Annotated in this window: 423 protein-coding genes, 5 tRNA genes, 1 other RNA gene and 1 riboswitch (2 of these 430 running past the window's edge); of the genes, 213 read left to right on the plus strand and 216 right to left on the minus strand. The window is 57.7% G+C overall.

Features of this window, described 5'->3' with window-relative positions:
- The 3 genes from acnA to LKO31_RS04415 all read right to left on the minus strand — a co-directional run.
- On the minus strand, positions 1-2,113 hold the 5' portion of the coding sequence (gene acnA, locus LKO31_RS04405; protein WP_227688845.1) for an aconitate hydratase AcnA. Its footprint begins 560 nt before the window's first position; 2,113 of the gene's 2,673 nt are visible here — the first part of the coding sequence; the start codon lies at positions 2,111-2,113; the stop codon falls past the left edge of the window.
- A 316-nt stretch (positions 2,114-2,429) separates the two neighbouring features.
- Positions 2,430-3,446 carry a LacI family DNA-binding transcriptional regulator gene (locus tag LKO31_RS04410; protein ID WP_227688846.1) on the minus strand — a complete coding sequence of 339 codons (1,017 nt, stop codon included), beginning with the start codon at positions 3,444-3,446 and terminating at the stop codon, positions 2,430-2,432.
- 74 nt (positions 3,447-3,520) lie between these two features.
- Positions 3,521-5,116, minus strand: a complete 1,596-nt coding sequence (locus LKO31_RS04415; protein WP_227688847.1) for a CHASE domain-containing protein — start codon at positions 5,114-5,116, stop codon at positions 3,521-3,523.
- Between the two features lie 332 nt (positions 5,117-5,448).
- On the opposite strand from LKO31_RS04415, the gene LKO31_RS04420 reads away from it, so the two are divergent.
- From LKO31_RS04420 to gp17, 10 genes are all read left to right on the plus strand, one after another.
- Positions 5,449-5,907, plus strand: coding sequence for a DUF983 domain-containing protein (locus LKO31_RS04420; RefSeq protein WP_227688848.1), 459 nt, complete (start codon positions 5,449-5,451; stop codon positions 5,905-5,907).
- Positions 5,908-5,990: 83 nt separating this feature from the next.
- Entirely contained in the window at positions 5,991-7,106 is a 1,116-nt protein-coding gene (locus tag LKO31_RS04425) for an endonuclease/exonuclease/phosphatase family protein (RefSeq protein ID WP_227688849.1), read from the plus strand.
- Between the two features lie 127 nt (positions 7,107-7,233).
- Positions 7,234-8,109 (plus strand): hypothetical protein, encoded by an 876-nt coding sequence (locus tag LKO31_RS04430; protein WP_227688850.1) that lies wholly within the window; start codon positions 7,234-7,236, stop codon positions 8,107-8,109.
- Entirely contained in the window at positions 8,109-9,410 is a 1,302-nt protein-coding gene (locus tag LKO31_RS04435) for a DNA-packaging protein (protein WP_407699254.1), read from the plus strand. Before LKO31_RS04430 ends, LKO31_RS04435 begins: the two co-directional genes overlap by 1 nt.
- Before the next feature lie 38 nt (positions 9,411-9,448).
- Positions 9,449-10,567, plus strand: coding sequence for a phage portal protein (locus LKO31_RS04440; protein WP_227688852.1), 1,119 nt, complete (start codon positions 9,449-9,451; stop codon positions 10,565-10,567).
- Positions 10,568-10,632: 65 nt separating this feature from the next.
- On the plus strand, positions 10,633-10,944 hold the full coding sequence (locus LKO31_RS04445; protein WP_227689575.1) for a DUF6127 family protein: 312 nt from the start codon (positions 10,633-10,635) through the stop codon (positions 10,942-10,944).
- Positions 10,848-11,375: an HK97 family phage prohead protease gene (locus LKO31_RS04450; protein ID WP_265104534.1), complete on the plus strand. Its 528-nt coding sequence runs from the start codon at positions 10,848-10,850 to the stop codon at positions 11,373-11,375. The genes LKO31_RS04445 and LKO31_RS04450 overlap by 97 nt, the downstream gene beginning before the upstream one ends.
- Positions 11,376-11,382: 7 nt before the next feature.
- Positions 11,383-12,534 carry a phage major capsid protein gene (locus tag LKO31_RS04455; protein ID WP_227688853.1) on the plus strand — a complete coding sequence of 384 codons (1,152 nt, stop codon included), beginning with the start codon at positions 11,383-11,385 and terminating at the stop codon, positions 12,532-12,534.
- A gap of 100 nt (positions 12,535-12,634) precedes the next feature.
- Positions 12,635-13,231, plus strand: a complete 597-nt coding sequence (locus tag LKO31_RS04460) for a head-tail connector protein (protein ID WP_227688854.1) — start codon at positions 12,635-12,637, stop codon at positions 13,229-13,231.
- Positions 13,228-13,623 carry a tail completion protein gp17 gene (gp17, locus tag LKO31_RS04465; RefSeq protein WP_227688855.1) on the plus strand — a complete coding sequence of 132 codons (396 nt, stop codon included), beginning with the start codon at positions 13,228-13,230 and terminating at the stop codon, positions 13,621-13,623. Before LKO31_RS04460 ends, gp17 begins: the two co-directional genes overlap by 4 nt.
- A 15-nt stretch (positions 13,624-13,638) precedes the next feature.
- Here gp17 and LKO31_RS04470 read toward each other — a convergent pair whose 3' ends face one another.
- A complete protein-coding gene (locus LKO31_RS04470; protein ID WP_227688856.1) occupies positions 13,639-13,974 on the minus strand; it encodes a hypothetical protein in 336 nt (111 codons plus the stop codon).
- Positions 13,975-14,020: 46 nt separating this feature from the next.
- Here LKO31_RS04470 and LKO31_RS04475 point away from each other — a divergent pair, with 46 nt between their 5' ends.
- From LKO31_RS04475 to LKO31_RS04520, 10 genes are all read left to right on the plus strand, one after another.
- Positions 14,021-14,428, plus strand: coding sequence for a phage tail tube protein (locus LKO31_RS04475; protein WP_227688857.1), 408 nt, complete (start codon positions 14,021-14,023; stop codon positions 14,426-14,428).
- Between the two features lie 44 nt (positions 14,429-14,472).
- On the plus strand, positions 14,473-14,766 hold the full coding sequence (locus tag LKO31_RS04480; RefSeq protein ID WP_227689577.1) for a gene transfer agent family protein: 294 nt from the start codon (positions 14,473-14,475) through the stop codon (positions 14,764-14,766).
- Positions 14,767-14,770: 4 nt separating this feature from the next.
- Positions 14,771-15,010: a phage tail assembly chaperone gene (locus LKO31_RS04485; RefSeq protein ID WP_227688858.1), complete on the plus strand. Its 240-nt coding sequence runs from the start codon at positions 14,771-14,773 to the stop codon at positions 15,008-15,010.
- On the plus strand, positions 15,003-15,533 hold the full coding sequence (locus tag LKO31_RS04490) for a tail tape measure protein (RefSeq protein ID WP_227688859.1): 531 nt from the start codon (positions 15,003-15,005) through the stop codon (positions 15,531-15,533). Before LKO31_RS04485 ends, LKO31_RS04490 begins: the two co-directional genes overlap by 8 nt.
- Complete coding sequence (locus tag LKO31_RS04495; protein WP_227688860.1) at positions 15,533-17,857, plus strand: DUF2460 domain-containing protein; 2,325 nt, start codon at positions 15,533-15,535, stop codon at positions 17,855-17,857. The genes LKO31_RS04490 and LKO31_RS04495 overlap by 1 nt, the downstream gene beginning before the upstream one ends.
- Complete coding sequence (locus LKO31_RS04500; RefSeq protein WP_227688861.1) at positions 17,848-18,678, plus strand: DUF2163 domain-containing protein; 831 nt, start codon at positions 17,848-17,850, stop codon at positions 18,676-18,678. Before LKO31_RS04495 ends, LKO31_RS04500 begins: the two co-directional genes overlap by 10 nt.
- A gap of 22 nt (positions 18,679-18,700) precedes the next feature.
- Complete coding sequence (locus LKO31_RS04505) at positions 18,701-19,126, plus strand: NlpC/P60 family protein (protein WP_227688862.1); 426 nt, start codon at positions 18,701-18,703, stop codon at positions 19,124-19,126.
- 96 nt (positions 19,127-19,222) lie between these two features.
- Complete coding sequence (locus LKO31_RS04510; RefSeq protein WP_227688863.1) at positions 19,223-21,415, plus strand: phage tail protein; 2,193 nt, start codon at positions 19,223-19,225, stop codon at positions 21,413-21,415.
- 48 nt (positions 21,416-21,463) lie between these two features.
- Positions 21,464-21,907, plus strand: a complete 444-nt coding sequence (locus LKO31_RS04515) for a DUF2793 domain-containing protein (RefSeq protein WP_227688864.1) — start codon at positions 21,464-21,466, stop codon at positions 21,905-21,907.
- A 129-nt stretch (positions 21,908-22,036) separates the two neighbouring features.
- Entirely contained in the window at positions 22,037-23,128 is a 1,092-nt protein-coding gene (locus tag LKO31_RS04520; RefSeq protein ID WP_227688865.1) for an OmpA family protein, read from the plus strand.
- 413 nt (positions 23,129-23,541) lie between these two features.
- On the opposite strand, the gene LKO31_RS04525 is transcribed toward LKO31_RS04520, so the two are convergent.
- Positions 23,542-25,323, minus strand: coding sequence for an ABC transporter transmembrane domain-containing protein (locus LKO31_RS04525; RefSeq protein ID WP_227688866.1), 1,782 nt, complete (start codon positions 25,321-25,323; stop codon positions 23,542-23,544).
- Positions 25,324-25,486: 163 nt separating this feature from the next.
- Between LKO31_RS04525 and LKO31_RS04530 the strand changes: the two genes are divergently transcribed.
- Positions 25,487-26,707, plus strand: a complete 1,221-nt coding sequence (locus tag LKO31_RS04530) for a polyhydroxyalkanoate depolymerase (protein ID WP_227688867.1) — start codon at positions 25,487-25,489, stop codon at positions 26,705-26,707.
- A 78-nt stretch (positions 26,708-26,785) separates the two neighbouring features.
- Here LKO31_RS04530 and LKO31_RS04535 read toward each other — a convergent pair whose 3' ends face one another.
- The 5 genes from LKO31_RS04535 to LKO31_RS04555 all read right to left on the minus strand — a co-directional run bounded on the left by LKO31_RS04535 (position 26,786) and on the right by LKO31_RS04555 (position 31,103).
- Positions 26,786-27,181, minus strand: a complete 396-nt coding sequence (locus LKO31_RS04535; protein ID WP_227688868.1) for a YkvA family protein — start codon at positions 27,179-27,181, stop codon at positions 26,786-26,788.
- A gap of 215 nt (positions 27,182-27,396) precedes the next feature.
- On the minus strand, positions 27,397-27,861 hold the full coding sequence (locus tag LKO31_RS04540; RefSeq protein ID WP_227688869.1) for a pyridoxamine 5'-phosphate oxidase family protein: 465 nt from the start codon (positions 27,859-27,861) through the stop codon (positions 27,397-27,399).
- A gap of 213 nt (positions 27,862-28,074) precedes the next feature.
- Complete coding sequence (locus tag LKO31_RS04545; RefSeq protein WP_227688874.1) at positions 28,075-29,256, minus strand: acetyl-CoA C-acyltransferase; 1,182 nt, start codon at positions 29,254-29,256, stop codon at positions 28,075-28,077.
- Between the two features lie 84 nt (positions 29,257-29,340).
- A complete protein-coding gene (locus LKO31_RS04550) occupies positions 29,341-29,799 on the minus strand; it encodes a MaoC family dehydratase (protein ID WP_227688876.1) in 459 nt (152 codons plus the stop codon).
- Positions 29,800-29,915: 116 nt separating this feature from the next.
- On the minus strand, positions 29,916-31,103 hold the full coding sequence (locus LKO31_RS04555) for a mechanosensitive ion channel family protein (protein WP_227688877.1): 1,188 nt from the start codon (positions 31,101-31,103) through the stop codon (positions 29,916-29,918).
- 379 nt (positions 31,104-31,482) lie between these two features.
- Here LKO31_RS04555 and LKO31_RS04560 point away from each other — a divergent pair, with 379 nt between their 5' ends.
- A complete protein-coding gene (locus LKO31_RS04560; RefSeq protein ID WP_227688878.1) occupies positions 31,483-32,541 on the plus strand; it encodes a hypothetical protein in 1,059 nt (352 codons plus the stop codon).
- Here LKO31_RS04560 and LKO31_RS04565 read toward each other — a convergent pair whose 3' ends face one another.
- Together LKO31_RS04565 and LKO31_RS04570 are read right to left on the minus strand one after the other, a co-directional pair.
- Positions 32,542-32,910 carry a hypothetical protein gene (locus tag LKO31_RS04565; RefSeq protein ID WP_227688880.1) on the minus strand — a complete coding sequence of 123 codons (369 nt, stop codon included), beginning with the start codon at positions 32,908-32,910 and terminating at the stop codon, positions 32,542-32,544. It abuts the gene before it with no gap.
- Positions 32,907-33,218, minus strand: coding sequence for a hypothetical protein (locus tag LKO31_RS04570; RefSeq protein ID WP_227688881.1), 312 nt, complete (start codon positions 33,216-33,218; stop codon positions 32,907-32,909). Before LKO31_RS04570 ends, LKO31_RS04565 begins: the two co-directional genes overlap by 4 nt.
- 154 nt (positions 33,219-33,372) lie before the next feature.
- Between LKO31_RS04570 and LKO31_RS04575 the strand changes: the two genes are divergently transcribed.
- Positions 33,373-34,023: a S24 family peptidase gene (locus tag LKO31_RS04575; protein ID WP_227689578.1), complete on the plus strand. Its 651-nt coding sequence runs from the start codon at positions 33,373-33,375 to the stop codon at positions 34,021-34,023.
- Between the two features lie 54 nt (positions 34,024-34,077).
- Here LKO31_RS04575 and LKO31_RS04580 read toward each other — a convergent pair whose 3' ends face one another.
- Positions 34,078-34,392 carry a hypothetical protein gene (locus tag LKO31_RS04580; protein ID WP_227688884.1) on the minus strand — a complete coding sequence of 105 codons (315 nt, stop codon included), beginning with the start codon at positions 34,390-34,392 and terminating at the stop codon, positions 34,078-34,080.
- Positions 34,393-34,589: 197 nt separating this feature from the next.
- On the opposite strand from LKO31_RS04580, the gene aqpZ reads away from it, so the two are divergent.
- Positions 34,590-35,300 carry an aquaporin Z gene (aqpZ, locus tag LKO31_RS04585; protein ID WP_227688885.1) on the plus strand — a complete coding sequence of 237 codons (711 nt, stop codon included), beginning with the start codon at positions 34,590-34,592 and terminating at the stop codon, positions 35,298-35,300.
- Positions 35,301-35,357: 57 nt separating this feature from the next.
- On the opposite strand, the gene galU is transcribed toward aqpZ, so the two are convergent.
- The 5 genes from galU to msrA all read right to left on the minus strand — a co-directional run bounded on the left by galU (position 35,358) and on the right by msrA (position 39,359).
- Positions 35,358-36,221, minus strand: a complete 864-nt coding sequence (gene galU / locus LKO31_RS04590) for a UTP--glucose-1-phosphate uridylyltransferase GalU (protein WP_227689579.1) — start codon at positions 36,219-36,221, stop codon at positions 35,358-35,360.
- Positions 36,222-36,343: 122 nt separating this feature from the next.
- The gene (locus LKO31_RS04595; RefSeq protein ID WP_227688887.1) at positions 36,344-36,844 is read right to left on the minus strand and encodes an OmpA family protein; all 501 of its coding nucleotides are present in this window, start codon (positions 36,842-36,844) and stop codon (positions 36,344-36,346) included.
- A 14-nt stretch (positions 36,845-36,858) separates the two neighbouring features.
- A complete protein-coding gene (locus LKO31_RS04600) occupies positions 36,859-38,079 on the minus strand; it encodes a diguanylate cyclase domain-containing protein (protein WP_227688892.1) in 1,221 nt (406 codons plus the stop codon).
- The gene (locus tag LKO31_RS04605; protein ID WP_227688893.1) at positions 38,076-38,639 is read right to left on the minus strand and encodes a YfiR family protein; all 564 of its coding nucleotides are present in this window, start codon (positions 38,637-38,639) and stop codon (positions 38,076-38,078) included. The genes LKO31_RS04600 and LKO31_RS04605 overlap by 4 nt, the downstream gene beginning before the upstream one ends.
- A gap of 183 nt (positions 38,640-38,822) precedes the next feature.
- The gene (msrA, locus tag LKO31_RS04610) at positions 38,823-39,359 is read right to left on the minus strand and encodes a peptide-methionine (S)-S-oxide reductase MsrA (RefSeq protein ID WP_227688895.1); all 537 of its coding nucleotides are present in this window, start codon (positions 39,357-39,359) and stop codon (positions 38,823-38,825) included.
- Positions 39,360-39,589: 230 nt separating this feature from the next.
- On the opposite strand from msrA, the gene LKO31_RS04615 reads away from it, so the two are divergent.
- The 4 genes from LKO31_RS04615 to LKO31_RS04630 all read left to right on the plus strand — a co-directional run bounded on the left by LKO31_RS04615 (position 39,590) and on the right by LKO31_RS04630 (position 42,822).
- On the plus strand, positions 39,590-40,636 hold the full coding sequence (locus tag LKO31_RS04615) for a COX15/CtaA family protein (protein ID WP_227688897.1): 1,047 nt from the start codon (positions 39,590-39,592) through the stop codon (positions 40,634-40,636).
- 227 nt (positions 40,637-40,863) lie between these two features.
- Entirely contained in the window at positions 40,864-41,343 is a 480-nt protein-coding gene (gene rplM / locus LKO31_RS04620; RefSeq protein WP_227688903.1) for a 50S ribosomal protein L13, read from the plus strand.
- On the plus strand, positions 41,343-41,828 hold the full coding sequence (gene rpsI / locus LKO31_RS04625) for a 30S ribosomal protein S9 (protein ID WP_227688904.1): 486 nt from the start codon (positions 41,343-41,345) through the stop codon (positions 41,826-41,828). Before rplM ends, rpsI begins: the two co-directional genes overlap by 1 nt.
- Positions 41,829-42,258: 430 nt before the next feature.
- A complete protein-coding gene (locus LKO31_RS04630; protein WP_227688906.1) occupies positions 42,259-42,822 on the plus strand; it encodes a type 1 glutamine amidotransferase domain-containing protein in 564 nt (187 codons plus the stop codon).
- 168 nt (positions 42,823-42,990) lie between these two features.
- On the opposite strand, the gene LKO31_RS04635 is transcribed toward LKO31_RS04630, so the two are convergent.
- The 4 genes from LKO31_RS04635 to LKO31_RS04650 are packed head-to-tail and all read right to left on the minus strand — an operon-like array spanning position 42,991 to position 46,944.
- Positions 42,991-44,049: a phosphotransferase family protein gene (locus LKO31_RS04635; protein ID WP_227688908.1), complete on the minus strand. Its 1,059-nt coding sequence runs from the start codon at positions 44,047-44,049 to the stop codon at positions 42,991-42,993.
- Between the two features lie 10 nt (positions 44,050-44,059).
- Positions 44,060-45,160 (minus strand): hypothetical protein, encoded by a 1,101-nt coding sequence (locus LKO31_RS04640; RefSeq protein WP_227688910.1) that lies wholly within the window; start codon positions 45,158-45,160, stop codon positions 44,060-44,062.
- Between the two features lie 57 nt (positions 45,161-45,217).
- On the minus strand, positions 45,218-46,066 hold the full coding sequence (locus LKO31_RS04645) for a metallophosphoesterase family protein (RefSeq protein ID WP_227688912.1): 849 nt from the start codon (positions 46,064-46,066) through the stop codon (positions 45,218-45,220).
- On the minus strand, positions 46,063-46,944 hold the full coding sequence (locus LKO31_RS04650) for a diacylglycerol kinase family protein (protein WP_227688913.1): 882 nt from the start codon (positions 46,942-46,944) through the stop codon (positions 46,063-46,065). The genes LKO31_RS04645 and LKO31_RS04650 overlap by 4 nt, the downstream gene beginning before the upstream one ends.
- 134 nt (positions 46,945-47,078) lie before the next feature.
- Between LKO31_RS04650 and LKO31_RS04655 the strand changes: the two genes are divergently transcribed.
- Both LKO31_RS04655 and LKO31_RS04660 read left to right on the plus strand, forming a co-directional pair.
- The gene (locus tag LKO31_RS04655) at positions 47,079-48,002 is read left to right on the plus strand and encodes an alpha/beta hydrolase (protein WP_227688914.1); all 924 of its coding nucleotides are present in this window, start codon (positions 47,079-47,081) and stop codon (positions 48,000-48,002) included.
- 1 nt (position 48,003) lies between these two features.
- Complete coding sequence (locus tag LKO31_RS04660; protein WP_227688915.1) at positions 48,004-48,795, plus strand: nucleotidyltransferase family protein; 792 nt, start codon at positions 48,004-48,006, stop codon at positions 48,793-48,795.
- 38 nt (positions 48,796-48,833) lie between these two features.
- Here the strand turns inward: LKO31_RS04660 and LKO31_RS04665 are convergent, their stop codons facing one another.
- Positions 48,834-49,520 (minus strand): HAD-IB family phosphatase, encoded by a 687-nt coding sequence (locus LKO31_RS04665; RefSeq protein ID WP_227688916.1) that lies wholly within the window; start codon positions 49,518-49,520, stop codon positions 48,834-48,836.
- Positions 49,517-51,049 (minus strand): lipopolysaccharide biosynthesis protein, encoded by a 1,533-nt coding sequence (locus LKO31_RS04670; RefSeq protein WP_227688923.1) that lies wholly within the window; start codon positions 51,047-51,049, stop codon positions 49,517-49,519. The genes LKO31_RS04665 and LKO31_RS04670 overlap by 4 nt, the downstream gene beginning before the upstream one ends.
- 187 nt (positions 51,050-51,236) lie before the next feature.
- Here LKO31_RS04670 and LKO31_RS04675 point away from each other — a divergent pair, with 187 nt between their 5' ends.
- From LKO31_RS04675 to zapE, 3 genes are all read left to right on the plus strand, one after another.
- Positions 51,237-52,019 carry a succinate dehydrogenase iron-sulfur subunit gene (locus LKO31_RS04675; protein ID WP_227688924.1) on the plus strand — a complete coding sequence of 261 codons (783 nt, stop codon included), beginning with the start codon at positions 51,237-51,239 and terminating at the stop codon, positions 52,017-52,019.
- A gap of 133 nt (positions 52,020-52,152) precedes the next feature.
- Positions 52,153-52,659, plus strand: coding sequence for a PaaI family thioesterase (locus LKO31_RS04680; RefSeq protein WP_227688925.1), 507 nt, complete (start codon positions 52,153-52,155; stop codon positions 52,657-52,659).
- A complete protein-coding gene (zapE, locus tag LKO31_RS04685; protein ID WP_265104535.1) occupies positions 52,659-53,777 on the plus strand; it encodes a cell division protein ZapE in 1,119 nt (372 codons plus the stop codon). Before LKO31_RS04680 ends, zapE begins: the two co-directional genes overlap by 1 nt.
- A gap of 222 nt (positions 53,778-53,999) precedes the next feature.
- On the opposite strand, the gene LKO31_RS04690 is transcribed toward zapE, so the two are convergent.
- The gene (locus tag LKO31_RS04690; RefSeq protein WP_227688926.1) at positions 54,000-54,827 is read right to left on the minus strand and encodes a helix-turn-helix domain-containing protein; all 828 of its coding nucleotides are present in this window, start codon (positions 54,825-54,827) and stop codon (positions 54,000-54,002) included.
- A gap of 145 nt (positions 54,828-54,972) precedes the next feature.
- On the opposite strand from LKO31_RS04690, the gene LKO31_RS04695 reads away from it, so the two are divergent.
- The 9 genes from LKO31_RS04695 to LKO31_RS04735 all read left to right on the plus strand — a co-directional run bounded on the left by LKO31_RS04695 (position 54,973) and on the right by LKO31_RS04735 (position 67,136).
- Positions 54,973-55,179, plus strand: a complete 207-nt coding sequence (locus LKO31_RS04695; protein WP_227688927.1) for a ferredoxin — start codon at positions 54,973-54,975, stop codon at positions 55,177-55,179.
- On the plus strand, positions 55,176-56,393 hold the full coding sequence (locus tag LKO31_RS04700) for a cytochrome P450 (protein ID WP_227688929.1): 1,218 nt from the start codon (positions 55,176-55,178) through the stop codon (positions 56,391-56,393). The genes LKO31_RS04695 and LKO31_RS04700 overlap by 4 nt, the downstream gene beginning before the upstream one ends.
- Before the next feature lie 755 nt (positions 56,394-57,148).
- Positions 57,149-58,111 (plus strand): malate dehydrogenase, encoded by a 963-nt coding sequence (gene mdh, locus LKO31_RS04705; protein WP_227688933.1) that lies wholly within the window; start codon positions 57,149-57,151, stop codon positions 58,109-58,111.
- 98 nt (positions 58,112-58,209) lie between these two features.
- A complete protein-coding gene (gene sucD / locus LKO31_RS04710; protein ID WP_227688935.1) occupies positions 58,210-59,097 on the plus strand; it encodes a succinate--CoA ligase subunit alpha in 888 nt (295 codons plus the stop codon).
- 320 nt (positions 59,098-59,417) lie between these two features.
- Positions 59,418-62,240 (plus strand): 2-oxoglutarate dehydrogenase E1 component, encoded by a 2,823-nt coding sequence (locus LKO31_RS04715; protein ID WP_227688937.1) that lies wholly within the window; start codon positions 59,418-59,420, stop codon positions 62,238-62,240.
- A gap of 19 nt (positions 62,241-62,259) precedes the next feature.
- Positions 62,260-63,486: a 2-oxoglutarate dehydrogenase complex dihydrolipoyllysine-residue succinyltransferase gene (odhB, locus tag LKO31_RS04720; RefSeq protein WP_227688938.1), complete on the plus strand. Its 1,227-nt coding sequence runs from the start codon at positions 62,260-62,262 to the stop codon at positions 63,484-63,486.
- A 62-nt stretch (positions 63,487-63,548) separates the two neighbouring features.
- Positions 63,549-64,946, plus strand: a complete 1,398-nt coding sequence (gene lpdA / locus LKO31_RS04725) for a dihydrolipoyl dehydrogenase (RefSeq protein ID WP_227688940.1) — start codon at positions 63,549-63,551, stop codon at positions 64,944-64,946.
- Positions 64,947-64,966: 20 nt separating this feature from the next.
- Positions 64,967-66,439: an amidohydrolase gene (locus LKO31_RS04730; protein ID WP_227688942.1), complete on the plus strand. Its 1,473-nt coding sequence runs from the start codon at positions 64,967-64,969 to the stop codon at positions 66,437-66,439.
- Between the two features lie 55 nt (positions 66,440-66,494).
- On the plus strand, positions 66,495-67,136 hold the full coding sequence (locus LKO31_RS04735; protein ID WP_227688944.1) for a trimeric intracellular cation channel family protein: 642 nt from the start codon (positions 66,495-66,497) through the stop codon (positions 67,134-67,136).
- Between the two features lie 96 nt (positions 67,137-67,232).
- Here LKO31_RS04735 and sppA read toward each other — a convergent pair whose 3' ends face one another.
- The 6 genes from sppA to LKO31_RS04765 form a co-directional block, all read right to left on the minus strand.
- Positions 67,233-69,230, minus strand: coding sequence for a signal peptide peptidase SppA (gene sppA, locus LKO31_RS04740; protein WP_407699243.1), 1,998 nt, complete (start codon positions 69,228-69,230; stop codon positions 67,233-67,235).
- Between the two features lie 93 nt (positions 69,231-69,323).
- Positions 69,324-70,250 carry an NAD-dependent epimerase/dehydratase family protein gene (locus tag LKO31_RS04745; RefSeq protein WP_227688947.1) on the minus strand — a complete coding sequence of 309 codons (927 nt, stop codon included), beginning with the start codon at positions 70,248-70,250 and terminating at the stop codon, positions 69,324-69,326.
- Positions 70,251-70,258: 8 nt separating this feature from the next.
- On the minus strand, positions 70,259-71,368 hold the full coding sequence (proB, locus tag LKO31_RS04750; protein ID WP_227688952.1) for a glutamate 5-kinase: 1,110 nt from the start codon (positions 71,366-71,368) through the stop codon (positions 70,259-70,261).
- Between the two features lie 48 nt (positions 71,369-71,416).
- Positions 71,417-72,370, minus strand: coding sequence for a MipA/OmpV family protein (locus LKO31_RS04755; RefSeq protein WP_227688954.1), 954 nt, complete (start codon positions 72,368-72,370; stop codon positions 71,417-71,419).
- A gap of 92 nt (positions 72,371-72,462) precedes the next feature.
- Positions 72,463-73,527, minus strand: a complete 1,065-nt coding sequence (gene obgE / locus LKO31_RS04760) for a GTPase ObgE (RefSeq protein ID WP_227688956.1) — start codon at positions 73,525-73,527, stop codon at positions 72,463-72,465.
- Positions 73,528-73,640: 113 nt separating this feature from the next.
- The gene (locus LKO31_RS04765; protein WP_227688957.1) at positions 73,641-74,249 is read right to left on the minus strand and encodes a TetR/AcrR family transcriptional regulator; all 609 of its coding nucleotides are present in this window, start codon (positions 74,247-74,249) and stop codon (positions 73,641-73,643) included.
- Positions 74,250-74,328: 79 nt separating this feature from the next.
- Here LKO31_RS04765 and LKO31_RS04770 point away from each other — a divergent pair, with 79 nt between their 5' ends.
- Together LKO31_RS04770 and LKO31_RS04775 are read left to right on the plus strand one after the other, a co-directional pair.
- Entirely contained in the window at positions 74,329-75,207 is an 879-nt protein-coding gene (locus tag LKO31_RS04770; protein WP_227688959.1) for a metal-dependent hydrolase, read from the plus strand.
- Between the two features lie 39 nt (positions 75,208-75,246).
- Positions 75,247-75,780: a GNAT family N-acetyltransferase gene (locus tag LKO31_RS04775; protein ID WP_227688960.1), complete on the plus strand. Its 534-nt coding sequence runs from the start codon at positions 75,247-75,249 to the stop codon at positions 75,778-75,780.
- Between the two features lie 12 nt (positions 75,781-75,792).
- On the opposite strand, the gene LKO31_RS04780 is transcribed toward LKO31_RS04775, so the two are convergent.
- A complete protein-coding gene (locus LKO31_RS04780; protein ID WP_227688962.1) occupies positions 75,793-76,242 on the minus strand; it encodes an NfeD family protein in 450 nt (149 codons plus the stop codon).
- Entirely contained in the window at positions 76,239-77,177 is a 939-nt protein-coding gene (locus LKO31_RS04785; RefSeq protein ID WP_227688963.1) for an SPFH domain-containing protein, read from the minus strand. The genes LKO31_RS04780 and LKO31_RS04785 overlap by 4 nt, the downstream gene beginning before the upstream one ends.
- A gap of 71 nt (positions 77,178-77,248) precedes the next feature.
- On the opposite strand from LKO31_RS04785, the gene LKO31_RS04790 reads away from it, so the two are divergent.
- Positions 77,249-78,064, plus strand: coding sequence for an HpcH/HpaI aldolase/citrate lyase family protein (locus tag LKO31_RS04790; RefSeq protein WP_320443477.1), 816 nt, complete (start codon positions 77,249-77,251; stop codon positions 78,062-78,064).
- A 70-nt stretch (positions 78,065-78,134) separates the two neighbouring features.
- Entirely contained in the window at positions 78,135-79,661 is a 1,527-nt protein-coding gene (locus tag LKO31_RS04795) for a M28 family peptidase (protein ID WP_227688964.1), read from the plus strand.
- A 71-nt stretch (positions 79,662-79,732) separates the two neighbouring features.
- Here LKO31_RS04795 and LKO31_RS04800 read toward each other — a convergent pair whose 3' ends face one another.
- On the minus strand, positions 79,733-81,106 hold the full coding sequence (locus LKO31_RS04800) for a class II 3-deoxy-7-phosphoheptulonate synthase (protein ID WP_227689582.1): 1,374 nt from the start codon (positions 81,104-81,106) through the stop codon (positions 79,733-79,735).
- 305 nt (positions 81,107-81,411) lie between these two features.
- Between LKO31_RS04800 and LKO31_RS04805 the strand changes: the two genes are divergently transcribed.
- The 7 genes from LKO31_RS04805 (at position 81,412) to LKO31_RS04835 (ending at position 87,768) form a co-directional block, all read left to right on the plus strand.
- Positions 81,412-81,762, plus strand: coding sequence for an ArsC family reductase (locus LKO31_RS04805; protein ID WP_227688966.1), 351 nt, complete (start codon positions 81,412-81,414; stop codon positions 81,760-81,762).
- A gap of 83 nt (positions 81,763-81,845) precedes the next feature.
- On the plus strand, positions 81,846-82,901 hold the full coding sequence (locus LKO31_RS04810; RefSeq protein WP_407699255.1) for a glycerophosphodiester phosphodiesterase family protein: 1,056 nt from the start codon (positions 81,846-81,848) through the stop codon (positions 82,899-82,901).
- Between the two features lie 90 nt (positions 82,902-82,991).
- Positions 82,992-83,855 (plus strand): 3-methyl-2-oxobutanoate hydroxymethyltransferase, encoded by an 864-nt coding sequence (gene panB, locus LKO31_RS04815; RefSeq protein WP_227688967.1) that lies wholly within the window; start codon positions 82,992-82,994, stop codon positions 83,853-83,855.
- A 144-nt stretch (positions 83,856-83,999) separates the two neighbouring features.
- Entirely contained in the window at positions 84,000-84,755 is a 756-nt protein-coding gene (locus tag LKO31_RS04820; protein WP_227688969.1) for a tetratricopeptide repeat protein, read from the plus strand.
- A gap of 1 nt (position 84,756) precedes the next feature.
- A complete protein-coding gene (locus LKO31_RS04825; RefSeq protein ID WP_227688970.1) occupies positions 84,757-86,091 on the plus strand; it encodes an outer membrane protein assembly factor BamB family protein in 1,335 nt (444 codons plus the stop codon).
- Between the two features lie 61 nt (positions 86,092-86,152).
- Positions 86,153-87,553: a ribosome biogenesis GTPase Der gene (der, locus tag LKO31_RS04830; protein ID WP_227688972.1), complete on the plus strand. Its 1,401-nt coding sequence runs from the start codon at positions 86,153-86,155 to the stop codon at positions 87,551-87,553.
- A gap of 11 nt (positions 87,554-87,564) precedes the next feature.
- Positions 87,565-87,768 carry a sulfurtransferase TusA family protein gene (locus LKO31_RS04835; protein WP_227688974.1) on the plus strand — a complete coding sequence of 68 codons (204 nt, stop codon included), beginning with the start codon at positions 87,565-87,567 and terminating at the stop codon, positions 87,766-87,768.
- A gap of 36 nt (positions 87,769-87,804) precedes the next feature.
- On the opposite strand, the gene LKO31_RS04840 is transcribed toward LKO31_RS04835, so the two are convergent.
- Entirely contained in the window at positions 87,805-89,055 is a 1,251-nt protein-coding gene (locus LKO31_RS04840; RefSeq protein WP_227688976.1) for a DUF418 domain-containing protein, read from the minus strand.
- A 144-nt stretch (positions 89,056-89,199) separates the two neighbouring features.
- Between LKO31_RS04840 and LKO31_RS04845 the strand changes: the two genes are divergently transcribed.
- Entirely contained in the window at positions 89,200-90,036 is an 837-nt protein-coding gene (locus LKO31_RS04845; protein ID WP_227688977.1) for a ubiquinone biosynthesis protein COQ4, read from the plus strand.
- A 67-nt stretch (positions 90,037-90,103) separates the two neighbouring features.
- Here the strand turns inward: LKO31_RS04845 and LKO31_RS04850 are convergent, their stop codons facing one another.
- The 4 genes from LKO31_RS04850 to LKO31_RS04865 form a co-directional block, all read right to left on the minus strand.
- A complete protein-coding gene (locus LKO31_RS04850; RefSeq protein ID WP_227688979.1) occupies positions 90,104-90,718 on the minus strand; it encodes a nucleoside 2-deoxyribosyltransferase domain-containing protein in 615 nt (204 codons plus the stop codon).
- Between the two features lie 34 nt (positions 90,719-90,752).
- Positions 90,753-92,987, minus strand: coding sequence for a phosphoribosylformylglycinamidine synthase subunit PurL (purL, locus tag LKO31_RS04855; RefSeq protein WP_227688981.1), 2,235 nt, complete (start codon positions 92,985-92,987; stop codon positions 90,753-90,755).
- Between the two features lie 113 nt (positions 92,988-93,100).
- Positions 93,101-93,409 (minus strand): hypothetical protein, encoded by a 309-nt coding sequence (locus tag LKO31_RS04860; protein WP_227688982.1) that lies wholly within the window; start codon positions 93,407-93,409, stop codon positions 93,101-93,103.
- 233 nt (positions 93,410-93,642) lie between these two features.
- Positions 93,643-94,299: a hypothetical protein gene (locus tag LKO31_RS04865; RefSeq protein WP_227688984.1), complete on the minus strand. Its 657-nt coding sequence runs from the start codon at positions 94,297-94,299 to the stop codon at positions 93,643-93,645.
- A gap of 74 nt (positions 94,300-94,373) precedes the next feature.
- Between LKO31_RS04865 and LKO31_RS04870 the strand changes: the two genes are divergently transcribed.
- The 6 genes from LKO31_RS04870 to tgt all read left to right on the plus strand — a co-directional run bounded on the left by LKO31_RS04870 (position 94,374) and on the right by tgt (position 99,306).
- A complete protein-coding gene (locus LKO31_RS04870; protein WP_227688985.1) occupies positions 94,374-94,667 on the plus strand; it encodes an exodeoxyribonuclease VII small subunit in 294 nt (97 codons plus the stop codon).
- Position 94,668: 1 nt separating this feature from the next.
- Positions 94,669-95,595 (plus strand): polyprenyl synthetase family protein, encoded by a 927-nt coding sequence (locus LKO31_RS04875; protein WP_227688987.1) that lies wholly within the window; start codon positions 94,669-94,671, stop codon positions 95,593-95,595.
- Positions 95,595-96,107 (plus strand): pantetheine-phosphate adenylyltransferase, encoded by a 513-nt coding sequence (gene coaD / locus LKO31_RS04880; RefSeq protein ID WP_227688988.1) that lies wholly within the window; start codon positions 95,595-95,597, stop codon positions 96,105-96,107. Before LKO31_RS04875 ends, coaD begins: the two co-directional genes overlap by 1 nt.
- Before the next feature lie 111 nt (positions 96,108-96,218).
- Positions 96,219-96,929, plus strand: coding sequence for a peptidylprolyl isomerase (locus LKO31_RS04885; RefSeq protein WP_227688990.1), 711 nt, complete (start codon positions 96,219-96,221; stop codon positions 96,927-96,929).
- 105 nt (positions 96,930-97,034) lie between these two features.
- A complete protein-coding gene (queA, locus tag LKO31_RS04890) occupies positions 97,035-98,108 on the plus strand; it encodes a tRNA preQ1(34) S-adenosylmethionine ribosyltransferase-isomerase QueA (RefSeq protein ID WP_227688992.1) in 1,074 nt (357 codons plus the stop codon).
- 67 nt (positions 98,109-98,175) lie between these two features.
- Positions 98,176-99,306: a tRNA guanosine(34) transglycosylase Tgt gene (gene tgt / locus LKO31_RS04895; RefSeq protein ID WP_227688994.1), complete on the plus strand. Its 1,131-nt coding sequence runs from the start codon at positions 98,176-98,178 to the stop codon at positions 99,304-99,306.
- 164 nt (positions 99,307-99,470) lie between these two features.
- Here the strand turns inward: tgt and LKO31_RS14950 are convergent, their stop codons facing one another.
- Positions 99,471-99,560, minus strand: a complete 90-nt coding sequence (locus tag LKO31_RS14950) for a NepR family anti-sigma factor (protein ID WP_265104536.1) — start codon at positions 99,558-99,560, stop codon at positions 99,471-99,473.
- 289 nt (positions 99,561-99,849) lie between these two features.
- Here LKO31_RS14950 and LKO31_RS04900 point away from each other — a divergent pair, with 289 nt between their 5' ends.
- From LKO31_RS04900 to xth, 7 genes are all read left to right on the plus strand, one after another.
- Positions 99,850-100,653: a response regulator gene (locus LKO31_RS04900; protein WP_227688995.1), complete on the plus strand. Its 804-nt coding sequence runs from the start codon at positions 99,850-99,852 to the stop codon at positions 100,651-100,653.
- A 131-nt stretch (positions 100,654-100,784) separates the two neighbouring features.
- Positions 100,785-103,556 carry a bifunctional [glutamate--ammonia ligase]-adenylyl-L-tyrosine phosphorylase/[glutamate--ammonia-ligase] adenylyltransferase gene (gene glnE, locus LKO31_RS04905; protein WP_227688996.1) on the plus strand — a complete coding sequence of 924 codons (2,772 nt, stop codon included), beginning with the start codon at positions 100,785-100,787 and terminating at the stop codon, positions 103,554-103,556.
- A gap of 73 nt (positions 103,557-103,629) precedes the next feature.
- A complete protein-coding gene (locus LKO31_RS04910; protein WP_227688998.1) occupies positions 103,630-104,097 on the plus strand; it encodes a peroxiredoxin in 468 nt (155 codons plus the stop codon).
- A 29-nt stretch (positions 104,098-104,126) separates the two neighbouring features.
- On the plus strand, positions 104,127-104,951 hold the full coding sequence (locus LKO31_RS04915; RefSeq protein ID WP_407699244.1) for a ferritin-like domain-containing protein: 825 nt from the start codon (positions 104,127-104,129) through the stop codon (positions 104,949-104,951).
- 247 nt (positions 104,952-105,198) lie between these two features.
- Positions 105,199-105,819 (plus strand): M23 family metallopeptidase, encoded by a 621-nt coding sequence (locus LKO31_RS04920; protein ID WP_227688999.1) that lies wholly within the window; start codon positions 105,199-105,201, stop codon positions 105,817-105,819.
- A gap of 136 nt (positions 105,820-105,955) precedes the next feature.
- Positions 105,956-106,309: an iron-sulfur cluster insertion protein ErpA gene (gene erpA, locus LKO31_RS04925; protein ID WP_227689001.1), complete on the plus strand. Its 354-nt coding sequence runs from the start codon at positions 105,956-105,958 to the stop codon at positions 106,307-106,309.
- A gap of 154 nt (positions 106,310-106,463) precedes the next feature.
- The gene (gene xth, locus LKO31_RS04930) at positions 106,464-107,237 is read left to right on the plus strand and encodes an exodeoxyribonuclease III (RefSeq protein WP_227689585.1); all 774 of its coding nucleotides are present in this window, start codon (positions 106,464-106,466) and stop codon (positions 107,235-107,237) included.
- Between the two features lie 133 nt (positions 107,238-107,370).
- Here the strand turns inward: xth and LKO31_RS04935 are convergent, their stop codons facing one another.
- Complete coding sequence (locus LKO31_RS04935) at positions 107,371-108,540, minus strand: N-acetyltransferase (RefSeq protein WP_227689002.1); 1,170 nt, start codon at positions 108,538-108,540, stop codon at positions 107,371-107,373.
- 117 nt (positions 108,541-108,657) lie between these two features.
- Between LKO31_RS04935 and LKO31_RS04940 the strand changes: the two genes are divergently transcribed.
- Positions 108,658-109,767 (plus strand): fatty acid desaturase family protein, encoded by a 1,110-nt coding sequence (locus tag LKO31_RS04940; protein WP_227689003.1) that lies wholly within the window; start codon positions 108,658-108,660, stop codon positions 109,765-109,767.
- A gap of 78 nt (positions 109,768-109,845) precedes the next feature.
- On the opposite strand, the gene lptG is transcribed toward LKO31_RS04940, so the two are convergent.
- Positions 109,846-110,943 (minus strand): LPS export ABC transporter permease LptG, encoded by a 1,098-nt coding sequence (gene lptG, locus LKO31_RS04945; protein WP_227689008.1) that lies wholly within the window; start codon positions 110,941-110,943, stop codon positions 109,846-109,848.
- A complete protein-coding gene (gene lptF / locus LKO31_RS04950) occupies positions 110,943-112,148 on the minus strand; it encodes an LPS export ABC transporter permease LptF (protein ID WP_227689010.1) in 1,206 nt (401 codons plus the stop codon). The genes lptG and lptF overlap by 1 nt, the downstream gene beginning before the upstream one ends.
- Before the next feature lie 121 nt (positions 112,149-112,269).
- On the opposite strand from lptF, the gene LKO31_RS04955 reads away from it, so the two are divergent.
- The 3 genes from LKO31_RS04955 to LKO31_RS04965 are packed head-to-tail and all read left to right on the plus strand — an operon-like array spanning position 112,270 to position 114,654.
- A complete protein-coding gene (locus tag LKO31_RS04955) occupies positions 112,270-112,779 on the plus strand; it encodes a DUF2141 domain-containing protein (protein ID WP_227689012.1) in 510 nt (169 codons plus the stop codon).
- A gap of 3 nt (positions 112,780-112,782) precedes the next feature.
- Positions 112,783-113,754: a diacylglycerol/lipid kinase family protein gene (locus tag LKO31_RS04960; protein ID WP_227689014.1), complete on the plus strand. Its 972-nt coding sequence runs from the start codon at positions 112,783-112,785 to the stop codon at positions 113,752-113,754.
- 3 nt (positions 113,755-113,757) lie between these two features.
- Complete coding sequence (locus LKO31_RS04965; RefSeq protein ID WP_227689016.1) at positions 113,758-114,654, plus strand: hypothetical protein; 897 nt, start codon at positions 113,758-113,760, stop codon at positions 114,652-114,654.
- Between the two features lie 54 nt (positions 114,655-114,708).
- Here the strand turns inward: LKO31_RS04965 and LKO31_RS04970 are convergent, their stop codons facing one another.
- The 3 genes from LKO31_RS04970 to LKO31_RS04980 form a co-directional block, all read right to left on the minus strand.
- A complete protein-coding gene (locus LKO31_RS04970; RefSeq protein WP_227689018.1) occupies positions 114,709-116,661 on the minus strand; it encodes an ATP-binding protein in 1,953 nt (650 codons plus the stop codon).
- 146 nt (positions 116,662-116,807) lie between these two features.
- The gene (spt, locus tag LKO31_RS04975; protein ID WP_227689020.1) at positions 116,808-118,010 is read right to left on the minus strand and encodes a serine palmitoyltransferase; all 1,203 of its coding nucleotides are present in this window, start codon (positions 118,008-118,010) and stop codon (positions 116,808-116,810) included.
- A 162-nt stretch (positions 118,011-118,172) separates the two neighbouring features.
- On the minus strand, positions 118,173-118,409 hold the full coding sequence (locus tag LKO31_RS04980) for an acyl carrier protein (protein ID WP_227689021.1): 237 nt from the start codon (positions 118,407-118,409) through the stop codon (positions 118,173-118,175).
- 245 nt (positions 118,410-118,654) lie between these two features.
- On the opposite strand from LKO31_RS04980, the gene LKO31_RS04985 reads away from it, so the two are divergent.
- The 5 genes from LKO31_RS04985 to LKO31_RS05005 all read left to right on the plus strand — a co-directional run bounded on the left by LKO31_RS04985 (position 118,655) and on the right by LKO31_RS05005 (position 124,101).
- Positions 118,655-119,248: a Pycsar system effector family protein gene (locus tag LKO31_RS04985; RefSeq protein WP_227689023.1), complete on the plus strand. Its 594-nt coding sequence runs from the start codon at positions 118,655-118,657 to the stop codon at positions 119,246-119,248.
- Between the two features lie 289 nt (positions 119,249-119,537).
- On the plus strand, positions 119,538-120,872 hold the full coding sequence (locus tag LKO31_RS04990; protein ID WP_227689586.1) for an MATE family efflux transporter: 1,335 nt from the start codon (positions 119,538-119,540) through the stop codon (positions 120,870-120,872).
- 160 nt (positions 120,873-121,032) lie between these two features.
- Positions 121,033-121,320, plus strand: a complete 288-nt coding sequence (groES, locus tag LKO31_RS04995) for a co-chaperone GroES (RefSeq protein WP_227689024.1) — start codon at positions 121,033-121,035, stop codon at positions 121,318-121,320.
- 46 nt (positions 121,321-121,366) lie between these two features.
- Positions 121,367-123,010, plus strand: a complete 1,644-nt coding sequence (gene groL, locus LKO31_RS05000) for a chaperonin GroEL (protein ID WP_227689026.1) — start codon at positions 121,367-121,369, stop codon at positions 123,008-123,010.
- Positions 123,011-123,219: 209 nt separating this feature from the next.
- On the plus strand, positions 123,220-124,101 hold the full coding sequence (locus tag LKO31_RS05005; protein ID WP_227689028.1) for a glutaminyl-peptide cyclotransferase: 882 nt from the start codon (positions 123,220-123,222) through the stop codon (positions 124,099-124,101).
- Positions 124,102-124,209: 108 nt separating this feature from the next.
- On the opposite strand, the gene LKO31_RS05010 is transcribed toward LKO31_RS05005, so the two are convergent.
- Positions 124,210-124,533, minus strand: a complete 324-nt coding sequence (locus LKO31_RS05010; RefSeq protein ID WP_227689030.1) for an entericidin EcnAB — start codon at positions 124,531-124,533, stop codon at positions 124,210-124,212.
- Positions 124,534-124,769: 236 nt separating this feature from the next.
- On the minus strand, positions 124,770-125,084 hold the full coding sequence (locus LKO31_RS05015; RefSeq protein ID WP_227689031.1) for a hypothetical protein: 315 nt from the start codon (positions 125,082-125,084) through the stop codon (positions 124,770-124,772).
- A gap of 274 nt (positions 125,085-125,358) precedes the next feature.
- On the opposite strand from LKO31_RS05015, the gene LKO31_RS05020 reads away from it, so the two are divergent.
- Genes LKO31_RS05020 through LKO31_RS05045 form a run of 6 tightly spaced genes read left to right on the plus strand, consistent with a single transcriptional unit; the run spans position 125,359 to position 132,643 of the window.
- The gene (locus tag LKO31_RS05020; protein WP_227689587.1) at positions 125,359-126,300 is read left to right on the plus strand and encodes an ArsR/SmtB family transcription factor; all 942 of its coding nucleotides are present in this window, start codon (positions 125,359-125,361) and stop codon (positions 126,298-126,300) included.
- Positions 126,301-126,305: 5 nt separating this feature from the next.
- Positions 126,306-127,247, plus strand: a complete 942-nt coding sequence (gene metF / locus LKO31_RS05025) for a methylenetetrahydrofolate reductase (RefSeq protein ID WP_227689033.1) — start codon at positions 126,306-126,308, stop codon at positions 127,245-127,247.
- Complete coding sequence (locus tag LKO31_RS05030) at positions 127,244-128,308, plus strand: homocysteine S-methyltransferase family protein (protein ID WP_227689034.1); 1,065 nt, start codon at positions 127,244-127,246, stop codon at positions 128,306-128,308. The genes metF and LKO31_RS05030 overlap by 4 nt, the downstream gene beginning before the upstream one ends.
- A gap of 3 nt (positions 128,309-128,311) precedes the next feature.
- Positions 128,312-128,836 carry a GNAT family N-acetyltransferase gene (locus LKO31_RS05035; protein WP_227689036.1) on the plus strand — a complete coding sequence of 175 codons (525 nt, stop codon included), beginning with the start codon at positions 128,312-128,314 and terminating at the stop codon, positions 128,834-128,836.
- Positions 128,837-128,858: 22 nt separating this feature from the next.
- Positions 128,859-131,477 carry a methionine synthase gene (metH, locus tag LKO31_RS05040; protein ID WP_227689038.1) on the plus strand — a complete coding sequence of 873 codons (2,619 nt, stop codon included), beginning with the start codon at positions 128,859-128,861 and terminating at the stop codon, positions 131,475-131,477.
- 50 nt (positions 131,478-131,527) lie between these two features.
- Complete coding sequence (locus LKO31_RS05045) at positions 131,528-132,643, plus strand: hypothetical protein (protein WP_227689040.1); 1,116 nt, start codon at positions 131,528-131,530, stop codon at positions 132,641-132,643.
- Between the two features lie 24 nt (positions 132,644-132,667).
- Here the strand turns inward: LKO31_RS05045 and LKO31_RS05050 are convergent, their stop codons facing one another.
- The 5 genes from LKO31_RS05050 to LKO31_RS05070 all read right to left on the minus strand — a co-directional run bounded on the left by LKO31_RS05050 (position 132,668) and on the right by LKO31_RS05070 (position 137,142).
- Positions 132,668-133,171, minus strand: a complete 504-nt coding sequence (locus LKO31_RS05050; RefSeq protein ID WP_227689042.1) for a type III secretion system chaperone family protein — start codon at positions 133,169-133,171, stop codon at positions 132,668-132,670.
- A gap of 161 nt (positions 133,172-133,332) precedes the next feature.
- The gene (locus LKO31_RS05055; protein WP_227689044.1) at positions 133,333-133,614 is read right to left on the minus strand and encodes an accessory factor UbiK family protein; all 282 of its coding nucleotides are present in this window, start codon (positions 133,612-133,614) and stop codon (positions 133,333-133,335) included.
- Between the two features lie 35 nt (positions 133,615-133,649).
- Complete coding sequence (locus LKO31_RS05060) at positions 133,650-134,210, minus strand: TspO/MBR family protein (RefSeq protein ID WP_227689045.1); 561 nt, start codon at positions 134,208-134,210, stop codon at positions 133,650-133,652.
- Between the two features lie 71 nt (positions 134,211-134,281).
- Positions 134,282-135,022, minus strand: coding sequence for a TlyA family RNA methyltransferase (locus tag LKO31_RS05065; protein WP_227689047.1), 741 nt, complete (start codon positions 135,020-135,022; stop codon positions 134,282-134,284).
- A complete protein-coding gene (locus tag LKO31_RS05070; RefSeq protein WP_227689049.1) occupies positions 135,022-137,142 on the minus strand; it encodes a protein-disulfide reductase DsbD family protein in 2,121 nt (706 codons plus the stop codon). The genes LKO31_RS05065 and LKO31_RS05070 overlap by 1 nt, the downstream gene beginning before the upstream one ends.
- 257 nt (positions 137,143-137,399) lie before the next feature.
- Here LKO31_RS05070 and LKO31_RS05075 point away from each other — a divergent pair, with 257 nt between their 5' ends.
- Positions 137,400-138,986, plus strand: coding sequence for an alkaline phosphatase family protein (locus LKO31_RS05075; protein ID WP_407699256.1), 1,587 nt, complete (start codon positions 137,400-137,402; stop codon positions 138,984-138,986).
- Positions 138,987-139,009: 23 nt separating this feature from the next.
- Positions 139,010-139,831, plus strand: coding sequence for a pyrroline-5-carboxylate reductase (proC, locus tag LKO31_RS05080; RefSeq protein ID WP_227689052.1), 822 nt, complete (start codon positions 139,010-139,012; stop codon positions 139,829-139,831).
- A 176-nt stretch (positions 139,832-140,007) separates the two neighbouring features.
- On the opposite strand, the gene LKO31_RS05085 is transcribed toward proC, so the two are convergent.
- Positions 140,008-140,517, minus strand: coding sequence for a MarR family winged helix-turn-helix transcriptional regulator (locus tag LKO31_RS05085; protein WP_227689588.1), 510 nt, complete (start codon positions 140,515-140,517; stop codon positions 140,008-140,010).
- Between the two features lie 79 nt (positions 140,518-140,596).
- On the opposite strand from LKO31_RS05085, the gene LKO31_RS05090 reads away from it, so the two are divergent.
- The 3 genes from LKO31_RS05090 (at position 140,597) to LKO31_RS05100 (ending at position 147,010) form a co-directional block, all read left to right on the plus strand.
- Positions 140,597-141,682, plus strand: coding sequence for a branched-chain amino acid aminotransferase (locus LKO31_RS05090; protein WP_227689054.1), 1,086 nt, complete (start codon positions 140,597-140,599; stop codon positions 141,680-141,682).
- A gap of 82 nt (positions 141,683-141,764) precedes the next feature.
- Positions 141,765-141,839, plus strand: a tRNA-Gln gene (locus tag LKO31_RS05095).
- A 641-nt stretch (positions 141,840-142,480) separates the two neighbouring features.
- Complete coding sequence (locus LKO31_RS05100) at positions 142,481-147,010, plus strand: BapA/Bap/LapF family large adhesin (RefSeq protein WP_227689056.1); 4,530 nt, start codon at positions 142,481-142,483, stop codon at positions 147,008-147,010.
- A 153-nt stretch (positions 147,011-147,163) separates the two neighbouring features.
- On the opposite strand, the gene LKO31_RS05105 is transcribed toward LKO31_RS05100, so the two are convergent.
- Both LKO31_RS05105 and LKO31_RS05110 read right to left on the minus strand, forming a co-directional pair.
- On the minus strand, positions 147,164-147,817 hold the full coding sequence (locus tag LKO31_RS05105; RefSeq protein WP_227689058.1) for an HAD-IA family hydrolase: 654 nt from the start codon (positions 147,815-147,817) through the stop codon (positions 147,164-147,166).
- Positions 147,818-147,922: 105 nt separating this feature from the next.
- A complete protein-coding gene (locus LKO31_RS05110) occupies positions 147,923-148,849 on the minus strand; it encodes an SMP-30/gluconolactonase/LRE family protein (RefSeq protein WP_227689060.1) in 927 nt (308 codons plus the stop codon).
- A 46-nt stretch (positions 148,850-148,895) separates the two neighbouring features.
- On the opposite strand from LKO31_RS05110, the gene LKO31_RS05115 reads away from it, so the two are divergent.
- A complete protein-coding gene (locus LKO31_RS05115; protein WP_227689061.1) occupies positions 148,896-149,495 on the plus strand; it encodes a TIGR02466 family protein in 600 nt (199 codons plus the stop codon).
- A 43-nt stretch (positions 149,496-149,538) separates the two neighbouring features.
- Positions 149,539-150,972: an NAD-dependent succinate-semialdehyde dehydrogenase gene (locus tag LKO31_RS05120; protein ID WP_227689063.1), complete on the plus strand. Its 1,434-nt coding sequence runs from the start codon at positions 149,539-149,541 to the stop codon at positions 150,970-150,972.
- A gap of 45 nt (positions 150,973-151,017) precedes the next feature.
- Here LKO31_RS05120 and LKO31_RS05125 read toward each other — a convergent pair whose 3' ends face one another.
- Both LKO31_RS05125 and LKO31_RS05130 read right to left on the minus strand, forming a co-directional pair.
- Entirely contained in the window at positions 151,018-151,785 is a 768-nt protein-coding gene (locus tag LKO31_RS05125; protein ID WP_227689064.1) for an SDR family oxidoreductase, read from the minus strand.
- Positions 151,782-152,153 (minus strand): dihydroneopterin aldolase, encoded by a 372-nt coding sequence (locus tag LKO31_RS05130; RefSeq protein ID WP_227689066.1) that lies wholly within the window; start codon positions 152,151-152,153, stop codon positions 151,782-151,784. The genes LKO31_RS05125 and LKO31_RS05130 overlap by 4 nt, the downstream gene beginning before the upstream one ends.
- Positions 152,154-152,243: 90 nt before the next feature.
- Here LKO31_RS05130 and LKO31_RS05135 point away from each other — a divergent pair, with 90 nt between their 5' ends.
- The 4 genes from LKO31_RS05135 (at position 152,244) to LKO31_RS05150 (ending at position 155,304) form a co-directional block, all read left to right on the plus strand.
- Positions 152,244-152,762, plus strand: a complete 519-nt coding sequence (locus tag LKO31_RS05135) for a GNAT family N-acetyltransferase (RefSeq protein WP_227689068.1) — start codon at positions 152,244-152,246, stop codon at positions 152,760-152,762.
- 88 nt (positions 152,763-152,850) lie between these two features.
- A complete protein-coding gene (locus LKO31_RS05140) occupies positions 152,851-153,483 on the plus strand; it encodes a DUF1285 domain-containing protein (RefSeq protein ID WP_227689070.1) in 633 nt (210 codons plus the stop codon).
- Positions 153,483-154,070 (plus strand): CoA pyrophosphatase, encoded by a 588-nt coding sequence (locus tag LKO31_RS05145; protein WP_227689071.1) that lies wholly within the window; start codon positions 153,483-153,485, stop codon positions 154,068-154,070. Before LKO31_RS05140 ends, LKO31_RS05145 begins: the two co-directional genes overlap by 1 nt.
- A 1-nt stretch (position 154,071) precedes the next feature.
- Complete coding sequence (locus LKO31_RS05150) at positions 154,072-155,304, plus strand: CCA tRNA nucleotidyltransferase (protein ID WP_227689072.1); 1,233 nt, start codon at positions 154,072-154,074, stop codon at positions 155,302-155,304.
- An 18-nt stretch (positions 155,305-155,322) separates the two neighbouring features.
- Here the strand turns inward: LKO31_RS05150 and LKO31_RS05155 are convergent, their stop codons facing one another.
- Positions 155,323-157,047, minus strand: coding sequence for a putative bifunctional diguanylate cyclase/phosphodiesterase (locus tag LKO31_RS05155; RefSeq protein ID WP_227689073.1), 1,725 nt, complete (start codon positions 157,045-157,047; stop codon positions 155,323-155,325).
- A gap of 61 nt (positions 157,048-157,108) precedes the next feature.
- Complete coding sequence (parC, locus tag LKO31_RS05160; protein WP_227689589.1) at positions 157,109-159,409, minus strand: DNA topoisomerase IV subunit A; 2,301 nt, start codon at positions 159,407-159,409, stop codon at positions 157,109-157,111.
- A 467-nt stretch (positions 159,410-159,876) separates the two neighbouring features.
- Here parC and LKO31_RS05165 point away from each other — a divergent pair, with 467 nt between their 5' ends.
- Together LKO31_RS05165 and LKO31_RS05170 are read left to right on the plus strand one after the other, a co-directional pair.
- Positions 159,877-160,695 (plus strand): ferredoxin--NADP reductase, encoded by an 819-nt coding sequence (locus LKO31_RS05165; RefSeq protein ID WP_227689590.1) that lies wholly within the window; start codon positions 159,877-159,879, stop codon positions 160,693-160,695.
- Between the two features lie 102 nt (positions 160,696-160,797).
- Entirely contained in the window at positions 160,798-161,187 is a 390-nt protein-coding gene (locus LKO31_RS05170) for a ribose-phosphate pyrophosphokinase (protein WP_227689074.1), read from the plus strand.
- A gap of 86 nt (positions 161,188-161,273) precedes the next feature.
- Here the strand turns inward: LKO31_RS05170 and LKO31_RS05175 are convergent, their stop codons facing one another.
- Positions 161,274-162,203: an isopenicillin N synthase family dioxygenase gene (locus LKO31_RS05175; RefSeq protein WP_227689075.1), complete on the minus strand. Its 930-nt coding sequence runs from the start codon at positions 162,201-162,203 to the stop codon at positions 161,274-161,276.
- A gap of 174 nt (positions 162,204-162,377) precedes the next feature.
- Here LKO31_RS05175 and LKO31_RS05180 point away from each other — a divergent pair, with 174 nt between their 5' ends.
- On the plus strand, positions 162,378-162,794 hold the full coding sequence (locus LKO31_RS05180; RefSeq protein ID WP_227689076.1) for an EVE domain-containing protein: 417 nt from the start codon (positions 162,378-162,380) through the stop codon (positions 162,792-162,794).
- 54 nt (positions 162,795-162,848) lie between these two features.
- Here the strand turns inward: LKO31_RS05180 and LKO31_RS05185 are convergent, their stop codons facing one another.
- From LKO31_RS05185 to LKO31_RS05215, 7 genes are all read right to left on the minus strand, one after another.
- Positions 162,849-163,214, minus strand: coding sequence for a PilZ domain-containing protein (locus LKO31_RS05185; protein WP_227689077.1), 366 nt, complete (start codon positions 163,212-163,214; stop codon positions 162,849-162,851).
- A gap of 174 nt (positions 163,215-163,388) precedes the next feature.
- A complete protein-coding gene (locus tag LKO31_RS05190; RefSeq protein ID WP_227689078.1) occupies positions 163,389-163,961 on the minus strand; it encodes an SOS response-associated peptidase family protein in 573 nt (190 codons plus the stop codon).
- A gap of 15 nt (positions 163,962-163,976) precedes the next feature.
- On the minus strand, positions 163,977-164,375 hold the full coding sequence (gene arfB / locus LKO31_RS05195; protein ID WP_227689079.1) for an alternative ribosome rescue aminoacyl-tRNA hydrolase ArfB: 399 nt from the start codon (positions 164,373-164,375) through the stop codon (positions 163,977-163,979).
- Complete coding sequence (locus LKO31_RS05200; RefSeq protein ID WP_227689080.1) at positions 164,368-165,063, minus strand: RluA family pseudouridine synthase; 696 nt, start codon at positions 165,061-165,063, stop codon at positions 164,368-164,370. The genes arfB and LKO31_RS05200 overlap by 8 nt, the downstream gene beginning before the upstream one ends.
- A gap of 111 nt (positions 165,064-165,174) precedes the next feature.
- Positions 165,175-165,987 carry a DODA-type extradiol aromatic ring-opening family dioxygenase gene (locus tag LKO31_RS05205; RefSeq protein ID WP_227689081.1) on the minus strand — a complete coding sequence of 271 codons (813 nt, stop codon included), beginning with the start codon at positions 165,985-165,987 and terminating at the stop codon, positions 165,175-165,177.
- Between the two features lie 64 nt (positions 165,988-166,051).
- Positions 166,052-166,654, minus strand: coding sequence for an NAD(P)H:quinone oxidoreductase (gene wrbA / locus LKO31_RS05210; RefSeq protein ID WP_227689082.1), 603 nt, complete (start codon positions 166,652-166,654; stop codon positions 166,052-166,054).
- 91 nt (positions 166,655-166,745) lie between these two features.
- Complete coding sequence (locus LKO31_RS05215; protein WP_227689083.1) at positions 166,746-167,441, minus strand: pirin family protein; 696 nt, start codon at positions 167,439-167,441, stop codon at positions 166,746-166,748.
- Between the two features lie 169 nt (positions 167,442-167,610).
- Here LKO31_RS05215 and LKO31_RS05220 point away from each other — a divergent pair, with 169 nt between their 5' ends.
- Together LKO31_RS05220 and ctrA are read left to right on the plus strand one after the other, a co-directional pair.
- A complete protein-coding gene (locus LKO31_RS05220) occupies positions 167,611-168,543 on the plus strand; it encodes a LysR family transcriptional regulator (protein ID WP_227689084.1) in 933 nt (310 codons plus the stop codon).
- A gap of 125 nt (positions 168,544-168,668) precedes the next feature.
- Positions 168,669-169,379 (plus strand): response regulator transcription factor CtrA, encoded by a 711-nt coding sequence (gene ctrA / locus LKO31_RS05225; RefSeq protein ID WP_227689085.1) that lies wholly within the window; start codon positions 168,669-168,671, stop codon positions 169,377-169,379.
- A 98-nt stretch (positions 169,380-169,477) separates the two neighbouring features.
- Here the strand turns inward: ctrA and LKO31_RS05230 are convergent, their stop codons facing one another.
- From LKO31_RS05230 to LKO31_RS05330, 21 genes are all read right to left on the minus strand, one after another.
- Positions 169,478-170,044 (minus strand): hypothetical protein, encoded by a 567-nt coding sequence (locus tag LKO31_RS05230; RefSeq protein ID WP_227689086.1) that lies wholly within the window; start codon positions 170,042-170,044, stop codon positions 169,478-169,480.
- A gap of 167 nt (positions 170,045-170,211) precedes the next feature.
- Positions 170,212-170,646, minus strand: coding sequence for a GAF domain-containing protein (locus LKO31_RS05235; RefSeq protein ID WP_227689591.1), 435 nt, complete (start codon positions 170,644-170,646; stop codon positions 170,212-170,214).
- A 58-nt stretch (positions 170,647-170,704) separates the two neighbouring features.
- On the minus strand, positions 170,705-172,885 hold the full coding sequence (locus tag LKO31_RS05240) for a prolyl oligopeptidase family serine peptidase (protein WP_227689087.1): 2,181 nt from the start codon (positions 172,883-172,885) through the stop codon (positions 170,705-170,707).
- A gap of 160 nt (positions 172,886-173,045) precedes the next feature.
- The gene (locus LKO31_RS05245) at positions 173,046-173,693 is read right to left on the minus strand and encodes a hypothetical protein (RefSeq protein ID WP_227689088.1); all 648 of its coding nucleotides are present in this window, start codon (positions 173,691-173,693) and stop codon (positions 173,046-173,048) included.
- Between the two features lie 199 nt (positions 173,694-173,892).
- Entirely contained in the window at positions 173,893-174,309 is a 417-nt protein-coding gene (rplQ, locus tag LKO31_RS05250) for a 50S ribosomal protein L17 (protein ID WP_227689089.1), read from the minus strand.
- A gap of 219 nt (positions 174,310-174,528) precedes the next feature.
- Entirely contained in the window at positions 174,529-175,587 is a 1,059-nt protein-coding gene (locus LKO31_RS05255; RefSeq protein ID WP_227689090.1) for a DNA-directed RNA polymerase subunit alpha, read from the minus strand.
- A gap of 109 nt (positions 175,588-175,696) precedes the next feature.
- Positions 175,697-176,086, minus strand: a complete 390-nt coding sequence (gene rpsK / locus LKO31_RS05260) for a 30S ribosomal protein S11 (protein WP_227689091.1) — start codon at positions 176,084-176,086, stop codon at positions 175,697-175,699.
- 100 nt (positions 176,087-176,186) lie between these two features.
- Entirely contained in the window at positions 176,187-176,555 is a 369-nt protein-coding gene (rpsM, locus tag LKO31_RS05265; RefSeq protein WP_227689092.1) for a 30S ribosomal protein S13, read from the minus strand.
- Positions 176,556-176,806: 251 nt separating this feature from the next.
- The gene (locus LKO31_RS05270) at positions 176,807-177,610 is read right to left on the minus strand and encodes an inositol monophosphatase family protein (RefSeq protein ID WP_227689093.1); all 804 of its coding nucleotides are present in this window, start codon (positions 177,608-177,610) and stop codon (positions 176,807-176,809) included.
- 9 nt (positions 177,611-177,619) lie between these two features.
- Positions 177,620-178,963, minus strand: a complete 1,344-nt coding sequence (locus LKO31_RS05275) for a TldD/PmbA family protein (RefSeq protein WP_227689094.1) — start codon at positions 178,961-178,963, stop codon at positions 177,620-177,622.
- Between the two features lie 157 nt (positions 178,964-179,120).
- On the minus strand, positions 179,121-179,519 hold the full coding sequence (locus tag LKO31_RS05280) for a hypothetical protein (RefSeq protein ID WP_227689095.1): 399 nt from the start codon (positions 179,517-179,519) through the stop codon (positions 179,121-179,123).
- Positions 179,520-179,829: 310 nt separating this feature from the next.
- Positions 179,830-180,444: a hypothetical protein gene (locus tag LKO31_RS05285; protein ID WP_227689096.1), complete on the minus strand. Its 615-nt coding sequence runs from the start codon at positions 180,442-180,444 to the stop codon at positions 179,830-179,832.
- Between the two features lie 143 nt (positions 180,445-180,587).
- A complete protein-coding gene (locus tag LKO31_RS05290) occupies positions 180,588-181,079 on the minus strand; it encodes a demethoxyubiquinone hydroxylase family protein (RefSeq protein WP_227689592.1) in 492 nt (163 codons plus the stop codon).
- Between the two features lie 80 nt (positions 181,080-181,159).
- Positions 181,160-181,654: a disulfide bond formation protein B gene (locus LKO31_RS05295; protein ID WP_227689097.1), complete on the minus strand. Its 495-nt coding sequence runs from the start codon at positions 181,652-181,654 to the stop codon at positions 181,160-181,162.
- Between the two features lie 15 nt (positions 181,655-181,669).
- On the minus strand, positions 181,670-183,049 hold the full coding sequence (locus tag LKO31_RS05300) for a S41 family peptidase (RefSeq protein WP_227689098.1): 1,380 nt from the start codon (positions 183,047-183,049) through the stop codon (positions 181,670-181,672).
- Between the two features lie 117 nt (positions 183,050-183,166).
- Positions 183,167-184,429 carry a murein hydrolase activator EnvC family protein gene (locus LKO31_RS05305; protein WP_227689099.1) on the minus strand — a complete coding sequence of 421 codons (1,263 nt, stop codon included), beginning with the start codon at positions 184,427-184,429 and terminating at the stop codon, positions 183,167-183,169.
- Positions 184,426-184,854, minus strand: a complete 429-nt coding sequence (locus LKO31_RS05310; protein ID WP_227689100.1) for a 23S rRNA (pseudouridine(1915)-N(3))-methyltransferase RlmH — start codon at positions 184,852-184,854, stop codon at positions 184,426-184,428. The genes LKO31_RS05305 and LKO31_RS05310 overlap by 4 nt, the downstream gene beginning before the upstream one ends.
- A 191-nt stretch (positions 184,855-185,045) precedes the next feature.
- Positions 185,046-185,465: a ribosome silencing factor gene (gene rsfS, locus LKO31_RS05315; protein ID WP_227689101.1), complete on the minus strand. Its 420-nt coding sequence runs from the start codon at positions 185,463-185,465 to the stop codon at positions 185,046-185,048.
- Positions 185,462-186,115: a nicotinate-nucleotide adenylyltransferase gene (locus LKO31_RS05320; RefSeq protein ID WP_227689102.1), complete on the minus strand. Its 654-nt coding sequence runs from the start codon at positions 186,113-186,115 to the stop codon at positions 185,462-185,464. Before LKO31_RS05320 ends, rsfS begins: the two co-directional genes overlap by 4 nt.
- A 19-nt stretch (positions 186,116-186,134) precedes the next feature.
- Positions 186,135-187,418: a glutamate-5-semialdehyde dehydrogenase gene (locus tag LKO31_RS05325; protein ID WP_227689103.1), complete on the minus strand. Its 1,284-nt coding sequence runs from the start codon at positions 187,416-187,418 to the stop codon at positions 186,135-186,137.
- Between the two features lie 238 nt (positions 187,419-187,656).
- Complete coding sequence (locus LKO31_RS05330) at positions 187,657-188,577, minus strand: crotonase/enoyl-CoA hydratase family protein (RefSeq protein WP_227689104.1); 921 nt, start codon at positions 188,575-188,577, stop codon at positions 187,657-187,659.
- 326 nt (positions 188,578-188,903) lie between these two features.
- Between LKO31_RS05330 and purC the strand changes: the two genes are divergently transcribed.
- Entirely contained in the window at positions 188,904-189,680 is a 777-nt protein-coding gene (gene purC, locus LKO31_RS05335) for a phosphoribosylaminoimidazolesuccinocarboxamide synthase (RefSeq protein WP_227689105.1), read from the plus strand.
- Between the two features lie 155 nt (positions 189,681-189,835).
- A complete protein-coding gene (locus tag LKO31_RS05340) occupies positions 189,836-192,742 on the plus strand; it encodes a M16 family metallopeptidase (protein ID WP_227689106.1) in 2,907 nt (968 codons plus the stop codon).
- Positions 192,743-192,835: 93 nt separating this feature from the next.
- On the opposite strand, the gene LKO31_RS05345 is transcribed toward LKO31_RS05340, so the two are convergent.
- Positions 192,836-193,369 carry an addiction module antidote protein gene (locus LKO31_RS05345; RefSeq protein ID WP_227689107.1) on the minus strand — a complete coding sequence of 178 codons (534 nt, stop codon included), beginning with the start codon at positions 193,367-193,369 and terminating at the stop codon, positions 192,836-192,838.
- A 218-nt stretch (positions 193,370-193,587) separates the two neighbouring features.
- On the opposite strand from LKO31_RS05345, the gene LKO31_RS05350 reads away from it, so the two are divergent.
- The 3 genes from LKO31_RS05350 to LKO31_RS05360 all read left to right on the plus strand — a co-directional run bounded on the left by LKO31_RS05350 (position 193,588) and on the right by LKO31_RS05360 (position 195,084).
- Positions 193,588-194,031, plus strand: a complete 444-nt coding sequence (locus LKO31_RS05350) for an acetyltransferase (protein ID WP_227689108.1) — start codon at positions 193,588-193,590, stop codon at positions 194,029-194,031.
- 255 nt (positions 194,032-194,286) lie between these two features.
- A complete protein-coding gene (locus tag LKO31_RS05355) occupies positions 194,287-194,628 on the plus strand; it encodes a DMT family transporter (RefSeq protein ID WP_227689593.1) in 342 nt (113 codons plus the stop codon).
- Between the two features lie 255 nt (positions 194,629-194,883).
- Complete coding sequence (locus LKO31_RS05360; RefSeq protein ID WP_227689109.1) at positions 194,884-195,084, plus strand: hypothetical protein; 201 nt, start codon at positions 194,884-194,886, stop codon at positions 195,082-195,084.
- A 137-nt stretch (positions 195,085-195,221) separates the two neighbouring features.
- On the opposite strand, the gene bfr is transcribed toward LKO31_RS05360, so the two are convergent.
- Together bfr and LKO31_RS05370 are read right to left on the minus strand one after the other, a co-directional pair.
- Complete coding sequence (bfr, locus tag LKO31_RS05365) at positions 195,222-195,701, minus strand: bacterioferritin (protein ID WP_227689110.1); 480 nt, start codon at positions 195,699-195,701, stop codon at positions 195,222-195,224.
- Positions 195,702-195,799: 98 nt separating this feature from the next.
- Positions 195,800-195,973 carry a (2Fe-2S)-binding protein gene (locus LKO31_RS05370; RefSeq protein WP_227689111.1) on the minus strand — a complete coding sequence of 58 codons (174 nt, stop codon included), beginning with the start codon at positions 195,971-195,973 and terminating at the stop codon, positions 195,800-195,802.
- A gap of 203 nt (positions 195,974-196,176) precedes the next feature.
- Between LKO31_RS05370 and purS the strand changes: the two genes are divergently transcribed.
- Positions 196,177-196,407, plus strand: a complete 231-nt coding sequence (gene purS, locus LKO31_RS05375; protein WP_227689112.1) for a phosphoribosylformylglycinamidine synthase subunit PurS — start codon at positions 196,177-196,179, stop codon at positions 196,405-196,407.
- 14 nt (positions 196,408-196,421) lie between these two features.
- Entirely contained in the window at positions 196,422-197,087 is a 666-nt protein-coding gene (purQ, locus tag LKO31_RS05380; protein WP_227689113.1) for a phosphoribosylformylglycinamidine synthase subunit PurQ, read from the plus strand.
- A gap of 108 nt (positions 197,088-197,195) precedes the next feature.
- Here the strand turns inward: purQ and LKO31_RS05385 are convergent, their stop codons facing one another.
- Both LKO31_RS05385 and LKO31_RS05390 read right to left on the minus strand, forming a co-directional pair.
- Positions 197,196-197,585, minus strand: coding sequence for a hypothetical protein (locus LKO31_RS05385; protein WP_227689114.1), 390 nt, complete (start codon positions 197,583-197,585; stop codon positions 197,196-197,198).
- Positions 197,586-197,625: 40 nt separating this feature from the next.
- Positions 197,626-198,402, minus strand: a complete 777-nt coding sequence (locus LKO31_RS05390) for a queuosine precursor transporter (protein ID WP_227689115.1) — start codon at positions 198,400-198,402, stop codon at positions 197,626-197,628.
- Positions 198,403-198,513: 111 nt separating this feature from the next.
- Between LKO31_RS05390 and LKO31_RS05395 the strand changes: the two genes are divergently transcribed.
- Positions 198,514-198,590: transfer RNA gene (locus LKO31_RS05395), tRNA-Arg, on the plus strand.
- Between the two features lie 68 nt (positions 198,591-198,658).
- On the opposite strand, the gene LKO31_RS05400 is transcribed toward LKO31_RS05395, so the two are convergent.
- Positions 198,659-199,360, minus strand: a complete 702-nt coding sequence (locus LKO31_RS05400; RefSeq protein ID WP_227689116.1) for a VIT1/CCC1 transporter family protein — start codon at positions 199,358-199,360, stop codon at positions 198,659-198,661.
- Positions 199,361-200,023: 663 nt separating this feature from the next.
- On the opposite strand from LKO31_RS05400, the gene LKO31_RS05405 reads away from it, so the two are divergent.
- From LKO31_RS05405 to LKO31_RS05415, 3 genes are all read left to right on the plus strand, one after another.
- Positions 200,024-200,911: an OmpA family protein gene (locus tag LKO31_RS05405; RefSeq protein ID WP_227689117.1), complete on the plus strand. Its 888-nt coding sequence runs from the start codon at positions 200,024-200,026 to the stop codon at positions 200,909-200,911.
- Positions 200,912-201,111: 200 nt separating this feature from the next.
- Positions 201,112-201,879 carry a transglutaminase-like cysteine peptidase gene (locus LKO31_RS15075; protein WP_227689118.1) on the plus strand — a complete coding sequence of 256 codons (768 nt, stop codon included), beginning with the start codon at positions 201,112-201,114 and terminating at the stop codon, positions 201,877-201,879.
- Between the two features lie 13 nt (positions 201,880-201,892).
- Complete coding sequence (locus LKO31_RS05415) at positions 201,893-202,408, plus strand: hypothetical protein (RefSeq protein ID WP_227689119.1); 516 nt, start codon at positions 201,893-201,895, stop codon at positions 202,406-202,408.
- A 97-nt stretch (positions 202,409-202,505) separates the two neighbouring features.
- Here LKO31_RS05415 and LKO31_RS05420 read toward each other — a convergent pair whose 3' ends face one another.
- Positions 202,506-203,150, minus strand: coding sequence for a helix-turn-helix domain-containing protein (locus LKO31_RS05420; RefSeq protein ID WP_320443478.1), 645 nt, complete (start codon positions 203,148-203,150; stop codon positions 202,506-202,508).
- Positions 203,151-203,335: 185 nt separating this feature from the next.
- Here LKO31_RS05420 and LKO31_RS05425 point away from each other — a divergent pair, with 185 nt between their 5' ends.
- Positions 203,336-205,123 carry a DUF885 domain-containing protein gene (locus LKO31_RS05425; protein WP_227689121.1) on the plus strand — a complete coding sequence of 596 codons (1,788 nt, stop codon included), beginning with the start codon at positions 203,336-203,338 and terminating at the stop codon, positions 205,121-205,123.
- A gap of 82 nt (positions 205,124-205,205) precedes the next feature.
- Here LKO31_RS05425 and LKO31_RS05430 read toward each other — a convergent pair whose 3' ends face one another.
- The 3 genes from LKO31_RS05430 to LKO31_RS05440 are packed head-to-tail and all read right to left on the minus strand — an operon-like array spanning position 205,206 to position 211,026.
- Positions 205,206-206,615: an efflux transporter outer membrane subunit gene (locus LKO31_RS05430; protein WP_227689122.1), complete on the minus strand. Its 1,410-nt coding sequence runs from the start codon at positions 206,613-206,615 to the stop codon at positions 205,206-205,208.
- A complete protein-coding gene (locus tag LKO31_RS05435) occupies positions 206,615-209,809 on the minus strand; it encodes an efflux RND transporter permease subunit (RefSeq protein WP_227689123.1) in 3,195 nt (1,064 codons plus the stop codon). The genes LKO31_RS05430 and LKO31_RS05435 overlap by 1 nt, the downstream gene beginning before the upstream one ends.
- Complete coding sequence (locus tag LKO31_RS05440; RefSeq protein WP_227689124.1) at positions 209,806-211,026, minus strand: efflux RND transporter periplasmic adaptor subunit; 1,221 nt, start codon at positions 211,024-211,026, stop codon at positions 209,806-209,808. The genes LKO31_RS05435 and LKO31_RS05440 overlap by 4 nt, the downstream gene beginning before the upstream one ends.
- Positions 211,027-211,164: 138 nt before the next feature.
- On the opposite strand from LKO31_RS05440, the gene LKO31_RS05445 reads away from it, so the two are divergent.
- From LKO31_RS05445 to ahpF, 3 genes are all read left to right on the plus strand, one after another.
- Positions 211,165-211,758, plus strand: coding sequence for a TetR/AcrR family transcriptional regulator (locus LKO31_RS05445; RefSeq protein WP_227689125.1), 594 nt, complete (start codon positions 211,165-211,167; stop codon positions 211,756-211,758).
- Between the two features lie 326 nt (positions 211,759-212,084).
- A complete protein-coding gene (gene ahpC, locus LKO31_RS05450; RefSeq protein WP_227689126.1) occupies positions 212,085-212,648 on the plus strand; it encodes an alkyl hydroperoxide reductase subunit C in 564 nt (187 codons plus the stop codon).
- Positions 212,649-212,862: 214 nt separating this feature from the next.
- A complete protein-coding gene (gene ahpF, locus LKO31_RS05455) occupies positions 212,863-214,458 on the plus strand; it encodes an alkyl hydroperoxide reductase subunit F (RefSeq protein WP_227689127.1) in 1,596 nt (531 codons plus the stop codon).
- 59 nt (positions 214,459-214,517) lie between these two features.
- Here ahpF and LKO31_RS05460 read toward each other — a convergent pair whose 3' ends face one another.
- The 3 genes from LKO31_RS05460 to glpD form a co-directional block, all read right to left on the minus strand.
- Positions 214,518-215,894, minus strand: coding sequence for an SIR2 family NAD-dependent protein deacylase (locus LKO31_RS05460; protein WP_227689128.1), 1,377 nt, complete (start codon positions 215,892-215,894; stop codon positions 214,518-214,520).
- A 227-nt stretch (positions 215,895-216,121) separates the two neighbouring features.
- Positions 216,122-216,700, minus strand: a complete 579-nt coding sequence (locus LKO31_RS05465; protein ID WP_227689129.1) for a peroxiredoxin — start codon at positions 216,698-216,700, stop codon at positions 216,122-216,124.
- A 23-nt stretch (positions 216,701-216,723) separates the two neighbouring features.
- Positions 216,724-218,235 (minus strand): glycerol-3-phosphate dehydrogenase, encoded by a 1,512-nt coding sequence (gene glpD, locus LKO31_RS05470; protein WP_227689130.1) that lies wholly within the window; start codon positions 218,233-218,235, stop codon positions 216,724-216,726.
- 187 nt (positions 218,236-218,422) lie between these two features.
- Between glpD and zwf the strand changes: the two genes are divergently transcribed.
- The 5 genes from zwf to LKO31_RS05495 all read left to right on the plus strand — a co-directional run bounded on the left by zwf (position 218,423) and on the right by LKO31_RS05495 (position 224,298).
- On the plus strand, positions 218,423-219,832 hold the full coding sequence (gene zwf / locus LKO31_RS05475; protein WP_407699257.1) for a glucose-6-phosphate dehydrogenase: 1,410 nt from the start codon (positions 218,423-218,425) through the stop codon (positions 219,830-219,832).
- 1 nt (position 219,833) lies between these two features.
- Positions 219,834-221,675, plus strand: coding sequence for a phosphogluconate dehydratase (gene edd, locus LKO31_RS05480; protein WP_227689594.1), 1,842 nt, complete (start codon positions 219,834-219,836; stop codon positions 221,673-221,675).
- Positions 221,676-221,704: 29 nt separating this feature from the next.
- Positions 221,705-222,325 (plus strand): bifunctional 4-hydroxy-2-oxoglutarate aldolase/2-dehydro-3-deoxy-phosphogluconate aldolase, encoded by a 621-nt coding sequence (gene eda, locus LKO31_RS05485; protein ID WP_227689132.1) that lies wholly within the window; start codon positions 221,705-221,707, stop codon positions 222,323-222,325.
- A 121-nt stretch (positions 222,326-222,446) separates the two neighbouring features.
- Positions 222,447-223,337, plus strand: coding sequence for an alpha/beta hydrolase (locus tag LKO31_RS05490; protein ID WP_227689133.1), 891 nt, complete (start codon positions 222,447-222,449; stop codon positions 223,335-223,337).
- Positions 223,338-223,362: 25 nt separating this feature from the next.
- Positions 223,363-224,298, plus strand: a complete 936-nt coding sequence (locus LKO31_RS05495) for an alpha/beta fold hydrolase (protein WP_227689134.1) — start codon at positions 223,363-223,365, stop codon at positions 224,296-224,298.
- A 74-nt stretch (positions 224,299-224,372) separates the two neighbouring features.
- On the opposite strand, the gene LKO31_RS05500 is transcribed toward LKO31_RS05495, so the two are convergent.
- From LKO31_RS05500 to LKO31_RS05515, 4 genes are read right to left on the minus strand one after another with little or no spacing between them, the layout of a single operon-like run.
- A complete protein-coding gene (locus LKO31_RS05500; RefSeq protein ID WP_227689135.1) occupies positions 224,373-225,527 on the minus strand; it encodes an acyl-CoA dehydrogenase family protein in 1,155 nt (384 codons plus the stop codon).
- A complete protein-coding gene (locus LKO31_RS05505) occupies positions 225,524-226,735 on the minus strand; it encodes an acetyl-CoA C-acetyltransferase (protein WP_227689136.1) in 1,212 nt (403 codons plus the stop codon). Before LKO31_RS05505 ends, LKO31_RS05500 begins: the two co-directional genes overlap by 4 nt.
- Positions 226,732-227,946 (minus strand): CoA transferase, encoded by a 1,215-nt coding sequence (locus LKO31_RS05510; protein WP_227689137.1) that lies wholly within the window; start codon positions 227,944-227,946, stop codon positions 226,732-226,734. Before LKO31_RS05510 ends, LKO31_RS05505 begins: the two co-directional genes overlap by 4 nt.
- A 12-nt stretch (positions 227,947-227,958) precedes the next feature.
- The gene (locus tag LKO31_RS05515; RefSeq protein ID WP_227689138.1) at positions 227,959-228,876 is read right to left on the minus strand and encodes an SDR family NAD(P)-dependent oxidoreductase; all 918 of its coding nucleotides are present in this window, start codon (positions 228,874-228,876) and stop codon (positions 227,959-227,961) included.
- A 103-nt stretch (positions 228,877-228,979) separates the two neighbouring features.
- On the opposite strand from LKO31_RS05515, the gene LKO31_RS05520 reads away from it, so the two are divergent.
- Positions 228,980-229,729, plus strand: a complete 750-nt coding sequence (locus tag LKO31_RS05520; RefSeq protein ID WP_227689139.1) for an IclR family transcriptional regulator — start codon at positions 228,980-228,982, stop codon at positions 229,727-229,729.
- Between the two features lie 149 nt (positions 229,730-229,878).
- A complete protein-coding gene (locus LKO31_RS05525) occupies positions 229,879-230,895 on the plus strand; it encodes a hypothetical protein (RefSeq protein WP_227689140.1) in 1,017 nt (338 codons plus the stop codon).
- Between the two features lie 47 nt (positions 230,896-230,942).
- On the opposite strand, the gene LKO31_RS05530 is transcribed toward LKO31_RS05525, so the two are convergent.
- The gene (locus tag LKO31_RS05530; RefSeq protein ID WP_227689141.1) at positions 230,943-231,563 is read right to left on the minus strand and encodes a TlpA family protein disulfide reductase; all 621 of its coding nucleotides are present in this window, start codon (positions 231,561-231,563) and stop codon (positions 230,943-230,945) included.
- Between LKO31_RS05530 and argH the strand changes: the two genes are divergently transcribed.
- The 6 genes from argH to LKO31_RS05560 all read left to right on the plus strand — a co-directional run bounded on the left by argH (position 231,562) and on the right by LKO31_RS05560 (position 238,252).
- The gene (gene argH / locus LKO31_RS05535; protein ID WP_227689595.1) at positions 231,562-232,932 is read left to right on the plus strand and encodes an argininosuccinate lyase; all 1,371 of its coding nucleotides are present in this window, start codon (positions 231,562-231,564) and stop codon (positions 232,930-232,932) included. The two genes, LKO31_RS05530 and argH, sit on opposite strands and share 2 nt — an antisense overlap.
- Before the next feature lie 4 nt (positions 232,933-232,936).
- Entirely contained in the window at positions 232,937-233,197 is a 261-nt protein-coding gene (lptM, locus tag LKO31_RS05540) for an LPS translocon maturation chaperone LptM (protein ID WP_227689142.1), read from the plus strand.
- 79 nt (positions 233,198-233,276) lie between these two features.
- Positions 233,277-234,536 carry a diaminopimelate decarboxylase gene (lysA, locus tag LKO31_RS05545; protein ID WP_227689143.1) on the plus strand — a complete coding sequence of 420 codons (1,260 nt, stop codon included), beginning with the start codon at positions 233,277-233,279 and terminating at the stop codon, positions 234,534-234,536.
- Positions 234,537-234,634: 98 nt separating this feature from the next.
- Complete coding sequence (locus LKO31_RS05550) at positions 234,635-235,444, plus strand: precorrin-2 dehydrogenase/sirohydrochlorin ferrochelatase family protein (protein WP_227689144.1); 810 nt, start codon at positions 234,635-234,637, stop codon at positions 235,442-235,444.
- Positions 235,445-235,704: 260 nt separating this feature from the next.
- Positions 235,705-237,528, plus strand: coding sequence for a translation elongation factor 4 (lepA, locus tag LKO31_RS05555; protein ID WP_227689145.1), 1,824 nt, complete (start codon positions 235,705-235,707; stop codon positions 237,526-237,528).
- A 112-nt stretch (positions 237,529-237,640) separates the two neighbouring features.
- The gene (locus LKO31_RS05560) at positions 237,641-238,252 is read left to right on the plus strand and encodes a GNAT family N-acetyltransferase (protein ID WP_227689146.1); all 612 of its coding nucleotides are present in this window, start codon (positions 237,641-237,643) and stop codon (positions 238,250-238,252) included.
- Positions 238,253-238,382: 130 nt separating this feature from the next.
- Here LKO31_RS05560 and LKO31_RS05565 read toward each other — a convergent pair whose 3' ends face one another.
- On the minus strand, positions 238,383-238,637 hold the full coding sequence (locus LKO31_RS05565; RefSeq protein WP_227689147.1) for a hypothetical protein: 255 nt from the start codon (positions 238,635-238,637) through the stop codon (positions 238,383-238,385).
- A 179-nt stretch (positions 238,638-238,816) separates the two neighbouring features.
- A complete protein-coding gene (sciP, locus tag LKO31_RS05570; RefSeq protein ID WP_227689148.1) occupies positions 238,817-239,116 on the minus strand; it encodes a CtrA inhibitor SciP in 300 nt (99 codons plus the stop codon).
- Positions 239,117-239,531: 415 nt separating this feature from the next.
- On the opposite strand from sciP, the gene mnmA reads away from it, so the two are divergent.
- The 6 genes from mnmA to LKO31_RS05600 all read left to right on the plus strand — a co-directional run bounded on the left by mnmA (position 239,532) and on the right by LKO31_RS05600 (position 245,385).
- Positions 239,532-240,677: a tRNA 2-thiouridine(34) synthase MnmA gene (mnmA, locus tag LKO31_RS05575; RefSeq protein WP_227689149.1), complete on the plus strand. Its 1,146-nt coding sequence runs from the start codon at positions 239,532-239,534 to the stop codon at positions 240,675-240,677.
- A 53-nt stretch (positions 240,678-240,730) separates the two neighbouring features.
- Entirely contained in the window at positions 240,731-241,207 is a 477-nt protein-coding gene (locus tag LKO31_RS05580) for a hypothetical protein (RefSeq protein WP_227689150.1), read from the plus strand.
- Positions 241,208-241,235: 28 nt separating this feature from the next.
- Entirely contained in the window at positions 241,236-241,931 is a 696-nt protein-coding gene (locus LKO31_RS05585) for a DsbA family oxidoreductase (protein ID WP_227689151.1), read from the plus strand.
- A gap of 553 nt (positions 241,932-242,484) precedes the next feature.
- Positions 242,485-242,724 (plus strand): DUF2171 domain-containing protein, encoded by a 240-nt coding sequence (locus LKO31_RS05590; RefSeq protein ID WP_227689152.1) that lies wholly within the window; start codon positions 242,485-242,487, stop codon positions 242,722-242,724.
- Between the two features lie 610 nt (positions 242,725-243,334).
- On the plus strand, positions 243,335-244,204 hold the full coding sequence (locus LKO31_RS05595; protein ID WP_227689153.1) for a LysR family transcriptional regulator: 870 nt from the start codon (positions 243,335-243,337) through the stop codon (positions 244,202-244,204).
- Positions 244,201-245,385 (plus strand): TDT family transporter, encoded by a 1,185-nt coding sequence (locus LKO31_RS05600; protein ID WP_227689154.1) that lies wholly within the window; start codon positions 244,201-244,203, stop codon positions 245,383-245,385. The genes LKO31_RS05595 and LKO31_RS05600 overlap by 4 nt, the downstream gene beginning before the upstream one ends.
- Positions 245,386-245,475: 90 nt before the next feature.
- Here the strand turns inward: LKO31_RS05600 and LKO31_RS05605 are convergent, their stop codons facing one another.
- The 5 genes from LKO31_RS05605 to LKO31_RS05625 form a co-directional block, all read right to left on the minus strand.
- On the minus strand, positions 245,476-245,706 hold the full coding sequence (locus LKO31_RS05605; RefSeq protein ID WP_227689155.1) for a hypothetical protein: 231 nt from the start codon (positions 245,704-245,706) through the stop codon (positions 245,476-245,478).
- A gap of 110 nt (positions 245,707-245,816) precedes the next feature.
- Positions 245,817-246,878 (minus strand): ribonucleotide-diphosphate reductase subunit beta, encoded by a 1,062-nt coding sequence (locus LKO31_RS05610; protein ID WP_227689156.1) that lies wholly within the window; start codon positions 246,876-246,878, stop codon positions 245,817-245,819.
- Positions 246,879-246,999: 121 nt separating this feature from the next.
- Positions 247,000-248,946 (minus strand): ribonucleoside-diphosphate reductase subunit alpha, encoded by a 1,947-nt coding sequence (locus tag LKO31_RS05615; RefSeq protein ID WP_227689157.1) that lies wholly within the window; start codon positions 248,944-248,946, stop codon positions 247,000-247,002.
- Between the two features lie 862 nt (positions 248,947-249,808).
- Positions 249,809-252,106, minus strand: a complete 2,298-nt coding sequence (locus tag LKO31_RS05620) for an EAL domain-containing protein (protein ID WP_227689158.1) — start codon at positions 252,104-252,106, stop codon at positions 249,809-249,811.
- Between the two features lie 224 nt (positions 252,107-252,330).
- A complete protein-coding gene (locus LKO31_RS05625) occupies positions 252,331-254,073 on the minus strand; it encodes an acyl-CoA dehydrogenase (RefSeq protein WP_227689159.1) in 1,743 nt (580 codons plus the stop codon).
- 81 nt (positions 254,074-254,154) lie between these two features.
- Between LKO31_RS05625 and LKO31_RS05630 the strand changes: the two genes are divergently transcribed.
- A complete protein-coding gene (locus LKO31_RS05630; RefSeq protein ID WP_227689160.1) occupies positions 254,155-255,087 on the plus strand; it encodes an L-threonylcarbamoyladenylate synthase in 933 nt (310 codons plus the stop codon).
- A gap of 69 nt (positions 255,088-255,156) precedes the next feature.
- Here the strand turns inward: LKO31_RS05630 and LKO31_RS05635 are convergent, their stop codons facing one another.
- The gene (locus tag LKO31_RS05635; RefSeq protein ID WP_227689161.1) at positions 255,157-256,053 is read right to left on the minus strand and encodes a DMT family transporter; all 897 of its coding nucleotides are present in this window, start codon (positions 256,051-256,053) and stop codon (positions 255,157-255,159) included.
- Positions 256,054-256,341: 288 nt separating this feature from the next.
- Here LKO31_RS05635 and LKO31_RS05640 point away from each other — a divergent pair, with 288 nt between their 5' ends.
- A complete protein-coding gene (locus LKO31_RS05640) occupies positions 256,342-256,614 on the plus strand; it encodes a hypothetical protein (protein ID WP_227689162.1) in 273 nt (90 codons plus the stop codon).
- A gap of 93 nt (positions 256,615-256,707) precedes the next feature.
- Here the strand turns inward: LKO31_RS05640 and LKO31_RS05645 are convergent, their stop codons facing one another.
- Positions 256,708-257,487: an SDR family NAD(P)-dependent oxidoreductase gene (locus tag LKO31_RS05645; protein ID WP_227689163.1), complete on the minus strand. Its 780-nt coding sequence runs from the start codon at positions 257,485-257,487 to the stop codon at positions 256,708-256,710.
- Positions 257,488-257,581: 94 nt separating this feature from the next.
- On the opposite strand from LKO31_RS05645, the gene LKO31_RS05650 reads away from it, so the two are divergent.
- Positions 257,582-259,099 (plus strand): acyl-CoA carboxylase subunit beta, encoded by a 1,518-nt coding sequence (locus tag LKO31_RS05650; protein WP_227689164.1) that lies wholly within the window; start codon positions 257,582-257,584, stop codon positions 259,097-259,099.
- A 79-nt stretch (positions 259,100-259,178) separates the two neighbouring features.
- On the opposite strand, the gene LKO31_RS05655 is transcribed toward LKO31_RS05650, so the two are convergent.
- Positions 259,179-259,667, minus strand: a complete 489-nt coding sequence (locus tag LKO31_RS05655) for a VOC family protein (protein ID WP_227689165.1) — start codon at positions 259,665-259,667, stop codon at positions 259,179-259,181.
- A 256-nt stretch (positions 259,668-259,923) separates the two neighbouring features.
- Here LKO31_RS05655 and LKO31_RS05660 point away from each other — a divergent pair, with 256 nt between their 5' ends.
- Together LKO31_RS05660 and LKO31_RS05665 are read left to right on the plus strand one after the other, a co-directional pair.
- Positions 259,924-261,222, plus strand: coding sequence for an Hsp70 family protein (locus tag LKO31_RS05660; RefSeq protein ID WP_227689596.1), 1,299 nt, complete (start codon positions 259,924-259,926; stop codon positions 261,220-261,222).
- A gap of 143 nt (positions 261,223-261,365) precedes the next feature.
- The gene (locus LKO31_RS05665) at positions 261,366-261,575 is read left to right on the plus strand and encodes a hypothetical protein (RefSeq protein ID WP_227689166.1); all 210 of its coding nucleotides are present in this window, start codon (positions 261,366-261,368) and stop codon (positions 261,573-261,575) included.
- Positions 261,576-261,659: 84 nt separating this feature from the next.
- Here LKO31_RS05665 and LKO31_RS05670 read toward each other — a convergent pair whose 3' ends face one another.
- The 7 genes from LKO31_RS05670 to LKO31_RS05700 form a co-directional block, all read right to left on the minus strand.
- The gene (locus tag LKO31_RS05670; RefSeq protein WP_227689167.1) at positions 261,660-262,673 is read right to left on the minus strand and encodes a hypothetical protein; all 1,014 of its coding nucleotides are present in this window, start codon (positions 262,671-262,673) and stop codon (positions 261,660-261,662) included.
- A gap of 91 nt (positions 262,674-262,764) precedes the next feature.
- Positions 262,765-263,706 (minus strand): cation diffusion facilitator family transporter, encoded by a 942-nt coding sequence (locus LKO31_RS05675; RefSeq protein ID WP_227689168.1) that lies wholly within the window; start codon positions 263,704-263,706, stop codon positions 262,765-262,767.
- A 99-nt stretch (positions 263,707-263,805) separates the two neighbouring features.
- A complete protein-coding gene (locus tag LKO31_RS05680) occupies positions 263,806-264,831 on the minus strand; it encodes a Csu type fimbrial protein (protein WP_227689169.1) in 1,026 nt (341 codons plus the stop codon).
- Complete coding sequence (locus LKO31_RS05685) at positions 264,813-267,320, minus strand: fimbria/pilus outer membrane usher protein (protein WP_227689170.1); 2,508 nt, start codon at positions 267,318-267,320, stop codon at positions 264,813-264,815. The genes LKO31_RS05680 and LKO31_RS05685 overlap by 19 nt, the downstream gene beginning before the upstream one ends.
- A 13-nt stretch (positions 267,321-267,333) precedes the next feature.
- Positions 267,334-268,155, minus strand: a complete 822-nt coding sequence (locus tag LKO31_RS05690; RefSeq protein WP_227689171.1) for a fimbrial biogenesis chaperone — start codon at positions 268,153-268,155, stop codon at positions 267,334-267,336.
- A gap of 56 nt (positions 268,156-268,211) precedes the next feature.
- Positions 268,212-268,781 carry a Csu type fimbrial protein gene (locus LKO31_RS05695; RefSeq protein WP_227689172.1) on the minus strand — a complete coding sequence of 190 codons (570 nt, stop codon included), beginning with the start codon at positions 268,779-268,781 and terminating at the stop codon, positions 268,212-268,214.
- A 31-nt stretch (positions 268,782-268,812) separates the two neighbouring features.
- Positions 268,813-269,337, minus strand: coding sequence for a Csu type fimbrial protein (locus LKO31_RS05700; protein ID WP_227689173.1), 525 nt, complete (start codon positions 269,335-269,337; stop codon positions 268,813-268,815).
- Between the two features lie 288 nt (positions 269,338-269,625).
- On the opposite strand from LKO31_RS05700, the gene LKO31_RS05705 reads away from it, so the two are divergent.
- Positions 269,626-270,411, plus strand: coding sequence for a 2-keto-4-pentenoate hydratase (locus tag LKO31_RS05705; RefSeq protein ID WP_227689174.1), 786 nt, complete (start codon positions 269,626-269,628; stop codon positions 270,409-270,411).
- 31 nt (positions 270,412-270,442) lie between these two features.
- Here the strand turns inward: LKO31_RS05705 and LKO31_RS05710 are convergent, their stop codons facing one another.
- Positions 270,443-271,396: a DMT family transporter gene (locus LKO31_RS05710; protein WP_320443479.1), complete on the minus strand. Its 954-nt coding sequence runs from the start codon at positions 271,394-271,396 to the stop codon at positions 270,443-270,445.
- A 99-nt stretch (positions 271,397-271,495) separates the two neighbouring features.
- On the opposite strand from LKO31_RS05710, the gene LKO31_RS05715 reads away from it, so the two are divergent.
- The 3 genes from LKO31_RS05715 (at position 271,496) to LKO31_RS05725 (ending at position 274,336) form a co-directional block, all read left to right on the plus strand.
- Complete coding sequence (locus LKO31_RS05715; protein WP_227689175.1) at positions 271,496-271,990, plus strand: Lrp/AsnC family transcriptional regulator; 495 nt, start codon at positions 271,496-271,498, stop codon at positions 271,988-271,990.
- Between the two features lie 56 nt (positions 271,991-272,046).
- Positions 272,047-272,385 (plus strand): DUF423 domain-containing protein, encoded by a 339-nt coding sequence (locus LKO31_RS05720; RefSeq protein WP_227689598.1) that lies wholly within the window; start codon positions 272,047-272,049, stop codon positions 272,383-272,385.
- 247 nt (positions 272,386-272,632) lie between these two features.
- Positions 272,633-274,336: a sensor domain-containing diguanylate cyclase gene (locus LKO31_RS05725; RefSeq protein ID WP_227689176.1), complete on the plus strand. Its 1,704-nt coding sequence runs from the start codon at positions 272,633-272,635 to the stop codon at positions 274,334-274,336.
- Between the two features lie 17 nt (positions 274,337-274,353).
- Here LKO31_RS05725 and LKO31_RS05730 read toward each other — a convergent pair whose 3' ends face one another.
- From LKO31_RS05730 to LKO31_RS05780, 11 genes are all read right to left on the minus strand, one after another.
- A complete protein-coding gene (locus LKO31_RS05730; RefSeq protein WP_407699245.1) occupies positions 274,354-275,136 on the minus strand; it encodes an ABC transporter ATP-binding protein in 783 nt (260 codons plus the stop codon).
- 7 nt (positions 275,137-275,143) lie between these two features.
- On the minus strand, positions 275,144-276,166 hold the full coding sequence (locus LKO31_RS05735) for a FecCD family ABC transporter permease (protein WP_227689178.1): 1,023 nt from the start codon (positions 276,164-276,166) through the stop codon (positions 275,144-275,146).
- Entirely contained in the window at positions 276,166-278,088 is a 1,923-nt protein-coding gene (locus LKO31_RS05740) for a TonB-dependent receptor plug domain-containing protein (RefSeq protein ID WP_227689179.1), read from the minus strand. The genes LKO31_RS05735 and LKO31_RS05740 overlap by 1 nt, the downstream gene beginning before the upstream one ends.
- Positions 278,089-278,295: 207 nt before the next feature.
- Positions 278,296-278,532, minus strand: a riboswitch (cobalamin riboswitch).
- A 93-nt stretch (positions 278,533-278,625) separates the two neighbouring features.
- Complete coding sequence (locus LKO31_RS05745; protein ID WP_227689180.1) at positions 278,626-279,963, minus strand: TolC family protein; 1,338 nt, start codon at positions 279,961-279,963, stop codon at positions 278,626-278,628.
- The gene (locus tag LKO31_RS05750) at positions 279,960-280,259 is read right to left on the minus strand and encodes a DUF3240 family protein (RefSeq protein ID WP_227689181.1); all 300 of its coding nucleotides are present in this window, start codon (positions 280,257-280,259) and stop codon (positions 279,960-279,962) included. The genes LKO31_RS05745 and LKO31_RS05750 overlap by 4 nt, the downstream gene beginning before the upstream one ends.
- Entirely contained in the window at positions 280,252-283,368 is a 3,117-nt protein-coding gene (locus tag LKO31_RS05755; RefSeq protein WP_227689182.1) for an efflux RND transporter permease subunit, read from the minus strand. Before LKO31_RS05755 ends, LKO31_RS05750 begins: the two co-directional genes overlap by 8 nt.
- A 12-nt stretch (positions 283,369-283,380) precedes the next feature.
- On the minus strand, positions 283,381-284,523 hold the full coding sequence (locus tag LKO31_RS05760; protein ID WP_227689183.1) for an efflux RND transporter periplasmic adaptor subunit: 1,143 nt from the start codon (positions 284,521-284,523) through the stop codon (positions 283,381-283,383).
- Between the two features lie 43 nt (positions 284,524-284,566).
- On the minus strand, positions 284,567-285,580 hold the full coding sequence (locus tag LKO31_RS05765; protein WP_227689184.1) for a sensor histidine kinase: 1,014 nt from the start codon (positions 285,578-285,580) through the stop codon (positions 284,567-284,569).
- Positions 285,577-286,251, minus strand: coding sequence for a winged helix-turn-helix domain-containing protein (locus tag LKO31_RS05770; protein ID WP_227689185.1), 675 nt, complete (start codon positions 286,249-286,251; stop codon positions 285,577-285,579). The genes LKO31_RS05765 and LKO31_RS05770 overlap by 4 nt, the downstream gene beginning before the upstream one ends.
- Positions 286,252-286,580: 329 nt before the next feature.
- Entirely contained in the window at positions 286,581-288,815 is a 2,235-nt protein-coding gene (locus tag LKO31_RS05775) for a CaiB/BaiF CoA-transferase family protein (protein WP_227689186.1), read from the minus strand.
- Positions 288,812-289,222: a GFA family protein gene (locus tag LKO31_RS05780; protein ID WP_227689187.1), complete on the minus strand. Its 411-nt coding sequence runs from the start codon at positions 289,220-289,222 to the stop codon at positions 288,812-288,814. The genes LKO31_RS05775 and LKO31_RS05780 overlap by 4 nt, the downstream gene beginning before the upstream one ends.
- Positions 289,223-289,335: 113 nt before the next feature.
- Between LKO31_RS05780 and LKO31_RS05785 the strand changes: the two genes are divergently transcribed.
- Entirely contained in the window at positions 289,336-290,748 is a 1,413-nt protein-coding gene (locus LKO31_RS05785; protein ID WP_320443480.1) for an aldehyde dehydrogenase family protein, read from the plus strand.
- 4 nt (positions 290,749-290,752) lie between these two features.
- A complete protein-coding gene (locus LKO31_RS05790) occupies positions 290,753-291,958 on the plus strand; it encodes an acyl-CoA dehydrogenase family protein (protein WP_227689188.1) in 1,206 nt (401 codons plus the stop codon).
- A 150-nt stretch (positions 291,959-292,108) separates the two neighbouring features.
- On the opposite strand, the gene LKO31_RS05795 is transcribed toward LKO31_RS05790, so the two are convergent.
- The gene (locus LKO31_RS05795; protein ID WP_227689189.1) at positions 292,109-293,113 is read right to left on the minus strand and encodes an acyl-CoA dehydrogenase family protein; all 1,005 of its coding nucleotides are present in this window, start codon (positions 293,111-293,113) and stop codon (positions 292,109-292,111) included.
- Position 293,114: 1 nt separating this feature from the next.
- Positions 293,115-294,731: a GMC family oxidoreductase gene (locus tag LKO31_RS05800; RefSeq protein WP_227689190.1), complete on the minus strand. Its 1,617-nt coding sequence runs from the start codon at positions 294,729-294,731 to the stop codon at positions 293,115-293,117.
- A 120-nt stretch (positions 294,732-294,851) separates the two neighbouring features.
- Here LKO31_RS05800 and LKO31_RS05805 point away from each other — a divergent pair, with 120 nt between their 5' ends.
- Genes LKO31_RS05805 through LKO31_RS05825 form a run of 5 tightly spaced genes read left to right on the plus strand, consistent with a single transcriptional unit; the run spans position 294,852 to position 300,360 of the window.
- Entirely contained in the window at positions 294,852-296,030 is a 1,179-nt protein-coding gene (locus tag LKO31_RS05805; protein WP_227689191.1) for an aromatic ring-hydroxylating oxygenase subunit alpha, read from the plus strand.
- A 37-nt stretch (positions 296,031-296,067) separates the two neighbouring features.
- Complete coding sequence (locus tag LKO31_RS05810) at positions 296,068-297,567, plus strand: class I adenylate-forming enzyme family protein (protein ID WP_227689192.1); 1,500 nt, start codon at positions 296,068-296,070, stop codon at positions 297,565-297,567.
- Positions 297,564-298,796 (plus strand): cytochrome P450, encoded by a 1,233-nt coding sequence (locus LKO31_RS05815; protein WP_227689194.1) that lies wholly within the window; start codon positions 297,564-297,566, stop codon positions 298,794-298,796. Before LKO31_RS05810 ends, LKO31_RS05815 begins: the two co-directional genes overlap by 4 nt.
- Before the next feature lie 2 nt (positions 298,797-298,798).
- Entirely contained in the window at positions 298,799-299,194 is a 396-nt protein-coding gene (locus LKO31_RS05820) for a Zn-ribbon domain-containing OB-fold protein (protein ID WP_227689195.1), read from the plus strand.
- Positions 299,194-300,360 (plus strand): thiolase C-terminal domain-containing protein, encoded by a 1,167-nt coding sequence (locus tag LKO31_RS05825; RefSeq protein WP_227689196.1) that lies wholly within the window; start codon positions 299,194-299,196, stop codon positions 300,358-300,360. The genes LKO31_RS05820 and LKO31_RS05825 overlap by 1 nt, the downstream gene beginning before the upstream one ends.
- Before the next feature lie 22 nt (positions 300,361-300,382).
- On the opposite strand, the gene LKO31_RS05830 is transcribed toward LKO31_RS05825, so the two are convergent.
- Both LKO31_RS05830 and LKO31_RS05835 read right to left on the minus strand, forming a co-directional pair.
- On the minus strand, positions 300,383-301,015 hold the full coding sequence (locus tag LKO31_RS05830; RefSeq protein ID WP_227689197.1) for a TetR/AcrR family transcriptional regulator: 633 nt from the start codon (positions 301,013-301,015) through the stop codon (positions 300,383-300,385).
- A 78-nt stretch (positions 301,016-301,093) separates the two neighbouring features.
- Complete coding sequence (locus LKO31_RS05835; protein ID WP_227689198.1) at positions 301,094-301,813, minus strand: SDR family NAD(P)-dependent oxidoreductase; 720 nt, start codon at positions 301,811-301,813, stop codon at positions 301,094-301,096.
- Positions 301,814-302,440: 627 nt separating this feature from the next.
- Here LKO31_RS05835 and LKO31_RS05840 point away from each other — a divergent pair.
- From LKO31_RS05840 to LKO31_RS05860, 5 genes are all read left to right on the plus strand, one after another.
- Positions 302,441-304,870: a TonB-dependent receptor gene (locus LKO31_RS05840; protein WP_227689199.1), complete on the plus strand. Its 2,430-nt coding sequence runs from the start codon at positions 302,441-302,443 to the stop codon at positions 304,868-304,870.
- Between the two features lie 20 nt (positions 304,871-304,890).
- Complete coding sequence (locus LKO31_RS05845) at positions 304,891-306,129, plus strand: lipase family protein (protein ID WP_227689200.1); 1,239 nt, start codon at positions 304,891-304,893, stop codon at positions 306,127-306,129.
- Complete coding sequence (locus LKO31_RS05850; protein WP_227689201.1) at positions 306,126-308,429, plus strand: arylsulfatase; 2,304 nt, start codon at positions 306,126-306,128, stop codon at positions 308,427-308,429. Before LKO31_RS05845 ends, LKO31_RS05850 begins: the two co-directional genes overlap by 4 nt.
- Positions 308,430-308,777: 348 nt before the next feature.
- The gene (locus tag LKO31_RS05855; protein ID WP_227689202.1) at positions 308,778-310,538 is read left to right on the plus strand and encodes a class I adenylate-forming enzyme family protein; all 1,761 of its coding nucleotides are present in this window, start codon (positions 308,778-308,780) and stop codon (positions 310,536-310,538) included.
- A 693-nt stretch (positions 310,539-311,231) separates the two neighbouring features.
- On the plus strand, positions 311,232-314,204 hold the full coding sequence (locus LKO31_RS05860) for a TonB-dependent receptor plug domain-containing protein (protein WP_227689203.1): 2,973 nt from the start codon (positions 311,232-311,234) through the stop codon (positions 314,202-314,204).
- Positions 314,205-314,416: 212 nt separating this feature from the next.
- On the opposite strand, the gene LKO31_RS05865 is transcribed toward LKO31_RS05860, so the two are convergent.
- Positions 314,417-314,503 (minus strand) — tRNA-Leu (locus LKO31_RS05865).
- Positions 314,504-314,905: 402 nt separating this feature from the next.
- On the opposite strand from LKO31_RS05865, the gene LKO31_RS05870 reads away from it, so the two are divergent.
- The 15 genes from LKO31_RS05870 (at position 314,906) to LKO31_RS05940 (ending at position 331,678) form a co-directional block, all read left to right on the plus strand.
- Positions 314,906-316,480, plus strand: a complete 1,575-nt coding sequence (locus LKO31_RS05870; protein WP_227689204.1) for a hypothetical protein — start codon at positions 314,906-314,908, stop codon at positions 316,478-316,480.
- Positions 316,481-316,573: 93 nt separating this feature from the next.
- Positions 316,574-319,276, plus strand: a complete 2,703-nt coding sequence (locus LKO31_RS05875) for a TonB-dependent receptor domain-containing protein (protein WP_227689205.1) — start codon at positions 316,574-316,576, stop codon at positions 319,274-319,276.
- A 205-nt stretch (positions 319,277-319,481) separates the two neighbouring features.
- A complete protein-coding gene (locus LKO31_RS05880) occupies positions 319,482-320,351 on the plus strand; it encodes a type II secretion system protein N (protein ID WP_227689207.1) in 870 nt (289 codons plus the stop codon).
- A gap of 5 nt (positions 320,352-320,356) precedes the next feature.
- A complete protein-coding gene (gspD, locus tag LKO31_RS05885; protein ID WP_227689214.1) occupies positions 320,357-322,519 on the plus strand; it encodes a type II secretion system secretin GspD in 2,163 nt (720 codons plus the stop codon).
- 2 nt (positions 322,520-322,521) lie between these two features.
- The gene (gene gspE / locus LKO31_RS05890; protein WP_407699258.1) at positions 322,522-324,081 is read left to right on the plus strand and encodes a type II secretion system ATPase GspE; all 1,560 of its coding nucleotides are present in this window, start codon (positions 322,522-322,524) and stop codon (positions 324,079-324,081) included.
- Positions 324,081-325,361 carry a type II secretion system inner membrane protein GspF gene (gspF, locus tag LKO31_RS05895; protein WP_227689218.1) on the plus strand — a complete coding sequence of 427 codons (1,281 nt, stop codon included), beginning with the start codon at positions 324,081-324,083 and terminating at the stop codon, positions 325,359-325,361. The genes gspE and gspF overlap by 1 nt, the downstream gene beginning before the upstream one ends.
- 23 nt (positions 325,362-325,384) lie before the next feature.
- Positions 325,385-325,861, plus strand: a complete 477-nt coding sequence (gene gspG, locus LKO31_RS05900) for a type II secretion system major pseudopilin GspG (RefSeq protein ID WP_407699259.1) — start codon at positions 325,385-325,387, stop codon at positions 325,859-325,861.
- Between the two features lie 3 nt (positions 325,862-325,864).
- The gene (gspH, locus tag LKO31_RS05905) at positions 325,865-326,434 is read left to right on the plus strand and encodes a type II secretion system minor pseudopilin GspH (protein ID WP_227689219.1); all 570 of its coding nucleotides are present in this window, start codon (positions 325,865-325,867) and stop codon (positions 326,432-326,434) included.
- Positions 326,424-326,831 carry a type II secretion system minor pseudopilin GspI gene (gene gspI, locus LKO31_RS05910; RefSeq protein WP_227689221.1) on the plus strand — a complete coding sequence of 136 codons (408 nt, stop codon included), beginning with the start codon at positions 326,424-326,426 and terminating at the stop codon, positions 326,829-326,831. Before gspH ends, gspI begins: the two co-directional genes overlap by 11 nt.
- A complete protein-coding gene (gspJ, locus tag LKO31_RS05915; protein WP_227689225.1) occupies positions 326,828-327,454 on the plus strand; it encodes a type II secretion system minor pseudopilin GspJ in 627 nt (208 codons plus the stop codon). Before gspI ends, gspJ begins: the two co-directional genes overlap by 4 nt.
- The gene (gspK, locus tag LKO31_RS05920; protein WP_227689227.1) at positions 327,451-328,470 is read left to right on the plus strand and encodes a type II secretion system minor pseudopilin GspK; all 1,020 of its coding nucleotides are present in this window, start codon (positions 327,451-327,453) and stop codon (positions 328,468-328,470) included. The genes gspJ and gspK overlap by 4 nt, the downstream gene beginning before the upstream one ends.
- Position 328,471: 1 nt before the next feature.
- Positions 328,472-329,650, plus strand: coding sequence for a type II secretion system protein GspL (gene gspL, locus LKO31_RS05925; RefSeq protein ID WP_227689229.1), 1,179 nt, complete (start codon positions 328,472-328,474; stop codon positions 329,648-329,650).
- A complete protein-coding gene (gene gspM, locus LKO31_RS05930) occupies positions 329,647-330,135 on the plus strand; it encodes a type II secretion system protein GspM (RefSeq protein WP_227689230.1) in 489 nt (162 codons plus the stop codon). Before gspL ends, gspM begins: the two co-directional genes overlap by 4 nt.
- Positions 330,132-330,869: a type II secretion system protein N gene (gene gspN / locus LKO31_RS05935; protein WP_227689232.1), complete on the plus strand. Its 738-nt coding sequence runs from the start codon at positions 330,132-330,134 to the stop codon at positions 330,867-330,869. Before gspM ends, gspN begins: the two co-directional genes overlap by 4 nt.
- The gene (locus tag LKO31_RS05940; RefSeq protein ID WP_227689234.1) at positions 330,866-331,678 is read left to right on the plus strand and encodes a prepilin peptidase; all 813 of its coding nucleotides are present in this window, start codon (positions 330,866-330,868) and stop codon (positions 331,676-331,678) included. The genes gspN and LKO31_RS05940 overlap by 4 nt, the downstream gene beginning before the upstream one ends.
- A gap of 10 nt (positions 331,679-331,688) precedes the next feature.
- Here the strand turns inward: LKO31_RS05940 and pal are convergent, their stop codons facing one another.
- The 13 genes from pal to LKO31_RS06005 form a co-directional block, all read right to left on the minus strand.
- A complete protein-coding gene (gene pal, locus LKO31_RS05945; protein ID WP_227689601.1) occupies positions 331,689-332,201 on the minus strand; it encodes a peptidoglycan-associated lipoprotein Pal in 513 nt (170 codons plus the stop codon).
- Positions 332,202-332,339: 138 nt separating this feature from the next.
- Positions 332,340-333,722 carry a Tol-Pal system beta propeller repeat protein TolB gene (gene tolB, locus LKO31_RS05950; protein ID WP_227689235.1) on the minus strand — a complete coding sequence of 461 codons (1,383 nt, stop codon included), beginning with the start codon at positions 333,720-333,722 and terminating at the stop codon, positions 332,340-332,342.
- On the minus strand, positions 333,722-334,729 hold the full coding sequence (locus LKO31_RS05955; protein WP_227689237.1) for a hypothetical protein: 1,008 nt from the start codon (positions 334,727-334,729) through the stop codon (positions 333,722-333,724). Before LKO31_RS05955 ends, tolB begins: the two co-directional genes overlap by 1 nt.
- A gap of 9 nt (positions 334,730-334,738) precedes the next feature.
- Positions 334,739-335,287, minus strand: a complete 549-nt coding sequence (tolR, locus tag LKO31_RS05960; RefSeq protein WP_227689238.1) for a protein TolR — start codon at positions 335,285-335,287, stop codon at positions 334,739-334,741.
- Positions 335,287-335,985: a protein TolQ gene (gene tolQ, locus LKO31_RS05965; protein WP_227689240.1), complete on the minus strand. Its 699-nt coding sequence runs from the start codon at positions 335,983-335,985 to the stop codon at positions 335,287-335,289. Before tolQ ends, tolR begins: the two co-directional genes overlap by 1 nt.
- Entirely contained in the window at positions 335,979-336,443 is a 465-nt protein-coding gene (locus tag LKO31_RS05970) for a YbgC/FadM family acyl-CoA thioesterase (RefSeq protein WP_227689242.1), read from the minus strand. Before LKO31_RS05970 ends, tolQ begins: the two co-directional genes overlap by 7 nt.
- Before the next feature lie 235 nt (positions 336,444-336,678).
- The gene (gene ruvB / locus LKO31_RS05975; RefSeq protein WP_227689243.1) at positions 336,679-337,695 is read right to left on the minus strand and encodes a Holliday junction branch migration DNA helicase RuvB; all 1,017 of its coding nucleotides are present in this window, start codon (positions 337,693-337,695) and stop codon (positions 336,679-336,681) included.
- Entirely contained in the window at positions 337,692-338,471 is a 780-nt protein-coding gene (locus tag LKO31_RS05980) for a hypothetical protein (RefSeq protein WP_227689244.1), read from the minus strand. Before LKO31_RS05980 ends, ruvB begins: the two co-directional genes overlap by 4 nt.
- Positions 338,468-339,082, minus strand: coding sequence for a Holliday junction branch migration protein RuvA (gene ruvA, locus LKO31_RS05985; protein ID WP_227689245.1), 615 nt, complete (start codon positions 339,080-339,082; stop codon positions 338,468-338,470). Before ruvA ends, LKO31_RS05980 begins: the two co-directional genes overlap by 4 nt.
- A gap of 196 nt (positions 339,083-339,278) precedes the next feature.
- Positions 339,279-339,758 (minus strand): crossover junction endodeoxyribonuclease RuvC, encoded by a 480-nt coding sequence (gene ruvC, locus LKO31_RS05990; protein WP_227689602.1) that lies wholly within the window; start codon positions 339,756-339,758, stop codon positions 339,279-339,281.
- Between the two features lie 67 nt (positions 339,759-339,825).
- Complete coding sequence (locus LKO31_RS05995) at positions 339,826-340,572, minus strand: YebC/PmpR family DNA-binding transcriptional regulator (protein ID WP_227689247.1); 747 nt, start codon at positions 340,570-340,572, stop codon at positions 339,826-339,828.
- A gap of 72 nt (positions 340,573-340,644) precedes the next feature.
- A complete protein-coding gene (locus LKO31_RS06000; protein WP_227689248.1) occupies positions 340,645-340,962 on the minus strand; it encodes a YbjQ family protein in 318 nt (105 codons plus the stop codon).
- Between the two features lie 82 nt (positions 340,963-341,044).
- Positions 341,045-341,287 (minus strand): DUF2312 domain-containing protein, encoded by a 243-nt coding sequence (locus LKO31_RS06005; protein ID WP_227689249.1) that lies wholly within the window; start codon positions 341,285-341,287, stop codon positions 341,045-341,047.
- A gap of 232 nt (positions 341,288-341,519) precedes the next feature.
- On the opposite strand from LKO31_RS06005, the gene pyk reads away from it, so the two are divergent.
- From pyk to LKO31_RS06035, 6 genes are all read left to right on the plus strand, one after another.
- The gene (pyk, locus tag LKO31_RS06010) at positions 341,520-342,986 is read left to right on the plus strand and encodes a pyruvate kinase (protein WP_227689252.1); all 1,467 of its coding nucleotides are present in this window, start codon (positions 341,520-341,522) and stop codon (positions 342,984-342,986) included.
- A gap of 184 nt (positions 342,987-343,170) precedes the next feature.
- Positions 343,171-343,938: an arginyltransferase gene (locus LKO31_RS06015; protein ID WP_227689253.1), complete on the plus strand. Its 768-nt coding sequence runs from the start codon at positions 343,171-343,173 to the stop codon at positions 343,936-343,938.
- A gap of 341 nt (positions 343,939-344,279) precedes the next feature.
- On the plus strand, positions 344,280-346,715 hold the full coding sequence (locus LKO31_RS06020; RefSeq protein ID WP_227689254.1) for a cyclic nucleotide-binding domain-containing protein: 2,436 nt from the start codon (positions 344,280-344,282) through the stop codon (positions 346,713-346,715).
- Positions 346,715-347,593, plus strand: coding sequence for a hypothetical protein (locus LKO31_RS06025; RefSeq protein WP_227689256.1), 879 nt, complete (start codon positions 346,715-346,717; stop codon positions 347,591-347,593). The genes LKO31_RS06020 and LKO31_RS06025 overlap by 1 nt, the downstream gene beginning before the upstream one ends.
- 13 nt (positions 347,594-347,606) lie before the next feature.
- On the plus strand, positions 347,607-349,577 hold the full coding sequence (locus LKO31_RS06030) for a cytochrome c3 family protein (RefSeq protein ID WP_227689261.1): 1,971 nt from the start codon (positions 347,607-347,609) through the stop codon (positions 349,575-349,577).
- A 50-nt stretch (positions 349,578-349,627) separates the two neighbouring features.
- A complete protein-coding gene (locus LKO31_RS06035) occupies positions 349,628-350,488 on the plus strand; it encodes a phosphodiesterase (RefSeq protein WP_227689263.1) in 861 nt (286 codons plus the stop codon).
- A gap of 139 nt (positions 350,489-350,627) precedes the next feature.
- On the opposite strand, the gene LKO31_RS06040 is transcribed toward LKO31_RS06035, so the two are convergent.
- The 3 genes from LKO31_RS06040 to LKO31_RS06050 form a co-directional block, all read right to left on the minus strand.
- Complete coding sequence (locus LKO31_RS06040) at positions 350,628-352,655, minus strand: transglycosylase domain-containing protein (protein ID WP_227689603.1); 2,028 nt, start codon at positions 352,653-352,655, stop codon at positions 350,628-350,630.
- Between the two features lie 294 nt (positions 352,656-352,949).
- A complete protein-coding gene (msrB, locus tag LKO31_RS06045; RefSeq protein ID WP_227689264.1) occupies positions 352,950-353,339 on the minus strand; it encodes a peptide-methionine (R)-S-oxide reductase MsrB in 390 nt (129 codons plus the stop codon).
- Between the two features lie 173 nt (positions 353,340-353,512).
- Positions 353,513-354,172, minus strand: a complete 660-nt coding sequence (locus LKO31_RS06050) for a YggS family pyridoxal phosphate-dependent enzyme (protein WP_227689265.1) — start codon at positions 354,170-354,172, stop codon at positions 353,513-353,515.
- Positions 354,173-354,254: 82 nt separating this feature from the next.
- On the opposite strand from LKO31_RS06050, the gene LKO31_RS06055 reads away from it, so the two are divergent.
- On the plus strand, positions 354,255-354,923 hold the full coding sequence (locus LKO31_RS06055; RefSeq protein WP_227689267.1) for a thiamine phosphate synthase: 669 nt from the start codon (positions 354,255-354,257) through the stop codon (positions 354,921-354,923).
- A gap of 70 nt (positions 354,924-354,993) precedes the next feature.
- Here the strand turns inward: LKO31_RS06055 and LKO31_RS06060 are convergent, their stop codons facing one another.
- On the minus strand, positions 354,994-355,701 hold the full coding sequence (locus LKO31_RS06060) for a hypothetical protein (RefSeq protein ID WP_227689269.1): 708 nt from the start codon (positions 355,699-355,701) through the stop codon (positions 354,994-354,996).
- Positions 355,702-356,213: 512 nt separating this feature from the next.
- Here LKO31_RS06060 and LKO31_RS06065 point away from each other — a divergent pair.
- The 7 genes from LKO31_RS06065 to LKO31_RS06095 all read left to right on the plus strand — a co-directional run bounded on the left by LKO31_RS06065 (position 356,214) and on the right by LKO31_RS06095 (position 362,750).
- Positions 356,214-356,621, plus strand: coding sequence for a DUF3576 domain-containing protein (locus LKO31_RS06065; protein WP_227689604.1), 408 nt, complete (start codon positions 356,214-356,216; stop codon positions 356,619-356,621).
- A 93-nt stretch (positions 356,622-356,714) separates the two neighbouring features.
- Complete coding sequence (gene leuS / locus LKO31_RS06070) at positions 356,715-359,276, plus strand: leucine--tRNA ligase (protein ID WP_227689271.1); 2,562 nt, start codon at positions 356,715-356,717, stop codon at positions 359,274-359,276.
- Entirely contained in the window at positions 359,276-359,800 is a 525-nt protein-coding gene (gene lptE / locus LKO31_RS06075; protein ID WP_227689273.1) for an LPS assembly lipoprotein LptE, read from the plus strand. Before leuS ends, lptE begins: the two co-directional genes overlap by 1 nt.
- 15 nt (positions 359,801-359,815) lie before the next feature.
- Entirely contained in the window at positions 359,816-360,847 is a 1,032-nt protein-coding gene (holA, locus tag LKO31_RS06080; RefSeq protein ID WP_227689274.1) for a DNA polymerase III subunit delta, read from the plus strand.
- A gap of 12 nt (positions 360,848-360,859) precedes the next feature.
- On the plus strand, positions 360,860-361,000 hold the full coding sequence (locus tag LKO31_RS06085; protein WP_227689276.1) for a hypothetical protein: 141 nt from the start codon (positions 360,860-360,862) through the stop codon (positions 360,998-361,000).
- A gap of 96 nt (positions 361,001-361,096) precedes the next feature.
- A complete protein-coding gene (locus LKO31_RS06090) occupies positions 361,097-361,312 on the plus strand; it encodes a hypothetical protein (protein WP_227689278.1) in 216 nt (71 codons plus the stop codon).
- 484 nt (positions 361,313-361,796) lie between these two features.
- Positions 361,797-362,750, plus strand: coding sequence for an AEC family transporter (locus LKO31_RS06095; protein WP_227689280.1), 954 nt, complete (start codon positions 361,797-361,799; stop codon positions 362,748-362,750).
- A 118-nt stretch (positions 362,751-362,868) separates the two neighbouring features.
- Here the strand turns inward: LKO31_RS06095 and LKO31_RS06100 are convergent.
- The 3 genes from LKO31_RS06100 to LKO31_RS06110 all read right to left on the minus strand — a co-directional run bounded on the left by LKO31_RS06100 (position 362,869) and on the right by LKO31_RS06110 (position 364,085).
- Positions 362,869-362,943, minus strand: a tRNA-Asn gene (locus tag LKO31_RS06100).
- Between the two features lie 235 nt (positions 362,944-363,178).
- Positions 363,179-363,253: transfer RNA gene (locus LKO31_RS06105), tRNA-Asn, on the minus strand.
- Between the two features lie 58 nt (positions 363,254-363,311).
- The gene (locus tag LKO31_RS06110) at positions 363,312-364,085 is read right to left on the minus strand and encodes an NAD kinase (RefSeq protein ID WP_227689605.1); all 774 of its coding nucleotides are present in this window, start codon (positions 364,083-364,085) and stop codon (positions 363,312-363,314) included.
- Positions 364,086-364,377: 292 nt separating this feature from the next.
- On the opposite strand from LKO31_RS06110, the gene LKO31_RS06115 reads away from it, so the two are divergent.
- On the plus strand, positions 364,378-365,556 hold the full coding sequence (locus LKO31_RS06115) for a GGDEF domain-containing phosphodiesterase (protein WP_227689281.1): 1,179 nt from the start codon (positions 364,378-364,380) through the stop codon (positions 365,554-365,556).
- 26 nt (positions 365,557-365,582) lie between these two features.
- Here the strand turns inward: LKO31_RS06115 and mfd are convergent, their stop codons facing one another.
- Both mfd and LKO31_RS06125 read right to left on the minus strand, forming a co-directional pair.
- Complete coding sequence (gene mfd / locus LKO31_RS06120; protein WP_227689282.1) at positions 365,583-369,077, minus strand: transcription-repair coupling factor; 3,495 nt, start codon at positions 369,075-369,077, stop codon at positions 365,583-365,585.
- On the minus strand, positions 369,074-369,334 hold the full coding sequence (locus LKO31_RS06125) for a succinate dehydrogenase assembly factor 2 (RefSeq protein ID WP_227689283.1): 261 nt from the start codon (positions 369,332-369,334) through the stop codon (positions 369,074-369,076). Before LKO31_RS06125 ends, mfd begins: the two co-directional genes overlap by 4 nt.
- Before the next feature lie 100 nt (positions 369,335-369,434).
- Here LKO31_RS06125 and recG point away from each other — a divergent pair, with 100 nt between their 5' ends.
- Positions 369,435-371,504: an ATP-dependent DNA helicase RecG gene (gene recG / locus LKO31_RS06130; protein WP_227689284.1), complete on the plus strand. Its 2,070-nt coding sequence runs from the start codon at positions 369,435-369,437 to the stop codon at positions 371,502-371,504.
- A gap of 42 nt (positions 371,505-371,546) precedes the next feature.
- On the opposite strand, the gene LKO31_RS06135 is transcribed toward recG, so the two are convergent.
- Both LKO31_RS06135 and tyrS read right to left on the minus strand, forming a co-directional pair.
- Complete coding sequence (locus LKO31_RS06135; RefSeq protein WP_227689285.1) at positions 371,547-371,909, minus strand: PilZ domain-containing protein; 363 nt, start codon at positions 371,907-371,909, stop codon at positions 371,547-371,549.
- Between the two features lie 82 nt (positions 371,910-371,991).
- Positions 371,992-373,218, minus strand: a complete 1,227-nt coding sequence (gene tyrS, locus LKO31_RS06140; RefSeq protein WP_227689286.1) for a tyrosine--tRNA ligase — start codon at positions 373,216-373,218, stop codon at positions 371,992-371,994.
- A gap of 32 nt (positions 373,219-373,250) precedes the next feature.
- Here tyrS and LKO31_RS06145 point away from each other — a divergent pair, with 32 nt between their 5' ends.
- Together LKO31_RS06145 and LKO31_RS06150 are read left to right on the plus strand one after the other, a co-directional pair.
- On the plus strand, positions 373,251-373,787 hold the full coding sequence (locus tag LKO31_RS06145; protein ID WP_227689287.1) for a DOMON-like domain-containing protein: 537 nt from the start codon (positions 373,251-373,253) through the stop codon (positions 373,785-373,787).
- A 1-nt stretch (position 373,788) separates the two neighbouring features.
- On the plus strand, positions 373,789-374,994 hold the full coding sequence (locus LKO31_RS06150) for an exo-beta-N-acetylmuramidase NamZ family protein (protein WP_227689288.1): 1,206 nt from the start codon (positions 373,789-373,791) through the stop codon (positions 374,992-374,994).
- A 32-nt stretch (positions 374,995-375,026) separates the two neighbouring features.
- On the opposite strand, the gene LKO31_RS06155 is transcribed toward LKO31_RS06150, so the two are convergent.
- The 6 genes from LKO31_RS06155 to LKO31_RS06180 all read right to left on the minus strand — a co-directional run bounded on the left by LKO31_RS06155 (position 375,027) and on the right by LKO31_RS06180 (position 379,958).
- Positions 375,027-375,833, minus strand: coding sequence for a lipid II flippase Amj family protein (locus LKO31_RS06155; protein WP_227689289.1), 807 nt, complete (start codon positions 375,831-375,833; stop codon positions 375,027-375,029).
- Between the two features lie 59 nt (positions 375,834-375,892).
- Positions 375,893-377,071 carry a vWA domain-containing protein gene (locus LKO31_RS06160; RefSeq protein WP_227689606.1) on the minus strand — a complete coding sequence of 393 codons (1,179 nt, stop codon included), beginning with the start codon at positions 377,069-377,071 and terminating at the stop codon, positions 375,893-375,895.
- 48 nt (positions 377,072-377,119) lie between these two features.
- Positions 377,120-377,572, minus strand: a complete 453-nt coding sequence (locus tag LKO31_RS06165; RefSeq protein ID WP_227689290.1) for a hypothetical protein — start codon at positions 377,570-377,572, stop codon at positions 377,120-377,122.
- A gap of 92 nt (positions 377,573-377,664) precedes the next feature.
- Positions 377,665-378,510 carry an AAA family ATPase gene (locus LKO31_RS06170; RefSeq protein WP_227689291.1) on the minus strand — a complete coding sequence of 282 codons (846 nt, stop codon included), beginning with the start codon at positions 378,508-378,510 and terminating at the stop codon, positions 377,665-377,667.
- A 161-nt stretch (positions 378,511-378,671) separates the two neighbouring features.
- A complete protein-coding gene (locus LKO31_RS06175; RefSeq protein WP_227689292.1) occupies positions 378,672-379,349 on the minus strand; it encodes a DUF6975 family protein in 678 nt (225 codons plus the stop codon).
- A gap of 327 nt (positions 379,350-379,676) precedes the next feature.
- Positions 379,677-379,958 carry a PspC domain-containing protein gene (locus LKO31_RS06180; protein ID WP_227689293.1) on the minus strand — a complete coding sequence of 94 codons (282 nt, stop codon included), beginning with the start codon at positions 379,956-379,958 and terminating at the stop codon, positions 379,677-379,679.
- A 1-nt stretch (position 379,959) separates the two neighbouring features.
- Between LKO31_RS06180 and LKO31_RS06185 the strand changes: the two genes are divergently transcribed.
- Positions 379,960-380,250 carry a hypothetical protein gene (locus LKO31_RS06185; protein ID WP_227689294.1) on the plus strand — a complete coding sequence of 97 codons (291 nt, stop codon included), beginning with the start codon at positions 379,960-379,962 and terminating at the stop codon, positions 380,248-380,250.
- Positions 380,251-380,354: 104 nt separating this feature from the next.
- Here the strand turns inward: LKO31_RS06185 and rpoD are convergent, their stop codons facing one another.
- The 3 genes from rpoD to LKO31_RS06200 all read right to left on the minus strand — a co-directional run bounded on the left by rpoD (position 380,355) and on the right by LKO31_RS06200 (position 384,898).
- Complete coding sequence (gene rpoD, locus LKO31_RS06190) at positions 380,355-382,361, minus strand: RNA polymerase sigma factor RpoD (protein ID WP_227689295.1); 2,007 nt, start codon at positions 382,359-382,361, stop codon at positions 380,355-380,357.
- Between the two features lie 37 nt (positions 382,362-382,398).
- A complete protein-coding gene (gene dnaG / locus LKO31_RS06195; protein WP_227689296.1) occupies positions 382,399-384,288 on the minus strand; it encodes a DNA primase in 1,890 nt (629 codons plus the stop codon).
- A 157-nt stretch (positions 384,289-384,445) separates the two neighbouring features.
- The gene (locus tag LKO31_RS06200; RefSeq protein ID WP_227689297.1) at positions 384,446-384,898 is read right to left on the minus strand and encodes a GatB/YqeY domain-containing protein; all 453 of its coding nucleotides are present in this window, start codon (positions 384,896-384,898) and stop codon (positions 384,446-384,448) included.
- 132 nt (positions 384,899-385,030) lie between these two features.
- Here LKO31_RS06200 and carA point away from each other — a divergent pair, with 132 nt between their 5' ends.
- From carA to LKO31_RS06225, 5 genes are all read left to right on the plus strand, one after another.
- Positions 385,031-386,206: a glutamine-hydrolyzing carbamoyl-phosphate synthase small subunit gene (carA, locus tag LKO31_RS06205; RefSeq protein ID WP_227689298.1), complete on the plus strand. Its 1,176-nt coding sequence runs from the start codon at positions 385,031-385,033 to the stop codon at positions 386,204-386,206.
- A 124-nt stretch (positions 386,207-386,330) separates the two neighbouring features.
- Positions 386,331-389,651 (plus strand): carbamoyl-phosphate synthase large subunit, encoded by a 3,321-nt coding sequence (gene carB, locus LKO31_RS06210; protein WP_227689299.1) that lies wholly within the window; start codon positions 386,331-386,333, stop codon positions 389,649-389,651.
- 94 nt (positions 389,652-389,745) lie between these two features.
- Entirely contained in the window at positions 389,746-390,222 is a 477-nt protein-coding gene (gene greA, locus LKO31_RS06215; protein ID WP_227689300.1) for a transcription elongation factor GreA, read from the plus strand.
- 19 nt (positions 390,223-390,241) lie between these two features.
- A complete protein-coding gene (locus LKO31_RS06220; RefSeq protein ID WP_227689301.1) occupies positions 390,242-390,877 on the plus strand; it encodes a rhomboid family intramembrane serine protease in 636 nt (211 codons plus the stop codon).
- A 320-nt stretch (positions 390,878-391,197) separates the two neighbouring features.
- Positions 391,198-392,439 carry an MFS transporter gene (locus LKO31_RS06225; RefSeq protein ID WP_227689302.1) on the plus strand — a complete coding sequence of 414 codons (1,242 nt, stop codon included), beginning with the start codon at positions 391,198-391,200 and terminating at the stop codon, positions 392,437-392,439.
- 71 nt (positions 392,440-392,510) lie between these two features.
- Here LKO31_RS06225 and LKO31_RS06230 read toward each other — a convergent pair whose 3' ends face one another.
- Genes LKO31_RS06230 through LKO31_RS06245 form a run of 4 tightly spaced genes read right to left on the minus strand, consistent with a single transcriptional unit; the run spans position 392,511 to position 395,250 of the window.
- Positions 392,511-393,053, minus strand: coding sequence for an NUDIX hydrolase (locus LKO31_RS06230; protein WP_227689303.1), 543 nt, complete (start codon positions 393,051-393,053; stop codon positions 392,511-392,513).
- 37 nt (positions 393,054-393,090) lie between these two features.
- The gene (locus tag LKO31_RS06235; protein ID WP_227689607.1) at positions 393,091-393,780 is read right to left on the minus strand and encodes a TPM domain-containing protein; all 690 of its coding nucleotides are present in this window, start codon (positions 393,778-393,780) and stop codon (positions 393,091-393,093) included.
- 13 nt (positions 393,781-393,793) lie between these two features.
- Entirely contained in the window at positions 393,794-394,651 is an 858-nt protein-coding gene (locus LKO31_RS06240; RefSeq protein WP_227689304.1) for a TPM domain-containing protein, read from the minus strand.
- 2 nt (positions 394,652-394,653) lie between these two features.
- The gene (locus LKO31_RS06245; protein WP_227689305.1) at positions 394,654-395,250 is read right to left on the minus strand and encodes a LemA family protein; all 597 of its coding nucleotides are present in this window, start codon (positions 395,248-395,250) and stop codon (positions 394,654-394,656) included.
- A gap of 199 nt (positions 395,251-395,449) precedes the next feature.
- Between LKO31_RS06245 and mscL the strand changes: the two genes are divergently transcribed.
- Both mscL and ssrA read left to right on the plus strand, forming a co-directional pair.
- Positions 395,450-395,869 (plus strand): large conductance mechanosensitive channel protein MscL, encoded by a 420-nt coding sequence (gene mscL, locus LKO31_RS06250; protein ID WP_227689306.1) that lies wholly within the window; start codon positions 395,450-395,452, stop codon positions 395,867-395,869.
- Between the two features lie 94 nt (positions 395,870-395,963).
- Positions 395,964-396,316: a transfer-messenger RNA gene (gene ssrA, locus LKO31_RS06255) on the plus strand.
- A gap of 88 nt (positions 396,317-396,404) precedes the next feature.
- Here ssrA and LKO31_RS06260 read toward each other — a convergent pair.
- A complete protein-coding gene (locus tag LKO31_RS06260; RefSeq protein ID WP_227689307.1) occupies positions 396,405-396,833 on the minus strand; it encodes a MerR family transcriptional regulator in 429 nt (142 codons plus the stop codon).
- Between the two features lie 108 nt (positions 396,834-396,941).
- On the opposite strand from LKO31_RS06260, the gene LKO31_RS06265 reads away from it, so the two are divergent.
- Positions 396,942-397,589: a cation transporter gene (locus tag LKO31_RS06265; RefSeq protein ID WP_227689308.1), complete on the plus strand. Its 648-nt coding sequence runs from the start codon at positions 396,942-396,944 to the stop codon at positions 397,587-397,589.
- Between the two features lie 21 nt (positions 397,590-397,610).
- Here the strand turns inward: LKO31_RS06265 and LKO31_RS06270 are convergent, their stop codons facing one another.
- From LKO31_RS06270 to cobT, 7 genes are all read right to left on the minus strand, one after another.
- Positions 397,611-399,230: an acyl-CoA dehydrogenase family protein gene (locus tag LKO31_RS06270; RefSeq protein WP_407699246.1), complete on the minus strand. Its 1,620-nt coding sequence runs from the start codon at positions 399,228-399,230 to the stop codon at positions 397,611-397,613.
- 5 nt (positions 399,231-399,235) lie between these two features.
- Positions 399,236-400,420: an acyl-CoA dehydrogenase family protein gene (locus LKO31_RS06275; protein WP_227689309.1), complete on the minus strand. Its 1,185-nt coding sequence runs from the start codon at positions 400,418-400,420 to the stop codon at positions 399,236-399,238.
- Positions 400,421-400,592: 172 nt separating this feature from the next.
- Positions 400,593-402,029 carry an aldehyde dehydrogenase family protein gene (locus LKO31_RS06280; protein WP_227689310.1) on the minus strand — a complete coding sequence of 479 codons (1,437 nt, stop codon included), beginning with the start codon at positions 402,027-402,029 and terminating at the stop codon, positions 400,593-400,595.
- 37 nt (positions 402,030-402,066) lie between these two features.
- Positions 402,067-403,731: an acetolactate synthase large subunit gene (locus LKO31_RS06285; RefSeq protein WP_227689311.1), complete on the minus strand. Its 1,665-nt coding sequence runs from the start codon at positions 403,729-403,731 to the stop codon at positions 402,067-402,069.
- A 130-nt stretch (positions 403,732-403,861) separates the two neighbouring features.
- Positions 403,862-404,404 (minus strand): hypothetical protein, encoded by a 543-nt coding sequence (locus LKO31_RS06290; protein ID WP_227689312.1) that lies wholly within the window; start codon positions 404,402-404,404, stop codon positions 403,862-403,864.
- 12 nt (positions 404,405-404,416) lie between these two features.
- The gene (locus LKO31_RS06295; protein ID WP_227689313.1) at positions 404,417-405,010 is read right to left on the minus strand and encodes a hypothetical protein; all 594 of its coding nucleotides are present in this window, start codon (positions 405,008-405,010) and stop codon (positions 404,417-404,419) included.
- Positions 405,011-405,241: 231 nt separating this feature from the next.
- Positions 405,242-407,068, minus strand: a complete 1,827-nt coding sequence (cobT, locus tag LKO31_RS06300; RefSeq protein ID WP_227689314.1) for a cobaltochelatase subunit CobT — start codon at positions 407,066-407,068, stop codon at positions 405,242-405,244.
- Positions 407,069-407,179: 111 nt separating this feature from the next.
- Here cobT and LKO31_RS06305 point away from each other — a divergent pair, with 111 nt between their 5' ends.
- A complete protein-coding gene (locus LKO31_RS06305) occupies positions 407,180-408,385 on the plus strand; it encodes an MFS transporter (protein ID WP_227689315.1) in 1,206 nt (401 codons plus the stop codon).
- Positions 408,382-408,522 (plus strand): hypothetical protein, encoded by a 141-nt coding sequence (locus tag LKO31_RS06310; RefSeq protein WP_227689316.1) that lies wholly within the window; start codon positions 408,382-408,384, stop codon positions 408,520-408,522. The genes LKO31_RS06305 and LKO31_RS06310 overlap by 4 nt, the downstream gene beginning before the upstream one ends.
- 47 nt (positions 408,523-408,569) lie before the next feature.
- On the opposite strand, the gene LKO31_RS06315 is transcribed toward LKO31_RS06310, so the two are convergent.
- The 3 genes from LKO31_RS06315 to LKO31_RS06325 form a co-directional block, all read right to left on the minus strand.
- Positions 408,570-409,739 (minus strand): alpha/beta hydrolase, encoded by a 1,170-nt coding sequence (locus LKO31_RS06315; protein ID WP_227689317.1) that lies wholly within the window; start codon positions 409,737-409,739, stop codon positions 408,570-408,572.
- Between the two features lie 20 nt (positions 409,740-409,759).
- On the minus strand, positions 409,760-410,749 hold the full coding sequence (gene cobS, locus LKO31_RS06320) for a cobaltochelatase subunit CobS (protein ID WP_227689318.1): 990 nt from the start codon (positions 410,747-410,749) through the stop codon (positions 409,760-409,762).
- Positions 410,750-410,859: 110 nt separating this feature from the next.
- Entirely contained in the window at positions 410,860-411,450 is a 591-nt protein-coding gene (locus tag LKO31_RS06325; RefSeq protein ID WP_227689319.1) for a J domain-containing protein, read from the minus strand.
- A 58-nt stretch (positions 411,451-411,508) separates the two neighbouring features.
- On the opposite strand from LKO31_RS06325, the gene LKO31_RS06330 reads away from it, so the two are divergent.
- A complete protein-coding gene (locus LKO31_RS06330) occupies positions 411,509-411,760 on the plus strand; it encodes a BolA family protein (RefSeq protein WP_227689320.1) in 252 nt (83 codons plus the stop codon).
- Positions 411,761-411,933: 173 nt separating this feature from the next.
- Positions 411,934-412,860 carry an alpha/beta fold hydrolase gene (locus tag LKO31_RS06335; RefSeq protein WP_227689321.1) on the plus strand — a complete coding sequence of 309 codons (927 nt, stop codon included), beginning with the start codon at positions 411,934-411,936 and terminating at the stop codon, positions 412,858-412,860.
- Positions 412,861-412,933: 73 nt separating this feature from the next.
- On the opposite strand, the gene LKO31_RS06340 is transcribed toward LKO31_RS06335, so the two are convergent.
- Entirely contained in the window at positions 412,934-413,347 is a 414-nt protein-coding gene (locus tag LKO31_RS06340) for a hypothetical protein (protein ID WP_227689609.1), read from the minus strand.
- 16 nt (positions 413,348-413,363) lie between these two features.
- Between LKO31_RS06340 and LKO31_RS06345 the strand changes: the two genes are divergently transcribed.
- Positions 413,364-414,566 (plus strand): serine hydrolase domain-containing protein, encoded by a 1,203-nt coding sequence (locus LKO31_RS06345; RefSeq protein ID WP_227689323.1) that lies wholly within the window; start codon positions 413,364-413,366, stop codon positions 414,564-414,566.
- 57 nt (positions 414,567-414,623) lie between these two features.
- On the opposite strand, the gene LKO31_RS06350 is transcribed toward LKO31_RS06345, so the two are convergent.
- On the minus strand, positions 414,624-415,463 hold the full coding sequence (locus tag LKO31_RS06350; RefSeq protein WP_227689324.1) for a PhzF family phenazine biosynthesis protein: 840 nt from the start codon (positions 415,461-415,463) through the stop codon (positions 414,624-414,626).
- Complete coding sequence (pdxH, locus tag LKO31_RS06355; protein WP_227689325.1) at positions 415,436-416,017, minus strand: pyridoxamine 5'-phosphate oxidase; 582 nt, start codon at positions 416,015-416,017, stop codon at positions 415,436-415,438. The genes LKO31_RS06350 and pdxH overlap by 28 nt, the downstream gene beginning before the upstream one ends.
- 181 nt (positions 416,018-416,198) lie before the next feature.
- Here pdxH and LKO31_RS06360 point away from each other — a divergent pair, with 181 nt between their 5' ends.
- From LKO31_RS06360 to LKO31_RS06380, 5 genes are all read left to right on the plus strand, one after another.
- Positions 416,199-417,101: a DnaJ C-terminal domain-containing protein gene (locus LKO31_RS06360; protein ID WP_227689326.1), complete on the plus strand. Its 903-nt coding sequence runs from the start codon at positions 416,199-416,201 to the stop codon at positions 417,099-417,101.
- A gap of 12 nt (positions 417,102-417,113) precedes the next feature.
- Positions 417,114-418,103, plus strand: a complete 990-nt coding sequence (locus LKO31_RS06365) for a YihY/virulence factor BrkB family protein (RefSeq protein WP_227689328.1) — start codon at positions 417,114-417,116, stop codon at positions 418,101-418,103.
- An 18-nt stretch (positions 418,104-418,121) separates the two neighbouring features.
- Positions 418,122-418,925 carry an enoyl-ACP reductase FabI gene (gene fabI / locus LKO31_RS06370; RefSeq protein WP_227689330.1) on the plus strand — a complete coding sequence of 268 codons (804 nt, stop codon included), beginning with the start codon at positions 418,122-418,124 and terminating at the stop codon, positions 418,923-418,925.
- Positions 418,926-419,052: 127 nt separating this feature from the next.
- Positions 419,053-420,129: a chorismate synthase gene (gene aroC / locus LKO31_RS06375; RefSeq protein WP_227689337.1), complete on the plus strand. Its 1,077-nt coding sequence runs from the start codon at positions 419,053-419,055 to the stop codon at positions 420,127-420,129.
- 287 nt (positions 420,130-420,416) lie between these two features.
- Complete coding sequence (locus LKO31_RS06380) at positions 420,417-421,760, plus strand: dicarboxylate/amino acid:cation symporter (protein WP_227689339.1); 1,344 nt, start codon at positions 420,417-420,419, stop codon at positions 421,758-421,760.
- 72 nt (positions 421,761-421,832) lie between these two features.
- Here LKO31_RS06380 and LKO31_RS06385 read toward each other — a convergent pair whose 3' ends face one another.
- Positions 421,833-422,774 (minus strand): hypothetical protein, encoded by a 942-nt coding sequence (locus tag LKO31_RS06385; RefSeq protein WP_227689341.1) that lies wholly within the window; start codon positions 422,772-422,774, stop codon positions 421,833-421,835.
- A gap of 164 nt (positions 422,775-422,938) precedes the next feature.
- Here LKO31_RS06385 and LKO31_RS06390 point away from each other — a divergent pair, with 164 nt between their 5' ends.
- Entirely contained in the window at positions 422,939-424,357 is a 1,419-nt protein-coding gene (locus LKO31_RS06390; RefSeq protein ID WP_227689343.1) for a cytochrome P450, read from the plus strand.
- A gap of 98 nt (positions 424,358-424,455) precedes the next feature.
- On the plus strand, positions 424,456-425,172 hold the full coding sequence (locus LKO31_RS06395; RefSeq protein ID WP_227689345.1) for an extensin-like domain-containing protein: 717 nt from the start codon (positions 424,456-424,458) through the stop codon (positions 425,170-425,172).
- 14 nt (positions 425,173-425,186) lie between these two features.
- Here the strand turns inward: LKO31_RS06395 and LKO31_RS06400 are convergent, their stop codons facing one another.
- From LKO31_RS06400 to LKO31_RS06445, 10 genes are all read right to left on the minus strand, one after another.
- On the minus strand, positions 425,187-425,549 hold the full coding sequence (locus LKO31_RS06400) for a HesB/IscA family protein (protein WP_227689347.1): 363 nt from the start codon (positions 425,547-425,549) through the stop codon (positions 425,187-425,189).
- Positions 425,550-425,621: 72 nt separating this feature from the next.
- On the minus strand, positions 425,622-426,092 hold the full coding sequence (locus LKO31_RS06405) for an SUF system Fe-S cluster assembly protein (RefSeq protein WP_227689349.1): 471 nt from the start codon (positions 426,090-426,092) through the stop codon (positions 425,622-425,624).
- Positions 426,089-427,285, minus strand: a complete 1,197-nt coding sequence (locus LKO31_RS06410) for an aminotransferase class V-fold PLP-dependent enzyme (RefSeq protein WP_227689351.1) — start codon at positions 427,283-427,285, stop codon at positions 426,089-426,091. Before LKO31_RS06410 ends, LKO31_RS06405 begins: the two co-directional genes overlap by 4 nt.
- The gene (locus LKO31_RS06415) at positions 427,282-428,028 is read right to left on the minus strand and encodes a SufD family Fe-S cluster assembly protein (RefSeq protein WP_227689359.1); all 747 of its coding nucleotides are present in this window, start codon (positions 428,026-428,028) and stop codon (positions 427,282-427,284) included. Before LKO31_RS06415 ends, LKO31_RS06410 begins: the two co-directional genes overlap by 4 nt.
- Positions 428,028-428,771 carry a Fe-S cluster assembly ATPase SufC gene (gene sufC / locus LKO31_RS06420; RefSeq protein WP_227689361.1) on the minus strand — a complete coding sequence of 248 codons (744 nt, stop codon included), beginning with the start codon at positions 428,769-428,771 and terminating at the stop codon, positions 428,028-428,030. The genes LKO31_RS06415 and sufC overlap by 1 nt, the downstream gene beginning before the upstream one ends.
- A 59-nt stretch (positions 428,772-428,830) precedes the next feature.
- Positions 428,831-429,301 (minus strand): hypothetical protein, encoded by a 471-nt coding sequence (locus LKO31_RS06425; RefSeq protein WP_227689363.1) that lies wholly within the window; start codon positions 429,299-429,301, stop codon positions 428,831-428,833.
- Positions 429,298-430,800, minus strand: coding sequence for a Fe-S cluster assembly protein SufB (sufB, locus tag LKO31_RS06430; protein ID WP_227689365.1), 1,503 nt, complete (start codon positions 430,798-430,800; stop codon positions 429,298-429,300). The genes LKO31_RS06425 and sufB overlap by 4 nt, the downstream gene beginning before the upstream one ends.
- Before the next feature lie 2 nt (positions 430,801-430,802).
- On the minus strand, positions 430,803-431,300 hold the full coding sequence (locus tag LKO31_RS06435) for an RrF2 family transcriptional regulator (RefSeq protein WP_227689367.1): 498 nt from the start codon (positions 431,298-431,300) through the stop codon (positions 430,803-430,805).
- Between the two features lie 275 nt (positions 431,301-431,575).
- Positions 431,576-432,520, minus strand: a complete 945-nt coding sequence (locus LKO31_RS06440) for a helix-turn-helix domain-containing protein (RefSeq protein ID WP_227689369.1) — start codon at positions 432,518-432,520, stop codon at positions 431,576-431,578.
- 98 nt (positions 432,521-432,618) lie between these two features.
- Positions 432,619-434,451, minus strand: a complete 1,833-nt coding sequence (locus LKO31_RS06445; RefSeq protein WP_227689371.1) for a DUF885 domain-containing protein — start codon at positions 434,449-434,451, stop codon at positions 432,619-432,621.
- A 76-nt stretch (positions 434,452-434,527) separates the two neighbouring features.
- Here LKO31_RS06445 and LKO31_RS06450 point away from each other — a divergent pair, with 76 nt between their 5' ends.
- The 3 genes from LKO31_RS06450 to LKO31_RS06460 all read left to right on the plus strand — a co-directional run bounded on the left by LKO31_RS06450 (position 434,528) and on the right by LKO31_RS06460 (position 439,384).
- On the plus strand, positions 434,528-435,607 hold the full coding sequence (locus tag LKO31_RS06450; RefSeq protein WP_227689372.1) for a quinone-dependent dihydroorotate dehydrogenase: 1,080 nt from the start codon (positions 434,528-434,530) through the stop codon (positions 435,605-435,607).
- A 96-nt stretch (positions 435,608-435,703) separates the two neighbouring features.
- Entirely contained in the window at positions 435,704-437,413 is a 1,710-nt protein-coding gene (ggt, locus tag LKO31_RS06455; protein ID WP_227689374.1) for a gamma-glutamyltransferase, read from the plus strand.
- A gap of 141 nt (positions 437,414-437,554) precedes the next feature.
- Entirely contained in the window at positions 437,555-439,384 is a 1,830-nt protein-coding gene (locus tag LKO31_RS06460; RefSeq protein WP_227689376.1) for an AMP-dependent synthetase/ligase, read from the plus strand.
- A gap of 52 nt (positions 439,385-439,436) precedes the next feature.
- On the opposite strand, the gene LKO31_RS06465 is transcribed toward LKO31_RS06460, so the two are convergent.
- The 7 genes from LKO31_RS06465 to LKO31_RS06495 form a co-directional block, all read right to left on the minus strand.
- Entirely contained in the window at positions 439,437-439,889 is a 453-nt protein-coding gene (locus tag LKO31_RS06465) for a hypothetical protein (protein ID WP_227689378.1), read from the minus strand.
- Entirely contained in the window at positions 439,886-440,632 is a 747-nt protein-coding gene (gene gloB / locus LKO31_RS06470; protein WP_227689380.1) for a hydroxyacylglutathione hydrolase, read from the minus strand. Before gloB ends, LKO31_RS06465 begins: the two co-directional genes overlap by 4 nt.
- A 251-nt stretch (positions 440,633-440,883) precedes the next feature.
- Positions 440,884-446,277: an autotransporter domain-containing protein gene (locus LKO31_RS06475; protein ID WP_227689382.1), complete on the minus strand. Its 5,394-nt coding sequence runs from the start codon at positions 446,275-446,277 to the stop codon at positions 440,884-440,886.
- 105 nt (positions 446,278-446,382) lie between these two features.
- Positions 446,383-447,501: a TIGR03032 family protein gene (locus tag LKO31_RS06480; protein WP_227689384.1), complete on the minus strand. Its 1,119-nt coding sequence runs from the start codon at positions 447,499-447,501 to the stop codon at positions 446,383-446,385.
- Between the two features lie 211 nt (positions 447,502-447,712).
- A complete protein-coding gene (locus LKO31_RS06485; protein WP_227689385.1) occupies positions 447,713-448,144 on the minus strand; it encodes a VOC family protein in 432 nt (143 codons plus the stop codon).
- A gap of 9 nt (positions 448,145-448,153) precedes the next feature.
- Positions 448,154-448,591: an acyl-CoA thioesterase gene (locus LKO31_RS06490; RefSeq protein WP_227689387.1), complete on the minus strand. Its 438-nt coding sequence runs from the start codon at positions 448,589-448,591 to the stop codon at positions 448,154-448,156.
- A gap of 25 nt (positions 448,592-448,616) precedes the next feature.
- Positions 448,617-449,384, minus strand: a complete 768-nt coding sequence (locus LKO31_RS06495; protein ID WP_227689610.1) for an alpha/beta fold hydrolase — start codon at positions 449,382-449,384, stop codon at positions 448,617-448,619.
- Positions 449,385-449,672: 288 nt separating this feature from the next.
- On the opposite strand from LKO31_RS06495, the gene thrS reads away from it, so the two are divergent.
- Positions 449,673-451,676 carry a threonine--tRNA ligase gene (thrS, locus tag LKO31_RS06500; protein ID WP_227689388.1) on the plus strand — a complete coding sequence of 668 codons (2,004 nt, stop codon included), beginning with the start codon at positions 449,673-449,675 and terminating at the stop codon, positions 451,674-451,676.
- Positions 451,673-452,431, plus strand: coding sequence for a sulfite exporter TauE/SafE family protein (locus LKO31_RS06505; RefSeq protein WP_227689390.1), 759 nt, complete (start codon positions 451,673-451,675; stop codon positions 452,429-452,431). Before thrS ends, LKO31_RS06505 begins: the two co-directional genes overlap by 4 nt.
- Positions 452,432-452,475: 44 nt before the next feature.
- Here the strand turns inward: LKO31_RS06505 and LKO31_RS06510 are convergent, their stop codons facing one another.
- Both LKO31_RS06510 and LKO31_RS06515 read right to left on the minus strand, forming a co-directional pair.
- Complete coding sequence (locus tag LKO31_RS06510) at positions 452,476-455,043, minus strand: ABC transporter permease (RefSeq protein WP_227689392.1); 2,568 nt, start codon at positions 455,041-455,043, stop codon at positions 452,476-452,478.
- Positions 455,040-455,759 (minus strand): ABC transporter ATP-binding protein, encoded by a 720-nt coding sequence (locus tag LKO31_RS06515; RefSeq protein ID WP_227689394.1) that lies wholly within the window; start codon positions 455,757-455,759, stop codon positions 455,040-455,042. Before LKO31_RS06515 ends, LKO31_RS06510 begins: the two co-directional genes overlap by 4 nt.
- Before the next feature lie 23 nt (positions 455,760-455,782).
- Between LKO31_RS06515 and LKO31_RS06520 the strand changes: the two genes are divergently transcribed.
- Entirely contained in the window at positions 455,783-456,529 is a 747-nt protein-coding gene (locus LKO31_RS06520; protein ID WP_407699247.1) for an arylesterase, read from the plus strand.
- 22 nt (positions 456,530-456,551) lie between these two features.
- On the opposite strand, the gene LKO31_RS06525 is transcribed toward LKO31_RS06520, so the two are convergent.
- The 4 genes from LKO31_RS06525 to rlmN form a co-directional block, all read right to left on the minus strand.
- Positions 456,552-456,884 (minus strand): YnfA family protein, encoded by a 333-nt coding sequence (locus LKO31_RS06525; protein ID WP_227689398.1) that lies wholly within the window; start codon positions 456,882-456,884, stop codon positions 456,552-456,554.
- 40 nt (positions 456,885-456,924) lie between these two features.
- The gene (locus LKO31_RS06530) at positions 456,925-457,761 is read right to left on the minus strand and encodes a DMT family transporter (RefSeq protein WP_227689400.1); all 837 of its coding nucleotides are present in this window, start codon (positions 457,759-457,761) and stop codon (positions 456,925-456,927) included.
- A 289-nt stretch (positions 457,762-458,050) separates the two neighbouring features.
- Positions 458,051-458,503 (minus strand): outer membrane protein, encoded by a 453-nt coding sequence (locus LKO31_RS06535; protein ID WP_227689401.1) that lies wholly within the window; start codon positions 458,501-458,503, stop codon positions 458,051-458,053.
- Positions 458,504-458,854: 351 nt separating this feature from the next.
- Positions 458,855-459,654, minus strand: partial view of a 23S rRNA (adenine(2503)-C(2))-methyltransferase RlmN gene (gene rlmN / locus LKO31_RS06540; protein ID WP_227689403.1) — the 3' portion only. Its footprint extends 439 nt past the window's final position; only the last 800 of its 1,239 coding nucleotides appear in the window; its start codon lies off the right edge, out of view — the gene reads right to left on this strand; its stop codon occupies positions 458,855-458,857.

A 459,654-nucleotide genomic window follows, 5' to 3' on the forward strand; every position in this document is an offset into this window, starting at 1 on the left:
TGAAGTCCGACTTCGGAACTTGATGTTCCATCAGCCACTGACCAGCAGGCGAGTCAGCCTTGATGCTGCCAGCAGGCGAGATGTGGTCGGTGGTGATCGAGTCGCCGAGGATCGCCAGCGGCTTTGCGCTGATGATGTCGGTGACAGGAGCCGGCGTCATCGACATGCCTTCGAAATATGGCGGGTTGGCGACATAGGTCGAACCAGCGCGCCACTGATAGGTGTTCGAGCCTTCGACGTTGATCTTTTGCCAATGCTCGTCGCCCTTATAGACTTGGGCATAACGGGCCACGAACATGTCGCGGTCGATAGCAGCGTTCATCGTGTCGGCAACTTCTTGGTTGGTTGGCCAGATGTCCTTGAGGAAGACGTCATTGCCCGACTGGTCTTGACCGATTGGGGTGGTCGTGAAGTCTTCGATCACGGTGCCCTTCAATGCATAAGCGACCACCAGCGGCGGCGATGCGAGGAAGTTTGCGCGAACGTCCGGCGATACGCGGCCTTCGAAGTTGCGGTTGCCCGAGATCACGGCAGCGGCGACGAGGCCGTTTTCGTTGATCGCCTTGCTGATCGGTTCAGCGAGCGGACCCGAGTTACCGATGCAGGTGGTGCAGCCATAACCAACCAGGTTGAAGCCGATATTGTCGAGGTGCTGTTGCAAGCCAGCTTTCACCAGATAGTCGGTGACAACCTGTGAACCGGGGGCCAGCGAGGTCTTGACCCATGGCTTGGGCTTGAGGCCGAGGGCGTCCGCCTTTTTGGCGACCAGACCGGCAGCAACCAATACGCTGGGGTTCGAGGTGTTGGTGCAGCTGGTGATCGCGGCAATGGTGACGTCGCCGTCGCCAATGTCAAAGTCTTCGCCTTCTACGGCAACGCGGGTTTGCACCTTTTTATAGGTGTTGGCGAGGTCGGCGTTGAAGACATCGTCAACTTGCGGAAGCGAAACGCGGTCTTGCGGACGCTTGGGACCAGCGAGCGAAGGAACAACCGAACCAAGGTCCAGTTCCAGCGTCGAGGTGAAGATGGGGTCGGCTGCGGTCGGATCGATCCACAGGCCTTGGGCCTTGGCATAGGCTTCGACCAGCGCCAGATTTTCTTCTGAGCGGCCTGTCAGACGCATATAGTCCAGCGTCTTGTCGTCGATGCCGAAGAAGCCGCAGGTTGCGCCATATTCCGGTGCCATATTGGCGAGCGTTGCGCGGTCAGCCAGCGACAGCGAAGCAAGGCCGGGACCGAAATATTCGACGAAGCGGCCAACCACGCCTTTTTCGCGCAGCATGGCGGTGCAGGTCAGAACGAGGTCGGTCGCGGTGACGCCTTCCTTCAGTTCGCCGGTCAGCTTGAAACCGACCACTTCGGGGATGAGCATCGAGACAGGCTGGCCGAGCATAGCTGCCTCTGCTTCGATACCGCCAACGCCCCAGCCCAATACGCCAAGGCCGTTGACCATGGTGGTGTGGCTGTCGGTCCCGACGCAGGTGTCAGGATAAGCAACAGTTTCGCCGTTGGCGTCTTGGCTGGACCAAATGGCTTGGGCGATATGTTCCAAATTCACTTGGTGGCAGATGCCGGTGCCGGGAGGAACGGCCTTGAAGTTATCAAGGCTCTTGCTGCCCCACTTCAAGAAATCATAACGTTCGCCGTTACGATAATATTCGATTTCGACATTTTGTTCGAACGCCTTGGGGTGGCCAAACTCGTCAACCATCACCGAGTGGTCGATCACGAGGTGAACGGGGACCAGTGGGTTGATCTTGGTGGTGTCGCCGCCCAGCGTGGCAATGGCGTCGCGCATGGCGGCCAAGTCAACAACGCAAGGAACGCCAGTGAAGTCTTGGAGCAGAACGCGGGCAGGGCGATATTGGATTTCGCGGTTGGAAATTGGGTTTTTCTGCCAATCAACCAAAGCCTGTACGTCATCCGTCGAAACGGTGAAGCCGCCGTCTTCGAAGCGCAGCAGATTTTCCAGCAGCACTTTCATCGAGAAAGGTAGGCGCGATACGTCGCCCAGCTTGGCCGCCGCCTTTTCGAGCGAATAATAAGCGTAAGTCTTGCCGCCAACGTCGAGCGTTGAGCGGGTACCGAGCGTGTCTTGGCCGGTGGTGGTCATAGAGCAGCAGTCCCCATGTTGGCGCGGCGGGGAATGACCGCCGCCACCCAAAAGGGAGAGGGGTGCGGGAGTCGCGCGCGCAGGTTTATGTCGGGCCGTGCCTTACGCTGGAACAGCGAAAAAGCAAGGGGGGATAGGTGGAGGGGACAAAGGGTTGCGCCGAACTTTCATTGGAAAACAGCGGGATTTGGCCCCAGATCGTTGGTTTCGATCAGTATGGACGAAAATATTCTGGGATTTCTGCGGTGGACGTGGCTGGGAAATCTTTGGCCAATTGATAGAATTTTGCTGTCTGAGCAAAAGAGCTATCCATGCGTCAGGCGGTGCCGCGTAGAAGCAATTGCACCGGAACGCGGCTGCGGCCGCGCATATGGGCTTGGTCTTCGAGCGCCATGGCGACCAATGCTTCGCCCGCAGCGTCGAGGTCGGGTTCAAGGGTGGTGAGCGGGGGTTCGGCCAAGGTGCCAGCGCGGATACCATCGAAGCCGATAATGGCGACATCAGCGGGGACGCGGCGGCCCATTTCCTTGACGCCTTGGAGTACGCCTAGTGCCAACATGTCGCTGCTGACGAAAATGGCATCGGTTTCCGGATGTTGGCTGAGCAGCGTGCGGGCGGCAGCGATTCCTTGGGCGTAGCGATCAGTGTTGGCGGGCGGATCGACGGTGACGCTGGTGAAACCCTGCGCTGCGAGGGCGGCGACATAGCCATCGCGCCGTTCATCAAATTGGCGCGAGATGCCCACCGACGGGCCGATGAAGGCGCAATGGCGCCGACGAAGAGAGAGAAAATGTTGCGCCGCCAGAGCCCCGCCGGAGCGGTTGTCGCTGCGCAGCCAGTGAAAGGGCGCGCCCGGGCTGCCCCAGCAAACAAAATCGAGGCCGGAAGCTTGGGCCTGTGCGAAATAATCCCACGCAGCGTGATTGGTGGCGGTGCCAATGACGATCATGGCATCGGCAAGGCCGGAGGCAACAAAATCGGCGCGGAAATTGGCGGCGCTTTCTTGAAAGGAGACCAGCAGATTAAAACCGCGCGCGGAGGTGGCGGCGGCGATGCTGCCGAGCAGCGCAAAATAGAAAGGGTTGATAGCGCTGCGGTCTTCGCCCGGGCGGCAGATGGTGACGAGCGCGATGGTTTCGCTGCTTTTTAAGCGCAAGGATGAGGCGTGACGGTCCACCACATAGCCAAGTTCGCGCGCGGCAGCAGACACGCGGGCGCGGGTTTCGGCGTTGACGCCGGAATTGCCGCGCAGCGCACGGGACACGGTGGATTGGGATACCCCAGCCTTTTCGGCGACATCAAAACTGGTGGGGCGTAATGGTCGATTGGACACGCAAATTTCCTTTGGTCGGCTGTCTGTTGCGCTGAACCAAAGGCTTGTCAATCGATGGGCGGGGTTCAGAATATTTAGGCGGTGGTTTCCACATTATCTGGCCATGTGATGATGACATTCAGCCTGCGTTCTTGGGTGCTGCGCTGCCAATCGCCGCGCAATTGGCGCTGGATGAGCGAGCGAATGAAGTGGGTGCCGAAGCTTTCATGATCCAAATTGGGCGTCGAGGCGAGGTTGCTTTCGATCCACGAAAGTTGGATTTGACGGTTTTCAAGCGTCCAGTGGATGGCCAAATGTCCGGTTCCCGACAGCGCGCCATATTTGATGCTGTTGGTGACAAGCTCGTGAATAATCAGGGCAATGGCTTGGGCGCCTTCGTCGCCCAAATGAATGGGGGGACCGGAAATTTCATCACTCGCATGGGCTGCGACACCGGCCAATTCCATTTCACGGTGAATGAGGTGAGCGAGGTCGAATGAGGCCACGCCGCCGACAATCATCATTTGTTTTGTGTCGGCCAAAGCGCGTAGCCGCCCGTCGAAGCGGGTTTCAAATTCTGCCAGATTGGCGCTTTCGCGAATGGTGATCCGCGCCAAGGCACCAATGCGGGCGAAAGCATTTTTCAGGCGATGCGCCATTTCGCCGATGATCAATTCCCGATCCTCGGCATGGCGGGCCTTTTCCTCGGCAAGCGCGCGGTAGGCGTCGATACGGCGGCGTTGGCCTTTGTTTAGGCGCGTGAACAGCAGCGCAATCGCTGTGCCGAATATGAAGATGATGATTGGGCGGCCATAGCGATTGAATTTTTCCTGATAGGAAACCACCATTTTCCATTCGCGGTCCGCAATGCGGATCGTGGTATGATGGGAGCCCCATGTCATATGGCCGCGTTCATAGATAAGCGGCGCCTTGTCATCGGTGCCAGCATAAACACGAACGCCCGCAATGCCGGAAAGGGATGGGGCGAGCATGGCAGAGATGAGATCATGAACCAGTATCGGCGCATAAACAAAGGCTTCCACCGGCTTTTTGGGGAATGATGGCGATGATGGATTACCGTTGCGGCCAGAGCGGGAAGTCGGCGTGGCGGTGCTATCGCGCACGGGAATGAAGAGCAGAAAGCCTGGTTGCGGGTTTTTCGCGTTTTGGGTTTGAACGAGCGAGACAATGTTGGATGCCGATGCGTTGCCGCTGGTCCATGCACGTTGAATGGCACGGCGGCGAATAGCTTCGCTATACATGTCAAATCCCAGAGCGCGGCTGTTGGCCATGTCATAGGGTTCGATAAAAGTGATCGGGTAAGCGAGATTGGCGATGGGGCTGGGCCAAATATGGGCGTCAGGTCCGTAATTGGCGCGGATGCTGGCCAGACGTGATGCCTGATTTTCGGGCGTAGTCGCGGTGATAATGCCGATGCCTTGAATACCCGTGGACTGCGCATGGGTGTGTATTTTCGCCAAATATTCGCGAATATAGCTGTCGCTGAGAGCGTTATTGTCAGTTTTGCTGAGCAATTTATGGGTTAGGTAAAGCGCGCTGACCCCTTCGAGGATGGTCAGCTGGTCATTGAGGCGGCTGGAGACCAAGGCGGATAGGCGATCCACCTGTTCTGCTTCATTGGCTTGGCTGAAATAATAATTCGCTGAAGCCGCCGCGAGGGTCCCGAGCAAAATCGCGATCCACACGAGGCGTGAGACGAAAGTCATGAGCGGCGTTTATGAGTGGAATGATGGTTTTGGCGACGATAGTCGCTGATATCGATGCGCTTTTTTTGCATTTGCTTCGCTTCCTCTCCCCCGCAACGAGATGTTTCATGGCTGCGGACGGAAAGCAAGACGCAATCCGTATCGAAATGTCAGGGAATGTATTGGGACGACATGGTTGATGTCGGTTTGGGACCTTTTGTCCTAGGGCTGGATATTGGTTCGTTCTTGATTGCAACTTGTTGGACGCGCCCTATGGAATGATGGGGTAGGGATGGGATTGGAGTCTTGGGACGAATATGATGGCAACCGAACTGAAGGGACGCGATCGCTGGAATTGGGTTTTTGATACGGGATGGCGAGGCGTTTGTCCGCGATGCCACAAGGGCCGAATGTTCAGCCACTGGTTGAAAGTGGCGGAAACATGCGAGGAATGCGGGCTAGATTATGATTTTGCTGCGCCTGATGACGGTCCGGCCTTTTTCTCTTTATGCTTTGTCGCATTTCCTTTGTTATTTTTGATTGTTTGGTTTGAAGTCGCGATTAACCCGCCATGGTGGGTGCATATTTTTGTCTCATTTCCCGTGATGTTGGTACCTTGCTTATTGTGCTTGCGCCCGATCAAAGGTTGGTTGGTCGCATCGCAATATATTAATCAGGCCCAAGAGGCGGGGACCGGCGCGTTATGGGCTGATTTGCACGCGCGGGCGCGCGGCGAAGATGAAGAGACGGAACATAAGGAGTCGGCCGAGCATTAGATTTGGCAACGCAATACTGCCGCAGCGAATGGCATGAGATAGTGCCTGCGTTGCGGTGGGGGATGAGGATTAGCGGGACCCGCATGGCCAAGATGATATACCAGCAAAAACGGGTGGTGATTGGCGCATTCAGCGTGGGACTATTGGGCCTGTTGGCGGGATGCGGCGGGAAGCCGCCGCTGCGCACCATGGCCTGTGTGGACGCGCCGCCGCTGGAGATTGCGACGAGCGCGGATGGCACGACCCAAAGTGCGCAATTTTCGGTGCTGACTTATAATTTGGAAGGCCTGCCATGGCCGGCGCGCGGTGGGCGTAAGCCATATTTGCAGGAAATCGGGGCGCGTCTGGCCGCGATGAATGCGCAAGGCAATGCGCCGGATATTGTTTTGTTTCAGGAAATGTTCAGCGCATCGGCCAAAAAAGCCGTGGCGGCGAGCGGATATGGTGCGATTGCGCCGGGGCCGCGCCGTGTGAGTTCGCCAGAGGATGGGCCGGAGCGCAAATTGTCGGGCAAGTCGAAGCCGTTGAAGGGCGAAATTGGGTTGCGGGTGCTGGGCAGCGGATTGTCGATTGCCAGCCGATATCCGATTATTGAGCGTGACCGCGAAGCCTTTGGCCGCAAAGCCTGTGCGGGTTTTGATTGTTTGGCGAACAAGGGCGTGATGATGGCCCGTGTCTATTTCCCTGGGGTGCCGTTGCCAGTAGATTTTTATAATAGTCATATGAATGCGCGCGGTGCATCAAAGGTACCGGAAAAGCGCAATTTGGAAGCGCATCAGCGCCAAGTGGAAATGGCGTCGGCTTTTATCGCGGATACGAGCGATGATGATATTGCGCTGATTTTTGGCGGCGATTTTAATATGCGCCATTCTGAATCGCGGTGGGAGGGGTTTTCCCAATATCATCCGCTGAATTTGGTACATGGATATTGTATTTCCGAACCGGATCGGTGTGATGTGGCGATGTCATGGGATGGTGACGAGCCGTGGATGGATACGCAGGATTTGCAGTTTTTTTCTGATGGGCAAAAGATGGATATCCGGCCGATCAGGGTAGAAGCGATGTTTGATGGTGGGCCGAGTGGGCCGCGATTGTCCGATCATGACGGGTTTAAAGTTACGTATGAAATTCAATGGCCTGTGAATCTGTCTGAGCAAAGCAATGTAGCGTATATGGTGAATTCATATTGCAAAAAATAACCATATAGGTAAAAATTGATTGACATCGTCACGCTGTTGTGGCAGATAGAAAACAACATCGAAAATTGTGTCTAGGGCCGACGCGGCAACGCGTTTCGGCCCTTTTTATTTGGGGAGCGCAGCGGCGATGGGCGTAGAACGAAAGGCCGGTGCAAGGGGGATGGTGGGTTCGGCGGGACTGAAATGTGATACGCCGCCAACTGGGGCGGACGCGAGCCAGAGACATGGGGCTGGCGTGGTTGGTGATAGGGTGGCGGTGCGTCGGGGCGTTGTAGGGCGCCGCAGCGCGGCGGGACGCGGGACGGCCAAGGTGAGTTCGCGGCCCAACAAACGGCAGATGGTCGCTTTTCTAGATGCGTTGGCGGAATCGTCGAACATTACGGCGTCGGCGCGGGCGGCCGGGTTGCCGAGCAATAGCTTTTATCGCGAGCGGCGGCGCAATGCGGATTTTGCGGCCCAGTGGCACGATGCCTTGTGCGAGGGCTTTGTGCGGTTGGAGGCGGAGTTGTTGGCGGATGCTTTGGTTCAGCCTTCGGCACTGGTGAAGGACGCGACGTTGAAGGCGCGGGCGCAGAAATATCGGCTGGGGTTGGCCTTGTTGGCGGCGCACCGTGCGGCGGTGCGGGGGATTGGAAGACGAACGGGGCGGGGCGCCGATCATGGAGCGTGGCGGCATGATGTGGCGGCGGGCGTGGCTGCACCGTCTGGGCAAGCGCGGCAGCGTTTGGCGGAGAAGCTGCGTAATGTGCAGGCTCGGGCGCGTGTTGATGGGGCCGAGCAGGCGCTAGGCAGCGGCGCGGGTGAGGGGGCGTGCGACGATTTGATGGGCGACCTTTCTGGCGATTTGGGTGCGCGACCAAGCGGTGCTTTGGGTGGCATATCGTCCGACCATGGGATGGGCAGCTTGGGTGACAGCGTGGGGGATGGCGTGTTGAGCGTCGCGGATCAGGCGGGTGAGGATGCGGCGGAGCCGAGCGGCTTGGGCTGGGATGACGCCCTATGATGCATGTCAGCGATTGGGCGAAGGAGACGCCGGAGGCGCTGGAGGCATGGCTGGCGCGACTGAATGAGGCGGAAGCGGCAGAATATTTGGCGAACTGGGCCTGTTGGCGGCGGGCAGATCAGGTGCCGCCGGAGGGTGATTGGCATGTGTGGTTGCTGTTGGCGGGGCGCGGATTTGGCAAGACGCGGACGGGTGCGGAGTGGGTGCGCGATTTTGCAGAGACGCGCCCGAGCGGACGAATTGCCTTGGTGGGCGCGTCATTGAACGAAGCGCGGCAGGTGATGGTGGAAGGCGAGAGCGGATTGTTGGCGATTGCTGGCCCTGCCATGCGGCCAAGCTATGAGAGTAGTTTGCGGCGCGTGACTTGGCCGAATGGCGCGGTGGCGACGCTTTATTCCGCCGCCGAGCCGGAGGGGCTGCGCGGGCCGGAGCATGAGGCGGCGTGGTGCGACGAAATTGCCAAATGGCCGCAGGCGGAAGCGGCTTGGGATAATTTGATGCTGACCATGCGCATTGGCGCAAGGCCGCGTGTGGTGGCGACGACGACGCCGCGCGCGGTGGCGTTGGTGCGGCGGTTGATGGCCGAAGACGGCGTGGCGGTGACGCGGGGGGCGACCGAGGCCAATCGGCATAATTTGTCCGCGCCGTGGCTGGCGACGATGGAGCGGCTTTATGCCGGAACGCGGACGGGGCGGCAGGAATTGGCCGGTGAGATGCTGGAGGATGTTGAAGGGGCTTTGTGGACGCGGGAGCGGCTGGACGGGGTGCGCGTGGCGGATGTTGATAAGCCGGTGCGCGTGGTGATCGGCGTGGACCCGCCCGCGACCAGCACAGGGGACGCGTGCGGGATTGTGGTGGCGGCCTTGCTGCGGGATGGCAAATTGGCGGTGCTGGAAGATGCCAGTGTGGAGAAAGCGGCCCCGATGATCTGGGCGCAAGCAGTGGCGAGCGCGGCGGCGCGTTGGGGCGCGGACCGGATTGTGGCGGAAAGCAATATGGGCGGCGAGATGGTGTTGGCGGTGCTGGCCCAAGCAGATGTCACCTTACCGATGGTCGCGGCGCGGGCCGTTGTGGGTAAGGCGCGTCGGGCGGAACCGGTAGCCTTGGCCTATGAGCGGGGGCAGGTGGTGCATGTTGGGCGCTTTGCGCGGCTGGAAGATGAATTATGCGGATTGCAGGTCGGCGGCGGATATGCGGGGCCCGGGCGATCGCCAGACCGCGCGGATGCCTGTGTATGGGCGCTGGCGGAGTTGCTGGGCGCGGTGAGCGGTGGGCGAGAGCCGATGGTGCGGCGGGTGTGAGCGCATAACCCAATAGGGCGATAATCTGGAGAAATAAGATGAACTGGTTTGGCCGGAAGGCCGTGCAGCATGCTGCACGGCCTGCTTTGTCGCGTGTCTATGGCGGGTGGGCGGCGCCTGCTGCTTTGAGCTGGGATGGCGAGGTGCGCGAGGGATATTTGGAAAATGCCATTGTGCAGCGATCGGTGCGCTTGGTGGCGGAAGCGGTGGGGGCCGCGCCGCTGACTTGTTGTCAGGACCGTGCGGCGGGGCTGATTGGGGCGACCAGTGCGGGGCAGGGGTTGTTGGAGACGCTGGCGGCGCATGTGATGCTGCATGGCAATGCTTATGTGCAGATTTTGCCGGATGCTAGCGGCGAGCCAGCGGAATTATTTGCACTGCGTCCCGACCGTGTGAGCGTGGAGGCCGATGGGCAGGGCTGGCCCGAGGCCTATCGATATAAAGCTGGCGGACAGGCGGCGATTTTGCCCGCGCTGGATGGTGCGGGGCGCACGGCGGTGATTCATATACGCGGATTTCATCCGTTGGATGACCATTATGGTGCGGGATGTTTGGGGGCCGCGAGGGGCGCGATTGCGGCGCATAATGCAGCGGCGCGCTGGAATAAAGCGTTGTTGGATAATGCGGCGCGGCCGTCGGGAGCGCTGGTGCATGACCCCGGCGACAAGGGATTGCCGTTGGCGGCGGACCAGATTGAGCGATTGCGCGAGGAATTGGCCGAGAGTTTTGCGGGCGGGCATAATGCGGGGCGGCCCTTGTTGTTGGAGGGCGGGTTGAAATGGCAGCCGCTGAGCCTGTCGCCCGCTGACATGGATTTTCTGGAATTAAAGCATAGCGCGGCGCGGGAAATTGCCATGGCCTTTGGCGTGCCGCCGATGTTGCTGGGACTGCCGGGGGATGCGACCTATGCCAATTATCGCGAGGCCAACCGTGCTTTGTGGCGGCTGACGGTGTTGCCGCTGGCGACCAAGATTTTGAACGCCATTGCCGAAGGATTGTCGCCGACGTTGGGGGCGATGACGTTGCGGGTTGATTTGGACCAAGTGCCAGCCTTGGCGGGGGATCGCATGGCCTTGTGGCGCGAAGTGTCGGCGGCGGACTGGTTGAGCGCCGAGGAGAAAAAGGTGCTGTTGGGGTTGGATGTGCGCGGGGGTTGAGCGGTGCGTTGAGCAGCGCGCGCTGCGGGTAGGCGCGCGGCGGCGATAAGCGAGAGGATAGCATGATGGATGAGCAAGAGACGCTGGCGCAATTGGTGGCGCTGGCGGGCGATGTCGCGCCTGTGCAGCAGGCGGGTTTGCGCGCGATGATTGAGGAAGCGAGCGAATTGGGAGCGCGGCGGGCGTTGGCGCGGCTGGGCTTGGCGGATGAAGCAGCGCGCGAGGATATTGGCGATTTGCGCCAATTGTTGGAGGCGTGGCGGGATGCCAAGCGCAGCGCATGGACCGCCGCCGTGGAATGGACGGTGCGCGGGGCCTTGGCGGTGCTGGTGGTGGGCTTGGCGGTGAAATTGGGCTTGCCGGGGTTGCTGCGGTGAAGGGGGCTGCGGGGGCTGGGGTTGCGACTGCGGCGGTGCGCTTTGCGGGATATGCGTCGGTGTTCGACCATGTGGACCGAGGCGGGGATGTCGTGCGGCGCGGGGCCTTTGCGGACAGTTTGAAGCGCGCCGGAAAAGTCCCCCTGCTGTGGCAGCACCGGAGCCAGCACAGCATCGGTTTTATTGAAAAATTGGAAGAAGATCAGCGCGGTTTGCGGGTGGTGGGATGTGTGACCCACCCCGCCGCCGCCGCGATGGTGAAGCGCGGGGCGCTGAGCGGGCTGAGCTTTGGATATCGGGTGACGGCGGCGCGGGGCGGCGGCGCGGGACCGAGGGAGCTGATGACGTTGGATTTGGCTGAGGTGAGTTTGGTGGCCCAGCCGATGCAGCCCTTGGCGCGTGTGATTGCAGTGGATTTCAACGAGGAGTGACGGGACGATGACAGGTGCGATGGAAGTGAAAGCCGATATGTTGGAGCAAGCATTTGATGCCGTGGCGGCCGCGGATGCGGTGGAGGAATTGAAGCAGACGGTCGCATCGCTGAAAATACAGGTCGATGCGCAGGCGGTGGCGGCGTCGCGTTTGCCGCTGGACGGCGCGAAGTCGGTGCAAGCGGGGGGCGCGGTGCGCAGCCAATTTGTCGAGCGTTATTTGCGGCGCGGTGTGGAAAGCGGCGTGGAGATGAAGGCGTTGGAGGCCGTGACGGGCGGTGATGGCGGCTATGCCGTGCCGCGCGAGATTGACGGCGAAATTGCCGCCACGCTGCGGAGCTTGTCGCCCATTCGCGCCATTTCGCAGGTGGTGCAGACGGGCAGCAGCGGATATCGCAAATTGCTGGCCCATGGTGCGACGGGGGCGAGCTGGGTCGGCGAAGCAGGGGCGCGGCCGGAGACGGCAACACGGGACTTTGCCGAGATTATTCCATCTTTTGGTGAGCTATATGCCAATCCGGCGGCGACGCAGTTGATGCTGGATGATGCCATGTTCAATATTGAACATTGGTTGGCCGAGGAAATTGGCCGTGAATTTGCGGTGGCGGAAGGTGCGGCCTTTGTGAACGGCAATGGCACCAACAAGCCCAAAGGGTTTTTAACCTATGGCGTGTCGGCGCTGGCGGATGCGGCGCGGACCTTTGGCGAGTTGCAATTTGTGATTAGCGGCGCGGCGGGTGGTTTTGCCAGTTCCAGCCCCGAGGATAAGTTGATTGAATTGGTTCATGCGCTGCGTCCCCCCTATCGCCAAGGGGCGTGCTGGGTGATGAATAGCGATACATTGGCGCGTATTCGCAAATTTAAGACCAGTGATGGGCAGTTTATTTGGCAGCCCGGATTGGTGGAGGGGCAGGCCGCGACGTTGCTGGGTTATCCGGTGGTGGAAGCCGAGGATATGCCGGCGGTTGCTGCCAACAGCCTGTCGATTGCTTTTGGTAATTTCCGTTCCGGTTATTTGATCGCGGATCGGGGGGAAACCCGCATCTTGCGCGATCCGTTCAGCAATAAGCCCTATGTTCATTTTTACGCGACCAAGCGTGTGGGCGGCGGCGTGGTCGATAGCAATGCCATTAAGTTGATGAAATTTGCTGCGAGTTGATGGTCAGAAAATTTGAAGACTGAGGGGTGATGGCAAAACGGGGGCGGATGAGGCCCCCGTTTTGCCATGGGCGAGAGGCGAGGCGGGAAAGGACGGCGGGATGAGTGAGGAAGCCGATGGCGCTGGGGCGGCGCTGGATGCCGGATTGCCGGTGAGTCTGGAGGATATGCGGGCTTGGTTGCGCTTGAGCGGGGAGGCGGAGGATTTGCTGTTGATCCGTTTGATCGCGGTGGCGGCGCAAATATGTGAAGCCTTTATTGGGCAATGGGTGATGGTGCGCGGTGCCGCGTGGCGCGGGGTGTTTGCGGAATATAGCCGCACGCTGGTGCTGCCTGGACGGCCTGTGGTGGCGGTGGACGGCGTGGCCTTGGTGGCGGATGGCGAAGCGGATTTGGATTTGCCGCCCCATGAATTTCACATTGTCACGGATCGTGACGGCGGGGTGCAACTGCGCGTCGACGGGCGATATGGACGGCGCGCGGCGCGGGTTGATTATCGGGCGGGAATGGCGGCGGATCCGGCCGAGGTGCCGGAAGGGCTGCGGCACGGTATGATCCGTATGGTGCAGCATTTATATGAGACCCGCGATGTGCCGTCGCTGGGCGGGATGCCGCCAGCGTCGGTAGTGGCCTTGTGGCAGCCATGGCGGCGAATGACATTGGGGGCGGCGCCGAGATTTGCCGGAGCCCAGCGATGAGCAGTGCAGAGCAGGCGGTGCGCCAGCATGTGGCCAATATATTGCGGGGGAATAGCGCGGTGATGGCGTTGGTGCATCAGGTGTATGATGCTTATGCGCCGCGAATGCATATGCCCTATGTTCGGATTGACGCGGCAGAGGGGCGTGCGTGGGGCACCAAGGAGCGCGAAGGTCGCGAGGTGGTGGTGACGCTATATTTGGTGGCGGCGCAGGGCCAAGCCACCGGCGGTGGCGCTGCGATGGAGGCGGCCTTGGCGGATATACGCGCCGAGGTGATGGGCTGGCAGATTGTTTCCAGCCACATCGTGCGGAGTCGGTGGAGCGAAAAGGCCGATGGGCATTGGCAGCAGCAGTTGGCGCTGCGCTGTCGTTGTTTTCGGCGGGTCGCTTAGGGGATTAGGAGCGCGTCAATCGCTGGGGAGCGAATTGGTGTCGCTGTAATCCTTATATTTCTCGGAAAAGCTTTGGTGATAGTCGGCGACTTGGGCGTCGGCATCTTGGGTGGCGGCGTCGAGCTTGTCGCCGCTGGCGCGGTCGGCAGCGATGACGGCAGCGCGGAAAGCCTCACGCGGTTTTTCGCATTTGCTGGCAAGGCCAGCAGCGAAATCATCAGGTGTGACCTTGGCTTGTAACGATGTGCGCAATTCCTTGCGCAGACATTCCGTGAAAGCCGTGCGGCTGGTGTCGACGGCGGTGGTTGGTGCTTGAAGCAAAGCGACGAGCAAAACGGCGGTCGTAAGCATCCATATTCTCCCCATCTTTATTCATTTGAGGCGAGGAGCGTAGCGAATGGCGGTGGAAAAAGGGAGCGCATTTCTGCTGAAAATCGGAAATGGCGAAAATCCGATAGGCTATCAAACGGTTGCGGGTTTGCGCACGACGCAAATGTCCGTGAATGGGGAGGCGGTGAACGTCACCAACAAGGATAGCGGTGGTTGGCGCGAATTATTGTCGGGCGCGGGCGTGCGTTCGGTGTCGGTGAGCGCGGCGGGGATTTTTACCGGATCGGCGGCGGAGGTCAGGCTGCGGACCCATGCGCTGGCTGGGACTTTGGATGATTTCCGGCTGACCTTTGAGGGTGGCGAGGTGCTGGAAGGGCGCTTCTTGATCACCCGATTGGATTATGCTGGCGATTATAATGGTGAGCGCAATTACACGCTGAATTTGGAATCAAGCGGCGTGGTGGTGAGCCTGTGAGCGGGGCCCCCGAAAGCAGGACACCGCAGAGCGCTGCCAATGGGATGCGCGGTGAGGCGGCGTTGGTGCTGGGCGAGCGGGCCTTTGTGGTGCGGCCCAGTTTCGCGGCCTTGGTGGCGGCGGAAGCGGATGTTGGGCCATTATTTGCGTTGGTCGACCGCGCGGCGGATGGTGCCTTGGGATTGAGCGAGATGCTGGCCTTGATTTGGCATTGCGTGGACGAGCGGCCCGCCGAGCTGACCCGTGAAATGCTAGGGCAGATGATGCTGGATGCGGGGCTGGGGCAGATGATGCCGGTGATGCGCCAGATTTTCGGACAAATTTTGCAAGGGCGGTGACGTCATGACGACCGGTGGCAGGACGGAGTCGGAAACGGGTCGTTTTGGGCCAGCGGCGCGGAAATTGCTGGGGGTGATGGCGCGTCTGTGTGGGTGGCGGCCCGATGAGTTTTGGCGCGCGACGCCTGAGGATACGGCGGCGGTTCTGGCGGGTTGGATGGAGCCTATGGGCCGCATTGAGGCGGGCGGCGGATGCGATGCTGGGCAATTGGCGGCGATGATGGAGAGGTTTCCCGATGGATGATCTGGACGACATTTGGACCGGTTTTCGCAGCCAAACGGGTGCGATCCGGCAGGAGATGAGCGCGCTCCGCGCCATTGAGCGGGCCTTGGTGCGGGCCATTTCGCAAGGGAAGATGGGTTTTGAAGATTTGAAACGGGTGGCGCTGAGCGTGATGGCCGAAATTGCCCGTAGCGCGATACAGGCGGGTATTGGGGCGATATTGGGCGGCGGGAAATCTGGTGGCGGCAATAATGGCTTGGTGAGTTTGGCGCAGGCGGCGGTGATGAGCTTGGCGGGCAGCCCAGGCCGAGCGACGGGCGGGCCAGTGAGCGGTGGGCGGGCCTATCTGGTGGGAGAGCGCGGGCCGGAATATTTTGTGCCGACCAGTAGCGGCCGGATTGAGCCGATAGGCGGCGGGGCGCGGCCTGTGGCGATCACCATCAATCTGCATGGGGCGGGTGGGCAAGACCCGCAGCGGATGATGCAAAGCGGCCGCCAGATTGCGCGGGCGGTGCGGCGCGCGATGATGCAGGGAGAGGATTGATGGGGTGGGCGCTGGCGAAACAGGAAAGCCACCAGCATCAAGGATGGATGCACCGATTTGACCCGCGATATTGGACCGTCGATTTTCCACGGCCGGTGACGGCGTCGATTGTCACGCAAGGGGCGCATAGCCTGCGTGTGGACGGGGTGATTTATGATCATAGCAATTTGATCGGCTTGATTTGGGAGAGCGAAGATCGCTGGGACCACCCGTTGCTGTCCTATGAAACCAAGCGGGATTACCGCAATTTGCGTGTGCGTTTTCGCTGGCGGTCGGGGGGCTTTGCGCCGCTGAATGCGGTATATGGGCCGACGTTAACGATCAGCGGGCGGGACCAAGCTGGGCAGCCGCGCAGTTGGTATGTGCGCTTGTGGAATTATGCCGTGGGCAGCGGCAGCGACGCGGTGGTGACGCTGGATTTTAACGCGCTGGCGGGCGGGTTTATGTTGCCGAGTGAGGCCGACCCTGTGTGGGCGGGGGATATTGACCGCATGTTCATTTCACTGGTCGCCCCAAGCTATGATGGGTCGGCAGGATTGTTGGAGGCGCCGCTGGAAGGCTGGGCCGAGATGAGCGAGTTGGAATGCACGGGGTCGGGTGCGGTGTTGCGGGTGGGCGATGTGATGTTGCCCGAGCATCAGGCAGGCATGTCCAACGGATATGATGATGTTTATCATATGACGCCAGAGCGCGTGCTGCGCCAGATATGGGCCTTGGGATATCGCGGCGATGTGATTCATTATGTGGGGATGAGCCACTATATGCGCTTATTCCCCAGTGATGGGGCCTTGTTGGCGGGCGCGAGCGGGACTGTGCTGAACACCCCTTGTAGGGCATGGCACCGCGACCTAGCGGGGCGGTGTCAGGCGATGGGATTGGGGCTGATTTGGTCGCTGTCCTATGAATTGTTGAACGCTTATTGCCCCGAAGATTGGAAGCAGCGGGCGCATGATGGCAGTGCGGCGCTGACGGGGTGGGACCCGCCGTCGACCTTATTATCCCCCGCCCATGATGACGCGATGGCGTGGTTGCAGCAGGCCGCGCGGGAATTTGTCGCGCTGGGCGTGGAAGCGGGGATGCCGCTGAAATTTCAAGTGGGCGAGCCTTGGTGGTGGATTGCCGCTGGCGGGCGGATTTGCGGATATGATGCGGCGACCAGCGCGATGTTGGGCGCGGCGCAGACCGAGATTGCGGATGTGCGTGTGCCGTTGAATGCGGCGCAGACGGCGATGCTGGATGCTTTGGGTGCGATATTGGCGGCGTCGACCGCTGATTTGGTGGAGGCAGCGCGGGATGCGGCGGGGTCGGCGGGTTTGACCAGCCTGTTGCTGGTGTTTTTGCCGACGGTTTTGGACCCGCTGACGCCGGAGGTGCGGCGGGCGAATGTGCCGCTGGGGTGGGCGTCGCCCGCCTTCGACATCTTGCAGTTGGAAGATTATGATTGGGTGACCGCGGGCCGCGGGGCTGAAACCGCGGGAGCGCGCGCAGCGGTGGTGGCGCGGCTGGGCTATCCGGTGGCGGAGCAGCATTATTTGTCGGGATTTGTGCTGAATGCCGCCGACAAAGCGCAGTGGGCGATGATCGCCAAAGCCGAAGCGGATGCGCGGGCGGCAGGTGTGGCGCGGACATTTTATTGGGCGTTGCCGCAAATATTGCGGGACGGATTTATCGTCTTTAATGGGGAGGATGAGGTGCAGGCCTTTGATGCAGTGGATTTTCCCTTGGCCATTGGGCGCGAGGCCATGGTGGTGACGGAGTTTTCGACCCAGATTGTGGATGCGCCGTCGGGGCATGAGCAGCGGTCCAGCGAATGGGCCGATGCGCGCATGCGATATGATGCTGGGCCGGGGATTAGGTCGGAGGATGATGTGCGTTTGTTGACCGATTTTTTTCGGGCGCGGCGCGGCGCGGCGCGGGCGTTTCGTTTTCGTGATCCATTGGACCATAGTTCGGCGGCGGATGGCGGCACGCCTAGTGCAGCCGACCAATGGATTGGCACGGGCGATGGAGCGCGGCTGAGATTTCCGTTGGTGAAACGATATGGCAGCGGGGCGGCCGTGCAGACACGGTCCATAGCTTTGCCGGTCGCGGGGAGCGTGCGCGTGTCGGTGAACGGGGCAGAGCAGAGCCAATTTACGCTGGATAGCGAGGGGGCGGTGACGCTGGGTTCTGCGCCCGCCATGGGGGCGGTGGTGCGCGCGGGATATTTATTTGATGTGCCAGTGCGATTTGCAGACGACCGACTGGAGGTCAGCCATGCGACCCATCGGGCGGGGGAATTGGCGTCGGTGCCGCTGATGGAGGTGCGTGCGCCATGGGGCTGAGCAGTGCGCCGCCTTGGTTGCGGGAGGATTTGGTCACCATGGCCTGGTGTTGGCGTTTGTCGCGCCGCGATGGGGTGGTGATTGGGCTGACGTCGCATGACCAAGATTTGCTGTGGGGTGGGCTGAATTACCGCGCGGCACCAGGGATGCGGCCTTCGGCGTTGGAGAGCCATGACCATTTGGATGCGGCGACGATGGACTTGGAAGGGGCCATTGCTAGCGACGCCATTATGGAGCGGGACTTGGACGCGGGGCGCTGGGATGGTGCGCGGATGCAATTGTTCGTGACGGATTGGACCGACGCGGAGGCTGCGCCGATTTTGATGGCCGAGGGGATATTGGGCGGCATTGAGCGGCGAGGCAGCCGATTTGCGGCGGAATTACAAGGGGTGATGCGGCATTTGGATGGGCCGGTTTGCCCTGCGACATCGCCGTCTTGCCGTGCAGTGCTGGGGGATCGAGCATGCCGTGTGAATTTGGCCCCGCGTACTCATTATCGTAAAATCATCGCCGCGACCGATCAGATGGTGACGCTGGATGTCGGGATAACGGCAGGGCGGATGCTCTATGGCGAATGTTTGTGGCTGGACGGGGCCAATTGCGGTGTGAGCAGTCCGGTCGCGCAGCATAGCAGTGCCGCCGTGCTGCATTTGTCGCTGGTGCCGCCGCTGGGGTTGGAACTGCCTGCGCGGGTGCGGTTGATTGAGGGGTGTGACAAGCAATTGTCCTCATGCCGTACGACCTTTGGCAATGCGGTGAACTTTCGTGGTGAGGCGCATTTGCCCGGCAACGATTTGCTGACCCGTTATCCCGGTGGATGATGGGTGCGAGATCGGCTGGGCGGTGCACGGAGAACAGGCCTTTGCGGCGGCGCGGGCGATGTTGGGCGTGCGCTTTCGTCCGCAGGGCCGTGATGCGGCGCGGGGGCTGGATTGTGTGGGGCTGATTTGGGCGGCTTATGCGGCGGCGCAGATACCGTTGCGTGCGCCGATTGGTTATCCGCTGCGGGGGTGGCGGGGGCTGAGAATTGCGGCGGCGCTGGAGCAGTCAGGCTTGGTGTGGGTGGGCGAGATCGGCCAGACCGACAGGCGTATTGGCGATGTGCTGTTGTGCGGCCTTGGGGCGGGGCAATGCCATTTGGGTTTGGGCGGGATGGCAAGCGTCATTCACGCCCATGCTGGATTGGGGCGCGTGGTAGAGGCGCCTTGGGACGCCGATTGGGCCGAGGCGGCGGTATGGCGGGTGCCGGACGGCGCGCTGACAGAATAGCGCAGGTAAAGCTGAGCGCGGCGTCTGGGGCGGGCGCGGGGCCCGAGGCGCGCAAAACGCCATGATGACAATATTCTATAGGTAAAGGGGTGGAACATGGCGACATTGGTTCTGACCGTGGTGGGCGGCGTGGTTGGCGGACCCGTGGGGGCCGCGATTGGCGCCGTGATTGGCCAGCAAGTGGATGCCATCATTTTCCGGCCCAAGGGCCGTGAGGGACCAAGATTGGCGGACCTGAAGGTGCAGATGTCCACCTATGGCCAGCAAATTCCGCGACTATATGGGACGATGCGGGTGGCTGGAAGCGTCATTTGGGCGACCGATTTGATCGAGCATCGAAACCGCAGCGGGGGCGGCAAGAATCGGCCGTCTGTTACAACCTATAGCTACTCCACATCATTGGCGGTGGCTTTGTCGTCGCGGCGGATACGGGCGGTGAAGCGCATTTGGGCGGACGGCAATTTGCTGCGCACCAGCGATGGCCGTTTTCGGGAGCGCTGCGTGTTTCGCAGCTATTTGGGTAGCGAAGACCAAATGCCTGATCCGCTGATTGCCTCGGCAGTGGGGGCGGGGGCGGCGAGCGGCTTTCGCGGCATGGCCTATGTGGTGTTTGAAGGGCTGGAATTGGGGGCCTTTGGCAATCGTATTCCGTCGCTGACATTTGAGGTGGAAGCCGATGCCAGCGCCGTGGACAGCGGGGTGATTGGCAATGATTTGTTGAACGAAGCTGGGCGTTGTGTCGGGCAATGGCCGATTCAAGGATATGCGGCGATGGGCGGGCGTGTGCGCGACGCTTTGGCGCCGTTGATGGAGATTGACCGGATTTCTTTGATTAGTGGGAATGGGGATTGGCGTTTGGCACCGCCCCATTTGTCGGGCGCGGCGGCGGAGATGGGGCAATTTGAGCGTCATGGGCGGCGTGCCGAGCCTGCGGATGTTGCGGAGCGTGTGCGGCGACCCTTGTCGGCTTTGCCAGCGACGATCCGCGTACGCCATTATGAGCCGGAGCGGGATTATCAGACCGGGCAGCAAATGAGCGCCGTGGCAGGTGGCGGCTATAGCGAGCAAATGATTGATGTGCCCGCCGTGCTTCCGGCCAGTTCGGCGCGAGCCTTGGCGGCTTGGTTGGCGGCGGCGGTGAGTGATGGGCGCGAATTGGTGCAGTGGCAGGGCGACTTGGCGGCGCTGGCGCTGGGCGTGGGGATGCTGATTCGCTTGCAGGACGGGAGCCAATGGCGGGTTTCGGGGCGCGTCTTTCGTGAAGATACGGTGACGTTGGAATTGGCGCGGCATCAGCGGGTGCCGCCGCCCTTTTATGGAGCCGACGGCGGAGCGGCGATACCCGCGCCGGAATGGCCAGCGGCGCAAGGCATGGTTCGATTGTTTGACATGCCCAATATAGATGGCGTCACCCGCAACACGCCGCATATCATTATGGCGGCGGCTGGTAGTGAAGCTGGGTGGCGAGGGGTGGATTGCTGGTTTGTGGCGTCCGTTGACGCGCCGCCCGTCATGTTGGGGACGCTGCGCGGGGCGGCGGCTATGGGCGCGCTGGTTGAGGCAGGGGCGGTGGGTACGCCGCATTTGATCGACGATATTACCAGCTTGCGTGTGCAATTGGCGCATGAAGGAATGAGCCTGACATCGGTGGATGACGTCCAATTATTGGCTGGGGCCAATAGGGCGATGCTGGGTGATGAATTGATTCAATTTGGGTCGGCAGTGCTGGAAAATGCGCCGGAAAGCGAAGGGCGGATTTGGCGTTTGTCCCATTTGCTGCGGGCGCGGGGCGGACAAATAGTGACACAGGCGCATGATGTGGGGACGCCCTTCTTATTATTAGACGAAGATGGAGTGATGTCGTTGCCAGATAGTCTGGCGCAATTGGCAAGCGGCGGTGGCTCGGTCGTGGAATGGGCGGAGCGAAATGACAATGACATGACTCGTGTTGCTGTGCCCAGCAGCATGGTGGCGGTGCGGCCTTTGTCGCCTGTGCATGGACAGGTGCGAGTCGCAAGCGATGGCCACTTGCAATTGAAATGGGTGCGGCGGAGTCGCGTAAACTTGGGGTGGCGCGACGAGGTGGATGTACCGCTGGGCGAATCGATGGAGCGGTGGCGGATTCAGGTGATTCCAACGGTCGCAGAACTGGGCCCTTGGGAAAGCGACAAGGCGGAATGGGTCATATCAGCGGAAGATCGAGCGAGGATGGCGATCGGGTCAGTCGCCGAAATTCACCAAATTGGCGATTTTGCCATGTCGCCTCCGCTGGTTATTCCATTGCCATAAAATAGGCAAAACAAATGGTGCAGCAGGACCGAAAGGAGAGGCGAAATCATGGCGCAGACACCGAATCTGGGCTTGCCCTTGATGGTGAGCGCACAGGCGCAAAAAGAAGTGACGCATAATGAAGCATTGGTTCTGATTGACGCGTTGTTGGCTGGGGTCGTCGAGGGGGCTCCTCGCAATGACCCGCCAACGGTAGCGCAAAGTGGTCAGTGCTGGATTATTGGGCAAAGTCCACTAGATAGCTGGGCCAATATGGCAGGCCAACTAGCGATATGGACCGATGGCGGCTGGCGATTTGTCGCACCGAAAAGAAATATGCAGATGCGCAGCGTAGAAGACGGAACAATAGTGCGTTTCGATGGGTTGGACTGGCAGTCACCCCCTGAGATTTTGGGCCCAGACGGTGGAACGACGGTCGATACGGAAGCTAGATCGGTGTTGGCCGCTTTGTTACAGTTGCTTCAAGGTCACGGTATGGTGAAAATGACGTAATAGCACCGATAATGGTGTTATATGTGCGGCTTTTTCGCAACATCTGCGCGATTTGTTGGGTTGCGCGGAACCAAAGGCGGGGGTAGACGTCTGTCGAGAGGTAAATCTCAATTGAAAGGGGAACCTATTATGAGGAAGCTTGCCGTCGCAGTGGCGTTGGCCTCCACTGCCCTTGCGTCGCCCGCTGTGGCACGCGACAACCAATGGTATGTTGGTGTTAGCGGTGGTGTCATGATCGTCGAAGATCAAGATCTTGATATCACTCAGTTGGACGACGACCAATATACCGGCGTTTTGGACCACAAAACTGGCTGGGACGTTGATGGTAACGTCGGTTATGATTTCGGCGGTTTCCGCGCAGAAGTCGAAGTCGGCTATCGTCAAGCGAAGCTGAAAGAAGGCACGCAGCTCGGCAATACTTTTGACCTGAGCGGCAAAAACAGCGCGCTGAGCTTCATGGTCAACGGTCTGTTGGACTTCGGTCCTGACGATGGCCTGCAAGGCTTCATCGGCGGTGGTGCCGGTGTTGCTCGCGTTTCGCTCAAGGGTGGTCAGCCTGGTCTGGCACGCTTGGTCGACGATTCGGACACGGGCTTTGCATGGCAAGCTCTGGCCGGTATCCGTGCACCGCTTAGCAAGAATGTTGACGCTGGCCTGAAGTATCGCTTCTTCAACGCAAGCAAACTTGACTATGTTGGCACCGAAGGTGACGTGATTTCGACTCGTTTCCGTTCGCACTCGGTTCTGGCTAGCCTGACCTTCAACTTCGGTGGCGAAGAAGCGGCTCCTCCGCCTCCTCCTCCGCCCCCGCCGCCGCCTCCGCCTCCTCCGCCTCCTCCTCCGCCGCCTCCGCCGCCGGTTGTTGAGTGCGCACCTGGCCCGTACATCGTTTACTTCGATTGGGATGCCTCGAGCATCACGCCAGAAGCAGCTTCGACGCTGGACAACGCCATCAGCGCCTACAACCGTGGTTGCACGGGTACGCAGGTTATGCTGGCAGGCCACGCCGACCGTTCGGGTAACGCACGTTACAACGTCGGTCTGTCGGAACGCCGTAACGCTTCGGTCCGCAGCTATCTGTCGGCTCGTGGTATCGGCGAAGGCTCGATCTCGGCTCAGGCATTTGGTGAATCGCGTCCTGCCGTTGCAACCGCCGATGGCGTTCGCAACGATCAGAACCGTCGCGTGGAAATCACCTACGGTCCGAACTCGGGCATGTAAGATATTTCCGATCCCACTGGGATTGGAAGATGAGAAGGGCGGTGCCGCACGGCACCGCCCTTTTTCGTGCGTCAGTGGGTGCTAGATATTGGATTCAATAGTGCCAGCGGTAGATAGAGTGAGTTTTGCGTGTAATAGTGCGCGGCGCACGCAAGTCTGTCCGTCTTTGGGCGGCGCGTAGGCGTAAGGCCGCGCCGCCGCAAAGGGACTGTGTCGATTCTGGCGGGTATCAATGCCGTAGTGATATAGCGCGGATATGCGCGATGATATGCGTAGCCAAGCTAGGCATTCTCGGCGGGCTGATTTCCCCTGTATATTTCTGGACGATCGCTGAATGAGGGGGCGTGGCGTGCTACGGCGAAATTGCAGCCCCCGTGGGGGAACGGAATCGTCCCTCAGTTGAGTCGTTTATATCAATCCTGAAATTGCAGCTTGGCGAGGCGTGCATAGAGGCCGTCAGCGGCGACCAGATCATCATGGCGGCCTTCCTCTACAATGCGGCCTTGGTCCATCACGATGATGCGATCGGCGGCGCGCACGGTGGCCAAGCGGTGAGCGATCACGATGGTCGTGCGGCTTTGCATCAAATTTTCGACAGCATTTTGCACCAACCGTTCAGACTCCGCGTCCAGCGCGGATGTCGCTTCGTCGAGCAAAAGCAGGGGGGCAGGTCGTATCAGGGCGCGCGCTATGGCGATGCGCTGACGCTGGCCACCGGACAAACGTGCACCGCCTTCGCCCATTTGGGTGTCGAGACCGTGGGGCAGGCTGCGTAGGAATTCCTCGGCATTGGCGGCGCGGGCGGCGAACCAGAGCTGATCGTCGGTGGCGTCCCAATGGCCATAGCGCAGATTGTCGCGCGCCGTGGCAGCAAAGATGATCGTTTCTTGCGGCACCATGGCGATACGGGAACGAACTTCGGCTGGGTCCGCGCTGGGGAGGGCCACACCGTCAAGGAGCACTGCGCCGTCCTGCGGATCATAGAAGCGCGCGGCGAGTTGAAACAGGGTGGATTTTCCTGCGCCAGATGGGCCGACGATTGCCACCGTTTCGCGCGGCGCGATGCGCAATGAAAAATCATGCAGCGCGGGGGCGTCGGGCCGTGTCGGATAGCGGAAATGAACGTGGCGAAATTCCAATTCGCCGACGGGCGGTGAAGGCAGAGCAATGGGACGGACCGGCGCGGTGATGGAACTGCGTTCCACAAGCAGTTCGTTCAGCCGTTCGGCGGCACCAGCGGCCCGCAGTAAATCACCATAGACTTCGGTTAAGGCACCAAATGCGCCTGCAACCAACCCGCCCGTCAGCACAAATGCCGCGATGGTGCCGCCGGTGATGCTGCCTTCGGCCACCCCAATTGCGCCATACCACAGCAAAGTGGTGATTGATGAAAATAGCAATCCGATGACCAGCGCCGTCATAATGGCGCGCAAGCGGATGCGGCGTTTGGCTGTGGTGAAATTGCTTTCAACGGCGGAGGAAAAACGATCGGCCTCGCGGGTTTGTTGGCCGAAAACCTGAACAATCTTCATCGCGCCCAATTGTTCGGCAACGGTCGCGCCAATATCGGCGACGCGGTCTTGGCTGACGCGGGAGACATTTTGCAGGTGACGGCCCATCAGCACGATGGGCATCACGATGATGGGAATGCCGATCAAAATTCCTGCCGTGAGCTTTGGGGACAGGGTGAACAAATAGATCGTCCCGCCGATACCCATAACCAGATTGCGCAGAGCGATGGAAACGGTCGAACCGACGATTTGTTCGATAACTGCGGTATCGGCGGTCATGCGCGATGCGATTTCGGACGGGCGATTTTCCTCGAAAAAGCCTGGCGCGAGCGTGAGCAGATTTTTCTGAACGGCCTGCCGTATATCGGCGACCGTGCGTTCGCCCAGCCAACTGACAAAGTAAAAGCGCGTCGCCGTCGCCAATGCCATGATCGCGACAATGACATAGAATAGGCGGAAATGCGGGGACACATCGCCGCCACCGGCAATAAAGCCGCTGTCCACCATCTGTTTGAATTGCCACGGAATAGCCAGTGTAGAGAGCGCAGCCACCGACAAGGCCACCGCCGCGATCAACAATTGCATGGGGTAGCGCGACGCATAGGACCAGACCATTTTCAGGCTGTTCAAACTGCGGGCCGCCGGACGCTCGCTTGCGGTGGATGGTTGATCGGATTCAGACATTATCCTGTGCCCTAGCAGCGCGTGGGGCCGCGCTCAACGGCGTATCCACAGCATTTTAACGCGGAAATAAAGAATGCTGCATTGCACAATGAGATATTTTCCTTAAATTGCGAAGGGACAGGCGACGCAGATTGCCGACCAATTGCCCTCAGGAACTTGCCCGATGTTGTATCATGCGTATGAATTCCAAAAGAATTGGCTAGCCGGAGCGAGTGCTTTGGCGCAGGCGGGGGCGCAGTTGGTCAACCATCCCGCCAATCCTTTTGGTTATTTTGGCGCGAGTCCGATGTTTCGTTCGGCCTTGGAAGTATTTGCTCATGCCGCGGCACCGCGTGGCAAGCCGGAATTTGGTTTGGACACCGTTGTGGTGGATGGCAAAACTCTGCCCGTCACGGAAAAGATTGAAGCCCGCCGTCCCTTTGGACAATTGAAGCATTTCATCCATGATGGCGCGGTCGGCAAGCCTAAGCTGTTGATTGTCGCGCCGATGTCGGGCCATTATGCCACATTGCTGCGCGGCACTGTCGAACGGATGCTGCCCAGCCATGATGTGTGGATTACCGACTGGCGGGACGCCCGCAATGTTCCGATGGCCGATGGGCTGTTCGATCTGGATGATTATATTGATTATCTGATCGATTGGATGGCCCATATAGGTGAAGGGGCGCATATGCTGGCGGTTTGTCAGCCGTCGGTCCCCAGCTTTGCAGCGGCGGCGATTATGTCGGCCCAAAAACACCCCGCACGGCCCCGTAGCTTGACAATGATGGGGGGCCCCATTGATACGCGTGAGGCGCCAACTGCCGTCAATGATCATGCCACCAATCGGCCCTTTGCTTGGTTTCAGGAAAATGTGATCGCCACCGTTCCCGGCTATTATAATGGCGCGGGGCGGCGCGTATATCCGGGCTTTTTACAACTGGCGGGTTTCATGTCGATGAACCTTGGCAATCATATGATGAGCCATTGGGACATGTTTAAGCATCTGGTGGAAGGCGACGGCGAAAGCGCGGATAAAACCAAAGAATTTTATGATGAATATCGCTCGGTCTGCGACATGACGGAGGAATTTTACCTGCAAACGGTGGATGCGGTGTTCCAACGGCATTTGCTGCCAAAGGGTGAACTGTTGCATCGCGGCAAGCCGGTTGATTTGCGCGCCATTAATGATGTGGCTATTTTGGCCATTGAGGGCGAACGCGATGATATCAGCGGCGTGGGTCAAACCAAGGCGGCCTTGGCCCTGACGCCCAATTTGCCGGATGATAAGAAACAATATCAGTTGATCGACGGCGTCGGCCATTATGGCATTTTCAATGGCCGAAAGTGGCGGGACAATATCGCCCCGATCGTCGAGGCGTGGATTCGGCAGAACGGCGGATAATTTGTGCCAGCAAGGGCTTGATCCCCGTGGCGGCATGAATGGACGGTATAGGCCCAGACGAGCTTAGTGGGGACGAGCTTAGTGGGACGGCGATGTGCGCACCGCCCAATAGAGTAAAAATAGCGCCGCCGCCCAAATGCCAAGGACCATCATCATTCCCGCGCGACTGGATGGGCGCTGCATCGCGGCATCGGCCCGCGCGCAGCATGCCGCCCATATAGCCGGCGGGATCAGCCGGCGCACCGTCCACAGTCCAATGGGAACGATGATCAGGTCGTCGATCCAGCCCAAAATCGGGATGAAATCTGGAATTAAATCGATGGGTGACAAAGCATAAGCGGCTACGGCTACGGCCAGCCACCGTGCCAGCAAGGGAACCTGTGGGTCCCGCGCCGCAAACCATGCCGCATGGGCTTGCCGCGCCCATTGATGCCCCATTTCGCCAATATGCTCTGCCAATGATTTGTCGCGCATAATGGGTTCATAGCGGCAAATCAGCGGGTTCCAAGCCCCTATAAGCGGTCTTATGCTTCGCTCGGCGGTTGGCTTGAGAATGACCGATGCTTTTCACCGGTAAAAAATTGGCGCCATGTCACGCGATGCTCGGATGGCACGCGATGCCACTGGCGCCAAAAGTTTGGCCAAGGTGCGGGGCGGGAACCAACCTCCGCGCGCCTTAGCGAAAAGGGTTATAGTTTCACTTGGGCGTGATCGCCTAAATCGCCATTTTTGATATGTTGACCGGTCATCAGCTTGAGCAGGCCGTTGATGCCAGCATCGGCGGTCCAAATTTCCGCATCGTCCAAATCAAAACGCAGCAACTGTAAATCGGGGTCGGTCTTGCCGCCGTCATACCAAGCCTCGACGGCGCGGGACCAATAGGCATCGACCAATTCGGGGGTGGTGGAATCGCTTAATGTGCCGGAAATGCAGGCGAATAACTCATGCCCTTTGGCCGCGAATTGCGCCATGGCCCGTCCGCCCTTGGCCAAGCGGCCTTTGCGGTTGTGGAACATGTAAAAATAACCGTGATTGTCTGGGTCTAATTGCGCGGTCATGGGAATGGCATGGTCGTGGGAACTGTCCAATTTCACCATGAGGAACGAGCTTTTATCCAACTCTTTCCACAGAGATTCGCGGATATCGTCGCTCATCAAGCTTCTCCTGCTCTGGGTAATATAATAGGGTGCTAGGAACACGCGCCGCGCCGCGATGCGTTGCCGATAATTTGGTCCATGTGCGATAATATGCACCCAGCATCCGGTCAGTTGAACTGCCGTGGGCAATCAGCCGAAATCGCGAAGAAAAAGGGTCGATCCAGATGTGGATCGACCCTGATTTTCCGTGTCAAAATGGATGTTCTCTTGTCAGAAAACCTCGAACAATCCCGCCGCGCCTTGGCCGCCGCCCACGCACATGGTGACAACGGCATATTTCACGCCGCGCCGCCGCCCTTCGATCAGCGCATGACCGACGCAGCGCGCACCCGTCATGCCAAAGGGATGGCCGATGGAGATGGACCCACCACTGACGTTCAAACGATCATCGGGAATGCCCAGCTTGTCACGGCAATAGAGCACTTGCACCGCAAAAGCTTCGTTCAATTCCCACAGGCCGATATCGTCCATCTTGAGGTTGAAGCGTTCCAGCAGCTTGGGGATGGCATAGACCGGTCCAATGCCCATTTCATCGGGCTCGGTGCCTGCAACGGCCATGCCGACATAGCGGCCTAGCGGATTGAGGCCCCGTTGTTCCGCGATTTTGGCTTCCATCAACACCATGGCAGACGAACCATCTGACAATTGGCTGGCATTGCCCGCCGTGATGCTATGTCCTTCGCCCATGACGGGGCGCAGGCTGGCCAGTCCTTCCAAGGTTGTGTCGGGGCGATTGCAGTCGTCGCGGTCGGCCACTACGTCGCGGAAGGTCACTTCCTTGGTTTCTTTATTCACCACCGCCATATTAGCGTTGCAGGCGATGATTTCATCGTCGAACTTGCCGGCGGCCTGTGCGGCGGCGGTGCGTTGCTGCGATTGCAGGCTATATTCATCCTGTGCTTCGCGGCTGATGTGATAGCGTTTCGCCACGACTTCAGCGGTGCCGATCATGGGCATATACACGTCTTTGTGCATCGCCAGCAATTCTTGGTCGGGCTCGACGAACAGCTTGCCGCTGCCCGACACTTTGGAAATGCTTTCTACGCCGCCCGCCACGCATATATCTTGGCGGTCGATGATGATCTGCTTGGCAGCCGTCGCAATGGTCATCAAACCGGACGAACATTGGCGGTCAATGGACATCGCTGGCACCGTGACAGGCAAGCCGGCCCGCAGAGCGATCAAGCGGCCCACATTGCCCCCTGCCGATCCTTGCTGCACGGCAGCGCCAATCAGCACATCGTCAATTTCGCCGCCTGCAAGGCCAGCGCGCTCGACAGCGGCTTTGACCGAATAGGCCCCCAAGGTTGGGACGGTGGTGTTGTTAAACGCGCCGCGTCCCGCTTTGGTCAGCGGGGTCCGAGCGGTAGAAACGATGACGGCGTCACGCATGGCAATAATCCTCTATGAAAAATGACATTGGACTTTTCTGGGGAGGCGGGCGTTTAATGGGCCGGAGAATATCCGGCCCCGCAATCAAACAAAATATTGCGTGATCCATTCGGCCATCAAAGCGGGCTTTTCCTCGCCTTCGATTTCAACCGAAATTTCAACGGTTTGTTGCCACTGTCCGGGACGCTTTTCGTCCAGTTCCAGCAACTTGATATGGCCGCGCACCTTTTTGCCCGAACGGACGGGGGCCAAAAAGCGCACTTTGTTCATGCCATAGTTGACGCCCATTTTCACGCCAGCGGGACGCGGGTAATCGGCCTTGGCCATCATCAAGGGCATCAGCGACAGCGTCAAAAAGCCATGGGCAATGGTGCCACCAAAGGGCGTCTGTTTCGCTTTTTCTTCGTCCACATGGATGAACTGATGGTCACCGGTGGCGTCAGCAAATATATTGATCATGGCTTGGTCAACAAGGATCCATTCCGACGATCCCATCGACTTTCCAACATAGCTTTGCAGTTCTTCGGCGGTCACGGTGGACATATATTCTCTCCCATTCTTTCGTTGAGCGATTTCTAGGCGAAGCGCTCGCCGAAAGACAAGGGGCAGGTTAATTCTCTGTTTCTGGTGACGAGCGCCGTAGCGTCAAAGGGGTGATGTCATATGGGCTTGCTTGCTGAGGTCGGGTGAACGCGCGCAGAATCAGCATAAGGCATTACCATGGTGCCATCCGGCGCGGCGGTAAACGTTGTCTGGGTGGGATAAGCAAATTGATAGCCCTGCTGCGTCATGGCTTCATAGACGCGGACGGCAATATCGGTTCGCGCTGCGGTCACCACGTCAAAATCCTCGCTATACACGTCGAATAATAAATCAAAGTCCAAACTAGATGGGCTGAATGTAACAAAGCTGGCCCGAATAAATTCATGTCCCGCATCTCGGACTTGCTTTTCCAGCAAGGCTGGGAAAGCGCGCAACTGCTCCGGTGATGTCTGATAAATCAGCCCGATCATAAAGCTCACGCGGCGACGCGCCAAATTGGCGAAGTTGGTGATTTCCTTGGCCAGCAAATTGGTGTTGGACACCACCAATAATTCGCCATTGATCGACCGTAACCGCGTGCTTTTCATGCCAATTTTTTCGACCGTTGCGGTGCTTTGGTCATATTTAATGGTTTCGCCAACGCGAAAGGGGCGATCAAAAATAATCGACAAAGACGCGAATAGGTCGGAAAAAATGCCCTGTGCTGCCAAACCAATGGCAATGCCGCCGATGCCCATACCGGCAATCAGGCCGGTCACATTGACGCCCATATTGTCCAAAATGACAATCGCCGCGATGCCGAACAGCGCGACGCTGATCAACATGCGAATGATGCCCATGGCGTTGGACAGCGTTTCATTTTGTCCATCCACCGCGCGGCGATGGATCAGGCCCAAAATAATTTCCCGCGCCCAAATGGCGACCTGTAACACCACGGCTACGGTGAATATAAAATGGATGATGTTCATCACCACCGTGGGCGGTTCGGCATAGCCCGCGACCAAACGGATGGATAGCATCGCCAGAATGAAGGTTTTGGTTTTGCGAATGACCCGCGACACAATGTCAGTGATGGCATATTCGCCCTGAACCTTTTCGGCGCGCTTCAGGGCAAAATTTAAAATCAGGCTGAGCAGGCCATAGATCAGCAACCCTGCACCCAGCGCGATGGCGATTTTCAACCAATTGTCGTCGGCCCATTGCCAACTGCTGTCCCACCAGAAATGAAATTGGGTGGCGGCATCAATCCGTGCTTTGGGCATGATTGGGACGATGGTGCTGGCGGCGGTGCTGGCGTTGGTCAAGGAAGCCTCTTCACTTGGGGTCATATCGGCAAAACATGTCTGCGCTGCAGACAAATATCGTCCACCATGTTGCGCGGACGATATACGAAGAGCAACAGCGTTTCACAGCCAAAAGCGTTGCCTTTGGTGACCGTTATTTTCAAAATTTTAAAGGAATGGCCACATCATATGCCCTATGATGCGTCATTGCAGGTGCAATTTTACATGATCATCTGATATGTTACGAAGCTGTTTACCGTCTGATGCTAGCTAGGAAGCCACTAAGGAATATATCCAAGAATCGGGGCGGGGTTTTGACACGATCAAGCGCGGCCAAAACAAACGTTAAAACAAAGACTATAACCAAGACAGATGGGGTTTGATATTTGGGGGCAAAGCCATGACGGGTAAACGGCAGGTCCAGCGGAGGCGACCCCGCGCGCCTTCGCTATGGACGGCGTTTCGGCGTGCGGCTTTTCTGCCCTGGTGCGCGGCCTTTTTGGTTTTTGTGACCTTTTTCTATCTGCCTGAAACTTGGTTGGCCAGCACAGCGTGGCAGCTTTACCTTGATCGATTGCATCCCTTGTTCACCATGCCAGCCAGCCTGTCGGCGCGGGCGTGGATGGGCGGGGCGGCGGCGCTTATCGTCTTTTTGCTGCTGACCCTTGTGATGCTTCTCCTTCCGCGCGGACGGCCGCGTTTGCTTTTGGTGTCCCATGCCGACGCCAAAAGCATATGGGCCTTGTCGATTGTCGATCAAAGGCTGCTGGACGACATGATCGCGGATCAAGGTAGCGCCGAGACTGGGCCTGATGCGGCCGAGGAACCCAGCGAAACGCCGCATCCGAACGCCGATGTCCCAACCCCGCGCAACCGTTGGGACCGACACCCCGATGATTCGCCGCGCGCGCCGATCAGCGCCGAACGAGAATTGCCCGCTGGTGGATTGGATGGTGTGCGGACCCATGATGCAGCCGACCCTGACGTCATGGACGCGCCCGATACAGATACACCCCGCGATTCTAGCGCGCGTGCCGCCGCTTTGTCGGCAGAGCATATCGGGGGGGAGGCACTGGTTTCTGATGATCGTCTGGCAGACAATGCCCATCAGCACCGCGCAAGCGAGGAAAAGCAAGCCCCAGAGCAACCAGAGCAACCCGAACCGCCAGCGCAAAATCCAGCTGCGCAGGGCGGGGAGGCTGACCCATGGTTGCAATCTGTCCACCAAGATGGACCCGCTGCGCCTGCCGCTGATGACGTCAGCCTCAGCGCGCTGGTCGCTCGTCTGGAGGCGCGCTTGGCCCGCCGCCGCCGCCCGATTGCGCCTGTGATGGCACAAGCCGCTCCTATGCCGGCTCCCGACCCAGCGCCCATGACCGTCGCCGATCATCAGGTGGATCTGGCGTTGGAGGCGGCGCTGGGCACCTTGCAGCGCATGAATCTGCGCGCCGTTGGCTAGTCATTCTTCGACGGTCAAAATCTCCAGCAAAATGGCATCCTGATCGGGCGCCGGTTGGGCGCTGATATCGGCGACAATATGCTGATATAAAGGCCATTCGATCAACGCTAACTGGCTTTCCAGCCGCGCTACCATGGCGTTTTGTCGATTGCGTTTTGGATTGTGATCGGGGCTGATCGCGTGCGGGTCGGTATCGACCCAGTTCAAGGTAAAATGGTGCCGCGCCCCCACAAAATTGGCGCTGGCCCATGGGCGCAGGCTTGATGCCGCAATATGCAAATCGGGCGGTAAGAATTTTCCTAGCAAGCGCGACAAACGACCATGGGGACAGCGCGGGCGCAGGGGCCGTGCGGGCGACCCGCGCATCATGGACGTTGCCCCTGATCGGCGCGCGGCACGGATGACGCCTTTGCCGAAGACTGGACAGCCTCTGCCCGCAAGCGCCCCGCAATGGTGCGCCTGTCGCCAATGAGGGCGGTCGTCCCCGCTGTTTTCTGCGCGCGCCATGCGTCGATATAATCCGCGACTCGCTGGCGCAATTTGGAACCCACTTCGCGCCCCGCCCGCAAATCGCTCACCAAGCGTGGGTCTTTCACCGCTTCGCGGCCAAAGACACTGGGGGGTATGTCCGATTCCCGTAAAAATCGCTCCACTATCGGTAAGATTTGATGTGACATTTGGCCCTCCACTGCGCTAAGTTTATGCTTTGTTCCCTTATAGGGTAAATCCTATCTGCTGAGCGATTTCCTACTTGTCTAGGAAAAAACACATCATTATGGACGAAATAGGAAGGATAGGCTGGTGAGCGATTTCAACGATGACCCACGCGCGATGTTGGACAGATTGTGCCGCGATCAGGGTGTGGACTATGCTCGGTTATCGGCGGTCATCGACCGTAACCCTGCCTATATCCAACAATATATCAAACGCGGCACCCCGCGCCGGCTGGCGGAAAATGATCGCGCGCGTTTGGCGGCATTTTTGGGCGTTTCGGAATCCCTATTGGGTGCGCCTCTCACCAAAGTGGTGCAGAATCCGTCCTTCATGCAAGGTAGTGGGCGGGATGCCATGGTTTTTGTGCCCAAATTGGCGATTGGTGCGTCGGCGGGGGCGGGGGCCAGCGTCGACGGCGAAGCGGTGCATAGCGCGGTGGCCTTTGACCCACGTTGGCTACGCGATATTGGTGCGGACGCCCGCGCTTTGTCGATCATTCGGGTGGAGGGGGACAGCATGGCCCCGACATTGAATGATGGCGACGATATCTTGGTGGACGGCAGCGTCGAGGGGAAGCGCCTGCGTGATGGTATCTATGTGCTGCGGATGGACGACGCCTTGATGGTAAAGCGAGTCACCCGCGCCCCAGGTCAAGGCCGTATCGCGGTGATCAGTGATAACAGCCATTATCGAAGCTGGGACGATTTGCCTTTAACGGCGGTGCATTTGGTCGGGCGGGTGATATGGACGGGGCGGCGCATTCGCTAGACGGCGCATCATATGACCGTCTGGACCAAATAGGCAGGGTCCAATGCGAGGATGTCAGATTGTTTGCGCCAGCAACGCATCCATTTCGTGCGACAATATTTCGGCGCGCTGGCATTGGCTTGGCTGGCCTTGGCGGCATTTGCGTTCCGCTTTTGCGCGTTGCTTGTTCAATTTTTCCAGCCGTTCGTCACGCTCGCGGATGGCGCGTCCACGATTGCGGTCGGCTTCTTCCTGACTGGTTGTGGACCAATCGACAATTTTTCCTGTCGCTTTAAAGGGGGCGGTTACGACCGTTTTGGCCGTGCTGACGCAGCCACAAAGTGAAAATAGCACCATAGCGGCGACCATCTTTTTTCGTGCTAAAATCATGATGTTGCGCCTTTTCTATTGGACCGCTAGTTGCCAATCCTATCACCGAGCGCGGACCCGCGCAAATTGCGGATGCTGGCCCAAAACATAGCGACCGGAAAATAGGCGTTGGCACGGCGCGCGAAACATGGTGCTTTGCCAAATATAGGGGCGGCATAGGCCCATGCAGCGCCTGTCTCTTTGTGGAGGAGGAACATATGACAAATATGCAAAAAGGGTTGGCTGAGTTTATCGGCACATTCTGGCTGGTTTTTGGCGGATGTGGCAGCGCGGTTTTGGCCGCCGCTTTTCCAGAGGTCGGCATTGGCTTGCTGGGCGTGGCGCTGGCCTTTGGCCTGACGGTGCTCACCATGGCCTTTGCGATTGGGCATATTTCGGGGTGCCACTTGAATCCGGCGGTGACTTTGGGCCTGTGGGCCGGTGGACGTTTCGCGGCGCGGGACATTCCGCTCTATATTATTGCGCAAACCTTGGGTGGCATCGTGGCGGCGGCGGCGCTTTATACGATCGCCAGTGGCACCGCCAGCTATGATCTGGTCGTCAACGGTCTGGCCGCCAATGGCGTGGGCGCTGGTTCACCGGGCGGATATAACATGGGCGCGGGCATCATGGCCGAAGTCTTGCTGACCGGCTTTTTCCTGTGGATCATCATGGGCGCTACGGACGGCCGTGCTCCTGCGGGCTTTGCCCCCATCGCCATTGGTCTGGCGCTGACGCTGATTCACTTAATATCTATTCCCGTCACCAACACGTCGGTAAACCCTGCGCGCAGTACGGGACCTGCGATCATCGTGGGCGGATTGGCGCTGCAACAATTGTGGATTTTCTGGGTCGCGCCCATATTTGGGGCCTTGGTCGGCGGCTTTTTGTACCGCGCCATTAATGCGCCCGCCGCACCGAACAACTAAACATTATGGATATCAGGGCGCTGCCATCGCGCCGCGCCCTGATAGGCCCATCGGGTCTTATTTCAGCAGATTGATGGCGAAGGCGCGAACCTCATCCGCCATATCGGGCCGCGCTAGCGCCACCGCCAAATTGGCCTGAATATAACCGGCCTTGGACCCGCAATCATAACGTGCCCCATCAAAGGTGACGGCATGAAAGGGTTGGTCGCCGATCATGGTGGCCATGGCGTCGGTCAATTGAATTTCACCGCCCGCGCCTTTGCCCTGCCGTTCCAGCACACGCATCACCTCGGGTTGCAAAATATAGCGGCCCGATATGATCAAATTGGACGGCGCATCTTCGACTTTTGGTTTTTCAACCAATCCCTTGACCTCGGTTAACATGCCGTCCCGCTGGCCGGGTGCAATTACGCCATAGGATGACACCTGATGCTGGGGGACTTCCAGCACCGAAATCATATTGCCGCCCACCTTGTGATAGGCATCGACCATTTGCTTCATGCAACCGGGCGATCCGTGCATAAATTCATCGGGCAGGAAAATCGCAAAAGGTTCATCGCCCACTATGTCGCGCGCGCACCAAATGGCATGGCCCAAACCCATGGGTTCTTGCTGGCGGACATAGGCGCAATTGCCTGGACCCAAGCGTGTCGGTTCCAATACGGACAAATCCTTGCCGCGTTCGGACATGGTTTTTTCCAGCTCAAAGGCGATATCGAAATGATCTTCGATCGCGCTTTTGCCGCGGCCCGTCACAAAGATCATTTGCTCGATTCCAGCCTCGCGCGCTTCGTCGACGGCATATTGAATCAAGGGCCTGTCGACCACCGGCAGCATTTCTTTGGGAATAGCCTTGGTGGCGGGCAAAAAACGAGTGCCAAGGCCCGCAACGGGGAAGACAGCTTTTCTTATGGGTTTCATATCAGACATTATCGGGACCGTTTAATCATAGTGCAAGCGATTCAGCCCCTATCCCTATGGGCGTTAAACCCAGATGAATGCTGCCCCGCAGGAACATATTTTCGCTTGATAATAGAATCTTATCAATCGGGACTGACGATTAAAACGACCCGCCGATTGTCCTGACGCCCTTCGGGGGTATCATTGCTGGAAATCGGAAATGCCTCACCGCGGCCAATGATTTTTTCTGGCGACAAGGGGATGCCATTGGCGGCCAAGGGTACCGCCACAGTTTTGGCGCGGGCGTGCGACAGCCGCAGATTATATTCATCGGACGCGGTGGAATCCGTATGTCCCTCTACCACAATATTATGAATGTCGACGCGGGCCAAGTTGCGCGCCAATTGCGCAATATCTTCCAATTTTTCAGCGGATAATTCGCTTTGATCGGACGGAAACAGCAAGCGACTGGGCAGGGTGAGGTGCCAATTGTCGTCGACCTGAGCAAAGCCTTCGTCTTGCAATACTTTGATCTGCTCCGCCGTAAAGCCCGTGTGTGGCGGAACAGATTGGCACGCTGCCAAGGCGGAACCGACCAGCATCAGCAAGCATAAACGGGCGGCAGAGCGGAGTTTCTCAATCACAGCAAAGCTTCCTATCAAATTTTCCGGCTAAATTTATCAGCATACATGGCCGCATCCGCGGCGGTCAGCAGGTCGGACGCGCTGGTCCCATCGGCAGGGTAAAAAGCAAAGCCGACGCTGATCGTCGCATCATATAAGCCTTTACCCGGCAGGGGGATGGGGCGACCAACGGATGTTTTGAGCTGAGCGCTAAATTGATCGACCGAAAAATCGGAATCCAGCTTGTCCAAGATGATAACAAATTCATCGCCGCCCAAACGCGCGGCAAAATCCTGATCTTTGGTGGCATCATGGATGCGGCGCGACAGCTCAATTAACACATGATCGCCCATCGCATGGCCATATTGGTCATTCGCTTGCTTGAAATTATCCGCATCAATGAAAATCAGCGCAAAGGACGCATGCTGGCCACCCGCTGTTTGCGCCATTGCAATACGTTGGCGCAAATGTTCGTCAAATGCCGTCCGATTGGGCAGGGTGGTCAGGGGGTCGTGCATGGCTTGGTGCGCCAATTGCGCCCGTTCATGCTCCATGCCGATTTGCCAGCCCTGCAACTCTTCCAGCAAGGCGTTGATATCACCGCCCAGCCGGTCCAATTCGGCGACGCCAACTGGCTGCACTCGCTTTTCGAAATGGCGGTGCAAGCGCACATCATGGGCCAACAGCGCCATATCACTGAGGGGTTGTACCAAATCGCGGTCGATGCGCCGCGCCAATGCCATGGACCCCACTATGGTCAGCGCCAGACACGCCAATCCGGTCAGCAGGCCCAATTTCGCAAAGCGCATCACTGCGCTGCTGTCCCCCCAAACCTGAACACCGCCCAATTCCAATCCATTATGGAAAATAGGGGCATGGACTGCAGTGGGCAGCAGCATCTGGGTCATAAAGGGCGCAGGGTCGGTCGTAGTGGACCGTCTGTCGAGCAACGGATTGCCCAAGCTGTTTAATACGCGAATGCGCGCAATGCCGTCTTTTCGGATAAGCGGATCGATGGCTTCTTGTATGGCCGCTTGGTCATTGAAGACAAGGCCAGGCTCGACGCCATAGGATGCCAATTGGGCCGCCATATCCAGATTTTGGTGGGCATAGCTTTTCAAGGCCGTCATGCCGGCCAATAAAATCGCGATCCATGCCAATGTGACCGCCAGCAAAGTGACCCCAAAATGATAGCGGGCCAAAATTCCATGCAAGGTCAAGCGCGGACGCGACATCAGGAAAAAGGATGGGATCATGGTAAGCCATCCTTTCCGATGCGGAGCACGCGGGGGTCAACGCGCAGGGGCCCACGGGCAATGGCATCTAAATTGACCAAGAAGGTCGGGCCATGTTGGCGCTCAACCAAGCAAAACATGGCCCCGCCGGAGCAGGACGGGTCGGTGTCCGTCAGCGTCAGAACGGGCCGTCCACGCACCCAGCCAATCAGCTTTTGCCGATCCGCAACCGGAATGCTGCCCAGAAACAGCGCATCGCAGCCATCCGTCTGAATGACATCGCGTGCGTCGCGATAGGATATATGCATCGCGACATTGCCAGGCAGCAGCGGGCGTAGGTTGCTGGATAATTTTGGTACGCCGACGACGCAAATTTTTCGACTGGCTAGGGGGCGTAGGTCGGGCCAGCGAACATAGCTTAAAATGCCGCCGATCAAACGGTCCGCCGCCCGGTTGGTGGTCGCTCCACCATCTTGCACGGTGCTGGCGGCATGAAGCGCATGGGGCGCATCATATGGCTCGTCATAAGGCAGGGCTGCCGATGACACGGATACCGCCGCTAAAATGATCTCGGCAAGCACCCCTTAACCACCCCTTATTTGTGCAGATGACCTGCAAAATCATGCTTCCTCGCCATAAAGATGACAGCGTCAAATCTTTACCGAAGTCTTAACTTCATATTTCGCTAGTTCCGAGGATGGAAAAGTCAATTGTTGTCCGGCCCAGTCCCCATATGCTTGGGACTGGGGTGTCATCCATTTTCGTCAGTTGTTGGTTAAGTGGTGGGTAAATTTTTTGCGCAATTTTGCCAGCTTGGGCGGAATGACCGCCATGCAATATGGGTTGCTTTGGCCGTCGTTATCCCAATAGCGTTGATGATAATCTTCTGCGGGATACCAAGGTGATAGCGGTTCGATGCTGGTCACAATCGGGCTGGGCCAATCGCCTGCGGCACGGGTGATGGCGCCTTGGGCTGCCAAATGTTGCGCTTCGTTCAGCGGAAAAATGGCACTACGATATTGGGTTCCAATATCATTGCCTTGTCGGTTCAATTGGGTTGGGTCGTGTGTCGCAAAAAACACATCTGCCAGATCATCATAGCCGATGACATCAGGGTCATAGGTGATACGAATCGCTTCGGCATGGCCTGTATCGCCGGTGCACACTTGCTTGTAGGTGGGGTTTTCGGTCGTCCCGCCAATATAGCCACTCTCGATGGTCGTGACACCGTCCAATGATTGGAACACCGCTTCGGTGCACCAAAAACATCCTCCGGCAAAAATGGCTGTTTCTTGGGTCATATCATTTGCTTCCATCATGCCCTATGGGCGCTATAGCTTGGAAATAAGGCAGGCTTTGCGCAATTCCAAGGGTTATAACGGATAACCGCTTCTTGGCTTTTATGGCCTCTGCCTTAGGCGCGGGCGCACGCTGATGGAAGCTTGCCTGTCCTTAGCCGGTTTTGCGGCATGGCCATGGCTAGGACATAAGGTCCCTTGCCTATCGCCAACGAAGGGGCAATAGCACAGGCATGAGCCAGTCCCAATTTGTGCAAATATCGCCCCGCCACCGTCCGGCAGCCATCGCCAATTGGCTGTGGTCTGTTGCCTTACTTGTGGTCATCGTCGTCGCGGTTGGCGGCATTACCCGCCTGACGGAATCGGGCTTGTCGATCACGGAATGGCGACCTGTATCCGGTATTCTCCCCCCCTTGAACGAAGGGGATTGGATGGCAGAGTTTGAAAAATACAAACAAATTCCGGAATATAAGGAAGTGAATTTGGGCATGTCGCTCGACGCGTTCAAAATGATCTTCTTTTGGGAATGGTTTCACCGCATTTTGGGCCGCATCATTGGCGGTGCGATGATTCTGCCTTTCGCTTATTTCGCATGGAAGCGGGCCATTCCGGCTGGCTATAGCTTGCGCATTTTTGCCCTGACGGCCTTGGTTGGCTTTCAAGGGGCGATTGGCTGGTGGATGGTCACATCCGGTTTGGAATATCGCACGGATGTCAGCCATTATCGTTTGGCGACCCATTTGCTGACCGCGCTTTTCCTGTTGGCCGGACTGGTCTGGACCGCGCGGGACCTACAGGCTTTGGCCAAAAAATCTGATGCGCGGCCAGCACGGTTGACGGGCTTTGGCATCCTGACCTTTGTGGTGGTGACGGTGCAATTGCTGCTGGGCGCTTGGGTGGCGGGCCTGAATGCTGGATATGTTGCCAATACATGGCCACTGATGAACGATCATTTTGTGCCGCAAGGCATTGATTGGACAGGCGGGGCATGGATGGCGATGACCAATGACCCATTTTTGCTGCACTTCCTGCACCGTTGGTGGGCATGGGTGGCGGCCGCTGTGGTGGTCGTGCTTGCGCTGCGCTTGCGCCGGTTGGGCAGCACCGCTTTGTCGCATGGATTGTTGACCGTCATTTCGGTGCAAGTGATGCTGGGAATCGTCACGGTGGTCAGCGGCATGTCGATGTGGATTGCGGTTTTGCACCAATTTGTCGGAGCGATTCTGGTAGCCTTGCTGGCGGCCAGCCTGAATCGTGAAGGCGCCCGCAATAATCCGTAAATATCAGGCGGCTTCTCCGGCGATTTTACGCAAAAGCGTGGGTTTGGAAATTCGGACGGTATTATATTACCCGTCAGCAAAACCGCAGATCGCTTGACTTTTTACCGACATAGCGGCATTGGCCGCGTTGAAAGCGCCGCTTTTCCTGTCATGGGTTTGGCGGCGCGGTTATTTTTCGGGGCGCTGGCATATGCTGTGCACCGATCCATCTCTTCAAGGAGCGTGCCATGAAGGCGCTGACCAAGACGACCAAATCGGCAAATGCCGCAACGGTCGAAAAGAAATGGGTGTTGATCGACGCGGAAGGTCTGGTTGTAGGCCGCGTTGCAACGATCATCGCCAACATCCTGCGCGGCAAGAACAAGCCAAGCTTTACCCCGCACGTTGATTGCGGTGACAATGTCATCATCATCAACGCGGAAAAAGTGGCGTTCACCGGCAAGAAGCTGCAAGACAAGCGCTATTACAAGCACACCGGCTATGCTGGTGGCATCAAGGAAACCAGCCCCGCCAAGGTATTGGAAGGCCGTTTCCCTGAGCGCGTTCTGGAAAAGGCTGTGGAACGCATGATTCCACGTGGTCCTTTGGGTCGTCAGCAAATGCGTAACCTGCGCATCTTCGCTGGTACCGAGCATCCGCATGCCGGTCAAAACCCCGAAGTGATCGACATCGCTTCGTTGAACCGCAAGAATAAGGTGGGCGCATAATGGCTGACATCAACGATCTCAAGGATCTGGCTGGCGCTGTAGAAGTCGCCGCTGTCGAAGCACCTGCGGCTCCTCTGCGTGAAAAGCAGGTCGACAAGCAAGGCCGCGCTTATGCAACGGGTCGCCGCAAGGACGCCATTGCACGCGTATGGGTCAAGCCCGGCACCGGCAAAATCATTGTCAACGGCCGTGACCAAGAAGTATATTTCGCACGTGCAACCCTGCGTCTGGTGATCAACCAGCCGTTCGGCGTGGCCGACCGCATTGACCAATATGACGTTGTCGCCACTGTAAAGGGCGGCGGTCTGTCGGGTCAGGCCGGCGCTGTAAAGCATGGCATTGCTCAGGCATTGACGCGCTTTGAACCAGCTCTGCGCAGCGTTGTGAAGTCGGCTGGCTTCCTGACGCGCGATAGCCGTACTGTAGAACGTAAAAAATATGGCCGTGCCAAGGCACGTCGTAGCTTCCAGTTCTCGAAGCGTTAATCATTCGGCCATTGGCCTTATACAAAAAAGCGGCGGTCCGGAAACGGGCCGCCTTTTTTGTTGCCCCAGAAATATATGGGTGGACGCGCTTTGTGGTTAACCCAAATTACGGACTGGCGACCAATATGCGTATTTCTGCGATGGTTGGTGTGCGATGAAGAATGTCTTCGTTTGAACAGTTATCTTACTGAATTTCAGTGTAAATATTATATTTATCCCAAAAATTATCAATTATAGCGTATAGCTTTCTTGCTGTTGCAAAAATTGAAATAACGATTTTTCCATCTGATAAACTGTGAAGAAAAAACGATAATAATTAGGCTTGATGGAAAGTGAAATTTGTCGAGGTGAAGCACTGGTTGCTTGGCAACAACTGTCCGACTAGGGCGTCCTTCATAGATATGTAATTTTGTACAGGACATCATTCTCAATGGCCAATTCTTCCCCATTGTCGGGCCGCAAAATATTGATCATCGCTACGGACGGGTTCGAGCAATCCGAATTGTCCGTGCCGCACGAACGACTGACCGAAGAAGGGGCCGATGTGTATCTGGCCTCGCTTGAAGGCGGTGAAATTTATGGCTGGGACGATGGGGATTGGGGCGAAGAAGTCGCTGCCGACCTGACAATCGCCAATGCGTCTGCTGCTGATTATGACGCCTTGGTCTTACCCGGCGGCCAGTTGAATCCCGATGTTCTGCGCACCGATGCCAACAGCATTTCTTTGATTCAGGATTTTGCCAAGGCCAATAAACCCATTGCGGCCATTTGCCACGCCCCGTCTTTGCTGATCGAAGCTGGCCTGACCAAAGATCGCCGCGTCACCAGTTTCAGTTCCATCGCCACCGATGTGAAGAATAGCGGCGCGGAATTTGTTGACGCGTCCGTTGTGGTGGACGGCAATATCATCACGAGCCGTTGCCCCGACGATTTGGCCGATTTTTGCGGTGCCATCATCCAAGCCGTTTCCGCGGCCCCACAGCTATCGGCCTAAGATATTGAAGTCTTCCAAGGCCTGTTGCCGCAAATGGGCCAGCGGGGGAACGGGGTTGATGACAATCGCTCCCCCAGCCGATGCGTTGCTACCAATTCTTATGGGCCGATGGACTGCCATGCCGCTGTCCATCGGCTAGTCCGAGCCCCCCCTGTCTGGAACGCAGGTTCATCCCCCCTTTGCAACCAGTTCCAGACTGCCGAGCGCGATGGCCTGATGGGCCGGGCGCTCGGCCATTACCGCGAACATTTCATCACCGCGCTCGGTTCGCACGACATTCATCGACGCAAATACCGCCATGAAATAGCCGCTCAGGGCGCCGACCCGATATTCCTTCCACAAGCTATCCTCATCCGCCGCAACGCCATTCCCGCGCAGCGCAGCCATCCAATGATCAAAGGCCGGACGATCCGCCGCTGCCCGTTCATCTTTGTCGGCAATGCTGGTGCCGATCAAATAGGCCAAATCGCTGGCCCCGCTGCCCTGTGCCAAGGTTTGCCAGTCGACCAGCCAGCTTTGCGAACCGTCTGGCAGGAACAAAATATTGTCGATCCGCAGGTCGCCATGAACCAAGGTCGGCACCATGGCTTCGCGCGCCAAAAATGCGTCCAAATGGTCCACCAAGCCCGCGCCAATCGCCAGCACATCGGGCGACAGACGTTCGGCATAGCGTTGACGAAACCCTTCAAAGGCTTGGGGGAATAACATCCGCACCATTTCCTTGGTGTCGCGCTGTAGCCACGGATAGTCCGCCAATTTCGGGCTGCCCCACATCATGGCGTGCAGGGCGGCGGCGGCGTCAATGGATGGACGCAATCCATCCAGCGATAACCCGCGTAGCTGGTCGCCCTGAACCGCCGGTGCCAAATCCGACAACAGCAAAATAAAGTCCACGTCATTGGCATCAATGTCCGCGAAATAGCATGTGGGCGCAGCGACCCCGCTGGCGGCGGCCAAATCGCGATACCAGCCCACTTCTTTGACATAGGTTCCGGTCAACCCCGCCACATGGCGACTGGCGGGGTCTTGGCTGGGGCATTTCACGACGATGGTCTGCGGCTTGTCGCTTGCGCCGTCGGTCCAATCCAATGACAGCCGGAAGCTATCGCACATCTGGCCCGTTCCAATCGCCTTGGCGGATATAGCCCTGAGCGCGCCGCTGCTGGCGCCCATCACTTGTTCCAACCACGGGACGCTGATTTGATCAATCTGTGTCGGAAAGTTCATATCCATCCCCTCAGGCAACGGGGTCAAGCAGGCCAGTCAGGCCCGTGGGTTGATGCGGGCCGACGAACAATTGTTCGGCAATCCCAATCCCTTCGGCGCTGCCATTGGGGCTGGTCCAGACGGCCTGCACCAATTGCTGAATATGCATCGCCAGCGGGTTGCTTGGCCCACGTTCCGCCTCGGTCAGTTGGTCATAGGCGATGTCCAGATCTGGCCCATGGTCCAGCCCATGCCCCCATATGGGGTGAGTATATCCCAGCCCGCTCATGGCGAAAACAGGGCCTTTGGGGCGCAGGGTTATATGATGCCCATGGCCCAAATCAGCGCTTAATCCAGCGGCGCGGCGGGTGCCTTTTTCCCAGTCGATTTCAAAGCGCGGCGCATCGAAATGCTGCTCCGTACCATCATCGCGGCACAGCACCGCGCGGCGGTTCCACGGTATGCCCATATCATCGTCATTGGTGTGAAAAAACAGCGATGCGTCGGCAAAGCTGCACGGTGTCCACAACCAGAAAAATTGGCTGAAATTTCCCTGCGGCGGCGGCTGACTTTCTGCTGCACCGACGGGCCGGATGCCCCAACTGCGGTCGCGGGTGCCGCCCCAATTGGCACTCAATTCCACTCGCTGGCCATCGACACGGAACCAGCCGGTCCAATGCCCATTTTGCGTCATGCGCGTATAATCCATGAACAAGCGCGTGCCGTTGCGGCGGATGAAGCGCGGTTCTTCAATCGGGCTGTGCCGCGCCGCAAAGGTCAAATGGGCGGCCAATGGTCCGTCATTGGGGCTGATGATCAGCGTTAATTTTTCCAACGGAATGTCGACACTGATCGCAATGGGACCAACGAACAGGTCCAGTCGGTCACCGTCGGACCGGCGGCTGGCGCGCAAATTATGCTGAACCCCGTCTAGGATGACGCAAAAACTGGCGTCCACTATGCTCAATTGTGGGTAAAATCCCATGGCCGCCGCAAAAAATATACGGCCGTCGGGGCTATAACCATTGAAGAAATAGCGGTCGTAAAAATTACGATCGCCACCGGCAAAAGCCATTGGCTCGCTGCTTTGATGCAGCGGGAAATCATCACCTTTTGTCAGCATCTCACCCATCCAGTTTTCTTTTAAAACTAATGAGGAATTATCATTGGTCAATCGAAATCATCGTCGTCAATGAACAGGCGGGTCCGTGGACGGCACAGCGGCAATCGGGGCGATGGGGTGTTCGGGGGAACGGGGCGGCAGGGCATCGGGCGGAACATCGTCGATTTGCATATCGCGCGTTGGAATATTGGCCAAATTGCGGACCTGCACATGGATGTGCCGCCCCAATATGCGAAGGTCATTAAAGCTGGGCGGGGTGGAGCGCACCCGCTGGCTCAGCGTGCCCGCGCCAATCATCCGAATGGGACCCGCTGCCGTTGGTTCCTCTAGGTCAAAGGCATCATGGACATGGCCGCTCAGCACCGCGCCGACGTTGCGCACCGCCAACTCTGTCAGGGCGCTGCGCCCGCCGCGCGTCAGCGAACGCCCATGGCGGCCTGCTTCGACCAACGGATGATGGGCAGTGACCAGCACCAATTTGTCGGGCGGCAAAGCATCAATCGCGCCCAAACATTTGTCCAAAGCGGGCTGTGTGACCCATCCTTTCGACCAATCTAGCCGCCACTGCGCCCGCGCGGTGGTTTTCAGCGGAACAATCGCCACGCCTTCCAATTCCAGCTTGCGCTCCAGCAATTTTTTGATGCGCTTGATCCGGCGATAGGGCCATAAAAAGCGTTCAATCGGATTGAAATAGGACAGGTCATGATTGCCGACCTCAACCGTCACGGGCACATTCAGCCCCTCAATCCACGCGCAAGCCGCTGCAAATTCGCGCGAACGGGCGCGCATCGTCAAATCGCCCGTAATCATCACCGCGTCGGGCCGATCTTCGGCGATGCAGGCGGTGAACCAATCCAAGGCGTGTCGATCCTCTAGGCCGAAATGCAGGTCGCTGATGTGGAACAGGCGGATCATCGCGTGCTCAGAAAATCCGTCGCGCTATGCCCCAGTCGGACGAACAGCGGCGATGGATGTTCGGTCAACTCGCCGTCAAATTCGATACTGATCGGGCGGTCGCTTTCCAAGCAAAGCTCGGCTGCTTTGGTGATGAACTGGCTGGGGCCATCACGAAAATCACCGCCCAGCCACGCCAGACCATGGCGCAGCAAATCCATCGCGCCTTCCGCCAATATGCCATGTGCATCAATGCCATTGGGCAAGGGCGTCAGGATGACGGCGCTATGCTCGCCTGCATGGCCGGTGACGCGCACACCCGGCGCGTTCAGCATGGCGTTCACCGCGTCTGGCGCGCTGCGGGTGGCGCTGATAATGCCATCTTGGCGCAGGGTTTCCCGCACCTCCGCCCAGCGGGTGGCGGGACCAGCCAAAATGGTAATCAAGGCAATCGAATCGTCTCCCTCGCCGGAACTTGGGCCTGAACTTGCGTCCGCGAGCGAATGAGCGCTTCCTCGCAAGATGGGGATGGATCGCCGCATCGCATGATCGCTCACGACATCGCGCAAAATATCGGCGGGGTCGCGGTCGCCATGCAGCTTTTTGGACAGCAAATTCAGCGTCCCGCCGGGCAATGGCAAAATCGCCCCGTCCCACCCGTCAATTTTCTGGGCGGCGGCGCGAATGCTGCCATCGCCCGTCCAAATGACCAGCAAATCCGCCTCATGCGCCTCCAGCATGTCGCGGCTGGGCACATCATCATCTGGCAAATGGATGCTGTGCACAAAGGGGCGGCCTGCTGCGCGCAATATTTCGCCCAATTGCGTTTCCATTTCAGGGTCATGGCTGCCGCTTTGGGCGTTGCAGACCATGATGGGGCGGTGGAATAAATAGGTCATGTTCCTAAGACGCGCGACAAGCGATTTGGTGGCACGGGGCGGACAAGGGCGACGAGGGCCTTTTCATGCTTGCTTGTGAAACACCCGCCACAAAGCTAGGGCAGGGCGATGCACAGCCAGCGCAAAGGACGACCTTGTTAATCAAGCTATTGATCTTAGCGGTGATCTTGGTGCTGGCCTTTGGCGGCGGCGCAAAAGTCGCCAAGTTAAGCGGCCCCAAATCCCTGAACTTTGCCGACCGCCTGCTGGGCGGCGCGGATGATGTCCAAATGTTGGCCGATGGACAGCCCTATGGGCGCGGCCCGCGCCAGCAATTGGATATTTGGGCACCTGTTGGCGTGTCGGGGCCTTTGCCCGTCGTTATCTTTTTTTATGGTGGCGGATGGAGCAGCGGCGAACGCGCCGAATATGGTTTTGTCGCCCGTGCTTTGGCGCGGCAGGGGTTTTTAACCGTGGTGCCGGATGTGCGCTTGGCCCCCAAGGCGCATTGGCCCGATTTCATCGAAGATGGCGCGGCGGCTTTTGCATGGGTGCGCCGCCATATTGAATCCTATGGCGGCGATGCAGGGCGGATCGCGTTGATGGGCCATTCGGCAGGGGCTTATAATGCCGCCATGCTGGCGCTGGACCCACAATGGCTGCGCCGTGCTGGCAGCGATGCCGCTTATGTGCGCGGGGTGGCGGGCTTAGCCGGACCATATGATTTTCTGCCGATGGAAAAGGGTGGCTCTGCCGATATCGCCATGGGCCGCATAAGGCCCGCCAGCAACACCCAGCCGATTGGCTTTGTGCGGCCCGATGCGCCGCCATTTTGGTTGGCCAGCGGGCTGGATGATGATGTGGTGCGCCCCCGCAACAGCCGGGCCTTGGCCGATGCGCTGACGAATATTGGCGCTCCGGCCATATTTGCTGGCTTTGCCAATATGGGCCACCGCGCTATCGTTATGGCGCTGGCACAGCCTTTTCGGGGCGATGGTCGGGTCTTGCATGATGCGGCGGAATTTCTGCACGCCGTCACCGCGCCGCAGCCAGACAATGAAAATGGCAGGACAGGCTAGAATGACCGAAAAACGCATATCCGCCTTGGTGCTGGCGGGCAGCCGCCCCGGCCCCGACCCATTGCTGCAAAACCCGCAGTTAAACCCCAGCGGCGCATCAACCAAGGCGTTGTTGCCCATCGCGGGCGTACCGATGCTAGCGCATGTTCTGCGCGCCCTGCGGGCATCGCCGCATATCGGCAGCATCACCATTTTGGCGCAAGACACCGCTAGCTTGGCAGCAGACCCCAGCATCAGCAGCGTGACCGATGTGATATTCGCCGTGTCGGGCCAAGGTATCAGTACATCCTTGGCGGCTGCCTTGGCGGATCGGGACGAACCCGTGCTGGTCACCACGGCGGATCATGTGTTGCTGACCCCGCAAATGGTCGCGGAATTTGTCGCGGGGGCCGCGAACAGCGACGTTGCCGTGGGCATGGTGGAACGCAAAAATCTGTTGGCGGCTTATCCCGAATCGCGGCGCACATGGCTGAAATTTCGGGCGGGCTGGTGGTCGGGTGCCAATTTATTCTGGCTGCATGGCCCCAAGGTGCAACCTTTGCTGTCGTTTTGGAGCGGCATTGAGCGCGACCGGAAAAAGGGCCGCAAAATCATCGCGGCCTTTGGCCCCTTCTTGATGATCGGCGCTTTGCTGCGCCTGTTTACCGCCCAGCAAGGCATCAAACGCGCGGGCGCGCGCTTTGGTGTGCAGGCCCAATTGGTCCCCATGTCCGCGCCCGAGGCCTGTATCGACGCCGACAAGCCCGATGATATTCGCCTGATCGAACAGATTTTGGCCCAGCGCGCGGGCTGAACAAGGGCGCATGACCGCTGATCTGCGCTGCGCGTTGGTCAGGCGGTGCGGCGAAAATCTTGGAAATGCCAGCCATGCTGCTGGGCCAAATTGGCCAGCTTGTCGTGATGGCCCACCAGCACGGCTTCGTCCGCCAAAGCAAACAGACCTGCGTCGCTGGGGTGGTCGGAATAAGCACGGATATGCGCCGGACGGCCCGATTGTTGATCAAGCCATTTTTGTGCCTGCCGCGCCTTTTCGGGGCCATAGCAATTTTCGCCGTCCAATATGGGGCTCCAATCGCCATCGGCCGTGCGCTGATGCTTTGATGCGATAACATCATCGAACGCCAAGACCCTGCCAATTTCGCGGGCGTAAAATTCGGGGGCAGCGGTTGCCATAATCAACCGATACCCCTCGGCCCGATCGCGCGCGATGGCGGCTTTGGCACCCGGTTGAACATCTGTTGCCACGCGCCATGCGGCAAATTTTTGGGCCAAGCGGGCCATGCGGGCCTGCGACATGTCGCGTCCCAAAAAAATTCGGATGGCGGCGGGTTTAAACCGGCTGCGGTCATAAAGCTTCAACCCATAACCCAGTGCCAGCAAAAGCCATATCGGCACCAAGAACAGCCGCCACGGCTTGTCGCTCCACGCTGCCCAAAACAGAAATAGGGTAAAAGTGGGGGTGCCCAATATGGTGCGATCCAGATCGTAAAAGGCAACGGGGGCGGCGGTTGGGGTCATGGAATTAATCGCAAGGTTCGACCCAATTTGCCCAGCGATGCGCGGTCTTCGATGGGCAATGCAAAACGCAAAGACGCCCAGATGCTGGCCACAGCGCTGATGACAATCAGGGGGATGGAAAGAAAGTCTGGTAACTGGCTGAACAAAGTGGCGGCGCCGCAGCAAATCGCGCTCAGCCCCAATGTTCGCCACAAGACGGATGGAAAGCGGTGATCAAAGGGGTGCAGCCGTTCAATCCACGCCAGTTGAATCATGGGGATGGCGGCGGATATAATCAGCCCAACCGCCATCGCCAATGTAACGGCGGTCAGCGGCGGCATATAGGGTGTCGCTAAAAATCCTGCGCCAATGGCTGATAAAATGCCGATAATACTGGCGGTCAATTGATGGCGATAGGCGGCAATAACCTGTAAAACGGGGCTGGATATACCCATCATCGCCTCAATTGCACGGGCCATAAGCAGGATGATCAGCGCGGCTTTGGCCATTTGGGCATCTGGTCCAAACAGCGACAATAAAGGCCCGCTTCCTGCCGCCAGAACCAAAGATAGGGGCAGCGCAACAGCCACGATGAAGCGGGTTGCATAGGCATAAATTTCCGTCACTTGCGCACGGTCTCGCTTCTCGGCGGAGGATGCCAAGGGGGCCATGACATAGGAAAAAGCGGTTCGGACCAATTGAACGACGCTGGATAACTTGCGCGAAATGGTGAACAGCCCCGCCGCCATCGCACCGGATGCACCGGGCAGGGCGAAATTTAAAATCAGCATCGGGGCGTCGGTAAAGATTCGGCTGATAATATTGGTCGGCAACACCGATAAGCCAGCTTGCACACTGTTGCGGCTGATGTCGCTGCCCCATGGCGCGCGAAAAATATCGGCCAAGTCATAATAGCGGGCGGTCAATCGAATGGACAGCAAGGCGGTGACGGACAGCGACAGCAAATGGGCATAGAGCAAACCCGTAAGCCCATAGCCGGCGGCATATAAGATCGCGGCGAAAACCAGCCGCAAAATTTGTTCCCATATGATTCGCAACCGAATTTCCGCGCCAAACACCATTTGGGCGCGCATCGCAGCGGTCATAATTTCGATAAAAGCCCATAATGGCAACGCCCAGACAAATATTCGGATCGACGGGACCAAAATGCTTTGATGCTCGGCGGCCACGTTGAAAATATGGGCCAGTTGGTCCGCATAAATATAGATTGCGACCGACGCCATCAGACAGGGCGTGACCCCGCACAAAATAGCCGTTCGCAGCGCGGCCACAGCCTCTATCCGCGAAGCGCTTTGCGGAACCGTGCGCTGCAAGGCATTGGTCATGCCCATATCGAAAATATTTTGTAATATGTTGATGGCCGCCCACAATACGGCGTAAAATCCAAACCCCGTCAGGCCAAACATGACGACATAAAGGGGTTGGGCCACAATCTCTACCACCGCCCCAGTTCGGGCCAAAAGGGTGGTTCCCAGCCCTTTGGCAACATGGCGGCTGGTGATGGGCTGAAGGGCAGGGTCGGACGACATGGCTGCGCTCTAATCTATTTCGCGGGAAAGTTCGAACCGCTTTTTCAAATGGTCCGATAACGGCCTTATCGCAAATCTTTCGCAAAGAAACTGCGGGCTTGATAGGATTTTTGGCACTGCCCCCTCTTGTTCTATGGGGTAATCGGGTCTAGTCACGCCGCGACTGCATAGATGGAGCCCGATTGTCATGGCTGAATTTCGTCTGCCCAAAAATAGCCGCCCGCAAAAGACGGGTAAGGTCCACAAGGCCGAGGGTGCGACGAACGTGAAGACGTTCAAAGTATATCGCTACGATCCGGACAGCGGTGAAAACCCGCGCTTCGATACGTTCGAAATTGATCGCGATAATTGCGGCCCCATGGTGCTGGACGCTCTGATCAAGATGAAGAGCGAACAGGATTCGGGTCTGACCTTCCGCCGTTCGTGCCGCGAAGGCATTTGCGGCAGCTGTTCGATGAATATGAACGGCAAAAATGGTCTGGCCTGCACGACCCATATCGACGAGCTGAAGGGCGATGTCACCATCACCCCGCTGCCCGCGATGGACGTGATCAAGGATTTGGTGCCTGATTTCACGCACTTCTATGCGCAATATGCGTCGATTGAACCTTGGTTGAAGACCAAGACAACGACCCCCAGCGGCAAAGAACGCCTGCAATCGCCCGCCGAACGCGAAAAGCTGGACGGCCTGTACGAATGTATTTTGTGCGCTTGCTGCTCGACCAGCTGCCCCAGCTATTGGTGGAACAGCGACAAATTCCTTGGCCCAGCCATTTTGCTGCAAGCCTATCGCTGGCTGGCTGACAGCCGCGACGAATATACCGGCGAGCGTCTGGACGAATTGGAAGATCCCTTCCGTCTGTATCGCTGCCACACCATCATGAACTGCGCCAATGCGTGCCCCAAGGGCCTCAGCCCCGCCCGCGCCATTGCCGAAATCAAGAAGATGGAAGCGGAACGTCACATCTGATCGATTGTCGAATCAGAAAGACAAGCTGATTTTTTGGCGGCGGGCAATGTCCCGCCTGCCCCATCATACGGTCTCGCAGGCGCTGGATTTTCCATGTGCTGGCGGGACCGTTGATCGTTTAGGGGATAATAGGATGACAAGTGTTTCCAGCTACCCACAAGGAGCCGCTTTCTCGTCGGATTATTTCGATCACCAAGATTTGGGCGATGGTTGGATTGCTTGGAATTTGCGCGATGAAACGCGGTTCAACAATTTCATTCAGCCCCTGATGGTGCGCGTCGAAGAACCGACACCCGATGGCCGTCCCCGCGCCCGCGTGCGGATGCAGACCCAGCATAAGCACAGCAATTTGGGCGATAATGTTCATGGCGCGGTGATTTTGGCCTTGATGGATGTGGCGCTATTTGGGTCGATGCGCGCTTTGGGCTCTATTGATGGTGCGCAAAGTGTGACGCTGGACTTGTCCAGCCAATTTGTTGGCGCGGGCCGTGTGGGCGAACATATGGACGCCATGGTGGAAATGGTACGCGAAACCGGACGACTGATCTTCTTGCGGGGTCTGGTCGTGCAAGGCGCTGCGGACGATCATATTGTGGCATCGTTCAATGGCACCGTCAGAAAGATTAACGAGAAGCGATAATGCGTCTGTTGGAAGAATATGATCGGTTGGTGGCGTCGGGCGAGTTAAAGCCCGATGTCGAACAGCGTGCCGCCGCCCAGCGTTTGGACCGGCTGCAATCGGAATTGGAAACTACCAGCAGCGGTGGGTTTTTCAGCCGCCTGCTCAAGGGCAAGCCCGAAACCCCGCGCGGCGTCTATGTGTGGGGCGCGGTAGGACGCGGCAAGTCGATGGTCATGGACCTATTTTACGATTCGCTGAACATCAGCCGGAAAAAGCGCGTCCATTTCCACGCCTTCATGCTGGATGTCCACGACCGGATGCGCGAAGTGCGCAAACAGGAAAAGGGCGATCCCATTCCCCAAGTGGCGGCGGATTTGGTGGCGGACCTTGCAGTGTTGGCCTTTGACGAAATGGTGGTCAACAACAGCGCAGACGCCATGATCTTGTCGCGCCTGTTCACGGCGTTGATCGACCAAGGCGTGTGCGTGGTCGCCACATCCAACCGCCCGCCCGGTGATTTGTATAAAGACGGCCTGAACCGCGAGCATTTCCTGCCCTTTATCGCGCTGATCGAGCAAAGGCTGGATGTCCTCAGCCTCAACGGACCCACCGATTACCGCCGTCACCGCTTGGGGGATGGGCGGCGCTGGTTTGTGCCGTCGGATGACACCGCCACCGAGCAATTGTCGGCGGCCTTTTTCCGCCTCACCGACTTTTCGCCCGCCGACCGCGCCCATGTGCCCTCGCTGGAACTGGATGTGGGCGGTGGCCGCCTGTTGCATGTGCCTAAGGCGTTAAAGGGCGTCGGCGTCTTTTCGTTCAAACGCCTATGTTCCGAAGCGCGCGGCGCAACCGACTATCTGGCCGTGGCGCGCCAATTTCACACCGTCATCATCGTCGGCATTCCGCGCATGGGACCAGAAAATCGCAACGAAGCGGCACGTTTTGTTACGCTTGTCGACGCGCTCTATGAATATAAGGTCAAATTGCTGGCCAGCGCAGCGGCGGAACCGGACGACCTTTATGTCGCGGGCGACGGAGCCTTTGAATTTGAACGCACCGCCAGCCGCTTGGCCGAAATGCAATCCGACGATTATCTGGCCTTGGGCCATGGCCCATCAGAAGATCAGGGGTAAGTCGCCGAGCAAGCGGGTGGGCCGCAGACACATTAGCCAGAGGAGGCCATTCGTTACGCGCTATGACAGCAGACGGATTGCCGACCAAGTGCTTGCTTGTTCGGTCGCTGTGGAGGGGTTGGAAACGACCATATGCAATAGATTGAATTGACCAAATTTTGATGATCAGGCGTCACTTGGACGCGTAAATGCAGACTATAGGTCGATATTTTCATAATATTATCAACCAGTTGATATTTTTTGTGCTGCTCGTTGACGGAGCACATGCGGTGCGATGCCGGTTGCACGAGAAAATGCGCGTGTGAAGCTGTTCGCATGGTCAAAACCGCAATCGGAAGCGATGGTTTTGATAGGGTGTGCCGAATGTATCAACAATTGCCAAGCGCGTTCAACCCAGAAATCTTCCACATATTTGGAAATAGATTTTCCCGAAACACTGGAAAACTGCCGCTGAAGATGGCGCGAGCTAATACCGCATATCTTCGCAAGCTCTTCTATAGTCGGTCGCGGCGACACTTCTCGCAAATATTGCTTGATCCGTCGTAGCTGCCAAGGAGCCAGCCGGCCTGTCGCCAGATTATTATGCTCCTCTGCAATGACCCGTTGGGTTTCAAGACCAATAAGCTGAAGATAGGCATTAATCGCCAAGGTAGAAGGTGGATCGAACCGGTTTAATTCGAGGTGGGCTAGCCGCAATAAATTGCGCAATATTTCGCTGCGAATATCCAAGAGAGACTGAAGAACGGGTAATGGCAGTTCGCTCAGGCCGTTGGTTATATTATTGGCTAATTTGGGCTCGAACGTTACCCGGAGAACACGACTGCGTACGCCTTCTCCTCGGCCAGATATCGTAACACCTGGGTAGCGGATAAACATCGTCCCCATGAAGCATCGTTGGCCAGGTGCAATATGGGGGAATTCTGCATTGGAATCCGTTGAGTAAGGCGGCAATGATTGCTCTAGCATCAGATGGGTGGCCACCTCTTCAAACTCAACAATGTCTGGCCAATGCCATTCGATGAGCTCCAAGGTTCCGGACCGCGTAGACACGTGCCGTATTATTTCCTCTTGATGTTGTGTCACCTAGAACTCAATCGCAATTTGTTCATTATGTCGCATATTGTTATCAGCGTGCGGGTGAAGACTCTATACCCAATCTGTTAGTCCCAATCCATATTTTGGGAGTGACAACAAAATGAGAGTGATTGCTAATCTGGATATTTGCCAAGGTCATGCGCGATGCGAAGATCTATGCCCAGAAGTTTTTTCAACCGATCCCATTGAAGGAAAGGTTGTCGTTCAAGTCGATGAAATCCCAGATGACCTCATCGAGAAAGTGCGATTGACGGTTCGAAATTGTCCCGAAGGGGCTCTGCGTCTTGTGAAAGGAAATGCTCAATGACCTTGTTGTGGCAGCCTTCACCTCCCGATCATGTGCCAAGCGATCATATTGTCGATTTCGACTTTTTCGACATCCCAGCGGGTTGCACGGACCCCACGGAAATTTGGCACAATTTGGTCAAGCAAGGGGTCCCGCCTATTTTTTACACGCCCCACAATGGTGGGCATTGGGTGTTCCTCAATTACGCGGATGTGGTGGAAGGATATCGTAACCACGAATTATTTTCGACATATCAAACGCCGATTCCTCCGATTGAGCCATTTCCAATAATGCAGCCGCAAGGGATTGATCCACCGGATAATAAAGTTTTTCGTCTGTTGCTTTCCCCTATGTTTACGCCTTTGGCCGTACGACGCATGACTGAGGGATTGCACGCGCGGGCTAATCATTTGATCGACACATTCGAAGCCAAGAACCACTGCGATTTTGTTCGTGATTATGCCGAACTTTTCCCGACAGCGACATTTTTAGAGCTTTTCGGACTAGGCGCTGAACGACTGCCGGAGTTTCTTGCGCTCGCCAACACATTTTTCCGGAGTGTTGATCCAGCGGTCCGGGCTCAAAATGTGACCGATATATACGCGGTGCTTGATCAACTTTTCCGCGAAAAAAATGCGAACCCAGGAACAGACATTGCGTCGACGATTGTACAAGGGCGCGATGAGAACGGCCAGCAACATAAATGGGATGACATTTTAAATTGCGGTTTCTTACTTTTTGTTGCGGGCCTCGATACTGTGACAAATACCATGACGTATATCTGGCGATATCTTGCGACGAACCCAAGGGCTCGCCAGCATTTCATCTCAAAAATGGATGATCAACAAGCCTCGCTGATTGCATTAGAAGAATTGATGCGCATTAATGCCGTATCGAATTTATATCGACGGGTGACGAAGGACTGCGAGTTTCGTGGGATTCAGTTCAAACGAAATGATCGTGTTATTCTGCCGAACACCGTAGCCAATCGCGACAATAAAATATTTGAAAATGCGATGGAAATTGATCTGAATCGTAAAGTAAATAATCATGTAACTTTCGGGGTCGGTCCGCACCGTTGCATAGGTTCGCACCTCGCCAAGCGTGAGATTTTGGTTTCGATACAAGCGTGGTTGACGCGCATTCCAGATTTTCACTTGGATAATGGCGACGTTGGAGCAGAGGCGTTTGGAGGTGCGGTTATGGGCTTCCGGTCTTTAAAATTACGTTGGTAGCCTAGGTTTAGGCATAATAAGGTGCAGGTTACATACTTGCACCTTCTTTTCCTCATTTGGCAGTTTCAGCGATCGTGAACGGCTGTACGCGCTGGTCGTGTCAGCCAAGCGGAATGCACATCACGCGGTAAGATGGAAGGCGACGCCTTCTTAAAGCAAGTCTAGCTCTCATGACCGGTCTTGGGTCATTTTCTGCATGTCAGCGTTGGTGCGGGGTGACGCATGAGATTCGATGTCGTTGGGCTGCTGATGGCAGGGTTGGTGCAAAACTTTTTTCTCGTCTTTTGCGTTGATGGCTTCATGGGCGCGCTGGGGGCGCCGAAATTTGTCCGTTTTTTGTCTGTTGATTTGGATTTTTGTGAATTTTATTCGCCAATATCGCAACAATTTCATGAAATATCGCTTTATAACTAAAGATATTTTCTAAGCTTTACAATTTATCTCAAGTGGATATGTTGGGTTTATGTCCTGTTTCCGGATCCACTATGATGGAGTGTTTGAACGCTTTTGATTCTTCCTTGTGTTTTTGCTTTTTGCATATTGGATGATTTGCTTCTTCGGTCGTAACAATGCTTTTATTGATATTGCGAACTGTTATCAACGAAACTTCTTCCCCTCGATTTTTGCCTGTTGTTTCAGCAGGGGAATCAGCGTAGGGCGCTGGCAGTCTTTTGGGAGTGATATGGGGCTATGGCCCGTGCCCTTATCGCTCTGTAAATTAAAGCCGGGCTTGCCAGAAGGGAGTGCCGCGCGCCATGGGACGCAAGAAAATTGCTTTGATCGGAGCCGGAATGATCGGGGGTACGCTTGCGCACCTCGCCGCCAAGGCTGAACTTGGTGACATTATTCTGTTCGATATCGCCGAAGGCATGCCGCAGGGTAAGGCTCTCGATCTCGCACAATGCGGTCCGGTTGAAGGCTTTGACGCCAACATCAAGGGCACCAATGATTATGCTGACATCGCTGACGCCGACGTCGTCATCGTCACCGCTGGCGTTCCCCGCAAGCCGGGCATGAGCCGTGATGACCTGCTCGGCATCAACCTGTCGGTGATGAAGTCGGTTGGCGAAGGCATTAAAACCTATGCCCCCAACGCCTTTGTTATCTGCATCACCAACCCGCTCGACGCGATGGTTTGGGCGCTGCGCGAATTCTCCGGTCTGCCCGCCAACAAGGTTGTCGGCATGGCTGGCGTGCTCGACTCGGCACGTTTCGCTACCTTCCTTGCATGGGAATTTGGCGTTTCGGTAAAGGATGTGAACGCATTCGTCTTGGGCGGTCACGGCGACACCATGGTTCCCGTCACCAACTACACCACGGTTTCGGGTATTCCCGTTAATGATCTGGTTGCTATGGGCAAGTCGTCGAAGGAAGCCATTGACGCGATCGTTCAGCGCACCCGTTCGGGCGGCGGCGAAATTGTTGGCCTGCTGAAGACCGGTTCGGCTTATTATGCTCCCGCCACCAGCGCTATCGCTATGGCCGAAGCCTATTTGCGTGACCAAAAGCGCATCATGCCTGCTGCTGTCTTTGTTGATGGCAAATATGGTCTGGACGGCCTGTATGTTGGCGTTCCAGCGGTATTGGGCGCGAACGGCGTAGAAGAAGTCGTGGAAATCGCTTTGGGCGATGAAGAAAAGTCCAACTTCCAAGTCAGCGTTGACGCCGTCAAGGAATTGTTGGTTGCTTGCAAGGCCTTGGAACCCAGCCTTGCTTAATCTCTAAGTCGTCGCCCGATGTCTGTTGATGTCGGGCGACGAACAGCTTTCGGGTGCAACGGGGGAGCACCTAAATTCCCCAGGGAGCTTATAATTTTATGTCTATTCTTATCGATAAGAATACCAAGGTGATCACCCAGGGAATGACCGGTGCAACCGGCACGTTCCACACCGAACAGGCGCTGGCTTATGGCACGCAAATGGTCGGCGGCGTGACGCCTGGCAAGGGTGGCACTTCGCACATCGGCCTGCCGATGTTCGACACCGTTGCCGAAGCCAAGGCAACCACCGGCGCCACCGCATCGGTGATTTATGTTCCGCCTCCGTTCGCAGCGGACTCGATTTTGGAAGCGATTGACGCCGAAATCGAACTGATCGTTGCGATCACCGAAGGCATTCCTGTTCAAGACATGGTTCGCGTGAAGCGTTCGCTGTCGGGTTCCAAGTCGCGCCTGATCGGCCCGAACTGCCCCGGCGTGCTGACGCCCGGCGAATGCAAAATCGGCATCATGCCCGGCAGCATCTTCAAGAAGGGCAGCGTCGGCGTGGTTTCGCGTTCGGGCACGCTGACCTATGAAGCGGTGTTCCAAACGTCGAACGCTGGCCTTGGTCAGACGACGGCTGTTGGCATCGGCGGCGACCCCGTGAACGGCACCAACTTCATCGACGTTCTGGAACTCTTCTTGGCGGACGATGAAACCAAGTCGATCATCATGATCGGTGAAATCGGCGGCGACGCCGAAGAACAAGCCGCGCAATTCCTGATCGACGAAGCAAAGCGTGGCCGTAAAAAGCCAATGGCTGGCTTTATCGCAGGCCGCACGGCGCCTCCGGGCCGCCGCATGGGCCACGCCGGTGCGATCGTATCGGGCGGCAAGGGCGACGCAGAAAGCAAAATTGCTGCGATGGAAGCCGCTGGCATCCGCGTATCGGCTAGCCCTTCGGAACTCGGCACCACCTTGGTGGACGTTCTGAAGAATCTCTAAGTGCTAGTGATGCAGGGTTGGCGCGCCAATCCTGCATCAACGGGCTGATAGGATTAGATCATAGGCTGAATGGACCCCCGTTCAGCCTATGAACAGATGGGAAGAGCCAAAGAGGGCGGCAGGGATACCCGCCCGTGATTTGATTTTCTGATCTGATGAAGAAATACGATCATTAAAGATCAAAAAAATGGATCAAATGCGCCCTGTCAGGCCTTATATGATCAGTTTTTTGATGGTCGGATGAAATTGATCCCAAACCCGCGTTTCGACGCACCCCCAGGAAATGTCCCTGCCGTCGGCAGGGGCCGAGCGAGCAGAAGATGAACCTCGAATCTCAGAGCTTTGATTTGGATGAGCCACAGGCCGGACCAAGCTGGGCGCCAAGCAATTGGCCGCCGCTGGACACGGATGACCTGACGGCTGCCTTGGACCCGCAGCAAATGCAAGTGGCGGTAAAAGCCAGTGCTGCCAAATCGGGTAAGGCCTTGTCTGGTGCGGAGCTGGAGCAAGCTGCTTCGGATGCTATTAGCGCTATGACGTTGATCCGCAACTATCGTGTGCGTGGCCATTTGGCGGCGGATCTCGACCCGCTGGGAATTCACCAACGTCAACTGCCCATCGACCTGACGCCAGAATATCATGGCTTTAAGGGCACGGATCAGGACCGTCCCATTTATTTGGGCGGCTTGTTGGGTCTGGAAAAGACCACGATTCGCGAATTGGTCTCCATTTTGAAGGCCAATTATTGCGGTCCAGTCGGCCTTGAATATATGTATATCACCGACGTTGAAGAACGTCAGTTCTTGCAAGAGCGCATGGAAGGCGCGGACAAGAGCATCGACTTTTCAGTTGAGGGCAAAAAAGCCATCCTGAACAAGGTGATCGAAGCAGAGGAATATGAAAAATTCCTCGCGCGTAAATATGTCGGCACCAAGCGTTTCGGCTTGGATGGCGGCGAAAGCATGATTCCAGCCATGGAAGCCATTATCAAATATGGCGGCGCGTATGGCGTGAAGGAAATCATCTATGGCATGGCCCACCGTGGCCGCCTGAACATGCTCGCCAATGTGATGGCCAAACCTTATAAGGTGATCTTCCACGAATTCGCTGGCGGTTCGTCAAACCCCGACGATATCGGCGGTTCGGGCGACGTGAAATATCACCTTGGTACGTCGACCGACCGTGAATTTGACGGCAATAATGTTCACATGTCCTTGGTTCCCAACCCTTCCCACTTGGAAGCGGTGAACCCTGTTGTGCTGGGTAAAGCCCGTGCGCAGCAAGTGGTGCGTGACGATCTGACCGACCATTCGCAGGTCTTGCCTGTGCTGATCCACGGTGACGCGGCCTTTGCTGGGCAAGGCATTGTTTGGGAATGCCTCGGCTTTTCGGGTATTCGTGGGTATAACACCGGCGGTTGCTTGCACTTCATCATCAACAACCAGATCGGTTTCACGACCAGCCCGCAATTTGCGCGCTCATCGCCCTATCCGTCGGACGTGGCAAAGGGCGTTCAAGCCCCCATTTTGCACGTCAATGGCGACGATCCCGAAGCCGTAACCTTTGCTTGCAAATTGGCGATCGACTTCCGCCAGCATTTCAAGCGCGATGTTGTGATCGACATGTGGTGCTATCGCCGCTTCGGCCATAATGAAGGCGATGAACCCGGCTTTACCCAGCCGTTAATGTATGACCGCATCCGTAAGCATGCGCCGGTTTCGGCGCTGTTCACGGCCAAGCTGGAAAAAGACGGCGTAGTCGAAGCAGGCTGGGCCGATGCCCGCCGTGCGGAATTTGTTGCGCGCCTCGAAGACGAGTTTGAAGCCGCCAAGACCTATAAAGCCAATAAGGCAGACTGGTTCGCTGGTCGCTGGTCCGGTCTTCATGCCCCTGCTGACCCCGAAAATGCGCGCCGCAACATTGCGACGGGCGTTTCGGACAAGCTGTTCGACTCGATTGGCCGTACCACCACGACCATTCCCGATGATTTCGAAGCGCATAAAACGTTGCGCCGCGTGATCGATGCCCGCGCCGCGATGTTTGCAGACAAAGACAATAATGACGTCTTTGACTGGGCAACCGCAGAAAGCGCCGCTTTTGGTACCTTGCTGAGCGAGGGTTATCAGGTGCGCCTGTCGGGCCAAGACGTCGGACGTGGCACGTTCAGCCAGCGTCACGCTGTCTGGATTGACCAAAAGACCGAAGAGCGTTTGGTTCCGCTGACCAAGGTTCCGCATGGCCGCTTTGAAATTCTCGACAGCCCATTGTCGGAATATGGCGTGCTTGGGTTCGAATATGGCTATGCCATGGCCGATCCAAAGAGCCTTGTTTTGTGGGAAGCCCAATTTGGCGACTTCGCCAATGGTGCGCAGATCATGATCGATCAGTTCATCGCATCGGGCGAATCCAAGTGGCTGCGTGCCAACGGCCTCGTGATGCTGTTGCCACATGGCTATGAAGGCCAAGGCCCAGAGCATAGCTCGGCACGCTTGGAACGCTTCCTGCAACTCTGCGCTGGCGACAATATTCAGGTGTGCAATATTTCGACCCCGTCGAACTATTTCCACGTCCTGCGCCGCCAGATGCTGCGTCCATTCCGCAAGCCTTTGGTTATCATGACGCCAAAATCGCTGCTTCGCCACAAATCGGCTGTTTCCCAGCGTAGCGACTTCATCGGCGATGCGCATTTCCGCCGCATCATGTCGGACCGTATCGCACCCGCCGATGCGGATGTGAAACGCGTTGTGCTCTGTTCGGGCAAGGTCGGCTATGATCTGATGGAAGCCCGCGACGCCGCCGAACTGAAGGATACGACGATCATTCGTATCGAACAGCTATACCCCTTCCCAGGTGACCCGCTGGCCGTGCGTTTGGCCCGTATGTCTAATCTGGAAGAAGTGGTGTGGGCCCAAGAAGAACCGCGCAACAATGGCGCATGGTTCTTTGTTGAGGAACTGATCGAAAACGCACTGACCGCCGCTGGCCATCAAGGCATGCGTCCGCGTTATGCGGGCCGCGCTGCCTCGGCATCGCCAGCCACCGGTTTGATGAGCCGCCACAAAACAGAGCAGGGCGCGTTAATTGCTGATGCGCTGGGCCTGAGTGTTCGCGCTGAAATCCGTCGTACCCAGAATAAAGCTTGATCCCGCAAGGAACTGCAAAATGAGCACCGAAGTTAAAGTCCCCGTTTTGGGTGAAAGTGTTACCGAAGCAACCGTTGGTGAATGGCTGAAAAAGCCAGGCGAAGCGGTGGCTCTTGATGAACCCATTGCTAGCTTGGAAACCGATAAGGTTGCCGTCGAAGTGCCGTCGCCCGTTGCTGGTGTGATGGGTCAGCAAGTCGTCTCGGTTGGTGATACCGTCGCCGTTGGCGCGGTGATCGCCATCGTCGAGGCTGGCGGCGCTGCTGCTGCCGCTCCTGCTGCTGCGGCTCCTGCAGCGGCCCCTGCTGCTGCTGCCGCTCCGGCTGCTGCCACTAGCGAGGAAGCTGGCGAAGGCGTAACCACTCTGTCGCCAGCGGTTCGCCGCTTGGTGCTGGAACATGGTCTGGATCCCAGCAAGATTAAGGGCACGGGCAAAGATGGCCGCCTGACCAAGGAAGATGTGCTGGCTGCGGCGGCTTCGGCCCCGGCCATCACGGCTGCGGCTCCGGCTGCTGCGGCGACCACCACTGTGTCGTCTGGCCCGTCGCGCAACGAAGAACGCGTGAAGATGACGCGTATGCGCCAAACCATCGCAAAGCGTCTGAAGTCGGCTCAAGAAAATGCTGCGATGCTGACCACGTTCAACGACGTGGACATGTCGGAAGTGATGTCGTCGCGTTCGCGCTTCAAGGATGCTTTTGAAAAGAAGCATGGAGTTCGCCTCGGCTTCATGAGCTTCTTCACCAAGGCGGCGGCTTTGGCTGCAAAGACCATTCCTGCTGTAAACGCTCGCATCGACGGCGACGAAATCGTTTATCACGACTATTTCGACGTATCGGTTGCGGTCAGCGCGCCGGCTGGTCTGGTTGTTCCGGTGATCCGTAACGCGGAAAGCATGAGCTTCGCTGAAATCGAAAAGACGATTGGTGACCTTGGCAAGCGCGCCAAGGAAGGCACGCTGACTATGGCGGACATGACCGGCGGTACCTTCACCATCTCGAATGGCGGTGTATTCGGCGGTCTGATGTCGACCCCGATCATCAACCCTCCGCAGTCGGCTGTTTTGGGCTTGCACCGTATCGAAGACCGTCCGGTCGTGCGTAACGGTCAAATCGTGATCCGCCCAATGATGTATCTGGCGCTCAGCTATGACCACCGCATCATCGATGGCCGCGAAGCCGTGACCTTCTTGAAAATGATCAAGGAAGCCATCGAAGACCCAGCCCGGCTGTTGATCGACCTCTAAGCATTTTGCCCCCACGCCGCTGGCGCTGGGGGCATCGCCCTTTTCGGGCAAAGGAATAAGACATGTCTGATTTTGATTATGATCTGCTCGTCATCGGTGCTGGCCCTGGCGGTTATGTTGCGGCCATTCGCGGCGCACAATTGGGCCTGAAGACGGCGTGTGTCGAAGGTCGTGCGACCTTGGGCGGCACCTGCCTTAACGTGGGTTGCATCCCGTCCAAGGCATTGCTGCACGCTTCGGAATATTTCGAAGCCGCCAAAAATGGCACCATGGCATCGATGGGCATTAAGGTTACCCCAGAACTCGACCTCGACGCGATGCAGGGCCAACGCCTTGATTCGGTCAAGGGTCTGACCGCCGGTATCGAATATCTGTTCAAGAAGAACAAAGTTGAATGGCTGAAGGGCTATGCGACTTTCTCTGACAAGAACAGCGTCACCGTGGACGGCAAAACCTACCGCGCCAAGAACATCCTGATCGCCACCGGCTCGTCCGTTACCCCGCTTCCCGGCGTAGACGTTGACAATGAAGCTGGCATCATCGTCGACAGCACCGGCGCTTTGGAATTGGCCAAGGTTCCTGACCATCTGGTGGTTATCGGCGGCGGCGTGATCGGTCTGGAACTGGGCAGCGTATGGCGCCGCTTGGGTGCCAAGGTGACCGTGGTTGAGTATCTCGACCAAATCCTGCCTGGCATGGACGGTGATGTTCGCAAGGAAGCGAACAAAATCTTCAAGAAGCAGGGCGTCGAGTTCAAGCTTTCGACCAAGGTTACCGGCGCAGAAGTGAAGGACGGCAAGGCTGTTCTCACCCTCGAACCCGCTGCGGGCGGCGAAGCTTCGACGCTGGAAGCGGATGTTGTGCTCGTGGCCATTGGCCGCAAGCCCAACACCGATGGTCTGGGCCTCGACAAGGCGGGTCTGACCACCAACCAGCGCGGCCAGATCGAAACCGATCATGACTTCAGCACGGCTGTTCATGGCATTTGGGCCATTGGTGACGTTGTCCCTGGTCCCATGCTGGCGCACAAGGCCGAAGACGAAGGCATCGCCTGCGCTGAAAATATCGCGGGCCTGACCGGCATTGTGAATCACGATGTGATTCCGTCGGTTGTTTACACCTATCCCGAAATCGCTGGCGTTGGTTTGACCGAAGAAGCGGCGAAAGAACGCGGCGCGATCAAGGTCGGCAAATTCCCGATGATGGCCAACAGCCGTGCCAAGACCAACCACGAACCCGATGGTTTTGTGAAGGTTATTGCCGACGCAGAAACCGACCGTGTGCTTGGCGTCTGGGCCATTGCCACCGTTGCTGGCACGATGATCGGCCAAGCGGCGCAAGCGATGGAATTTGGTGCAACCAGCGAAGATATCGCCTACACCTGCCATGCGCATCCGACGCATAGTGAAGCGATTAAGGAAGCCGCCATGGCGGTGACTGGAAAGCCGATCCACATCTAATGATTTAACGGGGAGAGAATATGACGGCGAAGCACATTTCATGGAAAGGGGCTTCGCTCCTGGCCTTTATCGGCGCATGGACAGTCCTATCCTCTCCCTCATCGGCTGCGGTGTCTTCGGATACCGCACCCGCTGCCCATCATATGGCAGGCGCTACGGCGCTGATGATGCAAAGTGCTGCGTCCAACCCAAGCAACGTCGTAGACCAAACCAAAATGACCGCCGCCAAAGCGCGGCTGGATGCGCTTCTACAGCGCGAATATCCTTCGCTTGATGTGATTTACCGCGACCTTCACGCCCATCCGGAATTGGGTATGCAAGAAGTGCGCACCGCCGCAATTCTAACCAAGGAATTGAAAAAATCGGGTTTCACGGTCACCGAAAAGGTCGGCGGAACGGGTGTGGTCGGCGTCATGAAAAATGGCGATGGTCCCACCATTTTTGTGCGGGCGGATATGGACGGCCTGCCGATGGAAGAAAAAACTGGCCTTGCTTGGTCCAGCAAAGCCCGTGGCCAATTTGAAGGCCGCGACGTGCCGGTGATGCACGCCTGCGGCCATGATATTCACGTCACATGGTTGATCGGCATGGCGCGTGCCTTGTCCGCGATGAAGGCGGATTGGCAGGGCACCTTGGTGCTGATTGGCCAACCAGCCGAAGAAACGCTGAACGGGGCCAAGGCGATGCTGGAAGATGGTTTGTTAACCCGTTTTCCCAAACCCGATTTCGGCTTTGCCGCGCATGTCAGCCCCTTGCCGGCGGGCGTGATAGTCAGCAAGGCGGGGGCCGTTATGGCATCGTCGGACAGCTATAATGTGACCTTCCACGGGCGCGGCGGCCACGGGTCGATGCCATCGGCCACGATTGACCCCATCCCCATCGCGGCCCGCTATGTCACCGATGTTCAGACCGTGATCAGCCGGGAAAAAGACCCACAGGCCTTTGGTGTGGTTACCATCGGGGCGTTTCAGGCTGGCAGCGCCGCCAACATCATTCCCGACCAAGCCGAGGTAAAGGTGAATATCCGCGCCCATGACAAGGACGTGCGGACCCTGCTGAACGAAGGGGCCAAGCGCACCGCCTTGGCCGCCGCGCAAATGGGCAAAGCGCCGGAACCGACCGTACGCTATTTGGGCGGCACGGCGGTCTTGGTGAATGATGCCAGCATGGCCGAAAGCGCGCACCGCGTGCTTCAGCCCTTGTTCGGCCCAATGGCCCAATTTGCCCCTGCCGCCATGCCGCCTGCGTCGGGCAGCGAGGATTATAGCGAATTTGTCAACGCGGGCGTGCCATCGGTATTTTTCGCCATTGGCGGATATGATCCGGCAGTCTTGCAAAGCCTGAAGGCAAAGGGGGAGCCTGTGCCCACCAATCACTCGCCTTTCTTTGCTCCATCGGCTGAACCGTCGATCAAGGCAGGGGTTTCAGCGATTGTCTTGTCGATCATTGGCGGTGTAAAGCCCGCCCAGCCGAATCCCCAGCCAAAGCCCTAACCCCAAACAGTGGACGGTCCCCAGCGGACCGTCCGACTGACCCCACAGGACCATCATGCCCGACATCGACAATGATCTGATCATCCGTTTACTAGATTTGGCGGGAATCAGCATTTTTGCTTTGACGGGTGCCTTGATGGCCGTGCGGATGCGCCAAACCTTGGTCACCGCAGGCTTTTTTGCGCTGTTGACGGGCGTTGGTGGGGGCAGCGTGCGCGACCTGTTGATCGGCGCGCCCGTGTTCTGGATTCAAGATGGCGCCATCTCGGCCATCTGTATCGCCATCGCGTTTTTGGTGTGGCTGACCCCTGAAAAATGGTGGGAAGGGCAATTGCTAGAATGGGCCGATGCCATCGGCTTGGCGGCCTATGCGGTATTTGGCACGGCCAAGGCCACCGCATGGGGTGTGCCGCCCGCACCGGCCTTGCTGATGGGCGTGATTACCGGCTGTGTCGGCGGCATCACGCGCGATGTGTTGGCGGGGCAACCGTCCATCATCATGCGGCCTGAAATTTATGTGACGGCGGCGGCGCTGGCATCGGCGCTGTTTTTGTTGTTGTTGGCGCTGGGGACGGGCACTGCGATTGCGGCGGTGGTCGGGGCCTCGGCAGGTTTTCTCCTGCGCGGGGCGGCCATTCGCTGGCATTTGGGGCTGCCGGTATACACCAGCCATCATGACGATGCGCAGGACGGATAGGGCGCATATTTCCTACGGACATATTTGCTGCGCAAAAAAAAGGGGGCCGGTGTTTCTCCGGCCCCCTTTTTAAAGTCCAGCGCCATGAAGGCGGTATCAATTCACCTGCATCATCAGACGCAGGAGCCAATTTTGTCCCGCCGCCGCTGATCCGCTCACCACAGGGCTGGGTTGATAGGAACGGCATTCCAGACACATGGCCTGCACCGACCCTGTGCTGGTCAACAATTTCAGATCGCTGAACAGGCGTTGCTGCAACAGGCTTTGCTGCGCGCTGGCCAAACCGAATAAATCACGGCGCAACTGCTGTTCGGCATCCTCGTCTTTTTGCAACAAGCTGGCCAGTACGACCGAAAATGTCGACGGTGTCTTCTCGAAATATTTGGCGTGATAGCTGTTCTGCTTGGCCATGCGCGCGGCGATGGCCAAGGCACGGTCCAACCCGCCCAGTTCGTCGACCAAGCCCAATTGTTTGGCGGTGGACCCTGCCCAAACGCGCCCTTCGGCAATTTGCTCGATACGCTCAATCGGTTGTTTGCGGCTTTGGGCGACCAGACCCGTAAACTGGCCATAAACATGTTCCACACCCGCCTGCATGGTGCGGTTAAACTCGCCATTGGTGCCGCCAATCAAGTCGGGCTGGCCGGACATGGGCGTGGTGGCGACACCGTCGCTGGTCACGCCAATTTTGGCTAAGGTCTTTTCAAAGCTGGGCAAAATCCCAAAAACGCCAATGGACCCAGTGATGGTCGATGGGTCGGCCACAATATGGTCGGCGGGCGTCGAAATCCAATAACCGCCGGACGCGGCTAAATTGGCCATCGACACCACCACAGGCAGCTTCTTGGCTTTGGCGGCCAACAAAGCTTGGCGGATATCCTCGGATGCCAGCACCGAACCACCGGGGGAATCGACGCGCAAGACCAAGGCCTTGACGCTATCATCCTCTACGGCGTCCAAAATATATTTGGAAATGGTCGCGCCGCCCGCGCTGCCGGGGTTGGCAACGCCGTCCACAATCGTGCCGACGACGGGGATCACCGCAATCGCGCTGCCGCTGTTCGCGACCGGATTGGCGCTGACCCAATTGGCCAAGGAAATGGCTTGGAAATCCCCCGCCCGTCCTTTGCGCTGTGACCCGCTGATTTTGGCGACATGCTGGCCAAAGGCAATGCGCCCGCCCAGCTTGTCTACCAAGGCGGCGTTCAGCGATGCCTTTGCGACATCGCCCTTGGCCGCGACCACGGCATCGGCCATATTTTGGGTGAAGTCATCAATTTGGGCCTTGGGCCGCGCCTTGCTGACCTGCTGTTTCCAATTTTGCCACAGTGTGTCGGCATAGGCCTGATTGGCTTGCTTGGCCTCGGGTGATTGGTCGGACCGCAAAAACGGCTCTACGGCGCTTTTAAAGGTGCCGACGCGGTAAATATTGGCGGTAACGCCCAACCGGTCCAACAAACCTTTATAATATAGGCTCGACCCACCGGGGCCGGCCACCATCACGCCGCCATTGGGGTCCGCCCAAATTTCGCTGGCATGGGCGGCCAATTGGTAACTGTCTGCCGAATAAGCGGTGGCAAAGGCCAGCACCGGTTTTTTGGCCCGCACTACGTCCAGAGCTGTGCCGATTTCTGACAAAGACACCTGACCGCCGCCTTGGAATTGATCCAAGTCCAGCACGACCGACGTAATGCGCGAATCATCCGCTGCGCTGCGCAAGGCTTGCACGACGTCGCGCGTACGAAATTCAACGGGGGCGGTGCTGCCCGACAGGGCGGCCATAGGGTCGGGTTCGGTCAATTGTTCGGTGATGGTGCCATTTAATTTGACCAGCAAAGCCCCGCTGCTGGCCGACACCGCCGCTGTTGGCCGCACGGTCAGCGCCGCAAAAATGACCAAGAAAAACAACAGCAGGAACAAGAGGGCCAAGCCGTCCTTAATCCCCACCAACACGCCCCACACTTTGCGTGGAAAGCTGGTTGGGCGCGGGGCATAGGTAGAGATACTGTCGGGCGCGGCATGGGCCGCAACCGGAATACGCCACGGCGGACGGCCATCTTCGGCCATTGGGGTGCTGGGTTCAGACATAGTCATTAATTAAGCCGATGCGCACGGCTTGGCAATCAAGCGATGGCGGGCTGAACCCATTGCGGCTTAAAGGTGCCGCGTCACGCCGCAGGGCGTGATTCACATCCATTTTTCAGCGCGATACCATGATGCTGTTTGGCGCAAGGCACTATTTGTGTCGGTTTGCGCCTGCCACAGCGATGCGGGCGGGCGGGCATGATTGCTGACGACCCAATCGGGGTGCGCGATATAGGCGGCGCGGTCGCGCGTCAGCTTGGCCTTTTTCCCGCGAAACAACATGTCCAATCGGGCGACATTGTTCAGCAAAAAGGCGTTGGACGTCAGGCGCAGCCATATTTTTTTGCCCACCGCATCGGCAATGGCATCGGCAAATTCGCGGTGCGTCCAGCCATGGCTCCGCCCATCATCGGGTTCGTAAACGGCCCCAGCGGACAGGCCGTGTCTGTCATCCGCCAATGTCACCAGCAAGCGCGCCAAATCCGTCACGAAAATGCCCGACATACGCCCTGGCGGCGGCAGCAATTGCAATCCGCGCTGGGCCATGCGGAACAGATCCAGCATTTCTGTGTCGCGCGGGCCGAACACGGCGGGGGGGCGAATGATCGTCCAGTCCAACGCGCTGGCCTTGACCAAATCCTCGCTCTGCGCCTTGGACCAGCCATATTGGCTGAGCGCGGGCTCGCGGGCCGACAGCGATGAAATATGAATGAAACGGCGGATATTGGCCTGCTGCGTGGCCGTCAGCATATTTTGCACGGCGTCGATATTGCCAGCCTGAAACCCCGCCAGATCAGGGGCAGACACCACCCCCGCAATATGCAGCACCACGTCCGCGCCGTCGACCAACTGCGCCAAGGAAGCAGGGGCATCCAGCGCGCCGGACACCCATGTGACGCCGTCCCGCGCGGCTTGGGGGCGGCGGGTCAGGGCGCGGACGTGCCAGCCCGCCGCCAAGGCTTGGTCCAGAGCCGCGCTGCCCACGAAACCGGTGGCACCCGTCAGGGCCAAAACAGGGGTAGGGGCCAAGGCAGGCGTCATCCCAGCAAGACCAAATGATCACGGTGAATCATGGTAGCGCGCGGCGCATATCCCAAGGCTTGTTCTTGTGCATCGCGGCCCAGCCCGACAATCAAACCCGCATCATGGGCGGGATATTCCACCAAACCCCGCGCAATGATTCGGCCATCGGGGGCGATGACATGCACCACATCACCACGTGCAAAATCCCCTTCGACGGCGCTGACACCAGCCGCCAGCAAACTCGCCCCTTTGGTCAGGGCTTGCTGGGCCCCCGCATCGACCATGATTTTGCCTTTGGCGGTCAAGCGGCCAGCCAGCCATGCTTTGCGGGCACTTGCGCCTTTTTCCGCCACAAAAATGCTGTGGCGGGAGTCGGCATCGCCCAAGGGGCGGGCGGTGCGGCCCGACGATATGGCCAAATGCGCGCCCGCCGCATTGGCGATGCGCGCCGCAGATATTTTGGAAATCATGCCGCCGGACCCCATTCCAGACGCCGAACCGCCGTCGGCCATCGCTTCGATAGCGGCGTCGATTTTCTCGATACGCGGAATATGCACAGCGTCGGGGTGGGCAGGGTTGCGGTCATACAGGCCGTCGATGTCGGACAACAGCAGCACCGCATGGGCGCCCGCCGCCTGTGCAATGCGGGCGGCCAAGCGGTCATTGTCGCCAAAGCGAATTTCCTCGGTCGCCACCGTGTCATTTTCGTTGATGATCGGTACAACACCCAAGGATAATAAGCGGTCCAACGTCGCCGCCGCGTTCAAATAGCGCCGCCGATGTTCCAGATCATCCAGCGTCACCAAAATCTGCGCCGCTGTTAATCCCTGTTCGGCCAGCACCTCTGCCCATGTTTGCGACAGCAAAATTTGTCCGGTGGCAGCGGCGGCCTGTGCGTCTTCCAAGCTGGCGCGGCCACCCTTGGACAATCCCAAGCGCCGTGCGCCCAGCGCAATCGCGCCCGATGACACCACGGCCACTTGCTGCCCCGCCGCGATGCGGGCCGCAATATCGGCCGCAATATCACGCAGCCAATCGCGGCGCACCGCGCCATCAGGGTCAACAAGCAGAGCAGATCCGATTTTGACGATCAGCCGCGAACAGGATGAAGCCGGAAATAACATGGTGCGGCGATAGCGCGCATCATCGCCGCCGCCAATGCTATACCGTCATCATCGCTGACGAATGCTGTTGAAACTATAACTGACGGCCAAACCGATGCTGGGCTGGTTGCGCGACCCATATTCCCGCGTCACGGGCGAAGATGCTGCATCGCCCACCAAGCGTTCATATTTCGCATAGCCTGCAAGGCCCCATTGCTCGGTCAATTGAACTTGCGCCGATGCCGCCAACCCCAGCGAATGCACCCCGCCCTTGGGGCGATAGGGGGACAGGGGGCTGGCGGGCGCTGCATCCACCGCGCGGACACCATAATAGGTGCGGTGAAATTTTCCATCGGCCAAGGTGATGCGCGGTCCGATGGACCATAGCCAATCGTCGCCATGCTGGCGGACATAATCGGCGCTAATATTGCCGACCCATGCTTGATGGCCCGAAATGGCCTTTCGTGCCTCGGCGCGCAGGCGAATGTCGGGGGTCATCCATGTTTGCGCGCCAACGCCCAATTCCACGGACCGTTTGACGCTGGGCAAGAATCCGTCCGTATCCGATGCTTTGCGCCGCCCCTGCAAATTGGCGGCCAAGCCAAAGGCCGTGCCCTTTTTCTCATAGATATTGAACCCAAAGCTTTCATCGGGGGCTTCGAACGGAAAAAACTCGCCGCCGCGTGCGCGGCTATAATCGACAAAGGGGCCAATGCGCCCGCGATCCGCGCTGGGAAAAGCAGGGCCGAATTGCGGGCCCAAAAATACACGGGTGCGCGATGCTTTGCGGCCCGTTTCGGCATCCGATATTTTGTCAATGTCCGCAGGGCTTTGCGCCGCCACTGGTTCGGGCGTCGATTCGGGGGGTGGCCCATATCTCTGTTGGGCTACGGCGGCGGGGGCCAGAACCAGCCCCGCTAGCGCGATGGCCGTGCCAGCCCAGCAGGACGAGGGCAGCCCAAGAAACGCCGGAATAGGGCGCACCAGAATATGGGGCAGGGCGAAAGGGGACAGCATCATCATAGGATAAACATATCCTCAACCGCCGATATTGTTCCCGCGGTTCATGCTTCCCCTCTCTCTGAGGCCTTAATATGTAGGCGTTTCCGCCATGCTTAGATAGGCGACCAATCCTTGGTCTGGCCATCGGCATCTTCGCCTTCATCAAATTCAAAACGGCCATCCGTGGGCTTGGGGCCAATGGCTTCGAGCATTTTGTCCAGCAATGGCTGAATCCCCGCGCCGCTGGCACCCGACAAGGCCAGAACGGGAACCCCCGCTTCGGCTTCCAATTCAGCGGACAACGCAGCGATCAATTCATCGTCCAATGTATCGATCTTGTTCAGCGCGACAATCACCGGCTTGTCTTCCAAGCCGCCGCCATAGGCTTCCAGTTCGTCGCGCACGATGCGATAGCTGGTCGCCACATCCTCGTCATTTGCGTCGACCAAATGCAGCAGCACACGGCAGCGTTCAATATGGCCCAGAAAACGGTCGCCAATCCCTGCGCCATCTGCTGCGCCTTCGATCAAGCCGGGGATGTCGGCCACGACAAATTCATTGCCCTTGTGGCTGACCACGCCCAATTGTGGGCGCGTGGTGGTGAAGGCATAATGACCAACCTTGGAACCTGCATTGGTGACGGCGTTGATAAAGGTCGATTTGCCTGCATTGGGCAGGCCGACCAAGCCCGCATCCGCCAGCAATTTCAAACGCAGCCAAACCCACATTTCCTCGCCCGGCCAACCGGGGCCATGTTGGCGCGGTGCGCGGTTTGTCGATGTTTTATAACTGGCATTGCCGCGCCCACCGTCGCCGCCGCGCAGGAATGTCACCCGCTCGCCCACTTTGGTCAGATCGACCAACACGCTGCGTTCCTCGTCGTCGGCCAAAATTTGGGTGCCCACAGGCAATGGGATGACCAAATCGGGTCCGCCCGCGCCCGTGCGATCACGGCCCGAACCGGGGGTGCCGCGCTTGGCTTTGAAATGCTGGGTATAGCGAAAGTCGATCAGCGTGTTCAGGCCGGCAACGGCTTCGAAAATAACATCGCCGCCCTTGCCACCATTGCCGCCGTCTGGGCCGCCATATTCAATATATTTTTCGCGCCGAAAGCTTACCGCGCCGGGGCCGCCGTCGCCAGATTTAACGAAAATCTTTGCCTGATCTAGGAAATGCATAATGGCCCCATAGAGCCAAAGTCAAAATAATGCACCTTGATTCCGGCTAAGGCCTATTTGGGATACCGGCCCAGCCCAATTTGGGCTTCTGGCTCCGCCCGATTTGGTCCGCTTTATTCGCCGATTTTCTGATGTTGCTCGGTCACAAAATTGGTGATGCGGTTGGTCAGCAGCTCCGTCGCCAGACTGCGGGCGGTATCGCGGGGCAAGCCCAGCGCCGTCGCCATTTGTCCCCCCACTTGAGCATCGCCCAGCGCCATCAACATCAGTGCCAAAGTATCTTCGCGCAGCAAACGAATTTCATCGGGGCTGGGGCACAGGCTGTCGATCAGCTTGTGAATCGCTGCGATCACAGGGTCGAGCGCATTTTCATTGCCGCTGTTCAGCATCCATGCCGCCAGCGCGCCGGCGCCGCCTTGGTCGAACGCGTCAAAGGCCAAATCGACAATTTCGCGGGTATTGCGTTCGCCCGTCGGTGTGGACGCCATTTTTTCGCGAATGGTCGTGCAAACGGTTTCCGCTAAATAGGCCGCCAACGCCGATTGCAAGCCAGCGGCGCTACCGAAATGATGCAGCAAATTGGCATGGGTGCGATCAATGCGCGCGCCCACTGCTTTCAAGGTCACGGCCTGCGGTCCGAACTCGATCAGAATCAAGCGCGCCGCCTCCAGTGCGATGGAACGGCTTTCTTCTGGGCTTAGGCGCTTTCTAATAATTGACACGAGTGTAAGTATTTCCTAAATATGATCGCCGCACAGGTTGAATGGTGAATTCAGCCTCTCATCCGTGGTGAGGAATAAAATGTCTAGTCATGCCCAATCGCCTACTCCGTCCGATTTGTCCATCACGCCGCGCGATTGGCGCTTTGGTCGCGATTTGGGGCAGGGGCGCTGGTGGCTGAACAATGACCCAATCGCCACAGCTTTTCACACCGCTTTATCCATCACCTTTCCCAAGGGTGAAGCCATGTTTATCGAAGCGGTCAAAGCCCACCGCGACGGTGTAGACGAGAAATTGGCCCGCGAAATCAGGGCCTTTACTCAGCAAGAGGTGATCCACAGCCGCGAGCATGTGGTGTTCAACCGCCGCGTTGTGGAATCGGGATATGATGTCTCCGAACTGGATGCGCGCGTCGATGAAATCATGGCGCTGATCAAACAACGCCCCCAAATCGTCAATCTGGCCGCCACCATCGCGCTGGAACATTATACCGCCATTATGGCAGCCGTGATTCTGAAACACCCCACCATGTATGACGGTGCCGAGTCGGAATGGGCCAATATGTGGCGCTGGCACGCGATGGAGGAAATTGAGCATAAGGGTGTCGCCTATGACACATGGCTGCATGCCACCAAAGAGTGGAGCCGCTTTCGCCGCTGGCGCATGAAGAGCCTGATGATGCTGGTGATCACCGCCAAATTCTGGCCGGAACGTATTTCCGGTATGAAAAAGCTGTTGAAACAAGACGGGCTGACGGGCTGGCGCGTCAATATGGGCATCGCGCGTTATTTTCTGGGCAACCCCGGCATATTGCGGCGTAGTTTCCTGCCGTGGCTGTCCTATTTCCTGCCGGGTTTTCACCCGTGGAACCATGACGACCGCCATTTGATCGGCAAATATGAAAGCGATTATGCGGCGGCGGTCATGCCGCAACCTGCAACCGCTGCTTCGGGGGCCTAATCTGGTTGCGCTGGCGGCGCGCGTCATTACTCTAGGCTGATGATTTTTCGCGCGCCCCCTTTAGAAACCGACCGTTCGCGTATTCGCCTGCGCGAACAGCGTTTGTCAGACAAAGCGGCCCAATTGGCCATGTGGGGCGACCCACGGGTCACCCATTATATTGGCGGCGAACCCCAAGTCCCAGAGGTCATCTGGGGAAAATTCCTGAGCGCGGCGGGGCTGTGGCCGGTCATGGGCTATGGCTATTGGGTGTTTGCAGACCGCGCCAGCGACCGGTTGCTGGGGGGCGGCGGCCTGTCCTATTTCGCCCGCGATATCCCGGAGCTAGAGGGGTATCCCGAGGCTGGCTGGGCGATTGCTCCCGAATATTGGGGCCAAGGCTATGCCACCGAAGCCATGGTCGCGGCGCTGGCGTGGAGCGATCAACATCTGTCCAGCGAGGTTCGGGCCATTATCGAACCCGCCCATGGTGCGTCGCTGCGCGTCGCTGAAAAGCTGGGTTTTCGGCGTATTGGTGATTGCCTCTATGTCGACAAGCTGCTGGATATCGTCAGCCGACCCCATGGCGGCTGATAGCCACGCCGTTCAGCCTATCCGTTCGACCAGCAAGACATTGCCATCCGCGCCGATAATCCGCACCTTGGCTCCTTCTGGCGCGTCATCGCCGCGCACGGTCCATACGCTGTCACCCACGCGGGCGCGGCCACGGCCATTTTCAATCGCTTGGACCAAGGTCACGACATCCCCCACCAAACGGCCGGTGCGCTGATTCATCAACGGATCGGCAGAGGTGATGGGGTTTTTCGCCAACCAACGCCGCGCCCAATATAGCACGGCAAAGGCCAGCACCGCGAACAGCCCCAGTTGCAAGGGGATGCTGATATCTAGCAGCCATGCGGCCACCCCCGTGGCGACGGCGGCCAAGCCCAGCCAGACGAGGAAATAGCCCGGCGCCAAAATCTCCAGCGCCACCAGCAATACACCCAGCGACAGCCACGCCCAATGCGGTTCGATTTGGCCCAGGCCGTCCATCATGGGCGGTCCTTGCTGGGCAAACCATCATGGGCTTTGCTCGACAAAGCGTCTTTGGCCAATTCGCCGATGCCGCCCAAAGTGCCAATCAATTGTGTTGCCTCTACGGGGAATAGGATGGTTTTGGCATTGGGGCTGGTCGCAAATTGGCTGACCGCATCGACATATTTTTGCGCGATAAAATAGTTGATCGCTTGCGCATTGCCATTGGCAATGGCGTCGGACACCATTTGCGTCGCCTTGGCTTCAGCCTCGGCTTCGCGTTCGCGGGCTTCGGCGTCGCGAAAGGCGGCTTCGCGCCGGCCCTCGGCTTGCAAAATCTGGCCTTGCTTCTCGCCCTCAGCGCGCAAAATTTCCGATGCACGCAGGCCCTCTGCCTCCAAAATCGCGGCGCGTTTCTCGCGCTCGGCCTTCATCTGGCGGGCCATGGCGTTGCTGATATCGGCGGGTGGGCGAATATCCTTAATTTCCACACGGGTAATTTTAATACCCCATGGGCTGGTCGCATCATCGACGACATGCAACAGGCGCGCGTTAATCTCGTCGCGCTTGGACAGCGTTTCATCCAAATCCATGCTGCCCATGACGGTGCGCAAATTGGTGGTCGTCAGGTTCATGATCGACAGATACAGGTCGCTGACCTCATATGCCGCTTTGCCTGCGTCCAGCACTTGAAAGAAGACCACGCCGTCAACGGCAACCATCGCATTGTCTTTGGTGATGATTTCTTGGCCGGGAATATCCAGCACTTGTTCCATCATATTCACTTTGCGGCCAACACGATCAAAGATGGGCACAATGAAATTCAGGCCGGGCTGGGCTGTGTGCGTAAAACGCCCGAACCGCTCGATGGTATAGCTATAGCCCTGCCGCACAGGGGTCAGTGCCCAAATCAGGAAAATGATGGCAAAGCCCACCAAGATCAGCGCGAACAGCATGGACGGCATCCTCCCCCAAATGAAATCATCGCTTCCTTATTGCGCTAAATCCGCAGCTTTGCCAGATGGGAATGATGAACGATATTGGCTTTGCTCCTCGCTCCTTGCTTTATGTCCCCGGTTCCAACGCCCGCGCGCTGGAAAAGGCCAAGGCTCTGTCCGCCGATCTGGTGATCATTGATCTGGAAGACGCCGTCCCCGCCGACCGCAAAGCAGAGGCGCGCTCCGCGATGCGGGCCGCCGTTGAAGCGGGCTTTGGCGACAAGAAAGTCGCCGTGCGGGTCAATGCCACCGGCCACGGCGCACAGGCCGACGATCTGGCCGCTTTGGCGGGATTGACGCTGGACGCGGTGGTCCTGCCCAAGGTCGACAGCCCGCAAGATGTGCGGGCGCTGGACGCGGTGCCCTTTCCCATTTTCGCGATGATCGAAACACCAACCGGCGTTTTTAACGCCCAAAGCATTGCCGCCGATGCCCATGTTGCGGGCCTGATCGCGGGGCTCAATGATCTGTCTTATGAATTGAAATTGCCCGACGCGATGGATCGCGGGGCGATGGCGCTGTCGATTCAAATGATCGTGCTGGCCGCCCGTGCGGGCCAAATTTTCTGCTTTGATGGCGTTTATAACGCCATTGATGACGGTGATGGTTTCGCCGCCGAAGCCGTCGAGGGGCATAGACTGGGCTTTGATGGCAAGACCTTGATTCACCCCAGCCAAGTCGACCCATGCAACGCCATTTTCTCCCCCAGCGAGCGCGATATTGCGGCGGCACAGGCTTTGGTCGCGGCGGCCACGGGCGGCGCACAGCGCCATGAGGGTCGGATGATTGAGGATATGCATGTCGCGGCGGCGCGGGCCTTGCTGGAACGAGCGGGCCGCGCCTAACGCACGCCATGCGCCATATGTCCACGCTATCGGCTTGATGGGGCGGGGCGGTCATGCCATGCATCCTGTCATGAAAAACGCCCTGTCTCCCATCTTCTGTTCGCCTATGTTGCTGGCTGTTTTGGCATGGTCGCTTCCCGCTGCTGCGGCGGATGCGCCGATTAGCGAGGCGGAATTGGCGGCGGATATCCGCATCATGGCCAGCGATGCGTTCGAAGGCCGCGCACCCGGAACGGCTGGGGAAATGCGCACCATTGCCCATATTGTGGGGACATGGGCGGCGGCAGGGTTAAAACCCCTAACAGGCAGTGCAACGCCGTGGTTGCAACCCGTGCCCTTGGTGGAAACCCACCAATTGGACGCCAGCCTTGCGTTTCAGATTGGGGATCACAAGCTGGTCTTGCCCGATCAAGATATCGCGCTGCGCGCCCGCACCGCGCAGGTCGCCATCGCCAATGCCCCGCTGATTTTCACCGGATATGGGGTGGATGGCACAGGCAAAGTGACGGGCGATGTCGCGGGCAAGGTGGTGATGATCTTGGGCGGCGATGCGCCGTTTCTGACCGATGCGCCCTCCCTTCGCCTGCGGCGCGAAATGCTGGCCAAAGCAGGGGCGGCGGCGGTGATTGTGGTGGCCGATATGTCGATGCCGTGGCTGCATTTGCGCGCTGCTTACCCCGCGCCCTTCACCCAGTTGGATGATGGCAGGGTGGATGTGCCCTTTGATGCGATGGTCTCTTTGCGCGGCTTTGATGAATTAATGGGGAAAATGGGGCGTAAGGGTTCGTCGGTGCGGGACGCCGCCAGTGCCGCCAATTTCTGGATCGAGTCTTTGCCCATTACCGTGCAAATCGCGGCCTCGGCTGATGTGCGCCGCTATGCCAGTCACAATATTATCGGCCATTTGGCGGGCCGCAATTCTGACGGAAAATCAGTGGTTGTGATGGGCCATTGGGATCATTTGGGTATATGCCAGCCCGATGATAAACAAGATAAAATCTGCAACGGTGCGGTCGATAACGCCAGCGGCCTTGCGGTCATGAATGCCGTGGCCAAGCGGCTGGGGCAGGGGCCGCAATCCGACCGCGACATTTATTTTCTGGCCACCACTGCCGAGGAACAGGGCTTGCTGGGGGCCACTTATTTTGTCGATCATGCGCCAATGCCACGTGGCAATATCACCGCCGCGCTGAATCTGGACACCGTCGCCATCGCCAAGCGGGGAAGCCCTGTGGCGGTGATTGGACGCGGACGCCCCGCTTATGATGCGAAAATCGCCAGCATCGCCGCCAGCATGGGCCGCAAAATGGATAAGGATGGCGAGGCCGACGCCTTTATTCGCCGCCAAGATGGATGGGCTTTTACGGCAAAAAATATCCCCGCCTTGATGGTCGGTGGCAGCTTTAGCGATATGGCATTGTTGGAAAAATTTTTGGGTAGCGATTATCACCGCGCGACCGATGAATTTAGCGACGCCGTGCCGCTGGGCGGGGCGGCAGAGGATGGGGATTTGCACGTCGCGTTGGTCCGCGCCTTTGCTGATCGCGGTCAATGGACGGGCGATGACGCTGGGGGCGCGGCGCCCGCCAAGCCATGATTGCCATCATGCCATAAAAAAGGGGCGCTTCCCAATAGGAAAGCGCCCCTTTTTTATGGTTTCCTGATCGCTTAGGCCGCGTCGCGGGCGCGATCGGTCATTTCTTGGTTGAGCATTTCTGCCAACAAGAAAGCCAATTCCAACGACTGACCTGCGTTTAAACGCGGGTCGCAATGCGTGTGGTAACGGTCGGCCAAGTCCATTTGCGTCACGTCCATCGCGCCGCCCGTGCATTCGGTCACATTTTGGCCCGTCATCTCGATATGGATGCCGCCGCCATGCGTCCCTTCGGCGCGGTGTACCGCAAAGAAGCCGCGCACTTCGGACAAAATGCGTTCAAACGGGCGGGTCTTATACCCATTGTCCGTCTTGATGACATTGCCGTGCATCGGGTCACAAGACCACACAACCGGATGGCCCGATTCCTTCACGGCGCGCACCAGCTTTGGCAGATGCGCTTCAATCTTGTCATGGCCATAGCGGGTAATCAGCGTCATGCGACCAGCGATATGATTGGGGTTCAGCGTGTCGAGCAAACGCAGCAAAGCGTCGGGTTCCAGCGAAGGACCACATTTCATGCCCACCGGATTGCCGATGCCGCGCAAATATTCGATATGCGCCGACCCTTCAAAGCGGGTGCGGTCGCCAACCCACAACATGTGCGCCGATGTGTCATACCAACCGCCAGTCAAGCTGTCCTGACGGGTCAGGGCCTCTTCATACGGCAGCAACAAGGCTTCGTGGCTGGTATAGAAGCTGGTGCCCTTGATCTGGGGGACCGTTTCCGGCGTAATTCCGCACGCTTCCATAAAGGCCAAAGCTTCGGAAATACGGCTGGCGGTTTCCTGATATTTTGCGGCCCATGGGCTGCGGTCCATGAAATCATGGGTCCATGCATGAACCTGATGCAGGTTCGCATAACCACCGCCTGCAAAGGCGCGCAGCAGGTTCAGCGTCGCGGCTGCTTGGCTATAGGCCTTGACCATGCGCTGTGGATCGGGCGCGCGGCCACCAGCTTCAAACGCGATATCGTTAATGATATCACCGCGATAGCTGGGCAGTTCCACGCCGCCCACATCTTCCATATCCGCCGAACGCGGCTTGGCGAATTGGCCCGCCATACGGCCCAGCTTCACCACCGGCATTTTCGATGCGAAGGTCAGCACCACCGCCATTTGCAACAGCACACGGAAGGTATCGCGAATATTGTTCGGATGAAATTCCGCAAAGCTTTCGGCGCAGTCGCCGCCTTGCAGCAAAAAGGCTTTGCCTTCGGCTACGCGGGCCAGTTCCTGCGTCAGATCGCGGGCTTCGCCAGCAAAGACCAGCGGCGGATAAGCCGACAGTTCATGCTCTGCTTTGGCCAGCGCCGCTGCGTCCGTATAATTTGGCAACTGGCGAGCCTCGAAGTTGCGCCAGCTATTCGGTTGCCAATTTTGCGTCATCATCCATCTTCTACTTTGCGTTTCGAATCGAACATTTCCATGGCGGTTATGCCTGTACTAGGCAATGCGCGGGCGTGAATATTATGTCTTTGTTACCCGATGCACAGCGAAATCGCACGCATGGGATTTATTGTTGCCCTGATTGATAATTTTAAAATGCTGGGCAACATCCTCCCCATATGGTCATCATGTTCGCCAAAATCTATGGTGGCGGTTCCCAACATGGCTCGCACGGCCTATTCCGTCAATGTCGTGAAATTGTCACCACCATCGGGTGGATTGGCCAATAGGTGAAATGGAAAAACATGTCTGTGATTCTTTATGGAATTCCCAATTGCGATACCGTCAAAAAGGCGCGTCGTTGGCTGGATGATGCCGGTATCGCGCATCAATTTCATGATTTTCGCAAAAATGGTCTGGATGCCGACCTGCTGGGGCGCTGGATTGACGAGTTGGGCTGGGAAAAATTGCTGAACAAGGCGGGCACGACATTTCGCAAATTGCCAGATGATCAAAAGGCTGATCTGGACGCGAGCAAGGCCAAGGCCTTGATGCTGGATCAGCCCGCCATGATCAAACGCCCAGTGCTTGATGCGAATGGAAGCCTGAGCGTTGGTTTCAAAGCCGATGATTATCAGGCCCGTTTCGCCGGATAGCACCGAATTTACAAATCCATCAAATGGGGGAATGAATGACATGCTGGTCCCGATTGTCCGCACTGATCATGGTGGTGATGATCATGACGCTGCCTGAAACACGGGGCATGGAACCTGCCCCTATTCCCCCAGCACCGCTTCATGGGGGGCCGCCGATTATTATTGCCCATCGCGGGGCATCGGGGGAACGGCCCGAACATACGATGGCGGCCTATCAATTGGCGGTGGAACAGGGGGCGGATTTCATCGAACCGGACTTGGTGCTGACCAAAGACGGCGTGTTGGTGGCGCGGCATGAGAATGAGATTGGTTCGACCACCAATGTCGCCGACCACCCCGAATTTGCCGACCGGAAAACGATTAAAATCATTGATGGGCAAAGCTATGATGGCTGGTTCACCGAGGATTTCACGCTGGCGGAGCTTCGCCGTTTGCGCGCCCGCGAACGCTTGCCCGCCCTGCGCGGCACAGCGCGGGACGGGGAGTTCCTCGTCCCGACATTTGAAGAAATATTAATCTGGCTGGCCAGCGTGAACCAAGCCCGCGCCCAGCAAGGTGGAATGCGGCCCATCGGTGTCTATCCCGAAACCAAACATCCCAGCTATTTTGCCAGCATAAATTTGCCGCACGAGACTCCGCTGCTGGGTCTGCTAGCGCAATTTGGTTATCAGGGCAGCGACGCGCCCGTGTTCATCCAAAGCTTTGAAGTCGGAAATTTACAGGCGATTCGCGCCAAATCCGATTTGCCGCTGATCCAATTGGTGTCGGCGGATGGCGGCCCTGCGGATCGTCCCGACCTTCGCTATGCGGATATGTTGACGCCCGATGGTCTGCGGGACGTTGCCCGCTATGCGACGGGTTTGGGACCGGAAAAATCCCTGGTTCTGCCGGTCGTCGACGGCATGTTGTCCGCGCCGACACCCTTGGTGGCGCAGGCCCATCGGGCGGGGCTGCACGTGCATCCATGGACTATCCGGCGCGAGAATATCTTTCTGCCGCCCAGCCTGCGACAAGGCGATGACCCCGCCTCGCACGGCGATGTGGGAACAGAGATTGCCCAGTTTTTGGCCGCTGGCGTGGACGGAATTTTTACCGACAATGTCCCAGAATTGGTCCGTTCGCGGGATAAGATCCGCTGAAATCACGCAAAAACAGCAGTTTTGGTGCAATCCACGGACAGTGGTGATAAATATAGCGCCCATAGCATCCTTTCGCTAGAAAGCGCGACCATGTCTACATTGCCTAAAACGCTAACGCTCGACACATCGACCAGCCGTGCGAACCCGACGCCGCAGCCGATGAAGCGCCTCACGGTGCCCCGTATTCGCCAACGCAAAGGCGGTGAACCGCTGGTGATGCTGACCGCCTATACGGTGCGTCAGGCCCAGTTGCTGGACCCGCATTGCGATATGTTGCTGGTGGGTGATTCGCTGGCACAGGTCATCTATGGTTTGCCCCACACCGTGGCTGTCACCATGGAAATGATGGCCTTGCATGGTGCCGCTGTTGTACGCGGTAGCTATCACGCCGCTGTGGTCGTGGATATGCCGTTCGGCAGCTATGAAGCCAGCCCAGAACAAGCGTTTAACAACGCGGCCCGCTTGCTAAAGGAAACGGGCGCTGCGGCGGTGAAATTGGAAGGTGGCCGTGTTATTGCCCCGACCATCGAATTTTTGACCCATCGCGGCATCCCCGTGATGGGCCATGTCGGCCTGACGCCCCAAGCCGTGAATATTTTGGGCGGCTATGGGGTTCGCGGCAAAAGCGACGAAGAAGCCCGCACCATTGTGGACGATGCCATCGCGATTTCCGAAGCGGGCGCCTTTGCCGTGGTGATCGAAGGGGTGCTGGAAAGCATCGCCATTGAAATCACAAGAAAAATTTCCTGCCCCACCATTGGAATTGGCGCATCGGCGCAGTGTGATGGTCAGGTTTTGGTGTCCGACGACATGCTGGGCATGTTCGACCGCGTGCCCAAATTTGTGAAACGCTATGGCGATTTGGCAACGCAATATAGCGCGGCGGCCAAGCAATATGCCGACGATGTGCGGGACCGTTCATTCCCCACACAGGATCAAATTTATAAAGGCTGATCATGGTGCGCCATGCGGCTGGGCGAAAGCGGTCTTTCGAAACGCTTGAGCGCAGCTTGCATGGCCGCTACAGCTTGCGCAACATGGGTATGCGCCGGCATACCGCGCGACCGAATATCGCGACCGAATATGATGGAGGTTTGATTGGCCCTGAGCCCGACGAATGATGCGGCCCTGTTGCAGGAAGTCGACGAGGCTGTCCGCAAGGACGAAATGATGGCCTTTATGAACCGTTATGGTCGCTGGCTTGCGCTTGCGCTTGTCGCGGCTTTGCTGGCCTTTGGCGGATATTTATTTTGGCAACACCGCCAAACAGAGGCGCGCGGGCTGCAAGCGGAACAATTTAGCGCCGCTATTGACAAGGTTGGCGCGGGTCAATTGGCCGAAGCCGACAAGCAATTAAAGGCTATTTCTGCCGACGCTGGCCCAGCCTATCGTTCGGCGGCGCGCATTGAACAGGCCAATATCTTGGCCCGTTCTGGCAAAAATAAAGAAGCGGCGGCTATGTTGGCCGCGGTCGCCAGCGACACGAAAGTGGACGGCGGCCTACGCGATCTGGCGCTGATCCGTCAAACCGCGCTGGAACTGGATACGCTGAAACCCGAAGCGGTGATTGCGCGCCTGACGCCCATCGTGTCGGCCAAAGATCCGCAATCGGCATGGTTCGCCAGCGCGGCGGAGCTGACCGCCATTGCGCACTACCAATTGGGCCAGATGGACAAAGCTGGGGCCTTATTCGGCCAGATTGTAAAAACGCCTGATCTGGCACCATCATTGAAATCCCGCGCCGTGCAAATGGCGGGGATGTTGGGTGTGGATGCCGTCGTGGACGGTGCGGACCAAAAAGCGGCAGCCGCACAAAATGCTGGCGATGCGACCAAGACAGAAAGTTCAAACTGATATGGCATTTCGTCGTTTTGCATTGATGGCCGCTGTGCTGGCCCTTCCGCTCGCTGGTTGCGGCGCGATTAAGGGTAATGGCGGTCCGCGCACGCCCACCGTTGGCAAGCGCGTGTCGATCCTGTCCAATGACAATAGCATCAAGGTGGACCCGACACAGGAAGCGATTCCTGTCATTCTGCCGGAACCCATGACCAATGCGTCATGGGCGCAATCGGGCGGTAATGCATCGAAAACTCCAGGCCATCCGGCGCTGGCCGCATCGCGCAGCCAGATTTGGACGGCGCAAATCGCGGGCAACAGCAAGACGCACCGTCTGGCATCATCGCCCGTCATTTTGGACAATCGCCTGTTCGTGATGGGCACCGATGCCGTGGTTTCGGCGTTCAGCGCCGACACCGGCCAGCGTTTGTGGAGCGCCAATATCGGCACCAGCAATACGCAATATCGCAATATTTTGTTCGGCGGCGGCGTCGGTGCAGAAGGCAATATTGTCTATGCCAGCAGCGGCGCGGGCGATGTCGCCGCGATCAACGCTGCGGACGGCAGCGTGATTTGGAAAAGCAAGCCCGGCGGCTTGCTGCGCGGTGCGCCTACGGTGGCCTATGGCTCGGTTTATGTGATCAGCCAAGACAATCAGATTTTCTCGTTAAACGCCAATGACGGCGCGGTGTTGTGGCAAGCCACGGCTTCATCCGAAGCGGGCAGCGTGTTTGGTGCGGCGTCGCCAGCGGCCGGACAATCGACGATTGTCGCGGGTTTTTCGTCTGGCGAAGTGCAAGCCTATCGCTATGAAAATGGCCGTGATTTGTGGGAAGATGCCTTGGCCCGCACTTCGATGGCATTGTCGGTATCGACGCTGACGGACGTCGACGCCGATCCGGTTGTCGATCGTGGCCGCGTCTTCGCTCTGGGTCAGGGTGGCCGTATGGCCAGCTATGACCTCTTGTCCGGCCAGCGCATTTGGGAAATCAGCATTGCCGGTATTTCCACCCCTTATGTGGTGGGTGACTGGGTCTATGCGATGACCGACGATGCCAAATTGATGGCGGTTGGACGCGGCAGCGGCAAGGTGCGTTGGTTGCAACAATTGGCGCGTTTCCGGGTAGAAACGGACAAAAAGAAAAAAGATCCCATTCGCTGGACTGGTCCGATTTTGGCTGGTGGCCGTTTGATTGCGGTGAACAGCGAAGGGCAGTTGGTAGAATTTTCGCCAACTGATGGATCGACCTTGGCCACCACCGAGTTTAAATCCGCAATTTCGCAATCCCCAGTGGTTGCCAATAATATGCTCTATATCCTCGAGGATAATGGGCGTATTACGGCGTGGCGTTAAGCCGCAATCATTTTCAAGCGGGGCCGTTTTGGCCTCGCTTCACTTTTAGGATAAGAAGATCATGGCGCGACCCGCAACGATCGCAATCGTTGGTCGGCCCAATGTTGGCAAATCGACTCTGTTTAACCGTCTGGTCGGCAAGCGCCTTGCGTTGGTCGATGACCAGCCGGGCGTAACGCGCGACCGACGCGAAGGCGACGGCAAACTTTTGGGCTTGGAATTTCTGATCGTCGATACCGCTGGTTTCGAAGATTATGACGCCGCGACCTTGCCAGGCCGTATGCGCGTGCAAACCGAAAAGGCTGTGCGCGGTGCAGACGCCGCTTTGTTCATGGTCGATGCGCGCGACGGCGTGACGCCTTTGGACGAAGAAATTGCGCGCTGGCTGCGCAGCGAAGACACGCCGATCATCCTATGCTGTAACAAAGCCGAAGGCCGCCAGGGCGAAAATGGCGTCATGGAAGCTTATAGCTTGGGTTTTGGCGAACCCATCGCGCTCAGCGCCGAACATGGCGGCGGCATGGTGGAATTGTTCCAAGCCCTTGCCCCGATCGTCGATCCGTTCATGGAAGCCAAAGCCATGGAAGACGCCGAGCGGGAGGCCTTGGCCCTCGCGATGGACGAAGAAGATGAAGGCCCACGCGGCCCGATGAAACTCGCCATTGTGGGGCGTCCGAATGCGGGCAAATCGACGCTGATCAACCGGATTATCGGCGAAGATCGCCTGATCACTGGCCCCGAAGCCGGCATTACCCGCGACAGCATTCGCGTGGAATGGACATGGGAAAATAATGGCGAAAGCCATGAAATCCAATTGTTCGACACCGCCGGAATGCGCAAGCGCGCCAAGGTTCAGGACAAGCTGGAAAAACTGTCGGTGGCCGACGCGCTGCACGCCGTCGACTTTGCCGAGGTGGTGGTGCTGCTGCTCGACGCGACCAAGGGTCTTGAGGCCCAAGATTTGCGCATCGCCGACAAGGTGCTCGAAGAAGGGCGCGCCTTGATCATCGCGCTCAACAAATGGGACATTGCCGAGGATCCATCCTCGCTGTTCAACGGCGTACGCGGGGCCTTGGAAGACGGCCTGTCGCAAATTAAGGGTGTGCCTTTGCTGTCCGTGTCCGGTGCGACGGGCAAGGGCATCGACACGCTGATCCGCGTGGCCTTTGAACAGCGCAAGATTTGGACCAGCCGCGTTCCGACCGGCCAACTTAACCGTTGGTTTGAAGCGGCTGTGGCAAACAACCCGCCGCCCGCGCCCGGTGGCCGCCGCATCAAGCTGCGCTATATCACACAGGCGCGAACCCGCCCGCCGACGTTCGTGGTGTTCGGCACGCGGACGGACGAATTGCCCGCCAGCTATCACCGCTATTTGTCGAATGGTATGCGCAAAGAATTGGGCTTCCAAGGCGTGCCCATGCGGATGAACTTCCGTAACAGCAAAAACCCTTATGATGAATAAGGCGGCCTAAGGTGACAGACGCCGTGGTGGTGGATGCGCGCGCGATGCGCTGTCCATGGCCAGTGCTGCGTCTGTCCCGCGCCATGCGGGGCGCGTCCTTGGTCCATATTTTGGCCGACGACCCGCAAGCTGAACGCGAATTCAACGCCTTGGCCCGCGAACAAGGCTGGGACATTTCCCCCTATGACGGCGGCTGGCTGGTTCAACGCCCCTAGGGGCAGGCCCTAGCGCCGATTATTCCCTAGCGCGGATTATCGACGGCGAAATGGCTGCGCTTCGCCCCGCGCCAAGCTGCGCCACACCCATTCCAGTGGCCCATAATGAAAATGCGCCAGCCAAGGCTGGGAGCAAGCGAGCATAGCCGCGCAGCCCAGCGCAACAAAGCCATAGAGCGACCACCGTTCCAGCTGCCCATAAAGGCCAAGGCCATAGCCATAAAAGATGCTGGTCATCATCAGGCTGGTGGCCAAATAATTGCTCAGCGCCATGCGCCCCGCCGCGCAGATGCGCTGGGTCATCGTATGGGTCGGCCAATGGCGCAGTATCAAAATCAACAGCGCGGCATAAGCCAAGATCAGCAACAAACGCCCTGGAACCGAAAAGCTGATCAGCGCCGCCAAACTGACCAGCGGGTCATATCCGCTGGCGATTACAGGCCAAAGGCTGATGCCCGTCAAAATCATGCCAGCGGGCAAGCAGAGCGCGATGATATGGGCATAGGCGCGGTGGCTGTGCTGCCCCGTTAGAAAGCCGCTGCGATACAGGGCCATGCCGATCAGCATCAACGGAATCGTTTCCAGCGCTGACATCGCAAAGGATACGGGATAGCCCAGCAACAATGTCATGCGATAAGCCAGCAAATCGGCATAAGGCCCCAAATATAGCGATAAATCGAAGTTGATGCTCTGTTGTAGGGCCCGCATTTCGGTATCATGCTGGGTGATCATTTCCATCATCATGGCGGCATGGTCCCGCAAATAGGGGATATGGGCTGCCATATGCGGACTGGAAAACAGGCTCATGCCGCCCAGCATGATCGCGCCGCCGATCAGCAATATCACGCCCAGCGCCAGCAAACGCCGCGCCGATGCATGGGGTGAAATCCATGTTAGCGCCGCCCCCGCCGCGGCATAAGTCAGCAAAATATCGCCGTGCCACAAGAACAGCATATGCAATGCACCGATGACTCCCAACCAGATCATGCGGTCCAAATGAATTTGGGCGGCGGACAAGCCATTTGCGCGCGCACGGTCCATAATCATCGCCATACTGGCCCCGAATAACAGGGTGAACAGGCCGCGAAATTTGCCATCCGCCACCATATAATTGACGATATAGGCCGCTTCTTCGCGCCCCGCATCACCGCGCCAAAAGGGCGTAAAGGTTGCGGCATCTGGCAAAGCGAAGGAGAAGATATTCACCGCCAAAATGGCCAGCACCGCCGCCCCGCGAATGAAATCAAGCGTCGCAATACGGGAGGAAGCGCTGAAAGCGGCCGTCATGCTGTCATTCCCCTGTCCCATCACCCGTCCGCCCCAAGTCGCCCGCCCAGCGGCGGTTAATAACATGAATGACAATAGTATTGACATATGTGTCAGTAATAATCATCTTGGGCTTATCGCTTCACAGGCATTGGATGATTCGTGATGACTGATATTCCTCTTTTTCACCCCGATCGTGAAACGCGCGGCATGCGCCCCTTGAAGGCGTGGAAGCATTTCCGCCAACTGATCGCTGACAAAGAAGATACATCGCAGGTTTTCCATATTTTGGAAGCCTTGCGGGATCGCCGCTTTGGTCAGACGGCTGCACAATTTTTTGCGACCGAAGAAGGGCGCAAATTGCTGGCCGAACGCACTTATTTGCCAGCCATGCTCGACGATCATGCCGCGTTGAAACAACTGCCAGACGGCAGCGTGGGCCGCGTCTATGTCGACTTTATGGAACGCGAAGGGCTGACCGCCCAAGGCTTGGTCGACGAACAATACAAGGTTACGGGTAAGCAGCATCAATTTGACGATCAGGTCGAATTATTCGGGCAACGGATGCGCGACACCCACGACTTGCATCATATTTTGACCGGATATGGCCGCGACGCCTTGGGCGAACAATGTGTGCTGGCCTTTTCCTACAGCCAAACCCCCAGTTGGGGCACCTTATTCATTGCATGGGCGGGTGCGCGGGAAATTCGCAAAAACCCACGCGCCGCAAAATATCCCATCTATGCGGCCGTCCGCGAAGGACAGCGCAATGGCAAGGCCGCCCAAGCCATTGGTTTCCAAAATATTGACGCCCTATTGGCCGAAAATTTGGAGGAAGCACGGGCGCGGATGGGCATTAAGGTTCCGCATTATTATCAGCAATGTCATGAAATGATGCGCGCTGATGGCGTCGATCCCTATGACTTGCTGGGTGAAAATGGCGCAAAGTCATTGGTGGAAAAGAGCAGCGCTGCGGCGGTTCCGCTGCGCGAAGCAGCCTGATTTAACAGGCTGTGATCATCAGAACGGGGCCGCGTCATGCGGCCCTTTTTTGTGTCATTACTGGCGTTTATGGTTGCTGTGCGTTGCCTGTCTCAGACGTGTCACGGGTTTGGGCCAATAATGCTGCACGGCGGCGAATGGCTGCGGCCAAGGCTGGCATATCGGCTACCTGCTCAATCCCATAATGTTCAGCGGTGATGTCGATATTGCCTTTGCGCCAAAAACCGTCGGGGGCCAACACGATCACTGTCCCACTGCGCGCATGAAGGCCCAATTCCAACAGGCTGATCGGGCTTTGCGAGCCTGCCGCAAAATATAGGATGATGATATCGGACGCTTCCAGCGCGGCCAGTTCCCATTCCACTTGGCGGCGAAATTCTGGCTCGCTTGCTTCCGCCTTCCATGCGGGGTTCCAGTCGGCGCGGCGCGGGTTCAACCACTCCACCTCCAGATCGGCCAGTTGGCGCGGCAATTCCGCCTGCCAATTGGCGGCGCGCCCCATATCGATGCTCCCGCCCAAGAAAATACGAGGTCCCTTGGCATGGACAGGCAAAGGCGTGGGGGATGTGACGATATAGGGCGCGCTGGGGGGCGAGCTTTCCGCCGCGCTTGCTGCTTCCGCTGCGCTGGCTGGGGATATGGGCGAAAAAAATGCTGCCAATCCCGCAAGGACTGGCAGCATATATAAATGTCGCAAAGCGTTCACATGAAAGGCTTTATTTATCGCCGTTCATCAACGTCGGTAAAAAGCCTTCATGAGCGCCGCGCAAGGCATCCAGCGTCACCTGATGGTCGCTGTCGGCCAATTCAAAGACGATACGGTCCTTGATGGTGCGGCCGACAGGGTCAACGGCGACGTCGGCCTTGCCAGCCGCATCCAAAAAGTCTGCCAAGCATGTGTCGCACACGGTGACCACATACAGGCCCTGATCTTCGCCAAAGAAGCTTTCGGCGACGCCAAAAGGTTGTTCTTCGCTGATCAGTACACCGATGTCCGACTTCAACGCCATTTCCGCGATGGTCACGGCCAAGCCGCCATCCGACACGTCGTGGCAAGCCGTAATCCAACCTGCATTAATGGCTTGGCGGATGAAATCACCCGTGCGCTTCTCTGCCTTCAGGTCCACGGGCGGCGGTGCGCCTTCTTCGCGGCCATGCACTTCGCGCAGCCAAACCGATTGACCCAAATGGCCAGCGCGCTCACCCACGGCCAGAACGATGTCGCCCGTGCGCTTGAAGCCAATCCCCACGGCCTTGCTGAGGTTGTCCATCACGCCCACGCCGCCAATGGCAGGGGTCGGCAAAATGGCACTGCCGCCGCCGGTGGCCTTGGATTCATTATACAGGCTGACGTTGCCCGAAACGATGGGATAATCCAGCGCACGGCAAGCATCGCCCATACCGTCGAGGCAGCCGACAATTTGGCCCATGATTTCAGGGCGCTGTGGGTTGGCGAAGTTCAAGCAGTTGGTGATCGCCAGCGGCGTTGCGCCAACAGCGGTGATGTTGCGCCATGTTTCCGCCACAGCCTGCTTGCCGCCTTCATAAGGGTCCGCATAGCAATAGCGCGGGGTGCAATCGGTGCTCATCGCCAAAGCACGGTTGGTGCCATGGATGCGAACCAAAGCAGCGTCGCCGCCGATTTGCACCGTGTCACCGCCCACTTGGCTGTCATATTGCTCGTAAATCCAGCGGCGCGACGCGATGTCCGGCGTGCCCATCAGGTGCAGCAGGTCGGCCGCAACATCAGTGGTTTCCGGAACATTTTCCAGCGGCGCAGGGGTAGGGGTAGCGACATGCGGGCGGTCATATTGCGGCGCATCGTCAGCCAAGGGGCCAAGCGGAATGTCGCAAACAATCTCGCCCTTATGCTCCAGCACCATGCGGCCGGTGTCGGTGACCGTGCCGATCACAGCAAAGTCGAGTTCCCACTTTTCAAAGATGGCCTTTGCGAAATCTTCCTTGCCGGGCTTCAGCACCATCAACATGCGCTCTTGGCTTTCCGAGAGCATCATTTCATAGGTGGTCATGCCGGTTTCGCGCTGCGGCACATCGTCCATCGTCAGATGAATACCAACGCCGCCCTTCGACGCCATTTCCACCGACGAACTGGTCAGGCCAGCCGCGCCCATGTCTTGAATGGCAACGATAGCGTCTGAAGCCATCAGCTCAAGGCACGCTTCGATCAGCAGCTTTTCGGTGAAGGGGTCACCAACCTGCACGGTGGGGCGCTTTTCCTCGGCGTCTTCGCCAAAGTCTGCGGACGCCATGGTCGCGCCATGGATACCGTCACGGCCCGTCTTGGAGCCCACATAAACAATGGGGTTGCCCACACCGCTGGCGGCGGAATAGAAAATTTTATCTTGTTCGGCGACGCCAACGCACATCGCATTCACAAGGATATTGCCGTCATAGGCTTTGTGGAAATTCACTTCGCCGCCAACGGTCGGCACGCCAACGCAGTTACCATAGCCGCCGATACCGCGCACAACGCCAGAGATTAGGTGGCGCATTTTGGGATGTTCGGGGCGGCCAAAACGCAAGGCGTTGAGGTTGGCCACAGGGCGCGCGCCCATGGTGAATACGTCGCGCAAAATGCCGCCAACACCCGTAGCAGCGCCTTGATAAGGTTCGATATAGCTGGGGTGGTTGTGGCTTTCCATCTTGAAAATGGCGGCCAATTTCTTGCCGTCAGGGCCTTCGCCAATGTCGATCACGCCCGCATTTTCGCCAGGGCCGCAAATCACCCAAGGAGCCTCGGTCGGCAGCTTCTTCAAGTGAATGCGCGAGCTTTTATAGCTGCAATGCTCCGACCACATGACCGAGAAGATACCGAGTTCGACAAGATTCGGTTCGCGGCCAAGGGCAGACAGGATGCGCTCATACTCATCGGGTGATAACCCGTGGTCGGCGACAATTTCGGGCGAAATGGCGGGGCTGGGCTGTGTCATACGCGCGCCTTTAGCCCCGTGCGCGCAGAAGGAACAGACCCCAAGATGATCTTTTGACCAAATTGGGGCCTATTTTGATGCTTTTTAACAAAGCATCGGGTCCAAACCGCTTTTTACAGCGTGGCAACGCGGTTTGCGGCCTTGCTCTGGCTGTCCGCAACCAAGGGTTTTACCTGATCAAGCGGAAAGCTGACGGGACGTCCGCCCATGGTGCCGCGAACATGTGATTCGCCCACCCGAAGGTGGAACAATTTGCGGTTATTTTCTTCGACACCGCGAATGACGCGGTAATCACCACGATCTTCGACGGTATAGCTATAGGATTTGCCCTCATGGGTAAAACGCTGGGGTGCGGCTTCGGCGACAACGACAGATGGAGCCAGCACTGCCAAAGCTAGTGCAGGAAGAAGAATCTTTTTCATCGTGCAAGTTTCCATTTTGTGAACAAAACTTGCCTTCAGGGTCCTCAATATTCGCAGATTATCGTGCTGTTTTTACTTTTATTGTGCAGTGCAAAATGGGGGTGCGGGCGCTTGGCTTCAATTGCAAAAAGCCTAAGCATTGTTGCAAATTCAGTAATATCCTTAACTATATAAATTGCCTCAGCAATTTACGGCTTAGTTTTTGCAGGCGCATAGGGCGTCGTCCGCCTATGCTATATTTGTGGATATTTTTTGGGATGCGCACTGGCCCAAATCGCCAACAGAATCAGCACCGCATAAGTCACCAGCATCAGCGCGGGCGCAGCCGCGCCATGGACGTCAGGCTTGTCGCCCAACCAGTCGATCAATTGCGCCAACAACAAAACGGCCGCCAAGATGATCATCCGCCCCCGATAAAGCTCGGCCCCGCGCTGGTGAACAAAATAGGCGATCGCCGCTGCCACCAACCCCAGTTCCAACGGAATTGCCAATATTGGTATATCCCACAGGCCTAGTCCCCATTTGGGCGGCGCGCCGAATAATGTCAGATCGGGTTTGTGGGTCAGCCAATCCAAAAACCAGTGCGACACCACCACCAAACCCGCGCCAACACCCGCTTTTTTCCGGCCCGTTCCCACCATGACCAACAGGCCAAATATGACACCGAACAAAATCGTGCCCATTAAACTGTGGCTATAGGGCATGTCATAAAGGTCAAAATCGTTCAACGCCGTAAACCCCGGCACAACCCGCATTTTTTCGGTGCCAGTTAAAACCAAAGTTGCAAAGGCGATGTCGGTCAATTGCGCCGCGACAAACAAGCTTCCCAGCGCTGCGGATTGCGGACGGGCCGCAGCCAAAAAGGCAGGGGCATAGTGACCGATGAACATAGTAAGCCATGCTAGGGCCGTTGGGGACCACGTCAAGCTTGACCAGCAGGCCGAAGTCGGGCCAAAGCATAGGGATGACGGATAATGCAACACCTGCCACCACGCCTGCATCGGGAACGGCCCCTTCTGCCGGAACAGATATTGCGTCGCTTTCCTTTGAAGCGGCGATGGGTGAATTGGAAAATATCGTCCGCCGGCTGGAAAGCGGGGATGTGGGTCTGGAAGAATCGGTCACCCTCTATGAGCGCGGCCACGCCTTGCGCCAGCATTGCGAATCGCGCCTAACGGCGGCGCAGGCGCGAATTGAACAAGTCAGTCTGGGTAGCGATGGTCGCCCCACAGGCACCAAAGCCTTTGGCGAAAGCTGATATGGCCAGCCAGCAAGCACAGTCTGTGCAGCCAACCGGCGCCGCGATATTGCATCGCGCGCAACAAGATATTGCGCGGGACATTGATGATCTGCTGGAACGGCAATTGGTCGTGCCCCATGATCCGCGCCGCCGCCTTTATGATGCCATGCGCCATGCGGCATTGGCGGGGGGCAAGCGTTTACGGCCTTTGCTGGTGCGTGCATCCGCCGATTTATATGGTGTCGACCCGCGCCATGCCCTGCACGTCGGTGCGGCGGTTGAGGCTATCCATGTCTATTCGCTGATTCATGATGACATGCCTTGCATGGACGATGATGACATGCGCCGTGGCCGCCCCACCGTGCACCGTGCCTTTGACGAAGCAACGGCGGTGCTGGCGGGTGACAGCCTGCATGCTTTGGCCTTTGAATGGTTGGTGGACAGCGAAACCCATCCCGACGCCTCTGTGCGTATCGAATTGGTGCGGGCGTTGGCGGTGGCATCGGGGCCAGAGGGGATGGCTGGGGGCCAAATGATGGACCTCGAGGCTGAAAAGGGCGGTTTCACTCTGCCGATCGTCACCAATTTGCAAGAATTGAAAACAGGCGCTTTGATTCGCTTTTCCGCCGAAGCAGGCGGCATTTTGGCAGGAATATCGGCGGCTGATCGCGCGCCCTTAGTGCAATATGCCCGCAACATTGGTTTGGCCTTTCAAATTGCCGACGATATTTTGGATATCGAAGGGGATGAGGCCTTGGCCGGCAAGGCGCTGCACAAAGATGCGGCGGCTGGCAAAGAAACCTTTGTGACATTGATGGGGCTGGAACCGGCCCGTGCCGAGGCGCACCGGCTAGTGGACCATGCCATCGCGCAATTGAACGAATTTGGAGAGGAAGCCACGTTGCTGCGCGCCTTGGCGCACTATGTGGTGGAAAGGGATCATTGATGCGTATTGGCGTTTATCCAGGGACTTTTGACCCGATCACCTTGGGTCATATGGACATCATCAGGCGCGGCGCCAAATTGGTGGACGAATTGGTGATTGGCGTGACCACCAATATCAGCAAATCGCCTATGTTCGGCGATGACGAACGCATCGACATGGTCCGCCGCGAAGTGGCGCAGATCGATGGCAATATTCGGGTTGTCGGCTTCAACAGCCTGTTGATGGACTTTGCCCAGCGCGAAGGCGCGCGGGTGATTGTGCGCGGTTTGCGCGCCGTGGCCGACTTTGAATATGAATATCAAATGGCGGGCATGAACCAGCAACTGAACGACAATATCGAAACCGTGTTTTTGATGGCGGATGTTGGATTGCAACCCATTGCATCGCGCTTGGTCAAGGAAATTGCCATTTTTGGCGGCGACATCCGCAAATTCGTCAGCCCATCGGTGCGCGAAGCGGTGGTGGAGCGCATTGAGGAACGCGGCATGCGCCAAGGCGATACCAAGTCATAGGAAGGGCGGGCGACCCTAAGTTGCTTTCCCCAATATGATGCCGATCATTGAGCGTTCATAAAAAAAACGCTAATCGGCTAACCGAGATTTGAACATGAAGGCCATTTCCGCATGAAAATTCCGCACCGAAGCTTGGTTGTGATGGCGATGGCCTTTGGTCTGGCGCTGCCGGCTGTGGCACAAGACACGCCCGCTCCGGTTCCCGCGGACGCCCCCGCCAAGGCGGAAAAGCCGGTGATGGACACCAGCGAATTTATGGGCGTGCCCGAATATATGCTGAATTTGGACCTGTCGACCGGTGGCCGGGTGGTGATCCAGCTCTATCCCTCCATTGCGCCCCATCATGTCGAACGGGTCAAACTGCTGGCACGTAATGGCTTTTACAATGGTGTGAAGTTTCACCGCGTTATCGAAGGCTTTATGGCCCAAACGGGTGATCCGACGGCCACGGGCCAAGGCGGGTCCGACCTGCCAGACCTGAAGGCGGAATTTAACGAAATGCCGCATTTGCGCGGCACTTTGTCAATGGCCCGCGCCCAAAGCGAAGATAGCGCGAACAGCCAATTCTTCATCATGCTGCAACCGCGTTTCTCGTTGGACCGCCGCTATACGGTGTTCGGCCGGGTGGTGTCGGGTATGCAATATGTTGACGCCATCCAACGCGGCGAACCGCCAGCGGTGATGTCGAAAATGGTTCAGGTATCTGTGGCGGCGGACAATCTGCCGCCGCCCGCGCCCGCATTGCTGGTCGAAGATGCGGCCCCTACCGCGCCTGCTGCGGCTATTAGCGCGGACGAACTGAACGCCCCGATTCGCCGCTAATCCGATTCGCCGCCATGGTGCGGCGATCGTCGGGTTTATCTTGGGGGTCTGTCTTGGGGGACGGCGGGCTATATCCTGATTGTTACAAATTGTTAGAAGATACTCATGCGCGTAGACGCTTTTGATTTCGATTTGCCGCCGCAAAATATTGCCCTGCGCCCCGCCAGCCCCCGCGATTCCGCCCGTATGTTGGTGGCGCATGGCAGGGATATGGCCGATCATATCGTGCGCGACTTGCCCAGCCTGCTGCGCGCGGGCGATTGTTTGGTGTTCAATGACACCCGCGTCATTCCCGCCCAACTCGAAGGCCGCCGTGCTGGCCGCGACGCCAGCGACCCTGCTGCCGCAGGGGCCAAGATTGGCGCGACCTTGCACAAACGCATCGATTTGCGCCGTTGGCAGGCGTTCATTCGCAACGCCAAGAAGTTGCGCGTCGGCGAAGACGTTGATTTTGGCCAAGGCGTGATCGCCTCTGCCGAAGAACGTCTGGCCGATGGCAGCTTCATTTTATTTTTTCATGGCGACGAACCCGTCGAATTGTTGCTCGAACGTGCGGGCACCATGCCGCTGCCGCCCTATATTGCGGGTAAGCGCCCCACCGACGACCAAGACCGTAGCGATTATCAAACCATGTTCGCCCGCGAAGATGGCGCGGTCGCGGCCCCCACAGCGGCGCTGCATTTTACGCCGGACCTGATCAGCGCGCTGCAAGCCGCTGGCATCAAAAGCGAGACGCTGACCCTGCATGTCGGGGCTGGCACCTTCTTGCCGGTCAAGGCGGATGATACCGAAGACCATGTGATGCATGCCGAATGGGGCCGCATCGACGAAGCCACTGCCCAGCGCCTGAATGACGTGCGTGCCAATGGCGGCCGCGTGATTGCGGTGGGCACCACCAGCCTGCGTTTGTTGGAAAGCGCGGCGCGCGAAGACAAGGTGATTATGCCATTTGAAGGCGACACCAGCATTTTCATCACCCCCGGCTATAGCTTTCGCGCGATTGACGGCCTGATGACCAATTTCCACTTGCCCAAATCCACGCTGTTCATGCTGGTGTCGGCCTTGATGGGCTTGGACACAATGCAGGCCATCTATGCCCATGCGATTTCCGACGATTATCGCTTCTACAGCTATGGCGACAGCAGCCTGTTGCTGCCAGCGGGTACAGGGGCGGCCTGAAACAGGCCCAGCGCACCATGTGCCAAAGTCTCGACTTTTTCGGGCTTTGCGCGCATAGGCCGCCGCCATGACTGAAAGATTCGCATTCTCGATTAACGCCACCGATGGCGCGGCGCGTACTGGCGTGATTCACATGCAGCGCGGCGATATTCGCACGCCTGCTTTCATGCCCGTTGGTACCGCTGCGACGGTCAAGGGAATGCGCCCCGCCGAAGTGCGCGCAACGGGCGCGGATATTTTGCTGGGCAACACTTACCATCTGATGCTGCGTCCGACTGCTGAACGCATGGCGCGGCTGGGCGGTTTGCACAAATTCATGGGCTGGGACCGCCCGATCCTGACCGACAGTGGTGGCTATCAGGTCATGAGCCTGTCGGCGCTGACCAAACAAAGCGAAGAGGGTGTCACCTTCAAAAGCCATTTGGATGGCTCGCGCCACATGCTGTCGCCCGAACGCTCGATGGAAATTCAGCGGTTGCTGGGCACCGACATTGTGATGTGCTTTGACGAATGCCCGCCCAATGGCGTGGATGCCAAGCGCGCCGAGGCCAGCATGGATCGGTCGATGCGCTGGGCCAAGCGCAGTCGCGATGCCTTTGATGCGGGCGAAGATCATGCCGCCAAGGCCGCTTTGTTCGGCATTCAACAAGGCTCGCTGGACCAAAAATTGCGCCAGCGCAGCGCCGATGCGCTGATCGACATTGGCTTTGATGGCTATGCCATCGGCGGCCTAGCGGTGGGTGAGGGGCAGGAAGCCATGTTTGGCGTGCTCGATTATGCGCCCCAGCAATTGCCGCAAGACAAGCCGCGTTATTTGATGGGCGTCGGCAAGCCTGACGATTTGGTTGGCGCCGTGGCGCGCGGCGTGGATATGTTCGACTGTGTGCTGCCCACCCGTTCGGGCCGCAATGGCCAAGCCTTCACATGGAATGGCCCGATCAACATTCGCAACGCCAAATATAACGAAGATCAAGGCCCGCTGGATCCGGCTTGCGGATGCCCCGTTTGCCAAACATGGTCGCGCGCCTATTTGCATCATTTGGTGCGGGCGGGCGAAATGCTGGGCGCGATGCTGATGACTCAGCATAATCTGCATTTCTATCAGGATTTGATGCAAGCTATGCGGGACGCCATTGCCGATGGGCAATTTGCTGCGTTCCAGCGCGATTTTGATGCCCGTTATAAGGGTGGGAAATGACGCACGGCTATTGGCGGGGCTAAATTTCATGCGTGCGCCAGCCAAAAAATTTGGCCAGCAAGTCACCTGAAATTTCGTGCCATTCGGCGTGCGGAATATGGTGCGCCTTGCGCCAGCGGCTGTGTCTTTTGATGCCCCAATATAGGAGGTAACGGGCGCGCGGCTCAGTTGAGCTTTTCGAGCAGTTCCAGCATCGATGGCGGAATAAGTTCGTCAACAGCGCTGTCATAGGCTTTACGAAGTGCTGAATTCACGTCCAAAACCTTCCGTGCGGAAGGGGAACGTTCTGCGTCGCCTGGCGAAAGAGGCGGTGCCTTCGGCCTTGTTTCAGGCGGCATAGATATCAGATCCGCTATTCATGGTTATGTTGCTAACAATCGTTCAGACAAAGCGCAATGCCGCTCTACCTGCAAGGGGAAACCTTTTTTTAATTGCATCGTTCCCTTAATATGTAAATTTATGCATGTGTATGAATTAAATTTGTAACTTACTCTCGAAAAGTCGATGATTGTTGGGTCGGTTGATACGGGTTGGAGAATATTTATGTCGTTAGGTCAAGCTATTGCGCCGCATTTGCCTTATTTGCGTCGTTATGGCCGGGCGATTTCTGGTGGCCAAGATCAGGGCGACTTATTGGTTTCGAAGATGTTGGAACAGCTGGTTGCTGATCCCACACAAATCGCCGATCAGTCGGATATTCGCACGCAATTATATCGATTGTTGCACCGTCAGGTGACGCAATTGCACGAATCGATGATATCGGATTTCGCGAGTTCGACGCAGGCCGACACAGCAGAGGCCATTGCGGACGCGCGGCTACGTCAATTGCCGTCCTTGGCGCGCCAAGCGCTGTTGCTGGCTGCGCTTGAGGGCTTTTCTGAAACGGACATCGCCGCCATTATTGAATGCGATATTGCGGATGTCCAAATCTTGCTGAACGACGCCACGGCCGAAATCGACCGCCAAACCCGTGCTCGTATTTTGATTATCGAAGATGAGCCGATCATTGCGATGGATATCGAAATGATCGTGCGGGATTTGGGTCATGATGTGGTGGCTGTGGCAACGACCCATGCCGAAGCGGTCGATGAAGCCAAGCGACACCGTCCATCACTGGTGCTGGCCGACATTCAATTGGCGGACAATAGCAGCGGCATCGAAGCGGTGCAGGAAATTTTGACCGAATTGGACGTGCCGGTGATCTTCATTACCGCCTTCCCCGAACGCCTGCTGACGGGGGACCGCCCAGAACCGGCCTTTTTGCTGACCAAGCCTTATCAACCCGCCACCTTGCGGGCGACGATTGGGCAGGTGCTATTCTTTAATCCGGCAACCATTCCCGCTTGATCGCGGATGGAACGGGCCAAATGGCTCGGTAAATTTATCGATATGAACGGGCTGCTCCACGGCATGTGGGCAGCCCTTTTTCTTATGCCCCGCATCTTGTCATCCGGCGCATCGCACGCGATAGTTTTCGCATGACCGCGTCCACATATTCCGCCGCTCCCCTGCCATCCTCCAGCCATCGGGCCTCGCCAACCCAGGCATTGGCGTCATCCCCAGCCACGCCCGCTGCGCGCCAAAGCGCGGTGGACCGCATTTTTGTCCATGCGCCGTTTTTGCACCGGCTGGCCCAGCTTTATGCACCCGATGTCGAACGATTTTTACAACAAGGCACCGACGCCGCCTTGGCCGCGATAATGCCCTTGCAACCGGACGAAGACGTCATGCGCGGAATGCGGCGTTGGCGCGGCCAAATGGCCTTGTTGCTGGCGCTGGGCGATTTGTCGTGCGAACATGATGTCGGCACGACGACGCGCTTGCTGTCCATTTTCGCCGATCAAGCCTGTGACGCAGCTATAAAAGCCGCCTTTGCAGAACGGGTGCCGGATGCCGAACCTGCGGGCTTGGCGGTGATCGCGCTGGGCAAATTGGGCAGTTATGAACTGAATTATTCGTCCGATATCGACCCGATTCTTATTTTTGATCCCGAAACCATGCCGCGTCGTTCGCGCGACGACCCCAGCGAAGCCGCGGTGCGTATTGGCCGCCGGATGATGGAGATTTTGTCGGCGCGCACGGCGGACGGCCATGTGCTGCGCATGGACCTGCGCCTGCGCCCCAACCCCGAAGTCACGCCAATTGTGCTGACCGAAAATGCCGCGATATCCTATTATGAATCCCATGCTTTGCCGTGGGAACAAGCGGCATTTATTCGGTCCCGCGCTTCGGCGGGGGACAAGTTGGTTGGCGAGCGCTTTATGCAGGCCATCCAACCTTTTATCTGGCGGCGCAGCTTGGATTTTCGCCAGCTCAAAGAAATTGGCGCGATGAGCGACCGTATCCGCGACCATTATGCCCAAGGTCAGGCCTTTGGCGCGGGTTATGATTTGAAACGCGGGCGCGGCGGCATCAGGGAAATTGAATTTTTCACACAGGTTCATCAACTTATCTATGGCGGGCGCGACCTCAGCCTGCGTTTGCCCGCCACCGTCGATGCGCTGGGCGCTTTGGCGCAGGCTGGCCGCGCCGACCCGGCCATTGCGGCGCGCCTGTGCGATCATTATGCCGTGCTGCGCCGCATCGAACATCGCTTGCAAATGATCGATGACCAGCAAACCCATCTGCTGCCCCAACAAGCCGATGCGCTGGACGTGGTGGCGCGCCTCGATGGGCTGGACAGCGGGGCCGACCTGCTGGCCTTGCTTGACCCGATCGTGCAGGATGTTGGCCAGATTTATGATCAATTGATGGCCGAGCAAGGCAGCAGTGCCGGCATGCCGCGTGACAGCGAAGATCTGGCCCAGCGATTGACCGAAGCTGGGTTTGACCCGCCGGAATTTGCCGCCCGCATCATTGCGGATTGGCGCGCTGGCAAGGCACGGGCGCTGCGCAGCCCTGCGGCCATCGACGCGCTGGAAACCATGTTGCCCGCGGTGATCAAGGCGTTGGGGGCCAGCCCCGACCCCGACGCCACTCTGCGCCGCTTCGACAAATTGGTGGCGGGCCTGCCCAGCGCGATTAATTTCTTTCATCTGTTGGCCGCGCAGCCGGCCTTGGCGCGCATCGCAACGCGCATCCTATCGCTGGCCCCGACTTTGGCGGATGCCCTGTCCACGCGGGTGGAGTTGATCGAAGGATTGATTGACCAACGCGCCTTTGCCGCCCCCGCCAGCTATGACGAATTGCTGGCCGAATGGGGGCCGATGTTGAAACGCTTGGATTATGAGCGCTTGCTGGACCGTGTGCGCGACTGGGTGGGGGAACGGCGTTTTGCCTATGGCGCGCAATTGATCGCGGGCGCGACCGACCCGATGGACATTGCAGGCGGCTATGCCGCCTTGGCCGAGGCGGCTTTGCACGTGCTGGCCGACGCGACCATCGCCGAATTTGTCGCCGCCCATGGCCGTGTTCCAGACAGTGAATTGCTGGTTTTGGCGCTGGGCCGCTTTGGCGGACGCGCGCTGACTCATGCGTCGGATTTGGACGTCATCTATCTGTTTACGGGCGATCATTTGGCGGAATCTGATGGGCCGCGTCCTTTGGGCGCGACCACCTATTACAATCGCTTAGCCCAGCGGGTGACAGCGGCCATGTCCGTTCCCACGGCGGCGGGCAAATTATATGATGTCGACACACGTTTGCGGCCCCAAGGGGCGCAGGGGCCATTGGTCGTCAGCCTCGATAGCTTCGAGCGTTATCAACGCGAAGAGGCATGGACATGGGAACATATGGCCTTGCTGCGTGCCCGCGCGGTCTATGGCTCTGCTGCGGCCCGCGCGGCGGTGGAACAGATCATCCACGACTTGCTCAGCGCACCACGTGACCCCGAAAAATTGCGCCGCGACGCGGCGGATATGCGGGTGAAAATGGCGGGGCACAAACCCCCTAAGGGCGCGTTGGATATTAAGGGCGGCAAGGGCGGCTTGGTGGATTTGGAATTTGCCATGCATGTCCAGCAATTGACCACGCTCGAATGCCACACCCCCAATATTGCGGCGGCGCTGCGCTGTTTGAACAGCAAAAATCTGGCCCCCGATGATGTGGTGGCCGCCCATGGATTATTGGCCCGCATGTTGGTGATGCTGCGCCTGACCGCCGACGAAGGGGCGGAACCAACCCCTGCCGCCCGCCAAATGGTGGCCGCCGCGTGCGGGGAGCCGGGCTGGCCGCAATTGCTGCTGGCACATGACGACGCGCGGCAAGTCGTTTCGCGGTGGTGGTCAGCGGTTCGTTCGGCTAAGGGCTGATTAGCCAAAATCGGGCAGAAAAGCTGATCCCATCGCCATTCGACGACCCGATTCTCGAATTTCAGGAGTTGATATGACCGCGCTTGCCATTGGGAACCCAATTCCCGCCGTGACTGTGACCGACGCTGATGGCGCGGCATTGAACCTGTCCAGCCTGTCCGGCGCGCCAGCCATCATCTATTTCTATCCCAAGGCGGACACACCCGGCTGCACGACGGAGGCACAGGATTTCACCGCGCTGGCCGATGAATTCGCCAAATTGGGCGCGCAAGTCATCGCCATTTCGCGCGACCCCGTCACCAAGCTTTGCAAGTTTCGCGACAAATATGGACTGACCGTCCGTCTGGCCAGCGATGAAGACGGCAGCGTGTGCGAAGCCTTTGGAACATGGGTGGAAAAAAAGAATTACGGCAAAACCTATATGGGCATCGAGCGGTCGACATTTTTGTTCGACGCCGCCGGTAATTTGGTCCGCGAATGGCGCAAGGTCCGCGTCAAAGGCCATGCCGATGCGGTGTTAGAAGCGGCCCAGACGCTCTGAATCAAGTCTGACCCAATATGCAGAATAATATGACGGTCGCCGCGCCCATGATGGTGGACGGCAAGCTGCTGTCGACGGTGGGGGAGGCGGCTTTGGCGGTGCTATCCGCCGCCGACCCCGACGAAAAACGCCGCCGTGCGCGGGCCTTGGCGCGCGGCTGGCGGCGGGGCAGCTTGGCCCATGCATTTCCCTGCGCCATGCCCGATCAGCCCGCATGGCCAGACCAACCCATATTACAGCCCCCAGGCCGCATGAAACGGCGCAAATTGGGGTCTGAGCATGGGCGTATCGCCTTGATTCATGCGCTGGCACATATTGAATTTGTGGCGATTGACTTGGCCGCCGATTTAATTGGCCGATTTGGGTCGGAATTCCCGCGCCAATTTTGCGATGATTGGGTGGCCGTGCTGGCCGACGAAGCCATGCATTTCGCCATTTTGAACCGCCGCCTTCACAGCCTTGGCAGCCATTATGGCGCCTTGCCCGCCCATGCCGGATTGTGGGATTCGGCGGCCCACACCAGCGATGATGCCTTGGCGCGTCTGGCCATTGTGCCGATGGTGCTAGAGGCGCGAGGATTAGACGTTACACCCGCCACCATCGAACGGTTTGAGGCGGTGGGCGACAGCGTTACGGCGCGCCTGTTAACCCGAATCTATACCGATGAAATTCGGCATGTGAGCGCGGGCACAATCTGGTTCCAATGGATGTGCGATGAACGGCGAATCCCAGCCATAGAATCATGGCAAAACATCGTAAAACAACGATTTCGGGGCGAGTTGAAACCACCGTTCAACGACTCAGCGCGCCGCCGCGCCGGTTTAACGCAAGATTTCTACGCTCTTATTGCCTGATCGGCATTGCCCCCGCACAACCCAACTCGAGTTCGGGACCAGTCATTTTTGGGGTGGGGTCCTTTAATATCAACAACCGCTGTCCGTGACATCACTTCAGCCTAGCCGCCCAGTTACAGGGCGCCAGTAAAGAGATGAACAGATGGTAAGGACGCGGGGTCATCAGGTGGTAAACACTTTGGTCGCACAAAAGTTGCATTATGGGGCACTCATTCTGGCGGGTCTGATGTCATTGGCATCGGCCCCTATGGCCCACGCTTCCGCCGCTAGCGCAGCCGCCATCGTCGTTCCGGACGAACCGGATGACGAAAGCATCACCCACAATCTTCCGCCTGCGGCGAATGATCAGGGCGCGCTGGCTGCGTTTAACGCATGGAAGCATATGGACACCGGCCTCAGCGCCTCCATGGGGGTAGCGGTTCCATCGCTGCGTCCCATCGAACGCATGTCCTTGTCATCATCCTATGGTATGCGCGTTCACCCGATTACGGGCCGCGCCGCACGCCACAATGGCATCGACATTCCAGCGCCCCGTGGCACCGCCATTTATGCCACCGCTGATGGCATTGTTGGCCGTGCACAATGGTTGGGCGGCTATGGCAATTATGTGGATATCAACCACGGCAACAGCATTGAAACCCGCTATGGTCATATGACCCGCTATACGGTTTCGCCGGGCCAACGCGTCAAGCAAGGCGATATCATCGGTTATGTGGGCTCGACGGGCCGTTCGACCGGAAACCATTTGCATTATGAAGTCCGCATCGAAGGCGCTCCGGTGAATCCGATGCCATTTGTGCAGGCCGATCAAATGGCCATGGCTGCGCTTAGCGGGAAAAAGGTCGCTCGCGGCGGACCCGAAGATTAAGTTACCGATCCATCGATGATCGATTGAAAAAAGCGCAGCGATTTGATCGCGGCGCTTTTTTCATTTCCGGCTTTTCATTTCTGGCTTTTCATTTTTTGGGCCTTTTTATTTGGCCCCGATGACCTATCTTAGGGGCATGTCTGACACCGCTCTTGATCTGGAATCGCCCATCACCTTGTCGCCCGCCGCTGCTGCGCGTGTACGTTGGATTGCCCAGCGCAAGGGGGATACGGACGCTGCGCTGCGCTTGTCGGTTGATGGCGGCGGTTGTTCGGGCTTTTCCTATCGCTTCGGCTTGGCCGAAAGCATCGACGCCGATGATATTGTTACCGAAACAGATGGCGTGAAATTGGTGGTGGACAGCATCAGCATCGATTTGCTGCGCGGTTGCATCGTCGATTTCGTCGATAATTTGGGCGGTTCGGCGTTCAAAGTGGAAAACCCTATGGCCGCCAGCGGTTGTGGCTGTGGGTCCAGCTTTTCGGTCTAAACGCCCCATACTGGCTGATCGGTCGCGCTTCGCCTAGCGCGAAGCCAAACCGTGCGGCCTTGTCGCGGCACGCTGCATATCCTAATCAAGACCAACATAGCGTGGGCATCACCCGCGTCGCTTCTTCCTTATGTGTTGGAAATTTCCTGTGTCCCTGAAAATCGCGACCTTCAATATCAATGGCATCAAAGCGCGTATGCCCCGCCTGATCGAATGGCTGGAGGAAACGCAGCCCGATGTTGTCTGCTGTCAGGAATTAAAATCCAGCGATGAAACCATGCCCACCAAAGAGATTGAGGCAGCGGGCTATGGCTTTCTTTATCATGGGCAAAAGGGGTTCAACGGCGTGGCCATCCTGGCCAAAGGCACCCAGCCCGTTGAGGTTCAGCGTGGTCTGGCCGATGAACCAGAGGATGAGCAGAGCCGCTATTTGGAGGCCGATGTTTTTGGCCTGCGCGTGGCGTCCATCTATCTGCCCAATGGCAACCCGCAACCCGGCCCGAAATTTGACTATAAATTGCGCTGGATGAAGCGCCTGCGCGGCCGGGCACAGCAATTACTGGCCCAAGAAATCCCAACCATTTTGGCAGGCGATTATAATGTTATCCCCCATGCGGATGATATTTGGAGTCCGACCGCGATGCTGGACGACGCGCTGCGCCAACCCGAATCGCGCGACGCTTATTTCCGCTTGCTGGGCGACGGCTGGACCGATGCCATCCGCAGCCGCCATCCCGCTGGCGGCGTGTGGACATTTTGGGATTATCAAGCCGGTGGCTGGCAACGTGACCATGGTTTCCGCATCGACCATCTGCTGCTCAGCCCATCGGTGGCGGACCGTTTGATCGACGCTCAAGTGGATCGCGACTATCGCGGGCGGGAAAAGGCCAGCGATCACACGCCCGTGTGGGCCGAAATTTCCGCCTAACCATGGCTTGGGGGCGGAGGACGCCGCCCCTAGTTCCAGCCTTATTTCTGGCATCAAAAAGGGGCGGTTCCGACAGGGAAGCCGCCCCTTTTGATTTCATGCCATCATAGCCTCATGCCAAGGCTAAGCTGCGTCAGATCAGCGGTTTGTCATACATTTGATATACACGGTTGACCTTGGCCTCAATCGCGTCCGCCACGGCGTTCATGCCTTGGTTATCATCCAGCACCCAGCCAATATCCCCTTCCTGCGCGCCAAATTTGGTGATGCCGTCTTGGCGGATATATTCGATCATCATGAACGCCAAAGTGCTGGCCATACGGCTGTTTTGCAGTCTCTGCACCACACCCATCAACGGCACACGCAGCACCCGTGACTTGGGCTTGCGCAGCCACCACAGCAATTTGGCCCAATTGAACGGGAACAGCGATCCACCCATGTGGATCAGCTTTTCATTCATATTGGGCAGCACAATCATGAAAGCGACAGGTTCGCCGTCGACCTCTGCGATGCGGATCAAATCTTCAAACACCAGCGGTTCTAACTTTTTGCCGACATGGGCGATTTCATCATCGCTCAGGGGAACAAAGCCCCAATTGTCAGCCCATGCGTCGTTCAAAATATTCAAGATGATATGCGCTTCGGCGTCGAAATTGGCCTTCACTACGCGGCGGATGCGGATACGGCTGTTCTTTTCGCCTGCTGACACAATGCGCTGGACGATGGGTGGGAATCCGTCAGTGATGGGTACGCCATAGTTGAACATTTGTTTGACGGGGCGAAAGCCCGCACGTTCAATCCACCCCTGATATTCGCGGCGATTATGGCCCAGCATCACCGTTGGGCTGTTGTCAAAGCCTTGAATGAGCAAACCCGGCTCGTCCCAGATGGACAGCGACAACGGCCCCAATACGCGGGTCATACCTTGATCGCGCAGCCATTGCTCGGCGGCGTCGAACAGGGCGTTGGCGACCGCTTCATCCTCTGCTTCAAACAGGCCGAAATTGCCGGTGTCTGGCCCCATGCCCTGCGCCGCGGGCTGTTGCAGCGCCAGCGTATCGATATGCGCCGATATGCGCCCCACGGCCTTGCCGCCGCGCCGCGCCAGAAAATATTGCGCACGGCCATGGCCGAACCATGGGTTTTTTCCGGGGGTTAACAGGTCCAACGCTTCCCCGCGCAGGGGCGGCACCCAACAAGGATCGTCGCGGTTCAGGCGATAGACCAAATCAACAAATTCACATTTTTCGGATTGGGATTGCACCGGATGAATGGTGATGGGAACTATATTGGGCGCCGCCATAGCTGGTTTCCTGCACAAGATTGCTTATATCTGGCCACGAGCATTAGGGCAAAGTTGGCGCAGTGGCGACCCGCTTTCGGCCATTTTGCTGCCACGAATTTATGGTGAAAGCCGTTCATGAATATCACGGAACCTCTTGTCGAACGATCACCAGCATCGTCTGATGCTGCTCGGACAAAGATCGCCAAAAGCGCCATTGCCGATGATATGGCAATGATCCGCGCGGCGTCGGAATTGACGCGGGACTTGGTCACGCCCAATCCGCGCATCTATTGGACAGATTTTTTGGCCTCCACGGTCATTGGCTATGCGGCGGTTGCGGGCGCGATTTTAGCTCCTACCACTATATGGATGCTGGTGGCGGGCGTCGTGGCTGTGTTGGCGCTTTACCGCGCGGGCAGCTTCATTCACGAACTGACGCATATTCGCAAAAACGCGCTGCCCGGTTTCCGGCTGGCGTGGAACGCGCTGATCGGTGTGCCGATGTTGATCCCGTCTTTCTTGTATGAAGGCATCCACAGCCTGCATCACAACCGCACCAAATATGGCACGGTGGATGACCCCGAATATCTGCCACTGGCCCTGATGAAATGGTGGTCTGTGCCGCTGTTCACGGTAGCGGCGGCCTTGGCACCTTTTGCCTTTTTGCTGCGCTATGCAGTCATCACTCCGCTCAGCTTTCTGATCCCGCCGTTCCGCAAAATGGTGGTGGAGAAATATAGCGGCTTGATCATCAACCCCGAATTTCGCCGCAAAGCCCCCGAAGGCGAATTTCGCCGTCAATGGGCATGGCAAGAAGGCGGCGCATGGATTTGGGCGACGCTGATCATCGCGGCTGGCGTGTTCGGTTGGGTTCCGCTGCGCGCTTTGGTCATTTTTGGCGTCATTGCGTCGGCCAGTTTTGTGCTGAACCAAATCCGCACTTTGGTGGCCCATTTGTGGGAAAATGACGGGGCAGTGCTGACCGTGACTGGCCAGTTCCTCGACAGTGTCAACGTGCCGCCCCCCGGCTTGCTGCCGGAATTATGGGCACCGGTTGGCCTGCGCTACCATGCTTTGCACCATTTGCTGCCGGGTGTGCCCTATCATAATTTGGCCGAGGCGCATCGCCGTCTGAAGGCCGCCTTGCCCGCCGATTCCCAATATCATGCGGCCAATTATGGCGGGCTGCCCAAATTGGTGGTCCAGTTGGTGGCCGGATCGGCCAAGGGGGCAGCGGCCCGCTAAACCCGCCATGTTCGCGAACAAAAAGGGCCGCTCTGTTCCTTCAGAGCGGCCCTTTTATCATCTGCGGAAATATCCGGCTTATTCTTCGGTGCGGATCAAGATCATTTCGCCAATCAAGAAGAAGAGCAAAAATGGCCCCCATGCTGCTAGCAGGGGTGGATAGGCTCCCAAATCCCCCATCGCCAAGGCGAAATTATCCGCCACGAAATAGGCAAAGCCCAGCACCATCCCCAAAATAGCGCGGACATATAGCTTGCCGGATCGCGCCAGACCAAAGGCGGCCACCGCGCCCAATAAAGGCATCAATATGGATGACAAAGGACCCGAAATCTTGTGCCACAGCACAGCTTCTAAGGATGCGACGGGCCGGCCTGCTTGCTTTAATTCGGTGATCGCGCTGCGCAATTCCATAAAGGGTAGGGCGTCTGGGTCGACATTTGACAAGGTGAATTGATCGGGTGCCACGCCTTTGCCCGCCACAATATCGCCCAATTCCGTCATCGTGCCAGCCTTGCGGTCGAAACGCTGGGCATTTTGCAATTGCCAACCGTCCGCCACTGACACGGCGCGATCTGCTGACACCATATAGGCCAGGACGCCGTCTTCGCGCTCGAACACTTGTACGCCGGTCAGCACCACTTGTTGCCCCGATTTGGACACGGTGTCGGCCTTGATCAAATCATCGCCAGCCCGCACCCAGACGTTGTTTCTGATGCCTGTATCGGGCGGTAATTTGGCAAATTGGGCCTTGGTCCACGCCGACAAGGTGGCATTGCTGCGCACGACAATGCGCTCGTTAAACGCAAAGCTGATGCCCGCGACCAACAGAGCGGACAGGAAAAGCGGGGCGAGCACTTGGTGCGCGGACATGCCCGCACCCTTCATAGCGACCACTTCGCTATTTTGGTTCAGCGTCGCCAGCGTCAAAATGGTCCCGAGAAGCACCGAAAATGGTAGAAAGGTCTCGATCAACTGCGGAATCCGCAGCCCGACATAGCGCCAGACATCATTGTCCGTATTGCCCGCCACGGCCAAAATTTTCCCGCTGGTGCCCAGCAAGTCCAGTGTTTGTAAAATCAGCACCAAGGCGAACAAGATCGCAAAGCTGCGCGTCAGGAACAAACGCCCGACATACAGCGCCATGGTGCGGGACGGAAAAAATTTCATGCTTGGCATTATGACTGCGGCCCCCGTTGGAACAGGGTCAAAAGACGGCGGATTTGCCCACCCGCTTTACTGGCCAGACGTTCCAAGACACCAATGGGTTGCCCGCCAGGCACATGCGCGACTTGATAATACATCCATATCCCCAGCGCGGCGAAGAGGAAAAACGGAACCCACAGCGCCAAAATCGGGTCGACCGATCCGCGTGCGCCCAGATCCTCGGCATATTGGTTGATTTTATGCTGTGTGACCAACAGCACGATGGAAATGAAAATGCCCAGCGATGACGTGGATCGTTTGGGCGGAATGGCCAGCGCAATGGCGATGAACGGAATAATGAACATCGACGCGACTTCGACGATCCGGAAATGGAAATTGGACCGTGTTTCCAGCCTTGTTTCGGGGGCTTCCGCTTGGTTTTTGCCCGCCACATATAATTCTGGAATGGTCATTTCACGGTCGGCCCCGCCGCGCGTGCGAAACGCCTCAATCTTGGGCAGCGGAATGGGCAGGTCGTGATTGTCAAAGCTCAGGACGCGGGGCACGCTAAATTTCGGCGATTCATGCACCAAAACGCCATTTTTCAACCGCAAGATGATGGTGTCCGGATCGTCCGTCGCCATAAATTGACCGCCCGCCGCCGTGGCGGACACAGTTTGGCCATCTTTGTTGACCGCGCGCACAAAAATGCCCTGCAAACGGCGGCCGTCGTCAAAGCTTTCTTCGACCCGCAAGGTCATGCGGTCGCCCATTTTGGTGAATTCGCCAACCTTGATCGACGCACCCAGCGCACCGGACCGCAGTTCAAATTGCAACCCTTCATAGGCATAGCGTGCGACCGGCTGAATAAAGCCGACAATCGCCAGATTCAGCGCCGCCAAGGCAATGGCAAAGGCGAAAGGCATCCGCATCAAGCGGCCAAAGCTCATCCCCACGCCTTTTAAAACGTCTAATTCGCTGCTGGTCGCCAATTTGCGAAAAGCCAGCAAAATGCCCAGCATCAAGCCAATGGGAATGGCGAGCGACAAATATTCGGGAATCAAATTGGCGAGCATCCGCCAAACCACGCTGACCGGACCGCCTTCGGTGGCGACAAAGTCAAACAGCCGCAGCATTTTTTCCAAAACGAGCAGCATCGCCGCCAAAGCGAGCGTGCCCAACATCGGGAAAAAGATAAGCCGCGCGATATAGCGGTCGATGGCTGGTATTTTAAACAATCTTTCGTCGTCCCATCACCATGATTTGGCCGCAAATGGTTCCGATATACCGATTCATGGGGATTGATCCCATTTCGGCCCCGATGCCGGAATGGCTATAGCCTCTGGAGGTATATTGGTCATGTTGAAAAATATGTTTTTCACAGGGATCGTTGCGGCAGGTGCCGTAATGGCCATGGCACAGCCGAATATCGCCCATGCCGCGAACGCTGTTGCTGCCTGTGAAAATAATGAATCTGCTATTTTGGTGGATGTCAGCGGTTTCAAAGCGCGCACTGGCACGGTGCGTGTGCAGCTCTATCGTGCGGACAATGATTATCTGGAAAAACGCAAATGGCTGGAACGGATTGACGTTCCTGTATCACGCGCCGGATCGACCAAGGTCTGCCTGCCGGTGAAAACGCCTGGAAATTATGTTGTGTCGGTGCGCCATGATTTGAACGGCAATGGCAAGTCGGATCGCAGCGATGGCGGCGGCCTGTCGGGCAATCCCGACATGAAACTGATGGATTTTATTTCCAAACGCAAACCGCGCCTCAATCAGGTCAGTTTTGCGGTGGGGTCGACCACCAAACATCTTCCTGTGACCCTGAATTATGTTCGCGGTCTTTCTTTTCAGCCGGTGAATTAATCCATGGCCTCTGTCGCCCTTTTGTCCAATCCACGGTCTACGGGCAATCGGTCCTTATTGCCGCAGGTGCGCGAGTATTGCGCCGCGCATCCGGACGTCTTTCACTATGAGGTGGAGGATGTGGGACAGATTGAAAAAGCCATTCGCACGATTGCGATGGTGAAACCGCGCGTGGTGGTGATCAATGGCGGCGACGGAACGGTTCAGGCTGCGTTGACCGAATTATATTGCGGCGACCATTTTGGTGGAAAAACGCCGCCGGTCGCCGTTTTGCCCAATGGAAAAACCAATTTAATCGCCCTGGATTTGGGCGCAGAAGGCGATCCCATTCATGCGCTGGAACGTGTGGTGGAATTGGTGAACAGCGGTGATTTGGAAAATCATGTCATCGAGCGCGAATTGATCGCGCTCGACCGCGATGGTGGCCGTCCGGTGCTGGGTATGTTTTTGGGCGGGGCCTATTTGGCGGACGTCATGCTTTATTGCCGCAACCGCATTTACCCGCTGGGACTGCCCAATGGTTTGTCGCATTTTCTGGCCGCACTTCTGGGCTTAATCTCGATCATTTTTGGCGTTGGTGGTGGCCGTTTGCCGCCCCAGCCAGAACCGCTGACGGTGTCGTTGATCCGCCAAGGGCAATTGCAGGGCAAATTTTCCCTGTTGATTGTCACCACGTTGGAAAAGCTGTTGCTGTCCATTCGCACCAGCGAAGTTTATGGCACCGACGGCCGCATGAAATTGCTGGCGGTTGATCGGAGCGCGGGGGCTTTGTTCCGGATGCTGGGTGCCACATGGCGCGGCACCTTGGGCAAGCATCATCTCGAAGGCGTGCATTTCCAACAAGGCGATGAAATCCGCATCGAGGGTGAACGATCCAGCGTGATCTTGGACGGCGAATTTTTCGAAGCACCGCATGGCAAACCCATTATCCTGACGTCGACGGCACCGGTGCCGTTCTTGCGTCTGGCGGCCTAAGCGGTGGCGGATAACGCCGACGCTGGTGGCTTGAGCAGCCCGCCACGCTTATTGCCACTGGTTCAGGCTGAATTGTCCCAGCCTGTGGATCCACGCGTTCGCGATATGGCAGGGGCGCTTGCGGCCCAATATCGGGGCAGTGCGCGGGCCGTTATGTTTTACGGCAGTTGCCTGCGCGAGTCGAACCTCGATGGTTTGATGCTCGATTTTTATCTGATCATGTCGGATTATGGCGACGCTTATGACAAGGGCTGGATGGCGCTGGCCAACCGGCTGATCCCGCCCAATGTTTTTCCATTTCAACATAATGGATTAATGGCCAAATATGCCGTTCTGAGCGAGGCTGATTTTCACCGCCTGAACGGCAGCGAAACCCGCAACGTGTCGGTATGGGCCCGTTTTGCGCAGCCTTCGCGGCTGGTATGGGCGGTGGATGCCACCGCGCGCACCAACGCCGAACATGCCGTAGCGCGCGCTGCTCCCAGCCTGCTGGCGGCGGCGGGACGCCAACAGGGCGAAGATATGCTGGATTGGTGGCGCCGCGCTTTTTCGCTAACCTATTCGGTCGAATTGCGGGCGGAACGCAAAAGTCGCGGCGCGTCCGTGGTGGACGCCGACCCTGAACGTTATCAGGCCTTTGGGGCGGCAGCAGCGGCGGAAATGCCTGCCGATGCCGTCTCTGGTGGTTGGTCGCGCCGCCGTCTGGAAGGCAAACTGCTCAGCATGTTAAGGCTCGCCAAGGCCAGCTTTACCTATGCGGGCGGTATCGAATATCTGGCATGGAAAATTAACCGCCACGCTGGAACGCAAATTGAATTGAAGCCATGGCAGCGTCGATGGCCCTTGCTGGCGGCGGTAACCTTGGTACCGAAATTGCTGCGTAGTGGGGCTGTGCGCTAATTTTTGCGCTTGGGCTCCCCGTGGTTCCGCCGGCTCCAGCTTGTGGGACCGCGCTTAGGCCGCAAAATGGGCAAGATGGCTGCGGACCGCCTGATCCAGTTCGGCCAGAGTAAAGGGTTTACGCAGCACATGGTCGCGGTCCACGGTTTCAAATCCGCTGGCATCCCCCGCATAGCCTGTGACGAACAATATCCGCTGGTGGGGCCAGCGCTGCTGCACCCGATTGGCCAATTCCGCGCCGGTCATGCCGGGCATCAGCATGTCCGTGATGATCAGGTCAAATGGACCGTCTCTTTCGACCATAGCTTCGGCATCCATCGGGTCGGAACAGGGGACAACAAAATGCCCCAATTCCTGCAAAGACGCTAGGGTCGCGGCCAGCACGCGCGTATCATCTTCGACCAACAAGAGTTTAAATTGTGTGGGCGATGCCCGCACTTGGGTGGCGGATGCCTTTTGCGCGTCATCGTCCAAACCGTCTTCATTGGCCATATTTTGGGCCAGCGGCAAAATCATCGCAATGCTGGTGCCTTCGCCAACGCTGGATTCCACGCGCACTTCACCGCCGGTTTGCCGGCAAAAGGCGAACACTTGGCTCATCCCCAAACCCGTGCCTTGGCCGCTCGGCTTGGTGGTGAAAAATGGGTCGAAAATGCGTTGCAACACATCTTCGCTCATCCCGCAGCCATTATCGATAATTTGAATGGCCAAGGATGCCGCATTTTCTTGTTGATCCAGCACGGTGCGGATGGTTAGCACGCCTGACCCCTGCATGGCATCGCGCCCGTTCACGGCCATGTTTAACAGCGCATTTTCAAATTGATGTCGATCCAGCACGACATGGGCACCCATGGCTTGTAGGTCCAAGGTCAAGGCAATGCCTTCGCCAATGGTGCGCTCCATCAAGGGCGCAAAGGCGGCGATACAGCTATCGACGTCTGTATGCTGTGGACGCGCGGGTTCGGCGCGGGCAAAGGCCAATAAGCGGCGGGTCAAGTCGGCGGCACGGTTCACGCCGTCCATCGCATTGTCCAATTGGCGTTCGGCCTTGGCGGGGTCTTTGGTTAACCAGCGCTGCGCCAATTCCAGACCGCCGATCACCACCGCCAGCATATTGTTGAAATCATGCGCAATGCCGCCGGTTAATTGGCCCACCGCCTCCATCTTTTGGGATTGGCGCAGCCGTTCTTCGGCGGTTTCGCGTTCCTGCATTTCCTTGCGCAGCGCGCTATTGGCTTCGGCCAGTTCCAAGGTACGGCTATAGACCGCCTCTTCCAATTCGCTGGCGCGTTCGCTTTCGGCCCATTGTTCCATTTTGGCGATGCGCCGTTCCCCATTGGCGCGGATTAACGAGAAAACGGCCGCAATCGCCACCACCGCAATGGCCGCACCAATGAGAGAAAACATCCACATGGCGCGGTTCAAGCTGGCGCGGTCCGCCTCTGTGTGGGTGCTGCGTGTGCGCAGTTCGCGTCGTTCCGCCACAATGATCTGGTTGATCAGGCGGTCGATCCGCAGCAAGCTGTCGTCCAAACCAGCGGCATGATATTTGGAAATGGCCGCCAAAGTCTGGTTGTAATTGGCGCTCAAGGCGACATCGAACAGGAATTTTTCCCGTTTATCCAGTTCGCGGCGCAATTCCTCTACGCGGGTCAATTGCTGCGGGTTGTCCCGCAAATCCCGCTGAATTTCATTCAAATAGGCGCGGCCTCGCCGCCATTGCTGGTCGAAAATCAAGCCGTCTTCATTTTCCAGACCCACCGCAAAGCGGCCCAATGCGGCTTCGGCGCGGGATATAGAGGCATCCAGAGCGCGAATTTCGGTGATGACTTCCAGACTTTTTGCCTGAGACGCCAAACTTTCTTGATAATTGCTGTTGGCGCGCACCAGCAACATCACCAGAGCCACGACAATGCCGACCAAAATGGCGGCAAGGCCAACGGTTAACCAAAAACGGTTTTTTTCCCGCCGGTTTTCCTGTTCCAAATATTGTTCATGGATGAACATCGCCCGCAACCTAGGTTAAAATAGATCGAAGGGAAAGCCGTGCTGCACCAATGTCAAAAAGGGGCCGATGGACAGCCCCTTTTTCAATATATCGATTATCCCGTGTATTGGGGCGCGCCGTACCGCCATTTGGGTCCGTGATGGCATCAAGCAATAATGCCGACACGCTTTCCTGCGCGGGTAAAGCGCGCCAAAATTTCACCAACCTGATCGCTGCTATGTTCGGCGCACAGCGAACAGCGCAGCAAGGTCATACCGGCAGGGGTTGCGGGCGGGCGGGCCAAATTCACATAAAGCCCTTCTTCCAACAAAGCTTCCCACATCATCGCGCCGCGTTCCAAGTCTGGCATGATCACCGCGATGATTGCGGAATGGGCTTCTTTGGTGCCCAGTTCAAAACCAGCGTCGGTCAAACCCTTATGCAGCGTCTTGCTATTTTCCCACAAATGCGCGCGCTTGTTGCTGCCATGCATTAATTTGCGGATGCTGGTCGCGGCGGTGGCGACCACGCTGGGCGGCAATGATGCGGTGAAGACATAAGGACGGCATACCAGCCGCATGATTTCAAATTTGGGGTGGTTGGACACGCAGAAACCGCCAACCGTGCCTACGCTCTTGCTAAACGTGCCAATGACGAAATCCACATCATCCAGCACGCCTTGGGCTTCGGCCACGCCGCGCCCATGTTCGCCAATGAAGCCCATGCTATGCGCTTCGTCGACCAGCACCATCGCGCCATATTGCTTGGCAAGCTTGACCATCTTGTCCAACGGCGCAATGTCGCCCAGCATCGAATAGACGCCTTCTAGTACCACCAGCTTGCCCGCATCGGCGGGCAGGCGCTTCAGCCGCTTTTCCAAGGCTTCGATGTCATTGTGGCGAAAGGCGACAATTTCGGCGTCGCCCATTTTGCAGCCATCATAGATGCTGGCATGGCTGTCGATATCCAATATGACATAGTCACCCTTGCCAGCAATGGTCGAAATGATGCCCAGATTGGCTTGATATCCGGTCGAAAACACCATGGCATGATCCATGGCGTAAAATTCTTTCAAGGCCTCTTCGACTTCTTTATGGCCCTGATAGGTGCCGTTCAGCACGCGGCTGCCAGTGGTGCCAGCGCCAAAATCGCGCAGCGCATCTTGGCCCGCTTTGATAACGTCTTCGTCAAACGTCATCCCCATATAATTATAGGTGCCAAGCAAGATCGTCTCGCGCCCATTACAAATGGCGGTGGTGGGCGACAGAACTTTTTCCATCACCAAGCTGAACGGGTCCGTCACGCCGGTATCCAGCAAAGCGCGGCGTTGTTCGATCAAGGGGTCGAATTTGGAAAAAAGGTCAGTCATATTTAGCCTTCTTATGCTGTCCAGCGGGCAGCATGGAATATCTTATGGGAAAAAAGCAAGCCATGCGCGGTGCGGGGTGGACCAGGGTCGGTGGTTCAACCGAATTTGATCCATAGGCCCCGATGCAGGGACACCAAGCGGCGTCCTGCGATCGGCGCGGTGTCAGGCCTGCAATTTTTCGACCGCTGCCACCAATTGGCCCACGGTTTCAATTTCCGCCTGCATGTTCATCGTGATGATGATGTCGAAACTATCTTCGACTTCGGCGACGAAATCCATCACGGTCAGGCTGTCCCATTCCAGATCGCCAGCAAAGCTTGTGTTGTCGCCCAGCTCGACGCCCTTTTTGTTAAAGGGTTCGATCAGGTCGTAAATTTTCTGGTTGAGTGGGGTGCTCATATCATCGGGTCCCGTCTTGGAAATTTGGTGCGGAAATGACGTGTGATCGGCGGCTTGGCAAGTGATTGAGGCGATAAGAGGGCAGTATCTTGTTCATATCCGCATAAGATGTCACCTTTGCATCACAAAAGGGGCGCGCAGCCTGTCACCCATGGGGCGAACCCCATGGCGCTGGCACGAAGATGGTCACGCCAACAGGCGGTCTATGCGATGAACAGCTATGCCCAATGGGGCGGGAGGGGCCGATGACCATAGAGACTTTAAGCGCAGTTGCCGCAGCCGCCGAATCTACTGAGCATATTGCCCAAAAACCCGCTATATCCTTTCCCCCCAATGCGGTGCATTTGGTGCGAACCAATCAACAATTGACCATGCAATTGTCCCAAATGGCCGATCAAAAGGCATCCATTTTGATGGGCGCGACCTTTGTGGTGTTCACCTTGGCCATTGGCCAAGCCCGCAGCAGCGCGGGTCTCTTGTCGATGCCATTGGCGGTGCTGGCGACCTTTTCTTTCTTATCGGCGTTGCTGGCCATTTCAGCGGTTTTGCCCCGCATCGGTACGGGTCCGGTCAGCGGCCCGTCCGCCAATATCCTGTTTTTCGGCCAATTCGCCCATATGAGCGAGGGGGATTATATTGACGCCGTGAAACAACGTCTGCGCAGCGAGGAGGATTTTTACGAAACCATGCTGCGCGATACCTATCAAAATGGCGTGGTGCTGGCGCGGCGCAAATACCGCTATTTGGCTTATGCCTATCGTTTATTTGTGGTGGGGTTGACGCTGACCTTCCTGCTCTTTGCTTGGGAAATGGGCGTACATTGGTTCGCCGGCCCCTGAGGCGGCACCAGAAGCTGAGCGTACACATGCCGCCATGGCTTGGATCGGCGCGATAGCATGGCGACGGGGGTGGTAGGCGGATCATGTGGGGACATGGGGCGCGTGGCTTTGGGGCACCAGCGGTGCAAAGATCGACACTTCATGCCATGACCATGGCTGTACAATGGTTGATGCTCTGCGTGTAAAGCCCTATCGCCAAGCATCTATGACCGCTTCTCAAACTTCCTTCACACCGACATCCGCAGTGACGACCCCTGCAACGACCAATTTTGGCCGCGAATTTCGATCGATGTTCCATTTGGCCCTGCCTTTGGCCGCGGCCAATTTGCTGCAAATGATGGTGCACGCCATCGACGTGATTTTCGTAGCGCGCTTGGGCGATGCGGCCTTGGCGGCGGCGTCTTTGTCGGTCGCGATATTTGGCCTGTTGGTATGGAGTGGCAGCGGCTTGGTGGGGGCCGCCGCGCCGTTAATGGCTGCGGAACTGGGCAAGCGCAGCCATGCGGTACGCGAAGTGCGGCGCACCATGCGTATGGCTTTGTGGCTGTCATTTCTTCTGTCTTGTTTGTTCATGGCCATTTGCTGGATGGGCAAGGATGTCATGTTGGCAACGGGCCAGCCCCCCGCCACCGCAGAACGTGCGGGTTCGTTCCTGCGCATCTTGATGTGGGCGACATTTCCGATGATCGCATCGGCGGTGCTAAGGGTGTTCGTCGCGACATTGGGCCGTCCGACCATTGCCACGATGATCACCTTTTTGGCGTTGTTCGTGAATGCGTTGGGGAATTGGACTTTGGTGTTCGGCAATTTGGGAATGCCGGAACTGGGACTCTATGGCTCGGCCGTGTCCAGCGTGATCACCAGCTTTGTGATGATGTTCGCCTATATCATCGTCATTCAAACCGACCGCCGCTTCCGCCGTTTCCACATTTTCGGGAATTTCTGGCGCGCGGAATGGCAGCGTTTTCGCGATATGATCCGCATCGGCCTGCCCATCGCGCTGACCATTTTGGCCGAAGCAGGGCTGTTCACGGGCGCGGCCTTTTTGATGGGGCGCATTGGCGAAAGCGAATTGGCAGGACATACGATTGCGCTGCAAGTCGCGTCGCTGGCCTTTCAAATCCCATTTGGTGTGGCGCAAGCGGCCACGATTCGGGTGGGACTGGCTTATGGCGCCAAGGATCATTTGGGGATTGCCTTGGCGGCCCGCTCGGCCTTTTTGCTGGGCGTGGGCTTCATGGTGCTGACCTGTTCGATCATGTGGTTTGCACCCAAATTGGTGTTGTCCATCTATGTGGATGTTGACGCACCGCAAAATGCCGCGCTGGTTGGCTTTGCCTTGCAATTCCTTGTGATCGCGGCGGCCTTTCAACTCGCCGATGGCGCGCAAGCAGTCGCCGCAGGGGCCTTGCGCGGCCTGCAAGATACGCGCACGCCCATGTTCATCGCGATGTTTGGATATTGGGCCGCGGGCTATGGTACGTCCATCTATCTGGGTTTCTGGACCGACTATGCCGGTGTCGGTGTGTGGATTGGTTTGGCGGTCGGCTTGTTGGTCGCGGCCATTTTGCTGATGGCGCGTTGGCATTTTCGTGCCGCTTTTGGGTTGTTACCAAAGGCTTGACGCTTGGCTTTCAGCGCGGCTGATGGGCGGCGTCAAAAATATGCAAATTTTTTTCGCTATCATCCTTGAAGCGATCAAAAGCGCCGCCCATATCCCCGTCTGTTAGCACTCCTTTGCAGTGAGTGCTAAATGTCATTTTATTGTTTCTGGAGGGACATCCATGAAATTTCGTCCGTTGCACGACCGCGTGCTGGTTCGCCGTATCGAAGCCAATGAAAAGACCGCTGGCGGCATCATTATTCCTGATTCGGCAAAAGAAAAGCCCAGCGAAGGCGAAATAGTCGCTGTTGGCGAAGGCGCCCGTGACGAAGACGGCGACCGCATTCCCCTCGACGTGAAGGCTGGCGACCGCATTTTGTTCGGCAAATGGTCGGGTACCGAAGTGAAGGTCGATGGTGAAGATCTGCTCATCATGAAGGAATCGGACATTCTGGGCATCATCGCCTAAGTCATTCCTTTTCCGTTATTTCTGATATTTTTGAAGGAACATCCCAATGGCTGCTAAGGACGTAAAATTCGGCCGTGACGCCCGCGAACGCATTTTGAAGGGCGTTGATACGCTTGCAGACGCTGTAAAGGTTACGCTGGGCCCCAAAGGCCGTAACGTTGTCATCGACAAAAGCTTTGGCGCACCGCGCATCACCAAGGACGGTGTTTCGGTTGCCAAGGAAATCGAACTGAAGGACAAGTTCGAAAATATGGGCGCACAGATGCTGCGCGAAGTGGCTTCGAAGGCGAACGACAAGGCTGGCGACGGCACCACCACCGCAACCGTATTGGCACAAGCCATCGTTCGCGAAGGCATGAAGTCGGTTGCTGCTGGCATGAACCCCATGGACCTGAAGCGCGGTATCGACCTTGCTGTTGGCAAGGTTGTTGAAGATCTGAAAGGTCGTTCGACCCCAGTTTCCGGCTCGGCCGAAATCGCTCAAGTTGGCATTATCTCGGCCAATGGCGACAAGGAAGTCGGCGAAAAGATCGCCGAAGCCATGGAAAAGGTTGGCAAAGAAGGTGTGATCACCGTCGAAGAAGCCAAGGGTCTGGAATTTGAACTCGACGTTGTTGAGGGCATGCAGTTCGACCGTGGCTATTTGTCGCCTTACTTCATCACCAACCCAGAAAAAATGACGGTTGAACTGGCCGATCCTTATATTCTGATCCACGAAAAGAAGCTGTCGAACCTGCAGTCGATGCTGCCGATCCTCGAAGCTGTGGTTCAGTCGGGTCGTCCGCTGCTGATCATCGCAGAAGACATCGAAGGCGAAGCGCTCGCAACCTTGGTTGTGAACCGTCTGCGCGGCGGCCTGAAGGTTGCTGCTGTGAAGGCCCCTGGTTTCGGCGACCGCCGCAAGGCGATGCTGCAGGATATCGCTATCCTGACGCAGGGCGAAATGATCAGCGAAGATCTGGGCATCAAGCTGGAAACCGTAACCCTGAACATGCTCGGCCAAGCCAAGCGCGTCACCATCGACAAGGATAACACCGTTATCGTCGACGGCGCCGGTGCTGCTGACGCCATCAAGGGCCGCGTGGAACAGATCCGCTCGCAGATCGACACCACCACCAGCGATTATGACCGTGAAAAGCTGCAAGAACGTCTTGCCAAGCTGGCTGGCGGCGTAGCCGTGATCAAGGTTGGCGGCGCGACCGAAGTTGAAGTGAAAGAACGCAAGGACCGCGTTGACGACGCTCTGCACGCAACCCGCGCAGCCGTCGAAGAAGGCATCGTCCCTGGCGGCGGCACGGCTCTTCTGTACGCAACCAAGGCTCTGGAAGGCCTGAAGGGCGCCAACGACGACCAAACGCGCGGTATCGATATCGTTCGTAAGGCTATCGAAACCCCGCTGCGTCAAATCGCTGCTAACGCTGGCTTTGACGGCGCTGTGGTTGCTGGTAACTTGCTGCGTGAAGGCAATGTCGATCAAGGCTTTAATGCTTCGACCGACACCTATGAAAACCTCAAGGCTGCTGGCGTGATCGACCCGACCAAGGTTGTTCGCACCGCTCTGGAAAATGCTGCATCGGTATCGGGTCTGCTGATTACCACCGAAGCGGCCATTTCGGAACTGCCAGAAGACAAGCCTGCTATGCCTCCAATGGGCGGCGGCATGGGCGGCATGGGCGGCATGGACTTCTAAGTCCACCACCCAGCTCTTGTTGGAATTTGGGGGTCAGGGCATTGCTCCGGCCCCCTTTTTTCATGCGCGGTTCAGGGGCGCTTTGGGATGAAGGCGGCCCCAGATCATCCCCGCGTCTGGCCTGATCATGATGCGGGACGTGCAATGCGCCCGCATATAAGGGCAATTTGCGGATTGTCAGCGATGGCCGGTGTTTCTAGCGTGGGGGTGTGATTTTGTTTCATTTTGCCTTTTTCGCCGCGGCAATGGTCGCCCCTGGTTTTCATGCCCCAGCGCTGGGCGATGATTTTGGCTCTGCGGCTGGCTCGCCGGTCGGCGGCGCTTTGGCCGCTACGCCCGCATCGGCCCCGCTGCCTGCATCTGTCGCCGCATCCACCGCTGCGCCGCCACCGGTCCAGCAATGCGGTTATGAGGTGGTGGCCGAATATCCCCATGACAGCAGCGCCTTCACCCAAGGCCTATTCTGGCATGACGGCCATTTATATGAAGGCACGGGGCAATATGGCCAGTCGCGCCTGTCGCGCGTGCAATTGTCCAGCGGCAAGGCCCTGAAAACCCAGCCCCTCTCAGACGATCATTTCGGCGAAGGGATTACGCGCTGGGGCGATCAGATCATCGGTGTCACATGGCGCAGCGGTGTTGGCTATCGCTGGCGACTCAAGGATCTCAAGCCGCTGGGCCAGTTCCGCTATGAAGGCGAGGGGTGGGGCATCACCATGGTCGGCCCTGAAATGGCGCTGAGCGATGGCACATCGACGCTGCGTTTCTTTGACCCCGCGACCATGGCGGAACAGCGCCGTGTTACCGTGAAGCTGGGCGGTCGCCCCATTGCGATGATCAATGAATTGGAAACCATCCAGGGCAAAATATGGGCCAATGTGTGGATGAGCGACGCGATCATCCGCCTAAACCCCGCCGATGGTGCGATTGACCAAGTGGTGAATTTTTCAGGGCTACGTGAAAAATCGGGCGCGGTGGGCCATGACATGGTGCTGAACGGCATTGCGTGGGACGATCAGGGGCAGCGTTTATTTGTGACCGGCAAAAATTGGTCGAAATTATATCATGTTCGGGTGACGAACTGCCGCTGAGTCTGCGCCCGTCCCGTTGGCGCTGTTGACAAGATAAAGGGCCGCCTTCCCATCGGAATGCGGCCCTTCGTCAAGCCATGGGCTTTTCACCCATCGCCGCCATCGGGATTAGTCGTTGGCTTTGGCTTTTTCAGTTTCAGTTTTGATTTTGTCACCAGCCTTGTTCACGGCGTCGCCAGCGGCGTTGACTGTGCCTTCAATGGCATTGCCAGCATCGCGAGCCGCATTTGCGGTTGCGTCAGCGGCTTTGTTTGCGCCAGCTTCGATCTTGTCGCCGGCCACAGCGGCGTCACGCGCAATGGCGTCACCAGCGGTTGCGGCATCTTCAGCAATAGCATCGCCCGCATTTTCCGTGGCTTGTTGGCTTTTTTCCGAACAAGCGGCCATGCCCAAGGTGGCAACGGCCAAGGATGCGATCAGCAATTTACGCATAGAATTTTCCCTTTTCCTGTTGCCGCATCCGATCAGCGGCAAGTGGGGTGAGAACTTTTGAGCGCCAAATTCGTTGCATGATGATTGGTAAGATTGTCCTGCTTTGATAGGCGGGTCAGCGCGTTTGCGCAGATTTTCGGCCCATAAGGCTGCCCACCACATGCAGGCTGGGCGCAAAAAAGGGCCGCTGCTTTCGCAGGCGGCCCTCTATGTATCAGCCAATGGCTGAACGCGGCTTATTTCTTAGCAGCGTCAACAGCAGCCTTTGCAGCGTCGGCAGCTTCTTGAGCAGCACCGGCAGCTTCAGCAGCCTTGTCGGTTGCAACAGCAGCGCCAGCAGCCGCCGCGTCCGTCGCAGCAGCAGCAGCGTCGGTTGCAGCAACAGCAGCGGTGTCAGCAGCCGAAGCAGCAGCGTCCAGCGCGCTGTCAGCAGCACCTTCAACCGATTCCGTCGAGGTGTCGACAGTGGCGGTTTCTTCTGCTGGCTTCGAGCAAGCAGCAAGGCCGAGCGAAGCGGCAAGGACGAGCGACAGCGTGATCGACTTCTTCATATGGGTATACCCCTCTTGATGTAACCGATCGGACAAAATTCCGGCTGAACAATTCAGGCCGTGAACCCGCCAATCAGCCTTTATATTTACTGGCGCAGATTTTGTCCTGCAATGGTGATCTGATGGCTCGCCGCTCCGTTCGTCGCAATATTCCCATTGTCGGCGGCAAAGAGGCCCGTTTATCAGCATCGGTTCATCGCGAAGCAAGATGGGCGGGGACGCCCCATGCAGCCAGTGATTGACCTCATATAAAGAATTCTTTATGTGCGCCTTCATGGCCGAGCTGATCGACATTTTCCGCGCCCTTGCTGACCCCACGCGTTTGCGTGTGGTGTCGTTGCTGCGTGAAATGGAATTGGCGATTGGCGAATTGGCGGTGGTGCTGGATCAAAGCCAACCGCGCGTGTCACGTCATGTTCGCATTTTGGCCGAAGCGGGCGTCATTGAACGCCACCGCGAGGGAAGCTGGGTGTTTCTGCGTGTGCCGCGCACGGGTCCGGTGGCGGCCTTGGTGTCGACCATTCACCAATGGCCCTATATGGCACAGGAGGCCGCGCAAATTGCGCAGGACGCCGCCCGATTAACCGCTGTTCGCGCCGACCGCGAAGTGGCGGCGGAACGCTATTTTGCTGAACATGCCGAGGAATGGGACGCCATAAGGTCGCGCTATGTTGCAGAAAGCGACGTAGAAGCCGCGATCTTGGCCATGATGCAGGGCCGCGCCATTGGCCATTTGCTGGACATTGGCACCGGCACGGGACGCATGGCGGAAATTTTGGGGCAGGCCGCCGACCATATTACCGCGCTGGACCGCAGCCCAGAAATGCTGCGCATCGCGCGCACGAAATTGACCGCCCAAAATCTGCCCATTGATTTGGTGCAGGGGGATTTTCTGTCGCTGCCCTTGGCGGACGGCGTGGTGGATATGGTGGTCATGCATCAGGTGCTGCATTTCGCCCATGAACCAGAACGGGTGATCGCAGAAACGGCGCGGGTGTTGCGGGCGGGTGGCCATGTGCTGATCGTCGATTTCGCGCCGCATGATGACGAAGAATTGCGCAGCGTGGCGGCCCATGCGCGCTTGGGCTTTTCCGATACACAAATGAATCAATGGTTCGAAGCTGCGGGGTTGCAGCTTGAAAAGATTGAAACGCTGGATGGGGGCACGCTCAGCGTCAAGCTGTGGCTGGGCCAGCGCTGCGTTGATGAGGGATGATAAAAATGAGCAAAATTTTGGACAGCGCCGCCGAAGCGCGCTTGGCGGCGGACAGCCCGTTGTTCGCCGGTTTGGCGGGGGATATAGGCGTCAGCTTTGAATTTTTTCCGCCCAAAACGGAAAAGATGGAAGCGGTGCTGTGGGAAACATTCCGCACGTTGGAGCCGTTGCAACCCAATTTTGTGTCGGTGACCTATGGCGCGGGCGGCACGACGCGCGAACGCACGCACAACACCGTCGCCCGCATTGCCGCCGAAAGCCAAGTCCCTGCTGCCGCGCATTTGACCTGCGTCGATGCGACCCGCGATGAAATTGACGCGGTGGCACAGGCTTATTGGGATGCTGGCGTGCGCCATATTGTCGCCCTGCGCGGTGATATGCCAGCCGGTGCGCCCTATCGCCCGCATCCCAATGGTTATGAAAATGCGCTTGATCTGGTGGCAGGCCTAAAGAAAATTGCGCCTTTCGATATTTCGGTCGCCGCCTATCCAGAAATGCACCCCGACAGCATCAATGTGCAGGCCGATATCGACAATTTGAAGCGCAAGATTGATGCGGGCGCGACCCGTGCGATCACGCAATTCTTCTTTTCGCCGGACACCTTTTTGCGCTTCCGCGACGCGGCCGCAGCGGCGGGGATAAGCGCCCCTATTTTGCCCGGTATCTTGCCCGTATCCAATGTGTCGCAAACACGCCGCATGGCCGATATGTGCGGCACGGATATTCCGGCATGGATGGTGCAATTGTTCGATGGTCTGGATGACCTGCCCGGCTCGCGCCAATTGGTCGCGGCGACCATCGCGGCGGAAATGTGCCGCAAGCTTTATGCGGGCGGCGTACGGGATTTCCATTTCTATACGTTGAACCGCGCCGAACTCAGCTATGCCATTTGCCACTTGCTGGGTCTGCGCCCACAATCGGCCACCCACACGGAGAAAGCCGCATGAGCAGCACTTCTGTTCTGTCCGCCCGCCAAGCCTTGCTTACCGCCGCCAAAGACCGCGTCTTGTTGACCGACGGCGGTTGGGGCACCCAGATCCAATTGCGCAAATTGGTCGAGGCTGATTATGGGGGCGATCTGGGCCTGAGCCACGATCAAAAGGGCAATAATGACATTCTTGCCCTGACGCGCCCCGATGTGGTGACCGCGATCAGCAATGATTATTTCGCGGCCGGTTCGGATATTATTTCCACCAATACTTTCAGCGCCAACATCATCAGCCAAGCCGATTATGGCGCGGAACATTTGGTCAAACAGATCAACCATGAAAGCGCCCGCCTTGGCCGCGAAGCCGCCGACCGTTTCACCGCCCAAGATGGCCGCCGCCGCTTTGTGGCGGGGGCGGTCGGGCCGACCAACAAAACCTTGTCGCTGTCGCCGGACGTCAACAATCCAGGCTATCGCGAAATTGATTTTGACCATTTGAAAAATGTCTATCTGGAACAAGTGATCGCGCTGGCCGAGGGCGGGGCGGATTTCATCTTGATCGAAACCATTTTTGACACGCTCAACGCCAAAGCGGGGATCAGCGCCACTTTGGAAGCCCAAGAACAATTGGGCCGCGATTTGCCGCTGATGATTTCGATGACGCTGACCGACCTGTCGGGCCGCAACCTGTCGGGCCATACGGTCGAGGCATTTTGGTGCGCGGTGCGCCACGCCAAACCGCTGACCATCGGGCTGAACTGTTCGTTCGGCGCGCAGCAATTGCGCCCGCATGTCAAGCTGCTCAGCGAAATCGCGGATACGTTGGTGATGGTCTATCCCAACGCTGGCTTGCCCAATGAATTGGGCGAATATGACGAATTGCCACCAACTACCGCTGCTTTTGTTCAGGAATGGGCCGCGGCTGGGCAGGTGAATATTTTGGGTGGTTGTTGCGGGTCGACGCCCGCTCACATTGCGGCGATGGCCAAGGCGGTGGACGGCCTAAAAGGTCGGCCCATCCCCGATGTTCCCGTGCGCACGCGCCTTGCAGGGCTTGAACCCTTCATCATGGCGGCCTGAGCCATGACGGCAGGGACAGGCTGGACCATGCGCGAAGCGGGGGTAGAGGATGCCGCCGCCCTCGCGCTGGTTGGCGCGGCAACATTTCTCGAAAGCTTTGCCGGTGTTATCGATGGCGACGCGATTGTGGGTCATTGCGCTCGTCATCATCAAAGCGATGCCTATCGTGCGTTGCTGGAAAATGGTGCCCGCGCATGGTTGATCGAAGCCACCACAGGCGGCGCGCCCTTGGGCTATGCGCTGGTCAGCCAACCCGATTTGGCGGCCGCGCAGGTCGGTGATCTGGAATTAAAGCGCATCTACAGCCTGTCGCGCTTTCATGGGCTGGGCATGGGCGCTCGGTTGATGGACGCCGCATTAGGGGCTGCGGCGGGTTATCAGCGCCTGTTGCTGGGCGTTTACCACGGCAATAGCCGCGCCCTCGCTTTTTATAAAAAACAAGGCTTCACCCAAATTGGATCCCGCCAGTTCCAAGTGGGTCCGCGCCTGTATGACGATTATATTCTCGCGCGCCCCGTGGCCGTCTGAACAATATTTGCGGAAAGACAAGATGACTGCTTTCAATTCCTCCAGCTTCGTGAATATCGGCGAACGCACCAACGTCACGGGGTCCGCCGCTTTCAAACGGCTGATCTTGGCGGGCGATTATACCGCCGCCGTCGAAGTGGCCCGCCAACAGGTGGAAAATGGCGCGCAAATTGTCGACATCAATATGGATGAAGGCTTGCTGGATTCCGAAGAAGCGATGACGACTTTCTTGAAATTGATCGCCGCTGAACCGGATATTGCGCGGGTTCCGATGATGATCGACAGTTCCAAATGGTCGGTCATCGAAGCGGGCCTGAAATGCGTTCCCGGCAAGCCCATCGTCAATAGCATCAGCATGAAGGAAGGCGAGGAAGCCTTTCTGGACCATGCCCGCAAATGCATGAACTATGGCGCTGCTGTGGTGGTGATGGCCTTTGACGAACAGGGCCAAGCCGACACCAAGGACCGCAAGGTCGAAATTTGCGAACGGGCTTATAAGCTGCTGGTTGGCATTGGCTTCCCGCCCGAAGACATCATCTTTGACCCCAACGTTTTCGCGGTTGCGACGGGCATTGAGGAACATGACAATTATGGCGTCGATTTCATCGAAGCCGTGCGCGAAATCCGCGCTCGCTGCCCGCATGTTCATTTCTCGGGCGGCTTGTCGAACCTGTCGTTCAGCTTTCGCGGCAATGAAACGGTGCGCCGTGCGATGCACAGCGTGTTCCTTTATTATGCCATTCCCGCTGGCCTCGACATGTCGATCGTCAATGCGGGGCAATTGGACATTTACGACCAAATCGACCCCGAATTGCGCACCGCTGTTGAGGATGTGATCCTGAACCGCAAGGTGGAGGGCGAAGAGCTGAGCCCCACCGAACGGCTGATCAACTTGGCCGAACGTTATAAGGGCAAGGATGCCGCCCAAGAAAAAGCCGCCGAAGAATGGCGGAGTTGGCCGGTTGCCAAGCGCCTGGAACATGCGCTGGTCAAGGGCATTGATGTCTATGTCGTGGCCGATACCGAAGAAATGCGCCTTGAAATGGCCCGCCCTATCGAAGTGATCGAAGGCCCGTTGATGGACGGCATGAATGTCGTCGGCGACCTGTTCGGCTCGGGCAAAATGTTCCTGCCCCAAGTGGTGAAATCGGCCCGCGTGATGAAAAAAGCCGTGGCCCATTTATTGCCCTTCATCGAAGAAGAAAAAGAACCGGGTGCCAAGGGCAAGGGCAAGATGGTGATCGCCACCGTCAAGGGCGATGTGCATGATATTGGCAAAAATATCGTCGGCGTGGTGATGCAGTGCAATGGTTTTGACGTGGTGGACTTGGGCGTGATGGTGCCATGGTCGACCATCCTCGAAGCGGCGATCAAGGAAGATGCCGACATTGTGGGCCTGTCGGGCCTGATTACGCCGTCGCTGGACGAAATGGTCACCGTGGCCGAAGAAATGCAGCGCGCCGGTATGAAGCTGCCGTTGATGATCGGCGGCGCAACGACCAGCAAAGTGCATACCGCGCTGCGCATTGACCCCGCCTATGACGGCCCCGTCATTCACACGCTGGACGCCAGCCGCGCCGTGGGCGTGGCGACCTCCTTGGTGTCCGACACAGGCCGCGAGGCTTATGTGGCGTCCTTCAAGGAAGAATATGACGAAATCCGCGTTGCCCGCGCCAATCGCGGCCAAAGCGAGCTAATTTCCATCGAAGCCGCTCGCGCCAATGGCTTTGTACTGGACGAAGCGCAAAAGCCCGCTGCCCCGCTGCAACCGGGCCAACATGTCTTCCCCGATTGGGATTTGGCCGATCTGGTCGAATGGTTCGACTGGACGCCTTTCTTCCGCTCATGGGAATTGGCTGGCAATTTTCCTGCGATTTTGACCGACGAAGTGGTCGGGGAAAGCGCGACCAGCCTCTATGCTGATGCGCGTGCCATGCTGGACCAAATCGTCAACGAAAAATGGCTGACCGCCAAGGGCGTCGCGGCGCTATGGCCCTGCCACCGCGACGGCGATGATGTGATATTGGACGGCGAAGGCAAGGCGGCGGGCGTGCGTTTGCCTTTCCTGCGCCAACAAATCGCCAAGCGCGAAGGCCGTGCCAATATGTGCCTGACCGATTTCATCAGCCCCAATGGCGACTGGATCGGCGGATTTTCGGTGGCGATTCATGGCATTGACGACCATCTGGCCCGTTTCAAGGCGAACCATGATGATTATAACGACATTTTGCTGAAAGCCTTGGCGGATCGTTTTGCCGAGGCAATGGCCGAACGTCTCCATGCCCATGTTCGCACGACCTTGTGGGGATATTCCGCCGAAGAACAATTGACGCCGCAGGCGATTATTCGCGAAGAATATCGCGGCATTCGTCCCGCGCCAGGCTATCCGGCTTGCCCCGAACATAGTTTGAAAAGCATTTTGTTCGACTTGGTGGACGCCGCCAATACATCCGGCGCGGTGCTGACCGAAAGCTTTGCCATGTTGCCAACCTCGGCTGTTTCGGGCTTTTATTTCGGCCATCCGGATGCCAGCTATTTTGGCGTGGCGCGGGTTGGGCCAGATCAACTGGCCGAATATGCGGTCCGCCGCGGCGTCGATTTGGAAACAGCCACCCGCTGGCTGCGCCCCAATCTCGACTGATTGGCTGATCCGCTGACGGGCTGACGGCCCAAAGGGCAGGGGGAGTGAGGATGAGGAACAGGCTATGGATGCTGTGCGGGCTATATTTGGCTGGTGCGTTCCTCTCCCCCGCCCCTGCCGCCGCGCAAGGCAAAAATAGCGCCGCCGCGCAAGGCAAAAATAGCGCTGCCGCGCAAGGCAAAAATAGCGCTGCCGCGCAGGGCAAAAATAATACCACCAAAGCCTTTGTCATCGTCGAAAGCGGCCAAGGCTTTGACCAATTGCAACAGGCGGTCGACGCCATTGGTGCGGCGCGCGGCACGATTCGCATCGCCAATGGCCTCTATCAACAATGCGCGGTGCAGGCGGCGGGCCGCATCAGCTATGTCGCCGCGCAGGCGGGCGGTGCGATTTTTGAACAGATCCTGTGCGACCATAAAGCCGGCTTGGTGCTGCGCGGTGAAGCTGCGCGGATTGATGGCGTGATTTTCCAAGGCTATCGCAGCCCTACGGATAATATATCAGGCCGGATCAGCGCCTTGTCATGGGACGGCGGCACGCTCAGCATCGTCAACAGCCTGTTTCGCAGCAGCGATGCCGCGTTATTGGGCCATCATGTTGCTGGGACCGACACCCAATTGACCATCAGCCAGTCCAGCTTTTCGCAATTGGGCGCGCTTGCCCCGATGCCGTCCTGCCCCACTGATCAGACCTGCGTTGCGGGCGTGGATATTGGTCCCATCGCCAAATTCCGGATGACCACCAGCCATTTTGCGGATGCCCCTGTGGCGGTGCGCGCGCTGCAAGTGGATATGGAAGATAATCTGTTCGAAGACCAAATGGACGAACAGGCCGTGCGGTCTGATGCGGATTTTCCAGCACAGGCCCATCCCGCGCCGCCGCTTTTCGCTATGCCTTTTGGCGGGGTGGGGCGCATTCAATACAATGAATTTCGCTTGCACCGCAGCATCGCCAGCGCTGCGGTATTGATCGCGGTGGCGCTGGATGAACGCCGCCACCCGACACGCGGCTTGGTGGTCAAAGACAATCAGGCTGCTTTTGCGGCGGGTACGGCCGGTCAGGCCATTTTCCTGGTGGACGGCAGCGGGGACGGCGTGATGGTGGGGGATAATCATTTGGGCGCTGGCCTTACCACCTATCAACGGCAAGTCGCACAGCGCCCATAAATTCTGGCCGAAAGGCGGGCGAGCCTAGGCCTCGCCCCGTGTCTCGATCAATGAAGCGGCCAGCGCCTCGGTGGGCGATTTCCCACCCCACAGCACAAATTGGAACACGGGATAAAAGCGTTCGCATTCATCAATGGCGCTTTCGATCATCGTTTCCGCCAGTTCCAACGACAATCCGCTATCCGCGCCCAGCAACATGCCGTGGCGAAACAATATGGTGCCGCTGGATGACCAAAGTTCAAAATGGCCCAGCCACAATTGTTCGTTGATCATGGCCAAGGCTTCATAGGCCGCAGCGCGTTTGTCATCGACCACCCGTATATCGGGAAAGGCCAATAATTGAATCACCCCGTCTTCTGGTCGCCAGACAGCCCGCAATTCATAGCTGGTCCAGCTTCCTTGGGCCGTGGCGACAATTTCTTCTTCGCTGACCATGTCATGGGGCCAGTCATGGGCAGCGAAATACTGCGCCAGCATTTCCATTGGCGCTGCATCTTGGTCGTCGTCGTCATACAATGTGTCGCTCATGCTGGCCCTATAGCAAAAGGCACGGAAGAAGCGAAGCCTCGCTCTTCCGTGCCTTTGGGAATATGGGATCGGGTTGGGGTAAAGGTTTTTTCCCTTTGCGTTCCCGTGGCGGCGGGGCCGCGGATCAGGCCAATTCAGCCGATAAACGTCCCACCCAGTCGTCAGTCGGTGGGCGCATCCGCTGTGGATGGTGCGGCGCCAGCGCTGATGCCTTCCAGCTTGTCCAGACGCGCTTTTAGGGCGTCGGCCTCGGCGCGGGCGTTGGCGGCCAATTCCTTGACGGCGTTAAATTCTTCGCGAGTCACAAAATCCAAGGTGCCAATCCATTCCTTGGTGCGTTCACGCAGGGCTGCTTCCGCTTCGCGGCCTGCACCAGCCACCGTGCCGGCAATGCCGTTCACGACTTTGGCCAGATCGTCAAAAATGCGGTTGTCGCTTTGCATATATTCTTCCTTTGCGCCGAAGGCTTCCCTTGCATTCACCCCATTTGGGATGTCGAAGCGCTGGGCACAAGTCTTTCTGCATCAGGATTTTGTCGGTCGATCTGATAATTGAGGATCGCGGCGAAACATAGCCACACCATATAAGGCACCAACAGCCAAGCCGCCGCCTTGCGAATGCGGGCAAAGGCAAAGGTGGTGGCGATGCTGACCATCAAAATGAAAATGATCAGATACAGGGCCAATGTCACCTGATGCGCGCCAAAAAAAACAGGCGACCATGCAAAATTCGCGGCTAACTGCACAAAGAAGAGGATCAACGCAAAGCCACGACCCCGCGCATGGCGGGCGCTTAATATCATCGCCAGCGACAAGCCCATCATCACATAAAGCAGCGGCCATATGGTGCCAAAAACCCAGCCGGGTGGGGTGATGTCGGGCAAATCCAGCGCATTAAACCAAATATTGCTATAGCCGCTGTTCGACAAATATCCCAGCAAACTGCCGATGATAACGATGGCCGGTATCGTGATGGCGGCGATACGCCACATGGATTGCCGAACTTGGCGCGGGTGGTGGGATGCGGAATATTGGCCCATCAAATATGTCCTTTGGCCCAGTGACGATTAACTGCCGATCATCGGGAATGTGCAGACAAAGCTGGTTGGGGTCAAGGCAACGGCTTTTGCGCGCAAATCAGAAATTCGACATTGCCTTCTGGGCCGGTGATCGGGCTGGCGACCAAATGCTCGACCACCCAATGTTGCGCCGTCAGCCAGTCACGGATTTCGCTGCAGATACGATCATGCACCGCGCTGTCGCGCACCACGCCTTTTTTGCCAACTTCATGCCGTTCGGCTTCGAATTGCGGCTTGATCAAGGCGACCATGCGGGCGCCGTCCCGCGCAAAGGACATGGGCACGGGCAAGACTTTGGTCAGCGATATGAAACTGGCGTCACAGACGATCAGGTCGACGGGTTCTGGAATATGATCATGGGTCAAAATACGCGCGCTGGTTTGTTCATGCACAATCACACGCTCGTCTTGGCGCAATTTCCACGCCAATTGGTTGGTCCCGCTGTCCACCGCATAAACCCGTGCCGCACCGCGTGACAGCATGACATCGGTAAAACCGCCGGTTGAACTGCCAACATCAATGGCGACCATGCCGCTGATGTCCCATCCCAAATCCTTCAGCGCATGGTCCAACTTAATGCCGCCGCGCGACACCCACGGGTGGTCGCGCCCTTTGACGATCAACGGTTGGTCATCTGCGATGCTTTGTCCTGCTTTTTCAATCTTGCGGTCGCCCAGATAGACCAGCCCCGCCAAAATCAGGGCTTGGGCGCGGGTGCGGCTTTCCGCCAGACCGCGATCCACCAACAATTGGTCGGCGCGCTGTTTCGCCATTATTTCTGTCCCTTGGCGGCATGGGCCAATTTGGCGCGTTCCAACAGCATCGACGGGGTTAAAATTTGGGGCAAAATCTCTGGCTCTTTGGCTTTGGGTGGGTACCATAAATAGAGCGGCACACTGTTCCGGCCCAATTCGGCCAGCTTGCGGGTAATCTCCGCATCGCCATTGGTCCAGTCCGCCATCAATATTTCGACATCGGCCTGTTTCATCGCCTGCTGAACGGCGGCGCGGTTGATCGCGGCGGCCTCATTGGCTTTGCAGCTCAGGCACCAATCAGCGGTGAAATACAAGAAAACGGCATGTCCGCTGGCCCGTGCCTCGGCCAAGGCCGCTTCGCTATAGGCGCGCCCGTCGCCGCTTTGTGGCCGCTGCGCTGCATCTAGCGGCGCATAAGACAGCGCCAATGCGCCCATGCTGACCAGCGCCAACAGCGCGGCGATGCTGCCGCTGACGGCCCTGCGCCCCTGCTGCTTTGCCTCCCATTGCCACAGCGCGGCTACCATGGCGGCAACCGCGATGATCGGCATCCACAAGCTGCGGCCCATGCCATTAATACCGCCTGTTTGCCGCCACAGCAGCCAGACCAGCGCGGCGACGGTCAAGGCCATGGGCACGGCCATGATCTTGCGGAACCGGTCCATCCACGGACCGGGCTTGGGCATTTTACGGCGCAGCGCCGGAACAAAGGCGATAGCCAAAAATGGCAAGGCCAGCCCCGATCCCAGCGCGCCGAAAATCGGCAAAGCCGCCCATGCGGGCAGGGCCAAGGTCGCGCCCAGCGCCGCGCCCAGCAACGGTCCGCTGCAAGGCGTGGCGACAAAGGCTGCCAATGCGCCGGTCCAAAAACCACCCGCGACCCCGCCTTGACGGGTCAAGGCATCGCCGCCGCCAAAGCTGGGCAGGTTGAACAGGCCCGCCAAATTCGCGGTGATCGCAACGGCCAATAGCAACAAGATCAACACGCTGAACGGATGCTGCAACTGAAACGCCCAGCCCACTTGTTCGCCGCTGGCGCGCAAAGCCAGCAATATACCGCCCAGCAACAATGCGGTGGCCACCGCGCCCGCCGTATAGGCCAAGGCTTCGTGGCGGGCAGCGCGCCCATCGCCGCCGCTGCGCGCCAAAGACAAGGCTTTCAGGCTCAGGATCGGGAAAACACAGGGCATCAGGTTCAAAATCAGCCCGCCCAGCAAGGCACCCGCCATCGCGGCCCAGAACAGGCCCAGCTTGGCGTCTGATTGCTTGGTGGAAATGGGCGTCCCTGCTTCGGGCACCTTACCCTTGGCGAAACTTAAGGAAAATCCCCGTCCTTCGGAAATCTTCAGCAAGCCATCGATATGGGTACGGCCCTCGTCCAATGCACCGTGGCCCTTGGCTTTCCATTCGACGATAATCTGCTCGCCATTGCGGCTAAAGCTTTGGGGGGCGGCATAATCGGCGATACCGTCGCTGGCGATGAACAGATGCGGGTTGCTGATCACCACATCATGCGGCAACGGAATGGACAGGCGCAATGTGTCGCCGCTGCGTTCCCACAGGCCGCTGCTGCTTAATGGGCGAGGCAGGGCGGCGCGCCACAGGTCAAATTGGTCCTGCATTTTGGGCGCGATATGACCATCGCCCACCGTCATGGTGGCAGAGATAACGGCGCGTTCGGGCACGCATATTTTGTCGGTGCAGGCCAGCCAATTGGCGATGCCGCTGAACGTCAAATCACTTCCGGCAGGGACGTTATCCGCCACCCGAACCTCGGTTAACAAAGCATAAGGATGTTCATAGACATGGTTCATCATGCCGAACAAAATCAAGGCTTCGGGTACCGGATATTGCACCGGTCCGACAATCACCCCGTCCGGCAGATTCCATTCGATATTCATGCCAAAACCAGCATCGCCGCCGTTCAGCCAATAGCCGTGCCACCCCGCCTCGGGTGTCATTTTGATGGCGGCCATCGTGCCACCACCCGCGCGCGGATTGGGTGTTTCCAACAACAATTCGGCGTGAATGTTGTTTGGCTTGGCCACGGCAGGGGTTGCAGCCGCGATCAGAAGGGCGCAAAGCGCCACCAGCGCAAGCGCTGCCTTTTCGAACCCACGAATAATGGGAAGAATCATGGCTTTCCTATTGGCGACTGACGGATCAAATCATGCCATATAGGGGGTTTTGACCAAGGGAAAGCCCGCGTTTGCGATCAATATAGGAGAATCTGTCTGTGAAGCTGAAACATCCATTGCTCGCTGTGGCGACGCTTGCCATTCTTGGCGGCGCCAGTCTGGGTGGTGTGGGTATCGCCATAGCACAGGGCACGGCGACACCGTCCGCCCCCAAAGCGGCGGCCTCCCAATTGGTTGCAGCCCCGGCGCCGACCAACATGCCAGTTCCCACCAAGATGAACGGGCAAACACCACCGCCCAAATTGGTGATCATGATTGCGGTGGATCAGTTTTCGGCAGATATTTTCTCGGAATATCGGGGCAGCTTTACCGACGGTATGGCCCGCATGGCATCGGGCGTGGTGTTCCCATCAGGATATCAGGCGCATGGCGCCACCGAAACCTGCCCGGGGCACAGCACGATTTTGACGGGCAATCATCCCGCCCACACCGGCATTGTTGCCAATAATTATTTCGACCTGTCGGCCAGCCGCGAAGACAAGCGTATCTATTGCGCCGAGGATGAAAGCGTTGCGGGCAGCTCGTCGCGCAGCGGAAAATATTCACCGTCGATCAAGCATTTGTTGGTCCCCACCTTGGGTGACTATATGAAAGACGCCAATCCTGCGGCGCAGGTGGTGTCGGTATCCGGCAAGGATCGCAGCGCCATCATGATGGGCGGACGCAAGGCGGACGAAACCTATTGGTTGGTGCCGGGCGGCCTGACATCCTATCCCAGTGTGGCTTTGTCGCCCACCGCGCAGCAAGCCAGCAATGCCATTGCGGCGGCCATCGCCAGCCCGCGTAGCGGCATGACCTTGCCCGCCGATTGCGCGGCGCAAGATATTGCGATTGGGTTGGATAATGGCCAATCGGTTGGCACAGGCCGCATGGCCCGCGACGGCGGCGATTTCCGCCGTTTCTTGGCCTCGCCCGAAGCCGACGGATCGGTTCTAGCGGCGGCAGCAGCCCTGCGCGCTACCCGCAAAATGGGCGAAGGCGACACCACCGACTTGTTGATTATCGGCCTGTCCGCGACCGATTATGTCGGCCATGGCACCGGCACAGAGGGCGCCGAAATGTGCCTGCAAATGAACGGTCTGGACCGTGAAATGGGGGCTTTCTTTGCCAAGATGGACGCCACTGGCATCGATTATGTCGTTGCCTTGACGGCCGATCATGGCGGCCACGACCTGCCCGAACGCAACCGCCAAAATGCTTGGCCCGAAGCCGCCCGTGTCGACCATAGTTTGGACGCTGACGTGCTGGGCCGTCAGGTCGCGGAAAAGCTGAAATTGCCACAACCTGTGCTGATTGGCGAAGGCGGCGATTATTATCTGAACAAATCGCTGACGGCGGCCCAGCGCAAGGCTGTGTTGGCTGAAGTCCTGCCCGTCTTGCGGGCCCACCCGCAGGTTGAAGCCGTGGTAACCGCCGAGGAACTGCAAAAACACGCCATTTCCAAGCGCCCCGCCGATGTGTGGACCTTGATGGACAAGCTGCGCGCATCCTACCACCCAGATCGGTCGGGCGATTTCATCATTGCGCTGAAACCCCGTATCACACCGATTGCTGAACCCGGTATCGGCTATGTCGCCACCCATGGTTCGGTCTGGGATTATGATCGCCGCGTACCAATCTTGTTCTGGCGCAAAAATCTGGCCGCCTTTGAACAGCCCAATGCGGTGATGACGGTGGACATCATGCCAACATTGGCATCCTTGATCGGCGTCAAGGTCGATGCAGATAAAGTCGATGGCCGCTGTCTGGACCTGATTTCTGGTCCGGAATCCAGCTGCCGCTAATCATGATTGTCGGGGTATAAGTGATGTTAAATGGTTTTTCTGGCCGCATTTTGCTGGTTGGATGCGGCAATATGGCCGGTGCGATGCTGGATCGTTGGTTGGCGGCTGGATTGGCCGCCGACCGCGCGGTTGTGGTGGACCCGATTGCCGCGCCGCGCGAGCAAATCGCCCATTACAAGACATTGGCCGAATGGAATGCTGCGGGCGAAACTGCAGATTGGATCATGCTGGGCATGAAGCCCCAGCAATTGGGCGATGTCGCGGCGGAACTAGCCCCGCATGTCAGCGATCAAACGCATTTGCTGTCGATTCTGGCGGGCGTTTCGCTAACCGATCTGGCGGATCGTTTTCCCACCACCCGCGCGATTGTGCGTGTGCTGCCCAATTTGGCGGCGCGTATCGGCGCAGGGGTCACGGCGCTGGCTAGCATGGGCAATGCGGACCAAGCCACCGTCACCGCCCTGATGGAAACATTGGGCGATGTGATTAGCCTCAACGATGACAGCAGCATGGACCTGATCACGGCCTTTACGGGCAGCGGTCCTGCTTTTGTTTTCCGCTTCATCGAATCCTATGCCGCAGCGGGGGAACGTTTGGGCCTGCCATCGGCGGATGCTCTGCGCTTTGCCAATGCCACCTTTGCGGGGGCTTCGGCATTGTTGGACGACAGCGGTGAAAAACCGGGCACCTTAATTTCGCAGGTCGCCAGCCAAGGCGGCACCACACAGGCGGGGCTCGATGTGCTGGACAGCGATGGCCAATTGGCCGCTTTGCTGACCAATGTTTTGCGCGCCGCGCGCGACCGTGGACGCGAACTGGCAGATATCGCGCGCGGCGCGGCCTGAACCATCCACGCGCCCAGCAATGGGCTGTGATACAGTAAAAAGCGGCAAGGCCAGATGGTTTTGCCGCTTTTTTGCATTTGGGTGCGGCGGATGCTGTGATCGGGCATCACCCTTTCATGGCGTCACCCGTTCGCAGCCTTAGCGTGCGATATATTCGACCCCTCATCTTGATGCCGCTATTTGGATTGCCCCAGCGCGATCATGCGCGGGCGTTCCCATGCGGGGACCAACGCTTCGCTCACTTGCCAAAAGCCGGTGACCGCTTGTTGTCCTGCGTGGCTATAGGCGCGGCTCATCGCATCGCGCATCGCTTCAAACAAATGGGCCTCAATGCTTTTGCCGCTCTCTGTCAGGCGCAATTCCTTTTGCCGCCGATCCCGATTGCCGGCCCGCGTCACCAAATAGTCACGGGCCTCTAATTCTTTCACCACGCGGCCCAGCGATTGTTTGGTAATCCCCAAATATCCCAGCAATTCGGCGATAGACAGACCGGGTTTGCGAGCGACAAAATATAAGGTGCGATAATGGGCGCGGCCCAAATCATGCTCCGCCAAGCGGGCGTCAATGGTCCGCCACAGCGCACCATGGGCGAAAAATAGAAATTCGATTCCCCGACGCACTTCTTGCTCGCGCAAGAAAAGTGCAGATGCCGCCGGAACTTTTGGAAGAAAATTTTCCTCGTTCATGGCGACTACCGTTGCGCCGCGCGCTCGGCTTTGGCAATAGGTGAGTGAATTTTCCATTATTATTTACAGGTCCAGAGTCATGTCATCACTTGCGTTCACCCATCTGCCCCATCCCAATCCAACGGCGGACGATGTGCGAGCGGTGGCGATCGCGGACCCCGCATTTGGACGGGTGTTCACCGACCATATGGTATCGATTCGATATAAAGAGGGGCAGGGTTGGTACGACGCCCAAGTCATGCCGCGTGGCCCCTTGATGCTGGATCCGGCGACCGCCGTCTTGCATTATGCTCAGGAAATTTTCGAAGGCCTCAAGGCTTATCGGACCGACGATGGCCAGATGGCGATGTTCCGCCCCCATGCGAATGCCCAGCGTTTTAACGCCAGCGCGCGCCGCATGGCGATGGCGGAAATCCCCGAAGAATTGTTCGTCGAGGCCTGCAAAGCCTTGGTCGAAGTGGACAAAGACTGGTTCCCTAATGTGGAGGGCGGCGCGCTGTATCTGCGCCCCTTCATGTATGCCAGCGAAGTGTTTTTGGGCGTAAAACCCGCCAGCGAATATCATTTTCTGGTCATCGCATCGCCTGTGGGCAATTATTTCAAATCGGGCGCGCCAGCGGTGTCTTTGTGGGTGTCCGAAGACTATACGCGCGCGGCACGCGGCGGCACAGGCGCGGCGAAATGCGGCGGCAACTATGCCTCCAGCCTGATCGCCCAACAAGAAGCCATCGCACAAGGCCACGACCAAGTGGTGTTTCTGGACGCCGTTGAAGGGCGCTGGATCGAAGAATTGGGCGGCATGAACATGTTCTTCGTCTTTGATGACGGCAGCTTGGTCACACCGCCACTCAGCGGCACGATTTTGCCTGGCATCACGCGCAACGCCATTATCACTTTGGCCCGCGAAGCCGGTTTGACGGTCCGCGAAGAAGCTTATGCGATCGACCAATGGCAAGCCGATGCCGAAAGCGGCCGCTTAACCGAAAGCTTTGCTTGTGGCACCGCCGCTGTGGTGACGCCCGTTGGCAAGGTCAGCCGCGGCGACCACCAGTTTACCATTGGTGCGGGCGGCCCAGGTCAAGTAACGCAAATGTTAAAGGAAAAGCTGGTCGGTATCCAGCGCGGCCGCGTTGCGGACGATCATCAGTGGGTTTTGGCGCTATAAAATGCGCTAATATCAAAATAATGTCATAACGCCGCTTGCCAATTGAAAAGGAGGCGTTATAGACCCCCTCGCACCGGAACATTGGGGCGTCGCCAAGCGGTAAGGCAGCGGCTTTTGATGCCGCCATGCGCAGGTTCGAATCCTGCCGCCCCAGCCATTCCGGTGCAAGACTCTCTCCCCACTTTTATTACGATCACGCTTGGCCTTCTCGATCAGGGCCAGCGCCTTTGCCATGCGCTTTCGCCGCGATTTCTGTGTGGGGGAAACTCTCGGTCCATTTCCAGCGGAAATGGCGCGTCACAATATGGACGGAATTCCAACCCTTTTATTAACCAGATTTGTTGGTCCATTCATTATCAGTTGGTTCATGTGAATGATGGGGCGGCATAAAATTTAACCATTGCTTCTATGCTCCGCGATGGGACGTCATCCGTGGTAGACGTTTTTATTTTGCTGATAATCGGATGTTTCTGGGTGCTGGACCGTCGTTTCCGGTGCCTTTGCGGCTGTTCAGCTAGGTGGTCATGATAACAAAGCGTCATTATGAATAAGGCTAAATTTGAACAGCGGAATTTAATGCTCGATATGGTTGCTATGTTTAATAATCATCATCCGATTTGATGAATATTCCGATTATGGAATAATAACATACTGTCCATATCTCATCTACTCTGCGGATATTCACCCTCAAATCGACTGGTGTTGTCCTCATCTGAGGATGCCTCTTGCTTGGCAGGAGGATGAGCGTCGGACCTGTTCGTCCCGCCTCTGCACCGCATAAAAGGGTGGAGCACAGATATGAACGTGGAAATTTTTGCAAAATCGGGCGGCAACGCGGCGACAACTGCTCTGGATAGCATCAAATTGGATGCCCCATCGATCATCCGCGTTCAAATGCTGCGGTCCGACATCCTTGCTATGGAACGGGTCGACAATAATCTGGTCCTCAAATTGGCCAATGGTGAAACCGTTACCATCCCCAATTATTTTACGCCGAACGAGGCGGGCAGCGTCCATAATTTGGTAGTTCAGGAACCGGGCGGCGAAATGTGGCTGGCTCGGCCTGACCTTGGGCCAAATTATTATGAACTCGCCAATTGGGACCAACTGACCGAACCGTCGGCGCTGGCCGCTGTTGCGGGCGGCGGCCTTGGAAATGTGCTGCCCATCGTTGGCGGCATTGGCGCCGTGGGCGCTGTTGCGGCGGCGGCCGGTGGCGGCGGTGGCGGCGACGGAAATGGCAATGGCAATGGCGGCGGCAACGGTGGCGGTAATGGCGGAACGCCTGACACAACGCCGCCTGCGGCTGCCACCAACTTGTTGGTCGCCCGTGGCGGTGCCAGCATGACCGGTAAGGGCGAGGCTGGGGCCACCGTCACCGTCTTTGCGGCGGGTACGACCACGCAAATTGGAACCGGCGTGGTCGGCTCCAATGGCAATTTCACCATAACCCTCAGTCCGGTTCAAAATGCATCCCAGCCCCTCGACGTCTTTTTAACCGACGCTGCAGGCAATCGTTCGCCTGTGGCCAATACGCTGGGCGCAGATGGCGTTCCACCGAATGCGGCCACGGATTTGGCCGTTCCCGCGGGCGGTGCCACCTTGACCGGTAAGGGCGAGATTGGCGCGAGCGTGAAAGTCTATGCCCCAGGTGTCACCGCCCCTGTCGGTACGGGCGTGGTGGGCGCTGACGGCAATTTCACCATAACCTTGACGCCGCCGCAAAAGGATGGCGGCTTGCTGACCGTGGTGTTGGCCGATGCGGCGGGCAATGATTCCCTGCCAGCGACCATCGCTACGCCTGACGAAGTTGGTCCTTCGCCAGCCGATGATTTGACGGTGGCTGATGGTGGTGAAACAATCAGCGGTACGGGCGAGCCGGGCGCGACGGTGAATGTCTATGTTCCCGGTAATCCGACCCCTGTCGGCACCGGAACGGTCGACGATGACGGAAACTTCGTTGTTGATTTGGTTCCACCGCAAAATGATGGTGGGTCATTGACCGTGATCCTGACCGATCCGACTGGCAACCATTCGGATCCTGCGACCGTGGCCACCCCCGATGAAATTGGCCCTGCACCTGCGGAAGATTTGGTTGTGGCGGCTGGCGGTACCATGCTGACGGGTACGGGCGAACCGGGCGCGACGGTGAATGTTTATGTTCCCGGAAATCCCGTTCAGGTTGGCACTGGCACGGTAGAAGATGACGGTACATTTGAAATTACTTTGTCTCCGGCCCAAAATGATGGGGAATCGCTCAATGTGATTTTAACCGATGCGGCTTTGAATGATTCCGGCCCAGCATCGGTCCAAACCCCCGATGAAATTGGGCCCGATCCCGCGACCAACTTGGCTATCACCACCAGCGGTGTCACTTTGACGGGCAGGGGGGAAGCTGGCGCCGAGGTTACGGTGCGGGTTGCCGGAAGTCCCACGATCATTGGCACTGGCATCGTCAATCCCGATGGAACCTTCACTGTCACATTGGCACCCATCCAAAATAGCGGTGCCACGCTGTCGGTTATTTTGACCGATGCTGCCGGCAATGACTCTGTGGACGCTCCACTGGTCAGCTTCGATCGGGTCGCGCCTGATCCCGCAACCAATTTGGCGGTCATCGATGACGGGGCTACCATGACAGGCGAAGGCGAGGTGGGGGCTGCCGTGACCGTTCGGGTTCAAGGCACGACAACGTCGATTGGCACAGGCACGGTGTTGGAAGATGGGACGTTCAGCGTCACATTGACCCCGCCACAAAAAGCGGGTCTCATCCTTGAAGTGATCTTGACCGATGCGTCTGGAAACGCCTCCTTACCTGCATCTGAGGCCAGCCCTGATCTAACCCCTCCAGCCCCCGCCGAAGATTTGCTCGTTTTGCCAGGGGGTGAAATATTAACAGGGACCGGCGAAGCTGGTGCCGATGTCGCGGTTTATACATATCCCGGCAATGCGCTTGTTGGCACGGGCAAGGTGAACCCCGATGGAAGCTTTTCGGTCACATTGTCGCCCGCTCAAAACGCAGAAGAGCCGCTGAAGGTCTATTTGACCGATGACGCAGCCAACGTGTCGGATGCGGCGGATGTGTCGGGTGCCGATGGTATTCCACCATTGCCCGCCGAGAATCTGGACGTGTCCGATGACGGGTTGTTTGTTACCGGCGAAGGGGAAATCGGCGCTACGGTTTTTGTGCGTGGGGCTAATAACGCGCTTCTAGGTACCGGAACGGTCGGTGCAGATCGCACGTTCAATATCGCTATCTCCCCTGCTCAGGTGGCCGGGGAAACACTGACAGTCAAATTGCGAGACGCTGCGGGTAATGACTCGCTGCCTGCGACTGTTGATGCGGATGACTTGCCAGGACCAGGTGCCGTACAGGATTTGGAAGTCAGCGCGGATGGAGGCACGCTGACAGGCCTTGGCTCGTTCGGCGCAACGGTCACGGTTACCGTCATGATGGGCGGCGTCGCAACGACCATTGGCACGGGTGCTGTGCAACCCGACGGCCAATTTGTGATCACGCTCATGCCGCCTCAAATGGACGGGCAAATATTGGATGTGGTGCAAACAGATTTGCTTGGTTCGTCCCCGCCTGCAACGGTGGTGGCGCCAGATTTGCTGATCGCTTATGACAACAGCGCCGAAGCGGTCATCGACATTGTTCCGGTAACGACAGATTTCACTAGTCAATCACAGGGCTATGCTGTGTTGGTGAATCTGTTGGGGCTGACGAATGATCTGCTGAATGGACCGACCAATTTGTTGGGAACAGACGCCATTGAATTTACGGTCCAACCGGGCACGTCATTCGAAGCCGACTTTGCCTATAATGCTTTACTGACAGTAGGCATTATTGCGGATTATGGCATCGTGGTTCAGCAATTCGTCGATGGCAAATGGCAAGCGGTTGAGGGGGGCGGAAACTATTCGCTGCTACAGTTAAACTTGCTATCCGGATCAGCAGGCGTAACGGCTGATTTCGGTCCCGGCCAATATCGGGCTTTTGTCGTCTATCAAGGGGCCGTCGGTGTTGGCCTTCTTGGGAATATGGTACTGGATGGCGACATTTTGGATTATACCCAAGATCCCAGCTTTGCGGGTATCGCGGTGACCGGAAACGTGATTGCCGACGCCAGCGATGGCGGCCAGACGGACGTTGTCATGGGCAGCACGGGCATATCTTCCATCGCTCATGACGGCACGTCCAAGGCCGTGGCGGCCGGGCCATTGGGCACGCAGATTGAGGGCGATTATGGCGTGCTGACCATCAAGGCGGATGGCAGCTACAGCTATACGCCAAACGGCAATATCGCCAATAATGGCCTGACGGACAGCTTTACCTATACATTGTTCGATGTCGCCAGTGGCGAAACAGAAACAGCGGTTCTGTCGATCAAAGTCAATGTGCCCGAAATCACCGCCGTTCCAGTTGCGGCGAATGACACTGGCATTGCGTTTGCCAATTTTGCCAATGTTGTTGCAGCCCCCGTCACCCGTACCAATGTCGAAAAATTGGACTTTCCTTTGGTGTCCCTGGGTTACACGGTGAAAGAAAGCTATGGCATCACCGTCGCAGCCAATCAAACCGGTGATTTCCGGTTGGACGCCAAGGTTGTCGGGGCGTTGACGGTCGGCCAGACTTTGTCGATCACCGTCAAGGACAGCGGTGGTGCCGTGATCTTCAAGCAAACTGGCCTTGCCTTGATCGATCTGCCGCTGCTCGGCTTCTCTGGTGCTTCGGTGGTCATCGGGTCGAAATTACCGGCGGGCAATTATACGGTCGAGGTCAGTTCGACGGTCTTGGTCGGGGTCGGTTCTGACATTTTGTTGAACAGTGTGGAAACATTCACCAAGCTGAATGAATATACGCCGGATGGCGTGACAGCGGCCAAGGGCAATATTTTCGACAATGATGAAGTGGGCAGCCCATTCGCACATATTCTGGTCGATCCCGACGGTGCAGGCCCGCTGGGGCCGGTAACAATCGGTACAACGCCGGTGGAATTGACGGGCACCTATGGCAAGCTGCTGCTGAATGCGTCGGGGGATTATACCTATACCCCTAACAGCGGACTACCGCACCAAAACGAACCATTTAGCGACAGCTTTGCATATAGCATCAAATTGCCAAATGGTGAGACGTCAAGCGCCACATTGACGGTGACAACCCATGTGACGGATCCGACGACGCCCGCCCCTGTGATGGGCTTCTCGATGACGTCCGATTCAAGCAGCTTTGACGCCATGAGCGACGATGGATCGTCTAGCGCCTTCCATTATCTGGCGGCCAATGATGACCAAGATCAAATGAGCCACGCTTTCCAAGTGTAATCAGGCGATCTGTATCCATTGCAAAAGGCGCATGGACATTGGCTGTCCATGCGCCTTTTGGCTGTTTGGGTGATTGAATATCCTCCATCTGCGCCATATTGCGCCCGCTGGACTGCGGCGCATGGACCACGGCTCTCCGCTTCGTTCATGGGTTTAGGCTGGCAAAACCCCATCCGAGACATGGGCCGACAAATCCCGCAAGGCCTGTTCGCCGCTGGTCACTTTAATCGCCTGCATCCCCAGCATGGCTGCGGGCTTACAGTTGACGCCCAAATCATCCAGATAGACGCATTCGTTGGCTACCACACCCAAGGCGTCGCACATCATTTGATAAATTCGGGGGTCCGGTTTGCGTACGCCCACTTTGCTTGATTCAATCACATGGTCGAAGCGCGCCATAATCGCGCTGATTTCAGCAGCGGCATGATCGCTGCGGGCCATGCCTGCACCTTTGCCGCTGGGCACATTGTTGGTGATGCAGCCCAGCCGATATCCCGCATCTCGCAACTGATCGAGCGCCGCGACCATCGCCGGACGCACCGCACCCGCCAACACCGCTAGCACCGCTTCGCCTTCCAAATCATGGCCCAAATCTTGGGCCTCGGCGCGGAACAAGCCATCAAAGGTCGCGGCGTCAATTTCCGCCCGTTCAAATTGCGCCCAAGCATTATTGTCGGGGTTGATGCTATTGACCCGCCGCACAAAATCACGGGGCAGGCCGCGCTCTTCCTCCAAGTGGTTAAATGCTTCAAATGGCGATGACGTAATCACGCCGCCAAAATCGAAAATTACCGTGCTAATCGTCATGAATTCATGGGGTCCTTTGTGGATAGGGGCAGGGCATATGGCACTGCTGCGCGCCGCACATGGCGCAGGAACCGCCCGCGCCATATGCAAAGAGAATTTCAGGGGTCAGGCGTTATAATGCAGCGTCAATCCGGCGCGTTCCCATCGGCATTTCACCAACCGCCCTGTGCCGGATAAAGTGATATAGGCATCGCGCCCATCCGCCCCGCCAAAGGCGATATTGGTGGTGAAAATATCATCGGTCGCGACAAATTCGACCAATTCGCCGGTCGGGGAGATCACGCTGATGCCGCATTCGCCAATCGTCGCCACGGCAATATTGCCATTGGCTTCCATGCCCAGACTGTCGAAAAATTTATATCCGGCGGGACGATATAGCGGAATCCCCGCACCCCCTGGGCCAGCGGCATCATCCACCTTGCCGGGCGCCGTGACGTTAAATTTCATCAAGCGGCAGGTATAGGTTTCAGCGGCATATAGCGTCTTGCCGTCGGGCGACAAGCCAATGCCATTGGGGTTTTGCGACGGGAAAATCACTTCCTCGATAAAACTGCCATCGGCTTTGGCGTAAAATATGCCGACAATGTCGTGACAGCGGGTGGTGTAATCCGCCTTACCATGGTCGGTGAACCAAAAACCGCCTTGGTCATCAAAGACAATGTCATTCGGTCCGCGCAGCACCACGCCTTGATCGCCGCTTTGATATAAAATCTCCACCGCGCCGGTTTCCAAATCTATGCGTTCAATGCGACCGCCATCATAATCTTTGGAAATGCCATGCGGGGCCAGCATGCCATTGCTCCGGTTCCATTCAAACCCGCCATTATTACAACAATATAGCTTGCCATCCGGCCCAATCGCCAAGCCATTGGGACCGCCGCCGGGGGTCGCGACCACTTGCTTGCTGCCATCGGGGAAGCAGCGGGTGATGCGGCCAGCTTCAATCTCTGTGACAATCACGCTGCCGTCGTTCATCACGACTGGCGCTTCTGGAAAGCGCAGCCCGTCCGTGACCAATTCGAAATTTGGCATCCTCGTCTCCCTTGCTTCTTTGGCATTGCTATGCTTTGCGCCCACTATGCCTGTTCGATCTTTATTCGCCACCCAATTTTACGAAGCCAGCATTGGCTCGCCCCAACTGCTCGAGGAATTGGAAGAAAGCTGCCGCCTGTTCGCCCAAGAAGATAGCGCGGGCCGCCGCTGGAGCCGTGACCATGGCTATCGCGGCTATACCAGTTATGCGTCCTTGGGCGATTTGCCCGCGCGCGATCCTGCCTTTGCGGATTTGAAGCGCCTGCTGGACAAAGAGGTCAAGAAATTCGCCGCCGCCAGCCATTTCGATCTTGGCAAGCCCCTGCGCATGGACAGCCTGTGGGTGAATATTTTGAAACCGGGCGGTATGCACAGCGGCCATATTCACCCGCATAGCGTGGTGTCGGGCACATTTTACGTCAGCGTGCCAGACGGCAGCGGCGCGTTAAAACTGGAAGACCCGCGTTTGCCGATGCTGATGAACGCACCGGGCCGTGATGATGATGCTCCCGAACATCTGCTGCCCTTTGTCTATGCCGAACCGGCGGTCGGCAGCGTCTTTTTGTGGGAAAGCTGGCTGCGGCACGAGGTGATGCCCAATATGGGGAAACAAGAACGCATCAGCATCAGCTTTAATTACAGCTGAAACTGATTATATCTAGGGGAGAATTACCCCGAAAGGATATGCCATGACCGCCACCTATGACGCCGACCTTCAACTGTTTATTGCAGGGGAATGGCGGGGGACAGAGGGGCGGGATGCGCGGCCTGTCTATAATCCGGCGACGGCGGCAACCATCGCGGATGTGCCTAGCGCCACGGCGGCGGATTTGGACGAAGCCTTGGCCGCAGCCAAGCGGGGTTGGCCCCTATGGCGCGCCAAAACACCGCAGGAACGCGCCGCCTTGATGCACAAGGTGGCGGACAATATCCGCCAACGCGCTGATCATATCGCCACGCTGCTGACGTTGGAACAAGGCAAGCCCTTTGGCGAAGCGCGGGGCGAGGTGTTATCCGCCGCCGCTTTGTTCGATTATTTTGCCGAGCAAGGCCAACGCATCGAAGGCCGTGTGGTGCAACGCCCCACGGGTCAGCGCGCCATGGTGCTGAAACAGCCTGTCGGTCCCGTCGCGGCCTTTTCACCATGGAATTTTCCGGTCAATCTGATGGCCAAGAAAATTGCCCCCGCTTTGGCGGCGGGCTGTGTGGTTATTTCCAAACCCCCCGAAGAAACCCCCGGCTGCACCAGCGCCATCATGCGCTGCATCGTCGATGCCGGCATTTCGGGCGATGTGGTGCAGTTGGTGTATGGCGATCCGGACATGATCAGCCGCCATTTGCTGGCCAGCAGCACGATCCGCAAAGTCAGCTTCACTGGCTCAACGGCGGTCGGCAAGCATTTGATGAAATTGGCCGCCGACAATGTGCAGCGCATCACCATGGAACTCGGCGGTCACGCCCCTGTGCTGATTTTCGACGATTGCGATTTGGACGCCACATTGGACAAGGTAGTGGCCCAGAAATTCCGCAACGCAGGCCAAGTTTGTGTGTCGCCCACGCGCTTTTATGTCCAAGACGGCATTTATGACGCCTTCGTCCAAGGCTTTGCACAGCGCACCGCCAAGGTGCAAATCGGCGATGGTCTGGACGCCGCCACCCAAATGGGCCCGCTGGCCAACAGCCGCCGTATCCCCGCCATTGAAAAATTGATCGCCGATGCCACCGCCAAGGGTGGCCGCATCATCGCGGGCGGCGACGCGACGGGCGATGGCTATTTCTTCCGCCCCACGGCCATTGCCGATGTGCCCTTGGACGCGGATGTGATGACCACCGAACCCTTTGGCCCCTTGGCGCTCATCCGCCCCTTTGGCACAGAGGATGAAGCGTTGGAACAAGCCAATCGCGTGCCCTTTGGTCTGGCTGCCTTTGCCTTCACGGAAAATGGCCGCCGCATCAACCGCGTGGCCGACGCCATCGAAAGCGGCATGGTCGGCATCAACGCCTTTGCCATTTCAGCGCATGACATGCCCTTTGGCGGTATCAAGGAATCGGGCTTTGGCAGCGAAAGCGGGCCAGAGGGGCTGGACGGCTATTTGGTCCCCAAGGCCGTGCATATTTACTAAGCGACATGATGATCGGCGGCGAGGCACTGATTCCCGCCGCTAGTCTCAATCCCGCGCCAAATTTACAAAATCGCGGTCAAAGGCGGCCAAATGCGCGCCGCCATCGACAAAGATGGTCTGTCCCGTCACCGCTTCTGCGCCCGCCAGCCATGCCACCGCATCGGCAATTTGTTCGGGCGTCGGCAGGGCGCGCAGCGGCATTAATTGGGCCAATCGCGCCATTTGCGCTTCGCTATAATCTTCCGTGGGCAAGGTCAGGCCAGGGGCCACGCCATTGACCCGCGCTTTATCGCCAAAGGCCACCGCCAGCGTGGTGGTCGCTTGCCACAAGGCTTGTTTCGACAGGCTATAGGCCAGTTGATCGGGCACCGGATTGGCGACGCGCTGGTCCAAAATATTCACAATGGCGGGGCGGCGCGGCCCTTGGTGGGCGGCGACCATCGCTTGGGCCAGTAGCACCGGCGCATGATGATTGACCTGCATCGTCTCCGTCAGACTGGCGGCTGACAGGTCGGGCCATTGTCCCTCGATAAATAGCGATGCATTGTTCACCAACACATCGGGCGCACGGCCAAAATGCGCGATAATGGCGGGAATTAAGCCTGCCACATCGTCGCTATTGACCAAATCGGCGACAAAGCATTGGCAGGCCGCGCCGGTTTCCCGCAGGGCGCGCACCAATATGTCATCGGCGGCGACTCGGCTGCGCTGATGAATGGCCAGCGCATAGCCTTCGCGGACCAAACGCGCAGCAATCGCCGCGCCTACGCGGTGCAGGCCCCCCGTCACCAGCGCAAGCGGCGCTTCGCTCATTTTCTGGACCGCCGCATGGTGATGCCGATTTCCTCATCCTTTTCGGCGATCGCCAGTTTGACGATCTTGACCTCAATTTCCTGCACCTTTTCGTCCTGCAAGAACAGGCTGGTCATAATATGATCGGCCACACTTTCAATCAGCACGAAATGTACATCCTTGGGGATGCCATCGGTGGCGGCGAATTTCAGGTCCATATAATTTTTCGACGCGCTCAGCGGAGTCGCGGGGTCATAATGTTCCGCCATGTCCAATTTCGCGCGCACGGTGATGCGCAGCGGCTGCGGCAAATGAGTTTCTTCTGAATAAATTCCGGTCAAAACTTGGACGATCAAACCGTCCACTTCCAGCCACAAACTATCGGTCACGACATATTCCTATGATATGGGACGCATATTCAGCTTTGCATCTGACAATATCGACCCTAAAGCGCCGCCGCATTAGCGAAAGGTTTGGTGTTGGTCGAGTTACTTCCCTTAATGAGTGTGGATCCGCAATCGGTTGAAGATTTGCTGGACGCTGCCTTTGGGCCAGATCGTTTTGGAAGAACCGCCTATCGCATCCGCCAAGGCCTGACGCCGGTTAATGAATTAAGCTTTGCTTTACAGGGTGATGATGGCCTGATTGGGGTTATTCAATGCTGGCCCGTCGCGCATTTTGGCGCGGACAATGTCGCCACACCCTTGGTCATGGTCGGCCCTGTTGCGGTGCGTCCCGATATTCAACGCGGCGGCCATGGCCGCGCCTTGATGGACAAAATGGTCGAATCTGCCCGCCAGTTCGCCGACGGTGCGCTGATGATGATTGGCGATCCCGAATATTATGGCCGCTTTTGGGGTTTCGATGCCGACGCCACGGGCGCATGGGACTTGCCCGGTCCTTTTGAACAGCGCCGCTTGCTGGGCTTGGCGGTGAACGGCCATAATCTGCCCCGCACGGCGGGCATGATCGGCCCGCGCCGCGCGCCAAGCGCCTGATTCACCCGAGGGACGCGGGGGGCTTACTTCCCGCTGCCTGATGGGTCCAGATTGGCCGCAGCCCCTTGCACGGCGTCGCGAACGGCCTATGTCTTTGTCTATGGCCAATGACTTTTCTGTGGAACGTAAAACGCCCGTGCTTTCGCGCGATTTTTCGTCGCTCAGCCTGCAACAGGCCGCTGAAATGCTGGCGGCGCGGTCTTTGCCGCCGGTTGACCAATGGCACCCCGAACGCAGCGGCGACAGCCATATGGAAATCATGGCCGATGGCCGATGGTTCCACGAAGGGGGGGAGATTAAGCGCCCCGCGATGGTCCAGCTTTTTTCCACCATTTTGCGGCGGGAAGCGGACGGCAGCTATGCCTTGGTGACACCAGCGGAACGGCAATCGATCATCGTTCACGACCTGCCCTTTCGTGCGGTCGAACTGAAAAGTGAGGGGCAGGGCAAGACGCGAAAACTGGTTTTTCGTCTGAACACCGACGAATTGGTTATGGCAGGGGCAGATCATCCGCTGAGCTTTGGCCCTGACACCGATGTCCCCGACCCGCGCCTGCATGTGCGCGGCCCGCTGGGCAATGGCTTGTCGGCACGGCTGGACCGCGCGATTTATTATGAACTGATCGACATGGCGCTGGCCGATGCTGCAGACGCGCCGGATAGGCAAGACGCGCCCAGCATCTGGTCCAATGGCGCGGCTTTTTCGTTGGGCGGTGCTTGATGCTGTCCGATAAATTGCGCGAGGCGCTGGACAATTTATTGCCCGATGATGGCATGGACGAAGCGCATTTGTTTCGAGGACAACGGCTGCGCGATGCCGCCGTCCTCATCGCCTTGACCGACCGCAAAGACCCCGGCGTCATCCTCACCCAGCGCCCCCAATGGCTGCGCTCGCATGCGGGACAAGTGGCCTTTCCGGGCGGTAAAATCGACCCGACCGACCGTGACAGCGTCGACGCCGCCCTGCGCGAAGCAGAGGAGGAAATTGGCCTTCACCGCCGCGATGTGTGGGTGGCGGGGCCGACCCACCCTTATCGGTCGGGCAGCGGTTATCATATCACGCCGGTGTTGGGGGTTATCCCGCCGGACCTGCCATTTGACCCCAATCCCGATGAGGTGGAAGCATGGTTTGAAGTGCCGCTCGACATTTTGTTCAATCCTGACAATTACGACGAACATCATGTGAATTGGAACGGCATGGACCGCCGTTATTATGAAATGTTTTGGCAAGGACGGCGGATTTGGGGCGTAACAGCGGATATCATTGTCAAATTGGCGCGGCGCTTGCCCAGCGGCTGGTATCGCTGATATGACCAGCACGATTTTGCCGGACGCCGCTTGGCGCCATGACGCTGGTTTGGCGCGTATTTTGGCGGCCTTGGGCACTGATCATATGCGCGTGGTCGGCGGCGCCGTGCGCGACACTTTGCTGGGTCACCATGTGACCGACGTGGATATTGCGACGACATGGCTGCCCCATCAGACCATGGAAAAATTGCAAGCAGCGGATATTAAAGTCATTCCGACGGGCATCGACCATGGCACGGTAACGGCGGTGGCATCGGGCACCAGCTATGAAATTACCACGCTGCGCCATGATGTTGAAACCGATGGCCGCCGCGCGACCATTGCTTATGCTAGTGATTGGCGTGACGATGCCGCACGGCGCGATTTCACGATCAACGCGCTTTATGCCAATCCCGTCAGCGGCGAAATTTTCGACTATTTTGGCGGTCTGGCCGATTTGGACGCCGGACGCGTCATCTTCATCGGCGACGCCGCCACCCGTATCGCCGAAGATAATTTGCGCATTTTGCGCTTTTACCGCTTCGCCGCGCGCTTTGGCGACACGCTCGACCCTGCCAGCCATGCGGCGGTGGTTGCGGCGCGTCAATCGTTAAAAAGCTTGTCACGGGAGCGGATCTGCGACGAACTGCTGAAAATCCTGTCCTTGCCCGACCCACGCCGCATCGTCGGTCATATGGCGAAGGACGACATTTTCGGCGTGTTATTGCCCGAAATCGAGTCGCTGGATTCGGCGCTGGCGACACTCGGCCAATTGCTGAACAACGAACAGGCCGTGGCGGAGCAGGGGGACGGTACCGATGCTCCCCGTGGCTTTACCGCGCTACGCCGTCTGGCGGCGTTGCTGCCCGCCGATGACGCCGCCGCTGAACAAGTCGCCAGCCGCCTGCGCCTGTCCAAACGGCAACGCGGCCATTTGCGGCTGCTGGCCAACCATCGCGCCGATGCATCGTCCGCCATTCGCCGCTTGGCCTATCATATCGGTATGGATGCCGCATGGGACAGTGCCTTGCTGCGCAGCGATGCGGCCGCCGCTGTCGCCGATGCTCAGGCGCTGACAGGCTGGTTGCCGCCGGAATTACCGTTAAAGGGTGGGGAAATTGTGGCGCGCGGTCTGGCGCGCGGACCACAGGTGGCACAATTGCTAAAAGCGGTCGAAGCGCGGTGGATCAGCGAAGATTTTCCGGACCAAAGCCGCGTGCTGCAATTGCTGGATGCATGCGTGGCCGGTCAATAATCGCTGGCGTGACGCGGCTTAAAATACCGGCTTAATCAACGATTTTCGCCAATATTCCAACGCGTCATTCCCTTCCATGGGACGCGCGAAATGATAGCCTTGGGCAAAATTATACCCCAGCGCCGACAATAAACGCGCTTGGTCCAAGGTTTCCACGCCCTCGGCGGTGGTCTGCAAATTCAATGCTTCGGCCAAGCTTTGGATGGTGCGCACAATGGCCACTTGTTCGCGGTCATGTTCCATTTGGTCGACAAAGCTACGGTCAATTTTCAACACATCAATGGGCAGACGTTGCAGATAGGCCAAATTGGAATATCCCGTGCCAAAATCGTCCATCGCGATCCGCACGTGCAGCGCCTTTAGCGCGCTTAAAACCTGCAACGCATGGTCAGGGTCGCCAACCACCGCGCTTTCGGTCAATTCGATCATCAAGCGTTTGCCGCTGACCTGATATTTGTCCAGCGCATCATGCGTTACGCGCACAATATCATCGCGTAGCAATTGAATGGGCGACACGTTGACCGAGAAATAGCAATCGACGCTCGCGCCTTGGGCGGCGTCCCATTCGGCCATGATGCTGACCGCTTTATCAATGGCCCATTGGCCCAGTGGCACGATTAACCCACTGTCTTCGGCTACCGGAATAAATTCGCTGGGCGAGATGGGCATTCCATTGTCATGCCAGCGGGCCAAGGCTTCAAACCCCGCCACCGCGCCCGTCGACAGGCTGATGAGCGGTTGAAAGACCAGCGACAGCCGATCCGCCTCTATCGCATCGCGCAGCGCGGTTTCCATGCTGAACCGGTTGTGGGACAAATGCGCTGTTTCGGGCTTGTAGATTTCAATCTGGCCGCTGCGCTTGGCGCGTTTCAACGCGATTTGGGCGTGGCGAATATCATCGGCATGATTGGGGAAATGATCGGGCTCACCGCGCCATGTGGCACAAATCGCCCCGCCAATAGCGCAATCAATGCTGACGCTTAAATGGCCGATACGAAAGGGATCGGCAAAACAGCTTTGCACGCGCCCCGCGAATGACAAAACATCCGCTTGGGATGACGCGATGGGAAAGGAAATGCCGAATTCATCGCCGCCGGTTCGGGCCACCACATAGTCGCCGCGCAAATGATTTTGCAAACGGCGGGCGACGGCGATGACCAATTCATCCCCCGCCAAAGGACCAATATGTTCGTTGATGCGGCTAAACCGACTAAGGTCGATCAGCAAAATGGCGTGCGCTTGTTCGACATCCAACCGCCGACGCTCGTCCAATTTGGCGGAAAATCCTGTGCGGTTGGGCAGGCCGGTTAACGGGTCCGTGATCAATTCCAACCGCAAATTGCGTTCGGTCCGCAATTCTTGTGTACGGTCGATCAGCGTTAACAGCGACAGACCCTCGGCGGAAATGTCGGTTCCCAAGGCTTGAATATGGCCTTGCATTTCAATCGCGGTATCGCCGCGATGAAAAACACAGGAAAAAGACGCATGCCCATCTTTGGCTTCGGTGGAATCGGCCACGGCGCGGGCCAGTTCGACGGGGGCATCAATGCCAGCGGGGCTGATCGCCAACTCCGCAAAAGCGGCATTGCAGGCATGAAGGCGAAAATGCCCACCTGTTGAGGGACGAATCAGGGCCGCCGCAATGGGCAAGGCGTTAATCCAACCCAGCGACGCGAAATTATCCGCACAAACGGATGCTTTTTCGGCGTCAGCGGCCAAAAGGGCGGTGGTTGGCATTACCATTGCAACAGGCCTAAGCGCATGGAAGTAAACAAGCTATTTACGGCCCCAGAAATATTGCAACCTATGCGAAACGATTGTTGCGTGGAAAGCCCGTTGGCGGCATTCGGCCCGACGCCCCGCGCGCCACGCGCCACGGTTTAACGTCGGTTTCCGTACGAATCCGCCCCGTATCGCCGCCCATCGGCCAGCTTAAGCCATCGGTAAAGGTAAAGGTGATGATGTCCGACAAACCGCCATCGCGGTAACGTTGCAGCATCACGCCTTGGCCGCGTGTCATCACAGGCACCTCGGCCAGCGGGAACACCACCAATTTGCGATTCTCGCCAATCACGGCAATGCTGTCATGCACATCGGCGATCACCCGCGCGACCAGCAATTGCGATTTGGCTTTCAGATTGACGACATTGCGGCCTTTGCGGGTTTCAGCAATCACATCCTGCATTTGCGCAACAAAGCCATGGCCGCTGGACGATGCCAGCAACAAGCGGCCATCGGCCACCGCGGGCGTCAGCGCGACAATTTTGGCGTCGCTATCAATATCGACCATCACACGCAGCGGTTCGCCAAAACCGCGCCCGCCGGGCAATTTGTCGCCGCCAATGGTGTAAAAGCGTCCGTCACTGGCCGCGATCAGCAATTTGTCGGTGGTCTGGGCGTGCACCGCAAAGGCCAGCTCATCGCCTTCTTTAAACTTAAATTCCGACCATTGTTCGGGCGCAACATGGCCGCGCTGGGCGCGAATCCAGCCGCGTTTCGACAAAATCACCGTCAGCGGTTCTTTCTCGATCATCGCGTCCAGCGGAATCTCGCGCGTCGGGGCGGCTTCGATCAAGGTGGTGCGGCGCGCGCCGAGTAAGGTGTCGAGGCCATAAACTTTGCGCAATGCCGTCAGGTCACGTTTCAATCGCGTGCGCTGGCGGGCCGGGCTTTCGATCAGCTTGGCCAATTCGTCGCGTTCGGCCGCCAACTCGTCCTGCTCGCGCTTCAGCTCCATCTCTTCCAGCTTGCGCAAGGAACGCAGGCGCATGTTCAAAATGGCTTCGGCCTGACGGTCGGTCAGCTCAAATTCCGCGATCATGGTCGCCTTGGGCTCATCCTCATAGCGGATGATTTCGATCACACGGTCCAAATTTAAAAAGGCGATCAGATAACCGGCGACCAATTCCAATCGGTCATCGATTTTCGCAATGCGATGTTCGGCGCGGCGCACCAGCACGATGATTTGATGCGCCAACCATTCGCTCAGCAATTGGTGCAGGCCCATCACTTTGGGCGTGCGCGTGGCGTCTAATACGTTCAGGTTCAGCGCAAAACGATTTTCCAAATCGGTCAATCGATACAGGCTGTCCTTCAAAATGTCGGGGTCGACATTGCGGCTTTTGGGGACCAGCACAATGCGGAGATCCTCCGCGCTTTCGTCGCGGACATCTTCGAGGATCGGCAATTTCTTGTCGGCAATTAACTGGGCGATTTGTTCAATCAGCTTGCCCTTGGCTACGCCATAGGGGATTTCGCTGATGACCAATTGCCACACGCCGCCAGCCTGTTTCTCTAGGCCTGTTTCTTCCCAGCTTCCATCCTCTTGCCGGCCCGTGGAGAAACGGGCGCGCACACGAAAGCTACCGCGTCCGGTTTCATAGGCATGAACAATGGTTTCGGGACCGTCGGGTAAAATGCCGCCGGTTGGGAAATCAGGCCCTTGAACATGAACCAGCAGGTCGACCAAGCTGGCATCGGGGTTGTCAATCAACACCAAGGCCGCGCCGATCACCTCCGCCGCATTGTGCGGGGGAATGTTGGTCGCCATGCCCACCGCAATGCCGCTGGCACCATTGGCCAATAAATTGGGGAACAGACCGGGCATGATTTCCGGTTCATGATCCTCACCATTATAGGTCGGCTTAAAATCCACCGTGCCTTCATCAAGGCCGGACATTAAATCAATGGCAACACGGGTCAGGCGCGCTTCGGTATAACGATAAGCGGCGGCATTATCCCCGTCGATATTGCCGAAATTGCCTTGCCCGTCGACCAAGGGGTAACGCAGGGAAAAATCCTGCGCCAATCGCACCATGGCGTCATAAACGGCGGTGTCGCCATGCGGGTGGAAACGGCCAATCACGTCGCCCACGACGCGGGCCGATTTTTTATAGCCTTGGCTGGGGTCGAGTCGCATGGCGCGCATCGCCCACAACAAGCGGCGGTGCACGGGTTTCAACCCATCGCGCAAATCCGGCAAGGACCGCGCGGTAATGGTGGATAGCGCATAGACCAAATAACGCTGCGACAGCGCACTGCCGAAAGCGGTGTCGATGTAATCATCGGGATTCGGTGTAGGGTTATCGTCGGTCGGTGTCGCCATTGTGGTCAGGCGATAGCAAGGCTTGGCGATCAAGGCAAAGCCGTATCCCGTGAAAAATGCGCTTCGACGCCGTGCGCGCCTAATTTACATCGTTGACAGTCTTTCTACGCCGCATTTTAGAAAAACATGCGTTGCATGGCGGGGCTGGCTGGGGCAATTCGTCCCCACGCGCTCTTATGTTGCGCTTGCTGTTGCTTGCAAAGCTGTTCCGGTCAGGGATTTTCCCATGACGGACAAGCTTTGCAAATGACTCGCAACGACCTATAGGGGCGCATAATGTTTCGCCGCGCATGTGACAGGTGCACGGCAGGCCGATTCATTGTCTGCGATAACGCGGGCTGTGGCACTTCCTATGGCACATCATGTTGATGATGGCTGGTGCCTATGCTGGCGTGTCGCAGTTTTTGAACGGAAAAGCCGTTTTATGTCGAAATTTCATCCGTTTGGAAACATCAGGAACATATATGATGAGCGATAATGTCGCTGTTGCAGCCACTTTGGAACCCACCACCGCCCTGTCTGTTGAAACGGTATTAAGCGTCCATCACTGGAACGAATTTCTGTTCAGCTTCACCATTTCGCGCCCCGCATCGTTCCGATTCCGGTCGGGTGAATTTGTGATGATCGGTCTTCAGGGTGATAATGGCCGCCCCTTGCTGCGCGCTTATTCGGTCGCCAGCCCTGCTTATGCGGACGAACTGGAATTTCTGTCGATCAAGGTCGAGGACGGCCCGCTGACCTCGCGTTTGCAAAATATTCAGCCCGGCGATCAAGTCTATCTGGGCCGCAAGCCGACCGGAACCTTGGTGACCGACGCTTTGTTGCCGGGCAAGCGTTTGTTCATGCTGTCGACGGGCACGGGCCTCGCCCCGTTCCTCAGTCTGGCACGCGATCCGGACGTCTATAATATGTTCGATCAAGTGACGATCGTTCATTGTGTGCGCCGCGTCAGCGACTTGGCCTATGATGAATTATTGGCCAGCCAATTGGAAGGTGACCCGTTGCTCGAAGACGACGCGCGCGCCAAATTCCACTATATCCCCACCGTCACGCGGGAGGAATTCCACACCACGGGCCGCATCAATACATTGATCGAGGACGGACGTTTGTTCCAGCATCCGATTGAGGGTGAACCCAAATTCGACCCTGCTACCGACCGTATCATGATGTGCGGCAGCATGGCCTTGATCAAAGATTTGTCGGCCTATTTTGAATCCATTGGTTTCAAAGAAGGCAGCAATGCTGCGCCGGGCGACTTTGTGATTGAACGCGCGTTCGTCGGCTGATCGTCGGCACCGATATTTTAAAAAGCCGCGCTGGCAATGGGCTGGCGCGGCTTTTCTATTTTGGGTCAAGCCAATCTGGCCCAGCTATGTTACAGGCGCAAAATGACTGATAAAACCGACACTCCTGCTACCAGCCCGCTGTCCGACGCGGCGTTGCAGCGCCAAATATTGACCGACGTGGCGCGTCAGGGCCGCTATATCACCTATGCGGATATGCTGAAACAATTGGGCTATCGCTTCACGCGCCCGAAAATGCGCGCCTTATGCCAAACATTGGCAGAGGTTGATCGCCAATGCGTGGCGGATGATCAACCCGAATTGGCCGTGCTGGTCGTGCGAGCCGAAGACAAGCTGCCGGGCCAAGGTTGGTGGACCGCTAATCCGGTGGTTCTGCGCGATTATCTGGGACCATGGGAAGGCCGCGAGGCCGGAGACTTCATTCGCAGCCAACAAGCGCTTGCTTATGATTATTGGAAAGGCCGGCCGGAATAATCCGCCAGTCTTGATCGATATGGACCATCAAAAAAGCCTCGCGGGTTATCCCAGCGAGGCTTTTTATTTGTCCATTGCCGATTGGCTTATTTCTTCAGGCCAATTTCGCGCAGGCGCTGCTGTAAATATTCATCCGCCAAAATCGTGTCGGGATAGTGGTTCGGATGGTCGGCATCGATGCAATTTTCCAGCGTTTCTATCGGAAAGTCCGACCGGAAATGCAGGAAAAATGGCATGGAATAACGGGCGACACTGGCGCGCCCCGCATCTGGGTTGGCAACGCGGTGGGTGGTGGATGGCAAGCGATTGTTGGTCAGGCGCTGCAGCATATCACCAACATTGACCGCGAGCGCGCCAGCCGGCGGGGCGACGGGCAACCAACTGCCATCCTTATCGAGGATTTCCAGACCCGCTTCTTCGGCGCCCAGCAACAAAGTGATGGTGTTAATATCTTCATGCGCTTCGGCGCGAATGCCCTTGGCGGGGCCAGCGACGGGGGGATAATGCAGCAAGCGCATCACGCTATTGCCGTCCAAAATACTGTCGTCAAAATATTCGGGCGACAGGCCCAAATAGCGGGCAATGGCCGACAATAATTGGCCGCCGACGCGGTCAAATTCTGCGAATAAGGCATCAAATGTCGCGCGGAATTCCGGCACTTCGCTGGGCCACACATTATTGGGCTGCTGCGCGGCCAAGCGGTGACCTGCGGGCAGGTCGCGGCCCACATGCCAAAATTCCTTCAGGTCGACTTCTTTTGCGCCCTTGGCAATTTCGGTGCCAAAGGGCGTATAGCCCCGCGCACCGCCCAATCCGGTCAGGTGATAGGCGCGCTTTTCTTCTTCGCTCAGCGCGAAAAAGGCTTTGGCCATCGCCCATGCGCGGTCGATTAAATCGGGATCAATGCCATGGTCGCTGATCATCGCGAAACCAAAGCGTTCAAAAGACGCGCCAAAATCATGCGCAAATTTTTCGGTGGGCAGCGCCATCGAAATAATGGGAACAGAAGCTGTCATGGGTGGGGAAATCCGGTTTTCATCCTTGGGGAGAATCGGCACGGCACAGCCTTGGGCATGGGTGTCGATATATATAAGTACATATTTACCCTCCTTCGCGGCCTGATGAAAGGGAAAATATCATGGCCCAAAAAGGCGGTTTCCCGCCACGCCACGCTGGGCTAAGCAAGGGGCATGAGCAAGCAATATTGGTTGATGAAATCCGAACCCGACGTTTACGGCTGGGATGATCTGGTCAAGGACGGCAGCGGGATTTGGGACGGTGTCCGGAACCACAGCGCCAAGCTGAATATGAAGGCGATGAAGGTCGGCGACGAAGTGATTTTCTATCACAGCAATATCGGCCGAGAGGCTGTTGCTATTATGAAAATCACCGAAGAAGCCTTTCCCGACCCCACCGCCGAAGAAGGTTCGCCGTGGGTGGTCGTGCGCGTCGAACCCGTGCGTCCCTTGAAACGCCCCATCAGCTTGGCCGAATTCAAGGCCGATCCGCGCTTCCAAGACATGGATTTAATCAAATATATGCGCCTGTCGGTGGGCAAAATTAAGCCCGAGGAATGGCAAGCAATTATGGAGTTGGAGCAGGAATAATGTCCCGCTGATCTTATCGCTATGGGCCTGATCGGGGTGGAAAATTGAACGCCCTTATTGGCCCCATTCGCGGATCAGATAATCGGATACAGATGGGTGCAAAGGCTGGATAAATTCACAGCCATGGTCATTGCCATTGGACCGGCGGATTATCGCCTCCATCGACCGAAGCCCCGGTAATTGCACCCAAATATGCGTCCCAACCGCTGGTCGGCCGAAGGTCGCCATGCAAAAACCCAGCATTGATAAATCGCTCAGTTCGACTTCAAAGGCGCTCGCCCCTGTTTCACGAAACCGTGCATGGGCCTTAATGGCGCGGCGCGGTGCACGGCGCTTTTCCACCATGTCGGGCGTCGTCCCGCCCTTGGCGTCCGGCCCCATGGTTCCGCCATCCTCACCCAAGGATTGTGATTCGCTCATCCGACCTTCTTCCCCTGTGGCCCTGCCGGTGCACTTTGCCCCTTATGCGCCACCTTCTTATGCTCATCCCATCCCAGATGAAAGCCTGACGATGGTGTACCGCTTGTAATGCATGACCTTGCTATGCGCTGCGCCGCTAAATGTCCGCTGGCGCTGCGCTGGTCGCCATAAGGTTTATTCGACCAGCATATATTGGGCGGGCCATGGCTGCACCAGCTTCTGGGTGTCGCGCCATTCCCCGCTTAACCATTGGTCATAATCATCCGGTGCAATAATCACTGGCATGGGCGCATCGCGGTGCGCACGCAGCAAGCGATTGGGTTCGGTATGCAAAATGGCAAAGCTCGGCCAATCTTCGGTTTGCCGCATAATGGCGGCAAAGGCGAACAGTGGCGGCCCATCCACCCGCACCCGATATTGGCGATTATCCCCCGTGCGCGCCGACCATATCGCAAAGCTGGTGGCCGGCACCAAGCAGCGCAGTTCCGCATGGCGCAAGGTGCCAATCCAAAAGGGGCTTTTGAGGTTGCGCACGCTGGTAATCGGGCTGGTTCCCGATGGCGGCGGTGGCACGCCCCATAGGCGTGGTTTGACGGTGCGCCGCCCGCCCACGCGGCCATTGGACACCACCACGGGCGCGGGGTTCAGCGGCGATATATGCCCGCCGCTCCACGGGTCATCGCCCGCATCGGCGCGAAACGCCCGCGCAATGGCGGCGGCATCACAGTCCAGATGATATAGATGCACGGGGCCTTGGTCCCTTCAGTCCATCTGAACCCGCCCGCGTCCGGCCTTCACCGTGCTGCGGGCTTTTTTGCCATCGACGCGGCGGGCCTTGGCGGCTTTGCTGGGCTTGGTCTTGATGCGCCGTTCGGGGCGTTTCATCGCCTCGTCAATCAAGTCCGACACGCGTTGGCGCGCATCGGCCCGATTTTGTTCTTGGGTGCGATATCGCCGCGCAATGAACAATAATTCGCCGTCATTGGTCATCCGGCTGCCCGCCAGTTCTTTTAATCGGCGATAGGCATCGGGCGGCAGGCGCAGCGCAAAGACATCGACCCGCAATTGACAGGCGGTGGCGACTTTGTTGACATTTTGCCCGCCGGGGCCGGTGCCCGCCAGAAAGCGCTCAGAAATCGCGCTTTCTGGAATATCAGCCACGGGTTGGCGCCGCGCCTTCGGGAGCCGAGAAACCCAGCTTGACAAAGGCGTCGGGGAAGGGGGCTTCGGCGACAATCGCGGGTTTGTTGTCGCGCGCCACTTCAATGCGTTCGGCGTGCAACATGGTGCGCGTTTTCTTATTGCCGCTGCCATAAACAGGGTCGCCCACCAGCGCAAAGCCCAGCCCCTCTAGGGCATGAACGCGCAATTGGTGCGTGCGGCCGGTTTCGGGACGAAAGCGCAGCAAGGTGCGGCCATCCAGCACGGCCAGCTTTTCCCAATGCGAAATCGCCGCCTTGCCGAGCAATTCCTGCGCCGCATCGCCCACCATCCGCCAGCCGTCTTCGGCGGTCGAAACCTTGGCCAGTGGCAAGTCGATGGTGCCGCTATCGCCGTCGACTACGCCGTCCAGCACCGCCAAATATTGTTTCTTGACCAATCGGTCCTCAAAGGCGCGGGTAAAGCGGCCATGGGCCTTGGGGTTGCGGGCCAGCAACAAGCAACCGGATGTGTCGCGGTCCAGACGGTGCACCGCCAGCGGCCAACGGACAAAACCAAAACGCAGGCTGTCCAGATGATTTTCCAAACTAAGGCTGCCGTCGCGCGGCGGATCAACCGGCAAGCCAGACGGCTTGTCGATCACAAGGGCTTCCCCATCAAGGAAAAGAACATGGTCGGATAAAAGCATGGGCCGCCTATAAGCGAAAGCGGGCCAAAGGCCAATGGCGCACAGCCCCATGTGGCACGGGGAATGATGTGCGCCAAATTGGCCCGATGGTTGCAAGATTGCGGTGACGGATCAATCCGTCATGCCAAAGGCGTAAACATCCATCGCCAACATGCCATAAGTGGTGCTGTGATGCAGGCGCTTGCCATGCAGCGCGCCGCCCATGCTGCCAGCCCCCATTGCCACATGCAGCGGCAAAATATGGTCCATCGTCGGGTGGTTTTCATGGCCATAAGGGGCGCGCTCGACGATATGAAGCAGGTCGTCGACGGCGTCCTCCGCCACTTTTTGCGCCGCCCATTCGGTAAATTCGCTCACCCAATGGGGCGCAGGCGCATCAATGCCCAAATTTGCGCCAAAAATAGCGCGCAAATTATGCGTCATGCTGCCCGACCCGATAATCAATACGCCATCCTCGCGCAGCGGGGCCAGCGCCTGACCCAGTGCATAATGCCATTCGGGCGGGGCACTGCTATGAATGGACAATTGTACCACGGGAATGTCGGCGTCGGGATATATTAAGGACAAGGGCACCCATGCGCCATGGTCCAAGCCGCGTTTGGGGTCGGCATCAATATCCAGCCCATGCGCCGCCAACAGGCTTTGTACATGCAGCGCCAGTTCTGGGTTGCCAGATGCGGGATAGCGCATGTCAAACAAAGCTTGGGGGAAATTGCCGAAATCATGCACGGTTGGCGGAGCTGGGCTGGCGGTAATGCTGGCCCGTCCGCCCGTCCAATCCGCATCATGATGGGCTGAAACAACCAATATCGCCGCTGGGCGCGGCAAATCAGCGCCCAGCGTCGATAAATAATCGCGCGCTGCACTCGGCTCCAAGGCCATCATCGGCGAACCGTGAGAGATAAAGAGGCTGGGCAATCGCATGATATGGTCCTTCCATGGGGTGCGGATCAGCTCCCACGACAAGGGAGCCGATCCGCCAAGGGATTTACGCCGTCAATTTGTTGGCCGTGCGTCCGACGCGTTCACCCAAATAGCGCGCGCCGCCCAAGTCAATCGCGCTGGGTTGGCGGCTGCCGTCGCCATTGGCGATGGTGGTGGCCCCATAAGGCGCACCGCCGACGATTTCGTCATTGCCCATCTGGGCGGTATAGCCATAATCCAGACCCACCACGGTCATGCCGAAATGCAGCATTTGGGTGATGACGCTGAACAAGGTGGTTTCTTGGCCGCCATGCTGTGTTGCGGTCGACGTAAAGGCCGCGCCCACTTTTCCGCCCAGCAAACCCTGTGCCCACACGCCGCCTGCGGTATCCCAATATGCGGCCATTTGGCTCGACATGCGGCCAAAGCGGGTCGGCGTGCCAATGATGATGCCGTCATATTGCGCCAATTCTGCTGGACTGCCGATCACGGGATGGGCGGTGTCGGTCTTAAACCCCGCAGCAGCACAGACTTCAGCAGGTGCGGTTTCTGGTACGCGGCGAATATCCACCTCTGCACCCGACGCCCGTACGCCTTCGGCCACAGCCTCTGCCATTTGCTCGATATGGCCATAGCTGCTGTAATAAAGCACCAAAATCTTGCTCATCATCATCTCCGTGTAAAAATCAAAAAAGGAAGGGGTGGGCCGCTGCCAAGGGAGAGGGGGATGGGCGGCGGCCCAAGGGGGACAGCACAGGTTACAGGCTGTCCACCAATACCAGTTCTGCATCCTCCACGGCCTCGACCGTGATGGTGCCGATATCGCGCATGGCGACCCCGTCGCGGGCGTCGACATCATGACCATTCACCCGAACACGGCCCTTGGCGGATACCAAATATCCGTGACGGCCATCGGCCAGATCATAGGACACACTGTCGCCAGCCTGCACCGTTGCCGCCGCCACACGGGCATTGGCGCGAATAGGCAGGGCGTCGTCGCCGTCCATGCCGCTGGCCACCGTCACAAATTGCCCCGACCGATCGGCCTTGGGGAATTCGCGTTGGCCCCAGCCGGGGTTGCCGCCGCGTGCATCGGGAATAATCCAGATTTGAAACAGGGTGGTGTCTTCATCTTCCAGATTATACTCACTGTGGGTCACGCCGGATCCCGCGCTCATCACCTGAACATCACCGGCGGCCGTCCGGCCCATATTGCCCATGGAATCGCGGTGGGTAATCGCGCCGCTGCGCACATAGGTAATGATTTCCATGTCGCGGTGGGGATGGGGTGGAAAGCCATTTTGGGCGGCAATGCGGTCGTCATTCCAGACGCGCAGCGCACCCCAATGGACGCGATCATCGTCATAATAATCAGCAAAGGAAAAATGATGATGGGCGTCCAGCCAACCATGATTGGCATGACCCAATGTGCCGAATTTGCGAATGTCGATCATGGACCTATCCTTTCGTGCCGCAGGATGTCTTTCGGGGATGGGCCAACCATCATGCCGTGCACCGTGCGCCTATGTTGTTGTCCGGATGTGTTGATGCCAAGATAGACATTGTAATCGTTTCTTAAATAGCCAATATTGAAACTCATTGTTTCCAAATAGGTACTGATTCATGAAGCTACCCGATTATGAAGGCTGGGCTTGTTTCGTGGCGGTGGCGGACGGCGGCGGTTTTACGGCGGCGGCCCAGCATCTTGGCCTGTCCAAGGCCACGGTGTCCAAGGCTGTCACGCGATTGGAAACGAGCTTGGGCATTACCTTGTTCCATCGATCATCCCGTTCGGTCACGCTGTCCACGGCCGGCCTGACTTTGTTGGACGATGCGCGGGCCATGGTGGCCGCCGCCACCTCTGCAACCGAAGCGGCCTTGGGCGACCGTGCCGATCTGGCCGGCTCCATTCGCATGGCCGCACCCATGAGCTTTGGCATTCGGGTCTTGGGCCAAGCTTTGGCGGAATTTATGGGGCAACATCCCGCCATCAGCGTGGATTTGACGCTCAGCGATGAACGGCATGATTTGGTCGCCGACGGATTTGATCTGGCGCTGCGCATATCGCCGCTGACGGACAGCAGCTTGCTAGCCCGCATCATTGGGCCCATCCCCATGCATGTGGTCGCCAGCCCCGCTTATTTGGCGCATAGGCCGAAAATCAGTCATCCGCTGGACCTCTCTGCCCATCGTTTATTTGGTTATGGCCATCGGGGCCGCAGCCACACGATGCGATTCGCGCGGGGCAGCGAAGAAGCCTCGATTACGGCCACCGGACCCTTGTTTGCGAATAATGGCGATGTCGCCGTTCCGATGCTGTTGGCGGGGGAGGGGGCGGCTTTGTTGCCCGAATTTATCATCGCCCAAGAATTGGCGGATGGCCGATTGGTGCCGGTGTTAACCGATTGGCAGTTGCCGCAAAATTTCCTGCACTTGCTGTCGCCGCCATCGCGCCTACGCCCCATGCGGGTCAGGGCGCTGGCAGACTTTCTGGAACAAAGGTTGAAACAGAGCTGCTTTAATGAAAAAACGCAGAAAAGCGTCGGATTAAGTTAATATTAACCTTTTTCTTTCATCCCTTTCTTGGTTAATAGATTGTCATCGACGCACAGGGGGTGGGCCAGCGCGATGAGTTTTGGCCCAAGTGTCGATAGACAATTGTTAATAGCAAGGGGTGCCCAATGCGTGTTTTGCTGATCGAGGACGAACCAACAACCGCCAAAGCCATCGATACGATGCTGACCAGCGAAGGATTTGTGGTCTATTCCACTGATCTGGGCGAGGAAGGCCTCGATCTGGGCAAGCTCTATGATTATGACATCATTTTGCTGGATCTGAATTTGCCCGATATGCACGGCTATGACGTGCTCAAGAAATTGCGCACCGCGAAGGTGCAAACACCGGTTTTGGTATTGTCGGGCATTTCCGAAATGGACACCAAGGTTCGCAGCTTTGGTTTCGGCGCGGATGATTATGTCACCAAGCCGTTCCACCGCGACGAATTGGTCGCCCGCATCCATGCCGTTGTCCGCCGGTCCAAGGGCCACAGCCAAAGCGTGATCCGCACTGGCAAGCTCGCCGTGAATCTGGACAGCAAAACGGTCGAGGTTGACGGTGTTCGCGTTCATTTGACGGGCAAAGAATATCAAATGCTGGAACTGCTCAGCCTGCGCAAATCCACCACGCTTACCAAGGAAATGTTCCTGAACCATCTTTATGGCGGCATGGACGAGCCGGAACTTAAGATCATCGACGTGTTCATCTGCAAGCTGCGCAAGAAATTGGCGCTGGCCTGCCATGGCGAAAATTACATCGAAACTGTTTGGGGGCGTGGCTATGTGCTGCGCGATCTGGACGAAAATGGCCAACCTGCCGAACTCGAAGTCGCCTGATTTTCCAATTCGGCCGGATGTTTTGCGGGCATATGCAAAAGGGCGCTGGGGATGATGTCCGCCAGCGCCCTTTTTGATTCAATCCCTCAGAACTGGGCTTAACGGCGTTTCAGACCCGAAATCTTCACGTCCTGAACGCGGCCATATTTCACTTCGCAGGTGAAGCGGCCCCGATCATAACGGTCGCTGGCGTAACGGCCCCGATTATAGGGGTCGCGGCCATAGGAACCGCGATCACGGCCCAGATCCGCCACGACTTCACCCTTCAGGCGATATCCATCGCGCTTGCGGTCGATGCTGGTGATTTGCGTCACCTGCGTGCGGCCATAGCGGCGGGAATCGCGTTCCACGGCGCGGGCACATTGGTTGACGGCGGCGCGGCTGTCACCATGGCGGCGATAATCATAGCCATAGCCGTAACGGGCGTCATTATTGTAACGATTGTCGCGATAACGGTCGTCACGGTCATTCCCGCTGGACAAAATCGCGGCCAATCCGCCCAAGACGACGACACCGGCAATCACTTCACCGGCACTGATGCCGTCACGGTCGCGGTTATAATCGCGGCTTTGTGCGGCGGCTGGGGCTGCGCTTATGGCCATGCTGGCGATCAAGGCTGCACTAATAGCGGCCTTTGGCGCAGGGATATTGAACAATTTGGCCATATGCCATCTCCTAGATCGAAGCGACGCTGATGCGTGCCCTATGCCTGATGGTCTAGGATGATTCGGGTGACAAGTTGCTGAATTGCCCGCTTATCTCCCGTTCATAAAGCAAGGCCCCGCCGACATATGCAGGGCCTTGCTTTATTTCATAGGCGTATCAGCGCCGCTTATCCGGCCAAGGCTGGGGCCAGACGGGCGGTCATCGCCTCGGCGCCCGCTTGGTCCGCTGGGGTAAAGCGTGCGGGCACGGGGCTGTCCAAGTCCAGCACGCCAATCAAGCGTCCATCATGGACAATCGGTACCACCAATTCGCTGCGGCTGGCGGCGTCGCAGGCGATATGCCCTGGAAAGGCGTGGACATCCTCAACGCGCTGGCTTTCGCGCGTGCGCGCGGCGGCCCCGCACACGCCTTTGTCCAGCGCGATACGGATACAAGCGGCCTTGCCCTGAAACGGTCCCAACACCAATTCGCGGCCATCAAAGCGGTAAAAGCCCGCCCAGTTCAGATCGGGCATCACCTGCCAAATTAGGGCCGAAATATTGGCCATATTGGCAATGGCGTCGCTTTCGCCGTCCACCAAAGCGGCGGCCCCATCGCTCATTTCGCTCCACAGCGTGGCTGGATCGGCTCTGATATTGGAAAAATCCCACGACATGGAATTATTGCTCCTGCGCGGACAAGGTCAGGCCCGTGAAATGTGCGGCAAAGGCATATTTATCCGACGCCTCTGCAATAATCTTGTCCACGGGCTTGCCCGACCCATGGCCCGCCCGCGTTTCAATGCGGATCAGATGCGGCTTGTCGCCAATTTGCGCCTGCTGCAACGCCGCGACATATTTGAAGCTGTGACCCGGCACCACACGGTCATCGGTGTCCGCCGTGGTTACCAAAATGGCCGGATAATCCACACCGCTGCGCACATTATGATAGGGGGAATAGGCGCGCAGATATTGAAAGTCACCGTCGGCTTCGGGGTTACCATAATCGTCAATCCAATAACGGCCTGCGGTGAATTTGTGGAAACGCAGCATGTCCATCACGCCCACGGCGGGCAGGGCGGCTGCGAATAAATCGGGCCGCTGGTTGGTCACCGCCGCCACCAGCAAGCCGCCGTTCGATCCGCCCTCAATCGCCAATTGCCCGCGTCCGGTGGTTCCGCTGGCGATCAAGGCTTCGCCCGCACCAATGAAATCGTCGAACACATTTTGCTTGTTCCGCAAACGGCCTTCATCATGCCAAGCCTTACCATATTCGCCGCCGCCGCGCAGATTGACCATCGCCAACACGCCGCCTTGTTCCATCCACGACAACCATGTCGGCGAGAATGTCGGCGTCAACGACACGTTAAACCCGCCATAGCCATACATCAGGGTTGGCGACCCTTTGGCGCGGTCCACACCCTTTTTCATCACCACAAACATCGGCACTTTGGTGCCATCTTTGGATGCGAAAAAGCGTTGCTCGACGCTATAATCATCGGGGTTGAACGCCAGCTTGGGTTCAACAAAAACCTCGCTTTTGCCGGTCTTGCTGTCGAACCGATAAATGGTTGCAGGGCGCGCAAAGCTGTAAAAGGCGTAAAAGCTTTCGCTATCCTTGGGGCTGCCACCAAAGCCCGCTGCTGACCCAATACCCGACAGCATCACCTCTCCGGCTGGCTTGCCGTCCAGCGACACCATTTCCACCTTGGACTTGGCATCTTGCATATAGCTAAGGATCAAACGGTCCCCCACGCGGCTGGCCCCCGCCAAAGTGGCGTCACGCTGTGGGACAATTTCTGCCAAGGCGCTGGGCTTGGCGATGTCCAGCGACACCAAGCGTTCGCGCGGCGCATCCTTGTTGGTTTGAAAGATAAAGCCCGTGCCTTCATTGGCGACATAGGACCAGCTATGCGCAAAATCGCTGAACAGCGGTATGGCTTTGCCAACGCCGGTCGCCGTAATCGGATAAGCCCATACATTATAGCGCGCATCCGTGCCCTTGCTGGCATAAGCGAGCAGATATTTCCCATCATCCGTCACATGGGCGGTGTTGTTGAGTTCTGGGTCTTCTGGCGTGCTATGCACCAATATATCGGCGTTCTGCGCTGTGCCCAAGCGGTGGAAATAGACCGACTGGTCACGGTTCAAATCCTGAAACGCGCCCTTGGCGTCTGGCTCTGGAAAGCGGCTATAATAAAATCCGCTGCCATCCTTGGCCCAGCTAAGCGCCGAAAATTTCACCCATTGGATGGTATCCGGCATATCCTGCCCCGTCGCCACATCCTTCACCTTGACGGTCCGCCAATCGCTGCCGCCATCCTGCACCGCATAGAGCAGATATTTGCCATCCTCGGACGGGGTCCATTCGGCCAGCGCCGTTGCGCCATCTTTCGCCCAAGGATTGGGGTCAATCAACACACGGCCCTCGCCCTGCAAACCGTCGCGCACATAAAGCACGGATTGCGGCTGTAACCCGTCATTGCGACTGTAAAAATAACGCTGCCCCGCCTTTTGCGGCAGGCCATAACGCTCATAATCATAAAGCTGGGTCATGCGCTGCTTCAAAATCGCGCGGCCAGGCAGGGTCGCTAAATAGGCATCGGTCACGGCATTTTGCGCGCCAACCCATTCTGCCACTTTGGGGTTCACCCGCACATCATCTTCTAACCAGCGATAGGGGTCCGCAACATCGACGCCAAATTGGCTGTCGACCACATCCCCTCGCGCGGTGGCGGGATAAGCGGGAACCGGTGTCGCCGCGCGGCTATTGGGCGCAGCGGGGCGGGCGGAGGCGGGGATGTTGCTGGTCATGGTCAAAGCGATAAGAGGAATGGCAGAAAGCACAAGAGAGCGGCGCATGGATGCCCCTTTTTTGGGAAAGACAATGGTTGCAACCGTAACAAGCTGGCGGCGCCGCGCCAACCACCTTCGACGAACAAAGTGGCACGGGCTATGAACGACGACTAGGGTTCTGACCTTGGGGGCCTGACCCTAGGCCGCTAGGTTTCTGCTATATGCCCTAGAAAGAAAATACTTCGGGACACGGCGATGATATGGCCGACATTTGGCGCAGCATTGCCGCCATTTGCTGGGCATAAGCATCGGCATCCGCTTTGGTGGAAATGCTGCGCTTCAACGCCACGCCGCCGCAGGCGATCCAGCTTTGGACATTGGCGGGGTCATTTTGGCTGCGTTCCATATAATCATTGGCGATATTCTCCCATTTCTCGCTTTCGCTGCTGGAAATATCCTCGGCGCTGGGAAGGGCTGTGCTGATCAACACAAGGCGGGATGAGGGCTGGCTGGTTCCCGGCTTAAATGCTTCGATGGTCCGATCATCAATTTTGCGAATGCCATAGTTGGTGTTGGTATTGGGATTGAAAAAGTGAAAACTGCCGTCATTTTGCGGAGCATAAGGGCTGGTTTTATTGGGTTCTTCGACCATCAGATTGCCGCCGTCCATCTGCACCGTGATGACATAGCTGCCGCCTTCCAACATATAGGTTCCGCTGGTTGGCGGCGCGGCATGGGCCAAGCCCGCCCAAAGTGCAGCGAAACCGGCCAAGCACCACAACATGGCCCGCATCATCGGCTTATGAGCTATGCTATGTCCCCAATGGGGCCGTCCTGCGCTATATATGCTGTGAACCATGCTGGGCTGTCCCATGGCTTCCTCCCCGACCATAAAGGAGGAATTATGCCGCCAAACGTGCGCGCCGTCTTTTGGGATTGATACGCATTGTGACAGCAATTCTGGCTGTGCCGCTTTCATCGGTGCATTTACTTCGCACCACTATGTGGGCGCGCATAAAAAAAAGGCCCCGCGTTACCGCAGGGCCTTTCTATATCCGTAGCGTTCGCAACAATTATGCTGCGTCGGCTTCGTCGCCCAGAACCGGACCGGAGTCCTGACCCTTGGCAGCAACGTCACGGTCAACGAATTCAATGATCGCGATTGGCGCAGCGTCCGATGCACGGATGCCAGCCTTGATGATGCGGGTGTAACCGCCGTTGCGATCCTTGTAACGTTCGGCCAGAACGTCGAACAGTTTCTTCAACTGTGCATCGTCCATCAGGCGGCTTTGCGCCAGACGACGGTTTGCAAGACCACCACGCTTTGCGAGCGTGATCAGCTTTTCAACATAGGGACGGAGTTCTTTTGCTTTTGCAACAGTCGTCGTGATTTGCTCATGCTTGATGAGCGAAGCCGACATGTTGCGGAACATCGCGGTACGATGTGCACTGGTGCGCTGAAGCTTACGACCGCCAACTTTATGACGCATAATCCATTCCTTTGTTTGTTAAGGGCCCGTTTTAGGTAGCCCAGACCTGGCCCACTTGCGGGGGAGCCAAATTCCCGTTGTTGGATATCGGCTTCCGCCGCATCCAATCCCGTCCTTGGCTAACGGCTTCCGCCGAACGCCAATTTCCCGTTGTTGGCTAACAGCGTGCGCCGAACGCCAAATCGGCACCCTGACGAAAAATCAGGGTGCCAAATTTGATTAACCCAGCAGCTCTTGTTCCAGCTTCTTGGCCATTTCCTCGATATTTTCGGGCGGCCAACCGGGGATGTCCATGCCCAAACGCAGACCCATGGACGACAAGACTTCCTTGATTTCGTTCAAGGACTTGCGGCCAAAGTTCGGCGTGCGCAGCATTTCGGCTTCGGTCTTTTGAACCAGATCGCCGATATAGATGATATTGTCGTTCTTCAGGCAGTTTGCGCTGCGGACCGACAATTCCAACTCGTCCACCTTCTTCAGCAGATAGCGGTTGAGCTGGTTTGCATCCGATTCTTCGCTCGACTGCGATGGGGCTGCAACGCCGATCAGGCCGCTGTCGCTCATCGCGTCTTCGAAGTGGACGAACACTTGCAACTGGTCTTGCAAAATGCGCGCTGCATAAGCCACGGCGTCTTCCGGAGTGACCGTGCCGTCGGTTTCGATGGTCAGGTTCAGCTTGTCATAGTCAAGCTCTTGACCAATACGCGCATTTTCCACCTTATAGGCGACCTGACGAACAGGCGAGAACAGCGCATCAATCGGAATCAGGCCAATTGGCGCATCCACCGGACGGTTGGCCGCTGCCGGAACATAACCTTTGCCGGTGTCGGCGGTCAGTTCCATGTTCAACGTTGCACCATCATCCAGGTGGCAAATGACATGGTTGGGGTTCATCACTTGGGTGTCGCCCGACACCATGATGTCGCCAGCCTTAACAGTGGCGGGGCCCGTCGCGGACAGTTGAAGGCGCTTTTGACCTTCGCCTTCCATTTTCAGGGCGATCTGCTTCACGTTCAGAATGATGTCGGTGACATCTTCCCGGACGCCGGCAAGGCTAGAGAATTCGTGGAGGACATTCTCGATTTTGATCGAAGTAACAGCCGCACCCTGAAGCGACGACAAGAGAACGCGGCGCAGCGCGTTACCAAGCGTCAAGCCGAAACCGCGCTCGAGCGGTTCAGCAACAAAGGTCGCCTTCCGCTTGCCGTCGCTGCCGGCCTTAATTTCCAGATTGCTGGGCTTCTTCAATTCCTGCCAGTTCCGGATATTGACAGTCATAGACTTCCCTTTGCGTTGGGCGGGACCAGCGGCACATGCGCTGCCAGTCCTGCGGTAAGTTATGCGACGCAGCGGCAGTGTTTAAAAACACCGCCGCTTCGTTGGGATATCAGACGCGGCGGCGCTTGGCCGGGCGGACACCATTGTGCGGGATCGGCGTCACGTCACGGATCGACGTGATGTGGAAGCCAACCGCTTGCAGAGCGCGCAGAGCCGATTCACGACCAGCGCCAGGACCCTTTACTTCAACTTCCAGCGTACGGACGCCATGTTCGGCGGCCTTCTTGCCAGCGTCTTCAGCACAAACCTGAGCAGCATAAGGGGTCGACTTGCGGCTGCCCTTAAAGCCCATCATGCCAGCGCTCGACCAGGAAATGGCGTTGCCCTGTGCATCGGTGATGGTGATCATGGTGTTGTTGAAGGTCGCGTTGACGTGGGCCACACCCGACGAAATATTTTTGCGTTCGCGCCGACGAAGGCGCTGTGGTTCACGAGCCATTTTATAATCCTACCTAAATTCTGAAGCAAACCGACGCGTTGTAGGTCCAACATATCGGCGAAAAAATAAGGGGGTCTGCCAGACAGCAGACGCGCCAATCTTATTTCTTCTTACCTGCGATCGGCTTCGCCTTGCCCTTGCGGGTGCGAGCGTTCGTGTGGGTGCGCTGACCGCGAACGGGCAGGCCCTTACGGTGACGCAGGCCACGGTAGCATGCGAGGTCCATCAAACGCTTGATGTTCATCGCGGTTTGGCGACGCAGGTCACCTTCTACGGTGTGATCAGCATCCAGCGTTTCGCGGATTTGCAGAATTTCGGCGTCCGACAGCTCATTAACACGACGCGTGTGGTCGATGTTCAGCTTGTTGGCGATATCGACAGCGGTTTTCGCGCCGATGCCGTGGATGTAGGTGAGCGCGATGATTACGCGCTTGTTGGTGGGCAAGTTAACGCCCGCAATACGTGCCATGTGAATCTTTCTCCTGCTCCACAGGATCCTCTGGCAAGGAGGCCCTATCTCAAAGCGTCTGAATTCCAACGCAAAAAACGGACCACAACAGCGCGCTGGGCCTGCTGTCGTCCGGTCATCACATCGGAACGGATGGTCGTTAAGGTGAGTCGCTTCAATTGTCAAGCAAAGCAAGGGGTTTTCACGGCCGTTGCGGCAGTGATACCGCAAAGAATAAGGGGCGTCGCCAACCGTTCAGTTCATCGCGCCGCTTATGTCCCCGATGCGGTTCGGTTTTTACCAGCGACCGCCCGATCATGCAATCGTTTCACGGCGGCAGCATGAATTTGGGGGGCCGAGGCAATGACGCCAAAGGCTTGGGCCCGCGCCGTGTTGAACTGGAGTGCATCACCAAAGGCATCGGTCACGCGGGCGCCTGCTTCGATGGCAATCAGCGCGGATGCGGCGACATCCCATTCAAAGCCCCAGCGCAAGGTGGCGACCAGATCGGCGCGGCCATCGGCTACCATGGCCATACGCAACGCAATGCTGTTCGGTTTTTCAACCATCACCAGATCGGAATCGATTTTGCCCAAGGCATCTGATGGCACGCGCGAACCTGAAAATTCAACCCGTTGGCTGGCGATCAGCGGCATATCGTTCAGCGTTGCGCCTTTGCCATCCACGGCAATATATAATTCATCGCGGGCGGGCGCATATAACACCCCAAGGCGGGGCAGGCCATCGGTCACCAGCGCCACGGACACTGCCCATCCGGCGCGGCCCCGAATGAAATCGCGTGTTCCATCAATGGGGTCCACGCACCACATATGGCGATGCTGCAATCTTTCTTTATTGTCCGCCGTTTCTTCGGACAGCCAGCCAGCCTCGGGCATCATGGCGCCCAACACCGCCTTCAACCGTTCATCTACGGCCAAGTCGACGTCGCTGACGGGGTTATCCGGCGATTTGTCCCATACGGTCACGGCGCGGCCTTCGCCCCGCCATCGGGCCATGGCCATATCGCCAACTTCTCGCGTTGCGGCGATGACGGCTTCTAAGTTGATGTCCGTCATGCCGCCCTTTTAACTGCTGGCGACGGTCATGCCGTCAATTCGCAGCGTCGGCGCATTGGTGGCTTGGCGAAAGCTCAGATCGTCGGCGGGGGTGATGGCGGCGAACATGTCCAGCAAATTGCCCGCAATGGTAAATTCGGCAACCGCGCCCACCACTTCGCCATCCTGAATCAAGAAACCCGACGCTCCTCGGCTATAATCGCCCGTCACGGGGTTCACGCCTTGGCCGATCAATTCGGTCACAATCACGCCGCTGGCGATGTCGGCAATCATATCGGCGCGGCTGATGCTGCCGGCGGCCAGATGCACATTGCTGGCCATCACGCCCGACGACCCGCCGCCGCGGCTGGCATGACCCGTTGGCTTTTGGCCCAATTGCTTGGCTGATGCGGTGTCCATCAGCCAACCCGTAATCCTTCCGCCCTGCACAATGTCCCGCGCATCGGTGGGCAGGCCTTCGCCGTCAAAGGCGCGGCTGCGCAGGCCGCGCAAGCGGTGCGGTTCGTCCCGGATGAGCAAGCTGCTGTCAAACAGCTTTTGATCTTCTTTGCCCAGCAAGAAACTGGTGCCCCGCGCTACGGCTGGTCCCGCCATCGCGCCCAAAATATGGCCGATAATGGTACTGGAAACGCGTGGATCGAACAAAATGGGCAATTTGCCAACGGGCGCTTTTCCGGGGTTCAGCCGTGCCACGGCTCGGTCGCCCGCGCGGCGGCCAATCATCTCGGCGCTTTCCAAGTCGGTCAAATGATGGGCGCTATGCCAGCCATAATCGCGCTGCATATTCGCGCCTTCACCCGCAATCACGCTGGCCGACAGGCTATGTCCGCTGCTACCATATCCCCCTTCAAAGCCGTGGCTGGTCACCAGCGCGAAGCGCGTGCGGCTGTGGCTGGCGCTGCCACCTTCGCTGTTGGTCACACCGTCAACGGCACGGGCGGCGTCTTCGGCGGCCAAGGCGGCCTCGCGCAGCGCGCTGGGGTTCGCTTCGCTGTCGTCGTCCAGTTCCAGATCGGGGGCTTCCCCGTGAAACAGCATCTCTTCGGGGGCCAAGCCGCTATAGGGGTCTTCGGGGGCTTGGCTGGCCATGGCGACACAGCGTTCGACCAGCTTTTGCAATTCGCCCGCGTCCATATCGGCGGTGGACACGCTGGCGCTGCGTTGGCCCACAAAAACCCGCAGGCTGATATCTTGGGTTTCCGACCGCTCGACATCTTCCAACGCGCCCAGCCGCATGGAAACGGATGTAGAGGCGTTGCAATAATAAAGGGCGTCTGCAGCATCTGCGCCAGCCTTGGTGGCGGCATCACAAAGCAGCCGAGCGCGATCGAGGGCTTCCGAAACTTTCAGCATGACTTTGCCCTAGACGCCGCAAGCAGACGCGTCAAAAACAATCATAAAATGACGGTTGAAAATTCGCATCTGGCGTTGAATGATCGGAACACAGGGCCATCAGCCCGTGAAATTATATGGCGTATCGGCCTATATTTTATCGGCTCAATGCAGCATCTCAATGCAGCATAGCCGCAATGGCATCACCGGCAAAGGTCATGGGCGCCAACCATAAAAAGGGAACGCAAAAGGCACCCGCCCATAACAAGCGCACGTCACGGCGGAACCGGTCGTGCAAGCCAGAACTTGCCAGCGCCTGACGGCTATAATTGTCCCAGCGGCGATCCATCATCAAGGTGATGGGCACGGCAAGGGCGGCAACCATCAACAAAGCGACAATCCATAAGGCGGCGGAATAGCCGCGATCCAGCGCCAAAGACACCAGCCAGATTTCCCAGATGGAAAAGGCAATCAAGGACAGGGCGGCATGAATGCTCATCCGTTTGCCAAGGCTGCGCGCAGCAGGAACGCGTGCCGAGCAGCGCCGCCAAACCCCCTGTTCAAATGTCGAAGCCATTACCCCGCCTCCGTCTCGGCGTACCCATATGCACAGGATTTCCGCCATTTTCGTCCTGAGTCAAGCCACGCTGGCAGGCAAAGGTTAACATTTAACCCCGCTTTCGCTCATATTGGGGACTAACTGCCTTATGCCTGCGGCAGGCCCCTTCTAATGAGCTGTCTTTATTGGGGAAATTTCATCCATTTGTGCGCTGTTGCAAATGGAAAGGCCCCAGAAAGTGGCGCTTATTTCGGCTATTTTTCCAGATGGCGCATCATATTTTGCAATGGGTGCGGACCAAATTCTACCGCACCCATCATTTTGAGCCTTATTTTTGGCGCGGCGGCACGGTTGGAAGCGGTGCGTCTGGTCCCGAGTCGCTGGCATCCGCGGGCAAGCGAACCCCATTGCCTTGCGCTTCCAATTCGGCGGCGGCGCGGCGGCGTTCTTCCATCGCCCGCTCTTCGGCTTGCACGGCATTTTCGACTTCTTGGGCCGCTTGGTCGAATCCGGCCACGCGTTTTTCCCGCTCTTCGCGGATCATCGCCAGCCAATCTGTCTTGCTGGATGCGACCTCTTCGGCGCGGGCACCCGCAACCAAGGCTTGGGTGCATCCGGTAAAGCCACCAAGGCCAACCGGTGAACAGCTATCGGTGCCGAAACGGCCAATGCGTTCCACCGCTACCACGCGGTTCATCCACGCTTCGTTGCGGGGGTCCAGCGGGTCGCCGCCACGGAAAATTTGCGGCACGCGGTAACGATCGCCTTCGGGCAAGCGGTTACACACCACAATTTCGTCATCGCTGCTGGGTTTGCACTGGTCATTGCCATACACAATGACTTGATTGACCTTTTCCTGTTGGGCCATCGCGGCAGGCGCAAATAATCCGCCCATCATGGCCAAAGGGATGAAAGCCAAGGCGTTCAGGGGCAGGCGGTTCATGCTATCCTATCCTTTACACTGTTTCCGGCACATCGCCCTGATGTTGGGCACTTCATATATGTCAAATTTGTCGGCACCATATCATCAATCTTGTGGCGCTGCATTGCTGCATCCGGCGTGAACGTCGTGCCTTTTTTGCGTCTTTAGACGCGCTTCGAAATAGCAATGGCGGCGCGGCACCCAGCTCTGATCGCCATGCTCAGCAACGGATAGGCGGGCGCACTTTCCGCGCCAGCCGCAATGGCAGCGTCGCGATGCTCCAGCTCTTCGGCCCGAAATTCCGCCACGGCTTGACTTAATTCGGGGTCGCTATCCCCCAAGGCTTCCAATTGTTCTTGATAGTGACGGTCGATTTCGGTTTCCACCGCCGCTGTACAAGCCATGGCCACGCGCGGCCCCATCGCCGCTGTCACTGCGCCCAGCGCAAAGCCCGCCACATTCCAAAATGGCTGCAACGCCGTGGGACGCACCCCGCGTCGCGGTAAAATCTCGTTGAAAAAGCGCAAATGCCGTTCTTCTTGTTCGGCCATATGCGCAATATCGCGGCCCATGGGGTGACGGTCGCCCATCACGGCCAGTTGGCCCGCATAAATACGGGTCGCGCCAAATTCGCCCGCATGGTCCACGCGGATCATCGACGCAATGTCCTTGCTGGTCTTGCCAGCAAATGGATTGTCGGCAAGGGCCTTGTTTCTGCTGCTATGGGGTGACTGGCTCATGATGCAGATGTGCCCCCATTTTTCCACAAGCGCAAGATGATCAGCCCGCCCACGATGGACCCGATCATGTTCATTGCGGCCATGGAAATGCCAAAAAATTTCCATTGCGGTACATCACAGCGAATGACCGGCGCCGCCATAATGTCGGTCAGCGAAATCGGCCCGCTGGCCCCCGTGCTGCAACTGGTCAGCCCTTCCCAAAATCCTTGCTCGACGCCCCAGTGAAACAGGCCGATCAGCCCGCTGATGATCACCGCTACACCGGCCAGCAGCACCAGCAAGCGCGCCGCCGTCACGTTCGCGCGCAACAGCAAGGCCAGCAGGCCCAGCACAATGGCCGCTTGGTGGGGCCAACGCTGCCAATAGCACATCTCGCACGGATGCAGGCCAAAGCCATATTGCGCAATCAGGGCGCTGCCATACAGCGCGCAAGGCACCAATAAAGCCCAGAAAATCATGCTGTTGACGGTCGGCGCGGTCCGCAGGTTCATATCCTTCACCCCCGCTTATTGGCCGCGCGCCGCAGGGCGCTTGGCCACTTGCGCGGCCATGCTTTGTGGGCTGATGCGGCCAATCGTCTGCAACGCATAATGCATCTGATAATCGTCAACCCCCTTGGCCTTTAATTCGGCGGCGGTGGCGGTAAAGCGCGGGTCGGGCTTGCTATCCTTTTCCAAAACGCTGTTATCAATTTTCGCTTCGTTAATCAGGTGGCGGCGCAGGTCGCTTTCGCGGAACTGGGGCCGCGACGCATAATCGGGGTCCGACAATTGCGGCACGCGCAAATCAGGTTCAATCCCGCCTTCTTGCACGCTGCGTCCCGACGGCGTGTAATAACGGGCGGTGGTCAGGCGCAGCGCCGTCGTTTCGCTCAGCGGCAAGACGGTCTGAACCGACCCCTTGCCAAAGCTGCGCTCGCCCATCACCACGGCGCGGTGCTGGTCTTGCAGCGCGCCCGCCACAATTTCGGATGCCGACGCCGAGCCGGCGTCAATCAACACAATCACCGGCGCACCTTGGGCTACATCACCGGGCTGGGCGAAATAGCGTTCAATGTCGCTCTTGCGGCGACCGCGCTGGGAAACAATTTCGCCTTTTTCCAAGAAAATGTCGCTGACGCCCACGGCTTCGTCCAACAAACCGCCGGGGTTGGACCGCAAATCCAAAATCCAGCCGCGTGGTTTCTTGCCCATCGACTTTTCGACCGACGCCATCGCCGCTTCCAAATCGCGGGTGGCATTGGCGGAAAAGGATGTGATCGTCAGAATGCCGACGTCATTTTGCACTTCCCATTTTACTGGCTTCACATCAATAATTTCGCGGGTCAGCGTCATTTCCAGCGGTTTTTGCTGGCCTTCGCGCACTACGGTAATCGCCACGGTGGTGCCGGGGCGGCCGCGCATTTGCTCGACCGCTTCGTCCAGCGACATGCCGAATACCAACACTTTGTTGATGTGCGTAATATAATCGCCCGCTTTAATACCCGCACGGTCGGCAGGGGTGTCGGCGGTTGGCGCGATCACTTTCACCACGCCGTCTTCTTGCGTCACCGACAGGCCCAAGCCGCCATATTCGCCGTCCGTCTGGGTGCGCAATGTGGCAAATCCGCGCTCGTCCAAATATCCGCTATGCGGGTCCAGCGCCGCCAACATGCCGTTAATCGCGCCTTCAATCAGCTTGTCGTCGGCGACGGGTTCGACATAATTATTTTTCACTTCCAGAAAAATATTCATGAAGCGTTTGAATTCGGCGGTGGTCGATGCATCCACCTTGGCCATGGCGCCCGTTGCCAATGGCACCAGTGCCAGCGTGCTAAACGCGGCGGCGGCCTGCCAATAAGCAAAGCGGCGGCGGGGGGCCGAAGGGGTCTTCATCGAATCAGTCATGCCAATCTTTCCGTCATCACAGCGCGCGGCTGCTGAACTCACTATAAGGCCCTGTTTGCCAAGCTCCAACGCAATTGCGCGCGTCAGCGATGCTCTTTGCTGTGCAGGCGCGGATGTTCAACTAATCAAGGCCATAATATCGACAGGTTTGCCGCCTCGGCGCAATTCCACCAAAATGCTATCGCCCTGCGCCCCCGCACGGCCCAGCGGCGCGCCCGCGTCCAGCGTGTCGCCCACCGCAACCGACAGGGCGATCATCCCCGCGACCATCGAAATCCACCCGTCGCCATGGTCCAAAATGACAATTTTTCCATATCCGCGATATTCGCCAGCATAGCTGACGCGCCCATCCGCAGGGGCCACCAACTGCGCCCCTTGTCCCGCCATCATCTTGATACCGCGCGACCGAACGCCGCTGTCATCCACTTCGCCAAAGCCCGTCAGCACGCGGCCCACCACGGGCAAGCGATAGGCCCCTTTGGCGGGTGCGCGCCCGCTGGGCGGCGGCGGGGTGGCGGTGACGGGGGCATCAACATGGGCGGGGCGGGGCGGGGGACCGGCCAGCTCTGCCAAGGCTTGGCGTGTCTTGCTGTCATCTTCCAATGCCGACATCAGCGCGCTGATGTCGCGCGCCCGTTCCCCCAGCCCCAAGGCGCGGTCCGCCTCCATCCGCGCCGTGCTGGCTAATTGGCGGGCGCGGCTGCGGCCTTGCTGTTCCAATTTGGTCAGCACAGCCCGTTGTTCAGTGCGTTTCGTCTGCGCCGTTTCCAGCGCCACTATCTCGGTGTTTTGCTGTTGCAAAATCCCGCGCAGCGCCGCCAATTCGCGGCGCATCGACACGGATTTTTCTTCGACGACGGGGGTGATCGCTTCAATCACCGCGCGGGCATGGACCAGTTCGTCCAGCGACCCAGGCTGGGCCAGCACCGTCACCGGCGGGCGGCGGCTTAATTGCTGCAACAGCGCCGTTAATTCCATCAGCGGCTTTTGCTGGCGGGCCAGCTTGTCTTGTTGAACCGTTAAATTGCGGTTGATATCGGTCAGCTTGATTTGGGCGGCCTGAATATCCGCCTCGGCGGATTGAATGCGCGCTGCCACGGCCATCGCCTGAATCTTCAGCTTTTCGGCTTGGTCCTGCGCCTTGGCGGCTTCCTCTTCCAAGCTTTTGCTGCGCGCTATGGCTTCGGCGGATTGTTTTTGCGCGGCCAGCAAATCGCGCCGTTCTTGCCCCGCCAATTGATCAGGGTTGAAAATTTCTGCGCCGCTGCTGTTGGCGTTGCTGCGCCACATATGCACGCCGCCCCCAATTGCACCCGTCAAGGCCGCCGCCCCAAGGGCAATCCAAATGGCTTTTTTCGGGGCAGGGCGCGCCGGTTTCACTGACGCCCTTCGCGGTGATAGGGGTGGCCGGCAACGATGCTGGTGGCCCGCCACAATTGTTCGGCCAACATCGCCCGCGCCATCAAATGCGGCCATGTCGCACGGCCAAAGGCGATGATTTTGTCGGCCCCCTCGCGCTCGGCTGGGGTGAATCCATCGGCTGCGCCCAGGCAAAAGCGCGTTTCCCGCACCCCGCTGTCGCGCCATTTTTCCAGCAATCGGGCAAATTCCAGCGAGGACATTTGTTCGCCGCCCTCGTCCAGCAAGATGGTGCGGCCTTGGTCAACGGGCGCGGGCATTCGCCCGCCCGTATCGGGCAGTTCGGTGATTTTATGCGCCCATGTCACGCGCTTCATATATCGGTCGACCAGTTCGGCTTCTGGTCCTCGGCCAATACGTCCGCGTGCAATGATGTGTAACAACATGTCGCCCCGCTCTATGCGGCGGATGGAGGGAATATTTTGGGGCTAAACACCGCCAAATTCTATCATCCATCCATCAACCCACATCTATCATCATCTTGCTGCTGGCCCGCCCATGGACGGGTCAACCAGCCCGCACCCCCAGCAAGAGGGTGCGTCTGATATGGGTCACTAGCCTGTTCAGGCCAGATGCGTCAATTTGCGTATGGCGACATCGCAGGCGTAGCCGGCGGCGGCGGTGCATCGCCAAAGGACCACATGCGTTCCAGATTGTAAAAGCTGCGAACTTCGGGACGGAACAGGTGGACAATCACATCGCCTGCGTCGATCAAAACCCAATCGGCGTTGGGCAGTCCTTCGACACGAACAGGCTGACCTGTTTCTTGCTTAATCCGCTGGGCCAATTTGTCGGCAATCGCAGACACATGGCGCGTCGAACGGCCACTTGCGATTATCATATAATCGGCAATGTTGCTCTTTCCGGCAAGCGGGATGGAAATGGTTTCCTGTGCCTGATCCTCATCCAATTGGTGGAGGATCAATGCGTGAAGGGCTTCCACGCTGTCATTCAGAGGAGCGGCGCCGGGCGCGGCATCCTTACTGGCGGCTGTCAAGCTTTACCTTTCCTTTTGCCTAGGCCGAGCAATCGATGCGTAACCGGATCGCGGATAACGCGCCGAGCATAGTGTTCGAACCAGCGGGGGTCTGCCTGCCGTAATGTGGTTGCGGATCGCGCATCGGGCGAAAAACGCAGGAACACGAGGGCAGGGGTTCTCCAATTCGTCCAATGCAATTTCTGGTCAGCGGAACGGACATAAGGCCGCAGCCAGCCCATCGCCTGTGCGGCGTGGGTTCGGCCATTATAGCTTGGTCGCGCAATAATCGCAATCGGCATCAAATGGGCGATTCTGCGCCATTCCCGCCATTGCGGCAATTGCTGCAAATTATCTGCGCCCATGATCCAGATGAAACGACGATTCGGATATCGTCGCTGCAAGGCGGCCAAGGTATCAACCGTGTAACGGGTGCCCAATGTCTGTTCGATAGTGGTCGCCTTTATGGGCGACCGTCGGCTTTGGTCCTGCGCTGACGCGGCGCGTATGTGCAGAGGGGCCATTCCCGCCGCCGTCTTTAATGGATTGCCGGGGGACACCAACCACCATAGCTCGTCCAAGCCCAAGGCCTTCATGGCGTTCAGGCTGATGGCGCGGTGGCCGCCATGGGCAGGATTAAAGCTTCCGCCCAGCAATCCGGTGGTGATCATGGCTGGTCAGCCGTCAAGATCACGGACGCAATTGGCCCGTGCCGCGTACCTGCCACTTATAGGTGGTCAGCCCTTCCAACGCCACCGGACCCCGTGCATGCAATCGGCCCGTCGCAATGCCAATTTCCGCGCCCAAACCAAATTCGCCGCCATCGGCAAATTGGGTCGATGCATTGTGCATGACAATGGCGCTGTCCACTTCATTCAAGAAACGCGCGGCATGGTCGGCATTTTCGGTGATAATCGCATCGGTATGGCGGCTGCTGTGCCGGTCAATATGCGCCAGTGCGCCGTCCACCCCGTCGACGACGGCGATGGAAACAATGGCGTCCAGATATTCGCTATCCCAATCATTGGCATCGGCGGGCGTCACATGGGGGCTGATCGCCACCATATCCTTGTCACCGCGCACTTCGCAGCCAGCAGTCATCAAAGCGTTGACCACATCTTTTTTGGGGCCAAAGGCGCGGTCGATCAAAATGGTTTCCGTGGAACCGCAAATGCCCGTGCGGCGCATTTTGGCGTTCACCACCAAGGCGATGGCTTTTTCGGCGTCGGCATCACCGTCGATATAGCTGTGACAAATGCCGTCCAGATGCGCCAAGACTGGCACCCGCGCTTCGTCTTGCACGCGCTTCACCAGCCCCTTGCCGCCGCGCGGAATGATCATATCAATCACGCCTTGCGCCCGCAGCAATGCGCCTACCAAGGCGCGGTCTTGATCAGGGATTAACTGCACCGCCGCCGCAGGCAAGCCTGCTTCGCTGATGCCCGCTGCCAAGGCGGCCTCAATGGCGCGGTTGCTATTCACCGCTTCGCTGCCGCCGCGCAAAATCACGGCATTGCCCGACATCACGCCCAAGACAGCGGCATCGGCGGTCACATTGGGGCGGCTTTCGTAAATAATGCCAATAACGCCGACAGGCACACGGACGCGGCGCAAATGCAGGCCATTGGGGCGTACCGCTTCGTCGATGACAGCGCCAACAGGGTCATCCAATTTTGCCACCGCTTCGACCGCGTCGGCAATGCCTTCCAGCCGAACGTCATCCAGCCGCAGCCGATCGAGCAAGGCGCTGGTCAGGCCATTGGCCTTGCCCGCGTCCATATCTAGCGCGTTGGCGGCCAAGATTTGTGGGGCCTGTTCGCGCAGCTTGGCGGCGGCGGCCATCAAGGCAGCGGCTTTCTTGGCGGTTGGCGTCATCGCCAATATTTTGGCGGCAGCACGGGCCTTATGTCCCATTTCGGCGATCAAATCATCGGCATTGGGAAGCGGCGATTGGGAAACAGGCTTTACAGTCATAGCCACGCCCTATCATGCTTTGCATCTGCGATGAAAGCCCCGTTGCGAGCGGCCTTAGGGCGGTTTGCAGCATAGATCGCGATAGATTTCGCTGAACTGGCACGTCAGGCGGGATATTGTCTTTTCGACTGAAAGCGTTGCCCCTGATCGGCACCAGCGATTAACCGGGGCCCATAAAAAAGGGACGGCAGATTGCCCCTGCCGTCCCCTAGAATCGGATTGTTCAATAAACGGCCCTTTAATAAGGCGGCATATCCTCAAATTCCGCGAAATAAGGATAGTCGGCGGCGACACTGGCTTGGAAATTCGGTTCCCGCTTTTCCAAAAAGCTCATCACCCCTTCGGCCGCATCGGGGCTGCGCCCACGCGAAAAAATCACACGGCTGTCCCAGCGGTGTGCGCTCATGGGGTGCGGCGCACCCAACATCCGCCACATCATATGACGGGTCAGGGCGATGGAAACAGGCGCGCTATGCTGCGTCATTTCGCGGGCCTTAGCGATGGCGGCGTCCACCAAAGTTCCGGGTTCGTGCAGCGATTGCACCAATCCTTTTTCCAACGCTTCTTCCGCGCCAATCAAGCGGCCGGAATAGCATAGGTCCACCGCATTGGTAATGCCAATCAAGCGGGGCAGGAACCAGCTTGATGCCGCTTCGGGCACAATGCCGCGCCGTGCGAACACAAATCCGAAACGGGCGTTGGTGCTGGCCAAGCGGGCATCCATTGGCAGGGTCATCGTCACGCCAATGCCCACCGCTGCGCCATTGATCGCGCCCAATACGGGTTTTTTCGATTCGAAAATTCGCATCGACACACGGCCACCGCCATCGCGGATCAGCGGGTGGGTCCAATCAATGGTGCCGTCATCCGCCACAGGGCTGGCGGGTGTGCCATCGGGCAGAAGTTCCTGCTTGTCGGTGCGACTATCATAATTAAATGTTTCCGCGCCGCTGCCCAAATCCGCGCCAGCGCAATAAGCACGGTCGCCCGAACCGGTAAATACCACCGCCCGCACGGCATCATCGGCATCGCATTCGTCCAGCGCGGCGATGATTTCGGCCATCATCTGGCCGGTAAAAGCATTCATATTATCAGGGCGATGCAATGTTAAAATCGCGATGCCGTCTTGCTTATCGAGGCGAATCTGCTCGAAACTCATATCTCTCTCCCATCTTGTTGCATTGCTTTTTGCAACGGAATGCAACGGAAGCAAGCCGAGAGGGGGATTCTGCGCAAATATAAACCCTTTTTCCGGTCCTTGGTCCCAATCAACAGACAGAAATTCATGGATTTAGCCGGCCATGATGGTGCGCGCAGGGCCATGTGCATCAGCTTTTTTATGCTCGCCGGCACTTGTGCGTTTAACGGATGATGACGTGGGACCGCTTTATCGCTATGGGACAGCGACGTCGCCCCGTCATCGCATCTCGTCGTTGAGTCGCTATGACGGGGCTTATATTTTGGTTCGACAGAAAGATTGCGCCCATGGCCCGTCGCCGCCAGATTTATGAAGGCAAAGCCAAGATCCTGTATGAGGGTCCCGAACCCGGCACGCTCATTCAATATTTCAAGGACGATGCCACTGCGTTCAACGCACAAAAACGTGGCACCATCAACGGCAAGGGCGTGCTGAATAACCGTATTTCCGAACATGTGTTTACCATGCTCGGCAACATCGGCGTTCCCCATCATTTCATTCGCCGTTTGAACATGCGCGAACAATTGATCCGTCAGGTGGAAATTGTTCCCATCGAAGTGGTGGTGCGCAACGTCGCAGCTGGATCTCTGACCAAGCGTCTGGGCGTCGAAGAGGGCACGCAATTGCCCCGCACCTTGATCGAATATTGCTATAAGGATGACGCCTTGGGTGACCCCTTGGTCGCCGAAGAACATATCGCCTGCTTCAACTGGTGCACGCAGGAAGAACTGCATGACATCCAAGACATGGCCATCCGTATCAATGACTTCATGAGCGGCATGTTCGCTGCTGTTGGCATTCGTCTGGTGGACTTTAAGCTGGAATTTGGCCGTCATTATGATGGCGATTTCAGCCGCATCATCTTGGCCGACGAAATCAGCCCCGATGGTTGCCGCCTGTGGGATATGGCCACCGGCGAAAAGATGGACAAGGACCGTTTCCGCCGCGATTTGGGCGGTGAAGTCGAAGCCTATCAAGAAGTGGCGCGCCGTTTGGGCTTGATGCCCGAAAATGAAGAAACCGCGATCCTTGATCTGGATAGCCACCGCAAAAAGAAAAGCTAAGCAAGCCGCCCTTGCGGCGCACGATGCAGCAAAAATAAGGGACGGGTGGCGGTGATGCCATCCGTCCCTTATTGTATTTTAAGCCTTGTTTTCCATCGCTTGGCGCGCCGTAATCGCTGCTTGACCTGATGCAGGCAAGCGTCCACTTTCGGCCTATGAAAGCTATTTATTTCCGCCGCCTGTCGCTGGCGCTTTCGCCCTTTGCCTTGCTGGCCGTCACCATTTCCCCGCCGCTCCGCGCCGCATCGGCTGACAATAGCGCCCAACAGCCCGTCAATCCGCAAAGCGACGCCGCGCGCGCTTGGAAATTCGCCAACAGCGATGTGGTCGCCGACCCGGCTGTTTTGTTCGGTGTAATGCCCAACGGCATGAAATATGCCATTTTGAAAAACGACACGCCGAAAAATAATATTTCCCTGCGGATGCATGTCAACATCGGCAGTCTGGCCGAGGCGGAGGACCAACGCGGCCTCGCGCATTTCTTGGAACATATGGCCTTCAACGGCAGCAAATCTATTCCAGAAGGTGAAATGATCAAGCTGTTGGAACGCAAGGGTTTAGCCTTTGGCGCGGACACCAACGCTTCGACCGGCTTTGACGCCACAGAATTTAAGCTGGATCTGCCCCAAGGCACGGACGATCTGATCGACACCGGCCTGATGCTGATGCGCGAAACCGCCAGCGAACTGACCATTGCGCCCGATGCCGTCAACCGTGAACGCGGTATCATCCTGTCCGAACGCCGCGCGCGCGACACTTATGCCCTGCGCAATTTGGTGGAGCAATTTGGCTTTCTATATCATGGCATGACTTTGGTTGACCGGATGCCCATCGGCACCGAAGCGGTCATTCGTAACGCCCCCGCCCAGCGCCTGCGCGATTTTTACACTGATTATTACCGCCCCGAACGCACCACCTTAATTGTGGTCGGCGATATGGATGCTGCGGCCATGGAGACCAAGATCAAGGCCCGCTTTGCCGACTGGAAACCCGCTGGCAAGGGCGCGCCCGATCCTGATTTGGGTTCGCTGGATTTTAAACGTCCCTTGGCCGCCGATATTTTTGTCGACCCCGCCATTCAGGATGTGGTGTCGATCAACTATCTGCGCCCCTACCGCAACGAGGCCGACAGCATCGCCAAGCGCAGCCGCTTGGTCTTGGAAAATATCGGCCAAAACATCATCTCGCGCCGCTTCGCCAAAGTGGCGGCGGGCGAAGACGCGGCGATTTTGGGCGGCAGCATCGGCGAAAGCAGCGGTTGGAAACGCTTCACCCAATTCTCCCTCGCTGCCGCCGCGCGCGAAGGGGAATGGCAGGCCGCGCTGGCTTTGCTGGAACAAGAACAACGCCGCATCGCGCAATTTGATGTGACAGAGGCAGAGGTTCAGGAACAACTCGCCAATCAACGCACCGCGCTGCGCAACGCCGTGGCCAATGCTAGCACAAGGCGCAGCCAGTCTTTGGCCGATGCCTTGATCTCCGCCGTGCAAAATGAGCATGTGTTCGCCCATCCCGAACAATCGCTGGCCCTGTTGGAACGGCTAGAGCCTCAGATTACCGCCCGCAGCGTCACCGACGCACTGCGCGCCCAAATGCAAGGCTTGGGTGAACCGCTGATCCGCATCACCTCCAAACAGGCGATTGCGGGCGAAGAGGCGGCGGTGTTGGCCGCTTACCAAGCCTCCAAAGCGGTGCCTGTCATCGCCGCCGAAAATAAAGCGGTGCCGACCTTCGCTTATGACAAAATCGGCAAGGCCGGTAAAATTGTGCATGATGAACGGGTGGCCGACCTTGGCATTCGCCGCATCCGCTTTGCCAATGGCGTCATGCTGAACATTAAACAAACGGAATTCCAAAAGGACCGCGTCGCCATTTCGATGCGCGTCGATGGCGGCACCCTCATGGCCACCCGCGACGACCCGACCCGTGTGGCTTTGGCTGCGTCTTTGGCGATTGGCGGGCTGCAAGCACACAGCTTTGACGATCTGCGCAGCATCTTTGCGGGCCGCACCATCAGCCCCGCTTTTGGCATGTCTGCCGACAGTTTCGGCGGCACCGCGACGACCACGCCGCAAGACTTGGCACTGCAAGCCAAGGTCATGGCCGCCTATCTGCTCCACCCCGGTTACCGCGCCGATGGGTTGGCGATGATGCGCCGCGTCTTCCCACAACAATATGCCGCGATGGACGCTACACCTGCCGCTGTCATTGGCCGCGATCAAGACGCGATTTTGACGGGCCAAGACCCGCGCATGCTGACCCCCAGCCTTGAAAAAATGATGTCGTTGGACTGGAAAAGTCTAGCTCCCGTCATCGCGGACAATCTGCAACATGGCGCGGTGGAAATCGGCATTGTCGGCGATGTTGACGAAGCCGCCGCAATCAAGGCGATTGCCGACAGCTTTGGTGCCTTGCCCAAGCGCCGCGCGCAATTCGACCCGCGCACATCGGCGCGCGACATTGCTTTCACCACCGACTTTGGCGAAAAAACGCTGATCCACAAAGGCCCCGCCGACCAAGCCGATGTGCGCGTCCATTGGCCCGCCCGCGACGATAGCGATCTGGCTGAATCGCAGCAGTTGCAACTGCTCGGACGGGTGCTGTCCCTGAAACTGCTGGAGGAGATTCGCGAGAAATTGGGCGAAAGCTACAGCCCCAGTGCGGGGGTCAGCCTGTCGAGCATCTATCCCAATTTTGGCCGCATCAGCGTCGCTAGCAATGTCGATGCCAGTCAAATTGAACCGACCAAAGCCGCCATCTTTGCCATTGCCAAGGAATTGCGCGAACAGCCCATCGACGAAGATCTGCTGGACCGCGCCCGTAAACCGTTGATGGAAGCCAGCGCCAAGGCGCGGCGCGAAAATAATTATTGGCTGGGCTATGTCAGCATCGCATCCAGCAAGCCCGAACGCTTGGACCGCATCAACAAGGCCGAAGCCGAATTGCTGAAAACCACCCCCGCCGACATCCAGCGCCTTGCCCAGCGCTATTTTCTGGATGACAAGGCTGTGGTGATCAAAGCGGTCAGCGACAAATATCAACCTGCGGCTGCGGCAAAATAAATGGGCAAATGGGGGCAGGCGGCTGGCTTGGTCCCGTCCCCCAAAATCTCGGCCGATGCTCGTGTTACGGGCGCAGGCTGCGCACCATAGTGCTTAGTGGAAATGCGGCGGCGCAATGCGCAGGAAATTTTGGATACAAGCGAACAACATATCGCGTTCGTCACCGTTCAGCATTTCGGCGCTCATCTGATCAAAGCTGAACCGATCGCCAAAGAAGGTCGCGCTGACCATCGCCGCGAACAGCGCCTCATCAAAGCTCACCCGCGAACAGCAAGGCGGGGCAATGGCAAAGGGGTCGGGCCAAATATGGCCAATCGCCTCGATCAACACCGACAAGCGGCGGGCCGCCATCGGGTTGCCCCAGCGGCGGGCCAATTGCGGTACAGGGTCATGCCCCGTCTTGCGGCACAAAATGGCATAACGCAGCGCCACGACGGTCTGCGCGGCCAATGGGTTGAGGTCGCGAACAAGGGGCTGGGCACTCAGCAGGTTGGTTAATGTCTTGCTTTCCATATCGCCTCTTTCTCGCATCATCTGGCTACGGCGGCGGGTCGGGCAGCAGCTTTCATTGCCGACCAAAGCATTCCCTTCATCCGATTCCATCAGGGGGAAAAAGATGCCGGTCATCAATTTGATGACCGGCAGGAGGGGACTGCCTCATCTTGCTAATGAGAATGACTCTCAAACTCAAATGAAAAATGCTCCACCTCACAAATTATTTTACGATCGGCAGAAAACCGTGGATATATGCTGTCCCTTTCACCCCCGCTGCCATATCATCCCGCAAATTTTGCTATTTCAAATACCCGCTTGAAATCCCATGCGTCGCTTGGCTAAGCATGATCATGGGTAAATTTAGAACATCGACCGCCGCAGATTTCCCTCAGATCATGCACGTCTGGCGCAGCGCGGTTGACGCCACGCATGACTTCCTCTCGCCGGTCGACAGGCTAGCTATCGAAGAGGAGCTTTTGGCTTTTTTCCCGACCATCAGCTTGCAACTTGCGGTGGATGATCGCGATAGGCCGCAGGGCTTTATGTTCCTGCACGGCGGGCATTTAGAAGCGCTTTTTATCCATCCAGACTGTCACGGCCAAGGCATTGGCAAAGCGTTTGTCGTTCAAGCGGTCGCCGATCATCCCGACCTGACGGTCGATGTGAATGAGCAGAATATCGCGGCAATGGGATTTTACGAACATTTGGGGTTTGAACCGATTGGCCGTTCAGAATTGGACGGGCAGGGAAGGGCTTATCCGCTCATCCATCTGCGATTCCGCGCGCCGTCCTAGAAATGGCTCAACCATGGCCGTTCCCGCGATTTTCGCGATGGGGATCTGTCGGGAACAGCCCGCCGCCATATCACTGCCGTCACGCCCGCGCTCTGCACGTGACACGCCAGTTCAATCGGTTTATGCGCGATCTGCCGAGAATAGAGTAGCAGGCTGGTATCTCCTGCGCCCCACTGAGGGTTCTTCTCCGCCGCGGCGTCAACCTGTTTCTCTCAGGCGGCGCATCATGGTTCCCATATGCGTTTCCTGCCCATAATGGAGCGCGACGTGAATTATCTCTATCTCGCTATCGCTATCGTTTCGGAAGTTATTGCGACAAGTTTCATGAAGGAAAGCAATGGATTTACCAAGCTCGTCCCCAGTTTGGTTACCGTCATCGGATATGGCGTGGCTTTTTATTGCCTTTCCCTAACTTTGCGGACCATCCCAACGGGCATAGCCTATGCCATATGGTCGGGGCTCGGTATCGTGTTAATCTCTGGCATTGCTTGGCTGTTTCAGGGCCAAAAGCTGGATGTCGCGACGATGATCGGGATGGGGCTGATCGTGTCCGGGGTCATTGTGATGAACCTATTTTCGACATCGCTGGCCCATTAAATTTTATTTGGTCTGGCTTGTCCGTTTGGTCCGACAGGGTAGGTCGAGGCTTTCTTGTTCTGCCAATAGGCAGGATGGAAGCGCATCGCTTATCTGCGCCATTGATCATGACTGGCGACACCGCCTAGCATGTTTCATGGGATGCACGGGGCACGGCACATGATCAGCATTTTATTCCTCATATCTTGCATATTGCTGTTGGTCGGTTCGGCTTGGCCGTTCACCATCGCGCTTGGGAGGTTGGGGCGGGGGCGCATGAAATTGCTGCCGTTCCTGATTGGCGGCGGGGCGCTTCCCTTCGCTTTGATAGCCTATGCTATTTGGCTCATCCATTTTGCAGGCGCATCGCAAGATCCAAATGATATCAATGGAATTACGGTATTTTTTCTGCTGTTTTTGCCTGTAATTTTGCTCCCCTTTAGCTATATTGTTGCTTGGAAAGCCGCTGGCAAATAACCGGCTGATATTATCGGGGCTAGGGGGCCTTACCGCTGACATGGCTGGGCGGTGACAGGATATGGTCTGTATCGCGCACATAAAAAAGGGTGCCACCCGCCATGGGGGCACCCTTTGCTGTCACCAATATTGGCTGTTTATTCCGCGACGGGGCGCGATTGCAGTTGGATGTAATTTTCCAGACCCATGCGCTGAATCATCTCAAACTGCTTTTCCAGCTCGTCGACATGATGTTCTTCGCTGCGCAAAATATCGGCAAATAAATCGCGGCTGCCATAATCGCGGACGCTTTCCGAATATTCTATGGCATCGCGCAGCAGGGGAATCGCTTCATTCTCAATCGCCAAGTCGGCGTGAAGAATTTCCTCCACCGTTTCGCCTACGCGCAAACGGCCCAGCAATTGGAAGTTGGGCAGGCCGCCCAAAAACAAAATGCGGTCGGCCAAACGGTCGGCATGTTTCATTTCGTCAATGGATTCTTCGCGCTCAAAGGCGGCCAAGCGCGTCACGCCCCAATTGTCGAGCAAGCGATAATGCAGCCAATATTGGTTGATCGCGGTCAGCTCATTCTTGAGTGCCTCGTTCAAAAACTCGATGACTTTGGCGTCGCCCTTCATGGTCGTTTTCCATCTTGTAACTGGTGTTTATCGTGGCGCCTTTATAGGCGCTCTTGCCGAATCAATCCAGTTCAAAAATGGCGGAAAACTAAGGGAAATTAACCCTCTGCGTCCAGCTCGCTGATGATATTGCGAGCGAATGGCAGGCACTGACCACATTTGGGTTTGCGACCCATTTGCGCATAAGCTGCCTTTGCACACCGCAAGCCGCCACTTCGCGCCACGTCGCGCAAGTCACGTTCTTTAATTGCGTTGCAGACACAAACAACCATGTGCGAATCCTTCTCAATAACCCTCTGTTACGGCTAGTGCGAAATATTCGCAACAAGAAATTTGCGAATGGCTCGCATTTTTATCGGATGCAATTTGCACGGCATATTTCGGCGCTTTTGGCGCTTGCCCCTTGCCCGTCATCTGATTCGCGGGCATAGGCGCGCCATATATCCCGCCCCCCTAATGAAAAGGCACCGCCCCCATGAAAGTGAATGTCTATGTGACGCTCAAGCCGGGTGTTCTCGATCCCCAAGGCAAGGCTATCCACCATGCGTTGGAAGGTCTGGGTTTCGAAGGTGTATCGGACGTGCGCGCAGGTCGCTTCATTGAACTGGACGTCGCCGACACTATATCGGATGCTGATCTGGATGCGATGTGCGCCAAGTTGCTGGCCAACACCGTGATCGAAAATTATCGCATCGAACGTCCCTGAAAGGGAGAGTGTCCATGAAAACCGCTGTCATTGTATTCCCCGGCTCCAATTGCGACCGCGATATGGCCGTGGCGTTGGAACAGGTTACGGGCCGCGCCCCGTCCATGGTTTGGCACCGCGACACGGACTTGCCGGATGGTGTTGACTTTATCGCGCTGCCTGGTGGTTTCTCTTATGGTGACTATCTGCGTTCCGGCGCAATGGCGGCTCGCTCCCCCATCCTTCAGGCCGTGACCGCTGCTGCGGCGCGCGGTGTGCCGGTTCTGGGCGTGTGCAACGGCTTTCAGGTCCTGACGGAGGCACAATTGCTGCCCGGCGCGTTGATGCGCAACGCCGGACTGAACTTCATTTGCCGGACGGTGGGCTTGACGGTCGAAAATGATCGTTCGCTATTCACCTCGGCCTATCAAGCGGGCGAAACGCTGAATATCCCCGTCGCCCACCATGATGGCAATTTCTTTGCTGACAGCGATACGCTCGACCGTATCGAAGGCGAGGGCCGCGTGGCGTTCCGCTATGCCGAAACCGTCAATGGTTCGGCGCGCAACATCGCGGGCGTGCTCAACGAGGCTGGCAATGTGCTGGGCATGATGCCGCACCCCGAACGGGCGATTGACGTGGCGCATGGCGGCACGGACGGTCTGCGCTTGTTCGAAGCGGCCCTGCGCGTCTTGGCCTAAACAGGCTCTACCAGCGATGGTTTATGAACAGGCCCTGCGCGACCATGCGCGGGGCCTGTTCTTATGGCCCAAGCCCTTGGGAAGGCATCTCCTTAGGAAGTCAGATCCTTAAGAAGAAGGCGATTCCGTTATATCGGCATCATCTGTGCCAAGCTGCGGCGTCCTGCGCCGGTGCCAATCATCGGCCAGCGTCAAAATAATCGGCCAGACACAGGTGTTGAACAGGTCGGACAGATGATCGGGCCAGTCACAGGCTTTGCGGATGCTGAGTTCGTAAATATGATCCCAAATCTCCGCGCCCAGCGCGATGGCGACCACCAACCCCAAGGCGGCCCATGCGCCGCGCCGCCCGCGCAGCATCACCCATGCCGCGAAAAAGATCAGCAACCCAAAATGAATGTGCAAAGCATCGCGCTGAAAACCCAAAAACGCCACAAGGATGTTTTTGACATCGCCAAAACTATGGGCGCTCAGCAGGGCGATCGTCATCATCGCCATGCCGCACAACCTTCGGCGCGTACAATAGCCGCGCTATACCTCATAGCTTCGCCTGAAAGGGCGAGAAATTCGTCCCTTCATCATAAACATCAATGCCCTCGCGCCGTTTCAGCACATGCACCGCCCAATAAGTAAAGGGCGTCAGCAAGGCCTCCCAACCCGATTTGATCAGCCATTGCGACACGATGACTTGCCACAATTGTTCGGGTGGCCACCCAGCCAAGCCATAAAAGGCCAGCGGATAGAATAATAGGCTGTCCAAGCCTTGACCAACGATGGTGCTACCAATGGTGCGCGCCCATAAATGCTTGCCTTTGGTCCATATTTTCATGCGGGCCAACACATAGCTATTGGCAAATTCCCCAGCCCAAAAAGCAGTCATCGACGCCGCAACAATGCGCCAGCTATTGCCGAACACAAATTCATAGCTTTCTTGCCCCGGCCACCCCGCCGCAGGGGGCAGGGACACCACGACCCACGCCATGAAGGCCATGAACAACAAGGCCGCAAAGCCCGTCCAAATCACCCGCCGCGCACGGGCATAGCCATAAACCTCGGTCAGCACGTCGCCCAAAATATAACCGATGGGAAAGAATAGCACGCCCGCGCCAAAGGCCCATTGGCTGCCATCGGGCAGGGGGATATAGCTGGGCTTTGACGCGCCAATGATGTTGGACAACAGCAAGATGGTCACAAATGCCGCCATCACAAAATCATAATAACGCAGCTGTCCAATGGCTGACGCGGAAATGGCAACAGGCTGATCGGCTGCCGACTGGCCCTCTGCTGGGTTCGGGAATTGGCTGTGGCTAGACATAGGCCCATGCTTAACCCGCTTTTTGGAACAGGCAATGGTGGGTTTGACTTGCCATCCCCGCCCTTATGGCGCTAGCGAGCAACTGTCTGGCGCATCTAGCCACGACATCGCGGCCCCGTAGCTCAGCTGGATAGAGCACTCGCCTTCTAAGCGAGTGGTCGCAGGTTCGAATCCTGCCGGGGTCGCCATTTGGCTTTTCAACCTCGATTGCGCCGCCTGCGCGGCACCTTATCGTTGCAGCGCGGACCTCAGCAGATCACACGGCCGTGCCGAACAAGCTGCCAATGGCCGCCGTCAGGCCCATGGCGAAGGCCCCCCAAAATGTTACGCGCAGGGTCGCTCGTCCTATTTTGGCGCGTCCCGCTTTCGCCGCCACGCCGCCCAGCAGGGCCAGCGACACCAGCGAAGCAGCCGCCACGCCGCCTAGAATCTGTTCCTGCGGCACCATGATAGCGGTCAAAAGCGGCACCGCTGCCCCTACAGAAAATGTCGCGGCAGAGGTCGCTGCCGCCTGAAGCGGTCGGGCCGACATCGCCTCGGAAATGCCCAGTTCGTCGCGGGCATGGGCACCCAAAGCGTCATGGGCCATTAATTGGGCGGCAACCTCACGGGCTAAGTCGGGCTTTACGCCCCGCGCGACATAGATATGGGCCAATTCCGCCAGCTCAAACTCTGGCTGCGCCGCCAATTCGGATTTTTCGCGCTCTAGGTCGGCTCGCTCGGAATCGGCTTGCGAACTGACGGAGACATATTCGCCGGCGGCCATCGACATCGCCCCCGCCACCAAACCGGCCCCGCCGGCAATTAAGATGTCGGCTTGTGATGTGGCGGCTGCGGCTACGCCGACGATCAGGCTGGCCGTGGAAACAATCCCGTCATTGGCACCCAAAACCGCCGCGCGTAGCCATCCAACGCGGTCCACGCTGTGGGTTTCCGAATGCGTATGAAGGCGCGACATAGGGTGTCCTTTCGAGCGGAGCGAGGGTTTCCGGGCGCATCATCAGCATAGAATGGCAGCAATCCACCCATCGTCCAATATTGAACGTAAATTTCGCCCTAGCAAGCGCGCAAGCGCAGCTCCTTTTTTAAAAGGTCGGGTCAACAGCTGATGGAAAGCATGTGGGGAATCAGTCTGAAAGCCAACAAGCCCCCGACTATGCCGTGTTAGACTTTCTATGCAACGGGACGGGGAGGGCTGACGGCGGTTCTATTGCCATCAATTCGATTTCTAAATGAAATAATGGTTCAATATTTGATGTTTATCCGTTGGTAATCGGATCCCGGCGGATCGACAGAGTGAAATCAGTTTCGCTTATTTCATGCGCTTAACGTAATAATATTACAGAAGAAATGGCAACGGGAAAAATGAATTTACCTCGGTTCACCGCAAGACCTGCTCCGTCCGGCGGTTGATGAACGGGGTTTGTCTATGCTGTTCATCTTGCAGAAAGCTTTGGCTGAACAGGCAGCGTCTGTGACGTAAATAAGCTGCTTCGGCGGCCTGTTTCGGCAGCGCCAAACTGCGGGGGGAACTGACAGCCAGATTGCGATCATCGCAAAGCTTTCAGACCGACATTTGGAACAAGCGGCCTTCATTGGCCGAATTGGAAGGAGAAGCGCTATGCGCGCGAAAAATTTCACCTCAAAAAGCGCCTCTATGGCGCTGGCCATGGCTGCGTTCGGCGCATCTTCGGCTCCCCTATGGGCGCAACAGGGCAGTGCACCCGATAGTGACGTCATGACGACCGTTTATGGCACCCAAACCATCGATCCAGCATCCATGACCAAGGGGCCAGAGGTAAAGGGGATTATCTCGGCACGCAGCGGCAATCAGATTCAAGTTACCAGCGAAGATGGCCAGAATATTTTGGTGGCGGTAACCGACACCACGAAAATTCGCGGCAAGGGCGGGTTCTTGGGCGTTGGTTCCAACAAATTGGCCGCGGACGCCTTGTTAAATGGTCTGCCCGTTACCATTGAAACGCTACAGGGGGGCGGTGCGCTGGTGGCGGATGAAATCCGTTTGGCGAACAAGGATCTGAAAGTTGCGTCGATGATCCGCAGCGGCACCAACCAGCGCTTTGAAGAACAAGCTGCTGCGACCGAGGCTCTGCGTGGCCGCATGGGCGACATCGACAAATATAATATCAAAAGCACGACCAGCGTCTATTTTGACACTGGTAAATCGAATCTGTCACCCAATGCGCAGCAAGAATTATGCGCTACCGCTACGACCGCCGATGGCATTGACAATGCCTTGTTATTGGTCGTTGGCTATACCGACAGCACCGGCGACGCAGACTTCAACCAAACACTCAGCGAAAAGCGCGCATCGCGTGTCGTGAACTACTTGCAGCAAGCCTGTGGTTGGAAGCCCTATCGGATGTTGACCCCCACTGGCATGGCATCGGCGGACCCACAAGCCAGCAATGACACCCATGAAGGCAAGGCGCAAAATCGCCGTGTGTCGGTGAATGTGCTGGTCAGCAAGGGACTAGACGGCATTTAACGCCATAGCTTTGGTTGATGGGGCGGCGGTGCGGGGTGGATGCCGCCGACCCCATTGATTCACAGTATCAAATTGTTAACCACTATAAATATAGTGCAAAAATCACTGCGAAGTTGATTTTTGTATCAAATCCATGCAGCCGATCGTCGCTATAGCTATATGCTATAACAAAAATTGTTTCGGAACGGTAGAGACGCTGCGTGACCCATATCCCCCGATTCACTTCTCGGCCACAGCCAACCGCTCTGCAAATCGCACGCCCTGTCACAGGCGATACGCCCCCGCGTCTGTCGGATCTTTTATCTTATCAGATGCATCGGTTAATCGACTGGATTGATGGCGTAAATCCCTTGGCGGCTTTGTTGGCCGTCATTTTGATTGCGATTGGCAGCTGCTTTGCTTTGACATCGGAATATCCCAATCGCGTGCCCGATCTGTTTGGGACGTCGGGTGTTCGCATCAAAAACACACCCTATAATGCCAAATGGGCGCGGGCGGCCCAACCCGTCACGCACGAAGCGGCCTTGCCGATCTTGATGCAGGCCCAACGCGCGACCAATGATCTGCAACGGCTGCAAATGGTGCAGCAAGCTGTGTTCGAACAAATTCGCTACCGCGAGGACCGCGATCTATATGGAACAGAAGATTATTGGGCCACGCCCAATGAAACGCTGCGCCATATGGCGGGGGACTGCGAAGATGTTGCGATTTTGAAACGGGCTTTGTTGTTGCGTCTTGGCATCGCTGCGGACCAGATGTTTCTGACTGTCGGCTATGATCTGGCGTTTCGTACCGGCCATGCGGTGCTCGTCGTGCGGCTAGGCCAGCGGCATTATGTTTTGGATGAGTCCACCGGATCCTTGATTGATGATCAAAAATTGGTCGATTTTCGTCCGGTCGTGACCATGACGTCCCAATATTCGTGGATACATGCCGAACGAAGCGCGCCCATTTTGGCTGCGAAATAAAGGGCATATCGCTATGAATCCCAATGCGCCGATGATCGGCAGCCTGCAAGACTCTGTGCTATTTCAGGATGTCATTGTATATTTTTATATCCTGTGGACGCTGTGCAAATTTCTTTTTTACATCTTGCCGATCATCGACCTGATCAAAATCAAAAATTATGACGGCAAGTCAGCAGATATCGCCATCACCTATCTGATCATCATACCGGTATTTGAATTTGTCGCTTATTATTATGTCGTCACCCGCATCATCGAAAAAATCTTGGATCAGGAACGGGGACGGCGGGCATCCGGCATCTTGTCCTGCCAAATTTATGGCATTGCGGCCGGAATTTTGAACACCATTTTGGTCCTCACCTGTTTCACCCTGACCAACAGCGCCAATAATCATCATCTGGGCGGCGACATCTGGGCTATGTTCTTGCTGAACATGATCATTTTTTCATCATGGCTTTATTTGTCCTACCTTCATCTGCGCGGCGTGTTCATGGCGCGGCGATTGCTCATCGCCAACCGCGCGGCGTCCTGATGCTGGGTTTCAGGACGCCGATTTTTGGTGGGTAAATATCAAAAGGCGCAAAGCTAGCTCGCACCGCAAGGCGCAATTTCCTTGCCGCGCTCTATCCTTATCGGGCTTTACGGCTAAATTCGCTCGGTGTTCCGACATATAATAGCACCGCGTCGGTGTCGCCATCATTGCGCGCACTATGGGGCAGACGGCTGTCAAAATGCATGGAATCGCCCGCCATCAGCACCGTTTCAGTCTGACCTGCGCTGGCCCATAATTGCCCTTCGACCAAATATAGCACATCCTCGCCGTTGCGCTGGTCGATCGGAAACACATGGCCGGGCGGAATGCGCATCAACAACACGTCCAACTGCCGATTTTCTATCCGTGATGACAGGTCATGATAGACAACGGGGGAATCCACTTCGATCAATGTCGGCGCGGCCGCGCGGTGAACAATCTCGCCATTGTCGGGGATCACCATGAAATGATCAATGTCGACATCCAAGGCTTTGGCCAGCGCCAACAAAGATACCAAGGACGGGGTCGTCAAATCCCGTTCCGCCTGGGATATAAAGGGGGCTGACAGGCCCGACAGGTCGGCCAATTGTTGAAGCGTCAACCCCAACGCTTTGCGCCGTGATTTGATCCTTTCTCCCAATGGTAACCCCGACTTGCGCCTATCCCTCTGCATCAACAATGCTTGACCCCTTAATTCGTAATTTTTTATCCCGCAGCGGCTAGACAACCGCTTGCTCACCATCCAAGTGCATCAAATTATTTGATGTGATAGTTGTTGCCAGATATAATTATTGATGATCGGAAATGGGGGCGATGTACATGACTATTTTTGCGTCTGGCCGAATTGAGCCGACTTTTTTCCGATTGGGATCAAGCCTGATAGCGCTCGCGGCCCTTGTTTCCCTTGGCCTTCCCACGGGCGGAGCGATGGCATCGGACGGTGCAAATCCGGCGGCTCAGCCCGCCCACAGCCCCCCCGTCCACAGCCCCCCCATCCACAGCCCCAATGAATCGTCTGAATCGTCCAATGGACTTGTGGTTGCACCAGAAACTGTCTCGGCGGCTGATACGCAATTGCTGGCGCTTATGGCCGCAGAATATGATTGGAAAATGGCGGATAGCGGGGCTGTTCGCGCTGCGGACGGCACATGGGGCGCCGCAGATCGTCTGCCCAATATCGATGGTCCGGCCCAGAAACAGCGGATCGCCCATTGGCAAGCCAGCCTTCGCGCCTTGAACGCCATTGATGCTGCGGTACTCAGCCCCGAAAACCGCATCAATGCTTCGGTGCTGCGCACTTTGCTGGACGCCGATTTGGCCAATGCCCGTTTCAAAAGCTGGGAAATGCCGCTGAACAGCGACAGCAATTTCTGGACCTATTTGGACAGCAGCGGGGGTCTGTTAACGCCCGACGACTACCGCCGCTATCTGGGGCGGATGCGCGATATACCGCGCTATTTTGACCAGCAAATGGTCCATATGCGTTCCGGCCTTGCGCGCGGGTTCAGCGTACCGCGCATCAGCCTGATGGGACGGGACCAAAGCATTTCCGCTTTTGTGACCGATGATGCGCAAAGCAACGCTTTTTATGCACCCTTTCGCGCCATGCCATCGACGATTCCCGCCGACCAACAAGCGGACCTACGTGCGCAGGCAGAACAGGTCATTCGCCAATCGGTTATTCCCGCCTATGCCAAGCTGCTGAACTTTTATCAAAAAACCTATCTGCCGCGCACCCGCACCAGCATTTCCGTTCAGAATTTGCCCGATGGTGCGGCCTATTATGCCGCGCAGATCAAGGAATATACGACCCTCGACCTCAGCGCCGAGCAAATCCACAAAATCGGATTGGCAGAGGTGGCCCGCATCAATGCGGACATGCACCAAACGATGAAGGACAGCGGCTTCAAGGGCACCTTTGACGAATTTCTCACCTTCCTTCGTACCGACCCGCAATTTACCGCCAAGACTGGCGAAGAGTTGCTGATGATCTCCGCCTATGTCGCCAAGCGCGTGGATGGAAAACTTGGCGAAACCATCGGCCTGTTACCGCGCCGCCGTTTCACTATCCTGCCAGTGGCCGATGCGCTGGCGCCCTTTTATACAGCGGGGCGCGGCGGGCTGGAGGCCTGCTGGATGAACACCCATAATTTGCCCAGCCGCCCTCTCTATAATATCCCCGCCCTGACGTTGCACGAATGCTCGCCGGGCCACAGCCTACAAGCCGCCTTGGCCGAGGAGCGCGACGATGGCCCGATGCTCCGCCGGACCAGTTATTTTTCAGGCTTTGGGGAAGGGTGGGGCCTTTACACCGAATGGCTGGGTATTGGCATGGGCATTTACCGCACGCCCTATGAACATTTTGGCCGTCAAAGTTATGAAATGTGGCGCGCCGCGCGTTTGGTGATCGACACGGGTATTCATCACCATGGCTGGACGCGGGATCAGGCGATTGCCTATTTGGCGGACCATACGGCCCTATCTCGGCATGAGGTAGAGACCGAGGTGGACCGCTATATCAGTTGGCCGGGCCAAGCCTTGGCCTATAAGCTGGGCGAAATGACCATTCGCCGCTTACGCCAAGACGCCGAAACCGCCTTGGGTGCGAAATTTGACCAACGCCGCTTTCACGATGTGATTTTGGCATTGGGTTCGGTTCCGTTGCCGGTTCTGGAAGACCGCATCGCCCAATTTATCGCGGCGGGCGGTCAATAAGCGCAGCCGTTGACGTCCCATAAAAAGGCCCGCTGGATATGCTGTCCAGCGGGCCTTTTTATGTCAGCTTCGTTGCGCCATGTCAGGCCGCATCATCTTGCCACCCGCCACCAAGGGCCAGAAACAGGCTGATCAAATAGGTCGCACGTTGCTGTTCGGCGGCGGCCACCGTGGCCCGAATTTGCGCCAAGGACCGTTCGGCATCCAGCACAATCTGGAAATTTTCGCGCCCTGCTTCATAGCGCAGGCGCGCAATACGGGCGGCTTCACCCGCTTCCCGTTCTGCGGCGTTCAGGGCCGACAAACGGTCCAATTCCCCCGCATAGCGGGCCAGCGCGCTTTCGGTTTCTTGCAACGCCAACAGCCATGTACCGTCAAATGTCGCCAAGGCGGCATCCGCGCCCGCTTCGGCTTGGGCAATCCGCGCCTTTGCCACCGCAATATTGGGGAAGCTCCAGCTAATCAGCGGCCCCAAAGAAAAGCGAAAGCTGTCGGACGAACCGATATTCCCAATTTTCTGCGCCGTGCTGCCGATGCTGCCACCCAGACTGATGCTGGGGTATAGATCAGCGGTGGCCACATTCACCCGCGCGGCGGCGGCGGCCAATTGCCGTTCGGCGCGGCGAATGTCGGGGCGGCGGGCCAGCAGGCTGGCCCCGTCACCCACTGGAATCGCTTGCTGCAACTGGGGCACAGCTTGACACGCCAAGGCCTGCTGCGGGGCCTCTGCGGGCGGCTTGCCGGTCAGCGTCGCCAAACGGTAAAGCGCGGCGGAACGCTGGGCGTTTAATTGCGGAATGGTGGACCGCGTCTGTTCCAGCAAGGCCCCCGCTTGTCCGGTTTGCAGGCGCGTCACACGCCCGCCTTCAAACAAACGGTTGGTCAGATCAAAGGTCCGTTGCTGCAATGCCAATGTTTCCTCTGCCACCGCAATTTGGCGGTTAAAGGAACATAGGTCGGTATAAGCACGGGCCGTTTCCGCCGCCACGCTAATCCGCGTCAGGTCAAACGCGGCTTGCACCGCATCGGCATCGGCGCGGCTTGCACGAATGGCGCTGCCCACACGGCCGAACAGGTCCAGTTGATAGCCAACATCCAGCCCGATATCGTAATTTTCTGTTTCAAAAGCGGGTGTGCCCATCGCGGTTCCGGCCTGACGGCTATAGCCACCACTGGCGTTGATCCCAGTGGAGGGAAGGCGTCCGGCACGGCTTTCCCGCAATACCGCACGTGCCTGTGCCAAATTGGCGGCGGCGACGCGCAAATCGGTGTTGGCGGCTAGGGCTTCTTCGATCAATGCATCCAATTGCGGGTCGGCAAACAGGCTCCACCATTTGCCCACGGGTTGCTGTCCATTGAAGACGGGCGATTTGCCCGCCTCCAAAAAGCTGGTCTGCGATGGTGCATTGGGCGTGGGCGAAACATATTTCGGCTCCACCGCACATGCGGACAAAGCCAACATGCTTGATGCGATCATCAGGTTGCGAAACATTATTTCACCTCCGCTGACGGGTCGCCAGCTCGTTTATTCCGGCCACGCTTAAACCAAATCTGCGTTTTGCGGCCCAATGTGCGGCACATGACATAGAAGGCTGGTGTAAAGATCAGACCAAAGACGGTCACACCAAACATCCCAAAGCTCACCGCCGTGCCCAATGCTTGGCGCATTTCCTGACCAGGGCCAGTCGCCACGGCCAGGGGCAGCACGCCAAAGAGGAAGGCAAAGCTGGTCATCAAAATCGGACGCAGACGCACACGGGCCGCACGAACCGCTGCGTCCATGGCTGACATGCCTTCTTCTTCGGCCTGTTTCGCAAATTCGACGATCAAAATTGCGTTTTTCGCGGCCAAGGCGATCAGCACCACCAGACCCACCTGCGTCAGGATATTATTATCCATCCCGCGCAGATTGACGCCCAAAATGGCGGCCAGCAAACACATGGGCACAATCAGGATGACCGCCAATGGCAAAGGCAGCGATTCATATTGCGCGGCCAGCACCAAGAAGACGAACACCACAGCCAGAACGAAAATAATGGCTGAGCTGCTGCCTGCGGCCTTTTCTTGATAGGCCAGCCCCGTCCATTCATAAGAATATCCATCGGGCAAAACGCGGTCCGCCATATTTTCCATCACGCCCAAGGCCGCACCCGACGAAACACCTGGGCCAGCCTGACCCTGAAGGTCGACGGCAGGGTACATATTGTAACGCACCACGCGGGTCGGTCCGCTGTCGTTGGTAAAGGTCGCAACCGACGATAGGGGGACCATCTGCCCCGTGGACGAACGCACTTGCAGGCGGCCCACATCCTCGATCGATGCACGGGCCGACGGTTCGGCTTGCGCTGTCACGCGGAAGGTGCGGCCCAGATAGTTAAAGTCGTTGACATAGGTGGACGCCAAATAGGTCCCCAAGGTCGAATAGACTTGGCTGGGGTTCACACCCAAAATTTGGGCTTTGTCACGGTCCACCTCGGCAAAGATACGTGGGCTTCCCGTGTTAAACATGGTGAACACCTGCTGCACTTGCTTATCCTGTGCGGCGGCACCCATCATGGCGCGGCTAACCTGTTCCAACTCACGATAGCTTTGGCCTTGGCGGGCCTGAATCATCATGTTGAAACCATTGCCATTGCCCAATCCCTGCACCGAAGGCGGTGCAATCACAAAGGCCTGAGTCTCTGGCAAGGCGACAGCCATCGCCTTTGACAATTTCTGCGACAGTTCGGCAGCGCTCATGCCCGAACCACGTTCACTCCAATCTTTTAAACGCATGAAGATGGTGCCGCTATTTGATGCGCTGGAAAAGCTTGCGCCATCCAGACCAGCAATCATCGCGATGCTTTCGACGCCCTCTTGCGCGCTTAAAACCTCGCGGGCCCGCTTCAATGTTTCACTGGTGCGGTCCAGCGATGCACCGGCGGGCAATTGCACCACGCCAATCAGCACGCCTTGGTCCTGATCCGGAATAAAGCCGGTCGGGGTTGCCACCAGACGCCAACCCGTAAAGCCCAATAACAAGGCATAGATCAGCAACATCATGCTGGTTTTGCGAACCAAAATGGCGGTTGTGCGTCCATATCGATCGGACAGCTTGTCGAACCCATGGTTGAATTTGTCGGCCCCCGCGCGAAACAAAGCGGCTATGCGGTTTTTGGGCGGGGCATGATTTTCGGCATGTGGCTTCAACAGCAAGGCTGCCAAAGCAGGCGACAAGGTCAAGGATGTGATGGTGGAAAAGACGGTCGCTGCGGCAATGGTCACAGCGAATTGCTGATAGAAAATGCCAGGAATGCCGGGCATGAAGGCGGTTGGCACAAACACGGCCACCAACACCAAACCAATGGCAATCAAGGCACCCGATACTTCGTTCATCGTCCGGTGCGCAGCTTCGCGGGGGCTCAGGCCCTCGCTGATATGCTTCTCCACCGCCTCGACGACCACAATGGCGTCGTCGACGACAATCCCCACGGCCAAAACCAGCGCGAACAGCGACAAAGAGTTGATGGAATATCCCAGCATCAACTGAACCGCAAAGGTCCCAACCAAGGCCACCGGAATGGCCAAAATCGGAATGATGGCGGCGCGCCATGTTTGCAAGAACACCATGATGACGATGATCACCAGCACCACCGCCTCTAATAAAGACGATTGCACGGCGCTAACCGATGCTTGCACATATTCCGTTGGGTTAAACGGAATAGAATAGGTCATGCCTTCGGGGAATTCCTTGGACGCGGCTTCGATTTCTTTCAGCACCAGATTGGCGGCGGCCAAGGAATTGGCACCGGGTTGCTGAATAATCGCCATGGCAACCCCAGGGTCACCATCAAAGGTTCCGCGAACGCTATAATCTTGGCTGCCCAATTCCACGCGGGCCACGTCTTTCAAACGGGTGATCGCGCCTGACGCCGGATCAGATTTAATGACCACATTTTCAAATTCTTCGGGCGTTACCAAACGACCGGGAACCTGTACGGGCAATTCAAAGGCGGGATTGCCGCTACCATATGGCGGGGCCCCCACACTACCACCCGCCACCTGTACGTTTTGGGATTGCAGGCCAGCGATGATCTCGGTGGATGTCAGATTGCGGGCAGCCGCCTTGTCGGGGTCAATCCATATGCGCATGGAATAATAACCGCCGCCAAAGACTTGCACATTCCCCACGCCTTCCAGCCGCAGAAAACGGTCGCGCAAGGTAGAGTTGGCATAGTTGCCGATATAATCGGTATCCAGCGTCCCTTCTTTGGCGGTCAAGGCGACCAGCAACAGGAACCCCGTTTCTTGCTTGTTGACCTGCACACCGATTTGCCGAACCTGTTCGGGCAGGCGCGGTTCCGCCAAAGCGACGCGGTTTTGCACCAACACCTGCGCGGCGTCCAAATCGGTGCCGGGGTTAAAGGTGACGGTAATCTGCGCTAGTCCTTGAGTGGACGAGCTTTGCAGATACAGCATATTTTCCACGCCGTTGATTTCTTGTTCCAACGTGGCGGCAACGGTTTCGGCGATGGTTTCCGACGACGCCCCTGGGTATGATGCGGTAATCCCAATGGTGGGCGGCGCAATGTCTGGATATTGCGACAAGGGCAGTTGGGGATAGGAAAATATCCCCACCAATGTGATGAAAATGGCGATCACGGCCGCGAATATGGGCCGGTCGACAAAGAAGCGGCTGAAATTCACTGGGCGGCCCCCTTCGCGGGTGCGGCTTCAGCGGCCGGTTTTGCGGCAGGCGCGCTCGCCCCAGCATTGGCGGGGGCGGCCGCCGGCTTTTTCGGGTCGATCACACGGCCCTGATCGTCGAATTTCCCTTGCTGAACCTCGGTTTTTTGGCCGGGGCGCACGCGTTGCAAGCCATTGATCACGACCTGTTCCTTGGCGTCTAATCCCGATCGAATGACGCGCAGACCGTCAACCAAAATGCCCAGTTCCACGGGGCGCGGTTGAACTACGCCGTCTTTGCCGACCACATATACCAAACGGCGCGCTGCATCGGTCACAATGGCGGTTTCTGGTACGACGATCTGCGGCGCTGCGGGCGCTGCGGCCAATTGCAACTGGCCAAACAGGCCGGGCATCAGCTTCCCACCGGGGTTTTGCACAACGGCGCGCACGGTGATGGTGCCCGATCCGCTGGTCAACGCATTGTCGATAAAGTCAATTTTACCAGTATGACGATAATCATCATCGCCTTGCAAGCGGATGCGAACGGGGGCACCCATTAATTTGTCGCCCCGCCGTTCATAGTTTAACAGGCTGGCTTCTGACCCTTGGAAGCTGAAATGAATGGGATTGGTCGACACGATGGTGGTCAGCACGGTTTGATCGGCGGCCACGGCGTTGCCAGCATCCACCAGACGCTGCGATACGCGTCCGGAAATAGGGGCGGTTACGCGTGTAAATCCAACATTTAGCTGCGCTGCGCGAACCGATGCCTGTGTTGCCGCCAGATCGGCCTGTGCAGCACGATAGGCCGCACGGCGCTGTTCGACTTCTTCTTGGCTTGCGGCATCGGATTTCGCCAGATTCTCAGACCGCGCCAATTCGGTGCGGGCATTCACCAAAGCGGCCTCGGCCCGTGCGACTTGCGCTCTTGCCTGATCCAGCACAGCTTGGGTTGGCCGCGCGTCAATGGTGAATAGCAATTGGCCCTTGGTCACATATTGACCCTCGGCAAAATGGGCCTGCGTTAAATAGCCGGATGCACGGGGCCGCACTTCCACACTGTTCACAGCTTCGAACCGGCCAACAAAATTATCCCACTCGGTGATATCCTTCACCATTGGCGCGGATACCGTAACCGGCAAACTGGGCGGTCCTTGCTGTTCTCCGCTACCGGAGCATGCGGCTAACAGCAACGGAAGCAATAGCATAGGCGCTAGGGGGCGGCGCTTGAGCATAAATGTGTCTTTTCTCTTCTGTCTAACGACGTGGCGAAATGGGCGCATTTTTACGTCCTATTTGTTGAGCGACTACCGAAAAAGAAAATCCAAGTCAACAACTGTTGATTTATTCGCTGAGTATGCTAAGGTGTTGACATGGTAACGACTACAGCCAGTAATCCGCGCGCAAAGCGACGTGACGCGGCCGCTACGCGCGCAGCCATTTTGCGCGCCGCGCATCTGCGTTTTTTGCGTGAAAGCTATGACAGTGTTGGCCTGCGCGACATTGCGGGCGACGCGGGCGTGGATGTGGCGTTGATCAGCCGCTATTTCGGCGGAAAAGAAGGGCTGTTCAGCGAGGTGTTGTGGCCCGAGGACAGCCCCGAATTTGACCCCGCCAATCATGACGGAAATCTGGTCGAATATTTGACGCAGCTGGTTACCGAAGGGGATGTGGACGATCGCAATCATCGTATGGAAATGTTTGTGATGATGTTGCGTTCCGCTTCTTCACCAAAAGCAGGGAAAATTATCCGTCAGCGCGTCAACGAAGACGTGTTGCAACCGATGATTGCGGCCTTGGGTGATGACGCGGGGGAATGGCGCGCCAATATGCTGCTCGCCATATTGATGGGCGTTGGCGTGCTGCGCACCGTCATGGAATCGGACGGTCTCACCTGCATGGTTGAGGATCGCGAAGAATATTTGCGCCGCTACCGCCAATTATTCGCGGGTATTTTGAACGCCTGACATAGGCTGCCGACCATTCCATTGGCCGATGCTGATCTTGTGCGGCTGCCATCTACTTGGCGGAACGGGCCGACATGGCACCGCAGAAAATGCTTCTGCTGCTATGGGATAGCGGACGTTCTTGGTCAGCCTTTTGGATTTACGGGGTAAAATCTCCCCAGCCTTAGCCTTTCTCTGGCCCTGCCATCTTGAAAAACATTTATAAAACCTAACATACTTCTTGGCTTTGATCGATAATTTCGATCACGCCGATGCGGTTAATCAATTTCCAGATCGCCGCAAAACCGCCTAGAGATTGCTTTCTCGATAACCAACTGGAGCTCTCCATGTCTGTTCTGAACACGACCATTAAGCCATTCAGCGCCACCGCCTATAAGGACGGCAAGTTTGTTGACATCACCGATGCCGACGTGAAGGGCAAATGGTCGGTCTTCTTCTTCTATCCTGCTGACTTCACCTTCGTGTGCCCCACCGAACTCGAAGATCTGGCCGACATCTACCCAACCCTTCAGGGTATGGACGTAGAAGTTTACTCGGTTTCGACCGACACGCACTTCTGCCACAAGGCTTGGCACGACACCTCGCCAGCGATTGGCAAGATCAACTATTATATGGTTGGCGACCAAAACCACAGCATCTCGAACAATTTCGAAGTGCTGCGTCCGGGCGTTGGCCTTGCTGACCGTGGCACCTTCGTTCTGGACCCTCAGGGTGAAATCCAACTGCTCGAAATCACCCCAGAAGGCGTGGGCCGTAACGCTGCTGAATTGCTGCGCAAGATCAAGGCTCTGCAATATTGGGTATCGCACCCCGGTGAAGTTTGCCCTGCAAAGTGGGAAGAAGGCGCAGAAACCCTCGCTCCTTCGCTCGACCTCGTCGGCAAGATCTAATAGCCGCAAGGCATTTGATTTTGAGGGGACTGCACCCCTTTATCTATCGGGTCGGAGCTGCCGCTCCCCCATGCACTTTTCGCACCGGAGCCTTGGCTCCGGTGCCACCCCAAAAATATAATATCCGCCATAGGCACGGCGCAAAGTCGGCCACGGCCACCTACAGCCTTTCTCCCCTCCACTCCCTATAATATAATGATCAGGAGCCTCTCCCATGCTTGAAGCATCGATGAAAGCACAGCTCAAAGCTGTTCTCGTTAATATCCGCGAGCCCATCGAACTGCTCGCATCTTTGGACAGCAGCCCCAAATCAACCGAGTTGGAAGGCCTGCTGAACGACATCGCCGATGTGTCGGACAAAGTCACCGTCCGCCGCACAGACGATAACGCCCGCAAGCCCAGCTTTCGTATCCAGCGCGTTGGCACCACCATCGGCGTGGACTTTGCTGGTATCCCCTTGGGCCATGAATTCACCTCGCTGGTGCTGGCGCTGATCCAAGTTGGCGGCCACCCACCCAAGGTATCGGCCGAAGTGCTGGATCAAGTTCGCAATTTGGACGGCGATTTCCACTTTGAAACCTATTTCTCGCTGTCGTGCCAAAATTGCCCCGACATTGTGCAGGCGCTCAATCTGATGTCCGTGGTCAACCCCCGCATCACGCACACCGCCATCGACGGCGCGCTGTTCCAAACAGAGGTGGATGCCCGCAAGATCATGGCCGTCCCAACCATCTATCTGAACGGCGAAAATTTCGGCCAAGGCCGGATGGAACTGGAACAAATCCTCGCCAAGATCGACACTGGCGCCTCTGCCAAGGCCGCTGAAAAGATCGCCGCCAAGGATGCTTTTGACGTTCTCGTCGTCGGCGGCGGCCCTGCTGGCGCAGCTGCCGCCATTTACACGGCGCGCAAAGGCATTCGCACCGGCATCGCCGCCGAACGCTTCGGCGGTCAGGTGCTCGACACCATGGCCATCGAAAACTTCATCTCGGTTCCGCACACCGAAGGTCCAAAGCTGGTCTCGCAATTGGAACAGCATGTTGGCGACTATGACGTCGACGTGATGAACCTTCAGCGCGCCGAAGCTTTGATCCCCGCTGCCCAACCAGGCGGCCTACACGAAGTGCGCCTCGAAAATGGCGCATCGCTCAAGGCCCGCACGATCATCTTGTCAACGGGTGCCCGCTGGCGTCAAATGGGCGTCCCTGGCGAAGACGAATATCGCAACAAGGGCGTGGCTTATTGCCCACACTGTGATGGTCCGCTCTTCAAGGGCAAGCGCGTGGCTGTGATCGGCGGCGGCAACTCGGGCGTCGAAGCGGCTATCGACTTGGCGGGCATCGTCGGTCATGTGACCTTGATCGAGTTTGACAGCCAGCTGCGCGCCGACGCCGTGTTGGTCCGCAAGCTGGAAAGCTTGGCCAATGTGAAGATCATCAAATCGGCACTGACCACCGAAGTTCAGGGCGACGGTGATAAGGTCACGGCTCTTGTCTACAAAGACCGCACCACGGACACCGACCACAAGATCGACCTCGAAGGCATCTTCGTTCAGATCGGCTTGGTTCCCAACACCGAATGGTTATCGGGCAGCGTCGCCCTGTCCAACCGCGGCGAGATTGAAGTCGATGCACGCGGCGAAACCAACATCCCCGGCATCTTCGGCGCAGGCGACTGCACGACCGTGCCCTACAAACAAATCGTCATCGCCATGGGCGAAGGCGCCAAAGCCGCCCTGTCGGCCTTCGACTATCTGATCCGCCAACCCGTGGATGCTGCGGTAGAAGCGGAATTGGAACCGGCTGAATAATTAGAGTTGCTGCGTTGCCATTAATATTGTCAGCGCAGCAATTTTGAGTTCTTGGACTGTCAATCCATGTTTAGAGTGTATTGTTGTCCCGAATGAATTGACTTTAATAGATCTAACATCTCGTTAGAATATTTATGGAAAGATGATTTGTTTATCTTTTCTGATCTGTGATATCTGTTGTCGTTTTCTTTCAAATCTATTCCTGTTTCTTCTTTGATTTTTTTTATTAGCGTGACAGCGAGATGATGTCCGGTTCCTCCAAGGTGAGTTGTTAATTGTGTTGCGCTGTAAGGGTATTGGGCAGACGCTGCGCTGTAGTCACTTATATTGGCAATACCGAATAGTTTTGCAAAGCTATCAGAGTTTTCTACCGCTTGATCGAGCATTTTGAAATCAGCTTCGATTGTCATATTTGGAATGTCGTGTCGAATTAAGGAATAAGATCTTGCAATTAGAGCGCGGAGAACGCGTGGGTTCACATCGTTTAATACAGGATTTGCAGCAAAGGCTTCGAAAACCCACTCAAAGCTAGATGCTTCAATTAATTTTACTCTAATGCTCTTGTCTTCGTCGGTTGATATAACTTTTTCTCTCGGTGGGTTGCTATCTGAGTCAATTTCAGGATTCCATTCGAGAATGTATACGTTTGGAATTACACCGCCTTTTATGGGAAGTGCTTCGTCAATATCGGAAAGAATTGATTTGATATTCGGATCCTCGGCTCTGTATCCGATAAATAAAAGCGGGTGCTCGTTGAAAAAAGTTAATAATTTTGCGCTCAAAAATTTCTTTTTCTTAGAAAACTGATCGTAATCAGTTTGAGTGAATAAAATGCTCCCTACATCCTCGACAGACCCGTGTATTTTGTAAATCTCGCCGACCGATAATTGCTGACCCCTAAGTATATGCTGCCCGATGATAGGTTCATGGTCGGGAAAAACTAGTTCGAGCATTCGATCATAGTTAGTGGTTATTAGTGCGTGCGGTTTTATTTTGCACAAAGATTCTAGTTCTACTTTGTAGTCGGAGCCGCCGAGATCTAAAAGACTTTTTGGGGTAAGATATTCAAGGTATTGAGAAATTTTGAATTTAAGATATGCTTGGGCATCAACGTTATCGGCGAATAGAGCATCGGGAAATTGATCACGCCCTTCGTTCCAAGCCCATTCCTGATACAGTCGAGCAAACTCCTCTGCGATTTTCATTGGAGTTTTTAATGATTGTCTGTAAAAACCAAGGCCCTTATCGATTTTTGGGCATTCTCCAGCTAGATACTGCAGTAGTTCATCCCAACTTGGTGCATTCATGTAACGTCGAGGTAAGCCTGAACCGATAAAAAGAATTGGCTGGCATCCCATCGATTTAACTGTCTCTGTGATATCTTCGCTGATTTCTTCGATATAGCGTTCAAAACGCGACGTTTGCTCACTGACCATTTATCCCCCTGATCGAATTAATATTTAATAGTAGGCTTGCTAATTGCTCGTTTAAGTTGGAGCAAACTTCCCCTTCGTCCGCCCCGTCAAATGAAACAGCCCGCACCGATCACAGCGATAATGCCGCAGCACCACACTGGCCTTATTCACGGCATCCAACGCCGCTATTTCATCCGCATAGCGCCGCTTTTTCGCGCAAATGCTCAGCCGCGTTCGCTTTACCATGTTCAGCTTTGCGTGGCTTTCCACGCCTTCACCGCCGCCATCGTCGCGCTGATGTGGCTTTGCGGTTTGCGGTCGGTGTGGCTCAACAAAATCTGGCCGTCCGGCGCGATGACAAAGCTGGTCCGGCTGGACAGCATATCTTTGCCCACCACTTGATAGGTCGCATCATATTTGGCGGCCACCTTGGCCCCCGCGTCGGCGGCGACGGCAAATTTATCGCGGCATTCGCTACGCGAAAATTCCGCCACACGGTCAATATTGCCCGCCGTCACACCCACCACTTGCGCGCCAAGGGCGGCAAATTCATCGCTGGCTTCGGCAAATAAATTGGCCTCAATCGTGCAGCCGGGCGTAAAGGCGGCGGGAAAGAAATACAGCACCACCGGCCCTTGTTTCAGCGCCTCGTGCAAGGTGAAAGGAAATTCCTGCCCCGCCTTGGCGGCGGTCAGGGTGAAATCGGGGGCCTTGGCCCCTTGGGTCAGCGGCGCGACATCTTGGGTTGCGGTGTGCAGCGCCACCCCGCCCACGCCCACAGCCAATATCAACGCCGCTGCCAGTGCGATTTTTCCTGCCTTGTTCATATGCGCGCCTTTTTTTCTGATCGTCAGCCTTGGACCAAAATATCCGCCAGCTTCTTTTTATCCTCTGCATCAAAGCATAGGCCCAATTTCGTTCGCCGCCACAAGATATCATCGACGCTGACCGCCCATTCCTCTTCCCGCAACCAGCGCAATTCAGCCATGCTAAATCCATGGGCAATATCGCCGCCCAAATCATCCCAGCTTTGCGCGCGCCCCAACCAATTGCGGGCATCACTGCCATAGGCTTTGGTGATACGCCGCAACGTGTCGGGGGGCAGGAAAGGATAGCGCCGCCCATATTCCGCGATTAATTGATCGATCTGCCCCGCCCGAAAATCCCCGCCCGGCAGGCTGGCTTTGGCGGTCCAATGTTTCTTGGGCAGATGGTCCAAATGATGGGCCAATTTGTCCACCGCATCTTGCGCAACATGGCGGTAACTGGTGATTTTTCCCCCATAAATGGTCAGCAAAGGCGGACCCTTGGACATATCGGTATCGATACGATATCCGCGTGTCGCCGCCTCTGGCTTGCCCGACCCATCGTCAATCAAGGGCCGCACCCCGCTATAGGACCAAATCACATCTTCGGGCCTAATCTGCTGCTGGAAATATTGGTTCGCGCCTTCGCACAAATAAGCGATTTCCTCGGCGCTGGCATGAACATCGTCCAAGCCGCCATCATGGTCGGCATCGGTGGTGCCGATCAGCGTATATTTCCCTTGATAGGGGATGGCGAAAAATATCCGTTCATCCGGCAACTGGAAAAAATAAGCATAAGGATGATCGAACAGCGCGGGCACGACAATGTGCGACCCGCGCACCAAGCGCATTTTATGGTCGGGCGCGGCATGGGCACGGTGCAAGATTTCCAACACCGCTGGCCCCGCGGCATTGATGATGCTGCGCCCCTTAAACAGGAAATGACGGCCCCGATCATCGCTAGCCTCCACCTGCCACAGCCCATCCACCACATTCATCCGCTGCGCCTCGGTGCGCGGACGAATACGGGCGCCATGGCGCGCGGCATCGCGGGCGTTCAGCACCACCAAACGGGCATCATCCACCCAGCCGTCGCTATATTCAAAGCCGTGAACATATTGTTTTTTCAGTACCGACCCCGCCAAATGGCGGCGCAGCTTGACGGACCGCGTCGCCGGCCATTTCTTTCGGCCGCCAATATGGTCGTATAAAAACAGCCCCGCTCGCAGCAGCCATCGCGGCCGCAGACCCGCACGGTGCGGCAAAATGAAACGCATCGGTTCGATAATATGCGGCGCAATGCCCCATAATATCTCGCGTTCCTGCAACGCCTCGCGGACCAGCGAAAATTCATAATGTTCCAAATAGCGCAGGCCGCCGTGAATCAATTTCGTCGACGCCGACGATGTACCGCTGGCCAAATCATGTTGTTCCAGCAACAAAACCCGCGCCCCGCGCCCCGCCGCATCGCGGGCCACCCCCGCGCCATTCACACCGCCGCCAATGACAATCAGGTCATAAGGCACGGCATCATAAGGCTGATCTAGGTCCTGCATCACAAGAATGCTAAGCCCTTTCCACGAGATTGGCTAGAGCGCTACCAAAACGGGTGCTTACGTATGCGGTTTGCATTCACCTGCTGGCTGATCCACGGCAATTCATAAGGCCCAAAGGGGACAAAGGTTGAGCGTTAAGGTTGAAACTTTGGTATTGTTCGGTGCGACAGGCGATCTGGCGCGGCGTATGTTGTTTCCGTCGCTCTTCAATCTGCACGCGGATGGTCTGTTGGCCGACGGGCTGACCATCATCGGTTCTGGCCGCTCTGCCCTAAATATTGCCGAATTCCACGATCAACTGCGCGCCGCCTTGGCCGAACATTTACCCGATGACCGCCTCGATACGGCGGTGGTCGACCAATTTTTGGCTCGCATAGAATATTGCGCCGTCGATGCTGCGGCTGGCACCGGCTATGACGAACTGGCCCAGCAATTGGGCGCGCGGATGAACCACTCGATTGGGGCCTATCTGTCCACCCCGCCATCCATGTTCGGCCCCATCGCGCGCGGCTTGGCATCGGCCAATATTGCCTGCGCCGAATGCCGCATCGCGATGGAAAAACCAATTGGCCATGATCTGGCCTCCTCGCTTCAGGTCAATGCCGACGTCGCCAGCGCCTTTGCCGAAGACCGCGTGTTCCGCATCGACCATTATCTGGGCAAGGAAACGGTGCAAAATCTGTTGGCGCTGCGCTTTGCCAATATGATGTTCGAACCCTTGTGGAACGCACAGGCCATCGACCATGTGCAAATCACCGTGGCCGAAACTGTGGGCCTCGAAGGGCGGGTGTCCTATTATGACGGCGTCGGCGCGCTGCGCGATATGGTGCAAAATCATATGCTGCAATTGCTGGCCATCATCGCGATGGAACCGCCCGCCAGTGTCAATTCCACCGCTGTGCGCGATGAAAAGGTCAAATTGCTGCGCTCCTTGCGCAAACTGACCCCCGCCGATATCAAGGCCCACAGCGTGAAAGGCCAATATAGCCATGGCGCGGTCAACGGCGCCGCAGTCGCGGGCTATGCCGAGGAATTGGGCGAAAATAGCAACACCGAAACCTTTGTCGCGATCAAGGCCCATATCGACAATTGGCGCTGGAAAAATGTGCCATTTTATCTGCGCACCGGCAAACGCATGCCCGTGCGGCGCAGCGAAGTGATCATCCAGTTCAAACCCGTCCCGCACAATATCTTCGCCCCCGTGGGCGTCGGCGGGGTGGATGCCAATAAAATGATTATCAACCTGCAACCCGAAGAAAATATTCAGGTCAAGCTGATGTCCAAACAGCCCGGCCTCGATCGCGCGGGTCTGAAATTGCGCGAAGTGACGCTGGACGTATCGCTGCAAAACAGCGACCGCCGCCGCATTGCCTATGAACGCCTGCTGCTCGACTTTATCGAGGGCGACCAAACCCTGTTTGTCCGCCGTGATGAGGTGGAGGCCCAGTGGCATTGGATTGATGCCATTCGCGCGGCATGGGCGGAAACCGGCCAAGCCCCGCAAAATTACACGGCTGGCACATGGGGCCCGTCCAGCGCCATCGCCCTCATCGAACGGGACGGCGCCAGTTGGCATGATGAAATAGCGAGTGACTGACATGACCTTTCTGCATCCCATCGTCGCCAAGGTGACAGACCGCATCATCCAAAAAAGCCTGAAAAGCCGCGCCGCTTATCTGGACCTGATGGCGCGTCAACGGGATGCTGGCACCAATCGCGGTAATTTGTCCTGCGGTAATTTGGCCCACGCCTTTGCCGCATCGGGCAGTGATAAACCAACCATCCGCGCCCAATCGGCGATGAATATCGGCATTGTCACCGCGTTCAACGACATGTTGTCGGCTCACCAACCCTATGGCCGTTATCCCGAACAGATTAAAATCTTCGCCCGCGAACGCGGCGCGACAGCCCAAGTCGCGGGCGGCGTACCCGCCATGTGCGACGGCGTCACCCAAGGTCAAGCGGGCATGGACCTTAGCCTTTTCAGCCGAGACAATATCGCCCAAGGCACGGCCATCGCACTCAGCCATGCGATGTTCGAAGGGGTGCTGCACCTTGGTATTTGCGACAAAATCGTCCCCGGCTTGCTCATCGGCGGTTTGCGCTTTGGTCATTTGCCGCAAATATTCGTCCCCGCCGGTCCCATGCCATCCGGCCTCGCCAACAAAGAAAAACAGCGCGTCCGCCAGCTTTATGCCGAGGGCAAGGTGGGCCGCAGTGAATTGCTCGAGGCGGAATCCGCCAGCTATCATGGCGCGGGCACCTGCACCTTTTACGGCACCGCCAACAGCAACCAGATGATGATGGAGCTGATGGGCCTGCACGTCGCGGCCAGCGCCTTCGTCAATCCGGGCACCAAATTGCGCCAAGAACTAACCCGCGCCGCCACCCACCGCCTGACCGAAATTGGGTGGGACGGCGATGATTACCGCCCCTTGTCACGCTGCGTCGATGAAAAGGCGATCGTCAACGCGATCATCGGCTTGCTGGCCACGGGCGGGTCGACCAATCACGCCATCCATATTCCCGCCATTGCGCGGGCGGCCGGCATATATGTCGATTGGCAGGATTTCGCCGACCTCAGCCATGTCGTCCCCTTGCTGGCCCGTGTCTATCCCAATGGGTCGGGCGATGTGAATCACTTTCATGCAGCGGGCGGTATTGGCTTTGTGGTGCGAAGCTTGCTGGATCATGGCTTGTTGCACGGCGATATCCTCACCGTCCATGGCAGCATGGCGGACTATGCCAGCGAACCGATGCTGGTTGATGATCAGCTGACATGGCAATCCGCCGCCGCCATAACCCGCGACGACAGCATGTTGCGCCCCGCCGATCAGCCTTTCTCACCGGATGGGGGCATGCGCCTGCTGACCGGCAATTTGGGCCGCGCCATCATGAAAACCAGCGCGGTGACCGAAGATCGCTGGACGATCGAAGCGCCATGCCGCATTTTCCACAACCAAGATGATGTGCTGGCCGCCTTCCAGGCAGGCGAGCTGGACCAAGATGTCGTCGTTGTCATGCGCTTCCAAGGTCCCCGTGCCAATGGAATGCCCGAACTGCACAAGCTCACCACCCCCTTGGGCGTGCTGCAAGATCGCGGCTTTCGCGTGGCCTTGCTCACCGATGGCCGCATGTCGGGGGCCAGCGGCAAAGTCCCCGCCGCCATTCATTTGTCGCCTGAAGCCTTGCCGGACCGTGATGGGGTGGGTGGCCCCTTGGCCTTTTTACAAGACGGTGACTGGGTGCGCATCTGCGCCAAAAGCGGCAGTGTTACCGCCTTGGTGGATGCGGATATCTGGTCCGCGCGCACCGCCGCCAACGCGCCGCCCCCCGCGCTGGGCATGGGCCGCGAATTGTTCAACCATTACCGCTTGCTTGCTGACGACGCCGAACGGGGCGGGTCCGCCATGCTGGCGGCGATGGAACTCACCATTTAACAATTATCGGAACAATAAGGGACCAGCCTATGACCAGCACCGCTATCCAAGCGATCATGCGCATCGCGCCGGTCATTCCGGTGCTTGTCGTGCAAAATGTCGATGACGCTATTCCCATGGCACAGGCGCTGATCGCGGGCGGCCTTCGGGTGCTAGAGGTAACCATGCGGACCCCCGCTGCCTTGGACGCCATCCGCGCTATGAAATCGGTCGACGGCGCGATTGTCGGCGCGGGCACGGTGCTCAACCCGCTGATGCTCGACCAAGCCGCAGAGGCGGGGGCCGAATTTATCGTCTCCCCCGGTTTAACCGATCATTTGGGCCGCGCCGCCATATCCAGCGGCCTGCCATTTTTGCCCGGCGTCGCCAATGCGGGCGATATTATGCGCGGCATGGACATGGGCCTTGATGCCTTCAAATTCTTCCCCGCCGCCACCAGCGGCGGCGTCCCCGCGCTCAAGGCACTGTGCGGGCCGTTCGGCAGCGTGAAATTCTGCCCCACGGGGGGCATCTCCGCCAGCAATGCCGCCGAATGGCTGGCGCTTGACCAAGTGCTTTGTGTCGGCGGCAGTTGGGTTGTGCCCAGCGGTGATATGAATCCCGAAGCCATCACGGCTTTGGCCCAGCAGGCCGCATCCCTCGGCGGTTGATTGTCGCCCCCATAACTGCCAGCATAGCCCCCATGGTTGGCGAAGTGGACGCCCAGCCCCAGCAACGCTTGGGGCATGGGACATCAACACCGCATGACCGTTCAGGGATGGGGAACTGCATATGGCGGACATCGCAATAAGTGATCGGGCTGGCGACGACCTCATTTTGCCAGAAACCAGCATGGCGGCTGGTTCGGTCTTACATATCCATCGCTGGCTGCCTGCCACGCGCCCACGGGCGATTGTGCTGTTGGCCCATGGCTATGCCGAACATGGTGGCCGCTACGCCGATGTGGCACAGCGGCTGAATCAGGTTGGTCTTGGCCTTTATGCCATCGACCATATGGGCCACGGTCAATCGGACGGCGTGCCGGGCTATATCCCACATTTTCAGGTCTATCTGGACGGCATGTCGGCCTTGCTGGCCTGCGTTCAGCGCGAATGGCCCGACATGCCTTTGCTGCTGTTGGGGCACAGCATGGGCGGGCTGATCGCAGCGCGCTTCTTGGCCTCTCACCAACAATATTTCGTCGCCGCCGCGCTGTCTGGCCCGGCCCTCCAAGCGGGTGGCGGCCCCCGTCCACTCACCAAATTACTGGGCCGCCTTTTGTCCCGCATCGCCCCGCATCTGGGGGTGATGGCGCTCGACAGCGGCAGCATCAGCCGCGATCCCGATTTGGTCGCCCGCTACCGCGCCGACCCTTTGGTCTATCGCGGCCGGATGAGCGCACGGCTGGCGGCGGAAATGTTGCGCGAAATGGACGCCGCACACCGCGATGCTAGCAAAATTCACTTGCCGCTTTTTATCCAACATGGCGGCGCTGACCACTTAACCGCGCCGCAAGGCTCTCAGCGCTTTTTCACCGCGCTGGCGTCTGTGGATAAACAGCTTCAAATCTATGACGGCCTCTATCACGAAATATATAATGAACCCGAACGGGCAGAGGTGGTGGCCGATCTCATCCATTGGTTTGACGCGCATCTGCCGTCCAAAACCGCTGATATGCTGTAAAATATAATTGGGGGGAGGGGCCGATATGTTCAAATTCATCCTGATCATCTTGCTGCTGGCCGTGCTGTTGCTGATGGCGATGGTGTTATTTTTTCCAGAAAAAATCATGGAATTCACCCGCCGTTCGCTGCGGCGGCGCGGCGGGCTGGTCCAAAAAAGCATCACCGTCGAAGGGCGGGTCTGGCCCTATCTCGAAGGCGGGAATTTCAGCAAACCCGTGCTCATCCTGATCCACGGCTTTTCGGGGGAAAAGGATAATTGGGCGATGCTGGCCCCTGAGTTGAAACAAGATTTTCACATCATCATCCCCGACCTTCCCGGTTTCGGGCAAAATGAACGGCGCAGCGATATGGGCTTTGATAATGACAGCCAGACCCGCCGTTTTCACGCCTTCGTCAAGGCGATGGGCCTGAAGCGCCCCCATTTGGCGGGCAACAGCATGGGCGGCTGGATTGCGCTTCGCTATGCGATGGAATTCCCCGACGAATTGTCCAGCCTCATTCTGCTCGACAGCGCGGGTGTGCTGGGCGCTGTCGACAGCGAACTTCAAAGCCTTGCTGCGGACGAAACCTATAATCCGCTCACCATGACGGATCTTAGCGACAGCGATCGTTTCCTATCCTTTGTGATGCACAAACCCCCGCGCATTCCCGCGCCGCTGAAACCCGCCTTCCACGCCGATGCGCTGGCCTACCGCGACCAACTCAACGATATTTTCTGGATCATCGCCCGCGAAATGCGCGACGGCCCGCTCAATGACCGCCTGCATCAGGTCCGCGCGCCAACACTCATCATCTGGGGCCGCCAAGACCGTGTCATCGACGTCAGCAGCGTCGCCGCGCTTCAGGCGGGAATCCCCCACGCCCAAGCCGTCATCCTCGACGATATCGGCCACTTGCCCATGATCGAAGCACCCAAAGACACGGCCGCCGCGATCAAGGATTTCATCCGCCATTCCTGACCCCCGCGTCCGGCAGGCATAAAAAAAAAGGGCGCGTCCATCACGGCGCGCCCTTCAATATGCGAATATCCGTCTTAATAACTTCGCGGCATCCCCAACACATGCTCCGCCACAAAGGATAGGATCATGTTCGTGCTGATGGGCGCAACTTGATATAATCGTGTCTCACGGAATTTGCGCTCAATGTCATATTCCGCCGCAAAGCCAAAGCCACCATGGGTCTGGATCGCCGCTTCCCCAGCCGCCCAGCTCGCCTCAGCGGCCAGCATTTTCGCCATATTGGCTTCCGCGCCGACATTTTCGCCCGCCTCATATTTGGCGATTCCGTCATGCACCATCAATTCGGCAGCCTTCATCTGCGCATAAGCCCGAGCAATCGGGAATTGCACCCCTTGGTTCTGCCCAATGGGCCGCCCAAATAGCACCCGTTCTTTGGCATAATTGCTGGCACGTTCGATAAAGAATTTGGCATCGCCAATACATTCCGCCGCAATCAATAATCGCTCAGCATTCATCCCCGACAAGATGTAACGAAAACCCTTGCCTTCCTCGCCAATCAAATTGGCGGCGGGCACGCGCATATTGTCGAAAAACAGCTCGGTCGTCGCATGATTCATCATGGTATCAATCGGACGGATGGTCAGCGATCCCGCCGCCAGCGCCTCTTTCATATCGACGATAAATACGGACAAACCATCGGTCCGGCTGGCAGCTTGGTCACGCGGGGTGGTGCGGGCCAGCAGAATCATTAAATCGCTATGTTCGCTGCGACTGATCCACAGCTTTTGCCCGTTGATGACATAATCATCCCCGTCCTTGACCGCGACGGTCTTCAAACTCAGCGTATCCGTCCCACTGGTGGGTTCAGTCACGCCAAAGGCTTGCAAGCGCAATTCGCCCGTTGCCACACGCGGCAAATAACGCGCCTTTTGCTCTGCGCTACCGTGCCGCAGCACCGTGCCCATCACATACATTTGCGCATGAACCGCCCCGCCATTGCAGCCTTGGCGTTGAATCTCCTCCAAAATCGCCGCCGCCGCCGACAAGGGCAAACCCGCGCCGCCATATTCTTCGGGGATCAGCGCCGCCAAATAGCCCGCTTCGCCAAGCGCCGTGACAAACTCGGTGGGATAGGCGCGCGCTTTATCCTTCTCTTGCCAATATGGCCCAGGAAAAGCCGCACATAGTTTGGCGACTTCTTCGCGAATGTCAGAATAATCGGGGGTCATGCTGCTTCAAACACCGCTGCAATGCCTTGGCCGCCGCCAATGCACATGGTTTCCAATCCATATTTCCCGCCGCGACGCTGCAATTCGCGGGTCAAATTCGCCAAAATGCGGCCACCGGTTGCGCCAATGGGGTGGCCCAGCGAAATGCCGCTGCCGTTGACATTCAGCATGTCCAACCGGCTGTCATTCTCGCTCCAGCCAAAACCCTTCAAACAAGCCAGCACCTGCGGCGCAAAAGCTTCGTTAAGCTCGACCAGATCAATATCATTCCAACCAAGGCCACTGCGCGCAAACAAACGCTCGACGGCTGGCACAGGGCCAATGCCCATCCGGCTTGGGTCACATCCTGCCGCGGCCCAGCTATGGAAATAAGCAATGGGTTCCAGCCCCAATTCTTCCAGCTTATCTTCCGCCACCACCAAACAAGCCGCTGCCGCGTCATTTTGCTGGCTGGCATTGCCCGCCGTCACCACGCCGCCTTCCAATGGACGCAGCTTGCTTAGCGATTCCATCGTCGCGTCGGCGCGATATCCCTCGTCATGGTCAAAGATGATGGGATCGCCCTTGCGCTGCGGCACGGCCACCGGCACCAGTTCGTCGGCAAACAACCCCTTGGCCCAAGCCGCGGCGGCATTTTGGTGGCTACGCACGGCATAAGCATCGCAGGCCTCACGGCTGATGCCATAATCTTTGGCCAGATTTTCGGCGGTCTCGATCATCCCCGAAATCACGCCAAACCGCTCGACCGGCTGCGACATCACGCGCCCGCGCGTCAACCGGTCGTGCAGCGTCAAATTGCCCGCCCGCACGCCTTTGCGAATATCGGTGCTATAATGTTCGACATTCGACATGCTTTCCACGCCGCCTGCGACCACCACGTCCGACACACCCGTTTGCACCATCATCGCGGCATTCACGATGGCCTGCAAACCAGAGCCGCAGCGCCGATCAAGCTGATATCCCGGAACCTCCAGCGGCAATCCTGCCGCCAGCCATGACCAATGGCCAATACAAGGGGCTTCGCCATTGCCATAGCCTTGCGAAAACACCACATCGTCCACCCGCGACGGGTCAATTTTGGTGCGTTCCATCAGCGCCTTCAAAATTACCGCACCCAAATCCCCAGCGGTCATGGACGATAGGCTGCCACCAAATTTGCCAACGGCAGTGCGGATGGGTGCGACAATGGCCGCGCGACGTGATGTCATGATTTTTCTCCCTTATGGCCGGTGCCGACGACTCCCGTGTCGATCAGACGGCCCAATTCTCTGGAACTCAGCTTCAAACGCTGGCTCAAAATCTCTTCGCTATGCTGCCCATTGCGCGGGGCAGGGCGGGGTGCTTGCCGTTCCATTTGCGGCACGCTGCCAAAGCTGCCCGCTGCCGGATATTCGAATCCGCTGGGATTCTCTGCCGCGCCAAAAATCGGGTTGTCCGCCACCAATTTCGGGTCATGCACCGCATCTTTCATGGTGCGATAGGGGCTGTGAACAATGCCGCCTGCATCAAAGGCGGGCACCAAATCAGCCATATCGCGCGCGCCAATGGCCTGTTCAAACAGGGGATAGAGCGCATCGCGGTGGGTGAAGCGCAAGCCGTCATCTTTGGCGAAGTTCACGCCGCGCTCTGCCTCAATCGCGGCGACCGCGCTGGTTAATTGCAGGGCATCCAGCAAATTGGCCCATTGGCGCGGGGTGACGACCACAATCATCATCCGCTGCCCGTCGCGGGTCAGGAAATCGCGGCCAAACAGCCCATAAACGGCATTGCCAAGGCGCGGGCGATTTTCGCCGCTATATAAAATTTCCGCAATGCCGCCCAAATTGGCCACACTGCCAATCGCGACATCTGACAAGGGAATGCGGATCTCCGCGCCTTCGCCGGTTTGGCTGCGGCGCTGAATGGCGGCCATCAGGGCAAAGGCGGCATAGGCCCCGCTTAAAAAATCCCATGCGGGCAGCACATGATTCACCGGCTCCGGTCCCGCGCCGGTCATCATCGGATAACCGACGGCATTATTGACCGTATAATCCAAAGCGGGGGACCCATCGGCCCAGCCCATGACGCGCGCCGTCACCAAATCCTTGCGGCCTTTCGCCAATTCTTCATGGCTCAGAAAACCGTTCACCGGAAAATTGGTAATAAACTGCCCTGTTTCGCGCACCAAGGCCTGCAACAACTCCCGCCCTTCGGGTCGCCCCAAATCCAGCGCAACCGACTTTTTCGCGCGGTTCAAATTTTCCCAATATAGGCTGTCATTCTTGTCGGTCACTGGCCAGCGCCGATAATCCGGCCCGCCGCCAATTTGGTCGACGCGGATCACCTCCGCGCCCATTTGCGCCATATAAAGACCCGCAGTGGGCGAGGCGACAAAGGATGACGCCTCGATCACCGACAAGCCGTTCAGCATGGAATACATCGGGGCGGTTCCTTAAATTGGGTCATATCCAAAGACATCACCCGAACGCTCGGCGGGGTCCGCAAAGCTGGGGCGGAAGGCGGGCAATAGTTCATCCGCAATGCTCTGCGGCGTCCAGCCTTCATTTTTCTGCATCGAACGAATGGGGCGCGGCTTGGAAAATAGCGCGATTTCATTTTTGCGAACGGAAAAAATTTGATTGGTCACTTCCGCCGCCGCATCGCTGGCCAAAAACACCACCAAAGGCGCGATTTTATCGGCGCTCATGCTCTTCATCCGCTCGACCCGCTCGATTTCGGCGGGGGTGGTGGCGGGAATGCTGGCGGTCATCCGGCTCCATGCAAAGGGCGCGATGCAATTGGACCGCACACCCGCGCGGGCCATATCCAGCGCTATGCTTTGCGACAGGCCAACAATGCCGAGTTTTGCCGCCGAATAATTGGCCTGCCCAAAATTGCCGATCAAGCCGCTGGTCGATGTGAAATGTATGAAGCTGCCGCTGCCCTGATCTTTGAAATAGGGGGTGGCCGCTTTCGACACATTGAAACAGCCGTTCAAATGCACGTCGATGACGGCGTTCCAATCTTCATGGCTCATTTTATGCCAAATGCGGTCGCGCAAAATGCCGGCATTGTTCACCACCGCATCAATGCGGCCAAAATTTTGCACAGCATCTTCGATGATGCTGGCGGCGCCCTTAGGGTCTGCCACACTTGCGCCATTGGCGACGGCTTTGCCGCCTGCGGCCCGAATATCATTCACCGTTTCTTGCGCCGGCGACAGGTCCACCCCTTCGCCTTCGCCCGATGTGCCCAAATCATTGACGACCACGCTGGCCCCTTCACGGGCGCATAATAAGGCAATCTCGCGCCCCACGCCGCGACCTGCTCCCGTGATGGCAACAACCTTGCCCGCCAAAATTCCGGCCATGAAAATCTCCCTTGCTCTTGGAACGAGGATTAGGCAGTGGCACAAGATAATTCAATATTCAGGAAACTATTTTCACAATTGTGAAAAGACAAGCGAGGGTTTCATGGCCAGCGAAGTTCGTTCCGTCACTCAGGCTTTCGCCATTCTGCGCCTGCTCGGCGACACGCAGCCGCTCACCCTATCGGAAACCGCGCGCTTGGTCGGCCTTGGGCCCTCTACTTGTTTCAACCTTCTGCGCACCTTGCTGGCCGAAGGGGCGGTGGTTCGCGATGATCCGGGCAAAAAATATCGCCTTTCGGGACCTTGGGCGGCATCCGGCCTGTTCCATGACAGCGAGGCCCGTCACATCATCGAACGCGCCCGCCCGCTCATCGCCCGCTTCGCCATCCAACATGAGGTGACGGTTGGCCTGTGGCAAGTCGCCCCCAAAGAAAGGCTGCAACTGGTCGCCCATGCCGAAAGCAACGCGGCCATGGTCATCCGCTTGGCCAATCATCAACGCCAACCCTTGGGCAGCGGGTCGGTTGGCCGCGCTACATTGGCGGCGCAAAATTTGCCGCAGGCCGAAATCCAACGCCTGTTCGGGGCGGTGCGCTGGCAACGCGCCCTCAGCTTCTCGGAATATCTGGGTCAAATCCGCAGCAGTGAAACCGAAGGCTTTGCGATTGACAATGGCTATGCCCATGTCGGCATAGCCTCCATCGCGGCGGTGGTGCCGCAAGCCGCACCGCTTTTTTCCCTATCGCTCAGCTTCTTCGCCGGTTCCCGCTCGTCGGACGAAATAGGGGTTTTGGGCCATGCCGTCCGGCAACTGGGTCAGCATATTGCGGACGAAAGCAAAAATATTGGCTGAACCACGCAGCCCTATTTTGTGCGGGTCAATTTGTTGTTTTCATATAATTTATACAAATAGTGACGACCGGCACAGAAGGATATACTGAATTTCGACACCTTATCCCTTGGCTTAGCTCGCTTGCGCAAGGCCTAGGGTCAGGAAAACAGATGAAGAAAATCACCATAGTCATTTTGGGCTTGGGCTTGCTTGCTCCGGTGTCGGCCCATGCCGAAACCTATTGGCTCGTCGCGCAGGTCGGGGACAAGCCGAACCGCGAAGCCTATGTGGTGGACAGTGATTTCATTCATTCTGACCCGATGAAGCCCAACGCCTATATGGCCCGCGCCAGCATCATCTATGAATCGGCGGACAAACCAGATCGCGTTGCCCAACTTTATAGCGTGAACTGCGATACGGGGATGATGGAAACCATCACCTCGCAATTGCTGTGGCGGCACAAGCGCGTCGAACAGGTGCCGAATATGCCTTTGCAGGCCCCCCGCTCTTTTGGCGAGCATCAAGTGCTGAAATTCGCCTGTGCTTTTGGGGCGGAACGCAAGGCGATACACGCGCAACAAGCCAAAAACGCCAAGAAAGCATGGCATAAGCGGACGCCAATACCAACACAGGGTCAAGACATCGCCCCAGGCGGTATTTTCGCGACACCAGAAAGCCTGCACGAAAATGGTTTTCTCATTTTGGGCGATACCGGACCGATCATCAGCAACTTCTTTTGGGAAAAATTATGGACGGACGGCGTCAAACCACCACATAGCCGCACCATGACGGCGGAGGAATGGGCAGAATTGGGCCGTGGTTTGGCCCAAACGGGTGAGCAATTGAAAGCGACGCAAAATCAAGCGGCGCAAACCTTAGAGGAAGGCCAGCGGCGCAATCGCCGCACCGCTTATGCGGTCGATTCGCTGGAAACATGGATCAATGGCTCTAGCGACAATCTCCAGCGCCAATGGGGTGCGCCCGAATCTGCTCATATGGCGGCAGATGGTCAGGGCCGTTATGACGTGCTGACCTATAGATTCCATACCGTGCAACAGGGGATTAATGCCCATGGCGGCGTCGTCGCCACGCGCAACTACACCTGCACCATCGACTTTCACGCCCGCAGCGGCGTGATCTTCGATTATTATGCCCGTGGCAATTACTGCAAAGGCTTTCTTCGATAGACCTTAGGCTGTGATACGCCGCCCGTGCCATTCAGCCGAAAGCGACTTTATTTAGCCTCGTTCAACAGCGCCGCCGCTTCTTCGCCCATCCAATCCATCGCTCCAATAACGCGCCATACTTCCTTGCCCTTGGCGTCATAATAAATGGTGGTGGGCAGGGCGCTGTTATATTTGTCCATCAGGCGGTTTTCGGGGTCAACATAGGCGGGCAGGGCGGTTAATCCGGCTTTTTCCATCCACGGCGTGACGATTTTGCTGCCCTGCAAATCTTGCGATACGGTGATGACATGCCGCTTGGCCCCCGCCGCCGTGGCCAATTTGTCCAGCGCGGGCATTTCCGCGACACAAGGCGCGCACCACGTCGCCCATAAATTCACCAACACGGGCTTGCCGCGAAAATCGGTCAAGCGAACGGGCTTTCCTTCGCTGTCGGCAAAGGCCGTATCGGGTGCATCCTGCCCCTGAAAGCCGCGCTGCACGACATAAGCAAAGCCTTGCCCATCGGACCCCATGCTGGGCGAAGATTTTGTTGTTTGCTCCAACGCTTGCTCGTCCGCCTGCTTTTCCCTATCGCAGCCTGCAAGACTTGCCCCGATCAACATCAGGGCTGTGATGACAATGGAATGTGGATAGCGGCGAATGACGACGTCTCCGAATAGCAACAGCATGTGGGGTGGACGCTTTGGTGGCGGTCCTGCGGCCATCATGCAAGAAATTAACGCTTCGATCCCGATTGATAAACGATTGTGGGAAGAAGATATAGCCGCCAGCCGCGCCCATGCCGCGATGCTCGGCGCGCAGGGGATTTTGACCCAAGGCGACGCGCAAAAAATTGACGCGGGCCTCGCGCAAATCGCCGAAGAATATGCCGCCAACGGCGTCCCCGTGGATCTCTCGCTCGAAGATATTCACATGACCACCGAATCGCGCCTGCGCGACATCATCGGTGAAGCTGCGGGTCGGCTGCACACGGCGCGTTCGCGCAACGACCAAGTCGCCACCGACTTCCGCTTGTGGGTCCGCACCGCGACCGACCGCATCGACGCGGGTTTGGCCGCCATGCAAAAGGCGCTGCTGGACCGCGCCGAAGAACATGCCGACAGCATCATGCCCGGCTTCACCCATCTTCAGGTCGCCCAGCCGATCACACTCGGCCATCATCTGCTGGCCTATGTCGAAATGTTCGCCCGCGACCGCAGCCGCTTTCGCGATGCCCGCGTGCGTTTGAACGAAAACCCCTTGGGCAGCGCCGCCTTGGCGGGAACCAGCTTCCCCTTGGACCGCCACGCCACGGCCAAGGCTTTGGGTTTTGACCGCCCAATGGCCAACAGCATCGACGCGGTATCGGACCGTGACTTCGCCCTCGAATTCTGCGCCTCGGCCAGCATCGCGGCGATTCACCTGTCGCGCCTCGCCGAAGAAATTGTCATCTGGGCCAGCCAACCCTTTGGTTTCATCAGCCTGCCTGACGCATGGTCCACGGGTTCGTCGATCATGCCGCAAAAGCGCAACCCTGACGCCGCCGAATTGGTGCGTGGCCGAGCGGGCATGTTGCTGGGCGCATTCCAACGCCTTGCGGTGGTCGTCAAGGGCTTGCCGCTGACCTATTCCAAGGATTTGCAAGACGATAAGGCCACCGTCTTCGAAGCTTTTGATGCGCTGGCGCTGTCGCTCGCCGCGATGACCGGCATGATCGAAACGCTAACCTTCCGCCTCGACCGCATGCGCGCGCTCGCCGCCACCGGCTATAGCACCGCGACCGATCTGGCCGACTGGCTGGTCAAGGAAGCGAATTTGCCCTTCCGCGATGCCCATCATGTGGTGGGCAGCTGCGTGAAACGGGCCGAGCAATTGGGCGTGGAACTCTCTGCCTTGCCGGAAGCCGAAGCGGTCGCCATCCATCCCGCCGTCACGGCGCAAGTTTTGGCCTCGCTGACCGTGGAAGCATCGGTCGCCAGCCGCGCCAGCTATGGCGGAACCGCGCCAATCCGCGTAAGGGAAGCCATTGCAGCCGCACGGGCCGCACAACAGGATTAAAACTATGTCACGCTATCGGCTGATCATGACGGGGATATTGGGGGGCTTTACGGCTCTGTCTTTGACGGCATGCGGCCAGAAAGCGGATCTCAAACCACCGGCGGGGGAGGCCCCACAGCCCGTCCCCGTTGGCGCGCTTCGCGCCCCGACCACGGAGGAGTTGACGACGCCCGATGTTCAGGCCCAGCCTGCACGCGGCGACGAAATTCTCAAACGGTCGCAGCGCCGCGAACCCGATGATTTTGATCTTCCGCCCCAAGGATAAGGCCCAAGGCATCCCGCTGAAAAACATAAGATAGCGGGTGCCCACCTCTTCCTGCGGCCCATTTGATAGGACAGTCCACATGGACCATTTTCACTTTCGTGACGGCGTTCTCCACGCCGAAGATATTCCGCTGACCCGTATTGCCGAAGAAGTCGGCACGCCCGTTTATGTCTATTCCCGCCAAACCTTGGAACGCCACGCCCAAGTGTTTCGTGACGGCCTCAAGGACATCCCCAACAAGCACATCGCATTTGCCATCAAATGCAACCCGAACCTTGGCGTCCTGCGCGTTTTGGCGCGCCAAGGCTATGGCGCGGACGTGGTGTCGGGCGGTGAAATGGAACGCGCCTTGGCCGCTGGCATAGCCGCCGAAGACATCGTCTTTTCCGGCGTCGGCAAAAAGCGTTCGGAGCTGCGCCAAGGCTTGGAACGCGGCATCGGCCAGTTCAACATTGAACATGAACCCGAAGGCATTGCGCTGGCCGAAATCGCCCATAGCATGGGCCTTCGCGCCCCCGCCGTGCTGCGCGTCAACCCCGACGTTGACGCTGGCACCCACGCCAAAATCAGCACCGGCAAGGCCGAGAATAAGTTCGGCGTTGGCATTGACGTGGCCCCTGAAATCTTTGGCCGCCTCGCCAAGCTTGACGGCATGAACCTGCGCGGTGTGGCGCTGCACATCGGCAGCCAGCTCACCAGTCTTGCGCCCCTCGAAGCGGCCTTTGAACGGGTCGCGATTTTGATCGCAGACCTGCGGGCGGCGGGCCATGACATCACCCATGTCGATTTGGGTGGCGGTCTGGGCGTGCCCTATCACCCCGACGATAATCCCCCATCGCCCGCCGAATATGGCGCGATGGTCGCTCGCGTCACCAAGGATTGGAACGTCACCTTGATGTTCGAACCGGGCCGCGTCATTGCTGGTAATACCGGCGTGCTGCTCACTGAGGTATTGTGGGTCAAGCCGGGCGCGAAAAACCCATTTGTGATCGTCGATGCGGCGATGAACGATCTGGCCCGCCCTGCGCTGTATGACGCGTTCCACGACTTTGTGGCCGTGAAACCGACGGGTGAAAAGTTCGACGCATGGATTGTCGGCCCCGTCTGCGAAACGGGCGATACCTTCGCCAAGGACCGCCATATCGACAAGGTGGAATCGGGCGACCTCGCGGTGTTCCGCACAGCTGGCGCTTATGGCGCGACCATGGCGTCCACCTATAACAGCCGCGATCTGGTGCCCGAAATATTGGTTGATGGCGACAAATATGTCAGCGTCGCTGATCGCATTTCGGCGGGCACCATCATGGCCGCGGAACGCGTGCCGGACTGGATCGACTAAGGCCTAAGCAACCCAAAAATATAAAATGCCGCATCGACCATCCCGTCGGTGCGGCATTTTTGATTCTCACGCCGTCTATGCTGGGCTAGGCTGCTAGCATGCAGCAATTTCCTATCTTCCTGAACCTCCAAGGCCGCACCGTCCTAATCATTGGGCAGGGGGATGCGGCGGACGCCAAGGCCCGTCTTGTGACGCGTGCTGGCGCTTCGGTGGTTCATCAATGGCAATCGGGCGTCACCATCGCCTTTGTTGCGCTGGACGACGATGCACAGGCCGCCGATGCGGCTCAGCAATTGCGGACGCGGGGCTTGTTGGTGAATGTCGTTGACCGTCCCCAGCTTTGCGACTTTACGACCCCCGCCATCATCGACCGTGCGCCCGTCACCATCGCGGTTGGCACCGCAGGGGCTTCGGCGGGTCTTGCCAAGGCGGTCCGCCAACGTATCGAAGCCCTTTTGCCCCCGCGTCTGGGCGACCTTGCTTCTGCGCTCTTTGCTGCCCGCGCCGCCATCAAGGCGCGCTGGCCCGATGCCGCCGCCCGCCGCCGCGCCATTGACGCGGCCTTGGCCGCCAATGGCCCGCTCGACCCGCTCCGCCCGCAAGCGGCGGATCATGTGTCCGATTGGCTGCACGCCGACGCCCAGCCGGATTTCACGCGGCTATCCGATCTCACGCAGCTAAAGTTGATCAGGCTGACCAGCCTTGACCCCGATGACCTCACGCTGCGCTCCGCCCGTTTGATGGGGGAGGCGGACCATATTTTCCACAGCCCTGCCATCCCGCCCGCCATCCTCCACCGCGCTCGCGCTGACGCGGTGCGCCATGCAACATCGGCGGCCCCCACCGATTTGCCCCACGGCCTCAGCCTGTGGATCGTGCATCCCGATGAATCCGGCCGCCTTTCGTGACGCCGCTATCTGTCTAAAATATCATCTATTTTATGCGCTTTCCTATTATTCCTGCCTCCCTTATCCTTGATCGCTTGTGGTGCTGGTCCATCATGGCCCAGCACTCCTCGCGCGAAGAGACCGTAAACTTTGGAAACTTCCATTTTGGACCTCGGTAGAATTTCCGCCGCACCAAGGGGCAAAGCGCTGACCCTCGACCGGCTTTTTGGCCCTGCGTTTCCCCTGCTGACATTGGCTCTCAGCCCTGCTAACGGCACCCCATGACGACACCGCTTTCGCACATTCGCAACTTCTCGATCATTGCCCATATTGACCATGGCAAATCGACGCTCGCTGACCGCCTGATTCAATTCACCGGCGGTCTGACCGAACGCGAAATGTCTTCTCAGGTCCTCGATAATATGGACATCGAGAAAGAACGCGGCATCACCATCAAGGCGCAAACCGTGCGCTTGGCTTATAAGGCGGATGATGGTGAAACCTATCAGTTAAACTTGATGGACACACCCGGCCACGTCGACTTCGCCTATGAAGTATCGCGCAGCTTGGCGGCTTGCGAAGGCGCGCTGTTGGTGGTCGACGCGGCACAAGGCGTGGAAGCACAGACGCTGGCCAACGTCTATCAATCCATCGAGCATGACCATGAAATCGTGCCGATCATCAACAAGATCGACCTGCCTGCCGCCGATGTAGACAAGGTGAAGGCAGAAATTGAGGATATTATCGGTCTGCCCACCGATGACGCGGTTCTTGCCAGCGCTAAATCTGGTATTGGTATCAAAGAAACGCTGGAAGCGGTCGTCAAATTCATCCCATCGCCAAAGGGTGACGCAACGGCCCCCCTCGTCGCCATGCTGGTGGATAGCTGGTATGACCCCTATTTGGGTGTGGTCATCTTGGTCCGCGTCATGGACGGCGTGTTGAAAAAGGGCCAGCAGATCAAGTTCATGCAGGCAGGCACCACCCATTTGATCGACCGTGTCGGCTGCTTCACGCCAAAACGTCACGACCTGTCCGAACTGGGGCCGGGCGAAATCGGCTTCATCACCGCGCAAATCAAGGATGTGGCTCAGGCCCGCGTTGGTGACACCGTGACCGATGCGAAAAAGCCTGCGGCCAAGGCGCTGGAAGGATTTAAGGAAGTTCAGCCCGTTGTGTTCTGCGGCATGTTCCCAACGGACGCCAATGATTTTGAAAAGCTGCGCGAATCCATCCAGAAATTGCGTTTAAACGACGCGTCGTTCAGCTTCGAAATGGAAAGCTCGGCGGCATTGGGCTTTGGCTTTCGCTGCGGCTTTTTGGGGCTGCTTCACCTTGAAATCATTCAAGAACGCCTCAGCCGCGAATATGATCTAGACCTTATCACCACCGCTCCCTCGGTGGTTTACAAGATGAAGCTCAGTCATACCAAGAATGAAGCGGCCAAGGATATCGAGCTTCACAATCCGGCGGATATGCCCGACGTCAACCGCATCGACGAAATCCAAGAACCTTGGATCGAAGCGATGATTTATGTGCCCGACGATTATCTCGGCCCGATCTTGAAGCTGTGCCAAGACCGGCGCGGTATTCAGAAAAATCTGACCTATGTTGGTGGCCGTGCGCAAATCACTTATGAATTGCCGCTCAACGAAGTGGTGTTCGATTTTTATGACCGTCTGAAAAGCATCAGCCGTGGCTATGCCAGCTTTGACTATCACCAAATCGGCCACCGTCCGGGCGACTTGGTCAAGATGAGCGTGTTGGTGAACAACGAACCGGTCGATGCCTTGTCGATGATCGTCCACCGTGGCAGCGCGGAAACGCGTGGCCGCGGCATGTGCGAACGCCTCAAGGATCTGATCCCGCGCCACATGTTCAAAATCCCCATCCAAGCGGCCATTGGCGGCAAGGTGATTGCCCGCGAAACCATCGCCGCGCTGCGCAAGGACGTGACCGCAAAATGCTACGGCGGTGACGCCAGCCGTAAGAAGAAACTTCTGGAAAAGCAGAAGGAAGGCAAAAAGCGGATGCGCGAATATGGCAATGTGAACATCCCACAAGAAGCCTTTATCGCCGCGCTGCGTATGGGCGACGACAATTAATAATGGCGGCGGCATCTCTTTGGTGCCGCCTCATTTTTCTTGAAACCACTGGTCTTTCTAAACCATCTGCTTATTCTGACCTCTCCGCTATTCCGAATAGGGAGATGGCAGAGTGAGAGAGGGTAAGGGGCCTGTCGACGAGCTGATCATTCATTCCAAAATGAATGACGGACGCGATGTTATTTTGCGCACCATTCGGCCCGATGATGCCGAATTGTTACGGGCTGGAATCGCTAGTCTTTCCGCCAATTCGCGATATTTGCGCTTCTTCTCACCCGCCCCCATGGTGCCAGATGCCGTTGTCGAACGGTTGGTGGATGTCGACGGCGTGGACCATATCGCATGGGGGGCGATTTGCGCCGATTGCGAGGTAGAAACAGCGATTGGGGCCGTGCATTCCGTTCGCCATAAATCGGGTGGCCGTGCGGCGGAATATTCCGTCACCGTGGTCGACGCGTTCCACGGTCAAGGCGTTGCGCGCATGTTAACGGCAGCCTTGCTCTTCGATTGTCAGGCGGCGGGCATCACCAGTTTGGACGTTTATATCCTCAGCGAGAACCGCGCGGCCTTGTCGTTGGTGAAATCGATGGGTGCCATTCACCGTATCAGCAGCATTGGTGTATCGGATTATATATTGGATGTGGACACGGCGCTTCACGCATTGCGCGAGGAGGGCGTTCCCGGTGTTCGGTTGGTGTTGGAGCAGCTTGAAGCGTTTAATTAAGATTCCTGAAGTGTCCGTCGTGAGGGCAAAGGAAAAGGCGCCGAGCGCATGCGCTCGGCGCCTTGTTGAAAGGCGGGAGAAAAGGAACCTGCCAACCAACAAACCTGTCGTCTACGGCCTTAGTACGACCTTAGCGGGTCGCAGCAGGGGGAGGAACTGTACCATTATCAATGGCATCGGCTTTTGCCTCGCCAGCTGCTTTCACGGCATCAGCTTTGGATTCCACAGCGTCACTGGCGGCACCGGTTGGCATGGTGTCGGCTTGCGCTTCCAACATGTCCGACTGGGCTTCCGCTTTGTCTTCAACGCGATCAGCTTCCTTGCTTTGACATGCGCCAAGCGCCAGCGTCGAAACAGCGGCGAGGGTGACAACAATTTTACGCATAACAGAATAACTCCCTTGTTACAGTTTGGTAAACACCGTGCCTAAAATTGGGTTGCATCCGCTGCGAAATTAGTTGGAAGGATTTTGCAATTTTATTGTCCCAGATATAAAAATAGGGTGCCGAAGCACCCTGTATTTTAATGCCGGTCATGACCGCACGAAACTATAGTTAGAAACAGTTAAAAACGCTGCTGGCGTTCATAGACATCGCGATAATGCTGGATGCGCGTGACCCGCAGTCCTGGCATTCCGCTACGATCAATCGACCGCTGCCAGCTCGCAAATTCTTCGAGGGTCAGGCTATAGCGCTCACAGACCTCGTCCACGGTTAACAAGCCGCCATTGACGGCCGCTACCACCTCTGCCTTTCGGCGGACGACCCACCGCGTGGTGGTGGGCGGCGGCAATGTGTCCAAGGTCAAAGGTTCCCCAAGTGGGCCGATAACCTGAGCGGGTCTGATGCTTTGGTTCTCTATCATGTCTCATCCATCAGTTTAGCAGCGCGTTTATATTCCGTGTGACTGGCGTAACGGAAAGCCTTTCAAGATTGACTGAAGCCTTATGGTTAAAATCATTTTAACGGCGCCGTCACTTTGTGCTTGTTATGCGGCGAATGGAGCTGAAGCTTCAGTTTCGTCCGTCATGGCCATGTAAGAAAAAATATATATCTCCAAGGATATCCTGAGTGTGAACGCATAAGCTCGCCGATGCTGTGATCCGCCGCACATGGCATGAAGTGGCTGTTTGCTGCCGGAAATTCGATGTCGTCTTACGCGGTTACGCGGTATGCGGCCATGGCTGATGGCCCAAGGGTCGCAACAAATTGTCCGCTGGGTGGCCTTAGAAATAGGGGAACTGGAATTTTTCGATCGAATCCCCTAGATGGGCAGCATCATGGCAATATCGCAAATTTCGACTGACTCGCTTTATGGCGCTGATTTTCAGCTGGCCGAACCCTTGAAGGACCGCCGCATCGTGGTGGCGATGTCAGGAGGGGTGGATAGCAGTGTAGTAGCCGCGCTGGCAGCGCGCTCTGGCGCTGAAGTTATTGGTGTCACGCTGCAGCTGTATGAGCATGGGGCGAAAGCAAAGCGCGTGGGTGCATGTTGTGCCGGACAGGATATTCGCGATGCCCGTGCGGTTGCTGATCGTTTAGGTTTCGCCCATCATGTCTATGACCATGAAAGCCGTTTTCGCGATACAGTCGTCGATCAATTTGCCGATGAATATTTGGCAGGACGGACGCCAATTCCTTGTGTGCGGTGTAATATGGGCGTCAAATTTACCGACCTGTTTCAACTGGCCCGCGAATTGGGCGCGGATTGTTTGGCGACGGGCCATTATGTGCGCCGGATGATGGGGCCGGATGGTCCGCAGTTGCACCGCGCAATTGACCCCGCTCGTGACCAAAGCTATTTCCTGTTTGCGACCACTATGGAGCAATTGGATTTTCTGCGCTTTCCATTAGGCGGCTTGGAAAAGCCGGTGGTTCGTCAGATCGCCAAGGAATTGGGACTGGGCGTGGCCGCGAAGCCGGACAGTCAGGATATTTGTTTTGTTCCCGACGGTGATTATGCGTCTTTGGTCCGAAAGTTGCGCCCCGATGCCGACGATCAGGGGGAGATTGTCCATATCGATGGTCAGGTGCTGGGTGCACATAAGGGGCTGATCCATTATACGGTGGGGCAACGGCGCGGCATTGATATTGGTGGGCAACCGGAACCCCTATATGTCGTCGCCCTTGATGCGCCGAATAAGCAGGTGATTGTTGGCCCCCGCCGCGCTTTGGCGGTGTCCGCCGCGCGTTTGAGCGAGATGAACTGGCTGGCGGACCTAAGCCAGCGTGATGTTATGGCTAAGGTTCGCAGCATGGCCAAGCCGGTTCCGGCAAGGGTGGATGGTGATAGGCTGACTTTCGCCAACCCAGAATTTGGCGTGGCACCGGGACAGGCAGCGGTCTTATATGATGCCGAAGACGAAAGTCGTGTTCTGGGCGGGGGCTGGATCGACGAAACTTTCGCCGCCCATTTACAAGACTGATTGCACTTTTCTGTCATGCGCCTAGCCTGTCCATAAAGGTTGGGAGAGGTGATATGACAACATTGGTGCTGCGCGGTGCGATCATATTATGGGCGGCTGCATTTCTATTTTTGGGGCTGCGCGGGTTGATGGACCCCGGCGTCTATGCCGATAATTTTGCTATTCGAATTGATGCTGCGGCTGCCAATACGATGCGGGCGGATTTCTCGGCATTTTTTCTGGTCGCGGCCGGTGGGGCTTTATTGGGTGCGGTGATACCGGCATGGACCAAGGCGTTGTTGGTTCCCGCCGCATTGTTCGGCACGGCGTTGGTTGGGCGTCTGATTGGTGCCAGCATGGGCGATTTCGTCAATAATGGCATTGTGCAGGCCATGATGATTGAGGCGCTAAGCTTGGTGCTGATGGCTGGTGGATGGTGGATTTTGTCTCGTGCGCCCAAAAAAACGGGCGCGGGGGTGCCCGATCATGCCAATATATCCCGCGAATTGGTGGAAGAGTTTCCCGTTACGGAACATCAGCCGCCGCGTTGAGTAAACGCGTTCAACAAAGGATTTGGTGATGATGGAACGGAAACAGCCAGTGGCCTTGCGGGTCGATGTGGTGTCCGACGTTATGTGTCCATGGTGCTTGATTGGATGGTTGAAATTTCAGCATGTCATCAAACATTATCGCGGTGTGATTGATTTTGAGATTCGCTGGCGTCCGTTCGAACTCAATCCAGACATGCCCGCCGATGGGGTGAATGCCGCAGAATATTTGGCCCAGCGTTATGGGGTGACACCGGAACAGAGCGCAGGAAATCGTCAGAATATAGCAGAGACGGCGCAGGGTTTGGGATTTGCGTTTCACTGGGGCCGTGATTTCCGGATGCGCAATAGTTTCGACGCACATCGGTTGCTGAGTTGGGCCGAGGCTGTGGATGATGCCCGTTTGGGGGATGTACGGCACCACCAGACCGCGCTGAAAATGGCGCTGTTTCGCGCCCATTTTTCCGAAGAAAAAGACGTAAACGACAAAATGATATTGGTCGAGGCGGCAGGTGATGCAGGCTTGAACAAGGACAAGGCGCGGCGCATTTTGGAATCGGATGATTATGCCGATGTGGTGAGGGCGGAGCAGGCACATTGGCGGGACAATGGGGTAAATGGCGTGCCAGCCTTCATTCTGAATGGACGCATGATGGTGCCCGGCGCGCAGGAGCCAGAGGTTTTCATGCGGGTGATCGATCGCAAAATATTGGGTTCGGCTGGCTGAGGCGGGCGTTGAACAATGTATGCACGGCGCGGTTGGCCGATGGATAGTCAATTCCAGCAGTCGGCGTGGGCTATCCGCGCCTGCGCAATGTTCCGGATGAATGTCGCACAGGCCGGATGAAATGACGGGCTTTGTTGGCCGCGGCTTGGTTTGGCTGGTCAGTGTGACTTGCTGTTGCGGATCATGTCCGCGACGGCCACGGGACCGAGAATGAGAGCGAAAACAGCGACCATAGCGACGAACAAAATCACGGGTGCTTGCATCAAGGGATTCGACATGATTGCCTCCTGATTGGTGGTGCCATGATAATGGCGCATGGCGCGGTGGCATTCTTTGATCCCGATCAAAATTTGATGATTTTTTCATGACAAAAAATTGACCATTTTGCGTCAGTTTGCTGGCGATTCCAGTGGGCGCTGCTTTCGCACGATTGGCCTTATGTGCTTGCATCCTTTGTAAAATATGACGCGTTCTGAGCCGGTAAGGAGCAGGCTGGTTTGCGAGGATTTATGCGTGGGCTGCGTCTTTATCCGCCATTTGGAAGGAGATGGTCATGGAAGATCTGAACCCATTTGCCGTGCGGGCCCATCAGCAAGTGATGGGGTCGGACGGGACGCCCATTGGAACTGTGGATCATGTGGATGGTGAGCGAATGAAGCTGACGCGGGCGGATAGTCTGGACGATCAGCATCATTATTTGCCCATGAATATTATCGCGTCGGTCGAGGATGAGACGGTGCATTTGAATGTGAATGGTGCGGAGGTAGCGCAATTTTTGGACGGCGCCGAATAGCGCAAAAATCCGTGTCTAGCCTGTGGCGATCTTCTTTGTGCTTTCTTCCCTTGGACGCAAAGAAGATCGCCATTTTTTGTGGGTTGGGAAATGGAAATGGCAAGAATAGGGAATTTTCTATCCCGCTGATTTTACGATGAAATAGGATCGGAAGTTGCGGAAGTTTACGATAGCATCCGCGCGAAGAGCCGATGGCGGCGAAAAGAATTGCAGCGCGGCGGGCGAGGGTGATGCGGAGAGTTCGCTGACAGAGACATGGCGGCGTTGGAGCATGGCCGGATAATATAGGAAAGAGGATATTGCAGACGGGCCGTGACGGGTCGGCCGGTTTGCCTAGGGGGATTAGGCGAGGGGGATATGTTTTGCCGATGGGCGTGGGGCCGCGTTGGTCGCATGGGCCAAGTAAGAGCCTATTATTTTTGCTTCCCGCCTGTTCAGCCGAAGCTGGTTTTTCGTGCGATGGCGAAATTCGAGGAGATATGACGGGAGCAGCCACAGTGAGCGTTCCCTCAATCTATCTGGAATGATCATTTTTTCTGATTGAAATGATAAAATCAATGGATTTGTGTGATTGATTGCTGGTCCCTAATATGGGTGGCAGGAGACCATCATGACCTTGGAACAATTGCGCATCTTTGTTGCTGTCGCTGAGCGTGAACATATGACGCGGGCCGCAGAAGCATTGGGTATTACCCAATCGGCGGCCAGCGCCGCCATAGCGGCGCTGGAGGGACGGCATGATGTTCCGCTGTTCCACCGTGTAGGGCGCGGCATTGCATTGACGTGGGCGGGCCACATGTTTTTGGAGGAAGCCCGCGCCGTGCTTGGGCGCGCGGCCATAGCGGAACGGTCGCTGGCCGAATATCATGGGTTGCAGCGCGGTACGTTGCGTCTGGTCGCCAGTCAGACCATCGCTAGCTATTGGTTGCCGGCGCGCCTTGCCCAATTCCGCCATCGCCATCCGGCCATTTGCGTCGAGCTGGCTATCGACAATAGCGAAGGGGCCGCAGCCCGTGTGTTGGATGGCCGAGCCGAGCTAGGCTTTGTAGAGGGCATGATCGATCATCCCGCACTGGCGCATTGGAAAATTGGCGAGGACCATATGCTATTATTGTCGGGTCAAGCCGAAGAGCCGGTGGATGATGAGTGGCTCCGCCGTGCGAATTGGATCGTGCGGGAAAAGGGATCGGGAACGCGATCGAGTTTTGAGGAGGTGCTGCGTCATCGTGGGATTGACCCCGATGCGTTGACCATCGCCATGACATTGCCGTCCAATGAGGCCGTTTGCTCGGCCGTTGAGGCAGGGGCAGGGGTTGCTGTTCTGTCCGAATTGGTGGTGCGTAGAGCGTTGGCGGGTGGGCATGTATATAAATTACCCTTGTCGATGCCGAGCCGCCCCTTTGAAGCGTTACGGCACAAGGAGCGATATCGCACACGCGCCGCCGATGCGTTGATCGCATTGATGAAGGAGTTTGCATGATGGTCGCGGATCTAAAGCTGATATTGAACGGCGCTCGTCCGCTGAGCCGCCTTGATCATCCGCGCGAGATGATCCGCCAGTTTACGCCCAATTGGTTTGCCGTCACCATGGGGACAGGGATTTTGGCCCTTGTTTTGCCCATGATTCCGAAGATTGGCGGTGCTTTGACCCCTGTGGGTGAGGGGCTGTGGTATGTGAACATCGGCTTGTTCATGCTGTTCACCGCGCTCTATGCAGCGCGTTGGATATTCTATGGCCATGAAGCGCGGCGTATTTTCGGCCATAATAGCGTATCGATGTTTATCGGTACGATACCGATGGGCCTTGCGACGATTATCAATGGATGCATCTTTTTTGGTGTCGCGCGCGTTGGCGATGCTATGGTGTCAGTGGCGCATATGCTGTGGTGGATAGATGTGGCGATGGCGCTGGCATGTGGCGTCTGCATTCCCTATTTGATGTTCACGCGGCATGAGCATTCGCTTGATGGGATGACGGCCATATGGCTGCTGCCGGTGGTCGCGGCCGAAGTGGCCGCCGCGAGCGGCGGAATGTTGGCACCGCAGCTTGGCGATAGCGGCGCACAATTTGCTGTGCTGGTGACGTCCTATATTTTGTGGGCTTATTCTGTCCCTGTTGCCTTTAGTATTTTGGCGCTGCTGATTTTGCGCATGGCGCTGCATAAATTGCCGCATGAAAGCATGGCGGCATCGAGTTGGCTGGCGCTTGGCCCCATTGGTACGGGGGCCTTGGCTATGTTGTTATTGGGCCGGGATGCCCCCGCCATATTGGCTGCTTATGGCTTGGCGGATGTGGGCTTTGTTGCGCAGGGGCTGGGCGTGATGGCGGGCCTGCTTTTGTGGGGATTTGGGCTGTGGTGGCTGGCCCTCGCGTCCCTGATCACATGGCGGTATTGGCGCGCGGGGATTTCTTTTAATCTTGGCTGGTGGGGATACACATTTCCGCTGGGCGTCTTTGCTAGCGCCACCTTTAACCTTGGGGCGGCCGTGCGTTTTTCCATGTTCGACATTGTCGGCACGATATTGGCCCTTGCACTTGGGCTGATGTGGGTGGTGGTTGCCGGAAAGACACTGATCGGCGGATGGCGCGGCAATTTATTTGTATCGCCTTGTCTTGCGGGTGCGGCGCAAAGGACGGGTGGCTGTGACAAGAGAGGCTGATTCTGCCCCGTTTAGGCCCATGGCAACAAGCAAGGCTGGATGTTGCCATCCAGCCTTGCTTGTTGCGGTTTTGTTGTTGGGCCGTAGGCGTTAGGGGCGGAAGCCGCCGAGATTGCGCTTGCTGGACGACAAGGAGAGGACTTTCTTGCCTTTTGGGGTCAGCGCCCATTTTGCACCTTGTTTGACGACAAGGCCGAGTTCGGCGAGTTCGTCGCGGGTCGTGTCGCTGGGCAGTTGGGCACGGCGGTTGGAAACGCCCTCAAGTGTTGCGCGCTGTGCTTGATTGAGGATCGGGAGAACGGCTTTTTCTTTTTCAGCCATGGGATTTTGCCTTTTTATACAGGAAGGGCGGGGCGCATGGCCCCACCCTGATGTGATGTCGAAAGCGGTTATGCCAGATTGGACAACCAAGCGCCGCTGTTATTTTACGTTTATTCCGCTGCGATGCCCGCGTTGGCGAACATATCGTCGCTGCCGGCATTTTCGTCGATGACGGCGGGAGCATCGCCAGCCTTGGCGTTTTTACGGCTGTCGAAGCTGGACCAGACGGTGTTCCAGTCGCCGCGCGTCGCGGCCTTGCTATATTCTGTCGCACGGGTTTCGAAGAAGTTGGCATGTTCGACGCCGTTCAAGAGCGGGGTCAGCCATGGCAGCGGATGCTCGTCGATCATGTAAATGGGTTTCAGGCCCAATTGGCCCAGGCGCCAGTCAGCGATGTAGCGGACATATTTCTTGATGTCCTTGGGCGTCATGCCGGGGACTGGACCCATTTCGAACACCAGATCGATGAAGGCGTCTTCGATGCGGACGGTTTTTTGGCACATGTCCATGATGTCGTCCTTCACCGATTGGGTGAAGCAATCGCGTTCTTTGACGAAAGTGTGGAACAGGCGGATGATGCCTTCGCAGTGCAAAGTTTCGTCGCGCACCGACCAAGAGACGATCTGGCCCATGCCCTTCATCTTGTTGAAGCGCGGGAAGTTCATCAGCATGGCGAAGCTGGCGAAAAGTTGCAGACCTTCGGTGAAGGCCCCGAACATCGCCAAGGTTTTGGCAATATCTTCATCGCTATCGACGCCGAAGGTATTCAGATAATCATGCTTATCCTTCATTTCCTTATATTGCATGAAGGCGGAATATTCGGATTCTGGCATGCCGATGGTGTCGAGCAAATGGCTGTAAGCCGCGATATGCACGGTTTCCATGTTGCTGAACGCGGTCAGCATCATTTTGATTTCGGTCGGCTTGAACACGCGGCCATATTTTTCATGGTAGCAATCTTGCACTTCCACATCGGCTTGCGTGAAGAAGCGGAAGATTTGCGTCAGCAAATTGCGTTCATGGTCGGACAGCTTTTGTGCCCAATCGCGGCAATCCTCGCCCAAGGGCACTTCTTCGGGAAGCCAGTGCAATTGTTGCTGACGTTTCCAAAATTCATAAGCCCATGGATATTCGAAAGGCTTGTAGACCTTGCTGGCATGAAGAAGAGGCATGGGGCGGACTTTCTATGGGCGCATAGCGCGCTGAAACATATGGGGTGATGCGGTTTGACCGGTGATCAGAACCGCATCTTATCATATTTTGGCCAAAGACGCGCTTTGGCCGAAAAGAGGCTTATTGGCAGGCCAAGCATTCATCATAATCGGTGCTTTCACCGATTTCGAATTTGGGGGCGTCGATGGTGTTATCCGCCTCTACGCCGCCGGCAAAGCCAGCGCGTTGGACCGACTTGGAACGCAGATAATAGAGCGACTTAATGCCCAATTCCCATGCGCGGTAGTGGAGCATCAGCAGGTCCCATTTTTCCACATCGGCGGGGATGAACAGGTTGAGCGATTGCGCCTGATCGATGAAGGGCGTGCGGTCCGCAGCCAGTTCGAGCAGCCAGCGTTGGTCGATTTCAAAGCTGGTCTTGAACGTGTCTTTTTCGTCCACCGTCAGGAAGTCGAGATGTTGGACGCTGCCGCCCTTTTCAAGGATGGTGTTCCAAACGGCGTCGCTGTTTTTCGCTTTGTTGATCAGCAAGGATTCCAGATAGGGATTCTTGACGGCAAAGCTGCCCGACAGGGTTTTGTGGGTGTAGATATTGGCCGGAATAGGTTCGATGCAGGCGCTGGTGCCGCCGCAGATGATCGAGATGGACGCGGTGGGCGCAATCGCCATTTTGCAGCTGAAGCGTTCCATCACGCCTTGGTCGGCAGCATCAGGGCAGGGGCCGCGTTCATTGGCGAGCAGCATTGAGGCTTGGTCGACTTGGGCGCGGATATGCTTGAAGATTTTGAGGTTCCAAGACTTGGCCATGGCGCCTTCGAAGGACAGACTGCGTGCTTGAAGGAAGCTGTGGAAACCCATGACGCCCAGACCGACGGACCGTTCGCGGCTGGCGGAATATTTGGCGCGGGCCATTTCGGGCGGGGCGCGGTCGATATAATCCTGAAGGACATTGTCGAGCATGCGCATGACGTCTTCGATGAACAGCTTGTCGCCATTCCACTGATCCCATGTTTCAAGGTTCAGCGAGGAAAGGCAGCAAACAGCGGTGCGGTCTTCGCCCAGATGGTCGCGGCCCGTGGGCAGGGTGATTTCGCTGCACAGGTTGGAGGTCGAAACCTTGAGGCCGAGGTCGCGGTGATGCTTGGGCATGGCGCGGTTCACGGTGTCGGAGAAGACGATATAAGGCTCGCCCGTGCGGAGGCGGGTTTCCACTAGCTTTTGGAACAGCGAACGGGCGTGCACGGTGGCGCGGACCGAGCCGTCCTTGGGCGAGGTGAGGTCCCATTGCTCGTCATTATGGACGGCCTGCATGAAGGCGTCGCTGACGAGGACGCCATGGTGCAGGTTCAGCGCCTTGCGGTTGAAGTCGCCCGTGGTGTTACGGATTTCGAGAAATTCTTCGATTTCGGGGTGCGAAATGTCGAGATAGCAAGCCGCCGAACCACGGCGCAGCGAGCCTTGGGAAATGGCCAAGGTCAGGCTGTCCATCACGCGGACGAAGGGGATGATGCCGCTGGTTTTGCCATTAAGGCCAACGGGTTCGCCAATGCCGCGCACATGGCCCCAATAGGTGCCGATGCCACCGCCGCGCGACGCGAGCCAGACATTTTCGACCCATGTGTTGACGATTCCGTTCAGGCTGTCGTCCACCGAGTTTAAATAGCAGCTGATGGGCAGGCCGCGACCCGTGCCGCCGTTGGACAGGACGGGAGTGGCGGGCATGAACCACAGGCGCGAGATATAGTCATAGAGGCGCTGGGCATGATCTTGGTCGTCGGCATAAGCGTCGGCGACGCGGGCGAACAGATCTTGGTAGGATTCGCCGGGCAGGAGGTAGCGGTCCTCGAGCGTTTCTTTGCCGAAATCGGTGAGCAGATCGTCACGGCTGCGGTCCACCTTGATGTCGAAGCGGCGCGCGTGGACGGTGGGCTGGCCCTGATCGTTCAAGCTGGACGTCGCGGCAGCAGCGAGGGTGGCAGCAACGCCAGCAGACATGGCGTCCGATGAGCTATAATCTGTGGTTGCACCTTCGTTCATATCTGTTCGTTCCGTCGCGCGAAAGTCCATTTGGATGGCCCCTGTTGATGCAGCGCCAAAGGCGCGCATGTTCGTGAAGATCATAGCTTTTGGGCAGTGCCCCAGCAATTCTTATCCACATCCCAAATGGCTGTGTTTTGGACGCGTGATAGGTGCTTCGAAATCCCTTGCGACGCAAAGAATGCGAATTCCCTATTTTGGTCCGAACACTAATTATTGGGGTGTCGATGTTGTCCCGCCTACCACCTATAGTGCCATGCGCGGGGGAAAGTTCAAGCCGTTAAATGCTGTTGACTATCCTCGGTTCGTCGAAGTTTCGATTCATGTCATCGCCCCCAAGAGCCGGTTTTGACGGCAAAGGCAAGGCTTTCTGCGGAAGATCGCTGGCCGCCTGTGGTGGGGAAAAAATTATCAATGAAGCGCATTGGGAAGCATAACCCGCCTGTGCGGCGGTGAACGGAGGATGTGGACGCAAGAGGTGCGCCATTTTGACCCATAATTTACGTCCGTTGGGCGCAAAGAAATCGGCAATGCATGATTTGCAATCGAGCCGCGACGCGGTGGACGAGGTTAGAAAAGAGCGAAATGGGATGAGACCATGTGGCTGGGGTGGCTAGGGGCCAGCACTGTGCCGGTCGCTTCTTGCTGGGCATATGGAAAAGGGTCCCAGCATGACGCTGAGACCCTTCATTTTGATCGGTTGAGCGACGCTTATGCGTGGCTGCTGCCGTTGCCGGTGCCGAAGCCGAGACCGAGCCATCTCCAAAATGCCATGTGCCTTCTCCTATTATGCTGTTCTGGATAGGTACAAGGCCAGAACAGTTAACGGAGCGTTTACCATTTCAATTAACCAGAATCGAGACAGATTCCGAAAAATGGTATCAAATTGGCACTATGCGGATAGAGGCGGGTGGAGACTGTCCAAAGAAGCCATGATTTCAAAGAAGAGTTGAGGCTTACCAAGGTGATAGCCCTGAGCTACATCGCAGCCTAGATTGCGGAGCAAGGTCAGAGTTTCCTGATCCTCAATGCCTTCGGCGACCGCGACCGCGCCCAACCGGTGCGCCAACTCGATGGTGGATTTCACAATTTCGAAATTCCGTTGCGAGTCGCGCATTGTTTTGACGAAGCTTTTGTCGATCTTAATCTCGTCGGCTTCGATGCGCGTGAAATATTCGAGGTTGGACTGGCCCGTGCCATAATCGTCAATGGACAAGCGGATGCCATATTGGCGCAAGGTCGCCAAAGTTTGCATCGCTTGGCGGCTGTCTTCAAATTGTGCGGTTTCTGTAATTTCGATGGTTAATTTGCTTGCGGGGAAGCTGTGATCGTCCAGCATTGTCACAATTGTTGCGGCAAGATCAGCTTGGTCCAATAGCGCAGCCGATAGGTTGACAGATACCGCCAGCGGATGCCCCGCTGCATGCAATTGGGCCCCGCATTGAATGGACCGTTTCATGACGAACAGCGTGAGCCGGTAGATGTCCTGACTTTTTTCGGCTTGGACGATAAACTGGTCGGGTGGGATGGGGCCGCGCGAGGGATGAGTCCAGCGCGCCAAGGCCTCGACCCCAACCATCTGGCCGCTGGCCATGTCGAATTGCGGCTGGAAGGCAACCCAAAAGTCACCATTGCTAAGCGCGTCTTTTAGTTGGGATTGGAATGATAATTTCCATGCAGCATCATCGTCTTGGCTGCTGGTGTGGCGTTCAAACAAATTGCGGTTGCGTACTGCTCGGTCGACCGCGCCGCGCGCCGCGGCGAGGCGCTGGCTGTTTGAGCCTTCGGTTTCATCATTGATGCCGAAGGCGATATTCACGTCAATCCGGCGGTCATCAATGATGATCGGCGTGTGAAAGAGGGCTGCTAGGCCAGCCAATTGCGCCTCGATCTCGGTGGTTTTTTGAATCGGACTGAGCCACGCAAAGCTTCCGTCCGCGTCATGATATAAGCTTGTATCCGCCGAACCAATTTGCAGGCGGCGCGCGATTTGTTCGATGAGGCGTTGGCCATAATCGGATGATAAATAGGTCGTGATCTCATCGAAATTCACGATTTTGGCGGCGACGATACTCCGCTGCCCAAAGGAATCATTTTGGCGTAGGGCATTAAAGTTGGGGAGACCTGAGATCGGATTATGCTGTTGGGCGGCCCATTTCCGGCGAACCAGAATCATCTGAATTGAGAAGGTCGCAAGCAAAACAAGGCTAGGGGCAATTTTGATATGCACCAAAATTTGGAGCAGTAAAAATTTGGTTATGATCAAGGCCGCACCGATGCATGCTGCGATGATTAAAAAGCGACGCGTTTTTTTGCGTAGGAAAAGTGCTAAGGTTACCGCCACGACGAGAAGAAATGAAGGCATCCAGTAAAGTTGTATCGGATTGCCGCGTTTGAGCGTTTCGCCAGCCATGATATGGATGTCCGCGCCAGGCGTCCGACCATGGCCTGGGAAATAATGCTGGTCGCTGGAGTTGCTAGTATAGAAGCCGAAAACGGCGTCTTTTCCACGCAGTGCATTTGATGCAAATTTCCCTTCTAGTAAGTCGATCGCGTTGATTTTGACAATGCTGCTGGGGAGGTAGGAATAGTCCACCGGATATTGGCTTGGGGATTGTAGGGGGAGTCGCGCAATGAGTGAAGAAAAAGTGGGTATGACCCGCGTTCCCGCGTCAACGGCATAAGGTACTTCCCATACCTGCCAGAACATATATTCCCAGCAAACACATGCTCTTATGGCACGCTTGCTGAATTTTTCAGACGGCCAATTAATGCCTTCGAGACGATTTTCGCCCGGAACGACTGTGTTGGCTTCGACGCTGAGTGCGATTCTGTCGTCCCAAGCATCAACGCTGGAAACAAGCTGGGGGAAATTGGGATTTTTTTCAAACCGATTATACTGAAAGTCGACAAAGATACGTTCAAGGCCAGCGTGGCGGGCCGCGTCTAAGATACGGCTATGCTCTTCGAGCGTTAATTCCGTGCGGTCCAAGCGGCGGAGAGTTTCGTCGTCGACCGTAATGGCGATGGTTTCGCCGGAAACGGAACGCCATGCAAATTTGCCGGTGGTCAGTTCGATGAAGCTGTCGATCGGTTCGAGGAGGGCGGAGGCGCCAACCAGAATCGCTATGATGAGCGACAGCACATAGCTGCGCCACCCAATCGCAATTCTTTTACGGCTTTTTTGCACATCTGCCTCCAGCAATATGGCTGGTGCTAGGCTGTGATCGTTAGCATCTCGTTAAGGCTGTCATTTTCCATCATGAAACCTGTTTCAATTTGGGACGGCGCAGTGGGCGCGGCGGCGAGGTTCAGGCGGATGTAAAAATGCCGCCCATGGGATGATGGGCGGCCTTATTTATAAATCATTATATTTCAATATTTTGGGTGAAATATAATGATGTCTGGGCTGTATTAAGCAATTGCTGGGATGGCGGGGAGCGCCGCGTCGCCTGCGACGGCGGCGGCATAATGGCCTTCGGCGGCTGGGACGATTTGATCGAGGTAGAAATTCGTCGAGCCGATTTTGGCGTTCAAAAAGGCCGAATCGCCAGTTCCGGCGGCCAGTTCCGCTTGGGCCGCGCGGCGCTGTTTAAGCAGCAACCAGCCGCAGGTCGCGGTGGAGAGCATGGTGAGATAGGGGTAGCTGCCAGCCAGACGATCCGGCGTGGACGCACCCATCATATAGTCGGTGACATGACGGCAGCTTTCCGCGAGATGGGCCAAGGCCGGATGGTCCTTGGCATCGCGGGCGATATCGTCGATCAGGCTGCGGACGGCCGCGCCGCCAGCGAGGCCCAATTTGCGGCCGACAAGGTCTGCAGCTTGGATGCCATTGGTGCCTTCATAGATGGGAGCAATGCGCGCATCACGATAATGCTGGGCCGCGCCGGTTTCTTCGATAAAGCCCATGCCGCCATGCACCTGAATGCCCAAGCTGGCGACTTCGCAGCCGATGTCGGTTGCATGGGCTTTGGCGAGTGGGATCAGAACCTCGGCGCGGGCAGCGGCATCTTCGTCGCCCAAATGGCCGAAGTCGGTTTGTGCGGTAGCATAATAGATGAGGGCGCGCGCAGCCTCGGTTTGCGAACGCATACGCCACAACATGCGGCGCACGTCGGGGTGATGGTCGATGGTGACGGGGGTGCGGTCGGCGGAGCCGGCCAAGGAGGATTGCACCCGTTCCGCGGCATAGCGTTGGGCTTGTTGCAGAGCGCGTTCGGCGATTTGGACGCCTTGGCAGCCGACCATTAGGCGGGCGTTGTTCATCATTACGAACATGGCGCGGATGCCGCCCATTTCCGCGCCGATCAATTCGCCAAGGCAATCTTCGTCTTCGCCATACACCATGACGGCGGTGGGGGAGGAGTGAATGCCCATTTTATGTTCGATGCTGGCACAGTGGACGCCATTGCTGATCGTCGGCTTGCCGTCGGCGTCCAAACGATATTTGGGGACGAGGAAGAGCGAAATGCCGCGCGTGCCCTCGGGCGCGTCGGGGGTGCGGGCCAATACCAGATGGATGATATTGTCGGTGAGGTCATGCTCGCCAAAGGTGATGAAGATTTTTTGACCCTTGATCTTGTAGAGACCAGCATTGGGGCCTTCGGTGACTTTTTCTGCCGTCGAACGCAGAGCGCCGACATCGCTGCCTGCGCTGGGTTCGGTCAGGTTCATCGTGCCATTCCATTCGCCCGATACTATCTTGGGCAAATAGGTCTGGCGTTGCTCTTCGCTGCCATAGGCCATCAGGGCGTGGATCGCGCCAGCCGACAATATGGGGCAGAGGGTGAAGCCCATATTGGCGGTGCCCAATGCTTCGGTGACCACGCCCGCGAGGGTGAAGGGCAGGCCTTGGCCGCCATATTCGGTGGGGCCGTCAATGCTGCCCCAGCCAGCCTCGACAAATTGCGCATAGGCTTCTTTGAAGCCCGCCGGCATGGTGACTTTGCCATTATTCCATTGGGGGTTGTGGACGTCGCCAACGCGGTTCAAGGGGGCGTACACATCGGCAGCAAATTCACCGATGCCGGTGACAATGGCTTCGACCATATCAGGCGTGGCGTCGGCGAAGCGTTCATGGTCTGCCATAGCAGAGACGTTTGCGATGTGATTGAGAACGAACAATTGTTCGGTCGTTGGCGGTGTATATGTCATATGTGTTCCGACGTTTGGGGGTGAATCATATTTTTGCCTAAGTTATAGCGCGGTGATGCCGAGGATCAAATGAACGAACATATGGAAACGATATCGCGCCCGCTGGATGCGCCGAGCCTGAGCATGGCGGCGGCGTTGATTGCGGCGGGGCAACCCGTCGCGGTGGCGACGGAAACGGTTTACGGATTGGCGGCGGACGCCACCAATGCGGAGGCGGTGGCGCGTATCTATGCCGCGAAGGGGCGACCTGATTTCAATCCGTTGATCGTGCATGTACCCAATATTGCGGTGGCGGAGACATTGGGGATGTTTGGCGAAGCGGAACAGGCGCTGGCCGAGCATTTCTGGCCCGGTCCGTTGACAATGGTGGTTGCCAAAACACCCGATTGCCCTGTGGCCAGCATTGCGACCGCCGGATTGGATAGCATCGCCATTCGGGTGCCGCAGCACCGCGCTATGCAGGCCTTATTGGCGGCCAGTGGGCGGCCATTGGCGGCACCCAGTGCCAATGCGAGCGGCAAGGTGAGCCCCACGCGGGCGAGCCATGTGATGGCGAGTTTGGATGGCCGGATTGCTATGGTGCTGGATGATGGCCCGTGCAGTGCGGGCGTGGAATCGACCATCATTCGCGTGGTGGACGGTGCGATCGAACTGCTGCGGCCTGGACCGATTACGGCGGAGGCCTTGGAGCAGGTGTCCGCCTTGCCCGTGCGGGGCGTGTCGGGGGCGGAGATTGTGGCCCCTGGTATGTTGGCCAGCCATTATGCGCCCGGGAAACCCGTGCGCTTGGATGCGCGTGATTTTGCGGCGGAGGAATTTGGCATTGGTTTTGGGGATGTGCAGGGCGAATTTTCGCTGAGCGAGCGCGGCGATTTGACCGAGGCGGCGGCGCGATTATTTGATGCGCTGCATGCGGGCGCGGCCAGCCCCAAAATGCGCATTGCCGTGGCCACCATTCCCGAACAAGGTTTGGGGGCGGCCATTATGGACCGGTTGCGCCGCGCGGCGGTGTGATGATGGGCCGGGTTTATGGCTGATGCGCAGGCGATACGCCGCATTTGTGGGTCAGCCTATCACGGTGGATCAGGCGGTAACAGGTTGTGCTGCGGCCTTGGCGGGGCGGGTGACATAAAGACAGGCTGTGACGATCAATCCCGCGCCGATGAGCGTTGAGAGGGTGACGCTTTCTTGGAAGAAAACCCAGCCATAGAACATCGCCCATAAAAAACCCGTATATTCGGTGGTGACCAAAATCTGGGTTTGAGCGCGGGCATAGGCCCATGTGAGCAGCATCAGCGATAAGACAGCCATGGCGGCAGCGCTGACGATGGGTATCGCATCGGAAAGACTGGGAACCACCAAAAACCATGGCGCGGCCAAGCCCAAGATCAGCGTCACAAAGACATTTTGATAAAAGGCGATTTCCAAGGGACCAGCCATTTTTGCTTGCTTGCGGGCCAAAATAAGATTGGCCGCATAGCAAAGCGCGGAGATGGAAACCGCGGCAACGGCCAGCAGCGCATCTGGTGCGTGCTTGCTGGCGCCCAATTTGCCAATGACAATGACGACGACCCCCGCAAAGCCCATGAGCGCGGCGATGATGGAGCGACGATCGACCGCCTCGCCCAAAAATATGGCGGCCATGAAGATGGCGAGCAATGGTGCGATGAAAGCGAGGGAAATCGCCTCTGCCATCGGAAGGCGAGCGAGACCCCAGAAAAAGAAAAAGGCCATGGCGGCAACGAAAATGGATCGCACGAAATGGATGACCATAGTGGCGCGATTGGGCCATGTCGGGCGCATGGCGGCATAAGCGATGCCGCATAGCACCGTTCCCGCCGTGGTGCGCCAGATGACGGCATTATAGGCCCCCATGCTGATCGACAGCCCCTTCATCAACACATCCATCGTCGAATAAAGCGCGATGCCAGCGCAAGCGATGAGGACGGGTTTTAGCGGCGAGGTCGAATCAGCATACATGGTGGCGTGGCTGTAGCCGAAGTGGGAGGCGGTGGCGCGGGAAATTTCGGGGCGGTTTTGGGCGCTGGCAAGCTGGCAATGAAGGGAGGCGATGACGGTTGTTTCATGCGCTATTTGGGGAGGAAGCAGGAGCGAGCAGAGGCGGTTGTTTTCTGGTAAATCCGAGCTAACATAGATGATGATAACAATATCGGCAGTTCGTGCCGAAGCGCCACACTCTCCCCATGATCAGCCCCGCATCGGGCGGTGCCTTGGTTCAATCGGAGGGAGGAGCGTATGCCGGTTTATATGGTGTCTTATGATATTTTAAACGAAGGCGGCACGCATGATTATGAACCGTTGTGGAAAGATTTGAAATCTGTTGGCGCGCAATCGGTGCAGGACGGATTGTGGGTGGTCGAACTGGATAGTGATTTGCCCTGTGTGGAATCGCGCTTTGCGGGATTTTTGGATCGGGGCGATCGCTTGTTGGTATCATGCTTGAAAAACGGGCAGTTTTTGCAAAGTCAAAGCCGTGCAGGAACCGATGCTTGGTTGGCTGCGCACCCGCCGGGTGAATGACCAGCGCCAGCGTGATGGGACACGGCGTGAGCGAGGATCGCATAACAGGGAGAAAGCGGCGGAGAGGCCTCCGCCGCCGCAATGGATAATGACTTAGCGGAAGGATGCCATGCCCGCGCCGTCGATGTTTAATTTTTGGCCAGAGCAATAGGGGTTGGCGTCGCTGACGAGCCATAGGACGGCGGCGGCGACATCCGAGGGCAAAGAGACGCGGCCAAAGGGGAATTTCGCGTCGAGATGGTGGATGTCATCTTGGCCGGTAATGGCGCGGGACAGGCGCGAGCCCATGTCGCTGACCGTCAGCGATGGCGCGACGATGTTGACGCGCACGCCGTGCCCGACTTCTTCTTTGGCGAGGGTGAGGGCCAAGGCTTCGCCCGCCCCTTTGGCCATATTATAGGGCGCGCCATTGGGGCCGTGGCTGAGGGTGGCGACGCTGGAAATGACAATGATGTCGCTGCGATCATGCTGGCGCAATTGCGGCAGAGCGAGGCGGGAAAGGCGATGCGGCCCAGCGGCATGAATGGCCAGCAATTTTTCGACTTCGCCCGTATCCGTATCGGCCACAGCTTGTCCGCGCGATGCGACGCCCGCATTGTTGATGAGGATTGAGAGCGAGCCAAGGTCATTGGCGATGGCGGCGACCATAGCGGCGCAGGCGGCTTCGTCGGTGACATTGGCTTGATACGCCTTGGCGCGGCGGCCCATGGCCGTGATGGCGGCGACGGTTTCATCCGCGGCGTCGGCGTCGCGGCTGTAATTGACGGCCACATCCGCGCCCGCTTCGGCCAAAGCCAGCGCAATGCCGCGACCGATGCCGCGTGAAGCACCCGTGACCAAAGCGGTGCGACCTTGAAGGCTGATGTTGGTCATATTCTCCCTCTCCCTCATTCTTGAGTTTAGGCGATTATTGCATGACGTTTCCGTAAACGTAAGATAGCATCGGGCAAAATGATGGGAAAAAATCATGAGCTGGGAAAAAGAGGTCGAAGAATTGGCTCTGCGCCGTGCCATGGCCGAGAAGATGGGCGGCGCCGAAAAGGTGGCGCGGCAACATGGGCGCGGGAAAATGGATGCGCGCGCGCGGATAGCGGCCTTGGTCGATGCCCATAGTTTTCGCGAGATTGGGAAAATTGCGGGGCGCGGCCGCTATGGCGCGGCCGGAGCATTGGAAGATTTGGCGGCCAGCAATTTTATATTTGGGCGCGCCAATATCGATGGTAGGCCGGTGGTGGCTTCCGCCGATGATTTTACGGTGCGCGGCGGGGCGGCGGATGCCGCGCTGCACCGCAAATTCATTCAGTGCGAGGCGATGGCCCATGAATATCGGCTGCCGCTGATCCGCATGATTGATGGGACGGGCGGCGGGGGGTCTGTGAAGACCCTAGAGGATATGGGCTATACCTATATTCCCGCCGTGCCCGGATGGGATCAGATTATCCAAAATTTGGACGAAGTGCCGGTGGTGGCTTTGGCATTGGGGCCGACGGCCGGATTGGGCGCGGCGCGGGTGGTGGCCAGCCATTATAGCGTGATGGTGCGCGGCCTGTCGCAACTGTTCGCGGCCGGGCCCGCCGTGGCGGCGGCGATTGGTGACACGCTGGACCGCGAGGAATTGGGCGGCGTGGACGTGCATACGCGCAATGGCGTGGTGGATGACGAAGTGGCAAGCGAGGCCGAAGCGATGGCCCGCGCGCGTCAATTTTTATCCTATTTGCCGTCGTCCATATATGGGCGGGCGGAGCGAAAACACAGCCGTGATTATGTGAACCGCCGCGATGAATCGCTGTTGTCCGCTGTGCCGCGCGACCCCAAGCAGGTGTATGCGATGCGGCGCATTTTGGCGAGCGTGGTCGACCAAGGCAGCCTGTTTGAAATGGGGGCGCGGTGGGGGCGGGCGGCGATTACCGCCTTTGCGCGGCTGGACGGATATCCGGTGGCGGTGCTGGCCAGCGACCCGAGCTTTTTGGGCGGGTCGTGGGACGCCAAGACCAGCGAGAAGGCCGAGCGTTTTGTGAAATTGGCGGATCAGTTCCATTTGCCGATTGTGCATTTGGTGGACAATCCCGGATTTATGATTGGCGGGGAAGCCGAACGGGCGGGGACGATCCGTTATGGAGTGCAGGCGATGAACGCCATTTACCGCGCCAAAGTGCCGCTGGCGTCGGTGGTTATCCGCCGCGCTTATGGCATTGCGGGCAGTGCGATGTCGAACGCCGAGCGGTTTCAATATCGTTTTGCATGGCCGTCGGGCGATTGGGGGAGCCTGCCGATCGAAGGCGGGGTCGAGGTGGCCTATAAAAGCGAGTTGGAAGCCGCAGACGATCCCGCCGCCCATTTGCAAGCGATACGGGCGCGGCTGAACCGTGTGCGGTCGCCGTTCCGCACTGCCGAAAAATTTGGGGTGGAGGATATTATCGACCCACGCGACACGCGGCCCTTGCTGTGCGAATTTGCCGAATTGGCGTGGCGGGCGATGCCATAAGCCAAGAGTTTATACGCGGCCATGTTGGGCTGGGCGCGGCAGAAAACCGCGCCTGTCCGATTGGCGGGACGGGCGAAGCTTAATCGTCGGCGGCGCCGGGGTTAAAATTTGCTTCCAGCAATTCGATGGTGAGCGGGTCGCCTTCGCGGTCCAGATAGGCGAAGGCCAGATCGGGCGCGGCGCGGTTATACCAAGCGGTGCGATAGCCGAGCGTTGCCAATTTTTCGATCCAATGTTCGACGGGCGCCACGCGGAAGCGCAAATGATGCATGCCTTCCTGACCCTGTTCCAGAAAATCGCGGTGCGGGGTGTCGCCTGAAATCCATTCGATCAATTCAATTTCGATATCGCCTATTTGTCCGAAGGCGAAATTGGCTTTGTAGGACGACGGGGGCTGGCCGCGATAGGAGCATTGATAATCGCCGACGTCGATTTTGCGGAAAGGGCCGAAGAGCGGATCGTAACGCGCAATGGCGGTGTCGAGATCGCGCACCACAAAGCCGATTTGATCGGCAGGCGGCAGGCCGATGGTCTGAAATTCGGATGGTGGTGTGAGCTTTTGTGTCATATGGGCTGTTTCTCGGCTAAGTTGTTACGCATTTTATCGATAAATTCTTATTTGTTATCATAGTTCGTATTTTTCGCCTTTTGTCGAGATGGTTTTGAAATGCGCTTTCATGCGGCCATTCGGAAGAAGGGACCAGGCGTTAGCCGGTTTTGGGGGCGGCACCGGCGGCACTGGTAGGTGTGGATTGCTTGTTTCCCCAGCCATGCTGTGCAATAGGCGCGCCCCATTTTGCGGTGATATTCCAGAAAGATTGATGATGAGCAGTAGCAGCGGTTCGGCGCTGGGCGTGGATTTTGGAACGACCAACAGCGTGGTGGCTTGGGCGGATTCGCCCGAGGGTGCGCAATTGGTGCCGCTGCGCGCGCCGGATGGAGAAACATCGGTATTTCGTTCCGCGCTATGTTTTTGGGAAGAACCCAGTGCGCGGCGCGGCATGGCTTATGATGCGGGGCCGTGGGCGATTGCGGAATATTTGGAAGCGCCGCTGGATAGCCGCTTTGTGCAATCGTTCAAAAGCGTGGCGGCCAGCCCGCTGTTTGAGCGCGCCAACATTTATAACAATGCGTTGCGGTTCGAGGATATGGGCCAGATGTTTCTGGAACGGCTGGTGCATCATGCGGGCAATGGGCTGAAGAATAGGCCGCCGCGCGTGATTGTTGGGCGGCCCGTGGAATATGCGGGCGCGCGGGCCGATGCGGCGCTGGCGCGGGAGCGTTATGACCGGATGTTCGCCGATTTTGGCACTGAGCTACATTATGTGTTCGAGCCATTGGGGGCGGCGCTGAGTTATGCGCGGCAGATTGACCATGAATCGACCGTGTTGGTGGGCGATTTTGGTGGCGGTACGACGGACTTTTCGGTGGTGAAAATTGCCGAGCGCGGGGCGAAGAAACGGTGTCAACCGCTGGCATCGGCTGGCATTGGCATTGCGGGGGATCAATTTGACTTTCGTTTGATGGACCGATTGGTTTTGCCCCTGTTGGGCAAGGGCAGTGCCTATCGCAGCTTTGAAAAGCTGTTGGAAATTCCGGGCGGATATTTTGCGGACTTTGGCAATTGGTCCAAGCTGGCGATGATGCGGAACCGCAAAACCTTGGACGGGCTGCGCAAGATGATGCGCGATGCGGTGGAGCCGGAAAAGCTGGCCGTGATGATTGCCTTGATCGAGCATGAGCAGGGGTTTCCGCTATATGATGCGATTGGCAAGGTGAAGCGCGCTTTGTCGAGCGAGGATGAAGCGGAGTTTCGCTTTGCGGGCGGCGGTGTGGATATTTCGGCGCGGGTGACGCGGCGAGAGTTTGAGGAATGGATTGCCGCAGATTTGCAGCGCATTGAAGCGGTGATGGAAAAGGCTTTGGCGAAAGCTGGGGTGGAGGCACACCAGATTGACCGTGTGTTCTTGACTGGTGGGTCGTCGTTGATTCCCGCAATATCGGCGATGTTTGCACGGCGTTTTGGCGCGGACCGTTTGGCGATGGGCGACGAGCTGACGTCGATTGCTTATGGTTTGGCGCTGATTGGGATGGAGGAAAACCCGGCCGAATGGACGGTCTGAACGGCGGCGCTTGGCGGGCCATCGGGGCGCAAGAAAAGGCGCGCGGGATGTGCAGGCGTTGAAGCGCGGGAAACATCGGGTGGGCCGAGCAGCCTTTGGCGGTGATGGGGCGTTTCATCACCATAATCCAAAGGAGACAAGCCATGCGATTAACCCCTATTTTGGGTGCAGCGACGGCGCTGGGTGCTTATGCTTATTGGTCCAAGAAGCAGCACCGCCCGTTGGAAGTCACCGATCATAGCGCCACCGTGGGGCCATATGGCCATTCGGACGGCACATCCCAGCGTTGGAATGCGGTGGATAAGACGATTGATGAAAGCTTTCCGGCCAGTGACCCGCCGGGAAATTATTAATATCTTCCCCTATCGGCCCGTTTTGACGCGGTGATGGGGACAAGCAAAGGCGCCGTGTGGAAACGGCGCCTTTTTTGTAGGCATTTACCAATCGGGGTTGCGGCTGGGCGCGCCGGAGAAGTGCACGACATGCTGTCCATAAATGGGGTCATAATAATGGCCGCCGTCTTGGTAATCGGCATTCCATATTTTTTGGCCCTGCGCATTGATGCGATAAAGATAGGGTGAGGCGTGGAGGCGTTCTTTGTGGAAACGGCCAGCTGGGCCCGATTCAATGTCGGTTCCATTGCCATAAAGCATCAGCCCGCCTTCGGCGCGGACCTCGTGCGCGGGGTCGGTGGTGCGATATTCATGGCTGACGTTGATGAGCTTGTGGCCCAATTCATGCGCCACCGTGCGTTCCAAGCGATTGGGCGTGGATAGGTTGGTGATCGTCATGACGCCGCGCAGGCGGTTGGGGATGGTGGTGCCATAGCTGTAGCTGGGGAAGCTGAGGCCGCCGGTGCGGACCATTTTGATCGTCCAATTGCGTTCGTCCACAGGGTCGATGAAGGGCATGAACACGTCTTGCAGCGCGATCAGATAGATGGTGCGGGGATTGTCTGTGTCTGGTTCGATGATGGTGTCAAAGGCTTCGTGCGCCAAGTCGCTGAGCGGGGTGGGGTGGCGTTGGGACGTTTGATAGCTGTTGATATATTCGGTGTCGGGGATTGTGGGATAAGGGTTGGCGTTGATTTGCAGATGACGCGGGTCAATTGCGCCGATGCGGACGGCCTTGAGGCGCAATTGCACGTCGGCCGCGCGGAAAATCGCTTTGGCGTGGCGCAGGCTGTCGAGCATCAGCGGCAGCGAGACTTTATTGAATTTGGCATCGAAGTTGGTGGGGACATAGAGGACGATATCCGCCGTTAATGGGCCGTGGATCAAATCCCTGTTAAACGCCGCAAGGTCGATTTTGGCGTCTTGCCATTGCGGGGTTTTGGTGGGGACGGCAGGGGCGCTTGCAGGCTTGGCTGGTGTCGGATCATGGGCAAGCGCAGGATGGCTGATCGCGAACAGGCTGGTCAAAAGAAGCGATGAGGCAAGGATAGATTTCATGAGGTCCCCTGTTTTGGCATGACGAAGCTATTGGGCGAAGGTATCGCTTGTGCCTATACACCAATGATCGGGGGTGAATATGGGGGGTGAACTATTCCGCCCATGCCAAGTCGCTGGTGAACAGCACGGTCATCCAACGGTCGGGATTGGCGTCGCCGATTACGGCGCTGAGTTCGTCGCGCAGCCTATCCCATTCTGGGATGGAGCGAGGCGGCGCGTCCGGGGGAACGATGATATGCAGTTCAATCTGTTTGGAACGGCCCATGCGTGACACATAGGCCCGCCAGTCGAGAAAACCATATTTGGCGATGAAGGCGGCGGCGGCTTCGTCGACTTCGGCTTTGAGGTCGGTGGGCGTGACGAGCATCAGATCGGATATCGCTTGCCGAATAGCGGGGATGGGCATGGGGATGAGAAAAATACAGACAACGGCCAAAACCGCAGGGTCGATATAAGGCGTGATATATTCATAAGCACTGCCTTGAACGGCCAAGCCGATGAGAAAGGCGACCAGCAAAGCGGCGGTGATACAGCCCGACATGATCCATGCCCGCACGTCCATAGCCAGAAATTGGGATTTGATGGTTCGGTTGGCGCGCCGCCCCAGCCATGCGGCGGTAAAGCAAGCGATGAGGCCAAAGACCGCATAGGCCAAAGCCCAACCAAAGACCAAATTGCGCCCGCCGCTCATCAGGCTGAGGATGGCGTTGAACAGCGCATAGACAGAGACCATCATCAGCATCGCGCTGTTGAGGCCGATGACAACCGGTTCCAAATGCCACAGGCCCATGGAAAAGCGTTGCTGCAAAATATGATCGCGGTGCTGGGGAAGGGCCGTCAGTGCGATGAGGTTGACGACGAGCAGCGACAAGAGGGTCATTGCGGCGTCGACGAGGGAATAGACGCCGTCGAACAAAATGGCATAGCTGCCGGACACAATGCCAAAGATGATTCCGAGGCCAGACACCAGCAAGGTGATGAAGATCGACAGGCGGATAGCGCCTGTCTCGGTAGAAAGGTCGATAGCAAACATGATAGAAGTAGGGCCCCTATATCATGATCATAAAGACGAATGGCGGGCCGAGAGGTTGCGTGAAGGCCAGCGTGCGCTGGGCTGTGATCATGGCAGGGCCTAGAAAATGACGCTGAGGCGCAGCGTGTCTTTATAGGCGCCAGCGGGAACAGGGGCTTGGGCGGGGCGAATTTGGGCGCGGTAATGATAGCTTTGGGTGGCGACACCGTCATGGACATTGGGGGCTACATCGGCCGAGGTGCTGGAGCGTCGTTCGGTGGGGGTCGAGCCCCAGCGGTTGGTGCCGGATGTGCCCTTGAAAATATCATATTCCAGAAAAGACGTGCCATTGCTCATACGGCGGGTGGTGCCGCTGGCATTTTTGCCATCGTCCAGCGCCACGGCATAGGCGTCGCCAATGCTGCACCGCACGGTGGCGCTTTGGGAAATGGTGTCAAATGTATCGGGCAAGGGACGGGTGCCGAAGTTCACGGTTGGGGCGGAAATTGTGCAGTCGCGTTCGACGACCATACGGAGTTTGACGGTGACGAGTTCGCCGGAGCCCCAGTCGGTGAGCGCGCCGAGGCAAATGCCCAATAGACACCCACTTCGTTTCAGGCCGGTGGAATTTTCGGGCACGCATAGACTGCCGACACCGACGAGGCACATGGAATAATACCAACGCATGCGGAGGGTGGATTCATAGACCCCAGCGCGGATCGATGTAGCGGCTTGGGTGCGGTAGTGAAGGGTGATGTAACCCCCAGACGCCTTGAGTAGGCCCAAGATGGTGGTGCTATGTTCGTCGTGCATCACTTCGGCGCTGAGCGCCGGCCCGCCTGCGGTCCATGATATGGTCAGCGGAATGGTGTCCGTATTGGCGGTGTTTTTGAGGGGCGGTATGGACCCTTCGAATTTCAAGGCAAGATAGCTGTTCGATACCACTTCCAACAGCGTGACGCAGCGGATGCCCGTGGCGGTGCTGCTGGACGAAATGTTGCCGCCTGCGATGGCGAAACTGCTGTGCGTGCCCAATTCAGTAACGGGCGGCGAGGCCGAAATGGTGCAAGCCAAAGCGGGGGCCGAAAAGAGGCCCAGCCAAGTGAAAAACGCCAGATAAAGAGGTTTTAAACTGCGGGTAGGCATGGAAGCTCTCCGATCATCCACTGGTCTGGCGTGAGTTGGTGCAGCGGCAGGGTGACGGTGCATTTGGCGCTGTTGTCGGGGATAATGAGGATGCGGGCGTCGGGCGCGGCTGCGCTATCTTCGAGATAGAGCAGGCCGTCCCAGCCGATATAGGTGACGATATTTTGGCCGATATAGACGGGTGAACCAGCCGCGATAAATTGCCCGTCGGGACCACGAATGCTGGCAAGGGCGGGTTGCAGCGGGCGGATGTTGAAACGCACATGCGCGCCGCGCCCGCTGGCGATAGCAAGGCTTTGTTCAACTTGCGCTACGCTGACATTGGCAGGAAGGTCCAAGGGGTCGATAGCGATTTTGGCGGCATACCATGGGGTTACGGCCGGAAGGAACAAATGGCCGTTTTGATTGGTGCGCCCGATGAGCTGATGTTCATAGCGGACGGGGATATCGGCATAGCCATTGGTGCTGACCAAGGCGAAGCTGCTGGGCAATTGATTGGCGGCAACGAAAAAGCCGTCGATCAAGACCATGCCGCCGCTGACTCCAGCCCATAAGCTGTGTTGGTTGCGGCCTTGGTGGCCCATATAGCCGAAGCCGCCGACACGAAATTGCGCGGCTTGTGTGCGAAGCTGGACGTCGCCGCGCCAGTTTTTTCGGCCATCGTCGGAGATATTGGCCCCGACATTCCAGCCAAAGCCGCCGTCGGTGGGCAAGGCGCGGCTATAGTCGGCGCGGTAGCTGCGTTCGCCCCGGCTTTGGTCGGTGACGCCAGCGGTGATGCTGCCGACTTGCGGACCGAGCGACAAGGTGGCGGCCACGCTGGCATTCCAACCGCGCGGGGAAAAATCGCGACCAGCCTGTGCATATATCTGCCAACGCGAACCGACCGGAACGGACCAGTGGAGATTGGCATAGCGGTTGCTGTCTTGGCCTTGCTGTTGATATTCCACATAGTTGAGGCCCATGCTGCCGTAACGGCCCATGGATAGATTGACGCTGGCGAGGCTGTGGCGGCGGGCGGAGGGTTCGTTCAAGAGATCGAGTTTGCCCAGATCGACGAAAAAGCGGCTTTGGCGCATATGGCGCAGCGCCATGGAAAAGCGCCCTGCTTGATAATCATAGCCGATGGTGAGGGCATGACCGTTTTGGCCACGATGTTGGCTGTAGCTGCCGCTGGCGGATAGGACGCCCAAGGTGGCAAGGCGGCTTTGAAGGCCGCCCCCGATCAGCCAGAAATTGTCGCTGGTTTCGGCGCGCAATTCGCCCGTCATATTGTCGCTAATGCCGTGGCGCAGCGAGGCGCTGGCGGCGAAATCGCCATAGGAGAAGTTTTTTCGGGCGTAATCTTGGCGGAAGAAGCCAGCGGAAATCGCAAAATCCGTGAGGCCGGATGCCAGCAAATTGCTGGATATATAGAAGGGCAGGCTGGTGGTGGTGGCTTGGCCGTGCATGTCGGTGACGACCAACTGGGCTTCGCCCGCGCCGCTGCTGAAGGGCAGGGTGTCGAGCAGAAATTGCCCCGGATCAACTTGGGTGTTGGTGACGCTGCGTCCGTCGATGAGCAGTTCGACCGTCGAGGGAAGGGCGGCGCGGCCAGCGAAGCGGGGCAGGGGGTAGGTGATGATGTCCGGACGCACGGAAAAATCGCGCGATATCTGGACGCCGCCAAGCCGCACGGCAGAGGCATCGGCCAAGCTGCGGGTAATAAAATCGCCAAATTCCCATGTGGTGGAGCTGTCGGCATGGGACGTGCGAAAGCTGGTGTCATAGCGTTTATAGCCGCCATGCGGCCCATTGCGCCAAAAACCTGAAGTTGAAAGGCTGCCGAATTGGGCGGCGATACGTTGTTCGAGAAAGACAGATATTTGTGCTGGGCTGTTGTCAAAGCCCGTCGAAATAAAGGCGTCATAGTTGAGCAGGAATGCGGTGTCGGCGGGCGTGATGTCCAATCGGCGGCGTTTGGGGCCGATATTTTGAGACGGCAAAAGATGGGTGGGCAAGTCGATCGACAAGCTTTGATCCGCGACATGATATTCAAAGCGCGCATCGGGAATATCGCCGAGCAACAGATGATCGCCGTTGACGTGAAGGTCGACGCCTTGCTGTTGCAAATCTTGAGGCCGGAGGCGGACGCTATCTTGTTCCAGATAGACGGGGATGATTTGGCCGGTGCGCCGACCATTGAGGATGAGTTCTAGGAATAGCAGGCCGTCCGCACCATTACCCTTATTCGTGCTGGAGATTGATGAGCGCAGCGGCGGCGCGCTGGGCAATTGGCCATAGCTGAGGGATGAAAGGGCGGTCGCGGCGTTGCTGTTGTCGTCATTGGCCGACGTGGTCGCGGCGGCGGGGCTGTTGATGAGCGGCAGGGCGAGGCAGGTCAGCACCGATGAAGCGAGCCATCGTGCGGCAAGGCTGGCGGCCGGAGGGTGCGGCAAAGGCTGGCCTGCGCGCCGATCCATATCAGGAATAGTTGTGCCGCCGTGCATCAACTGTGGCCGCTTATGGGCTGGCTTTGGGCAATGGTGCGGCGTCGGCGGCGTTCACCGAGGCGACGAGTTGGAACAGCCCATCGCCATTTTGCAACGCGTCAGGCAAAGGATAATGTAGGCGGCTGCCCGCCAGAACATAGCCCATCAGGCCGCTGGCCAATTCTATGTCCCCATGGGGACCGGTAATTTTGGCGCTGGTGAGGCGGGCGTGGCCGTTGCCACGATTTTCGATTTCTATAACGCGCTGTTTACCATCTTGGACCAAATGCCAATGCAGGTCGGCTGTGGGATATTGCCCTTTGCTGCTGTTTTTGCTGTCCGTCCTTTTATTATCTCCCCCCGCGATATGGGCTTCGGATGGCGGGAGCATTCCCGCGCCATAGGTGAAGAGGGGAAGCGAATAGCGCATCCGAAATTGAATGCCGGTTACCAGTTGCTGGTCGGTGTCCAGCTTGCGTTCCACCGGTACTTCGTCGACGATCAGCCGATAGGCGCGTTCCGCCTGACTGGGCGGTGGGCCAAGGCGGGTGATCCGGACAAGCTGTCTGGACTTTGGAGCCAAGGTGACGAGAGTGGGGGTGGCGATGACCTCATGTTGCGGGGCATAGACATCCTCGCCATCATACTGCGCCCAAGAAAAGCTCTGAATTTGCATGGTGATCGGCTGCTCGCTGGGATTTTCCAACCATAATGCGGCGGCATTTTCTTGGGCTTTGATGGTTGGATTGAGCGGCCAAATCAGGAGCGAACCGCCCGATTGGCCATAAGCGGGGGCCAGCGCGGGAAGGGCGAAGGCCGCAGCGACCATGAATATGCGGGAACAGCGGGGCATGAAGCGTCCTTGGGGCCAAGATATGATGGACATTAGGGCGGAGGATGCGTGGTGGATCACCATGACAGTGTCACCATGATGTCGTCGGTATAGAGGCCAGGCGGCAGATGATTGGGCACGTCGACCTGTGCATAATAGACCAGCCGAACATTGGCCGCGTCGGCGATGGATAATGTTCGCGTCTGTTCGTCCATCAGGGCAAGAGGAAGCGCGCAGGCAGCGTCATGACACAAGCGATAGTCCATCATATTACCAGAGGTGCCGCGCCGAAGGCGGCGGCTGGATGCGCTGGCATTACGCCCTTCGTTCAAGCGTATGATCAGCTTGGTGTTGGGGGTGCAGCGCATTGACAAGCTTTGGGTTTCTTGGGTCGATGTTGTGCGTGTGCCCCCCACCGAGGCAGGGGTGCTGCCAAAATCCAACAGAGCGATACGGCCCACTGCCCCGCTTTGGCCCGTCCCATTCACCCAGCACCCCAGCGCGACGGAGGCGTTGACGTCAAAATCAGCAATGGGGATGGATTGGGCCGATGTTTGGACGGACGTTAGGCCGCAGAGACAGACAAAGCCCAGCAAAGACAGGATGATTCCTGTGGATGAGGACGGTGCGGTTCTGTCTGCGGCCATTTGATCCTGTCTTGTGGTGCAAGTGGCCCGGTCAGAGCGTGAGGGTAACGGTTACGAGATCGGTGTAGGTGCCAACGCTAAGGCCGCTTGCACCCAAGGCGCGCCCGTAAATGGTCAACGTTGTGGCGGTATTATTGCCGGACAAAGCTAGTTCGCCGTCCAGCGGAATATCGACGGTGCGGCTGCTGTCTGAATAAAGTTTATAGCTGACATAATGGCTTGTCGCGCCCAGCCGCATACGGCGATCGGTTGCGTTGGGGTTGGACCCACCGCTGAGGGTGATTTTGGGCGCAGAGCCTTCGGAACAAGTGTAGCTGAGCGAGGTTGAGCCATCGATTTGCGTGAAAGCGGTGGTGGTGGTGCCGAAATCCAACGCGCTATAGGTTGCCGTTGGGTGCGGCGCCGTGCCGGTGAAAACCGCCGTATTGATGGTGCAGGTTGATGTTAGCACCAATTTTGCTTCGATGGTGCCAGTGATCTGGGCTGCGGCGGGAACGGCGGTGCTTGCCGCGATGAGCGTTGCTGCTGCCATAAATTTGCGCAATGTCTGATCCATCCTATCCTCCATAAGCCTGCCTTTGTTGGTGGTGGGGGTATGAAACACCCTTTGGCTTGGTGAAGAATGTGATCGGTAATCCGTTAAGCTTGGGTATGAAGCAAAGCGAAGATAGGTCCATTTTGATTGGTAAATGGACGCGGGCGACAGGACGGCATGACGCCAAGGAATTGGCGCGCTGGTTACCCAGTGGAGCATGACGCCGACGTGGCGCGATAGGACAATGCGGAGCGAATCTTAACCGTTTGATTTCGCGATGCAGTTGGAAAATGAATTGGGGTATTGGTGGTGACGACAGATGCACAGGAAATTGCGCGAGCCTTTGTAACGGCGCGTCGGGACGGTGCCAGTTTGGCCGTTTATCCCGGTAAGATGCCGACCACGATGGAAGCGGCCTATGATATTCAGGATGCGGCGATGATGCTGGATGGGCGGCCGGCTGCGGGCTGGAAGTTGGGCCGGATTGCACCGGACTGGCAAGCATCCATGGGGGCGGACCGTTTTGTGGGGCCCGTCTTTGCGGAAAATATCATGATTTTGGGTGATGAGGCGGCGGTCATGTCGGTTTTCCCGCAAGGATTTGGCGCGGTGGAGGCAGAGTTCATGCTGCGTCTGGGCGAGGTGGGGGACCTGAATGATAGGGATTATGGCAAGGACAGCGTGCAGGCGGTGATTGATGATGTGCGTGTGGGTGTCGAAATTGCGGGGTCGCCCTTTCCCGACATTGGACGGCATGGGCCGGCGGTGACAGCGTCGGATTTTGGCAATCACAAAGCCTTGTTACTGGGACCGCGCGTGCCAGACTGGCGAAATACAGATTTGTTGGACATGGCGGTCGAAAGCTGGATTGACGGCGAGCGGGTGGGGGCGTCCACAGCAGGGCAGATGTTGGATGGTCCATTTGGCGCAGCGGCATTTTTGCTGCGCTGGCTGCGTGAACATGGGCGGACCGTGCGTGCAGGGACATGGATTTCCAGCGGCGCGATCACCGGTGTGCACCCCATCAAAGCGGGACAAAGGGCAGAGGTGTGTTTTGGTGACCGCTGGCGGATGAAGTTGCGCATCGCGGATTGATGGTCCGCGATGCGCCGTGGGGAAAGGGTAATTAGTGGCTGAGTGCTGGTGATGCGGTGGCTGGTTGACGGTGGGCAGAGATGCAGGTGATGACGCTGGCCACCACAAAAGCAAAAGCGAGCGCTTCGTTGACGCTTGGGCCGCGGCTTTCCCATGCAAAAGCATAAAGCAGGGCAAAGAGTGTTTCAAACAACACCATTTGGCCGACCAAGGTAAAGGGCAGCAGGCGGGTGCTTTGGTTCCACAGCGCATTGCCCGCCACCGACGCCAAGAGAGCGACCATCGCGCTGGCGAGAAGGAAGTTGAGCCATTCCGTTTGACTGTGGCTGAGGTCGACAAAAGCAAAGACAAAGGGAAGCAGAAGCAAGCTGAGCGCGCCTGTGACGAGGCCCAACAGCAAATTCCAGTCATAAGCAGAGATGGCGTGCATATGCGCCAGCCATTTGCGATTATGAACGGCATAGATCGTCCAAGATATCAGGCCGCCAACCGCGCACATCATGCCGATGAGGGGGGTGAGGTTTTTGGCACTGAGTAGGGCGTCGAACGCGTCCCAGCCAATGGCGATGGCGCTGGCGATGCAGAGCAAGATGGACGGCATCAGACGCGCCAGCGGGACCGCGCCGCTTTCACGGCTGCCGACAATGGATACAGCAACTGGAACCAAGCCGACAATCAGCGATGTCATGGCAATACCGCCCATTTGGACGGCGTTGACGATGAACAGATAATAGAAAATATTACCCGCCAGCGCGAGGCTGATGAGGCCGATCCATTCTTTTTTGCCCAGCAAGGAAAAGAGCGTAGCGGCACGCGGAGCGATGAGGATGGCGGCAATGAGGCCATAGAAAATATAACGCCCTATGGTCAGTTCCAACGGGCCGAAGCTGCTAGCCATTTCGGGTGTGAGAAATACCAGACCCCAGAGCGCGCCAGCCCCAGCGCCGCACAAAATGCCCCACATGATGTTTTTTTGGACGGCCACGCAAAAAATCCTCAAAAATTTGATAGCGCGGGACATATCATTACAATAGTGAAGCGTGCGCTCTTGATTATCGCAAAAAATGCAACAAAAACTCGGGATATGGTAAAGAAATCGATTTTTCGCTCATTTCCGGCCCTCGATCGTTTTGACCGTGCGATTTTGCGGATTCTTCAGCGCGACAATAAGAAACCGCAGCGCAATATTGGCGAGCAGGTGAATCTGTCGGCGGCGTCGGTGCAGCGGCGAATTGCCATGCTGGAAGATGAAGGGGTGATCGCCCGCAATGTGGCGGTGGTAAACCCTGATGCAGTCGGGCTGACGATTACGTCGATTGTGCAAGTGCGCTTGATGAATGAGCAAATTGCGACGGTCGATGCGGCCAAGGCCCTGTTCAACGCGACGCCAGAGGTTCAGCAATGCTATTATGTCACGGGCGGGCTGAGCTTTGTGTTGGTGATCGTTGCGAGCGATATGCGCGCTTATGAAAGCCTGACGCGGCGTTTATTTGGCGAGAATGTTGATATTGAAAGCTATCATAGCTTTATCGCGCTGGACCGCGTGAAGGCGGGGATGGATGTGGTGATTGCTGAGTGATGTGTCGGTGATGCCGTAATATAGCCTGTCTGATGCTGTTGGGATGGAGACTAATGATGATTGGATTTTTTGCGGCGCTATCTGCTGCGCTGGCGGTGGCGGCGGGCGCATTTGGCGCGCATGGGGCGGCGGGACCGCAGCAGGCCGAGTGGCTGCAAACAGGCGGCGTCTATCAGATGATTCATGCGGTGGCCGCCTTGGTGGTGATGGCGCGGGCACGCGGCGCGGCGGTGACCTTGTTGGTGGGCGCGGCGATTTTTTCTGTGACGCTGTATCTCATGGCCATTGGTGCGCCGCGTTGGTTGGGGGCGATTACCCCGATTGGCGGCACTTTGTTGATCCTTGGCTGGTTGTGGGCGGCATGGGTTTATTTTCGAACAGGACAAGCTGATTAAATATATAATGCTAGATATAGGCATCGTTTTATAGCGATGTGTATCGGTTGGGCGTTCAGAATTTATGGCGCAATATAGGCCAGAAATTAACGCCGCCCTAAGGAGTATGAAGTAAAAACGGATGATGTTTGGAGGGGGTTTCCATCTTGTTCGTATGGCGTTGCTGGTTGTCGGCATATGCTTTGGGCTGGGGCATATAATACCCAGTATCGGATCCGTGCGTGCGCAGGAACCGGTGGCACCGGATGTGGTTTATAGTCATTGCTGGGCAAGCGGCGGGTTGAAGGAGAGCCTATCTGCCGTAGCGCGGGCCGCCGAGCGGTGGGATTGTAGCGGTAAGCCCTATGTTTTGGATGGCGAGCGGATTTTCCTGCGCTTTGATGTCGCGGGGGCGCAAATCCCACGCTATTTTGTGACCCGCCGCGCGGCGCTGGATGGCATAGATTTTCTGGTCATTGATCAAGATGGAGCAGAGCGCAGCACTAGTATTCCGCCGTCGCAGTGGCTGAATAGCAGTGCCGATAGTCAATTGCGCATCCCTGTGACGGATGTACGCGATCAGAGCCGATATTTCATTGCGGCATTTGATCGGGTCAGCCACCGGATGGTTTTGGATGGGGCGCATTTGACGGCGTGGGACGATAGCGGCCAGACGCCGATGTTGCTGTTTTTGGCTGCGCTGTGCGGCATGCTGGCGATGCCGCTGGTTTTTAATGCGGCCTTTTACCGTGTTTTGCGTGAAAATTTTGTTGTCTGGCACAGCGCGTTGGTCATCAGTTTGATGCTGACGGTGCTGGTGTCGTCTGGTCTGTCCATGTGGTGGCTGGAGATTCCGGTGATGACGCTGAGTTGGATGCAGACGCTGTTATTTGGGGGCAGCGTTGCGGCGGGGTGCATGTTCACCCATGGCTTTATAGAGCCGGGGCGTTTACACCCAAAATTGCGCCGCGCGTTGATCTGGTGCGCGGTGTCGGCGATGAGTTTGAGCCTGTTTCATGCGCTATTTCCCTATGTCGCGCGGCCCGTACAATCGACCATTTATACGGCGGCGTTCATGCCGATACTGATGATCTTTATTGCGGTGTTGATCGACGCATGGAGCCGTGGAAGCCGCGCGGTGATGTTCCAAATCGTGGGGTGGGCACCGATGCTGGTGGTCGGTATCATTCGGTTGGTGACAGGATTGGTGCCCGCGCTGGAGAGTAATGATGCGATGTTATTATTCTATATTGGCTGTGTGTTTGAGGTGATGTGCACCGCCATGGGCGTGGCGGATCGTTTCATGTCCTTGAAAGATCAGCGAGATCGTGCCCGCACCGAAGCCGAGATTTTAGAGGGGCTGGCCGAGCGGGATGCATTGACGGGATTGTTTAACCGCCGTGGGTTTGAGAAACGCGCGGAAACGCTGTTCGCCCATGGGTTTACGACGTTAGCGGTGCTGGATTTGGATCATTTTAAGGCGATTAACGACAGCTATGGTCATGCCATGGGGGACCGTGCGTTGCAGGCCACGGCGGAGGCGCTTCGCCCCAACGCGCGCGTCGACGTGTTTCGCATGGGGGGCGAGGAATTTGTGATGTTGCTGCGCGGCAAAGATGCCCATGCCCAAGCAGAGCGTCGGCGGAAAAATATTGAGGAAATGATTAGAGAGAGCATTCCGCAAATTAAGAAGCGGGTGACGGCCAGCATGGGGATGGTCGATATGGTCGCGGATGCACAAGATGGCGTGGACATTGGCTGGTTTTTCGAACGGGCGGATGAATTATTATACCACGCCAAGCGGCAAGGGCGCGACCGTTCGATAGCGAATTGGGCGGCCTTTGAGATGCCGGATGGTAACGGCATGATGGCGGACGGCCCGTCCCATGATGCGGCGATGTTTCGCATGAAGAAGACGAGCGTTGCCGATACCGCAGCGCCGAGCGCCAGATTGACGACGACCGAGGTTTAGTCGGCGTTTTATTCCGTCTATTGCGTCGGCTCTGATAGGGTTCTGCCGTTAATAGATAGGGTTTTGGCGTGATGGTCGATATCGGCATCGATGCCAAATGCAGCAGCAAGGTTTGCAGACGTTAACACTTGTTCGCTGCTGCCGTGGGACAAGATTTTTCCGTCCACCAGCAAAATCAGATGATCGCAATAGCGTAGCGCCATCCCAAGGTCGTGCAGGACGCAGGCGATGGTCATGCCTTGTTCACTTTGGGATTTTAGCAGCGCGATGACATCGAGTTGATAGCCAGGGTCGAGGCTGGCCAAGGGTTCGTCGGCAATCAGCATGGGGGATTGGCAGGCCAAGGCGCGGGCCAGCAGCACGCGGGCGCGTTCGCCGCCGGATAAGGCGGTCGCGCAGCGGCTCCGAAGCGGCAGCGTGCCGGTTTGCTCCATTGCCCATATAATGGCTTGTTGATCGCTGGGCTGAATGCGGGACAAGGGGCCAAGGTGCGGTAGGCGGCCCAAGGATATTAAGCGTTCGACCGACAGCGGCCAGTGGAGCATCTGGCCTTGGGGAAGATAGGCGATGGTTTTGGCCAGCGCGGGGCGGGTGAAGGTGCCAAGCGGTTGGTTGTTGATGGCAATGTCGCCGCTGGATGGCAAGAGGCCGAGCAGGGCGCGGGCGAGGGTGGATTTTCCCGCGCCATTCGGACCAATGATGCCCGTAAGCTGGGCGCGGGGGATGTGACCGCTGACGCCCGCCAAGATGGGAGTGCGGCTTTGCTGGACCGATAGGTTGGAAAAGCGGATCATGGCCACTGCCTTTTCATTGCCACATCCCGCGTTGACGAATGAGGTGGGCGAGGAAGATGGGCACACCCAAAAAGGCGGTGACGACGCCTAATTTCAATTCATTGCTGGTGGGTATGATGCGCACGGAAATATCGGCCAAGGTCAGCAGCACGGCGCCGCCAATGGCCGATGGCACGAGAATGGCTGAGGGGCTTTGGTCGGTGAACGGGCGGATGAGATGGGGGACGATCAGGCCGACAAAGGCAATGGTGCCCGACACAGCGACCGCGCCGCCCACGCCAATGGCCGTGCCGATAAGCAGGCGCAGGCGGGTGCGGGCGAGGTTGATGCCAAGGCTGGCCGCGCCATCTTCGCCCAAGGTGAGGGCGTCTAGGGCTTTGCGGTCCCACAAGATCAGCACCATGCCGATCAGTACGCAGGGGGCGGCGATGAAAATATGGTCGTAGGAGCGGTTTTCCAAACTGCCCATCAGCCATGTCATAATTTCCATGGCGGCAAAGGGATTGTCGGAAAGGTTAAGCGACAGGCTGATCGCCGCGCCGGCCAAGGTGCCGACAGCGATGCCGCCCAAGATGAGCGACAGAGCTGAGTTGGATTTGCCATCCAAAAACACCAACAGGATGAGGGATAGCAGCGCGGTGGTGATGGCCAATAAAGGCAGAATCGCGGGGTGAATTTCGCTGAGGCCGAAATAGAGCGCCGCCACCGCGCCCAAGGCCGCAGCATTGGATGTGCCCAGCACCGATGGTTCGGCCAAGGGGTTGCGCAAATAGCCCTGAAGCGCTGCGCCCGCCAAGCCCAAGATGCCGCCCACCATCAACCCCAATAGCGTGCGCGGTAAGCGCAGGTCCCAAAGGATGATGGTGGCAATGGGGTCGCCTTGGCCCATGAGCGCCGCCATGATGCGCGCGGGGGCCAAGCTAACGGGACCAAAAAGCAAGGAGGCCCCCGCTGCCCCAATGGCCAACAAGCCGAGCAGCAACAATAAGATGGTGCGAGGAGGGCTGGACCGTTGGGGAAGAGAGGGATGGGTCATTAGAAGCGCAGACGCACGCCGCCATAGGCCCCGCGACCAGCCGACAGGAAGCCGACATTTTCGCGGTAATCGACATCGAACAGATTTTCGATGCGGCCATAGAGGGTCATGCTGGGCATGATCTGAAGCTCTGCCCCCAAATTAACGAGGGTGAAGGCTTGGAGGGTTTCGACCGCATAGGTGGCGAAATTATTGTCGAGGCCGTCGCCATTGTGGCGCGCCGTCAGATTGACGCCGAAACGGTCATCGGGCGAACGCCAGCCCAAATTGGCGCTGGCGATATGTTTCGGACGGCGGACCAGACGCACGCCAACTTCGGTTTGGGCATCCAAATAGGTGTAGGATGCGTCAAAGTGGAAGCCCGATGGCAGGCGCAGATTGGCCGACACTTCGACGCCCTCATGCGGCGATTTGCCGGGGACGTTGATGGACGTCGAGGAGCTGTAATCGGGGCTGAAGGAAGCGATGATCTTGTCGCGCAGTTGGGCGTTGAAATAAGTTACGTCGATGCGCGCATTGCCGTTCCAAAAGCCTTGTTCGACGCCAACTTCCCAGCCCAAGGAGCGTTCGGGTTTTAAATTGGGATTGCCGACAAAGCCGCTGTTGGGGGTGAAGCCGAACAATTCGGTGAAAATTGGGGCCTTGATGCCGGTGCCTGCTGCGGCATGGAGGCGGGTTCCCGTGTCGAACCGCACGCTGGATTGCACGCGCCATGTGGTGGCGTCGCGGAAACGTTCGTTAAAATCATGGCGCACGGACGCACCAAAGCCGATACGGTCGGCGATGGTCAGTTGATATTGGCCGACCAGACCGACATTGTCATTGTCGCGAAATGGGTTGTCGCCGACAAAATAGGTGGCAGTTCCGTGATATTCTTCATGCTTATAATCGACCGCGCCGGTGATGCTGTGCGACAGATTCTCGTCGCCCAATTTCAGCGTGGAGACGAGCGATATTTTGCGACGCTTTCCGGTGCTGCCGGAAATTTCGGCGGCGTTATCGTCGAAGCTGCGGCGGCGGGCGTTGAGCATTTGGGCGCTGAGGTCGGTGGTCCAGCGGCCATCATCGCTTTGAAGATTTGCACCGATGAGCGCGCTGAAGATGCTGTTGGTATAAGAACCGCCAGCGTCGATGGCATCGCCGGTGATGACATAATCTTGATCATTCATTTCGGCATCGGCATAGCTGTAGCGCGTGATGGCGCGCAATTTGACTTGGCCGAGTTCATAGCCGAATTTGCCGTTCAGCGACGAAATTTTGGAACCGATTTTGCGCGAGCCGTTGGGCGCGACAACATAGCCGTCGGTGCTGGCATAGGAACCGCCGACCATATAGTCGAAGTCACCCGCCACGCCGCCGCCCTGAACCGCGCCATTGACGGTGCCATATGATCCGCCTTCGACGCGCGCGGCAAAACCGGGCAAGTCGCGGCCCGATGGGCTGATATAGCTGATCACGCCGCCGATGGCGTCGGAGCCATAAAGGGCGCTTTGTTCGCCGCGCAAAACCTCGAGGCGCGCGCCGAGATCGGCGGTCAGCATGTTGAAATCATATTCGCCGTCATAGGGGCTGGAGGCTTCGATACCGTCGATCAGCATCAATGTATGATTGCCTTCGGCTCCGCGAATACGGACCTGTGTTTTGCCGCCAATGCCGCCGGTGCGATTGACCGATATGCCGGGGACGTCGCGCAAAATATCGCTGACGATGACGGTTTGACGGTCGGAAAGCTCTTGGGCGGATAGGGCGGTGGCGGATGCGCCCAAAGTGGCGGTGGAAATGCCGTCATCGCTGCGCGAGGCGCTGACGATGATGGTGTCGGCCCATTGGTCATCATCCATGGCGGCGGCAGGGGCCGAAAAGGCAAAGATTGGAAGGACAGCCGCGCTCGCCAGCAAAATACGCGAGAATTGATTGGTCACATATCACCCATTTTGCACCCAGAAGACGGTGGACGGGGGCGTGCCGTGGAACGATTGCGGGATAGGCCCGCAGGCGAACGAACGGTCGGTGCAGGATGACAGGCTGGCGCAAAAAGAGGCCCGTCACCACGCAGCGATGCGGCCCCAGCCGCAAAGTTCGTCGCTCAGACGGGTGAACCGTGCCCTGACCAATCCCTGAGCCAAAGCAAGAGCGACCAGACGCTGGCAGGTCTCCTGGCTCGCGGGTCAAGGCTTGATGCAGAGCCTTCCCAGTGGGGCCGTGACGGGCCCGATACCAGTGGCTGTCTGAGCCGAAAAATGCCCAAACCTTTGCATCTAGCTCGCCGCTTACAGTTGCAGGGACAGCTGCGGATTGGGATGCCGAGGCATCCGCACCGCCTTCCCTTTTAAGCCCCGAAGGGCACCGGCGCGATCAATATTCAGACAATATCCTGTCTGTTCGCGGCGACCCATAGGGGCAGTTGGCCGCGATGCCAAGCATTTTGGGTGGGCTGGGGCAAGGCGTGCGGGGCGTGATTAGGGCGCTGCGGCGGCTGGGGGGCTGGCAGGGGGTGCCCAAATTTGGTGGGCGTCGATTTCCAATTTTAGCAGCGCCTTGATCGCCGCGCCGCGCGCGTTGATTTCGCTGCGCTGCGATTCTTGATATTGGCGCTGGGTATAGAGGGTGTCGGCCATGTCGATGGCGCCCAAAGCATAGCCGCGCGCGGTGCGTTCAAATAATTTGGCGCTGTGGGTGGCGGCTTCGGCCATTTTTTCCCAGACCAACAAAGATGCGCGTGCGTTGGTGAGGCTGGCGCTGGCATTGGCCTGTGTGCTGCGCTGGGCGGCGGAGAGTGCAAAACCAGCGGCGCGGGCCTGTGCGGCGGCTTCGTCACTGGCGCGTTTGCGGTAGCGGCCACCCAAGGGGATGGAGGCGGTGATGCCCGCCCCCTTTTCCATACCGCTGCGTTCGCTGAACAGGCGCAGGCCAAAGCTGGGGTCGGCGATGCGGTCGGCGCGGGCGCGGTCGGCCAGCACGGATAAGCGGTCGGCTTCGTTGCGGGCGATGGCGACGTCATGGCTGACCGACAGGCTGCGTTGATGCAGCGTGTCGAGTGTATCGCTGGCGGCGTGGGGACGGCCCAGCGGCGGCGGGGTGATGGGCAGCAGCAGCGACGGGAAATGAGCGGCCAGATTGGCACGGGCAGCAATGGTGCGGGCCTGCGATTCGGACAAGATACCGCGGGCCAGCGCAAGGGCGGCGGAGGCTTGGTCGCCGTCCAAGGCGGCGGCGTCGCGCAGGGTGATGCGGCGCTGAACTGCGCCCGATGCGCGTTCCAGACCGGCGACAACGTCGGCGTCGGACGTGGTCAAGGCATGGGCGGTGAGCCATTCTGTCCATAATTCGCCCAGCATCAACGCCGCTTGGTGGCGGACCGCGGCCCACTGGCTGCGTGCGACATCGACGGTGAGGGTGCCAGCGCGGCGGTCGAGCGCGGCTTTGCCGGGCAGGCGGAACGGGCGGGAGACGCTGAGGTCGAAATCTTGATATTGTCCCTCGAGCTGGATGTCGCGGCGCGAGATGCTGGCCGCAACCTCTGTTTCATGGGGGCCGACACGCAGCATCTCGCCTTGGGATTGAGCGGCGTTAAAGCGGGCTTCGGCGGCCAGAACAGCCGGATGTTGGTCGAGCGCCTGTGCGACCAGTTCATTGGGCGGCAGGTCGGGGCGTTGGGCGTCGCTGGGTGAAAGCGCGGCTGCGTTGGGCAGCGGAGCCGATGATATTTGGGCCAGCGCGGGGGCGGTGAGCGCGGATAGGCTGGTGAGGGCTAGCAGGGCGGAGGCCGCCTGACGGATGGGGGTAGGGAAAATCATGACAAACGTCCTGCGGACAAAATGGGGACGGTGTGCCAGCGCACGGGCGCGGCGCGGCCCAAGGCGTTGATGCTGGCCACCAAGGGGGCAATGGCATCGTGCGGCACAATCACTTCGAGCGCGCAGCGGCGCAATTGGCCCATGACCCGTTCGGATGGGCTGGCGTCGGCGAAGTCGCGGCCAAACACTTGCTCGTTGCGCAGATGGACCATGGTTTGTTGCGCTTCGCCGATATGGTCGGCGATCAATTCGCCGTCCGCAGCAGCGCAATAGAGGGTGAGGAGGACATCAGACATGCTGGGCATCCTTGTTGGGGGCTGCATCGGTGGTGCCGTCTGCTTGCGACGAGCTGCTTTCGCCAAAGCGTTCATAGAGGATGGGCAGCAGGATGAGGGTGAGAAGCGTGGATGTCACCAAGCCGCCGATCACCACAATGGCTAAGGGGCGCTGAATTTCCGAACCGGGGCCAGAGGCAAAGAGCAGCGGCACCAGACCGAAAGCCGCGATGCTGGCGGTCATGAGGACGGGACGCAGGCGGCGTTCCGCGCCAAGGCGCACGGTGTCGGCCATGGAATAGCCCTCGTCCCGCAACTGGCGGAAGCAGGAGATCAGCACGAGGCCATTCAGCACCGCAATGCCCAGCAAGGCGATAAAGCCGACCGACGCGGGGACGGAGAGATATTGTCCCGACAGCGACAACGATAAAATACCGCCAACCATAGCAAAGGGAATGTTGACCAAGATGAGCGTTGAGGCGCGTAGCGAACGCAGGGTGGCGAACAAGACCAAGAAGATCAGCAGCAAGGCCGCCGGAATGACCAGCATCAGGCGCTGGGATGCGCGTTGTTGGTTTTCAAATTGGCCGCCCCAAACCAAGCTGTAGCCCGCAGGCAAGGGCACGTCGCGGGCGACGGCGGCTTTGGCTTCGTCGACATAGCCGACAAGGTCGCGGCCCGATACAAAGGCCTGAACCAACGCATAGCGGGTGCCATTTTCATGGTCGACGCGCACCGGCCCTTCGACACGCGAGACGCGGGCGAGGTCGCTGACGCGGGCCAAATTGCCGTCGGCGGTGCGCAGCATCAGATCAGAGAAACGGTCTGGGTCGCTGCGCAGGCTGTCGTCACCCTTGATCAAAATGGGGGTACGGCGCTGTCCTTCGGCGACCATGCCAGCGTCCAAGCCTTCGAGTTTGGCGCGCATGGCGTCTTGCAGGGCGTCGATGGGCATGCCCGCGCGGCCAGCGGCTAGGCGGTCGATGTCGACTTCGAGATAATCGACGGTGTCATTGGCCATGGTCATCACTTCGGATGCGCCGGAGATGCCGCTGAGCGTGGTTTGAATGTCGGCGGCGAGGGTGGACAATGTGGCCAGATCTGGGCCGAAGATTTTAATCGCCAAATCACCGCGTGCGCCGGTCAGCATTTCGGACACACGCATTTCGATGGGCTGGGTAAAGCTGGCCTCGGCGCCCGGCAATTGATGCATGGCGCTGCGCATGGATTCGACAATATCGTCTTTGGTTCCGCGCCATTCTTCGCGGGGCTTGAGCGTGACGAAAGCATCGGCTTCGCCAAGGCCCATCGGGTCAAGGCCGATTTCGTCGGTGCCGACGCGGGTGATGACAGAGGTGACCTCGGGGACATTTTTGAGGATAGCACGCTGGGCAGCTAGATCCATTTTGACGCTATGGTCCAAGCTGACGCTGGGCAATTTAGCCGTTTGCATGACCACCGAACCTTCGTCCATCGTCGGCATGAAGGTTTTTCCCACCGCACCATAAGCGATGACGGCAATGGCGAGGCCGCCTGCGGCGCAGCCATAGACCAATTTTTTGCGGGCGAACGCACCCGCCAGCAAATGGCGGTAGCGCGGCATCAATTGGCGCATGATCCATGGTTCGGCATGATGGCCTGATTTCAGGCCCAAGGATGCCAGAACCGGAACCAAGGTCAGCGCGATGACCAGCGAGGCCAGCAAAGCGATGATGATGGTGAGGGCGACGGGGGCGAACAGCTTGCCCTCGAGCCCTTCGAGGGTGAGGAGCGGCAGGAACACCAAGGCGATGATTAATATGCCCGCCGAAACAGGGACGATGACGTCGCTGGTAGCGCGGAAAATATGATTGAGGCGGGGGCGGTGGTCCTTGTCGTCGACATGGCGCAGCCGTTCGACAATATTTTCGACAACCACCACCGCGCCGTCCACCAAGATACCAATGGCGATGGCAAGGCCGCCAAGGCTCATAAGATTGGCGGTCAGGCCCACCGAGCGCATGGTGATGAAGGTGATGAGCGCCGAGAGCGGCAGGACGATGGCGACGATGGCAGCGGCGCGCCAGTCGGCCAGAAAGATGATGAGCAGGATGACGACCAAGATCGTCGCTTCGAGCAAGGCGCTTTCCACCGTGCCCACCGCGCGGGAAATGAGGTCGGAGCGGTCATAAAAAACGTCAATGCTGGTGCCAGCGGGCAGGCTGGATTGCAGGCTGTCCAGCCGTTCTTTGACGCCTTCGACGACTAAGCGGGCGTCGGCCCCGCGCAGGGCGATGACCAGACCTTGGACGGCCTCGCCCTTGCCGTCGCGGGTGACGGCCCCATAGCGGGTGATGCTGCCGATGGTGACATCGGCGACATCGCCCAGACGCACGACGCGCGAGCCAGACGAGCGGATGACCTGTTCTTGCAGATCTTCCACGCTTTTGACCGCGCCGACCGCGCGGACGATGAGCGCGCCTTCGCCCTCGGTCAGGCGGCCTGCGCCGTCGTTGCGGTTGCCCGCATGGATGGCGGTTTGCAGGTCGGATATGGTCAGACCCGCCGCAGCAAGGGCGACAGGGTCGGGGCGGACTTCGAAGGCGCGGGCATAGCCGCCCAGCACATTGACATCCGCCACGCCGGCGACGGTGCGCAGCGCGGGACGAATGGTCCAGTCCATCAGGCTGCGCTTGTCCTCGAGCGACAAGGGGCCTTCGATGGTGAACATGAACAGTTCCGACAGCGGCGTGGAAATGGGCGCAAGGCCGCCGTTTACGGCGCTGGGCATGTCGCCCATGACGCCGGACAGACGTTCGGCCACTTGCTGGCGCGCCCAATAAATGTCGGTGCCGTCGTCAAAATCAATAGTGATGTCGGCAATGGCATATTTGGCCATGGACCGCAGATTTTGCTGACGCGGAATGCCCAGCATTTCCATTTCAATGGGGGTGATGACGCGGGCTTCGACTTCCTCGGGCGTCATGCCGGGGGCCTTGAGGATGATTTTAACTTGGGTGGGGGCGATGTCGGGATAGGCATCGACCGGCAATTTTAGAAAGGCATAGGTGCCGACGCCCGCCAGAATCGCGGCCAAAGCCAAGATGAGCAAGCGATAGGATAGGGACCAAGCGACAAGCGAGCGCAGCATGATGGGGGTGCCTTAGTCTGCGCGGCTGAGCGATTTCAGCTCGCTGACGGAAGAAATGGCCACTTGCTCGCCTGCTTTCAGGCCCGACAAGATGGTGCGGGTGTCGCTGGGGCTGCGGCCACCATCGGCGATGGTGACGATGCGCGGGGTGACGCCGCCATTGCTTTTTACAAAGACCATATGCTGGTCGCCCATGCGGATGATGGCGGTGGCGGGCACCGACAGCGCGTCAGCCGGAGCGGGGCCCATGACGGCGAGGCTGAGCGATTGGCCAGCGCGCAGCGCGGCGGCGGCGGGCAAGCGGGCGGTGAGGGTGGCGCTGCGCGTTTCGGCGTCGAGCGAGCGGTTCACGGCCATGACTTCGCCGATGACATCGGGCGCGATGGCGACGCGCATTCCGGCATGGACGCTGTCGATCAGCCGTTCGGGAAGCTGGGCGACGGCCTGAAGCGGGCCAGCGCCGTCGATGACAAAGGGGGCGGCGTCGGGGTTAATGGCTTTGCCCGTTTCCACGGCGAGATGGCTGATCCGGCCCGAAATGGGCGCGGTGAGGGCATAACCGCCAGCACCAGATGCACCGCCGGTCATACCCATCAGACGGGCGTTTTCCTGCACATTGACTTGGGCTTCGCGCAGCGCGGCGTCGGCTTCGTCGGCGCGGGCGGGGGCGATGATGCCTTCGTTGCTGAGCTGCTTGATGCGCTTGGCATTGGCTTCGGCCACCGACAGGCGGGCGCGGGCGCGCGACAATTCGGCGCCCAGCGACACCAGATCGCGGCTGGAAACGCTGGCCAGAATTTGGCCCGCTTTGACCATATCCCCCTCTGTCACAAAAATGCGGGTGACGATGCCGGGCAATTGGGCGGCCACCGCCACACGGGCGTTGGGCGGCGGGGCGATGAGCGCGGGCAGAGTGGCGATGGGCACCATATCGGCGGCGGTGGCGGCAGCGAATTGCAGGCCGAGCGATTGGACTTGCTGGGCGCTGAGGGGGATTTCTGACGGTTCAGCGGACTGCTCAGAGGCGGCGCTTTGCGGGCTATGCTGCGGTTTAGCGGAGTCGTTTGCCGGCTGGGCAGCCGGTTTGAACCACCATGCAAGAGCGAGAGCCAGCGCGCCGAAAATGGCGGCCATAAGCCATTTTTTTTGTGTCATGAGGGCCTGCTATCGATGTTGCCTGACAGACGCCTGACGGGCGCTATTTTTTATGAAAGATCAGGCGCAGTTCGCGGATATCCGCATCGGCCGCCACCCGCCCACCATGCGAGGCCATGATGCGGGACACGATGGACAGGCCCAGACCCGCGCCGTCGCGGCTGGCATGGTCGCAGCGGCGCAGGCGTTTGGACAGCATATCATAGCGGGCTTGGGTCAGGCCGGGGCCGGTGTCGCGCACCGCCAGTTCGGCTGCTGCGTCGGCATAAATGACCACGGCCTTGCCCGATGGCGTAACGCGCAGGGCATTTTCCACCAAATTGCGCAGCGCCGCCGCCACTGCTTCGCGGCGGCCCCAGATGGTGCCGGATTGGGCTCCGCAAAGCTCGATCCTTTTGTCATCGGCCAAGGCGGCGGGGGCCATTTGGGCCGCGACATCGCGCGCGACATCAACCAAATCGACGATACGAGGCGGGATAGAGGCGGCGTCTTGCGCGTCAATTTGGGCGAGCAGCATCAGCTGGTCGATCAGGCGGCGCATGGCGTTGATGTCGGCGCGCATGGCGGCGGCCTTTGGGTCATCCAGCGTGTTGAGTTGGAGGGAAAGCAAAGTGAGCGGGGTGCGCAATTCATGCGCAATGTCGGCGGCAAAGGCTTCGTGCATGGCGGCGGCATGGTCAACGCGGTCCAGCAAATGATTGACCGCATCGGCGAAAGGCACGGTTTCGATGGGCAGGGTGGAGGTGTCGACCCGCACGCCGCGTGGTTGGTCGCTGGCGGCGTTGATATGTTCGGCGGCTTCGGTCAGCGGGCGCACGCCGCGTCGGATGGCCCAGCGCCCAGCAAAGGCCATGGGAATGGACAAAAGGATCATGGGGAGGACCACATGTTCCAGCAGTTCATGGGCGGATTGGCGAAGCTGCGTGAGGTCGAATATATGCAGGACCGAGATTTGATATTCGACCCAGATGAACACCAGCATCAAAAACATGCCGATGGCCGACACAATCGCCAGACTTTGCATCAAGCGGCGTAAAATGGATTCGGGCGGTTTCATGCGGCGTCTTTGAGCAAATATCCAACACCGCGCACGGTATGAAGCTGGCCCAGCGCGCCGCCATCGTCCAATTTTCGGCGTAGGCGCGATACGGTGGCCTCTATGGCATTGGGGGTGACGGCATCGTCGAAGCTGTAGAGTGTGCCTTCGATGAGTTCGCGCCGGACGACTTGTCCCGCGTGGCGCATGAACAATTCTAGCATGTCAGCTTCACGGCGTGTGAGCGTCAGTGGATGTTGGTCGATGGTCGCGGTGCGTTGTTGCATGTCATAGGCGATCGAACCAACGCGCATGACGTTGCTGGCGCGCGGGCCGGGGCGGCGCAGCAAAGCACGTAGACGGGCGGCCAGTTCGTCGAGGGCAAAGGGTTTGACCAGATAATCGTCGGCCCCAGCATCTAGCCCCATGATGCGGTCCTCCAGCGCGGCGCGCGCGGTGAGGATGAGGGCGGGCGGTTCGCTGCTCCCTTTGCGGCTGCGTAGCCAGTCGAGTCCATTGCCGTCGGGCAGGCCGAGATCGAGGATAAGCGCGTCAAAATATCCTGCATCCAGCGCGGCATCGGCGGACGCTAAATCATGGACCATATCGCAGCGATGGCCGTGCTGGGCTAGGCCGTCAGCGATCATGTGGGCCAATCGCAGATTGTCTTCGATGATGAGCAGGCGCGCCATATTCGTCCGATGCCAGAATATTTGTTGTGCGCATCAGATGCTGGGGAGCGCATAATGTCGCACGCAAGAATAGGAAGGTTCAGCAGAATATAGCCAGAATGTAAATTGGGCATCGTGTGCGGGGGAGGGACGCATGTGTGAGCGAAGACCGAACTGTGTTGGCCAAGCTGGCAATGGCGACCCGCTGGAGGTTGCGGGCGCCATTGCCGTCACACTGATGTTACCAGTGCGGTACAGGCGGTGCTGCGCTGTGTTGGCGGCAGTATGAGCGCCGACATAAGATAAGCACTGACACTAAGCGCCGACGCTCAAGCCAATGCGATTGCCATTCAAGGCGGCGATGGCTTATGCGACGCAGTGAAACTGGCGATCTGTTCGAATATTTCCCGCTGCGTGGGTTGTAGGACCTTGAGGTCTTTCAACTTTGTTATTCGGTCTTCGCTGAGATGGAGCCAGTCGCGCAAGACGTCTTCGCTATGTTCACCCATCAATGGTGCGGGGCGGACATCTGGCGGATTGGTGCCGCTATGTTGGGCGGTGGCGCGTTCTGAATATATCGGACCGATCAGGTGTGGATGGTGATCGACACGGTAGCAGCCGCGTGCGCGGGCGTAAGTGAAATTGGGTAAATCGCAGACCCGCAGCATCGGTGCGGCGGCTATGCCAGCGGCCTGAAGCTGTGTTGCCGCGTCCATGGCGCTGTGCTGGGCGACCCAGTCTGTCAGCGACTGGCCCGCCAATAAATTGGTGAGCGCAGGATCAGAAGGATGTGCGGTGACGACGCACCAGTCATCGTCGCCGGCGGCGGGTAAGACCCGCGAAGCGGTGCTTGGATAGATATTGGGATCAATCACCATCGGAGCAAATTGCGCCAGCATCACTTCGGCCTGTGAAACGCTGGCGGTGCCACCATGACGGGTTCGCAAACGGCGAATAAGGAGCGCCGTCACGCCCAATGCGCTGATACGGCCCGCCACATGATCGGGATAAACGGTGACAGCGTCGCTGAAGCTGTCGGCTGCATCGGGGTAGCGCCACATCATGGTCAGACCGGTGGCTGCGCGAACCAAGGGGCCATAGCCAAGGCGTTTTGCCCATGGTCCTGTCGGACCAAAAGCGGAACTGTCTGCCATGATCAGGGTGGGGTTGATGGCCAAGAGCGTGTCGGGTCCCAAGCCTAGACTGTCCATCGTGCCCGGTTTGAAGTTGGACAGAAGAATATCGGCGTGCCGCACGAGATCGAGAAAGAGCGCGCGACCTTCTTCGTGGCGTAGGTCGAGGCCAAGGCTGCGCTTGTTCCGATGACCCGCGGCAAAGCTTTCTGACAAGCCATAGGGCAGATAAGATTGGCGTGATCCGTCCGGAAAGGCTGTGCTTTCGATTTTGATGACGTCGGCGCCGCCATCCGAGAACATGCGTCCTGCTTCTGCTCCGACGACGATGACGCCAAGGTCCAGAACCTTTAGCCCGTCAAAGGGCCGTTCAACCTGTTCATCACCCAAGGACTGGGGATGGGGGGACGGGAGCGCTGCGGCAGCAGCGTTTACGGGGCCCATTCTGGCACCGTCGATAGTTAGGACGCCGTTTGGCACAATGACCTGATCGCCGCTTGGCGTGGTGAGGGTGGTGAGGGCTTGGCGCTGGGCGATTTGGTCGCTGGCTGCAAATTCCGAAAAACTGAGCATGGCCGAAATTGGAACACCGTGCGCCTGACCTTGGGTTTCGAGATCGGCACGTCGGCGCGACGCGAAAAAGGTTGCGAGCGAAGATTGCAATTCGGTGGATTGCTGACGGGTGCTGATTTTGGCAAATTCCGGTGCCGCAAAAGCGGCGGGTTCACCCATCCAGCGAAACATGCCTTGCCATTGACGGGGCGCAAGCAGGCAGATGCGAACCGCACCATCGGCGCAGTCGAATATGGGATATTGTGTGCCAATCGCTGGGCGATCACGCGATAAAAGATGAGCTGGGCGACCCATGGTGGCGCTGCCGTTAATGCCATAGCCGGGGTCGAGTGCCTGCATCGCACCGTCTAGCGCGGAATAGTCGATATGTTCGCCAGTTCCGCAGCGCAGGGCTTTGAAATGGGCGGCCAGCATCACATAAGCGGCTTGGGATGCTGCACATTGCCACGCGAGTTGGCCGGGGGGGAGCAATGGCGCGCGGCCCCGAATGCCGGAGCGAGACAGGCCGCCGGACAAGGCGTGGAGCACGGCATCGCTGGCTTTCCATTCGCTAAGGCTGTTATTTTGGCCAAAAGGGCTGATTTCCATCAAAATTAGGGATGGCTTGGCATGGGCCATTAACGCCATATCCAGAGAGGATGGCGGTGCGACGATGATATCTGCTTGCCTGATATGGTCCAGATCAAGTGGCGTCGATACAAAGATTTTTCCAGCATTGGCTGCGATGTCGTCGGCGGCGGTTGAGGGTGGGCGGAAGCGCGCTACATGGGCGCCCAGTTCCGCCAGATAGCGCGTGGCAGACGCTAATGGGCCGTCGATCAGGTCGATGACATATAGGCCGCTTAATGGGCGGTCTGTGAAGCTGTGGGGCGTCGTCATTGGGGATTGCGTGCAAATTGAGGAAGGTCCGCAGGAATATTCACCCATGGCAATGCGGTGGATGTCCAGACATGAATGGCGGGCGTCAAGCGGGCCGGATCATCAGCCGTTCCCGCTTTGATAATCGCTATTTGCGGAGACGCACTGGACAGCGAACAAATGGGCGATCCGCATTGGGCGCAGAATTGGCGGTCGACGGGCTGGCCGCTGTCGGTGTCATGGTCGGTGTAGGTTGTGAGGGTCCCGCTGATATGCATGGCGGCCGCAGGAATGATGACGTTGACGGAGAATGCGCTGCCGGATTGGCGCCGGCAGTTGCTGCAATGGCAAATGGCCACCGTCATTGGATTGCGGTTTATTTGATAGCGCACCGCGCCGCAATTGCACCCGCCTTTGATCTCGTTCATCACTCTCTCCATTTATCTTTGCTGTTGCGCTTTTAACTAATGGCATTAGTTTACGGAGTCGGCAACCGTCAATCGATCCGCAAGCAGCGGGCTGTAATCAGGTGGAGAGTGGTGTGAACGAACAATATGCGATGACGATCGGTGGGCAGGCGGTTTTAGCGGCATCGACGATAGAAGTCCGTAATCCGGCGACTGGTGAGTTTTTTGCCCTAGCGCCCGATGCCTCGGCGGATGATCTGGATGCGGCGGTTGCGGCCGCGACGCTGGCCTTTCCTGCATGGCGCGATACCCCGATGGCCGATCGCAAGGCCTGTTTGGTGAAAGCGGCCGAAGCGATTGAAGCCCATGCGGATGAATTGGCGTCTTTGTTCGTGGCAGAGCAGGGCCGACCTTTGGCTGGTGCCAAGATGGAAATCTTGGGCGCGGCGATGTGGCTGAAGGCCACGACCATGTTAGATATTCCCGTTGATGTGACAGAGGATAATGATAAGCGGCGGATTGAGGTGCATCATGTGCCCTTGGGCGTGGTGTGCGGAATTGTGCCATGGAATTTCCCCGTTTTACTAGCGTCGTGGAAAATCGGACCGGCATTGATGGCAGGCAATACATTGGTGCTGAAGCCATCGCCCTTTACCCCGCTATGTACGTTGCGGATTGGCGCGTTGATCCGCGAGGCATTTCCGGCCGGTGTGATTAATATCATCAGCGGCGGCGATGCGCTGGGCCCATTGATGACCGCGCACCCTGGTTTTGCGAAGATTAGCTTTACGGGGTCTACGGCAACGGGACGTCGCGTGATGGAAACCGCAGCGAAAGACTTGAAACGGATTACGTTGGAATTGGGGGGTAATGATGCCGCCATTGTCATGCCCGACGTGGACGTAGATCTGATTGCCGAGCAATTGTTTGAAGGCGCGTTCCATAATAGCGCGCAAGTCTGTGTCGCGACAAAGCGCTTGTATATTCATGCGGATATTTATGATCAGCTGCGGGACCGATTACACCAACTCGCGCAGCAATTGCCAGTGGGTGATGGCACCCAGCAAGGTGTGCGTTTTGGTCCTGTGCAAAATGAACCGCAATATCGGCGTGTTTTGGCGTTGTTGGAAGATGCGCGGGCCAATGGTCTGACCTTGCTGGAAGGCGGAGCGGTGCCGGAACAAGGGTATTTCATCCCATTGACGCTGGTGGATAACCCGCCCGAAGATAGCCGTGTGGTGGTCGAAGAGGCGTTTGGACCGATATTGCCACTGCTGAAATTTACTGATGTTGATGATGTGGTCACACGGGCCAATGATACCGAATATGGGTTGGCGGGCGCGGTCTGGTCCGCTGATATTGAGGCAGCAACAGCCATCGCGCATCGTTTGGACACGGGGACAGTCTGGATTAACCAGAATTTGCAATCGACCCCATTCACCCCTTTGGCAGGGGCGAAGCAGTCGGGCTTTGGGCAAGAAAATGGCTTGGCTGGGCTGTTGGAATTTACCCGTCCGAAGTCGATTTTCATTCCAAAGGCGGGATAAGGTGATGCAGCTTAGCCCTGAAAATGAAGCCTTCCGTGATGAGGTGCGAGCCTTTTTCGAAGCGGAGCTAACACCAGAGTTGCGCCGTTCCGGCAAGTTGATGACCAGTGTTTATGCTGATCATGAATCGCAAATGGCGTGGCAAGCAAAGCTTCATGCGAAGGGTTGGGCGGCACCAGCTTGGCCGGTGGAATATGGTGGGTGCGACTGGACGGTCGTGCAGCATCATATTTTTGCGGCAGAGCGGGTGCGGGCTGGCGCGCCGCCTGTGTCCCCCATGGGGATTAAAATGTGCGGTCCTGCGATCATTGGATTTGGGACAGAGGAGCAGAAAGCATATTTCTTGCCGAAAATGCTGAGCGGCGAGCATTTTTGGTGTCAGGGATATTCGGAGCCGGGTGCGGGGTCTGATTTGGCGGCGTTGCAGATGAAAGCCGTGCGTGACGGCGATGATTTTATATGCACCGGCACGAAAATCTGGACCACCCATGCCAATGTGGCGGATTGGATTTTCTGTTTGGTGCGGACCAAGAAAAGTGACCGCAAACAGCGGGGTATCAGCTTTTTGTTGATTGATATGCATTCACCCGGCATCGAAGTTCGTCCCATTATCATGGCTTCTGGTGAACATATTCAAAACCAGATTTTTTTCGACAACGTCCGCGTGCCCGTGGCCAATGTGTTGGGCGAGATTGATGACGGTTGGACGGTCGCCAAATATTTGTTGGAATTTGAACGGGGCGGCAGTGCCTATGCGCCCGAAATTGCCGTCGCATTGGACGAATTGGCGAGCCAGATTCAGGCGCAGCCTGATGGCCCAAGCCGTGCAATATTGGACATGAATATCGCCGAAGCGCGTATTCGTTGTGATATATTGGCGCGATTGGAAAGTGATATTTTATCCCGCCTGTCCGCTGGGGCACCCACGGGCGCGGATGCGTCCATGATGAAGATATTGGGCACGGAGTTGCAGCAGCGTGTCACAGAATTGGCACTGGACGCAGCGGGCCCGCTGGCGCGGGCATTTCAACCCGGCGTTGCGATGCCCGGCGGCCCAATCCCCCATCACGACATCAGCGATTATTGCAGCGGCGAGATATGGCAAGCCATTGCGCCGTTGCACTATCTGAATGAACGGGCCAGCACCATTTATGCTGGCACCAATGAGATTCAGCGTGGGATTTTGGCGAAGGCTGAATTGCGGATTTAATCTGGTCAACAGGATTATTATGTCGGGGGCGCCTGTTGTGCGCCCCTTAATTTTTTGGCAGCTAAGTTGGTAAGTCAGGGGTGATTTCGGGCAAATATTGGGCGGTCTAGCGTTTTGCGCGCTGCCCAATATGGAAAGCTGGAGGTCCGCTTAGCCGAGCGCCATATAGCGCGCCAGATGGTCATCGCGGGTACCAAATTCGCTTTCAATCACAGTTAAGCGTTTGAATAATGGTGAAATGATCAATTCCTCGGTCATTCCCATACCGCCATGTAATTGGACGGCATTTTGACCAACAAAGCGGCCAGTCTCCGCGATGGTGACTTTGGCCGCGCTGATGGCTTTGGCCCGATCTTTAGGATCATGGTCCAGAGCATCCGCCGCCAGAGCGGCGGCAGCGGCGGCGCGGCGTGATGCAATATGCATATCCACAAGCCGATGTTGGATGACCTGAAAGCTGGAAATCGCCTGATCAAATTGTTTGCGTTGAACGCAATAGTCCCGTGTGTCGCTGACCAATTTGACCATGATGGCCGAGGCTTCGGCACAAATGGCCGCGGTGGCAAGGTCGATCATGTCGTCAATGTCTTGGGGATCCAGCGGCAGACGCGCGTCGTTTGGAACGACGACGTCGTCCAACAATATGTCGGCGGCGCGTCGCCCATCGATGGTCGGATAGCTATGCATCACTAGTGCCGAGCGGGGAATCAGGAAGGCCGTAACTTCGCTATCAATTTGAGCGGTGATGATGACCGCGTCTGCTTCGGCCGCGCCAATAGCCAAAAGCTTGCCGCCCGACAAGCGCCAGCCCGCCGCATCGGGGGCTGCGTAGGCGGCCTCTTTGTCATCCAGCGAAGCGAAAGCAATAGAAGCTTCGCCTGCCGCTACACGTGGCAACCATTGGGCCGCGTGCGGACCGCCGGATCGGTCGAGCAGGGTGCCCGCCAACAAAATATATTCCAAATAGGGTGTGGCGATGGCCCGTGGGCCCAATATTTCCAGAACAGCAAAGCCATTTTTGGGCGAAAGAGCTAGTCCCCCATGGGCTTCGCTGAATGGCAAGGCCAATGCGCCTGCTTCGGCCAGAGCGGACCATATGTCCGCGCCTGCTGAAAGGCGATCAAATTGTGCGGCAAGAGCGTCTTTCCATTCCATATCAATCCACCTTTTCTGTGGGTGCGTCGCGTAAAATAATGTCGGCGGCGCGCCACGCCATCGCCATCGTGGGGCCATTGGTGTTGCCGGACGGAATGACCGGCATAATCGATGTGTCGATAATGCGCAGTCCTTGAATACCACGAACTTTTAGTTGTGGGTCCACCACAGATTCGGGATCATGGCCCATGCGGCAGCTTCCGACGGCATGATATCCACAGGTGCCAAAGCGATCATAGGCATCCATGATTTCTGCGTCGCTTTGGAAGGCTACGCCGGGCATGGTTTCGGACGAAATCATGTCGGCGAGCGGAGCTTGGCGGACATAGTCGCGCATCATGCGTACCGCGGCTACCATGGTTTCCCGATCCTCTGGGGTCGCGCGATAATTGGGCTTGAAGGTGGCGGCGGTATCAGGATCGGACGAACTGATATGAATGCTGCCGCGCGATGTCGGGCGCAGCGGATAGAGTATGGCATTCATGCCAGGCTGGCGTTCCAATTGGCTGCGCTGGGTGGCCATGTCAAAGCTGAAGGGTGCGATGAGCATTTGGGCGTCGGGGCGATTAAGGCCAGCACGTGTTTTGAACCATCCGCCCACTTCATAGGCTGCGGCTGACATGGGGCCGTCGCGCGTCAGCACATATTGCAGCGTGGCCCATAGTAAACGCCACCCGCGAAAAATGCGATTTTGTGACAAAGCGGCTTTGGTTAATTCCCATTGCATGATGATGCCGCGATGCTCGATCAGGCCCTCTCCGACTTGTGGGTGATGGAGGACCACAGGAATAGACAAGGCGGCCAGACGATTCTGGTCACCGATACCAGATCGTTCGAGAATGGCGGGACTAGCCATCGCTCCGCCGCACAAAATGACCTCGTGTTTCGCATGGACGGTCTGTCGTTGTCCCTTGGACCGCAATTCGACGCCGATAGCGCGCAGGCCGTCAAAAAGCACGCGATCGACGGTGGCGTCGGTCAGGATGGTAAGATTGGGCCGCTTTTCGGCGGGGCGTAAAAATGCTGTGGCAGCGCTTTGGCGTTTGCCTTTCCAGATGGTGCGCGGGGCATAGCCAATAGCGACTTGATCATCAGGCGCATTGACGTCGGCTTTGTTGGTCCAGCCCATCGCCTGACCAGCCGCGATTTGCGCATCGCTGATTGGCAAGCGCTGGGTTGGCATGGATATTTTGAGTGGCCCGCTATCGCCGCGCGTCGGGGCGGCGCCCATTTCGTGATTTTCGATGGCCTGATATGCGGCGCCGATATGCGCCCAATTCCAGTCCGGGCTAGAGCATTCTGCGATGGCGTCGAAATCGGCCGGTTGACCCCGTACATACATCATACCATTGATGGACGAGGACCCGCCCAAAACCCGCCCGCGAACCCATGCTTCGGACTGGCCAGCCGTCGATTCTTCGGGTTGGCTCATATGGACCCATAGATGCTTTGGGTCTTGCATGACTTTGGCTAGCCCTTTGGGCATCGTAATAAACGGGTGGCCGTCGCGCGGCCCCGCCTCGATCAATGCGATTCTGAGCTTTGGATTTTCGGACAGGCGATAGGCCAGCACACAGCCCGCAGCTCCAGCGCCGCAAATAATATAATCGAAACTCATATCCAATTCTCCCGAGAAATTGGCCATTTTTTGGTTCTCGTTATCGCTTCATAAAAAACTATTGTCATTAGGTAAAGAGTGGAATAGGCTGATTGCAACAAGAAGGAGAGGATCTGGGATATGAGTGAGGTTGCAGAAGTTTCACGGCCTGCCCGCAAGCTGACAACCCTTGCCGACCTGACGCCAAGTCAGATCGAAGCGATCCGCAAGATACCGGCTGAAAAAGACGCCGTTGTGGTTCCCTTTGGTGCGACACGGCCCAGTAATATTTTCACCGGTCAGGAACGTTTTGACCAAGAGCAGGAAAAGATTTTCCGTCGGTATCCGGTGCCGGTCACGGTGTCGGCCTTGTTGCAACCAGGCAGCATCGTTGCCAATGACAGCTATGGCTTTCCGATGTTGGTGTCGCGCAAGCGGGATGGAACGATCAAAGCGTTTGTGAACGCGTGTCAGCACAAGGGTTCCAAGATTTTGGAAGATTGTGCGGTTCACAAGCAGGACCGTGTAACCTGCCCTTATCATGCTTGGACCTATGGCATTGATGGTCGTTTAATTGGTGTTTCGCGCAGTGAATCCTTTGAAGGATTGGATAAGAGCAAGCGCGGATTGGTGGAGTTGGAAGCACGGGAGTGGGGCGGCATTGTTTATGTGCAGTTGAACCGTGACATCCCAGCCGATTGGTCGAAATTGTCGGATCAGGTCGCCGAGGATTTCACGGCGCTGGGTTTGCCCGATGCACATGTTTATGGCCGTAAGACATTTGACCTGAAGGCCAATTGGAAAGTGGTTTTGGAGCCATTTTTGGAAGGTTATCATGTCCAGCGTTTGCACGCAGCGTCCATTGGTGACCGCTTTCAAGACGCGCCCAATATTGTCGACATGTTTGGCACGAACATCCGTCAGGTTTCGGGACGTATCGGATATGTTCCTGAAATGTTGGACGAAGATCCAGCCGCCAATGTGCATAAGCTGGTAACCCATGCCTATACGACTTTTCCAAATTGCGTGGTGATTACCAGCCAATATTACACCAGTGTTATGTTGCTAGTCCCGCGTGCGCCGGATCGGACAATTGTGGAATATTTTATGCTGACGCCGGAAGCGGCGACGACGCCAAAGGCCGAAGAGGTTTTTGCGCGATCTTATGAGCTGATCTTGAACGTCTTTGGCGGAGAAGATTTTCGGGCTGCGGAAATTAGCCAACAAGGGCTGAGTGCCGGTGTGCCAGAGGAAGCGATATATTGCGGGTTGGAGACGAATATCGTCCGTTACTATGAAGCTATTGAAGCGCTTTTGTAATTCATGAACCGGCGATAGACCGGATGGAGAGGGATTGATGGCGCAGACTTTGTCCAGCGCATTGGCATGGTGGGCGCGTATGCGTCCCACCCAGCCGGCGGTAATTCTTGGTGGTGATCGGCTGACTTATGGCGAGTATAAGGCATGGTCTGACCGTGTCGCCGCTATGTTGGAAGCTGACGGCCTGCAAGCGGGTGACCGTGTTGCAATATGTTCGACCAACAGTCTGGCCTATTGCGCGCTGGTGATGGGGGTGATCCGCGCGGGCGGCATCGTAAATCCCGTCAATTTCCGTTTTACGGCGCGCGAAATTCGCGAGCTTTGCGAGACGACGCAGCCGCGTTTTACGTTTGCGGCCCCAGAATTTGAGGCCAATGTGCAGGCTGCTGGCCTAGTTTCGCGTTCGATGGCGCAGGTGGAAGAATTGCGGACGGGCGGGGTTCTCGTGCCCTTGCACGACCCCCAGCCAGATGCGCCAGTCGTCATTATTGCGACCAGTGGGTCGACGGCGAAACCCAAAGGGGTGGTGTACACCAATCGGTCCATGACGGCCTATGCGGCCTGTTGGGCGCTGGAAGAAACATCGTCGTCCCCCGGAGCGCGGGTGATCAGTCTGGCACCGTTGAATACATCAGCCGGCTTTGTGCAGTTGATCCATTATACCACGCAGGGCTGCACGGTGTATATGGAGCCGAGCTTTGTACCCGAGGCTATCTTGCAGTTGTTGCAGGATGAAAAGATCAACTGCTTCGGGGCTGTGCCGACATTTTTTGAGGCCATCGCCCGTTGCCCTGGTTTCGGCGAGGCCGATTTATCGGCGATCCGCCTTGCTACAGCAGGGGGGGCACGCGTCAGCCGTCAGTTGCTGGATATATGGAAAGCAAAGGGCGTCACCATCCGTCAGATATACGGCCAGACCGAGGTTGGCGGCAATGTGACCATGATGCCCGAGCATCTGGCCATGGAAGAACCCGAAAAATGCGGCTGGGGTAATATTTTTATGGAAGTACGTGTGCTGCGTCCTGATGGCAGCGCATGCGAGCCGGGGGAGGCGGGCGAAATTGTGATGCGGTCGCCAGGTATGATGACGGGATATTGGCGCAATGAAGAGGAAACGGCCAAGGCCATTCGGGACGGATGGTTGTGGTCGGGCGACATTGGGACGATGGATGAACGCGGCTTGTTGACCTTTGTAGACCGGCTGAAAGATTTGATTATTTCAGGCGGGTTAAACATTTCGGCAGCCGAAATTGAACGCGTGGTGTGTGAATTTGATGGCGTTGACGAAGCTTTGGCGATTGCGGCGCCGGACCCCAAATTTGGGGAGACTCCGTTCATTATATATCATGGCGCTGCGGAAGTTGATGTTGCGGCCTTGATCGCCCATTGCAACGCCAATTTGTCCAATTACAAAGTCCCCCGCTATGTCGTTTATTCGGCGGAACCATTGCCGCGTTTGGCGACGGGGAAATTGTCGAAGCCAGCAGTTCGGGAACGTTATGCCGATGCCCATCAGCAGTTGGAGCGCGTCCGATGACGGCGGCGATAGAGACATCGCCCAGCGTGATGGCTGCGGTTCCAGCACATATTCCCGACCATTTGATATTCGATTTTGATATTTATGCCGACCCGCGCATCAACCAAGATGTGCAAGGCAGCTATGCCCTGGCATTGGCGAATGCGCCTGACATATTTTGGACGCGTTTGAACGGCGGACATTGGATCGCCAAAAGCTTTGATACGATTAGCAAAATCGTGCTGGATCCCGAACATTTTTCTGTGCGCGAAATGCAGATTCCGCGCGTTGAAAATCCACCATTTTTCATACCGCTAAGCCTCGATCCGCCGGAGAATTTGCCTTATCGTAAGGCGATGATGCCGATGTTCGGACCAAATGCTATCAGGGCATTGGAGCCCCGCATTCGGGAATGGGCAGCGGAGCTGATCGATGCGGTGGCCGACAAAGGATCTTGCGATTTCCAAGCCGATTTAGCCAAACAATTTCCGGTTAATGTGTTCATGGAATTAATGGGCATGGACCTGTCGCGGTTGAGCGATTTTCGGGCATTGGCGGAGGCGTTTTTTGCCGCGCAAAATGATTCCGATGAGCTGTCGCGTTTGAGCGGCGAGATTCTGGGCGAAATGGCCAGTTTGATCGACGCAAAGAAGCGGGCGCCCGATGACAAGTTGATGTCGCATTTCATTCATGTCGATATTGATGGCCGGAAAATGGGTCAGGATGAAATTCTGGCGATGAGCTTTGTGCTGTTTCTGGGTGGAATGGATACGGTCACCAATGTGACGGGTTTTGCCTTTCAGCAATTGGCACAGATGCCGGATGTTCAGCAGCGATTGGCAGCGGACCCGTCGTTGATACCGGCCTTCACCGATGAAGCCGTGCGATTATATGGTGTGGTGAACACGCCTCGCTTGGTGATTGCGGATCACAATATTGGTGACGCCCAATTTCGTGAAGGCGAAATGGTGTTGAACATTTTATGTTTGGGTAGCCGTGATCCCGCCAAGTTTGACCAGCCCAATATTTTTGATTTGGACCGCCGGAAAACAGCGCATCTGACCTTTTCGTCCGGCCCACATTTGTGCGTCGGGCACGTCCTTGGACGAGCAGAATTGCGTATTTTAACAGAGGAATGGGTGAAGCGTATCCCGTCATTTCGTGCGGTAGCGGGCGAAAAGCATGCGTTTCGGATTGGCACGGTGATGGCGCTGGAGACCTTGCCCCTAGAGTGGACAGAAGTAGCCTGATTATGACGATATATGATGGCGCAGATGCGCCTTATTGGAACGGCTTGACCGAAGGTCGCTTGGTGTTGCCGCAATGTGCGTGCGGGGATTGGTTGTGGCCCGCTGTCAGCCAATGCGGGACTTGTGGCAGTGAAAATATCCAATGGCTGGAACAGGCCATGCGCGGCACGATTTTTTCGTGGACACGCACATGGCATCGTTTCGGATTTACGGAAAATATTGATCTGCCGTTCATTTCCATCGTCGCGACGGTCGAAGGGTGTGGCATTCGCTTGCTGGGCCGCTTGGATGATCCGGACCAAATTGATCCGGTGATTGGCGAGAATATATATGGGAAAATCGGTGCGACGCGCGTTGGCGAGCGCGACATTCCCACAATTATCTGGAGGCGCGGTTGATGCACCCATTATATGGTACCACCGCTGTCGCTGGTATTGGCATGTGCCAATATAAGCGCGGGTCGTCCCCGCTGCCGGAGCAAGGTGTGTTGGCCAAGGCCATTCGCATCGCTTGTGCCGAAGCGGGCTTGGATACGGCCGATATTGACGGCTTTGTATCCTATGGCGACGATAAGAATGAACCTGTTCGTTTAATGCCGACACTGGGCATTAAAGAATTGAAATGGTCCAGCAGCATTTGGGGCGGCGGTGGCGGCGGTATTGCCGGTGCATTTGGTTTGGCCGCCTCGGCCATTCTATCTGGGCAGGCTAGCGCTGTGATCGTATTTCGCGCCTTGGTTGAAGGGGCAAGTGGCCGCTTGTCGGCGGCGGTGATGGCGCACCATTTGAACGATCATATGTTGGCGGCCGGTCTGGTCGCACCAGCACAGATTTGCGCCATTCGTGCCAATCGGATGTATGAACATCATGCTGTGCCCAAACAGGCCGCAGAGGAGTTGGTTCGTGCGTCCTATTTCCACGGAGCCCGCAACCCAGAAGCCGTTGCTTATGATAGATCGCTTGATTTGGATGCGATGCGGAATTCGCGCTGGATTGCCGAACCGTTTCGCTTGTTCGATTGCAGCCGTGAAAATGACGGGGCCGCCGCATTTTTGATGGTGTCGGCAGAACGAGCCCGTGATTTGAACAAGCAGCCTGTCTATTTGCTGGGATGCGCCAATGGCGCGGAAAAGGGTTGGGGGGACTTGCTGGAAAATGACGACGAGCAATTATACCCAACCACGGGATTTCGGCCCATTGCAAGGCGTCTCTATGCCGAAACGGGTTTGTCTCCAGCCGATATTGATGTCGTTCAGCTATATGAAAATTTCAGTGCGCAGGGCGTAGCATCGCTGATTGACCATGGTTTTTGCACCTATGAAAATGTGGCTGAGGTGGTGAAGTTTGAAAATCTAATTGCCCCCACCGGCAAGCTGCCTGTGAATACAGGCGGGGGGAATTTTGCGCAGGGTTTCATTCACGGCATAGGCACAGCTTATGAAGCGGTGAAACAATTGCGGGGTGAATCCGCCAACCCAGTGCCCGATGCTAAGCTGTGCTTGTTGGCCGGTGGGCCAGGCGCGCCGACGGTCAGTTCCGCAATATTTGGGCGGGAGATCCCATAGCAGCCGCGCCAGCGGTCCGAGCCTAGTTGAGTGGGCAACCGATCGTATCGGTTGCCACACGTTCCCTTACGCCAATCAGGAATAAGCGTAGCGATTCCACGAACAATTGTTCGTCGTTAAAGGGGTTATCGGCAATCGCTTTGGCGAGGCTCGGATATTTGCCGTCGTCAACACGCGGCATCGGCGGGATTCCACGTGAACGGGCGGATGCTTCGAACAGGGCCGCGCCATAGGTATATTTTTCGATCGCGTCGATTACCGTCATCTGAATGGGCGTAGGATAGGGTTCTTCGAACGCGGCGCGGTCATAGGCGGCCAAGAGCAAGTGACGCGGGAAGTAACGCAAAATCAAGGGCGCTGCATTGGGATGCTGAAGCAGGGTTTGGCGCGTTGCCACACAGCGTGCGATAATCTCTTCTTCGAACGACCGATCGGTTGCGCTGGCGGCTGGCATTTTGAGCAGCATGATCCGCGCAACTTCTTGTAATAATTCTGATTTATCTTTGAAATGATGATATAGGGACGGAGGCCGCACGCCCAATTTCTTGGCGACCAAGGCGAGGCTGAGTTCCTCCAGTCCATGTTCGTCGATGACTTCCAATGCAGCCTCTGCTGCATTTTTACGAGAAATCAATGGTTTAGATGGTCTTGCCAAAAGTTCGTCCCCTGTTTCAGCCGCTTATGGCAGTAGTAGGCTGTGGGGGCCAGCCTAAAAGGAGTCGGTTTAAGCGGATCAACGCAGGACTAGGCCTCCGTCGACAATCAAAGATTGGCCTGTGATATAGGAGGCTTGGGGCGAAGCAAGGAACAGCGCCGCAGTTGCTACCTCTGCGGGGGTTCCAAAGCGTTTGACCGGTATTGCGCGCAATGTATTGCTGGATTTGCGTTCATCGGTGTGGACATTGGCGGTCATACGAGTTTCGATAAAGCCAGGGGCGACCATGTTGACGCGTATTCCATCGCGTGCCCATTGGTCTGCGATGGCGCGGGTGAAACCCAGCATTCCTGTTTTGCTGGCGGTATAAGCCGGAGCATAGCCAATCGCGATGAACGCAGCGCAAGAGCCAATGTTGACGATGGTGCCGCCGCGTTCCCGAAGTATGGGGTGAAAGCGATAGCATAGTTCGACTGCGGCGTTGAGATTGACGTCAATGACCGTGCGATAATTTTCCAGATCATATTCGTCCGACAGCGATAATCCGGCATTGTTGATCAGAATATCAATTGGGCCGGCCGCGCTGATGAGGGCATCGCGATCAGCGGGTTGGTCAAGCCGTGCGCGCAAATAGGTGAAGCGGGATAGGTCTTCGTCATATTGGCCGATGTCGCTGCGTGTACCGGTAATAAGCACTTCGCCGCCCGCGTCTGCGAAAGCTTGGGCAATGCCAAGTCCGATACCTTGGGTGCCGCCTGTTACCAAGATACGTTTCGATTGAAAATTGAATGACATCATCGGCTCTCTCCCATTTTTCTTAAACCTATTATCATTAGATAAGATCAGATGCAGAGTTTTGGCAAGAGTGAGAGGGATGGCAGATGCAAAAACAATGAGAAGCGCTGATTGTGCGAAGGGAGCGCGGGCGGGTTTTCACGACGTTTCCCCTATGGTGGGGGTGTCCGTTTGGGCTGCTATTGTGACCCGCTGATTTTGTCGGACCGCGTAGGCCGTCATCCGGTGAGTGTGCGGCCGCAGGGGGTGGCGCGTACAGCATGCAGGGGAAGGTCTGGGCGGTCTGCCTGATATATTTTGTTGGGGCGCCGTATGTTTGTTGGCGACGACGGCGTTGCGGCGTTCGGGCCTTGATTCCTTGTGCTACGATTCCGGATTTCGTGGGAGCGGATCCTACAGTGGCGGGCGGCGCTCGCTGACACATTGACGGACGTGCCGATCAGATTTTCGACATGGAATTTGGTTTTTGGCGGTCGAATGATTAATTTAACTGATTGTAAAATAATAAATTATTTTCAAAATTTTGAAAAACCTTATGTTGTTATATTTCTGATTGACTTTAAATCTAATAGCAATAGGTTATCGTGCAAAGGCCCCCAATAATGGCCTGCATGTAGGAGAGGACTCGTCATGGATCGCCGTGCTGCGCTTCGCGCCATTCGTTATACTTGTTTCGTTTCGATTATCGCTGTCGCTGGGGCGGGTGCCCCTGTTCACGCACAGGAATCGTCGGCCGATCCGGTGGCCAATACGTCCAACGAGGGCGAAATTATCGTGACGGCGCGCCGCCGGGATGAGCGTTTGATTGACGCCCCTGTGGCCATTACCGCACTGGGCGCGGCGGCGCTGAACAATTATGCTGTGACCGAATTTACCGACATGGCGTCGCTGGTTCCGACCATGGTGGCTGGTAAGGCTGCATCGGGTTCGTCGGCGAGCATATTTTTGCGCGGTGTCGGCTCGACCGCGTTGAGCGCTGGGTTCGACCAGTCCGTATCCTTTGTTGTTGATGGTATGCCGATGAGCCGTGGGCGCGAAATCAGCATCAGCCAATATGACGTGCAGCGGGTCGAAGTATTGAAGGGGCCGCAGGCGCTGTTCTTTGGCAAAAACGCAACAGCGGGTCTGATAGCTGTTTCCACCAATGGGCCAACCGACACATTTGAGGCTGGTTTTAAAGCAGGCTATGGATTTCGAGCCCAAGAGAAATATGGTGAAGGCTATATTTCCGGTCCTTTAGCGGACAGTGTGCGGGCGCGTTTGGCATTTCGTTTGTCGGACAGCGAAGGGCCGTTTACCAATACGGCTGACGCGACTTATTTGGATCCGAACGGCATGGAGCGGCACCGGAACAGCAAAAAGCGCGGGGGTGGCAGCACCTATAGCGGCCGCGCGACAATCGAATGGGACGCCGCGCCCAATCTGACATTTCAGTTGAAAACAGGTTATACGGATCAGAAAGATGGTGGCCCCACCGATTTGATCGAACGTATATGTGCCAATGGGCGCACCACGCCGTTCACCGCCAATGGTGTGCCGCCTAGCCCGAATGCCGATTGTAAGATTGACGGACGTTCGGACAGTTCATCACTGCCGGTGGAAGTTGCGCAGGCTGATTATCGCTATGCACGGGATGGAAATCTCTATTCGAAGCTGAAATCGGGTTATGCCATTTTGACGGCCACTTTGAACACGGATGTGTTCGATATTACGTCCATCACATCCTATTATCGGTTCAAGCAAACCGACTTGAATAATGTGTCAGGCGAAGCCTATCCGGCCAGCTTCTCTCAATTGGCGGACTATCGTCAGACGGTGGAGGAATTGCGATTCCAGTCCAAATGGGACGGGCCGGTGAATGTGTTGTTTGGGTTGTTTGCGTCCAGCAACAAATTTATTTTTAACACCGATGCCTATATCTTCCCCGTTGCGATAGACCCCGTCAATAAGACCTATACGACGTTTAAACGCGACAATGGTTTTACTGGAAACTCTATGTCGGCCTTTGGTGAAGTGACGGCCAATCTGTCGGATCAGATCGAAGTGGCTGCGGGCGCGCGCTGGAGCCATGAAGCGCGCGATTCTTATCAAATATCCTTGCCGGCCCATTCGCAGTTTGAGCCTGCGTTCCCATGGAATAAGCGTTTGGATGATCGGTATCGGGAAAGTGATTTTTCCCCCCAAGTGACGGTGCGTTACAAGCCATCGCGCGATTTGACATTCTATGGTGCTTATAAAGAAGGTTTTAAATCCGGCGGATTTAATATTTCGCAATCCATGACCCCAGGAGCGAGTGTGCCGGCCGGCCAGTTCGGTGCAGAACGGGCGCGCGGTGGTGAAGCAGGTGCACGTGCTATTTTATTGGGAGGCAGCTTGTCGTTGAACGCGACGGCCTATCTTTACGACTATCTGGATTTGCAGGTGCAGAATTTCGATCCTGTGACCATCGGTCAAGTGGTGGCCAATGCTGGTACGCTGCGGGTGAAGGGCATCGAAGGCGATTTCAACTGGCGCATGGGTGATTTCAACCTGCGCGGTGCGCTTGCCTATAACCATGCCCAATATAAGGATTATATTGGACAATGTTTTGCGGGTCAGACGGTGGCACAAGGCTGTGATTTGCTGCGGCCATCACCAACTGACGCTTATACCAGCCAAAATTATGACGGGCGTACGCCGCCCAAGGCGCCGCGTTGGGCTGGACGCATTGGCGCAGGTTATGAAGTGCCCTTGTCGGCATCGGGTTGGACGTTGGAGCTGAATGGCGACATGAGCTATAGTTCCAAATATAATTTTTCCGACACGCTGCGTCCCGATGCGGTGCAGGGTGCTTATGCCAAATTTGACGCCTCTATGCGCTTGAATGGTCCAGATAAGCGTTGGTCGCTGGCGCTGATTGGGCGCAATTTGGGCAATAAATATGTCGTGACAGGCGGTTCCGATATTCCATTTGCGGGTGGCACGGGTACGGGGACGAACGGAACGGGCGTTTGGGCTGATATGTCGGCATTCGTTGACAATCCACGCGAAGTTTATTTGGAAGCATCGGTGAAATTCTGATGTCGCATATATGGAAAAAGATGAAAGCATCGCTGCATATTGCAGCGATGCTAGTGCTGACCACCGCACCGATCGCGCAAGCTGCGGGTGAGGTTCTGCCTGCGGGTAAAGCACAGTCTGGGAGTGATGTCGGGGACGGCGGATTGTCTGCATTTTATGATTGGCGCGGAGCGTTGCCAAGCGATGCTGGGGTGATCATTGCCGAAGAAAATTTGCCCCCAGAATATTCGGTAACCAGCGCATCAAAGGCCATGCGCATATTATATACGGCGCGCAACGGCATTACCGATCAGGGCGTGGTGGCTGTTTCAGCGGCAGTTTTTGTACCGAAGGGAAATCCCCCAGCAGGCGGCTGGCCCATATTGGCTTGGGCCCATGGCACAACCGGCATTGCTGATATTTGTGCGCCATCGGCGCGGCCCCGTGGTGATCGTGACAGTCAATTTTTGTCGCACTGGTTGGACAATGGCTTCCTTGTGGTGGCCAGTGACTATCAAGGCCTAGGGACGCCTGGCATTCACCCTTATTCCAATTATCGGGCCCATTCTTATAGCCTGTTAGATAGCGCGCGTGCGCTGCTGGGAAAAGCGTCATATCGGGCGGCCAATAAGGTGATTTTGGCAGGGCAATCCCAAGGGGCAGGGGCTGTGGTTGCGGCGGGTGGATATGCGCCCATCTACACACCCGACTTGTCGGTGCGCGCCGTGATTGCGACGGGGGCACCCAATTTATCGCGTGACGCCATTGAGACTGGGCTGGCATCCAGTGCGACGGACGTGATGGTTACGGGTGCTTATACGATGATCGGCTATGAGTTGACCCGTATTCACCCCGATTTGTCTGCGGACCAGATTTTCACCCCGAAAGGCCGCGAATTGGAAGCGCGGGTTAGCGACGCCTGTTTGCCCGAATTAATGTCTGAAGCGGTAGCAAGACAATTGGACCCATCGAAGACGTTTCAGGCGGGCATGTTGAAAAAGCTGTGGGATACCGATGTTGACCTGCGGTCCTTTCCATCCATGACATTGGGTATGCCATTGTTTTTTGGGATTGGGGCGAAAGATACGGCGGCCTTGCCGATGACGACGCTTAGCTTAGTCAATGACCTGTGCGGGTTGGGAAACACCGTGGAAGCCCATATCTATAAAGATAAGGACCATTCTGGGGTCGTGAACGCAGCGGCTCCCGATGCCATCGCTTTTGCCAAGTCCGTGGTGGGCGCGGGACCTATGGCGGCGACTTGTAAGGTGCCATCATGATAAATTATTTCCGGTTGCATGGATCGTTGCTGGCGTTGGCGGCCGGATTGGCTGGAATTTCAACCGTTCTTTCTGCGCAGCCGGTGATTAAGCGTACGATCGATGAATCTGTCGAAGCCCCAGTTGTGCGCCCTGCCGCAAGGCAAGGGTCCCCCAATATTCTGATCTGGATGATCGACGATATGGGGTTTGGACAATTGTCGGCTTATGGTGGGTTGGTGGACACGCCCAATATTGACCGCGTTGCCGCCAAAGGGCTGCGTTATGCCAATTATCACTCGACCCCTATTTGCTCTGCTAGCCGCGCATCTTTGTTGACGGGGCGCAATTCGCATGAAGTGCATATTGGTGGTCATTCCGCCATGGCCATTGGTTTTCCGGGCCAAGACGCGCTGGTGCCGCGCAGTGCAGGGACCATTGCGGAAAATCTGCGGCAGGCAGGCTATCGGACCTATGCGGTCGGAAAATGGGATCATTTACCACCACGTGATGCGTCGGCAGCAGGTCCATTTACCTATTGGCCCAGTGGTCAGGGCTTTGACCGATTTTATGGATTTTTGTCCTATGATGCGGATAATTTCAGTCCCTTGCTGTGGAGTGACCACAGCCCATCGCCCATTCCCGCAGATGATGCGTATCATCTGAGCGGCGACATGGCCGATCAAGCCATTGCGATGATCCGCGCACGATCGGCGGCTGGAACAGAGCGTGCCCCATTTTTCCTGTATTGGGCAACGGGTGCCAGCCATTCCCCGCACCATGCACCCGACGATTGGTTGGAGCGATATCGTGGACGGTTTGACGCCGGATGGGATGTCGCCCGCGCAGAGATTTTGGCGCGCCAAAAGGCAATGGGGCTGATTCCAGCTAGTGCCGAATTGCCGCCGCGTCCCGAAGGGATGAAAGCTTGGGCCGATTTAACCCCAAATGAGCGTAAATTGCATGCACGCGGCATGGAAGCCTTTGCGGCGCAATTGGCCCATGCGGACCATGAATTTGGGCGTATGTTGCAAGCGTTGGAAGAACAGGGCGAATTGGATAACACGATCATTGTCGTGACGTCGGACAATGGTGCCAGCGCGGAAGGCGCGCCGAATGGGACCTATAGCGAACAGTTGATGGCCAATGGGCGCTTTGCGACAGCCGATGAAAATTTGGAACATCTGGCCGAGTGGGGCCGCCGAGGCACCTATCCGCTATATGCGGTTGGTTGGGCAGTGACGGGAAACACCCCGTTTCGCTATTATAAGCAAACATCCTTTGAAGGGGGTATTCGCGTTCCCCTGATCATCACATGGCCCAAGGGAATTGGGGCCCGGGGTGAGGTGCGTCAACAATATGCGCATATTAGCGACGTGATGCCAACATTGCTGGAGGCGGCTGGGGTTACATTGGCCCCTATTGTGAATGGTGTTCGCCAACAGCCGGTTAGCGGTACGTCATTGGCGTACAGCTTTTCCCAAGCCGCAGCGCCGGATGCGAAGAAAGTTCAATATTATGAAATGTACGGCAATCGCTCTATTTGGGCGGATGGTTGGAAAGCTGTCATGCCGCACCGATTGCAAACATGGGATTTTAAGAAGCAATCGCCCTTGACCGAACAGGGATGGCAATTGTTTGATCAGCGGCGCGATTTTAATGAATTGCATGACGTTGCCGCTGAAAATCCGCGTAAACTGGCGGAGCTTCGCAAATTATTTGATCGTGAAGCGCGCAAATATAATGTTTTCCCGTTGACCAATACGGGCGCAGCGCAGCGACTGATGGCCGCAAAGGCTGAGGCCCGATTGACCCAAAGCGGTGGCCTCTATCGCTATCAGGGGCGTGTAGACCGTGTTCCAGAAGCCTTGGCACCGCCCATTCACACCCATAGCTTTGCTATGCGGATGGCGATTGACGCGGGCACGCGCGGCCATGGTAGCTTGATGGCGATGGGTGGAAAATTTGGCGGGCTGGGTCTGTATCTGCGCGATGGCGTTCCCGTCTTGGCTGTGCGGACGATGGACGGAAAGCTGGCGGTGCTGGAAGCGCCGAATATTGTGACCGGAAAGCATGAAATTGGCCTGCGCTTTGACCGTTTGGGGCCGGAACGGGCACGGGCCGTTATTTTGGTGGATGGAAAAGAGGTTGCTGCTTCGGAGTTTAGCGGCGCATTATCTGTCTTTATTTTTTCGGGGAATGAGACATTTGACATTGGTTCAGACCCCGGCACCACCGTGCTGGACGGCGTCGCGATGCCATTTGCATTCAACGGGAGCATCGGTGAGACGGAATTTATGGTGACGTCGCCTGCACGCTGAGGGCGCAATTTTTATCCTTTCCGCTCCATCCCCGTTAAGGTTGCAGCCGTGAGGGGGATGGAGGGTGGTGGTGTCGTACTGGAAAATATCCGTGCGATTGCGGATGCTGGGTCGCGTGAATAACGGTAAGATGCTGATATCTTATCATATTTTATAAATTTAAGACCCTTTTTCTGGAAATGGGATGCTTTGGTCTGTGTCTCGGATAATGCTTGGGATATCGGCACTGCGTCGACGGATGAAGACATGGGCAGAGGTGGATTGATTTTTGGTCGGCTTGGCGTGAGTTTCTTGATGACAGAATCATCGCCCACGTAAGGCGGTGACTATCACATCGGAGAGATGCCCATGGCGAATGACACAAGTGCCGAGCCTATCATTTCCTTGGACCCGAGTTGGCCAAAAATGTCATTGGCCGCCGCGACGGCGGCGCTGACGGTAGCCGGTAGCCAGTTTGAAATGGACCAGATAGCGATAGACGGCATTTCCACGCGTATATGGAAAAATACCCCCCATGATCTGGGCATCTTGCTGGACCTGTCGCGCGCACATGGGGACCGCTTGTTCACCATGTTGGATGATGAGCGCATAAGCTATGAGGCCAATTGGCGGGCCACGGCGGCGTTGGCCCATGCATTGCAGGCCATGGGCGTCGAGAAAGGAGACTGTGTCGCCTTTGCCATGCGGAATTTGCCAGAATGGCCCGTGATATTCATGGCGATCACCAGCATTGGGGGCATCGCGGTGCCGCTGAATGCTTGGTGGACCGGCGGAGAATTGCTTTATGGTATCCAAGATTCTGGGGCCAAAATCATTATCATGGACGCAGAGCGTTATGACCGCATGCAGCCGCATGTCGATGATCTTGGCGGCAGGGCGCAGATTATCATAACCCGTGCGGCGCAATTAGCGCAGGGTGCCATGGCGCTGGAGGATATTATTGGGCCGCCCTCACGCTGGGCTGGGTTGGCGGACAAGCCGCGACCCACTGTTGATTTGGCCAGCGATGATGCGGCGACGATTTTTTATACGAGCGGGACCACGGGGCGGCCAAAAGGAGCGCTGGGGTCGCATCGCAATTTGTTGACCAATATTTTGTCGGGCGGCTTTGCCGCAGCACGTGGGTCGCTGCGTCGCGGGGAAGCGCCGCCAGCGTCCACGCCCAAGACGGTGCTGCTGGTTATTCCGATGTTCCATGTGACCGCCTGTTCCGCGACACTGATGGGCAGTTTGGTAGCGGGGAACAGCATCATTTTTATGCGGAAATGGGAAACTGTGCCCGCGATGGAGATTATCCAGCGCGAAAAGGTGAATGTGACCGGCGGGGTTCCGACCATTGCGTGGCAGTTGATCGAGCATCCGGCGCGCGGCGAATATGATTTATCGTCACTGGAAGCGATTGGATATGGCGGTGCGCCCTCTGCCCCCGAATTGGTGAAGCGCATTTATGAGGAATTTGGCGCGTTGCCCGGGAATGGCTGGGGAATGACGGAGACAATGGCCACGGTGACGTCCCATTCGGCCGAAGATTATTTTAACCGACCGCAAAGCGCGGGCCCAGCGGTTCCGGTGGCGGATATTGAAATTCGTGCCGACGATGGTGTGACCGTCTTGCCAGTCGGAACGGTGGGCGAATTATGGGCGCGCGGACCCATGGTGGTGAAGGGATATTGGAACAAGCCAGAGGCCAGCGCTGAAACATTTGTGAACGGGTGGGTTCGGACGGGTGATTTGGCCAGAATAGATGATGAAGGCTTTGTGTTCATCGTCGACCGCGCGAAGGATATGGTGATCCGCGGCGGGGAGAATATTTATTCGTCGGAGGTGGAGAATATTTTATATGCTCATCCGGCGGTGACAGATTGCGCGGTGATCGGCATTCCCCATCGGACCTTGGGGGAAGAGCCGGCCGCGGTGGTTCATTTGGCCCCCAATATGATAGCCAATGAAGCCGAGTTGCAGGCATGGGTGCGGCAGCATCTGGCGGCGTTTAAGGTGCCCGTGGCGATTAAATTTGTGACCGATACTTTGCCGCGCAACGCCAATGGTAAAATTTTGAAAAAAGAGTTGAGGGCCTTTTTTGCACCGGAGGAGGTGGCTGGTGGTTGAGCGTTGAGGCGGCGATTTGCTTTGGTTCCGTACCCAGCAAGAGGATAGGATAAAGGCACCGCGATGCGCATCGCAAGAAATAGAACTGTTTCCAAGCCTAGGGTGCCGGATTTGAGCGCTATGGGGTGCTGAAAAGTGGATGGGCGGCTGGCGACTTATTTGTGCTGCTTTTCTGTCCATTGTCCGCCATTGGACGCGCTATCTTCCTATGTGAAAGCCTGAAATAGTTAAAAGCAGTAGCGAGGCTTCTGTTGAGCAGCGTTATTTGATTCATGGGCGATATCATCAATATAGATTCTGCACGCGTGAGCCCGTTGCGATATAAGGCGTGGCGCAGCGAGCGGGCGATCTGATCGCTGCGGCAGGGCATGGGAACGGTATAGCAATACAGCCTGCCGATTAATATTTTTTAGATATATCATTGAATTTAAATGAAAAATTTACGAATCGTTCACAGCGGTTTTGAGCGTTTTTTACCTAAGTAATTTCCGGTTGTTGCAGCGGGACAATATTTTTTGTCAGATGAACAGCCTACGAAATTGTGGGACCTATGTTAAATTTCATCGATAGAGCAAATTGCATGCGAGTTTTCTCGTCTATGTAGTGACTACATACGCTTATCGTAAAATATTTTTATAATAAAATTATAGTAAAATTAGGATGGATGCTGATTTTTAATAAGGGGTAATTATCATGAACAATAGGGAGATCGCTGCTTTACGCGGCACGAGCTTTTTGACGGTTGCCGCGCTTTTTATCGGCGCGCCGGCGATGGCGCAAAGCGGAGATGCGGCGACCGAGGCCAATGCTGAAATTGTCGTCACGGGTTCGCTGTTGCGCTATAGTAATAAAGAAACCGCCCTTCCGATCACCGTCATTTCCACGGATAGCTTGGACCGCGCGGGTGTAACCAATATTGCGGATGCCATCCGCCAAGCATCCGCAGATGGTGCGGGCTCCATTGGTATTGGCTTTACCAGCGGCTTTTCGGCTGGTGGGGCCGCCGTTTCGCTGCGTAACCTTGGGGTGTCATCAACGCTAGTGCTTGTGGATGGATTGCGCTCGGCAAATTATCCTTTGAGCGACGATGGTCACAACGCCTATGTTGATCTGAACAGTATTCCGCAAGTGAATCTGGAACGTGTTGAAGTGTTGAAGGACGGTGCTTCCTCTTTATATGGCGCAGATGCCATTGGCGGCGTGGTGAATATCATCACACGCAAGCAATTTTCAGGAATAGAAGGCGGCGCGGAAGCCGGTGTGACCGAAAAAGGTGATGGGCATAAATATCGCCTTCGTATGATGGCGGGCTATGGTGATTATGATAGCCAAGGATTTAATATTTACGTCGGCGGCGAATATGAGAAAAATGGTAAGATTACCGCTGACTCCCGCGGCTTTCCGTTTAACACACTGGATTTACGCGCTATTGGTGGGAAAGATAGTAACCGTGCGGACGACTCTCTGACCACGGCGACGCCAAATGCTGTGGTAACCCGTGTCGTGCAGACAGATTTGAACAATCCGCTGGCCGGCAGCGTTACAAATGCTACGACGCCAGCGATCTTTAACTCGTTGACTCCATTGGCCGACTGTCCATTTGGAACCTACACGCAAAATACAGCCCAATTGAGCGGTACGGCCTGTGCGCATGACTTAACGCGAGAATATATCCAAATTCTGCCCAAGCAGGAACGCTATGCGGGTGTCGCGCGGCTGAGTATTCGTTTGGGCGAGAATATCGAAGGCTATGTTGCGGGCAGCTATTCGCACAACAAGGTTGATATTACCCTGATTCCCCGCGCGATCCGCCAGAATCAGGCCTTTGGCGGTTCACCCGCCACGTCGACGCTGAATCCCGGTATCGTTCTGCCTGTCTGGATTTGCCCATCGGGTGTGGACTGTGCGAACCCTGCAACGCCTGGTCGCACACTGAACCCCAATAATCCCTATGCGGCAGCCTATGCCAATGATCCGGCCAATGGTGCGGCGCGGCTTTATTATCTGTTCGGCGACGTCAAGGCCGGTTCCGAGCGCACCAATGAATTATATCGTATTACGGCGGGATTGCATGGGACGATTGCCGATGTTTGGAATTGGAAGGCCGATGTTGGATATTCGCGTGATGAGCTGAGTTTGACGCAGACGGGCTTCGCCAATCTCAATGGGTTGGTGAAGGCGATCAACACGGGTTCCTATAATTTTGTAAACCCATCTTTGAATTCGCAGGCCGTTCGGGATTCGGTGCTGCCGCCAATTACGTCGCTTTCCAACTCCAGCGCTTTTACCGTCGATGCTTCGGTTAATCGCAGTCTGTTCACCCTGCCGGGTGGTGACGTTCAAATTGCGGTGGGCGGTCAATTTCGAAAAGAAAAATTGGCCAATCGCAGTGCGAATCCGAACCGCGATGTGCCGGGCCTGTCGACGGCTCAGGCATTTGGTGAGCGCGACGTATGGGCCGCTTATTTTGAAGTGAATGCGCCAATTCTTGATAGTTTGGAGGTCAACGCATCGGGGCGCTATGACCATTATTCCGAAGGGTTTAGTGCTTTTTCTCCCAAATTTGGGATCAAATTTTCGCCCATTAAACAGCTGGCGTTACGCGGCACATATTCAAAAGGTTTTCGTGCCCCGACCTTTGCTGAAATTGATCCCCGCAGCTCCTTTTCTGGTTTCGTCGGCTTTGATCCAGTGACAAAGGCGCCTGATTTTGCGGCGGCACATGCTGCCAATCCCAGCTATTTCGCAAATTATAACGTCGGACGCGGTTTCGTAGGGAACCCAGATATTCAACCCGAAAAGTCGCGCAGCTTCACGCTGGGCGCGGTGTTCCAGCCGACGAATTGGGCGACGTTCACCGTCGATTATTTTAACGTCAAAAAGTCTGGGCTGATCACCGCTGGGCCCTTAGCGGGTGAGGCGATTAATGCTTATTATTCCGTGGCTGGTCAGAGCTTTGCATCTGCCGCCGATGCCGCCGCGGCTGGTTGCGCGCGGGTTGCGGCGATTGGTGCGGGTTATTCGTGCGACGTTATTGATGGTGCAGATCCATTTGCCTTAAACGCCTTGCCGCGTTTGCTGGTGGTTAATGCACCTTATGTGAACTCGGACTATGACCTGACGACGGGATTGCAGTTCACCGCCAATGCTCAGGTTCCGATCAATGATAATATCCGATTTGAAACGCGACTGGATTTGCAGGCTACGCTGAAATTTAATCGCCACCTTGATAATGGGGATATTCAGCGATTTGCGGGCACCGTTGGTCCAGCGGATTTGTCATCGGGTGGTGGTACGCCCAAATGGCGCGGAAATTGGCAAAATACCATCAGCATTGGGCGATTCTCGCTGACAGCGACAACCTATTATGTCGGCCGAATCAAATCGGTCGCGACCGATCAGGGCAGTTTGGGAACATCCTGTGCCGATGCGATCTATGATCCGAAATTCTGCTATATTCGGCGGTTTATATATGCGGATTTGAACGCCACCGTGCAATTGAACGATGATTTTAGTTTCTATGCGATTGTCGGCAATTTCACCAATGCCAAGGCACCAATTCACCCGAATACTTTCTATACCACCCAGCCTAATTATCTGGCGTCTTGGCATATCCCGGGCTTGGTTGGCCGGACCTTCCGCGCAGGCGCCAATTTCAAATTCTAAAGGCGCTGGCGTCTATCAATCAGAAGGGACGGCCTATTTTAGGCCGTCCTTTTTTATGCGGAGAGGGGTTGGCCGGTGTCGGAAACTTTTGATGGGGTGCAGCCTGCGTTGATGTCCGCAAAGAAAAGCACAAAGCGCGACATGGTTTAGCCGGCCATTGGGGCACTGTTTTACAGCATATATGTGATTTTCTTGGTCCCGATGGACTATGATGGTGCGGTCAAGAAGACTCGAACTTCCACGGCCTTTCGGCCACAACGACCTCAACGTTGCGCGTCTACCAATTCCGCCATGACCGCACATCATGTAGGGCCGAGAGCTTGTCTCGACGCTGGGTAGGTGCGGGCGATTAGCAAAGGGTTATCGCTTAGGCAAGCAGGCAAATGGACTTTGGAACCGATTTTTCAAGAAATATTCGAGACCTAGGAATGTAGCGCGCGGCGATTGGGTCGGTGTGGGAGCCGTCTGGGCATCCGGTCGAGTATCCGGTGGATGGGTCATCCAAGCTTTTCGCCGCGCGGCAGATGGGCTGTGGCCAAAATGCTACGTCATCAAGTGGACATAAAAGAGTCTCTGATTTGTCATCATAGCTGCGTCAGACCGTCATCGAATCCCCTTAGGGCGCAGATGACCGGGGGCAGGGTGCGTTTTGTTCTCCGGCAGTTCATCACGCCCTTGGCGGCAAGGGACACGGAGATTCTATGTCAGCTTTTGCACGCATTCGTTTGGTCATGCTTACAGGCGTGGCCGGTTCTATTCTGGCCGCTTGCGGGGCCGATAATGTGGCATCGCCTGGGGAAGGCGTGATCATTTTGCCGACCCCCACGCCAACGCCGACCCCGACGCCCACACCAACGCCAACCCCGGGCGCGGTGACGCCCGCCGCCAATTGCCCGTCGCTGGTTGGGGCGACGCTGACCGATCGCGGTTTGATCGAGGATAAGGCCAAGGATCGCGCATGGCGCGTTTGCCAATTGCCCGCTCGCTTTACGCAGGACACGGTGCTGACCGATGTGGCGGGTGTGGTCTATGCCATCAATGGCCGCGTGGACGTGGGCAGTGATTTGGGCGCGACACCGACGAGTGGTGAAAATGGCGTGACGCTGACCATTCAGCCGGGTGTGCTGCTATATGGTGAAACGGGGCCGTCATGGTTGGCAGTGAATCGTGGCAATAAGATTAACGCCGTTGGCACGGCGAGCCGCCCGATTGTGTTTACGGGCCGCGCCAATTTGGAAGGCACAGCCACCGACAGCGATTCGCAAATGTGGGGCGGTGTGGTGTTGCTGGGCCGTGCGCCCATCACCGATTGCCAAAACCCCAATGCTGAGGCGGGCACCGCCGCTTGTTCGCGTGATACCGAAGGCGCCAGCGGCGCTTTATATGGCGGCGCCACACCCGCTGATAACAGCGGCGCCATGGCTTATGTGCAGATCCGCTATTCGGGTTATACTTTGTCGGCGGACAAGGAATTGCAGGGCCTGACCCCGTCGGGCGTCGGCAGCGGAACGCGCATGGACCATATTCAGGTTCACAATAGCTCGGACGATGGCATCGAAATATTTGGTGGCCGCGTGAATATGAAGCATCTGGTGCTGACCGGAAACGACGATGATACGTTGGATACCGACGTTGGGTATAAGGGCAATATTCAGTTCGTGATCGCTGCCCAGCGGTTCAATGGCACGTCGGGCGATTCGATGATGGAAATTGATTCGGATGGCAATGAAGACGCCATGCCGCGTCAGAATGTGAAAATTGCCAACTTCACCTTCATTCAGCGCAACAATGCGGCGGGCAATGGCGCGGCCATTCGTATTCGCGGCGGCGCGGATTACAGCTTTGCCAATGGTGTGATTGTATCGCCTGGCATCAATTGCCTGCGTATCGACAGCACGACCACCACGCGCCCAGCCAATCCGGCGCTGGATGAAGCCGGTCCGCCGGTATTCCATTCGGTGGCCATGCAATGCGGCGGTGATGTGTTCCGCAACAGCACGGGCAACACCAGCGCCGAAATTCGCTCGATCTTTGAAGCGGGCACGAACAATATTTCGACGCTGGTGCCGACGCTGACAAACTTGTTCGTCAATGGGGCAACGGAAACGGGCCGCCCAGCCTTTGACCTGACGCCATGGGGCAGCTTCTTTACGGTCACCAATTATATTGGCGCGGTGAAGGATGCCAATGACACTTGGTATGCCGGTTGGGCCTGTAACAGCCAGACCGCCAGCTTTGGCAGCACCAGCGGCGCTTGCACCGACATTCCGGTTTAATTGCAGCGATAATGACGGGACGAAGCGCGTGGCAGCTGGGCACAATCCAGCGCCGTGCTTCGTCCCCACTTTCATGAAATCAGGGATAAAGATATGAACACGCGCCCGCTTTTCGCTTCCTTGTTGCTGATGTCGTCGGCGCTGGTAGCACCTGCGACACTGGCAGCAGAAAATCTGACATCGTCCGATGCGCGGTCCGCCGATAGCGGCGCTGACACCGCTGCTGGTGCCAACGAGCAGCCGAGCAATGAGCAGGGGAGCGATGAGCAAGGGGTTGATGTGTCCATTCCGGGTGGACGCAACGCGGATATTGTGGTGACGGGCCGCTTTACCCCCAATGTTGTGCGCACAACGCCAGAAGTGGTGTCCTTGCTGTCATCGGCGGATATTGCGCGGGCGGGGGACGGGGATATTTCCGGCAGCTTGCAGCGCGTAACCGGATTGTCCGTTGTCGGCGGCGGTTATGTTTATGTGCGCGGTTTGGGCGATCGTTATTCGCTGGCGCTGCTGAACGGGTCGCCCTTGCCCAGCCCCGAGCCGTTGAAGCGCGTTGTGCCGCTGGATATATTCCCGACCAACGTCATTGACAGCACGATGGTTCAGAAAAGCTATTCGGCCAACTTCCCCGGCGAATTTGGCGGCGGGGTGATCAATCTGACCACCAAATCCACGCCCAAGGAAAGCTTTTTGACGATCAGCGGTGGGCTGGGTTGGGACACAGAAACCACCAATGAATTGGGCTATACCTATTATGGTAGTAGCACCGACTGGACGGGGTTTGATGATGGCGAACGCAAAATCCCGCGCTTATTTGGTGATGCGCTGAACAGCGGGCATCCGGTGATTGAAGGGGCCAATTTTAGCCGCGCTGACATTCAGGCGATGCTGATGGGCTTGTCGAACACGCCGACGACTTTGTTGCAAAAGAATAATCATATTCCCGTGAATTGGTCGGCTTCGCTGACGGGTGGGACCAATATTGATCTGGCCGATGGTCAGTTGGGCATTATTGCCACCGCTGGCATCAGCAACAAATGGCGTACGCGCGACAGCTTGCAGCAAACATCGCTGAACGCGGATTTGTCGGGTGATCCGCAGACCAGCTATCAACGCGTGACCACGGACAATCGCATTGTCGTCAATGGCCTGTTGGGATTTGGGCTGGAATTGGGCGAGCATAAGGTGCGGTGGACGAACTTGTTCATTCGCGACACGTTGAAGCAAGGCAAATTGGCGCTGGGCACCGACCGCAACCAAAGCGACCGCGACATTATGAAGCAGGATACCGCTTGGTATGCCCGCCAATTGTTCAACAGCCAGATTGCCAGCGAATTTCAATTTGACCGGTTGAAGCTGGACCTGCGCGGCGGATATGCGAAGTCGCAGCGGGATGCGCCCTATGAGCGCGGGTTTACCTATGTTCGCACTAATTTGCCGACCGATGTGGACCCAATGGGCGAAAAGTTCGTCAATGATTTGGGCGGCAATCGCGGCGACGCAACGCTGGCCTTTTCGGAATTGGACGAGACATTATGGTCGGGCGGTGTGGACCTGAGCTATGAAGTGTTGCCGCGAGTAACCGCTACTGTGGGTTATGCGTTTAGCGACACCAAACGTTATAGCGAGCGCCGATCCTTCATTTACCGCGCCAATGATTTGCCGCGTGCGGTGCAGCAATTGCGCCCCGATTATTTGTTATCGGACGCCAGCATTCAGGCCTATAATATCACCATATTGGAAACATCGGCGCAGGAAGGTACGGCGGCCTTTGACGCGGCGCTGCGCACCCATGCGGCTTATGGTCAGGTGCAGGCTGAATTGACGGCCGGTGTGAATTTGAACGCTGGTGTGCGATATGAAACGGCGAAACAGCGTGTTGCGGCGGTGGACTTGTTCAACAGCGGCGGCGATTTGGCCTTGGGGACCAGCCTTGATAAAAGTTACTGGTTGCCCGCCATTACGGTGACGTGGGAAGTCGCGCCGGATATGCAAATTCGCGCCAACGGGTCGAAGACCATTGCCCGCCCGCAATTTCGCGAATTGGTGCAGCAAGTCTATCAAGACCCTGAATCCAACCGGCTGTATCGCGGTAACGCGTCCTTGGTGGACAGCCAATTGTGGAATGCGGAACTGCGCTATGAATATTATTTTGCGCGCGAACAACGCTTTACCATCGCCGGATTTTTCAAGTCGATTGATAATCCCATCGAGGCCTATACCAGCGTTGCCGATAGTTCCGTCAACACCAGCTTTGCCAATGCGCCCAAGGCCAAATTATTTGGTGTAGAGGCCGAGGTGCAGAAATATTTTGATCTGGAAGGGAGCAGCCGCCGCGTGGTGGTGGTGGGCAATTATACCTTTAGCCAGTCGAAAATTTCGGTTCGGGATGGTGATGTGTCGATGGTCGGCGGCCAAGAAGTGGCAGCCAGCGACTTGTTCACCGACGGCGTGCCGTTGACGGGCCAGTCGGACCATTTGGTGAATGTGCAATTGGGCCTAGAGGATAAGGACCGCTTGTCACAGCAGACATTGTTGCTGACCTATAGCAGCCCGCGCGTGACCAGCCGTGGTCCATCGGGTCAGCCGGACCTGCGCGAAAAGCCCGGATTGCAATTGGATTTCGTGGCGCGTCAGGGATTTGATGTCGGTGGCCGCGAGGTGGAGTTGAAATTTGAAGCCCGCAATTTGACGGGCCGCGATTATCAAGAGGTGCAGGAAAGCGGGAATAATCGCATTTATTTCAACCGCTATAAATTGGGCCGGACATTCTCTTTGAGTGCGTCGTTAAAGTTCTGATCGCTCCGGTTTCAATGGCTTGTTCGGGTGTGGAGACTCGATTGGGTGTCAAAAAACTGTAACCTTCGCGTCAATTGATTGTCATGGAAGGCGCGTAAGCGATTCGGTGCGTCAGTTGCGCGGGGGTTTCAAGTTTATGCGATGGTCGTGGTCAGGGTTAGCAGGGCGTTTGCCTGTCATATTGCGTGGGAAGCGCGGGCGGGGGATGTCGGCTGATATTGGGACAGGTCGCCCCCGCCTCGCCGCGCTGTGGCCGCATATGCTGGTGGCGCTGTTGGCAGCGGCGGTGATTGTGCAGGCGGTGCGCTTGCTATGGGCGCTGGTGGTGCCGCTTAGCCCGTTGGGCGCGTGGCAACCCAAGGGCGCAGATATTTTGCCCTTTTCGCAGCGCGCCAGCTTGTTTTCGGCCTTTGACCCCTTTTTTCGCAGCGTCAATAATGGCCCCGTGGCCGCCAATGTGACGTCGATGGCGCTGGTGCTGCATGGGATTAGTATGAACGAAGCCACGGGCGGTGGTTCGGCCATCATTTCCGGCGAAGATGGCGTGCAAAATAGCTTTGCTGTCGGCGATGAGGTGGCGGCAGGCACAATATTGGCGGCAGTGGCCTTTGACCATGTGGTGTTGGAACGCGGCGGTGTGCGCGAAAGCCTGTTTTTGGACCAAGGCGGGGATGAGGCGGCAGTGCAGCAAGCGGTGACAGGCCAGCCTGCCACCGGCCAGCCAGCCGTAGGGCAAGTTCCCGCCGCGCCAGTAGCCGAGCCTGCATTGGGTGCGGGCGGAGCCGGTGCGGCGTTGACGGCGGAGGCGTTGAAGCAAGGCGTGCGCTTTTCCCCCCGCGCCGAAGGCGGCAAAGTGACAGGGGTTCATGTCGCCGCGGGCGGTGATGGCGCGGTGATGCAGGCCTCTGGCCTGCGCGCCGGGGATGTTATTCGCAGCGTCAATGGCCGTGCTATTTCAGGGGCCGGTGATGTGGCGGCCTTGTCGTCTATGCTGCGCGCAGGGGCGCGTATTTCGTTGGAAGTCGAACGCGGTGCTAGCCTCATTCCCATTGCCATTTTGATCGCAAAGTCATGAAGAATATGCGTTTACCAAAAACATTATTATTGGCGGCGGCCTTGGTCGCGGCGGTGCCGGTTCAGGCGCAATATGTGCTGAATGTGCGCGATGCCGATGTGCGCGCCTTCATTCAGGATGCGGCGCGAGTGACAGGGCGCACCTTTGTGATTGATGGCCGTGTGAATGGCAAAGTGTCGGTGGTGACGGACCGGCCCCTGTCTCGCAGCGAATATTTTGAAATTTTCCTGTCGACCCTGCGCGCCAATGGATTGGTGGCGGTGCCGGGGCAAGGCGGTAGTTATCGTATTCAGCCGTTGGACGGGGCGGCCGCCCAGCCCAGCCGCATTGGCAGTGCGCGGGCTGCGCAAAATCAATTTGTGACGGAAATCATCCGGCTGAGGCATATTGAGGCGGCATCGGCGGTGGAAACCTTGCGCCCATTGGTGAGCGCGCAAGGGTCGTTGACCGCCAATCGCAATGCCAACAGCTTGGTAATTGCCGATTTTGCTGACAATATTCGCCGCATAAGGGCCTTGGCATCCAGCATCGACCGCGACACATCGACCAGCCAGATCGTGTCCTTGACCAATGCTGGTGCCCGCGAAGTGGCGGCGGCGTTGCAGGCCTTGGTGCCTGCAGCGTCCGAAGGTGCATCGGCAGGTGTGGCGATTGTACCTGTCGACAGCAGCAACAGTGTGGCGCTGCGCGGCGATCAGGCGCTGGTGGCGCGCTTTGTGCAAATGGCCAAGGATTTGGATGGGCGGGCCGCCGCCGGAACCGAATTGCGGGTTTATTGGCTGAGCCATGCCAATGCCGAAACCTTGTTGCCGACACTGCAAAGCCTATTGGGGCAAAGCAGCAGTAGCGCGTCCGCGCCATCAGGGGCCAGCGGCGATAGCAGCGCGGGGGTAAAGCCCGCAGCAGCGCCGGTGATGGCGGCCAGCACGGGGGCATCAGGCGGCGGCATTGCGGCGCGGGGACCTGCGATTGTGACCCGCTATGAAGGGGCCAATGCGATTATTGTGGCGGCCAACCCCGATGTGCAGCGCATGTTGGGCGAATTGATCCGCCAATTGGATGCGCGGCGCGAACAAGTGTTGGTGGAAGCCATTGTGGTGGAAATTGGCGATGATGCCGCCAAGCGTTTGGGCGCGCAATTTGTGCTGGGGGGCAAGAATATTCCCTTTGTCGCGACCAATTATAGCAATGCGCAGCCCAATATCTTTACGCTGGCGGGGGCTTATGCCGCCGATAAATTGGGCCGCCAAGAAACCACCACGGTCAATGGACAAACGGTGGTGACGCAAAATTCGTCCAGCTTTGGCAGCGGGCTGCAAGAGGCGGCGGCTTCGTCGATTATGAGCGCCACGGGCGGCTTTGCGGGTTTTGCGGGCGATATTGGCAAGAACACCATATTTGGCGCGATTATCAATGCCGTGCAGTCGGATACGACCAGCAATTTATTGGCCACGCCGCATATTGTGACCTTGGACAATCAACAGGCCAAATTCTTGGTCGGTCAAGAAGTGCCGATCACCACCGGAGAGGCGCTGAGCGGCAATTTCGACAATGCATTTCGCACCGTGCAGCGCGAGGAAGTGGGCATTAAGCTGGAAGTCACGCCGCAGGTGAATGCGGCGGGCGAGGTGAAATTATATCTGCGCCAAGAAGTGTCCAGCGTCGCAGGGCCGGTGAACAGCCGCAGCAGCGATTTGATTTTGAACAAGCGCAGCTTTGAAACGACGCTGACCGTCGATGATGGTGAGATTTTTGCCATTGGCGGTTTGTTGAATGATGATGAACGCCGCACGATTGAGCGGATACCCTTGCTGAGCGATATTCCGTTGGTCGGCGAATTGTTCAAATCGCGCAGCCGCAGCCGCGCCAAGACCAATTTGATGGTGTTCATCCGCCCGACGATTTTGCGCAATCGCGCGGATAATGCGGCGCTGACGGCGCGGCGCTATGGCTATATTCGCGATTTCCAGCGCGAGCGTAACCCCGACAGCGAACCCGCCATTGATGCCTTGGTGCGCGATTATTTGGGGGCGACCCCGCCAGTGATGAGCGCGGCGGGGCAAAGCGATGTGATTGCTGACCCTGCGCAAAACATACTGCGCCGTGTGGATGGGGTGATTGTGCCGGTCGATGTTCCGTCGTCGGTTGATGCGGATGGGCGGCCATGAGCATGAAGGCGGAGGCAGCGGGCGGCGACATTGCTGGGCCGCACGATGAAGCGGTTGGTGAAACGCCCATTACCGTGGGCACGTCGCCGGTCGACATACCTTATGCCTTTGCGCGCCAATATGGGGTGGTGATTGCGCCCGATGCGGCGGGGGGGTGGCTGACGAGCTTTCGCGAAAATGCCGATCCAGCGGCGTTAATTGAGGTGAAGCGGCACCTAAGCCAGCCTTTGCGCGTCGATATGCTGAGCAGCGAGGATTTTGATCGGTTGTTGTCGCGCCATTATGCGGTGGATGCGTCCAGCGCCATGGCGGGGTCGGTGGCTGGGTCGATGACGGGCGGCGAGCTGGATTTAATTGCTGGCGGCGTGCCGAGCGCCGAAGATTTGTTGGACAGCGCCGATGACGCGCCCGCCATTCGCCTGATTAACGCGATTATCGCGGAGGCGGTGCGGCAGGGCGTCAGCGATATTCATATTGAACCTTATGAAAGCGGGCTGGTGGTGCGGATGCGCGCGGATGGCGTATTGCGCGAACATTTGCGGATGCCCGCCCATGTGGCCCCTGTGGTGGTCAGCCGGATTAAGGTGATGGCGCGGCTGGATATTGCCGAGCGGCGGGTGCCGCAGGATGGACGCATTTCCTTGACGCTGGCCGGAAAAGCGGTGGATGTGCGTGTGTCGACGCTGCCCAGCCGTGCGGGCGAGCGGGTGGTGATGCGCATTTTGGACAAAGACACCGCTGGCATTGATTTTGATATTTTGGGCCTGAGCGGCGAAGCCGACCGTATTTTGCGCGAAGCCTTGACGGAACCCAATGGGATTATTTTGGTCACGGGGCCGACAGGCAGCGGCAAGACGACTACGCTATATGCAGCCCTGCGCCAGCTGAATGATGGCGAGCGCAATATTTTGACCGTCGAAGATCCGGTGGAATATGCCGTGGATGGCATTGGTCAGACCCAAGTGAACGCCAAGGTTGGCTTGGATTTCGCCGCCGGATTGCGGGCCATTTTGCGCCAAGACCCCGATGTCGTGATGGTCGGCGAAATTCGCGACCGCGAAACGGCGGATATTGCGGTGCAAGCGTCGCTGACGGGGCATTTGGTGCTGAGCACCGTGCATACCAATGATGCGGTGGGGGCGATTACCCGCCTGAAGGATTTAAAGGTCGAGCCATTTTTGCTGGCGTCCACGCTGCGCGCCGTGCTGGCCCAGCGGTTGGTGCGCCGTTTGTGCGACCAGTGCCGCGAACCGGTGCAGGCCGATAATGGCGTGGCGGCAGTGTTGGGGCTGGATATTGGCACCATCATTTGGCGGGCCAAGGGATGCCGCGCTTGTGGCCAGACCGGATATAAGGGCCGCATTGGCGTGTATGAAGCGATTAAGGTCGATGAGACGGTGCGCCGCTATATTTATGCGGGCGGCGACGAAGCGATGATATCGCGCCATGTCTTTTTGAAAGCGCCAACGCTGGCGTCCTCGGCGCGGCAGATGGTGACCAAGGGGCTGACCACGCCCGAAGAAGCCATTCGCATTGCGCGGCGCGAGATGGATTTGGACTGATGGCACAATATCGCTATCTGGCGGTGGATGAGGCGGGCCAAGAGCGCGGCGGGCAATTGCAGGCCGCCAGCGAAGAGGCAGCGCGCCGGCAATTGCTGGACCGACGATATCATATTGTTGAATTGGAAGCGGCGCGGACCAGCGGCGGGGCTGGCAATGGGTTGTCCGCCGAGCGCCGGATATCGGACGCGGATAATCCGTCGCTGCTGGGCGGATTATCTGCCCTATGGGCGCAGCAGCGCAGCAAGCTGAACAACAAAGAATTGGCGCTGTTTACACGGCAATTGGCCACATTGGCCGAGGTTGCGCCCTTGGAAGAGGCGCTGCGCACGCTGACCCGCCAAAGCGAGGGGGCGCGGGTTCGCGCCGTGATCGAAGATGTGCATCAAGGCTTGTTGGAAGGGCGGCGCTTGGCCGATGCGATGGGCCGTCAACGCGCCAGCTTCCCGCCCTTATTTCGGGCCATGGTGGCGGCGGGGGAAAGCACGGGCAGTTTGACCAGCATTTTGGCGCGCTTGGCGGATTTGCAGGAACGCCAAGCCGAGGTGCGGGGGAAATTGCTGGCGGCGCTGGCCTATCCCATTGTCCTGACGGTGGTGGCGATGGGCGTGGTGGCGGCGTTGATGATTTTTGTGGTGCCCCGCGTGGTGGAGCAATTTTCCGATGTTGGCCAACAATTGCCGTGGTTGACCCGCGCTGTCATGACATTGTCGGCCTTTGCCGCCAGTTGGTGGTGGCTGATTTTGCTGCTGCTGATGGCGGGGGGCGCGAGTTTTGCGGCAGCGATGAAGCAGCCGGAATTTAAATATCGGGTCGATGCGGGCTTGCTGCGGCTGCCGTTGCTGGGGCGCTTGTTGCGCGATTTGCATGCGGCGCGTTTTGCCCGCACGTTGGCGACCATGGTGTCCAGCCGCTTGCCATTGGTAGAGGGGCTGCGCTTGACGGTGCCGACCATCAGCAATGCCGCCTTGGCCAGCGCCACCAATGGCTTGGTGGATCAGGTGCGCGCGGGCGGCAGCTTGTCGAGCGCGATGCGCGATGCCGATATATTTCCGCCCTTGCTGGTCTATATGGCGGCCAGCGGGGAAAGCGCGGGGCGGTTGGAAACCATGTTGGAACGCGCCGCCGATTATATGGAACGCGAATTTGACCGGTTTACGGCGGCCAGCATGGCCTTGCTGGAACCGGTGATTATCGTGTTGATGGGGTCCTGTGTGGCCCTGATTATTTTGGCGATTTTGCTGCCAATCCTTCAGTTGCAGACTTTAGCAGGACTATGAACATGTCGTTGATGCAGCTTTTCATGCGTTTGATGTTGGACATGGAGCGGCCCATTCCCAGCCGCGCAAAATCGCGGCGCAAGGGGGAGGATGGTTTTACCCTGACGGAATTGATGGTGGTGATTTTCATCATCGGTTTGCTGGCGACGGTGGTGATGATCAATGTGCTGCCCAGCCAAGACCGCGCGATGGTGACCAAGGCCAAGGCGGATATTGCGACCTTGGAAACGGCGTTGGAGCAATATCGTTTGGATAATCTGACCTATCCTAGCAGCAGCGATGGGTTGCAAGCGTTGGTGACAGCGCCGCCGTCGCTGATGCAGGCGGAACGTTATCGGCGCGGCGGTTATGTCAAAAGCCTGCCGCAAGACCCATGGGGGCGCCCCTATCAATATCAGTCGCCAGGGATGAATGGACAGCCTTTTGATATTTTGTCCCTGGGCGCGGATGGTGCGCCTGGGGGCAGCGAAGACAATGCCGACATAAGGTCCGAGGGTTAAGCCTTGGCCCCTGATGCGCGCCCTGCGCCCGCCGCGTCCCCCTATGTAGGGAGCGGAGCGCGGAGTGACTGGCCCGTTTCGGCGGGGCAGGCGGGTTTTACCTTGGTGGAATTGATGGTGGTGCTGGCGATTATGGGATTGGCGGCGGCAGCGGTCGTGCTGACCATGCCCAGCCAAGACCAAAATATGCGGCAGGAAGCCGATCGTTTGGCGGTCCGCTTGGCCGCTGTGCGGGATTTGGCGGTGGTGGAAGGGCGCGGCACGGCGGCGGTAATTAGCCCGTCGGGATATTGGTTTGAGCAGCGGACGCGGGGCGAATGGCAAATGCTGCACGGGCGGGCCTTTGCCCAGCATGATTGGCCGCAGGATATTCGGATTGTGGTGGATGGGGCGCGTTCGGACGGCAGCGTTTCGGGCGTTTCGGAAGGAGGGCAGACGCGCATCTTGTTCAGCCGCTTGGGCACCACCCCGACGCCGCAAAGCCTGACGATGCTGACGGCGTCCGCCGATGCTGAGGGCGCGCGGGAGAATATTCATATTGGCGCGAGCGGGGAAATTAGCCGTGCGCGGTGAAGCGCAAGCGGCGCCGCGCGCATCCGGCAAGGCGGTGCGCCCGCCTGAACAGGGGTTTACCCTGTTGGAAATGCTGGTGGCTTTGTCGATTTTGGCGGTGGCGGCGTTGACCTTGGTGCGGCTGGATGCCTTTTCCTTGCGGACAGCGGGGGATTTGGATGACAAAAGTTTGGCCGCCATGGTGGCGCAAAATCGCGCCGTGGAATTGGCGAGCGATGCTGCTGCGCCGACCATTGGGGTGTCCGCGATGGTGGTGGAAAATGGCGGGCGGCAATATCGGGTGCAGCAGCAGGTGGCCCGAACGGCGGATGCCCATTTGCTGCGGATTGATTTGCGGGTCGAGTCGGTGGCGGGCCGTGGGCAGGCGGTGTTGACGATGGTGAGGCCCGCAGGATGACGGCGCGCGGCAATGACCAAGGTTTTACGCTGGTGGAGATGCTGGTGGCGTTGGCGCTGTTTGCGGCGATTGCGGCCATGGGCGTGACCTTGCTGCGCAGCAGTGTGAACAGCCAAGAAAGCGTGCAAAAGCGCCTGTCGTCGATGGGCGGCGTCAATCGATTGCGGGCCATTTTGGCCGAGGATTTGGCGCAGGCTCTGTCGCGCCGCACGCGGGATGTCGCGGGGGCGGAGGTGCCAGCTTTTGTGGGCACCGCGGAGGATATGGCCTTTGTGCATGGCGGGGCTGGCGGCTGGGAAGGCCGAAGCGCGCCGGATGTGCAGCGCGTGCGCTATGCGTTGGAAAATGGCACATGGACCCGCGCCGTTCAGCCGATGCTGGATGGCACAGTGATGGGCAAGGGCGATGTTTTTGCCCGCGATATCGCCCAAGCGACACTGCGATACCGCGATGGGCGGGGCGGGTGGCATGATATGTGGCCGATTGCGGATGGCACGGAATTGCCGCGCGCGGTGGAATTGACCTTGGTGAAAAATAATACGCCCCCGCTGCGGATGTTATTTGCGCTGGGGCCGGTGCCGATTGTCGTGCCGCCGACCGGAATAGCGGGGGATAGGCCATGACCCCCCAGCAGCCAGAAGTGGAACAGGGCGAACGCGGCGCGGCTTTGTTATCGGTGCTGTTGTTGGTGGCCGTAATGGCGGTGATTGCGGCGGCGGCGCTGGACCGATTGACGCTGGCGACGCGCATATCGGGCAGCGCGGCGATGGTGGACCAAGGGCGCGCCTTTGTGATGGCCGCGGAACAGTTGGCGTTGGGCCGTGTGCAGGCGTTGGTGGACGCCGACCATCATAAATTGACCAATGAAGCGGGGTGGCAGGACCGCCCCTTTGCGCTGCCTTTGCCCATTGGGTCGGGGACGGCCAAGCTGCATGATGCGTCCAATTGTTTTAACCTGAATGGATTGGTGAGCGAAACCACGCCCGACCGGTTCAGCCAGCGCCCGCGCGGCATCGAGCAATTGACGGCGCTGATGACCATATTGGGCGTGCGGCAGCATGAAGCGGCGGCAGTGGCGGCCGCAACGGGCGATTGGCTGGATAGCGATGATGCGCCGACACCCTTGGGCGCGGAAGATGCTGCCTATCGCGGGATGGAACAGGGATATTTGCCCGCCAACCGATTGATGGTGGATGCCAGCGAATGGCGCGCGGTGCGCGGGGTGACGCCCGCCCTATATGCGCGCATGGCCCCATGGATTTGTGTGTTGCCAGTGGCGGAACCGGTGCGGCCCAATGTCAACACGCTGCGCCCTGAACAGGCGGCGTTGATTGCGATGATGATGCCCGATGATATTTCGCTGGGCGCGGTGCGGGCGGCGCTGGCGGCGCGGCCCAGCGGCGGCTATGGTAGCAGCCAGCGTTTCTGGCAATCTGGCCCCTTGGCGGGCGTGGTGCCGCCGCCCGATGCGGCGCAGCAGGTGCAAATGACCAGCCGTTGGCTGGAGCTGGAGATGATGGTGGAGTTAGGCGATAGCATGGTGGCGGCGCGGGCGTTGATCGACGCTTATGGCGGAGCGCCGCAAGCAGGACAGGCGAAGGCCGCCATTGTCCGGCGCATGTGGGGCGAATGGGACTGAGATGACGGATATATTGATTCTTGGCCTGCCAAATGTCGCTGATCTGGCGGCTCAGGCCCCTGACTGGCCGCGCCTTGACGCCCCATATTGGGCGCATATTGCTGATGGGCAGATGGTGTCGAGCGGCGCGGGCAATGGCTGGCGCAGCGTTCGGGACCAGTTATTGGGCCAAAGCCGCGACTTGTCTTATGCGCTGTTGGCCCCCGCATGGGATGCGCCCGTGCGCTATCGTGCCTTTCCCAATGCATCGCCCGCGCAGGCCTCGACAGCGGGGCGGCTGGATGTGCAGCAGCAAATTTTGGGCGCGACAGACCAGCAGCATGTGGTGGCGGGCCTGCCAAGCCGTGCGGGCGAAAGCTTTGCGGTCGCGGTGACGACCCATAGCGCGATGGCGCTGTGGCTGGCGTGGTTGGCGGAGCAGGGCATTGCGAGCGAGGATATGCGTGCGATTATGCCTGCTGCGGCCTTGTGGCCCGAACCGGCAGAGGGCGTGTTGCTGGGGGCGGCCTTGGGCGATGAGCAGATCATGCGCAGCCGCAGCTTGGGCTATGCCGCTGATCCGGTGATTGATGAGTTGTTACGCGCGGGGGATGGTGCGGCGGATGTCATCTGGATGACGGACGCAGAACGCGATGTCTGCGCCGCGAATGCGGCGATGCAGCCGATGCTGGATTTGCGCAGCGGACGCTGGGCGGTGAAACAGCGCCGATCATGGGACGGCGCAATGCTGTGGTGGATCAAGCGGTTGGCGCTGGCGTTGGTGGTGCTGACCATCGCCATATTTACCGTGCAAATGCTGCGCTTGGCATCGGAGCGCGCACGGGCGGAACAAGCGGTGATGGATAAGGCGCAAAGCCTGAACATAGAGGCCGCCGATGCCGCCAGCGCGGAGGCGGAGATGGACCGCCGATTGATGCAGCGCGGCGGCGGGCCCTTGGCCTTTTCGGTGCCGGCGTCGGCCCTATATGCGGCCTTGGGCGATGCGCCAGCGGTGTCCTTAAAGACGTTGTCGCACAGAGCGGACGGCACGTTGAGCGCGACATTGGGCGCGCCGCGCGTTGAGGATTTAAACCCCGTTTTATTGGCGTTGCAGGCCAAAGCCTATCGTATCACCGCCCAGCCGATGGCGGGCAGTGATGGGCAACAAATGGCAAATATAACGATCAGGGCCGTGCCATGATGGACAGATGGAAACTTTATTGGGCGGGCCGTTCGCCGCGTGAACAACGCCTGTTGGTGGTGGCGGGCGCCTTGGCGGCGCTGATACTGATCTGGCTGATGATTGGGTCTGCGATGACGTGGACGCAGCAGATGCAAAGCGCGAGCCGAGAGGCGGTGGAACGCGAGGGGCGGGTGATCGCCAAGGCCAAATTATTGGCGAGGCCGGCGGGTGCAGCGGGTGCGAGCGCGGAGATTGGCAATGGCGCGGCGCTGGACCAATATTTGGCGCAATCGGCCAGCGAATTGGGCCTGAGCTTGTCGCGCAATGAGCCACGCGGCGCGGATGGCGTCAGTATAGCGATGAGCCAAGCCAAGGCGCAGGTCGTGACACTGTGGTTGGCGGAGCTGGAGCGGCAGGGCATGGTGCTGGATAATCTGACCCTGACGCCGCAAACCGATGGGACCTTGGGTGTGACGGCCGATTTGCGGCGGGTGACGCCATGATCACGCGCAAACGGGCCATGATGAGGGCGGGGACGAGGGCGGCCATATTCGCATTGGCGGTGGTGGTGGCAAGCTTCCCGATGCGTTTGGCGCTGGATATGGGCGATGCCGCAAAGGCTGGCCTGACCGCCCGCGCGGTGAGCGGCAGCATTTGGTCGGGCCATATGGCGGCGGCCAAATGGGGGCCGCTGGACTTGGGGAATGTTGATCTGGCCCTGTCGCCTGCGTCCTTGCTGGGCGGAACAGCTGCCATGTCCTTTCGCCGCGTGGACAGCTTGGCCCCCAATGGCTTGGGTGTGAGCGGTGTGCTGTTCACGGGAGCGAACAAGGGTTGGCGCGATGTGAATGGGCGCTTTGATGTGGGGATGCGCTTGGGCGGGCTGACGATTGCCTATGTGGATATGCGCGATGCGGCGGTGCGCTTCAACAGCTTGGGCCAATGCACCGAGGCGGCGGGCCAAGTGCAAGCGGCGCTGACCGCGCCGATTGGCGGATTGACCCTGCCGCAGGGGATGAGCGGCACGCTGCGCTGTATGAACGGTCAGGCGCATATAGCGCTGACCAGCCAGTCGGGCATGGAAGTGTTGGAGGCAGAGCTGAGCGGCAAAGGGGCATGGAAAGCCCGATTTTTGGTGAAGCAAGTGGCCGAACCGGCCATGGTGAACGCGCTGTCGGCCATGGGATTTCGCCCACATGGAGATGCGTATTTGTTGAACGCCTCGGGTCAATTGTGATCGATTTTGGGGCTTTGGACAGGCTGCCCTTGGCGTTTTCGGCCGCGTTGGCGGCGTTGCTGGGCGTGATTTGGGGCAGCTTTGCGGCGGCCTTGGTGCTGCGCTGGGCGCGCGGGCAGGGTCTGGGCGGTCGGTCGATGTGCGACCATTGCCGACAAGTGCTGCGCGTCGATGATTTGGTGCCCTTATTGTCGCATCTGTGGCGGCGCGGCAAAAGCCGTTGTTGCGGGCAGGTGATCGACCCATTTCATTCCTATGTTGAGGCCGCAGGCGGGGCGATTGGCGCGGCGGCGTTGCTGATGATGGGCGGCGCGGCGGGGTGGGTGTGGGCCTTGATGGGCTGGCTGTTGATGCCGCTGATTTTGCTGGACGCGCGGATGCAATGGTTGCCGGACCGTTTGACGATCATTTTGGCGGGGGCCGGATTATTGTTAGCGGGACCTTTGATGGGCACCGACATGACCCAGCGCTGGGTGGGCGCACTGGCGGCGGGGTTCAGCCTGTCTTGCGTGCGCTGGGCCTATTACATGCTGCGCGCTCGTGAGGGGATGGGCGGCGGTGACCCCAAATTATTTGCGGCGCTGGGCGCGTGGCTGGGGTGGCAGGCCCTGCCGCTGGCGCTGTTGTTGGCCAGTGTGACGGGCTTGATTTGGGCCTTGTTGGGGACGGTGCTGTTTGGAACGGTGCGCGCCAAAAGAAAAGGGACCCAGCTGGGATCGTCGATCATGACGCAGCGGGTCCCCTTTGGGGTGTTTTTGGGGGTGGGCGGCTGGTTGTCGGCCGCCCTATTTCCCCAGATATTCCGGTGATAGGCCGCGATTAGCGAGCGATCACCACCGTCACAGCGCGGCGGTTTTGGGCATAGGCATTTTCGTCCGAACCAATAGCGGCAGGGCGTTCCTTACCATAGCTCAGCACGTCGATGCGCGAGCCGCTGATGCCCAGCGATACCAAGAAATTCTTGGCGGCATTGGCACGGCGTTCACCCAAAGCGATGTTATAATCGCGCGTGCCGCGTTCGTCGGCATGGCCTTCGAGGATGACGCGAACGGCGGGGTTGCGCTGCAACCATTCGGCTTGGCTGCGCAGGGTCGCCTGATCTTCGGCATCGACATTATATTGGTCGAAACCAAAGAAGATGCGGTCTGACGCAACGCTGGCCACAAAGTCAGCCTGCGAACCGGGGACGACCTGATTTTGACCAGCATTGGGGTCATAGCTGCCGGTGTCGGTGCCAGCGGGCGGCGGCGGCAGATCGGCAGGTGCCTTTTTCGAGCAAGCGCCGACCGTCAGCATCGCGACGGCCAATAAAGCGACGGTGGACTTTTTCATGGTCATTCTAGGGGTCCTCTCAGAATCAAACTGGCGCAATATAAACACAGTTTATCGCATAAAGATGAACTTTTTTACAATTTAAAGGCGGAAAAGTGCGCGAGTCAAATTTCCGCCTGAAGTATCAGGCCTGAAGCATCAGGGTTGAACAGGACCCCAGCTAGGATCCGAGCCGTCTTGGGGCGTTGGCAAGCGGCGCAAGTTCACGCCGGTCAAGTCAACCTGCCACAGACTGGATTTGCCGTCGCGCCCTGCCGAGGTGCGGAAGAATTGCAGCACACGGCCATTGGGCGACCATGTGGGGGCTTCGTCCTGCCAGCTGTTGGTTAGCAAGCGTTCGCCGCCGCCCGATGGGGTCATCACCCCAACGCGAATATTGCCGCCGCCCAAGCGGGTGAAGGCCACCAAGTCACCGCGCGGCGACCATTCTGGCGTGGCATAGCGGCCACCGCCAAAGCTGATGCGGCGTTGGTCGCTGCCATCGGCATTCATCACATAAAGCTGCTGTGTTCCGCTGCGGTCGCTTTCAAAGACGATTTTGCTGCCGTCGGGGGAGAAGCTGCCGCCGACATCAATGCCGGGGGTGCTGGTCAGGCGCGTGGGGGTGCCGCCGCTGGCGGGAACGACATAAATGTCGGTGTTGCCGCCAACCGCCATGGAAAATAGAATTTTCCGGCCATCGGGCGACCAGCGTGGAGCGAAGGTGGTGTTGCTGCTTTCGGTCACCAGATTTTGTTTTTCGGTGACCGTGTCATAAATGAACACGCGCACGCGGTTGTTCAAATAGCTGACATAGACGATTTTCTTGTAGTCGGGCGAGAAACGCGGGCTGAGGGCCAGCGCCTGACCATTGGTGATGAAACGGTGATTTCCACCATCGCTGTCCATGATCGCCAGACGCTTGATGCGATTCCCCTTGGGGCCGCTTTCCGCGATATAGGCGACACGGCTGTCAAAGAAGGGCGCTTCGCCTGACAGGCGCGAATAAATGGCGTCGGAGCATTTATGCGCCGCGCGGCGCCAGTCGCCTGCCTGAATTTCATAGCCCTGACGGACCAATTCGGTGCCCAGCACGGTGTCATAAAGATAACAGCCGACGATCAAGCCGCCCGTGCTGCTGGCGCGAACAAAGCCATGCACCACATTGTCGGCGTTGCGGGCCGTCCAGTCCGCGTAGCGGGGCGCGGTGACTTCATCCATGGTGATGCCGCGCACGCTGCTGGGGCCAAGCGGGGCATAAAGGCCGCTGCGTTCCAGATTGGCGGCGATAATATCGGCCATTTGGCGGCCCAAATTATCGGTGCGCAGGCCCGCGACCACTTGGGCGGACGGCGTAGCAAAAGCGGGAACCGCAATGACCGTGCGTTCATTGCTGACGTCCGCGACCACTTCGGCAGTGCGGGGGGCGTCGGTCGGGGCGGCCGCGGGCGCCGCGCTTTGGGCGCTGGCGGTGCTGGCGGCGACAAAGGCCCCGCAGGCCGTAGCGAGCAGCGCCAATTTACGACTGAGTGAATATGTCATCACATTCCTTTCGCACGGAAGGTCACTTCCCAGACCCTCCATTGATCATAATATTCTTCGGGCAAATCAAAAGGGGCGGCCTGACGGATAGAACGCATCGCGCGTTCGACAAACAAGGCCTGTTGTGGAGCATTGCTGTCCGTTTGGCCGGATAATTCGCCAAGCTGTGTAATATTGGTGACGCGGCCATCGCGGCTGAGGTTGATCCGCAGCACGACGCGCAATTTGTCGATATCGACGCCCGATGGCACATTCCGCCGCCAATAAGGCAAGATCGCGCCGTCAATGGCGACGTCGATCGACCGCTTTACCTCTGCCGCTGTCGCAGCGGCGGGGGCTCCCTTGCTTTGGGTGGCGCGGCTGGGGGCGCGGGACAGGCCATCGAGGATGCCGTCCAAACGGCCCGTTGGACGCGGATTGTCACCCGCCTTGGCTGCCGGAGCCTTGGGCGTCGGCGTAGGGGCCTTGGTTACGGGCTTTTTGGGTGCTGGCGCGGGGGCTGGCGTGGCCTTGGGAGCCGGACTGGGGCGTGTGGGCGCCTTGGTCGCGGCGGGCGGCGGCGACTTGGGTGTCGGACGCGGCACGGCCTTTGGCGCAGGGCGCTCGACTGCAGCGCGTTTGGGCGGTGTCGGGTCGGGCGCGGGCGGCGTGGGGCGCGGCGGCGGCGGAGCGGGCGGTGTGGGTGTGGGCGGCGTCGGTGTGGGTTCGGGGGCCGGGATGTCGCGCTCATCCTCTTCGCCCAGTCTGGCCGCCGGGGCGTCTTCGGTGATCACCGGCGCGGTGGATTTGGGCGCGGTTTCAGCGATTAAGTCCACCTCCATCGGCGGATTTTCAAAGCTGCGCTTGCCCGCGGTCCATTGCACCGACAATAAACCGATAATCAGCACATGGGCGATGACCGCCACCGCGACCGCCGAGGTTGAGCGCGACGGCCCAGCCGGAAGCGCGGCAGTGGGCGCGCCAGCGGGCGACAATTTTTTGCCCAGAGAGGCTTTGGGGCCGTTCATCTGCATTGCCTATTCCGCCGCAGCTGAACCGTCTGTGACCATAGGGGCGGCGGCTGCGTCGTTTGCTGTGGTCGCGGCGGGAGCATTTGACGCGCTGGATGGGGTGTCCGAACCCGTCGTCACCAACGCAATGCGGGTCAGGCCGACGCGGTTAAGCTCGCCCATGATTTTCATCACGCGGCCATAATCAAGGCTTTTGTCCGCGCGCAGCATGATCTGGCGGGGGCGGTCTTGCTTGGCCTCTGCAGCGGCGATGGCTTCCAGTTTGGCGGGCAAATCTTGTTCGGCGACAATATCTTCGCCCAAATAGACGCTATTGTCGGCGTTGATCGATAATTGCAGCGGTTCTTGTTCCTCTGCATCCATGGGCTTGGCGCGGCTTTCGGGCAGGTCAATCGGCACGGCGGAGGAAATGAGCGGGGCGGTGACCATGAAAATGATCAGCAACACCAGCATCACGTCCACAAAGGGCGTGACGTTGATTTCGGCCATCGGGGCGCGGCGGCTGCCGCGTCCGCGCCGCGAGGGGCCGCCAGATGTTGGGCCGGTCATGCCCATTAGAGATCAGCCTCAAGCTCGCGGCTGAAGGTGGCGTGCAGGCCGTCGGCGAACAAGCCCATGCGCGATTCCAAACGGTTAATGCGCTGGGAAAAGCTGTTATAGGCGATAACAGCGGGAATGGCGGCGAACAGGCCGATGGCGGTGGCGAACAAAGCCTCGGCAATGCCGGGGGCAACGACGGCGAGCGAGCTGTTGTTCGATGCGGCAATGGCGGTGAAGCTGCGCATGATCCCCCAAACCGTGCCGAACAGGCCGACGAAGGGGGCGACCGCGCCGATGGTGGCCAGCGTGCCGATTTTTTCGGCGCGGCGGTCGATTTCGATCGCAATCGCGCTGTTCATGGCGATGTTCAGCCGGTCCCGCGTGCCGTCGCGGTCAACGCGGCGGCCACCCGTCGAGCGGCGCCATTCGCCAATGCCAGCGGCCAGCACCTTGGCGCTGGGCAGGTTTTCGCGGCCATTGGCCTCATAAAATTTGTCGATATCCCCTGCGCGCCAGAAATCTTGTTCGAACTTGGCCGATGCCTTCATCGCTTTGCTGAGCGCGGAGCCGTTGGACAGTATGACCACCCAGACATAGATGGACGCCGCAAGCAGGCCGATCATCACAGCCTTTACAACCCAATCCGCCTGCAAAAACAGCGCGACGGGGGACAGGGTTGCCGCATCAGCGGCCAGCGAGATATTGTCTAGCAAGGGAAATTCTCTCCATTCATGATCGCGGTAAAGCGGTCTGCCCAGTTTTTCGGTTGACGGCGCGGACGGCCATCGGGTGCCAGAAAGGCAGCGGTAACACGGCCTGTCGTTAACAGTTGCTGACCGCGCATAATATTTTGCGAAATGATAACGCTGGCCCCGCGAACGGCGTCGACAGTGCTGATGACCAGCAGGTCGTCGTCCAGCTTGGCGGGAAGGCGATATTTTAAGGCAAGGTCGGTGATCGCCCATGCGCCTTCGCCGCTTTCCATCGCGGCGCGTTGGTCGATGCCCGCCAGACGCAGCATGTCGCTGCGCGCCCGTTCCATATAGCGGATATAATTGGCGTGATAGACGATGCCCGACAGGTCGGTGTCTTCGAAATAAACGCGCACGCGAAAATGGTGCGTCGCACCATCGAAATAGCCGGGCTGGAAGGGCGGAGGGCTGTTATCCATCACTGTCTTCGATAGCCTGTGCGCTTTGGCGCGCAACCCCTGTTGGGCCACTTTATTGATATGTTGGGCCGCTATTCGGGTAAAATGCCTCAATTTTTTTGCTCGCCATCTGGCACCAGCTCCAAGATGACAGGGCGGTGACAGATGGGTGATAGGTTGATGATAGGAAGGGATTTTTGCGCGCGGCGGTTTTTGGGGGCGGTTTTTGGGGTATGTGTGTTGTTAACCATGCACCTTAGTCGTCGAACAGCCCGTCTTGAATTTGGCTGGGCGGGATGCGGCCCATATGTTTCCATGCCGCCGCATTCATGCAGCGGCCCCGCGCCGTGCGGGCGATCAGGCCGATTTGCAGCAAATAAGGCTCGATCACATCTTCGATGGTGTCACGCGGTTCGGACAGGCCCGCCGCCAGCGTTTCGACGCCCACGGGGCCGCCGCCGTAAATATCCGCGATCATCGACAAATAGCGGCGGTCCATCGCATCAAGGCCCAAGGCGTCTACCTCTAGCCGATTGAGCGCGCCGTCCGCGATATTGGCGTTGACGATATCGGCCCCCGCCACGGTGGCAAAGTCGCGGACACGGCGCAGCAAGCGTCCCGCGATGCGCGGGGTGCCGCGCGCGCGGCGGGCGATTTCCAGCGCGCCATCGGGTGAAATGGGCAGGTTCAGCAAGCGCGCGGCGCGGGTGATGACCAGTTCCAATTCGGCGTGGGTATAGAAATTGAGGCGGACGGGAATGCCGAAACGGTCGCGCAGGGGCTGGGTCAGCAAGCCTTGGCGGGTGGTTGCGCCGACAAGAGTGAATTTGGGCAGGTCGATGCGGACGGAGCGGGCGGACGGCCCTTCGCCAATCATAATATCCAGCGCGCGGTCTTCCATGGCGGGATAGAGGATTTCTTCGACGGCGGGGGACATGCGGTGGATTTCGTCGATGAACAGGACATCGCCGTCTTCTAGGTTCGTCAGCAAGGCGGCGAGGTCGCCCGCCTTGGCGATGACGGGGCCGCTGGTGGAGCGAAAGCCAACGCCGAGTTCGCGGGCCACAATTTGCGCTAACGTAGTTTTGCCAAGCCCCGGCGGGCCGAAGAAGAGGACATGATCGAGTGCGTCCTGCCGTTGCCGAGCCGCCTCAATGAAAATCCGCAGATTTTCGCGCGCAGCGGCTTGGCCGACAAATTCACCGAGGGATTTGGGACGCAGCGCGGCGTCGATATCTTCGGGGGTGCGGTTGGGGGTGGTGATGTCGGTCATTGGGTAATAGGCTCCCATTGAGAGCATCCTCTGGATCGCAAATTTCTGAGTTGAGTTAAGGTGGCATCCTCAAGGGTTCTAGATGGACTCACTATCTCGAACCCGTCAGTGCAGTCTTTGATCAAAATATCCCAATACCTGCCAGAATTAGAAAGATTTGTGCTCTTGTAGATCGTATCTACGCGACCCTCACAGTATTCTGCGATGTCTCTCAGGATGTCGGTGATCTTGAGGCTGTGTATAAGTGAGAGTGCGGCGTGTGAATTTTTAAATTCCGGTGAGTGAGCTTCTATTCCGGCGAACGACATTCTGAAAAAGTGATTTAATCGATCTATATTTATTAATAATCCACTTATGGTTTTTAATTCTTTATCTTGATCTATAGTTTCGATGAATTCCTTTATAATCTTTAGGCTATTCTCTCCAATATTTAAATCAAATGCGATCATTTCATTTTCTATCGAGGAGAATTTGATTTCGTTGCATTGTTCATGTGCCTCTGAGAGTTCACAGATGCTTTGAAATGCAAATGAATTTTTTTCAAAAATTTGCATCAATACAGGGATCATGGAAACTTTGATGGCGTTATGCTGGCGCCTTACGCTGTCCATGTGGATAACAAATGATGCTCGAGTCTGCTTGCGCAAGTAGTAAGCGCCAATGCCAGCAGCGAGCAAGGCTAAGCACCCGCTAGCTAACGTTTGCCAATGGTACAGGCCATTTTTCAGGGTTGCGAGATGTGAACTCAGGTCGCATCCGGCAAAGAGCTCGCTCACTTCGCTGCCTTCTTCAGCGCCAGTCTGACCAGCGCATCCAAAGTCGCGCTATCGCCCAATTCTTCGGCGGCGGCGGAGACGGCGGTGGAGGCTTCGGCGGGTTTGAAGCCCAAGGAGGATAGGGCGGATAGAGCGTCGCCAAATGGGCTGCCGCCCTTGGCGTTGCTGCTCATGCTGCCGGATGGGCCCGTACCGGCGATGCCGCCAAGGCCAGCGGCTTTGTCCTTAAGCTCGTTGCAAATGCGCTGGGCCAGCTTGGGGCCGACGCCATTGGCGCGCGCGATCATGGCATGGTCGCCATTGGCCAAAGCGCGCTGGAGTTCATTGAGTTCCAGCGCGGAGAGGATGGCCAGCGCCACTTTGGTGCCGACGCCCTGAACGACGGTGAGCATGCGGAACCAATCGCGTTCTTCGGCGCGGGAGAAGCCGAGCAGGCGCATGAAATCTTCGCCGACCAGCAATTCGGTGTGGACGGTGACCTCGTCGCCCTTGGCCCCCAATGCGTCGAGGGTGCGGGCCGAAGCCTCCACCAAATAGCCCACGCCGCCAACGTCGATAATCGCGGAGCCTGCGCTTGTGGAATCCAGCGTGCCGGTCAGTTTTGCTATCATGTCCCATGCCTAGCGAGGTGAGAACGAAAAGGGAATATCTATTCCCCAAGGCGCAGCATGTTTTGGGATGCAGGGCGTGTCAATGCCGTGCGGGATGTAGAAAAAGCTGGGTAGGCTAACGGCTGGTGCGGGGTGTGCGGCGCGAATTTTGGCGGCGCGGGTTAGCGGCCAATCATGTGGCGTTTTCTTGCGCGGCTTACCTGCCAGCAAGCCCTCGGTGGTTGGCGTGGCAGATCGCGACGGCCAGCGCGTCGGCGGCGTCGGGGCCGATGACTTTGGAACCGGGGAGGAGGACGCGCAGCATCGCTTGCACTTGTTCTTTGCTGGCAGCGCCTGTGCCGACAATCGCTTTTTTGACCAGCCGCGTGCTATATTCGGTGACGCTGATGCCGCCGCGCGCACAGCCCAGCATGGTGACGCCGCGCGCATGGGCCAATTTTAGCGTGGATTTGGGATTGTCGTTGACGAACACTTCTTCGATGGCGGCGACATCGGGATTATAGTCCGCGATAACGGCGGCCAGCACCGTGTCGATATAAGCCAGACGTTCGGCCATGGGGGTTTGGGCGTTGGTTTTGATTTGGCCGTTGGCGATATGGCTGATGCGGCTGCCCTCGGCGCGGATAATGCCCCATCCGGTGGAAGTAAGCGAAGGGTCGAGGCCGAGGATGATCATAGTGGGGGATGATGCGGGGGCGCGGCCAAAAGCAGAGGCCGCGCCCATCGCATGTGGTTCCTGACGATTAGCCAAGTTGTTCCATGATGGCGTCGGGGATTTCATAATTGCCCCAAACGGTTTGCACATCATCATCGTCGTCGAGCACGTCGATCAGCTTGAACAGCGTTTGCGCGGTGGCAACGTCTGTGATTTCGCTTTTGATCGTGGGTTTCCACGCCAGCTTGACGCCTTCGGCCTCACCCAGTTTGGCTTCGAGGGCCTTGGCGGTGGGGTGAAGATTTTCGACGCTGGTCCAGATTTCGTGGCCGTCTTCCGTCGATTCGACATCGTCTGCGCCCGCATCCAATGCTGCTTCGAAGACGCTGTCGGCATCGCCAGCCGAAGCGGGATAGGCGATCAAGCCCAGACGGTCGAAACCGTGGCTGACGCTGCCCGATGTACCCAAATTGCCACCATTTTTCGAGAAAGCGGTGCGAATATTGGTGGCGGTGCGGTTGCGATTGTCGGTCAAAGCCTCGACGATGATCGAGGTGCCGCCAGGGCCATAGCCTTCGTAGCGGATTTCTTCGTAATTTTCACCGTCATTGCCCGAAGCCTTGTCAATGGCGCGTTGAATCACGTCCTTTGGTACCGACTGCGCTTTGGCGGCGTTAATCGCGGCGCGCAGGCGGGCGTTGGCATCTGGGTCAGGCAAGCCCATTTTCGCGGCCACCGTGACTTCACGGCTGAGCTTCGAGAACAAGGCGCTGCGCTTTTTATCTTGCGCGCCCTTGCGGTGCATGATGTTTTTAAATTTGCTATGGCCTGCCATTGCCACCTCCATGCTTGCGCTGAAATTGAGGCGCGGCCCTAGCCTGACTTGGCAAATCGCACAAGCCGCACGTCACAGCTTTACGGCGGTGCCCGTGGCGACGACCATCAGCATCGATCCGCCTTGGCCCAATGTTTCATAGTCCAAATCCACGCCGATGACCGCATTTGCGCCCAGACGCTGGGCTTCGGCTTCCATTTCTTGGATGGCTTCTTGGCGGGCGCGGGCCAAGACTTTTTCATATTTGCCCGAACGGCCACCGACAATGTCGGTGATGCTGGCGAAAATGTCGCGAAAGATGTTCGCGCCGACGATGACTTCGCCGGTCACAAGGCCCAAATATTGCTGAACGGGTTGGCCTTCGATGCTGTTGGTGGTGGTGCTGAACATTTGGCGTTGCTCCGGTTGATATGCGCCAAATGGGGATATGCGGCGCAGTTTGTCGCCGCATATCGTGCCCATCCTTTAGGCGTTAATCAATGCCGAGCGCATTTTTATAGATGTCCAAGATGGCTTCCATTTCCTTGCGGTCATGGGGCGGCAATTTGCGCAGGCGGACGATCTGGCGCATGATTTTGGGGTCATAGCCTTGGCTTTTCGATTCCAGATAGACGTCACGAATATCGTCCGAAATGCCCTTCTTTTCTTCTTCCAAACGCTCGATACGTTCGATGAAAAGGCGCAGTTGGTCGTCAGATACGGGGGCGTCGCTCATGATGGTCTCCGATTATGAATTGGGATGGCGAGGGAATCGCCTTGGCTCTTCACCTAGCGGGGGGACGGGCTTTTCGCCATGCTTTCTTGGGGAAAAGCGCGCGGGGAACAGATAGAAAGCATGAAAGCAGCGGGAAGGCTTGCATAGCTATGGCGGATGGTTGCATTTGACACAATCTGACGCCATTCCTGCGTGGGTCAGCCGAATATAAAAACAAGCGGAAAGATCGACAGTGCCCCAGAAATTCACCCCTCGCCAACGCCATATCCGTATTTTGACGACCATTGGTCCGGCGAGTGCTAGCCCCGATATGATTGCTGCTTTGCATCAGGCGGGGGCTGATGCCTTTCGGGTGAATATGAGCCATGGCGACCATGAGGGCCATGCGAAGGTCATTGCCGCTATTCGCGAATTGGAACGCAAAACGGGTCGACCCACGACGATTTTGGTGGATCTGCAAGGGCCGAAATTGCGGGTCGGTGCCTTTCGCGAAGGCTGGGCGGAATTGGTGACGGGCGCGGCCTTTGTGTTGGACCGTGATGTCACGGCAGGCGACGCGGAGCGGGTCTATTTGCCGCACCCCGAATTATTTGCGGCGCTGACGCCGGGGGCGCGATTGTTGGTGGATGACGGCAAATTGGTGCTGCGCGTGCAGGCCGTGACGCCGACCCAGATTGCGACGATTGTGGAGGTCGGCGGGCGGATTAGCGACCGCAAGGGCGTGAATGTGCCCGATGTCGTCGTGCCATTGGCGGCATTGACGGAAAAGGATTTGCGCGATCTGTCCTTTGCGTTGGAGCAGGATGTGGATTGGATTGCTTTGTCCTTTGTGCAGCGGCCCGAGGATGTGGCCGAGGCGCGGCGGATTATTGGTGGCAAGGCGTCTTTGCTGGTAAAATTTGAAAAACCATCGGCGGTGCTGCGGATGGATGAGATTTTGGAACTGGCGGATGCCGCGATGGTGGCGCGCGGGGATTTGGGTGTGGAAATGCCGCCCGAAGCCGTGCCGCCGCTGCAAAAACGGATTGTCGCCACCGCCCGCCGCATGGGCAAGCCGGTGGTGGTGGCGACGCAGATGCTGGAGTCGATGATTGTGTCGCCGTCGCCGACCCGCGCTGAAGTGTCGGACGTGGCGACCGCCATTTATGATGGGGCCGATGCGATCATGCTATCGGCCGAAACCGCCGCTGGGGCGTGGCCGGTGCAGGCCGTCGCGATGATGGATAAAATTGCACGCTCGGTTGAGGCGGACCCTGAATATTTCCGCCGTTTGCATTTCACCCAAACCTTGCCAGACGCGACGACCGCCGATGCCATGTCCGAAGCGGCCAACAGCATTACCAAAACCATTGCGGCGGATGCGATTATTTGTTTCACAGCGTCAGGGTCGACGGCGCGGCGCATATCGCGGGAACGCCCCGGAGCGCCCATGTTGATGTTGACGCCGAATTTGGATGTGGCGCGCCGCATGGGCATTTTATGGGGCTCGCACGCGGTGCAAACCAAAGATATCATCAGTTTTGAAGGAATGATTGCCAAGGGCAAGCGTATGGCGCTGCGCCACAATGTAGCAGGTGCTGGGGCGAAACTGGTGATGATGGCGGGTGTGCCATTTGGCACACCTGGGTCGACCAATGTCCTGCATGTGGCGACGCTGACGGGTCAAGAATTGAGCGGATATGATGCCGATGGGGGCTGAAGGGCAATTCCCTGTGAAATTGATAGCGAATCTAAGGGCTAATGTTATATATTGACACAAATGGCAGTAAAATGTTGCGACGTGGGATGATTCCTCAGTTGAAGCCATGATAGGCTGTTTATAGTTTCATGAAAAACGGCGGAGTCGTTTTGCAAATGGTTTGTGTAGCGGAGGTGCGGTTCGCGTGACGGCGACATTTCGTTTTCCTCGTTTCTTTGTGACCAGTCCGGCGCCGTGCCCCTATTTAAAGGGGCGGACGGAGCGGAAGGTGTTCACCGAGTTGGTGGGGCAAAATGCAGTGGAATTAAATGATGCGCTGGGCCGGATCGGCTTTCGGCGTAGCCAGTCTGTTGCCTATCGCCCGAGTTGCATGGACTGCACGGCTTGTGTGTCGGTGCGTGTCTGTGCTGCCGAATATGAGCCCAGCCAATCGCAAAAACGCACATTGCGCCGGAATAGCGATTTGGTGGTGACGGCTTGCCGCCCTTGGGCGACCGAAGAGCAATTTGCCTTGCTGCGATCCTATATCCAATTGCGTCACCCCGAGGGGGGTATGGCCGAAATGGATGAGCAGGATTTTGCCGACATGGTCGAACAATCGCCGGTCGACAGCCTGATGATGGAATATCGCGAACCGACCGAAGATGGGTCGCGCGGACGCTTGGTGGGTTGCTGTTTGACCGACCGTCAGGGTGACGGTTTGTCGATGATTTACAGCTTTTTTGATGCGCATCATCCAACCCGTGTGGGCTTGGGGACGTTCATTATCACCGAGCATATTCAGCACGCCGCCCGCGAATCCATTCCCTATGTTTATCTGGGTTATTGGATCGAAGGGGCGGAGCGTATGTCCTATAAGACGCGGTTTCGCCCGCTGGAAAAATTAGGCCCGCAAGGCTGGGTGCGGTTTGAAGAGGTCATATCGCAGGCGCAGGGCGAACTAGCCTTTTAATTTTACGGGTAGGGGCCTTCTAGCCTTGCGCGGCCAGAAGCGCCGAAGTCGACCGCAATTAGGCCCAGATAGGGAGTGAAAAGCGGCACCGCATGTGCGGAGCCTCCTTGACCAATTTGCGCAAAAAGAGGCATAGCAGGGCGTGAGGGTCAAAACGACTGGGTCGCACCAGAGTTTGATCGCCGTTTGGGGACGGTGATCGGGGGGAATGCTGCTGTGCGCGCATGCAATGATTTACGACCGATGAAGTTGTTTCTGCTGCCATATATTGGCGGACGGGATGCGGTGTTCGTCACACAAAATAGGCATGATGGCCCAGATGTACAGCGTGTGGGGGCAGCGTGACAGATTTGCTGAAATTGGCCATTATTGGTTCTGGCCCCGCCGGATTGAGCGCCGCATCGCGGGCGGCCATGCTGGGCATGAGCCATATTTTGTTGGAAAAAACGGACCATCTGTCCGACACGATTTTTAAATATCAAAAGGGCAAGCGCGTTTTGGCGACGCCAGAGCGGCTGGATTTGCGGTCGGATTGCCGATTTGCCGAGGGTGCGCGCGAAGTTATTTTGGCCAATTGGGACGAAGACGCCGCGCAGTGCGGGGTGAATGTCGCCTATCAGGCCGATGTGACGGGGGTTAGCGGGCAAAAGGGTGATTTTACCCTGACCACCGCCGATGGCCGCCAATTTCGCGCCGAACATATTGTGTTGGCGATTGGCACACAGGGCAACCCCAATCGCTTGCGCTGCGAGGGATATGATCTGCCGCATATCATCTATCAGGTGGACGATCCCGAAGATTTTAAAGACAAGCATATTACGGTGGTCGGATCGGGCGATGCGGGCATTGAAAATGCGCTGGGCGTGGCCGAAGAGGCGCTGGAAAATCATGTTACCATATTGAACCGCAGCCGCGATTTTGCGCGGGCGAAGGCCAAAAATGTGTCCGATATGATGGATGCTGCTGATAATGGTTTGATGCGCGTTCGCACGGAAACCCAGCCTAAAAAGGTCGAGGCTGGCTGGTTGACGCTGGACACACCCGATGGCGAAGAGCGTATCCCGTGCGACGTGATCGTCGCGCGGTTGGGGTCGGTCGCGCCGCGCGCCTTTGTGGAATCGATGGGCATTGAATTTACGGGGCCGGACCGCGAGGCATTCCCGAAATTATCCCCAACCTTTGAAACCAGTGTTGGCGGCATTTTCGTGATTGGGGCGCTGGCGGGTTATCCGCTCATCAAACATTGTATGAACCAAGGCTATGACGTGGCCGAGTTTATAAATGGCAATGATGCGCTGACCCCCGCCGATGAAAAGGATTTGGCCGCGATTTTTGCGGACCTGCCACAGAAAAAATCGGTCAGCGCGTGGTTGGAATATTTCCGGCAGCGGATCAGTATTTTCCACGATGTATCGCCGTTGCAGATGCGCGAATTTATGTTGGACAGCCGCGCGGCCTTTTATGCCAAGGGTGAGGTGGTGTTTGAAAAGGGTGATCCCGGATCATCTTTGTTCGCCATTGCCGATGGCTTTGCCGAAGTGGAGGTGGCGCCCAATGTGCGTATTCCCATTGAGCAAGGGTCGATTTTCGGCGAAGTCGGCCTGATTTCGGGGCGCAAGCGCGGGGCAACCATTGTGGCCGGCGTGGATGCCATTTTTGTGGAGGTGACGCGCACGGCGGCGCTGAAATTAATGGCGGCGGTGCCGGGGGCCAAGCGGGCGATCAACCGGATATCGCTGGAGCGGCAATTGCTGCAAATCTTTAAGGGCGGCTTGACCGTTCAAGATTTGAGCGAGGTTGTGGAACAAGCCGAGGTCATGCGTTTTCCGGCGGGGAAAGTGGTAGTGGCCGAAGGCGATACGGGCGATGACATATATGTCATTCGGTCGGGGTCGATGGTGGTCGAAAAGGATATTGGCGGAAAGCCGATCTTTTTACGCTATTTGCCCGCGGGCAGCTATTTTGGCGAAATGTCGGTGCTGAGCGGTGCGCCGCGTAACGCCACGGTGAAAGCGGCGGTCGGGTCCGAGGTGATCAAGCTGACCGGTGAGACATTCCGTAAAATGCTGGATGCACGGCCCAATGTGCGCGCTGAAACCGAAGCCGCCATGGCCGAACGGGCCAGCATGAACGCCTTTATTGAAAGCCGCAAAGCCAGCTATAGCAGCGCGGTGGACCTGTATAGCGACACCGCCAGCTTCATTATGAAAGAGGGGCTGGGCGAGGCGACGGACGCCTTGTTGATTGACGAAAATCTGTGCGTTGGTTGTGACAATTGCGAAAAAGCCTGTGCGGACAGCCATGAGGGCTTGTCGCGATTGGACCGCGAAGCTGGCAAAAGCTTTGCTCATTTGCATGTGCCGACCAGTTGCCGCCACTGTGAACATCCGCATTGTATGGCCGATTGCCCGCCCAATGTGATTCACCGTGGGCCGGACGGCGAAGTGTTTATGGAGGATGGCTGTATTGGTTGCGGCAATTGTATGCGCAATTGCCCCTATGGCGTCATTCGGATGGAGGCGACGCCGCCGAAAAAGCCCAGCCTGTTCCAATGGCTGTTATTCGGCTTTGGCCCCGGACCGGGGGAGCCGTCACCCAGTTGGACGAAAAAGCAATTGGGCGATGAAAAGCCCAAAAAAATCGCGGTGAAATGCGACATGTGCAAGGGCATATCGGGCGGGCCAGCCTGTGTGCGGGCGTGCCCGACAGGGGCCGCCATTCGCGTATCACCCGAAGAATTTTTGTCCATTGCCCGTTTGGATGGGGGGCAGGGATAATGGCCAGCCTTTTTTCCCGCCGCCGCAACAAAGCGGCGCAGAACAGCCGTGTGCGCGAGCAAAAGCATGAAGGCTTTATGCGCTATGCGGGTTTTCGCTGGGCGAAAATTTCGGGCGGGCTGACCTTGCTGGTCATGGCGTCTTATGCGCTGATTGATGTCAGTCCGCGTCACAATGGCGGCAGCTGGTATGGCTATACGCTGGGGACCATGGGCGCGTTGCTGATTTTGTGGCTGACGATGCTGGGCGTGCGAAAACGCCGCCGCAGCGATGATCATTGGTCGTTAAAGGCATGGACATCAGCCCATGTGTATTTGGGATTGTCGCTGGCGGTGATTGGAACATGGCACAGCGGATTTCAACTGGGTTGGAATGTCCACACGCTGGCATGGGCGCTGATGATGCTGGTCATAGTGTCGGGCATGTATGGCATCGCGGTTTACGCGCTGTTGCCGCGCAGCCTGTCCGCCAACCGCGAAGAAATGACCCAGATGCAAATGCTGGAGGCGCTGCGCGCCTTTGACCGGCAATTGCATGGCACGGCGCAAGGCTTGGCCCCTGCCGACGCCGCACCGGTGTTGGCGGCGCTGAGTGAAAACCCGTTTGCGGGCGGCATGGCGGCGCGCTTGTCGGGCCGTTATCCACGCTGTGCGACGGCGGAAGCGTTGGCGCAATTGGGGCAGCGCCGCGGGACCAGCGAAGATGTGGAGAAAGTCGTGGGGTTGCTGGGCCAGAAACAAGCCGCATTAGGGCGGCTACGGCGACATTTGCGGCTGCGGGCGCTGCTGGAAATATGGTTATATGTGCATGTGCCGCTGACCTTTGCTTTGATTGCGGCGCTGTCGGCGCATGTCATCAGCGTGTTCTTTTACTGGTAAGCGGGGAGGGCATATGAGCTTCATACTTCGCCGCATTGCCACCACGCGCAGCGGCAAACAGATTATTCGCGATAGCGTCCTGGACGGCGACCAGATTTTGCTGGGCCGCGATAGCGCCAATGCCCTTCACATCACGGATTTGGCGGTGAACCCGCATCACGCCACGATCAGCAGCCATGATGGCCGCATGGTGCGCGTGGTGGCGCAAGAGGGGTTGGGATTCGACCTGAATGGCCGCACATTGGACGTGGCGGATATTGACAGCATGGGCGGTGCGGAGCTGCGTTTTGGTAGCCACCGCCTGACCATCAGCCAAGAAGATCAGCAGATCATCTTGTTGGTCGAGCGCATTGACGAATTGTCCGAGGCATCGCGCCATATTGACGAAGCGCGGGCCTTTTCTTTGGCGGGTTTGCTGCCTGGCAAGCGGATCAGCGCATGGCTGTTTGCGGCGCTGATGCTGGTCGCCTTTTTGGCGGGGCCAATTTGGGCGTGGCAAACATTTCGCGGCGTGGATGAACGGCCAGAGGGCTTTCATGCCGACAAGACATGGAGCAGTGGGCCTTTGTCCAGCGCCCATGCCAGTTTGAAAAATGACTGCCAAAGCTGTCACGTCGATGCCTTTGTTGCGGTGACGGACAAGGCTTGTGTGAGCTGCCATACCGGCGAACATAAGGCGATGAGCAAGGCCCATGCAAACGCCAGCAGCGCGATGTTGCTGGCGGCGCGGCGCGAAGGCAGTTTGGGGGACCAGTTTTTGGCCCGCATCGCCCAAAGCTTTAACCGCCCGCAAGGCCGCTGTGTGGATTGCCACACCGAACATGAAGGCGCGGGAGCGATGCCCGCCACACCGCAGAAATTTTGTGCCGATTGCCATGATGGCATGGCCGGACGGTTGAGCCGCGCGGGGCACCCGACCACATTGGCGGACGCCGCCGATTTCGGCACCGACCACCCCGAATTCCGGCCCTTGGCGCGCACTGCCATGGGCGCGAAGCCGGAGCGTTTGGTGTTGAGCGACCAAAGCATCGACATCAATGGATTGAAATTCCCGCATGATGTCCATCTGGATGGGAATGGCGGCGTGGCCCGCATGGCCGCCAGTTTTCGCGGCCAATATGATTTCGGCAAAAAGCTGGAATGCCGCAATTGCCACACGCCAGAAGCGGGGGGCGTGGGATTGCAGCCCGTGAATATGCAGCGCGATTGTGCGATGTGCCACAGCCTGACCTTTGAAACGGTGGGCGGGGTGAAGCGCACGCTGCGCCATGGGAAGCCGGATCAGGTAGCGGCCGATTTGACCGCTTATTACCGGTCCACCGCGCCGTCGGCGGGCTTGCAATTGGGCGGCATTGAACGACGCAGGCCCGGTCAATATGCCGAGGGGCAGATTTACAACATCTATTTCCGCGAAAGCCAAATGCGCCCCAGCCGCGCCGAAGATGCGGTGCGGGCGGTCTTTTCGCTCGGCGGGGCCTGTTATGACTGCCACACCATCTATGCGCCCACCGCTGGCAAAGGATGGCGTGTGGAGCCTGTGACGCAGACAGCACGCTTTATGGAAAAAGGCTGGTTCGACCATGGCACGCACAAGGAAACCGCTTGTGCGGATTGCCATGTGAGCGCGTCGAAGTCCGCAAAAAGTCAGGATTTGCTGTTGCCGAGCGTTGCGCAATGCCGGACCTGCCATGTTGGCGAAACAGGGGCGTCACTGAAAAAAGTGAAGGTGGAAACCAAATCTTCATGCGCGATGTGCCATGAATATCACCAAGATGGGGGGAGGCCGTGGCAGCCAGCGGACGACCGGAAAAAAGCCAATTATCGGGACAGAGAAAATATGCGGCGGAATGTCGATGTGAGCGCCGTCACAAAGTCAGGACAGGAAGCCGTATATATTAGCGCCGTGCCAATCGCGCCGAAAATGCTTTATCGTGTAACGTGGCGGGAGATCGGTCAGCCGGACAACCGCATGGGTGCAAGTTAGACGATGGGATGAAGCGCGTGAATTGAGCGGAAAGAAATTGGGGGCCGCATATGTTGATCGCACAGATAACAGACGTGCATATCGGGTTTGACCCAAATAATGTGGATGAGTTTAATCAACAGCGATTGGTGGCGGTGTTGGCGGCCTTGGCCGAAGGACCGAACCAGCCGGATTTGCTGTTGTTGACCGGCGATTTGGCCGATCATGGCGATCAAGACAGTTATTTACGATTAAAAGCGGCCTTGGGCGATTGCCCCTATCCATGGTTTCCGCTGGTTGGAAACCATGATGTGCGGGACAATTTCCATGCAATTTTCCCTGATTATGATGATGGCCATGGTTTTGTGCAATATGTGCAGGACTTAGGCGATGTGCGTTTGGTGATGGTCGATACGCTGGAGGAGGGCCGCCATGGTGGGGCCTTTTGTGATCAGCGCGCTGCGTGGCTGGATAGACGGTTGGGCGAGGCACCGGATAAGCCAACCTATATTGTCATGCACCATCCGCCCGTGGAATGCGGCATTGAGTGGATGAACACGGACCCAGAGGAACCGTGGGTTCAGCTTTTTTCGGCGGTTCTGGAACGGCATGATCAGGTGCGCGGACTGATTTGCGGGCATTTGCACCGCAGCGTAACGGCATCATGGCGTGGACGCACCGTGGCCATTTGTTCATCCAGCGCGCCGCAAGTGACCGCCGATTTTACACCGCTGGATAGCGAGCGGCCCGACCATCGCGCCATGATTCAGGCCGAAGAGCCGGCTTATGCTTTGCACCGCTGGAACGGGCGGGAATTGATCAGCTTCTATATGAGCGCGGGCCAACATCCGGTGTTGGCGCGATATGATGAACGAATGCAGCCGCTTGTGCAGCATTTGGAGGCGGAGCGGCCCGTTTCACCGGACATCTGATATGTTGAAGAGCGCTTGATGGATCAAGCGGCACAAAAAACGCGGGCGCTGTCATAGCGGCCCGCGTTTTTTATTTTGACCACGGAACGCCGCGCCTGAAAATAATATCAGGAGCGGTCATATTGGGTGGGAAAATCCATCAATAGATCCGCGTGGCCGTGTCGTTGGACAGCGGGCGGGCCGGTGCAGGGCGCGGTTGCGATGCAGCGGCACCATTTTGGCCGCGATTGCCATCAGCGCCAGAGCCCGCTGAATTGCCAGAAGATGCGCCAGCGCTGCCACCACCAGACCCAGCACCACGGCGGCCCGTTTGTTCTTCGATCCATTTTTGGTCCAGAACAATGGGCTCGTCGGTGGGATAGGTTTCCACCTCGACATTAGGTTCGGCGGGCAGTTCCAGCGGCATGCCATTTTCGTCGACCAAACCATCTTGGCCTGGTTCGCCGAAATATCCGTCGCCTTCTTCTTCGAGTTGCCATTCGGGCAGGACAACCTCTGTCTCAAATTGTTCGACAGGGCGTTTGGCGACCGCGACGCGCATATAGTCGCTGAACGCCTTGGCGGGGGCGCGGCCACCTTGCAGCCCGCCGACGGCCTTGGCATCGTCGCGGCCCATCCACACGCCGGTGGTGATGCCGCTGGAAAAGCCCAAGAACCAGCCGTCTTTGTTGCTGCTGGTGGTGCCCGTCTTGCCCGCCACGGGGCGGCCAATTTGCGCCGCGCGGCCGGTGCCGGTGTTGACGGCCGTTTGCATCAGATCGGTGATGCCAGCGGCAACCCATTGGTCCACCAAGACACGGCCACGGTCGGGTTCGTGTTGATAGAGGATTTCGCCGTCGCTGTTGGTCACTTTGGTGATGCCATAAGGCGTTACCGACACGCCCTTGCGCGCAATGGCGGCAAAGGCGGCGGTGAGGTCGATGCCCCGCACTTCGGATGTACCCAGCACCATCGAGGGTTGGGTGTTAATGGGCGTGGTGATGCCAAAGCGGCGAGCCATATTGGCCACCGCGCTATAGCCCACTTCGTCGCCCAATTTGGCGGCCACGGTGTTGAGCGAATAAGCAAAGGCGGTGCGAAGCGTGACATCGCCGGAGAAGCGGCCAGAGGAGTTGCGCGGCGACCAGCCATTGATGGTCACGGGGCCGTCGTTGACGATATCTTCCACCTTATACCCCGCTTCGAGCGCGGCCATATAGACGAAGACTTTCCAAGCCGAACCGGGTTGGCGCAAGGCCTGTGTGGCGCGGTTATAATTGCTGGTGACATAGTCGCGGCCACCGACCATCGCCAGCACCGCGCCGTCGCGGTCCAGCGACACCAGTGCGCCTTGCACATTGGCGGGCGTGTTGGCCTGTATCGATGCGGTCGCGGTGCGTTGCAGCGACAGGTCAAGCGTGGTGTAAACGTCGATGGCGCTGCTGCCTTCGTCGATCAGCATATCCAGTTGTGGCAGCACCCAGTCGGTGAAATAGCGGGCGCTATTTTGGCCCGCTTCCTTGACGGGTTGCAGGTCGGCGGGTTTGGCGGCGTCGGCCTGTGCGCGGCTGATGACGCCCGCATCGACCATGACATCCAGCACCACCTTGGCGCGCGACAGGGCCGCGCCCGCGTCGGCGGTGGGGGAATAATGGGACGGGGCCTTGACCAGACCAGCGACTACGGCGGCTTCGCCCAAGGTCATATCTGTGGCGCTATGGCCAAAGAATAAGCGGGATGCCGCATCGACGCCATAGCTGCCGCCGCCAAAATAGACTTTGTTGAGATAAAGTTCGAGAATCTCGTCTTTGCTGAACTTCCACTCTAGCGCCATAGCAAGGATGACTTCGCGCGCTTTGCGGGTGAAGGTATAGCTGTTGGACAAGAAGATATTGCGGGCCAATTGCTGGGTGATAGTGGATGCACCCTGCATACGGCGGCCCGTGCCGCGATGCTGGACCGCCACAATCGCGGCGCGCGCCATACCAACGGGGTCGACGCCCGGGTGGATGCGGAAACGGCGATCCTCGACCGCGACCATGGCGTCTTGCATGACCTGCGGTGTTTCGCGCAGCGGCAGCCAACGGCCATAGTTGGGGCCAAGGGTGAAATAGACGGTGCCGTCACTGGCGCGCACACGAATAGTCTGGCCAGCGGGCGAATTTTTCAATTCTTCGAAACTGGGCATACGGCTGGCGGCGATGCCAACCGCGGTCGCCACCGCGATCAAGCCAATGATCGCCAAGCCTAGACCCCATTGAGACAACCGCTTTAGCCAATGCCGCCAGCGCGGTTTGGCGGGTGATGATTTGCGGCCGCCGCCGCCGGATTTGCCATTGCTGCCGCCACCATTGCCGGAAGAAGAGGGTTTCGAGGGTGATCGTTCATGGCTCAAGCCAAAGATCCTTCATTCCAATGGGGCGGCGATATGGCCGTCATAATTCAGTTGCTTGGCGCGGGTTCTTGGCCGCGTCCATCTGCCTCAGTCTTCGGTGCCGCGATCGGCGAAGTCAAGCGCCGCGCTGTTGATGCAATAGCGCAGGCCCGTTGGCCCCGGACCGTCGGGGAAGACATGGCCCAAATGGCCGTCGCAGCGCGCACAGCGCACCTCGGTGCGGGTCATGCCGTGGCTGTGGTCGGTGAGTTCTTGCACCGCGCCTTCGTCGGCGGGGGCGGTGTAGCTAGGCCAGCCGGAACCGCTGTCATATTTGGTCCGGCTGTCGAACAAGGTCTGGCCGCAGCCCGCGCAGCAATAGGTGCCATCGCCCTTGTGGTCGGTATAGCGGCCCGTAAAGGCGCGTTCGGTTCCGCCTTCGCGCAGCACATGATGGGCCAGCGGGTCGAGGGGGCGGTTGGTGTCGGCGTTGCTCATGATTCAGCCTTCCTGTGCTTGCATTGGCCCATTGGGCCGATGGGCCGCGATGGCGGGGTTGGTGGTTCTGCTGCCCAATATTGGGCGAGAGGGGCGGCGTGACAAGTCGCAATCATGGTGGTGCGTCCGTCCATATTGGGGTGGGCGCACCGCCAGCATAAGCGGGAGTAAAATTAGGCGCGGGCGCCGAACAAGGCTGTGCCCACGCGCACATGGGTTGCGCCCAAAGTGACAGCGGCGGCATAATCGCTGCTCATACCCATCGAGCGCAGCGGCAAATTGTGGCGATGCGCCAGTTCGTCCAGCAACGCAAAGAAGGGCGAGGGTTCGATGTCGGCGGGCGGAATGGCCATCAGGCCTTGGACATTCAGCCCATGTTGCTGGCACAGCGTCAGCAGGTCGGCAATGTCGGTTGCTGCGCATCCGCCCTTTTGTTCTTCCTTGCCGATGTTGACTTGAAGGAAAATTTGCGGGCTGCGGCCCAGTTTTTGAACGGCGCGGCCCAAGGCTTCGATCAATGATGGGCGGTCAACGCTGTGGATGGCGTCGAACAGGGCGACCGCTTCTTCGGCTTTATTCGATTGCAATTGGCCCACCAAATGGAGCGTGATATCCGGCGTTTCGCCGCGCAGGGCTGGCCATTTTTCGGCGGCTTCTTGGACGCGGTTTTCCCCGAAATGGCGTTGCCCCGCCGCGATTAACGGGCGGATGACATCAATGGTTTGGGTTTTGGAAATGGCGATCAGGCAGACATCGTCGCTGCGCTTGGCACGTATTTTCGCGTCGGCGATTTGTTGTTGAACCTCGGCCAATTGGTCCGCTGCTTGCGTCATAATCCATTCCTGTTGTTCGCGCGGCCATGCGCCAAGCATGGCATGCGTTGCGTGCGCTGTTGCTGGGCCTATAGAAAGGGTGATGATGAAGCGCCACCCCCAGACAGATTTCCTCCAGACGGAATTCTCCCAGACGGAATTCTCTATGCCGCCCTTGTGGCTGTTTAGCGATGAACGGTTGCAGAACAGGCTGATGGATGTGGTGGCCAGCCTGCCGGTTGGAAGCGGTGTGGTGCTGCGCCATGATGATTTGCCTGTTGGTGCGCGCTATCGCTTGATGCGCGGGGTGATGCGCGTGGCGCGTCTGCGCCAATTGACGGTGATTTTGGCGGGCGAGGCGGCCATGGCCCGCCGATGGGGCGCGCATGGCGTGCATGTGCGGCACCATATGGCACCGCCGTCTGGCGCGGCGCGGCGCGGTGGTTTTCTTGTGTCGATGCCCGTGCATAATCGCCGTGAAGCGCTGCGGGCGCGCAAAATGGGGGCGGATATTGTCTTTATCTCTCCGCTTTACGCGACGCGGTCACATGATGGGGCGGCATATTTGGGTGATGCGGCGTGGCGGCGCTTGGCCCGCGATGTTGGCGGGGCGCAGGTGGCGGCGCTGGGCGGCATGAGTGCGGCGGCGGCCCGCTCGCTGAATCGCAAGCGGGGCAGTTTTCATGGGCGCGCCGCATGGGCGGGCATTGATGCACTGGATCAGGCGTGTAGCATCAAACGCGCCAAAAGGCGTAAAGCCACGCTGCGCTAGCGTGGAGGAGTTTGCCTGAAGCATCTCGCCAGCGAATGAACGAGGATGATAGGGGAGCAGTGCGGAAGGTTTAGAAGCGGAACGCCGTGCCGATATAGACGGCCTGACTGTCGCGGCGGCCATCGGTCAATGGTTCGACGGCGTCCTCGCTCTTGTAGCGATAGCCAGCAGTGACGTCCAAATTCTTGGTCAAGCGATAGCTGGAGACAACGTCCACGGCTTGGTCGTTGGCGATGCTGCTCCACCGATCTGGCGCAGCCTCGGGGTCGCTTTTGGCGGGGCGCATTTGCGCGGCGAAGCGGGAAGGCTTGTGACGCTCACCCTCTAGGGCGCGGGCCTGAGGCAGATGCTTTAGGTCGGTGCCGCGTGGAATGGCCGGCGTGACGAATTTGTCAAAGCCCACCGAGGCACCCAAATCATAAGCGAGGGGTTGGATAGCAATAGCGGCCTTGCTGCGCGCCGCTGGCATGCGGGCCGCAGGGTTGGCTTCATTGGCGCGAATCACCACGGTGATAGCGCGGTTCTTGCGATCATTATCCGTGATGGCCGGTGTGAAGCTGAACTGGCTGCGCGTATTGGCGGCCATATTATTATAACGGGCAATCAGGCGCGGGTCGCCGCTGGCGGGGGTGAATTGGCCGAGCAAGGTTTCGGACAATTGCGTGTCGCGAATGCGGTCCGTGCGGGATAAGGATGCCAGAGCAGGGGGCAAAGCAATGGTGGTCGCGGCAAGCGCGATCAAACCAGCTTTTAAGAAATGGCGCGATTGTCGCGACATTATGCCCAACTCCATGTGTTGCGGGACGGGATTTGGCGGCAGAAATTGCTTTTTGTAACAAAATTGCTGACGAATCCGTCCTTCCTGTATGGGAACTATAGGCATGGAAATGGAGAAATTCCAGAGTCGTGACAAAAAGATAGGCCTGAATGTGCGGGATTGTTCCGGCCTGTTGCCGATTGTCCACAGCCCCGACCTTGGCTAGGCCCATTTGCGAAGCGTCGCCTGTGGATAGGGCGGATGGCAAGATGATGACGCCATTGGGTTTTTCGTCAAGCGCTGGCAATGCGGCGCGACGCGGTGGTGGGGATGGCGGGCAGGCGAACGCCCATAAACGCTAATCCGCCGATCTTGCATTGCTGTGCTTGCCGTGTGTTCGCAACGGCGATACAGACGCACACATCATTCCAGCTTGCGCGGCCTTCCCGATTATGTGGCGGCGCCCAGATAAAAGGTGCTTAGGCATGTCCAACCTGTCCGTTTCTGCCGTTCGCCGCACGGCGACTTTGGCGATGGTTGCTGTCGCTTGCGCAGGTCTTGCGGCTTGTGGTGGCAAGGAACGTCCCCGCGCCGATCTGGCAGCATCGCAAGTGACCACCATTGGCGTGAACAGCTATTTGTGGCGCGCGTCGCTGGACGCGGTGTCGTTCATGCCCTTGCTCCAAGCCGATAGCGCAGGCGGCGTGATCGTGACCGATTGGTATGCCAATCCATCGAACCCCGGCGAACGGATGAAGGTGACGGTTTCGATTTTGGACCAGGATTTGCGCGCTGACGCGCTGCGCGTCGCGGCATCGCGCCAAGTGTCGCAGGGCGGCGCTTGGGTGGATGCGCCAGTGCAGGCGGCCACTGTGCAAAAGCTGGAAGAAGTGATTTTGACCCGCGCGCGTGACCTGCGCCGCAGCGCCATTCGCGGATAATCACCGCCCGATTTTTTTGGCGCGGGATCGGGAACCATTTCGCGCCAATTTTATTGAATTTTTGACTTTTCTACCATTTACGGGAAACGGAAAATGACCCGCGATACGCGCTTTAGCGCATTGGCTGCCGATACGCGCTGGCAGGCCGCATGGGACGCCGACAACAGCTTTGCGACCCCCGATATCATGCGTTCGGACAATGACCGTCCCAAAGCTTATATTTTGGAAATGTTCCCCTATCCATCGGGCCGTATCCATATGGGCCATGTGCGCAACTATGCGATGGGCGACGTGTTGGCGCGTTTCAAGCGTATGACGGGCCATGATGTGTTGCACCCCATGGGTTGGGATGCCTTTGGGATGCCAGCCGAAAATGCGGCGATGGAAAAGGGCGTTCACCCCGGTGGTTGGACGCGCGACAATATTGCATCGATGCGCGCCCAGCTGAAGCGCTTGGGTTTGGCTTTTGACTGGGACCGCGAACTGGCGACCTGTGAGCCGGACTATTATGGTCAGGAACAGGCGTTATTCCTTGCTTTGTACGAAGCGGGCTTGGTGTATCGCAAAGAAAGCTTTGTGAACTGGGACCCGATCGACATGACGGTTCTGGCCAATGAACAGGTTATTGATGGACGGGGCTGGCGTTCGGGCGCCTTGGTTGAAAAGAAAAAACTGTCGCAGTGGTTTTTGAAAATCACCGATTTTGCCGAAGAATTGCTGCATGGTTTGGACACGCTGGACAAATGGCCTGACAAGGTCCGTTTGATGCAGGAAAATTGGATTGGCCATAGCAAGGGCCTGCAATTTTCGTTCAAGCTGACGGGCAGCAGCGATGGATTTGACGTGTTTACCACGCGCCCCGATACGCTGTTCGGCGCCAGCTTTGCAGCGATTTCGCCCGACCATCCTTTGGCGGCCAAGCTGGCGGCTAATGCACCGCAATTGGCGGAATTCATTGCAGATTGTCGCCGTCAGGGCACATCGGCGGAGCAGTTGGAAACGGCGGAAAAGCGCGGCTTTGATACCGGCCTGACCGTCGAACATCCGCTGGACCCCAATTGGCACCTGCCCGTGTGGGTCGTGAATTATGTGCTGATGGATTATGGCACGGGCGCGGTATTTGGCTGTCCGGCGCATGACCAGCGCGACTTGGATTTGGCGCGCAAATATGGCCTGCCAGTGCACCGCGTGATTGCGGACGGCGACCATGTGGCCCAAGTCTATGAGAGCGACGAGGCCTATGTTGGCGGCGGGAAATTGGTGAACAGCCATTTCTTGGACGGCATGAGCGTTGATGAAGCCAAGGCAGCGGTGATTGCGCGCGCGGAACATCAAGGGTGGGGCAAAGGCACCACCGTATGGCGTCTGCGCGATTGGGGCGTTTCGCGCCAACGTTATTGGGGAACGCCGATCCCGTTCATCCATTGTGATGCCTGCGGCACTGTTCCGGTTCCAAGCAACCAATTGCCGGTGGTTTTGCCAGAAGATGTGGACTTCTCTGTCCCTGGAAATCCGCTGGACCGCCATGCGACATGGAAGCATGTCGATTGCCCAAGCTGCGGCGGCAAGGCTGTGCGCGAAACCGACACATTGGACACATTTGTGGACAGCAGCTGGTATTTCCTGCGCTTCGCCAGTGCGCCAGCCGACAAGCCGTTTGACCCCGACGTGATCGCGCGTTGGTTGCCGGTCGACCAATATATTGGCGGTATTGAACATGCGATTTTGCACTTGCTCTATGCGCGTTTTTGGACGCGGGCGTTGGAACGTCTGGGCATGATCAACGTCAAAGAACCCTTTGCGAGCCTGTTCACACAGGGCATGGTCACGCATGAAACCTATAGCCGTGTGCAAGGCGAAGGTTTGCCGCCGATCTTCTTTGCACCGACGGACATTGACCGCACGGGTGATGGCGCGACATTGAAGGCCGACGGCAGTAGCGTGGATGTGGGCCGCGTCATTAAGATGTCGAAATCCAAAAAGAATGTCGTCGATCCCGACAATATTTTGGAACAATATGGTGCGGACGCGGCGCGTTGGTTCATGCTGTCGGATAGCCCGCCGGAACGCGACTTGCCATGGAGCGAGGCAGGCATTGAAGGCGCTTGGCGCTTTGTGCAGCGTTTGTGGCGCGTCTTTGGTGAAACCCAAAATCTGGGCGATAGCGCAGAGGATAAGGCGCTGGCCCGCAAGCTGCATCAGGCCATTGCTGGCATCGCGATGGATATTGAAGCATTGAGCTTTAATAAGGCGGTGGCCAAGGTCCATGCGCTGACCAATGACATTGAAAAATCCAAACCATCTGCCACCCGCGCAGAGGCTTGCCGCACGCTGATTTTGCTGGTGGCGCCCATGATGCCGCATCTGGCCGAAGAAGCATGGTCGGAATTGCCGGACAGTCAACGTACTGCCCATTTGGTGGCCCATGCGGCATGGCCCGTCGTCGATGCGGCTTTGTTGGTGGATGATGAAGTGACCATTGCCATTCAATTGGGCGGCAAGCTGCGTGATACCATGACCATGGCCAAGGGCGCGGACAAGGCGGATGTCGAAGCGGCCGCTTTGGCTCGTCCGAAAATTGCCGAGATGCTGGCCGGAGCAACGCCCAAGAAGGTGATTGTTGTTCCCGACCGCTTGGTTAATATTGTCGCCTGATGAAAAAGCTGATCCTCCCTTGCTTCATTGCTGCGTCGCTGCTGGTCAGCGGATGTGGTTTGCGCCCCTTATACGCCAATGGCGGCAAGGGAGAGGTGGCGGCCTTGCTGTCCGGCATTGATGTTGCGCCCATTGAGGGGCATCGGGGCTGGCTGGTCCGCAATGCGCTGCGCGACCGATTGCATGCATCCCAGCAGGATGGCGGACAAAGCCGCTATCGCTTGGATGTTCGGTTGGAAGACAGCATTGATGGATTTGGCGTGCGGGCCGATGAAGCGGTGGTGCGCGAACGGCGGACGCTGCGCGCGCGCTATCAACTGGTTGATGTATCGAATGGCGAAGTGTTGGTGGATGCCACGGCTGCGCAAGATGGCGGCATTGACGTGGTGGGCAGCGAATTTGCGACCATCGCAGCGGAATCGACGGTTCTAGAACGTTTGGCATCCAGCGTGGCAGATCAGATTATCGCCCGTATTGCCGTTTACGCCAATCGTACGGCAGGGCGTTCGCCCAGCGCGGAATGAAGCGGCGCTGACCGAATGAAGGCGGTTAAGCCCTATGAGTTGGAGCGGCTGAAGCGGCTTGACCCCGACACACGCTTGATGTTGGTGGCGGGGCCGGACGATTCGACCATGGCGGCGATTGCCAGCCATTTGCTGCGTTTGGCGGGCCAAGATGCCGAACGGCTGGACCTGAGTTCGGCGATGTTGGCGGCGGACCCGTCCTTATTGGCGGTGGAGGCAGCATCCATGTCGCTATTTTCGCCGCAGCGCGTGATCCGCTTGGAAATTTCCGGCAGTGGGGACGATGTTCTGCCCGCGCTGGAGGAGTTGTTTCAGGCCGAAAAGGTCATCAATCCGGTGATTGCATTGGGTGCCAGCATCACCGCAAAATCGAAAATTATCAAAGCGGTAGAGGCATCGTCCTGCGGCGTTGCAGCCATTTGCTATCAACCGGACCGCCGTGCCTTGGTGGGCATTGCGATGGATGCCGGACGCGAAGCGGGTTTGCGCTTTTCCAACGCCGAGGCGCAATTGCTGATCGATTTGGTGTCGGGCGACCAAGCGTTGATGCGGCAAGAGATTGAGAAGATTGCGCTTTATTTGGATGCTGCGCCAGAGCGGGAGCGGCAGGTGACGCCAGCGGACATCGCTTTGTTGGGCGCGGCGTCGCATGAAGAGGATGTCAGCGATTACATCAACGTCGCTTTGGGCGGCAAAGTACAGGCACTGCCCGATGTGCTGGCCACGGCGGCTGCCATTGGGGTGGCGGAAATACGCTTGATTCGCGCGCTATCGCTTCGGGCGCTGTTGCTGGTACGCTTGCGCGCCGATGTTGACGGCGGAGCGCATCCATCCAGCGTGGTCGGTTCGCCGCGCAGCGGTGTCTTTTTCAAAGAGCGAGAGGCGGTAGCCGCGCAATTGCATATTTGGGATGCGCCCAAGCTGGCGCGTTTAATGACGCGCTTGTTGGAATGCGAACAGGCGCTGAAGGCGTCGGGCACGGCGGGCTCTATTTTGTTTCGCAAATTGATGACGGACATCACCCATTTGGCAGCGCGCGCGCGTTAAGAGCGCGAGACATTGGCACCATATATGGGCCAGATTGGCCGCGTGCGGTTGGGCAATGTGGCGGTGATTTTGTGCAGCGGATATGATGCGCAAAAGGTGCAGCAAAAAATTGATAATAGCAGGGAATATAGTCCCTTTACCGGCATGATATAGCGCGTGCAGTCATGGGGGCTTTCACTTGCATTCGCTGAAAATGCTGCATATGCTGCACCCTATAACAATAGCATGAAATGCGGTGAGGAGAGGGCTATGTGGAAGTTGATAATTGCGGGACTGGCCGTTCCAGCCTGTGCGCTTGTTGGGCAGAATTTGCCTGAATCATCGACGCCAGCCCAAGCCGAAGCGACGAAGCTTGCGCAGCTTAACATCATGAATGATACGGAAAATATGGACTTGGTACGTGTGCGTGCGATGCAAAATCACGCTGTGTCGATGCAAACCTATGCGATGGTTGCTGCGCGCTAAATTTCATATCATTTAAGGCAATATATTGGCGTTAGTCCGGCGAATCTTATGTTCGCATGGGCATTGCGATATACAGGAATTGCATATCCTAATTTCAAAAATTGTGCAGTGCAGCATAATTTATCGCTGAGGCGATCGCGGCTTTGGATGCCGCTATTTTTCATAATCTTTGTTTTGCGCGCCTTGGTGGGTCGGATGCGGCGCTGTCGTTGCGATATCGCCCGCAATGCGCTGTATTGTCCTGCGTGAGCCAAGCACCGTTAGGGATTGCGGCGCCGATCTGTGTCGCTGATCGGTGGCGGCTCTGGCCCCTTTTGCGGCCCACTGCATCCATGCCCTGAGTGACATGCGCATGGGAGCAGTTGTAAGCGCGGGAAAAGGCTTGGCAAGGCAGCGTGCGCAGCAGATAGCAGCCGAGCATGATCAAAAAAGCTGCGTACCAACGACCGCGTCGTTGGCAGCGCATGGGCGGCAAGGAATAGATATGGCGGATATTTTTGGGGCCTTATTCCCCATTTTTGCGCTGATTGTGGTGGGTTTTGCCTGTGGCCGTGTTCAGTGGTTCGGGCAAGATTCCCATCATGTCTTGAATGGCTTTGTCGCCAATCTGGCTTTGCCCGTGCTGACATTCCATATTTTGGCGACCATGGATGCGCGGGATTTGATGGAACCTGTCATGTTCACCGTGGTCGTCGGCGCTTTCTTGATCGTTTATACTGTGCATTTCGCCATCGAATCTTGGCGCGGGCAGGGGCGCGGTGAAGCCAATGCTGCGGCTTTTGCGGCATCCTATGGCAATCATGCCTTTATTGGGCTGCCGATGTGTTTGGCGATTCTGGGTCCAGCCAGCCTTGCCCCTGCTGCCGTGATTATCGCCCTGAATTCCACCATTTTATTTGCGCTGGGGACATTGTCTGCTGTGATGACCAGTCCAAATGCGCGCGTGGGGCGTAGCCGCATGGACGGCGTGAAAATGGCGGTGTCGCTGGCGTCGCGCAATCCGCTGTTGATTGCTGCACTGGCTGGGGCGTTGGTGGCGGTGGCTGCGCTGCCCTTGCCGCAGCCTGTGGATAAGTTGCTGATCACCATCGGGGCCACGACCACGCCTTGCGCCTTGATTGCGGTGGGCTTGTTCATGGCGCGTCCGGTGCCGCAGGCTGGCGGGACGGGCGCAACCATGCGTAGCGTCGCTGGGAAGTTGCTGCTTTTGCCAGTGGTGACGGCGGGCTTGTTGTGGGTGCTGCCGCCGCAGCCGACCATTATATATCAGACTTTGTTGTTAATCGCGGCGGTGCCGTCGGGTGCGGGATGTTTGGCGCTCGCCCGCTATGGCGGCGATGGGGCCCTGCGCATGACGGCGCGCATTATCACCATATCGACGATTTGTGCGGGGCTGAGCTTGCCGATCTTGATGCTGGTGATGGGATTGGGCGCATGATCGCGCTGATGGAGGACGCGTGCGCGCAAGGTGCCATCGGTTGTGGCATGGGGCGCTGTTTCAATGATATGATCTGATTTATATAAAGGCCGCTTGCTATGCCATTTGGGCTAGTAAGTGGCTCCCCGGGCAGGATTCGAACCTGCGACCAATCGATTAACAGTCGATTGCTCTACCGCTGAGCTACCGAGGAACAGGCGCCGTGTGGCGTGGGACAAGCCTATGCTGATATCCGGCGCGTTTGGCAACAGCCTTGTGCAAGAAATGTGTGAAACAAGATAAAAATATTGACCATGTCCGTGCTTGATGGACGGTCATGCTGCAACGCGATTGACGCAGCGCGGACAAAGGATGAGGGTGGCCAATAGGGGCAAGGCGAGATGTCGCCACTTGTCCAAGCTGTGATGCAATTCAGCGATGTTGGAAAGTGGCTCCCCGGGCAGGATTCGAACCTGCGACCAATCGATTAACAGTCGATTGCTCTACCGCTGAGCTACCGAGGAGCAATCCGCCGTAGCGGACGAGAGGCCCTATGATGGGAATGAAATGATTTGGCAAGCCCTAAAAAGCAAATTGTTCCATTGCGATGCGGTCGTCCAGCCCATGGTCGGGGTCGAACAGCAAGGTCAGCGGGCGGGAACGGTCGGCGGTGACGCGGACATGCTTGATATCGCGAATCTCCCGCTGGTCGGCAACGGCGCTGACGGGGCGTTTGACGGCCTCAAGGACGTTGAATTGAAAGCTGGTGGCTTCGGGTAGAATCGCGCCGCGCCAGCGCCGAGGGCGAAAAGGGCTGATCGGCGTGAGGGCGAGCAGCGCAGATTCCAACGGCAAGATGGGGCCGTTGGCCGACAAATTATAAGCGGTGGAGCCAGCGGGGGTGGACACCAACAGCCCGTCGCAAATCAGTTCATCCAACATGGTTTTGCCATTAACCATCACTTCCAGTTTTGCCGCCTGACGGGTTTCGCGCAGCAGAGAGATTTCGTTTATGGCAGGCAGGATGTGGCGTTCATTGTCGATGGTCGTGATTTCGCCGCTGAGCGGGTGGATGATATATTGGCTGGCGTTGCTAAGGCGTTCCAACAGAGCCTCGGCACGAAAATCATTCATCAAAAAGCCAACGCTGCCGCGATTCATCCCAAAGACGGGCAAGGTGCGGCGGCGGTCGAGCATCTGGTGTAAGACATGCAGCAAAAACCCATCGCCGCCCAAGGCAATGACCAGATCAGCCTCGGCCATATCGACGAAATCATACATGGGTCGCAGTTCGGCTTCCGCCTCTAGTGCTGCTGGTGCATTGGATGCGACCAGCGCAATATTGCGTTGCATTATCTTCCCCCTGTGGATGAGCAGCCTAGGGCCGTTCCGTTCGACTAAAGGGGGCAACGCCAGCTTTATCGAACCGGAAAGGGGCGTGCTCTGATTTCGCTATTTTGACAGTCATTTGAAGGGGAAGCAAGTGAGCAGTGTCTGACTGCTGCTGGTTAATCATGAGGGAATGAGAATTTTGATTGAAGCGCAAGGAAATGAGCGCAATGATCACGCCCGCCTAGTCGGGGCGCTATGATATCGGATGACAGATGTGCTGATTGCTGCGGCTGAAAAAATTACAAAAGATTTTTTGGTGCAAAGTCCCCTTATCGGCGTGATTTTGGTGCAGGCCGATGAATTGGCCCGAATTAACCACAGCGTTGGGTCCGCCGCTGGTGATGCTATCCTAGAGGAAATCGGATGGCGTTTGCAGACCTTTGCCGGTGATGAATTTGGCGCGGGCAGCTATGTCGCGCGGTTGGATGGGCCAAGATTTTTGATTGTGCCATCCAAGCCCATGACGGAGAGGGCCTTGTTTGTGCAGGAGCGATCCCTGCATTTGGCGCTGGCCGAACCATTGGTCGGCGACCCCCATGGCCGCGTGACCATGCGTATTGCGACGGCCATGATTTCGGCGGACCAGTCGGTGGAGGCGCAATTGCGCAGCGCGTGCGAGATTTTGGCGCGCCCTGCGTCCGCCCGCGATGGGGCGTCGGTGAAAGCGGCGCTGGAACATGACGAAGTGCGGATAGTCTATCAACCGCAATATGACATGATTTCCGGCGTGATGGTCGGCGTAGAGGCGTTGATCCGTTGGGAACATCCCGAGCTGGGAACATTGGGCGCAGGACCGTTGGTGACCGCGGCGCGAGCCGCTGGCATGGACAAGGAATTGACCAAACACGCCCATCGATTGGCGCTGCGCGAGGCGGGGCAATGGCCAGCGGAACTGGCGGATTTGCGTTTGTCGCTGAATATTACCGCTGCGGATTTGGGGGATTTGGACTTTGCCAGCCGCGTGGCGCGCATGGCCGCCGAAGAAGGGGTTTCGCAAAGCCGATTGACGCTGGAATTGACCGAACAAGCGATGCTGAGCGACCCTGCCAGCGCCGCCGCGCAATTGGCGCAGTTGCGGGCGGGGGGATCGTCCATTGCGATTGATGATTTTGGTACCGGATATTCCAGCCTGTCGTTGCTGGCGCGCTTGCCCATTGATTATTTGAAAATCGACAGCGGTTTTACACGCACCATTATGGGCACAAAGCGGGACCAGATTGTGGTGCGGGCGATTGCCGATTTGGCCAAGGCCTTGGGCTTGGTCGTGATTGCCGAAGGGGTGGAAAATGATACCCAATTGGCGCGCTTGGCGGAATTGGGCGTTGGCGTGTGGCAGGGGTTTTTGTGGTCAGAACCGGTGGCGGGTGCGGCGCTGCCCGCTTTGGTGGCAGAGGCGCGGGCGCGCGACGCAAGATTTCCGGTGCATCAAGATTAAGACGGCGTAATGACGCGCGGCGGGGCTTATCCCGCCTGCCGCGCCACCTTTCCTAGACCTTTGGACAGTTGTAACGCGCCATTCAGGCGCGCTGGCGCGCTAGCCCAGTCGCCGCTGATCGACAGCTTCATATCGGGGCGCAATTTGGCGCGGCCCTTGAGGCGTTCGACATAGGCAATCAGGCCGGGGATGTTGGCGAATTGATCGCCGTGGAAGCTGATGAGCGCGCCCTTGGTGCCAACGTCCAGCTTGGCGATGCCGGCTTGTTTGGCGTTGGCCTTGATTTCCATCAATTGAATGAGGTTCGACGTTTCTTGGGGCAATGGGCCGAAACGGTCGATCATTTCAGCGGCGAACGCGTCCAGTCCGGCACGGTCTTCGGCGTCATTGAGGCGGCGATAGAGGGCCATGCGCAGCGGCAGGTCAGGAACATAATCGTCGGGAATCAGGATTGGCGCATCGACGGTGATGACTGGCGACAAGGCTTCGCGTGGAGGGGCGACGCCTGCCCCCTCGGCCTTGGCGACGAGAATCGCTTCTTCGAGCATGGATTGATACAGTTCAAAGCCGACTTCGCGGATATGGCCGGATTGTTCATCGCCCACCAAATTGCCAGCGCCGCGAATATCGAGGTCGTGACTGGCGAGTTGGAAGCCCGCGCCCAGCGTGTCGAGATCACCCAGCAATTTCAGACGCTTTTCGGCGGTGTCCGTCATCGCGCCGCCTTCGGCGGTGGTGAGATAGGCATAGGCCCGCGTTTTGCCGCGTCCGACACGGCCACGAAGCTGGTATAATTGCGCTAGGCCGAAGCGGTCGGCCCTGTGGATAACCAGCGTGTTGGCGCTGGGGATGTCGAGGCCGCTTTCGACGATGGTGGTCGATACCAGTACATCATATTTGCGGTCGTAAAAGGCGCTCATCCGCTCTTCGACTTCGGTGGGTGACATTTGGCCGTGGGCGACGACATATTTGATTTCGGGGATGCGGGTGCGCAGAAATTCTTCAATATCCGGCAGGTCTTTGATACGCGGGGTGACGAAGAAGCTTTGGCCGCCGCGATCATGTTCGCGCAGCAAAGCCTCGCGGATCACCACGCCGTCCCATGGCGCGACATAGGTGCGCACGGCCAAACGGTCGACCGGCGGCGTTTGAATGACGCTGAGTTCGCGCAGGCCCGACATCGCCATTTGCAACGTGCGCGGAATGGGCGTGGCGGTGAGGGTGAGGACGTGGACGTCGGTTTTTAGCTGTTTTAGCCGTTCCTTGTGGACGACGCCAAAGCGTTGTTCTTCGTCGACGATTACGAGGCCGAGATTTTTGAAATCGACGGATTTGGCGATGACGGCATGGGTTCCAACGACGATGTCCATCGTGCCGTCCGCCAAACCATCGCGTGTTTTTTGCGCTTCGGAGGCAGGGACAAGGCGGGATAGGCGGCCGACATTGATCGGGAAGCCTTTGAATCGTTCAACGAAATTATTGAAATGTTGGCGGGCAAGCAAGGTGGTGGGCACGACCACGGCGACTTGTTGCCCCGCCATGGCCGCGACGCAGGCGGCGCGCAGCGCGACCTCCGTTTTGCCAAAGCCGACATCGCCGCAAACAAGGCGGTCCATCGGGCGGCCAGAGGCCAAATCGTCCAGCACATCGCCGATGGCGCGTTCTTGATCGTCGGTTTCTTGATAGGGGAAGCGGTCGGCAAAGGCGGGATAGCTGGTGTCGGCGGTCAGGACTTCGCCGCTGCGCAGCGCGCGCTGGGCAGCCGTGGCCAGCAATTCGCCCGCAATCTCGCGGATGCGCTCTTTCATCCGCGCTTTGCGGCGCTGCCATGCTTCGCCGCCTAGCTTGTCCAGCCCGACGCCTTCGCTGTCGCCGCCGTAGCGGGACAGGACGTCGAGATTTTCGACGGGAACGTAGAGTTTGTCGCCGCCCTGATAGGTGAGCAAGACGCAGTCATGCGGGCTTTTGCCTACGGGGATGGAGGTGAGGCCTTCGTAGCGGCCCACGCCATGGTCTAGGTGGACGACGAGATCGCCGACCGACAATGTGGCAAGTTCCGCCAAGAAGGCGTCGGCGCTTTTGCGCTTTTTCTGGCGGCGCACCAAACGCTCGCCCAATATGTCTTGCTCGGTCAGCAGGCTGATGGCGTCGGTGGCAAAGCCATGATCCAGTGGCAAGACGACCATGGCGGTCGCGCCGCCCGCTTCGGCCGAGGCAAGCCCCAGCGCGCTTTGCCAATCATCGGCGGGGTGCAGGCTGGTGACGCCATGATCGCGCAGCAGGCCAGATAAACGGTCCCGCGCACCCGCGCTATAGCTGGCGATGATGGTGCGGCGTCCCGCGCGGCGTTCGTCCGACAGATGGTCGGCGACCATGTCATATATGTTCAGGTCGGCGGCGCGTTCGGGCGTGAAGTCGCGCGCGCTATGGCTTTCCATGTCGATGACCATGGGCGCGGGCGGTGTGTCGAAGGCGGTGACGATATGAATGGGGCGGGTGGCGGCCGCGTCATTCCATTCGGGCTGCGTCAGATAGAGAGCGTCGGGCGCGAGAGGGCGATAGCTGCCCGCTTGTTCCTGCGCGGCTTCGACACGGTTGGCGTGATAGTCTGTGATCGCTTCGAAACGGCTGTCGAGTGTGGCCTCGCTGCGCTGGCTGCGGAGGACGGGGGTGTCGGCGTCCAAATAATCGAACAGCGTCGCCAGCTTCTCTTCAAACATCGGCAGCCAATGGTCCATGCCCGCTTGGCGGCGACCCTCGCTGACGGCTTGATAGAGCGGGTCGCCGGTGGCTTGGGCACCGAAACGGTCGCGGTAGCGGCTGCGGAAACGCTTGATGCTATTTTCATCCAGCAAAGTTTCGGCGGCGGGCAGCAGCGACAGGCCCTTGGCGGGCGCAAGGCTGCGTTGGTCGGCGGTGTCGAACCAGCGAATCGATTCAATTTCGTCGCCAAAGAAGTCAACGCGCAGGCCATGCTGCTCGCCCGCCGCGAACAGATCGACGATGCTGCCGCGCACCGCAAATTCGCCTTGGTCGGCCACCGTGTCGACGCGGTTAAAGCCATTGGCGACCAGTAATTCGGCCAAAGCATCGCGGTCAATCCGCTGCCCCGCCGCTAAGGTGGTGGCGAGTTGGCGAATGCGGAAGGGCGTGAGCGTGCGCTGGGTGGCGGCGGCGATGGTGGTGAGGATAAGCTCGCCGCGTTTGGCGGGTTGTTGCAGCGCGGATAGCGTCGCCAGCCGGTCGGCGCTGATCCGCATGGATGGACCCGCACGGTCATAGGGCAAGCAGTCCCAAGCCGGAAAACGGTGGATGGTGAGATCCGGCGCAAAGAAAGGCGCGGCGTCGGCGATGGCCTGCATGGCGGCATCGTCGGTCGCGATATACAGCAGCCTTTTGCTGCTGGCGCGGGCCAGATCGGCCAGCAGCAACGGCAAAAAGCCGTCCGCCACTCTCGCAAGGGTTAGCGGCGCAGAGGCGCGGCCAATTTGGGCGAAAAGGTCGGCGGAGGCAGGCTTCATGGCAGCGGGATATAATCCAATTTGCGCATGGCAGCGATCATTTCGGGGTTGTTCAAATGTTCGGGCGGTTCGCCCACATTCATGGCCCAAGCCATGATGTCCACATCATCTTCTTCGCAAACCGCTTCGAACCAGACGAGCTGATTTTCATCAAAGGTCGGACCATAGCGGTCGAAAAAGCCGCCGATCATATAGTCGGCCTCGCGGGTGCCACGGTGCCAAGCGCGGAATTTCAGGCGTTTCAGGCGGTCGTTCATGCAGGGCCTTTTAGTCGGATCGCTGAGACTATCAACGCACAAGCGGCAATAAGTTTCGCGGCTGTTATTTTCGCGGTCTTGCGCTAGACATCGGGCCATCATGCGACCCGAAATTTTGAACCCTTTATTTGCCGCCCTGACCGACCTGAAGGGCGTTGGCCCGCAACTGGCCAAGCCCCTTGCGCGATTGGGATTGGAAACGGTGGCGGACGCGCTGTTTCATTTGCCGACCGGCCTGATTAGCCGCGTTCCGCTGGACTGTTTGGAGCAGGGGCAGGCAGGCCAAGTGGTGATTGTCGAGGTGACGGCACAGGATTATCGGCCAGGCCGCAGTCCGCGCGCACCCTTTGGTGTCGATGCGGTGGATGCGGCGGGCGATCATGTGCGGTTGGTTTATTTTGGGCGCACGGCGGGCTTGGCGAAAAAATTGTTTCCGCTGGGCGAAAAACGGCGGGTGTCGGGGCGGCTCGATCAATTTGGCGATATGTGGCAAATTGTGCACCCCGACCATGTCAGCGAAATTGGCGAGGGCGCGGCCCCGATTGCGATGCAGGAGGCGGTCTATCCGCTGACCGAGGGGCTGACCAATGCGCGGCTGTCGGGCCTGATGCAGATGGCCTTGGAACGGCGGCCCGAATTTCAGGAATGGATTACGCCGTCGATGGTGGCGGGTCATGGATGGCCGAATTGGCATGACGCGATGGGCCGCGCGCACCAAAGCCCGCATGATGCACCGGCGCGGGATCGGCTGGCTTATGACGAGATTTTCGCCAGCCAAGTGGCGTTGATGCTGATCCGGCAAAGCCTGAAGAATCGCCGTGGCCGCGCGATTATGGGCGACGGGCGCTTGGTGCAGGCTTTGCAATTGCCGTTCGGTTTGACGGGGGCACAGGAACGGGTGGGCCGCGAAATCAGCGTCGATATGGCCCGCGACACACCGATGCTGCGCATGTTGCAGGGTGATGTTGGCAGTGGCAAAACTTTGGTGGCCTTGCGCGCCATGTTGACGGCGGTGGAGGCGGGGACGCAGGCGGCCTTGCTGGCCCCAACCGAGATTTTGGCGCGCCAACATTTGGCGTCCCTGCAAAGCATGTTGGCGGGGTTGCCAGTGAATATCGCCATATTGACGGGCCGCGACAAAGGCAAAGCCCGCGAAGCGACGCTGATGGGCTTGGCGGATGGCAGCATTCATATTTTGGTGGGCACCCATGCGATTTTCCAAGAATCGGTGCAATATCGTGACCTGAGCTTGGTGGTGGTGGATGAACAGCATCGTTTCGGTGTGGCCCAGCGGTTGATGTTGACGGACAAGGCCCAGCGTCCCCCGCATTTGCTGGTGATGACGGCGACACCGATCCCGCGCACTTTGTTGCTGGCCAATCATGGCGAGATGGATGTGTCGCGGCTGGATGAAATGCCGCCGGGACGCACGCCTGTGGATACCCGCGTGATCAGCATTGAGCGGTTGGACGAAGTGGCGGATGGGCTGGCGCGGCATTTGCAAAAGGGTGAGCAAGCCTATTGGGTGTGCCCCTTGGTGGCGGAGAGTGAAAAGTTGGATTTGACCGCCGCCGAAGACCGCGCCGAATATTTGCGGGCGCGGCTGGGCAGTGAACGTGTCGGCTTGGTGCATGGCAAGATGAAAGGGCCGGAAAAAGACGCGGTGATGTCGCGTTTTGAGGCGGGCGAGATTGGCGTTTTGGTCGCGACGACGGTGATTGAAGTGGGCGTCAATGTGCCCAATTCAAGCCTGATGGTGGTGGAACATGCGGATCGATTTGGCTTGGCGCAATTGCACCAATTGCGCGGGCGTGTGGGGCGCGGAACAGCGAAAAGCGTCTGTTTGTTACTGCGTTCCCAAAATCTGAGCGAGACGGCGCGGGAACGCTTGGCCTTGATGCGCGATACCAATGACGGCTTTGTGATTGCGGAAAAAGATTTGGAATTGCGCGGCGGCGGAGAATTGCTGGGGCTGAAGCAATCGGGGGATGCCGATTATCGCCTGTCGACCGCGGAACAATTGCAGCGATTATTGCCCGCCGCCCATGATGATGCGCGCTTGTTCGTTGAGCAAGATGGCGGGATGGACGGAAAACGCGGTGGACCGGTGCGCGATTGCCTATATCTGTTCCGCCGTGATGCGGCGATACCGTTGCTGCGCAGCGGCTAGGGGTGCGGCGCGGCGAGCTTGGGAAATGGGATGCAGGCGGCGTTACGACGCGCTGGGTGTATCCGAGTCCGTATCGACCTTGACGCCCATGGCGCGCAGCAAAGGTAGATAGTCTTTTTCGTCAATTGGGTCGTCAAATTGCGTGCCAGATTTCCCGCTGATCGACCAGATCACCTTGGCAGAGCGCGCACCCAAAATGGGCAGGCGAAAGATTAATTTGTCATCCAGTTCAAAGGCCTGTGGATAGCGGACCAGCAAGCCGTCATTGCTGATGTTAACACAGGTAGCGATGTCTTGGCGGCCGTCGGGCAGGTCGAACGACAGGCGGAAATAGACATCGCTGCGTTTGGTGCCGCGCTGATCCAGCCCCATATAATTTGGCGTTTTGGTGTCGGATTTGCGCATGAAAAACCCCCGCAATTCGTTAAACGGCGGGGGCTTTTTACGCCATTTTTCAGGGCTTGGTTAGCCCCAAAAATGCTTCGCTTTAACGGTTAATTAAACCGTGCTTCTTGGCGCCAAGGCTGAGCGTGATCGGTTGGTCGGCGGGTTGGATGACCAGTGTCGCATCCTTGACCACGTCGCCGTTCAGCTTGACGGCACCTTCGTCCAATTTGCGGCGCGCTTCTTTGTTGGAGGCCACAAAACCCAAATCGCGCAGCGCGTCGAGGATGCGGATACCATCTGCGCCAGCGCTGATTTGCGGCAGGTCGCCGCCAATATGGCCTTGTTCAAAGGTTTGCTGCGCGGTTGCTGCGGCTGTTGCCGCCGCCTCGGTGCCGCGGCACAGGCTGGTGGCTTCGTTGGCGAGGATTTTCTTCGCTTCGTTAATGTCTGCGCCTTCGAGCGATTCCAATCGCGCGATTTCGTCCAATGGCAAATCGGTGAACAAACGCAGGAAGCGGCCAACATCGCGGTCGTCGCAATTGCGCCAAAACTGCCAATAATCATAATCCGGCAATTGGGCGGGATTCAGCCAGATAGCGCCCGATGCCGTCTTGCCCATTTTGGTGCCAGCGGCGGTGGTGAGCAATGGGGTGGTCAAGCCGAATAATTGGCTGCCGTCCATACGCCGGCCCAATTCCATGCCATTGACGATATTGCCCCATTGGTCAGAGCCGCCCATTTGCAGGCGCATGCCCATTTTCTGGGACAAGTAGCGGAAGTCATATCCCTGAAGAATCATGTAGTTGAATTCAAGGAAGGTCATCGGCTGTTCGCGTTCCAGACGCAATTTTACCGAATCAAAGGTCAGCATACGGTTGATGGTGAAATGGGTGCCAACCTCTTGCAGCAATTGGATATAACCCAATTGGCTCAGCCAGTCGTGGTTGTTGACCATGACAGCATCGGTTGGGCCGTCGCCAAAGGTAAGAAATTGTTTGAAGATACTGAAAATAGATTGGATGTTGGATTCGATGGTGTCTTGCGAAAGCATCTTGCGGCTTTCGTCGCGGCCCGTTGGGTCGCCAATATGCGTGGTTCCGCCGCCCATCAGGACGATCGGTTTGTGGCCCGTTTGCTGCAAACGGCGGAGCATCATGATCTGGACGAGGCTGCCGACGTGAAGGCTGGGGGCCGTCGCGTCAAAGCCAATATATCCTGGCACAATCTGTTTCGCGGCAAGCGCATCTAGGCCTTCCGCGTCCGTGGTCTGGTGGATATAGCCGCGTTCATCGAGAACGCGCAGCAGATCAGATGTGTAGCTAGTCATAATGGCGGCGCGCATAGCATGGAGTGAAGCAAATGAGTAGGGTGATCGCGACAGGGAATTTGTGGGCCCATCCTGATACGCCTTGCGAATGGCTGTCGGATATCATGGTCACGGTGACGGATGACGGCGATGCGCTGACCATCGCTTATCATGTCGTGGGCGAAATTGATGACGTGAAATTGCCGGAACACCCATCGGCCCAGCGCAAAGATGAGCTGTGGAAAACCACTTGTTTTGAAGCGTTTCTGGGCTTTGACGATGGCAGCTATGCCGAATATAATTTTGCGCCAGCGGGGGATTGGGCGGGCTATCGTTTTAGTGGATATCGCGAGGGCGTGACGAATTTAGACGTGCCAGCGCCGGAAATCAGCGCCGAGGGCAATGATTATATGCTGTTGATTACCGCAAAAATCGCCAAGCCCGATCAGCCGATGGCACGCTTGGGACTAGCGGCGGTGATTGAGGATTGGGACGGCGAGAAAAGCTATTGGGCGCTGCGGCACCCATCGGAAAAGCCCGATTTCCATCATGCCGATTGCTTTGCGATCACGCTTGCGGCAGGCCAATGACATGATAGTTCACTTCGGTATTGATCGCCTGATTTCCGATGCGGCTTTGCGCGCCCCCTTAGAAGGCAAGCGTGTGGCTTTGCTGGCGCACCCCGCATCCGTGACGGCGGATTTGACGCATAGCGTGGATGCGCTGTTCGCGGCGGGGGTGAATGTCACCGCGCTCTTTGGCCCGCAGCATGGTGTGCGCGGCGATTTACAAGATAATATGATGGAATCGCCGGATTATACCGATCCGGTTTATGGCATTCCTTGCTTCAGTCTTTATGGCGAAGTGCGCCGTCCGACCGATGCGTCGATGGATACATTCGACGTGTTGTTGGTCGATCTGCAGGATTTGGGCTGCCGTATTTATACCTTCATTACCACGCTGCTCTATGTGATGCAGGCGGCGGAGCAGCATGGGAAATCGGTGTGGGTGTTGGACCGCCCCAATCCCGCAGGCCGTCCGGTGGAAGGGAATCGGCTGGAGGCGGGCTGGGAAAGCTTTGTCGGCGCGGGGCCGATGGTGATGCGGCATGGCCTGACGATGGGCGAAATGGGCCGCTGGTTTCAGCAGCATTTCGGCCTGAATTTGGATTATCATGTGGTGCAAATGCGAGGGTGGCAGCCGGATGGTGCGGGCTTTGGCTGGCCCACGGACCGCGCTTGGGTGAACCCCAGCCCCAATGCGCCCAATGTGAATATGGCGCGCGCCTATGCGGGCACAGTGATGGTCGAAGGCGCGACATTGAGTGAAGGGCGCGGCACGACGCGGCCTTTGGAATTGTTCGGCGCGCCCGATGTTGATGCGCGCGCGGTCATTGCGGAAATGCAGCGGATTGCGCCCGAATGGCTGGCAGGGTGCAAGCTGCGTGATATTTGGTTTGAACCGACCTTCCACAAACATATGGGCAAGCTGAATAGCGGGGTTCATATTCATGCCGATGGTCCATGGTATGACCATGCGGCTTTCCGCCCGTGGCGGGTGCAGGCGCTGGGATTTAAGGCCATTCGCAGCCTTTATCCCGACTATGTGCTGTGGCGCGGTAAAGATTTTAAATATGAATATACCGATGATGTGCTGGCGATTGATGTGATCAATGGGTCGACCAAATTGCGCGAATGGGTGGATGATCGGACGTCGACGCCCGCCGATTTGGACGCATGGGCGGCGCCGGATGAGCAAAGCTGGCGCGACGAAATTGCGCCGCTGCTGCTATATTGATGGACAAGGGCGGGGCGCACACCCCGCCTTTTTCATACATGAACTGCGATATAGGCGATGAGGGCGGCGGCGGGGAGGAGGAGGAGCTGGGCTAGCACCGTGCCGATCAGGCGGCTGTAGCTGATCAGCGTCACCGCGCGGCGGAAATCAGCCTCGCCTACTTTGCCTTCCACCGCGTCATCGGTCATCACACCCAATTGCGGGTCGATGAAGGCGAACAGCAAGATGGTTGCAAAACCGTTGATGACGGCGGAAAGCTGGGATGCGGTGACGCGAAATTCGGGGGCGAGATAGCCCGCATAGAGACTGGCGACGACACCCACGGCCAGCAGGCTTTGCGCCGCCGCATTGGCGATCAACACGCCCCAGCTAATCCCCTTGGGCATATGCCAATTTCTAAGATTGTTGAGGCTGGGCAGGGTAAGGGCGCGCCATGCCGCTTTGATGCCAGAAGGGCTGGCGGCCTTGATCGCCAATTTGGTGGTTGAGCGGTGGTTTTGATACCAGCCGATGGCGGTGGCGAATAAGCGCTGACCCGTGGGGACCAGCAAAATGCCGAGCAAGGTGGCGATGCTGGCGGCGGCCAGCACCAATTGCATGTCGAAAAACAGGGCCTCTCCGCTGCCATTATGGATGCGCGTCTCGATGCGTTTGGCAAGGAAGGGGCCAAGGAAGCTGTTGGATGTGCGCGAAAACAGCACCAAAATATTGAACAAGGCGAAGGACATGGCGATACGCCGCGTCCGCACCCCCGCGATGCGCGCAGCATAGGCCAGCGCACCGATCAGGTTAATAAAGCCGGTGAGGCATAAAATGATGAGCAGCGGCAAATCGAGCATATTGGCTGCCAGCCCTATGGCCAGCCTCCCTGAAGCAGTTCAGCCTATGCCATCGGCGCTTAATGTTTGCGCGTCAATTCCCGCATGGCATCATCCAGCCCGCTAAGGGTGAGCGGATACATGCGGTCATTCATCAATTGTTTGATCAATTTGATGGATTGGGTGTAACCCCAATGCGGCTCTGGCACGGGATTCAGCCAGACAGCGGCCGGATAGACATGGGTGATGCGCTGCATCCACACCGCGCCCGCTTCTTCGTTAAAATGTTCCACGCTGCCGCCCGGATGGGTGATTTCATAGGGGCTCATGCTGGCGTCGCCGATGAACACGGCTTTATAATCATGGCCATATTTGTGCAGAATGTCCCACATTTGGGTGCGTTCCGACCAGCGGCGCTTATTGTCTTTCCACACGCCTTCATAGGGGCAGTTGTGGAAATAGAAAAATTCGAGATTTTTAAATTCGCTGGTTGCCGCGCTGAACAATTCTTCGCACAGCTTGATGAACGGGTCCATTGATCCGCCGACATCCAAGAATAGCAATAATTTCACGGCATTGCGCCGTTCGGGGCGCATTTTAATGTCCAGCCAGCCTTGGCGGGCGGTGCCGTCGATGGTGCCCGCAATGTCCAATTCATCCGCCGCGCCTGTGCGGGCGAATTTGCGCAAACGGCGAAGCGCAATTTTGATGTTGCGCGTGCCCAATTCCTTGGTGCTGTCGAGATTCGCAAATTCGCGCTTTTCCCATACTTTTAGGGCGCGCTTATGTTTGCTTTCGCCGCCAATGCGCACCCCTTCGGGATTATAGCCATTGTTGCCGAACGGGCTGGTGCCGCCTGTGCCAATCCATTTATTGCCGCCTTCGTGGCGCTTTTGCTGTTCCTCCAGCCGCTTTTTCAACGTTTCCATAATCTCTTCCCATGAACCAAGGGATTCGATTTTGGCCATTTCTTCGGCGGTCAGGAATTTTTCGGCTACTGCCTTCAGCCAATCTTCGGGGATGTCTACCGGATTTTGGCCATAGTCGGTCAGCAAGCCTTTGAAGACTTTGTTGAACACTTGGTCGAAGCGGTCGAGCATCCCCTCGTCTTTGACGTAGATAGCGCGGCTTAGATAATAAAATTGTTCGGGCGTGCGGTCGATCACCTCCCGATCCAGCGCTTCTAACAGCATGAGATGCTCTTTCAGGCTGGCAGGGATGCCAGCGGTGCGAAGCTCATCCAGAAAACCGAAAAACATAGCTGTCATTCACTTCATGAAGCAGTGGAAGGGAGGTGTCCCGACTGTTTATGGCTGAAAGCCATAGCAGCGTTGCACCAGCTTTGCGGGGTCCTCGATCCATGTGCGCAGGCTGCCGCGCATCAATTTCCCCACTTCTTTACCGTCTTTCACCACCGAGGCGGGGCGTCCGCCAGCACCGTTCATCGGGCTTTTTTCCGATGAGATGGAGCCATAGGGGCCATTGATATTCCACAGGCCATTGCCCGCTGTTCGGCTGCCATAGGGGCCGGTCTTGTTTAACACACTGTCAGGCCGCGATGCGGGGCTGAGGCTTCCCAGAAATGTGCCGTCTGATGCCAAAATATGGGCATTGGAGACAGTGTTGCATTCTAGGAATTTGTGCCGGGCGCTCGCTTGGCTGGACATTGTCATGGCCAAAACCATGCCGCCTAAAGATATTTTGGTCGCCCATCCGCTGATTGAAATGGCGCTGGATGCACGGCGGCCCGATCCTGTCATATTCCCACTCCCACTTATTTTACTTTATTATTTGCGCCGACCTATGTTGGTCGGTCGCAAATCTTGGGGCAGGACCATGATGGTCGCAAGGCTTAATTGCCCTGACGGCGGGCCATAAACGCCAGCTTTTCAAACAGCATGACGTCTTGCTCATTCTTTAGCAAAGCGCCATGCAGCGGCGGAATAGCTTTGCTGACGTCGCGGTTTTGCAATATTTCCAAAGGCATAGCTTCGTTGAGAAGCAATTTTAGCCAATCAATTAATTCGCTGGTCGACGGCTTTTTCTTGAGGCCCGGTACATCGCGCACGTCATAGAAAATATCGAGCGCACGGCTGACTAAGGTTTTTTGAATGCCGGGGAAATGCACTTCGACGATTTCAGCCATCGTGTCACGGTCGGGGAATTTGATATAATGGAAAAAGCAGCGGCGCAAAAAGGCGTCCGGCAATTCTTTTTCATTGTTCGACGTGATGACGACAATCGGACGCTCGGCAGCGGTGATGGTTTCGTCGGTTTCATAGACGTGGAAGGCCATACGGTCGAGTTCCTGAAGCAAGTCGTTCGGGAATTCGATGTCCGCTTTGTCGATTTCGTCGATCAAAAGGACGGGCAATTTGGGGGCGGTAAAGGCTTCCCATAATTTGCCTTTGCGGATGTAGTTGCGGATGTCATGGACGCGCTCTTCGCCCAATTGGCCGTCGCGTAGGCGGGCCACCGCATCATATTCATACAGGCCTTGCTGGGCCTTGGTGGTGGATTTGATGTTCCATGTGATCAGCGGGGCGTCAAAGGCTTTGGAGATTTCCTCGGCCAGCACGGTTTTGCCAGTTCCCGGTTCGCCCTTGATGAGCAAAGGGCGGCGCAGCATGGTTGCCGCGTTGACCGCGACCTTGAGATCTTCTGTCGCAATATAGTTGCTGGTTCCACTAAACCGCATGAACGCGCGCCTTTCCCTTAACGTGAACGTCAATTTGACTTTGGGCATAGCGAGCGGATTTGGCCTGCGCAAGCCCATGTCGGCATTCGCTGGCGAAGGACAAGGGATACTATGTGGGCGATGCTGCCGTGAAGGGGCGTGCGGACAAGAAAGTTTGGCGTTTAATATCCGCTAGCATCGCGCGCGGCGGTGCGAACGGCCAGCAAGTCCCACAAACTGCGATGCTGGAGCAGCAATTGATCGGCGCCAAACATCATCGCCCGTTCAATGGCGGGGTTCGCCGCTGCTTCTTCGGCGGTGCGGGCCGTCAGGCGCAAATCGGGCAGGCTACATTCAACCGGTTTCAGGTCCAGCTTGTCAGCACTAAGGTCCATCAGCACGCGGATAGTCCGCCATTCGAGCATCAAGGTGATGGACGCGCCCAAGGCGCAACCGCGCCGTTCCGATTGGGCCAGCATGTCGAGTGCGCGGCATTGGGCGTTGACGGCGGCTTCGGATCGGGCTTGGCCAGGGGTGCTGGGCACCGGGCCAAGGGCGGAGGCCATTTGCAGCAACAAACGGCGTTCTTGGGTGAAAGCCTCAGAGGCTTCGGTCATCCAGCGGCTGGACAAGGGTTCGGCGTTGATGCGGGCTGCATGGTCGATAATGGCCGGGAAGCGGCCATGAAGAATACATAGGAAATGAACGGCGTCGGCCAGATTGCGCATGGCATTGGGACCGCGATTCATACAGCCGCTGAGGATATGTGCGTGCGCCCCTGTGCCATGACGCGCGACGGCGTTGTCCAGACGTTCGGATATGCTGTCTTCGCATGGCTGAACTAGGGGCTGGTGACTCAACTTTGCTTCCTCTTTGCGGCCCTGAGAGCGCATGGTGCGCCTATGGCGCGTCCGGCTCATTCCTCATGGCTTATAAGATGGGAGCGTAAACAGCAGGTTTATGATCGGGGGCGCGGTGGATGAAATTTCGCGCAATAGTGTCCCGCACTGGGGCGGAATGACTGATTTTGGTTAAGTTACGAAAAATTATGGAAATAAATTTTGCTCAAAGCGGATGGAGCAGAGCGGTTCGGCCGATGATTGGCCGTAAGGGTTTATGCTGATTCGGACGCTGCTGTAGGAGTGGCGGGGCAGCGCCCGTTTTCGATGTTATGATGATGTCGGCGTTTAGGCCGCCAGCCGCAGGTCGCTGTCTGCGGGAAGGGGGCTGGGCTGTACGGCCTCTGCTTGTTCGGCGGAGGTGCTGGGCGCGGGGAATAGCTTGCGCGAGGCAAAGACGATCAAACCCAAAAAGGCGTAAATGGCAAAGGTCAGCTTGGGAAAGAAGAATAGCGCCGGCAGAAAGGCAAGGCGCAACCACAAAGGGTTGAAGCCAAGATCCTGACCCAAGCCTTCGCAGATACCGAACAGCGTGTCGTCACGTGTAAAAAGATTGCCGGGGAGAGCCATCTTGCTTGTCCTTATCACTGCGGCGTCCGGCCGCTGGGGTTGGTTCGTGTCACCGAAGGGTGATGCAAATCAGATTAAGCAAAGCGCGTGCCAAATTCGTCAGATCGCGAAAAACCCTATTTTTTGGGGATGCTTTTTTCGAGATATTGCCGGATGCGGCGAAGTATTTGCTGAATATTGGGTCATTTTCCCACCAATTGGTTTTTGGATAATGGGCCCGATTCGTGATTTGGTCCCTATGATGTTTGTTTACACTGGCGTCAATAGTGCGATGATGATGAATATTTCATGACGAAAAAAGGGCGCCTGTTGCGACAGACGCCCTTTGCTTTTCGATATATTGTTATTTCAACAGCTTTGCCCCATTTCTTGGCGTGATGCCAAGCGGCGGGTTCATTATTGGTCGAGGAAGCTGCGCATTTTGCGGCTGCGCGATGGGTGCTTCAGCTTGCGCAGCGCCTTGGCCTCGATCTGACGAATACGTTCGCGGGTCACGCTGAACTGTTGGCCCACTTCTTCAAGCGTATGGTCGGTGTTCATGCCGATACCAAAGCGCATACGCAGCACACGTTCTTCGCGCGGCGTCAGGCTGGCGAGAACGCGGGTCACGGTTTCCTTGAGGTTCGACTGAACGGCGGCATCCACAGGGATGATGGCGTTTTTGTCTTCGATGAAGTCGCCGAGGTGGCTGTCTTCTTCGTCGCCGATGGGGGTTTCGAGGCTGATCGGTTCCTTGGCGATTTTCATCACCTTGCGGACCTTTTCCAGCGGCATGGACAGACGTTCTGCCATTTCCTCAGGCGTTGGTTCGCGGCCCGATTCGTGCAGGAATTGACGGCTGCAGCGCACCAGCTTGTTGATCGTCTCGATCATATGCACCGGAATACGGATGGTGCGCGCCTGATCGGCGATGGAGCGGGTGATGGCCTGACGAATCCACCATGTCGCATAGGTGCTGAATTTATAACCACGGCGATATTCAAACTTATCCACAGCCTTCATCAGGCCGATATTGCCTTCTTGAATCAGGTCGAGGAATTGCAGGCCGCGATTGGTATATTTTTTGGCGATGGAAATGACGAGGCGCAGATTGGCTTCGACCATTTCCTTTTTGGCGATGCGCGCTTCGCGTTCGCCCTTTTGCACCATGTTCACGACACGGCGAAATTCCGGCAGGCTCATGCCGGCAGCTTGGGAGATTTCATTTACTTCCAAGCGGATGCGTTCGACTGTGGCGCCTTCATTTTCAGCAAAGGCTGCCCATTTTTTGTCGATTTTGCCAACCGCATCCAGCCAATTTTCTTCGAGTTCGCGGCCAACATAATTATCGAGGAAGCTTTTGCGTTGCACCTTGTGGCGTTCCGCTAGGCGCAGCATTTGACCGCCCAGCGCCGTGAGGCGGCGGTTATAGCTGTAAAGCTGGTCGACCAAAAATTCGATCTTGGTGCCGTGGAATTGCACGCTTTCGACCTGCGTGGTCAATTCTTCGCGCAGCTTGTGATATTTCTTTTCGGACGCCGCAGGAAATTCGCCGCCGTTGGACAAGGCGTCAAGACGGGCGTTTTGCAGCTTGGAGAAAGCCTTGAAGCTGGCGGTGATGTTGGCGAATTTTTCCAGCGCGTCGGGTTTCAGCAATTCTTCCATCGCGGCGAGTGAGAGGGTGTTATCTTCCTCTTCCTCTTCAAAGCCTTCGCCCTTGGAGCTATTGCCTTCGCCATCTTCGCCGGAGGACTCTTCGCTGCTATCGTCGTCATCGTCCTTGAACGTGACGCCAGCGGTTTTCTCGCTGATTTCGCCGTCTGCGCCTTCTTCGTCTTCCATATTTTCGGGAGCCGGGTCTTTGACCAGCATGGCTTCCAAATCGACGATTTCGCGCAGCTGCATTTCGCCATTGTTCAGCGCGTTCGACCAGTCGATGATCGCGTTAAACGTCAGCGGGCTTTCGCATAGGCCCAAAATCATGGTGTCGCGACCAGCTTCGATGCGCTTGGCAATGGCGATTTCGCCTTCGCGCGACAGCAATTCCACCGCGCCCATTTCGCGCAGATACATGCGAACCGGATCGTCCGTGCGATCGACGGTTTCTTTTTTCTTTTCAATGGCAGGGGCCGACAGGCTGCCCGAGGTGTTGACCAGATCGGCGTCGTCATCGCCGCCCGATTCCTGTTCGGCTTCTTCTTGGACATCTTCGTCGCTTTCGACGATGTTGATGCCCATATCGGAAATAGCCGACATAATATCTTCGATTTGTTCCGAAGACATTTGGTCCTGAGGTAAAGCTTCATTCAGTTCGTCATAAGTCAGATAGCCGCGCTTTTTGCCACGGGCGATCAGCTTTTTGACGTCCGCTTCATTCAGGTCGATCAGCGGTGCATCTGTGTCGGCTTCGGTGTTGCTTGCCATTCGTTCGTCATTCCTGCCTTTGGGGCGAAATAGAGTTTCACATCGGGCCATTCTCGGAGAGGGCGGCCAGACGGCGGGTTAATTCTTCGTCCATCGCGCGAAGCTTTTGCTGTCGCTCTAGGCCTGCCTCGTCCATCGTGCGTTGAAAATCTGCGGTGGCCCTCGCCAGCCTTTCGCGAATTTCCGGTTGGGTAACCAACACGCCGATATATTCTTCGAGATCACGCAGCGCGGTTTCCCGTGCTGGCGTTCCCTCTGTTTCTGTTTGTGGACAAAGCGGCCGTGTGAATGAAAAGCGCATTCCATCGGCCCGAAGCAATGTCGTTGCCCTATTATACACTTTCATTGACCCCAATATGGCAAGCAACCGCTCGGTATCAAGCCCTTCTTCGCTGTTTGCGATGTCAAGCATGTGGCCAAGCAAGATTGCGTCATCAGAATCGGGGATGGACAGGCGCGATAAGGCGTCCTCATTGCGGCGCAAAGCCGCAGGATGCCGTAGCAAGCCTGCCAAAAGCGCGGCGGCATATTGGTTCGCAATGCCGACGCGGCTGATGCGGTGGGTTTCTTGGACGGGCGGCTGAAAACGCGGATCGGGGACGAATTTTTTACCGCCGCGCCGCGCATTACCGCCTGTCCATGGCTGGGACGCCGCCCGTTCGGGACGTTTGCGGGCGAAATATTCATCGAGTCGCGCGCGAAAAGCCTCGCGGTAATGGTGACGGACATCGGGGTCTTGGATGGTGTCGGCATGACTCAATAAACGCGCTTTTAGGGCGGCGCGTTCCTCGGGCGTCGATAATGATCCAGCGGCGACCTCGTGCGACCAGAGTTTGTCCACCAAAGGCTGGGCCTCACCGAGCAAAGCATTGAGGCCATCGGGGCCCTTGGCACGGACCAAATCGTCGGGATCTTGGCCTTGGGGCAGGGTGGCAAAGGCCAAGCTATGGCCGGGTTGCAGCATCGGCAGGGCGCGCATGGCGGCGCGCATCGCGGCCTTTTGCCCCGCACCATCGCCATCAAAGCATAGGATGGGCACCGATACCATGCGCCACAACATGGTGATTTGCTGTTCCGTCAGCGCTGTGCCGAGCGGTGCAACGGCGTCATGAATGCCGGCTTCGGCCAGCGCGATAACGTCCATATAGCCTTCGACGACAATCACGCGGTTCGTCTGGCGCGAGGCCGGACTGGCCTTGTCCAGATTGAATAAGGTGCGGCCCTTGTCGAACAAGGGCGTGTCGGGGGAGTTGAGATATTTGGGTTCGCCGTCGCCCAAGATGCGCCCACCAAAGGCAATGACGCGGCCACGCGCATCGCGAATGGGGATCATCAGCCGGCCACGGAAGCGGTCATAAGGATCTTTGTGGTCAACCGCGATCAGCATTCCCGCTTCGACCAGCATCGGTGTGGGGAATTTGGACAGTGCTTCTTTTAGCGCCGTGCGATTGTCGGGGGCGAGGCCAAAACCAAAAGCCTGGGCCGTGCGTTCCGAAATGCCGCGCCGCGCCAGATAATTGCGGGCACTGGTGCCGCTGCCGATATTTAATTGGTGGGTGAACCAGTCTGCGGCGGCTTGTACGACATCGCGCAGGCTGGCTTGTTCTTCGGCCTTTTTGGCGGCGCGGGGGTCGGGGGCAGGGACGTCCATGCCAGCTTCGCCGGCCAATTCCTTGACCGCGTCCATAAAGCCCAGCCCGCGATGTTCGGTCATCCAGCGGATGGCATCGCCATGCGCGCCGCAGCCAAAGCAGTGATAAAAACCTTTTTCATCATTGATCGTGAAGCTGGGCGATTTTTCGTGATGGAAGGGGCAGCAAGCCTTATATTCGCGGCCCGCGCGCGTCACCTTGACCGTGCGTCCCACCAAGGACGACAAAGTGATACGGGACCGTAATTCGTCCAGCCATTGGGGGGTCAGCGCCATAATCGCTCTCTTAGCCCCAGCGGGCCGGTAAAGTCGAGGGAGGAGAAAAGCGGGTCAGCAAGGGGCGCGGTGGGTGCAACGGAGGTGGCCCACGAAAAAGGGCGACGAAAGCAGCCTGTGCCGCCCATCGCCGCCCTATTGCCTGTTTTTATGGGGTTTAGCTGAGCGCGGCTTTCACCCAGCCGCTAGCCTTGCTCATGTCCAAAACCGTGCCGTGCCGTTCTTTGACGGTGGCCATGACGCGGCCCATATCTTTGACGCTGGTGGCGCCGATTTCGTCCACAATGGCCTTGATGGCGGCTGTGGCTTCGGCTTCGCTGAGCTGGGTCGGCAGAAATTCTTCGATCACCACCACTTCGGCGGATTCAATCGCCGCCAATTCTGGGCGGCCGCCGTCATTATACATGGTGATGGATTCGCGGCGCTGCTTGACCATTTTTTGCAAAACGTCGGTAACCAGCACATCATCATCTGCGGGCGCGGTGCCGGTGCGCAGTTCAATGTCGCGTTCCTGAATTTTGGCCAGCATCAGGCGAATGGTGGCCAGCCGAGACTTTTCGCCGGCTTTCATGGCGGCAATTTGCGCAGCCTTGATGTTATCGCGAATCATGCGTGTCCCTATTCGCTGCAATTTCGGAAAAAATCTTTCTAGCGGGAAAATTTTTAATTCGATAGATTGTGAATCAAATTTTTCCGGCATAACTGATCGGCCGTTTAGCCCCCCGAACCGGAGCATTGCTTAATGGCACCAGCCAACCCATCTGCCGCGCCCGCAACCCCGCCAAAAGGCGCCACTGCGGTTCTTATTCTTGCCGACGGCACCATATTGTGGGGCGTCGGATTTGGCGCTGCTGGTGCTGGTGTTGGCGAAATTTGCTTTAATACGTCGATGACCGGATATCAGGAAATTCTGACCGACCCCAGCTATGCGGGGCAAATCATCACCTTTACCTTCCCCCATATCGGCAATGTCGGTGTGAATAGCGAAGATATGGAACGCGACCGGCGCGGCGGTATTGGCTGTATCACACGCGAAATGCCAACCATGCCCAGCAATTTCCGCAGCGAACAGACGCTGCCGGAATGGATGACGGCGCAAGGGTTGATCGGCATTTCGGGCATTGATACCCGCGCCCTGACCCGCCGTATCCGCGATGCGGGCGCGCCCAATGGCGTGATTGCCCACAGCCCCGATGGCATTTTTGATCTGGACGAATTGCTGGCCAAGGCGCGCGGCTGGAGCGGGCTGGAAGGTTCGGATTTGGCCAAAGACGTGTCGCGCCACGATGTGGGCACATGGACAGGCGGCATCTGGACCTTGGGCGAAGGCTATGCGGACAGCGACGCGGCGGGCCGCCCCCATGTGGTGGCGATGGATTTCGGTGGTAAGCACAGCATTTTCCGCGCCTTGGTGGACGCCGGAGCGCGGGTGACCGTGGTGCCAGCCAAAACGCCTTTGGCCGATATTTTGGCGCTGGAACCGGCGGGCGTCTTCTTGTCCAATGGTCCAGGCGATCCGGCGGCAACGGGCGAATATGCGGTTCCCGTCATTCAAGCCTTGTTGGATAAAGACGTGCCGATCTTTGGCATTTGTTTGGGCCACCAATTGCTGGCACTGGCCGCAGGGGCACAGACAATCAAAATGCATCAAGGGCATCGCGGGGCGAACCATCCGGTTCAGCGCGCAGAAGATGGCAAGGTGGAAATCACTAGCATGAACCACGGCTTTGCGGTGGATGCCGCAACCCTGCCCAGCGGCGTGGTGGAAACGCACAAAAGCTTGTTTGACGGCAGCAATTGCGGCCTAGCCTTTACCAACAAAAAGGCATTTAGTGTGCAATATCACCCCGAAGCCCGCCCCGGTCCGCAGGATAGTTTTTACCTGTTTGAACGCTTTGTTAGCGACCTGACGGCCTAAGATATTTCGGCCGCTGGCCCTTGATGGGGGCAGCGGCCTGACCGACGTAACGCCCCATTGCCCCCATCTTGTTGGTCCAGCATTGGACCCCGCCAGCAAGATCATCGCCAAAGAAGAAACGCTCATGCCGAAAAGAACCGACATTCAATCCATCCTCGTTATTGGCGCTGGCCCGATCGTGATCGGTCAGGCGTGCGAGTTTGACTATAGCGGCACTCAGGCGATTAAGGCGCTGAAGGAAGAGGGCTATCGCATCGTGCTGGTCAACAGCAACCCTGCGACCATCATGACCGACCCCGATTTGGCGGATGCGACCTATGTCGAGCCGATCACGCCGGAAATCGTCGCCAAGATCATTGAAAAGGAACGCCCCGATGCGGTGTTGCCAACGATGGGCGGGCAAACGGCGCTGAACACGGCGTTGGCGCTGGCGCAGGATGGCACTTTGGCGAAATTTGGCGTGGAAATGATTGGCGCGGACGCCGAAGCCATTGATAAGGCCGAGGATCGCCTGAAATTCCGCAATGCGATGGACAAAATTGGGCTGGAAAGTGCGCGTTCGGGCGTGGCGCACACATTGGAAGAAGCCTTTGAAGTTTTGGAGCGCACGGGCCTGCCGTCGATCATTCGTCCTAGCTTCACCTTGGGCGGCACGGGCGGCGGTATTGCGTATAACCGCGAAGAATTTGAACATATTGTGCGCGGCGGCCTGACCGCTTCGCCGACCAACGAAGTCTTGATCGAAGAATCATTGCTGGGTTGGAAAGAATTTGAAATGGAAGTGGTGCGGGACCGCAAGGACAATTGCATCATCATCTGTTCGATTGAAAATGTCGATCCGATGGGCGTGCATACCGGCGACAGCATCACTGTTGCGCCTGCACTGACCCTGACCGACAAAGAATATCAGATCATGCGTAACGCCAGCATCGCGGTGCTGCGTGAAATTGGCGTCGAAACCGGCGGTTCCAACGTGCAATTTGCGGTGAATCCCAAGGATGGCCGCTTGATCGTCATCGAAATGAACCCGCGCGTGTCGCGTTCGTCGGCGCTGGCATCCAAGGCAACGGGCTTCCCCATTGCCAAGGTCGCGGCCAAGCTGGCGGTGGGTTATACGCTGGACGAAATCGTCAACGACATTACGGGCGTGACCCCTGCGTCGTTTGAACCAACGATTGACTATGTTGTCACCAAAATCCCGCGCTTTGCCTTTGAAAAATTCAAGGGTTCGGAAGCCACTTTGTCCACCGCGATGAAGTCGGTGGGCGAAGTGATGGCGATTGGCCGTAACATTCATGAATCGATGCAAAAGGCGCTGCGCGGTCTGGAAACCGGCCTGTCGGGCTTTAATGTTGTCGACCGCTTGGTCGGCGCGAGCCATGATCAGCTCCGCAGCGAATTGGCCCAGCGTACGCCGGACCGTTTGCTGAACACCGCGCAGGCCATTCGCGAAGGCTTGCCCTTGGCCGACATCAACCGCGTGGCGGGTTATGACATGTGGTTCCTTGAGCGGATCAAGGAAATTGTCGACGCTGAAAATGAGGTGTTGGAAAATGGCCTGCCGCGCGATGCTGCTGGTTTGCGCCATTTGAAAGCCATGGGCTTTTCCGACAAGCGTTTGGCCTATTTGGCGCTGCAATCCGCGAACCTGCGCCCGGGAACCGACCGAGCCGCCGCACGCGGCAGCGGCATTTTGCACGATGCGATCAAGGCGATGACGGGCGCTGTCAGCGAAAAGGATGTCCGCGATTTGCGCCACAAATTGGGCGTGCGTCCGGTGTTCAAGACCATCGACACTTGCGCGGCGGAATTTGCGGCGAAAACGCCTTATCTTTATTCCACCTATGAAGCGCCAACCTTTGGTGAGCCGGAATGCGAAGCCAATCCGTCCGAGCGCAAAAAGGTGGTGATTTTGGGCGGTGGTCCGAACCGTATCGGGCAGGGCATTGAGTTTGACTATTGCTGCTGCCACGCTTGCTTTGCGCTGGAAGATGCAGGCTATGAAACCATCATGGTCAATTGTAACCCAGAAACGGTTTCGACCGACTATGACACGTCGGACCGCCTCTATTTCGAACCCTTGACCACCGAAGATGTTCTGGAAATTTTGGCTGTTGAACAGTCGAAGGGCACGCTGGCGGGTGTCATCGTGCAATTTGGCGGTCAAACCCCGTTGAAATTGGCGAGTGATTTGGAAGCCGCTGGTATCCCGATCCTCGGCACGTCGCCCGACGCGATTGACTTGGCCGAAGACCGCGAGCGTTTCGCGGCGCTGATCAACAAATTGGGCCTGAAGCAGCCCGAAAATGGTATTGCCCGCAGCCGCGAAGAAGCAGTCGCGGTGGCGGCGCGCATTGGCTATCCGGTGCTGACACGCCCCAGCTATGTTTTGGGTGGCCGCGCGATGGAAATCGTCGATGACGAAGCGCAGCTCAACAATTATATCGAAACGGCGGTGCAGGTTTCGGGCAGTTCGCCCGTGTTGATCGACCGTTATTTGCGCGACGCGATTGAGGTGGACGTGGACGCCTTGTGCGACGGCGACGATGTGGTTGTGGCTGGTGTGTTGCAGCATATCGAAGAAGCGGGCATCCACTCGGGTGACAGCGCTTGTTCCATCCCGCCCTATAGTTTGCCTGCCGAGGTTGTGGCCGAAATTGAACGCCAGACCGACGCACTGGCCCGCGCTTTGCAGGTTCGCGGCCTGATGAACGTGCAATATGCGGTAAAGGACGGCGAGGTTTACCTGATTGAAGTGAACCCACGCGCCAGCCGTACCGTGCCTTTCGTTGCCAAGGCTGTCGGCTCGCCCATCGCCAAGATTGCGGCGCGCGTGATGGCGGGTGAGAAATTGAAGGATCTGCCGAAGATCAACCGTGACATTGACCATGTGGCGGTGAAGGAAGCGGTATTCCCCTTTGCGCGTTTCCCCGGCACCGACCCTGTGTTGTCGCCAGAAATGAAGTCGACCGGCGAAGTCATGGGCATTGATAGCAATTTCAATATTGCCTTTGCCAAGGCGCAATTGGGTGCGGGTGATCGCTTGCCCACCGAAGGGCGCTTGTTCGTGTCGGTGAAGGACAGCGACAAACCGCGCATCGTGGAACCCGTACGTGATTTGCTCGCGATGGGTTGGAAGGTTGTCGCCACGGGCGGCACCGCCGATTATCTGATCAAGGCGGGGCTGGATGTCGAGCGCGTCAACAAGGTAGCAGAAGGTCGTCCTCATATCGTTGACCGGATTAAGGACGGCGATATCCAGTTGATTTTCAACACCACCGAGGGTTGGCAGAGCCATCAGGACAGCGCATCAATCCGTGCTTCGGCGCTGACAGCGGATCTGGCCTATTACACCACAGCGGCGGGCAGCGTGGCTGCCGCAGCGGCAATTGGTGCCCTTCGCGCTCGCTCTCTTGAAGTTAAGCCGCTTCAAGACTATTATTGAGGTTCGCTTATAATCCCGACATCGCCGGCACATATGGCGCAGCCGACCGGCGGTGGACGCGGATAACAGGGTATACACGAAGGACGAGTGAAGAATGGCAAGCGTTGAAAAAGTGCCGATGCTGGCGGAAGGCTATGAAAAGCTGACGACGCAATTGGCGGCTTTGAAAGCAGAACGTCCTTTGATCGTTGATGCGATCGAAGAAGCACGCGCGCATGGCGATCTGTCCGAAAATGCTGAATATCACGCGGCCAAAGAACGTCAGGGGCAGGTGGAAGCCACCATTGGCGACTTGGAAGACAAGCTGGCGCGCGCACAGGTGATCGACCCAACAACCCTGTCGGGGGATCGGATCGTTTTCGGAGCCACGGTGACGTTGGAAGACGAAAATGAAAAGCCTGTGCGTTATCAGATTGTTGGTCATGCCGAAGCGGATGCGAAGGCTGGCAGGATCAGCTATAATTCGCCGCTGGGCCGTGCGCTGATCAGCCGCAAGCTGGACGATGAAATCGAAGTGACGGTTCCGTCGGGTGACAAATATTATTTGGTCACCAAAATTGAATTCATCTGATTTTCGAAAGAGATAAAGCATGAGGACGCAGACGGCCCCGCTCATCAGCGGCTTTGCCGCCGCTTGCGTCCTTTTGCATTTTGGGCTGGTGCTGACGGGGCTGCATAATGCCGCCATTGTCGGCGCTGGTTTCATTCCGGCCCGTTTTTCTGGGGCCGTGGCTCCGCCCGATTTGTGGATGCTGCCCGCGATATTGACGCCCATTAGTTCGGCCTTTTTGCATGGCGGGGCGATGCATTTATTCTTTAATATGTTGATCCTGATTTTCCTTGGCCGCCAATTGGAGGCACCCTTGGGGGCCAAAGCGATGGCGGCGATCTTGCTGGCGGGGATGTTGGGCGGCGCGTTGATGCAATATGTGGCATCACCGATGGACATGATGCCGATGATCGGCGCCAGCGGTTCGATATCGTCGCTGATCGCGGTCTATGCCTTGATCTTTAGCCAAAGCAAGACGCCGGCCATTGGCCCCATTCCCGGCCATATTGTGCGTGCTTTGTGGCTGGCGGCGGCATGGATTGGCCTGCAACTGCTAATTGGCTTGGCGGGCGGCGGCATGGGTAATATTGCCATTTGGGCGCATGTCGGTGGCTTTGTTGCCGGATTGTTGATGGCGCGGCCTTTGCTGCGCTGGCGCTTTCGCGCGGGGCGTTAGGGTCAAGACCTAGTCATTTGGGCGTCCCGTAGGGATTTGACAGATAGGCTCGATGGCTTCGTCGCCAATCCCTAAAATATTTAAGCGGCGCGGTTCATTGCAACAGCATGTGGTGGTTTGCCCAGCGGCGTACGATATAGCTGCTTGGCCTCACTTAATCGCTGTTAAAAGAGCATGTTTTGACGCAATCATGATATGATTGTTTCGGAAATTTATCATGTGCGTTTTTATATTGTGTGTGGACTGCGTGTGTTGGGCCTATACATTTACTCTGCCCCCGCTAATCCATGACATCCACGCAATATAAAAGCAGGATGGACATGCAAATCAGCCTTGATAGGCCAGCCGAAGGCGCATGGCGCATGGTTGGTCTCGCCTTCGCAGCACAGAATTTCGCTATTGGGCTTGGGATCGGTTCTTTTGGGGTCTTGGTCCTCGCGATTGAGCAGCAATATGCGACATCGCGTACTTTGGCGTCGCTTGGTGCCTCGTTGGTGCTGGTGGCCTTTGGTGTCTTTGCGCCCGCCGCGACACGCTTGATTGAACGTTTCTCCATCCGTTCGACGATGATCTTCGGGGTCGTTCTGGGTTCTTTGGGATATGCCGCGCTGGCGGTGGCCCCGAATATATGGTGGTTCCTGACGGCCTATTTGCTGCTTGTTGGGCCGGGCGTGCTGTTCGCGGGCAATTTTCCGGGCAGTATTTTGATCAGTAACTGGTTTCCCGGAACGAAAGGGCGGGCCATTGGCATTATGATGATACCGCTTGGCGTCATGCTGGTGCCATTGGCCTGTACACCCATATTGGAAACATATGGCCTGCAAGCCGTGTTTTGGGCCATGGCGGCGGTCAATTTGTTGATGCTGCCGCTGTTGCTGTTCGTAAAAGATCGGCCCTTTTATCCTGCTGGATATGCCGACCAATATACGGCGAGCGACGAAGCAAATGATGGGCATGGCGGGGTGCTGCTCAGTTCCGGTCAGCTTTTGCGCCGCGCTGATTTTTGGTTGATGGTGATTGGTATCGGTGTGCTGAACGGCAGCGGGATGATCAAAATTTCGCATCTGGTCGCCCTGACGGCGGAGCGTGGCTTGTCATTGGCCGATGCGACCATGTTGTTGGCGGTGTCGGGCGGCGCAGGGGCCGTGGGATCGATGATGTTCGGTTGGCTGGCGGATCGTGTTGGCGGCTTGCGTTCGTTGATCGTCAACGGGCTGGTGCAGGCGGGGACGTGGGTCATTTTCCTTTTTGACCCCAATATGCCGGTATTGATTGCCGATGCCATTGTGATGGGTATGGCCGGTGCGGGTGTTTATGCTGCCATGGTGGTGGCCTTCACGGATGTGTTTGATGCGTCGAATTTGGCGAAAGTCATGGGCGTGTCGGGCGTGTTTGTGGTGATTCCCAATTTCTTGTCACCGCCGGTTGCTGGTTTGCTGCGGGACATGTCCGGAAGTTACACGATGGTCTTGGTGGCCGCGAGTGCGGCCTGCCTTGTGTCAGTAGCCTGTATGGCCGCATCGCTGGCTTATCGGGCACCAGTGCAACCCGCCGCCGTTTAGTGTGCTGAGCAGAACGATGCTGCGCGGGGGCAGGGCGTGCTGGGTTGGGCGGGATCGAGCCGATTAGCCGATTAGCCGATGAGGCCCGCGCCCAGCAGCATCAGGACGCGTACGTCAACGCCTGCGCCTTCGGCGCGCTTTCGGGACAGGAAATGGGGGACATCATCCAGTTTGACGCGGTGGACCATGATGTCCTCGCCCCCGACCCCGCCGCCGTCACCGACTTTGGTGAGATATTTGGCGACGAACAGCGAAAAGCCTTCGCTGACCATACCGGGGGAGGAATAATATTGGCCCGCATCTTCCCACAAATTGGCGATATAGCCGGTTTCTTCCTCTAATTCGCGACGTGCCGCGTCAAAGGCCGCTTCGCCAACCATTTCGTCGCCCACAAGGCCTGCGGGCAGTTCGATGCAATTTTTGCCCAAGGGCACGCGATATTGTTCGACCAAAATGACGTGACGGCCATCCTCCCCATCATCCAGCGGCAGGATGACGGCGGCATGGACCCCGCCTGGGCGCGAGACATATTCCCAGCTTCCCTTGGTTTTGACAGCGATATACCGCCCTTGCCATGGGGTTTCGACGGGGGCGTCTGGTGCTGGACGAGTCATGGTCTGGTCCTTGGGGAGAGGGGATGGATGGTCGGGGTCAGAGTTCGATCAAACGATCCGGCAATTCATTGGGATTATCGTCGTCTTGGGGGAAGTGCTGGGCCAGCACGATGCCCATTTGGCGCACGGCTTCGGCCATACCTTTACCAGCTTCGTTGCGCCGGACATGGTCGATCAAGGCGGCCATGGCATCGCCCCATATGGCGGGGTCTACTTTGTTGGCGATTTCGCTGTCCGCGACAATGTCGGCGCGATGTTCATTCAGGCTGACGAACAGCAAGACGCCGGTGCGGCCCATGGTCTTGCCCTCTGCGCCAACGCGGAACAGGTTAATCGCCTTGGCACGGACGCGGGCCGCGCGGATGCTGCGCGGGGTGAGGAACAGGCGCAAGGGACGCCACAGCATGGCTGCCCATGCGGCAATCCAGATGAGGACGCCCGCTGCGATGACCAGCCCCAGCCATTGGTTGGGCGTCAGGCCATGACCCCAGCCACCGATGATCCGGTCATAAAGGCCCTGCGTGCATTCGGGGAATAGCGCGAACAGCGACATGCCGACAAAGCTGATGATGCTGGCCCAGACCAAGGCGATATCGTCATATCCGTCGGACTGGCGGGCCAAGACGGTGACGATTTCGCCGCTGGTATGGCGTTCCGCCAAGGCCACCGCATCGCTGACCAGTTGGTGGTCCGCTGCGCTGACATGCAGGGGTGGGTGATAAGCCATCAGATATTTTTCCTTACCAACCGCCCGACGCGCCGCCGCCGCCGAAGCTGCCGCCGCCGCCCATAAAGCCGCCCAAGTCAAAACCGCCGCCGCCGCTGCTGCCGCCCCAACCGCCGCCGCCGCCAGATGGGAAGATGATGATCGGCATACCCATGCCGCCGCTGCGATCATCATCGTCATCGTCGCGGCGCTGGCTGCCCCATGGTTGTTTGCGGCGATGCTTTTTACCGGATTTGCGCGATACCAAGGCGGGGATGACAAAGAAGATAAAGACGATGAACAAGATGAAGAACAGCCCGCCCATATTGCCGCTTTCGCCGCGTTTCTGTTCGGCATTGGCGGCCGCCGCAGCGCGGGCGGCGGCTTCTTCGGGGGGCAGGGTGATTTGCTCGGCGATGGCGTTAACGCCCGCATCAATGCCGCCCGCAAAATCATTTTCGCGAAAGCGCGGGGCGACCAGATCGCGGATGATGCGGCCAGACAGGGCGTCCGTCAGCACGGGCTCCAGCCCCATGCCGACCGAAATATTCATGCGCTTCTCGTTCGGCGCGATCAAAAAGACCACGCCGTCATTGCGTTGTTTATCGCCGATGCCCCATTCGCGGCCCAGACGATAAGCATAGTCGGAAATTTCGCGCCCTTGCAGGTCGGCGATGGTGGCGACCACCAATTGCCGCCCTGAATCGCTTTCAAGCTGGGCTAGCTTTTGGTTTAGGGCCGTTTCTTGGGCGTCGGGGATGATATTGGCCTGATCGACCACACGTCCCGTCAGTTTGGGAAAGTCCTGCGCCAGTACAGGCGAAGCCGTGAGCGACAGCAAAGCCAAGGACAATGCGGCCGCCAAGGGACGGAAAAGGGCGCGAAGGGTCACAATTATTGGCCGAAATCAACCTTGGGTGCGACATTCGCATTGGGGGTGACGGCGCGATATGGGGTCATCGGGCTGGCACCATGAATGATCTTGGCACCGATGATGTCGGGGAAGGTGCGGATGGTGGTGTTATAATCTTGAACCGATTTGTTATAATCTTGGATCGAGATATTGATACGGTTTTCCGTGCCTTCCAATTGCGTCATCAAATCGGCGAAACGCGCTTGGCTTTTCAGGTCGGGATATTGTTCGACCGTCATCAACAAACGGCCCAGCGAGCCGGAAACCGCGCCTTGGGCTTGTTGGAACTGTTGAACCTTGGCCGGATCGCTCAGGTCATCCGCCGATAATTTCACCTGCGTGGCTTGGGCGCGGGCTTCGATCACGCCTTGCAGGGTCGATTGCTCGATCTTGGCGGCACCCTTGGCGGTTTCGACCAAATTGGGGATCAAGTCGGCGCGGCGCTGATAGGCGGCCTCGACATTGGCCCATTGCATTTTGGCGGCCTCTTCCTTGGTGGGCACGCTGTTGATGCCACAAGCGGACAGCGACATGGCGGCGACGGGCAGGATCATCCAACGGGCGGAACGCAGAGCCATAAGCGGGTAAACTCCCTTAGCGCGGCAATATGCCGTGCGGTGATATGTGTCGCGGCGCAAAGCCGCACGCTTTGGTGCATCGCGGCCGAAAACCACGCGCATTGGGTAATAATATAGTGGGGGCCTTGCGCGGCTGCAATGATTGCCGCACATAAAAGCGCGTATGTCGCCCATCCAACTTGGGCAAAAGAGGTGTTTTATGCTGAAAGATTTCAAAGCCTTCTTGAACCAAGGCAATGTCATGGGCTTGGCCGTTGGTGTGATTATCGGCGGGGCCTTTGGTAAAATTGTGTCGTCGCTGACCGACGATGTGTTGATGCCCTTCATCGGCTTTGTTACGGGCGGCGGTGTTGATTTTTCCAATCAATATCTGGTGCTTAGTGGCGGTGACAAGGTGGCAGACGGAATGACCTTGGCGGCGGCTAAGGCGGCTGGTGCCAATATTATGGCGCTAGGCAGCTTTGTGACCGCTGTGATCAATTTTGTGCTGTTGGCCTTTGTGGTGTTTTTGTTGGTGCGTCAGGCATCCAAGCTGATCAAGCCCGCCGAAGAAGCCCCTGCTGGTCCGACCGAAGTTGAAATTTTGGCTGAAATTCGCGACGAACTGCGCCGGAAATAAGGGCTATTTGGTCCGCTATGCGGGCTGGCTGAACCCATTATTTCCGCCCTTTTCACCGCGATAGGTGTAAAAATATGCAAAATAGGCCGCCCGCGCTCTTCCCTTGCGCGGGCGGCTTTCCTATATAGGTCGTGCTGGCTTGCCAGCTATGATGATAAACTGTGCCGTGGAATAGACACAGCGGACCCGGGGGCGGTACCCGGCGGCTCCACCACAAACTCGCAAAGCCTTGGGCGATGCGGGCTTCTGAAGGGGCCGAACTAGGATCGACGTGTGTTCAAAGACGGTGTTTTCATTCGGGCTGAGTAACCCGTTCAAGGCTCAAAACTATAAGTGCTAACGATAACGACGCACTCGCTCTCGCAGCGTAATCAATAAAGCCTCACGGCCTAAGATTATACTAAAAGAACGCGGTTTGGACCGAACCGGGCAACAGAATCGGAGACCAGCGGCTGGGGACGAGCCGGGCAACAGAATCGTCCCACCTTTCCTACATAGCTAGATTTCTGGACCGACTTTATAATGTGCTTGGTCGTTACAGCGTGACCGGCCCTTGGTGTGCATGGCCGCAATGGCTGTGATCGGCCAATGCATCGATCACGCGGCAGTCACCAGCCAAACCGCCACGGCAGCGCCCGACGATGCGCGACAATTCGTCGCGTAGCCCGCTGAGCTGGGCGATTTTGCGTTCCACTTGTTCCAAATGGCGGGATGCGATGAGGTCGGCTTCGCTACAATCGCGGTCGGGGTGGTCCGACAGGTCCAGCAGCGAGCGAATTTCATCAATGGTGAAGCCCAAATCACGGCTGTGGCGAACAAAGGCCAAGCGCGACCGGTGGCTTTCGTCATAGCTGCGATAGCCTGCGTCGGTGCGCGCGGGGTGGGGCAGTAGACCAATGCGTTCATAATAGCGGATGGTTTCGACATTGGTGTCTGTCGCCGCGGAGAGTTGACCAATTTTCATGATGTCATCTTTCGGGGCCTCTTGTTCCTAGCTCTTTTGGGACTTGACCCTGTAGTTGCTACAGGGTGCATATGGGGTGCCGAAGTGAAATGAAAAGGAGCTTTGGTGATGGCTGATTCGTGCTGCGCCAGCAAATCGGGAACAACCGCGCTGAACAACCCGCGCTGGCGGCGCATTTTGTGGTTTGCGCTGGTCATCAACGCCGCGATGTTTTTGGTGGAGATTGTCGCTGGCGTGTCCGCCGACAGCCGCGCGCTCCAAGCCGATGCGCTCGATTTTCTAGGCGATTCGGCCAATTATGCGATCAGCTTGGGCGTAGCGTCCATGGCCTTGGCATGGCGGGCGCGGGCCGCTTTGTTGAAGGCAGCGACCATGTTGCTGTTCGGCCTGTATGTGCTGGCATCGGCGATTTACGGCTTTGCCACAGGGGCTGCGCCGCAAGCCGAGACAATGGGCTTGATTGGCGCCTTGGCCTTTGTCGCCAATATGTTGGTGGCGGTGATGCTGTATAAATATCGCACGGGGGATGCGAATATGCGGTCGGTGTGGATTTGTTCGCGCAACGACGCCTTGGGCAATTTGGCGGTGATCGCGGCGGCCTTTGGTGTGTTTGGCACGGGGCAGGCTTGGCCGGATTTGATCGTCGCCACTATTATGGCGAGCCTTGCCATTTGGGGCGGCGCACAGGTCATCCGGCAGGCCCGCGGGGAGTTGGGCGAAGAGGCGCTGGCGGCCAGTAGCTCGCACTCCCACTAAAAATCCTATGGCGCGGGCCGCTTAATTGCGGCCCGCGACCAAGCCCTTGGCGATGACTTGCGCCTGAATTTCCGCCGCGCCTTCAAAGATGTTGAGGATGCGGGCGTCGCATAAAATGCGGCTGATTTCATATTCCATCGCATAGCCATTGCCGCCGTGAATTTGCACGGCGGCATCGGCATTGGACCATGCGGTTCGCGCGCCCAGCAATTTGGCCATGCCCGCTTCGATGTCACAGCGTTTACCGCCATCCTTGGCGCGGGCGGCCATATAGCTGAGTTCGCGGGCCATGACATAATCGACCAAAGACATAGCGATTTTGTCGGACACGCGGGGGAAGTGAAGGATGGCTTGGCCGAATTGCTTGCGCGTTTTGGCGTAATCAAGGCCGAGTTCCAGCGCGCGGCGGGCGACGCCCACGGCGCGGGCGGCGGTTTGAATGCGGGCCCCCTCGAACGTTCGCATAAGCTGTTTGAAACCTTGACCTTCTTCGCCGCCTAGCAGGGCGGTTTCAGGGGAGGTCAGGCCGTCAAATTGCAGCGCATATTCGCGCATACCGCGATAGCCCAGCACCTCGATCTCGCTGCCCGTCAGGCCGGTGTCGGGGAAGGGCATTTCTTCGCTGCCCCGTGATTTGGGGACAAGGAACATCGACAGGCCAGCATAGCCCTTGGCGTCCGGCAGGCTGCGGGCCAGCAAAGTCATGAGGTCGGACCGTGCGGCGTGGGTGATCCAATTTTTCGCGCCGTCAATTTGCCAGCCAGCATTGGTGCGGCGCGCACGGGTTTGCAGGCTGCCAAGGTCCGAACCGACGTCGGGTTCGGTGAAGACGGCGGTGGGCAATATTTCCCCGCTGGCGATGCGGGGCAGCCATTCGGCCTTTTGTGCTTCGGTGCCGCCCATACCGATGAGTTCGCCCGCAATTTCGGACCGCGTGCCCAGCGACCCAGCGCCAATCCAGCCGCGCGACAATTCTTCGGTGACGATGCACATCACCAGCTTGCCAAGGCCAAGGCCGCCATATTCTTCGTCAATGCAGACGCCAAAGGTGCCAAGGTCGGCCATGGCCGCCACGGTGGCGTCGGGGATCAGCGCATTGTCCAAATGCCATTGGTGGGCGTGGGGGATGATCGCATCATCGGTGAAGCGGCGATATTGGTCGCGGATGGCGTCCAAATCGCTGTCGTGCAATGTTTCGCTGGGCCATTGGCCGTCGGCAAGGGCCAAGGCCAGACGGGCGCGAAGTTCGGCAAGGTCGGAGTCTAGAAAATCGCGGACCTCTGTAGCCAAGGTCCGCGCCGCCGCGCTAACGCCCAAATCGGCGGGACGAAAGATTTCATTTTGGCCCATCGGCAAGCCGCCGACCAATTGGGCCAAAGTTTCCGCAAAGCCCAATGTCACCACATCATGGTTGATGACATTGGGGCTGCCCTCAGCCTCGTTGGTCGTGGCCCAGTGCAGCAGGCTTTCCAAGGCGGCGACACTGGTGGCAGCCCATGCGAAACCATGGGCCGCGCGTTGGTCCTGATCCACTTTGCGAGCGGATAGGCGCTGGGTGAGGGCAGCCTGTGCGGTGGACAAATAGTTTTGCGCGCTCACCAACGCCTGTGCAGCGGCGGTCAGGTCCAACATCTGCGTCATGCCGTTTATCCTGCTGCGTTAAATTCGCGCAGCATATGCTTGGCGATTTGCAGCTGCAATATTTGCGTCGTGCCTTCGTAAATGCGGTAAATGCGGCTGTCGCGGAAGAAGCGTTCGGCGTCATATTCCGCCAAATAGCCAGCGCCGCCATAGATTTGGACACAGGCGTCCGCGACGCGGCCGCACATTTCGGATGCAAAAACCTTGAAGGCGGCTGCCTTGCGCAGGACATTTTCACCAGCATCGGCGCGGGCCACGACGTCGGCCATCATGCATTCGGCGGCGTAAATATCGATTTCGCTTTGCGCGAGCATTTGCTGGATCAATTGGAAATTGGCGATGGGTTCGCCAAAGGCCTTGCGTTCATTGGCATAGCGAAGGGCGCTGTCCAAGGCGCGGCGGGCATAGCCAGTGGCGGCGGCGCCAACCGACATGCGACCGTTATCCAAGCTCATCATCGCATATTTGAAGCCCTTGCCGACTTCGCCGCCCAGTAAGGCGTCATCGCCAACAAAAACATCGTCCATGATGATGTCGGCGATATGGCTGCCGGATTGGCCCATTTTCTTGTCGGATTTGCCAATGCTGACCCCAGCCGCGTCCAACGGCACGATGAAGGCGGAGACATGGGCGTTTTTCGGTAAATTCTCTTTGTCGGTGCGGGCCATAATCAGGCCGACTTTGGCGAAGGGCGCGTTGGTGATATAGCGTTTTGTGCCGGTGATTTTCCATCCATTGTCAACCTTGACGGCCATGGTTTGCAGGCCCGCGCTGTCGGAGCCCGAGCCAGGTTCGGTGAGGCCAAAGGCGGCGATTTCGCCAGATGCGACGCGGGGTAGCCATTCGGCCTTTTGCGCATCGGTGCCGCCATTTTTCAGTCCGGAGCAGAACATGCCGATATTGATCGAGATGATCGAACGAAAGGCTGGCATGGCATAGCTGAGCGTGTGGATGGTCTTGATATATTGCGAGACATTCATGCCCGCGCCGCCAAATTCCTCGGGCATCGTCAGGCCGAACAGGCCCATATCCCGCATTTCGTTCAAGATATCGTCGGGGATCAGGTCGGTTTCGACGATGGTCTTTTCGGTGGGCAACAGGCGTTCGCGCACATAGCGTTGCAGTTGGTCGATAAACTGGTCGAAAACATCGGCATCCATGCCCTGCGCCGCTTGGGTCATCATCATCATCCTATGCTTAAGAGATGTGGCACGGCCATGGTCTGTGTGGATCATGGCCGTGCTGGCATCCCGCTCCCTACACTTATGGGAATGGGCATAGGCCAGTGAAGGGCGATGTTTCAACGCTGGGAAAGCATCTTTCACAATTGTGAAAGATGCTCATTTTATTTTAGGATGCGGGCTAGCGGTTGCGTAGGATGACCATGTTGCGAATTTCGGTCATATCTTCGATCGCGAAGCGCACCCCTTCGCGGCCCAAGCCGCTATCTTTCACGCCGCCATAGGGCATATTGTCGACACGGAAGGATGACACATCGTTAATCACCACGCCGCCGACATCCAGATCATCCCACGCATTCAATGCCTTGTGAATGTCGTTGGTGAATAGGCCCGCTTGCAGGCCATATTTGCTGTTGTTGACTTGTTCGATCGCATCATCCCATTCGGTGAATTTTGAGAGAATGGCCAAAGGACCAAAGGCTTCCTCGCGATAGGCGTCTTGGTCGGGCGCGACATTTTCCAGCAAGGTGGCGTCCAGCATCGCGCCCTTTCGGGTGCCGCCAGCCAGCAACCGCGCGCCATTGGCAAGGGCGCTGTTAATCCATCCTTCCAAGCGTTTGGCTTCATTTTCGGAGATCATCGGACCGATGAACGTATTGCGGTCATGCGGGTCGCCCGCCACCAATGTCTGGGTTTTGGCGACCAGCATGGCGCGGAATTTGTCGTAAATATCGGCGTGGATGATGATGCGTTGAACGCCGATGCAGCTTTGACCGGATTGGTAGAAGGCCCCAAAAATAATCCGGTCCAAGGCATGATCAAGGTCGGCGTCTTTGTCGACGACCACGGCGGCGTTGCCACCCAGTTCCAGCACCAACTTCTTTTTGCCCGCTTTGGCCTTGAGGTCCCAGCCCACAGCGGGGGAGCCGGTGAAGGACAATAGTTTCAAGCGGTCGTCGGTGGTGAATAAATCGGCACCATCGCGGCTGGCGGGCAGGATGGAGAAAGCGCCGAGCGGCAGAATGTCGCATTCGGCCAATATTTCCCCGATAATCAGGGCACCCAGCGGTGTTTTGCTGGCCGGTTTCATCACAAAGGGACAGCCCGCTGCGATGGCGGGGGCGATTTTATGGGCGGCGAGGTTCAGCGGAAAGTTAAAGGGCGAAATGAAGCTGCACGGGCCGATAGGCACGCGTTTCCACATGCCCATATAAGCGCGGGAGCGTGGCGATATGTCCAGCGGTTGCACCTCGCCATAAATGCGCGGCGCTTCTTCGGCGGCGATGCGGAAGGTGTCGATCAACCGGCTGACCTCCCCCTCGCTGTCCTTAATGGGTTTGCCAGCCTCGACACACAAGGCATAGGCTAGTTCGTCGGCGCGGGCTTGAAAACGCGTCACGCAATGGTTGAGCACGGCTTGGCGTTCATAGCTGGCGAGGCGGGCCATGGCGGGGGCGGCGCGCACGGCGCCCGCGATGCCCGCGTCGATGATGTCGGGCGTGGCCAAGGCGGTGTGAAAGGCGATTTCGCCGCTATATTTGTCCGTCACCGCCAAATCTTGATTGGGCTGTTCGGCTTTATTGTTCAAATATAGTGGATAGACGGATTTTAAGGACATGACAGATGCTCCCGCCCCAAGGGGATGAGGGTGTGGATTATAGGTTTTTCGACAGGGTTTTGATGTCGATGTTCAAAATCTGGTCGTTCTCGCTATAATCGACGGGCACCTCGATGAGGTGGACACCCTTAGAAGCGCCTGTTTCCGCCAATAGTTGCTTGAGATGTTCGGCGCTGGTCACGCGGTGCCCGTGCGCGCCATAGCTTTCGGCATATTTGACGAAATCGGGGTTGCCATAGGACAGGCCCCAATCCTGAAAGCCCATATTGGCCTGTTTCCAGCGGATCATGCCATAGCTATTGTCGTTCAAAATCAGGATGGTCAGGTTCAGGCCAAGGCGCACCGCCGTTTCCATTTCCTGACTGTTCATCATAAAGCCGCCGTCGCCGCAAATCGCCATGACCCGCCGTTCGGGATATAGCATGGCGGACATCATCGCCGACGGCAGGCCCGCACCCATGGTAGCCAAGGCATTGTCCAGCAACACCGTATTGGGGCGGTAAGCGGTATAGCCGCGTGCAAACCAGATTTTATAAATGCCGTTGTCCAAGCAAATAATGCCGTCCTCTGGCATCACATCACGGACGGCCCGCACCAAATAGGGTGGAAAAATGGGGAAACGCGCATCTTGTTCCAAGGGGGTGGTATGGTCGACCTCTGCCTGTCGGAAGGCCAGCATATGGTCGAATTTCCACCCGCCATTGGGCACAATATCTTGCTTGATTTGCCACATGGCGTTGGCGATATCGCCGATCACCTCAATATGTGGGAAATAAACAGGGTCCACCTCGGCTGTGCGGGTGGAGATATGGATGACCGTTGGCCCTGCGTCCATGTCGGGGGTCTTTTGACGCATGAAAAATGGTGGTTTTTCGATCACATCATGGCCGATGTTAATGATGCAGTCCGACGCTTCGACCGCGCGGTGGACGAAATCGCCGGAGGATAGGGCTGCACAGCCCAAGAATTTGGGGTGACGTTCATCGACCACGCCTTTGCCCAATTGGGTGGTGAGGAAGGGGATGCCCGTTTTTTCAATAAACTGCATCAGCATCCGGCTGGTCATACTGCGGTTTGCGCCGGCCCCGATGACCAGAACGGGGGATTTCGCCTGTTCGATTTGCGTGACCGCGGCGCGCACCGATTTCGCGTCGGCGGTCGGGCGGCGGACCTGACTGGGCGTCAACGGCACGCTGTCGGTTTGTTCGTCCGCAATATCTTCGGGCAATTCAATATGGGTGGCCCCCGGCTTTTCTTCTTCGGCCAAGCGGATGGCTTCGCGTACGCGGCTGGGGATATTGTCGCTGCTGGCCATTTGATGGGTGAATTTGGTGATCGGTCCCATCATGCGGACCACGTCCAAGATTTGGAATCGTCCTTGTTTCGATTTTTTAATCGGTTTTTGGCCGGTGATCATCAGCATCGGCATACCGCCCAATTGGGCATAAGCGGCGGCGGTGACGAAATTGGTGGCACCCGGCCCCAAGGTGGCCAAACATACGCCCGTCTTGCCGGTGTGACGACCATAGGTGGCGGCCATGAAGCCCGCGCCCTGTTCGTGACGCGTGAGGATCAGCTTGATTTGTTTGGACCGAGACAGGCTGTCCAGAAAGTCGAGATTTTCTTCGCCAGGCACGCCGAAAATATATTCGACGCCTTCTTGTTCCAGACATTGAATGAACAGATCGGATGCTTTGGTCATATCGTAAATCTCCCCCTGCAACGCTGTGCGGCCAGCCCTGCTCGGTCTGAGGCTTGACCGTAATGCAGGGGGAGATTTTTACCAGATTAATATGGTGTCAGATTTAACAGCGTAAATTAACCATATGATTTTATTCGGCTGCGTCGGTCGTATCTGGCGCTGTGCTAGCGTCCGTTAGACCTGGTGATGCGGGGTCTGCGAGGACCAATGGGCCTAGGTCATCGGCGTCGACATATTTTAGTTTCGGGCTGCGTTGGTCAAAATCGGCCTTGCTGCCCAGCGCCAGATCAGGTCGACCGACGACAATACCCATTTTGATCGAGCATTTGACATATGCCGTTTCATCGGGACCCACTTCGAGCGTTAAACTGTCCGTGGCTTCGCTTTTAACGGTGTAGCTTAGGGCACCGGGTTCGACGGGCAAGATAAAGTAGCGGCCCGCGCCAAGTGCACTGATGCGCGCGCCTTGCGCGTTAACGCCGCAGCCCAGCATCATGCCCGAACCGCCGCTGCGGTAAAACACGATTTGGCCTTTGCCAGCCTGAGGCGCGGGAATGGTCTTCGCGACCTTTGGTGTGGCGGGTGCAGCCGCCATGGCTGGTTGTAGGATGGTGGCGGGCATGGTTGCGGTCGCGGTGACGGCCAATGCGGCGATTAGAAACTTGTTCAACATTTTTCCCCCTTGTTAAATGTCTGATGGTTCGATGGATTTTGCTGTGCTGTCCGGTGTTGCGGCCTCGGTAGGTGCTGTCTGGATGGGTGTGTCGAGCGCCAATGGAACGGCGTGGACGAGCGCATCTGTGAGGATGGGTTCTTTGAGTTTGGCGATGCCGGTGGTGCCGGGCGGAACGACGGCGCTGCGCCCCATGATGACCAAAGGCAACGGGGCCGCGAATATGGCGGCAGCATTGGCCAAGCCTTGATTGGAGCCGCCCTCTGCCCCCAATTGGAAACCGCGAAGGGGCACTTTCCTGTCTTGATGGACAACATAGCGGGCGGCCAGAATAAGCTCACCCGCTTTGCCGCCGAATTGCGGTTTCGAGGCGTGGACAATCTGACCCTCGCCCTGCGCGCCAGCCGGAATGATGATCTGATGCTGGTGGATGATGGGTTCGGCAAGCGATATTTTAAAGAAATCGCCCGCGACATGGGTTTTGGAACTAACCGCTTCTTCGACGCGGACCGCCACTTCTGTGCCGCTGGGAAAAAGGATCTGATCCGCAGACGGGGCGCTGGGCGCGGTGTCGACGAGGACGTCCTGTGGCGCTGGGTCTGTCAAAACGGCCGTTGAAGGCGGTGGCGATAACGTAGGATTGGGCGCTGCATCTGGCGCTGGGTCCGATGCACCTGCGGCTAAAAACAGAAATGCGGACATGCTTATGGTTACGAACAACGCCGATATCCTCCCCCCAGAGTATCGAGGGGATGGTTAAAGATATTTCGACCGAATGAACAGCGTAAAATAGATGGTCCGAATATTGGTATTTTATTGGACCATGTACGATGTATTTTAGTTTATATCGAACAATCCTGCCAATTGTTCGACCATGGTGCCGCCCAATTGTTCGGCGTCCATGATGGTGACGGCGCGGCTGTAATAGCGGGTGACGTCGTGGCCGATGCCGATGGCACAGAGTTCGACTGGTGATTTATTTTCAATCCAGTCGATGACCTGACGCAAATGCTGATCGAGATAGGCCCCGTGGTTGACCGATAATGTGCTGTCGTCAACGGGCGCGCCATCGGAAATGACCATCAAGATGCGGCGGTCTTCGGGGCGATTGATGATGCGGCTGTGCGCCCATGCCAAGGCTTCGCCGTCGATATTTTCCTTGAGCAAACCCTCGCGCATCATCAGGCCCAAGCTTTTGCGGGCGCGGCGATAGGGCTCGTCCGCTGGTTTATAGATGATGTGGCGCAGGTCGTTGAGGCGGCCAGGTGCGGGGGGGCGGCCAGCGGCCAGCCAATCTTCGCGGCTTTGCCCGCCCTTCCATGTGCGGGTGGTGAAGCCCAAAATTTCCGTTTTGACACCGCAGCGTTCGAGCGTGCGGGCCAGAATATCGGCGCTGATCGCGGCGATGCTGATGGGACGGCCGCGCATGGAGCCGCTATTGTCCAGCAGCAGCGTGACAACCGTGTCGCGAAAATCGGTGTCGCGTTCGATTTTATAGCTGAGCGAGGAGCCGGGGGAGACAACGATGCGCGACAGGCGCGCGGCGTCGAGCTGGCCTTCTTCTTGGTCAAAGTCCCACGCGCGATTTTGCTGGGCCATCAGGCGGCGTTGCAAGCGGTTGGCCAATTTGGTGACCGCGCTTTGCAGCGGCTGAAGTTGTTGATCCAAATAGGCGCGCAGGCGGGTGAGTTCGTCATCGTCGCACAATTCGGTGGCGGCGATCACTTCGTCATGCTTTTCGGTGAAGGTCGAATAGTTGAAATGCGGAACATCGGTGGGCATCCGGTTGGGCCGGACGGGCAACATGCCTTCGTCGCCTTCGCCGCCCATTTCGGGGTCGCCGTCGGCGTCCATTTCCTGATCATCGGATTCGCTGTCGCCGTCATCAGTTTGATCGCCCGATGATTCGGGGCGTGCCTCTGCCTCGCTTTCGCCGCTACCGCCGTCTTCGCTTTCGGCTTCGGCTTCTTGCTCTTCGGTGTGGGGCGTTTCTTCTTCGCTATCTTCGTCGCCAGCCTCTTGCGGGCTTTGATCATCGGATTTAATCAAATCGAGATGGCGCAGCGCCAATTTGGCGGTTTCGGCAAAGGCGTGTTGATCGTCGATAAGCAAGGAGAGCGCGGTGAAATCGGCGCCTGCGTCTTGGCTGATCCATTCGCGGACCAGCGACAGGCCGGTTTCGGTGCCCAGCGGTGGAACATCGCCGGTCAGTTTTTCGCGCAGTAGCAATTCGATGGCGCTGGACAATGGCACATCTTCGCGGCTGGCGGCGCGGGTGATCGGGTCAGAGCGCATCCGCATTTTGACGGCCGCTGCCAAATTGCTTTTCATGCCCGCCATCTGGCGTGCGCCCAATGCCTCTATGCGGACGCGTTCCATGGCATCAAAGGCGGCGGCGGCGACGGCTTCGCTGGGCCGTGCATTGCTGTGAAGCTTTTCATTGTGGTGGCGCATTTTGAGTGCGTGGCTGTCGGCAAAGCCGCGCGCTTCGGCGACTTGTTCCAATGGCAGGCTGCGGGATGGGGTGGGGACCTTAATTTGTTTTCCCACCACAATCGGTGTGTCAGCGGTGAAGCCCACTTCCACTTCCGCATCGCGGGTGATGGCACGTGCGACCCCGGAAAGGGCCGCCTTGAATTCATCGAGAGGAGAAGACGCAGACATAAAGCGGCTGTAACCCGCTTTGGTGGCGTGTGAAAAGGGAAAGATGTACCTAGGCGGGCTTTGCTTGACGATGCGGCGCACGAAGCGCATGTCGAGCCAATGGATATGTCAATGAAAAAGCCGTGGATTGTCATCCTTTGTGGAGCGTTGATCGTGACGGTCGCGATGGGAATTCGCCAGAGTTTTGGTTTGTTCCTGCCGCAAATGAGCATGGAAATCGGCATTAGCCGGACAGATTTTGGCTTGGCGATGGCGCTGCAAAATTTGCTGTTCGGCTTGGTTCAGCCTTTTGTTGGCGCTTTGGCTGACAAACATGGGGCGGGACGCGTCGTGTTGGTTGGCGCGATGCTATATGCGCTGGGTTTGGCCGCGTCGGCATGGGCCAGCGATGCGATGGGTCTGCATTTGGGGTTTGGCTTGCTTATTGGTGCGGCCCAATCAGCGACAACCTTTGTGGTGGTATTGGGCGCGGTGGGCCGCGTGGTGCCGCCAGAGAAGCGCAGCAGTGCGTTTGGTATGGTCACGGCGGGCGGGTCGCTTGGACAATTTTTGGTGGTTCCTTTGGCATCCATGCTGATGGGCGATGTGGGATATCAGCAAACATTGCTGATCATGGCAGCAATGATGGCGGCGACGGGCTTTTTGGCTGTGGGGGTAGCGGGCCGTGTGAAGACGCCTGCTGTGTTGAATAATGCTCCGTCCAGCATCGCGCCTATCAGCGCCGCCGCCGCGCTGAAGGAAGCGGTGGGTCACCGTGGATATTGGTTGATCAACGGCGGATTCTTCATTTGTGGTTTCCACATCGCCTTTATCGCCACCCATTTGCCAGCCTATTTGGATGACAAGGGGCTGGGGGTGGCCATTGGGGCCAAGGTGCTGGCGCTGGTTGGGCTGTTCAATATTTTGGGCAGCTATGTCTTTGGTCGCTTGGGGGATAAATTGCCCCAAAAATATATCTTGTCGGCTTTATATGGCACAAGATCCTTGGTGATTGCGGCCTTTTTGTTGGTCCCCTTGTCGCAGGCCACGGCCTTGGCCTTTGCGGCGGGCATGGGCTTTTTGTGGTTGGGAACCGTGCCGCTGACCAGCGGATTGGTGGGCCGTATTTTCGGCATTCAACATTTGTCGATGCTTTATGGCATTGTGTTCCTGAGCCACCAGATCGGCAGTTTCTTTGGTGCTTGGGCTGGCGGGCTGATTTTCGATGCGACCGGCAATTATGATGTGATGTGGGGGTTGTCGATTGCCTTGGGATTGGCGGCTGTGCTGCTGCACTTGCCGATTGCGGACCGCAATTTGCGGGCGGCGACCGCATGAAGATGAAACTGAACCGTCAGGATCGGGTAGCGGCGCTGATTTTTATGGCGGCGGCGGGGGTTGGATATGTTTTGTGGCGATCCGAAGGTACGCGTCTGTGGTTATCGGATGTGGCGGTGATGTGCGGATTTGGTTGAGGTAAGTGCAAGGCCGCCTGACCGCGTGATTTGGGCAGCCAGCGCGGCTAGTCGGGATCGCCGCCTTTTTTGCGGCTGCAAATCTGGCGATGTTCGTCGCCCTCCATCTTGGGGTCGCCGCGCAGCAGAAAAACATGGTTAAACGCGCTGGCGCGGCGTTCGGGTCGGCTACGTTTTCCGGCGACGACATCGACGAAATCACGGCACGCCTCGGCGCTGGACAGAAAGTCGCTGTGGCCGGATGAACCGCGCGAAATATCGGTGGTGTCCACCACCGTCATCCCGGACACTTCCTTGACATAGCAGCGTTCGGGCAGGCCCTTGGCCGCCAATTCTTGGGCTTGAAATGGGTTGAAGCAATAAGGGGAGCCAAGGCGTGGATAGCCGTGCAAGGTGCGCGACGCCGCCAAGGCGCGGTCATGGCCGGACAAATAAATGGTGATGTGGCGGTTCATCGCGACGCGGCGCGGGGCGAGGACATCGGTGGAGATATCGCGCTCGAATGTTTCGCGGTCAATGTCGGGCGAGGCGAGGATGATATTGCTGATATTGCTGCTGTCCGCGCTGGCGGCATGCTCGTCGACATGGGCGATGGCGGGAATGACCAAGCGCGCGCCCAAGCTGTGGGACACGACGATGATTTCCTTGACCCATGGTCGTTCGGCTAGCTTGCGCAGAAAGACGCGGAAATTGGCCACGTCATGATACATGTTGGTTTCGTCGGTAATGTAACTGAGCAATTTGCCCTGGGATGGCCAAGTGTAGCTGACGACCGGACCATCGAAGTTGGTCATGCGGGCGATTTGCGCCGTGTCTTTCGATGTGGAATCGAAATCCTCGCGATAGCCATGGACATAGAGCAGAACGCGGCCTTTGCGGCGGTTGGTTTCCGCCTCTAGGTCGCTCCACCAATCATTTTCATGTTCAAAACCAATGTCGGTGTGCAGCTTTTGCGTGCCGCCGCGCATCACCATGCGGGGTTCGGCAAAACGACCATAGCGCAACCGGTCGGAACGATGGTGGAGCAGGCTGATATCGTTGGACCGACAATCCGGCAGGCGGCTGGTGACGAAAAACAGCAATTGCGAGCCGTTGATACTGGTGGCGTCGCCCGGCTGCGGATCGCAGCGCGGGTCGGCCACATATTCGCCATGGCGAATATCGCCATAAGCAACAGGAGAGATGCAGCCGCCCAAGGTCAGCGATGCACCGACCATGAGGAGGAGGCCGCTCAGCCTCATTTAGCGACGATACTTTCTGGTAATTCTTGGTTGAACACGCGTTGATAATATTCGGCCACGATCACTCGTTCGGCTTCGTCGCATTTGTTGAGGAAGGACAAGCGGAACGCAAAGCCGATATTGTTAAAAATCTCGGCATTCTGTGCCCAACTGATGACGCTACGCGGGCTCATGACCGTGGAAATATCGCCATTGATAAAGCCTTGGCGGGTCAGTTCGGCGACCTTGACCATATTGGCGACCGTATCGGCGCCAGCGGCCGGAACCTTGGCGAGGATGACTTGGCTTTCCACCGCAGCGGGCAGATAGTTGAGCGCCACGACAATGTTCCAACGGTCCATCTGGCCTTGGTTGATTTGCTGTGTGCCATGATAAAGGCCGCTGGTGTCACCAAGGCCGACGGTGTTGGCGGTGGCGAACAGACGGAAATGTGGGTTGGGCCGGATGACACGATTTTGGTCGAGCAGCGTCAGCTTGCCTTCGGTTTCCAGCACGCGCTGGATCACGAACATCACGTCGGGACGGCCTGCGTCATATTCGTCGAACACCAAAGCGGTGGGTGTTTGCAGCGCCCAAGGCAGCAAGCCTTCGCGAAATTCGGTAACTTGCTTGCCATCGCGCAGCACAATGGCGTCGCGGCCGACAAGGTCGATACGGCTGATATGCGCGTCCAAGTTGATGCGGATGCACGGCCATTTCAGGCGGGCGGCCACTTGTTCGATATGGGTCGATTTGCCCGTGCCATGATAGCCTTGGACCATGACGCGGCGGTTATATTTGAAACCAGCCAATATCGCCAAAGTGGTGTCGCCGTCGAACACATAATTGGGATCAAGGTCGGGAACGCGGCTGTCGGCTTCGCTGAAGGCGGGGACCATCATGTCGATATCGACGCCAAACATCTCGCGCGCGCTCACCTCTGTATCCGGCGCTGGCAGCAGCGTCGTTCCATGGTGATCGGCAAGACTGTTCGGAATATCGGTCATTTTATCATCCAGCGAAGCAGAAAAGAAAAGGGCTTAGCAGGCACATTTGGTGCCGTGCGATGTCGGTATCGTGATGAGTTCGGCCTTGCAACGCTTATTCCAACCAGCGTTCATGCGAAGGCCCGTGATTTTTTGACCAACTGATACGCGTCCATCACCTCTGTCAGCCGTTTTTCAAAGCGGCGATCACCGCCATTTCGGTCTGGATGATATTGGCGCAGCAATTCGGCATAGCGGCGACGAAGGGTGCTGCGGTCGGCGGAACCGTCCAGTTGCAGCAGTTTTAAGGCGCGATGTTCTTCGCGGCTGAAGCGTGGGTCGGCGGCTTCGCGGCGGGCTTCGTCCATCCGTTCACGAAACCGCCCGCCCAAGGCGTCCATCGGGTCTTTGAAATCAGCCCAGCGTGGGGGCAAGTCGGCGCTGCCCGCCGCGCGAAAGGCACGGGTTTCGCTTTCCCATCCGGCCATGGGAGATTGGGCGGCATAGATTTGATCGTCGGTCATGCCAGCGAAAAAATCATATCCGGCGTTGAATTGGCGCACATGGTCCAAGCATAGCCAGCGATAAGCGGGCGGGCCATCTTGGCTGATATGGTGGCGCAGCGGGGCGCGAAACTCACCCGCTTCGCGGCAACCAGGAACAGTGCAGTCGGCATCGCGGGCTACGCGGCCGTGAAAACGATCGTGTCGAGGGCTTGTCATGTGTGTCTTTCGACCCCAACATGGCGGAATGACACAAAAAGGTCCAGTAGAAGCCGAGATGACAGCGTTGTTAACTGCTGCATTTCCCGACGCAAATTTTCAATTGAGCAACGATAGCGCCCAGCATCATGGCCATATGGGCGATGATGGCAGCGGGGAATCGCATTTCAGCCTGACCATCATTTGGGCGGGCTTTGCGGGAATGAACCGCGTGGCGCGCCAACGCAGCGTGAACAAAGCCTTGGGCGATTTGCCCGGCAACCGTGTTCATGCCTTGGCGATTAAAGCGATCACCCCTGACGAAGGTTAAGCGGCTGTTTCTTCATGGCTTGACCACCGCCGGATAAACGTCATGGGCGGCAGATTGGGGGCGCGTAAGCCGCCGTCTGCCGCCGACAGCGGGGGCCTTGCCAAGCAGGGGGCGGCGCGGCAGACTGGTTTTCAAATGCAATGCAAATAACAAAGCATGATTTGGGAGGCAGGATGATAGACGATTTTCAGCAGCAGCGCGTGGCCCTATCGACCGGTGTGGAACTGGATGTGGTGGATTTGGGGCCGAAAAATGCCCCGACCCTGATTTTCCTGCACGGATTTCCCGAATCCCATCGCACATGGCGGCACCAATTGCGGCATTTGTCGGGCCAATATCGCTGTATTGCCCCCGATCAGCGCGGCTATCGGGGGTCGTCCAAGCCAGCGGATGTGGCGGATTATGCGCCGGATAAGCTGGTGGCGGATATTTTTGCGTTGGCGGATGCGTTGAATGTCCAGAATTTCACCATCGTTGGTCATGATTGGGGCGGGGCCATTGCATTGGGCGTCGCGCTGGCGGGGCAGGCTGGTGGTCCGAACCCCGAATGGGCGGGCCGCGTGACCCGCGCCATTATTGCCAATGCGCCGCACCCCGCCATTTTCCAGCGATTGCTGCTGACCAATGCCGATCAGCGGGCCGCCAGCCAATATATGCGGGCGTTTCGCGATACGGCCAATGACGGCTTGATCCGCGATCATGGCATTGCGGGCTTGTTAATCCACGCCTTTGGCGATCGCGTGCCCAGCGGCGGCGTGAACCCACCCGAAGAAATTGAACGGCTGCGCGCCGATTGGGAGGATCGGGACGCCTGTTTCGGCATGGTCAATTGGTATCGCGCTTCGCCAGTGAATGTGCCGGATATGGATGCACCTTATGCCGAACCGCCCGCCTTTGATTTCCCCAAATTGGGCATGCCAACCTTGGTGATTTGGGCGATGGATGACATGGCGCTGCCGCCTTGTAATTTGGATGGTATTGACGCGCTGATCCCCAATTTGCGCGTGGCCGAGGTGGCGGGTTGCGGTCATTTTGTGCCGTGGGAAGCGGCAGATCGGGTCAATGCGGAAATCGACCAATTTTTGGCGGAGACGGCCTGACATTATGATGATGGGGCGGGTGTGATATGGCTTTCCGCCCCATTTTCGAGTCTGATTCTTGGCAGAGTGAGGCTTATTCGGCGGGCAGAAGGACGCAGCCCGACGTCCCCGCATAGCGCGCGGTGCGGGATGCGAGTAACGGTGCGCGGCCGATCACGCTTTTGGTGTCGGGATCATCGGTCAGGGAAATAAGCTCCATCCCCGGTTCAAAATCCGCTTCGCAGCTATTGATGTCGCGCCCTTGCACATAGCGGCAGGAGCAGCCGACACGGGCGGCATAGCTGGCCCCCAATTCGGCCTGCGCCTTGAAGGACGGGAATTTCCAAATGCCATAGCTCGTCAGCATCACCGCGATGATCAACACCCACGGCAAGCAACCGCCAGATTTGCGGGGCCGCCGTGCCGGTGCAAAAGCCGGTGCAGCGTCACTCGTGGGCGGTGCAGGATTGGGGCTTTCTTGCGGCGTTGCCGGATCGGGGGGATACATGTTAGTCACTCACCCTATGATCACGAAAAAAATCATGCTGGCAAGTGCGGCGCTGTTGGCACTGGCGGGTTGGTCCGCGATCCAATGGACGGCAACGGCGCAAGCTGCGCCGGATGCTGCGGCATGGGCGGATGGGGCAGGCGCCACTGCTGTGGGCGGCCATGCGGTGGACCAAGCTAAGGCGGGCGAGGTCCAAATGGTGGACGCCAATAGCTTGCCACAAGGGCCTGCGCTGCCCAGTGCGATTCGCAGCGCCGCTGATGTGCTATTTTCTGAAGACGCCGAATTGGGTGACACGCGGGCCTTGTTGGTGCTGCGCGACGGCAAGCTGGTTTATGAACGCTATGCGGAGGGGTTTGGTCCGCAAACCAAGCTGATTAGCTGGTCGATGGCGAAAAGCATTACCGCGGTTCTGGTCGGCATATTGGTGTCGGATGGGCGATTGGCGCTGGATGGGCCCGTGCCCGTGGAGGCGTGGCAGAATAGCGGCGACCCGCGCGGCAACATCAGCCTGCGCCATTTGCTCCATATGGCATCGGGGCTGGAGCATCGGGAGAGCGGAGACCCGATTTGGGAAGCGGACACCACCGCCATGCTGTTTGGCGCAGGGTCCAGCAATATGGCCGGTTTCGCGGAAGGCAAGCCTGCGGTCGCGGTGGCGGGGGAGGTGTTTAATTACAGCACCCCAACCAGTGTGATTTTGTCGGACTTGATCGCCCAAACGCTGACGCCGTCGCACAATGCCGTGACGCGCCGCGATGCGGTGTTGGAATTTGTGCGCGGACGTTTGGCGCAGCCGCTGGGCATGACCAGCCTGACGCCGGAATTTGACGCACAGGGCACGATGATTGGCGGGTCGGTGATGCATGCCACGGCGCGGGATTATGCGCGCTTTGGGGAATTTCTGCGCAATCGCGGCGTTGCCAATGGTCAGCGTTTGTTGCCCGATGCGTGGATTGATTTCATGCTGACCCCGTCCGATGCCGATGCGGGCTATGGCGGGCATATTTGGCTGAATCGCAAGCGTCCGGCAGGATCGGATGCTGCCTTGTGGCCCCAGCGCGGCCCGAACGACCTGTTCGCCGCCATTGGGCATCAGGGGCAATATATTATCGTGTCGCCGTCCCAGCGGGTGACGGTGGTGCGTCTTGGCGTGACGAGGGACGAAGAATTTCCCATGCTGCGCCGCCGTTTGGCTGATTTGGTGGAAAGCCTGTAGGGCGGACGCATGGGATAAGGGTTTGCGCCCCGTTCCCATGCGCCTGTTTTTTCTGGGTTACAGGTGAAACTCGCCGGTAATGACCGTGACGCAGCGGCCGCTAAGCTCCGCTCGTCCGCTGAACATGGTGCAGCCGATATGGCCGCCGCGCTTGCTGGCCTGATAAGCCGTGAAGCTGTCGCGGCCAAAGCGGGCGGTCCAATAGGGCGTCAGCACCGTATGGGCGGAGCCGGTAACAGGGTCTTCGTCCAGCCCGATTCCGGGAATGAAGACGCGGCTGACGACATCGGCCCCTGATGGGTCGCCATCGCCGCGTGCCGACAGGATGATTTGCTGTCGGCCCAAGGGACGCAGTCGGTCAAAGTCCGGCGAGAGCGCCCGAATTTGGGCGGCTGATTCCAGAATGATGAGGGCAAATCGATCTTCATAGCCCAAGGTTTCCAGCGGCTCGACGCCCAGTGCGGCGACCAGATCATCCTGAGGCGCTGGGACCGCGCGGAAGGCGGGCAGGCTGAGGTGGTAGAGCTGATCTTCGTCACGGCGGACGGTCAAGATGCCGGATGTGCGCGTGCGAAAGCGCATGTCGCTGCGCCACTGGGCGCTGGACAGCAGCATATGGGCGCTGGCCAAGGTGGCATGGCCGCACAAGGGGACTTCGGTTTGCGGGGTGAACCAGCGCAGTTCATAATCGGCGCCGTCGCTGTCATCGGGCACCAGAAAGGCGGTTTCGGACAGATTATTTTCCGCCGCAATCGCTTGTAACACCCCGTCGCTGAGCCACTCGTCGAGCGGGATGATGGCGGCCGGATTGCCGCCAAAGGCCTTGTCGGTAAAGGCGTCGATTTGGGTGAAGGGCAGGCGGCGCCAGCTCATGGAAACAGCAGTCCGTTGGTCCATTGACCGTCCGCTTGGCGGTTGAACTGGGTGCGTTCATGCAAGCGAAATTCGCGGTCTTGCCAAAATTCCATGCGGGTGGGGGGCACGCACCAACCCGACCAGCGCGGCGGACGGGGCACGTCTTGGCCGTGAAAACGGGCCTGCATTTCGGCAAAGCGAGCCTCGAAAGTTTCGCGATGGTCCAAAGGGCGGCTTTGGTCGCTGGCCCATGCGCCCAATTGGCTGTCGCGGCTGCGCGTGGCGAAATAGGCATCGGCCACGCTGTCGGCCACAGGGGCCACAGCCCCTTCGATGCGGATTTGGCGGCGCAGGCTTTTCCAATGGAACAGCAAGGCGACATGCGGGTTGGCGGCCAATTCCCCGCCCTTGCGGCTGTCGAGATTGGTGTAGAAGACAAAACCGTCTGGCCCATGCCCCTTGAGCAAGACCATGCGCAGCGATGGGTGGCCATCGGGCGTGGTGGTGGCAAGCGCCATGGCGTTGCTGTCATTGACTTCGGTGGTGCGCGCTTCAGCAAACCAAGTGTCGAACAGGGCAAAAGGATCTGTGGTCATAGAGGGTGCATATCGGATGACCATTTTCTGGTCGAGCAAGAAAGACGGTTAATATTCATGCTAATTTGGCATGTTTTGGGATGATGTGGACCGTGCGACCTTGACCGTGTGGCGCGTGATGACCACATCGGGCGCAATAATGGCCTTCACGGCCAAAGATTTATCGGGCAACAGGTAGTTTATGGCAGATCCTTATTCCACTCTGGGCGTCGCACGCAGCGCCAGCGAAGCAGAGATTAAGTCCGCATATCGCAAATTGGCGAAAGAACTGCACCCCGACCGCAATCAAGACAATCCCAAGGCGGCGGAACGCTTTTCCACCGTGACCAGTGCTTATGATCTGTTGTCGGACAAGACCAAGCGCGCGCAATTTGATCGCGGGGAAATTGATGCTGACGGCAATCCGGCCATGCCTTTTGGGGGTGGCTTTGGCGGCGGTCAGCGCGGCGGCTTTGGCGGTGAAGGTGCGGATTTCGGCGATATTTTCGAAGGTCTGTTTGGCGGTCGCGGCGGCGGCGGCGGTGGATTTTCGGGCTTTGGCGGGGGGCGCAGCGCGCCGCCACCCAAGGGGGCGAATGTCGCCTATCGCTTGGCGGTGTCGTTTGAAGATGCGGCGGTGCAGGCCCCGCAGCGGATCACGCTGGCGAGTGGCAGCACGATTGACCTGAAATTGCCAGCGGGCGTGGAAAGCGGCACGCAAATGCGCTTGGCCGGCAAGGGCCAGCCCGGACCTGGCGGCAATGGCGATGGGATCGTGACCATTACGGTGCGGGATCATGCGTTTTTTGTGCGCGACGGCGACCATATCCGTTTGGACCTGCCGATTTCCCTGCGCGAAGCGGTGAAAGGCGCCAAGGTCAAAGTACCCACGGTGGACGGCGCGGTGATGCTGTCTATCCCAGCCGGATCAACTTCTGGCCGTGTGATGCGTTTGAAGGGCAAAGGCTATAGCCAAAAGTCCGGCGGCCGCGGGGATCAGATGGTGCGATTGATGATTGATATCCCAGCACAAGATGCGGAATTAGAGCAATTTGTAGACCAATGGGATGATCGGCGTTCTGTCCGCGCGGACCTTGGCGTGTGATGGGCGCATAGGATGAGCCAAGGCCAGTCACCCCATTCACTGGAAGCCCGTGCCAAGGCCGCGCGAAAGCGCAAATTGGTCGCGCGGGCGGAGGGGTTGATTGAAAAAGGCAAAGAACATGTCGGACCCGGCACGCGCTTTTTCCAAATCGCGAAGCGCGTGCTGGTTGGCACCTTTACCGACGGGGTCATCCATGCGGGCAATCTGGCTTATTTGTCGCTGATTGCGCTATTTCCTTTTTTCATTTTAATCGCTGCGGTGCTGAGTTTGCTGGGCGGCGGTGCGGGCGGTGAGCGCGCAATTGAAGCGGTACTGTCCACCATGCCCCCTGCGGTGGCGGAAACCTTGGCCACACCGATTCGCGAGGCCATGAACGCGCGCACCGGCATATTCTTGTGGTTGGGGGCGATTGTGGCGCTGTGGAGCGTGGGCAGTTTGGTGGAAACCATTCGCGATATTTTGCGCCGCGCTTATGGTGTTCAGGCCAGCCGCAGCATTTTCCATTATCGTTTATTGTCCATCGGCGTGATTTTTGGCGCGGTGATTTTATTGCTGGTCAGTTTTAGTGCGCAGGTGCTGATTTCGGGCGTTGAGCAATTTCTGATGGCCTTTTTGCCAGACGTGCTGGAAAATTTCGGATCCATTCTTTTGCCACGTCTGATTTCCGGTCTGGGCATGTTCTTGGCGATATTTCTGTTGTTTTATGGCCTCACTCCATCAAAATTCCGCCACTTAAAACAATGCCCCAAATGGCCCGGTGCCTTGTTCACCACCTTGTGGTGGATTGCCGTGACGATGGCGCTTCCGCCCTTGCTGGCTGGGCTTTTAAGCTATGATATGACCTATGGCAGCATGGCCGGTGTGATGGTGGCTTTGTTCTTTTTTCATCTGGTTGGGCTGGGTATTGTGATGGGCGCTGAACTGAACGCCGCGCTGGTGGAGGTTGAGGATTTGGGCCATGACGTTATGGGGCGCGAAGAAGATGTTAAATTTGCGAATTGATTCCGCCGGAGAAAATGAATGACAGGTCTGATGCAAGGCAAGCGCGGTTTGATCATGGGCTTGGCCAATGATAAGTCCATTGCTTGGGGCATCGCCAAGGCGTTGCAGGGTGCTGGGGCTGAATTGGCCATCAGCTATCAAGGCGAAGTGATGGAGAAGCGGGTAAAGCCGCTGGCCGAACAATTGGGCTGTGATTTCCTGATCGACTGCGATGTGTCGGACATGGACAATCTGGATGCGGCCTTTGCCAAATTGGCGGATCGTTGGCCGACCATTGACTTCATTGTCCATGCTATTGGCTTTACCAATAAAGACGCTTTGCGCGGACATTATGCGGATATCAGCTTGGAAGATTTCCTGCTGACCATGAACATCAGCGTTTACAGCTTTACCGCTGTGGCCAAGCGCGCAGCGGCGATGATGCCGAAAGGCGGGTCGATTTTGACGCTGAGCTATTATGGCGCAGAAAAGGTTATTCCGCATTATAATGTGATGGGCGTGGCCAAGTCGGCGCTGGAAACCAGTGTGAAATATTTGGCCAATGATTTTGGTCCGCAAAATATTCGGGTGAACGCCATTTCGGCAGGCCCGATTAAGACGCTGGCGGCCAGCGGCATAGGGGATTTCCGCCTGATCTTGAAATGGAATGAACATAATGCCCCGCTGCGCCGCAATGTGACCATCGACGATGTGGGTGGTTCGGCGCTGTATATGCTGAGCGACCTGTCCAAGGGCGTGACGGGTGAAACGCATCATGTTGATGCGGGTTATCACACCGTTGGCATGAAGCAGGAAGACGCGCCGGATATTGCGCTGGCATAATATGATATCCCCGATGGGCCGTGCGGTGCCGTCGGGGAAAATCTAGGTCAGCGGCTTGGCAAGCACAGCATGGCTGATGGGCCATGGGAGCGCGGCGTTAGGCCGCGCGGCAAATTAAGGGACGGCAATGAGTATCAACAGCTTTGGTCATATGCTGCGCTTTACCACTTGGGGGGAAAGCCACGGTCCGGCCATTGGCGCGGTGGTTGATGGATGTCCGCCCCGTTTGTCCTTGACCGAAGCGGATATTCAGCCCTTTTTGGACAAGCGCCGTCCCGGCCAATCGCGCCACACGACCCAGCGCCAAGAACCGGATCAGGTCCGGATTTTGTCGGGCGTGTTCGAAGGCAAAACGACCGGAACGCCGATCAGCTTGATGATCGAAAATGTCGATCAGCGGTCCAAAGATTATGGCGATATTGCACAGGCCTATCGCCCCGGTCATGCCGATTATGCCTATGACGCCAAATATGGCCTGCGCGATTATCGCGGGGGCGGCCGGTCCAGCGCCCGCGAAACCGCCAGCCGTGTTGCGGCGGGTGCGGTGGCGCGTTTGGTCATCCCTGATGTGCAAATTCACGCATGGGTTTCGGAAATTGGCGGCGATGCGATTGACCGCGATAATTTCGATTTGAACGAAATTGGTAATAATCCCTTTTTCTGTCCCGACTCTGTGGCGGCCCAGCGTTGGGAAGGCGTGATGGATGCCGCCCGCAAATCGGGCAGCAGCTTGGGCGCGGTGGTGGAATGTGTGGCCACCGGTGTTCCGGCAGGCTGGGGCGCGCCGCTTTATGCCAAGCTGGATGCCGATTTGGCTGGTGCGATGATGGGCATTAATGCCGTCAAAGGCGTGGAAATTGGCGCGGGATTTGAAGCAGCGCGTTTGCGCGGCGAAGACAATGCTGACCCCATGCGTCCCGCCAGCGATGGCAGCAACCGCCCCGAATTTTTGGCCAATAATGCAGGTGGTATCGCGGGCGGCATTTCGACGGGGCAGCCCGTGGTGGTGCGCGTGGCGTTCAAGCCGACCAGTTCCATTTTGACGCCTGTGCCCACGATCAACAAAGCGGGCGAGGCTACGCAGATCATCACCAAGGGTCGTCACGACCCATGTGTTGGGATACGCGGTGTTCCAGTGGTGGAAGCCATGATGGCGCTGGTGTTGGCCGATCACAAGTTGTTGCACCGCGCCCAATGCGGCTGAGCATGTGACACGGCGAGCATCCGAGGCTGCGAAGAAAAATTGAGATGATGGAAAAGTCCGTGGGCCTTGTCTTGCGGGCTTTTTTACATGGAGAATTCCGGCGCAAAATCTTGTCCGCTAAATTGCGAAGCGGGTTGTGAAGGCGCAGTAAAAATTTTTGATGTAATTTTTACAATTATCGGCCAATTTGACGGCATTAGAGACAATTTGGGCTGGCCGATATCAACGGTCAGGGAACAATAACAAATATTTCTGCGTCCGTTTTCGGCGCAGATGAGGAGAAATCTATGGCCGAGGCTGCGATCGCCACTGGGGTCGACGTTAGCGAAGAAGCCCGCGCCAAACGCTTGCAATGGCGTATGCTGATTGGCTTTATTGCCGGTTTGTTGGCCGGTATATTTGTGCATTATCAGGTGGGTGATGTCGTGTGGGCGCATTATTTCACCACCTATTTTACAACACCGGTCGGCCAGATTTTCTTGCGCTTGCTGTTCATGCTAGTCATTCCTTTGCTGGTTTCGGCTTTGATTGTTGGCGTTGCCGAAATGGGCGAAATACGGGCGCTGAAAAGCGTCGGTACACGGACGCTGATTTACACCATTGTCGTGTCTACCATTGCGGTGATCGTCAGTTTGGCGGTGGTGAATATTTTGCAACCCGGCGCCGGGGTGGATCCAGCCCAAGCCAAGCAATTGATTGCCCAAGGCGCGGACGGCGCCAAAAGCATTACCGATATGGCGCGGGAATCGAAAACCGGCGTCGACGCTATTGTGGCCATTGTGCCCAGCAATGTGTTCGCTGCAATGAACGCCAACGATATTTTGGCCGTCATGTTTTTTGCGCTGTTTTTTGGCATTGGCTTGATGCTGGTGCAAAATGAACGCACGGCAGCCCTGAAATCGGTGGTCGAGGGTGTGTTCGAAGTTTCGATGAAGCTGATAGGCTTGGTTATTCAATTGGCCCCGATTGCCATTTTTTGTTTCATGTTCAATTTGGCGTCGCAATTTGGATGGGATTTGATCATCCGCCTGTCCGCTTATGTGGGTGTGGTGTTGTTGGCGCTGGGCTTGCAGATGTTTGGCGTTTTTCCGCTGATCTTGAAATTTGTTGCCCGCAAATCGCCCATCGCTTTCTTTCGGGAAACCCAAGAAGCCTATGTAATGGCCTTTGCCACCGCATCGTCCAACGCGACCTTGCCGACTTCTTTGCGGGTCGCAAAAGAGCGGTTGCATCTGCCCGACCGTGTGGCGCGATTTGTGCTGACCATTGGCGCGACCGCCAACCAAAATGGCACGGCCATGTTTGAAGGCGTGACCGTTATTTTTCTGGCGCAGTTTTTCGGTATCGACCTGACGTTGCAGCAACAGATTATGGTGATGCTGGTCTGTATTTTGGGGGGGATTGGCACCGCAGGGGTTCCGGCTGGGTCTTTGCCAGTGATTGCCTTGATATTGGGCAGTGTCGGCGTGCCGCCCGAAGGTATTGGTTTGGTGTTGGGCGTCGACCGTTTTCTGGACATGTGCCGAACGGTATTAAATGTGATCGGCGATTTGGTGGCCGCGCAGGTTGTGTCGGCCCGAACGCATGATGTGCTGGGGGATGAGGATAATGTTGTGACGCCCTTGGTGTAATCGGCGTTCCGACAGGTGAATATGAAAATGGCTCGGTAGCAAGGCGACCGAGCCATTTTTGTGGGACCGAATTTAGCGGTCGCTTTGTCTGCCGTAGCGACTGTCGCGTGCTGGGCGTTCCGTCCGTTCTGGCCGTGCTTGCGGTGTGGGGCGAGCCTGCGGCGCGGGGCGTGTCGTAGGCCGCTCACCAACGGTGGGGCGCGTTGGACGTGTGGCACCGTCGGGCCGATCCGGGCGGTTGGGACGTCCTGACCAATTGGGTCTGTCGCTGCCGGTTGGCCTGTCGGGGCGGGTTACGCCGTCGGGACGATCAGGACGGTTGGGACGCCCTGACCAGTTGGGCCTGTCGCTGCCACTTGGTCTGTCGGGACGGGTCACCCCGTCGGGCCGATCGGGACGGTTGGGCCGCCCTGACCAATTAGGCCTGTCGCTGCCGGTTGGCCTGTCGGGGCGGGTTACGCCGTCGGGGCGATCGGGACGATTGGGCCGTCCTGACCAGTTGGGCCTGTCGCTGCCACTTGGTCTGTCAGGACGGATCACCCCGTCGGGGCGATAACCTGGGCGGTTGGGCGCATAGTTTGGCGCGGGGCGAATGGGCCGGCCTTGGAAATGGTTGGGACGGTTGTTGTAATGGCGATAATAAGCGCGGCGACCACCCCAATAGTTGAGATAGTGACCGCTCAGCGGACGGCGGACCTGATAGCGGTCGTACATCCAAGTGCCATAGCCGGGATAGTAAAAGTCGTCATACCAGCCCCCGCCAAAGCCGATGTTCACAAATCCGCTGCGATAGTCGCCTGCATCATAACAGCCATATCCATAACCATCATCATAGCCATAAGGGTCTTGGGAATAATAGTCGTTGCCGCAAGCATAGCCGGACGCATAGTCGCTGGCACCATAAACCCCGCCATCATACATGCAGCCGCCAAGCGTCGTCAGCGCGATTGCGCCAGCAGCGATCGATTTTACGCGGGGGAAGGGACCTCGGATATTGGGGAAGGAGAGGGCCATAGTCATTTCCTAAAAGGAGGGCGGGAGAGCCCGATATGATCGCAATTTATGCACGGTTAGTTGAATAGCGGCTGAATAATTTCGCCGTAGCAAATATCTTACTTGCAGGGGTGTTAGTAGGGCGATATCTTGGGGAAAAGATAGAGTTTCAGCGGAGAGAAGATATGAGCGCGCCGGTGCAAGGGAATGTGGCCGTCAACGCCGGATCATGGCCCGCAGACCGATTCGGCCCCGATACGGCGCATTGGTTACCGCGTGGGTCGGGACGGAATTTAGACCATATTCCAGGCGAAGATGGCTTGCCAGTGCTGGGCAATACGTTGGCATTTTTGCGCGACTATCGGGGCTTTAGCCGCAAGATGGTGGCCCGCTATGGTCCCGTATATCGCAGCACGGGTTTTGGTGGGCGCAGCGTGGCGTTGATGGGGGCCGACGCCAATGAGCTGGTGATGTTCGACCGCGATAAATTATTTTCATCGGAACAGGGCTGGGGACCGCTGTTGAACCTGCTGTTTCCGCGCGGTCTAATGCTGATGGATTTTGACCATCATCGGGCTGATCGAAAAACTCTGTCGGTCGCGTTCAAGCCTGAACCTATGCGATATTATGCGGTCGCCCTGAACGAAGGCATCAAGCAGCGGGTTGCCGAATGGAGCGGTAAGCAATTTGCCTTTTATCCCGCGATTAAGGCCCTGACGCTGGATTTGGCTGCGACGGCCTTTTTGGGCATCCCGTGGGGTCCAGAAGCCGACAAAATCAACAAAGCCTTTGTGGATATGGTGCAAGCATCCGTGGGCATTGTGCGCCGTCCCCTGCCGTTTACCGCGATGGGACGCGGGGTTGCCGGACGGAAATATCTGGTGGATTATTTTACCCAGCAAGTGCCGGAGCGACGCGCCAAAGGTGGGCAGGATATTTTCAGCCAATTTTGCGCGGCCAAGGACGACAATGGCGAATATCTGAGCGATTCCAGTATTGTTGACCATATGATTTTCTTGATGATGGCGGCGCATGACACCATCACATCGTCACTATCGACGATGATGTGGCAATTGGCGCGCAACCCAGAATGGCAGGACCGTTTGCGCGAAGAAATGCTGAGCGTATCCCCTGCGGGGGAGGGTGTTGGGCATAATGGGTTGAATGAATTGGAACTTACTGAGTGGGCATTTAAGGAATCCTTGCGCCTTGTCCCACCGGTACCTTCCTTCCCGCGGCGCGCGCTGCGGGACTTTGAATTTGGCGGATATACTATTCCTGCCGGAACCAGTGTCGGGATCAGCCCCGCTTATACCCATATGATGGAGGAATATTGGCCCAACCCCGACGAATTTGACCCGATGCGCTTTTCACCAGAGCAAGTGCGTCGGCGGCATAAATATGCGTGGGTTCCCTTTGGTGGCGGGGCGCATATGTGTTTGGGGCTGCATTTTGCCTATATGCAGGCGAAAATATTCCTGCACCATGTGCTGACGCAAAATCGCATCGAAATGGAGGCAGGCTATGAACCGGAATGGGCATTACTGCCGATTCCACGGCCCAAAGATGGGTTGCGGCTGCGCTTTGTGCCGCTGAAAAGCTGAGGATATCCGGACAGCGGGCGGTAGAACTCCTCTGCTGCGCTATGGTTGGGTTCTTATCATAGCTTGGCGGCGTGCTATGGGTATGACATAGCCATAGCGTGACGCGCATTTGGCCCTATATTTTTGCCTTTGTGGCTGTGATTGCAGCGACTTTGGGCGCGATATGGGTGATGCAATGGGTGCGCGAGCATCCGCAGCATTTTCGGCATATTCCCTTGGCTTTGTCGCATGAGATTGGCGCCGCGACACCGGCCAAACTGGCGGATTTAACCCAAGATGAGGCTGCTTGTTTTGCGGTGATGGACGCTGCGCAAGTGAGCTATGAGCGGCGGCCCGTGGTGGGGGAGGGAAGTTGCCGCGCCAGCCAGCGCATGATCATGTCGGATAAGCGCCTGTTTCCCGCGATGACACCGGCACGGGCGGCACCATCTTGCGCGGTGTCGGCGGGTATGATTTTGTGGCAGCGCGATGTGGTTGGCCCGATGGCCCATGCATTTTTTGGACAAAAGGTGGTGCGGGTCGAAAATTTGGGCAGTTATAATTGCCGTAATATTGCGGGGGCCAGCGCGCGAAGTGAGCATAGCCGCGCTAATGCCATTGATATTTCAGCCTTTGTTCTGGCCGATGGGACGCGCATTTCGTTGAAAGATGATTGGGCGGATGATGGCGACAAGGGGGCGTTTTTGCGCAGCGTCCGCGATGGGGCGTGCGATATTTTCACCACCACCTTGTCACCCGATTATAACGCTGCCCATGCCGACCATTTTCATCTGGATCTGGCGCAGCGCACTGGGGGCTGGTCGCTGTGCCGCTGATGATAATAAATATGTTAGATGGTGAAGCTTTCGCCGCAGCCGCAGGCCCCCTTGGCATTGGGGTTGTTGAAAACGAAACCAGCGGTGAAGTCATCTTCGACCCAGTCCATGACGCTGCCGATCAAATAGAGGACTGAGGCGCTGTCGATGTAGAACAAGCCGCCCGACGTTTCGATTTTTTCGTCAAATTTGGCCTCTTCGGTCACATAATCCACCGAATAGGCCAGACCGGAGCAGCCACGGCGCGGTGTGGACAGCTTGACACCAATGGCGTCCGCAGGCGCATCGGCCATTAATTTGGCAATGCGCGCCTCGGCATTCGCGGTCAGGGTGACAGCGGCGGGGCGGGTGCGGGTTTTGGTGTCTGTCATCGTCATTCTCCCCCCACATGGCGCGGGGTCCTAGATATATGGGGCGGGGATGGGGAAAACCAACCGCCGCCCAAGATATTAGAGCATACCCAGTTCAAGGCGGGCTTCGTCGCTCATATTCGCGGGGCTCCATGGTGGGTCCCAAACCAGATTCACTTCGGCATCACCGATGCCTGGCACCGAACCAACGCGCAATTCCACTTCGCCCGGCATGGATTCCGCCACAGGGCAATGCGGGGTGGTGAGCGTCATGGTCACCAAGGCATGGCCGTCGTTGATTTCGACATTATAAATCAGGCCAAGATCATAGATGTTGACCGGAATTTCGGGGTCGAAAATTTCCTTGAGCGCGTTGATGACGGCTTCGTACAAATCGCCGCCGACGCCGTGCGGGTCCATAGGTTCGGGCTTGGCGGCCAAAAAGCCGTCGAGATAGTCGCGTTTGCGTTGTGTGGTTTCGCCAGCCGCTTCTTTGTCTAACGCCGGTGCTTTTGGCGGCGCGTCCACGCTGGCCACTTCTTCGACCTTGAAGGTTCGTTCCTCAGTCATCCGAAAATCCTTTCGACCCTGTTCAGGCCTTCGATCAGAGCCGCCACATCATCGGCGTTGCTGTAAAGTCCAAAGCTGGCGCGCGCGGTGGCGGGCACGCCCAAATGATCCATCAACGGCTGGGCGCAGTGATGGCCAGCGCGAATGGCGACGCCGCTTTCGTCCAAAATCGTGCCGATGTCATGGGGGTGAACCCCGTTCATCGCAAAGCTGACGATGCCCGCGCTATTGTCTGGCCCGAACAGGGTGATGCTGTTGCGGCGGGCCAGTTCTTCGCGCAATTGGCTGACCAGTATGGCTTCATGGGCGTGGATTTTGTCGATGCCGATGGCGGTTACATAATCCACGGCTGCGGCCAAGCCCAAGGCTTCGATGATGGCGGGGGTGCCCGCTTCGAAACGGGTGGGGGCGGGGGCGTAGGTGGTTTTTTCGAACGTCACGCGGTCGATCATCGAGCCGCCGCCTTGCCATGGTGGAAGTTTAGTAAGTTTACGGCCCCATAGCGCGCCAATGCCGGTTGGTCCGTAGAGCTTATGGCCTGAAAAGACGTAATAATCTGCGCCCGAAGCGTCGACATCTACCGCGATGCGGGGGACGGCTTGGCAGCCGTCGATCAGCAATTCTGCGCCGACTTTATGGGCGATTTCTGCCGCGCGGGGCACGTCGAGGACGCTGCCCAAGACGTTGGAAACATGGGCGAAGGCGACCATTTTATGATCGGGCGTGATCATCGCTTCGGCGGCGTCGAGGTCAATCGCGCCATCGGGGGTCAGCGGGCAGACGTCGACTTGCCAGCCAGCCAATTGCCACGGCACGATATTGCTGTGATGTTCGAGTTGGCTGAGCAGCACGCGGCCTTTTTGGGGCGTGGCATAGGCGACCAGATTGATCGCCTCGGTCGCGCCGCGCACAAAAGCGATGTCATCTTCTTTCGCGCCGATGAAGGCGGCGATGGTGCGGCGGGCCTGTTCATAGGCCAAGGTCATGTCCGCCGAGCGGGCATAGACGCCGCGATGCACGGTCGCATAGTCGCGGCCCATGGCGTTGACGGTGGCGTCGATCACGGCTTGCGGCTTTTGCGCCGTTGCGCCCGTGTCGAGATAGTGCCAGCCGCCCGCAATGCCGGGGAATTCGGCGCGGACGGCGTTCACGTCATAAAGGGGAGCGCCAGAAAGAGGAGTGGAAGCGGTCATGCGATCAGTTCGCTGAGTTTGGCGAGCGCCAATTGTTGCAAATGCTCTTCATCCACTGCGCCGTCGAAAGCGCCAGCGACAAAGGCTTGGAGGAGCAGGCGCTTGGCGTCCGCTGGCGTGAGGCCGCGTGATTGCAGATAATAAAGCGCCATGGCGTCAAGCTCGCCGATGGCGCAGCCATGGGCACATTTGACGTCGTCGGCGTAAATTTCCAGTTCCGGCTTGGCATTGGCTGTGGCGGTGCGGTCAAGCAGCATGGCTTTGACGTCTTGCACACTGTCTGTTTGCTGGGCGCCGCGCGCCACCGCGACCTTGCCGAGATAGGTGCCGGTCGCTTTTTGGCCCAGCACGTTGCGCACGGTTTGGCTGGATGTGCCTCCTTCTTCGGCGTGGGTGACGGTGGTGACCAGTTCGATATTTTGATCGCCGCCGCCAATTTGGGCGCAGCCCAGCTTGAAATCCGCGTCTTTCTTCATCGTGACATTGAGTTCGATACGGCCATATTGACCGCCGATGTTCAGTGCGTAGATGGCGGCTTTTGCGCCCGCTTCGAGCGTCAGGTCGATTTGCTGCACGGCGGCTTCGCCGATGCTGCCATCCAGGATGATCGCGCGTTCGAAGCGGTCGCCTGCCGCCACGATGATCTGCTCAGCGGCCGGCAGCGGCCAAAGCGAAGCAAGCGCATCAAGATCGGCATAGCGCCAATCCTCGAGCTTGCGGGTGGGGAGAGGGAGGGCGTTCATTAGGCCACAACCTCGGCATAGCCATGTTCTTCGAGTTCACGGGCGAGTTCGGGGCCGCCCGATTTTACGATGCGGCCAGCGGCCAACACATGCACAAAATCGGGCTGAACATAGTCGAGCAGGCGTTGATAATGGGTGATCAGCAGCACGGCCTTGTCCGGACGGCGCATGATGGAATTAATGCCTTCGCCCACGATGCGCAGCGCGTCGATATCCAAGCCGCTGTCCGTTTCATCGAGGATCGCCAGCTTGGGATCGAGGATGCCCATTTGTACCATTTCGTTGCGCTTTTTCTCGCCGCCCGAAAAGCCGACGTTCACGGGACGCTTCAGCATCTCCATATCCATTTTCAGCAAGCCCGCCTTTTCACGGGCGAGCTTGAGGAAGTCACCGCCGGAAAGCGGGTCTTCACCGCGCGATTGGCGCTGGGCGTTTAAGCTTTCGCGCAGGAATTGCACATTGGATACGCCGGGGATTTCGACGGGATATTGGAAACCGATGAACAGGCCTGCAGCCGCGCGTTCAAACGCTTCTTTTTCCAGCAAATCTTCGCCGTTAAAGGCCACGCTGCCGTCGGTGACTTCATAGCCGGGGCGGCCACCCAATACATAGGATAGGGTGGATTTCCCCGCGCCATTGGGGCCCATGATAGCATGGATTTCGCCTGCGTTGATGGTCAGGTCCAGACCTTTGAGGATCGGCTTGTCGGCGACCGTGGCGTGGAGATTGTTGATGGTCAGCATATGATGTCTCTTTGTAAAATCGGATCAGCGCAAATCTTGGGTGTCGGCTGCACTGGCTGTTATTTGCTGGATGTGTTTGGTTCGCTTGCGTCACCGGCTTCGCTGGCTTGGGGCTGGCAACGCACCAGATCGAGGGTCATGCCGCGCCGCCCCACGATGTTCAGGCTTTCGCCGTCAGGACTGAGGGTCCATGTCTGGCGCTTGGCATTGGCACGCGGCAGGACGGGGCCGTCGGTGAGCGCCTGTTCATAAAAGAACAGATGATAGCTATCGATCGGGTCTTCGACGATGCTGACCAACCGGCTGGATTCCATGGGGAAGGTGAAGCCGCTGGCGTCGACTTGTAACAGGCCAGGGTCGTCGTCGGTACAGACGGGGGCGGCATAGTCGAGCGGTTCATACCAATTGCCGCGCAACTCAGCGGGCATTTCCTTGGAGGGGATAGCGGTTTTATGGGCTGTGCCTTGCGCTGCGGCTGGGACGGAGATGGCCAGCAATATCGCAGAGGCGAGCGGGAAAGATTTGGTCATCCGACGGACCCTTCGAGGCTGATACCCAATAATTTTTGCGCTTCGACCGCAAATTCCATAGGCAATTGTTGTAACACTTCTTTAGCAAAGCCATTGACGATCAAGGCCACAGCCTGTTCCTGATCCAGTCCGCGCTGCATGGCGTAGAAAAGCTGATCATCGCTGATTTTGCTGGTCGTCGCTTCATGTTCGACGGTGGCGGTGGGGTTGCGCACTTCGATATAGGGCACGGTATGCGCGCCGCATTGATCGCCCAGCAGCAAGCTGTCGCATTGGGTGAAGTTCCGCACACCCTCGGCGGTGGGGGCGACGCGAACGATGCCGCGATAGCTGTTGTTCGAACGGCCTGCGCTGATGCCCTTGGACACGATGGTCGAGCGGGTGCGCTTGCCATTGTGGATCATCTTGGTGCCGGTGTCGGCCTGTTGCAGATTGTTGGTGACGGCGACCGAGTAAAATTCGCCCACGCTGTCATCACCGTTCAAAACACAGCTGGGGTATTTCCATGTGACCGCGCTGCCGGTTTCGACCTGTGTCCACGACACTTTGCTGCGCTTGCCTTGGCACAAAGCGCGCTTGGTCACGAAATTATAAATGCCGCCCTTGCCCTCTGCATCGCCGGGATACCAATTTTGCACGGTGCTATATTTGATTTCGGCATCGTCCAGCGCGACCAATTCCACGACGGCGGCGTGAAGTTGGTTTTCGTCGCGCATCGGGGCCGTGCAGCCTTCGAGATAGGATACATAAGCGCCCTTGTCGGCGACGATCAGCGTGCGTTCAAACTGGCCCGTATTTTCCGCGTTGATGCGGAAATAGGTGCTGAGTTCCATCGGGCAGCGGACGCCTTCGGGGATGTAAACAAAGGTGCCATCCGAAAAGACCGCGCAGTTGAGCGTTGCGAAATAATTATCCTGCATCGGCACGACCTTGCCGAGCCATTTTTTCACCATGTCCGGATATTCGCGGATCGCTTCGGAAATGGAGAGGAAGATGACGCCGGCGCGCTTTAATTCTTCGCGAAAGGTGGTGGCGACGGAGACGCTGTCGAACACCGCATCGACCGCGACTTTGCGCGCACCCTCGACGCCGGCCAGCACCTTTTGTTCCTCAATGGGGATGCCGAGTTTCTTATAGACTTCCAAGATTTCGGGATCGACTTCATCCAAGCTACCCAGCTTGGGCTTGGTCTTGGGCGCGGCGTAATAATAAGCGTCTTGATAGTCGATGGGCGCGATGTTGAGCTTGGCCCAGTCGGGCATTTCCATCGTTTGCCACAGGCGGAAGGCCTTCAGGCGCCAGTCGAGCATCCATTCGGGTTCGTTTTTCTTGGCCGAGATGAAGCGCACCGTGTCTTCGGTGAGGCCCTTGGGCGCAAATTCTTGTTCGATATCAGCCGACCAGCCATGCTCATAATCAGCAACGCGATCTGCCGCATCCCATGCGGCTTGGTCCCTGAGACTTTCTTGGGGGACGGTCGTTTCGGGATTATCGGTCATAGCTATATCCTTGCCGCTGCATCGCCGGAAAGCGGCGCTGAGACGGGTGAGGGGGAGAGAGGGCTGTGCCCATGAGGATCACCATGTGAAGGCGTGGCCGGTGTGATCAGGCTGGCGACGCTAATATTGGCCAAAGCCCCGCGAACCGCGCCATTAACGGCGGGCCAATGGGGTTGGACCTTGCAATTGCTGTGCAGGGCGCAATCTTGGCGGCTTTCTTCGACGCAGCTGGTCAGCGTGATCGGGCCTTCGATCGCTTCGATAATATCCGCGAGGTTGATGGCGGCTGCTGGGCGGGCGAGTCGGACGCCGCCGCCGCTGCCCCGCGAGGCGACCAACAAGCCAGCGCGCGCCAATTGGCTGACCAATTTTTGCACGGTGGGGCCAGGGATTTGCGTCTGTTCGGCCAATTTGGGCGCTTGCAGCGGCACCGACCCGCATTGGCGGGCGGCGGCGCACATCAGCACCACAGCATAATCGGCAAGGTTGGACAGTCGCATTTTTTCCCTCATTCGCACTTGCGAACGATTCTTAATTGGAGTAAATCACTCCACTTATATAGAAACAGCCTGTGATGAGTGCAAGGGCGGCGATGCGGCGGCCAAAAAAATGGCACCCAAACTGGCCGAAACAAGCTTGGATGCCAGATTGAAGAGCGTCACTCCGGAGAGATCGGGCCCTTCTGGGTCGCAGCTTGTTTATGCCCGAGGAATGGCGTGCAAAATTGCATGAATGCGACAAAAGCGCATATATTAAAATATTTGTACTACGAAGCTCATGTTTCAGAAACGATGGGGGGGACCGCGCCTTGCAAGGATTTTCGGCCCATTGTGGTCGCCATCATATAAGCGGATGTTTTGCGAAGCTGGCCAGGGGTGGCCCCCGCGAAATGTTTAATTTCCCGAATAAGGTGCGACTGATCATAAAAGGCGTCGGCCATGTCGCCCGACTCGAGGGATTCGCCGCGCGCCAGCAAAGAGGCCGCACGAACCGCACGATATTTGCGGGCCAACATACTGGGCGGCAGACCGTAATAAATTTTCGTCATCCGTTCGATGGAACGAAGCGACATTTTGGCTTGGGCCACCAGATCGGATACTTTGGGCGAGGGGGTGCTGGTGAGCCATGCATCGACCGTGCGGATGAACCACATGGGCGCTCGGTCCGCGTGCGATAAGATTGTGCGGACCAGATTGTGGCCCATGGCCACGCGCATGGCGTCGTCCGTTTCTTGTTCCAGCACGGCGGCAACTTGGTTGATCCACGGGCCGAAGCTGTTGCTGGCGTCCACCACCTTGTCGGTCAACTTGTCGGCATCATCGCCCGCCAAGGCTGCCCAGCCAGCGGGTTGCAGGCCAAAGCCCATGACCAAGGTTGGGCCATGCTGCACAGCGCGAACGGTGCTGCTGGTGGGGCCGATAATGGCCACGCGCGGCGCCGGAAAGGTCGCGCCATTGCCGAAAATATATTCGCCGTTGGGGTGGGACATGAAGCGGACCTGTGGACGGTCGGCGCGTTCAAATTCGTCAAATTTCGGGACGTTGAGACGGGCAATGTAAAAAGTGGATATATAATCGGCGATGTCGGCATCGGGCGCGAAATATTCCAGACTAAAAGGTGGTGCTTCGGAAGAGGGGGCATTGTTTTCGGCAGACGCTTTGTGTTGGTTGCCCGCACCATGGGATGCATTTTTGCCCGATGGAGTTTTTTTCTGTTTCACATGCGGCCCCTTAAGCACCTTTTTGTGGCGCTTAAGGGGGTAGCTTCTATTGCAATTCTATAGAGTCAAGTGGATTTACTGAAAAATGGCCGCGTTGTTCATTTTTGGGCGCTAACCCATTGTTTTACGCGGTCGTCCAAAATGTCGAGCGTGACGGGGCCAGAGCGTAAAATGCTTTCGTGGAAATCGCGGATGTCGAATTTGTCGCCCAGTGCCTGTTCGGCATAGCGGCGCAATTGAACGATTTTGATTTTCCCGATAGTATAGGCCGTGGCTTGGCCGGGGAAGACAATGTAGCGTTCCACCGCCTTTTCAATATCGCCATCGGGGTTGGGTGTGGTTTGTTTCAAATAGGCAATGGCCTGTTCCCGCGTCCATTTTTGGTCGTGGATGCCCGTATCGACGACCAAGCGGCAGGCGCGCCATAGCTCCATCGCCAAGCGGCCAAAGTCGCTATAGGGATCGGTATAGAAGCCCATGTCTTTGCCCAATTGTTCAGAATAAAGACCCCAGCCTTCGGTATAGGCTGTAAAGCCGCCAAAGCGGCGGAAGGCGGGCAGGTCGGTCAGTTCGGTTTGAATGGCGCGCTGGAGATGATGCCCCGGAACGCCTTCATGATAGGCCAGTGCTTCGAGTTCTGTTTTGGACATGTCGCGCAGATTATAAAGGTTCACATAATAAGTGCCGGGGCGCGACCCGTCGGGTGAGGGGGAGGAGTAGAAAGCCTTGCCTGCCGATTTTTCGCGAAAAGCCTCGACCGGTTTGACCACCAGGGGGGCCTTGGGCAGCGAGTGGAAATATTCGGGAAGCTTGGTTTCCATCGCGCGGGTGAAGCGGTCAACATCGGCCAGATAGGCTTCGCGGCTATTGTGATAATATTTGGGGTCATCGCGCAGATGGGTGAAAAATTCGGACAAGCTGCCGGTGAAGCCGACCTTGTTTTTGATTGCTTCCATTTCGGTATGAATGCGCGCCACCTCGGCACGGCCAAGGGCGTGGATGTCGGCGGCGCTCATGTTGGTGGAGGTGTAACTGGCGAGCAAGGCGGCATAATAGGACGGACCATCGGGCAGGCGCCAAATGCCGTCATCCGTCGATGCGCTGGCTTGTTGGCGGACCATTTCAGCGCGTAGGCGCGTATAAGCGGGCGAGGTTTTTTCGTCCCATGCGGCTTTGGCCTGGGCCAGCAATTGGCTTTTTTGCGCGGCGGGCAGGGATAATGCGTTCACCTTGGCGGTGAAGTCTTGTAAGATCGCATTGTCGGGGCGGTTCAAATTGTCGATGTCGGAGAGGACATAGGCATAGACCCATTTGGGCGGTGCGATGCCCGCAGCGGCGCGCTGGGCCGATTGGGCGGAGAGTTGATCGAGCAGGTCGGCCAAGCCCGCCAGACGGCTGATATAAGATTGCGCCGTCGCAAGGTTCGACACGCTGTGCATGTTGATTAAAAAGGCGGGCGCCTGGGCCTGAATGCCATTCATCTGTTCAAAAATATAATCATGGTTGCGGAACGGGAAGAGCCGGTCCGTGCGGGCCGCTTCGCTGGTGAATAGTTGCAGCGTCAGCCGGTCATTTTCATTCAATTGGTCGGGCGCGAAGGTGCGGACAGCGGCATCGGCGGCGGCTTGTTGCAAGGCGTGGCGGGCCACGGCGGCTTCGTCGCTGGGGTCGGGCCATTTGCCGTCATCCGCGTCGCGAATGCCGCGCATGGTTTTGGAGAGAGGGTCGGTCGATAATTGCGCGAGGTCGAGCTTGTCCAAAAATTCCGCAAGACCTTGGTTGGCGGCTGTCACTTGGGGCGCGGCGGGGGCGGATGATGGGGGTGTTGGGGGCGACGCTGCGTTGTTGATGCTGGCAGGGGTGCAAGCAGACAGCGCAAGCGCCGCAGCGCCAACGGTCAGCATCAAGCATGTGGGGGACAGTTTCGCCATAAATTCTCATCTCGTTCAGTGGGTGGGCCAAGGATCAAGGCTTGCCATAGCGGTCTGGGCGGCGCAATGCCGCCGCATGTCCTTGATCGCTTCGCTTGTTGACGGCGCTTATGCGCTGGCCCGCCCGCTGATCCACAAGATGGATGGCGAAAATGCCCATAATCTGACGCTGGATGCGTTGGAGAAAATCCCTGCTGCGCGAACGCCGCTGACCAGTGATGTGTTGGCGACCAAAGTGGCGGGATTGCATTTCCCCAACCCCGTGGGTCTGGCCCCCGGTTTTGATAAAGATGCGCGCGTGGCCCATGTGATGCCGCATTTCGGCTTTGGATATGTGGAGGTCGGCACGCTGACCCCCTTGCCGCAGGAGGGGAATCCGCGCCCGCGCTTGTTCCGATTGGTCGAAGATCAGGCGGTGATTAACCGGATGGGATTTAACAATGGCGGCCAAGCCGCCGCGCTGGGCCGTATCGCCGCGCTGCGCGCCAAGGGTTTGGCTGTGCCGCTGGGCATCAATATCGGGGCCAATAAAGACGCCGCCAACCGCATTGATGATTATGCCAAGGGCACGGCAGCCATGGCGCATTTGGCGGATTATCTGACGGTCAATATTTCGTCCCCCAATACGCCGGGGTTGCGGGCGTTGCAGGATCGTGCGTCGCTGGAAGAATTGCTGGATGCCGTGAATGGCGCGCAGGCGGACGTGGCGGGCACCGTCCCCAAGCCAGTGTTTTTGAAAGTTGCGCCGGATTTGGAGCCGGCGGATATCGAGGATATTGTCGCCGTGGCCCAGTCGCGCCATTTGGCGGCGATTATCATCAGCAACACCACCATCGAACGGCCTGCCTTGGCATCATCCCATGCCAATGAGGGCGGCGGCCTGAGCGGCGCGCCGCTGCGTCACCTGGCGTTGCAACGGTTGAAAGATTTTCGCCGTGCCAGCGGCGGCGAGATTCCGTTGATTGCGGCGGGCGGCATTGCCCATGCGGACCATGCGTGGGACCGGATTTGTGCCGGTGCCAGCCTGATCCAGATATATAGCGCCATGGTTTATGAAGGGCCTGCCTTGGCCCATCGCATTGCCAAGGGATTGGAATATCGGGCGAAGCAGCATGGCTTTGCCAATATTGCGGACGCGGTGGGTAGCAAGGCCTGAGGGAGGCGCTGTTGAAGGACTAGGGGCGTCGTCCAGCCCGTGCGGGCGCGCTGTCACGGCTGTGCGAGCGCGCCTATATGGCTTGCGCCGGTGGGAATGGCGCGCCACAGTTGGTCGATGATGAAGCGACTCTTTGCGATTTCGGCGCTGCTTTGCGCCAGCCTGCCGACCCTTGCGATGGCACAGGCGGTGGCATCCTCTGCCGATCCCCGTGCATCCGAGGCGGGGCGGCAGATATTACAGGAAGGCGGCAGCGCGGCGGACGCGGCAGCGGCGATGGTGGCGGTGTTGACGCTGGTCGAGCCGCAATCGAGCGGCATCGGCGGCGGCGGCTTTTTGGTCTATCATCAGCAGGGCAAAGGGATTTCGACCATTGATGGGCGCGAAACCGCGCCTGCTGCGGCCAAGCCAGACCGGTTTTTGGGCGAGGATGGCAAACCGCGCCCCTTTATGGATATTGTGCCCGGTGGATTGTCGGTCGGGGTGCCCGGCAATATACGCTTGATGGAAATGGCGCATAAAAATTGGGGCACGCTGCGCTGGTCGCAATTGCTGGCCCCCGCCATAAAATTGGCGGAAGGTGGTTTTGAAGTGACCCCTGTGCTGCATGACTGGTTGGTGCGGTTCGATAAAAATTGGGCCGACTTTCCGGATGCCCGTGCCCTTTATCATGTGGATGGCAAGCCTGCACCGGTCGGCACCATCTTGAAAAATCCAGCCTATGCGGCCTTTTTGCGCAAATTGGCGGCAGAGGGGCCGGATGCTTTTTATCGCGGCGACAATGCCGCGGCCATTTCGCGCGCCGTGGCCCATGCGCCGCGCAACCCCGCCGAGCTGACTGCCGCAGATTTAGCATCCTATCAGGCCAAGCAGCAGCCAGCACTTTGTACCACTTACCGTGTTTATAAGCTGTGCGGCATGGGGCCACCATCGTCCGGCGCGACGACGGTGTTCGGCATTTTGACCATGCTGGAAGGGTATAATCTGAAGGCGATGGGCAAGGATAATGCCATGAGCTGGCACTTGCTGGCCGAGGCGATGCAATTGGCCTATGCCGACCGTGATTTATATATGGGCGATGCGGCCTTTGTGAATGTGCCGGTGCGTGGGTTGCTGGACAAGTCCTATTTGGCGGGGCGTGCGGGGTTGATTTCGCCTTATGTTCGTAAGGGCGATTATCAGCCCGGCACGCCGCCGGGGGCCGAGGCGCGGTCGCCGTCTGGGCCGGTGCAGGAACAAGGGACGACCCATTTTGCGGTGGTCGATCACCAAGGCAATGTTGCCAGCATGACGTCGACGGTGGAAAGTATTTTTGGTAGCCAATTGATGGCCAATGGATATTTTCTGAACAATGAAATGACGGATTTTGACCTGTCGCCGACCAAAGATGGGGCACCATCAGCCAACCGGATTGAAGCGGGCAAACGGCCTTTGTCGTCCATGGCGCCGACCATTGTTTATGGGCCGGATGGCAAGGTGATATTGGCCGTCGGTTCGGCAGGGGGGCGGCGCATCATCATGCATGTCACCAAAACCTTGATCGGCGTGCTGGATTGGGATTTGTCGGCGCAGGATGCCATTGCTTTGCCCAATATCTTTTTCAACAAAGATGGCGTGTTGATTGAGGATAATGAGGATGGCCGCCGGATTGCGGCGGATATGGCCCCCTTTGGCTATGCTTTTACGCCATCGGCTTTGCCGTCCAAGTTGAATGCGGTGGAACAGACGCGCGCGGGCTGGGTTGGTGCGGCGGACCCGCGTGGTCCGGGCAGTGCATCGGTCGATGGTTCGCCGCCGCAAGGGTGATGGGTTGTTCGGTTGCTAGCTTGTTAGAAGCGCATATAGTGCTGGCGACGATAATCGCGGCAGAGCGGGCGGCGGACTGGGGGGAACCCAGCCGCAAGGCGGGCACAAAACCGGAATTTGGGAAGATATTGGGAGCGCGGGATGAAAATAGAAAACCCCCATTTGCAGCGTTTCGACAATTTGGTCGCGATGTTTTTCGACCGTGCAAGGCGCGGCGGGAATGCCCCATTTTTATGGCATAAGCAGGACCGGATTTGGGTGTCGCAAAGCTGGGATGAGGTGGCGCAGCAAGTGGCGACCCTGTCCCATAAATTGCGCAACATGGGCCTGCGGCGGGGGGACCGTGTTGTCTTGGTTAGCGAAAATCGGCCCGAATGGTGTATCGCGGATCTGGCGATTATGGCGGCGGGGTGCATCACCGTGCCGACCTATACGACCAACACCGAACGCGACCATCAGCATATTTTGGACAATAGCGGCGCGCGCGCGGTGATTGTGTCCACTGCGAAATTGGCCCGTAGCCTGATGCCCGCCGTCATGCGGTCCAATGCCAAATTGGTGATTTCGATGGAGGCTTTGCGCTTTGGCCAGCAAGGCGATGTGGCGATTTATAATTGGGCCGATTTGTTGGACGACGAAGCGGATTATCGCGCGGAGACGGAGGCGTTTATGGCCAATGTTGGGCGCGGGGATTTGGCCTGTTTAATCTATACCAGCGGGACGGGCGGGGCCCCGCGCGGCGTGGAACAGCATCATGGCGCGATTTTGCACAATATTGCGGGCGCGGCAGAGGTGTTGGTCAATGATTTTGGCCTGCATGAGGATGAAGCCTTTCTGTCCTTTTTGCCGCTGAGCCATGCTTATGAACATAGTGCGGGGCAGTTTTTGCCGATCATGGTCGGGGCCCAAATCTATTATAGCGAGGGGTTGGAAAAGCTGGTTTCCAACATTGAAGAAACCAAGCCGACGGTGATGGTGGTGGTGCCGCGCTTGTTTGAAGTGATCCGTCAGCGGATGATTAAATCGGTCGAGAAACAAGGCAAAATGGCCAATTGGATGTTGGGCCAAGCCTTGAAATTGGGCGAAAAAGATTATCATCATGGGTTGGGGCTGTTGGACCGGCCCGTGGATTTGCTGTTGGACAAGCTGTTCCGTCCGAAAATTCAGGCGCGCTTTGGCGGGCGGTTAAAGGCGCTGGTGTCGGGCGGCGCGCCGCTGAACCCCGAAGTGGGCGTGTTTTTCCATTCCATCGGTTTGACCTTGCTGCAAGGCTATGGCCAGACAGAGGCGGGGCCGATCATTGCGTGCAACCGCCCCAAGGCGGGTATTAAAATGGATACGGTCGGCCCGCCGTTGATGAATACCGAGGTCAAAATTGCCGAGGATGGCGAGATTTTGGTGCGCGGCGAATTGGTGATGCGTGGATATTGGCACAATGAGGGGGAGACAGCGCGCACCTTGGTGGTCGACCCTGCGGAACCGGACAAGGGGCCGTGGCTGTATACGGGCGATATTGGTCATATTGACGACAAGGGCCGTATCTTGATTACGGACCGCAAAAAGGACCTGATTGTCAATGACAAGGGCGACAATGTTTCCCCCCAACGGGTGGAGGGGATGTTGACGTTGCAGCCGGAAATTATGCAGGCGATGGTGTCGGGCGATAAGCGGCCCTATTTGGTGGGCATTTTGGTGCCGGACCCCGAATGGGCGGCAGAATGGGCCGAAGAGCATGGCTTGCCCCGCGATGTGAAATTGCTGCGCGAGCATGAGAGTTTTCGTGCCGCGCTGCGCGATGCGGTGGACCGTGTGAACGGACAATTGTCGGTGATCGAAAAGGTGCGGAAATTCGATTTGGCGGATGAAGCCTTTACGATTGAAAATGAGCAAATGACGCCGTCGTTGAAAATTCGGCGGCATGTGCTGCGCGACGTTTATGGCGACAAGATTCAGGGCATGTATCGCAGCTAGGTTTGGTTAGGCTAGGTTCGGGCGCTCGAAAAAGGCTGTTGGCCTAAAGGGGTTAGGAGCCTTTTTCGTCTGGACGGCGATAGGGTGTAAACTCGCCTAAGATGCAAGTGGGGCCACGAATGCCGCTGCTGCGGTCAACCAGATGGAAAAAGTCGCCCGCGCAGCTTTGCGACCCAAATTGGCGGACGACCATGACATCGCTGTCGCGCGCCAAGCCGGGGCATGACCCGCGCAGATCGTTACGATAGACCAATTTGCCGCTGGCGCGGTAAATCAGCATCGTGTCGCTGACGCGGATGGTGTCAAAGTTGCGGGAGGATGGCAGGCATTTTTGCGGTTCGCCCGCGACCTTGCCGCCCAATTCCCGTTCCACCAGTCGCAATTGTTTGGGGGTGAAGGGCGCGGCATCGTCCAGTGATGTTGTGGGGGGGGTGCATCCGGCCAAGAGAGCGGCGGATAGGGCCGCTGTGCCAAGCGCGAGGGGGGAGAGGCGCTGTTTGATCATGCTGAATCCTTGAGGGCGCGTATGCGGGCCAGTTCGTCGGCGCTGGCCGCGCGGAAAAATGGGTTGGTGGCGCGTTCGAGGCCAATGTCGGTGGGGATGGTGGCTTGGTTTGCGGCGCGCGCCGCCTCGACATCCAATAGGCGTTGACGCAGTGCTGGGTTGTCCGGTTCCACGGTGACGGCAAAGCGCGCATTGGATAGCGTATATTCATGGGCGCAATAGACGCGGGTGGCGTCGTCCAACGCGGCGAAACGCTGCATATTGTTGAACATTTGCGCAGGCGTGCCTTCGAATAAGCGGCCACAGCCCATGGCGAACAAAGTGTCGCCCACGAAAATCACCTGATCATCCGCAAAGTGAAAGGCGATGTGCCCCGCTGTATGAGCGGGCACGTCCCACACCGTGGCGGCATGGCTGCCCAGCATGACGGTGTCGCCGCCGCGCACCAAGCGGTCGAGTGTGGGGATGCGTTCGGATTCCGTGGCGGGGCCGGTGATGGTGCAGCCCGTGGCGGCCCTGATGTCGGCATTGCCGCCCGTATGGTCTGGGTGCCAATGGGTGTTCCAAATGTCGGTGATGGTCCAGCCGCGTTCGCTGGCCGCCGCCAAAACAGGTTCGCTGACCGCTGGGTCCACGACCATCGTGGCTTGGCTGGCGGGGTCATGGACCAGCCAGACATAATTGTCGCTGAGCACCGGAAGGCGGAGGATTTCGAGGCCAGTGGTCGTTTTGGGGGTCGTCATCTGTGTCTCCGCGCGGTGGGCCATTATGCGCCTTATACTCCATAACGGAATAAGGGGCGCTGGGCCTTGAAGGGGTCCGCAAAATATGGGGTGTTTGCGGCCAAGATGGAAGGGGGATGATGGCAGGAAATAGGCGTAAGGAAAAGGCGGCCACGGCTGCATGCCATGACCGCCTTAACGAGAGGCAGGGGATTTCCCTTGCCGAGAAAATATCATCAGGGCGCAGAAATATCCGCGCCCTGACGCGGTGATCAGAACTTCATACGCACCGAGATTTTGGCGGCATGGTCATGACCAGCCGTGCCCAAAATGCCGTCATAGCCAAGGCCAACCGACATGCCCGAACCGGCGTCCAGCTTGGCTTCGACTTGCATCACGGCTGCGTCGCGCGATTGCGGCGCACCAGCGATGGTGAAGCTGTCGGAGCCGGCATAGCTGGCGAAGCTCATGACGCTGTTTGGCGTCAATTTGCCAAAGCCATGCTGCCAACCGACCATGCCGTTCAGCGAGAAGATGCCAGCTTGCGGCGTCGAGAAACGCGCACCCAGCGTCGACAAGGTGGTGTTTTCCGAACGCTTTTCAGCGCTGAGGGCCGCAAGGCCGCCATTTTCGGTGAAGGCATCGGTGGTGGTGTCGATATAGATGACATTGGCCATCGGTTCGACATAACCACCGCCCAGTGGCAGGCGGTAACCCAATTCCGCAAAGGCTTGGAACATCTTGGCATCATAGTCCGCCGTCAGACGGTCTGTGAAGCGGCCGAAGTTGACGGTGCGTGCGGTGGTGACATCACCCCATGCATAGCCAGCGCCCAGCTTGAAGCGAGCCTTGCCCGATTCTGCGCCGACATAAGCCAGCAGATGGGCGGTTTCGATTTCGCTGTTGGTCAGCGTGCTGCGCAGTTGATTGTCGCTTTCATGCTTGATCAACGAACCAGCAAGACCCACCACGACATTGTCGCTGATGGCGGCGTCTGCACCCAGAATGAAGCCCCATGCATCGCGCTTGGACGAACCCGTGTTGCGGTGCTTGGCTTGATCCAGATCGCCGGTGCCAAAGAACAGCTCGCCCCAAATGGTCGAACCGTCTTGGTTTTGCAGACGGTTCAATACCGCATTGCGCGGCAAGCGGCTGTCGTCAGCCATGGCGGTGTGCTGGGTTGCATGCACTTCGCCGGACAATTGATCAAAGGCTGTACGTGCTGCGTCTGCGCTGGGCAGATACAGAAGCTCGTCGATCAAGGCATTGCCCGCAGCCAATGGATCGAGCGTTTCGGCAACGGCCAATTGGTTCGGGGTTTGCGCAACATCGGCAAAATCCACGACCTTGGTGATGGTCAAGTCTACGCGTGTTGGATCGGCGTAGTCGAGTTCCAGATCAAGGAAAGCGGTGTCTTGCACATTATCGGCGGCGAATTGGCCGTCGATATTGTTGGCGGACAGGATGGTGTAGCGAGCGGCTGTTGCACGTGCGCCAGCGCCGACCAGTTCCAATTCTGCGCCATCGAGGATGATGTCGCCGTCTGCGATGACTTGGTCGATGTTGTTACCACCAATATCAACGATCAGTTTGCTGTCTTCGCCGAAGGACATATTGCCGTCGGTGGTCAGCGTGTCACCCGCAACATTGTTGGCCAGCGTCAGTGTGCCATTGTTGGTGAAGTTTTCCAGACCAACGAAGCTGGCATTGGCGCCGCGTACCGTACCATTGTTAATGACAATGTCGTCGCCACCATTGAAGTCGTTGGTGCCGCCTGCGGTGTTCCACGTGCCGTCATTGGTCAGCGTGTCGTTGCCGCTGATCTCTACGGAGACATATTGCTCGAGGATCTCGTCATACTCGCTGCCCGTAAATCCGGTCGTGATGGTGCCGGTGATCGTCCCACTGTTGGTGATGCTGACCGTGTTGGGGCCATTGCGTTGATCGGTCACAGCGATAATGGCTGCATCCGCGCTATTGCCCGAGCTGTTCGCCAGCGTTCCGCTGTTGGTGATGACGATGTTGCCTTGCTCGGCCAGCGCGGCGAGTGCCCCGTTCCCGCCGGATACATTACCGGTGTTGGTGATCGTCACGTCACCTTCGCCCAAATGGAGGGCATAGATGCCACCCTGGGATGCGCCAGTGATCGCTGCATTGTTGGTGATGGCGATATTGCCTTCACCTTCGTGGATTGCCCCGATGCCGACGCGGCTGGCATTCAACGCACCATTGTTGGTGACGGTGATGTCGCCTTCACCCTCGTGGCGCGTCGCGATACCCACGTCCACATTATTGAGCTTGGCCCCCGCAGCGTTGGTGATGGTGATGTTACCAAAGCCTTCATGCTCGGCAGCGATAGCGGCCTCTGCGCCATTGATGATCGACGTCGCGGTGGTGGTGATGTTGATATCACCTTCACCTTCGTGGAAACCGATGATGCCATTGTTTTCGGCGGTGATCGTGCCACCATTGGTGACGTTGATGGAACCTAGGCCATCGTGATAGGCGTCAATGCCGTTGTAATCCGCATTAATGGTTCCCGTATTGATAATATCAATAGCACCATAGCCGTCGTGATAAGCATTAATGCCGTTGTAGTTGGCATTGATGGTGCCGCTATTGGTGATATCGATTTTGCCATCGCCGGAGTGATCGGCATCAATGCCGTTGTAATCCGCATAAATTTTGCCGGCGTTCGTGATCTCGATATCGCCGTCGCCGCTGTGATTAGCCTCGATGCCATTGTCTTCGGCGTTCAGGACCGAACTGGCCTGCGTGATGACGATGAGATTGCCAAGGTTGTCATGATCGAGGTCGATTGCGTCAAAATAGGCATTGATCGTGCCGCTGTTGTTGACGGTAACGTCGCCAACACCGTCATGTTCCACGATGATCGCATCATCGTCGGTGCTGGTAATCGTGCCCGTGTTGATCACGGTGACATCGCCGTAGGAATAGTCACCACGGATATCCACGTTAATGGATTCGTTGTCCGAAGTGATCGTGCCGTTGTTGGTGATGTCGACATTGACGTAATTGGGCGTGTAGCTGTTGTTGCTAACAATAGCGACGATGCCGTCGCCGCCAGCGTTAATCGCTGCATCATTGGTGATGCTGATCGTCGCGCTTTCGTCCGCCGTCAGGTAATTGCCTTCGTGGGTCGCGAAAATGCCATCATCTTCGGCGTTGATCGTGCCGCTGTTGGTGATGGTGATATCGCCGTCACCGATGTGATCGGCGGCGATGCCGTCATAAGCCGCATTGATCGTGCCGCTGTTGTCGATCAGGATGTTGCCGCTGCCCTGATGATCCGCGATAATGCCATGGGAGTAGCCATAGACATTGATGTCGCTGTTGGGTGTCAGCAGGGCATTGACCGTACCGCTGTTGCTGATGCTGATGTCGCCTGTGCCCGTGTGCAGTGCATAGAGGGCATGACGATCCTGATTTGCGTTGGCCAGATCATTCAGGTCGCTGGTGTTGTTCACCGTGCCAGCATTGCTGATGGTGATGTTGCCAGCATTGCTATGCGACGCAAAAATGCTGGTTTGCGACGAGTTGATGATGCCGTCGACACCGTTGGCGGCGACGATGTCGGCTGTGCCGGTTGCGACGCTGTTGATGCCAACCACGGCGTTGATCGTGCCATTGTTGGTTTGGCTGTTCAGGCCGTCTGCATCATGCTGGGCGTGCATGCCGATGTCAGCATTGATTTCGCCGCTGTTGGTGCTGGTGATATTGCCGCTAGCGTCGGTGAAGGCAGAGATGCCGAAATCGTCGGTGCTGGTCAGATCGCCGCTGTTGGTGACGGTGATATCGCCTGCGCCCACATGCCATGCACGGATGGACTCATTTTGGCTTTCGATATCCGCCGTGTTGGTGATGGTGACATTGCCATCTGCGGTGCTGAGGCCAGCGATACCAACATTGCCGCTGGTGATCGCGCCGTTGTTGGTGATGGTGATGTTGCCAGCTGTGCCGTCGGCGGCGTTGTTGAACGCAATGATGCCATAGTCGGCGGCATTCAAAACAGCGTTGTTGGTGACGCTGATGTTGCCCGTGCCGTTGGTGTAGGCGTTGATCGCGTCATCGTCTTCGCTGGTGATGGAACCAGAGGTGGTGACCACCACATCGCCGTCGCCATAATGCCATGCGTTGACGCCATTGCCGCCAGTGCCGAGTTCGGGATCGGACACGGCCGCATTGATGACGCTATCGTCCTCGGTCGTGACCGTCAGCGTGCCGGTGCCATTGTGGATGGCGTTGATGCCGGTTTGGGCTTCGATCAAATTGCTGTTGGTGACGGTGATATTGCCCGCGTCGTCCGTAAAGGTCGAGATGCCAAAGCTATTATCGCTGGTCAGATCGCCGCTGTTGTCGACGACGATATCGCCTGCGCCAACATGCCATGCGCGAATGGCTTCGTTGCGGCTTTCGATGTCCGCCGTGTTGGTGATGCTGACCGTGCCGTTGGCGGTGCTGAGGCCAGCGATACCAACATTGCTGCTGAAGATGTCGCCGCTGTTGGTGACGGTGACATTGCCTTCGGCATCGTCGGGGGCGTCGATGAACGCGACGATGCCATGATCCGCAGCATCCAAAGTCGCGCTGTTGTTGACGCTGATGTCGCCTGCGCCATCGCTCCACGCGTTAATCGCATCGTCGTCGGTGCTGGTGATGGTGCCAGCGGTGGTAACGGTGATGTCGCCTTCGCCATAATGCCATGCGTTGATGCCATTATATTTGCCGGTAATTTCGCTATCGGCTGTCGTGGTGAGGGTGATGTCGCCAGTGCCATAATGTATGGCTTCGATGCCGAAATCGGAATCGATGGTGCCGCTGTTGGTGATGGTGATGTCACCGCCAGTGCCCAAATCTGCGTGGCTGCCTTTTAAGGCAGAAATTCCAACGCCGCCACCGCTCAGCGATGCGCTGTTGGTGATGGTGATGTCGCCAGATCCGCCGGAATAGGCGGCAACTGAAGTGCCATTCTGGGTGCTGATCGTGCCAGCCGTGTCGATGGTGATGTCACCGTCGGCCAACTTGAACACGTCCACGGCATTGGAACCCGCCGTGATGGCACTGGTTGCGGTGGTCGTGATGCTGGCGTTGCCGCTGCCCGGACCATAAATGCTTATCCCGAAGCTGCCGCTTTCTGTGCCGGTGACGGCGCCGCTGACGCTGATGCTGGTGTCGCCTGAGCCATAATTTGTAGCATAAATGCCTGCGCTATAGCCGGTGATCGTGCTTTGATTATCGTCGGTGAATAGAATATCGGCATCGTCGGTGGCGGACAGGCTGATCGCAGGACCCGAATAGTCGTTGCTGGAATCAACGCCAAAACCCTCGGCGGTTTCAATACTGGTGCCTGGTTGCGACACTGTGATATTATATGGTGCGTCATCGCCGGTTGGACTGGCGGGGCCGCTGCACAAGGTTATGACGTCGGGGTCCGACGCGCACGGGGCGGCCATGGCACTGGTCGGGGCAAGAGCGGCTACGCCGGTCAGGATCAGGACGCCGCCCAAGGCGACGCGCGACGCGCCGGATAGAAGGTCCGCGAAATGCGGTGCGAAGCTGACAACTTGGTTGCCGCGTTTGCGAAGGCGGCCACCCCGAATCGCCGCCGGGCGGCTGCCCGTGACGATGGATTTTGTTATACTCATAAACTCATCCCCTCGAAAAATAGATATGACATATATCTATTGAAACATTGACACATGGCGCGCGGCCTTTGGCGCACGGACCAGTGTAAAATTGAAAGATTCTGGCTATGCGGCGATGATTTGCCGCCGGTCTGTGGGCGCGTTTTGCGGAGCGATCGTCACCAGTGATTTGATGTCAGGGCTGTCGCCCGTCACCGCCATGGCGCATTGATCATCCAACAAGGCGACATCGTAAATTTCGGCGACCGGCCCATCCATTCGCAGCCAGTCGACGCAGCTTCCTGTGGATAGATCGATGATTTGAATGCCGGTCCAAGGCTCGCTGTCCGTGTCGAGCAAGCGTTGATCCAGCGGTAAACCTTCGAAACGTTGATAGCGCGGGCGCGACAGGCCAACGAAGGCATATTTGCCGCGCATGGCAAGGCCACGCGTAAAGCCGGGGCAAAAGACGCGCGGGACAAAGCGGCCTTTGCCGGTGGATGCCCCCTCAACGACGCCCAATTCGCCCGTGCCGCTGTTCAAGACCCACAATTCGCCTTGATGCATACGGGGCGAGTGGGGCATTGATAGGCCATCGCAAATAATCTGGTTGGTGCGCACATCGATAATAATACCGCCACCATGGCGACGATCGCGCCAGCCATCGATGGTGTCGGAACGGCTGACGGCGGTCACATAAGCGGCTTCGCCATTATCCATGGCCAAACCATTGAGGTGACAGCGGTCTTCGGCGACCAAGGCGCTGATAAAGGATGGTCGCCAGATCTCGCGAAAGCTGTGACGCGGATCGATGGTAGCAAGGCAATTATAGCGTGTGTTGACGAAGATGATCTGACCATTGCGGTCTATGCCAATGTCATGTGCGTCGACAGAGCCAATATTGTGGACCGTGCGGGCGACGTAACAACCGGTGAATATCTGATTGGCACGCTGACCATTTGTCAAATTATTGGCAAAATGACTGATTTGATAGCCAGAGGCGAGGTAAAACTCGCCTTGATTGGCAAATAAACCCATGGGTCGATGAATGGATGATTGGTGGATATGGCATCCGCCGCCATCCTTAACGCCTAGGAGATATAAAATATGGGATTGATAGGATGTGAAGGCAATGGAAACGCCGATTGATTTTAATAGATTGGCCAATCCGTTAGATTGACTGAGGGCTGTGCTTTCTTGGGGACTGGAAACACCTTTTTTTCCAGAATTTTTATCGGCAGACAACGAATATTCCCCAATGTTAAATCATAATTATGAATGGTTATGTTCACTATATGGTGAAACAATGGTTAACAAAAGTCGTTTTTCTTAACTATACCGGTAACAATATTATATGCTTTCAAGATGGCAGTAAAAATGTTCGAGTATCAAAAAATTATATAAAAAAAGAGGCGCTCAAAAATGGCGCCTCGATTTTATGATATGAAATCGCTTGTTACCAGCTGCCGATATTTTCCATGGATGCCCAAGGTTCGGCGGGGGCTAGTTGGCCGTCTTGTAGCAATTCGATGGAAATGCCGTCCGGTGTTTTAATGAACGCCATATGTCCGTCGCGGGGGGGGCGGTTGATGGTGATGCCATTGTCCATCAACGTCTGGCAGGTGGCGTAAATGTCGCTGACCTGAAAGGCGAGATGCCCGAAATTACGCCCGCCCGTATAAGTTTCGGCAGGGCTGCCGTCGGTGGGTGGCCAATTATAGGTTAGTTCAACCTCGGCCGTTTCGCCGAGGCACGCCAGATAGATGAGGGTGAAGCGGCCAGCTTCGCTGTCAAAACGGCGCGTTTCTTGGAGGCCCAATAGGTTGAAGAAACGAACGGTGGCGTCGGGGTCGCTGACCCGAACCATGGTGTGCAGAAATTGTGTCATGACATTCCTTTAGCCGCGAAGCGCGCGGCCTTCAAATTGTTCGAATAGGGTAACGAGGCTGTCCGGCACGGCTGTTGGTGCGCCTTGGGCTTCGGCGACATGCACGTCGATCAACACGCCGTCTGCCCGCAAATCATCGCGGCCTGCGCCATGGATTTCAAAGGCAAGGACCAGCGAGGTGCGCCCCACGCGTTGGGCGCGGACGCAAATGTCGATTTCTTCGTCAAATAAAATGGGCGCGCGATAATTGATTTCGCTGCGCGCCACATGGAATTCTGGGCCTTCATGGTCGGGATAGAGGGCGTGGACCCCCGTGGCGCGCCAATATTCGGTTACGCCAATGTCAAAATATTCCAAATAGCGGCTGTTGAAAACAACCTTTTGTCCGTCAATTTCAGCGTAGCGAACGCGGGTGGTGGTGAAGAAACGAAAATCGCTGCGTGCCATGATGATCCTTGGGAAATGAGAGAGTTTAGATTTTTTGAATGAGGCGATCGACGCTGTTGATTAGCAAGCCAATGTCGCTGTCGCGCGACAGGCGATGGTCGCCGCCCTTGATCAGGCTGATCTCCACATCTTGGCTGGTCAGCGCGGCGGCGAGGCGCAGGCTGATGTCGCTGGGCACATCTTCGTCATTTTGGCCGTGTAGCAAATGAACGGGGCAATCCAGCGGGATGGGTGCATTCAACAGCAGATTGGCATCGCCGGACTGAAGAAAGGCGCGCGTGGTAACATAGGGTTGATCGTCATAGGGCGTGTCTTCGGACAGCAAGCCTTCGGCGTGAATGATCGCCTTTTCACTGTCGCTGAACCCCCAGTGCGTGAAATCGGGGGCCGCGGCTATGCCGGCCAAGCCACCGATGCGGTCTGGCCCGTCGCGGCGCAGCAATTCCAAAGCGACAAGGAGCATCAGCCAGCCGCCCATCGAGGAGCCGACCAAGATTAACGGACCATCGGCGCGGGCGTCGATAAGGTCGATGACGTCGCCGCGCCAATCGACCAATGTTTGATCGGCGAATTGGCCGCCCGATTGCCCGCAGCCTGCATAGTCGAGCAGCAAGCAGCCATGGCCATGCTGGACCGCCCAATCGAAAAGGGCGGTCGCCTTGCTGCCCGTCATGTCGGACATATAGCCCGGCAGGAAAACCAAGGTCGGGCGTGTGCCCGCTGTGCTGCGATAGGCGAGGCGCGGGCGGTCGGTGCGGTCCAGAAAATGCACGCCCAAATCGGCGCTGTCCATGCTTTCATCCTGAATCATCTTGTCGCTCATTATCCTGAGATTGTGTTTTGCGGCGGTGATGATGTCAGCGGGGACGGGGGCGTGCAAGGAAATGATAGCGGCGGGGCTGTGCGGGGGGCAATTTGATGGCGGGCTTGATGGGCGGCGATGACGGCGGGCAGTTTTTTGGAAAAAATAGCCAGCGTCGAAGCGTGATAACTGTATCAATGCTTGCCGCGAAACGCGTGCGCTGGCAAAGGGGCGCTGTTATATTTTGCATAGCATATTGCCAGAAAGGCTGCATTCCCAATGTCTGATTTGATCCGCGTCACCCTTCCCGATGGCTCTGCCCGTGAAGTCGCACGCGGGACTACCCCCGCGCAAATCGCGGCGGACATTGGCCCCGGCTTGGCAAAAGCGGCCATTGCCGCCAAAATTGACGGCGAGCTGAGCGATATCATGCGTCCGCTGGAGGCCGATGTGCAATTGGCACTGGTGACCAGCAAGGACGAAGAAGAGGCGCTGGAATTGGCGCGGCATGACTTTGCGCATATTTTGGCCGAAGCCGTGCAAAATCTGTTCCCCGGTACGCAGATCACCTTTGGTCCGTCGACCGCTGATGGTTTTTATTATGACTTTGCGCCGACCGCCGACCATGGTCCGTTCCGCGACGAAGAATTGCCCGCCATTGAAGAAGAAATGCGCCGCATCATTGCTGCGAACAAGCCGCTGCGCCGCGAAGTGTGGGATCGCAATGACCTGATCGCGCGCTGGCAGGCGGATGGTGAGACGTTTAAGGCCGAATGGGCGGCGGAATTGCCCGAAGGCGATGAAATCAGCGTCTATTGGTCCGGTGACGAATGGATGGACATGTGCCGTGGGCCGCATTTGGCATCGACCGGCAAGCTGGACCCCGCCGCGTTTAAGCTGACCCGCGTGTCGGGTGCTTATTGGCGCGGTGACCAGAAAAATGCGCAATTGTCGCGCATTTATGGCACGGGCTGGCTGAATAAAAAGCAATTAAACGCGCATATGATGCGGTTGGAAGAAGCGGCCAAGCGCGACCACCGGAAATTGGGCCAAGAAATGGACTTGTTCCATTTGCAGCAAGAAGCCCATGGCAGCGTGTTTTGGCACCCCAATGGCTTTGTGATTTGGCGCGAGTTGGAAGCTTATATGCGCCGCGCCATTGACGCAGCGGGCTATAAGGAAGTGAAGACACCGCAGGTGATGGATGCGCGCCAGTGGGAACAATCGGGCCACTGGGGCAAATATCGCGAAAATATGTTCGTGATCCCTGACGAAGTGCCCAATGTCGACGATGACGGTCCGATCATCAGCAATGACGCCGATTGGATGGCGCTGAAGCCGATGAACTGCCCCGCGCACGTGCTGATTTTCCGCCAAGGGATTAAGTCTTATCGCGACCTGCCGCTGCGTATTTATGAAAATGGTTGCTGCCACCGCAATGAACCGCATGGTGCGCTGCATGGTTTGATGCGCGTGCGCCAGTTCACGCAGGATGACGCGCATATTTTCTGCCGCGAAGACCAGATTGTGTCGGAAGTGCGCGCTTTTTGTGAACTGGCCGACCGGATTTATAAGGAATTTGGCTTTACTTACTCCATCAAATTGGCGCTGCGCCCTGAAAAGCGTTTCGGCACCGAAGAGATGTGGGACATGGCCGAAAATGAGCTGCGCAATGCGGTGACCGAAGCGGGTCTTGCGACGCCGGAATATGGCTGGGAAGAATTGCCCGGCGAAGGCGCCTTTTATGCGCCCAAGCTGGAATGGCATTTGACCGATGCCATTGGCCGGACATGGCAGGTGGGCACCATTCAGTCCGACCGCGTGCTGCCCGAACGTCTGGACGCCAGCTATATTGGCGAAGATGGTGCGCGCCACCGCCCCGTCATGCTGCACCGCGCGATCTTTGGCAGCTATGAACGCTTTATCGGCATTTTGATCGAGCATTTTGCGGGCCGTTTCCCGACGTGGCTGGCCCCTGTGCAGACGGTGGTGGCGACCATTGTGTCGGACGCCGATGATTATGCCAAGGAAGCGACCGCCAAATTGCAAGCGGCGGGCATTCGCGTGGAATGCGACCTGCGCAACGAAAAGATCAATTATAAGGTGCGCGAACATAGCCTTGCCAAGGTTCCGCATTTGTTGGTCGTGGGTAAACGCGAAGCCGAGGAAGGCACGGTGGCGATCCGGACCTTGGGCCAAGAAGGCCAGCGCATGATGAGCTTGGACGAAGCGATTGCGATGTTGCAAGCCGAAGCCAAGGCACCGGACCTGCGCGGAGCATGATGATCGCAGCGGGTTTGAATGAATTCAGCCCGCTGACCGTCGCGGCGGCGGCGGCGATGACCTTTGGGGCCGCTTATGTGCGCGGCCTGACGGGTTTTGGCATGGCGATTATTTTGGTGCCGCTGTTGGGGTTGCTGGTGCCGCCCGAAGAAGCGGTGGTGCTGGGTATTTTGCTGCAATTGCTGATTGGTCCGGTCGGCCTGCGGCACACGGTGGCAACCGCCGACAAGGCCAGCGCCATTCCCATTGGGGTGACGGCGATGGCGTTGACCCCGCTGGGCATGTGGGTGCTGGCGCAAACCCCAACGGATGTGGCGCGATTGCTGATTACCGCATCGGCCGTGGCGGCCTTTGTAGCGGTATTATTACCCAAAAAGGCGGCGGGTCATGCGCCCAGCCGCTGGGCGGTGCTGGGGACAGGAGCGGCGTCGGGCATATTGACGGGCTTTGCCGCCATGCCGGGGCCGCCGGTTGTGCCATTTTACCTGCGCCGCAATGTCGATCCGGTGGTGGCGCGCGCGTCGATGCTGACGATATTTTTTCTGACGGCCATTTCGGGAACATTGGCGGCGCTGTGGCTGGGGATTGTGACGCCGCGTTTATTTGTCTTGGCGCTGATGCTGTTCGTCCCGATGTGGCTGGGCAACAAGTTGGGCGCACGCCATTTTGGCCGCGTCGCACCGCCTGTGTGGCAGGCGATGGTTGCGGTGGTACTGGGTGTGGCAGCGGTTTCGGCGGTTGTTCGCGCTTTGTGATGGGCCGCCATTTAGGGGCATGATCCTCATTTAGCGGGATGCCCCTATAGGTTGCGCAGCGCCTGTGCCGGTTTGGCGGCCAGCACGGGCAGGCTGCCCGCCACGCCGATCAGAAAGGCCAGACTGGCCCCGCCGAGCAGCGTGATGGCGACCCACAGCGGGTCAGGGCGGAACGCAAATTCAAAAATCTGTGTCACCACATAGGCCGCCGCTGACAAGCCAATCGCCAGAGAGATGAGCGCCAAAATGCTGGCGAGTGCGCCATATTCCAACGCCTGTGCGCCCAAAATCTGGGCGCGGGTGGCCCCCAGTAATTTCAGGATCACGCTGTCATAGACCCGTTTTTCGCGGCTGGCGGCGACCGCGCCGACCAACACCGCTATGCCTGCGAAAATGGCCATGCTGGCGGCAGCGGCGATGGCCCCGCTCATTTGCGTGAGGATTTGGCTGACTTGCCCGATAACATCGCGTACCTGAATGAGCGAGGCAGAGGGGAAGCGGGTAGGCAGGTTGCGCGCCAAAAGCCCTTCGGCCTGATCATTGACCGCGACGGTGGCAATCATATTGTGCGGCGCGGCGTCAAAGGTGCCGGGGGAAAAGACCATGGCATAGTTGAGCCCGAAATTATCCCAATGCACAGTGCGGAACGACGCAATGCGGGCCTGAACTTCTATGCCCAAAATATTGACGCTGATGCTGTCGCCAATCGACAGATTAAGGGTTTTGGCGGCTTTTTCATCCAGACTGACCAAGGGCGGGCCCGCGTAATTTTCCGGCCACCATTGGCCCTTGGTGATTTCGCTGCCCGCAGGAATGGCGGCGCTGTAGGTGAGGCCGCGATCACCGCGCAGCACCCATGCGTCGGGCGGCAGGGTGTCAAGGTCCGCAACACGCTTGCCGGCAAATTCGGTGATGCTGCCGCGAAGCGCGGGGATGAGGTTGATATCAGCCTGTGGGTCGGCGGAGCGGATTTGGGTGCGAAACGCATCGGCCTGATCACGCGGGATATCCAGCACAAAGAAACTGGGCGCGCGTTCCGGAACCGTGCTGCGGATTTCGGCGGTGATGCTGGTTTGGATGGCGGCCAAGGTGACGAATAAGGTCAGCCCCAAACCCAAGGCGACGACCAAGGCGGCGGTGCTGGAGCCGGGGCGATGGAGATTGGCAAGCGCCAGACGCAGCAAGGGCTGACGCGGTGTGGGCAAGCGGGCCGATAGGCGCTGAATCAGCTGTCCAAGGCCGAGCAGCAGGATCAGTAGCGCGGCGGCGGCCCCAACAAAGACCAGCGCAAAGAGCGGTTCGCGCGCGGTGCCGACCGCCAAAATGATGATGGCGCCAAAGGATAGCGCGACCCCTAAGGCGGTGCGGCGGCCGTGTTGCTGGCTGCCCGAGACGGCGGCGCGGTATAGGCCTGCCGCCGGAACGCGGCGGGCAGCCGCCAGCGGTGGCAGGGCGAAAGCCAGCGCAATCAGCAATCCATAAGCGGCGCTGATGATAAGCGGCAATGGATGCAGGGCGAAATTCGGCTGAATGGGCAATATGTCGCCCGCGATGTGCGCTATGGCGATGGGGGCAGCCGCCCCGACAACTAAACCCAATGCAATAGCGGCGGCAGCGATGGCCATGATTTGCAAGGCATAGATGCGGGCCACTGTGCCGCTGTCCGCGCCCAAGATTTTGAACGTCGCCAAGGCTGGACGTTTGCCGGTTAAATAGCTGGCGACGCCATTGCCAACACCAATGCCCGCAATGACCAGTGCCGACAGGCCGACGAGCGACAGAAATTGTCCCATGCGTTCAATGAAGCGGCGGGTGCCGGGGGCGCCGTTGCTGCTATCCTTAATGTCCCAACCGGCGTCGGGGTGTTGGGCATTCAGCTGCGAACGGGCGTCGGCGGGGCTGGTGCCCTGTGCAAGGCGAATGCGATATTTGGCCGAATAGAGGCTGCCTGGTTGAAGGAGCTGGGTGGCGGGCAGGTCGTCCATGCCGATAATGGCGACGGGACCGATCGTGAACCCTTCGCCCAGACGGTCCGGTTCGTCGGCGATAATCCCGTCGATTTGAAAGATTTTCTCACCAAATTTAACGGTTTGTCCTGTGGATAAGTGCAGCCGGTCGGCAAGGTCGCTGCCGATCCAAATGTGGCCGCTGGGCGGTGGGCCGCGCCGTTCGCCGCTGGTCAGGCGAAAATGACCATATAGGGGATAGCGGCTGTCGACGGCCTTGAGTTCCGCCAAAATAGGGGGTGGCGCGGTGGATATGTCGGTGGTGCTCTGTGCATGGGCCATGGCGCGCATACGGATGGTGGCCGAAGCGGTGCCCAAGGATTGAAAATCGGCCCATTCGGCAGAGCTGGCGGGGCGCTGGGGCAGGTCCACTTCGATATCGCCGCCCAAAATGGCTTGGCCGCGATGGTCTAGTTCGGCGGTGATGCTGCTGGTTAGGCTCCCGATGGCGGCCAATGTGGCGACGCCCAAGAATAAGCAAATCGCCAACAAACGCAGACCGCGCAGGCGGACCGACAAATCGCGCCGCGCGATGCGCCAACATGCGCCAAGGCTAGCGCGCGTGTTGGGCAAAGGGGTGGAGGGAGATACGGGCTGTGCCGTCATTGGGCACCAAGATGGTTGGGGGCTTGTTCGGAAATTTGCCCATCGTGCATCACCAAGATGCGGTCGCACAATTGGGCCAAGGCCGGATCATGGGTGATGATCAGCAAGGTGGAACCCAAAGCCGCGCGGCGGGAAAAGATCAGATCGATGATGCTGTGGCCCGTTTGGGTGTCCAAATTGCCGGTGGGTTCGTCAGCAAAAATAATATCGGGTGATGCGGCCATGGCGCGCGCAATTGCCACCCTTTGTTGTTCGCCGCCAGAAAGCTGGGCAGGATAGTGCGACAGGCGGTGGCCAAGGCCGACAGCCTGTAATTCCGCCCGTGCCTTGTCAAAAGGATTGGGGATGGCGGCCAATTCCAACGGGACGGCGACATTTTCCAGCGCGGTCATGGTGGGCAGCAGGTGAAAGGCTTGCAGTACAATTCCAATGCGGCCACGCCGCGCGCGGGCCAGATCATCTTCGTTCATGCGGGTGAAGTCGAGGCCGGCGACCATGACGTCGCCCGATGTGGCGCGTTCAAGACCCGCGAGGACGGCCATCAGGCTGCTTTTCCCGCTGCCCGATGGGCCAAGCAGCGCCACCGATGTGCCGGAGGCGACGGTTAAGTCCACGCCGCGTAAAATTTCCACAGGGGCCTTGTCGCTGCCCAGCGTCAGCGTCACATTATGGGCGGCGATCGCAGCATTGTGCGATGGTCGTTGCTGGTCTGACAAGCGAAGGTCCTTTGGGAATGAAGATGGCTGAATGGCGCAGGCGCGTCCAATATGGGTTGGTGATTGGGCTTTGCCAACTGCTTGTCGCTTGCGGCGGCGCAGAAAGCACGGCTCCGGAACAAAAAAATGATGGTAGGGCGGCTGAAGGCGTAGGGACGGGGAAGGAGGCGGCGGGTCAAGATATGGCGGCCGATGCGCCGCTGGTCGTCGCTTTTGGGGACAGCCTTTATGCGGGATATCAATTGGCACCCAAGGAAGGGCTGGCCCCGCAATTGCAAGCGGCGTTAACCGCGGCGGGTGTGACGGCCCATGTGCATAATGCCGGTGTGTCGGGCGATACTAGCGCGGCGGGTTTGCAGCGGCTGGGCTTTGTGTTGGACAATTTGGACCAAAAGCCTGCGCTGATGCTGGTGGGGCTTGGCGGCAATGATATGCTGCGTGGTATTGGGCCGGAGCAAACACGAGCCAATTTGACCGCGATGTTGGATGAACTGGCCAAGCGGAAGATCCCCGTCGTGCTGACTGGCATGTTGGCCGCACCCAATATGGGCCGCGATTATGGCGCGAAATTTGAAGCGATTTTCCCGGATTTGGGCAAGCGGAATGGCGTGACGCTTTACCCCTTTATTTTGGATGGGGTGGTGGGGAACCCTGACTTGATGTTGGGCGACCATATTCACCCCAATGCCAAAGGGGTTCAGAAAATCGCGGCCAGCCTAGCGGGCGCGGTGGCCAAGCAATTGCCCGTGCCGCAGATGCCAGCGGAATAGGCTGATTATCGGAGCCATTATCTTAGGCGGATAAAGCGGCGCGGGGGCCAAAGAAGATGATCGCCGCGCCAAGCACACAGATGCTGGCCCCGATCATGTCCCAGCGGTCGGGGCGGGCCCCTTCGGCCAGCCACATCCATGCCAGCGACGATAAGATATAGATGCCGCCATAGGCCGCATAGGCGCGGCCTGCTTGGTCGGCGTCCACCAAGGTTAGCAAATAGGCGAATAGCGCCAGTGATACGCCCCCTGGCACCAACCACAAAGGCGATTTGTCCAGCCGCAGCCATGCCCAAAATGCAAAACAGCCTGCAATTTCGGCCAAGGCGGCGGCTAGATAGATGAGGAAAGTCATGAAGCGGCTTGTGCCCCATCAGACGCTTGTTGAACAGGGGTTAGCGGCTGCGTTTATAAACCAGCATCAACCCCGCCATGACCAAAGCCAGACCCAATATCGCGTGGAAGGACATGGGGGTACCCAAAATCGCCCAGTCCATCGCCGCCGTGACGCCGGGGACCAGATAGAAAAGGCTGGTGACATTCACCAAATTTTGTGTGGCGATTAAGCGATAAAGCAAGAATGTGGCGGCCACCGAAATGATCAGGCCCAGCCACAGGCCAGCGGTGATAAACTCGATATGCCATGACATTTGAAATTCGCTGAACGGAGTCATGATCAAAATGACGATCAGGCCAATGGCATATTGCAGCGGCAGGACGACCCAAGGGGCCTGTGTTTCTTGTTTTTGGACAATCGACCCGATGGTGATGCCAGCGAGCGCAATGCCTGCGAACAACAGTCCCAAGGCTTCGAAACGGGCGGAGGCCAAGCCATCGCTGACGACCAGTGCCAAGCCGCCCAAAGCCAGCGCCAAGCCCAAAGCGCGCCACAGGCCGACATGCTTTTCGGTCCACAAAGCGGTTAGGATTGGTTGGATGCCCATGATGGTGGCGATAGCAGCGGGATTGACGCCATTTTCCAGCGCCAACATATAAAAGCTGGAATAAATGCCCGCGATCAGAAAACCGATCAGCATGACACGGCGGCGGGTGCCCGCGTCGGGCAACCAGCGACGATTGATAAAGGCGACCGTCGATAGCAGCGCCAGCGCAATGGCATAGCGCAGCAGAAGCAGCGCAAAGGCAGAGCCGTGACGCAGGCCGATTTCAGACAAGATGGCGCCGCTGCTCCAGAGAAGGACGAACAGGGCGGTTGGCAGAAATGCCGTCAAATTTTTGTGATTCATGAAATGAAACCTGAATGTAGCATAGATATCAGGCGCGCCAGTGTCGGCGTTCCGACACGGTCGCTGCCGCATGATGGGGCGGCCAATTGGCCGATCAGGCGGTGGGTGGCGGCGCCGAGCTATGCGTTAAATCATGTTTCATGTCGGTGATATGCGAGGCATGGTGGCGGTCTGGCAATAGAAAAAGTCGCCGACCGCGAAAAAAGATCGCCCCAAAGAAAAAGGGGCGGTCCGTGGACCACCCCTTTCCCTAGCAAGAAGCGTTTCTAAAAAATTAGAAAGCGAAACCAACGCCAACGGTGAAGGCATCAGCGTCAGCCCAGTTGCTGACGAACTGGTGACGATATTCAGCCTTTGCATAGGTGCGTGCACCCAGCTTGTGCTGATAGCCAGCGCCAACATAGGCGTCGTCGATGTCACCAAAGGTGTAACCAGCGGTTGCAAACAGCTTGCCAGCGTCGCTGACGTTTACGCCTGCACGGCCACCAGCCGAGAACTGTACATTTGCACCGTCGACCAGTACCTTGTCGCCAGCGATTTCTGCGCCAACGAAGGTTTTGCCGAGGTTCAGGTCATAACCTGCTGCAACGCCCAGGGTCGCATCGTCCAGACCGCCACCGGTGATGTAGCCGCCACGTACTTCGACGCGGGCTTCGCCATCAGCTGCGAGAGCAGGGGTTGCGACAGCTGCGGACAGGAGAGCGGCTGCAATTGCAAATTTTTTCATAACCAAATCCTTTTTTAGGCCGGTCAATCGCCCTGTTGGGCCGATCGCCTTGACCCCCAAATGGTCCTGCGATGCTGTCATTTCAATGAACGGGTTATTCAGACACACATAAAGATGATTTATGTGTTAAAAAAGACACACATGATTTTTGTCATGTGATTGTCATATGAAGTGTTGCTGAAAAGCTTGAAAAATGTCCATTTCTACGGATTTTTCAACCATGTCTTACTGTGTCGTTTTTCCACAATTTTTTGGCGCGGCAGAAAAAAGAAAAGGCATGATGGCCAAAGGAAAGAGGCTCGGAATCATCCGAGCCTCTGTTCAATTTCGAGTCTGTAGGGCCGAATCTGATCAGCCGAGGGCCGCCTGTTTTTCGTCGGCGATGCGATCGAGTTCGGCGCGGCTGAGTTTTTTCGATTCGCTTTTCAACTGTCCGCACGCTGCCATAATGTCGCGGCCACGTGGGGTACGAATGGGGGCGGAAATGCCGTGGGCGAAGACGATATTGCTGAAGCTACGCACGCGGTTGGGCGTGGAGCATTCATAATTGGCCCCCGGCCATGGGTTGAAGGGAATCAAATTTACCTTGGCGGGCAATTTATATTTTTTGATCAAGCGCACCAGTTCATGCGCGTCTTCGTCGCTGTCATTCTTGTCCTTGAGCATGACATATTCAAAGGTGATGCGGCGGGCATTATTGGCACCGGGGTAATCGGCGCAGGCCTGCAGCAAGTCTTCGATGCCATATTTTCGGTTCAAGGGCACGATTTCGTCGCGGATTTCCTTGGTCACGGCATGAAGCGAGACGGCCAGATTGACGCCAATCTCGTCGCCTGCGCGGGCCATCATAGGGACAACGCCGCTGGTCGACAAAGTGATGCGGCGACGAGACAGGGCCAAGCCGTCGCCGTCCATCACGATTTTCATCGCGCCTTTGACTTCGTCGAAATTATACAAAGGTTCGCCCATGCCCATCAAAACGATGTTGGTCAAAATACGACCATCGGCGGTGTAATGGCCGGTTTCATCATCTTCATCGTCCAGATCGGCGGTGCTGGCCATGGTGCCTTTGGGCCATTCGCCCAAAGCGTCGCGCGCCAGCAAGACTTGGCCGACGATTTCGCCCGCCGTCAGGTTGCGAACCAATTTCA

Origin of the sequence: Sphingopyxis yananensis (assembly GCF_020687785.1) — a bacterium.
Classification (GTDB): Bacteria; Pseudomonadota; Alphaproteobacteria; order Sphingomonadales; family Sphingomonadaceae; genus Sphingopyxis; species Sphingopyxis yananensis.

Excerpts from the sequence above, each read along its gene's own strand:
- LKO31_RS04420 (WP_227688848.1), top strand. The coding sequence starts at position 5,449 with ATGATGGCAACCGAACTGAAGGGACGCGATCGCTGGAATTGGGTTTTT.
- LKO31_RS04425 (WP_227688849.1), top strand. The coding sequence starts at position 5,991 with ATGGCCAAGATGATATACCAGCAAAAACGGGTGGTGATTGGCGCATTC.
- LKO31_RS04430 (WP_227688850.1), top strand. The coding sequence starts at position 7,234 with ATGGGCGTAGAACGAAAGGCCGGTGCAAGGGGGATGGTGGGTTCGGCG.
- LKO31_RS04435 (WP_407699254.1), top strand. The coding sequence starts at position 8,109 with ATGCATGTCAGCGATTGGGCGAAGGAGACGCCGGAGGCGCTGGAGGCA.
- LKO31_RS04440 (WP_227688852.1), top strand. The coding sequence starts at position 9,449 with ATGAACTGGTTTGGCCGGAAGGCCGTGCAGCATGCTGCACGGCCTGCT.
- LKO31_RS04445 (WP_227689575.1), top strand. The coding sequence starts at position 10,633 with ATGGATGAGCAAGAGACGCTGGCGCAATTGGTGGCGCTGGCGGGCGAT.
- LKO31_RS04450 (WP_265104534.1), top strand. The coding sequence starts at position 10,848 with ATGGACCGCCGCCGTGGAATGGACGGTGCGCGGGGCCTTGGCGGTGCT.
- LKO31_RS04455 (WP_227688853.1), top strand. The coding sequence starts at position 11,383 with ATGACAGGTGCGATGGAAGTGAAAGCCGATATGTTGGAGCAAGCATTT.
- LKO31_RS04460 (WP_227688854.1), top strand. The coding sequence starts at position 12,635 with ATGAGTGAGGAAGCCGATGGCGCTGGGGCGGCGCTGGATGCCGGATTG.
- gp17 (WP_227688855.1), top strand. The coding sequence starts at position 13,228 with ATGAGCAGTGCAGAGCAGGCGGTGCGCCAGCATGTGGCCAATATATTG.
- LKO31_RS04470 (WP_227688856.1), bottom strand. The coding sequence starts at position 13,974 with ATGCTTACGACCGCCGTTTTGCTCGTCGCTTTGCTTCAAGCACCAACC.
- LKO31_RS04475 (WP_227688857.1), top strand. The coding sequence starts at position 14,021 with ATGGCGGTGGAAAAAGGGAGCGCATTTCTGCTGAAAATCGGAAATGGC.
- LKO31_RS04480 (WP_227689577.1), top strand. The coding sequence starts at position 14,473 with ATGCGCGGTGAGGCGGCGTTGGTGCTGGGCGAGCGGGCCTTTGTGGTG.
- LKO31_RS04485 (WP_227688858.1), top strand. The coding sequence starts at position 14,771 with ATGACGACCGGTGGCAGGACGGAGTCGGAAACGGGTCGTTTTGGGCCA.
- LKO31_RS04490 (WP_227688859.1), top strand. The coding sequence starts at position 15,003 with ATGGATGATCTGGACGACATTTGGACCGGTTTTCGCAGCCAAACGGGT.
- LKO31_RS04495 (WP_227688860.1), top strand. The coding sequence starts at position 15,533 with ATGGGGTGGGCGCTGGCGAAACAGGAAAGCCACCAGCATCAAGGATGG.
- LKO31_RS04500 (WP_227688861.1), top strand. The coding sequence starts at position 17,848 with ATGGGGCTGAGCAGTGCGCCGCCTTGGTTGCGGGAGGATTTGGTCACC.
- LKO31_RS04510 (WP_227688863.1), top strand. The coding sequence starts at position 19,223 with ATGGCGACATTGGTTCTGACCGTGGTGGGCGGCGTGGTTGGCGGACCC.
- LKO31_RS04515 (WP_227688864.1), top strand. The coding sequence starts at position 21,464 with ATGGCGCAGACACCGAATCTGGGCTTGCCCTTGATGGTGAGCGCACAG.
- LKO31_RS04520 (WP_227688865.1), top strand. The coding sequence starts at position 22,037 with ATGAGGAAGCTTGCCGTCGCAGTGGCGTTGGCCTCCACTGCCCTTGCG.
- LKO31_RS04525 (WP_227688866.1), bottom strand. The coding sequence starts at position 25,323 with ATGTCTGAATCCGATCAACCATCCACCGCAAGCGAGCGTCCGGCGGCC.
- LKO31_RS04530 (WP_227688867.1), top strand. The coding sequence starts at position 25,487 with ATGTTGTATCATGCGTATGAATTCCAAAAGAATTGGCTAGCCGGAGCG.
- LKO31_RS04535 (WP_227688868.1), bottom strand. The coding sequence starts at position 27,181 with ATGCGCGACAAATCATTGGCAGAGCATATTGGCGAAATGGGGCATCAA.
- LKO31_RS04540 (WP_227688869.1), bottom strand. The coding sequence starts at position 27,861 with ATGAGCGACGATATCCGCGAATCTCTGTGGAAAGAGTTGGATAAAAGC.
- LKO31_RS04545 (WP_227688874.1), bottom strand. The coding sequence starts at position 29,256 with ATGCGTGACGCCGTCATCGTTTCTACCGCTCGGACCCCGCTGACCAAA.
- LKO31_RS04550 (WP_227688876.1), bottom strand. The coding sequence starts at position 29,799 with ATGTCCACCGTGACCGCCGAAGAACTGCAAAGCTATGTTGGAAAGTCG.
- LKO31_RS04560 (WP_227688878.1), top strand. The coding sequence starts at position 31,483 with ATGACGGGTAAACGGCAGGTCCAGCGGAGGCGACCCCGCGCGCCTTCG.
- LKO31_RS04565 (WP_227688880.1), bottom strand. The coding sequence starts at position 32,910 with ATGATGCGCGGGTCGCCCGCACGGCCCCTGCGCCCGCGCTGTCCCCAT.
- LKO31_RS04570 (WP_227688881.1), bottom strand. The coding sequence starts at position 33,218 with ATGTCACATCAAATCTTACCGATAGTGGAGCGATTTTTACGGGAATCG.
- LKO31_RS04575 (WP_227689578.1), top strand. The coding sequence starts at position 33,373 with ATGTTGGACAGATTGTGCCGCGATCAGGGTGTGGACTATGCTCGGTTA.
- LKO31_RS04580 (WP_227688884.1), bottom strand. The coding sequence starts at position 34,392 with ATGATTTTAGCACGAAAAAAGATGGTCGCCGCTATGGTGCTATTTTCA.
- aqpZ (WP_227688885.1), top strand. The coding sequence starts at position 34,590 with ATGACAAATATGCAAAAAGGGTTGGCTGAGTTTATCGGCACATTCTGG.
- galU (WP_227689579.1), bottom strand. The coding sequence starts at position 36,221 with ATGAAACCCATAAGAAAAGCTGTCTTCCCCGTTGCGGGCCTTGGCACT.
- LKO31_RS04600 (WP_227688892.1), bottom strand. The coding sequence starts at position 38,079 with ATGATCCCATCCTTTTTCCTGATGTCGCGTCCGCGCTTGACCTTGCAT.
- msrA (WP_227688895.1), bottom strand. The coding sequence starts at position 39,359 with ATGACCCAAGAAACAGCCATTTTTGCCGGAGGATGTTTTTGGTGCACC.
- LKO31_RS04615 (WP_227688897.1), top strand. The coding sequence starts at position 39,590 with ATGAGCCAGTCCCAATTTGTGCAAATATCGCCCCGCCACCGTCCGGCA.
- rplM (WP_227688903.1), top strand. The coding sequence starts at position 40,864 with ATGAAGGCGCTGACCAAGACGACCAAATCGGCAAATGCCGCAACGGTC.
- rpsI (WP_227688904.1), top strand. The coding sequence starts at position 41,343 with ATGGCTGACATCAACGATCTCAAGGATCTGGCTGGCGCTGTAGAAGTC.
- LKO31_RS04630 (WP_227688906.1), top strand. The coding sequence starts at position 42,259 with ATGGCCAATTCTTCCCCATTGTCGGGCCGCAAAATATTGATCATCGCT.
- LKO31_RS04635 (WP_227688908.1), bottom strand. The coding sequence starts at position 44,049 with ATGAACTTTCCGACACAGATTGATCAAATCAGCGTCCCGTGGTTGGAA.
- LKO31_RS04640 (WP_227688910.1), bottom strand. The coding sequence starts at position 45,160 with ATGGGTGAGATGCTGACAAAAGGTGATGATTTCCCGCTGCATCAAAGC.
- LKO31_RS04645 (WP_227688912.1), bottom strand. The coding sequence starts at position 46,066 with ATGATCCGCCTGTTCCACATCAGCGACCTGCATTTCGGCCTAGAGGAT.
- LKO31_RS04650 (WP_227688913.1), bottom strand. The coding sequence starts at position 46,944 with ATGACCTATTTATTCCACCGCCCCATCATGGTCTGCAACGCCCAAAGC.
- LKO31_RS04660 (WP_227688915.1), top strand. The coding sequence starts at position 48,004 with ATGACCGAAAAACGCATATCCGCCTTGGTGCTGGCGGGCAGCCGCCCC.
- LKO31_RS04665 (WP_227688916.1), bottom strand. The coding sequence starts at position 49,520 with ATGACCCCAACCGCCGCCCCCGTTGCCTTTTACGATCTGGATCGCACC.
- LKO31_RS04670 (WP_227688923.1), bottom strand. The coding sequence starts at position 51,049 with ATGTCGTCCGACCCTGCCCTTCAGCCCATCACCAGCCGCCATGTTGCC.
- LKO31_RS04675 (WP_227688924.1), top strand. The coding sequence starts at position 51,237 with ATGGCTGAATTTCGTCTGCCCAAAAATAGCCGCCCGCAAAAGACGGGT.
- LKO31_RS04680 (WP_227688925.1), top strand. The coding sequence starts at position 52,153 with ATGACAAGTGTTTCCAGCTACCCACAAGGAGCCGCTTTCTCGTCGGAT.
- zapE (WP_265104535.1), top strand. The coding sequence starts at position 52,659 with ATGCGTCTGTTGGAAGAATATGATCGGTTGGTGGCGTCGGGCGAGTTA.
- LKO31_RS04695 (WP_227688927.1), top strand. The coding sequence starts at position 54,973 with ATGAGAGTGATTGCTAATCTGGATATTTGCCAAGGTCATGCGCGATGC.
- LKO31_RS04700 (WP_227688929.1), top strand. The coding sequence starts at position 55,176 with ATGACCTTGTTGTGGCAGCCTTCACCTCCCGATCATGTGCCAAGCGAT.
- mdh (WP_227688933.1), top strand. The coding sequence starts at position 57,149 with ATGGGACGCAAGAAAATTGCTTTGATCGGAGCCGGAATGATCGGGGGT.
- sucD (WP_227688935.1), top strand. The coding sequence starts at position 58,210 with ATGTCTATTCTTATCGATAAGAATACCAAGGTGATCACCCAGGGAATG.
- LKO31_RS04715 (WP_227688937.1), top strand. The coding sequence starts at position 59,418 with ATGAACCTCGAATCTCAGAGCTTTGATTTGGATGAGCCACAGGCCGGA.
- odhB (WP_227688938.1), top strand. The coding sequence starts at position 62,260 with ATGAGCACCGAAGTTAAAGTCCCCGTTTTGGGTGAAAGTGTTACCGAA.
- lpdA (WP_227688940.1), top strand. The coding sequence starts at position 63,549 with ATGTCTGATTTTGATTATGATCTGCTCGTCATCGGTGCTGGCCCTGGC.
- LKO31_RS04730 (WP_227688942.1), top strand. The coding sequence starts at position 64,967 with ATGACGGCGAAGCACATTTCATGGAAAGGGGCTTCGCTCCTGGCCTTT.
- LKO31_RS04735 (WP_227688944.1), top strand. The coding sequence starts at position 66,495 with ATGCCCGACATCGACAATGATCTGATCATCCGTTTACTAGATTTGGCG.
- sppA (WP_407699243.1), bottom strand. The coding sequence starts at position 69,230 with ATGACTATGTCTGAACCCAGCACCCCAATGGCCGAAGATGGCCGTCCG.
- proB (WP_227688952.1), bottom strand. The coding sequence starts at position 71,368 with ATGTTATTTCCGGCTTCATCCTGTTCGCGGCTGATCGTCAAAATCGGA.
- LKO31_RS04755 (WP_227688954.1), bottom strand. The coding sequence starts at position 72,370 with ATGATGATGCTGTCCCCTTTCGCCCTGCCCCATATTCTGGTGCGCCCT.
- obgE (WP_227688956.1), bottom strand. The coding sequence starts at position 73,527 with ATGCATTTCCTAGATCAGGCAAAGATTTTCGTTAAATCTGGCGACGGC.
- LKO31_RS04770 (WP_227688959.1), top strand. The coding sequence starts at position 74,329 with ATGTCTAGTCATGCCCAATCGCCTACTCCGTCCGATTTGTCCATCACG.
- LKO31_RS04775 (WP_227688960.1), top strand. The coding sequence starts at position 75,247 with ATGATTTTTCGCGCGCCCCCTTTAGAAACCGACCGTTCGCGTATTCGC.
- LKO31_RS04780 (WP_227688962.1), bottom strand. The coding sequence starts at position 76,242 with ATGATGGACGGCCTGGGCCAAATCGAACCGCATTGGGCGTGGCTGTCG.
- LKO31_RS04785 (WP_227688963.1), bottom strand. The coding sequence starts at position 77,177 with ATGCTGTTCGCGCTGATCTTGGTGGGCTTTGCCATCATTTTCCTGATT.
- LKO31_RS04790 (WP_320443477.1), top strand. The coding sequence starts at position 77,249 with ATGATGAACGATATTGGCTTTGCTCCTCGCTCCTTGCTTTATGTCCCC.
- LKO31_RS04795 (WP_227688964.1), top strand. The coding sequence starts at position 78,135 with ATGAAAAACGCCCTGTCTCCCATCTTCTGTTCGCCTATGTTGCTGGCT.
- LKO31_RS04800 (WP_227689582.1), bottom strand. The coding sequence starts at position 81,106 with ATGACGCAAAATTGGCAACCGAATAGCTGGCGCAACTTCGAGGCTCGC.
- LKO31_RS04805 (WP_227688966.1), top strand. The coding sequence starts at position 81,412 with ATGTCTGTGATTCTTTATGGAATTCCCAATTGCGATACCGTCAAAAAG.
- LKO31_RS04810 (WP_407699255.1), top strand. The coding sequence starts at position 81,846 with ATGACGCTGCCTGAAACACGGGGCATGGAACCTGCCCCTATTCCCCCA.
- panB (WP_227688967.1), top strand. The coding sequence starts at position 82,992 with ATGTCTACATTGCCTAAAACGCTAACGCTCGACACATCGACCAGCCGT.
- LKO31_RS04825 (WP_227688970.1), top strand. The coding sequence starts at position 84,757 with ATGGCATTTCGTCGTTTTGCATTGATGGCCGCTGTGCTGGCCCTTCCG.
- der (WP_227688972.1), top strand. The coding sequence starts at position 86,153 with ATGGCGCGACCCGCAACGATCGCAATCGTTGGTCGGCCCAATGTTGGC.
- LKO31_RS04840 (WP_227688976.1), bottom strand. The coding sequence starts at position 89,055 with ATGACGGCCGCTTTCAGCGCTTCCTCCCGTATTGCGACGCTTGATTTC.
- LKO31_RS04845 (WP_227688977.1), top strand. The coding sequence starts at position 89,200 with ATGACTGATATTCCTCTTTTTCACCCCGATCGTGAAACGCGCGGCATG.
- LKO31_RS04850 (WP_227688979.1), bottom strand. The coding sequence starts at position 90,718 with ATGCTGCCAGTCCTTGCGGGATTGGCAGCATTTTTTTCGCCCATATCC.
- purL (WP_227688981.1), bottom strand. The coding sequence starts at position 92,987 with ATGACACAGCCCAGCCCCGCCATTTCGCCCGAAATTGTCGCCGACCAC.
- LKO31_RS04860 (WP_227688982.1), bottom strand. The coding sequence starts at position 93,409 with ATGAAAAAGATTCTTCTTCCTGCACTAGCTTTGGCAGTGCTGGCTCCA.
- LKO31_RS04865 (WP_227688984.1), bottom strand. The coding sequence starts at position 94,299 with ATGTTCATCGGTCACTATGCCCCTGCCTTTTTGGCTGCGGCCCGTCCG.
- LKO31_RS04870 (WP_227688985.1), top strand. The coding sequence starts at position 94,374 with ATGACGGATAATGCAACACCTGCCACCACGCCTGCATCGGGAACGGCC.
- LKO31_RS04875 (WP_227688987.1), top strand. The coding sequence starts at position 94,669 with ATGGCCAGCCAGCAAGCACAGTCTGTGCAGCCAACCGGCGCCGCGATA.
- coaD (WP_227688988.1), top strand. The coding sequence starts at position 95,595 with ATGCGTATTGGCGTTTATCCAGGGACTTTTGACCCGATCACCTTGGGT.
- LKO31_RS04885 (WP_227688990.1), top strand. The coding sequence starts at position 96,219 with ATGAAAATTCCGCACCGAAGCTTGGTTGTGATGGCGATGGCCTTTGGT.
- queA (WP_227688992.1), top strand. The coding sequence starts at position 97,035 with ATGCGCGTAGACGCTTTTGATTTCGATTTGCCGCCGCAAAATATTGCC.
- tgt (WP_227688994.1), top strand. The coding sequence starts at position 98,176 with ATGACTGAAAGATTCGCATTCTCGATTAACGCCACCGATGGCGCGGCG.
- LKO31_RS04900 (WP_227688995.1), top strand. The coding sequence starts at position 99,850 with ATGTCGTTAGGTCAAGCTATTGCGCCGCATTTGCCTTATTTGCGTCGT.
- glnE (WP_227688996.1), top strand. The coding sequence starts at position 100,785 with ATGACCGCGTCCACATATTCCGCCGCTCCCCTGCCATCCTCCAGCCAT.
- LKO31_RS04910 (WP_227688998.1), top strand. The coding sequence starts at position 103,630 with ATGACCGCGCTTGCCATTGGGAACCCAATTCCCGCCGTGACTGTGACC.
- LKO31_RS04915 (WP_407699244.1), top strand. The coding sequence starts at position 104,127 with ATGACGGTCGCCGCGCCCATGATGGTGGACGGCAAGCTGCTGTCGACG.
- LKO31_RS04920 (WP_227688999.1), top strand. The coding sequence starts at position 105,199 with ATGGCCCACGCTTCCGCCGCTAGCGCAGCCGCCATCGTCGTTCCGGAC.
- erpA (WP_227689001.1), top strand. The coding sequence starts at position 105,956 with ATGTCTGACACCGCTCTTGATCTGGAATCGCCCATCACCTTGTCGCCC.
- LKO31_RS04935 (WP_227689002.1), bottom strand. The coding sequence starts at position 108,540 with ATGGCGGCGCCCAATATAGTTCCCATCACCATTCATCCGGTGCAATCC.
- LKO31_RS04940 (WP_227689003.1), top strand. The coding sequence starts at position 108,658 with ATGAATATCACGGAACCTCTTGTCGAACGATCACCAGCATCGTCTGAT.
- lptG (WP_227689008.1), bottom strand. The coding sequence starts at position 110,943 with ATGCCAAGCATGAAATTTTTTCCGTCCCGCACCATGGCGCTGTATGTC.
- LKO31_RS04955 (WP_227689012.1), top strand. The coding sequence starts at position 112,270 with ATGTTGAAAAATATGTTTTTCACAGGGATCGTTGCGGCAGGTGCCGTA.
- LKO31_RS04960 (WP_227689014.1), top strand. The coding sequence starts at position 112,783 with ATGGCCTCTGTCGCCCTTTTGTCCAATCCACGGTCTACGGGCAATCGG.
- LKO31_RS04970 (WP_227689018.1), bottom strand. The coding sequence starts at position 116,661 with ATGTTCATCCATGAACAATATTTGGAACAGGAAAACCGGCGGGAAAAA.
- spt (WP_227689020.1), bottom strand. The coding sequence starts at position 118,010 with ATGACTGACCTTTTTTCCAAATTCGACCCCTTGATCGAACAACGCCGC.
- LKO31_RS04980 (WP_227689021.1), bottom strand. The coding sequence starts at position 118,409 with ATGAGCACCCCACTCAACCAGAAAATTTACGACCTGATCGAACCCTTT.
- LKO31_RS04985 (WP_227689023.1), top strand. The coding sequence starts at position 118,655 with ATGACCATAGAGACTTTAAGCGCAGTTGCCGCAGCCGCCGAATCTACT.
- LKO31_RS04990 (WP_227689586.1), top strand. The coding sequence starts at position 119,538 with ATGTTCCATTTGGCCCTGCCTTTGGCCGCGGCCAATTTGCTGCAAATG.
- groES (WP_227689024.1), top strand. The coding sequence starts at position 121,033 with ATGAAATTTCGTCCGTTGCACGACCGCGTGCTGGTTCGCCGTATCGAA.
- groL (WP_227689026.1), top strand. The coding sequence starts at position 121,367 with ATGGCTGCTAAGGACGTAAAATTCGGCCGTGACGCCCGCGAACGCATT.
- LKO31_RS05010 (WP_227689030.1), bottom strand. The coding sequence starts at position 124,533 with ATGCGTAAATTGCTGATCGCATCCTTGGCCGTTGCCACCTTGGGCATG.
- LKO31_RS05015 (WP_227689031.1), bottom strand. The coding sequence starts at position 125,084 with ATGAAGAAGTCGATCACGCTGTCGCTCGTCCTTGCCGCTTCGCTCGGC.
- LKO31_RS05020 (WP_227689587.1), top strand. The coding sequence starts at position 125,359 with ATGGCCGAGCTGATCGACATTTTCCGCGCCCTTGCTGACCCCACGCGT.
- metF (WP_227689033.1), top strand. The coding sequence starts at position 126,306 with ATGAGCAAAATTTTGGACAGCGCCGCCGAAGCGCGCTTGGCGGCGGAC.
- LKO31_RS05030 (WP_227689034.1), top strand. The coding sequence starts at position 127,244 with ATGAGCAGCACTTCTGTTCTGTCCGCCCGCCAAGCCTTGCTTACCGCC.
- LKO31_RS05035 (WP_227689036.1), top strand. The coding sequence starts at position 128,312 with ATGACGGCAGGGACAGGCTGGACCATGCGCGAAGCGGGGGTAGAGGAT.
- metH (WP_227689038.1), top strand. The coding sequence starts at position 128,859 with ATGACTGCTTTCAATTCCTCCAGCTTCGTGAATATCGGCGAACGCACC.
- LKO31_RS05045 (WP_227689040.1), top strand. The coding sequence starts at position 131,528 with ATGAGGAACAGGCTATGGATGCTGTGCGGGCTATATTTGGCTGGTGCG.
- LKO31_RS05050 (WP_227689042.1), bottom strand. The coding sequence starts at position 133,171 with ATGAGCGACACATTGTATGACGACGACGACCAAGATGCAGCGCCAATG.
- LKO31_RS05055 (WP_227689044.1), bottom strand. The coding sequence starts at position 133,614 with ATGCAAAGCGACAACCGCATTTTTGACGATCTGGCCAAAGTCGTGAAC.
- LKO31_RS05060 (WP_227689045.1), bottom strand. The coding sequence starts at position 134,210 with ATGGGCCAATATTCCGCATCCCACCACCCGCGCCAAGTTCGGCAATCC.
- LKO31_RS05065 (WP_227689047.1), bottom strand. The coding sequence starts at position 135,022 with ATGGCGAAACAGCGCGCCGACCAATTGTTGGTGGATCGCGGTCTGGCG.
- LKO31_RS05070 (WP_227689049.1), bottom strand. The coding sequence starts at position 137,142 with ATGATTCTTCCCATTATTCGTGGGTTCGAAAAGGCAGCGCTTGCGCTG.
- LKO31_RS05075 (WP_407699256.1), top strand. The coding sequence starts at position 137,400 with ATGCCAGTTCCCACCAAGATGAACGGGCAAACACCACCGCCCAAATTG.
- proC (WP_227689052.1), top strand. The coding sequence starts at position 139,010 with ATGTTAAATGGTTTTTCTGGCCGCATTTTGCTGGTTGGATGCGGCAAT.
- LKO31_RS05085 (WP_227689588.1), bottom strand. The coding sequence starts at position 140,517 with ATGAACGAGGAAAATTTTCTTCCAAAAGTTCCGGCGGCATCTGCACTT.
- LKO31_RS05090 (WP_227689054.1), top strand. The coding sequence starts at position 140,597 with ATGTCATCACTTGCGTTCACCCATCTGCCCCATCCCAATCCAACGGCG.
- LKO31_RS05100 (WP_227689056.1), top strand. The coding sequence starts at position 142,481 with ATGAACGTGGAAATTTTTGCAAAATCGGGCGGCAACGCGGCGACAACT.
- LKO31_RS05105 (WP_227689058.1), bottom strand. The coding sequence starts at position 147,817 with ATGACGATTAGCACGGTAATTTTCGATTTTGGCGGCGTGATTACGTCA.
- LKO31_RS05110 (WP_227689060.1), bottom strand. The coding sequence starts at position 148,849 with ATGCCAAATTTCGAATTGGTCACGGACGGGCTGCGCTTTCCAGAAGCG.
- LKO31_RS05115 (WP_227689061.1), top strand. The coding sequence starts at position 148,896 with ATGCCTGTTCGATCTTTATTCGCCACCCAATTTTACGAAGCCAGCATT.
- LKO31_RS05120 (WP_227689063.1), top strand. The coding sequence starts at position 149,539 with ATGACCGCCACCTATGACGCCGACCTTCAACTGTTTATTGCAGGGGAA.
- LKO31_RS05125 (WP_227689064.1), bottom strand. The coding sequence starts at position 151,785 with ATGAGCGAAGCGCCGCTTGCGCTGGTGACGGGGGGCCTGCACCGCGTA.
- LKO31_RS05140 (WP_227689070.1), top strand. The coding sequence starts at position 152,851 with ATGTCTTTGTCTATGGCCAATGACTTTTCTGTGGAACGTAAAACGCCC.
- LKO31_RS05145 (WP_227689071.1), top strand. The coding sequence starts at position 153,483 with ATGCTGTCCGATAAATTGCGCGAGGCGCTGGACAATTTATTGCCCGAT.
- LKO31_RS05150 (WP_227689072.1), top strand. The coding sequence starts at position 154,072 with ATGACCAGCACGATTTTGCCGGACGCCGCTTGGCGCCATGACGCTGGT.
- LKO31_RS05155 (WP_227689073.1), bottom strand. The coding sequence starts at position 157,047 with ATGGTAATGCCAACCACCGCCCTTTTGGCCGCTGACGCCGAAAAAGCA.
- parC (WP_227689589.1), bottom strand. The coding sequence starts at position 159,409 with ATGGCGACACCGACCGACGATAACCCTACACCGAATCCCGATGATTAC.
- LKO31_RS05165 (WP_227689590.1), top strand. The coding sequence starts at position 159,877 with ATGAGCGATAATGTCGCTGTTGCAGCCACTTTGGAACCCACCACCGCC.
- LKO31_RS05170 (WP_227689074.1), top strand. The coding sequence starts at position 160,798 with ATGACTGATAAAACCGACACTCCTGCTACCAGCCCGCTGTCCGACGCG.
- LKO31_RS05175 (WP_227689075.1), bottom strand. The coding sequence starts at position 162,203 with ATGACAGCTTCTGTTCCCATTATTTCGATGGCGCTGCCCACCGAAAAA.
- LKO31_RS05180 (WP_227689076.1), top strand. The coding sequence starts at position 162,378 with ATGAGCAAGCAATATTGGTTGATGAAATCCGAACCCGACGTTTACGGC.
- LKO31_RS05185 (WP_227689077.1), bottom strand. The coding sequence starts at position 163,214 with ATGAGCGAATCACAATCCTTGGGTGAGGATGGCGGAACCATGGGGCCG.
- LKO31_RS05200 (WP_227689080.1), bottom strand. The coding sequence starts at position 165,063 with ATGCTTTTATCCGACCATGTTCTTTTCCTTGATGGGGAAGCCCTTGTG.
- LKO31_RS05205 (WP_227689081.1), bottom strand. The coding sequence starts at position 165,987 with ATGCGATTGCCCAGCCTCTTTATCTCTCACGGTTCGCCGATGATGGCC.
- wrbA (WP_227689082.1), bottom strand. The coding sequence starts at position 166,654 with ATGAGCAAGATTTTGGTGCTTTATTACAGCAGCTATGGCCATATCGAG.
- LKO31_RS05215 (WP_227689083.1), bottom strand. The coding sequence starts at position 167,441 with ATGATCGACATTCGCAAATTCGGCACATTGGGTCATGCCAATCATGGT.
- LKO31_RS05220 (WP_227689084.1), top strand. The coding sequence starts at position 167,611 with ATGAAGCTACCCGATTATGAAGGCTGGGCTTGTTTCGTGGCGGTGGCG.
- ctrA (WP_227689085.1), top strand. The coding sequence starts at position 168,669 with ATGCGTGTTTTGCTGATCGAGGACGAACCAACAACCGCCAAAGCCATC.
- LKO31_RS05230 (WP_227689086.1), bottom strand. The coding sequence starts at position 170,044 with ATGGCCAAATTGTTCAATATCCCTGCGCCAAAGGCCGCTATTAGTGCA.
- LKO31_RS05235 (WP_227689591.1), bottom strand. The coding sequence starts at position 170,646 with ATGAGCGATGGGGCCGCCGCTTTGGTGGACGGCGAAAGCGACGCCATT.
- LKO31_RS05240 (WP_227689087.1), bottom strand. The coding sequence starts at position 172,885 with ATGCGCCGCTCTCTTGTGCTTTCTGCCATTCCTCTTATCGCTTTGACC.
- LKO31_RS05245 (WP_227689088.1), bottom strand. The coding sequence starts at position 173,693 with ATGGGACAGCCCAGCATGGTTCACAGCATATATAGCGCAGGACGGCCC.
- rplQ (WP_227689089.1), bottom strand. The coding sequence starts at position 174,309 with ATGCGTCATAAAGTTGGCGGTCGTAAGCTTCAGCGCACCAGTGCACAT.
- LKO31_RS05255 (WP_227689090.1), bottom strand. The coding sequence starts at position 175,587 with ATGACTGTCAATATCCGGAACTGGCAGGAATTGAAGAAGCCCAGCAAT.
- rpsK (WP_227689091.1), bottom strand. The coding sequence starts at position 176,086 with ATGGCTCGTGAACCACAGCGCCTTCGTCGGCGCGAACGCAAAAATATT.
- rpsM (WP_227689092.1), bottom strand. The coding sequence starts at position 176,555 with ATGGCACGTATTGCGGGCGTTAACTTGCCCACCAACAAGCGCGTAATC.
- LKO31_RS05270 (WP_227689093.1), bottom strand. The coding sequence starts at position 177,610 with ATGACGGACATCAACTTAGAAGCCGTCATCGCCGCAACGCGAGAAGTT.
- LKO31_RS05275 (WP_227689094.1), bottom strand. The coding sequence starts at position 178,963 with ATGCTGAAAGTTTCGGAAGCCCTCGATCGCGCTCGGCTGCTTTGTGAT.
- LKO31_RS05280 (WP_227689095.1), bottom strand. The coding sequence starts at position 179,519 with ATGGCTTCGACATTTGAACAGGGGGTTTGGCGGCGCTGCTCGGCACGC.
- LKO31_RS05285 (WP_227689096.1), bottom strand. The coding sequence starts at position 180,444 with ATGAACCGCCTGCCCCTGAACGCCTTGGCTTTCATCCCTTTGGCCATG.
- LKO31_RS05290 (WP_227689592.1), bottom strand. The coding sequence starts at position 181,079 with ATGATCCGCGTGGACCATGCGGGCGAATTTGGCGCGACCCGTATTTAT.
- LKO31_RS05295 (WP_227689097.1), bottom strand. The coding sequence starts at position 181,654 with ATGAACCTGCGGACCGCGCCGACCGTCAACAGCATGATTTTCTGGGCT.
- LKO31_RS05300 (WP_227689098.1), bottom strand. The coding sequence starts at position 183,049 with ATGACTGATTCGATGAAGACCCCTTCGGCCCCCCGCCGCCGCTTTGCT.
- LKO31_RS05310 (WP_227689100.1), bottom strand. The coding sequence starts at position 184,854 with ATGTTGTTACACATCATTGCACGCGGACGTATTGGCCGAGGACCAGAA.
- LKO31_RS05320 (WP_227689102.1), bottom strand. The coding sequence starts at position 186,115 with ATGATCACCACCGGATTGCTGGGCGGAAGCTTTAATCCTGCCCATGGC.
- LKO31_RS05325 (WP_227689103.1), bottom strand. The coding sequence starts at position 187,418 with ATGACTGTAAAGCCTGTTTCCCAATCGCCGCTTCCCAATGCCGATGAT.
- LKO31_RS05330 (WP_227689104.1), bottom strand. The coding sequence starts at position 188,577 with ATGAGTTTCGAGCAGATTCGCCTCGATAAGCAAGACGGCATCGCGATT.
- purC (WP_227689105.1), top strand. The coding sequence starts at position 188,904 with ATGGCCCGTCGCCGCCAGATTTATGAAGGCAAAGCCAAGATCCTGTAT.
- LKO31_RS05340 (WP_227689106.1), top strand. The coding sequence starts at position 189,836 with ATGAAAGCTATTTATTTCCGCCGCCTGTCGCTGGCGCTTTCGCCCTTT.
- LKO31_RS05345 (WP_227689107.1), bottom strand. The coding sequence starts at position 193,369 with ATGACCGGCATCTTTTTCCCCCTGATGGAATCGGATGAAGGGAATGCT.
- LKO31_RS05350 (WP_227689108.1), top strand. The coding sequence starts at position 193,588 with ATGGGTAAATTTAGAACATCGACCGCCGCAGATTTCCCTCAGATCATG.
- LKO31_RS05355 (WP_227689593.1), top strand. The coding sequence starts at position 194,287 with ATGGAGCGCGACGTGAATTATCTCTATCTCGCTATCGCTATCGTTTCG.
- LKO31_RS05360 (WP_227689109.1), top strand. The coding sequence starts at position 194,884 with ATGAAATTGCTGCCGTTCCTGATTGGCGGCGGGGCGCTTCCCTTCGCT.
- bfr (WP_227689110.1), bottom strand. The coding sequence starts at position 195,701 with ATGAAGGGCGACGCCAAAGTCATCGAGTTTTTGAACGAGGCACTCAAG.
- LKO31_RS05370 (WP_227689111.1), bottom strand. The coding sequence starts at position 195,973 with ATGGTTGTTTGTGTCTGCAACGCAATTAAAGAACGTGACTTGCGCGAC.
- purS (WP_227689112.1), top strand. The coding sequence starts at position 196,177 with ATGAAAGTGAATGTCTATGTGACGCTCAAGCCGGGTGTTCTCGATCCC.
- purQ (WP_227689113.1), top strand. The coding sequence starts at position 196,422 with ATGAAAACCGCTGTCATTGTATTCCCCGGCTCCAATTGCGACCGCGAT.
- LKO31_RS05385 (WP_227689114.1), bottom strand. The coding sequence starts at position 197,585 with ATGGCGATGATGACGATCGCCCTGCTGAGCGCCCATAGTTTTGGCGAT.
- LKO31_RS05390 (WP_227689115.1), bottom strand. The coding sequence starts at position 198,402 with ATGTCTAGCCACAGCCAATTCCCGAACCCAGCAGAGGGCCAGTCGGCA.
- LKO31_RS05400 (WP_227689116.1), bottom strand. The coding sequence starts at position 199,360 with ATGTCGCGCCTTCATACGCATTCGGAAACCCACAGCGTGGACCGCGTT.
- LKO31_RS05405 (WP_227689117.1), top strand. The coding sequence starts at position 200,024 with ATGCGCGCGAAAAATTTCACCTCAAAAAGCGCCTCTATGGCGCTGGCC.
- LKO31_RS05415 (WP_227689119.1), top strand. The coding sequence starts at position 201,893 with ATGAATCCCAATGCGCCGATGATCGGCAGCCTGCAAGACTCTGTGCTA.
- LKO31_RS05420 (WP_320443478.1), bottom strand. The coding sequence starts at position 203,150 with ATGGTGAGCAAGCGGTTGTCTAGCCGCTGCGGGATAAAAAATTACGAA.
- LKO31_RS05425 (WP_227689121.1), top strand. The coding sequence starts at position 203,336 with ATGGCATCGGACGGTGCAAATCCGGCGGCTCAGCCCGCCCACAGCCCC.
- LKO31_RS05430 (WP_227689122.1), bottom strand. The coding sequence starts at position 206,615 with ATGTTTCGCAACCTGATGATCGCATCAAGCATGTTGGCTTTGTCCGCA.
- LKO31_RS05440 (WP_227689124.1), bottom strand. The coding sequence starts at position 211,026 with ATGCTCAAGCGCCGCCCCCTAGCGCCTATGCTATTGCTTCCGTTGCTG.
- LKO31_RS05445 (WP_227689125.1), top strand. The coding sequence starts at position 211,165 with ATGGTAACGACTACAGCCAGTAATCCGCGCGCAAAGCGACGTGACGCG.
- ahpC (WP_227689126.1), top strand. The coding sequence starts at position 212,085 with ATGTCTGTTCTGAACACGACCATTAAGCCATTCAGCGCCACCGCCTAT.
- ahpF (WP_227689127.1), top strand. The coding sequence starts at position 212,863 with ATGCTTGAAGCATCGATGAAAGCACAGCTCAAAGCTGTTCTCGTTAAT.
- LKO31_RS05460 (WP_227689128.1), bottom strand. The coding sequence starts at position 215,894 with ATGGTCAGTGAGCAAACGTCGCGTTTTGAACGCTATATCGAAGAAATC.
- LKO31_RS05465 (WP_227689129.1), bottom strand. The coding sequence starts at position 216,700 with ATGAACAAGGCAGGAAAAATCGCACTGGCAGCGGCGTTGATATTGGCT.
- glpD (WP_227689130.1), bottom strand. The coding sequence starts at position 218,235 with ATGCAGGACCTAGATCAGCCTTATGATGCCGTGCCTTATGACCTGATT.
- zwf (WP_407699257.1), top strand. The coding sequence starts at position 218,423 with ATGTTGTTTCCGTCGCTCTTCAATCTGCACGCGGATGGTCTGTTGGCC.
- edd (WP_227689594.1), top strand. The coding sequence starts at position 219,834 with ATGACCTTTCTGCATCCCATCGTCGCCAAGGTGACAGACCGCATCATC.
- eda (WP_227689132.1), top strand. The coding sequence starts at position 221,705 with ATGACCAGCACCGCTATCCAAGCGATCATGCGCATCGCGCCGGTCATT.
- LKO31_RS05490 (WP_227689133.1), top strand. The coding sequence starts at position 222,447 with ATGGCGGACATCGCAATAAGTGATCGGGCTGGCGACGACCTCATTTTG.
- LKO31_RS05495 (WP_227689134.1), top strand. The coding sequence starts at position 223,363 with ATGTTCAAATTCATCCTGATCATCTTGCTGCTGGCCGTGCTGTTGCTG.
- LKO31_RS05500 (WP_227689135.1), bottom strand. The coding sequence starts at position 225,527 with ATGACCCCCGATTATTCTGACATTCGCGAAGAAGTCGCCAAACTATGT.
- LKO31_RS05505 (WP_227689136.1), bottom strand. The coding sequence starts at position 226,735 with ATGACATCACGTCGCGCGGCCATTGTCGCACCCATCCGCACTGCCGTT.
- LKO31_RS05510 (WP_227689137.1), bottom strand. The coding sequence starts at position 227,946 with ATGTATTCCATGCTGAACGGCTTGTCGGTGATCGAGGCGTCATCCTTT.
- LKO31_RS05515 (WP_227689138.1), bottom strand. The coding sequence starts at position 228,876 with ATGGCCGGAATTTTGGCGGGCAAGGTTGTTGCCATCACGGGAGCAGGT.
- LKO31_RS05520 (WP_227689139.1), top strand. The coding sequence starts at position 228,980 with ATGGCCAGCGAAGTTCGTTCCGTCACTCAGGCTTTCGCCATTCTGCGC.
- LKO31_RS05525 (WP_227689140.1), top strand. The coding sequence starts at position 229,879 with ATGAAGAAAATCACCATAGTCATTTTGGGCTTGGGCTTGCTTGCTCCG.
- argH (WP_227689595.1), top strand. The coding sequence starts at position 231,562 with ATGTGGGGTGGACGCTTTGGTGGCGGTCCTGCGGCCATCATGCAAGAA.
- LKO31_RS05530 (WP_227689141.1), bottom strand. The coding sequence starts at position 231,563 with ATGCTGTTGCTATTCGGAGACGTCGTCATTCGCCGCTATCCACATTCC.
- lptM (WP_227689142.1), top strand. The coding sequence starts at position 232,937 with ATGTCACGCTATCGGCTGATCATGACGGGGATATTGGGGGGCTTTACG.
- lysA (WP_227689143.1), top strand. The coding sequence starts at position 233,277 with ATGGACCATTTTCACTTTCGTGACGGCGTTCTCCACGCCGAAGATATT.
- LKO31_RS05550 (WP_227689144.1), top strand. The coding sequence starts at position 234,635 with ATGCAGCAATTTCCTATCTTCCTGAACCTCCAAGGCCGCACCGTCCTA.
- lepA (WP_227689145.1), top strand. The coding sequence starts at position 235,705 with ATGACGACACCGCTTTCGCACATTCGCAACTTCTCGATCATTGCCCAT.
- LKO31_RS05565 (WP_227689147.1), bottom strand. The coding sequence starts at position 238,637 with ATGCGTAAAATTGTTGTCACCCTCGCCGCTGTTTCGACGCTGGCGCTT.
- sciP (WP_227689148.1), bottom strand. The coding sequence starts at position 239,116 with ATGATAGAGAACCAAAGCATCAGACCCGCTCAGGTTATCGGCCCACTT.
- mnmA (WP_227689149.1), top strand. The coding sequence starts at position 239,532 with ATGGCAATATCGCAAATTTCGACTGACTCGCTTTATGGCGCTGATTTT.
- LKO31_RS05580 (WP_227689150.1), top strand. The coding sequence starts at position 240,731 with ATGACAACATTGGTGCTGCGCGGTGCGATCATATTATGGGCGGCTGCA.
- LKO31_RS05585 (WP_227689151.1), top strand. The coding sequence starts at position 241,236 with ATGATGGAACGGAAACAGCCAGTGGCCTTGCGGGTCGATGTGGTGTCC.
- LKO31_RS05590 (WP_227689152.1), top strand. The coding sequence starts at position 242,485 with ATGGAAGATCTGAACCCATTTGCCGTGCGGGCCCATCAGCAAGTGATG.
- LKO31_RS05595 (WP_227689153.1), top strand. The coding sequence starts at position 243,335 with ATGACCTTGGAACAATTGCGCATCTTTGTTGCTGTCGCTGAGCGTGAA.
- LKO31_RS05600 (WP_227689154.1), top strand. The coding sequence starts at position 244,201 with ATGATGGTCGCGGATCTAAAGCTGATATTGAACGGCGCTCGTCCGCTG.
- LKO31_RS05605 (WP_227689155.1), bottom strand. The coding sequence starts at position 245,706 with ATGGCTGAAAAAGAAAAAGCCGTTCTCCCGATCCTCAATCAAGCACAG.
- LKO31_RS05610 (WP_227689156.1), bottom strand. The coding sequence starts at position 246,878 with ATGCCTCTTCTTCATGCCAGCAAGGTCTACAAGCCTTTCGAATATCCA.
- LKO31_RS05615 (WP_227689157.1), bottom strand. The coding sequence starts at position 248,946 with ATGGACTTTCGCGCGACGGAACGAACAGATATGAACGAAGGTGCAACC.
- LKO31_RS05625 (WP_227689159.1), bottom strand. The coding sequence starts at position 254,073 with ATGACATATACACCGCCAACGACCGAACAATTGTTCGTTCTCAATCAC.
- LKO31_RS05630 (WP_227689160.1), top strand. The coding sequence starts at position 254,155 with ATGGAAACGATATCGCGCCCGCTGGATGCGCCGAGCCTGAGCATGGCG.
- LKO31_RS05635 (WP_227689161.1), bottom strand. The coding sequence starts at position 256,053 with ATGTATGCTGATTCGACCTCGCCGCTAAAACCCGTCCTCATCGCTTGC.
- LKO31_RS05640 (WP_227689162.1), top strand. The coding sequence starts at position 256,342 with ATGGTGTCTTATGATATTTTAAACGAAGGCGGCACGCATGATTATGAA.
- LKO31_RS05645 (WP_227689163.1), bottom strand. The coding sequence starts at position 257,487 with ATGACCAACATCAGCCTTCAAGGTCGCACCGCTTTGGTCACGGGTGCT.
- LKO31_RS05650 (WP_227689164.1), top strand. The coding sequence starts at position 257,582 with ATGAGCTGGGAAAAAGAGGTCGAAGAATTGGCTCTGCGCCGTGCCATG.
- LKO31_RS05655 (WP_227689165.1), bottom strand. The coding sequence starts at position 259,667 with ATGACACAAAAGCTCACACCACCATCCGAATTTCAGACCATCGGCCTG.
- LKO31_RS05660 (WP_227689596.1), top strand. The coding sequence starts at position 259,924 with ATGAGCAGTAGCAGCGGTTCGGCGCTGGGCGTGGATTTTGGAACGACC.
- LKO31_RS05665 (WP_227689166.1), top strand. The coding sequence starts at position 261,366 with ATGCGATTAACCCCTATTTTGGGTGCAGCGACGGCGCTGGGTGCTTAT.
- LKO31_RS05670 (WP_227689167.1), bottom strand. The coding sequence starts at position 262,673 with ATGAAATCTATCCTTGCCTCATCGCTTCTTTTGACCAGCCTGTTCGCG.
- LKO31_RS05675 (WP_227689168.1), bottom strand. The coding sequence starts at position 263,706 with ATGTTTGCTATCGACCTTTCTACCGAGACAGGCGCTATCCGCCTGTCG.
- LKO31_RS05680 (WP_227689169.1), bottom strand. The coding sequence starts at position 264,831 with ATGCCTACCCGCAGTTTAAAACCTCTTTATCTGGCGTTTTTCACTTGG.
- LKO31_RS05685 (WP_227689170.1), bottom strand. The coding sequence starts at position 267,320 with ATGCACGGCGGCACAACTATTCCTGATATGGATCGGCGCGCAGGCCAG.
- LKO31_RS05690 (WP_227689171.1), bottom strand. The coding sequence starts at position 268,155 with ATGCCCCGCTGTTCCCGCATATTCATGGTCGCTGCGGCCTTCGCCCTT.
- LKO31_RS05695 (WP_227689172.1), bottom strand. The coding sequence starts at position 268,781 with ATGGCCGCAGACAGAACCGCACCGTCCTCATCCACAGGAATCATCCTG.
- LKO31_RS05700 (WP_227689173.1), bottom strand. The coding sequence starts at position 269,337 with ATGGATCAGACATTGCGCAAATTTATGGCAGCAGCAACGCTCATCGCG.
- LKO31_RS05715 (WP_227689175.1), top strand. The coding sequence starts at position 271,496 with ATGGTAAAGAAATCGATTTTTCGCTCATTTCCGGCCCTCGATCGTTTT.
- LKO31_RS05720 (WP_227689598.1), top strand. The coding sequence starts at position 272,047 with ATGATTGGATTTTTTGCGGCGCTATCTGCTGCGCTGGCGGTGGCGGCG.
- LKO31_RS05735 (WP_227689178.1), bottom strand. The coding sequence starts at position 276,166 with ATGACCCATCCCTCTCTTCCCCAACGGTCCAGCCCTCCTCGCACCATC.
- LKO31_RS05745 (WP_227689180.1), bottom strand. The coding sequence starts at position 279,963 with ATGATTTTCCCTACCCCCATCCGTCAGGCGGCCTCCGCCCTGCTAGCC.
- LKO31_RS05750 (WP_227689181.1), bottom strand. The coding sequence starts at position 280,259 with ATGTCTGATGTCCTCCTCACCCTCTATTGCGCTGCTGCGGACGGCGAA.
- LKO31_RS05755 (WP_227689182.1), bottom strand. The coding sequence starts at position 283,368 with ATGCTGCGCTCGCTTGTCGCTTGGTCCCTATCCTATCGCTTGCTCATC.
- LKO31_RS05760 (WP_227689183.1), bottom strand. The coding sequence starts at position 284,523 with ATGACACAAAAAAAATGGCTTATGGCCGCCATTTTCGGCGCGCTGGCT.
- LKO31_RS05765 (WP_227689184.1), bottom strand. The coding sequence starts at position 285,580 with ATGAAACCGCCCGAATCCATTTTACGCCGCTTGATGCAAAGTCTGGCG.
- LKO31_RS05770 (WP_227689185.1), bottom strand. The coding sequence starts at position 286,251 with ATGGCGCGCCTGCTCATCATCGAAGACAATCTGCGATTGGCCCACATG.
- LKO31_RS05775 (WP_227689186.1), bottom strand. The coding sequence starts at position 288,815 with ATGACGACGCCCCACAGCTTCACAGACCGCCCATTAAGCGGCCTATAT.
- LKO31_RS05780 (WP_227689187.1), bottom strand. The coding sequence starts at position 289,222 with ATGAACGAGATCAAAGGCGGGTGCAATTGCGGCGCGGTGCGCTATCAA.
- LKO31_RS05790 (WP_227689188.1), top strand. The coding sequence starts at position 290,753 with ATGCAGCTTAGCCCTGAAAATGAAGCCTTCCGTGATGAGGTGCGAGCC.
- LKO31_RS05795 (WP_227689189.1), bottom strand. The coding sequence starts at position 293,113 with ATGGAATGGAAAGACGCTCTTGCCGCACAATTTGATCGCCTTTCAGCA.
- LKO31_RS05800 (WP_227689190.1), bottom strand. The coding sequence starts at position 294,731 with ATGAGTTTCGATTATATTATTTGCGGCGCTGGAGCTGCGGGCTGTGTG.
- LKO31_RS05805 (WP_227689191.1), top strand. The coding sequence starts at position 294,852 with ATGAGTGAGGTTGCAGAAGTTTCACGGCCTGCCCGCAAGCTGACAACC.
- LKO31_RS05810 (WP_227689192.1), top strand. The coding sequence starts at position 296,068 with ATGGCGCAGACTTTGTCCAGCGCATTGGCATGGTGGGCGCGTATGCGT.
- LKO31_RS05815 (WP_227689194.1), top strand. The coding sequence starts at position 297,564 with ATGACGGCGGCGATAGAGACATCGCCCAGCGTGATGGCTGCGGTTCCA.
- LKO31_RS05820 (WP_227689195.1), top strand. The coding sequence starts at position 298,799 with ATGACGATATATGATGGCGCAGATGCGCCTTATTGGAACGGCTTGACC.
- LKO31_RS05825 (WP_227689196.1), top strand. The coding sequence starts at position 299,194 with ATGCACCCATTATATGGTACCACCGCTGTCGCTGGTATTGGCATGTGC.
- LKO31_RS05835 (WP_227689198.1), bottom strand. The coding sequence starts at position 301,813 with ATGATGTCATTCAATTTTCAATCGAAACGTATCTTGGTAACAGGCGGC.
- LKO31_RS05840 (WP_227689199.1), top strand. The coding sequence starts at position 302,441 with ATGGATCGCCGTGCTGCGCTTCGCGCCATTCGTTATACTTGTTTCGTT.
- LKO31_RS05845 (WP_227689200.1), top strand. The coding sequence starts at position 304,891 with ATGAAAGCATCGCTGCATATTGCAGCGATGCTAGTGCTGACCACCGCA.
- LKO31_RS05850 (WP_227689201.1), top strand. The coding sequence starts at position 306,126 with ATGATAAATTATTTCCGGTTGCATGGATCGTTGCTGGCGTTGGCGGCC.
- LKO31_RS05855 (WP_227689202.1), top strand. The coding sequence starts at position 308,778 with ATGGCGAATGACACAAGTGCCGAGCCTATCATTTCCTTGGACCCGAGT.
- LKO31_RS05860 (WP_227689203.1), top strand. The coding sequence starts at position 311,232 with ATGAACAATAGGGAGATCGCTGCTTTACGCGGCACGAGCTTTTTGACG.
- LKO31_RS05870 (WP_227689204.1), top strand. The coding sequence starts at position 314,906 with ATGTCAGCTTTTGCACGCATTCGTTTGGTCATGCTTACAGGCGTGGCC.
- LKO31_RS05875 (WP_227689205.1), top strand. The coding sequence starts at position 316,574 with ATGAACACGCGCCCGCTTTTCGCTTCCTTGTTGCTGATGTCGTCGGCG.
- LKO31_RS05880 (WP_227689207.1), top strand. The coding sequence starts at position 319,482 with ATGTCGGCTGATATTGGGACAGGTCGCCCCCGCCTCGCCGCGCTGTGG.
- gspD (WP_227689214.1), top strand. The coding sequence starts at position 320,357 with ATGCGTTTACCAAAAACATTATTATTGGCGGCGGCCTTGGTCGCGGCG.
- gspE (WP_407699258.1), top strand. The coding sequence starts at position 322,522 with ATGAAGGCGGAGGCAGCGGGCGGCGACATTGCTGGGCCGCACGATGAA.
- gspF (WP_227689218.1), top strand. The coding sequence starts at position 324,081 with ATGGCACAATATCGCTATCTGGCGGTGGATGAGGCGGGCCAAGAGCGC.
- gspG (WP_407699259.1), top strand. The coding sequence starts at position 325,385 with ATGCGTTTGATGTTGGACATGGAGCGGCCCATTCCCAGCCGCGCAAAA.
- gspJ (WP_227689225.1), top strand. The coding sequence starts at position 326,828 with ATGACGGCGCGCGGCAATGACCAAGGTTTTACGCTGGTGGAGATGCTG.
- gspK (WP_227689227.1), top strand. The coding sequence starts at position 327,451 with ATGACCCCCCAGCAGCCAGAAGTGGAACAGGGCGAACGCGGCGCGGCT.
- gspL (WP_227689229.1), top strand. The coding sequence starts at position 328,472 with ATGACGGATATATTGATTCTTGGCCTGCCAAATGTCGCTGATCTGGCG.
- gspM (WP_227689230.1), top strand. The coding sequence starts at position 329,647 with ATGATGGACAGATGGAAACTTTATTGGGCGGGCCGTTCGCCGCGTGAA.
- gspN (WP_227689232.1), top strand. The coding sequence starts at position 330,132 with ATGATCACGCGCAAACGGGCCATGATGAGGGCGGGGACGAGGGCGGCC.
- pal (WP_227689601.1), bottom strand. The coding sequence starts at position 332,201 with ATGAAAAAGTCCACCGTCGCTTTATTGGCCGTCGCGATGCTGACGGTC.
- tolB (WP_227689235.1), bottom strand. The coding sequence starts at position 333,722 with ATGACATATTCACTCAGTCGTAAATTGGCGCTGCTCGCTACGGCCTGC.
- LKO31_RS05955 (WP_227689237.1), bottom strand. The coding sequence starts at position 334,729 with ATGAACGGCCCCAAAGCCTCTCTGGGCAAAAAATTGTCGCCCGCTGGC.
- tolR (WP_227689238.1), bottom strand. The coding sequence starts at position 335,287 with ATGGGCATGACCGGCCCAACATCTGGCGGCCCCTCGCGGCGCGGACGC.
- LKO31_RS05970 (WP_227689242.1), bottom strand. The coding sequence starts at position 336,443 with ATGGATAACAGCCCTCCGCCCTTCCAGCCCGGCTATTTCGATGGTGCG.
- ruvB (WP_227689243.1), bottom strand. The coding sequence starts at position 337,695 with ATGACCGACATCACCACCCCCAACCGCACCCCCGAAGATATCGACGCC.
- ruvA (WP_227689245.1), bottom strand. The coding sequence starts at position 339,082 with ATGATAGCAAAACTGACCGGCACGCTGGATTCCACAAGCGCAGGCTCC.
- ruvC (WP_227689602.1), bottom strand. The coding sequence starts at position 339,758 with ATGATCATCCTCGGCCTCGACCCTTCGCTTACTTCCACCGGATGGGGC.
- LKO31_RS05995 (WP_227689247.1), bottom strand. The coding sequence starts at position 340,572 with ATGGCAGGCCATAGCAAATTTAAAAACATCATGCACCGCAAGGGCGCG.
- LKO31_RS06000 (WP_227689248.1), bottom strand. The coding sequence starts at position 340,962 with ATGTTCAGCACCACCACCAACAGCATCGAAGGCCAACCCGTTCAGCAA.
- LKO31_RS06005 (WP_227689249.1), bottom strand. The coding sequence starts at position 341,287 with ATGAGCGACGCCCCCGTATCTGACGACCAACTGCGCCTTTTCATCGAA.
- LKO31_RS06025 (WP_227689256.1), top strand. The coding sequence starts at position 346,715 with ATGGCCAGCCTTTTTTCCCGCCGCCGCAACAAAGCGGCGCAGAACAGC.
- LKO31_RS06030 (WP_227689261.1), top strand. The coding sequence starts at position 347,607 with ATGAGCTTCATACTTCGCCGCATTGCCACCACGCGCAGCGGCAAACAG.
- LKO31_RS06035 (WP_227689263.1), top strand. The coding sequence starts at position 349,628 with ATGTTGATCGCACAGATAACAGACGTGCATATCGGGTTTGACCCAAAT.
- LKO31_RS06040 (WP_227689603.1), bottom strand. The coding sequence starts at position 352,655 with ATGCCCAGTTTCGAAGAATTGAAAAATTCGCCCGCTGGCCAGACTATT.
- msrB (WP_227689264.1), bottom strand. The coding sequence starts at position 353,339 with ATGAGCAACGCCGACACCAACCGCCCCCTCGACCCGCTGGCCCATCAT.
- LKO31_RS06050 (WP_227689265.1), bottom strand. The coding sequence starts at position 354,172 with ATGACGCAAGCAGCGGACCAATTGGCCGAGGTTCAACAACAAATCGCC.
- LKO31_RS06055 (WP_227689267.1), top strand. The coding sequence starts at position 354,255 with ATGATGAAGCGCCACCCCCAGACAGATTTCCTCCAGACGGAATTCTCC.
- LKO31_RS06060 (WP_227689269.1), bottom strand. The coding sequence starts at position 355,701 with ATGTCGCGACAATCGCGCCATTTCTTAAAAGCTGGTTTGATCGCGCTT.
- LKO31_RS06065 (WP_227689604.1), top strand. The coding sequence starts at position 356,214 with ATGGTTGCTGTCGCTTGCGCAGGTCTTGCGGCTTGTGGTGGCAAGGAA.
- leuS (WP_227689271.1), top strand. The coding sequence starts at position 356,715 with ATGACCCGCGATACGCGCTTTAGCGCATTGGCTGCCGATACGCGCTGG.
- lptE (WP_227689273.1), top strand. The coding sequence starts at position 359,276 with ATGAAAAAGCTGATCCTCCCTTGCTTCATTGCTGCGTCGCTGCTGGTC.
- holA (WP_227689274.1), top strand. The coding sequence starts at position 359,816 with ATGAAGGCGGTTAAGCCCTATGAGTTGGAGCGGCTGAAGCGGCTTGAC.
- LKO31_RS06090 (WP_227689278.1), top strand. The coding sequence starts at position 361,097 with ATGTGGAAGTTGATAATTGCGGGACTGGCCGTTCCAGCCTGTGCGCTT.
- LKO31_RS06095 (WP_227689280.1), top strand. The coding sequence starts at position 361,797 with ATGGCGGATATTTTTGGGGCCTTATTCCCCATTTTTGCGCTGATTGTG.
- mfd (WP_227689282.1), bottom strand. The coding sequence starts at position 369,077 with ATGAAGCCTGCCTCCGCCGACCTTTTCGCCCAAATTGGCCGCGCCTCT.
- LKO31_RS06125 (WP_227689283.1), bottom strand. The coding sequence starts at position 369,334 with ATGAACGACCGCCTGAAACGCCTGAAATTCCGCGCTTGGCACCGTGGC.
- recG (WP_227689284.1), top strand. The coding sequence starts at position 369,435 with ATGCGACCCGAAATTTTGAACCCTTTATTTGCCGCCCTGACCGACCTG.
- LKO31_RS06135 (WP_227689285.1), bottom strand. The coding sequence starts at position 371,909 with ATGCGCAAATCCGACACCAAAACGCCAAATTATATGGGGCTGGATCAG.
- tyrS (WP_227689286.1), bottom strand. The coding sequence starts at position 373,218 with ATGACTAGCTACACATCTGATCTGCTGCGCGTTCTCGATGAACGCGGC.
- LKO31_RS06145 (WP_227689287.1), top strand. The coding sequence starts at position 373,251 with ATGAGTAGGGTGATCGCGACAGGGAATTTGTGGGCCCATCCTGATACG.
- LKO31_RS06150 (WP_227689288.1), top strand. The coding sequence starts at position 373,789 with ATGATAGTTCACTTCGGTATTGATCGCCTGATTTCCGATGCGGCTTTG.
- LKO31_RS06155 (WP_227689289.1), bottom strand. The coding sequence starts at position 375,833 with ATGCTCGATTTGCCGCTGCTCATCATTTTATGCCTCACCGGCTTTATT.
- LKO31_RS06160 (WP_227689606.1), bottom strand. The coding sequence starts at position 377,071 with ATGTTTTTCGGTTTTCTGGATGAGCTTCGCACCGCTGGCATCCCTGCC.
- LKO31_RS06165 (WP_227689290.1), bottom strand. The coding sequence starts at position 377,572 with ATGACAGGATCGGGCCGCCGTGCATCCAGCGCCATTTCAATCAGCGGA.
- LKO31_RS06170 (WP_227689291.1), bottom strand. The coding sequence starts at position 378,510 with ATGCGGTTTAGTGGAACCAGCAACTATATTGCGACAGAAGATCTCAAG.
- LKO31_RS06180 (WP_227689293.1), bottom strand. The coding sequence starts at position 379,958 with ATGGCTCTCCCCGGCAATCTTTTTACACGTGACGACACGCTGTTCGGT.
- rpoD (WP_227689295.1), bottom strand. The coding sequence starts at position 382,361 with ATGGCAAGCAACACCGAAGCCGACACAGATGCACCGCTGATCGACCTG.
- dnaG (WP_227689296.1), bottom strand. The coding sequence starts at position 384,288 with ATGGCGCTGACCCCCCAATGGCTGGACGAATTACGGTCCCGTATCACT.
- LKO31_RS06200 (WP_227689297.1), bottom strand. The coding sequence starts at position 384,898 with ATGATTCGCGATAACATCAAGGCTGCGCAAATTGCCGCCATGAAAGCC.
- carA (WP_227689298.1), top strand. The coding sequence starts at position 385,031 with ATGGCACCAGCCAACCCATCTGCCGCGCCCGCAACCCCGCCAAAAGGC.
- carB (WP_227689299.1), top strand. The coding sequence starts at position 386,331 with ATGCCGAAAAGAACCGACATTCAATCCATCCTCGTTATTGGCGCTGGC.
- greA (WP_227689300.1), top strand. The coding sequence starts at position 389,746 with ATGGCAAGCGTTGAAAAAGTGCCGATGCTGGCGGAAGGCTATGAAAAG.
- LKO31_RS06220 (WP_227689301.1), top strand. The coding sequence starts at position 390,242 with ATGAGGACGCAGACGGCCCCGCTCATCAGCGGCTTTGCCGCCGCTTGC.
- LKO31_RS06225 (WP_227689302.1), top strand. The coding sequence starts at position 391,198 with ATGCAAATCAGCCTTGATAGGCCAGCCGAAGGCGCATGGCGCATGGTT.
- LKO31_RS06230 (WP_227689303.1), bottom strand. The coding sequence starts at position 393,053 with ATGACTCGTCCAGCACCAGACGCCCCCGTCGAAACCCCATGGCAAGGG.
- LKO31_RS06235 (WP_227689607.1), bottom strand. The coding sequence starts at position 393,780 with ATGGCTTATCACCCACCCCTGCATGTCAGCGCAGCGGACCACCAACTG.
- LKO31_RS06245 (WP_227689305.1), bottom strand. The coding sequence starts at position 395,250 with ATGGCTCTGCGTTCCGCCCGTTGGATGATCCTGCCCGTCGCCGCCATG.
- mscL (WP_227689306.1), top strand. The coding sequence starts at position 395,450 with ATGCTGAAAGATTTCAAAGCCTTCTTGAACCAAGGCAATGTCATGGGC.
- LKO31_RS06260 (WP_227689307.1), bottom strand. The coding sequence starts at position 396,833 with ATGAAAATTGGTCAACTCTCCGCGGCGACAGACACCAATGTCGAAACC.
- LKO31_RS06265 (WP_227689308.1), top strand. The coding sequence starts at position 396,942 with ATGGCTGATTCGTGCTGCGCCAGCAAATCGGGAACAACCGCGCTGAAC.
- LKO31_RS06270 (WP_407699246.1), bottom strand. The coding sequence starts at position 399,230 with ATGACGCAGATGTTGGACCTGACCGCCGCTGCACAGGCGTTGGTGAGC.
- LKO31_RS06275 (WP_227689309.1), bottom strand. The coding sequence starts at position 400,420 with ATGATGATGATGACCCAAGCGGCGCAGGGCATGGATGCCGATGTTTTC.
- LKO31_RS06280 (WP_227689310.1), bottom strand. The coding sequence starts at position 402,029 with ATGTCCTTAAAATCCGTCTATCCACTATATTTGAACAATAAAGCCGAA.
- LKO31_RS06285 (WP_227689311.1), bottom strand. The coding sequence starts at position 403,731 with ATGACCAAAGCATCCGATCTGTTCATTCAATGTCTGGAACAAGAAGGC.
- LKO31_RS06290 (WP_227689312.1), bottom strand. The coding sequence starts at position 404,404 with ATGTTGAACAAGTTTCTAATCGCCGCATTGGCCGTCACCGCGACCGCA.
- cobT (WP_227689314.1), bottom strand. The coding sequence starts at position 407,068 with ATGTCTGCGTCTTCTCCTCTCGATGAATTCAAGGCGGCCCTTTCCGGG.
- LKO31_RS06305 (WP_227689315.1), top strand. The coding sequence starts at position 407,180 with ATGAAAAAGCCGTGGATTGTCATCCTTTGTGGAGCGTTGATCGTGACG.
- LKO31_RS06310 (WP_227689316.1), top strand. The coding sequence starts at position 408,382 with ATGAAGATGAAACTGAACCGTCAGGATCGGGTAGCGGCGCTGATTTTT.
- LKO31_RS06315 (WP_227689317.1), bottom strand. The coding sequence starts at position 409,739 with ATGGTCGGTGCATCGCTGACCTTGGGCGGCTGCATCTCTCCTGTTGCT.
- cobS (WP_227689318.1), bottom strand. The coding sequence starts at position 410,749 with ATGACCGATATTCCGAACAGTCTTGCCGATCACCATGGAACGACGCTG.
- LKO31_RS06325 (WP_227689319.1), bottom strand. The coding sequence starts at position 411,450 with ATGACAAGCCCTCGACACGATCGTTTTCACGGCCGCGTAGCCCGCGAT.
- LKO31_RS06330 (WP_227689320.1), top strand. The coding sequence starts at position 411,509 with ATGACAGCGTTGTTAACTGCTGCATTTCCCGACGCAAATTTTCAATTG.
- LKO31_RS06335 (WP_227689321.1), top strand. The coding sequence starts at position 411,934 with ATGATAGACGATTTTCAGCAGCAGCGCGTGGCCCTATCGACCGGTGTG.
- LKO31_RS06340 (WP_227689609.1), bottom strand. The coding sequence starts at position 413,347 with ATGTATCCCCCCGATCCGGCAACGCCGCAAGAAAGCCCCAATCCTGCA.
- LKO31_RS06345 (WP_227689323.1), top strand. The coding sequence starts at position 413,364 with ATGATCACGAAAAAAATCATGCTGGCAAGTGCGGCGCTGTTGGCACTG.
- LKO31_RS06350 (WP_227689324.1), bottom strand. The coding sequence starts at position 415,463 with ATGGACCAACGGACTGCTGTTTCCATGAGCTGGCGCCGCCTGCCCTTC.
- pdxH (WP_227689325.1), bottom strand. The coding sequence starts at position 416,017 with ATGACCACAGATCCTTTTGCCCTGTTCGACACTTGGTTTGCTGAAGCG.
- LKO31_RS06360 (WP_227689326.1), top strand. The coding sequence starts at position 416,199 with ATGGCAGATCCTTATTCCACTCTGGGCGTCGCACGCAGCGCCAGCGAA.
- LKO31_RS06365 (WP_227689328.1), top strand. The coding sequence starts at position 417,114 with ATGAGCCAAGGCCAGTCACCCCATTCACTGGAAGCCCGTGCCAAGGCC.
- fabI (WP_227689330.1), top strand. The coding sequence starts at position 418,122 with ATGACAGGTCTGATGCAAGGCAAGCGCGGTTTGATCATGGGCTTGGCC.
- aroC (WP_227689337.1), top strand. The coding sequence starts at position 419,053 with ATGAGTATCAACAGCTTTGGTCATATGCTGCGCTTTACCACTTGGGGG.
- LKO31_RS06380 (WP_227689339.1), top strand. The coding sequence starts at position 420,417 with ATGGCCGAGGCTGCGATCGCCACTGGGGTCGACGTTAGCGAAGAAGCC.
- LKO31_RS06385 (WP_227689341.1), bottom strand. The coding sequence starts at position 422,774 with ATGGCCCTCTCCTTCCCCAATATCCGAGGTCCCTTCCCCCGCGTAAAA.
- LKO31_RS06390 (WP_227689343.1), top strand. The coding sequence starts at position 422,939 with ATGAGCGCGCCGGTGCAAGGGAATGTGGCCGTCAACGCCGGATCATGG.
- LKO31_RS06400 (WP_227689347.1), bottom strand. The coding sequence starts at position 425,549 with ATGACGATGACAGACACCAAAACCCGCACCCGCCCCGCCGCTGTCACC.
- LKO31_RS06405 (WP_227689349.1), bottom strand. The coding sequence starts at position 426,092 with ATGACTGAGGAACGAACCTTCAAGGTCGAAGAAGTGGCCAGCGTGGAC.
- LKO31_RS06410 (WP_227689351.1), bottom strand. The coding sequence starts at position 427,285 with ATGACCGCTTCCACTCCTCTTTCTGGCGCTCCCCTTTATGACGTGAAC.
- LKO31_RS06415 (WP_227689359.1), bottom strand. The coding sequence starts at position 428,028 with ATGAACGCCCTCCCTCTCCCCACCCGCAAGCTCGAGGATTGGCGCTAT.
- sufC (WP_227689361.1), bottom strand. The coding sequence starts at position 428,771 with ATGCTGACCATCAACAATCTCCACGCCACGGTCGCCGACAAGCCGATC.
- LKO31_RS06425 (WP_227689363.1), bottom strand. The coding sequence starts at position 429,301 with ATGACCAAATCTTTCCCGCTCGCCTCTGCGATATTGCTGGCCATCTCC.
- sufB (WP_227689365.1), bottom strand. The coding sequence starts at position 430,800 with ATGACCGATAATCCCGAAACGACCGTCCCCCAAGAAAGTCTCAGGGAC.
- LKO31_RS06435 (WP_227689367.1), bottom strand. The coding sequence starts at position 431,300 with ATGCGACTGTCCAACCTTGCCGATTATGCTGTGGTGCTGATGTGCGCC.
- LKO31_RS06445 (WP_227689371.1), bottom strand. The coding sequence starts at position 434,451 with ATGGCGAAACTGTCCCCCACATGCTTGATGCTGACCGTTGGCGCTGCG.
- LKO31_RS06450 (WP_227689372.1), top strand. The coding sequence starts at position 434,528 with ATGTCCTTGATCGCTTCGCTTGTTGACGGCGCTTATGCGCTGGCCCGC.
- ggt (WP_227689374.1), top strand. The coding sequence starts at position 435,704 with ATGGCGCGCCACAGTTGGTCGATGATGAAGCGACTCTTTGCGATTTCG.
- LKO31_RS06460 (WP_227689376.1), top strand. The coding sequence starts at position 437,555 with ATGAAAATAGAAAACCCCCATTTGCAGCGTTTCGACAATTTGGTCGCG.
- LKO31_RS06465 (WP_227689378.1), bottom strand. The coding sequence starts at position 439,889 with ATGATCAAACAGCGCCTCTCCCCCCTCGCGCTTGGCACAGCGGCCCTA.
- gloB (WP_227689380.1), bottom strand. The coding sequence starts at position 440,632 with ATGACGACCCCCAAAACGACCACTGGCCTCGAAATCCTCCGCCTTCCG.
- LKO31_RS06475 (WP_227689382.1), bottom strand. The coding sequence starts at position 446,277 with ATGAGTATAACAAAATCCATCGTCACGGGCAGCCGCCCGGCGGCGATT.
- LKO31_RS06485 (WP_227689385.1), bottom strand. The coding sequence starts at position 448,144 with ATGACACAATTTCTGCACACCATGGTTCGGGTCAGCGACCCCGACGCC.
- LKO31_RS06490 (WP_227689387.1), bottom strand. The coding sequence starts at position 448,591 with ATGGCACGCAGCGATTTTCGTTTCTTCACCACCACCCGCGTTCGCTAC.
- LKO31_RS06495 (WP_227689610.1), bottom strand. The coding sequence starts at position 449,384 with ATGGACAGCGCCGATTTGGGCGTGCATTTTCTGGACCGCACCGACCGC.
- thrS (WP_227689388.1), top strand. The coding sequence starts at position 449,673 with ATGTCTGATTTGATCCGCGTCACCCTTCCCGATGGCTCTGCCCGTGAA.
- LKO31_RS06505 (WP_227689390.1), top strand. The coding sequence starts at position 451,673 with ATGATGATCGCAGCGGGTTTGAATGAATTCAGCCCGCTGACCGTCGCG.
- LKO31_RS06510 (WP_227689392.1), bottom strand. The coding sequence starts at position 455,043 with ATGACGGCACAGCCCGTATCTCCCTCCACCCCTTTGCCCAACACGCGC.
- LKO31_RS06520 (WP_407699247.1), top strand. The coding sequence starts at position 455,783 with ATGGCTGAATGGCGCAGGCGCGTCCAATATGGGTTGGTGATTGGGCTT.
- LKO31_RS06525 (WP_227689398.1), bottom strand. The coding sequence starts at position 456,884 with ATGACTTTCCTCATCTATCTAGCCGCCGCCTTGGCCGAAATTGCAGGC.
- LKO31_RS06535 (WP_227689401.1), bottom strand. The coding sequence starts at position 458,503 with ATGAAAAAATTTGCAATTGCAGCCGCTCTCCTGTCCGCAGCTGTCGCA.